Origin of the sequence: Serratia sp. CY29653, from assembly GCF_052169255.1 — a bacterium.
GTDB lineage: Bacteria > Pseudomonadota > Gammaproteobacteria > Enterobacterales > Enterobacteriaceae > Serratia > Serratia sarumanii.
In genome coordinates this window covers 1-461,373 of record NZ_JBJNLC010000002.1, presented here as the reverse complement: position 1 = coordinate 461,373, position 461,373 = coordinate 1, and the positions used below count along the sequence as shown (strand labels likewise).

Annotated in this window: 405 protein-coding genes, 10 tRNA genes, 2 rRNA genes, 2 pseudogenes, 1 CRISPR repeat array, 1 riboswitch and 1 other annotated feature (1 of these 422 only partly in view); of the genes and pseudogenes, 162 read left to right on the top strand and 257 right to left on the bottom strand. The window is 60.2% G+C overall.

Going from position 1 to position 461,373, the window contains the following annotated elements; translation table 11 throughout:
• Positions 1-63: the beginning of an AMP-dependent synthetase/ligase gene (locus tag ACJ8HN_RS15700; RefSeq protein ID WP_033652908.1), read on the bottom strand. It extends 1,746 nt beyond the left edge of the window; the window shows 63 of its 1,809 coding nt (coding positions 1-63); its start codon is at positions 61-63; its stop codon lies off the left edge, out of view.
• A 466-nt stretch (positions 64-529) separates the two neighbouring features.
• Positions 530-1,477, bottom strand: coding sequence for a transcriptional regulator LeuO (gene leuO / locus ACJ8HN_RS15695; RefSeq protein ID WP_033649194.1), 948 nt, complete (start codon positions 1,475-1,477; stop codon positions 530-532).
• Positions 1,478-2,350: 873 nt separating this feature from the next.
• On the opposite strand from leuO, the gene leuA reads away from it, so the two are divergent.
• From leuA to leuD, 4 genes are read left to right on the top strand one after another with little or no spacing between them, the layout of a single operon-like run.
• Positions 2,351-3,925, top strand: a complete 1,575-nt coding sequence (gene leuA, locus ACJ8HN_RS15690) for a 2-isopropylmalate synthase (protein ID WP_004932820.1) — start codon at positions 2,351-2,353, stop codon at positions 3,923-3,925.
• A 2-nt stretch (positions 3,926-3,927) separates the two neighbouring features.
• Positions 3,928-5,019 carry a 3-isopropylmalate dehydrogenase gene (gene leuB / locus ACJ8HN_RS15685; protein WP_033649192.1) on the top strand — a complete coding sequence of 364 codons (1,092 nt, stop codon included), beginning with the start codon at positions 3,928-3,930 and terminating at the stop codon, positions 5,017-5,019.
• Between the two features lies 1 nt (position 5,020).
• Positions 5,021-6,421, top strand: a complete 1,401-nt coding sequence (gene leuC, locus ACJ8HN_RS15680) for a 3-isopropylmalate dehydratase large subunit (RefSeq protein ID WP_442523679.1) — start codon at positions 5,021-5,023, stop codon at positions 6,419-6,421.
• A gap of 9 nt (positions 6,422-6,430) precedes the next feature.
• The gene (gene leuD / locus ACJ8HN_RS15675; RefSeq protein ID WP_025159634.1) at positions 6,431-7,033 is read left to right on the top strand and encodes a 3-isopropylmalate dehydratase small subunit; all 603 of its coding nucleotides are present in this window, start codon (positions 6,431-6,433) and stop codon (positions 7,031-7,033) included.
• A 38-nt stretch (positions 7,034-7,071) separates the two neighbouring features.
• Here leuD and ACJ8HN_RS15670 read toward each other — a convergent pair whose 3' ends face one another.
• The 3 genes from ACJ8HN_RS15670 to sgrT form a co-directional block, all read right to left on the bottom strand.
• Positions 7,072-8,544: a DASS family sodium-coupled anion symporter gene (locus tag ACJ8HN_RS15670; RefSeq protein WP_033649188.1), complete on the bottom strand. Its 1,473-nt coding sequence runs from the start codon at positions 8,542-8,544 to the stop codon at positions 7,072-7,074.
• 144 nt (positions 8,545-8,688) lie between these two features.
• Complete coding sequence (locus ACJ8HN_RS15665; protein WP_442523678.1) at positions 8,689-9,885, bottom strand: MFS transporter; 1,197 nt, start codon at positions 9,883-9,885, stop codon at positions 8,689-8,691.
• Positions 9,886-10,039: 154 nt separating this feature from the next.
• A complete protein-coding gene (sgrT, locus tag ACJ8HN_RS15660) occupies positions 10,040-10,216 on the bottom strand; it encodes a glucose uptake inhibitor SgrT (protein ID WP_170310358.1) in 177 nt (58 codons plus the stop codon).
• 88 nt (positions 10,217-10,304) lie between these two features.
• On the opposite strand from sgrT, the gene sgrR reads away from it, so the two are divergent.
• The 7 genes from sgrR to ilvN all read left to right on the top strand — a co-directional run bounded on the left by sgrR (position 10,305) and on the right by ilvN (position 17,744).
• On the top strand, positions 10,305-11,966 hold the full coding sequence (gene sgrR, locus ACJ8HN_RS15655) for an HTH-type transcriptional regulator SgrR (protein WP_041033242.1): 1,662 nt from the start codon (positions 10,305-10,307) through the stop codon (positions 11,964-11,966).
• 37 nt (positions 11,967-12,003) lie between these two features.
• A riboswitch (TPP riboswitch) is annotated at positions 12,004-12,122 on the top strand.
• Between the two features lie 57 nt (positions 12,123-12,179).
• The gene (gene thiB, locus ACJ8HN_RS15650; protein ID WP_442523677.1) at positions 12,180-13,166 is read left to right on the top strand and encodes a thiamine ABC transporter substrate binding subunit; all 987 of its coding nucleotides are present in this window, start codon (positions 12,180-12,182) and stop codon (positions 13,164-13,166) included.
• Positions 13,142-14,749 (top strand): thiamine/thiamine pyrophosphate ABC transporter permease ThiP, encoded by a 1,608-nt coding sequence (gene thiP / locus ACJ8HN_RS15645; RefSeq protein ID WP_442523676.1) that lies wholly within the window; start codon positions 13,142-13,144, stop codon positions 14,747-14,749. The genes thiB and thiP overlap by 25 nt, the downstream gene beginning before the upstream one ends.
• Positions 14,736-15,440 (top strand): thiamine ABC transporter ATP-binding protein ThiQ, encoded by a 705-nt coding sequence (gene thiQ, locus ACJ8HN_RS15640; RefSeq protein ID WP_025301552.1) that lies wholly within the window; start codon positions 14,736-14,738, stop codon positions 15,438-15,440. The genes thiP and thiQ overlap by 14 nt, the downstream gene beginning before the upstream one ends.
• An 87-nt stretch (positions 15,441-15,527) precedes the next feature.
• The gene (gene ivbL, locus ACJ8HN_RS15635; protein WP_154747116.1) at positions 15,528-15,641 is read left to right on the top strand and encodes an ilvB operon leader peptide IvbL; all 114 of its coding nucleotides are present in this window, start codon (positions 15,528-15,530) and stop codon (positions 15,639-15,641) included.
• Positions 15,642-15,752: 111 nt separating this feature from the next.
• The gene (gene ilvB / locus ACJ8HN_RS15630; RefSeq protein WP_197668582.1) at positions 15,753-17,447 is read left to right on the top strand and encodes an acetolactate synthase large subunit; all 1,695 of its coding nucleotides are present in this window, start codon (positions 15,753-15,755) and stop codon (positions 17,445-17,447) included.
• Positions 17,448-17,450: 3 nt separating this feature from the next.
• On the top strand, positions 17,451-17,744 hold the full coding sequence (ilvN, locus tag ACJ8HN_RS15625) for an acetolactate synthase small subunit (RefSeq protein ID WP_016929110.1): 294 nt from the start codon (positions 17,451-17,453) through the stop codon (positions 17,742-17,744).
• A gap of 26 nt (positions 17,745-17,770) precedes the next feature.
• Here the strand turns inward: ilvN and ACJ8HN_RS15620 are convergent, their stop codons facing one another.
• Positions 17,771-18,541 (bottom strand): DedA family protein, encoded by a 771-nt coding sequence (locus ACJ8HN_RS15620; protein WP_033637083.1) that lies wholly within the window; start codon positions 18,539-18,541, stop codon positions 17,771-17,773.
• A gap of 214 nt (positions 18,542-18,755) precedes the next feature.
• On the opposite strand from ACJ8HN_RS15620, the gene ACJ8HN_RS15615 reads away from it, so the two are divergent.
• The 3 genes from ACJ8HN_RS15615 to rluA all read left to right on the top strand — a co-directional run bounded on the left by ACJ8HN_RS15615 (position 18,756) and on the right by rluA (position 24,983).
• Positions 18,756-21,122, top strand: coding sequence for a DNA polymerase II (locus ACJ8HN_RS15615; RefSeq protein WP_103829924.1), 2,367 nt, complete (start codon positions 18,756-18,758; stop codon positions 21,120-21,122).
• 246 nt (positions 21,123-21,368) lie between these two features.
• Positions 21,369-24,275, top strand: coding sequence for an RNA polymerase-associated protein RapA (gene rapA / locus ACJ8HN_RS15610; protein WP_033637081.1), 2,907 nt, complete (start codon positions 21,369-21,371; stop codon positions 24,273-24,275).
• A gap of 57 nt (positions 24,276-24,332) precedes the next feature.
• Positions 24,333-24,983, top strand: coding sequence for a bifunctional tRNA pseudouridine(32) synthase/23S rRNA pseudouridine(746) synthase RluA (gene rluA, locus ACJ8HN_RS15605; RefSeq protein ID WP_033637080.1), 651 nt, complete (start codon positions 24,333-24,335; stop codon positions 24,981-24,983).
• A gap of 142 nt (positions 24,984-25,125) precedes the next feature.
• Here the strand turns inward: rluA and djlA are convergent, their stop codons facing one another.
• On the bottom strand, positions 25,126-25,947 hold the full coding sequence (gene djlA, locus ACJ8HN_RS15600; protein WP_033637079.1) for a co-chaperone DjlA: 822 nt from the start codon (positions 25,945-25,947) through the stop codon (positions 25,126-25,128).
• A gap of 227 nt (positions 25,948-26,174) precedes the next feature.
• On the opposite strand from djlA, the gene lptD reads away from it, so the two are divergent.
• From lptD to apaH, 6 genes are all read left to right on the top strand, one after another.
• Positions 26,175-28,535 carry an LPS assembly protein LptD gene (gene lptD, locus ACJ8HN_RS15595; protein WP_049234050.1) on the top strand — a complete coding sequence of 787 codons (2,361 nt, stop codon included), beginning with the start codon at positions 26,175-26,177 and terminating at the stop codon, positions 28,533-28,535.
• A gap of 65 nt (positions 28,536-28,600) precedes the next feature.
• Positions 28,601-29,902: a peptidylprolyl isomerase SurA gene (surA, locus tag ACJ8HN_RS15590; RefSeq protein WP_033637077.1), complete on the top strand. Its 1,302-nt coding sequence runs from the start codon at positions 28,601-28,603 to the stop codon at positions 29,900-29,902.
• Entirely contained in the window at positions 29,889-30,881 is a 993-nt protein-coding gene (pdxA, locus tag ACJ8HN_RS15585) for a 4-hydroxythreonine-4-phosphate dehydrogenase PdxA (protein ID WP_033649277.1), read from the top strand. Before surA ends, pdxA begins: the two co-directional genes overlap by 14 nt.
• On the top strand, positions 30,874-31,692 hold the full coding sequence (gene rsmA, locus ACJ8HN_RS15580; RefSeq protein WP_033637076.1) for a 16S rRNA (adenine(1518)-N(6)/adenine(1519)-N(6))-dimethyltransferase RsmA: 819 nt from the start codon (positions 30,874-30,876) through the stop codon (positions 31,690-31,692). Before pdxA ends, rsmA begins: the two co-directional genes overlap by 8 nt.
• 12 nt (positions 31,693-31,704) lie before the next feature.
• Entirely contained in the window at positions 31,705-32,082 is a 378-nt protein-coding gene (gene apaG, locus ACJ8HN_RS15575) for a Co2+/Mg2+ efflux protein ApaG (RefSeq protein ID WP_016929119.1), read from the top strand.
• Positions 32,083-32,084: 2 nt separating this feature from the next.
• Positions 32,085-32,936 (top strand): bis(5'-nucleosyl)-tetraphosphatase (symmetrical) ApaH, encoded by an 852-nt coding sequence (gene apaH, locus ACJ8HN_RS15570; protein WP_442523675.1) that lies wholly within the window; start codon positions 32,085-32,087, stop codon positions 32,934-32,936.
• A 44-nt stretch (positions 32,937-32,980) separates the two neighbouring features.
• On the opposite strand, the gene ACJ8HN_RS15565 is transcribed toward apaH, so the two are convergent.
• The 4 genes from ACJ8HN_RS15565 to ACJ8HN_RS15550 all read right to left on the bottom strand — a co-directional run bounded on the left by ACJ8HN_RS15565 (position 32,981) and on the right by ACJ8HN_RS15550 (position 36,938).
• Positions 32,981-34,870, bottom strand: a complete 1,890-nt coding sequence (locus ACJ8HN_RS15565) for a PhoX family protein (protein WP_442523674.1) — start codon at positions 34,868-34,870, stop codon at positions 32,981-32,983.
• Positions 34,871-35,050: 180 nt separating this feature from the next.
• Entirely contained in the window at positions 35,051-35,533 is a 483-nt protein-coding gene (folA, locus tag ACJ8HN_RS15560; RefSeq protein ID WP_442523673.1) for a type 3 dihydrofolate reductase, read from the bottom strand.
• A 143-nt stretch (positions 35,534-35,676) separates the two neighbouring features.
• Positions 35,677-36,141 carry a threonine/serine exporter gene (locus ACJ8HN_RS15555; RefSeq protein ID WP_033637072.1) on the bottom strand — a complete coding sequence of 155 codons (465 nt, stop codon included), beginning with the start codon at positions 36,139-36,141 and terminating at the stop codon, positions 35,677-35,679.
• Positions 36,138-36,938, bottom strand: coding sequence for a threonine/serine ThrE exporter family protein (locus tag ACJ8HN_RS15550; RefSeq protein ID WP_033637071.1), 801 nt, complete (start codon positions 36,936-36,938; stop codon positions 36,138-36,140). Before ACJ8HN_RS15550 ends, ACJ8HN_RS15555 begins: the two co-directional genes overlap by 4 nt.
• Before the next feature lie 127 nt (positions 36,939-37,065).
• Here ACJ8HN_RS15550 and ACJ8HN_RS15545 point away from each other — a divergent pair, with 127 nt between their 5' ends.
• Positions 37,066-37,680, top strand: coding sequence for a LysE family translocator (locus tag ACJ8HN_RS15545; RefSeq protein ID WP_015376619.1), 615 nt, complete (start codon positions 37,066-37,068; stop codon positions 37,678-37,680).
• A gap of 35 nt (positions 37,681-37,715) precedes the next feature.
• On the opposite strand, the gene kefC is transcribed toward ACJ8HN_RS15545, so the two are convergent.
• The 8 genes from kefC to pvcA all read right to left on the bottom strand — a co-directional run bounded on the left by kefC (position 37,716) and on the right by pvcA (position 49,449).
• On the bottom strand, positions 37,716-39,569 hold the full coding sequence (kefC, locus tag ACJ8HN_RS15540) for a glutathione-regulated potassium-efflux system protein KefC (RefSeq protein WP_033637070.1): 1,854 nt from the start codon (positions 39,567-39,569) through the stop codon (positions 37,716-37,718).
• Positions 39,562-40,119 (bottom strand): glutathione-regulated potassium-efflux system oxidoreductase KefF, encoded by a 558-nt coding sequence (gene kefF, locus ACJ8HN_RS15535; RefSeq protein WP_033637069.1) that lies wholly within the window; start codon positions 40,117-40,119, stop codon positions 39,562-39,564. The genes kefC and kefF overlap by 8 nt, the downstream gene beginning before the upstream one ends.
• A 175-nt stretch (positions 40,120-40,294) precedes the next feature.
• Positions 40,295-43,519 carry a carbamoyl-phosphate synthase large subunit gene (carB, locus tag ACJ8HN_RS15530; RefSeq protein ID WP_038873387.1) on the bottom strand — a complete coding sequence of 1,075 codons (3,225 nt, stop codon included), beginning with the start codon at positions 43,517-43,519 and terminating at the stop codon, positions 40,295-40,297.
• 16 nt (positions 43,520-43,535) lie between these two features.
• Positions 43,536-44,684, bottom strand: a complete 1,149-nt coding sequence (gene carA / locus ACJ8HN_RS15525) for a glutamine-hydrolyzing carbamoyl-phosphate synthase small subunit (RefSeq protein ID WP_103774063.1) — start codon at positions 44,682-44,684, stop codon at positions 43,536-43,538.
• 470 nt (positions 44,685-45,154) lie between these two features.
• A complete protein-coding gene (gene dapB / locus ACJ8HN_RS15520; protein ID WP_033649157.1) occupies positions 45,155-45,976 on the bottom strand; it encodes a 4-hydroxy-tetrahydrodipicolinate reductase in 822 nt (273 codons plus the stop codon).
• A 263-nt stretch (positions 45,977-46,239) separates the two neighbouring features.
• Positions 46,240-47,499, bottom strand: coding sequence for a glycosyltransferase (locus ACJ8HN_RS15515; RefSeq protein WP_442523706.1), 1,260 nt, complete (start codon positions 47,497-47,499; stop codon positions 46,240-46,242).
• A gap of 24 nt (positions 47,500-47,523) precedes the next feature.
• Complete coding sequence (locus ACJ8HN_RS15510) at positions 47,524-48,387, bottom strand: TauD/TfdA dioxygenase family protein (RefSeq protein WP_033637064.1); 864 nt, start codon at positions 48,385-48,387, stop codon at positions 47,524-47,526.
• A gap of 96 nt (positions 48,388-48,483) precedes the next feature.
• Entirely contained in the window at positions 48,484-49,449 is a 966-nt protein-coding gene (gene pvcA, locus ACJ8HN_RS15505) for an L-tyrosine isonitrile synthase (RefSeq protein WP_442523672.1), read from the bottom strand.
• 190 nt (positions 49,450-49,639) lie between these two features.
• Between pvcA and ACJ8HN_RS15500 the strand changes: the two genes are divergently transcribed.
• Complete coding sequence (locus ACJ8HN_RS15500) at positions 49,640-50,566, top strand: LysR family transcriptional regulator (RefSeq protein WP_049213073.1); 927 nt, start codon at positions 49,640-49,642, stop codon at positions 50,564-50,566.
• A gap of 274 nt (positions 50,567-50,840) precedes the next feature.
• On the opposite strand, the gene ispH is transcribed toward ACJ8HN_RS15500, so the two are convergent.
• From ispH to ribF, 5 genes are read right to left on the bottom strand one after another with little or no spacing between them, the layout of a single operon-like run.
• Positions 50,841-51,794, bottom strand: a complete 954-nt coding sequence (ispH, locus tag ACJ8HN_RS15495; RefSeq protein ID WP_033637058.1) for a 4-hydroxy-3-methylbut-2-enyl diphosphate reductase — start codon at positions 51,792-51,794, stop codon at positions 50,841-50,843.
• Entirely contained in the window at positions 51,775-52,245 is a 471-nt protein-coding gene (gene fkpB / locus ACJ8HN_RS15490) for an FKBP-type peptidyl-prolyl cis-trans isomerase (RefSeq protein ID WP_033637057.1), read from the bottom strand. Before fkpB ends, ispH begins: the two co-directional genes overlap by 20 nt.
• Position 52,246: 1 nt before the next feature.
• Positions 52,247-52,756: a signal peptidase II gene (gene lspA / locus ACJ8HN_RS15485; RefSeq protein ID WP_041033196.1), complete on the bottom strand. Its 510-nt coding sequence runs from the start codon at positions 52,754-52,756 to the stop codon at positions 52,247-52,249.
• A gap of 13 nt (positions 52,757-52,769) precedes the next feature.
• A complete protein-coding gene (gene ileS / locus ACJ8HN_RS15480; RefSeq protein ID WP_442523671.1) occupies positions 52,770-55,586 on the bottom strand; it encodes an isoleucine--tRNA ligase in 2,817 nt (938 codons plus the stop codon).
• A gap of 32 nt (positions 55,587-55,618) precedes the next feature.
• The gene (ribF, locus tag ACJ8HN_RS15475; RefSeq protein ID WP_033649147.1) at positions 55,619-56,557 is read right to left on the bottom strand and encodes a bifunctional riboflavin kinase/FAD synthetase; all 939 of its coding nucleotides are present in this window, start codon (positions 56,555-56,557) and stop codon (positions 55,619-55,621) included.
• A 390-nt stretch (positions 56,558-56,947) separates the two neighbouring features.
• Here ribF and rpsT point away from each other — a divergent pair, with 390 nt between their 5' ends.
• Positions 56,948-57,211: a 30S ribosomal protein S20 gene (gene rpsT / locus ACJ8HN_RS15470; RefSeq protein ID WP_004932960.1), complete on the top strand. Its 264-nt coding sequence runs from the start codon at positions 56,948-56,950 to the stop codon at positions 57,209-57,211.
• Positions 57,212-57,282: 71 nt separating this feature from the next.
• On the opposite strand, the gene nhaR is transcribed toward rpsT, so the two are convergent.
• From nhaR to dnaK, 4 genes are all read right to left on the bottom strand, one after another.
• Complete coding sequence (gene nhaR / locus ACJ8HN_RS15465) at positions 57,283-58,182, bottom strand: transcriptional activator NhaR (RefSeq protein ID WP_004932962.1); 900 nt, start codon at positions 58,180-58,182, stop codon at positions 57,283-57,285.
• Between the two features lie 192 nt (positions 58,183-58,374).
• Positions 58,375-59,541: a Na+/H+ antiporter NhaA gene (nhaA, locus tag ACJ8HN_RS15460; RefSeq protein WP_033649145.1), complete on the bottom strand. Its 1,167-nt coding sequence runs from the start codon at positions 59,539-59,541 to the stop codon at positions 58,375-58,377.
• A 236-nt stretch (positions 59,542-59,777) separates the two neighbouring features.
• Positions 59,778-60,902 (bottom strand): molecular chaperone DnaJ, encoded by a 1,125-nt coding sequence (gene dnaJ, locus ACJ8HN_RS15455; RefSeq protein ID WP_033637051.1) that lies wholly within the window; start codon positions 60,900-60,902, stop codon positions 59,778-59,780.
• Positions 60,903-61,008: 106 nt separating this feature from the next.
• Positions 61,009-62,922 (bottom strand): molecular chaperone DnaK, encoded by a 1,914-nt coding sequence (dnaK, locus tag ACJ8HN_RS15450; RefSeq protein ID WP_004932972.1) that lies wholly within the window; start codon positions 62,920-62,922, stop codon positions 61,009-61,011.
• A gap of 325 nt (positions 62,923-63,247) precedes the next feature.
• Between dnaK and satP the strand changes: the two genes are divergently transcribed.
• The gene (gene satP, locus ACJ8HN_RS15445) at positions 63,248-63,847 is read left to right on the top strand and encodes an acetate uptake transporter (RefSeq protein WP_033649275.1); all 600 of its coding nucleotides are present in this window, start codon (positions 63,248-63,250) and stop codon (positions 63,845-63,847) included.
• 44 nt (positions 63,848-63,891) lie between these two features.
• On the opposite strand, the gene ACJ8HN_RS15440 is transcribed toward satP, so the two are convergent.
• The 3 genes from ACJ8HN_RS15440 to tal form a co-directional block, all read right to left on the bottom strand.
• Positions 63,892-65,199 (bottom strand): MFS transporter, encoded by a 1,308-nt coding sequence (locus tag ACJ8HN_RS15440; protein WP_033637050.1) that lies wholly within the window; start codon positions 65,197-65,199, stop codon positions 63,892-63,894.
• Between the two features lie 124 nt (positions 65,200-65,323).
• On the bottom strand, positions 65,324-65,911 hold the full coding sequence (mog, locus tag ACJ8HN_RS15435; protein WP_004932980.1) for a molybdopterin adenylyltransferase: 588 nt from the start codon (positions 65,909-65,911) through the stop codon (positions 65,324-65,326).
• A 150-nt stretch (positions 65,912-66,061) separates the two neighbouring features.
• Positions 66,062-67,015, bottom strand: a complete 954-nt coding sequence (tal, locus tag ACJ8HN_RS15430) for a transaldolase (RefSeq protein WP_033637049.1) — start codon at positions 67,013-67,015, stop codon at positions 66,062-66,064.
• A gap of 383 nt (positions 67,016-67,398) precedes the next feature.
• Here tal and ACJ8HN_RS15425 point away from each other — a divergent pair, with 383 nt between their 5' ends.
• Together ACJ8HN_RS15425 and yaaA are read left to right on the top strand one after the other, a co-directional pair.
• On the top strand, positions 67,399-68,835 hold the full coding sequence (locus ACJ8HN_RS15425) for an alanine/glycine:cation symporter family protein (protein WP_033637048.1): 1,437 nt from the start codon (positions 67,399-67,401) through the stop codon (positions 68,833-68,835).
• Positions 68,836-68,941: 106 nt separating this feature from the next.
• Positions 68,942-69,718, top strand: coding sequence for a peroxide stress protein YaaA (gene yaaA / locus ACJ8HN_RS15420; RefSeq protein WP_047569367.1), 777 nt, complete (start codon positions 68,942-68,944; stop codon positions 69,716-69,718).
• A 46-nt stretch (positions 69,719-69,764) separates the two neighbouring features.
• Here yaaA and thrC read toward each other — a convergent pair whose 3' ends face one another.
• The 5 genes from thrC to ACJ8HN_RS15395 form a co-directional block, all read right to left on the bottom strand.
• Entirely contained in the window at positions 69,765-71,054 is a 1,290-nt protein-coding gene (thrC, locus tag ACJ8HN_RS15415) for a threonine synthase (protein ID WP_033649143.1), read from the bottom strand.
• Positions 71,055-71,057: 3 nt separating this feature from the next.
• Positions 71,058-71,987, bottom strand: coding sequence for a homoserine kinase (gene thrB / locus ACJ8HN_RS15410; RefSeq protein WP_004932993.1), 930 nt, complete (start codon positions 71,985-71,987; stop codon positions 71,058-71,060).
• A 1-nt stretch (position 71,988) separates the two neighbouring features.
• Positions 71,989-74,448: a bifunctional aspartate kinase/homoserine dehydrogenase I gene (thrA, locus tag ACJ8HN_RS15405; protein WP_103829916.1), complete on the bottom strand. Its 2,460-nt coding sequence runs from the start codon at positions 74,446-74,448 to the stop codon at positions 71,989-71,991.
• A gap of 24 nt (positions 74,449-74,472) precedes the next feature.
• Positions 74,473-74,590, bottom strand: a sequence feature (Thr leader region).
• Positions 74,529-74,597 (bottom strand): thr operon leader peptide, encoded by a 69-nt coding sequence (thrL, locus tag ACJ8HN_RS15400; RefSeq protein WP_086581142.1) that lies wholly within the window; start codon positions 74,595-74,597, stop codon positions 74,529-74,531. (Overlaps the previous feature by 62 nt.)
• A 212-nt stretch (positions 74,598-74,809) precedes the next feature.
• Positions 74,810-75,496 (bottom strand): tRNA/rRNA methyltransferase, encoded by a 687-nt coding sequence (locus ACJ8HN_RS15395; RefSeq protein ID WP_033652888.1) that lies wholly within the window; start codon positions 75,494-75,496, stop codon positions 74,810-74,812.
• Positions 75,497-76,125: 629 nt separating this feature from the next.
• Here ACJ8HN_RS15395 and arcA point away from each other — a divergent pair.
• A complete protein-coding gene (gene arcA, locus ACJ8HN_RS15390) occupies positions 76,126-76,842 on the top strand; it encodes a two-component system response regulator ArcA (RefSeq protein ID WP_004933003.1) in 717 nt (238 codons plus the stop codon).
• 51 nt (positions 76,843-76,893) lie between these two features.
• Here the strand turns inward: arcA and creA are convergent, their stop codons facing one another.
• Positions 76,894-77,373: a protein CreA gene (creA, locus tag ACJ8HN_RS15385; RefSeq protein WP_033637043.1), complete on the bottom strand. Its 480-nt coding sequence runs from the start codon at positions 77,371-77,373 to the stop codon at positions 76,894-76,896.
• 342 nt (positions 77,374-77,715) lie between these two features.
• Between creA and robA the strand changes: the two genes are divergently transcribed.
• A complete protein-coding gene (gene robA / locus ACJ8HN_RS15380) occupies positions 77,716-78,585 on the top strand; it encodes an MDR efflux pump AcrAB transcriptional activator RobA (protein ID WP_033637041.1) in 870 nt (289 codons plus the stop codon).
• Here the strand turns inward: robA and gpmB are convergent.
• Entirely contained in the window at positions 78,582-79,229 is a 648-nt protein-coding gene (gene gpmB, locus ACJ8HN_RS15375; RefSeq protein ID WP_025305227.1) for a 2,3-diphosphoglycerate-dependent phosphoglycerate mutase GpmB, read from the bottom strand. The two genes, robA and gpmB, sit on opposite strands and share 4 nt — an antisense overlap.
• 101 nt (positions 79,230-79,330) lie before the next feature.
• Here gpmB and yjjX point away from each other — a divergent pair, with 101 nt between their 5' ends.
• Positions 79,331-79,849 (top strand): inosine/xanthosine triphosphatase, encoded by a 519-nt coding sequence (yjjX, locus tag ACJ8HN_RS15370; RefSeq protein ID WP_033637040.1) that lies wholly within the window; start codon positions 79,331-79,333, stop codon positions 79,847-79,849.
• 11 nt (positions 79,850-79,860) lie between these two features.
• Here yjjX and trpR read toward each other — a convergent pair whose 3' ends face one another.
• Positions 79,861-80,190, bottom strand: a complete 330-nt coding sequence (trpR, locus tag ACJ8HN_RS15365; RefSeq protein WP_004933017.1) for a trp operon repressor — start codon at positions 80,188-80,190, stop codon at positions 79,861-79,863.
• A 54-nt stretch (positions 80,191-80,244) separates the two neighbouring features.
• A complete protein-coding gene (gene sltY, locus ACJ8HN_RS15360; protein ID WP_033637039.1) occupies positions 80,245-82,173 on the bottom strand; it encodes a murein transglycosylase in 1,929 nt (642 codons plus the stop codon).
• Positions 82,174-82,806: 633 nt separating this feature from the next.
• Here sltY and ACJ8HN_RS15355 point away from each other — a divergent pair.
• From ACJ8HN_RS15355 to ettA, 4 genes are all read left to right on the top strand, one after another.
• A complete protein-coding gene (locus tag ACJ8HN_RS15355) occupies positions 82,807-83,418 on the top strand; it encodes a YfiR family protein (protein ID WP_442523670.1) in 612 nt (203 codons plus the stop codon).
• The gene (locus ACJ8HN_RS15350) at positions 83,415-84,662 is read left to right on the top strand and encodes a diguanylate cyclase domain-containing protein (protein WP_033637037.1); all 1,248 of its coding nucleotides are present in this window, start codon (positions 83,415-83,417) and stop codon (positions 84,660-84,662) included. Before ACJ8HN_RS15355 ends, ACJ8HN_RS15350 begins: the two co-directional genes overlap by 4 nt.
• A gap of 38 nt (positions 84,663-84,700) precedes the next feature.
• Positions 84,701-85,198, top strand: coding sequence for an OmpA family protein (locus ACJ8HN_RS15345; RefSeq protein WP_033649136.1), 498 nt, complete (start codon positions 84,701-84,703; stop codon positions 85,196-85,198).
• A 142-nt stretch (positions 85,199-85,340) separates the two neighbouring features.
• Positions 85,341-87,008 (top strand): energy-dependent translational throttle protein EttA, encoded by a 1,668-nt coding sequence (ettA, locus tag ACJ8HN_RS15340; RefSeq protein ID WP_025159620.1) that lies wholly within the window; start codon positions 85,341-85,343, stop codon positions 87,006-87,008.
• A 31-nt stretch (positions 87,009-87,039) separates the two neighbouring features.
• Here ettA and ACJ8HN_RS15335 read toward each other — a convergent pair whose 3' ends face one another.
• The gene (locus ACJ8HN_RS15335; protein ID WP_442523669.1) at positions 87,040-87,951 is read right to left on the bottom strand and encodes a LysR family transcriptional regulator; all 912 of its coding nucleotides are present in this window, start codon (positions 87,949-87,951) and stop codon (positions 87,040-87,042) included.
• Positions 87,952-88,048: 97 nt separating this feature from the next.
• On the opposite strand from ACJ8HN_RS15335, the gene ACJ8HN_RS15330 reads away from it, so the two are divergent.
• A complete protein-coding gene (locus tag ACJ8HN_RS15330; RefSeq protein ID WP_033652880.1) occupies positions 88,049-89,050 on the top strand; it encodes a zinc-binding alcohol dehydrogenase family protein in 1,002 nt (333 codons plus the stop codon).
• Positions 89,051-89,081: 31 nt separating this feature from the next.
• On the opposite strand, the gene ACJ8HN_RS15325 is transcribed toward ACJ8HN_RS15330, so the two are convergent.
• The 4 genes from ACJ8HN_RS15325 to serB form a co-directional block, all read right to left on the bottom strand.
• Positions 89,082-90,515 (bottom strand): glycosyltransferase family 39 protein, encoded by a 1,434-nt coding sequence (locus ACJ8HN_RS15325; protein ID WP_442523668.1) that lies wholly within the window; start codon positions 90,513-90,515, stop codon positions 89,082-89,084.
• A 132-nt stretch (positions 90,516-90,647) separates the two neighbouring features.
• Positions 90,648-91,922: a multifunctional transcriptional regulator/nicotinamide-nucleotide adenylyltransferase/ribosylnicotinamide kinase NadR gene (gene nadR, locus ACJ8HN_RS15320; RefSeq protein ID WP_049196006.1), complete on the bottom strand. Its 1,275-nt coding sequence runs from the start codon at positions 91,920-91,922 to the stop codon at positions 90,648-90,650.
• Positions 91,923-91,979: 57 nt separating this feature from the next.
• Positions 91,980-93,365, bottom strand: a complete 1,386-nt coding sequence (radA, locus tag ACJ8HN_RS15315; protein ID WP_025159617.1) for a DNA repair protein RadA — start codon at positions 93,363-93,365, stop codon at positions 91,980-91,982.
• A gap of 19 nt (positions 93,366-93,384) precedes the next feature.
• Entirely contained in the window at positions 93,385-94,362 is a 978-nt protein-coding gene (gene serB / locus ACJ8HN_RS15310) for a phosphoserine phosphatase (RefSeq protein WP_016929162.1), read from the bottom strand.
• Positions 94,363-94,472: 110 nt separating this feature from the next.
• On the opposite strand from serB, the gene ACJ8HN_RS15305 reads away from it, so the two are divergent.
• On the top strand, positions 94,473-95,156 hold the full coding sequence (locus ACJ8HN_RS15305) for a YtjB family periplasmic protein (protein WP_033637029.1): 684 nt from the start codon (positions 94,473-94,475) through the stop codon (positions 95,154-95,156).
• A gap of 1 nt (position 95,157) precedes the next feature.
• On the opposite strand, the gene yjjJ is transcribed toward ACJ8HN_RS15305, so the two are convergent.
• The 14 genes from yjjJ to ACJ8HN_RS15235 form a co-directional block, all read right to left on the bottom strand.
• On the bottom strand, positions 95,158-96,501 hold the full coding sequence (yjjJ, locus tag ACJ8HN_RS15300) for a type II toxin-antitoxin system HipA family toxin YjjJ (protein ID WP_442523667.1): 1,344 nt from the start codon (positions 96,499-96,501) through the stop codon (positions 95,158-95,160).
• 137 nt (positions 96,502-96,638) lie between these two features.
• Complete coding sequence (gene deoD, locus ACJ8HN_RS15295; RefSeq protein ID WP_033652875.1) at positions 96,639-97,370, bottom strand: purine-nucleoside phosphorylase; 732 nt, start codon at positions 97,368-97,370, stop codon at positions 96,639-96,641.
• A 96-nt stretch (positions 97,371-97,466) separates the two neighbouring features.
• Positions 97,467-98,690, bottom strand: coding sequence for a phosphopentomutase (deoB, locus tag ACJ8HN_RS15290; RefSeq protein WP_033649124.1), 1,224 nt, complete (start codon positions 98,688-98,690; stop codon positions 97,467-97,469).
• 70 nt (positions 98,691-98,760) lie between these two features.
• Positions 98,761-100,083, bottom strand: coding sequence for a thymidine phosphorylase (deoA, locus tag ACJ8HN_RS15285; protein ID WP_074026367.1), 1,323 nt, complete (start codon positions 100,081-100,083; stop codon positions 98,761-98,763).
• Between the two features lie 66 nt (positions 100,084-100,149).
• Complete coding sequence (deoC, locus tag ACJ8HN_RS15280; RefSeq protein WP_442523666.1) at positions 100,150-100,929, bottom strand: deoxyribose-phosphate aldolase; 780 nt, start codon at positions 100,927-100,929, stop codon at positions 100,150-100,152.
• A 370-nt stretch (positions 100,930-101,299) separates the two neighbouring features.
• Positions 101,300-102,577 carry a NupC/NupG family nucleoside CNT transporter gene (locus ACJ8HN_RS15275; RefSeq protein WP_033637021.1) on the bottom strand — a complete coding sequence of 426 codons (1,278 nt, stop codon included), beginning with the start codon at positions 102,575-102,577 and terminating at the stop codon, positions 101,300-101,302.
• A gap of 183 nt (positions 102,578-102,760) precedes the next feature.
• Positions 102,761-103,543, bottom strand: coding sequence for a TatD family hydrolase (locus tag ACJ8HN_RS15270; RefSeq protein WP_193145650.1), 783 nt, complete (start codon positions 103,541-103,543; stop codon positions 102,761-102,763).
• A complete protein-coding gene (locus ACJ8HN_RS15265; RefSeq protein ID WP_103774072.1) occupies positions 103,540-104,658 on the bottom strand; it encodes a patatin-like phospholipase family protein in 1,119 nt (372 codons plus the stop codon). The genes ACJ8HN_RS15270 and ACJ8HN_RS15265 overlap by 4 nt, the downstream gene beginning before the upstream one ends.
• Before the next feature lie 10 nt (positions 104,659-104,668).
• Positions 104,669-104,854 (bottom strand): CsbD family protein, encoded by a 186-nt coding sequence (locus ACJ8HN_RS15260; protein WP_033649120.1) that lies wholly within the window; start codon positions 104,852-104,854, stop codon positions 104,669-104,671.
• Between the two features lie 68 nt (positions 104,855-104,922).
• The gene (locus ACJ8HN_RS15255) at positions 104,923-105,084 is read right to left on the bottom strand and encodes a DUF1328 domain-containing protein (protein ID WP_004857650.1); all 162 of its coding nucleotides are present in this window, start codon (positions 105,082-105,084) and stop codon (positions 104,923-104,925) included.
• 161 nt (positions 105,085-105,245) lie between these two features.
• Positions 105,246-105,860 (bottom strand): molecular chaperone OsmY, encoded by a 615-nt coding sequence (gene osmY / locus ACJ8HN_RS15250; protein ID WP_033637016.1) that lies wholly within the window; start codon positions 105,858-105,860, stop codon positions 105,246-105,248.
• A 516-nt stretch (positions 105,861-106,376) separates the two neighbouring features.
• A complete protein-coding gene (gene prfC / locus ACJ8HN_RS15245; protein ID WP_004933094.1) occupies positions 106,377-107,966 on the bottom strand; it encodes a peptide chain release factor 3 in 1,590 nt (529 codons plus the stop codon).
• A 151-nt stretch (positions 107,967-108,117) separates the two neighbouring features.
• Positions 108,118-108,561 (bottom strand): ribosomal protein S18-alanine N-acetyltransferase, encoded by a 444-nt coding sequence (gene rimI / locus ACJ8HN_RS15240; RefSeq protein WP_442523665.1) that lies wholly within the window; start codon positions 108,559-108,561, stop codon positions 108,118-108,120.
• The gene (locus ACJ8HN_RS15235; protein ID WP_033637012.1) at positions 108,506-108,943 is read right to left on the bottom strand and encodes a DNA polymerase III subunit psi; all 438 of its coding nucleotides are present in this window, start codon (positions 108,941-108,943) and stop codon (positions 108,506-108,508) included. Before ACJ8HN_RS15235 ends, rimI begins: the two co-directional genes overlap by 56 nt.
• Before the next feature lie 146 nt (positions 108,944-109,089).
• On the opposite strand from ACJ8HN_RS15235, the gene rsmC reads away from it, so the two are divergent.
• Positions 109,090-110,130, top strand: a complete 1,041-nt coding sequence (rsmC, locus tag ACJ8HN_RS15230) for a 16S rRNA (guanine(1207)-N(2))-methyltransferase RsmC (RefSeq protein WP_164134606.1) — start codon at positions 109,090-109,092, stop codon at positions 110,128-110,130.
• A 50-nt stretch (positions 110,131-110,180) separates the two neighbouring features.
• On the opposite strand, the gene ACJ8HN_RS15225 is transcribed toward rsmC, so the two are convergent.
• A complete protein-coding gene (locus ACJ8HN_RS15225; RefSeq protein ID WP_442523664.1) occupies positions 110,181-111,173 on the bottom strand; it encodes an aldo/keto reductase in 993 nt (330 codons plus the stop codon).
• Between the two features lie 118 nt (positions 111,174-111,291).
• Between ACJ8HN_RS15225 and ACJ8HN_RS15220 the strand changes: the two genes are divergently transcribed.
• From ACJ8HN_RS15220 to ACJ8HN_RS15205, 4 genes are all read left to right on the top strand, one after another.
• Positions 111,292-112,236, top strand: a complete 945-nt coding sequence (locus tag ACJ8HN_RS15220) for a LysR substrate-binding domain-containing protein (RefSeq protein WP_442523663.1) — start codon at positions 111,292-111,294, stop codon at positions 112,234-112,236.
• Positions 112,237-112,308: 72 nt separating this feature from the next.
• A tRNA-Leu gene (locus ACJ8HN_RS15215) sits at positions 112,309-112,395 on the top strand.
• 36 nt (positions 112,396-112,431) lie between these two features.
• Positions 112,432-112,518, top strand: a tRNA-Leu gene (locus ACJ8HN_RS15210).
• Between the two features lie 42 nt (positions 112,519-112,560).
• Positions 112,561-112,647, top strand: a tRNA-Leu gene (locus tag ACJ8HN_RS15205).
• An 89-nt stretch (positions 112,648-112,736) separates the two neighbouring features.
• Here the strand turns inward: ACJ8HN_RS15205 and ACJ8HN_RS15200 are convergent.
• Positions 112,737-113,021, bottom strand: coding sequence for a DUF1435 domain-containing protein (locus ACJ8HN_RS15200; protein WP_033637006.1), 285 nt, complete (start codon positions 113,019-113,021; stop codon positions 112,737-112,739).
• A 442-nt stretch (positions 113,022-113,463) separates the two neighbouring features.
• On the opposite strand from ACJ8HN_RS15200, the gene ACJ8HN_RS15195 reads away from it, so the two are divergent.
• The gene (locus tag ACJ8HN_RS15195; RefSeq protein WP_370739131.1) at positions 113,464-114,366 is read left to right on the top strand and encodes a GGDEF domain-containing protein; all 903 of its coding nucleotides are present in this window, start codon (positions 113,464-113,466) and stop codon (positions 114,364-114,366) included.
• Positions 114,367-114,379: 13 nt separating this feature from the next.
• Here the strand turns inward: ACJ8HN_RS15195 and ACJ8HN_RS15190 are convergent, their stop codons facing one another.
• Entirely contained in the window at positions 114,380-114,976 is a 597-nt protein-coding gene (locus ACJ8HN_RS15190; RefSeq protein WP_033648512.1) for a TetR/AcrR family transcriptional regulator, read from the bottom strand.
• 137 nt (positions 114,977-115,113) lie between these two features.
• Here ACJ8HN_RS15190 and ACJ8HN_RS15185 point away from each other — a divergent pair, with 137 nt between their 5' ends.
• Positions 115,114-116,310, top strand: a complete 1,197-nt coding sequence (locus ACJ8HN_RS15185; protein WP_060430930.1) for an MFS transporter — start codon at positions 115,114-115,116, stop codon at positions 116,308-116,310.
• 10 nt (positions 116,311-116,320) lie between these two features.
• On the opposite strand, the gene ACJ8HN_RS15180 is transcribed toward ACJ8HN_RS15185, so the two are convergent.
• A complete protein-coding gene (locus ACJ8HN_RS15180) occupies positions 116,321-117,232 on the bottom strand; it encodes a LysR family transcriptional regulator (RefSeq protein WP_060430933.1) in 912 nt (303 codons plus the stop codon).
• A 108-nt stretch (positions 117,233-117,340) separates the two neighbouring features.
• Between ACJ8HN_RS15180 and ACJ8HN_RS15175 the strand changes: the two genes are divergently transcribed.
• Positions 117,341-118,543, top strand: coding sequence for an MFS transporter (locus ACJ8HN_RS15175; RefSeq protein ID WP_442523662.1), 1,203 nt, complete (start codon positions 117,341-117,343; stop codon positions 118,541-118,543).
• 1 nt (position 118,544) lies between these two features.
• On the opposite strand, the gene fucP (ACJ8HN_RS15170) is transcribed toward ACJ8HN_RS15175, so the two are convergent.
• Genes fucP (ACJ8HN_RS15170) through ACJ8HN_RS15140 form a run of 7 tightly spaced genes read right to left on the bottom strand, consistent with a single transcriptional unit; the run spans position 118,545 to position 124,706 of the window.
• The gene (gene fucP / locus ACJ8HN_RS15170) at positions 118,545-119,774 is read right to left on the bottom strand and encodes an L-fucose:H+ symporter permease (RefSeq protein WP_047569422.1); all 1,230 of its coding nucleotides are present in this window, start codon (positions 119,772-119,774) and stop codon (positions 118,545-118,547) included.
• A 40-nt stretch (positions 119,775-119,814) separates the two neighbouring features.
• Entirely contained in the window at positions 119,815-120,174 is a 360-nt protein-coding gene (locus ACJ8HN_RS15165) for an L-rhamnose mutarotase (RefSeq protein ID WP_033652860.1), read from the bottom strand.
• Positions 120,171-120,947, bottom strand: a complete 777-nt coding sequence (locus ACJ8HN_RS15160; protein ID WP_033636997.1) for an SDR family oxidoreductase — start codon at positions 120,945-120,947, stop codon at positions 120,171-120,173. The genes ACJ8HN_RS15165 and ACJ8HN_RS15160 overlap by 4 nt, the downstream gene beginning before the upstream one ends.
• Positions 120,925-121,788: an amidohydrolase family protein gene (locus tag ACJ8HN_RS15155; RefSeq protein WP_197786930.1), complete on the bottom strand. Its 864-nt coding sequence runs from the start codon at positions 121,786-121,788 to the stop codon at positions 120,925-120,927. The genes ACJ8HN_RS15160 and ACJ8HN_RS15155 overlap by 23 nt, the downstream gene beginning before the upstream one ends.
• A gap of 14 nt (positions 121,789-121,802) precedes the next feature.
• Entirely contained in the window at positions 121,803-123,080 is a 1,278-nt protein-coding gene (locus ACJ8HN_RS15150) for an L-fuconate dehydratase (RefSeq protein ID WP_442523661.1), read from the bottom strand.
• A 14-nt stretch (positions 123,081-123,094) separates the two neighbouring features.
• A complete protein-coding gene (locus ACJ8HN_RS15145; RefSeq protein WP_442523660.1) occupies positions 123,095-123,940 on the bottom strand; it encodes a fumarylacetoacetate hydrolase family protein in 846 nt (281 codons plus the stop codon).
• A 25-nt stretch (positions 123,941-123,965) separates the two neighbouring features.
• Positions 123,966-124,706, bottom strand: coding sequence for an SDR family oxidoreductase (locus tag ACJ8HN_RS15140; RefSeq protein ID WP_016929185.1), 741 nt, complete (start codon positions 124,704-124,706; stop codon positions 123,966-123,968).
• 235 nt (positions 124,707-124,941) lie between these two features.
• On the opposite strand from ACJ8HN_RS15140, the gene ACJ8HN_RS15135 reads away from it, so the two are divergent.
• Both ACJ8HN_RS15135 and ampH read left to right on the top strand, forming a co-directional pair.
• Positions 124,942-125,700, top strand: a complete 759-nt coding sequence (locus ACJ8HN_RS15135) for a FadR/GntR family transcriptional regulator (protein WP_033636991.1) — start codon at positions 124,942-124,944, stop codon at positions 125,698-125,700.
• 126 nt (positions 125,701-125,826) lie between these two features.
• The gene (gene ampH, locus ACJ8HN_RS15130) at positions 125,827-126,969 is read left to right on the top strand and encodes a D-alanyl-D-alanine-carboxypeptidase/endopeptidase AmpH (protein WP_047569437.1); all 1,143 of its coding nucleotides are present in this window, start codon (positions 125,827-125,829) and stop codon (positions 126,967-126,969) included.
• A 34-nt stretch (positions 126,970-127,003) separates the two neighbouring features.
• Here the strand turns inward: ampH and hpaC are convergent, their stop codons facing one another.
• The 11 genes from hpaC to ACJ8HN_RS15075 form a co-directional block, all read right to left on the bottom strand.
• Positions 127,004-127,519: a 4-hydroxyphenylacetate 3-monooxygenase, reductase component gene (gene hpaC / locus ACJ8HN_RS15125; protein WP_442523659.1), complete on the bottom strand. Its 516-nt coding sequence runs from the start codon at positions 127,517-127,519 to the stop codon at positions 127,004-127,006.
• A gap of 16 nt (positions 127,520-127,535) precedes the next feature.
• The gene (gene hpaB, locus ACJ8HN_RS15120; protein WP_047569441.1) at positions 127,536-129,098 is read right to left on the bottom strand and encodes a 4-hydroxyphenylacetate 3-monooxygenase, oxygenase component; all 1,563 of its coding nucleotides are present in this window, start codon (positions 129,096-129,098) and stop codon (positions 127,536-127,538) included.
• A gap of 178 nt (positions 129,099-129,276) precedes the next feature.
• On the bottom strand, positions 129,277-130,173 hold the full coding sequence (hpaA, locus tag ACJ8HN_RS15115) for a 4-hydroxyphenylacetate catabolism regulatory protein HpaA (RefSeq protein WP_033636987.1): 897 nt from the start codon (positions 130,171-130,173) through the stop codon (positions 129,277-129,279).
• 34 nt (positions 130,174-130,207) lie between these two features.
• Complete coding sequence (gene hpaX, locus ACJ8HN_RS15110; protein ID WP_033636986.1) at positions 130,208-131,578, bottom strand: 4-hydroxyphenylacetate permease; 1,371 nt, start codon at positions 131,576-131,578, stop codon at positions 130,208-130,210.
• Between the two features lie 3 nt (positions 131,579-131,581).
• A complete protein-coding gene (gene hpaI, locus ACJ8HN_RS15105) occupies positions 131,582-132,376 on the bottom strand; it encodes a 4-hydroxy-2-oxoheptanedioate aldolase (protein WP_033636985.1) in 795 nt (264 codons plus the stop codon).
• A gap of 78 nt (positions 132,377-132,454) precedes the next feature.
• A complete protein-coding gene (gene hpaH, locus ACJ8HN_RS15100) occupies positions 132,455-133,258 on the bottom strand; it encodes a 2-oxo-hept-4-ene-1,7-dioate hydratase (protein WP_039567496.1) in 804 nt (267 codons plus the stop codon).
• 14 nt (positions 133,259-133,272) lie between these two features.
• On the bottom strand, positions 133,273-133,659 hold the full coding sequence (locus ACJ8HN_RS15095; RefSeq protein ID WP_442523658.1) for a 5-carboxymethyl-2-hydroxymuconate Delta-isomerase: 387 nt from the start codon (positions 133,657-133,659) through the stop codon (positions 133,273-133,275).
• 50 nt (positions 133,660-133,709) lie between these two features.
• Positions 133,710-134,783, bottom strand: coding sequence for a 3,4-dihydroxyphenylacetate 2,3-dioxygenase (hpaD, locus tag ACJ8HN_RS15090; RefSeq protein WP_442523657.1), 1,074 nt, complete (start codon positions 134,781-134,783; stop codon positions 133,710-133,712).
• A 37-nt stretch (positions 134,784-134,820) separates the two neighbouring features.
• Positions 134,821-136,275, bottom strand: coding sequence for a 5-carboxymethyl-2-hydroxymuconate semialdehyde dehydrogenase (gene hpaE, locus ACJ8HN_RS15085; RefSeq protein WP_033636981.1), 1,455 nt, complete (start codon positions 136,273-136,275; stop codon positions 134,821-134,823).
• The gene (locus ACJ8HN_RS15080; RefSeq protein WP_033648528.1) at positions 136,272-137,036 is read right to left on the bottom strand and encodes a fumarylacetoacetate hydrolase family protein; all 765 of its coding nucleotides are present in this window, start codon (positions 137,034-137,036) and stop codon (positions 136,272-136,274) included. Before ACJ8HN_RS15080 ends, hpaE begins: the two co-directional genes overlap by 4 nt.
• On the bottom strand, positions 137,033-137,665 hold the full coding sequence (locus ACJ8HN_RS15075) for a fumarylacetoacetate hydrolase family protein (RefSeq protein WP_033636979.1): 633 nt from the start codon (positions 137,663-137,665) through the stop codon (positions 137,033-137,035). The genes ACJ8HN_RS15080 and ACJ8HN_RS15075 overlap by 4 nt, the downstream gene beginning before the upstream one ends.
• A 327-nt stretch (positions 137,666-137,992) precedes the next feature.
• Here ACJ8HN_RS15075 and hpaR point away from each other — a divergent pair, with 327 nt between their 5' ends.
• Entirely contained in the window at positions 137,993-138,445 is a 453-nt protein-coding gene (hpaR, locus tag ACJ8HN_RS15070) for a homoprotocatechuate degradation operon regulator HpaR (RefSeq protein WP_033648530.1), read from the top strand.
• Positions 138,446-138,501: 56 nt separating this feature from the next.
• Here hpaR and ACJ8HN_RS15065 read toward each other — a convergent pair whose 3' ends face one another.
• From ACJ8HN_RS15065 to ACJ8HN_RS15035, 7 genes are all read right to left on the bottom strand, one after another.
• Positions 138,502-139,293, bottom strand: coding sequence for an SDR family oxidoreductase (locus tag ACJ8HN_RS15065; RefSeq protein ID WP_442523656.1), 792 nt, complete (start codon positions 139,291-139,293; stop codon positions 138,502-138,504).
• 4 nt (positions 139,294-139,297) lie between these two features.
• Positions 139,298-140,095, bottom strand: a complete 798-nt coding sequence (locus tag ACJ8HN_RS15060; RefSeq protein WP_442523655.1) for a molybdenum cofactor biosynthesis F family protein — start codon at positions 140,093-140,095, stop codon at positions 139,298-139,300.
• Between the two features lie 11 nt (positions 140,096-140,106).
• Positions 140,107-140,889, bottom strand: coding sequence for an SDR family NAD(P)-dependent oxidoreductase (locus ACJ8HN_RS15055; RefSeq protein ID WP_442523654.1), 783 nt, complete (start codon positions 140,887-140,889; stop codon positions 140,107-140,109).
• Positions 140,882-141,472: a DUF3156 family protein gene (locus ACJ8HN_RS15050; RefSeq protein ID WP_442523653.1), complete on the bottom strand. Its 591-nt coding sequence runs from the start codon at positions 141,470-141,472 to the stop codon at positions 140,882-140,884. The genes ACJ8HN_RS15055 and ACJ8HN_RS15050 overlap by 8 nt, the downstream gene beginning before the upstream one ends.
• Positions 141,447-142,940 (bottom strand): APC family permease, encoded by a 1,494-nt coding sequence (locus ACJ8HN_RS15045; protein WP_442523652.1) that lies wholly within the window; start codon positions 142,938-142,940, stop codon positions 141,447-141,449. Before ACJ8HN_RS15045 ends, ACJ8HN_RS15050 begins: the two co-directional genes overlap by 26 nt.
• 129 nt (positions 142,941-143,069) lie before the next feature.
• Positions 143,070-144,254 (bottom strand): anaerobic sulfatase maturase, encoded by a 1,185-nt coding sequence (locus ACJ8HN_RS15040; RefSeq protein ID WP_442523651.1) that lies wholly within the window; start codon positions 144,252-144,254, stop codon positions 143,070-143,072.
• Complete coding sequence (locus ACJ8HN_RS15035; protein ID WP_197831366.1) at positions 144,251-145,963, bottom strand: sulfatase-like hydrolase/transferase; 1,713 nt, start codon at positions 145,961-145,963, stop codon at positions 144,251-144,253. Before ACJ8HN_RS15035 ends, ACJ8HN_RS15040 begins: the two co-directional genes overlap by 4 nt.
• Positions 145,964-146,445: 482 nt before the next feature.
• On the opposite strand from ACJ8HN_RS15035, the gene ACJ8HN_RS15030 reads away from it, so the two are divergent.
• The 4 genes from ACJ8HN_RS15030 to ACJ8HN_RS15015 all read left to right on the top strand — a co-directional run bounded on the left by ACJ8HN_RS15030 (position 146,446) and on the right by ACJ8HN_RS15015 (position 150,431).
• Entirely contained in the window at positions 146,446-147,093 is a 648-nt protein-coding gene (locus ACJ8HN_RS15030) for a helix-turn-helix transcriptional regulator (RefSeq protein ID WP_033636963.1), read from the top strand.
• Positions 147,094-147,233: 140 nt separating this feature from the next.
• Positions 147,234-148,421, top strand: coding sequence for an MFS transporter (locus ACJ8HN_RS15025; RefSeq protein ID WP_060422573.1), 1,188 nt, complete (start codon positions 147,234-147,236; stop codon positions 148,419-148,421).
• Complete coding sequence (locus tag ACJ8HN_RS15020; RefSeq protein ID WP_442523650.1) at positions 148,418-149,530, top strand: class II histone deacetylase; 1,113 nt, start codon at positions 148,418-148,420, stop codon at positions 149,528-149,530. The genes ACJ8HN_RS15025 and ACJ8HN_RS15020 overlap by 4 nt, the downstream gene beginning before the upstream one ends.
• Positions 149,531-149,624: 94 nt before the next feature.
• Positions 149,625-150,431 (top strand): alpha/beta hydrolase, encoded by an 807-nt coding sequence (locus ACJ8HN_RS15015; RefSeq protein WP_049212480.1) that lies wholly within the window; start codon positions 149,625-149,627, stop codon positions 150,429-150,431.
• A gap of 39 nt (positions 150,432-150,470) precedes the next feature.
• On the opposite strand, the gene ACJ8HN_RS15010 is transcribed toward ACJ8HN_RS15015, so the two are convergent.
• The 3 genes from ACJ8HN_RS15010 to ACJ8HN_RS15000 all read right to left on the bottom strand — a co-directional run bounded on the left by ACJ8HN_RS15010 (position 150,471) and on the right by ACJ8HN_RS15000 (position 153,135).
• Positions 150,471-150,836 (bottom strand): cupin domain-containing protein, encoded by a 366-nt coding sequence (locus ACJ8HN_RS15010; protein ID WP_442523649.1) that lies wholly within the window; start codon positions 150,834-150,836, stop codon positions 150,471-150,473.
• A gap of 18 nt (positions 150,837-150,854) precedes the next feature.
• The gene (locus ACJ8HN_RS15005; RefSeq protein ID WP_049194537.1) at positions 150,855-152,156 is read right to left on the bottom strand and encodes an NAD(P)/FAD-dependent oxidoreductase; all 1,302 of its coding nucleotides are present in this window, start codon (positions 152,154-152,156) and stop codon (positions 150,855-150,857) included.
• 220 nt (positions 152,157-152,376) lie between these two features.
• Entirely contained in the window at positions 152,377-153,135 is a 759-nt protein-coding gene (locus ACJ8HN_RS15000; RefSeq protein ID WP_043148191.1) for a helix-turn-helix transcriptional regulator, read from the bottom strand.
• Between the two features lie 229 nt (positions 153,136-153,364).
• Between ACJ8HN_RS15000 and ACJ8HN_RS14995 the strand changes: the two genes are divergently transcribed.
• On the top strand, positions 153,365-154,492 hold the full coding sequence (locus tag ACJ8HN_RS14995) for an iron-containing alcohol dehydrogenase (protein WP_033652841.1): 1,128 nt from the start codon (positions 153,365-153,367) through the stop codon (positions 154,490-154,492).
• A 257-nt stretch (positions 154,493-154,749) separates the two neighbouring features.
• Here ACJ8HN_RS14995 and ACJ8HN_RS14990 read toward each other — a convergent pair whose 3' ends face one another.
• Positions 154,750-155,679: a LysR family transcriptional regulator gene (locus ACJ8HN_RS14990; protein ID WP_060426839.1), complete on the bottom strand. Its 930-nt coding sequence runs from the start codon at positions 155,677-155,679 to the stop codon at positions 154,750-154,752.
• Between the two features lie 135 nt (positions 155,680-155,814).
• On the opposite strand from ACJ8HN_RS14990, the gene ACJ8HN_RS14985 reads away from it, so the two are divergent.
• From ACJ8HN_RS14985 to ACJ8HN_RS14970, 4 genes are all read left to right on the top strand, one after another.
• On the top strand, positions 155,815-157,155 hold the full coding sequence (locus ACJ8HN_RS14985) for an aspartate aminotransferase family protein (RefSeq protein WP_039567533.1): 1,341 nt from the start codon (positions 155,815-155,817) through the stop codon (positions 157,153-157,155).
• 10 nt (positions 157,156-157,165) lie between these two features.
• A complete protein-coding gene (locus tag ACJ8HN_RS14980; RefSeq protein WP_432502212.1) occupies positions 157,166-158,668 on the top strand; it encodes a CoA-acylating methylmalonate-semialdehyde dehydrogenase in 1,503 nt (500 codons plus the stop codon).
• 223 nt (positions 158,669-158,891) lie between these two features.
• A complete protein-coding gene (locus tag ACJ8HN_RS14975) occupies positions 158,892-160,268 on the top strand; it encodes an APC family permease (protein WP_442523648.1) in 1,377 nt (458 codons plus the stop codon).
• A 2-nt stretch (positions 160,269-160,270) separates the two neighbouring features.
• The gene (locus ACJ8HN_RS14970) at positions 160,271-161,380 is read left to right on the top strand and encodes a DmpA family aminopeptidase (RefSeq protein ID WP_033652835.1); all 1,110 of its coding nucleotides are present in this window, start codon (positions 160,271-160,273) and stop codon (positions 161,378-161,380) included.
• A gap of 37 nt (positions 161,381-161,417) precedes the next feature.
• Here the strand turns inward: ACJ8HN_RS14970 and ACJ8HN_RS14965 are convergent, their stop codons facing one another.
• From ACJ8HN_RS14965 to ACJ8HN_RS14920, 10 genes are all read right to left on the bottom strand, one after another.
• Entirely contained in the window at positions 161,418-162,668 is a 1,251-nt protein-coding gene (locus ACJ8HN_RS14965; RefSeq protein ID WP_103774089.1) for a phospholipase D-like domain-containing protein, read from the bottom strand.
• Positions 162,661-163,311, bottom strand: a complete 651-nt coding sequence (locus ACJ8HN_RS14960) for a MotA/TolQ/ExbB proton channel family protein (protein WP_440481577.1) — start codon at positions 163,309-163,311, stop codon at positions 162,661-162,663. The genes ACJ8HN_RS14965 and ACJ8HN_RS14960 overlap by 8 nt, the downstream gene beginning before the upstream one ends.
• A 46-nt stretch (positions 163,312-163,357) precedes the next feature.
• Positions 163,358-165,601 (bottom strand): TonB-dependent receptor family protein, encoded by a 2,244-nt coding sequence (locus ACJ8HN_RS14955; RefSeq protein WP_039567550.1) that lies wholly within the window; start codon positions 165,599-165,601, stop codon positions 163,358-163,360.
• Positions 165,602-165,640: 39 nt separating this feature from the next.
• A complete protein-coding gene (locus tag ACJ8HN_RS14950; protein WP_049194524.1) occupies positions 165,641-166,387 on the bottom strand; it encodes an energy transducer TonB family protein in 747 nt (248 codons plus the stop codon).
• A gap of 1 nt (position 166,388) precedes the next feature.
• A complete protein-coding gene (locus ACJ8HN_RS14945; protein WP_004933244.1) occupies positions 166,389-166,796 on the bottom strand; it encodes an ExbD/TolR family protein in 408 nt (135 codons plus the stop codon).
• 244 nt (positions 166,797-167,040) lie between these two features.
• Positions 167,041-167,364: a helix-turn-helix domain-containing protein gene (locus ACJ8HN_RS14940; protein WP_047569482.1), complete on the bottom strand. Its 324-nt coding sequence runs from the start codon at positions 167,362-167,364 to the stop codon at positions 167,041-167,043.
• Positions 167,327-167,707, bottom strand: coding sequence for a type II toxin-antitoxin system RelE/ParE family toxin (locus ACJ8HN_RS14935; RefSeq protein ID WP_072021590.1), 381 nt, complete (start codon positions 167,705-167,707; stop codon positions 167,327-167,329). Before ACJ8HN_RS14935 ends, ACJ8HN_RS14940 begins: the two co-directional genes overlap by 38 nt.
• 255 nt (positions 167,708-167,962) lie before the next feature.
• The gene (locus ACJ8HN_RS14930) at positions 167,963-168,883 is read right to left on the bottom strand and encodes a L,D-transpeptidase family protein (RefSeq protein WP_025305160.1); all 921 of its coding nucleotides are present in this window, start codon (positions 168,881-168,883) and stop codon (positions 167,963-167,965) included.
• Positions 168,884-169,114: 231 nt separating this feature from the next.
• Positions 169,115-169,990, bottom strand: a complete 876-nt coding sequence (locus tag ACJ8HN_RS14925) for a helix-turn-helix domain-containing protein (RefSeq protein ID WP_033648560.1) — start codon at positions 169,988-169,990, stop codon at positions 169,115-169,117.
• Between the two features lie 10 nt (positions 169,991-170,000).
• Positions 170,001-170,378 carry a hypothetical protein gene (locus tag ACJ8HN_RS14920; protein ID WP_033636939.1) on the bottom strand — a complete coding sequence of 126 codons (378 nt, stop codon included), beginning with the start codon at positions 170,376-170,378 and terminating at the stop codon, positions 170,001-170,003.
• Between the two features lie 120 nt (positions 170,379-170,498).
• Between ACJ8HN_RS14920 and ACJ8HN_RS14915 the strand changes: the two genes are divergently transcribed.
• The gene (locus ACJ8HN_RS14915) at positions 170,499-171,320 is read left to right on the top strand and encodes an AraC family transcriptional regulator (RefSeq protein WP_033652829.1); all 822 of its coding nucleotides are present in this window, start codon (positions 170,499-170,501) and stop codon (positions 171,318-171,320) included.
• A gap of 38 nt (positions 171,321-171,358) precedes the next feature.
• On the opposite strand, the gene ACJ8HN_RS14910 is transcribed toward ACJ8HN_RS14915, so the two are convergent.
• From ACJ8HN_RS14910 to ACJ8HN_RS14880, 7 genes are all read right to left on the bottom strand, one after another.
• A complete protein-coding gene (locus ACJ8HN_RS14910) occupies positions 171,359-172,495 on the bottom strand; it encodes a porin (protein WP_047569485.1) in 1,137 nt (378 codons plus the stop codon).
• Between the two features lie 372 nt (positions 172,496-172,867).
• The gene (locus tag ACJ8HN_RS14905; RefSeq protein WP_193145624.1) at positions 172,868-173,638 is read right to left on the bottom strand and encodes a 3-hydroxybutyrate dehydrogenase; all 771 of its coding nucleotides are present in this window, start codon (positions 173,636-173,638) and stop codon (positions 172,868-172,870) included.
• A gap of 12 nt (positions 173,639-173,650) precedes the next feature.
• A complete protein-coding gene (locus tag ACJ8HN_RS14900) occupies positions 173,651-175,042 on the bottom strand; it encodes a GntP family permease (protein WP_041037758.1) in 1,392 nt (463 codons plus the stop codon).
• A gap of 45 nt (positions 175,043-175,087) precedes the next feature.
• Positions 175,088-176,011, bottom strand: a complete 924-nt coding sequence (locus ACJ8HN_RS14895; protein ID WP_442523647.1) for a 3-hydroxyacyl-CoA dehydrogenase family protein — start codon at positions 176,009-176,011, stop codon at positions 175,088-175,090.
• Between the two features lie 18 nt (positions 176,012-176,029).
• On the bottom strand, positions 176,030-177,214 hold the full coding sequence (locus ACJ8HN_RS14890; protein WP_442523646.1) for an acetyl-CoA C-acetyltransferase: 1,185 nt from the start codon (positions 177,212-177,214) through the stop codon (positions 176,030-176,032).
• A 13-nt stretch (positions 177,215-177,227) separates the two neighbouring features.
• Positions 177,228-177,881, bottom strand: coding sequence for a CoA transferase subunit B (locus tag ACJ8HN_RS14885; RefSeq protein WP_041037752.1), 654 nt, complete (start codon positions 177,879-177,881; stop codon positions 177,228-177,230).
• Between the two features lie 11 nt (positions 177,882-177,892).
• Positions 177,893-178,591, bottom strand: a complete 699-nt coding sequence (locus ACJ8HN_RS14880; RefSeq protein ID WP_060430971.1) for a CoA transferase subunit A — start codon at positions 178,589-178,591, stop codon at positions 177,893-177,895.
• A gap of 168 nt (positions 178,592-178,759) precedes the next feature.
• Here ACJ8HN_RS14880 and ACJ8HN_RS14875 point away from each other — a divergent pair, with 168 nt between their 5' ends.
• A complete protein-coding gene (locus ACJ8HN_RS14875; RefSeq protein WP_442523645.1) occupies positions 178,760-179,677 on the top strand; it encodes a LysR family transcriptional regulator in 918 nt (305 codons plus the stop codon).
• Here ACJ8HN_RS14875 and ACJ8HN_RS14870 read toward each other — a convergent pair.
• Together ACJ8HN_RS14870 and ACJ8HN_RS14865 are read right to left on the bottom strand one after the other, a co-directional pair.
• Positions 179,667-179,966 carry a helix-turn-helix domain-containing protein gene (locus ACJ8HN_RS14870; RefSeq protein ID WP_019453270.1) on the bottom strand — a complete coding sequence of 100 codons (300 nt, stop codon included), beginning with the start codon at positions 179,964-179,966 and terminating at the stop codon, positions 179,667-179,669. The genes ACJ8HN_RS14875 and ACJ8HN_RS14870 overlap by 11 nt on opposite strands.
• 3 nt (positions 179,967-179,969) lie before the next feature.
• A complete protein-coding gene (locus ACJ8HN_RS14865; protein WP_033652823.1) occupies positions 179,970-180,320 on the bottom strand; it encodes a type II toxin-antitoxin system RelE/ParE family toxin in 351 nt (116 codons plus the stop codon).
• A 271-nt stretch (positions 180,321-180,591) separates the two neighbouring features.
• Here ACJ8HN_RS14865 and ACJ8HN_RS14860 point away from each other — a divergent pair, with 271 nt between their 5' ends.
• On the top strand, positions 180,592-181,596 hold the full coding sequence (locus tag ACJ8HN_RS14860) for a hypothetical protein (RefSeq protein WP_442523644.1): 1,005 nt from the start codon (positions 180,592-180,594) through the stop codon (positions 181,594-181,596).
• The gene (locus tag ACJ8HN_RS14855) at positions 181,593-181,991 is read left to right on the top strand and encodes a hypothetical protein (RefSeq protein WP_373275063.1); all 399 of its coding nucleotides are present in this window, start codon (positions 181,593-181,595) and stop codon (positions 181,989-181,991) included. The genes ACJ8HN_RS14860 and ACJ8HN_RS14855 overlap by 4 nt, the downstream gene beginning before the upstream one ends.
• 424 nt (positions 181,992-182,415) lie before the next feature.
• Here ACJ8HN_RS14855 and ACJ8HN_RS14850 read toward each other — a convergent pair whose 3' ends face one another.
• A complete protein-coding gene (locus ACJ8HN_RS14850; protein WP_077791580.1) occupies positions 182,416-182,715 on the bottom strand; it encodes a hypothetical protein in 300 nt (99 codons plus the stop codon).
• A 245-nt stretch (positions 182,716-182,960) separates the two neighbouring features.
• On the opposite strand from ACJ8HN_RS14850, the gene ACJ8HN_RS14845 reads away from it, so the two are divergent.
• From ACJ8HN_RS14845 to ACJ8HN_RS14805, 9 genes are all read left to right on the top strand, one after another.
• The gene (locus ACJ8HN_RS14845) at positions 182,961-184,349 is read left to right on the top strand and encodes a glutamine synthetase family protein (protein ID WP_442523643.1); all 1,389 of its coding nucleotides are present in this window, start codon (positions 182,961-182,963) and stop codon (positions 184,347-184,349) included.
• Between the two features lie 29 nt (positions 184,350-184,378).
• Complete coding sequence (locus ACJ8HN_RS14840; protein ID WP_033636925.1) at positions 184,379-184,789, top strand: GNAT family N-acetyltransferase; 411 nt, start codon at positions 184,379-184,381, stop codon at positions 184,787-184,789.
• A 13-nt stretch (positions 184,790-184,802) separates the two neighbouring features.
• Positions 184,803-185,492 (top strand): trehalose-6-phosphate synthase, encoded by a 690-nt coding sequence (locus tag ACJ8HN_RS14835; protein ID WP_047729117.1) that lies wholly within the window; start codon positions 184,803-184,805, stop codon positions 185,490-185,492.
• 677 nt (positions 185,493-186,169) lie between these two features.
• The gene (locus ACJ8HN_RS14830; RefSeq protein ID WP_442523642.1) at positions 186,170-187,696 is read left to right on the top strand and encodes an ABC transporter permease subunit; all 1,527 of its coding nucleotides are present in this window, start codon (positions 186,170-186,172) and stop codon (positions 187,694-187,696) included.
• 15 nt (positions 187,697-187,711) lie between these two features.
• Positions 187,712-188,503: an ABC transporter ATP-binding protein gene (locus ACJ8HN_RS14825; protein WP_442523641.1), complete on the top strand. Its 792-nt coding sequence runs from the start codon at positions 187,712-187,714 to the stop codon at positions 188,501-188,503.
• A gap of 32 nt (positions 188,504-188,535) precedes the next feature.
• Positions 188,536-189,618 carry a porin gene (locus tag ACJ8HN_RS14820; protein WP_442523640.1) on the top strand — a complete coding sequence of 361 codons (1,083 nt, stop codon included), beginning with the start codon at positions 188,536-188,538 and terminating at the stop codon, positions 189,616-189,618.
• Between the two features lie 585 nt (positions 189,619-190,203).
• Positions 190,204-190,983 carry an ABC transporter ATP-binding protein gene (locus ACJ8HN_RS14815; protein WP_060440844.1) on the top strand — a complete coding sequence of 260 codons (780 nt, stop codon included), beginning with the start codon at positions 190,204-190,206 and terminating at the stop codon, positions 190,981-190,983.
• 112 nt (positions 190,984-191,095) lie between these two features.
• Positions 191,096-191,788: an MgtC/SapB family protein gene (locus ACJ8HN_RS14810; protein ID WP_442523639.1), complete on the top strand. Its 693-nt coding sequence runs from the start codon at positions 191,096-191,098 to the stop codon at positions 191,786-191,788.
• Between the two features lie 27 nt (positions 191,789-191,815).
• The gene (locus ACJ8HN_RS14805) at positions 191,816-192,700 is read left to right on the top strand and encodes a LysR family transcriptional regulator (protein ID WP_336843714.1); all 885 of its coding nucleotides are present in this window, start codon (positions 191,816-191,818) and stop codon (positions 192,698-192,700) included.
• Positions 192,701-192,885: 185 nt separating this feature from the next.
• Here ACJ8HN_RS14805 and ACJ8HN_RS14800 read toward each other — a convergent pair whose 3' ends face one another.
• A complete protein-coding gene (locus ACJ8HN_RS14800; protein WP_442523638.1) occupies positions 192,886-193,677 on the bottom strand; it encodes a nucleotidyltransferase domain-containing protein in 792 nt (263 codons plus the stop codon).
• A gap of 312 nt (positions 193,678-193,989) precedes the next feature.
• Between ACJ8HN_RS14800 and ACJ8HN_RS14795 the strand changes: the two genes are divergently transcribed.
• From ACJ8HN_RS14795 to ACJ8HN_RS14780, 4 genes are all read left to right on the top strand, one after another.
• Positions 193,990-196,170, top strand: coding sequence for a carbon starvation CstA family protein (locus tag ACJ8HN_RS14795; RefSeq protein ID WP_060443706.1), 2,181 nt, complete (start codon positions 193,990-193,992; stop codon positions 196,168-196,170).
• 218 nt (positions 196,171-196,388) lie between these two features.
• On the top strand, positions 196,389-196,592 hold the full coding sequence (locus ACJ8HN_RS14790) for a YbdD/YjiX family protein (protein WP_442523637.1): 204 nt from the start codon (positions 196,389-196,391) through the stop codon (positions 196,590-196,592).
• A 21-nt stretch (positions 196,593-196,613) separates the two neighbouring features.
• A complete protein-coding gene (yjiA, locus tag ACJ8HN_RS14785; protein ID WP_442523636.1) occupies positions 196,614-197,576 on the top strand; it encodes a GTPase in 963 nt (320 codons plus the stop codon).
• Positions 197,577-197,632: 56 nt separating this feature from the next.
• A complete protein-coding gene (locus ACJ8HN_RS14780; RefSeq protein ID WP_442523635.1) occupies positions 197,633-198,055 on the top strand; it encodes a hypothetical protein in 423 nt (140 codons plus the stop codon).
• A gap of 157 nt (positions 198,056-198,212) precedes the next feature.
• Here the strand turns inward: ACJ8HN_RS14780 and ACJ8HN_RS14775 are convergent, their stop codons facing one another.
• The 8 genes from ACJ8HN_RS14775 to ACJ8HN_RS14740 all read right to left on the bottom strand — a co-directional run bounded on the left by ACJ8HN_RS14775 (position 198,213) and on the right by ACJ8HN_RS14740 (position 208,751).
• Positions 198,213-199,439, bottom strand: coding sequence for a RhtX/FptX family siderophore transporter (locus tag ACJ8HN_RS14775; RefSeq protein ID WP_033652805.1), 1,227 nt, complete (start codon positions 199,437-199,439; stop codon positions 198,213-198,215).
• A gap of 3 nt (positions 199,440-199,442) precedes the next feature.
• On the bottom strand, positions 199,443-200,864 hold the full coding sequence (locus ACJ8HN_RS14770; protein WP_060422620.1) for a PepSY-associated TM helix domain-containing protein: 1,422 nt from the start codon (positions 200,862-200,864) through the stop codon (positions 199,443-199,445).
• On the bottom strand, positions 200,861-201,109 hold the full coding sequence (locus tag ACJ8HN_RS14765; RefSeq protein WP_033652804.1) for a hypothetical protein: 249 nt from the start codon (positions 201,107-201,109) through the stop codon (positions 200,861-200,863). Before ACJ8HN_RS14765 ends, ACJ8HN_RS14770 begins: the two co-directional genes overlap by 4 nt.
• Positions 201,109-203,247, bottom strand: a complete 2,139-nt coding sequence (locus tag ACJ8HN_RS14760; RefSeq protein WP_195892174.1) for a TonB-dependent siderophore receptor — start codon at positions 203,245-203,247, stop codon at positions 201,109-201,111. Before ACJ8HN_RS14760 ends, ACJ8HN_RS14765 begins: the two co-directional genes overlap by 1 nt.
• An 87-nt stretch (positions 203,248-203,334) precedes the next feature.
• Complete coding sequence (locus ACJ8HN_RS14755; protein ID WP_060422626.1) at positions 203,335-204,972, bottom strand: ATP-binding cassette domain-containing protein; 1,638 nt, start codon at positions 204,970-204,972, stop codon at positions 203,335-203,337.
• On the bottom strand, positions 204,962-206,638 hold the full coding sequence (locus ACJ8HN_RS14750) for an ATP-binding cassette domain-containing protein (RefSeq protein ID WP_442523634.1): 1,677 nt from the start codon (positions 206,636-206,638) through the stop codon (positions 204,962-204,964). The genes ACJ8HN_RS14755 and ACJ8HN_RS14750 overlap by 11 nt, the downstream gene beginning before the upstream one ends.
• 100 nt (positions 206,639-206,738) lie before the next feature.
• On the bottom strand, positions 206,739-207,617 hold the full coding sequence (locus ACJ8HN_RS14745) for a helix-turn-helix transcriptional regulator (RefSeq protein ID WP_047569528.1): 879 nt from the start codon (positions 207,615-207,617) through the stop codon (positions 206,739-206,741).
• 111 nt (positions 207,618-207,728) lie between these two features.
• Positions 207,729-208,751, bottom strand: a complete 1,023-nt coding sequence (locus ACJ8HN_RS14740; protein WP_442523633.1) for a LacI family DNA-binding transcriptional regulator — start codon at positions 208,749-208,751, stop codon at positions 207,729-207,731.
• A gap of 284 nt (positions 208,752-209,035) precedes the next feature.
• Between ACJ8HN_RS14740 and ascF the strand changes: the two genes are divergently transcribed.
• Positions 209,036-210,478 (top strand): PTS cellobiose/arbutin/salicin transporter subunit IIBC, encoded by a 1,443-nt coding sequence (ascF, locus tag ACJ8HN_RS14735; RefSeq protein ID WP_442523632.1) that lies wholly within the window; start codon positions 209,036-209,038, stop codon positions 210,476-210,478.
• 16 nt (positions 210,479-210,494) lie between these two features.
• Positions 210,495-211,925 (top strand): 6-phospho-beta-glucosidase, encoded by a 1,431-nt coding sequence (locus ACJ8HN_RS14730; RefSeq protein ID WP_442523631.1) that lies wholly within the window; start codon positions 210,495-210,497, stop codon positions 211,923-211,925.
• Positions 211,926-211,940: 15 nt separating this feature from the next.
• Here ACJ8HN_RS14730 and ACJ8HN_RS14725 read toward each other — a convergent pair whose 3' ends face one another.
• Positions 211,941-212,360 carry a putative T6SS immunity periplasmic lipoprotein gene (locus ACJ8HN_RS14725; protein WP_442523630.1) on the bottom strand — a complete coding sequence of 140 codons (420 nt, stop codon included), beginning with the start codon at positions 212,358-212,360 and terminating at the stop codon, positions 211,941-211,943.
• Entirely contained in the window at positions 212,357-212,797 is a 441-nt protein-coding gene (locus ACJ8HN_RS14720; protein ID WP_442523705.1) for a putative T6SS immunity periplasmic lipoprotein, read from the bottom strand. The genes ACJ8HN_RS14725 and ACJ8HN_RS14720 overlap by 4 nt, the downstream gene beginning before the upstream one ends.
• 406 nt (positions 212,798-213,203) lie before the next feature.
• Between ACJ8HN_RS14720 and ACJ8HN_RS14715 the strand changes: the two genes are divergently transcribed.
• Both ACJ8HN_RS14715 and ACJ8HN_RS14710 read left to right on the top strand, forming a co-directional pair.
• Positions 213,204-213,512, top strand: a complete 309-nt coding sequence (locus tag ACJ8HN_RS14715) for a hypothetical protein (RefSeq protein WP_442523629.1) — start codon at positions 213,204-213,206, stop codon at positions 213,510-213,512.
• 229 nt (positions 213,513-213,741) lie between these two features.
• Complete coding sequence (locus tag ACJ8HN_RS14710; RefSeq protein ID WP_442523628.1) at positions 213,742-214,860, top strand: HNH endonuclease; 1,119 nt, start codon at positions 213,742-213,744, stop codon at positions 214,858-214,860.
• A gap of 125 nt (positions 214,861-214,985) precedes the next feature.
• On the opposite strand, the pseudogene ACJ8HN_RS14705 reads toward ACJ8HN_RS14710, so the two are convergent.
• From ACJ8HN_RS14705 to ACJ8HN_RS14660, 10 genes and pseudogenes are all read right to left on the bottom strand, one after another.
• Positions 214,986-216,096, bottom strand: a pseudogene (locus tag ACJ8HN_RS14705) (IS3 family transposase).
• A 551-nt stretch (positions 216,097-216,647) separates the two neighbouring features.
• Positions 216,648-217,031 carry a hypothetical protein gene (locus ACJ8HN_RS14700; RefSeq protein WP_442523627.1) on the bottom strand — a complete coding sequence of 128 codons (384 nt, stop codon included), beginning with the start codon at positions 217,029-217,031 and terminating at the stop codon, positions 216,648-216,650.
• 161 nt (positions 217,032-217,192) lie between these two features.
• Positions 217,193-218,242, bottom strand: a complete 1,050-nt coding sequence (locus tag ACJ8HN_RS14695) for a hypothetical protein (RefSeq protein WP_442523626.1) — start codon at positions 218,240-218,242, stop codon at positions 217,193-217,195.
• 221 nt (positions 218,243-218,463) lie between these two features.
• Positions 218,464-223,974, bottom strand: a complete 5,511-nt coding sequence (gene druE, locus ACJ8HN_RS14690) for a Druantia anti-phage system protein DruE (protein ID WP_442523625.1) — start codon at positions 223,972-223,974, stop codon at positions 218,464-218,466.
• Positions 223,971-225,014, bottom strand: a complete 1,044-nt coding sequence (gene druD / locus ACJ8HN_RS14685; RefSeq protein WP_442523624.1) for a Druantia anti-phage system protein DruD — start codon at positions 225,012-225,014, stop codon at positions 223,971-223,973. Before druD ends, druE begins: the two co-directional genes overlap by 4 nt.
• An 11-nt stretch (positions 225,015-225,025) precedes the next feature.
• Positions 225,026-226,909 (bottom strand): Druantia anti-phage system protein DruC, encoded by a 1,884-nt coding sequence (gene druC / locus ACJ8HN_RS14680; protein WP_197828167.1) that lies wholly within the window; start codon positions 226,907-226,909, stop codon positions 225,026-225,028.
• 11 nt (positions 226,910-226,920) lie between these two features.
• Positions 226,921-228,564, bottom strand: a complete 1,644-nt coding sequence (druB, locus tag ACJ8HN_RS14675; protein WP_197828165.1) for a Druantia anti-phage system protein DruB — start codon at positions 228,562-228,564, stop codon at positions 226,921-226,923.
• 22 nt (positions 228,565-228,586) lie between these two features.
• A complete protein-coding gene (gene druA / locus ACJ8HN_RS14670) occupies positions 228,587-229,801 on the bottom strand; it encodes a Druantia anti-phage system protein DruA (RefSeq protein WP_197828163.1) in 1,215 nt (404 codons plus the stop codon).
• A 384-nt stretch (positions 229,802-230,185) separates the two neighbouring features.
• Positions 230,186-231,155, bottom strand: a pseudogene (locus ACJ8HN_RS14665) (tyrosine-type recombinase/integrase).
• 199 nt (positions 231,156-231,354) lie between these two features.
• A tRNA-Leu gene (locus ACJ8HN_RS14660) sits at positions 231,355-231,439 on the bottom strand.
• An 82-nt stretch (positions 231,440-231,521) separates the two neighbouring features.
• Between ACJ8HN_RS14660 and ACJ8HN_RS14655 the strand changes: the two genes are divergently transcribed.
• The 8 genes from ACJ8HN_RS14655 to ACJ8HN_RS14620 all read left to right on the top strand — a co-directional run bounded on the left by ACJ8HN_RS14655 (position 231,522) and on the right by ACJ8HN_RS14620 (position 239,204).
• Positions 231,522-231,776 (top strand): hypothetical protein, encoded by a 255-nt coding sequence (locus tag ACJ8HN_RS14655; protein WP_442523623.1) that lies wholly within the window; start codon positions 231,522-231,524, stop codon positions 231,774-231,776.
• 55 nt (positions 231,777-231,831) lie between these two features.
• On the top strand, positions 231,832-232,599 hold the full coding sequence (locus ACJ8HN_RS14650) for a DeoR/GlpR family DNA-binding transcription regulator (RefSeq protein ID WP_060422656.1): 768 nt from the start codon (positions 231,832-231,834) through the stop codon (positions 232,597-232,599).
• A 30-nt stretch (positions 232,600-232,629) separates the two neighbouring features.
• The gene (gene denD, locus ACJ8HN_RS14645; protein WP_033652796.1) at positions 232,630-233,595 is read left to right on the top strand and encodes a D-erythronate dehydrogenase; all 966 of its coding nucleotides are present in this window, start codon (positions 232,630-232,632) and stop codon (positions 233,593-233,595) included.
• Positions 233,595-234,980: a GntP family permease gene (locus ACJ8HN_RS14640; RefSeq protein ID WP_074027173.1), complete on the top strand. Its 1,386-nt coding sequence runs from the start codon at positions 233,595-233,597 to the stop codon at positions 234,978-234,980. The genes denD and ACJ8HN_RS14640 overlap by 1 nt, the downstream gene beginning before the upstream one ends.
• Before the next feature lie 192 nt (positions 234,981-235,172).
• Positions 235,173-235,886, top strand: coding sequence for a deoxyribose-phosphate aldolase (gene deoC, locus ACJ8HN_RS14635; RefSeq protein ID WP_442523622.1), 714 nt, complete (start codon positions 235,173-235,175; stop codon positions 235,884-235,886).
• A gap of 66 nt (positions 235,887-235,952) precedes the next feature.
• Entirely contained in the window at positions 235,953-237,482 is a 1,530-nt protein-coding gene (locus ACJ8HN_RS14630) for a xylulokinase (protein ID WP_442523621.1), read from the top strand.
• A complete protein-coding gene (fucP, locus tag ACJ8HN_RS14625; protein ID WP_033648624.1) occupies positions 237,479-238,810 on the top strand; it encodes an L-fucose:H+ symporter permease in 1,332 nt (443 codons plus the stop codon). The genes ACJ8HN_RS14630 and fucP (ACJ8HN_RS14625) overlap by 4 nt, the downstream gene beginning before the upstream one ends.
• Position 238,811: 1 nt before the next feature.
• Positions 238,812-239,204: a VOC family protein gene (locus ACJ8HN_RS14620; RefSeq protein WP_442523620.1), complete on the top strand. Its 393-nt coding sequence runs from the start codon at positions 238,812-238,814 to the stop codon at positions 239,202-239,204.
• A gap of 842 nt (positions 239,205-240,046) precedes the next feature.
• Here ACJ8HN_RS14620 and ACJ8HN_RS14615 read toward each other — a convergent pair.
• Positions 240,047-240,763 carry a helix-turn-helix transcriptional regulator gene (locus ACJ8HN_RS14615; protein ID WP_060423008.1) on the bottom strand — a complete coding sequence of 239 codons (717 nt, stop codon included), beginning with the start codon at positions 240,761-240,763 and terminating at the stop codon, positions 240,047-240,049.
• A gap of 200 nt (positions 240,764-240,963) precedes the next feature.
• On the opposite strand from ACJ8HN_RS14615, the gene ACJ8HN_RS14610 reads away from it, so the two are divergent.
• On the top strand, positions 240,964-241,722 hold the full coding sequence (locus ACJ8HN_RS14610) for a DeoR/GlpR family DNA-binding transcription regulator (protein WP_033636877.1): 759 nt from the start codon (positions 240,964-240,966) through the stop codon (positions 241,720-241,722).
• 62 nt (positions 241,723-241,784) lie between these two features.
• Here the strand turns inward: ACJ8HN_RS14610 and lptG are convergent, their stop codons facing one another.
• Together lptG and lptF are read right to left on the bottom strand one after the other, a co-directional pair.
• Complete coding sequence (lptG, locus tag ACJ8HN_RS14605) at positions 241,785-242,855, bottom strand: LPS export ABC transporter permease LptG (RefSeq protein ID WP_033636876.1); 1,071 nt, start codon at positions 242,853-242,855, stop codon at positions 241,785-241,787.
• Entirely contained in the window at positions 242,855-243,949 is a 1,095-nt protein-coding gene (gene lptF / locus ACJ8HN_RS14600) for an LPS export ABC transporter permease LptF (protein ID WP_033652791.1), read from the bottom strand. The genes lptG and lptF overlap by 1 nt, the downstream gene beginning before the upstream one ends.
• A 282-nt stretch (positions 243,950-244,231) precedes the next feature.
• On the opposite strand from lptF, the gene pepA reads away from it, so the two are divergent.
• From pepA to ACJ8HN_RS14575, 5 genes are all read left to right on the top strand, one after another.
• Positions 244,232-245,743: a leucyl aminopeptidase gene (gene pepA, locus ACJ8HN_RS14595; protein WP_033636874.1), complete on the top strand. Its 1,512-nt coding sequence runs from the start codon at positions 244,232-244,234 to the stop codon at positions 245,741-245,743.
• An 84-nt stretch (positions 245,744-245,827) separates the two neighbouring features.
• Positions 245,828-246,277 carry a DNA polymerase III subunit chi gene (locus tag ACJ8HN_RS14590; RefSeq protein WP_033631663.1) on the top strand — a complete coding sequence of 150 codons (450 nt, stop codon included), beginning with the start codon at positions 245,828-245,830 and terminating at the stop codon, positions 246,275-246,277.
• 12 nt (positions 246,278-246,289) lie between these two features.
• The gene (locus tag ACJ8HN_RS14585) at positions 246,290-249,166 is read left to right on the top strand and encodes a valine--tRNA ligase (RefSeq protein ID WP_442523619.1); all 2,877 of its coding nucleotides are present in this window, start codon (positions 246,290-246,292) and stop codon (positions 249,164-249,166) included.
• A gap of 200 nt (positions 249,167-249,366) precedes the next feature.
• A complete protein-coding gene (locus tag ACJ8HN_RS14580) occupies positions 249,367-249,870 on the top strand; it encodes a GNAT family N-acetyltransferase (protein ID WP_042783576.1) in 504 nt (167 codons plus the stop codon).
• Between the two features lie 226 nt (positions 249,871-250,096).
• Positions 250,097-251,704, top strand: coding sequence for a GMC family oxidoreductase (locus ACJ8HN_RS14575; protein WP_016929278.1), 1,608 nt, complete (start codon positions 250,097-250,099; stop codon positions 251,702-251,704).
• A gap of 15 nt (positions 251,705-251,719) precedes the next feature.
• Here the strand turns inward: ACJ8HN_RS14575 and miaE are convergent, their stop codons facing one another.
• Positions 251,720-252,484: a tRNA isopentenyl-2-thiomethyl-A-37 hydroxylase MiaE gene (miaE, locus tag ACJ8HN_RS14570; protein ID WP_015376459.1), complete on the bottom strand. Its 765-nt coding sequence runs from the start codon at positions 252,482-252,484 to the stop codon at positions 251,720-251,722.
• Positions 252,485-252,664: 180 nt separating this feature from the next.
• Positions 252,665-253,090: a ribonuclease E inhibitor RraB gene (rraB, locus tag ACJ8HN_RS14565; protein WP_025305115.1), complete on the bottom strand. Its 426-nt coding sequence runs from the start codon at positions 253,088-253,090 to the stop codon at positions 252,665-252,667.
• Positions 253,091-253,252: 162 nt separating this feature from the next.
• Between rraB and argF the strand changes: the two genes are divergently transcribed.
• The 6 genes from argF (at position 253,253) to ACJ8HN_RS14535 (ending at position 261,482) form a co-directional block, all read left to right on the top strand.
• Positions 253,253-254,272 (top strand): ornithine carbamoyltransferase, encoded by a 1,020-nt coding sequence (gene argF / locus ACJ8HN_RS14560; RefSeq protein ID WP_041037657.1) that lies wholly within the window; start codon positions 253,253-253,255, stop codon positions 254,270-254,272.
• A gap of 194 nt (positions 254,273-254,466) precedes the next feature.
• Positions 254,467-256,035 (top strand): ABC transporter substrate-binding protein, encoded by a 1,569-nt coding sequence (locus tag ACJ8HN_RS14555; RefSeq protein WP_060427295.1) that lies wholly within the window; start codon positions 254,467-254,469, stop codon positions 256,033-256,035.
• A 298-nt stretch (positions 256,036-256,333) separates the two neighbouring features.
• On the top strand, positions 256,334-257,269 hold the full coding sequence (pyrB, locus tag ACJ8HN_RS14550) for an aspartate carbamoyltransferase (RefSeq protein ID WP_033636864.1): 936 nt from the start codon (positions 256,334-256,336) through the stop codon (positions 257,267-257,269).
• Between the two features lie 12 nt (positions 257,270-257,281).
• Entirely contained in the window at positions 257,282-257,746 is a 465-nt protein-coding gene (gene pyrI / locus ACJ8HN_RS14545; RefSeq protein WP_033636863.1) for an aspartate carbamoyltransferase regulatory subunit, read from the top strand.
• A 157-nt stretch (positions 257,747-257,903) separates the two neighbouring features.
• Positions 257,904-258,290, top strand: a complete 387-nt coding sequence (ridA, locus tag ACJ8HN_RS14540; RefSeq protein ID WP_004933379.1) for a 2-iminobutanoate/2-iminopropanoate deaminase — start codon at positions 257,904-257,906, stop codon at positions 258,288-258,290.
• A 204-nt stretch (positions 258,291-258,494) separates the two neighbouring features.
• Positions 258,495-261,482 carry an amino acid adenylation domain-containing protein gene (locus ACJ8HN_RS14535; protein ID WP_442523618.1) on the top strand — a complete coding sequence of 996 codons (2,988 nt, stop codon included), beginning with the start codon at positions 258,495-258,497 and terminating at the stop codon, positions 261,480-261,482.
• Positions 261,483-261,518: 36 nt separating this feature from the next.
• Here the strand turns inward: ACJ8HN_RS14535 and ACJ8HN_RS14530 are convergent, their stop codons facing one another.
• Both ACJ8HN_RS14530 and mgtA read right to left on the bottom strand, forming a co-directional pair.
• Complete coding sequence (locus tag ACJ8HN_RS14530; RefSeq protein ID WP_442523617.1) at positions 261,519-263,909, bottom strand: beta-N-acetylhexosaminidase; 2,391 nt, start codon at positions 263,907-263,909, stop codon at positions 261,519-261,521.
• A 267-nt stretch (positions 263,910-264,176) separates the two neighbouring features.
• Entirely contained in the window at positions 264,177-266,885 is a 2,709-nt protein-coding gene (mgtA, locus tag ACJ8HN_RS14525; RefSeq protein WP_442523616.1) for a magnesium-translocating P-type ATPase, read from the bottom strand.
• Positions 266,886-267,308: 423 nt separating this feature from the next.
• Between mgtA and treR the strand changes: the two genes are divergently transcribed.
• The 3 genes from treR to treC all read left to right on the top strand — a co-directional run bounded on the left by treR (position 267,309) and on the right by treC (position 271,533).
• Positions 267,309-268,256: a trehalose operon repressor TreR gene (treR, locus tag ACJ8HN_RS14520; RefSeq protein ID WP_033652784.1), complete on the top strand. Its 948-nt coding sequence runs from the start codon at positions 267,309-267,311 to the stop codon at positions 268,254-268,256.
• A 129-nt stretch (positions 268,257-268,385) separates the two neighbouring features.
• The gene (treB, locus tag ACJ8HN_RS14515) at positions 268,386-269,801 is read left to right on the top strand and encodes a PTS trehalose transporter subunit IIBC (protein ID WP_033636857.1); all 1,416 of its coding nucleotides are present in this window, start codon (positions 268,386-268,388) and stop codon (positions 269,799-269,801) included.
• Positions 269,802-269,868: 67 nt separating this feature from the next.
• A complete protein-coding gene (treC, locus tag ACJ8HN_RS14510; RefSeq protein WP_442523615.1) occupies positions 269,869-271,533 on the top strand; it encodes an alpha,alpha-phosphotrehalase in 1,665 nt (554 codons plus the stop codon).
• 29 nt (positions 271,534-271,562) lie between these two features.
• Here the strand turns inward: treC and ACJ8HN_RS14505 are convergent, their stop codons facing one another.
• Positions 271,563-272,087, bottom strand: coding sequence for an NAD(P)H-dependent oxidoreductase (locus ACJ8HN_RS14505; RefSeq protein WP_049195798.1), 525 nt, complete (start codon positions 272,085-272,087; stop codon positions 271,563-271,565).
• Between the two features lie 106 nt (positions 272,088-272,193).
• On the opposite strand from ACJ8HN_RS14505, the gene ACJ8HN_RS14500 reads away from it, so the two are divergent.
• The 3 genes from ACJ8HN_RS14500 (at position 272,194) to nrdG (ending at position 276,124) form a co-directional block, all read left to right on the top strand.
• A complete protein-coding gene (locus tag ACJ8HN_RS14500; RefSeq protein WP_102985536.1) occupies positions 272,194-273,108 on the top strand; it encodes a LysR family transcriptional regulator in 915 nt (304 codons plus the stop codon).
• 244 nt (positions 273,109-273,352) lie between these two features.
• Positions 273,353-275,491 carry an anaerobic ribonucleoside-triphosphate reductase gene (gene nrdD, locus ACJ8HN_RS14495; RefSeq protein WP_004933403.1) on the top strand — a complete coding sequence of 713 codons (2,139 nt, stop codon included), beginning with the start codon at positions 273,353-273,355 and terminating at the stop codon, positions 275,489-275,491.
• 168 nt (positions 275,492-275,659) lie between these two features.
• Complete coding sequence (gene nrdG / locus ACJ8HN_RS14490; protein WP_261127210.1) at positions 275,660-276,124, top strand: anaerobic ribonucleoside-triphosphate reductase-activating protein; 465 nt, start codon at positions 275,660-275,662, stop codon at positions 276,122-276,124.
• Between the two features lie 5 nt (positions 276,125-276,129).
• Here the strand turns inward: nrdG and ACJ8HN_RS14485 are convergent, their stop codons facing one another.
• The 3 genes from ACJ8HN_RS14485 to ACJ8HN_RS14475 form a co-directional block, all read right to left on the bottom strand.
• Positions 276,130-276,405, bottom strand: coding sequence for a type II toxin-antitoxin system RelE/ParE family toxin (locus tag ACJ8HN_RS14485; RefSeq protein ID WP_038879053.1), 276 nt, complete (start codon positions 276,403-276,405; stop codon positions 276,130-276,132).
• 8 nt (positions 276,406-276,413) lie between these two features.
• Positions 276,414-276,701 (bottom strand): type II toxin-antitoxin system RelB/DinJ family antitoxin, encoded by a 288-nt coding sequence (locus ACJ8HN_RS14480; RefSeq protein WP_039567725.1) that lies wholly within the window; start codon positions 276,699-276,701, stop codon positions 276,414-276,416.
• 105 nt (positions 276,702-276,806) lie between these two features.
• Positions 276,807-277,862 carry a permease gene (locus ACJ8HN_RS14475; RefSeq protein WP_442523614.1) on the bottom strand — a complete coding sequence of 352 codons (1,056 nt, stop codon included), beginning with the start codon at positions 277,860-277,862 and terminating at the stop codon, positions 276,807-276,809.
• Between the two features lie 227 nt (positions 277,863-278,089).
• Between ACJ8HN_RS14475 and phnF the strand changes: the two genes are divergently transcribed.
• From phnF to phnP, 11 genes are read left to right on the top strand one after another with little or no spacing between them, the layout of a single operon-like run.
• Complete coding sequence (phnF, locus tag ACJ8HN_RS14470; protein WP_033648644.1) at positions 278,090-278,818, top strand: phosphonate metabolism transcriptional regulator PhnF; 729 nt, start codon at positions 278,090-278,092, stop codon at positions 278,816-278,818.
• Positions 278,819-279,262: a phosphonate C-P lyase system protein PhnG gene (phnG, locus tag ACJ8HN_RS14465; RefSeq protein WP_412008233.1), complete on the top strand. Its 444-nt coding sequence runs from the start codon at positions 278,819-278,821 to the stop codon at positions 279,260-279,262.
• Positions 279,263-279,265: 3 nt separating this feature from the next.
• A complete protein-coding gene (gene phnH, locus ACJ8HN_RS14460; protein ID WP_442523613.1) occupies positions 279,266-279,847 on the top strand; it encodes a phosphonate C-P lyase system protein PhnH in 582 nt (193 codons plus the stop codon).
• Entirely contained in the window at positions 279,847-280,932 is a 1,086-nt protein-coding gene (locus ACJ8HN_RS14455; protein WP_060431050.1) for a carbon-phosphorus lyase complex subunit PhnI, read from the top strand. Before phnH ends, ACJ8HN_RS14455 begins: the two co-directional genes overlap by 1 nt.
• Positions 280,925-281,785 carry an alpha-D-ribose 1-methylphosphonate 5-phosphate C-P-lyase PhnJ gene (locus ACJ8HN_RS14450; protein WP_004933420.1) on the top strand — a complete coding sequence of 287 codons (861 nt, stop codon included), beginning with the start codon at positions 280,925-280,927 and terminating at the stop codon, positions 281,783-281,785. Before ACJ8HN_RS14455 ends, ACJ8HN_RS14450 begins: the two co-directional genes overlap by 8 nt.
• Positions 281,785-282,573 (top strand): phosphonate C-P lyase system protein PhnK, encoded by a 789-nt coding sequence (gene phnK / locus ACJ8HN_RS14445; RefSeq protein WP_038879071.1) that lies wholly within the window; start codon positions 281,785-281,787, stop codon positions 282,571-282,573. Before ACJ8HN_RS14450 ends, phnK begins: the two co-directional genes overlap by 1 nt.
• Positions 282,574-282,589: 16 nt before the next feature.
• On the top strand, positions 282,590-283,294 hold the full coding sequence (gene phnL / locus ACJ8HN_RS14440; protein WP_049232449.1) for a phosphonate C-P lyase system protein PhnL: 705 nt from the start codon (positions 282,590-282,592) through the stop codon (positions 283,292-283,294).
• Complete coding sequence (gene phnM, locus ACJ8HN_RS14435; RefSeq protein ID WP_442523612.1) at positions 283,294-284,430, top strand: alpha-D-ribose 1-methylphosphonate 5-triphosphate diphosphatase; 1,137 nt, start codon at positions 283,294-283,296, stop codon at positions 284,428-284,430. The genes phnL and phnM overlap by 1 nt, the downstream gene beginning before the upstream one ends.
• The gene (phnN, locus tag ACJ8HN_RS14430) at positions 284,430-284,999 is read left to right on the top strand and encodes a ribose 1,5-bisphosphokinase (protein WP_442523611.1); all 570 of its coding nucleotides are present in this window, start codon (positions 284,430-284,432) and stop codon (positions 284,997-284,999) included. Before phnM ends, phnN begins: the two co-directional genes overlap by 1 nt.
• Positions 284,996-285,598: a DapH/DapD/GlmU-related protein gene (locus ACJ8HN_RS14425; protein ID WP_043148233.1), complete on the top strand. Its 603-nt coding sequence runs from the start codon at positions 284,996-284,998 to the stop codon at positions 285,596-285,598. The genes phnN and ACJ8HN_RS14425 overlap by 4 nt, the downstream gene beginning before the upstream one ends.
• A 12-nt stretch (positions 285,599-285,610) precedes the next feature.
• A complete protein-coding gene (gene phnP, locus ACJ8HN_RS14420; protein WP_442523610.1) occupies positions 285,611-286,393 on the top strand; it encodes a phosphonate metabolism protein PhnP in 783 nt (260 codons plus the stop codon).
• Here phnP and ACJ8HN_RS14415 read toward each other — a convergent pair.
• On the bottom strand, positions 286,350-286,982 hold the full coding sequence (locus ACJ8HN_RS14415; RefSeq protein WP_442523609.1) for an NAD(P)H-binding protein: 633 nt from the start codon (positions 286,980-286,982) through the stop codon (positions 286,350-286,352). The genes phnP and ACJ8HN_RS14415 overlap by 44 nt on opposite strands.
• A 122-nt stretch (positions 286,983-287,104) precedes the next feature.
• On the opposite strand from ACJ8HN_RS14415, the gene ACJ8HN_RS14410 reads away from it, so the two are divergent.
• The gene (locus tag ACJ8HN_RS14410; protein ID WP_442523608.1) at positions 287,105-288,550 is read left to right on the top strand and encodes a non-oxidative hydroxyarylic acid decarboxylases subunit C; all 1,446 of its coding nucleotides are present in this window, start codon (positions 287,105-287,107) and stop codon (positions 288,548-288,550) included.
• Positions 288,547-288,789 (top strand): non-oxidative hydroxyarylic acid decarboxylases subunit D, encoded by a 243-nt coding sequence (locus ACJ8HN_RS14405; protein WP_149558996.1) that lies wholly within the window; start codon positions 288,547-288,549, stop codon positions 288,787-288,789. The genes ACJ8HN_RS14410 and ACJ8HN_RS14405 overlap by 4 nt, the downstream gene beginning before the upstream one ends.
• 12 nt (positions 288,790-288,801) lie before the next feature.
• Here the strand turns inward: ACJ8HN_RS14405 and ACJ8HN_RS14400 are convergent, their stop codons facing one another.
• Positions 288,802-289,239, bottom strand: coding sequence for a YhbP family protein (locus ACJ8HN_RS14400; RefSeq protein ID WP_442523607.1), 438 nt, complete (start codon positions 289,237-289,239; stop codon positions 288,802-288,804).
• Between the two features lie 263 nt (positions 289,240-289,502).
• On the opposite strand from ACJ8HN_RS14400, the gene ACJ8HN_RS14395 reads away from it, so the two are divergent.
• Positions 289,503-289,787, top strand: a complete 285-nt coding sequence (locus ACJ8HN_RS14395) for a GIY-YIG nuclease family protein (protein WP_442523606.1) — start codon at positions 289,503-289,505, stop codon at positions 289,785-289,787.
• Between the two features lie 88 nt (positions 289,788-289,875).
• Positions 289,876-291,583: a CRISPR direct-repeat array (repeat unit 28 nt; unit sequence TTTCTAAGCTGCCTATACGGCAGTGAAC).
• 130 nt (positions 291,584-291,713) lie between these two features.
• On the opposite strand, the gene cas6f is transcribed toward ACJ8HN_RS14395, so the two are convergent.
• The 8 genes from cas6f to ubiT form a co-directional block, all read right to left on the bottom strand.
• Positions 291,714-292,268 carry a type I-F CRISPR-associated endoribonuclease Cas6/Csy4 gene (gene cas6f / locus ACJ8HN_RS14390; RefSeq protein WP_442523605.1) on the bottom strand — a complete coding sequence of 185 codons (555 nt, stop codon included), beginning with the start codon at positions 292,266-292,268 and terminating at the stop codon, positions 291,714-291,716.
• Positions 292,269-292,277: 9 nt separating this feature from the next.
• Positions 292,278-293,270 (bottom strand): type I-F CRISPR-associated protein Csy3, encoded by a 993-nt coding sequence (gene csy3, locus ACJ8HN_RS14385; protein ID WP_442523604.1) that lies wholly within the window; start codon positions 293,268-293,270, stop codon positions 292,278-292,280.
• 12 nt (positions 293,271-293,282) lie between these two features.
• Positions 293,283-294,248: a type I-F CRISPR-associated protein Csy2 gene (gene csy2 / locus ACJ8HN_RS14380; RefSeq protein WP_342125104.1), complete on the bottom strand. Its 966-nt coding sequence runs from the start codon at positions 294,246-294,248 to the stop codon at positions 293,283-293,285.
• A complete protein-coding gene (csy1, locus tag ACJ8HN_RS14375; RefSeq protein ID WP_442523603.1) occupies positions 294,245-295,582 on the bottom strand; it encodes a type I-F CRISPR-associated protein Csy1 in 1,338 nt (445 codons plus the stop codon). Before csy1 ends, csy2 begins: the two co-directional genes overlap by 4 nt.
• A gap of 374 nt (positions 295,583-295,956) precedes the next feature.
• Positions 295,957-299,232 carry a type I-F CRISPR-associated helicase Cas3f gene (gene cas3f, locus ACJ8HN_RS14370; RefSeq protein WP_442523602.1) on the bottom strand — a complete coding sequence of 1,092 codons (3,276 nt, stop codon included), beginning with the start codon at positions 299,230-299,232 and terminating at the stop codon, positions 295,957-295,959.
• Complete coding sequence (gene cas1f, locus ACJ8HN_RS14365; protein WP_442523601.1) at positions 299,229-300,209, bottom strand: type I-F CRISPR-associated endonuclease Cas1f; 981 nt, start codon at positions 300,207-300,209, stop codon at positions 299,229-299,231. Before cas1f ends, cas3f begins: the two co-directional genes overlap by 4 nt.
• Positions 300,210-301,493: 1,284 nt before the next feature.
• Positions 301,494-301,997 (bottom strand): GNAT family N-acetyltransferase, encoded by a 504-nt coding sequence (locus tag ACJ8HN_RS14360; protein WP_049201571.1) that lies wholly within the window; start codon positions 301,995-301,997, stop codon positions 301,494-301,496.
• Complete coding sequence (gene ubiT, locus ACJ8HN_RS14355) at positions 301,991-302,512, bottom strand: ubiquinone anaerobic biosynthesis accessory factor UbiT (protein ID WP_039567957.1); 522 nt, start codon at positions 302,510-302,512, stop codon at positions 301,991-301,993. The genes ACJ8HN_RS14360 and ubiT overlap by 7 nt, the downstream gene beginning before the upstream one ends.
• A gap of 258 nt (positions 302,513-302,770) precedes the next feature.
• Here ubiT and ubiU point away from each other — a divergent pair, with 258 nt between their 5' ends.
• Both ubiU and ACJ8HN_RS14345 read left to right on the top strand, forming a co-directional pair.
• Positions 302,771-303,766 carry a ubiquinone anaerobic biosynthesis protein UbiU gene (gene ubiU / locus ACJ8HN_RS14350; protein WP_442523600.1) on the top strand — a complete coding sequence of 332 codons (996 nt, stop codon included), beginning with the start codon at positions 302,771-302,773 and terminating at the stop codon, positions 303,764-303,766.
• Positions 303,767-303,777: 11 nt separating this feature from the next.
• Positions 303,778-304,656 carry a U32 family peptidase gene (locus ACJ8HN_RS14345; protein WP_033636834.1) on the top strand — a complete coding sequence of 293 codons (879 nt, stop codon included), beginning with the start codon at positions 303,778-303,780 and terminating at the stop codon, positions 304,654-304,656.
• Between the two features lie 308 nt (positions 304,657-304,964).
• Here ACJ8HN_RS14345 and ACJ8HN_RS14340 read toward each other — a convergent pair whose 3' ends face one another.
• From ACJ8HN_RS14340 to ACJ8HN_RS14325, 4 genes are all read right to left on the bottom strand, one after another.
• The gene (locus ACJ8HN_RS14340; protein ID WP_126171282.1) at positions 304,965-305,336 is read right to left on the bottom strand and encodes a hypothetical protein; all 372 of its coding nucleotides are present in this window, start codon (positions 305,334-305,336) and stop codon (positions 304,965-304,967) included.
• Between the two features lie 157 nt (positions 305,337-305,493).
• A complete protein-coding gene (locus tag ACJ8HN_RS14335; RefSeq protein ID WP_164038636.1) occupies positions 305,494-306,633 on the bottom strand; it encodes an ABC transporter permease in 1,140 nt (379 codons plus the stop codon).
• Positions 306,630-307,784, bottom strand: a complete 1,155-nt coding sequence (locus ACJ8HN_RS14330; RefSeq protein WP_049201576.1) for an ABC transporter permease — start codon at positions 307,782-307,784, stop codon at positions 306,630-306,632. The genes ACJ8HN_RS14335 and ACJ8HN_RS14330 overlap by 4 nt, the downstream gene beginning before the upstream one ends.
• Positions 307,766-308,737 carry an HlyD family secretion protein gene (locus ACJ8HN_RS14325; RefSeq protein ID WP_141971295.1) on the bottom strand — a complete coding sequence of 324 codons (972 nt, stop codon included), beginning with the start codon at positions 308,735-308,737 and terminating at the stop codon, positions 307,766-307,768. Before ACJ8HN_RS14325 ends, ACJ8HN_RS14330 begins: the two co-directional genes overlap by 19 nt.
• 230 nt (positions 308,738-308,967) lie before the next feature.
• On the opposite strand from ACJ8HN_RS14325, the gene ACJ8HN_RS14320 reads away from it, so the two are divergent.
• Positions 308,968-309,981, top strand: coding sequence for a luciferase-like monooxygenase (locus ACJ8HN_RS14320; protein WP_049288409.1), 1,014 nt, complete (start codon positions 308,968-308,970; stop codon positions 309,979-309,981).
• 38 nt (positions 309,982-310,019) lie between these two features.
• On the opposite strand, the gene yedF is transcribed toward ACJ8HN_RS14320, so the two are convergent.
• The 19 genes from yedF to rlmE all read right to left on the bottom strand — a co-directional run bounded on the left by yedF (position 310,020) and on the right by rlmE (position 329,583).
• A complete protein-coding gene (gene yedF, locus ACJ8HN_RS14315; RefSeq protein WP_033636829.1) occupies positions 310,020-310,259 on the bottom strand; it encodes a sulfurtransferase-like selenium metabolism protein YedF in 240 nt (79 codons plus the stop codon).
• Complete coding sequence (yedE, locus tag ACJ8HN_RS14310) at positions 310,256-311,470, bottom strand: selenium metabolism membrane protein YedE/FdhT (RefSeq protein ID WP_016929320.1); 1,215 nt, start codon at positions 311,468-311,470, stop codon at positions 310,256-310,258. The genes yedF and yedE overlap by 4 nt, the downstream gene beginning before the upstream one ends.
• Positions 311,471-311,616: 146 nt before the next feature.
• The gene (locus tag ACJ8HN_RS14305) at positions 311,617-313,545 is read right to left on the bottom strand and encodes a DEAD/DEAH family ATP-dependent RNA helicase (RefSeq protein WP_193168868.1); all 1,929 of its coding nucleotides are present in this window, start codon (positions 313,543-313,545) and stop codon (positions 311,617-311,619) included.
• A complete protein-coding gene (gene yrbN, locus ACJ8HN_RS14300; protein ID WP_223182019.1) occupies positions 313,535-313,609 on the bottom strand; it encodes a protein YrbN in 75 nt (24 codons plus the stop codon). Before yrbN ends, ACJ8HN_RS14305 begins: the two co-directional genes overlap by 11 nt.
• 122 nt (positions 313,610-313,731) lie before the next feature.
• Complete coding sequence (nlpI, locus tag ACJ8HN_RS14295) at positions 313,732-314,616, bottom strand: lipoprotein NlpI (protein ID WP_033636826.1); 885 nt, start codon at positions 314,614-314,616, stop codon at positions 313,732-313,734.
• Positions 314,617-314,744: 128 nt separating this feature from the next.
• Positions 314,745-316,862: a polyribonucleotide nucleotidyltransferase gene (gene pnp / locus ACJ8HN_RS14290; RefSeq protein WP_442523599.1), complete on the bottom strand. Its 2,118-nt coding sequence runs from the start codon at positions 316,860-316,862 to the stop codon at positions 314,745-314,747.
• 256 nt (positions 316,863-317,118) lie between these two features.
• Complete coding sequence (gene rpsO, locus ACJ8HN_RS14285) at positions 317,119-317,388, bottom strand: 30S ribosomal protein S15 (RefSeq protein ID WP_004933502.1); 270 nt, start codon at positions 317,386-317,388, stop codon at positions 317,119-317,121.
• 124 nt (positions 317,389-317,512) lie between these two features.
• Positions 317,513-318,457 (bottom strand): tRNA pseudouridine(55) synthase TruB, encoded by a 945-nt coding sequence (truB, locus tag ACJ8HN_RS14280; RefSeq protein ID WP_442523598.1) that lies wholly within the window; start codon positions 318,455-318,457, stop codon positions 317,513-317,515.
• Entirely contained in the window at positions 318,457-318,867 is a 411-nt protein-coding gene (rbfA, locus tag ACJ8HN_RS14275; protein WP_004933508.1) for a 30S ribosome-binding factor RbfA, read from the bottom strand. The genes truB and rbfA overlap by 1 nt, the downstream gene beginning before the upstream one ends.
• Before the next feature lie 69 nt (positions 318,868-318,936).
• On the bottom strand, positions 318,937-321,624 hold the full coding sequence (gene infB / locus ACJ8HN_RS14270) for a translation initiation factor IF-2 (protein WP_033636822.1): 2,688 nt from the start codon (positions 321,622-321,624) through the stop codon (positions 318,937-318,939).
• A gap of 23 nt (positions 321,625-321,647) precedes the next feature.
• Positions 321,648-323,156 (bottom strand): transcription termination factor NusA, encoded by a 1,509-nt coding sequence (gene nusA / locus ACJ8HN_RS14265; protein ID WP_019453340.1) that lies wholly within the window; start codon positions 323,154-323,156, stop codon positions 321,648-321,650.
• Positions 323,157-323,177: 21 nt separating this feature from the next.
• Positions 323,178-323,630, bottom strand: coding sequence for a ribosome maturation factor RimP (gene rimP, locus ACJ8HN_RS14260; protein ID WP_028127574.1), 453 nt, complete (start codon positions 323,628-323,630; stop codon positions 323,178-323,180).
• A 217-nt stretch (positions 323,631-323,847) separates the two neighbouring features.
• Positions 323,848-323,924: transfer RNA gene (locus ACJ8HN_RS14255), tRNA-Met, on the bottom strand.
• A gap of 60 nt (positions 323,925-323,984) precedes the next feature.
• Positions 323,985-324,071 (bottom strand) — tRNA-Leu (locus ACJ8HN_RS14250).
• A gap of 68 nt (positions 324,072-324,139) precedes the next feature.
• Positions 324,140-324,475, bottom strand: coding sequence for a preprotein translocase subunit SecG (gene secG, locus ACJ8HN_RS14245; RefSeq protein ID WP_004933519.1), 336 nt, complete (start codon positions 324,473-324,475; stop codon positions 324,140-324,142).
• A 220-nt stretch (positions 324,476-324,695) separates the two neighbouring features.
• The gene (glmM, locus tag ACJ8HN_RS14240) at positions 324,696-326,033 is read right to left on the bottom strand and encodes a phosphoglucosamine mutase (protein ID WP_033636821.1); all 1,338 of its coding nucleotides are present in this window, start codon (positions 326,031-326,033) and stop codon (positions 324,696-324,698) included.
• Between the two features lie 4 nt (positions 326,034-326,037).
• Positions 326,038-326,874 (bottom strand): dihydropteroate synthase, encoded by an 837-nt coding sequence (gene folP, locus ACJ8HN_RS14235; RefSeq protein WP_033648673.1) that lies wholly within the window; start codon positions 326,872-326,874, stop codon positions 326,038-326,040.
• A 91-nt stretch (positions 326,875-326,965) separates the two neighbouring features.
• Entirely contained in the window at positions 326,966-328,897 is a 1,932-nt protein-coding gene (ftsH, locus tag ACJ8HN_RS14230; protein WP_442523597.1) for an ATP-dependent zinc metalloprotease FtsH, read from the bottom strand.
• A 56-nt stretch (positions 328,898-328,953) separates the two neighbouring features.
• Positions 328,954-329,583 (bottom strand): 23S rRNA (uridine(2552)-2'-O)-methyltransferase RlmE, encoded by a 630-nt coding sequence (gene rlmE, locus ACJ8HN_RS14225; protein ID WP_004933533.1) that lies wholly within the window; start codon positions 329,581-329,583, stop codon positions 328,954-328,956.
• 143 nt (positions 329,584-329,726) lie between these two features.
• Between rlmE and yhbY the strand changes: the two genes are divergently transcribed.
• Positions 329,727-330,020, top strand: coding sequence for a ribosome assembly RNA-binding protein YhbY (yhbY, locus tag ACJ8HN_RS14220; protein WP_004933536.1), 294 nt, complete (start codon positions 329,727-329,729; stop codon positions 330,018-330,020).
• Between the two features lie 112 nt (positions 330,021-330,132).
• On the opposite strand, the gene greA is transcribed toward yhbY, so the two are convergent.
• Entirely contained in the window at positions 330,133-330,609 is a 477-nt protein-coding gene (greA, locus tag ACJ8HN_RS14215; RefSeq protein ID WP_004933539.1) for a transcription elongation factor GreA, read from the bottom strand.
• Between the two features lie 256 nt (positions 330,610-330,865).
• Between greA and dacB the strand changes: the two genes are divergently transcribed.
• From dacB to pmrB, 3 genes are read left to right on the top strand one after another with little or no spacing between them, the layout of a single operon-like run.
• Positions 330,866-332,299 carry a serine-type D-Ala-D-Ala carboxypeptidase gene (dacB, locus tag ACJ8HN_RS14210; protein ID WP_033648675.1) on the top strand — a complete coding sequence of 478 codons (1,434 nt, stop codon included), beginning with the start codon at positions 330,866-330,868 and terminating at the stop codon, positions 332,297-332,299.
• Between the two features lie 8 nt (positions 332,300-332,307).
• Positions 332,308-332,970, top strand: a complete 663-nt coding sequence (gene pmrA / locus ACJ8HN_RS14205) for a two-component system response regulator PmrA (protein WP_033648677.1) — start codon at positions 332,308-332,310, stop codon at positions 332,968-332,970.
• Entirely contained in the window at positions 332,967-334,028 is a 1,062-nt protein-coding gene (gene pmrB, locus ACJ8HN_RS14200; protein ID WP_033655295.1) for a two-component system sensor histidine kinase PmrB, read from the top strand. Before pmrA ends, pmrB begins: the two co-directional genes overlap by 4 nt.
• Before the next feature lie 36 nt (positions 334,029-334,064).
• Here the strand turns inward: pmrB and cgtA are convergent, their stop codons facing one another.
• The 4 genes from cgtA to rplU form a co-directional block, all read right to left on the bottom strand.
• Positions 334,065-335,237: an Obg family GTPase CgtA gene (gene cgtA / locus ACJ8HN_RS14195; RefSeq protein WP_004933553.1), complete on the bottom strand. Its 1,173-nt coding sequence runs from the start codon at positions 335,235-335,237 to the stop codon at positions 334,065-334,067.
• Between the two features lie 16 nt (positions 335,238-335,253).
• A complete protein-coding gene (locus ACJ8HN_RS14190) occupies positions 335,254-336,225 on the bottom strand; it encodes a DMT family transporter (protein WP_033636816.1) in 972 nt (323 codons plus the stop codon).
• Positions 336,226-336,330: 105 nt separating this feature from the next.
• Positions 336,331-336,588: a 50S ribosomal protein L27 gene (gene rpmA, locus ACJ8HN_RS14185; protein ID WP_004933559.1), complete on the bottom strand. Its 258-nt coding sequence runs from the start codon at positions 336,586-336,588 to the stop codon at positions 336,331-336,333.
• A gap of 17 nt (positions 336,589-336,605) precedes the next feature.
• Positions 336,606-336,917 (bottom strand): 50S ribosomal protein L21, encoded by a 312-nt coding sequence (rplU, locus tag ACJ8HN_RS14180; RefSeq protein WP_004933561.1) that lies wholly within the window; start codon positions 336,915-336,917, stop codon positions 336,606-336,608.
• Positions 336,918-337,187: 270 nt separating this feature from the next.
• Between rplU and ispB the strand changes: the two genes are divergently transcribed.
• Positions 337,188-338,159, top strand: coding sequence for an octaprenyl diphosphate synthase (ispB, locus tag ACJ8HN_RS14175; RefSeq protein WP_033636815.1), 972 nt, complete (start codon positions 337,188-337,190; stop codon positions 338,157-338,159).
• A gap of 48 nt (positions 338,160-338,207) precedes the next feature.
• Here ispB and ACJ8HN_RS14170 read toward each other — a convergent pair whose 3' ends face one another.
• Positions 338,208-338,564 (bottom strand): DNA-binding protein, encoded by a 357-nt coding sequence (locus tag ACJ8HN_RS14170; protein WP_442523596.1) that lies wholly within the window; start codon positions 338,562-338,564, stop codon positions 338,208-338,210.
• A gap of 181 nt (positions 338,565-338,745) precedes the next feature.
• Between ACJ8HN_RS14170 and ACJ8HN_RS14165 the strand changes: the two genes are divergently transcribed.
• Positions 338,746-339,006 (top strand): helix-turn-helix domain-containing protein, encoded by a 261-nt coding sequence (locus ACJ8HN_RS14165; protein ID WP_033636812.1) that lies wholly within the window; start codon positions 338,746-338,748, stop codon positions 339,004-339,006.
• 66 nt (positions 339,007-339,072) lie between these two features.
• Here ACJ8HN_RS14165 and mdh read toward each other — a convergent pair whose 3' ends face one another.
• Positions 339,073-340,011 carry a malate dehydrogenase gene (gene mdh, locus ACJ8HN_RS14160; protein WP_033636811.1) on the bottom strand — a complete coding sequence of 313 codons (939 nt, stop codon included), beginning with the start codon at positions 340,009-340,011 and terminating at the stop codon, positions 339,073-339,075.
• A gap of 464 nt (positions 340,012-340,475) precedes the next feature.
• On the opposite strand from mdh, the gene argR reads away from it, so the two are divergent.
• From argR to yhcN (ACJ8HN_RS14145), 3 genes are all read left to right on the top strand, one after another.
• A complete protein-coding gene (gene argR / locus ACJ8HN_RS14155) occupies positions 340,476-340,946 on the top strand; it encodes a transcriptional regulator ArgR (protein ID WP_004933572.1) in 471 nt (156 codons plus the stop codon).
• Positions 340,947-341,349: 403 nt separating this feature from the next.
• On the top strand, positions 341,350-341,613 hold the full coding sequence (gene yhcN / locus ACJ8HN_RS14150) for a peroxide/acid stress response protein YhcN (protein ID WP_033638655.1): 264 nt from the start codon (positions 341,350-341,352) through the stop codon (positions 341,611-341,613).
• Positions 341,614-341,733: 120 nt separating this feature from the next.
• Entirely contained in the window at positions 341,734-341,997 is a 264-nt protein-coding gene (gene yhcN / locus ACJ8HN_RS14145; protein ID WP_033638654.1) for a peroxide/acid stress response protein YhcN, read from the top strand.
• A gap of 188 nt (positions 341,998-342,185) precedes the next feature.
• Here yhcN (ACJ8HN_RS14145) and mpl read toward each other — a convergent pair whose 3' ends face one another.
• A complete protein-coding gene (mpl, locus tag ACJ8HN_RS14140) occupies positions 342,186-343,565 on the bottom strand; it encodes a UDP-N-acetylmuramate:L-alanyl-gamma-D-glutamyl-meso-diaminopimelate ligase (protein ID WP_033636810.1) in 1,380 nt (459 codons plus the stop codon).
• Positions 343,566-343,734: 169 nt separating this feature from the next.
• Between mpl and fbp the strand changes: the two genes are divergently transcribed.
• Positions 343,735-344,739: a class 1 fructose-bisphosphatase gene (gene fbp, locus ACJ8HN_RS14135; RefSeq protein ID WP_004933587.1), complete on the top strand. Its 1,005-nt coding sequence runs from the start codon at positions 343,735-343,737 to the stop codon at positions 344,737-344,739.
• Positions 344,740-344,784: 45 nt separating this feature from the next.
• Here the strand turns inward: fbp and ACJ8HN_RS14130 are convergent, their stop codons facing one another.
• Entirely contained in the window at positions 344,785-346,338 is a 1,554-nt protein-coding gene (locus ACJ8HN_RS14130) for a methyl-accepting chemotaxis protein (protein ID WP_060426721.1), read from the bottom strand.
• Positions 346,339-346,598: 260 nt separating this feature from the next.
• On the opposite strand from ACJ8HN_RS14130, the gene ppa reads away from it, so the two are divergent.
• Complete coding sequence (ppa, locus tag ACJ8HN_RS14125; protein WP_004933594.1) at positions 346,599-347,129, top strand: inorganic diphosphatase; 531 nt, start codon at positions 346,599-346,601, stop codon at positions 347,127-347,129.
• A gap of 53 nt (positions 347,130-347,182) precedes the next feature.
• Here the strand turns inward: ppa and ACJ8HN_RS14120 are convergent, their stop codons facing one another.
• Genes ACJ8HN_RS14120 through tamA form a run of 3 tightly spaced genes read right to left on the bottom strand, consistent with a single transcriptional unit; the run spans position 347,183 to position 353,066 of the window.
• On the bottom strand, positions 347,183-347,530 hold the full coding sequence (locus ACJ8HN_RS14120) for a gamma-glutamylcyclotransferase family protein (RefSeq protein WP_033648686.1): 348 nt from the start codon (positions 347,528-347,530) through the stop codon (positions 347,183-347,185).
• Between the two features lie 2 nt (positions 347,531-347,532).
• Positions 347,533-351,351, bottom strand: a complete 3,819-nt coding sequence (gene tamB, locus ACJ8HN_RS14115; RefSeq protein ID WP_060437349.1) for an autotransporter assembly complex protein TamB — start codon at positions 351,349-351,351, stop codon at positions 347,533-347,535.
• Positions 351,348-353,066: an autotransporter assembly complex protein TamA gene (gene tamA / locus ACJ8HN_RS14110; protein ID WP_194243329.1), complete on the bottom strand. Its 1,719-nt coding sequence runs from the start codon at positions 353,064-353,066 to the stop codon at positions 351,348-351,350. The genes tamB and tamA overlap by 4 nt, the downstream gene beginning before the upstream one ends.
• Before the next feature lie 304 nt (positions 353,067-353,370).
• On the opposite strand from tamA, the gene msrA reads away from it, so the two are divergent.
• Both msrA and ACJ8HN_RS14100 read left to right on the top strand, forming a co-directional pair.
• Entirely contained in the window at positions 353,371-354,012 is a 642-nt protein-coding gene (msrA, locus tag ACJ8HN_RS14105; RefSeq protein WP_033648689.1) for a peptide-methionine (S)-S-oxide reductase MsrA, read from the top strand.
• Positions 354,013-354,192: 180 nt separating this feature from the next.
• Positions 354,193-355,518 (top strand): hemolysin family protein, encoded by a 1,326-nt coding sequence (locus ACJ8HN_RS14100; protein WP_033636802.1) that lies wholly within the window; start codon positions 354,193-354,195, stop codon positions 355,516-355,518.
• Between the two features lie 73 nt (positions 355,519-355,591).
• Here the strand turns inward: ACJ8HN_RS14100 and ACJ8HN_RS14095 are convergent, their stop codons facing one another.
• Positions 355,592-355,798 (bottom strand): DUF1107 domain-containing protein, encoded by a 207-nt coding sequence (locus ACJ8HN_RS14095; RefSeq protein ID WP_033636801.1) that lies wholly within the window; start codon positions 355,796-355,798, stop codon positions 355,592-355,594.
• 330 nt (positions 355,799-356,128) lie between these two features.
• Here ACJ8HN_RS14095 and ACJ8HN_RS14090 point away from each other — a divergent pair, with 330 nt between their 5' ends.
• Positions 356,129-356,686: a YtfJ family protein gene (locus ACJ8HN_RS14090; protein WP_033636799.1), complete on the top strand. Its 558-nt coding sequence runs from the start codon at positions 356,129-356,131 to the stop codon at positions 356,684-356,686.
• Between the two features lies 1 nt (position 356,687).
• On the opposite strand, the gene cysQ is transcribed toward ACJ8HN_RS14090, so the two are convergent.
• A complete protein-coding gene (gene cysQ / locus ACJ8HN_RS14085; protein ID WP_033654905.1) occupies positions 356,688-357,428 on the bottom strand; it encodes a 3'(2'),5'-bisphosphate nucleotidase CysQ in 741 nt (246 codons plus the stop codon).
• 255 nt (positions 357,429-357,683) lie between these two features.
• On the opposite strand from cysQ, the gene ACJ8HN_RS14080 reads away from it, so the two are divergent.
• A complete protein-coding gene (locus ACJ8HN_RS14080) occupies positions 357,684-359,636 on the top strand; it encodes a bifunctional 2',3'-cyclic-nucleotide 2'-phosphodiesterase/3'-nucleotidase (protein WP_039567830.1) in 1,953 nt (650 codons plus the stop codon).
• Positions 359,637-359,749: 113 nt separating this feature from the next.
• Entirely contained in the window at positions 359,750-360,415 is a 666-nt protein-coding gene (gene ytfE / locus ACJ8HN_RS14075) for an iron-sulfur cluster repair protein YtfE (RefSeq protein ID WP_033648691.1), read from the top strand.
• Positions 360,416-360,458: 43 nt separating this feature from the next.
• Here ytfE and fklB read toward each other — a convergent pair whose 3' ends face one another.
• A complete protein-coding gene (gene fklB, locus ACJ8HN_RS14070) occupies positions 360,459-361,079 on the bottom strand; it encodes an FKBP-type peptidyl-prolyl cis-trans isomerase (RefSeq protein ID WP_004933618.1) in 621 nt (206 codons plus the stop codon).
• A gap of 267 nt (positions 361,080-361,346) precedes the next feature.
• Between fklB and ACJ8HN_RS14065 the strand changes: the two genes are divergently transcribed.
• Positions 361,347-362,018 carry an OapA family protein gene (locus ACJ8HN_RS14065; RefSeq protein ID WP_442523595.1) on the top strand — a complete coding sequence of 224 codons (672 nt, stop codon included), beginning with the start codon at positions 361,347-361,349 and terminating at the stop codon, positions 362,016-362,018.
• 3 nt (positions 362,019-362,021) lie between these two features.
• Here ACJ8HN_RS14065 and ACJ8HN_RS14060 read toward each other — a convergent pair whose 3' ends face one another.
• The 5 genes from ACJ8HN_RS14060 to rpsF form a co-directional block, all read right to left on the bottom strand.
• Complete coding sequence (locus tag ACJ8HN_RS14060; RefSeq protein WP_033648693.1) at positions 362,022-362,375, bottom strand: DUF488 domain-containing protein; 354 nt, start codon at positions 362,373-362,375, stop codon at positions 362,022-362,024.
• 111 nt (positions 362,376-362,486) lie between these two features.
• Positions 362,487-362,939, bottom strand: a complete 453-nt coding sequence (gene rplI, locus ACJ8HN_RS14055; RefSeq protein ID WP_004933629.1) for a 50S ribosomal protein L9 — start codon at positions 362,937-362,939, stop codon at positions 362,487-362,489.
• Positions 362,940-362,978: 39 nt separating this feature from the next.
• On the bottom strand, positions 362,979-363,206 hold the full coding sequence (rpsR, locus tag ACJ8HN_RS14050) for a 30S ribosomal protein S18 (protein WP_000135199.1): 228 nt from the start codon (positions 363,204-363,206) through the stop codon (positions 362,979-362,981).
• Positions 363,207-363,210: 4 nt separating this feature from the next.
• Positions 363,211-363,528: a primosomal replication protein N gene (priB, locus tag ACJ8HN_RS14045; RefSeq protein ID WP_004933632.1), complete on the bottom strand. Its 318-nt coding sequence runs from the start codon at positions 363,526-363,528 to the stop codon at positions 363,211-363,213.
• A gap of 8 nt (positions 363,529-363,536) precedes the next feature.
• Positions 363,537-363,935 (bottom strand): 30S ribosomal protein S6, encoded by a 399-nt coding sequence (gene rpsF, locus ACJ8HN_RS14040; protein ID WP_004933634.1) that lies wholly within the window; start codon positions 363,933-363,935, stop codon positions 363,537-363,539.
• 453 nt (positions 363,936-364,388) lie between these two features.
• Between rpsF and ACJ8HN_RS14035 the strand changes: the two genes are divergently transcribed.
• The gene (locus ACJ8HN_RS14035; protein WP_442523594.1) at positions 364,389-364,655 is read left to right on the top strand and encodes a DUF1471 domain-containing protein; all 267 of its coding nucleotides are present in this window, start codon (positions 364,389-364,391) and stop codon (positions 364,653-364,655) included.
• A 96-nt stretch (positions 364,656-364,751) separates the two neighbouring features.
• Here the strand turns inward: ACJ8HN_RS14035 and ACJ8HN_RS14030 are convergent, their stop codons facing one another.
• Both ACJ8HN_RS14030 and yjfP read right to left on the bottom strand, forming a co-directional pair.
• Entirely contained in the window at positions 364,752-365,114 is a 363-nt protein-coding gene (locus ACJ8HN_RS14030) for a hypothetical protein (RefSeq protein WP_033654896.1), read from the bottom strand.
• Between the two features lie 123 nt (positions 365,115-365,237).
• Positions 365,238-365,990, bottom strand: coding sequence for an esterase (yjfP, locus tag ACJ8HN_RS14025; protein WP_442523593.1), 753 nt, complete (start codon positions 365,988-365,990; stop codon positions 365,238-365,240).
• A gap of 127 nt (positions 365,991-366,117) precedes the next feature.
• Between yjfP and bsmA the strand changes: the two genes are divergently transcribed.
• Positions 366,118-366,426: a biofilm peroxide resistance protein BsmA gene (gene bsmA, locus ACJ8HN_RS14020; RefSeq protein WP_197763687.1), complete on the top strand. Its 309-nt coding sequence runs from the start codon at positions 366,118-366,120 to the stop codon at positions 366,424-366,426.
• 122 nt (positions 366,427-366,548) lie between these two features.
• Entirely contained in the window at positions 366,549-366,824 is a 276-nt protein-coding gene (locus ACJ8HN_RS14015) for a DUF1471 domain-containing protein (protein ID WP_028127568.1), read from the top strand.
• Here the strand turns inward: ACJ8HN_RS14015 and ACJ8HN_RS14010 are convergent.
• From ACJ8HN_RS14010 to nnr, 16 genes are all read right to left on the bottom strand, one after another.
• Positions 366,821-367,219 (bottom strand): DUF350 domain-containing protein, encoded by a 399-nt coding sequence (locus ACJ8HN_RS14010; protein WP_015376394.1) that lies wholly within the window; start codon positions 367,217-367,219, stop codon positions 366,821-366,823. The two genes, ACJ8HN_RS14015 and ACJ8HN_RS14010, sit on opposite strands and share 4 nt — an antisense overlap.
• Before the next feature lie 66 nt (positions 367,220-367,285).
• On the bottom strand, positions 367,286-368,914 hold the full coding sequence (locus ACJ8HN_RS14005; protein ID WP_442523592.1) for an isovaleryl-CoA dehydrogenase: 1,629 nt from the start codon (positions 368,912-368,914) through the stop codon (positions 367,286-367,288).
• Positions 368,915-369,030: 116 nt separating this feature from the next.
• Positions 369,031-369,762 carry a 23S rRNA (guanosine(2251)-2'-O)-methyltransferase RlmB gene (gene rlmB / locus ACJ8HN_RS14000; RefSeq protein WP_004933653.1) on the bottom strand — a complete coding sequence of 244 codons (732 nt, stop codon included), beginning with the start codon at positions 369,760-369,762 and terminating at the stop codon, positions 369,031-369,033.
• A 61-nt stretch (positions 369,763-369,823) separates the two neighbouring features.
• Entirely contained in the window at positions 369,824-372,298 is a 2,475-nt protein-coding gene (gene rnr, locus ACJ8HN_RS13995; protein ID WP_049195409.1) for a ribonuclease R, read from the bottom strand.
• A 59-nt stretch (positions 372,299-372,357) separates the two neighbouring features.
• On the bottom strand, positions 372,358-372,783 hold the full coding sequence (nsrR, locus tag ACJ8HN_RS13990; RefSeq protein WP_033636784.1) for a nitric oxide-sensing transcriptional repressor NsrR: 426 nt from the start codon (positions 372,781-372,783) through the stop codon (positions 372,358-372,360).
• 233 nt (positions 372,784-373,016) lie between these two features.
• Complete coding sequence (locus tag ACJ8HN_RS13985; protein ID WP_033654892.1) at positions 373,017-374,315, bottom strand: adenylosuccinate synthase; 1,299 nt, start codon at positions 374,313-374,315, stop codon at positions 373,017-373,019.
• Between the two features lie 98 nt (positions 374,316-374,413).
• On the bottom strand, positions 374,414-374,614 hold the full coding sequence (locus ACJ8HN_RS13980) for a DUF2065 domain-containing protein (RefSeq protein ID WP_004933666.1): 201 nt from the start codon (positions 374,612-374,614) through the stop codon (positions 374,414-374,416).
• 63 nt (positions 374,615-374,677) lie between these two features.
• The gene (gene hflC / locus ACJ8HN_RS13975) at positions 374,678-375,682 is read right to left on the bottom strand and encodes a protease modulator HflC (protein ID WP_004933669.1); all 1,005 of its coding nucleotides are present in this window, start codon (positions 375,680-375,682) and stop codon (positions 374,678-374,680) included.
• A 3-nt stretch (positions 375,683-375,685) separates the two neighbouring features.
• Positions 375,686-376,936 (bottom strand): FtsH protease activity modulator HflK, encoded by a 1,251-nt coding sequence (gene hflK / locus ACJ8HN_RS13970; RefSeq protein WP_033636782.1) that lies wholly within the window; start codon positions 376,934-376,936, stop codon positions 375,686-375,688.
• Positions 376,937-377,004: 68 nt separating this feature from the next.
• Positions 377,005-378,285, bottom strand: a complete 1,281-nt coding sequence (gene hflX, locus ACJ8HN_RS13965) for a ribosome rescue GTPase HflX (protein WP_004933675.1) — start codon at positions 378,283-378,285, stop codon at positions 377,005-377,007.
• 98 nt (positions 378,286-378,383) lie between these two features.
• Positions 378,384-378,692, bottom strand: coding sequence for an RNA chaperone Hfq (hfq, locus tag ACJ8HN_RS13960; protein WP_004933678.1), 309 nt, complete (start codon positions 378,690-378,692; stop codon positions 378,384-378,386).
• 114 nt (positions 378,693-378,806) lie between these two features.
• Positions 378,807-379,748 (bottom strand): tRNA (adenosine(37)-N6)-dimethylallyltransferase MiaA, encoded by a 942-nt coding sequence (miaA, locus tag ACJ8HN_RS13955; RefSeq protein ID WP_089192476.1) that lies wholly within the window; start codon positions 379,746-379,748, stop codon positions 378,807-378,809.
• Positions 379,741-381,624, bottom strand: coding sequence for a DNA mismatch repair endonuclease MutL (gene mutL, locus ACJ8HN_RS13950; protein WP_442523591.1), 1,884 nt, complete (start codon positions 381,622-381,624; stop codon positions 379,741-379,743). Before mutL ends, miaA begins: the two co-directional genes overlap by 8 nt.
• A 22-nt stretch (positions 381,625-381,646) precedes the next feature.
• Positions 381,647-383,512: an N-acetylmuramoyl-L-alanine amidase AmiB gene (amiB, locus tag ACJ8HN_RS13945; RefSeq protein WP_442523590.1), complete on the bottom strand. Its 1,866-nt coding sequence runs from the start codon at positions 383,510-383,512 to the stop codon at positions 381,647-381,649.
• Positions 383,513-383,519: 7 nt separating this feature from the next.
• Positions 383,520-383,990 (bottom strand): tRNA (adenosine(37)-N6)-threonylcarbamoyltransferase complex ATPase subunit type 1 TsaE, encoded by a 471-nt coding sequence (tsaE, locus tag ACJ8HN_RS13940; protein WP_033648706.1) that lies wholly within the window; start codon positions 383,988-383,990, stop codon positions 383,520-383,522.
• A 10-nt stretch (positions 383,991-384,000) separates the two neighbouring features.
• On the bottom strand, positions 384,001-385,515 hold the full coding sequence (nnr, locus tag ACJ8HN_RS13935) for a bifunctional ADP-dependent NAD(P)H-hydrate dehydratase/NAD(P)H-hydrate epimerase (protein WP_442523589.1): 1,515 nt from the start codon (positions 385,513-385,515) through the stop codon (positions 384,001-384,003).
• Between nnr and queG the strand changes: the two genes are divergently transcribed.
• The gene (queG, locus tag ACJ8HN_RS13930) at positions 385,514-386,653 is read left to right on the top strand and encodes a tRNA epoxyqueuosine(34) reductase QueG (RefSeq protein WP_100395956.1); all 1,140 of its coding nucleotides are present in this window, start codon (positions 385,514-385,516) and stop codon (positions 386,651-386,653) included. The genes nnr and queG overlap by 2 nt on opposite strands.
• 311 nt (positions 386,654-386,964) lie before the next feature.
• Here the strand turns inward: queG and ACJ8HN_RS13925 are convergent.
• The 4 genes from ACJ8HN_RS13925 to orn all read right to left on the bottom strand — a co-directional run bounded on the left by ACJ8HN_RS13925 (position 386,965) and on the right by orn (position 388,049).
• A tRNA-Gly gene (locus ACJ8HN_RS13925) sits at positions 386,965-387,040 on the bottom strand.
• Positions 387,041-387,094: 54 nt separating this feature from the next.
• A tRNA-Gly gene (locus ACJ8HN_RS13920) sits at positions 387,095-387,170 on the bottom strand.
• A 66-nt stretch (positions 387,171-387,236) separates the two neighbouring features.
• Positions 387,237-387,312, bottom strand: a tRNA-Gly gene (locus ACJ8HN_RS13915).
• Positions 387,313-387,503: 191 nt separating this feature from the next.
• Complete coding sequence (gene orn, locus ACJ8HN_RS13910) at positions 387,504-388,049, bottom strand: oligoribonuclease (protein WP_033636776.1); 546 nt, start codon at positions 388,047-388,049, stop codon at positions 387,504-387,506.
• 240 nt (positions 388,050-388,289) lie between these two features.
• Between orn and rsgA the strand changes: the two genes are divergently transcribed.
• The 3 genes from rsgA to mscM all read left to right on the top strand — a co-directional run bounded on the left by rsgA (position 388,290) and on the right by mscM (position 393,670).
• Positions 388,290-389,339 (top strand): small ribosomal subunit biogenesis GTPase RsgA, encoded by a 1,050-nt coding sequence (gene rsgA / locus ACJ8HN_RS13905; protein WP_033638924.1) that lies wholly within the window; start codon positions 388,290-388,292, stop codon positions 389,337-389,339.
• Positions 389,340-389,415: 76 nt separating this feature from the next.
• On the top strand, positions 389,416-390,309 hold the full coding sequence (gene asd, locus ACJ8HN_RS13900) for an archaetidylserine decarboxylase (protein ID WP_033636775.1): 894 nt from the start codon (positions 389,416-389,418) through the stop codon (positions 390,307-390,309).
• Positions 390,310-390,322: 13 nt separating this feature from the next.
• Positions 390,323-393,670, top strand: coding sequence for a miniconductance mechanosensitive channel MscM (gene mscM, locus ACJ8HN_RS13895; RefSeq protein ID WP_033648710.1), 3,348 nt, complete (start codon positions 390,323-390,325; stop codon positions 393,668-393,670).
• Positions 393,671-393,737: 67 nt separating this feature from the next.
• Here mscM and epmA read toward each other — a convergent pair whose 3' ends face one another.
• Positions 393,738-394,715 (bottom strand): elongation factor P--(R)-beta-lysine ligase, encoded by a 978-nt coding sequence (gene epmA, locus ACJ8HN_RS13890; RefSeq protein ID WP_004929681.1) that lies wholly within the window; start codon positions 394,713-394,715, stop codon positions 393,738-393,740.
• Positions 394,716-395,100: 385 nt separating this feature from the next.
• Between epmA and frdA the strand changes: the two genes are divergently transcribed.
• The 5 genes from frdA to blc all read left to right on the top strand — a co-directional run bounded on the left by frdA (position 395,101) and on the right by blc (position 399,021).
• A complete protein-coding gene (gene frdA, locus ACJ8HN_RS13885; protein WP_033638926.1) occupies positions 395,101-396,897 on the top strand; it encodes a fumarate reductase (quinol) flavoprotein subunit in 1,797 nt (598 codons plus the stop codon).
• Positions 396,890-397,624: a succinate dehydrogenase/fumarate reductase iron-sulfur subunit gene (locus ACJ8HN_RS13880; RefSeq protein ID WP_033648713.1), complete on the top strand. Its 735-nt coding sequence runs from the start codon at positions 396,890-396,892 to the stop codon at positions 397,622-397,624. Before frdA ends, ACJ8HN_RS13880 begins: the two co-directional genes overlap by 8 nt.
• 14 nt (positions 397,625-397,638) lie before the next feature.
• Positions 397,639-398,031 carry a fumarate reductase subunit FrdC gene (gene frdC, locus ACJ8HN_RS13875; protein ID WP_004929673.1) on the top strand — a complete coding sequence of 131 codons (393 nt, stop codon included), beginning with the start codon at positions 397,639-397,641 and terminating at the stop codon, positions 398,029-398,031.
• A gap of 12 nt (positions 398,032-398,043) precedes the next feature.
• Positions 398,044-398,403, top strand: coding sequence for a fumarate reductase subunit FrdD (gene frdD / locus ACJ8HN_RS13870; RefSeq protein WP_342125129.1), 360 nt, complete (start codon positions 398,044-398,046; stop codon positions 398,401-398,403).
• An 84-nt stretch (positions 398,404-398,487) separates the two neighbouring features.
• On the top strand, positions 398,488-399,021 hold the full coding sequence (gene blc / locus ACJ8HN_RS13865) for an outer membrane lipoprotein Blc (RefSeq protein WP_033648715.1): 534 nt from the start codon (positions 398,488-398,490) through the stop codon (positions 399,019-399,021).
• Here blc and sugE read toward each other — a convergent pair.
• The 4 genes from sugE to efp form a co-directional block, all read right to left on the bottom strand.
• A complete protein-coding gene (gene sugE / locus ACJ8HN_RS13860; RefSeq protein ID WP_004929669.1) occupies positions 399,015-399,332 on the bottom strand; it encodes a quaternary ammonium compound efflux SMR transporter SugE in 318 nt (105 codons plus the stop codon). The two genes, blc and sugE, sit on opposite strands and share 7 nt — an antisense overlap.
• 192 nt (positions 399,333-399,524) lie before the next feature.
• Positions 399,525-399,656, bottom strand: a complete 132-nt coding sequence (locus ACJ8HN_RS13855; protein WP_033636766.1) for an entericidin A/B family lipoprotein — start codon at positions 399,654-399,656, stop codon at positions 399,525-399,527.
• Between the two features lie 121 nt (positions 399,657-399,777).
• A complete protein-coding gene (locus ACJ8HN_RS13850; protein WP_019453400.1) occupies positions 399,778-399,909 on the bottom strand; it encodes an entericidin A/B family lipoprotein in 132 nt (43 codons plus the stop codon).
• Positions 399,910-399,980: 71 nt separating this feature from the next.
• Positions 399,981-400,547 (bottom strand): elongation factor P, encoded by a 567-nt coding sequence (gene efp / locus ACJ8HN_RS13845; protein WP_004929666.1) that lies wholly within the window; start codon positions 400,545-400,547, stop codon positions 399,981-399,983.
• 42 nt (positions 400,548-400,589) lie between these two features.
• Between efp and epmB the strand changes: the two genes are divergently transcribed.
• Positions 400,590-401,618, top strand: a complete 1,029-nt coding sequence (gene epmB / locus ACJ8HN_RS13840) for an EF-P beta-lysylation protein EpmB (RefSeq protein WP_033636765.1) — start codon at positions 400,590-400,592, stop codon at positions 401,616-401,618.
• Positions 401,619-401,700: 82 nt separating this feature from the next.
• Here the strand turns inward: epmB and ACJ8HN_RS13835 are convergent, their stop codons facing one another.
• The 5 genes from ACJ8HN_RS13835 to ACJ8HN_RS13815 form a co-directional block, all read right to left on the bottom strand.
• Positions 401,701-402,045 (bottom strand): DUF4156 domain-containing protein, encoded by a 345-nt coding sequence (locus ACJ8HN_RS13835; RefSeq protein ID WP_025305007.1) that lies wholly within the window; start codon positions 402,043-402,045, stop codon positions 401,701-401,703.
• 178 nt (positions 402,046-402,223) lie between these two features.
• On the bottom strand, positions 402,224-403,843 hold the full coding sequence (locus ACJ8HN_RS13830) for a methyl-accepting chemotaxis protein (protein WP_442523588.1): 1,620 nt from the start codon (positions 403,841-403,843) through the stop codon (positions 402,224-402,226).
• Between the two features lie 225 nt (positions 403,844-404,068).
• Positions 404,069-405,715 (bottom strand): chaperonin GroEL, encoded by a 1,647-nt coding sequence (groL, locus tag ACJ8HN_RS13825; protein ID WP_004929662.1) that lies wholly within the window; start codon positions 405,713-405,715, stop codon positions 404,069-404,071.
• Positions 405,716-405,759: 44 nt separating this feature from the next.
• On the bottom strand, positions 405,760-406,053 hold the full coding sequence (locus ACJ8HN_RS13820; RefSeq protein WP_004929661.1) for a co-chaperone GroES: 294 nt from the start codon (positions 406,051-406,053) through the stop codon (positions 405,760-405,762).
• 189 nt (positions 406,054-406,242) lie between these two features.
• Positions 406,243-406,731: an FxsA family protein gene (locus tag ACJ8HN_RS13815; RefSeq protein WP_033654883.1), complete on the bottom strand. Its 489-nt coding sequence runs from the start codon at positions 406,729-406,731 to the stop codon at positions 406,243-406,245.
• A gap of 369 nt (positions 406,732-407,100) precedes the next feature.
• On the opposite strand from ACJ8HN_RS13815, the gene aspA reads away from it, so the two are divergent.
• The 6 genes from aspA (at position 407,101) to ACJ8HN_RS13785 (ending at position 412,948) form a co-directional block, all read left to right on the top strand.
• The gene (aspA, locus tag ACJ8HN_RS13810; protein ID WP_004929659.1) at positions 407,101-408,537 is read left to right on the top strand and encodes an aspartate ammonia-lyase; all 1,437 of its coding nucleotides are present in this window, start codon (positions 407,101-407,103) and stop codon (positions 408,535-408,537) included.
• Between the two features lie 125 nt (positions 408,538-408,662).
• On the top strand, positions 408,663-409,964 hold the full coding sequence (locus tag ACJ8HN_RS13805; RefSeq protein WP_041037552.1) for an anaerobic C4-dicarboxylate transporter: 1,302 nt from the start codon (positions 408,663-408,665) through the stop codon (positions 409,962-409,964).
• 109 nt (positions 409,965-410,073) lie between these two features.
• Complete coding sequence (gene cutA / locus ACJ8HN_RS13800) at positions 410,074-410,397, top strand: divalent cation tolerance protein CutA (protein WP_442523587.1); 324 nt, start codon at positions 410,074-410,076, stop codon at positions 410,395-410,397.
• Complete coding sequence (locus ACJ8HN_RS13795) at positions 410,373-412,097, top strand: protein-disulfide reductase DsbD (protein WP_442523586.1); 1,725 nt, start codon at positions 410,373-410,375, stop codon at positions 412,095-412,097. The genes cutA and ACJ8HN_RS13795 overlap by 25 nt, the downstream gene beginning before the upstream one ends.
• Before the next feature lie 39 nt (positions 412,098-412,136).
• Positions 412,137-412,712, top strand: a complete 576-nt coding sequence (gene dicD / locus ACJ8HN_RS13790) for a division control transcriptional repressor DicD (protein WP_033636761.1) — start codon at positions 412,137-412,139, stop codon at positions 412,710-412,712.
• A 160-nt stretch (positions 412,713-412,872) separates the two neighbouring features.
• Positions 412,873-412,948, top strand: a tRNA-Phe gene (locus ACJ8HN_RS13785).
• A gap of 1,187 nt (positions 412,949-414,135) precedes the next feature.
• Here the strand turns inward: ACJ8HN_RS13785 and ACJ8HN_RS13780 are convergent.
• The 10 genes from ACJ8HN_RS13780 to ACJ8HN_RS13735 all read right to left on the bottom strand — a co-directional run bounded on the left by ACJ8HN_RS13780 (position 414,136) and on the right by ACJ8HN_RS13735 (position 423,074).
• On the bottom strand, positions 414,136-414,681 hold the full coding sequence (locus tag ACJ8HN_RS13780; protein ID WP_442523585.1) for a response regulator transcription factor: 546 nt from the start codon (positions 414,679-414,681) through the stop codon (positions 414,136-414,138).
• 429 nt (positions 414,682-415,110) lie between these two features.
• Entirely contained in the window at positions 415,111-415,920 is an 810-nt protein-coding gene (locus ACJ8HN_RS13775) for an MrpH family fimbial adhesin (protein ID WP_442523584.1), read from the bottom strand.
• A gap of 237 nt (positions 415,921-416,157) precedes the next feature.
• A complete protein-coding gene (locus ACJ8HN_RS13770) occupies positions 416,158-416,691 on the bottom strand; it encodes a fimbrial protein (protein ID WP_442523583.1) in 534 nt (177 codons plus the stop codon).
• Positions 416,688-417,164 carry a fimbrial protein gene (locus tag ACJ8HN_RS13765; protein WP_442523582.1) on the bottom strand — a complete coding sequence of 159 codons (477 nt, stop codon included), beginning with the start codon at positions 417,162-417,164 and terminating at the stop codon, positions 416,688-416,690. Before ACJ8HN_RS13765 ends, ACJ8HN_RS13770 begins: the two co-directional genes overlap by 4 nt.
• A 34-nt stretch (positions 417,165-417,198) precedes the next feature.
• Entirely contained in the window at positions 417,199-417,690 is a 492-nt protein-coding gene (locus tag ACJ8HN_RS13760; protein WP_442523581.1) for a fimbrial protein, read from the bottom strand.
• Positions 417,691-417,824: 134 nt separating this feature from the next.
• Complete coding sequence (locus tag ACJ8HN_RS13755) at positions 417,825-418,481, bottom strand: fimbrial protein (RefSeq protein WP_442523580.1); 657 nt, start codon at positions 418,479-418,481, stop codon at positions 417,825-417,827.
• Positions 418,482-418,517: 36 nt separating this feature from the next.
• Positions 418,518-419,273 (bottom strand): fimbria/pilus periplasmic chaperone, encoded by a 756-nt coding sequence (locus tag ACJ8HN_RS13750; protein ID WP_442523579.1) that lies wholly within the window; start codon positions 419,271-419,273, stop codon positions 418,518-418,520.
• A 14-nt stretch (positions 419,274-419,287) separates the two neighbouring features.
• Positions 419,288-421,861 (bottom strand): outer membrane usher protein, encoded by a 2,574-nt coding sequence (locus ACJ8HN_RS13745; RefSeq protein ID WP_442523578.1) that lies wholly within the window; start codon positions 421,859-421,861, stop codon positions 419,288-419,290.
• Positions 421,862-421,906: 45 nt separating this feature from the next.
• Positions 421,907-422,449, bottom strand: a complete 543-nt coding sequence (locus ACJ8HN_RS13740) for a fimbrial protein (protein ID WP_442523577.1) — start codon at positions 422,447-422,449, stop codon at positions 421,907-421,909.
• A 91-nt stretch (positions 422,450-422,540) separates the two neighbouring features.
• Positions 422,541-423,074: a fimbrial protein gene (locus ACJ8HN_RS13735; protein ID WP_060440909.1), complete on the bottom strand. Its 534-nt coding sequence runs from the start codon at positions 423,072-423,074 to the stop codon at positions 422,541-422,543.
• A 414-nt stretch (positions 423,075-423,488) separates the two neighbouring features.
• Between ACJ8HN_RS13735 and ACJ8HN_RS13730 the strand changes: the two genes are divergently transcribed.
• On the top strand, positions 423,489-424,244 hold the full coding sequence (locus ACJ8HN_RS13730; RefSeq protein ID WP_141957744.1) for a winged helix-turn-helix domain-containing protein: 756 nt from the start codon (positions 423,489-423,491) through the stop codon (positions 424,242-424,244).
• Between the two features lie 55 nt (positions 424,245-424,299).
• Here the strand turns inward: ACJ8HN_RS13730 and ACJ8HN_RS13725 are convergent, their stop codons facing one another.
• The 11 genes from ACJ8HN_RS13725 to fes form a co-directional block, all read right to left on the bottom strand.
• Positions 424,300-424,794, bottom strand: a complete 495-nt coding sequence (locus tag ACJ8HN_RS13725) for a hypothetical protein (RefSeq protein WP_442523576.1) — start codon at positions 424,792-424,794, stop codon at positions 424,300-424,302.
• Positions 424,775-425,512: a winged helix-turn-helix domain-containing protein gene (locus ACJ8HN_RS13720; RefSeq protein WP_442523575.1), complete on the bottom strand. Its 738-nt coding sequence runs from the start codon at positions 425,510-425,512 to the stop codon at positions 424,775-424,777. The genes ACJ8HN_RS13725 and ACJ8HN_RS13720 overlap by 20 nt, the downstream gene beginning before the upstream one ends.
• Before the next feature lie 313 nt (positions 425,513-425,825).
• Positions 425,826-426,338, bottom strand: a complete 513-nt coding sequence (locus tag ACJ8HN_RS13715) for a DUF2238 domain-containing protein (protein ID WP_442523574.1) — start codon at positions 426,336-426,338, stop codon at positions 425,826-425,828.
• Between the two features lie 228 nt (positions 426,339-426,566).
• Complete coding sequence (gene yncE, locus ACJ8HN_RS13710; RefSeq protein ID WP_369783847.1) at positions 426,567-427,586, bottom strand: 7-bladed beta-propeller protein YncE; 1,020 nt, start codon at positions 427,584-427,586, stop codon at positions 426,567-426,569.
• A 105-nt stretch (positions 427,587-427,691) separates the two neighbouring features.
• A complete protein-coding gene (locus tag ACJ8HN_RS13705) occupies positions 427,692-428,552 on the bottom strand; it encodes an isochorismatase (protein ID WP_004930014.1) in 861 nt (286 codons plus the stop codon).
• Between the two features lie 3 nt (positions 428,553-428,555).
• A complete protein-coding gene (locus ACJ8HN_RS13700; protein ID WP_033649956.1) occupies positions 428,556-430,184 on the bottom strand; it encodes a (2,3-dihydroxybenzoyl)adenylate synthase in 1,629 nt (542 codons plus the stop codon).
• 7 nt (positions 430,185-430,191) lie between these two features.
• Positions 430,192-431,397 (bottom strand): isochorismate synthase, encoded by a 1,206-nt coding sequence (locus ACJ8HN_RS13695; protein ID WP_197791783.1) that lies wholly within the window; start codon positions 431,395-431,397, stop codon positions 430,192-430,194.
• A 211-nt stretch (positions 431,398-431,608) separates the two neighbouring features.
• The gene (gene entS, locus ACJ8HN_RS13690; RefSeq protein WP_033649954.1) at positions 431,609-432,865 is read right to left on the bottom strand and encodes an enterobactin transporter EntS; all 1,257 of its coding nucleotides are present in this window, start codon (positions 432,863-432,865) and stop codon (positions 431,609-431,611) included.
• Positions 432,866-433,041: 176 nt separating this feature from the next.
• Positions 433,042-436,986, bottom strand: a complete 3,945-nt coding sequence (locus ACJ8HN_RS13685; protein WP_442523573.1) for an enterobactin synthase subunit F — start codon at positions 436,984-436,986, stop codon at positions 433,042-433,044.
• Positions 436,987-437,018: 32 nt separating this feature from the next.
• Complete coding sequence (locus ACJ8HN_RS13680) at positions 437,019-437,225, bottom strand: MbtH family protein (RefSeq protein ID WP_033636748.1); 207 nt, start codon at positions 437,223-437,225, stop codon at positions 437,019-437,021.
• On the bottom strand, positions 437,200-438,573 hold the full coding sequence (gene fes / locus ACJ8HN_RS13675) for an enterochelin esterase (protein WP_442523572.1): 1,374 nt from the start codon (positions 438,571-438,573) through the stop codon (positions 437,200-437,202). Before fes ends, ACJ8HN_RS13680 begins: the two co-directional genes overlap by 26 nt.
• 285 nt (positions 438,574-438,858) lie before the next feature.
• On the opposite strand from fes, the gene ACJ8HN_RS13670 reads away from it, so the two are divergent.
• A complete protein-coding gene (locus ACJ8HN_RS13670; RefSeq protein ID WP_033636747.1) occupies positions 438,859-441,141 on the top strand; it encodes a TonB-dependent siderophore receptor in 2,283 nt (760 codons plus the stop codon).
• Between the two features lie 58 nt (positions 441,142-441,199).
• Here ACJ8HN_RS13670 and ACJ8HN_RS13665 read toward each other — a convergent pair whose 3' ends face one another.
• From ACJ8HN_RS13665 to ACJ8HN_RS13655, 3 genes are all read right to left on the bottom strand, one after another.
• Complete coding sequence (locus tag ACJ8HN_RS13665) at positions 441,200-442,432, bottom strand: YncE family protein (protein ID WP_033636746.1); 1,233 nt, start codon at positions 442,430-442,432, stop codon at positions 441,200-441,202.
• Positions 442,433-442,479: 47 nt separating this feature from the next.
• Positions 442,480-445,389 (bottom strand): condensation domain-containing protein, encoded by a 2,910-nt coding sequence (locus ACJ8HN_RS13660; RefSeq protein ID WP_442523571.1) that lies wholly within the window; start codon positions 445,387-445,389, stop codon positions 442,480-442,482.
• 78 nt (positions 445,390-445,467) lie between these two features.
• On the bottom strand, positions 445,468-447,561 hold the full coding sequence (locus ACJ8HN_RS13655) for a TonB-dependent receptor (RefSeq protein ID WP_442523570.1): 2,094 nt from the start codon (positions 447,559-447,561) through the stop codon (positions 445,468-445,470).
• Positions 447,562-448,095: 534 nt separating this feature from the next.
• Between ACJ8HN_RS13655 and ACJ8HN_RS13650 the strand changes: the two genes are divergently transcribed.
• Both ACJ8HN_RS13650 and ACJ8HN_RS13645 read left to right on the top strand, forming a co-directional pair.
• Positions 448,096-449,706, top strand: coding sequence for a condensation domain-containing protein (locus ACJ8HN_RS13650; RefSeq protein ID WP_442523569.1), 1,611 nt, complete (start codon positions 448,096-448,098; stop codon positions 449,704-449,706).
• Positions 449,707-449,770: 64 nt separating this feature from the next.
• On the top strand, positions 449,771-452,866 hold the full coding sequence (locus ACJ8HN_RS13645; RefSeq protein ID WP_442523568.1) for an amino acid adenylation domain-containing protein: 3,096 nt from the start codon (positions 449,771-449,773) through the stop codon (positions 452,864-452,866).
• 42 nt (positions 452,867-452,908) lie between these two features.
• Here ACJ8HN_RS13645 and ACJ8HN_RS13640 read toward each other — a convergent pair whose 3' ends face one another.
• A complete protein-coding gene (locus ACJ8HN_RS13640) occupies positions 452,909-454,252 on the bottom strand; it encodes a condensation domain-containing protein (protein WP_342136442.1) in 1,344 nt (447 codons plus the stop codon).
• 274 nt (positions 454,253-454,526) lie between these two features.
• Complete coding sequence (gene gltP, locus ACJ8HN_RS13635; RefSeq protein ID WP_015376334.1) at positions 454,527-455,843, bottom strand: glutamate/aspartate:proton symporter GltP; 1,317 nt, start codon at positions 455,841-455,843, stop codon at positions 454,527-454,529.
• A gap of 901 nt (positions 455,844-456,744) precedes the next feature.
• Here gltP and acs point away from each other — a divergent pair.
• The 3 genes from acs to actP all read left to right on the top strand — a co-directional run bounded on the left by acs (position 456,745) and on the right by actP (position 460,755).
• Positions 456,745-458,703 (top strand): acetate--CoA ligase, encoded by a 1,959-nt coding sequence (gene acs, locus ACJ8HN_RS13630; RefSeq protein WP_442523567.1) that lies wholly within the window; start codon positions 456,745-456,747, stop codon positions 458,701-458,703.
• Between the two features lie 91 nt (positions 458,704-458,794).
• Positions 458,795-459,106 (top strand): DUF485 domain-containing protein, encoded by a 312-nt coding sequence (locus tag ACJ8HN_RS13625; protein WP_004930047.1) that lies wholly within the window; start codon positions 458,795-458,797, stop codon positions 459,104-459,106.
• Positions 459,103-460,755 carry a cation/acetate symporter ActP gene (gene actP, locus ACJ8HN_RS13620; protein WP_442523566.1) on the top strand — a complete coding sequence of 551 codons (1,653 nt, stop codon included), beginning with the start codon at positions 459,103-459,105 and terminating at the stop codon, positions 460,753-460,755. Before ACJ8HN_RS13625 ends, actP begins: the two co-directional genes overlap by 4 nt.
• A 166-nt stretch (positions 460,756-460,921) precedes the next feature.
• Here actP and rrf read toward each other — a convergent pair.
• Both rrf and ACJ8HN_RS13610 read right to left on the bottom strand, forming a co-directional pair.
• Positions 460,922-461,037 (bottom strand): 5S ribosomal RNA (gene rrf, locus ACJ8HN_RS13615).
• Positions 461,038-461,140: 103 nt separating this feature from the next.
• Positions 461,141-461,373: ribosomal RNA gene (locus ACJ8HN_RS13610) — 23S ribosomal RNA — on the bottom strand; the annotation flags it as partial.

The following is a 461,373-nucleotide window of genomic DNA, read 5'->3' as shown; positions in this document are numbered from 1 at the left end:
TCGGTGGGTGATTTGATGCTGTATACGATGGATCAGATGGTATTGCAGCAGATTAGTGATCATAGTGCTCTAAGCCTGAAATGAATCATACAGTTAAGCCTGAACGACGCCTTGCGGCCCTCATCTCAGCTTACACGTGTTTACTTTTTTCCGCGCAGTCTACCTACTCTCAGGCAGGGGGAAAAGCGATTTCAGCGTAGAAGTGTGAGCCAAAACTCAGGCCGGCTTTCGCGCTTTCATCAGTTGGACAGAACGGGAAGGAAAAGGTTTGCCGGCGGCAATAAAACGCGGCCCATCCGGGCCGCCGCATCGAGTTAGTTTAAAATACTAGCCGGAAAGTAAAAATCAGAATATTAATTTATATTAATTATTTTTGCTGAACGAACAAAACCACTATGAAAATAAGTTATTTTATCGCCGTAAAACCAAGAAACATCTTAATAAAAACACAGATAGTTCTTAGTTTTTATCATGAGAAAAAAACGCTCAGTTGAATATTATCTTTATATGGCTCCCATTTTTTATCAATTTACTTTGGGTTACCTGCCTCAATCAGGACGGATTTCATCCACTGGTGCCCTTTATCCCGCTCGGAGGATTCATGCCAAGAAAGATAGCAGGTTGCTTTATTGTGATTGGCGCACAAAGGAACCGCCTTTATTTTCAACGCCTCCGTCTGTTGTCTCACCAGCCAGGCGGGTGCAATCGCCACCATCTCCGTTTGCGACACCATATTCAACACGCTGTAGAGATCCGTGCACTGCTGCGTCACGGCGCGCAGCATCGGTTCCTCTAAATAAAAAGGCTTACTGAACGATCCAAAACTTTCCAGGGATACCGCCGCGTGCTGTTCGGCCAGCATTTGCTCCGGCGTCGCCTCCTCGCCCATTCTCGGGTGCGCCTGCGCGGCCGCCAGCACTAATTCGTCGTCGAACATCGCCAAACTGCGAAACTCTGCCGATTCGAAACGGCTGTAGCCGATGACAAACTCGACGTCCTGATAACGCAATTGATGTTCGATATTATTGTTGATGTATGACTTTATTTGCAGATTAAGCTGCGGCGCGATCTGTTTGACGTGATTGATTATCCCGGCGCCCAGGCGCAAGTCGAGCGGACTGCACAGCGACAAGGAAAACGCTCGCGTGCTGGTCAGCGGCTCGAACTCGGCGCCCGGCAATTCATTCTGCACCAGCTGCAACGCTTGCCGCACCGGGCCAAACAGCTGCCTGGCCCGCATGGTGGGCTGGATCCCGCGCCCGCAGCGCACGAACAGTTCGTCGTTGAACATCACCTTCAGGCGCGCTACCGCGTTGCTCACCGCCGGCTGCGACATCCCTAGCGAATTAGCGGCTCGCGTAATATTTTGCATTTGCATCACGGCGTCAAACACCGTCAGCAAATTAAGATCGACGCTGCGCAAATGAATGTCCGCCGGCTCTTTGACCATAGTGATTTCTGAATCATATTCAGCCATATTTCACTCCACTAAATCCTGTGTAGATAATCTAATCCTTATGCACGACAAACAATGAAACGCCGCATTGTCATATCTTTGCACGACAAATCCTGCCATTACCGTCATCAACCGATAAAAAACCTCGTGTTATCGACACGATATAAGTCGCATATGGAATACATGTCAGTAGTTTCTCCCGTCAGCGGGAAGAATGCCACCTGGGTAGTACTAATAATTAGGTATCAACAATGATTAATACAACTAAACAACATAGCTGCACTGTATGAGACAAACTATAAAAACACATCATAAGCAATCAAACCATCTAAAAACACCGCTCACTTTGTGTAAAATTACATTATTTTGTTATATTATGACTAAAATAATCAATTAATCATATGAATTCAATTTAAATCATTTGTATAAAAAATGTTATTTTGTTGCCCCCCGTGATTAATCCCTCTTATTTTTTCATCGCAAATCTTAACGCAACGAAATCCAGAAGCAATTAGCGCAGTATATATTCGATTCGTTTATGCTAAGCAGCGCGCAAACTGGCCCCATTTTTTCTCTAAGGCGTCGCTTTTTTGCCGAATGATCCTCTGTTTGGCCAATGGGCTGGTGCATTGTCCCCGCATTCAATCAGGTGTTGACATCGCCAGGCCAATCACGTATCAAATTAGGCAGACACCCAATTTAAGAGAAGCTGAACCCTTATGATCCGTACTCATCGTCTACTAGGCCTACTACTCAACGCATCTTGTTTGCGCGGTATGCCTGTGGACGAAGTTCGGAGCTGACTCAGCCGATCACCCATAAGAAACCCGCGCTACTGCGCGGGTTTTTTTTTTGCCCGCTTAGCGTGAAATCAACACGATAAGGAATGCACCGATGAGCCAACAAGTCATTATTTTCGATACCACGCTGCGTGATGGCGAACAGGCGTTGCAGGCCAGCCTGAGCGTAAAAGAGAAGATTCAGATTGCGCTGGCGCTGGAAAGAATGGGCGTCGACGTGATGGAGGTCGGTTTCCCGGTCTCTTCGCCGGGCGACTTCGAGTCGGTGCAAACCATCGCGCGCCAGATCAAGAACAGCCGCGTCTGCGGCCTGGCCCGCTGTGTGGACAAAGACATCGACGTGGCCGCCGAAGCGTTGCGCGTCGCCGAAGCATTCCGCATCCACGTATTCCTGGCCACCTCAACCCTGCACATCGAATCGAAACTGAAGCGCTCGTTCGACGAAGTGTTGGAGATGGCGGTGCGCTCGGTCAAACGCGCCCGCAACTACACCGACGACGTAGAATTCTCCTGTGAAGACGCCGGCCGCACGCCGATCGACAATCTGTGCCGCGTGGTCGAAGCCGCCATCAACGCCGGCGCCACCACCATCAATATTCCGGACACCGTCGGTTACACCACGCCGAACCAGTTCGGCGGCATCATCACCACCTTGTATGACCGCGTGCCGAACATCGACAAAGCCATCATTTCCGTGCACTGCCACGACGATTTGGGCATGGCGGTCGGCAACTCCATCGCCGCGGTTCAGGCCGGCGCCCGTCAGGTGGAAGGCACCCTGAACGGCATCGGTGAGCGCGCCGGCAACTGTTCGCTGGAAGAGGTGATCATGGCGATTAAGGTGCGCCAGGACATCATGAACGTGCACACCAACATCAATCATCAGGAAATCTTCCGCACCAGCCAGATCGTCAGCCAGCTGTGCAACATGCCGATCCCGGCCAACAAGGCGATCGTCGGCTCCAACGCCTTCGCCCACTCCTCCGGCATTCACCAGGACGGCGTGCTGAAGAACCGCGAAAACTACGAAATCATGACCCCGCAGTCGATCGGCCTGAAGGACGTGCAGTTGAACCTGACCTCCCGTTCCGGCCGGGCGGCGGTGAAACACCGCATGGAAGAGATGGGCTACCAGGAGCAGGACTATAACCTGGATACCCTGTACGCCGCCTTCCTGAAGCTGGCCGACAAAAAGGGCCAGGTGTTCGACTATGACCTGGAGGCGCTGGCCTTCATCAACAAACAGCAGGAAGAGCCGGAGCACTTCAGCCTGGGCTACTTCAGCGTGCAGTCCGGCAGCAGCATCATGGCCACCGCCTCGGTGAAACTGATCTGCGGCGGCGAAGAGAAAGCCGAGGCCGCCACCGGCAATGGCCCGGTCGATGCGGTTTATCAGGCGATCAATCGCATCACCGACTACCCGATCGAGCTGGTGAAGTACCAGTTGACCGCCAAGGGCCATGGCCGCGACGCGCTGGGTCAGGTGGATATCGTGGTCTCATACAACGGCCGCCGCTTCCACGGCGTGGGTCTGGCGACCGACATCGTCGAATCCTCCGCCAAGGCGATGGTGCACGTGTTGAACAATATTTGGCGCTCACAGCAGGTAGAAAAAGAAAAGCAGCGCCTGCAGCAAAACAAACATCAAAATAATCAGGAAACGGTGTGAACATGACGAAGACTTATCACATTGCCGTCTTGCCCGGAGACGGCATCGGCCCGGAAGTAATGGCTCAGGCGCGCAAAGTGTTGGACGCGGTGCGTCAACGCTTTGACATTCGCATCACCACTGCCGAATACGACGTCGGCGGCATCGCCATCGATCGCCACGGCAGCCCGCTGCCGCCGGCGACCGTCGCCGGCTGCGAGCAGGCCGACGCCATCCTGTTCGGTTCGGTAGGTGGCCCGAAATGGGAACACCTGCCGCCGGCCGAGCAGCCGGAACGCGGCGCGCTGTTGCCGCTGCGCAAGCACTTCAAGCTGTTCAGCAACCTGCGCCCGGCACGCCTGTATCAAGGGCTGGAGGCATTCTGCCCGCTGCGCGCCGACATCGCCGCCCGCGGCTTCGACATTCTGTGCGTGCGCGAACTGACCGGCGGCATCTACTTCGGCCAGCCGAAGGGCCGCGAAGGCCAGGGCATGCAGGAGCGCGCTTTCGATACCGAGGTGTATCACCGTTTCGAGATTGAACGCATCGCGCGCATCGCCTTCGAATCCGCCCGCAAGCGCCGCCACAAGGTGACGTCGATCGACAAGGCCAACGTGCTGCAAAGCTCCATCCTGTGGCGTGAAGTGGTCAATCAGGTCGCCAAGGATTACCCGGACGTGTCGCTGTCGCACATGTATATCGACAACGCTACCATGCAGCTGATCAAGGATCCGTCCCAGTTCGACGTGCTGCTGTGCTCCAACCTGTTCGGCGACATTCTGTCCGACGAATGCGCGATGATCACCGGCTCGATGGGCATGTTGCCGTCCGCCAGCCTGAACGAGCAAGGCTTCGGCCTGTACGAACCGGCGGGCGGTTCCGCGCCGGATATTGCCGGCAAAGGCATTGCCAACCCGATTGCGCAGATCCTGTCCGCCACCCTGCTGCTGCGTTACAGCCTGGGCGCCGATGAAGCGGCCGACGCCGTGGAGCGCGCCATCAACCAGGCGTTGGAACAGGGCTACCGCACCGCCGATCTGGCCGGTGACGGCAAAGCCGTCAGCACCGATGAAATGGGCGACATCATCGCTCGCTTTGTAGCTCAGGGGGCATAACATGGCCAAGACCTTATACCAGAAGCTGTACGACGCCCACGTGGTGCATGAAGCGCCGAACGAAACGCCGTTGCTGTATATCGACCGTCACCTGGTGCACGAAGTCACTTCGCCGCAGGCGTTCGACGGCCTGCGTGCCATGGGCCGCAGGGTGCGCCAGCCCGGCAAAACCTTCGCCACCATGGATCACAACGTGTCGACCCAGACCAAAGACATCAACGCCAGCGGCGAGATGGCGCGCATCCAGATGCAGGAGCTGATCAAGAACTGCGCGGAATTCGGCGTTTCGCTGTATGATCTGAACCACCCGTTCCAGGGCATCGTGCACGTGATCGGGCCTGAGCAAGGCATGACGCTGCCGGGCATGACCATCGTTTGCGGCGACTCGCACACCGCCACCCACGGCGCTTTCGGCTCGCTGGCGTTCGGCATCGGCACCTCCGAAGTGGAACACGTGCTGGCGACCCAGACCCTGAAGCAGGGCCGCGCCAAGACCATGAAGATTGAAGTCACCGGCGACGCCGCCGAGGGTATTACCGCCAAAGACATCGTGCTGGCGGTGATCGGCAAAACCGGCAGCGCCGGCGGCACCGGCCACGTGGTGGAGTTCTGCGGCAAGGCGATCGAAGCGTTGAGCATGGAAGGCCGCATGACCCTGTGCAACATGGCGATCGAAATGGGCGCCAAGGCCGGGTTGGTCGCGCCGGACGACACCACCTTCGCCTACCTGAAGGGGCGTCAGTTCGCGCCAACCGGAGAAAACTGGGAGCAGGCGGTCGCCTATTGGCGCACGCTGAAGTCCGATGCCGACGCCCAATTCGATACCGTGGTGACGCTGCGCGCCGAAGAGATCGCGCCGCAGGTCACCTGGGGCACCAACCCCGGCCAGGTGATCGCCGTCAATCAGGCGATCCCGGCGCCGGAATCGTTCAGCGATCCGGTCGAGCGCGCCTCCGCGGAAAAAGCCTTGGCCTACATGGACTTGAAACCGGGCATCAAATTGACCGACGTGCCGATCGACAAAGTGTTCATCGGCTCCTGCACCAACTCGCGTATCGAAGATCTGCGCGCGGCGGCGGCGATCGCCAAGGGGCGCAAGGTCGCCAGCGGCGTGCAGGCCATCGTGGTGCCGGGCTCCGGCCCGGTGAAGGCCCAGGCGGAAGCCGAAGGGTTGGACAAAATCTTTATCGAAGCCGGTTTCGAATGGCGTTTGCCGGGCTGCTCGATGTGTCTGGCGATGAACAACGATCGCCTGAATCCGGGCGAGCGCTGCGCGTCCACCAGCAACCGTAACTTCGAAGGGCGTCAGGGCCGCGGTGGGCGCACCCACCTGGTCAGCCCGGCGATGGCCGCCGCGGCCGCCGTTGCCGGTCACTTCGCCGACATCCGTGATATTCACTAAGGGGCTAACGTGGCTAAATTTACTCAACATACCGGCTTAGTGGTGCCTTTGGATGCGGCCAACGTCGACACCGACGCCATTATTCCCAAACAGTTTTTACAGAAGGTCACCCGCACCGGCTTCGGCCAGCACCTGTTCAACGACTGGCGTTTCCTCGACGACGCCGGCCAGCAGCCGAACCCGGAATTCGTGCTGAACAAACCGCGCTATAAAGGCGCCAGCATCCTGTTGGCGCGCGAGAACTTCGGCTGCGGCTCCTCGCGCGAACACGCGCCCTGGGCGCTGACCGATTACGGATTCAAAGTGGTGATCGCGCCGAGCTTCGCCGATATCTTTTACGGCAACTCGTTCAACAACCAGCTGTTGCCGGTGACGCTGAGCGAACAGCAGGTGGATGAGCTGTTCAAGCTGGTGGACGCCAACGAGGGAACGGAGTTCGTGGTGGATCTGGAGAACCAGACGGTCAACGCCGGCGGCAAAAGCTATCCGTTCGAAATCGACAGCTTCCGCCGCCACTGCATGATCAACGGGCTGGACAGCATCGGCCTGACGCTGCAGCACGAAGCGGACATCTCCCGCTACGAAGCGCAGCAGCCGGCGTTTTTGAATTAATCCCCTTCACCCGCCGCCCGGCGGGTGAGTTTTTTTCCTCACCAGTAGCCCAGCAGCTTCCACCATGCTCCGCCGATCACTATCCAGATCAGCAAGTTAACCACGCTCATCACCCATCCCGCTTTCCACCATTCCCCCAGCGTCACGTAGCCGGAGCCGAAGACGATCGGCGCGGTGCCGGTGCCGTAATGCGTCAGCGACATCATCAGCGAGGAAGAGAACGCCAGGATCAGGCCCAGCAGCGCCGGTGGCGCGCCGAGCGCGATGCCGGCGGCGAAGAAAGCGGCGAACATCGCCGTCACGTGCGCGGTGGTGCTGGCGAAGAAATAGTGCGAATACAAATAGATGAGGGTCAGCAAGATCGTGCCGCCCACCCAGCTCATGCCCATATGGTCGATGCCGTTGCCCACGGTTTGCGACAGCCAGCCGATCAGCCCCAGCTTGCCGAGGAAGCTGGCCATCATCACCAGCGCCGAGAACCACACCACGGTGTCCCAGGCACCTTTATGCTTGAGCACATCCTCCCAGCTCAGCACCCCGGTGGCCAGCAGCACCGCCAGGCCGATCAGCGCCGCGGTGGTGGGATTGACCGCCAGCGCCGGGCCGAAGATCATCGCCGGAATGCCGGCCCACAGCACCAGCAACAGCGCGAACACCCCGAGGGTGATTTTCTCCGGCAGCGTTACCGGCCCCAGCGCCTGCAGTTTTTCGCGCGCGAAGCGCGGCGCGTCCGGGGTACTTTTCACCTCCGGCGGATACAGCAGATAGATGACCAGCGGCATCACGATCAGCGAGCACAGCCCCGGCACCAGAGCGGCGACTGCCCACATCGACCAGGACAGCTCGAAGCTGCCGTGTGTGCCTTTGGCGATCAGGCTGACAATCAGCGGGTTAGGCGCGGTAGCGGTGATAAACATCGCCGAAGTGACCGGGTTGATGTTGTAGTTCACCAGCGACAGGTAGCGGCCGATTTTGCCGGAGGTATTGAGCTCGGGTTTGGAGCCGAAGCTGTCGGCGATCGACTTCATGATCGGGTGAATGATACCCCCGCCGCGCGCGGTGTTGCTCGGCGTCACCGGCGCCAGCGTGGTTTCCGCCAGCGTCAGCGCATAGGCGATGCCCAGCGTTTTTTTGCCGAACAGCGAAATAAAGTAATAGCCGATGCGCGCGCCCAGCCCGGTTTTATTCAGGCTGAGGGAGATCATGATCGAAAAGCCGATCAGCCAGATCAGCTGGTTGGAAAAGCCGCTGAGCGCGTCGTCCAGCGCGGCGCCCGGCTTGCCGGGATTGGTGACGCCGGTCACCGCCACCAGGGCGATGGCGATCACCGAGACTGCGCCGATCGGCATCGCCTTGCCGATGATGGCGATGATGGTGCCGATAAACAGCGCCAGCAGCTGCCAAGCATTAGGCGCGACGCCCTCCGGCACGGGAATGAGGAACCAGATAATCAGCGTGGCGGCAAGGGCGCACAGGGAAGGAAGCGGTTTGAGCGGTGTGAGTTTATCCATAACGTTCCCACTGTTCTAAACGACAAGGCGGCATCTCAATAGCGAGATGGGCGTGGGCGCAACGATCGCGCGCCATATGTCTTCAGCTTGGGCGTCCGGTTCAGCCTTCTCAATGACTTGCATCAAGAATGCCGTCGTTTGACCTCACACTTCACGCACTTTGGCGCTCATCCCGAGCGCCGCCAGCGCCAACAGCGCCGCCATCCAATACACCGAGCCATGACCGAAATTCTCCACCAGCGCGCCCTGCAGCACCCCGGCCAGGATCACCCCGGTAGAGATGCTGTTGGTGAACAGCGTGGTGGCGGCGCCCGGCCGGCCCGGCATCAAATCCTGAAAATAGAGCATGCCGATACCGGCGACGATGCCGATAAACACCGCGTTGAGCAACTGCAGCGCGATCAGGGCCGGCTTGCTCTCCAACACCGTCAGCCCGAGATAAAACAGCAGGCCCGCCGCCACCGCCAGCAGCATCATGTTGTGTTTGCCGAAGCGTTGGACGTAATAACCGGCCAACAGCATCGCCGGGATCTCCAACCCGGCGGCGGTGCCCATCAGCACCCCGGCCAGCCCTTCCGGCAGGCCGAGATCGGCGGTGATATACAGCGGCATATCGATGATGTACAAGGTATTGCAGGTCCACATCAGCATCGAGGCGATGAACAGCAGCCGCACATCGCGATTGCGCCAGGCGCTGGCGGGCGCAATCGGCGCGGAAGCGCCTTCCCGCAACCCTTCGCCATCCGCCGCGCGCGGTACCGAAGGCAGCATGAATCCTACCAGCAGCACGCAGACCGCGAAGGTGGCGGCGGCGATCAGGAACATCACGGTGAACCCGTAGCTGAGCGCCAGCGCAAACGACAGCGGCGGGCCGATCACCCACGCCAGCGAAAGCTGGGCGCGCATCACCGAGCTGAACATCACCACTTCACGCGCCTCGCTGTCGGCGTATTCCCGCGCCAGCGCGAAAATCTGCGGCATGGCGGTGTTGGCAACGGCGGACATCAGCACCCCGGCGGTGATCAGCGTCAGGTAGTCGCGGTTAAAGGCAAACAGCAGACAGTTGCCGACCGCCATCAGGCAGCACAGCAGGATCAGCCTGCGCCGATCGCCGCGGGTATCGGAGCGTTTGGCCAGCAGAAAACTGACGACGATGCCGGCCACCGCGTTGGCGGTGTAAAACAGCCCGACCCACAGCGGCCGCACCTTGACCTCGGTGGTCAGAAACAGGCTGAGCGTCGGCGTCAGCAACGCGCCGGCGATGCCAGAAAGAAAAGCAATCAGCAGGAATGCGGCAAAGATGGGATTGATGCGCTGTGACAACCGGCTCAGGCGTTGCATATCGTCTTCCCTGACCTCAAAGCAGAAAAAAGAACCTTAGGCCACGGCGAGAAAAATGCAAGCGCATTGCCATGACCACGCATAAAAAAACCAGTGGGTCGCCCCACTGGCTGGTGAAACAGCACCATTACTCAGAAATTGGTTGCCGGAGCCCCTACAGGTGCTCGCGATACTGCTTATCGGTCATCTCTTTGATGTCCCATTGCGTCAGGTGCGCCAGCATCGCCAACCGCGCCTGCTCGGGCACCACGCTCAGCCAGTCTGCGCGCTGGCGGCGCACCGCGCTGAAATAGCGCTGGTAGAACTGTCTGGATAAGAAAGCTTTCATCATTACGCCCTCCCCCTTTCATTGATGAAAATTATCGGCGTAATATAGGGAAAGAAAAATTGACGAGTTGAGGCAGGAGCGTTCCTCTTTTATGTCCACGTCCCGATTGCAGCAGCAGTTCATCCGCCTGTGGCAGCGCTGCCACGGTGAAACCACCGACACCACGCTGCAGGATCTGGCGGAGGTGCTGAGCTGCTCGCGGCGCCACGTGCGCTCCCTGCTGAGCGCCATGCAGCGAGAGGGCTGGCTCACCTGGCAGGCGGAGTCGGGGCGCGGCAAACGTTCGCGGCTAACCTTCCACTACACCGGCCTGGCGCTGCAGCAACAGCGGGCCGAGGAGCTGTTGGAACAGGACCGCATCGATCAGCTGGTGCAGCTGGTAGGCGACAAAAACGTGGTGCGCCAGATGCTGCTGTCGCAGCTGGGGCGCAGCTTCCGCCAGGGGAAACATATCCTGCGGGTACTCTACTACCGGCAGCTGTACAACCTGCTGCCCGGCTCGGCGCTGCGGCGTTCGGAAACCCATTTGGCGCGCCAGATCTTCAACGGCCTGACGCGCATAAATGAGGAAAACGGGGAACTCGAGTCCGATCTGTCCCACCATTGGCAGGCGCTGACGCCGCTGCACTGGCGGTTTTACCTGCGCCCGGCGATCCATTTTCATCACGGCCGCGAGCTGGAGATGGCGGACGTCATCACTTCCCTCTCACGTCTGACCTCGCAACCGCTGTTCTCGCATATCGAGAGCGTCACCTCGCCGACGCCGTTCGTGATCGACGTGCAGCTGCGCAGCCCCGACCACTGGCTGCCCTGGCTGCTGGGCAGCGTGCAGGCCATGATCCTGCCGCGCGAATGGCGCGAACTGCCTGATTTCGCCCGCCATCCGGTCGGCACCGGCCCCTACCGCATGGTGCGCAACCATCCCAGCCAGATGAAGATCCACGCCTTCGACGACTATTTCGGCTACCGGGCGCTGATCGACGAGGTGAACATCTGGGTGCTGCCGGAGTTTTCCGAAGAGCTGGTGCACTCCGGCGTACAGCTGCAGGGCGATGAAACCGGCAACAGCGAGCTGGAAAGCCGGCTGGAAGAGGGCTGCTATTTCCTGCTGTTCGATCAGCGCTCCCCGCTGGCCGCCGATCCCGCCATTCGCAGTTGGCTGTGCGAATTGATCAACCCCATTTCGCTGCTGAGCCACGCCGGGCCGCTCTACCAGCGCTATTGGTCGCCGGCGTACGGCCTGCTGCCGCGCTGGCACCATAACCGCACGCTGGCGCAGCAGCCCAAGCCCGCGGGCCTGACTGAACTGACGATGACCCACTTCAATGAGCATTCGGAGTTTCACGCCATTCGCCAGGCGATCGAACCGCTGCTGGCGCAGCACGGCATCCGCCTGATTGTGCAAAGCGTGGATTACGCCACCTGGCACCAGGGCGACGCGCGCAGCGATCTGTGGCTCGGCAGCGCCAACTTCTATCTGCCGCTGGAGTTTTCGCTGTTCGCCACGCTGTACGAACTGCCGCTGATGCAGCACTGCATGAACGAAGATCTGGCGCAGGACGCGGCGCTGTGGCGCGCCAACCGCTTGCCGCTGGCCGATTTCTGCCAGCGTCTGGTCAGCAACCACCAGCTGCATCCGCTGTTCCACCACTGGCTACAGCTGCACGGCCAGCGCAGCATGCGCGGCGTGCGGATGAACACCCTCGGCTGGTTCGACTTCAAGTCCGCCTGGTTTGCCCCGCCGGAGGCATAAGCGCCTTTCGCCCGGGTCGGTTAATCTTTACAATAGCGCCGTCTCAACGGGGTGCGGTAAGTCGGGCCGCGTGATAAGCCCGATTTTCCGCTGAGAGCACACCCGTCGAACCTGATCCGGTCAATACCGGCGGAGGGATTTGAGCCCAGCGAACCGGCGACGCCGCCTCGCCCCCTCAGATGCCCTTGCCCCCTTATTTTTCAGGAGTGCAACGTGGTCAAAACATATCTGCCCTGCTTATTGCTGCTGTGCGCCGCGCCGGTGTTCGCCAAGCCGATGCTGACGGTTTACACCTACGATTCCTTCGCCGCCGACTGGGGCCCCGGCCCGGCGGTGAAAAAAGCCTTCGAAGCCGAGTGCGACTGTGAATTGAAGTTCGTCGCGCTGGAAGACGGCGTCTCGCTGCTGAACCGCCTGCGCATGGAAGGCAAGAACAGCGCCGCCGACGTGGTGCTGGGGCTGGACAACAACCTGTTGCAGGCGGCGCAGCAAACCGGCCTGTTCGCGCCGAGCGGCGTCGACACCGCCAAACTGACGGTGCCGGGCGGCTGGCAGGACGCGACCTTCGTGCCTTACGACTACGGTTACTTCGCCTTCGTCTATAACAAAGAAAAACTGAAGAACCCGCCGAAAAGCCTGCAGGAGCTGGTCAGCAGCGATCGCAACTGGAAAGTGATCTACGAAGATCCGCGCACCAGCACGCCGGGCCTCGGCCTGCTGCTGTGGATGCAAAAAGTGTATGGCGACAAGGTGCCGGCCGCCTGGCAGCAGTTGGCGAAGAAGACCGTCACCGTCACCAAAGGCTGGAGCGAAGCCTACGGCCTGTTCCTGAAAGGCGAAGGCGATCTGGTGCTCAGCTACACCACCTCTCCCGCCTATCACCTGATCGAAGAGAAAAAAGATCTCTACGCCGCCGCCACGTTCAGCGAAGGGCACTACCTGCAGGTGGAAGTGGCGGGCAAGCTGAAGGCCGCCAAACAGCCTGAGCTGGCGGAGCGCTTCATGCAGTTCATGGTGACACCGGCGTTCCAGAACACCATCCCGACCGGCAACTGGATGTACCCGGTGATCAACACCCCACTGCCCGTCGGCTTTGAGCAGATGAACGTGCCGCAGACCGCGCTGCAATACAGCGCCGAAGAGGTGGCCAAACAACGCGGCGGCTGGATCCGGGCATGGCAAACCGCCGTCAGCCGCTGATCCCCCGCTGGCTCTGGCCGGGGCTGCTGGCCGCCGGCGTGATCCTGCTGGTCGCCGCGCTGGCGATGGGCTCGCTGTGGCGTCACGCGCCGGGCAGCGACTGGCGCGGCCTGTGGCAGGACAGCTACCTGTGGCACGTGGTGCAATTCACCTTCTGGCAGGCGCTGCTGTCGGCGCTGATTTCGGTGCTGCCCGCCGTTCTGCTGGCGCGCGCGCTCTATCGCCGCCGTTTCCCCGGCCGGCAACTGCTGCTGCGGCTGTGCGCCATGACGCTGGTGCTGCCGGTGCTGGTGGCGGTGTTCGGCCTGCTCAGCGTCTATGGGCGCCAGGGCTGGCTGGCAGCGCTGTGCGGCTGGCTGGGCGTCGAGTATGGCTTTTCGCCCTACGGCCTGCAGGGCATTCTGCTGGCGCACCTGTTCTTTAACCTGCCGCTGGCCACCCGCCTGTTGCTGCAGGCGCTGGAGAACATTCCGGTGGAGCAGCGCCAGCTGGCCGCCCAGCTGGGCATGAACGGCTGGCAGCAGTTCCGCTTCGTCGAATGGCCGGCGCTGCGCCGCCAGATCCTGCCGAGCGGCGCGTTGATCTTCATGCTGTGCTTCGCCAGCTTCGCCACCGTGCTGTCGCTGGGCGGCGGGCCGCAGGCCACCACCATCGAACTGGCGATCTACCAGGCGCTGAGTTACGACTACGATCTGGGTCGCGCCGCCATGCTGGCGCTGATCCAGTTAAGCTGTTGTCTGGGGCTGATGTTGCTCAGCCAGCGGCTGAGCCAGGCGCTGCCGGTGGGCCATACCCACGCCCAGCGCTGGCGCAACCCGGAAGACAGCCTGTGGCGGCGCGTCGGCGATTTTCTGCTGATCGCCGCCGCGCTGTTGCTGTTATTGCCGCCTCTGCTGGCGGTGATCGCCGACGGCGCCAATCAGGCTATCGTCAGCGTGCTGCGCCAGCCGGTGCTGTGGCAGGCGCTGTTCACGTCGCTGCGCATCGCCCTCGGCGCCGGGCTGCTGTGCGTGACGCTCACGATGATGCTGCTGTGGAGCAGCCGCGAGCTGAAGCTGCGGCAGCATCTGCGCGGCGGCCAGGCGCTGGAGCTGAGCGGCATGGTGATCCTGGCGATGCCGGGTATCGTGCTGGCCACCGGCTTCTTCCTGCTGCTGAGCGATACTATCGGGCTGCCGCAGTCACCCTATGCGCTGGTGATCCTCACCAATGCGCTGATGGCGGTGCCCTATGCGCTGAAGGTGTTGGAGAACCCGATGCGCGACCTCGCCGAACGTTACAACCCACTGTGCCTGTCGCTGGATATCCACGGCTGGCAACGGCTGCGGCTGATCGAACTGCGCGCGCTGCGCCGCCCGCTGGCGCAGGCGCTGGCCTTCGCCTGCGTGCTGTCGATCGGCGATTTCGGCGTAGTCGCCTTGTTTGGCAACGAGCATTTCCGTACCCTGCCTTTTTACCTGTATCAGCAGATTGGCGCCTACCGCAGCAACGACGGGGCGGTGACCGCGCTGCTGTTGCTGCTGTTGTGCTTCCTGTTGTTTACCCTGATCGAACGCTTACCGGGGCGCCATGCTGACGCTTGAAAAACTGACCTACCTGTATGAACACCTGCCGATGCGCTTTGATCTGCGCATCCAGCCGGGCGAGCGCGTCGCGGTGCTCGGCCCCAGCGGCGCCGGTAAAAGCACCCTGCTGAGCCTGATCGCCGGTTTTCTGCCGGCGGCCAGCGGCCGGCTGCTGCTGAACGGCGAAGACCACACCGCCACGCCGCCGGCCAAACGGCCGGTGTCGATGCTGTTTCAGGAAAACAACCTGTTCGCGCACCTGACGGTAGCGCAGAACATCGGGCTGGGGTTGGATCCCGGTCTGCGCTTGACTGAACAGCAGCGCCAACAGCGGGCGCATATCGCCCGTCAGGTCGGCCTGGAGGAGCACCTGGAGCGCTTGCCGTCGCAGCTTTCCGGCGGCCAGCGTCAGCGCGCCGCGCTGGCGCGCTGTTTGATTCGCCAACGGCCGATCCTGCTGCTCGACGAGCCCTTCTCGGCGCTCGATCCGGCGCTGCGCAACGAGATGCTGCAGCTGCTGCAGACGGTGTGCGAACAGCGCAACCTGACGCTGCTGATGGTGTCGCACAACCTCGACGACGCCGCGCGCATCGCCCCGCGCACGCTGCTGGTGGTCGATGGCCGTATTTACTACGACGGCCCGACGCAGGCGCTGCTGGACGGCAGCGCGCCCGAAGCGCGCGTGCTGGGCATTTCGGGTAAAGCGTGATCTGACGCGCGTTTTTTATGCTGCGGCAATAAACCTGTTGTGCGAATTTTGCGCCTGTGTTTTTATAAAAACCTGACTTTTTTACTGATGATAAGGTTCCCTGTGATCGCATCCTCGCTGACTTCGACCCTACTAGTTACCGCGCTACCAGCCGCGGTGGTCGTCGTGCGTGTGGTGGTGGTCGTCGGCAATGCGCCGTAGGGTCCGAATCAACGCATCGATTCCCAAACCCCGCCGGCGCAAACCGGGCGGGGTTTCTTGTTTTAGCACCCTGCCCAGCAAAGCTCACCGGCCTTGAGAAAGGACAGGAACATGGCAACTTCGGGCACGCCTCAGCCGGGCACCAGCTTTACCGGCGCACAATTGATCGTTCATCTGCTGGAGCGGCAGGGCATCACTACCGTCGCCGGCATCCCCGGCGGCGCCGCGCTGCCGCTGTATGACGCGCTGAGCCAAAGCACCCGCATTCACCACGTGCTGGCGCGCCACGAACAGGGCGCGGGCTTTATGGCGCAGGGCATGGCGCGCGCCAACGGCAAAGCGGCGGTGTGCATCGCCTCCAGCGGGCCGGGCGCCACCAACCTGGTCACCGCCATCGCCGACGCCAAGCTCGACTCCATTCCGCTGGTGTGCATCACCGGTCAGGTGCCCTCCTCAATGATCGGCACCGACGCCTTCCAGGAGGTGGACACCTACGGCATTTCCATTCCGATCACCAAGCACAACCATCTGGTACGCGATATCCGCGAACTGCCGCAGGTGATCGGCGACGCGTTCCGCATCGCCGAATCCGGCCGCCCCGGCCCGGTCTGGATCGATGTGCCGAAAGACGTGCAGACCGCCACCATCACCCTGGAAGAGCTGCCGCCGATCGCTGTGCCGGACGCCGCACCGAGCTTCGATCCGGCGCTGGTTGCGCAGGCCGCCGCGATGATCAACCAGGCGAAACGCCCGATCCTCTACCTGGGCGGCGGCATCATCTGCGCCGAGGCTCACCGGCAGGCGCTGGAACTGGCCGAACGCGCCGGTCTGCCTACCACCATGACGCTGATGGCGCTGGGGGCGATGCCGGTGGAACACCCGCTTTCGCTGGGCATGTTGGGCATGCACGCGGCGCGCAGCACCAACTTCATTCTGCAGGAGGCCGATCTGCTGATCGTGCTGGGCGCGCGCTTCGACGATCGGGCAATCGGCAAAACCGAGCAGTTCTGCCCTAACGCCGCCATCATTCACGTGGATATCGATCGCGCCGAGCTGGGCAAGGTCAAACAGGCCAACGTGGCGATCCATGCCGACGTCGGCCAGGTGCTGCAACAGCTGCTGCCGCAGATCGACACGCAGCCGCGCAGCGAATGGCTGAGCACCGTCAACGACCTGAAGCGCGAGTTCCCGTTCAACATGCCGAACGCCGACGATCCGCTGAGCCATTACGGCCTGGTGCTGGCCGCCGCGCGCTGCGTGGACGACAGCGCCATTATCACCACCGACGTGGGCCAGCATCAGATGTGGGTGGCGCAGGCCTATCCGCTGAGCCGGCCGCGCCAGTGGCTGACGTCGGGCGGCCTGGGCACCATGGGCTTCGGTCTGCCGGCGGCGATCGGCGCGGCGCTGGCGGAGCCCGAGCGTAAAGTGCTGTGCTTCTCCGGCGACGGCAGCCTGATGATGAACATTCAGGAAATGGCCACCGCGGTCGAGCACGATTTGGACGTGAAAATCATTTTGATGAACAACCAGGCGCTGGGGCTGGTGCACCAGCAGCAAACCCTGTTCTACCAGCAGCGTATCTTCGCCGCCGCCTATCCGAAGCGCACCGACTTCCTGAAGATCGCCGCCGGATTCGGGCTGGATACCTGCGATTTGAACGCCGCGGAAGATCCGCAGGCGGCGCTGGCCGAAGCGATCCAACGCCCGGGGCCCTGCCTGATCCACGCGCTGATCGATATCAACGAAAAAGTGTTCCCGATGGTGCCGCCGGGCGCCGCCAACATCGACATGATTGGAGAATAAGCCATGCTGCAACCACAAGATAAACCCCAGGTGATCCTGGAGCTGGCCGTGCGCAACCATCCCGGTGTCATGTCGCACGTTTGCGGGCTGTTCGCTCGCCGCGCGTTCAACGTCGAAGGCATTCTGTGTCTGCCGCTGAAGGACGGCCAGCAGAGCCGCATTTGGCTACTGGTCGCCGACGATCAGCGGCTGGAGCAAATGATCAGCCAGGTGGAAAAGCTGGAAGACGTGCTGCAGGTGAAGCGCCACAGCGAAGACGTGCGGGTATTTGAACAGCTGGAAGCGTTCTTTCAGTAATACGAAGGGGGCTTACGCCCCCGCAATCATTGCCCGGACAGCACCTGCCACAGCAGGTGCCGATACACCGGCATCAAGGGCTGCTGGCTCAGCAGATAACCGACCGCCAGCGCCGCCAGCCAGCTCAATCCGCAAACCACGCGCAGCCGCAGCGGCGTCAGCCAACGGCTCAGCCGATCGGCGCTGCGCTTATCCTCACGCCACCAGCGCCAGCTCAGCCACACAGCCAGCCAGATCGTGAGCGCCGCGGCGAGCAGCAGCCACTTGAACATCGCGCTGTTGGCGCCGGCGGGAATGTCGATCGCCACGCCCGCCAGGATACCGGGGAAGAAATAGACCGGCGGCCAGGTCAGGCAACCGATGATGTTCGGCAAGGCAAACTTGTACGGCGGCAGATCGAGCATGCCGGCCACCATCGGCACCAGCGGGCGCGTCGGGCCAACGAAGCGGCCGATCAGAATGGTCGCCATGCTGTGCTGGTGCAAGGCGTGTTCGGTTTTGTCGAGCAGCGCTTTGTTCTTCTTCAGGAACGACCAGCGGTGCAAGGGCCCCTTGAAGGCGCGGCCGACGAAATAAGAGATCCAGTCGCCGAGCAGGCAGCCGACGATCCCCGCCGCCCAGGCGTAGTAGAAGTCCACCTTGCCGCTGCCGATCAGGGCGCCGATGCTGGCCATCATCACCGTGCCGGGCAGCAGCAGCCCCACCAGCGCCAGCGACTCGAGAAAAGCGACCAGCAGGACGACCATCAGGGTGAAAGCCAGCGACTGGGTGATCAAATCTTGTAAATAGGCTTCCATTACACCTCTGCGGATTATTCGGCCAAACGGGGCCGAGGATTTTCCAGCGCCGCCGCTGGCGAGTCAATCGATGAATTGTATGCGTATTTGGCAGCGCCGAACGCCGATGGACAATGACTGTATAAAAACACATACTATAATTTATCTATATTAGCGCCAAAACCGACATCTCGCTGAATGTCGCGCACGCCGCCCGGCGGAAGACGAAGGGGTTATGACAGCACTGCAACAGGGTTTCCTGCTCACTCGCCACTGGCGCGACACGCCCGCCGGCACCGAGGTCGAATTTTGGCTGGCGACCGACGCGGGCCCGCGTCAGCTGCGCTTGCCGCCGCAAACCTCGGTGGCGTTTATCCCCGCCGAACAAAAGCAGCGCGCGGAACTGCTGCTGCGCGAAGAACGGCAGGTGGAACTAAAACCGCTGGCACTGACGGATTTTCATCACCGCCCGATGCTGGGGCTGTACTGCCGCCAGCACCGTCAGCTCATCAAGCTGGAAAAACTGCTGCGGGAAGGCGGCGTTACGGTCTACGAGGCCGACATTCGCCCGCCCGAGCGCTATCTGATGGAGCGCTTCATCACCGCGCCGGTGTGGTTCAACGGCCAGGCCAACGGCGGCGGGCCGTTGCTCAATGGCCAGATGAAGCCGGCGCCGGACTACCGCCCGACGCTCAGGCTGGTGTCGCTGGATATCGAAACCACCGCCCACGGCGAGCTTTACTCCATCGCGCTGGAAGGCTGCGGCCAGCGGCAGGTCTACATGCTGGGGCCGGCCAACGGCGGCGATGCGCCGCTGGATTTCGATCTGGAATACTGCGCCAGCCGCCCCCAACTGCTGGAACGACTCAACGCGTGGCTGGAGCGCCACGATCCCGACGCCATCATCGGCTGGAACCTGGTGCAGTTCGATCTGCGGGTGCTGCAAAAGCACGCCGAACGCTACCAGATCCCGCTGCGGCTGGGGCGCGGCGGCAACCTACTGGAGTGGCGCGAGCACGGCTTCAAGCAGAACCACTTTTTCGCCGCCGCCGCCGGCCGCCTGATCATCGACGGCATCGAAGCGCTGAAGTCCGCCACCTGGAACTTTCCCTCCTTCAGCCTGGAGTACGTTTCGCAGGAACTGCTGGGTGAAGGCAAGGCGATCGACAACCCTTATCAACGCATGGCGGAGATCGACCGGCGCTTCGCCGAAGACAAGCCGGCGCTGGCCCGCTACAACCTGAAGGACTGCGAGCTGGTGACGCGCATCTTCGCCAAGGCCGATCTGCTCAACTTTCTGCTGGAACGCGCCACCGTCACCGGGCTGGCGGCCGATCGCAGCGGCGGATCGGTGGCGGCCTTCAGCCACCTTTATATGCCGCGCATGCACCGCCTGGGCTTTGTCGCCCCCAACCTCGGCGAACAGCCGGAGGAACACAGCCCCGGCGGCTTCGTGATGGACTCCCGGCCCGGCCTGTACGATTCGGTGCTGGTGCTGGACTATAAAAGCCTGTACCCGTCGATCATCCGCACCTTCCTGATCGATCCGGTCGGGCTGGTGGAAGGCATGCGCCACCCAAACGACGCCGATTCGGTGCCCGGCTTTCGCAACGCCCGCTTCTCGCGCAGCAAACACTGCCTGCCGGCAATCGTCGAGCAGATCTGGCAAGGGCGCGAGGCCGCCAAGCGCCAGCACAACAAGCCCCTGTCGCAGGCGCTGAAGATCATCATGAACGCGCTGTACGGCGTGCTGGGATCGAGCGGCTGCCGCTTCTTCGATCCGCGGCTGGCGTCGTCGATCACCCTGCGCGGCCACGAGATCATGCGCCAAACCCGCGAACTGATCGAAGCCGAAGGCTATCAGGTGATTTACGGCGACACAGACTCCACCTTCGTGTGGCTGAAACAGCCGCATGATGAGCAGCAGGCGGCGCAGATCGGTCGGGCGCTGGTGCAGCGGGTCAACGCCTGGTGGCAGCAGCATCTGCAGCAGCAGTTCGGGCTGGAGAACGCGCTGGAGCTGGAGTTCGAAACCCACTATTCGCGCTTCCTGATGCCGACCATTCGCGGCGCCGAACAGGGCAGCAAGAAGCGCTACGCCGGCCTGATCGCGCGCGGCGGCGGCGAGGAAGAGATGGTGTACAAAGGCCTGGAAACAGTACGCACCGACTGGACGCCGCTGGCGCAGCAGTTCCAGCAGCAGCTCTATCAGCGCATCTTCAAACGGCAACCCTACCAGGACTATGTGCGCGACTACGTCGGCAAAACACTGAACGGCGACTTCGACGATCAGCTGGTGTACCGCAAGCGCCTGCGCAGGAAACTCGACGACTATCAGCGCAACGTGCCGCCGCACGCCCGCGCCGCGCGCATCGCCGACGATTACAACCGCAGCCAGGGGCGGCCGCTGCAGTATCAGAACGGCGGCTGGATCAGCTACGTGATGACCGTCGCCGGGCCGGAACCGCTGGAAACGCGCCATTCGCCCATCGACTATCAGCATTACCTCGAACGCCAGCTGCAACCGGTGGCAGACGCTATACTCCCTTTCTTGCACGACGATTTCACCACGCTGGTCACCGGGCAGATGGGGCTGTTTTGAGATTGCGCCAGGTTAAGAAAAATCATCCGGTTTTGCAGGTGACGAACGCACCGCCTTCCATTACCATAGCGCCCTTCCCAAAACTGAACCACGCTTAGCCCTGCCGTCTCGCGACGTCTGCATGGCGTGAACGGCTATTGCCCGTCAAATTTAAAACAAACCGGGATAGCAGACGTTCAGTACAGGTGCCGCGGCCCTTCCCGCCCGGTAACAAGACTTACTTACAAAGAATCGAGCCGACAATATATGCCTTTTACTCTTGGTCAACGCTGGATCAGCGACACGGAAAGCGAATTAGGACTGGGCACCGTCGTGGCGCTGGACGCGCGCATGATTACCCTGCTTTTCCCCGCCACCGGTGAAAACCGCCTCTATGCCAGAAACGATTCGCCGATCACCCGCGTGATGTTCAACCCGGGCGATACCGTCAGCAGCCACGAAGGATGGCAGCTGCAGGTGGAAGAGGTGAAAGAGGAAAACGGTCTGTTGACCTATATCGGCACCCGCCAGGACACCCAGGAGAGCGGTGTGGCGATGCGCGAAGTCCTACTGGACAGCAAGCTGACCTTCAGCAAGCCGCAGGATCGCCTGTTCGCCGGCCAAATTGACCGCATGGACCGTTTCGCGCTGCGTTTTCGCGCGCGCAAGTACCAGAGCGAGCAGTATCGCCTGCCGTTCGCCGGCCTGCGCGGCATGCGCGCCAGCCTGATCCCGCACCAGCTGCACATCGCCCATGAAGTCGGCCAGCGCCATGCGCCGCGCGTGCTGCTGGCGGACGAAGTCGGCCTCGGCAAAACCATCGAAGCCGGCATGATCATCCACCAGCAGCTGCTGGCGGGCCGCGCCGAGCGCGTGCTGATCGTGGTGCCGGAAACGTTGCAGCACCAGTGGCTGGTGGAGATGATGCGCCGCTTCAACCTCTACTTCTCGCTGTTCGACGACAGCCGCTACGCCGAAGCCAAGCTCGACAGCAGCAACCCGTTCGAAACCGAACAGCTGGTGATCTGCTCGCTGGACTTCGTACGCCGTAACAAGCAGCGCCTGGAAGAGCTGGCGGACGCCCAGTGGGATCTGCTGGTGGTCGACGAAGCGCACCACCTGGCCTGGAGCGAAGAAGCGCCGAGCCGCGAATATCAGGTGATCGAGCAGTTGGCCGAGCATATCCCCGGCGTGCTGCTGCTGACCGCCACCCCGGAACAGCTGGGCCAACAGAGCCACTTCGCGCGCCTGCGCCTGCTCGATCCAAACCGTTTCCACGACTACGGCGAGTTCGTCGCCGAGCAGCAGAAATACCGCCCGGTGGCCGACGCCGTCACCCTGCTGCTGAGCGGTAAACGCCTGGCCGACGACAAATTGAACCTGTTGGGCGAGCTGATCGACGAGCAGGACATAGAACCGCTGCTCAAAGCCGCCAACAGCGAAGGCGACAACGCCGAGCAGGCGCGCCAGGAGCTGGTTTCCATGCTGATGGATCGCCACGGCACCAGCCGCGTGCTGTTCCGTAACACCCGCAACGGCGTGAAGGGCTTCCCGCACCGCAACCTGCACCAGATCAAGCTGCCGTTGCCGACCCAGTATCAGACTGCGATCAAAGTGTCCGGCATCATGGGCGCCAAGAAGTCCGTCGAAGCGCGCGCGCGCGACATGCTGTATCCGGAGCAGATCTACCAGGAATTCGAGGGCGAAAACGCCACCTGGTGGAACTTCGACCCGCGCGTCGAGTGGCTGCTGGACTACCTGCTGGCCAACCGCAACGAAAAAGTGCTGGTGATCTGCGCCAAGGCCGACACCGCGCTGCAGCTGGAGCAGGTGCTGCGCGAGCGTGAAGCGATCCGCGCCGCGGTGTTCCACGAAGGGCTGTCGATTATCGAGCGCGACCGCGCCGCCGCCTACTTCGCCTCCGAAGAGGAAGGCGCGCAGGTGCTGCTGTGTTCCGAGATCGGCTCCGAAGGCCGCAACTTCCAGTTCGCCAGCCAGCTGGTGATGTTCGATCTGCCGTTCAACCCGGACCTGCTGGAACAGCGTATCGGCCGTCTGGACCGTATCGGCCAGATGCACGATATCCAAATCATGGTGCCTTACCTGGAGCACACCGCGCAGGCGGTGCTGGGCCGCTGGTTCCACGAGGGGCTGGATGCCTTCGAACACACCTGCCCGACCGGCCGCACCATCTACGACAGCTGCTACGAGCAGTTGATCGGTTATCTGGCCGCGCCGACCGAACAGGAAGGTTTTGACGAATTCATCCACGCCTGCCGCCAGCAGCACGATCAGTTGAAAGCGCAGCTGGAACAGGGCCGCGACCGCCTGCTGGAGATGCACTCCAACGGCGGCGACAAAGCCCAGGCGCTGGCTGCCGCCATCGCCGAGCAGGATAACGACGTCAATCTGGTGGGCTTCGCGCTCAACCTGTTCGACATCGTCGGCATCAACCAGGAAGACCGCAGCGACAACCTTATCGTGCTGACGCCGTCCGACCATATGCTGGTGCCGGACTTCCCGGGCCTGCCGCAGGACGGCTGCACCGTCACCTTCGATCGCGATCGGGCGCTGTCGCGCGAAGACGCGCAGTTCGTCAGTTGGGAGCACCCGATCATCCGCAACGGCCTGGATCTGATCCTGTCCGGCGATACCGGCAGCTGCGCGGTGTCCCTGTTGAAAAACAAAGCGTTGCCGGTCGGCACCCTGTTGGTTGAGCTGGTGTACGTGGTGGAGGCTCAGGCGCCGAAGCACCTGCAGCTGACCCGCTTCCTGCCGCCGACGCCGATCCGCATGCTGATGGATCGCAAGGGCACCAATCTGGCGGCGCAGGTCGAGTTCGAAAGCTTCAACCGCCAGCTGAACGCGGTCAACCGCCACACCTCCAGCAAGCTGGTCAACGCCGTGCAGCAAGACGTGCACGCCATGCTGCAGCAGGCGGAAAGCCTGGTGGAAGCGCAGGCGCGCACGCTTATCGAACAGGCGAAGCAAGAAGCGGACGACAAGCTGAGCGCCGAGCTGGCGCGTCTGGAAGCGCTGAAGGCGGTCAACCCGAACATCCGCGACGACGAAGTCGAAGCGCTGGAGTTCAACCGCCGTCAGGTGCTGGCCAACCTTAATGAAGCCGGCTGGCGTCTCGACGCCATTCGTCTGGTGGTGGTCACCCACCAGTAACCGGCGCGACGCGGGGCGGCAACCGCCTCCCCGTTCGGCCCTTTTCGCGGAGCCAAGATGGAACCCTACAATCCCCCGCAGGACCCGCTGCACATCCTGTATCAGGATGAACACATCATGGTGGTCAACAAGCCCAGCGGCTTGCTGTCGGTGCCCGGCCGCGCGCCGGAAAACAAAGACAGCCTGATGACCCGCATTCAGGCCGATCATCCGGCCGCCGAATCGGTGCACCGGCTGGACATGGCCACCAGCGGGGTGATCGTGGTGGCGCTCAACAAGGCCGCCGAGCGCGAGCTGAAGCGTCAGTTCCGCGAACGCGAACCGAAGAAATCCTATATCGCCCGCGTTTGGGGGCATATGGCGCATGACGAAGGGTTGGTGGACTTGCCGCTGATCTGCGACTGGCCGAACCGGCCGCTGCAAAAGGTGTGTTTTGACACCGGCAAAGCGGCGCAGACGGAGTATCAGGTGCTGTCGCGCGACGCCGACGGCAGCACGCGCGTAAAGCTGACGCCGATCACCGGCCGCTCGCACCAGCTGCGGGTTCACATGCTGGCGCTGGGGCATCCGATCCTCGGCGACGGTTTCTACGCCCCGCCGGAGGCCAAGGCGATGGCGCCGCGGCTGCAGCTGCATGCGCAAGAGTTGCGCATCACCCACCCCGCCTTCCAGACGCCGATGCACTTTCGCGCCGAACCGGATTTCTGAGGCTAATCTCAGGGATACCCTAAATAATTCGAGTTGCAGGAAGGCGGCAACTAAGCGCAGCCCCGGGAGCGTACAAAAAGTACGTGACCGGGGTAAGCGCAGGCAGCCAACACACCTGCAGCTCGAAGTATGACGGGTATCGTTATTTGAAGCCTTTCTCGCGTTTGATCAGATCGTACGCCGCCTGAATTTCCTGCGCTTTCTGCTTGGCCATTTCCATCATCTGCGGCGGCAAGCCCTTCGCCACCAGCTTATCCGGATGGTGTTCGCTCATCAATTTGCGGTAGGCGCGTTTGATGGTGGCGGCATCGTCGCTGCTGCGCACGCCGAGCACCTTGCACGCATCGTCGAGCGTCGGGCCGCGCTGAGCCTGCTGATAGCCGCCCTGCGAATACCCGCCCTGCTGACCGCCGCCGAACTGACGCCCGCCCTCCATCATGCTGAGAAACTGATCGAACTGCGCATGCGAAATGCCCAGCTCTTCGGCGATGACATACAGCACCTGGCGTTCATTCGGGTGCAGCGAGCCGTCGGCGAACGCCGCCTGAATCTGAATTTCCAGAAACATCCGAATCAAATCGAAGCGGCCAAAACAAATGCTGCGGAACTGCTGCAGCGTCTCACGCAGCGGGAACTGGCTCTGTTTCCCCTCGCGGAACGCCTGCTGCGCCGCGGTGCGCGCTTCGCCGTGCAGCTGCAGGCGATCCATGAACAGGCTGGCGATCTGGATATCTGCCTCGGTAACGCGTCCTTTGGATTTGGTCAGGTGGCCCATCACCTGAAAAGTGGTGCGGAAAAACAGCGTTTGCCGCGTTTGCTGGTCGGTGAAGAAACCCCGGCTGCGCTTATTGCTGCGCGCCGTATCGATCATATGACCGATAATCAGCCCCAGAACTACACCCCAGAATCCCGCGCCAGACCAAATGGCGACGATGACGCCGAGCAGTTTTCCCCAATACTGCATATACTCCTCAATTATCATGCCGAAAGCCGCCCGCCCCCTTCGCTTCAGGAAAGGGCGCAGGCGATTTTTCCCAGAATTTGGATTATCATACCTGTCATTTATCTTTGCGCCTAACGACGACGCAAGTAAACGGCTGGATTTAGCACTAGCGCAACGCAGATGAGTAATATAGTCTCTGACCGTTTGCCGGACATGACGCCTCTGATGACGGAACACCAAAACCGCGTATGAAAAAAAGTTTCCCAACACTGCTGGCCACGATGATTTGGACGGCACTCTACAGTCAGCACGCGCTGGCTGATCTGGCCGAGCAATGCATGCTTGGCGTTCCCGTTTACGACAAACCTTTGGTCAGCGGCGATCCGAACAGCCTGCCGGTCACCATCAATGCCGATGACTCGCGCGCCGACTATCCGAAAAGCGCCCTGTTCAGCGGTAACGTGCATATCGAGCAGGGCAACAGCACCCTGACCGCCAAAGAAGTCGAGCTGAACCAGACGCAAAATCCTGGCCAGGCGGAGCCGGTGCGCACCGTCACCGCCACCGGCGACGTGCACTACAGCGACAATCAGATCAAACTGAAAGGCCCGAAGGCCTGGTCGAACCTGAACACCAAAGATACCGACGTCTATGAAGGCGACTACCAAATGGTAGGCCGTCAGGGGCGTGGCGACGCCGACAAGATGAAAATGCGCGGCGCCAACCGTTACACCATTCTGGAAAACGGCACCTTTACCTCCTGTCTGCCGGGCGACGACAGCTGGAGCGTGGTCGGCTCCGAAGTGATCCACGATCGCGAAGAGCAGGTGGCGGAAGTGTGGAACGCCCGCTTCCGCATCGGCGGCGTGCCGGTGTTCTACAGCCCGTACCTGCAATTGCCGGTCGGCGACAAGCGCCGTTCCGGCTTCCTGATCCCGAACGCCAAGTACGGCAGCAACAACGGCTTCGAGTTCATGTTGCCGTACTACTGGAACATCGCGCCGAACTACGACGCCACCATCACGCCGCATTATATGTCCAAGCGCGGCCTGCAGTGGCAGACCGAGTTCCGTTATCTGGTGCAGCCGGGCCTCGGCCTGATGGAGTTCGACTGGTTGCCGGACGACAAGGAATACGGCAAAGATCATGACGACAGCAAGCGCTGGCTGTTCTACTGGAACCACAACGGCGTCATGGATCAGGTGTGGCGCTTCAACGTCGACTACACCAAGGTCAGCGATTCCAAATACTTCACCGATCTGGACTCCAAGTACGGTTCCACCACCGACGGCTACGCCACGCAGAAATTCAGCCTCGGCTACGCCAACGAGAACTGGAACGCCACGCTGAGTTCCAAGCAGTTCCAGATTTACGACGATACCGATCGCTCGCAGTCGGAATCGTATAAAGTTCAGCCGCAGCTGGATCTGAACTACTACAAAAACGACATCGGCCCGTTCGACTTCCATATTTACGGCCAGGCGGCCAAGTTCACCAGCGTCAACCCGTACAGCCCGGACGCCACCCGTCTGCATATGGAGCCGACGCTCAACCTGCCGCTCACCAACGGCTGGGCCAGCCTGAACACCGAAGCCAAGGTGATGGCGACCCACTACCAGCAGGATATTCCTGACGGTTTCGCCGCCAACTACCAGAGCCGCAAAGGCGCCGTTGCACCGGAGCTTGATGATTCGGTCAACCGCGTATTGCCGCAGTTCAAGGTCGACGGCAAGCTGGTGTTCGAACGCCCGATGATCTGGGCCGAAGGCGCCACCCAGACGCTGGAGCCGCGCGTACAGTACCTGTACGTGCCGTACCGCGACCAGAGTAACATCTACACCTACGACACCACGCTGCTGCAGACCGACTACTCCGGCCTGTTCCGCGACCGCACCTACAGCGGCCTGGATCGCATCGCTTCGCAGAACCGCGTCTCCACCGGTTTGACCACCCGCATTTATGATGACGCGCTGGTTGAACGTTTTAACGCTTCCGTGGGTCAAATCTACTACTTCAGCCGTTCGCGCACCGGCGATCAGGTAACCGGGTACGACAACAACGACGATACCGGCAGCGTGGCCTGGGCCGGCGATACCTATTGGAAAATCGACGATCGTTGGGGCCTGCGCGGCGGCCTGCAGTACGACACCCGCCTGAACAGCGTCTCGCTGGGCAACGGCGTGGTGGAATACCGCCAGGACGCCGAGCGCGTGGTGCAGTTGAACTACCGTTACGCCACGCCGGAATACATCCAGACGGCGTTGAACACCAAAACGGTTCCGGCCTTCCAGGACGGCATCTCGCAGGTGGGCATCACCGGCAGCTGGCCGATCGCCGATCGTTGGGCGGTGGTCGGGGCGTATTACTACGACACCCGCGCCAAGCAATCCGCCGATCAGCTGGTGGGGCTGAAGTACAACACCTGCTGCTGGGCGGTGACCCTGGGCTATGAGCGCAAGATCACCGATTGGAACAACAGCAACAATACCAGCGTTTACGACAACAGAGTTTCGTTCAACGTCGAACTGCGCGGCCTGAGCAGCGATCATAGTCTCGGCTCCGCAGAAATGCTGCGCTCCGGCATTCTGCCGTATCAGCGCGCATTCTGACGCTTTGCAACACTTTGAAAACGAGAACTTTCACCCGCATTTGCGGATTACATAATGGGAAATGTATGAAGAACTGGAGAACGCTTATTCTCGGATTGGTGGTTTGCGCCAATGCCGCGTTCGCAGCACCCCAAGAAGTGGATAAAGTCGCCGCCGTCGTGGATAACGGCGTGGTACTCGAAAGCGACGTCAACGGTCTGTTGCAGTCAGTGAAGCTCAACGCCCAGCAGGCCGGCCAGCAATTGCCGGACGACAAGACGCTGCGCCATCAGATCATCGAACGCCTGATCATGGATAACATCCAGCTGCAGATGGCCAAGAAAATGGGCATCACCGTGTCCGACGCCGATCTGGACAAGGCGATCGCCAACATCGCCGCGCAAAACAAGATGAGCGTCGATCAGCTGCGCAGCCGCCTGTCTTACGAAGGGTTGAACTACAACACCTACCGTTCGCAGATCCGCAAAGAGATGCTGATCTCCGAAGTGCGTAACAACGAAGTGCGCCGTCGCGTCACCATCCTGCCGCAGGAAGTGGACGCGCTGGCCAAGCAGGTGGGCGCGCAGAACGGCAGCGACACCGAAATGAACATCAGCCACATCCTGATCCCGCTGCCGGAGAATCCGTCGCAGCAGCAGGTCGACAAAGCCGAAGAGCTGGCCAAACGCCTGGTGGGTGAGATCAACAGCGGCGCCGACTTCGGCAAGCTGGCGATCACCTACTCCGCCGATTCTCAGGCGCTGAAAGGCGGCAACATGGGCTGGGGCAAGCTGCAAGAGATCCCGACCCTGTTCGCGGAACGTCTGGTGAGCGCCAAGAAAGGCGACGTCGTCGGCCCAATCCGTTCCGGCGTCGGCTTCCACATCCTGAAAGTAAACGACATCCGCGGCGCGAGCCAGTCGGTGTCGGTTACCGAAGTGCACGCCCGTCACATCCTGCTGAAACCTTCGGTGGTGCTGACCGACGATCAGGCGCGTGCCAAGCTGCAATCCGTGGCGGAAGCGATCAAGAGCGGCCGCGCCAAGTTTGCCGACGAAGCCAAACAGCTGTCGCAGGATCCGGGTTCTGCCATGCAGGGCGGCGATCTGGGCTGGGCTTCCCCGGACATCTACGATCCGGCCTTCCGCGATGCGTTGCTGAAGCTGAGCAAGGGTGAAATCAGCGCGCCGGTCCACTCTTCCTTCGGCTGGCACCTGATTCAGTTGCTGGACACTCGTCAGGTGGATAAGACCGACGCCGCGCAGAAAGATCGCGCTTACCGCATGCTGTTCAACCGTAAATTCGCCGAAGAAGCGCAGACCTGGATGCAGGAACAGCGCGCCCAGGCTTACGTGAAGATCCTCGATGGCAGCGATGCACAGCAATAAACGCGTCGTCATTACCCCCGGCGAACCCGCCGGGGTAGGGCCGGATTTGGTGGCAGCGCTGGCGCAACAGGATTGGCCTGTTGAGCTGGTGGTGTGCGCCGATCCGGCCCTGCTGCTTGAACGCGCCAAACGTTTGGGCCTGCCGCTGACGCTGCGCGACTACCAGCCGCAGCAACCGGCCGAAGCGCAACGCGCCGGCACGCTGACCGTGCTGCCGGTGCCGCTCGCTCACCCGGTCACCGCAGGGGAGCTGAACGTCGGCAACAGCGCCTACGTGGTGGAAACCCTGGCGCGCGCCTGCGACGGCTGCCTCAACGGCGAATTCGCCGCGCTGATCACCGGCCCGGTGAACAAGGGCGTGATCAACGACGCCGGCGTGCCGTTTATCGGCCATACCGAATTCTTTGCCGATCGCAGCCGCTGCGATCGCGTGGTGATGATGCTCGCGACCGAAGAGTTGCGCGTGGCGCTGGCGACCACCCACCTGCCGCTGCTGGCGGTGCCGGGCGCCATCACGCAACAGAGCCTGTTCGAAGTCATCCGCATCCTCGACCACGATCTGAAAACCAAATTTGGCATCGCCCGGCCGCACATTTACGTCTGCGGCCTGAACCCCCACGCCGGGGAAGGCGGCCATATGGGGCACGAAGAGATAGACACCATCATCCCGGCGCTCGACGCGCTGCGCGCTGAGGGCATCCATCTTGTCGGCCCGCTGCCGGCGGACACCCTGTTCCAGCCCAAATATCTGCAAGATGCCGATGCGGTGCTGGCGATGTATCACGATCAGGGGCTGCCGGTGCTAAAATACCAAGGGTTCGGCCGCGCGGTGAATATCACCCTCGGTTTGCCTTTCATACGCACCTCGGTCGACCACGGTACCGCTCTGGAACTGGCCGGCACCGGCACCGCCGATGTCGGCAGTTTCCAAACGGCCCTGAATCTCGCCATTAAAATGATAATTAATTGTAATGAATAACAGAGTCCACCAAGGGCACTTTGCCCGCAAACGCTTTGGACAAAACTTTTTAACCGATCAGTTTGTCATCGATAGCATTGTCTCCGCCATTCACCCGCAGCCGGGCGAAGCGGTGGTCGAGATCGGCCCCGGCCTCGGCGCCCTGACCGAGCCGGTCGGCGCGCGCATGGACCGCATGACGGTGATCGAACTGGACCGCGATCTGGCCACCCGGCTTGAGAACCACCCGCGGCTGAAAGACAAGCTGACCATCCACCAGCAGGACGCCATGACGGTGAATTTCGCCGAACTGGCCGAGGAAGCTGGCCAACCGCTGCGCGTATTTGGTAACCTGCCGTACAATATTTCGACGCCGCTGATGTTCCACCTTTTCAGCTATACTCAGGCAATCCGCGACATGCACTTTATGTTGCAAAAAGAGGTGGTCAACCGTCTGGTGGCCGGCCCGAACAGCAAGGCCTACGGGCGTTTGACCGTGATGGCGCAGTACTACTGCAACGTCATTCCGGTGCTGGAAGTGCCGCCGACCGCGTTCGCGCCGCCGCCGAAGGTCGATTCCGCCGTGGTGCGCCTGGTGCCGCACAGCGTGCTGCCGAATCCGGTGGGCGACGTGCGCATGCTGAGCCGCATCACCACGCAGGCGTTCAACCAGCGGCGGAAAACCATCCGCAACAGCCTGGGCGACCTGTTCACGCCGGAGCAGCTGACGGAGCTGGGCGTCGATCCTTCGCTCAGAGCAGAAAATATTTCTGTGGCGCAGTACTGCAAGCTGGCGAACTGGCTGTCAGCCAATCCGGCGCCGCAGCAATAAGGAGTTGTTGTCATGATTGATTCGCCCCGCGTGTGTATTCAGGTTCAGAGCATCTATGTGGAATCACAGTCGATCCCTGAAGAAGAGCGTTACGTCTTCGCCTATACCATCACCATCCGCAATCTGGGGCGGACCGACGTGCAACTGCTGGGCCGTTACTGGCTGATCACCAACAGCAACGGCCGCCAAACCGAAGTTCAGGGCGAAGGCGTGATCGGCGAACAGCCCGTCATTCCGCCCGGCGGAGAGTTTCAGTACACCAGCGGCGCCATTCTGGAAACGCCGCTGGGCACCATGGAAGGCCATTACGAAATGGTTGACCACCAGGGTCAGCCGTTCCGCACCGCTATTCCCGTGTTTCGCTTAGCCATTCCAACGCTGATCCATTAATTATGTCGACATACCTTATCGGCGACGTTCACGGCTGTTTCGATGAACTGAAGTCGCTGCTGGCTCAGGTTGCGTTCGATCCCGAGCGCGATCAACTGTGGCTGACCGGCGATCTGGTGGCGCGCGGCCCCGCCTCGCTGGACGTGCTGCGCTTCGTGCGCTCGCTCGGCCCGGCGGTGCGCATGGTGCTGGGCAACCACGATCTGCACCTGCTGGCGGTTTACGCCGGCATCAGCCGCAACAAACCCAAAGATCGCATCACCCCGCTGCTGGAGGCCCCGGACGCCGACGAGCTGATCAACTGGCTGCGCCGCCAACCGGTGCTGCAGGTGGACGATGAGCAAAAGCTGGTGATGGCGCACGCCGGCATCACCCCGCAGTGGGATATCGACACCGCGAAAATGTGCGCGCGCGAAGTGGAAGCGGTATTAAGCAGCGACAGCTACCCGCTGTTCCTCGACGCCATGTACGGCGATATGCCGAACAACTGGACGCCGGAGTTGAGCGGCCTGGCGCGCCTGCGTTTCAGCACCAATGCGCTGACGCGCATGCGTTATTGCTTCCCCAACGGCCAGCTCGACATGATCTGCAAAGATGCGCCGGGCACCGCACCCGCGCCGCTGAAACCGTGGTTCGAGCTGCCGCGCCTGGTGGATCTGGAATACACCATCGTCTTCGGCCACTGGGCCTCGCTGGAAGGCAAGGGTACGCCGGAAGGCGTGATCGGGCTGGACACAGGCTGCTGCTGGGGCGGCGATCTGACGATGCTGCGCTGGGAAGACCGCCGTTACTTCACGCAGCCCGCTAATCGCGGCGAGGCGCCTGACCACGCCGGCAGGCTGGCCGCGTTCTGAAAACATCAAGGCGGCCCCAGGCCGCCTTTGCTCTCTTTAGCGCCTTACGCCCCAATCACCCCGCCATCTTCACGCGTGATCATCAACACCGATGAACGCGGGCGCGGGCTGTTGTTTGGGAAGTGCGAATCGCCCTCTTCTCCCGGATGCTGCACGTTGACGAATATCGTCTTGTAGTCCGGGGTGAAGGTGATGCCGGTCAGTTCGCAGGACTTCGGCCCCACCATGAAACGGCGAATTTCGCCGCTGATCGGATCGCCCACCAGCATCTGGTTGTTGCCCTGCCCGGCGTAATCGCCCTTGTTGCTGTACTTGCCGTCGGTGAGGATCCACAGACGGCCGGCGCGATCGAAGCCCAGCCCATCCGGGCTGTTGAAGGTATTTTCCGCCGTGATGTTCGGCGTGCCGCGGTTGACACCTTCCGGATGGGCGATCGGATTGCCGCACAGCGCATAGATGTCCCAGGCGAAGGTGCCGGCGGTGGCGTCGCCGCCCTCGTCCCAGCGAATGATCTGGCCATAGATATTGTTCGGCCGCGGGTTGGCGGCGTTCAGCGGCATCCCTTCCTCGCCGCGCTTGCTGTTGTTGGTCAACGTGCAGTACGCGCGGCCGTCATGCGGGTTCACCGCGATCCACTCCGGGCGATCCATTTTGGTGGCGCCGACCTGCTGCGCCGCCTTGCGGGCGAAGATCAGCACTTCGGCCTCGTCGCGGAAGCCGTTCTCCGGCGTCAGGCCGTTCTTGCCGAACTCGAGCGCAATCCAGCGCCCTTTGCCCTTCAGCGGCGTGCCGGCCTCATCGCCGTCGAACTGCGCCACGTACAGCGTCCCTTCGTCCAGCAGCGTGCGGTTGTTGGCCGGATTGGCGGCGTCGACCACGCCTTTGGAAACGTACTTATAGATATGTTCGCCGCGTTCGTCGTCACCCATGTACACCACCAAACGGCCATCTTTGGCCACGGTCACCGCCGCGTTCTCGTGCTTGAAGCGGCCCAGCGCGGTGTGCTTGATCGGCGTCGAGGTCGGATTCAGCGGGTCAATCTCGACGATCCAGCCGTGGCGGTTGAATTCGTTGGGGTTCTTCGCCACGTCGAAGCGCTCGTCATAGTCCGGCCAGTTGCGCTCCGGTTCGCTGGCCTTCAGCGTGTAGCGCTTCTGTTCCGGCGTGGTTTTGTAATCAGCCTGATGAGTGCCAAAGTAGGTATCGAAGTTTTCTTCGCAGGTCAGGTAGGTGCCCCACGGCGTCTTGCCGTTGGCGCAGTTGCCAAAAGTGCCCAGCACCTTGCGCCCGCTCGGATCGGCGGCGGTCTGCAGCAACGGGTGCCCGGCGGCCGGGCCGCTGAACTGCATTTCGGTATTGGCGGTGATGCGGCGGTTATAGCGCGACGGGCGCTCCACCTCCCAGCGCTGGCCGTCGCCGACGCGCTTTACCGCCACGATGGAGACGCCGTGCGCCGCCTGCGATTTACGCACCTCTTCCAGGCTGGTGGCCTTGGCGCCACCGTGAGCGAACAGGTACTGCTCGTTAACGTATTCGTTATTGATGGCCATCACGCCGTGATTGTCATCGATCGGGAAGAAGCTCATGCCGTCGTTATTGTCGCCGAACTGTTTTTCCTGATCGGCGGCGCTGTTGTTGCCCTGCGGATCGAAGGCCGGCGCGCCGTCCACCAGCGGCTCGCCCCAGGAGATCAGCACCTCGGCGCGGTAGCCCGGCGCGATGGTCACCTCATCGGCGGTAGACGCGGCGATACCCTGAAAGCCCAACAGCTTGTTCGGCGGCAGATCCTCGGCCAACGCCTCACTGGAGACCGACCAGATGCCGCCGCCGAGAAAACCGGCCAGGCCGACGGCGCCGGCGCTGCCGAGCAGCAGTTTGCGGCGAGTGGGATCGATCAGGCGGTCGGCGTCTAATTGCTCAATTTGCTTGGTCATAGCGTGGTTACCTTTTTAGTTATGGCGCCGCAGTCAAGATTCACCAGAGTTGCCGTGGCGCTCGGAGTTGGGCTTCATACTAATCAGGTAATGTGACGGAAAGGTTACAAACGACGGGCGCAAAAAGGCCGGGGGCGCAATTGCTTGCGCCCCCGGGGAGAGTTGGCTAACGCGCTTAAATCAGCGGCGCTGCAGGATTTCGAAGCAGTAGCTGTGCGAGTTCAGATCGTCGGCGTCGTGGAATTCGCTGAACGTGGTTTCCCACTCGTCCGGCTCGTAATCCGGGAAGTGGGTATCGCCGCCGACTTCGGCGTCGATGTGCGTCAGGTACAGGCGATCGGCGCGCAGCAGCAGCTGGGTATAGATGCGCCCACCGCCGATCACCATCACTTCTTCCACCTCGCCCGCGGCGGCCAGCGCTTCATCCAGCGAGGTCACCCAGGTCACCCCGGCGGCATTGCCCGGGCGGCTGCTCAAAACGATATTGTGGCGGCCCGGCAGCGGGCGGCCGATGGACTCGAAGGTCTTGCGGCCCATAATAACCGGCTTATTCAACGTGTTGCGTTTAAACCACGCAAGGTCCGCCGGCAGGTGCCACGGCATGGCGTTTTCCATGCCAATAACGCGATCCGCCGCCAAGGCAGCGATCAGGCTGATAATCATTGTTTAACCCTGTGTAGGCAGCAAAATTGGTGACACTATACGTAAAGGCCTGAGTGCCGTCGATAGGCTAATCAAGCAAGATGAATATATAAGATAGCTCTTATCAGTATATCTAATAACCAACGATCTCCCGCCAGGTCATTTCACACGCCGGGGCGTTTGCGGTACAGCCACAGGCCCGGCAACGACAGGCCGATCGACAATGCGCCAACGATAAAACTGGCCTTGAGGAAGTTGGTGATCATGGTCTCCATCAGGGCTTCGCTGTAGCCCAGATGCGAGATCTCTACCACCGTTATCATCGCGGTATAGGCGGAAATGCCGGGGAACATCGGGATCACCGCCGCCACGGTGAACACCTTCGGATGCGCCAGCAGCCAGCGCGACCAGTAGATGCCGATGATACCGATCAGGATCGCCGCCAGCAGCGAGGCCCACTCGATGTTCATGCCGCCATGCATCATCAGCATGCGCGAGCCGCGCCCGATAGCCCCGAGCAACGCGCAATAGCGCAGCGCGCGCAGCGGCACGTTGAACACCATGGCGAAGCCCAGCGCCGGCACCGCCGCCAACAGCATCTCCTGCAACAAGGCCCACAGCAGACTCATGACCACCCCCGCAGATCCCACAGCGACATCGCCATCACCACCCCGATGCAGGTCGCCAGCGTCAGCAGGCTGGCCATCGCCCAACGCGCCAGCCCGGTATTGACGTGCCCCTTGAACATGTCTGCCACCGCGTTGATCAGCGGGAAGCCCGGCACCAGCAACAGCACGCTGGCGGCCATCGCCACGCTCGAGGTGTCTTTAAACGCCGGCAGGCGCAGCAGCAGTCCGGAGATCGACGTAGCGACAAACGCCGTCAGGCAAAAATTGATCAGCGGATTCATATGGCGGGCGGTGAGGATTTGGCGCACCAGCATCGCCGCGCCGCTGGCGATAAAGGTCACCAGGAAAGCATCGCCGCCGCCGCCGTTGAGCATACTGAAACACCCGCAGGACAACCCCACCATCAGCACCACCAGCCAGCGCGGGTAACGCAGCGGCCGGATCCTGTCAAAGCGGCGCGCCACGTCGTGCGCATCCGCCAGGCGATGCTCGGCGAGGATCACGATATGCTGCACTTCGGTCACCACCTGCATATTGATGCCGCGATCGACGTTCTTGCGGGTAGTGGTCAGACAGGCACCGTGGCTGAGGGTGGTCAACACCACCGCATTGGCGGAGATCGAGCTTTCCACGCTGTCCATCCCCAGCGCCAGCCCCAGGCGGGTCGACAGCTGTTCCACCACCGTGCTCTCGGCGCCGTGCTGCAACAGCAGCAGCGCGCATTGAATGCACAGGCGGGTAATTTCACGCTGTTGCCGGTGCGGCTCCGGCCGGTCTGTGGCGTTAGTCTGCTGCATGGTGCTCCGTTGCTGGCGGTAGATGAATTATTATCATAGAGCCTAACAATACCTCATTGGGTTGATGCGCATCAGAGGAAGCGGCGTTATTATCGCCAGAACTCTGTCTTTTGCGCGAGACGCTCCCATGCTTGAAACTTCGCTGTTCGTCGCCGGCATTGCCGCCCTCGGCATGCTCTCCCCCGGCCCGGATTTTTTCCTGGTGATCAAAAACGCCGCCCGCTATCCACGGCTGGCCGCCATGATGACCGCCTTCGGCGTGATCTGCGGCGTCGCCACCCACATGTCCTACTGCGTCGCCGGGCTGGCGGTGGTGATCACCACCACGCCGTGGCTGTTTAACCTGCTGAAATACGCCGGGGCGGTCTATCTGGTGTGGATCGGCATCCAGGCGCTGCTTTCGCGCGGCGGCGGCAAGATGAACGTCAGCAATCTGCCGCAGCAGCAGGTCAGCCTGAAGAGCGCCTTTGCGCAAGGCTACCTGTGCAACCTGCTGAACCCGAAGGCCACCCTGTTCTTCCTGGCGGTGTTCACCCAGGTGCTGCAGATCGATTCTGGTCTGGGCGACAAGCTGTGGTACGCGGGGATTATTCTCGGCCTGTCGGTTATCTGGTGGCCGCTGCTGGTGTTCCTGATCCAGAGCGGGCCGGTGCGCCGCGGGTTGGAAAAGACCCAGAAGATCGTCGACAAGCTGCTGGGCGGCATGCTGATCGCCTTGGGCATCAAGGTCGCGCTGAGCTAAGCAAAAGAAGGGGCGCCGATCTGGCGCCCCTACTCTTATCCTTTGGCTTCCACCACCTCGTCCTCCGGCGCCTTGCCATCGATACTGCCGCGCCAGCCGGTCTGCTGCACCCGCGCCAGCCGATTCTGATCCTGCTCGATGGCCGCGCTGAGCATCTCCTTGGCCCGCTGCAGGCTGGCGATGCGGAACTCGGTGTCCTGATAATTCTCCAGCGTGTCTTCCAGCATCTTCAGGTTATAGCGGCGGAACGTGTCCGCCTTCTCGCGCGCCTCATAGGCGTCCAGCCCCAGCAGCTCCAGCGTTTCACGGCCGACGCGCAGCGAGCTTTCGAAGGTTTCGCGCTCCGGTTTTTCCACCCCCAGCTGCCGCAGCTGATACCAGTGATCGACGTCGCGCGCCCGTGCCACCACCTTCAGATGCGGGAAGTGCTGCCTGGCCAGCTCGGTTAGCGCCAGGCTGTCTTCCACGTCATCGATGGCGTTGATCAGCACCTTGGCGTGGGCGGCGCCAGCGGCCTCCAGCAGATCGGCGCGCGTGGCGTCGCCGTAGAACACCTTGGTGTCGAATTTGCGCAGCGTTTCGATATGGTCCGGATCGTGATCCAGCACCACGGTGTGTACGCCGTTGGCCAGCAGCAAGCGGCCGGCGATCTGGCCGAAACGGCCGAAGCCGGCGATGATCACGCTGGCATTTTCGTCGTCGATGACGTCCGCCGGGCGCTCCTCTTTCGGCGCATTTTTCTCCAGCTGCGCGGCGATCACCAACAGCAGCGGCGTGGCCGCCATCGACAGCGCCACCGCCAGCGTCAGCGACTTGGCCCATTCGACCGGCAGTACGCCGGCCAGCTGCGCGGCGCTGAAGATCACGAAGGCGAATTCACTGCCCTGCCCCAGCAGAATGGCAAACAGGCCGCGCTGGCGCTTCGGCACGCCGAGCAGCGGCCCAATCAGCCACAGCAGCGCTGCCTTGATCAGCATAAAGCCCAGCAACAGCGAGGCGATCAGCAGCGGGTGATGGAACAGCGTGCCGAAGTCGATCGACATGCCGACGCCGATAAAGAACAGCCCCAGCAGCAGCCCTTTGAACGGCTGAATATCGCTCTCCAGCGCGTGGCGGTATTCCGAGCTCGCCAGCAGCACCCCGGCGAGGAACGCCCCCATCGCCATCGACAGCCCGGCCATCTCCAGCAGGATGCCGAAGCCGAACACCAGGAACAGCGCCACGGCGCTGAACACCTCGCGCATGCCCGAACGGGCGACGAAGTGCAGCAGCGGGCGGGTGACGTAGCGGCCGAGCAGCACCACCATCGTCAACGCGCCCACCACCTTGGCCGCCGACAGCACGAAAGCGCCCAGCGTGGTGGTGGCGCCGCTGCTGGCCAGCAGCGGGATCATCGCCACCAGCGGGATCGCCGCGATATCCTGGAACAGCAGCACCGCAAACGCGCTGCGGCCGATCGGCGACGGCGTCAAATTGCGTTCGCTCATCGCCTGCATGGCAATGGCGGTGGATGAGAGGGCCAGCGTCAGGCCGATCAGCAGCGCCACCTTCCAGTTGAGGCCGAGGAAGTAACAGAAGGCGCTCAACGCCAGGCCGCAGCCCACCATCTGAATGCTGCCGCCGCCGAACACCGAGGCGCGCAGCGTCCACAGCCGCTTGGGATCCAGCTCCAGGCCGATGATAAACAGCATCAGCACCACGCCGATCTCGGCGAAGGTCAGGATCGACTCGGCGTCCGACACCAGCTTCAGCCCCCAGGGGCCAATGATGCAGCCGGCGATCAGGTAGCCGAGCACCGAGCCCAGCCCCAGACGCACCGCGATCGGCACGAACAGCGCGGCGGAGCCGAGGTAGATCAGCCCCTCGATCATCATGTGGTGATTATCCATGGCTGGCCTCCCGAGTTTCCGCTTCGGCATGTTCCATCAGATAGTCGACCAACCGCTGCCGGTAGGCTTCGCCGGCGGCGAGCAGCGCCGGTTCGTTGCAGGTAAAAGTATTATGTACGGCAAAATAGGGTTGCCAGTTCATGCCGCAGTAGATCGCCGTGGCCTGCAGCGGCTGCGCCAGCGCAGCGAAGTTGGGAAAGTCGCCCAGCTCGAAGTGGTGCTCGTCGCCGCCGCTGGTCACCGCCCACAGGCAGTCTTTACCCACCAGCGCGTTGCCGTCGTGGCCGTAGGCCCAGCCGTGCTCCAGCACTTTGTCGATCCACAGCTTCAACAGCGGCGGGAAGCTGTACCACTGCATCGGATGCTGCAGCACCACCAGGTCGGCGCGCTCCAGCGCCCGCTGCTCGGCGTTGATATCGATATTGAAATCGGGGTACAGCTCATACAGCGAGCGCACCTCTACCTCGGGGAGATCCCTCACCGCCTGCAGCAGGCGCTGATTGGCATGCGAATGCCGGGGATACGGGTGAGCGTAAATTATCAGAATCATTGTTATCGTCGTTCCTTCGTTCCTTGCCAATACACCAAGCATATACCAATCACACAGGGTGACAGTTTGCCCACTGATTGATAGCGGAAATTTTTAACGCCTGCCGACAAATTCGCTGAATAAAAAAGGGCGCTGCATTGAACTGCAGCGCCCCTGGCGTAGCGTTATCGCGCGGTTACTTGCCGATGCGCGCGTGCATTTCCTGCACCGACGTCACCTGCTCGGTCGGATCTGCTTTCAGCGCCATCGCGGTGGCGAAGCCGCCGTTCAACGTGGTGTCGTAGTGCACCTTGTACTGCAGGGCGCTGCGGCGAATCAGCTTGGAGTCCTCAATCGCCTGACGACCGGCCGTGGTGTTGACGATGTAGGTGTACTCACCGTTCTTGATACGATCCTGAATGTGCGGACGCCCTTCGTGCACCTTGTTGACCAGGCGCGGGTTGATGCCCGCTTCGCCCAGCACCACCGCGGTGCCGTGGGTGGCGTCCAGCTCGAAGCCTTGCTTCAGCAGGCTGGCGGCCAAATCGACCACGCGAGCCTTGTCGCCTTCACGCACCGACAGCAGCGCGCGGCCCTGTTTCTTCATGCCCGAGTTGCTGCCCAGCATCGCTTTGGAGAAGGCTTCCGCAAAGGTGCGGCCCACGCCCATCACTTCCCCGGTAGAGCGCATTTCCGGCCCCAGAATCGGGTCGACGCCCGGGAATTTGTTGAACGGCAGCACCACTTCTTTCACCGAGTAGTACGGCGGGATAATTTCTTCGGTCACGCCCTGCTCGACCAGCGTTTTGCCCGCCATTACGCGCGCGGCCACCTTGGCCAACGGCACGCCGGTCGCTTTGGAGACGAACGGCACGGTGCGCGCGGCGCGCGGGTTGACTTCAATCAGGTAGACTTCGTTGTCTTTCACCGCGAACTGCACGTTCATCAGGCCGCGTACCTGCAGCTCGAACGCCAGTTTTTCCACCTGGCGACGCATCACGTCCTGAATTTCCTGGCTCAGGGTGTACGCCGGCAGCGAACACGCGGAGTCGCCGGAGTGCACGCCCGCCTGCTCGATGTGCTCCATGATGCCGCCAATCAGCACGCGCTCGCCGTCGCAGATGGCGTCGACGTCCACTTCCACCGCGTCGTCCAGGAAGCGGTCCAGCAGCACCGGCGCATCGTTGGACACGCTGACCGCAGTCTGGAAGTAACGGCGCAGGTCGGTTTCGTCATAGACGATTTCCATCGCCCGGCCGCCCAGCACGTAGGAAGGGCGCACCACCAGCGGATAGCCGATGCCCGCCGCCTTCTCCACCGCCTGCTCAATGGCAGTGACGGTGGCGTTGGCCGGCTGCTTCAGGCCCAGACGGTTAACCGCCTGCTGGAAGCGCTCGCGGTCTTCGGCGCGGTCGATGGCGTCCGGGCTGGTGCCGATGATCGGCACGCCCGCGGCTTCCAGCTCACGCGCCAGCTTCAGCGGGGTCTGGCCGCCGTACTGCACGATCACGCCCTTCGGCTTCTCGATGCGCACGATTTCCAGCACGTCTTCCAGCGTTACCGGCTCGAAATACAGACGGTCGGAGGTGTCGTAGTCGGTGGAGACGGTTTCCGGGTTGCAGTTGACCATAATGGTCTCGTAGCCGTCTTCGCGCAGCGCCAGCGAGGCGTGCACGCAGCAGTAGTCGAACTCGATGCCCTGGCCGATACGGTTCGGCCCGCCGCCCAGCACCATCACTTTCGGCCGGTCGTTGGTCGGGTTGGACTCGCACTCTTCTTCATAGGTGGAGTACATATAGGCGGTGTCGGTGGCGAATTCCGCCGCGCAGGTATCCACGCGCTTGTACACCGGATGCAGGCCGTGGCTGTGGCGCAGCTTGCGAATTTCGCTCTCGGCGACGCCGGCCAGCTTGGCCAGACGCGCATCGGCGAAGCCCTTGCGCTTCAGGGTGCGCAGGAACGCTTTGTTCAGGCCGTTGATGCCCGCTTCGGCCACCTGCTCTTCCAGGCGCACCAGCTCTTCAATCTGCACCAGGAACCAGCGGTCGACGTTGGTCAGGTTGAAGACGCCGTCAACCGACAGACCGGCGCGGAAGGCGTCGGCGATGTACCAGATGCGGTCGGAACCGGCGTCTTTCAGCTCGCGGCGGATTTTAGTCAGCGCTTCCGGATCGTCCAGGCTCACTTTCGGGTCGAAGCCGGTGGCGCCCACTTCCAGGCCGCGCAGCGCTTTTTGCAGCGACTCCTGCTGGGTGCGGCCGATGGCCATCACTTCGCCGACCGATTTCATCTGGGTGGTCAGGCGGTCGTTGGCGCCGGCGAATTTCTCGAAGTTGAAGCGCGGGATCTTGGTCACGACGTAGTCGATGGACGGTTCGAACGATGCCGGGGTGCGGCCGCCGGTGATGTCGTTCATCAGCTCATCGAGGGTGTAGCCCACCGCCAGCTTGGCGGCGATCTTGGCGATAGGGAAGCCGGTGGCTTTCGACGCCAGCGCCGAAGAGCGCGACACGCGCGGGTTCATTTCGATAACGATCAGGCGGCCGGTTTTCGGGTTGACCGAGAACTGCACGTTGGAGCCGCCGGTTTCCACGCCGATCTCACGCAGCACCGCCATCGAGGCGTTGCGCATGATTTGGTATTCCTTGTCGGTCAGGGTCTGGGCCGGTGCGACGGTGATCGAGTCGCCGGTGTGGATGCCCATGGCGTCGAAGTTTTCGATGGAGCAGACGATGATGCAGTTGTCGTTCTTATCGCGCACCACCTCCATCTCGTACTCTTTCCAACCGATCAGCGATTCATCGATCAGCAGCTCGTTGGTCGGCGACAGATCCAGGCCGCGTTCGCAGATCTCTTCGAACTCTTCGCGGTTGTAGGCGATGCCGCCGCCGGTGCCGCCCATGGTAAAGGAAGGGCGGATGATGCACGGGAAGCCGACGTCAGCGGCGACCGCCAGCGCTTCTTCCATGGTGTGCGCAATGCCGGAACGCGCGGTATCCAGACCGATTTTCTTCATCGCCACGTCGAAACGGCGACGGTCTTCGGCCTTGTCGATCGCATCGGCGGTGGCGCCGATCATGGTCACGCCGAATTCGGCCAGCACGCCCTGACGCTCCAGCTCCAGCGCGCAGTTCAGCGCCGTCTGGCCGCCCATGGTCGGCAGCACCGCATCCGGGCGCTCTTTTTCGATGATCTTGCGCACCACTTCCCAGTGGATCGGCTCGATGTAGGTCGCGTCGGCCATTTCCGGGTCGGTCATGATGGTCGCCGGGTTGGAGTTGACCAGAATGACGCGGTAACCCTCTTCGCGCAGCGCTTTACACGCCTGGGCACCCGAGTAGTCGAACTCACACGCCTGGCCGATAACGATCGGGCCAGCGCCGAGGATCAGGATGCTTTTTATGTCTGTACGTTTTGGCATTTTTTACTGCTCCTGATTATTTGGCGTTAGAACGGTAAGTCTCAATCAGTTCGATAAAGTGATCGAACAGCGGCGCGGCATCGTGCGGGCCAGGGCTGGCTTCCGGGTGACCCTGGAAACTGAACGCCGCCTTGTCGGTGCGGTGAATGCCCTGCACCGTGTGGTCGAACAGCGATTTGTGCGTGACGCGCAGGTTCGCCGGCAGGTTGTTTTCATCGACGGCGAAGCCGTGGTTCTGCGCGGTGATCATCACGGTGTTGTTGTCCAGATCCTTAACCGGGTGGTTGCCGCCGTGGTGGCCGAGCTTCATCTTCATGGTTTTCGCCCCGCTGGCCAGCGCCAGCAGCTGGTGGCCCAGGCAGATGCCGAACACCGGGATGTCGGTTTCCAGGAACTGTTTGATGGCGGCGATGGCGTAGTCGCACGGCTCCGGGTCGCCCGGGCCGTTGGACAGGAAGATGCCGTCCGGATTCATTTTCAGCACCTCGTCGGCCGGGGTCTGCGCCGGCACCACGGTCAGGCGGCAGCCGCGATCCACCAGCATGCGCAGGATGTTGCGCTTGGCGCCGTAGTCGAAAGCCACCACGTGGAACGGCAGCTCCGCGGCGGTTTTGGCTTCGGGCAGGTCGCCTTCAAGCGCCCAGCTGCCTTGCTGCCAGCTGTAAGCCTCTTGGGTGGTGACCTCTTTCGCCAGATCCATGCCCTTCAACCCCGGGAAACCTTGCGCCTTGGCCAGGGCCAGCGCGGCGTCCGGCGAATCGGCGGCGATGATGCAGCCGTTCTGGGCGCCCTTCTCGCGCAGCAGGCGGGTTAATTTACGGGTATCGATATCGGCGATCGCCACGATGTTGTGACGCTTGAGGTAGTCGGACAGGCTTTCTTCGTTGCGGTAGTTGCTGGCGATCAGCGGGAGGTCACGAATGACGAGGCCTTGGGCGTGTACTGCGGAGGATTCTTCGTCGGAAGCATTGGTGCCGACATTGCCGATATGAGGATAAGTAAGAGTAACGATCTGGCGGGAATAGGAAGGATCAGTGAGGATTTCTTGATAACCGGTCATCGACGTATTGAAGACCACTTCCCCCACTGCCGTTCCCTCTGCCCCGATGGCCCGACCGTGGAATTGGGTTCCGTCTTCCAGAACCAATAGCGCTGACTTTATCAAAACATCCTCCGAGGAATAATCAATCACAATATTTGCATATTAATTCAGATATCGCGATCTAAATCAATGCAAAAACCGTCCGCGAGGCCAATTTTTGGCAAATTGGGCGCATTTTAATGATGAGTGCCCGGCTTGTCTACCCAAACTGCCGTTTTTTGTTTTATTTTTGCAGTTCTCGGCGCTCATGTGGCTTGAGCGTCGATAAAAACACAGAAAACAGGGGCTGGAAAACGGTTGCGAAGCTGAATGACGGAAAATGGCGCCAGAATGGGCTTAAAAAGACGCTGAAATGGGATCTGGTGGATGAAAACGGGGTGATTAGCGAGATAATCATCGATAAATAACAATAACGACAACAAAATCAAACCAACACTTCATTTTTCATGTTAAAAAAAAGGACAATAAATTTATTGTCCGATTATCATAGCATTATGATCAATACAACCACATCACGATGGTATGCAAATCAATTATAATTGGTCCAAATTCAACACGTCGCGCATATCAAACAGACCTTTATCACGGTTATGTAACCAGGAAGCCGCTCGCACCGCGCCGCTGGCAAAAGTCATACGGCTGGAGGCTTTATGGGTGATTTCCACCCGTTCACCGATGTCGGCGAACATCGCGGTGTGCTCGCCGACGATGTCGCCGGCGCGAATGGTGGCAAAGCCGATGCTTTTCGGATCGCGCTCGCCGGTATGGCCTTCGCGCGCATAGACCGCGCAGCTTTTCAGATCGCGCCCCAGCGCGCCGGCGATCGCTTCGCCCATGGCCAACGCCGTGCCCGACGGCGCATCCACTTTGTGGCGGTGGTGCGCCTCAACGATTTCGATATCGGTATAGTCGCCCATCACCTGCGCGGCCTTCTCCAGCAGTTTCAGCACCAGGTTGACGCCGACGCTGAAGTTGGCGGCGAACACGATGCCGATATGCTGCGCCGCATCGCGGATCGCCTGCTTGCCGGCGTCATCGAAGCCGGTAGTGCCAATCACCATCGCCTTGTGGTGCGCCACGCAAAAATCCAGGTAGCCCCGGGTGCTTTCCGGGCGGGTGAAGTCGATCAAAATATCGAACTCGTTCGCCACCTTCTCCAGACTGTCGCTCACCTTGACGCCCAGCGCGCCAATGCCCGCCAGCTCACCGGCGTCGACGCCGATCAGGCTGGAACCCGGGCGCGACAGCGCCGCCCCCAATACCACGCCTTCCGCCTGCTGCACCGCCTGGATCAACTGACGGCCCATCCGGCCGCCGGCGCCCGCAATCGCAATGCGGATTTGTGTATCACTCATGCTTGCTCTCTTCTTGATTTGACGCCTATCCCATTAGGCTATCGATTCAGGGTAACCGCCCCGCTTCAGCGTCGCCAGAGGATTCATTTCATAATTAGAAAATTATGATATTCCCCCGCTTTCATCAGCGGCGCTGTCGTGAGATTAACATTCAACCGATTTGGCGGCCTGCGACGATTGTACATAATCATGCAGTTTCCATGGCAAAAAAATGCGGGATAAAGGCGCCGAAAACGGCGCCTGCGGAAGGGAGAACGGCGAGGTCAGGCGGTGATAGCGGCCACTTCGTTGGCGATCGCCGTCAGCGCGTCGTGGCGGGCATAGTCCTCACGCACCAGCACCGCACGTTGCCGATAGATCGGCTGCTGTAGAATGCGCGTCGCCGCCGCCAGGATCTGTTCGGCGCTCGGCGTGCTGGTGTGCAGGCTGATGCCGCAGCCGGCGGCCACCACGCGCGCGGCCGCCTCCAGCTTGTCCTCGCCGGTGCCGGCGACGATCAGCGGCACGCCGCTGTCCAGCGCATAGTTGATCGAGCCGTAACCGCCGTTGGTGATCAGCAGCGCCGTCTCCGGCAGCCAGCGTTCGAAGGAGATAAACTCCCGCACTCTGGCATTGCCCGGCAGCGCGTCCATCAGCCCTTCCGTCGTCCGTCCGCCGGCGGTGGCCAGCACCCGCACCGGCAGATGCGCCAGCGCTTGCAGCGTCGGCACGATCAGCTGATGCAGATCGACATTGGCCAGCGTGCCCTGAGACACGATCACCAGCGGCCGACGATCGTCCGCCTCCCACAGCGTCTCTTCCGCCGCCGGCTGGCCGCCGCTGCGCAGCGGGCCGACGAATCGCACGCCGCTCGGCAGATCGTCACGCTCATATTCCAGCGCCGTGGTAGCCAGCTGCAGGAAACGCTCGCAGCCGCCGATCAGCGCGTCGGTGAACGGGCGATCCAGCGCCCGCCCGCCCGCCTGCAGCAGCGCCGCATCGAAGCTCTGCTGCACGTCATCGATCAGCACGCGCGTTTCCTCATCCACCAGTTGCTCACGGGTCAACGCCTGCGGCAGCAGCGCCGGCGGGATACGCGGGCCATAAAAAATAGCATCGCGCGAAGAATACGACAGCGGCGTAACGCCGATACCGAAGACCGGCGGCCGCTCGGCGGACTGCAGCAGCGGCAGCACGCCGTAGAAGCAGTTCTCCACCATCAGCAGATCGGTCTTTTCGGCGGCGATGGCCGCACGCAGTTGCCGATCCAGCAACGGGATCGGCGCGGCGAAGAAATCCTTCAGCGCCAGCGCCATCTGCGCATTGCCCGGCGGCAGCGCGGCGCGCTCGGGGAAGTGCTCTTCCAGATGGCGGTAATCGAAATCCACCTGCGCGTCGAACGGCACGAAGCTCGCGCCCGCCGCCTCGGCGCGTTCGCGAAACAGCGCGCCGGTCATCACCCGCACCTGATGCCCTTGGGCAATCAGGTGGCGAGCGATGGCTAACATTGGGTAGACGTGCCCCGGAGTGGCGACCGCCGCCATCAGTATCCTTGCCATAATGCTCCTTTACGCTTCTGCGTTGGCCGGCTTCAGCGCCAGATTGGCGCACACCGGGTTGCTCTGAATATGCACGCGCTGCAAATGACGCGCGGAACGGGCGGTAAAGCCCTCACGGCCGTGCAGCAGCGAGAAGTTGTCCGCCACCACCACGTCGCCCTGCTGCCATTGGTGGGCATAATAGTGACGCGGATCGTACAGGTGCTGCTGCAGAGTGTGGTGGAACTGTTCTTGCTGGTGTTCCGGCACGCCGTGGTATTCCAGCGCATGTTGATTGAGGAATTTTTTTCCTTCCGTCGGCGGTTCATTGTAGCGCATGATTAAGCCCCTGCCGTTCGGGTGCTGCACCACCAGCGGCGAACAGACTTCGCCGCCGTAATGCACCACCTGCTTGATGCGGTAGGTGATCGAGACCGACAGCCACTGATCCAGCAGCGCTTCGTCCGCATTGGCCAACAGCCGCGTGGTGTCGACGAAGGTGGTGCATCCGCCTTCGTCCGGCGACGGCGCCGCCACGCAGTGGAACAGCTGGAACTCGGGGATGGTCGGCTTATACATGCCATCCCAGTGCAGCGGGACGTAGCTGCTGTCGAAGATATGATCCTTGGCGTCCGGATGCTCCTTCACGTCCAGCACCGCGCCGAACGGCCACATCATGATCTCGCCCCACAGCTCAGCGTAGCGAGTCAGAACTTCCGCCTCGCTGAAACCCGAGTCGAATCCGCGCAGCACCAGCAAGTGGTGTTCCTGCGCCAGCGCCCGCAGCGCCGCCACCGGCAGCTCGCCGATCTTTTGCCCCGGATGCTGCGGCGTCAGGATCGCGCCAAACGGGGTATTCGGTTGAATATGGCAATTAAGCGGTTGGTTGTTCATCGGTGATTCTCCTTGCATCGAATGTGCTGCTCACACGGCAACGTGCCGTCAAAAACGCGCCCGCCAGGATTTCGGGCGCAAAAGCCCGCCACGGCCTCAGACCATCTGCGGTTGTTCGATCAGGTAATGGCTCGGCGTGCCGCGGATCTCCACCAGTTCGCCGTCCAGGCTCTGCGCGTCTTTACGCTTCATCAGCACGAACTGGCCGTTCACGTTGGCCGCCACGCCGTGCCACGGCGTCAGCCAGTCGTCTTTGGTCGGCATCATGTGGATGCCCATTTTCAGGCTGTCGGCCGGTTGCGGGTGAATCGACAGGCGGATCGCCGCCGGGAAATGCTGCGCCAGCAGGTTGCCCCAGGCCCAGCTGCGCTGGATCACGCCGCAGGCGCGTTGTTTGGCGTCTTTCTGCAGCGCGGCGTTGGAACCGCTGTAGCCCGGCAGTTGGCTGTCTTCATACAGGAAGCGCGTGATGGCGCGGTACAGCAAGAGGCCCTGTTCGTCCTGCATCAGCTGTTGCTTGATCGCCTCTTCCGATTCGGCATAGCCCTCCACCAACAGCCGGCGCAGCAGATCGTAATCATCGGTATGTTCCGCCAGGCCTTTGACGTCGCCGAGGTTGAACACGCTCAGGTGCGTCGCGCCCACTTCATGCAGCAGGCTTTCAATCTCACGCTGATAGTGGTTGATCGCTTCATCGCTGACGCGGATCAGATCGCCGAACACGTGGCCGTCGGAGCAGATAACGATATGCGCCCCCGGCGGGTAATAGAGTTGAATGCGCTGGCACAGCGAGTTGAGGAAGATCAGCGACAGCCGCTCCGCCATGTCCGGCACCGCGCCGATCACCTTGTTGGTGTTGGGCGACTTGGTGGGAAAGGCCGGCAGCACGAATTCGATACGTTGCTCGTTTTCAATGAATGCCCGAATGCGCGGCAATTGCACCTGAGTGACCCGCCGTTCTTCTTCGGCAATCGAGGTATCGTCACCGGGGAAGCGGCGGCGGTATTGCAATAATTCACGTAGAATTTTTAACGATATTTCTTCTTTCTGAGCGCTGTCCACAATGAGCTCCTGTTGCGATGTGGCGCGGGTGAATTATTGATAAGCGCAATAAGATTTATCAAAAAGAGAAAAAACCCTGCGAAATAATAATCAGCCCGGCGTTTATATGCTTCGGGCAATATAGAAGAGATAGTGCTATATTATTAGCCCGTATAATTCACAATCTTGGTTAAGTTGTGCTTAACAAACTATGAGCAATATTTTAAAACGCATGGCCATTTTCTCAAAAGTGGTCGATTGCGGCGCATTCAGCATGGCGGCAAAAGAATTGGGCATGACGACTTCCGCCGTCAGCCAGCATATTCGCCAGTTGGAGGAACATCTGGGCATTCAATTACTGCTGCGATCGACGCGTTCATTGAGTCTGACCGAAGCCGGATTGTGCTTTTATGAAGATTGCCTGCTGATGATCCACGCCGCCGAACGTGGCCAACAACGGATCGCCGCGCTGCGCGGCGAACTGGTCGGTGAGCTGCGCGTCGCCACCTCCACCGAATTCGCCACTCACTACCTGGTGCCTGCGCTGCAAAGTTTTCTCGACGAACATCCCCGTCTCACGCTGCGGCTGGAAATCCACGATGAGAAGATAGATCTCATCACGCAGCGCATCGATCTGGCGATACGCGGCGGCGTGCTGGCCGACTCCAGCTACGTTTCCACGCGGCTGGCGTGCTGCCGCGAAGTGCTGTGCGCCTCGCCGGCTTACCTGGCGCATCACGGCGTGCCGGATTCGCCACAGGCGCTGACGCACCACCAATGGGTCACCTTTACGCCGCTCGGCAACCCGCAGTTTGTCCGTCTGATCCATCGTAACGGCGGTGAACACCGCATGCGTATGACCGGGCGCTTGTTCACCAACAGCGGTATGGCGATGAAGGAGTTGGCGCTGACCGGTAAGGGTATCATTCGCAATTTCTTCGCCAACGTTGAACGTGAATTGCGCAGCGGCGAGCTGATTGAAATATTGCCCGATTGGCGGTTACCGGAAATTAATTGCTATGCCATTATGCCGCGCAGGGAGATCCAGCCATTAAAAGTCAGACGATTGCTTGAACATATGAAACTCTATTTGCAGGAGAAGGGATTAAGCCCCGTAGAACATATTCGGCAGGAATAAAATAAGAAACATCTGCAACATCTATTATTGTAATTATTGTAATCACCTTGCCAACACCGGGCCCCATTTAGATTGCAGCCTAATGATATTTTTATTAATGACTTTTCGCCAGCCTATATAATTAATCACATCGACGTTATTTCAAATACTCAGAATAAATTTGACTTTAGTTAGCAGAAAATTTGAATATGCATGGAATATTATTTTTTTACGCGGCGCGCTTTCCAAAAAAAACGGGAAGCCTAAGCTCCCCGTTGTCATCCGCCGGCGCATGTCAGTCGATCTGACGAACGTCCACGCGCAGCTCTTTAGGCACTTCAAACACGATGTTCTCTTCACGCCCGCTGATTTCATGCACGTCCAGGCCACCCAGCGCTTTCAGGCGAGAGATCACCTCCTGCACCAGCACGTCCGGTGCCGAGGCGCCGGCGGTAACGCCGATATTGCGCGCTTCGCTCAGCCAGCTTTCCTGAATATCCGCCGCCGAGTCGATCAGATAAGCCGGTTTGCCGACGCGCTGCGCCAGTTCCGCCAGACGGTTGGAGTTGGAGGAGTTCTTCGACCCCACCACCAGCACCACGTCCGCATCGCCGGCCAGGTTTCGCACCGCTTCCTGACGGTTGGTAGTGGCGTAGCAGATATCATCCTTACGTGGCCCGATAATTTTCGGGAAACGCTGACGCAAGGCGTCGATCACGTCCGAGGTATCATCCACCGACAGCGTGGTCTGCGTCATGAAGCACAGGTTGTTTTCGTCTTTCACCTGCAGCTTCCACACGTCTTCCGGCGATTCGACCAGGTACATGCCACCCTGCGGGTTGCTGTACTGGCCCATGGTACCTTCCACCTCCGGGTGCCCGGCGTGGCCGATCAGGATCGCTTCGGTGCCGCGGCGGCTGGCGCGCGCTACTTCCATATGCACCTTGGTCACCAGCGGGCAAGTGGCGTCGAACAACATGGTCAGATCGCGCGCCTTGGCTTCGGCGCGCACCGCCTGAGAAACGCCGTGCGCCGAGAAGATCAGGATAGAGCCGTCTGGCACTTCGGCTATCTCTTCGATAAACACCGCGCCGCGCTCACGCAGGCTGTCGACCACGTAGCGGTTGTGCACCACTTCATGCCGCACGTAGATCGGCGCGCCATACAGCTCCAGCGCGCGTTCCACGATGCTGATCGCACGATCAACCCCGGCGCAGAAGCCGCGCGGGTTAGCCAGCAATATTTGCATGCATCTCCTCCTGCTGCGGATCGATCTCCAGCACTTCGATATCGAAGGTCACCGGATGGCCCGCCAGCGGATGGTTGAAATCGACGGTGATCGAATCTTCCGCCACCGCGCGCACCACGCCCGGCATTTCACTGCCGTCGATGGCGGTAAACAGCATGATGGTGCCCACGTCCGGCACGCCGGTTTCCGCGAAGTCGCGGCGCGAGAAGAACTGGACCAGATCCGGGTTCTCCGCGCCGAACGCCGCTTCCGGCTGCAGGGTAAAGGCGCATTTGTCGCCCGCGCGCAGGCCAAGCAGCTGCGCTTCCAGCGGTGCCGACAGGCTGCCGTCCCCGAGGCGGAACAGCGCCGGCTTGCCGCTGCTGCGGGTGGATTCGGCGGTCGAACCGTCTTCCAGTTTCAGCGTAAAGTGAACCAGCACCGCGCTGTCACTGATAACCTGAGCCGTCATATTACTCACCTTTACTCTTTGCGCTTTTGTTCGCCGGCGACAGGAAACCTTCCAGCACGATCATCGCCGCGCCCACGCAGATAAAGCTGTCCGCCAGATTGAAGGTCGGGTAGTGCCAGTCACCGACGTAGAAGTCGATGAAATCGACCACGAAACCGTGCCACAGGCGATCGAACAGATTGCCCAACGCCCCGCCGATAATAAAGGCGTAGGCGATGTTGTTCAGCTTCTGCTGCGCCGCACTGCGGTACATCATCACCAGCAGCACCGCAACGATGGCGATGGCGATGCCGGCGAAGAACCAGCGCTGCCAGCCGCCATGGTCGGCCAGGAAGCTAAATGCAGCGCCGTAGTTGCGCGCGTAAAACAGGTTGAACGACGGGATCAACGGCTGGGACTGCCCCAGCGTAAAGTTAGCGAGGATCCACTGCTTGCTGCCGAAATCCAGCGCCAGCACCGCCACCACAACCCACAGCCAACGCAGGCCGGTCGAACAAATTGATTTACTCATCAGGCGCGAGTTCTCAGGCAAAGTTACGCTTCTCGCCGTCACCGGCGACGTTGCTTACACAGCGGCCGCAGATGTCTGCATGCTCCGCCACCAGGCCGATATCGGTGGTGTAATGCCAGCAGCGCGGGCACTTCTCACCCGGCGCCGTACTGAAGGCGATCTTCAGCCCTTTCAGCAGCTCGGAAGCCTGCGCGTCGGCCGGCGCCTCCGCCAATGGCGCAACGCTTGCCGCAGAGGTCAGCAGCACGAAGCGCAGCTCATCCTGCAGGCTGTTCAGGCGCGCCGCCAGCTCGCTGTCGGCATACAGCGTTACCGCCGCTTCCAGCGAACCGCCGAGGCGTTTGTCGGCACGCGCCTGCTCCAGCACCTTGTTCACTTCGCCGCGCACTTTCAGCAGCTCGGCCCAGAAAGCGTCGTTCATCGGCTCGCCTTCCGCCAGCCCGAACAGGCCGTCGTACCACTCTTCGGTGAACACGTACTGCGCGCGTTTGCCCGGCATGAAGCCCCAGATCTCGTCCGCAGTGAACGACATGATCGGCGCCATCCAGCGCACCAGCGCTTCCACGATGTGATACAGCGCGGTCTGGCAGCTGCGGCGGGCGACGCTGTCGCTCTTCGCGGTGTACTGACGATCCTTGATGATATCCAGGTAGAAGGAGCCCATCTCGACCGAGCAGAACTGCATCAGACGCTGCACGACTTCGTGGAAATCGTAGTTGGCGTAAGCCTGCTCGATATCCTGCTGCGCCGCCAGCGCACGGCCGACCGCCCAGCGATCCAGCACCACCATGTCTTCCGGCGCCACGCAATCGGTGCTCGGCTCGAACCCGTTCAGGTTGGCCAGCAGGAAGCGCGCGGTGTTGCGGATGCGGCGATAAGAGTCGGCGGAACGCTTGAGGATCTCGTCGGACACCGCAATCTCGCCGGTGTAATCGGTCGACGCCACCCACAGACGCAGAATGTCGCCGCCCAGCTTGTTCATCACGTCCTGCGGGCTGACGGTGTTGCCGATCGACTTGGACATCTTGCGGCCCTGGCCGTCAACGGTGAAGCCGTGGGTCAGCACTTCTTTATAAGGCGCCTTGCCTTTCATCGCGGTGGAGATCATCAGCGATGACATGAACCAGCCGCGGTGTTGGTCGGAGCCTTCCAGATACATGTCGGCGCTGTGGCCGTGGAACTCAGGACGCACGTCGACCACCGAAGCGTGGGTGGAGCCGGAGTCGAACCACACGTCCAGCGTATCCGGCACTTTCACGTAGTCGGCGGCTTCCGCACCGAGGATGTCGGCGGCGTCCAGATCCCACCAGGCCTGAATGCCGTCTTGCTCGACGCGCTTGGCCACTTCTTCCATCAGCTCAACGCTGCGCGGGTGCAGCTGCTCGGTTTCTTTATGCACGAACAGCGACATCGGCACGCCCCAGGTGCGCTGACGCGAGATGCACCAGTCCGGGCGGTTGGCCACCATCATTTCGATGCGCGCCTGACCCCAATCCGGGATCCACTGCACGCCCTTGATCTCTTCCAGCGACTGCTGACGCAGGCCTTTCTGATCCATGCTGATGAACCATTGCGGCGTGGCGCGGAAGATGATTGGCGTCTTGTGGCGCCAGCAGCACGGATAGCTGTGCAGGAACTTCTCGACGTGCAGCAGCGCGCCTTTCTCGCGCAGCAGATCGACGATCAGATCGTTGGCCTTGAAGACGAACTTGCCGTCCAGCAGCGGGTAGGTGCCGGTCAGGTAGCAGCCGTTCGGCCCTACCGGGTTGGCCACTTCCAGGCCGTATTTCTGGCCGATCACGAAGTCGTCCGGGCCGTGACCCGGCGCTGTGTGCACCGCACCGGTACCGGCGTCCAGGGTCACATGCTCGCCGAGGATTGCCGGCACGTCGAAGTCCATGAACGGGTGTTTGAAGCGCAGCAGCTCCAGATCGGCGCCTTTGCAGCTGCCCAGCACCGTCCATTCGGTGATGCCGGCGCGTTTCATCACGCTTTCCACCAGTTCGGCCGCCAGGATCAGGCACTGGCCGTCAACCTGCACCAGTTGATAGGTGAAGTCCGGGTGCAGCGAGATCGCGCGGTTGGCCGGCAGGGTCCACGGGGTGGTGGTCCAGATAACCAGGGAGATGGCGCCGCTGAAGTTGCTCACGCCGAACTTGGCCGCCACGGCAGCCGCGTCGGCCGCATGGAAAGTCACGTCGATCGACGGCGAAGTCTTGTCGTAATACTCCACTTCCGCTTCCGCCAGCGACGATCCGCAGTCGGTGCACCAGTGAACCGGCTTGGCGCCTTTCAGCAGGTGGCCGTTGCTGATGATCTTGCCCAGCGCGCGGATGATGTTGGCTTCGGTTTTGAAGTCCATGGTCAGGTACGGACGATCCCAGTCGCCCAGCACGCCCAGGCGGATGAAGTCCTTTTTCTGGCCTTCAACCTGCTCGGCCGCGTACTCGCGGCACTTCTGGCGGAACTCGGCCGCCGTCAGCTTCTCGCCCGGTTTGCCGTACAGCTGTTCAACCTTCAGTTCGATCGGCAGGCCGTGGCAGTCCCAACCCGGCACATAAGGCGAGTCGAAGCCGGCCATCCCTTTCGACTTGATGATAATGTCTTTGAGAATCTTGTTAACCGAGTGACCAATGTGAATGCTGCCGTTCGCATACGGAGGGCCGTCATGCAAAATGAAGGTTTTTTTGCCCTTTTTGGCAGTACGAATAATCCCGTACAGATCCTGTTCATACCAACGTTGCAGCATGCCAGGTTCGCGCTTGGCGAGATCGCCGCGCATCGGGAACCCTGTTTCCGGCAAGTTCAGGGTATTCTTGTAGTCACTCATTAGATTCTCGGTTCCGTTTTCGGCTATAGAGATTAAACCGGTGTCTGTAGCCCGAAGAACTTCCGGGCCGTCACCACATCATTGGCGATTTGCTGCTTCAGGGCATCGAGCGAAGCAAACCGCTGTTCATTGCGCAATTTTGCGCGGAGCACCACCTCAATATGGCGCCCGTAAAGATCCATTGTGACATCCAGCAGATGCACTTCCAGCTGCTGGCGCACGCCGGCGACGGTCGGGCGCGTACCGATATTGGCCACGCCCGGCAGCGGCTGCGGCCCCAGGCCGTACACTTCCACCGCATACACCCCTTTCACCGGCGCCACCAGGCGCTTGAGCGGCAGGTTGGCGGTCGGGAAGCCGATGGTGCGGCCCAGCTCGTCGCCATGCACCACGCGCCCGGAGATGCTGTACGGGTGGCCCAGCAGGGTCTCCGCCAGCGGCAGATCGTCCTCGCTCAGCGCGGTGCGGATCGCGGTGCTGCTGATGCGCCGATCGCCTTCGCGGAAGGTCGGGGTGCTGACCACCTCGAAGCCGTACTCTTTTCCGGCCTGCTGCAATAGCGGAAAATCGCCCTGGCGCCCGGCGCCAAAGCGAAAATCATCCCCCACCATCAGGAATTTGACGCCCAGCTTTTCCACCAGCAGCTCGGCGACGAACGCCTGCGCGGTGTTGGCGGCAAAACGCGGATCGAACTTGACGCACAGCAGGTAATCGACGCCCGCCTGCGCCAGGTAGTTGGCCTTGTCGCGCAGGCGCGTCAAGCGGGCCGGCGCCTTGTCTGCGGCGAACATCTCCAGCGGCTGCGGCTCAAAGATCATGACCATCACCGGCAGCCCGAGGCGTTGCCCTTGTTGCTTCAACTGCTCCAGCAACGCCTGATGACCGCGATGCACGCCGTCAAAGTTGCCGATGGTGAGCACGCAACCATGGTGGCGCGCCCGGATATTGTGAATGCCGCGAATTAGCTCCATAGCTGGCTCAAAACAGTGGAAATCGGCGGATTATACCTTGTACAGCCGGTAAGGTTAACCCGCGATTGGTGCCTTTATGTAATAGACACACCATACCGGAGATAATCTGCACGTGAAACGGCTTCGCCGCAGTTTATCCGGCGCCGCCGGGCCGATTCTCGACCGCAGCCAACGGCTTGCGCCCGCCGCGGCAAAACATTGGCGAATTTTCTCGCGAAACACTGTATTCCCAAGAGCGAAGCTGGTAAAATCCTGCGCCATCACAACGTAGCGAGTGCCGCCTGTACAAACGGCGCTTATTTGCACAAATCCATTGACAAACGAAGGCTAAAAGGGCATATTCCTCGGCCTTTGAATTGTCCTCAATAGAATATATTTGGGAGTTGGACCTTGGCTAATATCAAATCAGCTAAGAAACGCGCCGTACAGTCTGAGAAACGCCGCAAGCATAACGCAAGCCGTCGCTCAATGGTGCGTACCTTCATCAAGAAGGTAGACGCAGCTATCGCAGCTGGCGACAAAGAAGCAGCACAAAATGCATTCCTGGTAATGCAGCCACTGGTGGACCGTCAGGCAGCTAAAGGCCTGATCCACAAAAACAAAGCAGCGCGTCATAAGTCAAATCTGACTGCACGCATCAACGCAATGCAATAAGCATTTCGTTATCTGCTTGATAAAAAAACCGGCTCAGGCCGGTTTTTTTACGTCCTGCGTTCAGTGAACCGCTAGCAGGAAAACAGCGCAGAAAAATCTTTGTTGCACACGCGCTGCACCGCCGGATGCTGGATCATGCGCTCGGCGAAGATGATGTAATACTCCTCCTGCACGCTGTCGATGCGCCCAATCTCCACCACGTTGTCATCGTTGTAGGTATCCTGCGCATACAACGTCGGCGCCACGAAAATCGCATTGTGATACATGCCGAAGGCCTTCATCAGCGCCGCATCGTCGAACTCGCCCAGGATCTCCACCTGAATGCCCTGCGTATTGAACCAGTTGAGCAGCTTGCGCCCCAGCATCGAGCGGCGGCCGGGGATCAGCAGTTTGCGCTGCTCCAGACAAGCCGGGAACGGCAGCTCCGGCGCCGGCTGGCGGCAGAAGAAGCTGATGCCGCACTCGCCCAGCTTCAGCGAGAACAGCCCTTCCTGCTGGCTGGAGTCCACCGGACAATCCGACAGGATCATATCCAGCTTGTGCTGGCTGAGCTGCTCCAGCAGCATCTCGTGCGTCGATTCAAAGCAACGCAGGTGGATCTGTTCGTTGTCCACCACCACCGCCGTTTCCAATACCTGGCTGACCAGGCGCTTCGACAGCGCATCGGCCACGCCGACGTCGAACAGCAGATTCGACTCTTTGCGGTAGTTGACGATATCCAGCATTTCCTGGCTGAGCATAAACATCTTGTCGGCATAACGAAACACCAGTTGCCCCAGCTCCGAAGGCACCAACCCGCGCCCCTGGCGTTTGAACAGCTTGCCGTCCAACCGCTCTTCCAGCGCTTTGATCTGGCCGGTGATGGTCTGCGGCGTCAGAAACAACGCTTCGGCGGCACCGACCACGGAACCGGCCTTGCAGACCTGCCAGAAATAGTAAAGGTGATTAAAGTTGATATGCGACATCCTCACGAGCGGCTCTCCTTAACAACGTTTCGCAGCGGCAAACGGTGTGCCGTGACGAGCGACAAACTTCCTTTCCCTGCTTCAGACAACGTATAGCCCCATTAGTCCCAACGAACAACGGCCGAAGCTGCACATATTTTATACCGTGCAGCTCCGACCAGCCATTTTATTATGTGCCCTTACCGGGCACATTCAGGATTAACGTACGCGCGGCAACGCCAGACGCAGCAATCCATACCCTACCACCGCCGCAGCGGTGGAGCCCAACAAGATCCCCAGGCGGGAATAGGTGCTGAGCGCCGCATCCGCATCGCCGAACGCCAGCGAGGCGATAAAAATCGACATGGTGAAACCAATGCCGCAGAGCACCGAAACGGCAAACACCTGTTTGAAGCCGATGCCTTCAGGCAAACGGGCGATGCCCATTTTCACCGCCAGCAGGCTGAAGAGGAAAATCCCCAGCGGCTTTCCGATAAACAGGCCGGCCGCAATCCCAACCGGCAGCAGCGACGTCAATCCTTCCAGCGATACGCCCTGCAAAGAAACCCCGGCGTTGGCGAAAGCGAACAGCGGCAGGATCATAAACGCAACCCAGGGGTGCAGCTCATGTTCCAGCGTTTCCGACGGCGACGGCCCCTTCTTCACGTTCAGCGGGATCATAAAGCCGACGATCACCCCGGCCAGCGTCGCATGCACCCCAGACTTGAGGATCGCTACCCACAACACCAGGCCGACCATCATATACAGCGAGGTTTTACCCACGCCACGCCAGTTCATTACCGCCAATAGCACCGTCGCCGCCGCCGCCACGCCCAGCGCCACCATCGACACTTCGTGGGTGTAGAACAGCGCGATGATGATAATCACGCCCAGGTCATCGATGATCGCCAACGCCAGCAGGAACACTTTCAGGCTGGTCGGCACCCGGTTGCCCAGCAGCGCCATTACGCCCAGCGCGAAGGCGATATCGGTCGCGGCCGGGATCGCCCAGCCCTGGCGGGTGACTTCATCCGCGCCGTTGAACAGCAGGTAAATCAGCGCCGGCGCCAGCATGCCCCCCAGCGCGGCGATCGCCGGAAACACCGCCTTGTCGCGCCCGGACAGCGAGCCTTGCATCAACTCGCGCTTGACCTCCAGCCCCACCACCAGGAAGAAGATGGCCATCAGGCCATCGTTGATCCACAGCAGCAGCGGCTTGGCGATCTCCAGCGAAGCAATCTTCACCATCACCGGCAGGTTAAGGAATGCCTGATAGATCCCCTGCGCCGGGGTGTTGGCCATGATCAGGGCGACGATTGCCGCCGCGATCAGAATGATGCCGCCCGCAGCTTCCTGACGTAAAAATTGACGAATGATATTGGTCACAGTACGTCTCTCCAAATCTGTGCAGGGCGCAGCGCCCTGCAAACCACAGTCATGAAGTGAGTATAGAGGGCGTTTTAGTTCGAAAAAATAAGTTTATAAATGCTAAATAGCTCGATAAAACCGATCAAAAGCACGAATAAGTCACATTGTTTATAGGGGATTAGGGGCATGGCGTGCAAATAAAAACCCCGGGACAAACGCCCGGGGTTAGAACATAAACCAACAGAAACAGCAGGTTAGCGAGTCAGATCGTCAAAGAACTTTTTCACCCCGTCGAAGAAGCTCTTCGAACGCGGGCTGTTCTTATCACCGGACGGGCCACCCAGGCTCTCTTCCAGCTCACGCAGCAGCTGCTTCTGCTTGTCGTTCAGATTGACCGGGGTTTCCACCACCACGCGGCACAGCAGGTCGCCCTGGCTGCCGCCACGCACCGATTTCACACCCTTGCCACGCATGCGGAACAGCTTGCCGGTTTGGGTCTCCGAAGGCACCTTCAGTTTCACCCGGCCGTCCAGCGTCGGCACTTCAATCTCGCCGCCCAGCGCCGCCATGGCGAAGTTGATCGGCACTTCACAGTACAGGTTATTGCCTTCACGCTCGAAGATCGGGTGCGCCTTCACCTGCACCTGAACGTACAGATCGCCCGCCGGTGCGCCGTGCTCGCCGGCTTCACCTTCACCCGCCAGGCGGATGCGGTCGCCGGTATCGACGCCGGCCGGAATTTTCACCGACAGCGTTTTGGATTTCTCTACCCGGCCGTGGCCGTGGCACTTGTTGCACGGATCTTTGATGATCTGACCGCGGCCATGGCAGTGCGGACACGCCTGCTGCACGGTGAAGAAGCCCTGGCGCATCTGCACCTGGCCCTGGCCGTGACAGGTTGGGCAGGTCACCGGCGAGCTGCCCGGCTTGGCGCCGCTGCCGTGGCAGACGTCGCACTCTTCCAGCGTCGGGATGCGGATCTCTTTGGTGACGCCACGTACCGCTTCCTCGAGGGTCAGCTCCATGTTATAGCGCAGATCGGAACCGCGGCTGGCGCGCTGACGGCGGCCTCCGCCGAAGATGTCGCCAAACACGTCGCCAAAGATATCGCTGAAGTCGGCACCGCCGCCAAAGCCGCCGCCGCCCATGCCGCCCTGTTCAAAGGCCGCGTGCCCATACTGGTCGTAGGCCGCGCGTTTCTGGTCGTCGGTCAGGACTTCATAAGCTTCTTTAACTTCTTTAAACTTGATTTCGGCGTCTTGTTCCTGGTTGCGGTCAGGATGGTATTTCATCGCCAGGCGTTTGTACGCCTTTTTGATCTCACGTTCATCCGCCGTCTTGCTGACGCCGAGAATCTCGTAATAGTCTTTCTTCGCCATTCTTTTGCTTACCCTTAACATGCGTGCACGGGCGCAGAGTTGCCTCGACGCCCGTGCTGGTTTCCGGGAACGGCACCTCGGCCGCCCCGTGCCCGCTTAAGGGCGATTATTTTTTGTCTTTAACTTCTTCGAACTCAGCGTCAACCACGTCGTCATCTTTCTGCGCCGCGTTGTCCGCGCCGGCGTCAGCACCCTGCTGAGCCTGCTGCGCCTGAGCCATTTCCAGCAGTTTGCCGGAAACCTGCACCAGAGCCTGAGTCTTCGCTTCGATCTCGGCTTTGTCTTCGCCTTTCACCGCCGCTTCCAGATCTTTCAGCGCCGCTTCGATCGCCGTTTTGTCTTCCGCCGGCAGTTTGTCGCCCGCTTCTTCCAGCTGCTTGCGCGTGCCGTGGATCAGGTGATCCGCCTGGTTACGCGTCTGCACCAGCTCTTCGAACTTGCGGTCAGCTTCAGCGTTCAGCTCGGCATCGCGCACCATTTTCTGGATTTCGTCTTCGTTCAGGCCAGAAGATGCCTTGATGGTGATCTTCTGCTCACGGCCGGTGTTCTTGTCTTTGGCGGACACGTGCAGGATGCCGTCGGCATCGATATCAAAGGTCACTTCGATCTGCGCCATGCCGCGCGGTGCCGCCTGGATGCCGTCCAGGTTGAACTGGCCCAGAGATTTGTTATCGCTGGCGCGCTTACGCTCACCCTGCAGCACGTGGATGGTTACCGCAGACTGGTTGTCTTCAGCGGTAGAGAACACCTGGCTGTGCTTGGTCGGGATCGTGGTGTTTTTGGTGATCAGCGGCGTCATCACGCTGCCCATGGTTTCGATACCCAGCGACAGCGGGGTCACGTCCAGCAGCAGAACGTCCTTCACATCACCGGCCAACACGCCGCCCTGTACCGCCGCGCCCACGGCAACCGCTTCGTCCGGGTTCACGTCTTTACGCGGTTCTTTGCCGAAGAAGTCTGCGACTTTCTTCTGCACCATTGGCATACGGGTCTGGCCGCCCACCAGGATCACGTCCTGAATGTCGGAAACCGACAGGCCTGCGTCTTTCAGCGCCACTTTCAGCGGCTCGATAGAGCGCGCAACCAGATCTTCAACCAGCGACTCGAGTTTGGCGCGAGTCACTTTGATGTTCATGTGTTTTGGACCGGTCGCGTCTGCAGTGATGTACGGCAGGTTAACGTCGGTCTGCTGAGCGGAAGACAGTTCGATCTTCGCTTTCTCAGCGGCTTCTTTCAGGCGCTGCATCGCCAGCGGATCGTTGCGCAGATCGATACCCTGATCTTTCTTGAACTCTTCCACCAGGTAGTTGATCAGACGGCTGTCGAAATCTTCGCCACCCAGGTGGGTGTCACCGTTGGTCGCCAGCACTTCGAAGGTTTTTTCGCCGTCAACGTCGTCGATTTCGATGATGGAGATATCGAAAGTACCACCGCCCAGGTCATAAACCGCGATGGTGCGGTTGCCGACTTCTTTGTCCAGGCCGTAGGCCAGGGCCGCAGCGGTCGGTTCGTTGATGATGCGTTTTACTTCCAGACCCGCGATGCGGCCGGCGTCTTTGGTCGCCTGACGCTGGGCGTCGTTGAAGTAAGCCGGTACGGTGATAACCGCTTCAGTTACCGGTTCGCCCAGGTAATCTTCCGCCGTTTTCTTCATTTTTTTCAGCACTTCCGCAGAGATCTGCGGCGGAGCCATTTTCTGGCCTTTCACTTCCAGCCAGGCGTCGCCGTTGTCGGCTTCGACGATTTTGTACGGCATGATCGCTTTGTCGCGCTGCGCTTCTTCATCCTGGAAGCGGCGACCGATCAGGCGCTTGATGGCGAACAGGGTGTTTTCAGGGTTGGTCACTGCCTGACGCTTAGCCGGCTGGCCAACCAGAGTTTCACCGTCCTGGGTATATGCGATAATAGAAGGAGTGGTGCGGTCGCCCTCGGCGTTTTCCAGCACGCGTGCCTTGGCACCATCCATAATTGCTACGCAAGAGTTGGTAGTACCCAGGTCGATACCAATAATTTTGCCCATCTAAACGTCTCCACTAAAAAATTCATAATCAGTCAGGTTGCTAACCTATATGCGGGCGATTTTTTGCTTTTCAACTGCCCGATATCTCAGTGCGACCCGCGGTTAGCAGCTGCGGTTGCAAATAAGATGGGGCCATCCAATCCGGCATCAAGGGGCAAGGCGAAAAAAATTTCTTTTTTTTATCGTCATTCAGATCATTGTTTCCGGCTGCGGGGATCATTATGATGCGCGCGCTCTGGTGGAAAACTTCGATTTTTTGGCCATTCAGACCATTTATTATTTTACTTCGCTGTTTCCGTTAATTTTCTGTTATCGCAGAGGACTTATGCACACCAACAAGTTGGCGAATCCCGGCCCTCTCGGCCTGATGGGCTTCGGGATGACCACCGTCTTGCTGAACCTGCACAACGCGGGCTTTTTCCCACTGAACTCCGCCATCATCAGCATGGGGATTTTCTTCGGTGGCCTGGCCCAGATCCTGGCCGGTCTGCTGGAATACAAGAAGGGCAACACCTTCGGCATGACCGCCTTCACCGCCTACGGCAGCTTCTGGCTGAGCCTGGTCGGCCTGCTGCTGCTGCCGCGTCTGGGCCTGGCTGAGGCCACCGAGGCGCACGTGCTGGGCATCTACCTGGCGCTGTGGGGCGTCTTCACCCTGTTCATGTTCTTCGGCACCCTGGGCGCCAACCGCGTACTGCAGTTCGTGTTCGCCAGCCTGACGCTGCTGTTCGCACTGCTGGCCGTCGGCAACATCACCGGCAACCACGCGCTGCTGACCTTCGCCGGTTATGAAGGCATCATCTGCGGCGCCAGCGCCATTTACCTGGCGATGGCCGAAGTGCTCAACGAGCAATACGGCCGCACCGTGCTGCCGATTGGCGAACCGGCCCCGGCCCGCGTCGCGACCTCACCGGTCACCGCATAATCGCCCTTCCCTGACGAAAAAGCCCTGCATTGCAGGGCTTTTTTTTAGCTGTAGGAATCGGCTTGCCGCTCCCCGGCTTCGCTGTTCAGGTCGCGATGCAGGTAGACGCCGAGCAGCAGCCCGATGAGCGACAGCGCCAGCACGTAGTAAGCGGGTGCTAACGGGGTTAATTTCATGATCAGCGTCACAAAAATAGGGGTTAGACCGCCAAAAATAGCGTACGAGACGTTATATGAGAACGAGATACCGGTAAACCGCACTTCCGCCGGGAAAGCCCGCACCATCACGTACGGCACGGCCCCCACCACGCCTACGCTGAACCCCACCAGGGCATAGCAGGCGAACAGCATTTCCGGGCGCACGCCCACCGTTTGATAGAACAGCCAACTGCAGCCGGCCAGCAGCACGCTGCCGACCACCAGCGTTTTGCTGGCGCCGAAGCGATCGGCCGACAAACCGGCGACGATGCAGCCGGCGATCAGCATGATGGTGGCGATGCTGTTGGCCTGCAGCGTCAAGGCCGGCGCGATGCCGAACTGCTTTTGCAGATAGGTCGGGGTCATCAGGATCACCACCACGATGCCGGCGGAGAGCAGCCAGGTCAGCAGCATCGATACCGCCACCTCCCGTTTGTGGTTGAGCACCACCGACTTCAGCGGCAGCTCTTCGGCCAGCGCTTTACGCGCCTGCATCTCGATGAAGATCGGCGTTTCCTGCAGCCAACGGCGCAGGTACATCGCCACCAGGCCGAACATGCCGCCCAACAGGAAAGGAATGCGCCAGCCGCCGCCGGCAATGCTCTGCGGGCTGAGCGTGGTGTTGATCACCGTCGCCACCACCGAGCCCAGCAGGATGCCCACCGTCAGCCCGGCGGTCAGCGTGCCGCAGGCGAAGCCGATGCGCCGGCGCGGCACGTGTTCGGCGACGAAGACCCAGGCGCCCGGCACCTCACCGCCGATCGCCGCCCCTTGCAGCACGCGCATCAACAGCAGCAGCAGCGGCGCAGCGATGCCGATGCTGGCGTAGGTCGGCAGCAGGCCCATCGCCAGCGTCGGCAACGCCATCAGCAGAATGCTCAGGGTAAACATCTTTTTGCGGCCGACCAGATCGCCAAAGTGCGCCATCACGATGCCGCCCAGCGGACGGGCCAGATAGCCGGCGGCGAAGATGCCGAAGGTTTGCACCAGCCGCAGCCATTCCGGCATGTCCGCCGGGAAGAACAGATCGCCGACCACGGCGGCAAAGAACACGAAGATGATGAAGTCGTAAAACTCCAGCGCGCCGCCCAACGCGGCCAACGTCAGCGTTTTGTAGTCTTGCCGGTTCAGCCGGCGATTATTGTCGTGAGGCATAGGGCACCGTCGGTAAAGGCTGTAAAAATAAAAGCCGCAGGCTTTCTGTAAAAGAATCCTTACTATAGCGGCAAATTATTTTCACACCAGACGGGCTGAAGCCGATCTCGCAGAACGCTGAAATTTAGAGGTTTATCTCGCGACGCGCGCTCTTTGGCCGAAATGCTGCTACCACCGCGGCGTGCGTTTCGACGTAAGGCCCGTCGAGCAGTTGAATGCAATAAGGCACGCTGGCGAAGATGCCGTGCACCACCGCATTGCCCTGCTCATCTTTTACCCCTTCCAGCGTTTCCTTGATCGACTTCGGCTGGCCGGGCAGGTTGATGATCAGCGCCTGCTTGCGGATCGCCCCCACCTGGCGAGAAAGAATTGCCGTTGGCACATAGTGTAGGCTGATCTGACGCATTTGCTCGCCGAAGCCAGGCATCACGCGATCGGCGATCGCCAGCGTGGCGTCGGGGGTGACGTCGCGTCGCGCCGGCCCGGTGCCGCCGGTGGTCAGCACCAGATGGCAACCCATTTCGTCCACCAGCTCGCACAGCGTCTGTTCAATTTGCGTCTGCTCATCGGGGATCAGCCGGGTTTCCAGCTTGAACGGCGTCGCCAGCGCGCCGCTCAGCCATTCCTCCAGCGCCGGAATGCCTTTATCCTGATAAACGCCGCCGGAAGCGCGGTCGGAAACGGAAACCAAACCAATACGTAAAATATCCATGCGTAACCTCTACAGCCTGATGGGGTCCGAACGGGTTCGTCCCCGTTCTGTTGTCATTGCCGAGAGTATAAGGGCTTCCCCCGCCGGCGGGAGCGTCGGGCATAAAAAAAGGTGGCCTGAGCCACCTTTTTACTGCGCGATCTGCCGGAATTACAGCAGGTCGGCGATCATTTTTTCCAGTTTGCCCTGGTCTACGGCGAACTTGCGGATGCCGTCGGTCAGTTTCTCAACCGCCATCGGATCCTGGTTGTGCTGCCAGTAGAACTCAGGTTCGGTCAGTGCGGCAGGACGCGCCTTCACTTCACCGGTGTAAGACAGTTTGCGCTCCAGCGCGCCTTCGCTCTCCGCCAGCTCTTTCAGCAGCGCAGGGGCGATGGTCAGACGGTCGCAGCCGGCCAGTTCGATGATTTCGCCGACGTTACGGAAGCTGGCGCCCATCACCACGGTGTTGTAACCGTGTTGTTTGTAGTACTGGTAAATCTCGGTCACGGAGATCACGCCCGGATCTTCATGCGGGGCGAACTCTTTCTTGTCGCCGTTGGCTTTGTACCAGTCGAGGATACGGCCGACGAACGGCGAGATCAGGTAAACGCCGGCTTCAGCACAGGCGCGAGCCTGAGCGAAGGAGAACAGCAGCGTCAGGTTACAGTTGATGCCTTCTTTCTCCAGCTGCTCCGCCGCGCGGATGCCCTGCCAGGTCGAGGCCAGTTTGATCAGAATGCGATCGTTGCTGATGCCGGCTTCGTTGTACAGCTTGATCAGGCGCTTGGCCTTGGCCACGCTGGCATCGGTGTCGTAAGACAGGCGTGCATCCACTTCGGTGGAGATGCGGCCCGGAACCAGTTTGAGGATTTCCAGACCGATATTGACCGCCAGCTTGTCGGCGGCGTCGGCGATCTGCTGCTCACGATCGCTGCTCTGGCCGCGCGCCCAGGCGATGGCTTCGTCAATCAGTTTACGGTATTCAGGAATTTGGGCTGCATTGAGGATCAGCGAAGGGTTGGTTGTGGCGTCCTGCGGTTGATACAGCTTCATTGCCGCGATATCACCCGTATCTGCAACCACCGTGGTCAGCTGGCGCAGGGAAGTTAATTTGTCGGTCATGTTGGCATTATCTCATCGTTTGTGCATGAACTTTTGGCATTGTTCAACCATGCCCTGCCCTGATAATAACATGCGCCAAGCCCGGTGCAAGGCTGGAAAACCGCGGCGCGCAGGCATCTGTTTTATCCTTGGGCGAGCAACCGTTTACGCCGATATCTTTCGCCATTACCGAGCGGATGGAAAGGCAATAACGTGCTATTGTCCGAATAAATTATGTTAAATTCGAAAAAATTGATGCAATTCGTCCGCTAATCTGCGAAAAATCTTAATCGACTGACGCCGGACAGATTCCAGCTAAGCTCTTGTAAAAAATAGGCCAATGTTTTTCACCTGCGGTGGATGCTGCAAGGTGCGCATTAAATTTCGATAAAAGGAGGGATCCCTTGACGGACCTGATGAATTTTATAAACAACATTTTGTGGGGGTCGGTGCTGATTTATCTGCTGCTCGGCACCGGCATCTACTTCACGTTGCGCACCCGCTTTATCCAGCTCCGCCACTTCAGCCACATGTTCTCGGTGTTGAAAAACAGCAATAAAAGCGACAGCGCCGGCATCTCCTCTTTCCAGGCGCTGTGTACCACGCTGGCGGCGCGCGTCGGCACCGGCAACCTGACCGGCGTCGCCATCGCCCTGACCGCCGGCGGCCCCGGCGCCATCTTCTGGATGTGGGTGGTGGCGTTTATCGGCATGGCCACCTCCTTTGTGGAAAGCTCGCTGGCGCAGCTCTACAAAACCAAAGACGATAACGGCAACTACCGCGGCGGCCCGGCCTACTACATGGAAAAGGGCCTCGGCATGCGCTGGATGGGCGTGCTGTTCTCGATCTTCCTGATCATCGCTTTCGGCCTGGTGTTCAACGCCGTGCAGGCCAACTCCATCGCGCAGGCCTCCGCCGTCGCCTTCCATTTGCAGCCGCTGCACGTCGGCATCGGCCTGGTGCTGCTGAGCGGCGTGGTGATCTTCGGCGGCATCCGCTCCATCGCCAAAGTGGCCGAGCTGGTGGTGCCGCTGATGGCCGGCGCCTACCTGTTGCTGGCCCTCTGGGTGATTGGCCATAACATCGAACACATGCCGGCGATCCTGACGCTGATCTTCAAAAGCGCCTTCGGCCTGCAGGAAGCCGCGGCCGGCGCCGTCGGTTACGGCATCTCCCAGGCGATGACCCAGGGCGTGCAGCGCGGCCTGTTCTCCAACGAAGCCGGCATGGGCTCGGCGCCCAACGCGGCGGCGTCCGCTTCGCCTTATCCGCCGCATCCGGCCTCACAGGGCTATGTGCAAATGCTCGGTGTGTTTATCGATACCATCGTCATCTGCAGCGCCACCGCGGCGATCATCCTCTCCTCCGGCATTCTCGATCAGCCGACCGACAGCATCAGCGGCATCGATCTGACCCAGCGCGCGCTGTCGACCGCCGTCGGCAGCTGGGGGGCGCCGTTCGTCGCCATCGCCATTTTCTTCTTCGCCTTCACCTCGATCATCGCCAACTACGCCTATGCCGAGAGCAACCTGGTGTTCCTCGAGCACAACCATCCGGGCGGCCTGCTGATTTTCCGCTGCGTGGCGTTGGGCATGGTGATGTTCGGCGCGCTGGCGGAGCTGCCGCTGGTGTGGAAAATGGCGGATACCTCCATGGCGCTGATGGCCATCACCAACCTGACGGCCATCCTGTTGCTGTCGCGGGTGGCGCTTAAGCTGGCCGACGACTACCATCGCCAACGCCGTCTGGGCAAGCTGCCGACCTTTGACGCCAACCGTTATCCGGAGCTGAAGTCGCAGCTGGAGCCGGGCGTGTGGGACGACCAAAAGCCGCCGCGCTGAGTTTTCCGGGGCGCGTGCGGTGCGCGCCCCTGCCTATTGGACCGATTGCCCCTTTTTCCCGCGCTTTTTGCTACAGTATCCGCACTTGGATAAACAGGATCTGGCCATGCTCGTTATTATTTCCCCTGCAAAAACTCTCGATTACGACAGCCCGCTGGCGACAGAACGCTTCACGCAGCCCGAAATGCTGGACAAGTCGAAACAGCTGATCAAAATTTGCCGCGAGCTGACACCGGCGCAAATCGCCAGCCTGATGAGCATCAGCGACAAGCTGGCCGGGCTGAACGCCGCGCGCTTTAGCGAGTGGCAGCCGAAATTTACCCCAGACAATGCCCGTCAGGCGCTGCTGGCGTTCAAGGGCGACGTTTACACCGGCCTGCAGGCGCAGGATTTCAGCGAAGCCGATTTCGACTTCGCCCAGCAGCATCTGCGCATGCTGTCCGGCCTGTATGGCGTGCTGCGCCCGCTCGATCTGATGATGCCGTACCGGCTGGAGATGGGCATCAGGCTTGAAAACCCGAAAGGCAAAGACCTGTACAGCTTCTGGGGCGATAAAATCACCCAGAAACTCAACGAAGCGCTGGAGCAGCAGGGCGACGACGTGGTGGTCAACCTGGCGTCCGACGAGTATTTCAAGGCGGTGAAGCCGACCAAACTGCACGGCGCGCTGATCAAACCGGTGTTCCTCGACGAGAAGAACGGCAAGTACAAGGTCATCAGCTTCTACGCCAAGAAAGCGCGCGGGTTGATGAGCCGCTTTATCATCAAAAATCGCCTGACGCGCAGCGAACAGCTGGTGGACTTCAACCTGGAAGGCTACGCCTTCGACGAAGCCGCCTCGCAGGGCAATGAACTGGTGTTCAAACGCCCGGAGCAGGCATAAAAAAAGCCGTCGCAAGACGGCTTTTCGCATTCTAGCCTGCCGAACCTCAGGCCGGCAGCGCCATCAGGAACTTGCGCAGCTCGGCAAAGCCGGCCGGCAGCGTGTGCGACAGCAGCGGCAGATCGGCCCGCAGCGCCAGCGCTTTCGGCAACGGCAGCTCCTGACCGAGGATCGCTTCTACGCTCTCTTTAAACTTGGCCGGATGCGCGGTGCCGAGGAACAGACCGAACTCCCCTTCCTGCAGCCGATCGCGCAGCGCGCGATAGGCAATGGCCGCGTGCGGTTCGGAGATATAACCCAGCTCGGCCAGTTCACGCATCGTTTCCTTGGTGGTCTCATCGCTAACCGCCGCGTGGCCCAGCTCTTTCAGCTGCCAGACCTTACGACGGAACAGCTCTTCCACGCGCGGCCAGTTGTTTGGCTGGCTGACGTCCATGGCGTTGGACAGCGTCGCGACCGTGGCGTGCGGCTGCCACTGGCCGCTGGTCAGGAAGCGCGGCACGGTGTCGTTGGCGTTGGTGGCGGCAATAAAGCGCTTCACCGGCAGGCCCAGCGACTTGGCCAGCAGCCCGGCGGTCAGATCGCCGAAGTTGCCGCTCGGCACCGAAATCACCAGCTGATTGCGCGCTTCCTGCGGCAGCTGCGCCACCGCTTCGAAGTAGTAGCAGATCTGCGCCAGCAAGCGGCTGATGTTGATCGAGTTGGCCGAGTTCAGGTGCAGCGCGTCCTTCAATTCCCGATCGTCGAACGCCTGCTTCACCAGCGCCTGGCAAGCATCGAAGTCGCCGTCGATCGCTACGGTGTGAATGTTGCCGCCCAGAGTACAGAACAGCTTCTCCTGCAGCGGACTGATTTTGCCCTGCGGATAGAGGATCACCACCCGGACGTTTTTCAGGCCGTAGAAGGCGTGCGCCACGGCGGCGCCGGTGTCGCCGGAGGTGGCGGTCAAAATGGTCACCGGCTGATCGCCGGCCACTTCCGCCAGCATCTGCGCCATAAAGCGGCCGCCGAAGTCTTTGAACGCCAGCGTCGGGCCGTGGAACAGCTCCAGGCAGGAGACGTCTTCGGTCACTTTCGCCACCGGCGCCGGGAACTCAAAAGCGGCCTGCACGCGTTTCTTCAGCGCCGCTTCCGGTACCTCTTCGCCGATAAAGGCCGACAGAATACGGCTGCTGCGGGTGACAAAGTCCTGCTCCAGCAGTTGGTCGATCTCGGTCAGTTCGAACTCCGGCAGCTCCAGCGGGAAGAACAGCCCCTGCTGCTTGCCCAGGCCTTGTTTGATCGCCTGCGCGAAGCTGACCTGCTCGTTGTGATCCTTAAGGTTGTACAGTTTCATGCGTTATCCCAGTAGTCGAGCGCCTGCGGTATCCAGACGGCAAATATGAACAAAACCTTCGTCGTTTTGCAGATAGTGTTGTTGCAGCCAGGCGGCCATGCGCTGCGCGGTGGCGCCGTCGTTGCAGACGGCGAACAGCGTCGGGCCGGAGCCGGAGATGCCGCAGGCCAGCGCGCCGATCTCCTGCGCCGCCTTGCGCGCTTCGGCGAAGCCCGGCAGCAGCCGGGTGCGGTACGGTTCGGCGATCACGTCCTGCATCAATTTGGCGGCCAGCTGCGGCTGCCGGGTGTGGCAGGCATGGATAAAGCCGGCCAGATAGCGGCCGTGGCTGATGCAATCCTGGCGACGGTATTGCGCGGGTAAAATGGCGCGCGCTTCGGCGGTGGAGACCTTGATGCCCGGATAGGCCATGACCCACAGCCAATCGTCGAAGCACGGCACCTCCTGGCTGATGATGCCTTCTTCTTCCAGCATCAGCTGCAGGCCGCCAAGGTAGCAAGGCGCCACGTTGTCGTAATGCACGCTGCCGGAAATGCGGCCTTCCAGCTCGCCCATCAGGCCGAGCAGCGTCGTCTTATCCAGCGGGCGATCGCAGAATTCGTTCATCGCCATCAGCCCGGCCACCACCGAACAGGCGCTGGAGCCCAGCCCCGATCCGATCGGCATGTTCTTTTCCAACCGCATCGCCACCGGCACTTCGCGGCCGATCTCCTGGCAGAAGCGCTCCCAGCATTGATAAACGATGTTCTCTTTCGGCTCGGCCGGCAGCTTGCTGACGAAGCGCCCGGCATTCTGCAAACTGAACGTCTCGGCGGCTTCTACGCTGACGCAGTCGCCCAGCAGCGTGCCGTCGATCGGCGAAACCGCCGCGCCCAGCACATCGAAACCGACGCTGACGTTACCGATCGAGGCCGGTGCATACACCTTAACCATATTAAACTCCCAACTTCCATGACAGTGTGCGCAGCAGATCGGCGAACACGCCCGCTGCGGTCACATCGTTACCGGCGCCGTAGCCGCGCAGCACCAGCGGCAGCGGCTGATAGTAGCGGCTGTAGAAGGCCAGCGCGTTCTCGCCGTTCTTCACTTTATACAACGGATCGTTGCCGTCCACCGCCTCGATGCGCACCTTGCAGCGGCCTTCGTCGATCAGGCCGACATAGCGCAGCACCTTGCCTTGCTCGGCGGCGTTGGCCACGTTGCGCGCGAACTCTTTATCCAGCTCCGGCAGGCGCACCAGGAAATGCTCCACGTCGCCCGACGCGTCGAAGGACGGCGGCAGCACCGACTCGACCTCGATATCGCTCAGCTCCAGCTTGTAACCGGCCTCGCGCGCCAGGATCAGCAGCTTGCGCGCCACGTCCATACCGGACAGATCGTCGCGCGGATCCGGCTCGGTATAGCCGTTGGCTCGGGCCTGCAGGGTCGCCGCCGACAGCGACAGCCCTTCGTCCAGCTTGCCGAAGATAAAGGACAGCGAGCCGGACAGGATGCCGGAGAAGCGTACCAGCTCATCGCCGGCGTTCAGTAGGTTTTGCAGGTTCTCAATCACCGGCAAACCGGCGCCGACGTTGGTGTCGTAGAGAAACTTGCGGTGCGAACCGGCGGCGGCCGCGCGCAGTTGCTGATAATAGTTCATCGACGAGGTGTTGGCCTTTTTGTTCGGCGTCACCACGTGGAAACCGTCCGCCAGGAAGTCCACATACTGATCGGCCACCGCCTGGCTGGAAGTGCAGTCGACGATCACCGGGTTCAGCAGGTGATACTCCTTCACCAGCCGGATCAGGCGGCCGAGATTGAACGGCTCCTGCGCGCCGGCCAGCTCGTCGCGCCAGCTGTCCAGCGCGATACCGTGCACGTTGGTCAGCATCACGCGCGAGTTGGCGATGCCGCACACCCGCAGGTCGATATGCTTTTGCTTCAGCCACGGCTGCTGGCGGTAAATCTGTTCGATCAGCGCTCCGCCGACGCCGCCGACGCCGATGACGAACACTTCGATCACCTGATCGGTGTTGAACAGCATCTGGTGACTGACGCGCACGCCGGTGGTGGCGGATTCATTGCTGACCACCACCGAGATTGAACGCTCGGAAGAGCCCTGGGCGATGGCGACGATATTGATGTTGGCGCGCGCCAGCGCGGAGAAGAAGCGCGCGGAGATGCCGCGCAGGGTGCGCATGCCGTCGCCGACTACCGAGATGATCGCCAGGCGTTCCATCACGTCCAGCGGATCCAGCACGCCGTCTTTCAACTCCAGATAGAACTCCTCCTCCAGCGCGCGGCGCGCGCGCAGCAGTTCGCCCTGCGGCACGCAGAAGCTGATGCTGTATTCGGAAGAGGATTGGGTGATCAGCACCACCGAAATGCCGGCGCGCGACATCACGGCGAACACCCGCGCGGCCATGCCGACCATGCCTTTCATGCCCGGGCCGGAGACGTTGATCATCGCCATGTTGTTCAGGTTGGTGATGCCTTTCACCGGCATCGCGTCATCGGTGCTGTCTTTGCCGATCAGCGTGCCGGGGGCCTGCGGGTTGGAGGTGTTTTTAATCAGGCAAGGGATTTGGAACTGGGCAATCGGCGTGATGGTGCGAGGATGCAGCACTTTGGCGCCGAAATAGGAGAGCTCCATCGCCTCCTGGTACGACATCGATTTCAGCAGCCTGGCGTCCGGTACGGTGCGCGGATCGCAGGTATACACGCCGTCGACGTCGGTCCAGATCTCGCAACAGTCGGCGCGCAGGCAGGCGGCCAGCACCGCGGCGGAATAGTCGGAGCCGTTGCGGCCCAGCACCACCAGTTCACCCTTGTCGTTACCGGCGGTGAAACCGGCCATCAGCACGATGTGGTCGGCCGGGATCGCCGCCGCGGCGATGCGCAGCGTAGACTCGGCGATGTCCACGGTGGACTCCAGGTAGTGGCCCTGCGCCAGCAGTTTCTCCACCGGGTTGATCACCGTGACCGGGTAGCCCTTGGCGCGGAACACCCCTTCCATGATGGCGATGGAGAGCTTTTCGCCGCGGCAGATGATCGCCGCGTTCACGCTGTCCGGGCACTGCCCCAGCAGCGAAACGCCGTGCAGCACCTGTTTGAGCTGCGCGAACTCCTGATCGACCACGCCTTTCAAGCGATCGTATTCAAAGCCCGGCAGCGCCTGCGCCAGGCCGCTCAGCAGATCGGCAAAGATCCGCTCGGCGTCGCTGATATTCGGCAGAATGTCCTGGCCCGCCACCGTTTTGTCGATCATCGCCACCAGATGGTTGGTGATCTTTGCGGGGGCGGACAAGACCGTGGCTACCTGTCCCTGACGCGCATTACTCTCCATGATGTCGGCAACGCGCAGAAAACGTTCTGCATTCGCCACCGAGGTTCCGCCAAATTTCAGCACTCGCATGTGTGATCTCTCCGAATTTAAGCCGAAAAAAAAGCCCGCACTGATTAGGTGCGGGCTTTTTTCTGTGTTTCCTGTGCGCGTCAGCCCGCCCCGTTACCTGTGGTATCGGTGGTGGTAATAATTGTGGTTTTCAGGCTGATGTTGCGCATGTTGTCTGTCTGTCTCATGAAATACTCTGTCCCCTCTATTGGTTAAAGCAATCGCTATCCCAAGTCAAACGATTTCTTTTTTTTGCTTATTTTCCGTTCAGCGACGGTAATGCGCGATGCAACAGGTGAAAAGCAAAACGACAGAACAAAAAAACAACTTAAAGCCGATTTACCAGTGGATCACGCTGGGTAACCGTCTGATGGAGCCGCTATCACTTGGCGAGTTTTTTTTCGATGTCGTGCAGCAGCGTATGCAACATCGCCGTATCTCGCTGTTGCAGCGCGCCGAGCCGCTGGTGCAGCCAGTCGCGCAATTTTTGGTCATCGCCGACATCCAATGCGTTCAACAAGGCATCGGCGCGGCGGCGCAGCGCCTTGAGCTGCCCTTCCGAGGCCGCCGTTTCCTGCGGCGTGCTGACGCCCATCAGGCTCGCCAGCTGGTAGCAGTACACCATCACCGCCTGGCCCAGGTTAAGCGACGGATAGTCCGCCTGCATCGGCACGCCGGTCAGCAAATCCGCCAGCGCCAGCTCTTCGTTGGTCAGGCCGGAATCTTCGCGGCCGAACACCAGCGCGGCCTGGCCGACCCACTGCTTGCGCTCGCTCAGCTGTTCCAGCAGCTCGGGCGGCGTGCAGTAATAGTGAAAACGCGCGCGGCTGCGGGCGGTGGTGGCGACGGTGAAATCCACGTCCGCCAGCGCCAGTTCCAGCGTGGCGAACGTTTGCACGCCGTCGAGGATCTCGCCGGCTCCGTGCGCCACCCAGCGCGCCGCCGGCTGCAGGTGCGCCTCGCTGTCGACGATGCGCAACGACGTGAAGCCCATGGTTTTCATCGCGCGCGCCGCCGCGCCGACATTTTCCGGCCGCGCCGGAGCCACTAAAACAATATGAAGCTGCATCACTCTTCCACCGAAGGCAGGCCTGCGCTTTTGACGGTGGCGCAGCGCCCGCTTATATTTACAATTGCGTAACAATAAACGCGTTAATAGCAACAAACAAGATTAAACGGCTCGTTGAGCTAATAAACCCGTCGTAATAGTCATTATTCGTGCTTATGTTTTACTGCATTTATTTATCAATGAGTTAAAACAAAGCGATGATCAATAAACGAATAATTGTATCCTATCGGGCCGGATAATGCTGAATCGTTCACAGAATTTGAGGTTCTGTGACTTAAACTGGCATTTCTGTAAGTGTTTTTCACAAATCTGTTAACGTGCTACAATTGAATTTGATATATGTCAACAAAGCGTAGTTTTGTTGGGTGATGAATTCGGCACGCGCTGTTATATTGCTGTTAATGGGGTTAGGATATGCGCCAATTTGGCACCCCAGGGGTTGTAGGGAACAGCATCCCCACCAGGCTAGCGATCTTGTTGACATGAGATGGAAAGTGCATCAAGAACGAGTTTACGTACTTTAGTCATTTGCTGAGAGGGAACGTGGCGCTATCTCTGCCCTCCTCTAAGAAAACAAAGACTTCTGTACTTCCGATTTTCTATTTTGTTGGCAATTTTAGGTAGCAAATATGCAGACCCCGCACATTCTGATTGTCGAAGACGAGTTAGTCACTCGTAACACCCTGAAGAGCATTTTCGAGGCGGAAGGCTACATTGTTCATGAAGCCAATGATGGTGCAGAGATGCACAATATCCTGTCTGAAAATGATATCAATCTGGTCATCATGGACATCAACCTGCCAGGCAAAAACGGCCTGCTGTTGGCGCGCGAACTGCGTGAACAGGCCAGCGTCGCCTTGATGTTCCTGACCGGTCGCGATAACGAAGTGGACAAAATCCTCGGCCTGGAAATCGGCGCCGACGATTACATCACCAAGCCGTTCAACCCGCGTGAGCTGACCATCCGCGCGCGCAACCTGCTGTCGCGCACCATGAACCTGGGCAGCCTCGGCGAAGAACGCCGCCTGGTCGAAAGCTACAAGTTCAACGGTTGGGAGCTGGACATCAACAGCCGCTCGCTGATCAGCCCGGCCGGCGAACAGTACAAGCTGCCGCGCAGCGAATTCCGCGCCATGCTGCACTTCTGCGAAAACCCAGGCAAGATCCAGTCCCGCGGCGAACTGCTGAAGAAAATGACCGGCCGCGAGCTGAAGCCGCATGACCGCACCGTGGACGTCACCATCCGTCGCATTCGCAAACACTTCGAATCGACGCCGGACACGCCGGAAATCATCGCCACCATTCACGGCGAAGGCTACCGCTTCTGCGGCGATCTGGAAGAGTAATTACGGCCTGCCGTCATGAAAACGGGGTTCAGCATGCTGAACCCCGTTTTTTTATTTCGTCTCGGCCCACGGCATGATCGGCACCGCGCTCAGCGCGTTCTTCGGCGAACCGTCGATCACCTTGTCGGAGTAGCTCAGGTAAATCAGCGAATTGCGCTTGGCGTCGTAGAAGCGCACCACCTGCAGCTTCTTGAACACCAGCGAGGTGCGTTTCTGGAATACCACCTCACCTTCCGACTTGCCGTTTTTGATCTTGTCGCTCAGCTCGATAGGCCCCACCTGCTGGCAGGAAATGGCCGCGTCGGCGGTGTCTTCCGCCAGCCCCAGGCCGCCTTTGATGCCGCCGGTTTTGGCGCGGCTGATATAACAAGTTACATTTTTAACATCCGGATCGTCGAACGCTTCCACCACGATTTTGTGGTCCGGCCCCAACAATTTAAACACGGTATCAACGGAGCCCACCTGCTCCGCCTGCGCGCTGCCAACGGTTGCGCAAACCAAACCGAATAAAAATATCCAGCCTTTTTTCATTTACTTAACTCCGATATAACCTTGCCGCAAAAATAGGTTCGGCGATCGCCATTATTTATGTCTAAGCTCACGGAATCGGTTTTTTACGGGTCCGCACCGTCCGTTTTAGCACAGAGCGTGACAAAAATCTTTGAGAGTCGCGGAGTAAAAAAATTGCTATGATGCGGCGTCGTTATTTCTTTGCGCCCACTACGGTGTACCCCAATCCAACTCTGGCGCGGCAAGCGCAGCAGAGGCAAAGAGTGCAACGCATAATGGCTCATGGATCGGTCTGATAGCGCAGCACCAGCGTGACGAATCAACAGTTCGGGTTCCTACCCCCAAGCTTTACGAGGAAGATCTATGGATCAAGCCGGTATCATTCGTGATCTGCTTAGCTGGCTGGAAAGCCATTTGGACCAACCCTTGTCGCTGGATAACGTGGCGGCCAAGGCCGGCTACTCCAAATGGCACCTGCAACGGATGTTCAAAGATATTACCGGTAACGCCATCGGTGCTTACATCCGGGCAAGGAGGCTGTCCAAAGCCGCCGTCGCGCTGCGTTTGACCAGCCGGCCGATTTTGGATATCGCCCTGCAGTATCGCTTCGACTCGCAGCAGACCTTCACCCGCGCCTTCAAAAAACAGTTTGCGCAAACGCCGGCGCTGTACCGCCGCGCCGAAGACTGGAACGCATTCGGCATCTGCCCGCCGATCCGTCTGGGGGCTTTCACCCTGCCGCAGCCGGAATTCGTCTCGCTGCCGGACAAGCGCCTGGTCGGCCTGACCCAAAGCTACTCCTGTACGCTGGAACAGATCACCACCGTGCGCACCGAGCTGCGCTCGCAGTTCTGGCGCCAGTTCCTCGGTGACGTCGAAACCCTGCCGCCGGTACTGTACGGGCTGCACCACTCGCGGCCGAGCCAGGAGAAGGACGACGAACAGGAAGTGCTGTACACCACGGCGCTGGAGCCGGATCAGGTGCCTGACAAGGCGCAGGAAGGCCAGCCGCTGGTGTTGCCGGGCGGTGAGTTTGCGATGTTCAGCTACGAAGGGCCCACTGAGGGCCTGCAAGACTTTATTCTGACGGTCTACGGCACCTGCCTGCCGGCGCTCCAGCTGACGCGCCGCAAAGGGCACGACATCGAACGCTTCTACCCGAAAGGCGAACGCCGTCCGCATCAGGCACCTATCGAGATCAAGTGCGACTACCTGATCCCGATTCGGCGTTAACGCTGCAGTTCGTCCAACGCGGGCATGTCCAGATGCGTGACATCGCCCGCGGTCTCCACGATCCAGCCGGAAGCCAGCCACGGGCTCTGCTGGTGATCGACGCGCGACAGTGAACAGTTGCGCAAGCGCAAACGGCGTTCCGCATAGGCCGGCAGCCCCAGCACCGTACTGATCAAACACCCCAACGCGATGCCATGGCTGACGAGCAGCGGCTTGCTGCCTTCCGGCAACATCAGGCAGCTCTCCAGCGCGGCGCGCATGCGCTCGCCCAGCTCCTCCATGGATTCGCCTTGAGGGATACGGCCGTCAGGAGTACCATCGACCATCTGTTTGCGCCACTGCTCTTCCTGCGGCGTCAAACTGTCGATCAGGCGTTCTTCCAGAACCCCCATGTGCAGCTCACGCAAACGCGGATCGCCTATCACTTCGCAGCCACAGGCTTCGGCGATGATCTGCGCGGTGCGGCGCGTGCGCCCCAGATCGCTGGTAATGATGTGCGTAATGCCTTCCTTACTGACGCGCCTGGCGACCAGACGGGCCTGGTGTTCACCCATGGCGGTTAACGGGCTGTCGGACTGACCCTGGATGCGGCGAGCCGCGTTCCATTCCGTTTCGCCATGGCGAACGAGGTATACCTGTAACATTTTTGTTTTCCGTTATACTGCGTGAAATTTGCGTTTATCCCCGGCCCGGCGGCGCTTTTGCCGCTGCCCGGCGTATCGGCCAGAAGGATATCAAACCCGTTATGTACCATGTTGTCGCTGCAACTACCAACCCGGCAAAGATCAAGGCTATTCAACTGGCCTTCGATGACGTCTTTGGCGCGAACCAATACCGCATTGAATCCGTTGACGTCGCCAGCGGCGTCTCGCTGCAGCCGATAGGCAACCACGAAACCCGCACCGGCTCGCGTCAACGCGTCATGGAAGCGCGCCAAGTCAGGCCCGAGGCCGATTTTTGGGTCGGCGTGGAAGCCGGGATTGAAGAGAATATGACCTTCGCCTGGATGACCATCGAGAACCCGCACATCCGCGGCGAATCCCGCTCGGCGAGCCTGATGCTGCCGGAAGTCATCTTACAAGGTATTCGCGCCGGTCGCGAATTGGGCAGCGAAATGGCGGCGATCACCGGCAATGCCGAGGTAAAGCGCCAGGGCGGCGCCATCGGCGTCTTCACCGACGGCCGGCTGAGCCGCACCAGTGTTTACCACCAGGCGCTGCTGCTGGCGCTGGTGCCGTTTCACAACGCCATCTATCAGCAATAGCACCGATCCCGCTAGGGCGCGTCGTGCAACAGCTGCTGCTCAAGCCACTGTTTCAGCTCGGGTGAAGCCGCTTTCAGGCTGTTCGAGCCGCGGGTGATGGTGGCGATCCCCGCGCCCAGTTCATTTTTCAGCTCGCGCTGGCTCATCTCGCCGCGCATCAGTTCCTGAATGATCCGCACCCGGGTACCCAGCGCGGTGCGCTCGTCCGGCGTCAGCATCAGCTGCAGCAGCGGTTGATGCAGCTCTTGCGCAAACGAATTCTGCAGCAGCGCGACGAAGCGCAGCCAATCCTCATTGCCTTGTTCTGAAAGAGCGGGGTCGTTTAACGATAATTGCGTCATGGCAGCCACCATACTATTTAACTAGTACAGCAGCATACCATAGGGCCGTCAAAATCAATAACGTCTCTGCCACTCGGCGTCGGTCAACACCTTGGCCGGCCGGTGCGTCAGATAACGGTAAAACGCATCGTAGGCAAGCACATTCTTGACGTAGCCGCGGGTTTCCGAGAACGGAATGCTTTCGATGAACGCCACCGGGTCGATACGCCCCGCGCTGTTGCCCAGCCAGGTGTTCACCCGTGACGGGCCGGCGTTATAGGCGGCGCTCGACAGGATGCGGTTGCGGCCGAACTGCTGATAGACCGACTCCAGATAGCTGGTGCCGATGGTGATGTTGGTCTGCGGATCGAACAGCTGGCTCGGGCCGACGTAGCCGGGAATATTGAACATCTGCACCGTATGCTGCGCGGTGCGCGGCATCACCTGCATCAGGCCGGAAGCGCCAACCGGCGACTGCGCCTTCGGATTCCAGGCGCTCTCCTGGCGCGCTATCGCCATCGCGTAGCTGGTGGTGATCCCCTTGTCATCGGTGGCGCGGCGGAACTCCTGCGGCCAGGCGACCGGGAAGCGCTCCTCCAGATGATCCCACAGCTTGCCGACGATGGTCGCCTGCACGCTCAGATCGGCCCATTTTTGCTCAAAGGCGTAGCGCGCCAGCGCCTCTTGTTCCGGCCGGCTGCGGCTGGCGACGTAGGAGCCCCACTCGCTGCGGGCCAGGTTGTCCATGTTCCAGTACATCAGCTCGCGCACCCGGGCGACCTCCGGCCCGTCGACCAGCGACGCGCGCGGCTTGGCCGCCACCGCCACCATCACCGGATAAGTGGCATTCAGCTTCTGCGCCGCCGCCATCGGATAGAAGCCGCGTTCGGTCATCAGGTTACGCAATATCTCCTCGCCTTCGGCGCGTTTGCCTTCGTCCATCAACTGACTGGCGCGCCAGTAGCGCCACTCATCCTTGTTGCGCGACGCTTCCGGCAGGCGGGCCAGCCAGGTCGCCACGCCCTGCCGATCGCCGTTGCCCAACGCCATGCGCACCCGGCGCTCCAGCAGCGAAGGCGAACGGCTGCGCAGAATCACCCGATCGCGCCACTGCGCCTGTTCATAGGTGGCATCGCTGCCCATCAGGCGCCAGGCCACCGCCTCTTCCAGTCCCAGCCGCTCGTCGTCGCTCATTTTCTGCAGCCGCGCGAGCGTCGGGATCATCGCCCGCGCGTTTTCCACATCCTGCCGCGCCAGGCGCTCAAAGGCGATGCCGGTGGCGGCGCGGGTAAAGTCGGTCGGCCCCACGCTGCGGGCGAAGGCTTCCACGGTGGTCGGATCGTTTTGCAAGCGCACCAGGGCGTTGCCCATGGTCTGGTAGTCGGCCGGCAGCTGGCTGTAGAGGTTGCTGACCAGCGAACTGTTGCCCTCCTTCAACGCCAGCTTCATGCGCGCCAGAATATCCAGCGGCGTCTGCTTGCCTGCGCCGCGCCAGACGCTGAACAGCCGATCGCAGGCGCCCGGCAGCGTTTTGCCGTTCAGCCACAGTTCGTCGGCGCCGCTCCAGGCCGCCTGCTGATCGCCGGTGGCCCACTTGGCGTAGTAATAGTTGCAGCGCGCCGCCACCGGTTTGGGCGGCTGCGGGCTGAAGGCCAACAGGGTGCGCCAGTCTTCGCGCCGCGCCAGCTCATTGACGAAGCGCGGGGCCAGTGATTTCGCCGGCGGCAGCGTCGGGTTGCGTTTGATAAAGTCGTTCACCTCGGAGAACCCCGCCTGGCTCAGATCCTGTGTCAGCTCGCGGTATTCCAGGTAAGGATAAAGCGGATAATCGCGCAGCGTCGGCATCAGCTGCGCCACCACGCCCATCTGATTGCCGTCCCACGCCTGTTTGATCTGCTGGTAGCGCTGACGTTGCGCATCCAGAGAATCCGCCAGCGCCGCGCCTGAAAACGCCGTCAGGCACAGGCCCATTGCCAACAGCCGTCGCTTGTCCACCTTGACCATCCTCGCTCTTTCCTCACTGGTTGGACCGCAGGAGCCGCCCAGCTCCCCGGTGACCGCCGCGCCACGGCGCAGCGGGACAAAATAAAGCCGGGCGCACGGCCCGGACGCAGATATCTACCATAGACAGCGCAATCGCTCATCCATTCAATACTGTAGAAGAAGAAGTGTATCGCCATGACGGGAGCCAGGTAAAAAACGTTTACTTTGGCTGACAAATCAGGCCGACGGGATATTTCCAGCCACCGGATTTTTATTAGCCACCCCGGCATTTATAAGAGAAGTAAAATAATTTTTAATTATTAGCTATGACATTATTGCATTTGTGAGATGAAGCCGCCGTTGCGCAAATCGCCTGACAGCTGGCCAAACGCGCCAACTTTGCAGAAAAGCGGTGGCAAACCCGGGTAGGCATTTTTATACTATCAAAAATAAGTAGGATAATTCCGAGAAAACAGCACATAAAGCGCCCAACGAAGACATCTTATAATACAATCCGCGCCAATTATGGGTGAGATAGTGTTCATTAGGCAGTGCGACTGACAGCTTTCAGCAAAACGATTGTCCCTTCAAGCGGGCCGAACTTTTCCTTGTCAGGCCACGGCCTGCGGGCGGTGGATCAGGCCGGAATGGCGGGTGAAGATGGCGAATAAGACCGCGATAGCGATGCGTTGCGCAAAAAGCCCCGTGCCGGGCTTCCTTGGCGCACGTCTGAATATCGGTCGCCTGCTGCTGATCGTGTTGTTGGTGCTGCTGACGTTGTCCGGGTCTGCGCGCGCCGCCGATGATCCCTATCAAAAACGCACGCACGCCGTGACGACCGTGGTGGTAGGCATCATCAGCTACGCCCGCTGGTCGCGTGAACCCAATCCGATCCGCTTGTGCGTGACCGCACCCACCCAGTATGCCGAAGGGCTGTTCGATCCGATCCTGCTGAGCGCCCCGCGTCCGATTAAAGCCGAGCGTGTGCCGTTCGACAGCCCAACGCTGAGTACCGGCTGCGATGTCATCTACTTAGGGAACATCACCGCCGCGCAGAGACAAAATTTCATGCAGCGCATTTCCGGCAACTCCATTCTCAGCATCAGCGAGAACGATAGCGAATGCTCCGCCGGCAGCGCATTTTGCCTGCAGATCGATGGGGACCAGGCCAGTTTCAAGGTCAACCTGGACGCTCTGGCGCGCAGCGGCGTGCGCGTTCACCCCAACGTGCTGCAGCTGGCACGCAAACAGGCGCCGCCGCTATGAGGCTGTTGCACAGAAACCGCGCCGGCAATGCGCGCCCGACGCTGGGCCGAGTGCTGCAGCGGGTGCATCTTGGGCTGGCGCTGATCGCCGTCGGCACCGCCGGCATCTTTTTGACGCTGGTGGCGCTGTTTGCGCTGCGCGCCTATGCCGACCACAACCTGCACCTGATCGCGCGCTCCATCAGCTATACCGTCGAGGCCGCCGTGGTGTTTGAAGACGGCGTCGCCGCGCGTGAGGCGCTGATGTTGATCGCCTCCAACGAAGAGATCCTGGAGGCGCGCATTCTGGATAATAAAGGCAAGATGCTGGCCAGCTGGCGCCATCCCTCCGACAGCCCGCTGCACGGTCTGGAGCAGATGGTTGCGCACTGGGCGCTGCCCGAGCCGGTCATCCTGCCTATTTCTCACGGGGGCAAACAGGTCGGCCAGGTCTGGTTGAGCGGCAACGGCGGCAGCCTGTTGCGTTTCCTGTTGCGCGGCCTGGTCGGCATGATCGCCTGCATGGTACTCAGCACCCTGTGCGCTCTGGTGTTGTCGCGCCGTATGCTGGTCGGCATCGTCAGTTCGCTGGACGACATCGCCAACGTGGCGCACGCGGTGCGCCGCGATCGCACCTTCGGCCTGCGGGTGCCGTCGGCGCCGATCGCCGAGCTGCATGAGCTCAGCAACGATTTCAACGGCTTGCTCGACGAGCTGGAGGCCTGGCAGGCCCATCTGAAGCAGGAGAACGACTCGCTGGCTCACCGGGCGACACACGACAGCCTGACCGGCTTGCCGAACCGCGCCTTCTTCGAAGGGCGGCTGAGCCGGGCGCTGGGCGATATCGAACCGCCGGCGAAATTGGCGGTGCTGTTTATCGACGGCGATCGCTTCAAGGAGGTGAACGACAGTTACGGCCACGCCGCAGGCGATGCGGTGCTGACCACCATTGCCGGGCGCATTCGCGCGCAGCTGCGCGAGACCGATCTGGTCGCGCGTCTGGGCGGGGATGAATTCGCCGTGCTGCTGGCGCCGGTACACGGCACGGAAGATGTCCTGCAGATCGCTGACAACATCATCGACTGCATGACGCAACCGGTCATTTTGCCGAACGACGAGGCGGTCATTACCTCTCTGAGTATCGGTATTGCGCTGTACCCTGATCACGCGTCGACGCCTCAGGGTCTTTTGCACGAAGCTGACGATGCGATGTATCAGGCAAAGCATCGTTATAACGGAGGCTGGCGGCTGGCTATACATAAATAAGAGCCCCGGCTATAACACTTGAACTAGGGATTTTGACTATGATACAGCAACTGTTTAAAGGTCGTTTTTCACTGCTGACGATGGTGTTCGTCGCCCTGCTGGCGCTCGCCGGCTGCCAGAGCAAACCGCAGGGCCTGACGCCCGAGCAGATCGCGCTGCTGCAATCGCAGGGCTTCAAGCTGACCGATAACGGCTGGGAGTTCGGCCTGTCGGATAAAGTGCTGTTCGGCAATAACATCGGCAAGCTGAACCCGGAAAGCACCGAGACGGTGCAGAAGATGGGCCGTGCGCTGCTGAGCGTCGGCATCACCAAGTTCCGCCTGGACGGCCATACCGACAACTACGGTGAAGACAGCTATAACGACCAGCTCTCCCTGCGCCGCGCCGATGCGGTGGCCGATCTGCTGGCCAGCGTCGGCATTCCGCGCGCCAATATCGAAACCCGCGGCATGGGCAAGCGCGATCCCGTTGCCGATAACCGCACCTCCAGCGGCCGCGCGGAAAACCGCCGCGTCGCGATCGTCGTCACGCCATAAGCCACCAATATGCGCCTTTATCGGCGCATAAACGGTTATACTTAGCGATCGCTGAGCGATGTCTGGGATCCGAGATCGAAACGGGCTACACTCATGCCGCCAGACATCCTATAAATACTGATATAGAGAGGCTTAGAGCAACGTGGCTCAATACGTCTATACCATGCACCGCGTCGGCAAGGTGGTACCGCCGAAGCGTCATATTTTGAAAAACATCTCCCTGAGCTTCTTCCCCGGGGCCAAAATCGGCGTACTGGGCCTGAACGGCGCCGGTAAGTCCACCCTGCTGCGCATCATGGCCGGCATCGATACCGATATCGAAGGGGAAGCGCGCCCGCAGCCGGGCATCAAGATCGGTTACCTGCCGCAGGAGCCGCAGCTTAACCTCGAACACACCGTGCGTGAGTCGGTGGAAGAAGCGCTGGCGGAAGTGGTCGGCGCGCTGAAACGCCTGGACGAAGTGTACGCGCTGTACGCCGAAGAAGGCGCAGACTTCGACAAGCTGGCCGCCGAACAGGGCCGCCTGGAAGAGATCATTCAGGCGCACGACGGTCACAACCTCAACGCCCAGCTGGAACGCGCCGCCGACGCGCTGCGCCTGCCGGACTGGGACGCCAAAATCGCCCACCTGTCCGGGGGTGAACGCCGCCGCGTCGCGCTGTGCCGCCTGCTGCTCGAAAAGCCGGACATGCTGCTGCTGGACGAACCGACCAACCACCTGGACGCCGAGTCCGTGGCCTGGCTGGAACGCTTCCTGCACGACTTCGAAGGCACCGTGGTGGCGATTACCCACGACCGTTACTTCCTGGATAACGTGGCCGGCTGGATCCTCGAACTGGACCGCGGCGAGGGCATTCCATGGGAAGGCAACTACTCTTCCTGGCTGGAGCAGAAAGACGCGCGTCTGGCCCAGGAAGCGTCCGCCGAAGCCGCTCGCCGCAAGTCGATCGAGAAAGAGCTGGAGTGGGTGCGTCAGGGCGCCAAAGGCCGTCAGTCCAAAGGCAAGGCCCGTTTGGCCCGCTTCGAAGAGCTGAACAACACCGAATACCAGAAACGTAACGAAACCAACGAACTGTTCATTCCACCTGGCGCACGCCTGGGCGACAAAGTGGTCGAAGTCAGCAACCTGCGCAAGTCCTACGGCGACCGCCTGCTGATCGACGACCTGTCGTTCTCGGTGCCGAAAGGGGCAATCGTCGGCATCATCGGCCCGAACGGCGCGGGTAAATCCACGCTGTTCCGCATGATGTCCGGCCAGGAACAGCCTGATTCCGGCAGCATCGTGCTGGGCGACACCGTCAAGCTGGCATCCGTCGATCAGTTCCGCGACAGCATGGACGGTTCGAAAACCGTGTGGGAAGAAGTCTCCGGCGGGCAGGACATCATGCGCATCGGCAACACCGAGATGCCGAGCCGCGCCTATGTCGGCCGCTTCAACTTCAAGGGCGTCGATCAGGGCAAACGCGTGGGCGAGCTGTCCGGCGGTGAGCGTGGCCGTCTGCACCTGGCCAAGCTGCTGCAGGTTGGCGGCAACGTGCTGCTGCTCGATGAACCGACCAACGACCTGGATATCGAAACCCTGCGCGCGCTGGAAAACGCCCTGCTGGAATTCCCTGGCTGCGCCATGGTGATCTCGCACGACCGTTGGTTCCTCGACCGTATCGCCACCCACATCCTGGACTACCAGGACGAGGGCAAGGTGGAATTCTTCGAAGGCAACTTCACCGAGTACGAAGAGTACAAAAAGCGTACGCTGGGCGCCGACGCGCTCGAGCCGCACCGCATCAAGTACAAAAAGATCGCCAAGTAATACCCAAGGCGCCGCATGCGGCGCCTTTTTTTTACCCCCGCGGCAGCTCGCGGGCGTAGTCGTCGAACGCCGGATGCTGCAGCACCACATCGATGAAGCAGGCCAGCGCCGGGGAATTCAGCTTGCGGCTCGGGTAAACCAGATACAGCTCGTTGCCCTCCGCGCGCCACGCCGGCAAGACTTCCACCAACAGCTTCTGCGCCACCACCTCGCGGCTGAGAAACGCCGGCAACAGCGTGATCCCCGCGCCGGCGATAGCGCATTCACGCGCATACAGCAGGTTGTCGGTGGTGTGCGCCAGCGGCAGCTGCCAACGGTAGTAGTCGTCGCCGCAGCGCAGGTTCCAGGCCGTCCAGGCGCGGTGGGCAATGCAGCGATGCTGTTGCAGTTGCTGCGGGTGTTCGATCGGCGGATGCTGCGCCAGATAGGACGGCGCGGCCAACAGATAGCGCGGCGCATACCCGAGACGGCGACCGATCAGCGAAGAATCCTGCGGCTTGCCGGTGCGCAGCGCGGCGTCGAAGCCTTCCTGCACCAGATCCACCATGGCGTCGGACACCGACACCTCCAGCGAAACGTCCGGGTATTGGCGCTGAAAATCCGCCGCCAGCCGCGCCACCAGGGTCGCCCCCAGCCCGGCGGGCGTTGAAATGCGCAGGCGGCCGCTCGGGTTATCGCGCAGCCGCTGCAACGCCAGATCGGCGCGTTCCGCGGCGGACATCATCGCCTGACAATGTTCCAGATAGCGCTCACCGGCGAAGGTCAGGTTCAGCTGGCGCGTGGTGCGATTGAGCAAGCGCAGCCCCAGCGTCTGTTCGAGCTGGCTGATGCGCTGGCTGACGCTGGATTTCGGCAACCCGACGCGCTGCGCGGCGGCGGTGAAGCTGCCGCACTCCGCCACCAGCGCGAACAGCGCCATGTCCTGCAGCTGTTTGAATTCCATTGTTCACCTTAAACGAACACTCCGTTAGATATTGTCCATCTTATCACCCCACTGCCGCGGGTCTACACTGGGGACATCATTTAAAAGGAGCACAATCATGTCGATAAAAGCCATTGCCGTAGACCCGCAGAACCCCGCCGGTTTCATCGAAATCTCACCGGAGATGCCGGTTCCCGGCCAGTACGATCTGCTGGTGGCAGTGAAAGCGGCGTCGGTCAACCCAGTGGACACCAAAGTGCACGCCGGTCTGCAAAAGAGCGGCCTGCAGCAGCCGCGCATCCTCGGCTGGGACGCCAGCGGCGTGGTGGTAGACGTGGGCAGCGGCGTCAGCGGCTTCAAGCCCGGCGATGAAGTGTGGTACGCCGGCGACATCACCCGCCCCGGCAGCAACAGCAGCCACCAGCTGATCGACTCACGCATCGCCGCGCACAAGCCGCGCAGCCTGAACTGGGCCGAGTCCGCCGCCCTGCCGCTCACCGCCCTCACCGCCTGGGAAGCGCTGTTCGAACACCTGAACATTCAGGACGCGCCGGAGAACAAGACGCTGCTGATCATCGGCGGCGCCGGCGGCGTCGGCTCGCTGGCCATTCCGCTGGCCGCGCTGCGCAGCAAGGTGAAAGTGATCGCCACCGCCTCAAGGCCGGAATCCGCCGCCTGGTGCCGTGAGCGCGGCGCCGATCTGGTGGTGGACTACCGCGATCTGAAGGGCGAGCTGGCGCAGCACGGCATCGAGCAGGTGGATTACATCCTGTGCCTGAACGATACCGACGGCCACTGGCCGGCGATGGCCGAGCTGGTCGCGCCGCTGGGCCATATCTGCACCATCGTCGAGAACGCGCAGCCGTTGGATCAAAACGCGCTGAAGCTGAAAAGCGCCGCGCTGCACTGGGAATTCATGTTCACCCGCAGCATGTTCACCACCCCGGACATCGCGCAGCAGGGCCAGATCCTCCAACAGGTGGCGCAGCTGCTGGACGAGGGCAAGTTGAGCACCACGCTGAGCGAAACCCTGCACGGGCTGTCGGTAGAGACGCTGACCGCCGCGCATCAACGGCTGCTCGGCGGCCATATGCAAGGTAAGCTGGTTATCGCTTACTAAGCCTGAATCGCGGCGGCGTTTTGCGCCGCCGTTACTGCGGACGAACGAAGCCGACGCACAGCGTCTGCTCGTCGGCATACGGATCGGCGCGAAACGTCAGCGTCTGCTGCCAATCGAGGCGCATCTTCGGCCAGTGGGCCAGCTCGCCGCCGAAGTCGCTGCGCGCGCAGTCTTCACCCAACCGCCCGAACAGGGCGACGCCGTGCTGCGCAATCTGCGGATAGCTGATGTTGACGTTGTAGATATTCGGGCGCGTATGATTAGACCAGCGCGTAATGGTCTGCGGCCGGGAGCCGGCGTACACCGTCATCCACTGCGACAGGTATTCGCCGCCGACGTAGCGCAGGCTGACGCCATACCGCTCCTGCCACAGCCGCTCCACTCCGACGCTGAACGCCTTGATACCCACCATTTTCTGGCCGGCGTTGCGCACGTTGCCCAGCATCACCGCGGCATACCCCAGATAGATCGCCAGCGCCGCGCACATCAGCCCGATGGTCGCCGCGCGCAGCGAACGCACCGGCGGCTGGCGCACGCAGCCGACCAGCAGCGCGGGCGCCAGCATGAAGAACGGCTGCAGCCACTCGGTCAGCCGGCCGCCGACGTTGAAAGAGAACCAGAAGGTAATGATGCCGAGCGGCAACAGGTAGACCCACAGCAACACCCGCATCGGCAACGCCGCTGGCCAGGCCATCACCGCCCCGCTGCGCCGCAGGATCACCCACAGCGCGAGCGACGGATAGAACACCAGCAGCAGCGACTGCAGCATATCGAGGTTGAGCTGCATCTTGATCTGCGAATCCACCCACTTGAAGGCGGCGAAGTCATGGTTCCACAGCCAGAACAGGTTCGGCAGCACCAGCGCCAACCAGATCGCCACCGCCAGATAGAACTGCGGCTGACGATAGCAGCGGCGGATCTGCGGTACGAACAGCGTCGACAGCGCCGCGAAATAGACGAAGGCGAAGGTCGAGTATTTCGCCATCATCGCCAGACCGGCCACCAATGCGAAAGCCGGCCACCAGTTGGCCGAACGCGAGATCGCCAGGTGGAAGAACAGCGCCATCCACGGCCACAGCATCACCAACAGGTAATTGTCGTTGTAGGGAATGATGTCGAAATTGATGATGCCGGACAGGTTGAGCGTCAGCAGCGCCATCCAGGCCAGCGAGGTGCTGCCGCTCAGGCGGCGCGCCAATAGCCAGACGCCCAACATGCCGATGGCGATGGCGATGAAGTGCCCGCCATACCAGTACAGGTTCAGCGGCAGCCACGGGAGCCAGATCGCCGGCTGCATCGCCGCACCGACCAGCCAAGGATTTTTCGGTGAGCCCCACTCGGCGTTAAGGCCCCAGTTGAGCGCCTCGACGGCGTCGTAAGGCAGGGTGGGATCGAGATGAACGGTCAGCAGCGTCCAGGCTGCGGCATAGCAGATCAACCAGAGAGCGAGTAAGCGATAAGACATGTCTTCTTCTGAGCGTTATTGTAAAGAAAATCTTAACCTAGTCGCTACCGAATGAACCATGTTTAAACAAGCCGTTAAATGTGCGCCACAGAGGCGTTTCTGCCGCCGCGACCGCACATTCCGCTAATTTTCTCAGCCTGCGGCGTGGCGATGGGTGGGCGCATTCGCCAACCGGCCGGCGTCCGCCGCCAGCAGCTGCTGCACCAGCTCGACGCAGCGCAGGAAACGCTCTTCGTAATCGCTGGACTCGACGTGCACGTACTCGATGTTGTTGGCGCGCAACATGTCCTCCAACAGGCGCTGGAACGCCAGGCGATCGGCGGTGCTGCCGAGGCTGCGCAGGCCGTCCGCCACCCACGGCGTGTTGTTTTCCAGCAGGATCACCAGATCGAAACGGTATTCGTCGATCAGCGCCTGCACGAAGGGGTGTTCACGCCCCTCGTACTTTTTGCAAAACGCCTGGGTGGTGACGAAATCGGTATCGATAAACGCCACCTTGTTGGCGTACTTGACCGCGAAATCCACGTATTGCGCCTGCCCGAGGGCGATTTTGTCGTAGTCGGAGTACTGCAGCGCCATCTCGTCGCCGCCCAGGTGCGAAAACACGTAATCGCGGCCATATTCCCAGGCGCTGGTGGTGTTGAAGATGTTGGCCAGCTTGTTGACCAGCGTCGACTTGCCGCTCGACTCGCCGCCGAGGATCGCCACGGTGCGTACGAAAAACGGCTTCACCTCGGTCGGGATGTAGTCCCAATAGCGGAACGGATCCTGGCGGATCTGATTGCCGCTGATGTTCATGAACGAACGCTCGGGATCGACCAAGATGGTTTCGATGCCCAGATGCTCGCGGTAGCGCGGCGCATCCTGCGCTTCGCTGGAATAGATGAAGCTCGGCACGATGCCCTTCTGTTCCATAAAGGCCTTCATGCCGTCGCTCCACACGTTCCAGCCGTGCGGATAGGGTTCGATGCCCTGCTCGTCGAACGAGTGGATATGGATGTTTTTCTGGTACTTGAAGGTCTGCAGCAGCCAGCGCAGGCGATCGCTGACCGTTGGCTGTTGCGACATCGAACTGTTCTCGAACAGCTCGCGGTCGCGCGGTTCATCGTGGCACAAGATAACGTGAAGTTCGTCCACTTGGCTGCAGGCGCGCTGGATCAGATAGATGTGGCCGGTGTGCAGCGGGTAAAATTTACCAAACACCACGCCGACTTTGACCTCTTTACGCGGGAACTCCAGCCCGAGAAAACGGTGCAGCGCCTCGAGCTTTTGCGCGCTCGGGCTTTTGATTTTGTCGTTCAACAGCTGGCTCAGATAGCCCTTGGTCATGCCGCTGGCATCCGCCACCTGCTGCAAAGTACAGCCCTTTTGCTTAATGGACGTCTTCAGGTAATCAAATTGCGGCATGGCCCCTCCGTTTAGTATGCTAAACAAAATAGCATATCTTACTCGCCGTCGGCGACATTAATAAAACTCTTCCAGCACGTCGAGCGCGTCCGCCAGCTTCTTGACCCCAAACACCTGCATGTTGGCCGGCGGCTTCTTCGGCATGTTGCCGTGCGGCACGATGGCGCGCTTGAAACCGTGCTTGGCCGCTTCGGAGATGCGCTCCTGGCCGCTCGGCACCGGACGGATTTCTCCCGCCAGCCCCACTTCGCCGAACACCACCAGATCGTTCGGCAGCGGCCGATCGCGCAGGCTCGACACCAACGACATCAGCAGCGCCAGATCGGCGCTGGTCTCGCTGACCTTCACCCCGCCGACCACGTTGACGAACACGTCCTGATCCGACATCTGCAGCCCGCCGTGCCGGTGCAGCACCGCCAGCAGGATCGCCAACCGGTTCTGCTCCAGGCCCACCGCCACGCGGCGCGGGTTGGACATCATCGAGTGATCCACCAGCGCCTGGATCTCCACCAGCAGCGGCCGGGTGCCTTCCCACACCACCATCACCGAACTGCCGGAAGTGACTTCATCGCCGCGGCTGAGGAAGATCGCCGAAGGGTTGCTGACTTCGCGCAGCCCCTGTTCGGTCATGGCGAACACCCCCAGCTCGTTGACCGCGCCGAAGCGGTTCTTGTGGCTGCGCAGGGTGCGGAAGCGGGAATCGGCGTCGCCGTCCAGCAGCACCGAACAGTCAATGCAGTGTTCCAGCACTTTCGGCCCGGCCAGCGAGCCGTCTTTGGTGACGTGGCCGACCATGACGATCGCCACGCCGCGCGTCTTGGCGAAGCGCGTCAGGTAGGCGGCGGTTTCGCGCACCTGGGCCACGCTGCCCGGCGAAGACTGAATGTCCGCCATGTGCATCACCTGGATCGAGTCGATCACCATCAGCTTCGGCTGTTCCTGCTCGGCGATCAGGCAGATCTGCTCGATGCTGGTTTCCGACAGCATGTTCAGGCCGCCGGTCGGCAGCCCCAGCCGATGAGCGCGCATCGCCACCTGCTGCAGCGACTCCTCGCCGGTGACGTACAGGGTTTTCATCTGCTCGGACAGTTTGCACAGCACCTGCAGCAACAGGGTGCTCTTGCCGGCGCCGGGGTTGCCGCCGATCAGAATGGCGCTGCCGGGCACCACGCCGCCGCCCAGCACGCGATCGAACTCGAGAAAGCCGGTGGTGAAGCGCGGCAGCGCCTCAAGGCTGATTTCCGACAGCTTCTGCACCTTGCTGACGCCGGCGTCGCCGGCATAGCCGCTGAGGCGATCGTTGCGCGCCGCTGCGGGCGACGCGGCCAAACGCACTTCCGTGATGGTGTTCCAGGCATGACAGGCGCTGCACTGCCCCTGCCAACGCGGATAGTCCGCCCCGCACTCATTGCACACAAATGCCCGTTTTGCCGCTTTTGCCACGTCTTACCTCAATCTTTCGTTATCGCACTTCGTGTTTCAGGCTGCCGGTGAGAATGCACAGCACGCCCATCAGATCCGCATGCCGGATCGCCACCTGCGCTTTTTCATACACTTTCGGCTTGGCGTGGTAGGCGATGCCCAACCCCGCCGCCTGCATCATTTTCAAATCGTTGGCGCCGTCGCCGATGGCCACGGTCTGCGCCAGCGGGATCTCCAGCTTCTCTGCCAGTCGCAGCAGCGTATCGGCTTTGAACTGCGCGTCCACCACCGGCCCCAGCACTTCGCCGGTCAGCTTGCCGTCGCGGATCTCCAGCTCATTGGCCGCCGCCGCCACCAGCCGCAGCCGGTTGCGCAGGTATTCGGCGTAGTAGGTGAAGCCGCCGGAGGCGATCGCCACATGCCAGCCCATCGCCTGCAGCTTGCCCACCAGGCTGGTCAGCCCCGGCATCAGCGGCAGCTCGTCGCGCACCTGCTTGAGGATGTTGGCGTCGGCTCCTTTCAGCGTGCCGACGCGCTGGCGCAGGCTGGCGGTAAAGTCCAGCTCGCCGCGCATCGCGCGTTCGGTGACTTCCGCCACCTGTTCGCCGACGCCCGCCAGTTTGGCGATCTCGTCGATGCACTCGATCTCGATCGCCGTCGAATCCATGTCCATCACCAGCAGCCCCGGCGTGCGCAGGTGCGGGATCTTGCCGAGCGGCGCCACGTCCAGCCCGCTTTCCGCCGCCAGCAGCTTGGCGCGCGGCGTCAAGGTGCCCGCCAGGCGCACCACCTGATAGTCGTCCACGCCCCAGGCGGTGACGATCACCATCGCCGCGCCCAGCTTGCGTTGGAATTGTGTAATGCGCGCCTTGTCCAGCTTTCTGCCGTATAACAGCCACCCGGTATTGCCCGCCCGGTAGTCCAGCGGCATCACTTCGTCGCCGCTGAGCGAAAGGGGAAGACCCGGCCATTGAGAGATCTCCGCCGGAAGATCGCAATAGGTCAGACTGTTTGACATCATTGACTCCTGAATGGACAAAAACGCTGCATGATAAAACGACGCATCAAGCTATCCTATCGCCAGCGGTTCTGGCAACATAAAGTGTCCCCGATGCCCAAGGAACCTGCATGGCTCGCGCTAAACTGAAATTTCGCCTGCACCGTACCGCTATTATCCTGATTTGCCTGGCTTTGCTGGTGCTCCTGATGCAGGGTGCCTCTTATTTTAGCCTGAGTCACCAAATGGCGCGATCCGAACAGGTCGAAGAGCTGGCGCAGACGCTGACCAAACAGGTCGCCTACAGCCTGGCGCCGCTGCTGGACGACGACGGCAACAACCCGCGCATCGACGCCATCCTCAAGCAGCTCACCGATCACAGCCGCATTCTCGACGTCAGCGTGTATCAGCTGGACGGCACGCTGGTCTCCCACGCCGGGGAGCAGATAAGTATACGCGATCGGCTGTCGCTCGACGGCAAGCGCGCCGGCAGCTACTTCAACCACCAGTTGGTCGAATCCATTCAGGGCAAAGACGGCCCGATCGGCTTTATCCGCATCACCCTCGACACCCACGTGCTGGCGACCGAGTCCAAGCAGGTGGACAACACCACCAACCTGCTGCGCCTGATGATCCTGCTGGCGCTGGCGATCGGCATCATTCTGGCGCGCACCCTGCTGCAACACCGCCGCAGCCGCTGGCAGCAGTCGCCGTACCTGTTGACCGCCAACACGCCGTTGGCAGAAGGCAATACGGTGGAAGACGACGAAGAGGATGCGCCGGAGGCAAAACAGGAAGCGCCGAAGAAGGGGTAACTCAGGCCAGGCGCTGAATGCGCTCGTGCAGCTTCTGCAGTTGCACCAACATTTGCTCGGCAATCGCCCGAAACGCCTCGCTGATGTCGTCATGTTGCGCCGTTCGCCGCCAGAACTCGAGAGCCAATAGCTCCGCTTGCCGCCAGACGGCGCCGCTCACCTCGTTGCTCAAACGGATCTCCAGCGCGTCGTGGCGCAGATTACCGCTGCTTGCCGGGGCAAAAGCCATCGGCAACATATCATACAAAGGCGCCAACATGACCGGCCGCTGGGTTATCCGCAAGAACGACAGGTTGCCTTGGTGCATATCGCTGTTGGCGATCAACCGGCCAAAGGCCCAATACAGGGCAACCCGTTGGTAGACTGAGTGATCGATCACCCCTTGCTGCAATAACCGCTCGGCGGCCACGACCCAGTTGGCGTGGCCGCTGCCGCTGAACTCGGCATCCAGCGCCTCCAGCGACACCATCGCTACCCTCCCTTCTTCACCGATGCGATCAAAGCGCTCGATCTCTAAAAAGCATTGTCGGTCAGCACCGAACAGGATTTGCGCCGATGCGGCAGGCAATCCCGCAGCGGCGACCGTCTGCAACGCCAGCGACTCGGCGATCAGCAAATCGCTCCAGCGCTGTGCAATGACATGCGTCGGCGCCAGGCTGAACTTCACCAAAACATGCGCACGGCGCCCTGGCACCAGCTCAGCATAGGCGGCAAACTTGGGTTGCTCGCCACCGGCGGAAGAGCCTACCAGCTCCCCGGCCAGCGCCTGGACAGACAATGCGGCGTAACGCTCGATTTTATCTTCCACCGTGATGGCGACGGCTGTATCCCGCATTAACCAACGCTGATAGCTGTCGGCACCAGGCAACAGATCGCCGGTCATGTCTTCGCCATAACGGCAGAGCGCCAACAAGCGTTGACCTTCATCCCATCGCCGCACATCCTCCGGCAAATTCAACTCGCGCGCCGCTGCTTTTCCCCAGGCTCGCCCGAGAAAGCCAATCGGCCGTAGGTCGTTCAAATACCATGGCATGCCGTCATAGAGCTGCCACTCTCCGCTGCGCTCATCGCACACCGCACAGTTATCGGCAGGATACAGCGGGCAAAGCGTGGCAAACAGGTGCGCCTTACCCCGTTCATCAACCCGATATAGCGGAAACTGCCTCTCACCGCCGATCCCGCGCCGCAACGCATAGCGCGTCGCCTTACCTTTACCGAGGATCAATACGGCGCCCGCCAGTTCACGGAGACGGCGCGATAGCGTCGGCTGGCTGATGCCTAACGCTTCTGTCAGTTGACGAGCCGTAGCCGGCCCATGACGCAAAACTTGTTCAACGGTGAGCATCGGATGAATAGATTGGTGAATAGATTGATAAAGGAAGTAATAGCGTTAAATGGCAGAAAGGTAAAGCGTTAGCCAAAACTGGCCAAGCGGAATGAATAGATTGACGGGCGGGCGCCAGGATGACGCCCGCCGGGGTACTACGCTTTGTCGCCCAGCAGCACGGATTCCAGCGCGATAACGATCATGTCGTTAAAGGTGGTCTGGCGTTCCGCCGCCGTGGTCGCTTCGTGACGCAGGATGTGGTCGGACACGGTGCAGATGGTCAGCGCCTTGCAGCCGAACTCTTCGTACAGCTCTGCCGCCACGCCGTAGATGCCGGCCGCTTCCATTTCCACGCCCAGGATGCCGTACTTCTTCATCACCTGGAACATGTCCGGATCCGGGGTGTAGAACAGATCGGCGGAGAAGATGTTGCCCACGCGCGCCGGGATGCCCTGCGCCGCCGCCGCGTCGACCGCGTTGCGCACCATGTCGAAGTCGGCGATCGCCGCGTAGTCGTTGTCCTTGAAGCGCAGACGGTTCACCTTGGAGTCGGTGCACGCGCCCATGCCGATCACCACGTCACGCAGTTTGATATCGTCACGCACCGCGCCGCAGGAGCCCACGCGAATGATCTTCTTCACGCCGAATTCTGCGATCAGCTCGCGCGCATAGATGGAGCAGGACGGGATGCCCATGCCGTGGCCCATTACGGAGATGCGGCGGCCTTTATAGGTGCCGGTGAAGCCCAACATGCCGCGCACGTTGTTCACTTCCACCGCGCCTTCCAGGAAGGTTTCGGCGATGTATTTTGCACGCAGCGGATCGCCCGGCATCAGTACTACGTCAGCGAAATCACCCATCTCAGCATTAATGTGCGGCGTAGCCATAATTCTCTTCCTTTAAATCGTATTAAATAGCGTTAAACGTATAAGCCGTGGCATGTCAGACGGCGGCCAACTGCGCCGCCGCCTTAAACTCACGGATTAAAACATGCTCTTACCGTAATCCATCGGCGACAGGCCAAAATAATTGGCAACGGTCTGGCCGATGTCGGCGAAGGTCTCGCGGTGGCCCAGCGAGCCCGGTTTCACTTTCGGGCCGTAAACCAGCACCGGGATGTGCTCGCGGGTGTGGTCGGTGCCCGGCCAGGTCGGGTCGCAGCCGTGGTCGGCGGTGAAGATGATGATGTCTTCGTCTTTCACCAGCTTCAGCAGCTCCGGCAGGCGGCGGTCGAACAGCTCCAGCGCGGCGGCGTAGCCCGCCACGTCACGGCGGTGGCCATAGGAGGAGTCGAAGTCCACGAAGTTGGTGAACACGATGGTGTTGTCGCCGGCCTTTTCCATTTCGATCAGGGTCGCGTCGAACAGCGCGTCGATGCCGGTCGCCTTCACCTTCTTGGTGATGCCGACGTTGGCGTAGATGTCGGCGATTTTACCGATCGACACCACTTCGCCGCCCTTCTCGTCCACCAGCTTTTTCAGCACGGTCGGCGCCGGCGGCTCTACCGCCAGATCGTGACGGTTGCCGGTACGCTGGAAGTTGCCCGGCTTGTCGCCGACGAACGGACGCGCGATCACGCGGCCGATGTTATACCCGCCTTCGGTCAGCTCTTCACGCGCGATTTCGCACAGCTCGTACAGGCGATCCAGGCCGAAGGTTTCTTCATGGCAGGCGATCTGGAATACCGAGTCGGCGGAGGTGTAGAAAATCGGCTTGCCGGTTTTCATGTGCTCTTCACCCAGCTGATCGAGGATCACGGTGCCGGATGAGTGGCAGTTGCCCAGGTAGCCCGGCAGCTTGGCGCGTTCGACCAGTTTGTCCAGCAGTGCCTGCGGGAAGCTGTTGTGCTCGTCCTTGAAATAGCCCCAGTCGAACAGCACCGGCACGCCGGCGATTTCCCAGTGGCCCGACGGCGTGTCTTTACCGGAAGAGAGTTCGCTGGCGTAAGCGTAAGCGCCGATGATGTCGGCGTTGCGATCCAACCCCTGCGGGAAGTTGCCGGTGGACTCTTCCGCCGCTTTGCCGAGACCCAGACGGCTCAGGTTAGGCAGCGTCAGCGGGCCCTGGCGGCCCACGTTGGCCTCACCGCGCGCGCAAACCTCGGCGATGTGGCCCAGGGTGTCGGAACCCTGATCGCCAAAACGTTCGGCGTCTTCGCTGGCGCCGATGCCGAAGGAGTCCAATACCATAATAAATGTGCGTTTCATCTGTGCTCTCCTGCGTGTTCTCACGCTTTGGACGGCCGCGAAAAAGCCGCGACCGTTCCTGATTCTTGGGTTATTCCGTGATGCGCTTATACACCACCGGCGTCGCTTCCGGCGCCTTGTCGCTCAGCGTCATCGCGCTGCGCACCGCATCGGCCGCCTGCTGCCAGCTCTCTTCATCGTTGGCGTGGATCATCGCCAGCGGCTGCTGGGCATCCACTTTCTCACCCAGGCGCGCCACCTCGGTCAGGCCAACGCTGTAATCGATGGCGTCGCTCGCCCGGCGACGGCCGCCGCCCAACGCAACCACCGCCATGCCCAGCGCGCGGGTATCCATGGCGCTGATGATGCCCGGCTTTTCAGCATACACCGGCTTGCTCAGCGTTGCCGCCGGCAGATAGCTATCGTAGCGTTCGACGAAGTCTATCGGCCCCTGCTGCGCCGCCACCATGCGGCCAAACACCTCCGCCGCCTTGCCGTTGTCCAGCACCGCCTGCAGTTTGGCGCGCGCGTCGGCCTCGTCTTGCGCCAGGCCGCCGGACAGCAGCATTTCCACGCACAGCGCCAGCGTCACTTCCAGCAGGCGCGGGTTGCGGTATTCGCCGGTCAGGAAGCGCACCGCTTCACGCACTTCCACCGCGTTGCCGGCGCTGGAGGCCAACACCTGGTTCATGTCGGTCAGCAGCGCGGTGGTCTTGCAGCCCGCGCCGTTGGCCACGCCGACGATCGCCTGCGCCAAATCTTGCGACAGCGCATAGGTCGGCATAAAGGCGCCGGAGCCGACCTTCACGTCCATCACCAGCGCATCCAGCCCTTCCGCCAGCTTCTTGGCCAGAATGGAGGCGGTGATCAGCGGGATCGAATCCACGGTGGCGGTGATGTCGCGGGTGGCGTAAAAACGTTTGTCCGCCGGCGCCAGCGAGCTGGTCTGGCCAATGATCGCCACGCCGACGTCCTGAATGATTTTGCGGAAGGCGTTATCGTCCGGGAAAATATTGAAGCCCGGAATGGCTTCCAGCTTGTCCAGCGTGCCGCCGGTATGCCCCAGGCCGCGGCCGGAGATCATCGGTACATAGCCGCCGCAGGCCGCCACCATCGGGCCGAGCATCAGCGAGGTCACGTCGCCCACGCCGCCGGTCGAATGCTTGTCGACGATCGGGCCGTTCAGCGCCAGGCTTTTCCAGTCCAGCACGGTGCCGGAATCGCGCATCGCCATAGTGAGCGCCACGCGCTCCAGCATGCTCATGTCATGGAAATAAATGGTCATCGCCAGCGCGGCGATCTGCCCTTCCGACACCACGTTGTCGCGAATGCCGTTGATGAAAAAGCGGATTTCCGCTTCGCTTAACGGCTGGCCGTCGCGTTTCTTACGAATAATTTCTTGAGCCAGGAACAAGGCATCCCCCTGTGTCGCCGAGAGTCGGTGCAGACGGGCGCGCCTGGCGCCCGCCAACGAAATCGATCAGTAGCCGCCGCCGGCGGTCTGGGTCTGGTGGCCCAGCGCGGTCAGCAAGCTGGCCAGCAGGCTGGAAGCGCCAAAGCGGAAATGCCGCGCATCGGCCCAGCCTTCGCCCAGAATACGATCGGCAAGCTGCAGATAATGCAGCGCATCCTCTGCGGTGCGCACGCCGCCGGCCGGCTTGAAGCCCACCGTCTTCGCCACGCCCATATCGCGGATCACCGACATCATCAGCTCGGCGCTTTCCAGCGTGGCGTTGACCGGCACCTTACCGGTGGAGGTCTTGATAAAGTCCGCCCCGGCCTTGATGGCGATCTCGGACGCCTTGCGGATCAGATCGGCCTGCTTCAGCTCACCGGTTTCGATGATCACTTTCAGCAGCACGTTGGCCGCCTGGCAAGCCTGCTTGCACTGTTTCACCAGCTCGAAGCCGACCTGTTCGTTGCCGGCGATCAGCGCGCGGTAAGGGAACACCACGTCCACTTCATCCGCGCCATAGGCGATGGCCGCGCGGGTTTCCGCCAGCGCGATGCCGATATCGTCGTTGCCATGCGGGAAGTTGGTCACGGTGGCGATGCGGATGTCCGGCGTGCCTTGCTCGCGCAGCGCCTTGCGCGCCACCGGGATAAAACGCGGGTAGATGCAGATGGCCGCCGTGTGGCCGGCCGGGCTGTTGGCCTGACGACAGAGCGCGATCACTTTCTCGTCGGTGTCATCATCATTCAGCGTGGTTAAATCCATCAAATTCAGCGCACGTTGCGCTGCTGCGGTTAATTCGGTCATAAAACTCTCCAACTGAGTACCTGGGTGTTGGCGAGCGGACTTGGTTCCATGAAGATAGCGCTGGGGAACGGCGTTCCCGCGGCGGCAACTGAGATCCTTCTCACCGCACATGGCCACCCGCCTTGCGGCCGGCCAGTAATAGCTATTTGAACACGAATGCCGGAGGCGATTCGCGCTCATCGTCACACTATATGAAATAGCACTGTAACAGACCGGAATTATATGTGAAGAGCATCACAAAATAACGCGATATCGTTCACAAATTCGCTAAAGAAGCGGCTGAAGATCGCGGGTGCGGCACGCACCCGCGTTGCTTAGAGTATAGGCGGAGTCCCGCGATCGGTCGCGCCGTCGCGGGACTCGGGATGGCTTACAGCGCCAGGAAGAAGCCGGCGATGGTGGCACTCATCAGGTTGGACAGCGTGCCCGCCGCCACGGCCTTCAGACCGAAGCGCGCGATGTCGTGGCGACGATTGGGCGCCATGCTGCCCAGACCGCCCAGCAGGATCGCCACCGAGGAAAGGTTGGCGAAGCCGCACAGCGCGAAGGAGATGATCGCCTTGGTATGGGCCGACAGCACCTGCAGGCCTTCCGCCGCCACTACGTCGTCCGGACGCAGATAGGCGCCGAAGTTCATGTAGGCGACGAACTCGTTGACGATGATCTTCTGGCCGATGAACGAACCGGCGGTCATCGCCTCGCTCCACGGTACACCGATCAGGAAGGCGATCGGCGAGAACACCCAGCCGAGGATCAGTTCAAGCGACAGCTGCGGATAATCGAACCAGCCGCCGATGCCGCCGAGAATGCCGTTAAGCAAGGCGATCAGCGCGATAAACGCCAGCAGCATCGCACCGACGTTCAGCGCCAGCTGCATGCCGGAGGCCGCGCCGGAAGCCGCCGCGTCGATCACGTTGGCCGGACGATCCTCTTCGGCGATCAGCTTCATCGCATCGTCTTTATCGTGGGTCTGCTCGGTTTCCGGCACCATCAGCTTGGCGAACAGCAGCCCGCCCGGCGCGGCCATGAAGGACGCGGCGATCAGGTATTCCAGCGGCACGCCCATCTGCGCATATCCCGCCAGCACCGAACCGGCCACCGAGGCCAGGCCGCCGCACATCACCGCGAACAGTTCTGATTGGCTCATGGTGGCGATATACGGACGCACCACCAGCGGCGCTTCGGTCTGACCAACGAAAATGTTGGCGGTCGCCGACAGCGATTCGGTGCGCGAGGTGCCCAACAGCTTTTGCAGCCCGCCGCCCAGCACGCGGATCACCAACTGCATGATGCCGAGGTAGTACAGCACCGCAATCAGCGAGGAGAAGAACACGATCACCGGCAGGACGCGCAGCGCGAACACGAAGCCGCCGCCGCCGAACACCTCGAACATCTTGTCGGACACCAGCCCGCCGAAAATGAACGAAATGCCCTGATTGCCGTAGGCGATAACGTTTGCCACGCCGTTCGACATACTGCCGAGGATGCTGCGGCCCAGCGGCACATACAGCACCAGCGCGCCGATGCCGACCTGAATGATGAACGCCCACGCGACGGTGCGCAGTTTGATGGCCCGGCGGTTGCTGGAGAGCAGCACCGCAATGGCGATCAGCACCGCCATGCCGACTAGGCTCATGATGAGTTGCATGCAAAGTTTCCCTGTTGCAAAAAATAAAATACATCCCTGCTCATAAAGAGAGGTCTGCTATTGGAGAGTTTCGGGGGGATTATACTGAGCGAGGTCACTCTCGCACCGATTTATGTCACAAATGCATACAACGAGACGCAAATGAAAATCTTATAACGTGACGCAGGTCACGTTATCACCTCATCAATCCGGCATGGCAAACAGCGCCTGAGCATTGCGCTGCAGATGGGCGGCGATCTCGTCGGCCGGTTCCGGCCGCAGCTCGCACAGCGTTTGAAACACCTCGGCGGCGCGTTCGGGGCGATTCGGCTGCCCCTGATAGCCCGCCAGCGGCATGTCCGGCGCATCGGTCTCCAGCAACAGCGCCTCGAGCGGCAGCTGCGCCATCACGCCGCGCGTTTTCTGCGCCCGCTCATAGGTGATGGTGCCGCCCACGCCGATGTAATAGCCGAGGCGGATAAACGCCTGCGCCTGCGACAGGCTGCCGGCGAAGCCGTGCACCACGCCGCGACGCGGCAGCTGCACGCGCCGCAGGGCCGCAGCCAGCTGATCGTGGGTGCGGCGCGAATGGAGGATCACCGGCAGGTCATGCTGTTTCGCCAGCCGCAGCTGGGCCAGCAGCACGCTTTGCTGGCGCTCGAACTGCGGGTTGTCCATATACAGATCGAGCCCGACCTCCCCCACCGCTACCAGCTTGCGCGGCCGTTCGGCCAGCAGCGCCGCCAGTTGCTCCAACTGCGGCTCATGATGCTGCGCGATATACAGCGGATGCAGCCCCAGCGCGGCGAACAGCGGCGCGTGATCCTGCGCCAGCTGCAGCACCCGCGCGAAGCGATCGGCGGTGACCGTCGGGACGATGATGCGCGTGACGCCGGCGCTTGCCGCTCGCACCAGGCTCTCGCCCTCATGCCCGGTAAAGGGCGGGAAATCGAAATGACAGTGGGTGTCGGTAAAGGCATAGCTCACAGCGCGCCCCCTTCACCCGGCGGCAGATCGCCCGGCAGAATGATCTTCGGCGCCGCCACCGCGGCCTCCGGCTGCGCGCCAAGATCGGACGGCATGACGAGATCGGTCACGATCGGCGAAGGCATTCTGACGTTCTCCGGCTGGATCAGGCGGCGCGACAGCGCTTTTTTCACCTTCATGCCGTCCGGCTCCGGCTGCGCCATCCACTGGCCGACGGTGGCCAGGAAATAGCGGCCGCAGCGGCGCCCCAGGTGATAATCCTGATTGAGCGACCCCAGTCGGCTGCCCAGCGCATTGCTGGCCAGCGGCTTCGGCGGGAAGATCTCGAAGATGCGCAGCTTGCCCGGCGGCTTCTCGATAAAGCGCTGGATGCGGTGATAGCTTTGCTCGTGATGCTGCAGGATGCGCACCATCTGCTGCAGGCTGCTGTCGCTCAGCCAGTGTTCCATGCGCTTCATCCACTGCGGGGTGTAGTACATCTGCGAAGGCACGGTGCGGATCACCACGATGGTGTCGGCGCCCCGGCGATAGGCCTCTTCCACCGGGATCGCATCGCTGATGCCGCCGTCCTGATAGCTGATGCCGTCCAGCTCCACGCCCTGGCGATAGAAGCCGGGAATGGCGCTGGACGCCTTGATGGCTGGCAGCCAGCGCTCGCGCTGCGCCGGCAGATAGGTCGGTTCGAAATCGTCGCTGCGGCAGGCGCACAGCAGAAACTCGCGCCCGTCGGTAAAGTGCCGTTCCGCTACGTCCATCGCCAGCGGCATCTGCGCCGCCGCCGTATCAACCAGCCAATCGAGATCGATCAGATGCCCGCCGCGCACGAAGCGCAGCGGATTGAAGAATTGAGCCGAGGTGGTGTAACGGGTGATCACCCGGCGCGCGTAGCCCACCTGCCCGCAAATGTAGGCGGACAGATTCTGGGCGCCGGCCGACGTGCCGATCAGCAGGTCGAAAGGGTTAAAGCCCGCGCGCTGAAACTCGTCCAGCACGCCGGCGGTGAAAATGCCGCGCTGGCCGCCGCCTTCGCAGACCAGCGCCATCTTGCCTGGCCGAAAGGGCTTAGACGCCAGCGGTTCTATATTGCCGAGCGTGATGGGTATTCTGTATCCCAACTTGGCATCCTCAGTGAGACGTTTTCTCCGAGGATACCGCGTCTCGCTCTCTTCCGTAATCCTCTTGCAGCACGCCGGCGAGGAAATCATTGCTGCCGGCCAGCCAGACGCAATCGCTGCCGGACCATTCGGCCAATGCCTGCCATACCTGGCCTTTCAGCTGTTTCCAGCGTCCGACGATGATGTCACTGTTCATGGCCGGCCCTCCCCGACGTGAGAAAAGGAATTAAGCTTTGTTACAGTTTGCAGGAAAAAGCCGGCCGGCTAAGGGCGCCGACGGCCGGTGAACAGGCTGACCAGGAACAGGATAATGCCGACGACAAACACGATTTTAGCCGCCCAGGCGGCGGTGCCCGCCAGCGAACCGAACCCCAGTGCCGCAGCGATAAGCGCGATGACTAAAAAGATAATGCCCCAACGAAACATAAGCTTCTCCTTACCATTGTGAAAAAATTCGCTGCTGTCTACCGCCCCGACAATGGGGCGTCGACGGCAAATCAGTTTCTTTTTTTGGTGGTACATGTCGGGCCGCCTTCACGGCCCGACCGATGCGGCTTGTTGTTACTTGTTACGGGCGCCTGGCGGGATTACGGCTTGACCACCAGGTCGTTTTTCACGCTTTTCACGCCGTCGATGGCCTTGGCGATGCTTTCCGCACGCTCAGACTGCGCCTGCGTTTTCACCTCGCCGGAAAGCTGCACCACGCCATCGGTGGTTTCCACTTTCACATTGCGCGACGGCACGATGTCATCGGCCAGCAGCTTGGCTTTCAGCTCGCTGGTGGTGGCGGTGTCGCCGGCATACGATTTGATCGACTGGTTGGCTTCATCTTTCACGTGCAGCTTGTCGCTGACGGTCTTGACGCCTTCCACCTTGCCGGCGACAGCGACCGCATGCTCCGCCTGCGCCTGGCTGCCGACGAACCCGCTCAGGGTCACGGCGCCTTTTTCGGTTTTCACCGAAATGTCGGAACTTTTGATGGTTTTATCTTCCACCAACGCACTTTTAACTTTAGCCGTTATCGCGCTGTCATCCATGTAACCGTCAACTTTTTTCATGGAGCTATCGATTTTGGCACCGGCACTGTCCGCGGCGTTAGACGCCTTGTTGAGCAGACTCTCTTCGGCCAGCGCACTGCCGCTGACCAACACAGAACCCAATACAACAGCCATCAGCGAGTGTGCAAATTTGGTCTTTTTCATCGATCTCTTCCTTTTGTTGGGGGCTCACAACGCCAGAGCGCCGGAACCCTGCGGCCACCTTCACGCGGCCTTCTCGGTAAATACTTCATCATCGCTATACGATTAAGCGTTCACGACAGGAATATTGCAACGGCCGTGCCAACTCAAAAAAACCCTTAAAAATCAAATAAAATAAATCAGACGTTGGATTTTTAGCCAAAAAACTGTCGCCTATTGACGACAGGCTAAGTCACACAAAACTGAAATATAGCTATCTCATTGATATTTAAAGACACTGACTGTCTCCTATCGGCAACACATCAGAATAACTCACCAAACAAACAACATATTACAGTGATTTACTCTCAAGCAATGTGCGGACATCCCGTTAAAGATAGACCATTAGACAGAAAATGCAGGCCGAACGAACATCGCCTGGTGACCTAGGTTCGCAGGAAAAATATGAGGGAGGTTTATTAATTAGCGCAGTGGGAATAGGAGAGGCGTGCAGGGCGCACTGGGCGCCCTGCCGATTGATCAGTGTTCGCGCGTCTTGCGGAAGGTCACATCAGGATAACGTTCCTGCGTCAGGTTGAGGTTCACCATGGTCGGCGCGATATAGGACAGGTTGTCCCCGCCGTCCAGCGCCAGGTTGATCTCGTTCTTGCGCTTGAACTCTTCGAACTTCTTCACGTCGTCGCACTCGACCCAGCGCGCGGTCGACACGTTGACCGACTCGTACAGCGCTTCCACGTTGTACTCGCTCTTCAAGCGCGCTACCACCACGTCGAACTGCAGCACCCCGACCGCACCGACGATCAGATCGTTGTTGGCGATCGGACGGAACACCTGCACCGCGCCCTCTTCGGACAGCTGCACCAGCCCCTTCAGCAGCTGTTTCTGCTTCAGCGGATCGCGCAGGCGAATGCGGCGGAACAGTTCCGGCGCGAAGTTCGGGATGCCGGTGAACTTCATGTCTTCACCCTGGGTGAAGGTATCGCCGATCTGAATGGTGCCGTGGTTGTGCAGGCCGATGATGTCGCCCGGATAGGCTTCTTCCACGTGCGAACGGTCGCCGGCCATAAAGGTCAGCGCGTCGGAGATCACCACGTCTTTGCCGGTGCGCACCTGGCGCAGCTTCATGCCCTTCTCGTAGCGGCCGGAAACCACGCGCATAAAGGCCACGCGGTCGCGGTGTTTCGGATCCATATTGGCCTGGATCTTGAACACGAAGCCGGTGAATTTCTCTTCCGCCGCCGTCACTTCGCGGGTGTCGGTTTTGCGCGGCATCGGCGCCGGCGCCCAGGCCACCAGGCCGTCCAGCATGTGATCCACGCCGAAGTTGCCCAATGCGGTACCGAAGAACACCGGGGTCAGCTCGCCGCTCAGGAAGGCTTCCTGATCGAACTCGTGGGAAGCGCCCTGCACCAGCTCCAGCTCATCGCGCAACTGCGCCGCCAGATCTTCACCCACCGCCGCATCCAGCTCCGGGTTGTTCAGGCCCTTGACGATGCGCACTTCCTGAATGGTGTGGCCTTTACCGGTCTGGTACAGGTAGGTTTCATCCTTGTACAGGTGGTAAACGCCCTTGAACAGCTTGCCGCAGCCGATCGGCCAGGTGATGGGCGAGCAGGCGATCTTCAGTTCTCGCTCGACTTCATCCATCACTTCCATCGGATCGCGGATATCGCGGTCCAGTTTGTTCATGAAGGTCAGGATCGGCGTGTCGCGCAGACGGGTCACTTCCATCAGCTTGCGGGTGCGATCCTCAACGCCCTTGGCGGCGTCGATCACCATCAGACAGCAGTCGACGGCGGTCAGAGTACGGTAAGTATCTTCGGAGAAGTCTTCGTGCCCCGGGGTATCCAGCAGGTTGACCAGGCTGTCGCGGTACGGGAACTGCATCACCGAGGTGGTGATCGAGATCCCACGCTGCTTTTCCATTTCCATCCAGTCGGATTTGGCGTGCTGGCTGGAGCCGCGGCCTTTTACCGTACCGGCGGTCTGGATCGCCTGTCCGAACAGCAGCACTTTTTCGGTAATGGTGGTTTTACCGGCATCGGGGTGCGAGATGATGGCGAAAGTTCTTCTTTTGGAGACTTCGCGGGCAAATTCACTAGGAGACATGGTTTTCAGGTTCTACGGTTAGTCCGCCCTGCGACATCATCAGAACGCGCCGATCGCGGCGCCGGGCAAAGCGGTGAATAAAAGATAACAGCCGGGCATTTTCGCCGATTTGCCAACCGGTGACAATCAATGCTTTTACCGGCCGGGCGGATTACGCCAGCGGCAGCGCCATCACCATCGCGTCTTCGCGGCCGTGGGCGCTCGGGTAATAATTGCGGCGCACGGTAACCTCGTTGAAACCGAGATCTTCATACAGCGCGATCGCCGCCTGGTTGGAGGCGCGCACTTCCAGCCACAGCGTGACCACGCCGCGGCTCTCCAGCCGTTCAATCAACGCGTTGAGCAGCAGGCGGCCAAAGCCACGGCGCTGGTACTGCGGATGAATGGCGATGTTGAACAGCGTGGCTTCGTCCAGCACGATCTGCGTGATGGCGAACCCCGCCATCTCCCCGTCGGCGCTCAGCTTCAGGTTAAGGTAGCGATCGCCCTGATTGCTGGCGAAGGTGGTTTCCGTCCAGGGGAAAGCGTGGCTGGCTTGCTCAATGGTGAAGGCCGTGGCCAGGTCGGCCGCCGTCAGGGTAGAAATCGTGTTCATGATGACAAATCTGCTGCCAGAGGGCGCGTTTGGCCCCCGCGTCTTGGGAAAGCTCGGCCAGCGCCGGGCTGTGTAGCTGCGCGCCGGCGACCGCAAGCGGTTCCGCCACGCCCAGCCGCCAACTGTTGCATGCGGTCTCTTCAGGCAGCATTGCCGCCTGTTCCGGCGTCAGGCTGTAGGTTTGCGCCGGCGTCAGCCCCAGGCTGCGCAGCACGTCGCAAAACAGCGGATCGTCCGGTGCGGGCAGCGTCTGCGCCACCACCAGCAGGCGCGCCTCGGGTGGCAGACTGACCGCCACTTCGCCCTGCAACACGCCCGGGCGGCGCAATGTCCACTGCGTAATACCCAGTTGTTGTAACAGCCAGTCGCGTTTTGATGCCATGCCGATTCCTACCCGTTGTGGTGCGCCATGCCTGCCATGCGCCGCGCTATGCTAACAAACCCGCGCAGCCCGCGCCAACAAACCCGTCGAACATATCGCCACAAAGCTCTATAATCCCCGGTCTCATTTCCAGGAGCCAATATCTGATGTCTGCATTAACCCCCGCCAGTGAAGTCATGCTGCGCCACAGTGATGAATTTATCGAACGCCGCGTGCTGTTTGCCGGCGACCTGCAGGACAGCCTGCCGGCCCAATTCGAGGCCGCGGACGTGCGCGTCCACACTCAGCAATACCATCACTGGCAGTTACTGAACCGGACGATGGGCGATAACGTGCAGTTCGGTTTGACCGTCGATCCCGCTTTCGTCGCCAACTGCGACACGCTGGTTTACTACTGGCCGAAGAGCAAGCAGGAAGCGCAATTCCAGCTGTGCAACATCCTGGCGCTGCTGCCGGTGGGCGTAGACGTGTTCGTGGTCGGTGAAAACCGCAGCGGCGTGCGCAGCGCCGAGCCAACGCTGGAAGGCCACGCCACGCTGGTGAAAATCGACAGCGCGCGCCGCTGCGGCCTGTATCACGGCCGCCTGGACGCACAGACCGAGTTCAGCCTGGACGACTGGTGGGACAGCTATCAGCTGCACGATCTGGAAGTGAAAACGCTGCCGGGCGTGTTCAGCCGCGACGGCCTGGACGTCGGCAGCTCGCTGCTGCTGTCGACGCTGGAAAAACACATGAAAGGCAAGGTGCTGGACATCGGCTGCGGCGCCGGCGTGATGGCCTCGGTGATGGCCAAGCTGTCGCCGAAGGTGAAACTTACCCTCAGCGACGTCAACGCCGCCGCGGTGGAATCCAGCCGCGCGACGCTGGCCGCCAACGGCATCGAAGGCGAAGTGATCGTCAGCAACGTTTACTCCGACATCACCGGCCGTTTCGACATGATCATCTCCAACCCGCCGTTCCACGACGGGCTGCAGACCAGCCTGACCGCCGCCGAAACCCTGATCCGCGGCGCGGTGAAACACCTGCCGATCGGCGGCCAGCTGCGCATCGTCGCCAACGCCTTCCTGCCGTACCCGGACATTCTGGACGCCACCTTTGGCAGCCACGAAGTACTGGCGCAGAACGGCCGCTTCAAGGTGTATCAGGCCACCGTCGGCCGCCCACCGCGCGCGCCGAAGAAGAAATAATTCGCCGTTGGCGGAAAACGACAGAGCGCGGCCTGAGGCCGCGCTTTTTTTTAGCCGTTGATATAGGCCATCGACTCGGCGCCGTAGCGATCGCCGGCCGCTGCACTCAGCGGAAACACCGCTTCGATCGCCGCCAGTTCGGCCGCGCTCAGCGTTATCTCCGCCGCCGCGACGTTCTCTTCCAGATAGCGACGGCGTTTGGTGCCGGGGATCGGCACGATGTGCTCGCCCTGCGCCAACACCCAGGCCAGCGCCAGCTGTGAAGGCTTGACGCCCTTCTGTGCCGCCAGCTCACCCACCTTCTCCACCAGCGCCAGGTTGCGGGCGAAGTTTTCCCCCTGGAAGCGCGGGTTGCCGCGGCGGAAATCGTCCTCGGCCAGATCCTCCGGCCGCCGGATAACGCCGGTGAGGAAACCGCGCCCTAACGGGCTGTAAGGCACAAAGCCGATGCCGAGGCGCTCACAGGCCGCCAGCACGCCCTGTTCGGCATCGCGCGTCCACAGCGAATACTCGGTCTGCAGCGCGGTTATCGGATGCACCTTGTGCGCCCGCTCCAGCGTGGCGACCGACGCCTCGCTCAGGCCGATATGGCGGATCTTGCCTTCGCGGATCAGATCCGCCATCGTGCCCACGACGTCTTCGATCGGCACCTGCGGATCGACCCGATGCTGATAATAAAGATCGATCTCTTCTACGCCCAAGCGCCGCAGGCTGCCTTCCACCGAGCGCCGGATATACTCGGGCCGGCTGCTGACGCCGCGCGCCGAAGGATCCGCCGGATCGCGCAGGATGCCGAACTTGGTGGCCAGGAACACCTGTTGCCGTTTGCCCTTGATCGCTTCCCCCACCAATTCCTCGTTGGTGTGCGGGCCATACATGTCGGCGGTGTCGAGCAGCGTGACGCCCAGCTCCAGCGCCCGGTGCAGCGTGGCGATGGCTTCCTGCCGATCGGCGCCGGTGGAGTAGAAGTCGCTCATGCCCATGCATCCCAGCCCCAAGGCGGAGACGAGGGGGCCGTGAGAACCCAGTTTACGTTGTTGCATTGTGCTGCCCTCATGCGATGAACGGATAACGCAGCAAAGTCTGGTTGTTTACGCTACAAAGATAAATAATGCAGATTGCACATCACTGTTCAAAAATCACCAACAATCCGGAGTGGACATGGATCAGGTTCAAGCCATGCGCATTTTTACCCGCATCGTCGAACTGGGCAGCTTCAGCCGGGCGGCCGAGCGCCTGCAGCTGCCGCGCGCCACGGTCAGCAACGCGTTGAAACGGCTGGAGCAGCGGCTGGGCGTGCGCCTGCTGATCCGCACCACCCGCCAGGTGCAGGTGACCAGCGAAGGCAGCCTCTACTATCAACGCTGCGTGCAGTTGCTGGGGGCGCTGGAGGAGGCGGACACGCTGTTCAGCCACCATAAGCTGCAGCCGTCCGGCAAAGTGCGCATCGATATGCCCCATTCGCTGGCGCGCCAGATTGTCATTCCGGCGCTGGACGACTTTTACCGCCGCTATCCCGACATCACGCTGGCGCTGGGCGCCAACGACACCCACGTCGATCTGTTGCGCGAAGGCGTGGACTGCGTGCTGCGCGCCTGGGAAACCGAAGACGACAGCCTGGTGGCGCGGCGCATCGCCCAGCTGCCACAGGTCACCTGCGCTTCTCCCGCTTACCTGCAGGCCTGCGGCATGCCACGCGACATTGATAGCCTGGAGCCGCACCGCGCGGTAGGGTATTTTTCCCTGGCCAGCAACCGCGATTACCCGCTGGAATTCTGCCGCGGCGGCAAAGTGGAACTGCGCGAACTCCCCGCCCGGCTGAGCGTCAGCGGCGCCGACGCCTACATCGCCGGCGCGCGGGCCGGCATGGGGTTGATTCAGGCGGCGCGCTATTCGCTTGCCCCCTGGCTCGAACAGGGCGAACTGGTGGAAGTGCTGGCGGACACGCCGCCGCCGCCGATGCCGATTTACATCATGTATCCGCCCGGCCGTTTCCTGGCGCCACGGGTCAGGGTGTTGATTGATTGGCTGATTTGGCTGTTTGACCAGCGGAAAAGCGGCGATATGGCTGTTTTTCCAGCAAACGCCCGCAATGCGGGGAAATAACTGTTGACGTGCCCGCCAAAATCTCTAGAATTCGCCTCCGTGGTAACGTTACTCCGGTAATGTTTCTGGTACGCGAAGGTGGCGGAATTGGTAGACGCGCTAGCTTCAGGTGTTAGTGTCCTTACGGACGTGAGGGTTCAAGTCCCTCTCTTCGCACCAAATAACCACATGATTTATATTGCACTCAGCATCGATGCGAAGGTGGCGGAATTGGTAGACGCGCTAGCTTCAGGTGTTAGTGTTCTTACGGACGTGAGGGTTCAAGTCCCTCTCTTCGCACCACGCTGGCGACGTAATATAAATCAAAGCAACAACATCGACTGTGCGAAGGTGGCGGAATTGGTAGACGCGCTAGCTTCAGGTGTTAGTGTCCTTACGGACGTGAGGGTTCAAGTCCCTCTCTTCGCACCAATTGATGATCTCTCCGGTAGTTCCTTCGAAAAAATCCCAACGCATTGATGAAAAACACGCCTAAGCGTGGTTTTGCCGTTTCCAGCGTTTTACCCGAAGCTGAAGTTGAGGCTGACCGCCGCCAGGCCGCCCGCCAGCGCCATGCAGGAAGGCAGCAGCAGATAATGACGCAGCCGGCTGTTGAACAGCATCACCAGCGTCGCCAACATCGCTATCACGATCAGGCTGCGCAGCTGCATCATATCGAGATCGATCAAGGCCAGCAGCGGCATCAGCGCGCACGGCAGCAAAACGCCCCAGGCGCTGGCCAGGCGATCGCCGAGGCACCAGCTGACGCCCCACAGCCCGCATGCGGCAATCATGGCAGTGAGCATGACAACCCCCTCAAGTGATAATGATAACCAATATCATATAACACTTTTTTGGCCGCCGCATCATTTTCGCTGCGATGACCAAACCCAGATGACACCAGCAGGAAAAAATGATAATTTGACATAAGAAAATTCCTAGTCCTGTTTGCATGATAATAATCACAACGGTCAACCATGCAATTCAAGTGGATATTTCGCGCCAAGGGAATGCTTCTCAACCTTAATTATTCGACAGTACGACTTTGCAAAGAGTGACCTCCGTATGAACGCCCGTTCTTATCAGGAATTACTGAACAGCAAGCAGCGCCTGGCATTATTTCTTTTTCTAATGATGAATGCCGCCTCTTCCATATTTACGTTATTGTTCCCTTTTAGGGATGTCCCTTCTTTTACTCTGCCTTTATTATGCATCCCGTTATTTTGTCTGGCGGCGGCGCTATTTTCTCTGCATACGCCGCGGCAATACCTGTACAAACTCAACCTGTTCGCCAGCGTGCTCGGCCTGCTGTGGGCTGCGCATATCTACGTTAAAAGTCAATATTGCCTGCCGAATAACCAAGATTTTTTATTAATTAGTTTGTTCAGCATCTTTTTTATCAGCGCTATTTCTCTGACGGACAACTTTACCGCCTTTTGTTTACACGCCGTGCCTTCCGCAATGATGATCCTGGCTTTAGACGGTATGCATAATACCCTGCGGATATTATTCACCACGCTATTACCTATTATCGCTTTCTCCATTCATCACCTGATGTTGAAACGCAGTGAAATCTTTACCCACGCGCTGGTGGCCAACCTGTATAACGAGCGGGACAAATTCAATAATTTGAGCATGCTCGATCCTCTGACCGGCCTTTATAACCGCCGCGGGCTGGAGAATAAGATCAACATGCTGCTGGAACCGCAAACCGGCCGCCACTACGTGCTGCTGCTGGATATCGACCACTTCAAGGTCTACAACGACAGCTACGGCCACGCCATGGGCGACCGGGCGCTGGTGCAGGTGGCGATCGCCATCCGCGATGCGGTGCGTTCGCGCGACATCGTGGTGCGCTACGGCGGGGAAGAGTTTTTGGTGCTGCTGACCAACGTGCACGAAGGCTACGCGGCGCAGTTGGCCGAACGGGTGCGCCAACGGGTGGCGGAACTGAATATCCCGCACGGCGCCAGCTCGCAGCACAGCGGTACGCTGACGCTCAGCGCCGGCATCTCGGCATTGGAAAAACTGGACGTCGAATCGGCGATCGGCGCGGCCGACGCCGCGCTCTATCTGGCGAAGCACAGCGGCCGCAACAATATTCAGCTGGCGCAAAACGTCCAGCCCGCCCTGCTGCTGCCGCAGGAGTAAATACCCTGCCCGGTTAAGCGGCCGTTGGCCGCAAGCCGTTCAGCAACAGCGACAAACCGGCCAACGCCTGCTCCAAAGCGGTTTTCTCATCCGGCTGGTGCGCGATCCAAAGCGCGGCATCCATCAGGCCGCCGTTGATCAAATGCGCCAGCGATTCCGGCTCGGCGACGGCGATGCGCCCCTGCGCCATCAACGCCTGCAATGCGCCCGTCATCCAGACAATGCATTGCAGCTTACTGGCCTGCAAATATTCAGCCCCCAGCACCGAAGGTGAGTCGCGCAGCAGAATGCGCTGCGCTTGCGGCTCCGTCATCATGATCAAATAACCGCGACAACGCGCCGCAAACGCCTCCCAGTCATCCGCCGTACGCGCGGTAATGTCGGCAAGACGCGCATCCATTTCAGCGTCAATCGCCTTCACAACCGCCAGGAACAACCCCTTTTTATCGCCAAAATGGTGATAGAGCGCACCGCGCGTCATGCCGGCTTGCGCGGTGAGTTCATCCATCACCGTCTCGGCATACCCCACGCTGCCGAACTGCTGACGGGCGGCCGCCACCAGTTTTTGTCGGGTTTCTTCAATCATTTCTGCGCGCGCTTTACGTGCCATGGGTCCACTCCCGCCTCGTTATTGATGAACGTTATAATTGAAATACGCCATGTATGTCAATTAACGTAACATACGTGGCGTATGTCAATGATGGCCATTGAGCGAATACTGAGCCGCCAACTTCTGGAGCCCTTTCCATGGCAAATCCTTATTTCAACCTGTTCAACGCCCCGGGCAGCAAGGCGTTTTCCTCTGCCGGGCTGATCGCGCGCCTGCCGGTCTCGATGACCGGTATCGGCATCATCACCATGCTCTCACAGGTACGCGGCTCTTATTGGTTGGCGGGCGCGGTGGCGGCGACGTTCGCCTTTTCCATGGCGCTGCTTGCGCCGCAAATCGCGCGCGCGGCGGATCGTCACGGCCAAAGCCGCGTGCTGCCGTATGCCACCGGGATCAGTACGCTCGCCCTGCTACTGCTGTTGCTCTGCACCCACTATCGGGCGCCGGACTGGACGCTGTTCGTCTTCGCCGCGCTTGCGGGCGGCATGCCCAGCATCTCCGCGATGGTCCGAGCCCGCTGGAGCGAAATTTATCGCGGCACGCCACAGCTGCACACGGCATTTTCATTCGAGTCCGTGTTAGATGAAGTGGCCTTTATCGTCGGCCCACCGATCGCCGTGGGGCTTAGCGTTTCACTCTTCCCAGAAGCCGGCCCTCTGGTAGCCGCGCTGCTTCTGGTGGCGGGCGTTGCGGCATTCGCCTCGCAAAAAAGCACTCAGCCCCCGGTCTACCCCCTCAATAACCAGCGGCAGCGCGCCATCCTGGCCATGCCGTCAATGCAGATCCTGCTGCTGGCGCTGATCGCCCTGGGCACCATCGTCGGCACCGTGGACGTCATCAGCGTGGCCTTCGCCGAGCAGCAAGGACAGCCGGCCGCCGCCAGCATCGTGCTGTCGGTTTACGCGTTCGGCTCCTGCCTGGCCGGGCTGATTTTCGGCGCAATGAAGATCCCCGTCCCCTTGCCTCGCCTGTTCTTATACGCGGCGTTCGCCACCGCCTTCACCACCCTGCCGCTGCTGTGGGTGCACAATGTCTTGACGCTGGCGGCGGCGATGTTTGTCGCCGGACTGTTTTTTGCGCCGACCATGATCATTGCCATGGGGCTGGTTGAAAACATCGTGCCGCCCTCCCGGCTGACGGAGGGGTTGACCTGGATGGTCACCGGCCTGGGGATAGGCGTGGCGCTCGGCGCCGCATTGGCGGGCCTGGCGATCGATGCCGCCGGGATAGCGGCCGGCTTCGGCGTCACGCTCACCGCCGGGCTGATCGTGCTGCTGGTGGCGGCCGGCGGCTACCGCTTAATGCGGCGAACGCTGGCCTTGAAAGCGGCGTGAATCGCTCGCGCTAATCAGTTTCCCAAATCGCCTTGCCCTGCCAGCGCCGTTCGATCGCCGCCAGGAACAGTTTCACCTTGGGGGAAAGATGGCGCCGGCTGGGATAGACGGCGCAGATCGGCGGCCCCGGGCGGCAATAGCGCTCCAGCACCGGCACCAGCGTGCCGGCCGCAATCTGCTCGCCGACCAGAAACGCTCCCACCTGGCACAGGCCGGCTCCGGCGACGGCCGCATCCCGCAAGGCCTCGACGTTGTTGAAACGCATCCGGCCGCGCACCGGCTGTTCGTGCAGTTGGCCGTTGACCAAATAGCGCCAGGGCGCCGGCAGCCCCTGATGGCTGAAGACCAGCGTCTCGTGATCGCCCAACGCCTCCGGTTTTGCAGGCGTGCCGTGCCGCGCCAGATAATCCGGCGCCGCGCAGGTGATCAGGCGATGTGGCGCGAGCACCCGCCGCACCAGCCGGCTGTCGTCGTTGCCGCCGACGCGGACAGCCACGTCGATGCCGTCGCGCACCAGATCGCTGTAATCGTCGGAGAAGCTGACGTCGGCATCCACCTCCGGCCACTGCGCCAAAAACTCCCGCAGAATCGGCAGGATATGCAACCGCCCCAACGAAACCGGCAGATCCAGCCGCAGCCGCCCGCGTGGGGTTTGCCGCCGCGTATTGAGCGCCGTTTCCGCCTCTTCGGCCTGCGACAGGATGCGCTGCGCATACTCGTAAAACACCGCGCCGTCTTCGGTCAGGCTGACGCTGCGCGTGGTGCGCTGCAGCAACCGGGTGGCCAATCGCTCCTCCAATCGGATCACGCATTTGCCCGCCGCCGAGCGGGAGATGCCCAGCCTCTCGGCCGCCAGCGTGAAGCTGCAGGCGTCGGCGACGCGAATGAACACCAGCAGGTCGGTCAGGTTATCCAACGGCATAGACGGTAAATTAGCCACGATTTGTCCCCAATGTTGCGCATTCAGGCCAGTTTATCAGCCATTTTGGCGCGGATACACTGAGGCTCTTCATCTGTTGGGAGAGTCATTATGAGTGCCTTACACGCCGGCGGCGGCGCAAAACCCTGGCTGGCAACCTTCGCCATCGGCCTGTCCACCTTTACCGTCGTCACGGCAGAAATGCTGCCCGTCGGGCTGCTGACCCCGATAGTCAGCACCTTGAACGCATCGATAGGCCGCGCCGGGCTGCTGATTTCCCTGCCTGCCCTGTTCGCCGCGCTGTTCGCCCCGCTGGTGGTGCTGGGCGCCCGGCGCACGGATCGCCGCAGCCTGCTGATCGTCTTTCTGCTGCTGCTGATCGCCGCCAACCTGCTGGCCGCCGCCGCTACCTCCATGGCGCTGCTGTTCGCTGCGCGCATCCTGCTGGGCTTTTGCATCGGCGGTATCTGGGCCATCGCCGGCGGATTGGCGGAACGTCTGGTGCCGCCGGCCTCCGTCGGATTGGCGCTGTCCGTCATCTTCGGCGGCGTAGCGGCGGCCTCGGTGCTCGGCGTGCCGCTCGGGGTGTTCCTCGGCGAAGCGCTGGGCTGGCGCATGGCGTTTCTGGCCGTCGCCGTCCTGGCGGCGCTGACCCTGCTCCTGCTGCTGTGCGTGCTGCCGCCGCTGCCGATCACGCAGGCGGTGAGCTGGCGGTCGTTCACCGCGCAGCGCGCGAATCGCCGGTTGCTCCTCGGGCTGCTGCTGACGTTTCTGCTGGTCGCCGGCCACTTTATGGCTTACACCTTTGTCCGCCCGCTGCTGCAGACGGTCGCCGGCATCGAGAGCCGCTGGGTGGGGCCGCTGCTGTTCGCCTACGGCGTCGCCGGTATCGTCGGGAATTTCATCGCCGGCCAGGCCGCCGCCAAACGGCTGCGCCGCACCCTGGCGCTGATCGCCTTCGGGCTGACGCTCGCCGTCCTGCTGCTGCCGCTGCTGGGCCGCGCGCCGCTGAGCGGCGGTGCCTTCCTCCTGCTGTGGGGCATCGCCTACGGCGGCGTTTCCGTTTCGCTGATGGCGTGGATGCTCAAGGCGGCCCCCGACGCGGTCGAGGTCGCCTCTTCGCTGTATATCGCGCTGTTTAATCTGGCGATTTCCTGCGGTTCACTGGCGGGCGGGCTGGTGGTGGATGCCGGAGGCTTGACGATAAACGGCGTGCTGTCCGGCATCGTGCTGCTGCTGGCGCTGGCGATCCTGATGCGAACGCGCCCACTGGCGCTGACAACGGCGGCGAAGGCCGATTCGCCGCCGGGGTGAATCAGGCGCGGCGCTGCCGCAGGCCGTAAACCAGCACCACCGCGAAGCACAGCAGCGGCAACAGATAAGAGAGCGCGGTGCTGTAACGGTCGGCCAGCGCCCCCATAAAGTACGGCATGATGGCGCCGCCGACGATCGCCATGATCATAAAGGAGCTGGCGCGCTTGGTGTGTTTACCCAGGTTTTTCACCCCCAGGGCGAAAATGGTCGGGAACATGATCGACATAAAGAAGAACACCGCGATCAGCGCCACCACCGACACCCCGTCGACGCTCAGCATCACCACGCCGCACAGCGCGATGTTGATCAGCGCATAGGCCGCCAGCAGCGTCGCCGGTTTGACTCGCCCCATCAGCCAGGTGCTGAAGAAGCGCCCGACCATAAAGCAGATCATGGCGATCGACAGCAGGTAAGAGGCGCTCTGGTTAGACACATCGCGCCAGTGTTCGGTGGCGTAGTTGATGAAGAACGCCCCCACGCCCACCTGCGCCGCCACGTAGAAGAACTGCGTGATCACCCCGCCGACAAAATGCGGATGCTGCCATAATCCCTGCGCTATCACGCCGTGCACCGGTTTTTCCTCTTCTCGGATCGCCGGCAGCCGGGTGCGGCTGAACAACAGCGCGATCAGCAGCACCAGCACGGCGATCGCCACATAGGTCATCTTCACCGCGCTCTGATCGCCGCCGCCGGCGGACTGGCTGGCGGAGAAGAACAGCGTGCCGCCGATCAATGGGCCGATAAACTGCCCGAGGCCGTTGAACGACTGGGCCAGGTTGAGCCGCCGTTCGGCGCCCTGCGCGTCGCCCAGCACCGTGGCGTACGGGTTGGCGGCCGTTTCCAGGCAGCCCAGGCCGCTGGCGATAACGAACAGCGCGAACAGGAACACGCCGAAGCTGTTGGCCGACGCCGCCGGCACGAACAGCAGCGCTCCCAGCGCATACAGGCACAGCCCGACCAGAATGCCCGCCTTATAGCCCTTGCGGTCCATAAAGTACCCGGCGGGCAGCGCCACCAGGAAGTAGGCGCCGAAATAGGCCGCCTGCAGCAGCCCCGATTGCGCCTTGGTGACGTGCAACGTCTCCTGAAAATGTTTGTTTAATACGTCCAGCAGGCCATAGGACAGCCCCCACATGAAGAACAGGCTGGTGACCAGGATAAAGGCCCAGCGCAGATTGGCGGTCACGGCGACGCCCGGCTGCGCGGAGGCCGCACTTTTTTCAGCAAGCATGGTGATACCCTCGTATCGTCTGGCGATGATGATGTTGGCGTTATTGCTGTTGCAAAGAAAATATCCGCGCCATTTCCACCCATTTTTCGCCCTGCGGCGTCCAGGGGGTGGCGGCCTGGTAGTGCCACATCAGCGCTTCCCATCGCTGTACTTCGGGGTTGTTCAGGCTGGCGGCGTCAAAGCGCGCAGCGTCGAAATCGGCGCTGACCTCCACGATCATGAACAGCCGGGTGCCCAACCGGTAAATCTCCATGTCCAGAATGCCGTGCTCGCGCAAATGCGCGGCGATGCCCGGCCAGATGCGCTGATGATGCTGCAGGTACTCCGCAATCAGCGCCGGTGAGTCAATCAGATCGAGCGCCTGGCAGAAACGGCGCCGCCCTGCCGCCGCGCCGCTCACGTCAGCGCCCGATCGAGATGCAGGTAGCCGCCGTCCACCGACAGCCACTGCCCGGTGGTATGCGATGACCGCGACGACAGCAGAAACGCCACGGTATCGGCGATCTCCTGCGGCGTGGTCATGCGCTGCCCGAGCGGAATGCGCGCGGTGATTTTCGCCATCTGCCGCTGCGGCTCGGCGAAGGTGTTGAGCCAGCGCTGGTACTGCGGGGTGATCACCTCCGCCGGCACCACCGCGTTCACCCGCACGCCGTCATGGCGCAGCGACACCGCCCATTCGCGCGTCAGCGCCAGCACCGCGCCCTTGGCGGCGGTGTAACCGCTGGTGCCGCCCTGGCCGCTGAGCGCGGTCTTGGAGGCGATGTTGACGATAGCGCCCCGGCTCTCCTGCAGCGCCGCCTGGCACAGGTGCGCCATCAGGTAGTAGTGCACCAGGTTCTTTTCCAACGAGCCGACGAACGCTTCGCGCCCCGCCTCCAGCCCGACGCCGTCGTTGACCCCGGCGTTGTTTACCAGTCCGTCAATACGGCCGAAGGCCGCCAGCGTCTGGCTGACCGCGCGGCGGCAGGCCGCCTCGTCGCACAGTTCGGTGAGGATCACCTCGGTGCGCGGCTGCAGCCGCTGCAAATCGGCCAGCAGCGCCGCCTCCGGCGCGGCGTTGGTGACCAGCACCGGGATCGCGCCTTCTTCGGCCAGCACATGAGCAATCGCCGCGCCGATGCCGGCACCGCCGCCGGTGACCAGCACCACCTTATCTTGCAGATACAGATCCATAACCAGACTCCGTTAAACCGTAAATTCGCCAGGCGGTGTCGCCCCAAATCGCCGCCTGCTCGGCGGCCCCCAGCGTCGACAGCGCCCGTTCGCACAGTTGCACCACCTGGCGGTAATCGCCGGCCAGCAGGCACACCGGCCAGTCGGAGCCGAACATCAGCCTCTGCGGGCCGAACGCCTCCAGCGCGGCGTCGAAGAACGGCAGCAGTTCTTCCGCCCGCCACCGGCCACCCGGCGCCTCGGTGATCAGCCCCGACAGCTTGCAGGCCACGTGCGGCAGCGCCGCCAGCGGCCGAATTTGCTGCGCCCAGTGCCGCGCGCCGCGCGCGATGTCCGGCTTGCCGAGATGGTCCAGCACCAACCAGTGCTCATCGTGGCGGGCGGCGAACGCCGCCGCGGCCGCCAGATGCCGGTGCGTCACCAGGATCTCGTACACATACCCGGCGCGCTGCAGCGTTTGCATGCCGCGTTCCACCTCCGGCCGCGCCAGCCAGGCCGCCGGATCCGCTTCGTCCTGCACCTGATGGCGCACCCCGCGCAGCGCGCTATAAGGCCGCAAGGCCTCCAGACGCTGCGCCAGCTGTGGCGAAGCGATATCCAGCCAGCCCACTACGCCGCATACGCCCTCGCTCTGCTCAGCCAGCGCCAGCAGGGCCAGCGTCTCGTCCTCGCTGGGGCGCGCCTGCACCGCCAGCGCGCCGTCGAACCCCTGTTCCTGCAGCAGCGGCTGCAGCCGGGGCGGATCGAAATCCTGCCGCAGCACGCGCATCCGCTCGTCGATCCACGGGTAGTGCCGTGGCTGATAGCGCCAGAAATGCTGATGAGCGTCGATGCGCGGCATGCGATCCTCCCGCCTCACCCGCGGAACCGATACTGCTCGATCGACGACGGATGCATCTCGATCGAATAGCCGGGGCGGCTCGGCGGCATGTAGGCCGCGCCGTTGATCACGCAGGGATCGACAAAGTGTTCATGCAAATGATCGACGTACTCGATCACCCGGCCTTCGTGGGTGCCGGCAATGCACAGGTAGTCGATCATCGACAGGTGCTGCACGTACTCGCACAGCCCGACGCCGCCGGCGTGCGGGCAGACCGGCAGCTGGTATTTGGCCGCCATCAGCATCACCGCCAGCACTTCGTTGATGCCGCCGAGGCGGCAGGCGTCGATCTGCACCACGTCTACCGCGCCGCGCATGATGAACTGCTTGAACATGATGCGGTTCTGGCACATCTCGCCGGTGGCCACCTTGACCGGCGCCACCCCTTCGCGGATGCGGCGGTGCCCTTCCACGTCGTCCGGGCTGGTCGGCTCTTCGATAAACCAGGGTTTGGCGAACGCCAGATGCTTCACCCACGGAATGGCTTCCTCCACCTCCCACACCTGGTTGGCGTCGATCATCAGCCGCCGATCCGGGCCGATCACCTCGCGGGCGATGCGCACCCGGCGGATGTCATCTTCCAGATCGCGCCCGACCTTCAGCTTCAGGTAGGAGAAACCGGCGTCGACCGCTTCCTGGCACAGGCGACGCAGCTTGTCGTCCGGATAACCCAGCCAACCGGCGGAGGTGGTGTAGCAGGGATACCCCTCCTGCAGCAGCCGCGCCAGGCGCTCTTCTTTGCCCTCGGCACGCTGTTTCAGCAGCGCCAGCGCTTCCTGCGGCGTGATGCAGTCGGTGATGTAACGGAAGTCGATGCAGCGCACCAGCTCCTCCGGCGTCATCTCCGCCACCAGCCGCCACACCGGCTTGCCGACCGATTTGGCCCACAGATCCCACACCGCGTTGACCACCGCACCGGTCGCCAGGTGAATGGCGCCCTTGTCCGGCCCGATCCAGCGTAGCTGGCTGTCGCTGGTGAAGCGCCGCCAGAAGGCGCCCATGTCGGCGGCGATATCTTCCAGCCGCTCGCCGACGATCTGATGTTCCAGCGCGCGGATAGCCGCGCAGCAGATCTCGTTGCCGCGGCCGATGGTGAACGTCAGCCCGTGGCCGCTGAGATCCGCGCGATCGGTCTCCAGGATCACGTAGGCGGCGGAATAGTCGGGATCCGGATTCATGGCGTCGGATCCGTCCAGCCCCAGCGACGTGGGGAAACGAATGTCTTCAACCCGCAGTGCGGTAATGGTGGTCATGGCGGCGCTCCCGATTAGGCCTGTACGGTTTGCTGGCGCTGTTCGCCCAGCCCTTCGATGCCCAGACGCATCGTCTGGCCCGCCCGCAGATAGATGGGCTGCGGTTTGTGCCCCATGCCGACGCCCGGCGGCGTGCCGGTGGAGATCACGTCGCCCGGCTGCAGGCTCATAAAGCGGCTGAGGTAGCTGACGATCTGCGGAATGCGGAAGATCATGGTGCTGGTGTTGCCGTCCTGATAGCGCTTGCCGTCCACCTCCAGCCACAGGTTCAAGCTGTGCGGATCGGCGATCTCATCGGCGGTCACCAGCCAGGGGCCGATCGGCCCGAAGGTGTCGCAGCCTTTGCCCTTGTCCCAGGTGCCGCCGCGCTCAATTTGATACTCGCGTTCGGAGACGTCGTTGATCACGCAGTAGCCGGCGACGTGGCGCATGGCGTCCGCTTCGCTGATGTAGCGCCCGCCCTGGCCGATCACCACGCCCAGCTCCACTTCCCAGTCGGTTTTCTGCGAGCCGCGCGGGATCTCCACCTGGTCATAGGGGCCGACCACCGCGCTGGTCCATTTGTTGAACACCACCGGTTCTTCAGGAATGGCCGCGCCGGTTTCCGCCGCGTGATCGGCGTAGTTCAGGCCGATGCAGATAAACTTGCCGATGCCGCCGACGCAGGCGCCGAGGCGCGGCTGCCCTTCGACCAGCGGCAGCGCGGCGCTGTCCAGCGCGCGCAGTTTGGCGAGCGACGCCGGCAATAACGCGGCGCCCCCCACGTCGGCGATATGCTGCGACAGATCGCGCAGGCGGCCCTGCGCATCCAACATGCCGGGGCGCTCTTGCCCGGGTTGCCCGTAACGTAAAAGTTTCATGCGTTCCTCTCTCAAAAATGGCGACTCAGTTGCTCCAGCCGCCGTCGATGATCTGCACCGTGCCGGTGGTGTACGAACTGGCGTCGGAGGCCAGATACAGCGCCAGTTGGGCGATTTCCTCGGTGGTGCCGATGCGCCCGATCGGCTGACGGGCGACGAACGCCTGATACACCTCTTGCTCGCTGCGCCCCTGCTCGCGCGCCTGCTCGGCAATGCGCTGGCGCAGCGACGGCGACTCCACCGTGCCGGGGCAGATGGCGTTGCAGCGGATGCCCTGCGTGACGTAGTCCGCCGCCACCGAGCGCGTCAGGCCGATCACCGCCGCCTTGCTGGCGCTGTATGCGAAGCGGTTCGGCACCCCTTTCACGCTCGAGGCCACCGAGGACATGTTGATGATCGAGCCTTTGCCGCGCGCCAACATGCCCGGCAGGAAGGCGCGGATCATGCGGAACATCGCGGTAACGTTGAGATCGAGCGCGAACGCCCACTGATCTTCGCTGCAATCGAGGATCGATCCGCTGTGCACCACGCCGGCGCAGTTGAACAGCACGTCGATCGGGCCGATCGCTTCCGCCGCCGCCGCGATGGCGGCCGGATCGGTGACGTTCAGCGTCAGTGCGCGGATCCCGGCGCAGCCCTGCAGGCGCTCGAGGTTGATGTCGCTGGCGATCACCTCGGCACCGGCGGCGGCGAACAGCCTGGCGGTGGTAAAACCGATCCCTTGCCCGGCGGCGGTGATCAGTACGCGTTTCCCGGTTAAATCCATCTTGACTCCTCGGCCTAAAGGTCTAATGGTCAGGCCACTAAAGGCGGTTAAAGGTCAGGCCTCTAACATGACAAAAGACGCTTTACGCGTTATCGTTGGGGGAAGAAGTTAATAAAACAGCCTTGAAACCGCATTTCAATTAACCATTTTTTTACACTTGAATAACGATTACTCAAGCGCCTTGTCGCATAATTGTGCGCCAAATCACTGAACGCCGAATCGTCAAAGGTCAAAAATGCCGATTACCCGACTGGAAAACCCAAGAATTTACAGACAGATAGCAGACCAGCTCAAACGTCTGATCGAAAATAACGAATTTCCGCCGGGCAGCCGCCTGCCCTCGGAGCGCGATCTCGCCCAGCAGTTGCAGGTCAGCCGCGCGTCGGTGCGCGAAGCGCTGATCGCGCTGGAAGTGATCGGCCTGGTGGACGTCAAGGTCGGCAACGGGGTGATCGTGCGCTCGCAAACGCCGCTGGCGCCGTCGCAGGAGCCGGTGATGGCGCAGGCCGGCCGCAACCAGTGGGCGGAGATCGACGACGAACTGAATATCGAACTGGATTTCAACGCCGAGCTGCCGCCGTTTTCACTGCTGCAAACCCGCCTGTTGATCGAACCGGAGACCGCCGCGCTGGCCGCGCGCCACGCCACCGACGAAGAGCTGGCGGGCATCCGCGCCGCCTACGAGCAGAACTGCCGCGATAACCGCGCCGGCTCCGCCACTCACCCCGGCGATCGGCTGTTCCACATCCGCATCGCCCAGGCCAGCGGCAACCCGGCCTATGCGTTCATTATCGGCCACCTGCTCGGCCACCGTTACGGTAGCATGTTTCGCGTGCTGCAGCGCCACTATACGCCGGACGACATGCCGCACCGTTCCGAGCTGGAACACCGGGCGATCCTGGCGGCGATCGAAGCGCGCGACGTGCGCGGCGCCCGCAAGGCGATGAAGGCGCACCTCGATGAAGTGATCGCCATTTTCGCCCGCGCGCAGTAGGCCGCCAGCGGTCAAAAAATTTTATCGCCACCGCTCTTTTTTCTACATGCAGCCGGGGCCTGAGCGCATTACACTGGGCGACGAATAAGCCCTTTCCCCGCTGCATTGTTAAATGGATAACGACCGTTGAAGAACTCTGTCTCCGCTTTATTGCTGGCGCTGGGCCTGTGCGCCGCGCCGCTGGCCGCGCTGGCCGCCCCCCCGCAGCTGGCTTCGCAAATCGTCGACCAGTATGCCGAACATATTTTCTACAACAGCGGCGCCACCGGCATGGCGCTGGTGGTGATCGACGGCAATCAGGTGGTTAACCGCAGCTTTGGCGATACCAAACCCGGCAACAACCTGCGCCCGCGCCCGGATTCGCTGATCCGCATCGCCTCGATCACCAAGCTGATGACCAGCGAAGTGATGGTGAAAATGGCGGCGGCAGGCCAGGTCAAACTGACCGACCCGCTGCGCAAGTACGCCCCCAAAGGCGCCTATGTGCCGGCTTACAACGCCGGGCAGCCGATCACCCTGCTGAACCTGGCGACGCACACCAGCGCGCTGCCGCGCGAGCAGCCGGGCAAAAAGCCGCCGAAAACGCCGGTGTTCACCTGGCCGACCAAGGCCCAGCGCTGGCAGTGGCTGGCGCATGCCAACGTCACGGTGCCGCCGGGCGTACGCGCCGCCTACTCCAATCTGGCGTATGACCTGCTGGCCGACGCGCTGTCGCGCGCCGCGGGCAAGCCTTACAACGCGCTGCTGAAAGAGAAAATCACCGCGCCGCTCGGCATGGTCGACACCACGCTGACGCCGAGCCCCGAACAGTGCTCGCGCCTGATGGTGGCGGCGGCCGGCCCGAGCGCCTGCCGCGACACCACCGCCGCGGCCGGCAGCGGCGGCGTCTACTCCACCCCGCGCGACATGCAGCGCTGGATGCAACAATTCCTCTCCTCCAGCGCCAGCGGCCCGCGCAAAGCCACCGCCGCCAGCGAGCAAACCATGTACTTCCAGCGCCACGATCTGGTGTCGCTGAAGGGCATGGACGTGCCGGGGCAAGCGGATGCGCTGGGGTTGGGCTGGGTGTATATGGCGCCGAAGGACGGGCTGCCGGGCATCATTCAGAAGACCGGCGGCGGCGGCGGGTTCATTACCTACATGGCGATGATCCCGGCGAAAAACGTCGGGGTGTTCGTGGTGGTGACGCGCTCGGAGCTGAGCAAATTCACCAACATGAGCGATCCGGTCAACCGCCTGGTGAGCGATCTGGCGGCTAACAAGAGTTGAAACGCGGGGCGCAGCCCTGCTGCGCCCCAACGCCTCAGGCCGGCACCGCCATCGGGTGGATCACCGGGTGGAATTTGCGCTTGAAGTAGATCAGCCCGTTGCCGGCTTCGCTCAGCGCGATCTGCTTGATCTGCACCAGGTACATCTGGTGGGTGCCGATGCTCTGGATCTGCTCGATCTCCCCTTCCAGGCTGGCCAGGGTATTGCGCAGCACCGGCTGCCCCAGCTCGCCGAGCTGCCACTCTTCCAGCCGGAAACGATCTTCCATGCTGACGCCGGTCATGCCGGCGAAGTGGCGCGCCATCAGCTCCTGCTCGTGGTTGAGCACGTTGACGCACAGCCTGCGGTTTTCCTGAAACACCGGGTTCATCGCGCTGTTGCGGTTGATGCACACCAGCAGCGTCGGCGGCGTATCGGTTACCGAGCACACCGCCGTGGCGGTGATGCCGCAGCGCCCCGCCGGGCCGTCGGTGGTGACGATATTCACCGCCGCCGACAGGCTGGCCATGGCGTCGCGAAAGCGCAGGCGCTGTTCATTTTCCTGAGACATACAACCTCCTCCTGAATTACTTCAGCAGATTATCCAACTGATTAATATCGTCATTGTTCCGCAGGTGCGGCACCTTCCAGCCGTGCTGATCGTAATCGGCCAGGCACTTGTCGACCATCTGCATCATGCGATCCATGTTGCCGGATCCCTGCGCGTGGCGCAGGCACTGCAGGCGAATCTCATCCTGGCTGCCGGCGTAGTTGATCTCATACAGCTCGTGACGGCCGCCGAATTCGCTGCCGATCGCATCCCACATCAGCTTGAGGATCTTGATGCGTTCGACGTGATCCATACCGTCCGATCCGCGCACGTAGCGCGCCAGGTACTTGTCGATCTCCGGGTTGTTCATGTCGCGCACGCTGGACGGCAGGTAGATCAGGCCGCTGGTGACGTTCTTCTCGATGATGTGTTTCACCTTGGTGTAGGCCATCGGCGCCATCACGCGGTAGGTTTGCAGCGCGGCGGAATCCGGCAGGTAGGCGCCGTTTTCCCATTTTGTGGCTTCGGCGCACATCGCGTCGCTCAGCGACCAGAACAGGTTGCGCCAGGCCACCACTTCGCCCAGATCGGCCTGCACGCCGCGGAACTCCAGCACGCCGGTGCACGAGAGGCTCTTTTGCAGCAGCGCGGTGATGAAGTCCATCTTCACCGCCAGGCGCACGCAGGCCTGCAGCGGGAACAGCCGGGCGAAACCGCCCTGGGTGCTCCAGCGCCGGCAGCGGTCGAAATCGCGGTAGATCAGCACGTTTTCCCACGGGATCAGCACATGATCCATAATCAGGATCGCGTCGTTCTCGTCGAAGCGGCTGGTGAGCGGGTAGTCGAACGGCGATCCGGTGGCGCCGGCCACCAGCTCGTAAGAGGCGCGCGAAATCAGCTTCACCCCTTCGGCGTCCATCGGCGCCACAAACATCAGCGCGAAGTCCGGGTTATCGCCCATCACCTGCGCCGAACCGAAGCCGATGAAGTTGTAGTGGGTCAACGCCGAGTTGGTGGCCACCACTTTGGCGCCGCTGACCACGATACCGGCGTCGGTCTCTTTCTCCACCTGAATGTAAACGTCCTTCACCTCGTTGACCGGCTTGTGGCGGTCGATCGGCGGGTTGACGATGGCGTGGTTGAAATAGAGCCCGGTTTCCTGAATGCGTTTGTACCAGTGGCGCGCGTTGTCGGCGAACTGGCCGTAGAACTCCGGATAAGCGCCCAGCGCGCAGCCGAAGGCCGCCTTGTAGTCCGGCGTGCGCCCCATCCAGCCGTAGCTTTGGCGTGACCAGTCGGCGATAGCGTCGCGCTGCTGGCGCATCTCTTCCGGGCTGCGGGCATAGCGGAAGAACTTGTGGGTGTAGCCGCCGTTGCCGGTGTCGGTATTCCAGCACAGGCGATCCTGACTGGCCGGATCGTGCAGCGCGTCATACAGCTGGCCGACAGACGCCGCTGCGTTGCGGAACGCCGGGTGGGTGGTGACGTCTTTCACGCGCTCGCCGTAAATGTAGATTTCGCGGCTGTCCTGCAAACTTTTCAGGTATTCGGCGCCGGTAAACGGGCGTTTGCTGTCGGCACGAAAGTCTTCTGGTTTCATCGGGTCTTCCTCGTCATCGGCATTTTTCAGGCCGTGGATCCGGCCATTTGTTAAAATAATGTTTTCTTTTGGTTGCTTAATTGAAGCTGCCAAAGCCGGTTTCGAGAAGAGACTTTTGCGGCAATCGCCGGTACTTTTCAGGTCAGTTTGCCGCTTTCGCGGCAAACTGTGATCGCGGTTACGAAAGGGCGTGTTGCGCCGCGCGGTAGGTCGAGGGGGAACAGCCTTCCAGCCGATTGAAAAAACGGGCGAAATAGGCCGGATCCTTGAAGCCGAGGCTGTAGGCGGTTTCATGCACCGTGCAGGCGCTGAACAACAGCATGCGTTTGGCCTCGCGCAGCAGCCGATCGAAGATCAGCCGCTTGGGCGGCCGGTTGGCGAAGCGCCGGCACAGGTCGTTGAGCCGCGATTCGGTCACTCCCAGCGCCTGCGCATACTCCGGCACCGGCAGGTGCTCGCGAAAACGCTCGTCCACCATCTTGTTGAACCGCTGAAACAGCTGCAGTTCGCCGCGCACGCCGCTGTTGGCGTTGTCTTCCAGCGCGGTGTTGCGCAGCAGCAGCGTGAACACCGCCTGCGCCAGCAGCGCCAGCGTCTGTTCGCGCCCGGCCAGGTTCTGGCCGAACTCGCGGCGGATCAGCGCCCAGTAGTGGCTGAGCGCCGTCAGCTCCTGCGGCGCATCGGCCAGCGACAGGCAGATGCCCGGCATGTCCAGCGCCAGGTTGCTGCCGGGATACAGGCGCTCCAGCAGCGGCCAAATCAGCTCCTGGCGCACCGTCAGCACGTGGCCGTCGCTGTCCGGTTCGGTGAAGAACGCATGCGGCACCGACGGAGGCGTAAGGATGAACAGCGGCGCCTGCACCGAATAGTGCTGATCGTCGAGCTGCAGCTCTATCTTGCCGGTTTCCAGGAAATGCACCTGAAAGAAGCAGTCGTGCCAGTGCACCTGCATGTCGCGGCCGAAGAATGCCGCCAGCCCGGCGAAGGTTTCGTAGTGCACCTCGTCGGCGGCGTAGCGCGCGTCATACTCTTTGCAAATATCGATGTTGGCGATAAAGCCGGTACTTTTCCGCACCTCATGACCTCCTGCAATCATGCCCACTTGCGCATCAAGGCGTCGCCCTCGGGCGCGAATCCTTCATCGGGATGCGCCACACCAGCACGGCGCCGACGATCAGCAGCGCCGAGACGAAATACAGCCCGGAGTTGAAGCTGCCGGTCAGATCCTTGAACCAGCCGATCAACAGCGGGCTGAGCGCCGATCCGATATTGCCGGTGGCGTTGATCACCGCGATCCCCACCGCGCGCGCTTCCAGGCTGATCGACTGATCCGGCGTGGTCCAGAAGATCGCCATGGCGGTAAAGGAGCCGACCGAGGCCATCACGATCCCCAGCAGCTGGATCAGGCTGTGATCGGTGGCGGACGCCAGCAGCCAGCCGGCGGCGGCGAACAGGTATGGCAGCGCGGTGTGATGCTTGCGCTCCTGCAGCCTGTCGGATCGTTTGCTCCACCACACCATGCCGGCGATGGTGCAGATCTGCGGGATCGCCGCCAGAATGCCGATCGTCACGTTGCTGCTGCCCTGGTTGAAGCTTTGCAGGATCTGCGGCGTCCAGATGTTGATCGCGCTCAGGGTGTTGGTCAGGCAGAAATAGGCCAGCGTGTACATCAGCACGATCGGCGTGAAAATCTCGCGCCACAGGCTGCGTTGCTGCAGCGCGCGGTGGCTGCTCGGCCCGTTGGGCTGCACCAGCTGCAGCTTGTCGGCCTCCATCATCGCCTGCAGGCTGGATTTTTCCTCGTCGGTCAGCCACTTGGCCTTGGCCGGCGTATCGTCGAGGTAAAACCACACCACCACGCCCAGCAGCACCGACGGAATGCCTTCCAGCAGAAACAGCCACTGCCAGCCCTTCAGGTTCATCACCCCATCCAGCGCCAGGATATAGCCGGAGACCAGCGAGCCGATCGCCATGGTCACCGGCATGGCGATCATGAACAAGGCGTTGGCGCGGGCGCGGTAGAACGCCGGGAACCAGTAGGTGAGGTACACCAGAATGCCCGGCAGGAAACCGGCCTCGGTGATGCCGACGATCATGCGCAGCACGTACAGGCTGGTCGGTCCGGTGGCGAACATGGTGCAGGTGGAGGCGATGCCCCACAGCACCATGATGGTGGCGATCCAGCGCCGCGCGCCGACCCGGCTCAGCATCATGTTGCTCGGAATGCCGAAGATCACGTAGGTGACATAGAACAACGTCGCCGCCAGCCCGAACATGGTCGAGCTGAGGCCGAGATCTTTGCCCATCGTCAGCCCGGCGAAGCCGATGTTGATACGGTCGAGGAAAGAGAAAACAAACAACACGAACAGGAAAATGATCAGGCGCCGAAACAACTTTTTAATCACCGATTGCTCGGCGGCGGTTAACGCTTTATGTTGCTGCGCCGGGTTGGCCGGCGGCAGCGAATCGACGTGGTTCATGGTTCAGTAAACTCCCGATGAAGGCGCTTGCACCCCGCCCTGTTTGAACTCGTCAGCCAGGGCTTCCGCCGCCCGCGCCAGCAGGGTGGTGTCCACCCCCACCGCGACGAACAGCGCGCCGGCTTCCAGATAGCGCTGCGCCAGTGCCTTGTTGGCCATCAAAATGCCGGGCGCCTTGCCGGCGGCGCGGATGCGCGCAATCGCGTCGTCGATGGTGCGCTGCACCTCCGGGTGCTGCGGATTGCCGGCGAAGCCCATATCGGCGCTGAGATCCGCCGGGCCGATAAACACGCCGTCCACCCCTTCCACCTGCAAAATGGCGTCGAGGTTTTTCACCGCTTCGCGGGTTTCAATCTGCACCAGCACGCACATCTGCTCGTCGGCCTGCTGCAGGTAATCGGGCACCCGGTTCCAGCGCGAAGCGCGCGCCAGGGCGCTGCCGACGCCGCGCACGCCGTGCGGCGGATAGCGCGTGGCACGCACCGCATCGCGCGCCTGTTCGGCGTTTTGAATCATCGGGATAAGCAAGGTTTGCGCGCCGACGTCCAGCAGTTGCTTGATGATCACCGCGTCGTTCCACGGCGGCCGCACCACCGGCCGGCTCGGGTAAGGCGCGACCGCCTGCAGCTGCCCCAGCACCGTCTGCACGTTGTTGGGCGCATGTTCGCCGTCGATCAGCAGCCAGTCGAAACCGGCGCCGGCCAGCAGCTCGGCGCTGTAGCTGCTGCACAGCCCGAGCCACAGCCCGATCTGCGGGCGTTTTTCCTGCAGCGCACGCTTGAAGTGGTTGGTTAACATCGCATTCTCCCTGACAAGCGGGCGTAGCGCATGGCCCCCCGCCCGGTTTATTGCGGCCCGGTTCGCCGAGCCTGCTTATTAGACAAAGCGGCAGCTGATGCAGCCCATCGGGCCGTAGTCGACGTGGAAGGTGTCGCCGCGCCGCGCCGGCACCGGCCGGGTGAAGGAGCCGCCGAGGATCACCTGCCCCGCTTCCAGCTCCACCTCATACGGCGCCAGCTTGTTGGCCAGCCAGGCCACACCGTTGGCCGGGTGGTTGAGCACCGCCGCCGCCACGCCGGACTCTTCAATCACGCCGTTGCGGTACAGCAGCGCGGCTATCCAGCGCAGGTCCAGCGCATCCGGCTTGATCGGCCGCCCGCCCATTACCACCCCGGCGTTGGCGGCGTTGTCGGAGATGGTGTCGAACACCTTGCGCGGCCGCTGCGTCTCGGGATCGACGTTGTGGCTGCGCGCGTCGATGATCTCCAGCGCCGGAATGACGTAGTCGGTGGCGTTGTAGACGTCGAACAGCGTGCAGTTCGGCCCGCGCAGCGGCTTGGCCAGCACGAACGCCAGCTCCACCTCCACCCGCGGCACGATAAAGCGATCGATCGGAATGTCGCTGCCGTCATTGAAGAACATGTCGTCCAGCAGCGCGCCGTAGTCCGGCTCGGTGATCTGCGAGCTCACCTGCATGGCGCGCGAGGTCAGGCCGATCTTGTGGCCCTTGAGCTTGCGCCCCTCGGCGATCTTCAGCTCCACCCACTGCCGCTGAATGGCGTAGGCGTCCTCGATGGTGATCTCGGGATGATCGAGCGACAGCGCGCGGATCTGTTCACGACTCTTTTCCGCCTGATGCAGGCGCTGTACGGCGCGGTTAACCTGCTCTTTATCCAGCATTTACGACCCCTTATTCACGCCTTGTTGAACAGCGCGTGGACATTGTTCTGTTTGTAATTCAGCACCGGATCCAGCTCTTCCATAGTGAAAGAGAGCGCCAGGTAACGCTGCGCCATCAGCGCGGCGAAGTGTTCCTTGATCAGCGCAAACAGCATCTCGCCCACCTGCTGCCGGCTTTCCAGGCTGCGGCCGTGGCCGATCTTCAGCGTCATGTGCACGAAGGCGTAGTCCTGCTTGCCGTCGGCCATCTGCCAGGTGTCGAGCCAGATGGCGCGGCTGCGTACGCCGGACAGCGGAAAGATGCCGGTCGCCGCCAGCGCCTCGTTGACCTTGGCGAACAGGGTGGGCAAATCCGCCTCGCGGCGGATGTTGTCGGTACATTCAGCGTAAAAATGGGGCATAGCGTTCTCCAGACGGCGCATAGGCGCGGGCGCGGCCCGCGCAGCGGCATTTACAGCGTATTGCCAAGTTTGAAACCTTTTTCCGTATCGCCCTCACGGGTGTAGGAAAAACCGTCTGCGCCGATGGTGACGGCCATTTCGCTGGGCGCGCTGCGTTCGATGACCGGCTGCGGCTGCCCATCGAGATCCAGCACCAGCGATCCTTCGGTATACCAGCTCGGCACCACCGGATTGCCCCACCAGTCGCGGCGCTGGTTGTCATGCACGTCCCAGGTCACGGTCGGGTTGTCCGGATCGCCGGTGTAGTAATCCTGCGTGTAGATCTCCACGCGGTGGCCATCGGGATCGCGCAGGTAGAGGTAGAACGCGTTGGAGACGCCGTGACGGCCGGGGCCGCGTTCGATCAAATCGGATTTGCGCAGCGCGCCAAGCTTGTCGCAGATGGCCAAAATATTGTGCTTTTCATGGGTGGCGAAGGCGATGTGATGCATGCGCGGCCCGGCGCCGCCGGTCATCGCGGTATCGTGCACCGTCGCCTTACGGCGCATCCAGGCGGCGTAAACCACGCCGTCTTCATCGCGGATGTCTTCCGTTACGCGGAAGCCCAGCCCCTGGATGTATTCCACGGCGCGCGGCACGTCAGGGGTGATTTGGTTAAAGTGATCGAGGCGCACCAGCGCGCCCGGCGTATACAGATCGTAGCGCCAGGCCAGACGCTCGACGTGCTGCACGTCGTAGAAAAACTCATACGGGAAGCCGAGCGGATCCTCGACCCGCACCGCATCGCCGATGCCTTTGGCGAACCCGTTCACCCGCCGCTCGGTGTGGCAGCCAAGCGCCTTGAAATACGCTTCGGCGCGATCGACGTCTTCCGGCGTGCGCACGCGGAAAGCAAACGCCGCAACGGCGGCGACCGGGCCTTCGCGCAGCACCAGGTTATGGTGAATGAACTCCTCCATCGAACGCAGGTAGAGGGTTTTGTCATCCTCGGCGGTCACGACCAGGCCGAGGATATCGACGTAAAATTCGCGTGCGGCTTTAAGGTTCGTGACCTGAATTTCCATGTAGGCACAGCGCACGACGTCGGGAGCAGGGACAGCATTAGTGGTAAGTTTTGTCGTCATTGTTCTCATCTCTTTCGTTATTATTGTGGCCCGAGGCTTAGACGCCCCATTTCGGGATCGGGTGGTCGCCCATGGAAATGCACACGTTCTTCATTTCGGCGAACACTTCGAAGCTGTATTCGCCGCCTTCGCGGCCGGTGCCGGAGGCTTTCACGCCGCCGAACGGTTGGCGCAGATCGCGTACGTTTTGGGTGTTGACGAAAACCATGCCCGCTTCGATACCGCGGGCCAGGCGCAGAACCTTGCTCACATCCTGCGTCCAGATGTACGACGCCAGGCCGTATTCCACGTCGTTGGCCATACGCAGGCCGTCTTCTTCCGACTTGAACGGCAGCAGGCAGGCCACCGGCCCGAAGATCTCTTCCTGCGCCACGCGCATCCGGTTGTCGACATCCGCCAGCACCGTCGGGCGCAGGAAGTTGCCGTGGCTCAAACCGGCCGGTTTGTCCGGGCCGCCGGCCAACAGGGTCGCCCCTTCTTCCACCCCGAGGCGGATATAGCCGGAGACTTTTTCCCAGTGCTGCGGGCTGATCAGCGCCCCCACCTGGGTGTTGGGATCTTGCGGATCGCCCACGCGCAGACGGTTGGCGCGCTCGGCGAAGCGTTTGACGAATTCCGGGTAGATGCTCTCCTGAATGAAGATGCGCGAACCGGCGGTGCAGCGCTCGCCGTTGATCGAGAAGATGGTGAACAGCGCGGCGTCGAGCGCCCGCTCGATGTCGGCGTCTTCAAAGATCAGCACCGGCGACTTGCCGCCCAGTTCCATGGAGAATTTCTTCAGCCCGGCGCTTTCGATGATGCGGCGGCCGGTGGCGGTTCCGCCGGTGAAGGAGACCGCGCGCACGTCTTTATGGCGCACCAATGCGTCGCCGGCGGTGGCGCCGTAGCCCTGCACCACGTTCAGCACCCCGGCCGGAATGCCGGCCTCCAGCGCCAGCTCGCCCAGGCGATCGGCGGTCAGCGGCGACAGTTCGGACATCTTCAGCACCGCGGTGTTGCCCAGCGCCAGGCAAGGCGCGGTTTTCCAGGTGGCGGTCATGAACGGCACGTTCCACGGCGACACCAGCGCGCATACCCCCACCGGCTGCACCAGCGTGTAGTTGAGCATCTTGTCGTCCACCGGGTAGGTCTTGCCGTTCATCTGCTGGCACACCTCGGCGAAGAACTCGAAGTTGTGCGAAGCGCGCGGGATCAGCACGTTTTTGGTCTGGTGGATCGGCAGGCCGGTGTCGGCGGTTTCCAGTTCGGCGATCTGCGGCACGTTCTGGTCGATCAGCTCGCCCAGGCGGCGCATCAGGCGCGCGCGCTCTTTCATCGGCGTATTCGCCCACTTGGGGAACGCCTCTTTCGCCGCCGCCACCGCCTGGTCTATCTCCAGCTGGCCGCCGGAGGCCACTTCCGCCAGCACCTCGCCGTTCGCCGGGTTGGTGGTGGTGAAATACTCTTTGCTGGCGACGTTCTTGCCGTTGATCCAATGGTTGATGGTTTTCATCGCAGGCTCTCCTCGTAATCTTTTTCACTGATAATGTGGTTAACCAGACGGCCGATGCCCTCGATCTCCACCACCACTTCGTCGCCCGGCTGCACGTCGGCCAGCCCTTTCGGCGTGCCGGTGGCGATCATGTCGCCCGGCTGCAGCGTCATGAATTCACTCAGGTAGGCGACCAGGAACGGAATGTCGAAAATCATGTCGGCGGTGCTGCCGCGCTGGCGCAGCTCGCCGTTGACGTAGGTGCTGAGCGCCAGCCGGTGCGGATCGGCGACGTCGTCGCGATCGACGATGTACGGCCCGATCGGCGTCAGGGTGTCGCGGCTCTTCACCCGCAGATTCGGCCGGTAGTAGTTCTCCAGGTAATCGCGGATGGCGTAGTCGTTGCACAGGGTGTAACCCGCCACGTACTCCATGGCGTGCTCGCGGCTGACGTTGCGCGCGGTCTTGCCGATCACCGCCACCAGCTCGGCTTCGTAATGCATGTACTCCACGCCGGCCGGGCGCACCGACACCTGGCGGTGCCCGGTCAGGGTGTTCGGCGCCTTGAGGAACACCAGCGGTTCCTCCGGCGCCTTGAATTCCAGCTCGCTGGCGTGGTCGGCATAGTTCAGCCCGAGGGCGAACACCGTGCCCTGCGCCGGCGGCAGCCATTCCACTTCGCGCTCCTGCAGCACCTCGCCGTTCGGCAGCGTGACGCGCAGCTGGTCGTCCACCTGGACGTTGACGGCCTGGCCATGATGGCGAATACGGGCATGTTTCATGATGCGGCTCCTGCTTGGGTGACGCGGTTGGTCAGCGTGGGCAGGCCGGCGGCGCGCACCGTCACCTCATCCCCCGGTTTGATCTCCACCCGCTGGTGCGGGGTGCCGATCAGCACCGCATCGCCCGGCTGCAGGGTGATAAAGTCGCTGATGGCGGCGATCAGCTCCGGCACCGAGCGCACCAGATCGGCGGTGGACCAGCGATCCTGCTCCACGCCGTTGATCTCGGTGACGATCTCCAGCCGATCGGCAGCCTCCAGCTGGCCGATCTCCCCCAGCGGGCAGAACCCGTCGCGGCATTTGGCCTTGATTGCCGGGCGATAGAAGCTGCTTTCCGGCAGGCTGACGTCGTTGGCCAACGCGTAGCCGGCCAGATAACGGCTCACCTGCTCAACCGGCACCTTGCGCGCGGTATCGCCGATGATCACCGCCAGCGTGCCGCCGCTCTGCACGGTTTCACCGGCCGGAAACGGGATCGCCCCGCCGTTGGCGAGGTGGGTGTTGCGCGGTTTGATAAACCACACCGGGGTTTTGGGCGGGGTCTGATACGGTGGCTGGTGAAACGCCTGATCCCAGGCGTCCAGTTGGCTGCGGTGGTTCAGCGCAACGGAAAATACGGTGCCTTTCATGCGAACTCCTCCAATGGCAAAACATGACAACCGGCATTCATTAATATATTAATGATTACTTTTATACGCTGTGCAGCTTTTACGCAACGCGCTTGGAGTGATTTGTGATCGTGATAACAAAATATTCACAAATAACGAACATTAGCGTGATTATTCAACGTATTAATCATTTTTCTCGCCATTTTTCGCTGCGGCACGCATTTTTGCTTTATCCCTACGGGTAACTTTGGCTACTATTAAGTTATTAACAAAATCGGGCTTTGCGGGGCGGGCGCCCCCATAACGAGCGCCGTAACAACGAACACCTTGATAGCTAAGGCCAAACTTATGCATGAATCGTTAACCATCGCCCTGCTGCAGGCGCGTGAAACCGCCATGGGGTTCTTCCGCCCGATCCTAAAAAGCCACAATTTGACCGAACAGCAGTGGCGCATCATCCGCGTGCTGGCCAACAGCCGCTCGATCGAATTCCACGAGCTGGCGGCGGAAACCTGCATCCTGCGCCCCAGCCTGACCGGCATTCTGTCGCGCATGGAACGTGACAAGCTGATCTTCCGCCTTAAGCCGGTTAACGATCAGCGCAAGCTGTACGTGTCGCTGACCCAGCAGGGCCAGGATCTGTATGAAGTGGCGCGCCACCAGGTGGAACAGGGCTACGCCGAGATTGAAGCCGCTTTCTCACGGCAGAAAATGGACCAGCTGATGACGCTGCTGGACGAGCTGATCACCCTGGGCGACAGCCTGCCCGCCAACGTCACCGCGCATCCCACTAAGAAGTGATTTAACCAACCGGAATTCTCAAATTAATTGGCGTTGCAGCAAACAACGCTGCAGCGTCAAGTAAGCAGAGAATTCGTTTCCGGCAACAGCGCGCCGCCGTCCACCACCAGCGTCTGGCCGGTGATGTAGGCCGCCGCCGGCGAGGCGAGAAACACCATCGCCGCGGCGATGTCTTCCGGTTCCCCCAGCCGCCCGAGCGGCACCGAGGCGGCGATCGCCTGATTCACCTGCGCGTCGCCCAGGTTGGCCATCGCCGGCGTGCGGATCATCCCCGGCTCCACGCCGTTGACGCGAATTTTCTCCGCCGCCAGCTCCAGCGCCGCCGCGCGAATAAACCCGTTCACCCCGGCCTTGGAGGCAGCGTAGTGCGCCAGCCCCGGGTAGGCCACCCGCGGGCCGGTCACCGACGAAGTCACCAGAAGGCAGCCGCCGCCCCGGCGGCGCATCCACGGCAGCGCCGCCTGCGCCAGAAAGAACGGCGCCATCAGATTGACGCTCAGCGTGCGTTGCAGCAGGGCCGCGTCGATAGCGGCGAACGGCGTCAGCGGAAAGTAAGCGGCGTTGTGGATCACCACGTCCAGCCGTTGATGCCGCTCGCCCACCGCCGTCACCAGCTCGGCGATCTGCCCCGGTTCGGCCAGATCGCAGACCAGCGCCTGCACGCTCAGCCCTTCGTCCCGCAGCGCCTGCGCCGCCGCCTGCGCCTGCGGCAACTGCACGTCCGCGATCGTCACCTCGGCGCCCAGGCGGGCAAAGGCGCTGACGATCGCCAGCCCAATGCCCTGCGCGCCGCCGGTCACCAGCACCGCCTGCCCCGCGAAGGCGTCGGCCGCATAGGTTGCGCTCATCGCCCTATCCTCGCGGGTGGCGCGTGGTGTTCAGCACCTGCGCATGGGCGCCGACCGCAAAGTTGCTCAGCGCGCTGAAATCGCTGCCCTGATAACCGAGGATCTTGCCGTCGGTGCGCATGCCCTGCAGATCGATCACCACCACGCCCAGCGTCGGGATGATCTTCTCGCGCCAGACGAACAGATAAAGCTGCTCCGCCACCTTCACGTAGTGGCAGCGATCGACGTCCGCCAGCCCTTTCTCCACCCCGTCCAGACACTGCCAGGCGTAGAAGTTATCGTTCAGGTAGATGTGCTCGTACCGCTCGGTCGGGCTGTAGGTGTACATATTGCGCATGCCGATCAGCTCATCGGTAAAGCCCGGCGGCGCCACGTCGGCGTCATCCAGCGTGCCGAAGCGGAACTCGGCCTCGACCGCGGTCAGCGGCAGCCCCTGTTCCACCCGGCTGAAGGCATCGAGCCGCGCCTGCGCTTCGTCCGGCAGTTGGCCGTATACCGCAGTGAAGTTGCCCTGATTGCGGTCGCATACCAGCGTAATGCTGGCGTTGGCGCGGGCGGGATCGAGAAAATCGATAAACAGCACGCCGGGGCGAATGCTGGTGGCGCGATAGGCGACGCCGCGCCGTTCGCCCCACTCCAGCGTCTGCTCGTCGGTAAACCGGCAGCGCTGCGTCGCGCCGTCGCTAAAGCGCAGCGTCAGCGTGCTGCCCGCCAGCCCGTGCTGCCGTTCCAGCGTATTGCTGTGCGGCGCAAAGCCTTCCGCCAGCGCGCCAACCTGAATGAATACCGCTTCTGAACTCATGGAAATGCTCCTTACAGGGAAGTGAAAGCCAGGGTCGGCACGTCAACGATGGTGGAGCCGCCGTCGGCCACCAGCGCCGCGCCGGTAATGATTGAAGCTTCGCTGGAACACAGGAAACGGCAGACGCGGGCGATCTCCTCGGCGCTGGCTGGGCGGCGCAGCGGCACGTCGCGGCAGACCATCTGGTAAGCCTGCTCCAGCGAAATCTGATGGGCGTCCATCAGCAGTTGCATCTCTTCGTCCGCCATCGGCGTGGTCACCCAGCCCGGGCACACCGCGTTGGCGCGCACGCCCAGCGGGCCATAGTCGCGGGCGATGGAGCGCATCAGCCCGATCAGCGCGTGCTTGGCGGTGACGTAGCCGCAGACCTCCGGCCCGGCGGCCAGCGAGGCGATCGAGGCCACGAACAGCAGGTTGCCGCCGCTTTTAATCAGCTCCGGCAGGCAGGCGCGCGCGCTGGCGAAGGCGCTGTTGAGGTTGCTGTCCATCGCCCCTTGCCACTGCGCGTCGGTCATCTCGGTGATGCGCTTGAAGCCCATGCCGCCGGCGCTGCCGATCAGGCAGTCGATACGCCCGGCGTCGCGCAGAATGGCCGGCAGCAGCGCGTGGTTCCAGCTCTCGCCGCTGGCGGCATCGCCCACCAGCGCCTGCGCGCCGATCTCTTGCGCCAGCGCCACCAGCGGTTCCGGGCGGCGGCCGATGATGAACACCCGATCGCCCTGCGCCGCCAGCAGACGGGCGCAGGCGGCGCCGACGCCGGTGCCGCCGCCGGTAATCACAACCACTCTATTCATGATTCAGCTTCTCCATCAGTTGGCCGATCATCAGCAGGCTGCTCAACAGCAGCCGCCGCTGTTCGGCATCCAGCCGCAAATAGCGGCGGCCGGCCGGCAAACGGCTGACCACCTCCGACGCGGCAAAATGCTCGATATCCACCTGCCAGCGCCCGTCTTTCACCGTCAGCCGCACGCGGCGAAAATCCAGCTGCGCCAGCGTCTCGCCGATCTGCGGGTAGCGCTGCAGGCCGTCCAGCACCCGCTGCGCGGCCGCGTGGCGCTGGCGCAGCAGATAACGCACCCCGCGCCGCCGCAGCCAGCCGCCGGTCACCACCTCCAGCGTCAGCGGGGGCTGCGCCGCGCACGCGCCCTGCAACCGAAAGCGGTGGCTGACGATATGCGCCATAAACAGCCCCTGGACCTGTTCGCCGATCTCGATCTGCGGCCCCTGCGGCAGCGTCAGCCGCAGCAGGCCCGGTGCCAGGCGTTCGCACGCGTAGGGTTCCAGGTTGCGCGCCAGACGATCCAGCGCGGCGCCCGGCCGATAGCCCGACGGCGCTCGCCGCCAGGCGCGATTAAGTGAGGGAAGTAAGCCGATCAAACTGCGCCTCCTCGTTTTCACCTTTGGCGAACGCGTTCTCCAGCACCTGCTCGACCGGCACCGGCTTGAACGGATTCACTTTCTGCACGCACAGCGTCCAGAACAGCGCATAGGCGGCGGTCAGGCCGATCATCCAGCCGAAGGGAATATAGATGTCGCTCGGGTTCATTCCCGGCGGCGTGATGTAAACGATGGCCAACACGATGCCGACGCTGGAAACGATCTGCGGCAGCGGGAACCACGGCGATTTATAGGCGCGCGGCAGATCGGGGCGGCGTAAGCGCAGGATCACCACCGAGCAGGTCACCAGCAGGTAGGCCACGCCCCAGGCGCACACCGCCGCCAGCACCAGCGGAATGATCCTGTCGAGGTTGCCCTGAATGGCGAAGGCGTGTACGCAGGGGATCAACACCGCCACCAGAATGCCGACCACCGGCGTCTTAAAACGCGGGTGCAGATAGGCGAATATGCGCGGCAGCGCGCCGTCCAGCGCCATACCGTACAGAATGCGCGGCACCGCCGCCATCAGCGTGTTGATGGTCGCCGCGCCCGCCAACAGCAGGCCGACGCCGAGCCAGTATTTGCCGAACTGGCCCATTAACTGGCCGGCGAACGCCGGGATGGCCATCGGCGTTTCCAGCAGGCGCGTGCCGCTGGCGGCGTCGATCACCACGTTTTCCACCTGGTGGCTGAGCGCCGCGCCATACAGCGCCATGCACACCGCCACGCCACACAGCCCCAGCGCCATCGCGCGCGGGATCACCCGATCGCAGCGTTTGATCTCCGGTGCCATCGGCGTCACCAGCTCACAGCCGACGAACATGAACATCGCCATGCCGATCAGGCTGAATACCGCGAAGGGATCGTTCAGGCTCAGCGTGCTGCCGAACCAGCCCTCGAGCGGCACCGCATGCGGCGACAGCAGCCCGACGATGCCGAAAATCACCAGCGTGCTCCACATGGCAAAGGTCAGCACGATCTCCGCCTTGCCGAAGGCCTCGATGCCGAACGCGTTGAGCAGGCCGAACACGATGACCAGCCCGACGCCGACCATCCAGGAGGCGTTGTGGCTTTCCATCAGGGTGTTGAGGTGCTCGAAGTTCACCAGCGCCATGATGCCGGAGAGAATGGTCTCGGCGGTACCGGCGAAGATGTGCACGATCAGGTAGGCCGACAGCGCGCCGGTGATGGCGAAAAAGCGCCCCATGCCGCAGGAGATGTAGTCGTAAACCGAACCGGAGGTCGGCAGCAGCGCCGCCGCTTCGGAGAAGGTGGTGAGCTGCGCCTGCATCATGATGAAGGCGATCAGCATCGCCAGCGCGAAGGTGTCGCCGCCGATGCCGAAGCCGCTGGTGACCGTCAGGATCACCGGGCTGGCCATGATCACCCCAACCGAACTGGCCAGGGTGGTGGGAAAGCCGACCTTGCCTCGAGCCAGGTGGGCGTGCAACCGCGACGACAGGTTCATGGTTATTTCCTCTTATAGTTTTGGCCTGATGCATGCAGGTGCTTGCAGGTTTTTCACCGCCAGCGGCGGTCATCTCACTATAAAGAGGAAAGGAAAATGCTGACTATCGTCCTTAAGGACGAGACGGTTTCAACCTGCGGCCGTGCTCACGGCGGCGCGCCACTGCATCGCTCCCTGCGGGCTGCGCGGGTAGGCACGCAGCGGCGCCAGCAGCGCGGAAAAGAAGGCGTAATAGCCGGCACACAGCCGGTTGTAGCGATCTTCGCCCACATGCGCCGGGCAGCCGCCCTGGCAGACGCTTTTCACGCTGCAGCGTTGGCACTCGCGGCGCAGGCTTTTGTTTTTACCGAACGGCATCTCCGCCGCCCTTGCCGCCAGGGTGGCGAGCGGCGTGTGGCGATCGGCATGGCCGAGCAGGTGCTGCGCGTTGATCAGATGATCGCAGGCGTAAAGCCGCCCGTCCGGCTCCATCACCAGATTGCCGCCGCAGCGTTCGGCGTGTACGCAGCTGGGGCTGACGTGGGTGAAATACTGCGCGTAGACCTGCTCGATGTTCATTACGAAGACCTGGCCGACGTGCCCGCGGCTGCGCCAGCGGCGGTATACCGCCAGCATGAAGCGCCCCCAGTTGGCGGCGCTCAGCCCATAGCCGGCGGTGGGCGCATCCCCTTCCAGCATCAGCGGCTGGAACTGCAGATAGCGCGCCCCGATCGCCACCGCATGATCGTAGATCGCCTCGGCGCGATCCGCGACGCCGTCGTGCACCACCATCAGCAGGTTGAAATCGATCTGATGGCGCTGCAACAGCGCAATGCCGCGCAGCGCGGCGTCATAGCTGGCACCGCCGCGCTTGTCCGGCCGGTGGGCGTCCTGCACCTCGCGATCGCCGTCCAGGCTGACGCCGAGGATAAAGTGATGCTGCCGGAACAGCCGGCACCAGGCGTCGTTCAGCAGGGTACCGTTGGTCTGCAGGCTGTTGCTGATCCGCACGCCCGGCGGCGCGTAGCGGCGTTGCAACGCCAGCGCCCGCTTGTAAAAACCGATCCCCGCCAGCAGCGGCTCACCACCCTGCCAGACGAAGTTGATCTCGCGGCTGTAACGCGGCTGGGCGGCGATGTAGCCGCGGATAAATTCCGCCAGCAGGTCGTCGTCCATCTTGCGCGTCCGCTCCTGCTGGCTCTGCGGATAGTAGCAATAGCGGCAGCCCAGGTTGCAGCCGGCGCCGATCGGCTTCACCAACAGATGAAAAGGCGCCGCCGCGCGCGGTTCGCTCTCTACCGGGATCTGCTGCGCGCGCAGCTGGGCCAGGTTCATGGCGCCGCCTGCGGCAACGGTTTGTGGGTCAAAGGATCCAGGCCGATGTAGTCGCCGGTGCTGGCGTCGACGCCGAGGTAGTCGATCGCTGCGCCTTTGGCTTCAATGACCATGCCCTGCTGCGCAAAGCGGCGATACGCCTCGCTCAGCCGTTTGACTCGCTCCGGGTTGGCGGCGGCCAGATCGCGCGTTTCCAGCGGATCGTCATGCAGGTTGAACAGCCCCCACGGCGCCATCTGCGCCGTCTGCCCGGCCTTCACCAACCGCCGCAGCTTCCAGACGCCGTCCACATAGGCGGCCTGGTTATGCAGCTCCACGCCGTAGGTCGCGCGCGGCACGCGGTCAGCCTCGCCGCTGAAATAGCGTTTGAAGCTGACGCCGACCATCGGCAGCGTCGGTTTGGCCTTCAGCGGTTTGTTGGCGTCGATGCCGGCATAGTCATACAGCGTCGGGGCGATGTCATACACCGCCATCGGCGTGCGGTCGATGCCGCCGCGCCCCTTCAGCCGCGGCGCGGAGATGATGAAATCGGTATTGATGCCGCCCTGCGCGCTGGTGGTTTTGTGGTAATTGGCGTACGGCGCGTTGCTGACGTTGGCCCAGTGCGGCCCGTAGGAGATGAACGAGCCCTTGCGGCCGAGGTTGGCGTAGCTGTTGTCGAACTGCCGCCAATACTCCGGCTTCGAGCCGTAGTAGAAGCCGCTGGCGGGGTTGGCGCCGTTGTCGGTGGCGAACACGATCACCGTATTTTGGTCGCGGCCGGTCTGCTTGAGGGTGTTCAGCACCGCGCCGACCTGATCGTCCATGTAAGCGATCATCGCCGCATACACCTGCATGGTCTTGGCTTCATATTTTTGCTGCTCGGGCGTCAGCGCGTTCCAGGCCTTATCCAGCGCCAGCGTCGGCATCGGCGTGCGCTCGGAAATCAGCCCCAGCGCTTTCAGGCGCTGAATGCGCTGCTGATAGGCCTGCTGGTAACCGGCGTCGTATTTGCCGTCGAATTTGGCGATCCAGTCATCCGGCGCCTGCAATGGATCGTGCGGCGCGGTGAAGGCCAGATAGGCGAAGACGGGCTTATTTTGCGGCGTATCGCGGATCCACTGTGCCAGCTGATCGGCATAGGCCTTGCTGGAGTAGAAATCTTTGGGCAACGACACGCGTTTGCCGTTCAGGGTGTAGAAGGTGTGGAACGCCTCCACGGTGCCCAGCGGTTTCGCATCGTCGAAATGGCTGGTGCCGCCGCCCATAAAGGCGAAGGCGCGCTCGAAGCCGCGATCGGTCGGTTTGGCGCCGTCGACATAGCCCAGGTGCCATTTGCCCGCCATCATGGTGGCGTAACCCGCGTCGCGAAAACGCTCCGGCAGCGTGGTCACGCGGTCGGTCAGGCGCATTTCATAGCCCGGCTGCGCGGCGGTGCTCTCATACCACCACATGCCGCCCATGCCGGCCTGCTGATTGGTGTTGCCGGTCATCAGCATCGAGCGCGCCGGCGCCGACATCGGCGAGGTGTAGTACTGGCTCATGCGCACGCCCCGTTCGGCCAACGCCTGCAGGTTGGGCGTCGGTATCTCGCCGCCGAACGGGCTGATGTCGGAGTAGCCCATGTCGTCCACCAGAATGATCAGCACATTGGGGCGATCGGCGTCCGCCCCCTGCGCCAGGCCCGATAAGGCGCCGCTCAACGCCACCGCCAACGTTTTTTTCTGCATCGTTCGTTCCCCGTATGGTCATGCGGACTGAACAACCCGACGCCTCAGCCCGAGAAAGGTCATCATTTTTTCGTCTTATACGTTTGGCGCCGCCTGGCGCTATCTTCAATTCGCAGTGTAGGAAGCGGCGGAAAAGCCTGGCTATCGTTCTTAAGAACGAGGGACGACGGCGACGGCATCGGCTGTAGCACGCGCAGGGCGGCGAGGGCTTCGTCCGGGCAAACATTGAAAAGCGCTGTAAATTCAGCGGGAAAAGCGGTGAATTATTTCATTAACCTATTAATGAAAATCGCGATAAATCCGAACCGAAAAGCCCTGATTAACGCAGTGTCATCTTGTTATTTATGTGTTTTATTGCAATCGGCCTCACGTTGTTAATATGTTTTTATTGTGTTGCCAAATTGCTACAACTATGCTTGTATCGTTCATATATTGACCGCCAACCTTCTCCAGATTGAACGATAAAGGGAGGAACACGAATCATGCACAGCACAGCATCCGATGCCTTTATCAACAGTTGTTTGGCGACCATTACGCACCTGATCCCGGTGTCCGCCGGGGTGTTTTATCTGGTCGATCGCGACCTGCGGCCGGATCATTACATCCTGTATGGCATGCCCGATAAAACGCATCAGCAGTATCTGAACCACTTCCAACAGATAGACCCGCTGCAACCGGCCAATTTCCATCGCCAGGACATCACCATGGTCGGCATGAGCCCGGCGGCGATCGCCGGCAACCGCCGCTATTACCACGACTTTATGCTGCCGAACGACATGCGCGACATGACGGAGATCTTCATCCGCCAGCGCAAGCGCATCGTCGCCGGGGTATCGCTGATCCGCGATACGCCGTTTACCGAAGTGGAGCGCGGCCGCCTGCGCGCGGTGCTGCCGCTGATCGAGCTGGCGACGCGCGATCTGCTGCCCGACGGCGAGGCGCAGATGCTGACCGCCAAAGAGCAAGAGATCGTCAACCTGGTGCGCGAAGGCGCCAGCAATAAGCGCATCGCCCTGAAGCTGGGTATTTCGCTGTCCACGGTGAAAACCCATATGCGCAATATTTTCGCCAAAACCGACGTGGTGAACCGCACCGAGCTGGTCGCCGGCGGCTTTCTCGCCCACGGTTAACGCCCGATAACGGCCACCGCTGCCGGCGGCCGGAAAATAACGCCAAAACGTATTCGCCATTTATGGCGCGGCCTCCCCCTGCTCGCAATCGGGCCGGGCGGGATATTTCATCGTCACTCAACGCTTGGGGAATAAGGTTTATGTCCAGTGATTCGGTTTCCGCGCCCGCCGTCGGCGCGGCGCTCCCCTGCCCGCCGCGGCTGCTGACCGCCATTATCGTCTTCGCCGCCATCGCGCCGGGCATTCTGATGACCGCCCCCGCCGTGGCCGCCCAGCTCGCCGCGCAGTGGCAGCTCGGCCCGGCGCAGATCGGCCACCTGTTCTCCACCGAACTCGGCGCCATGAGCCTGGCCACGCTGCCGGCGTGGTGGTGGATCGGGCGCATCAACTGGCGGCGGGTCGCTACGCTGTCGGCGCTGGTGTTTATCGCCGGCAACCTGGCTTCGGCGCTGGCGCAGGATTTTACCCTGCTGCTGCCGCTGCGCTTTATCGCCTCGCTGGCGGGCGGCACCCTGATGATCCTCTGCATCACCTGCGCCGCCGGCACCGCCAATCCCAGCCGGGTCTATGCCTTCTGGGTGCTCGGCCAGCTGGTGCTGGGCGCGGTCGGGCTGCTGGTGCTGCCGCCGCTGTTCGCGCACTTCGGCCTGATGGCGGTCTACCTGATTCTGGCGGCCATCATGCTGTGCTGCCTGCCGCTCATCCCGGCGTTCCCCAACGGTTTCACCGCCGCCCGCGCCGCCCGCAGCGGCCCCGCCGCCTCGCTGGCGCGCAAGCTGTGCGCCGTGCTGGCGGTGCTGACCTTTTACATCAGCCTGAGCGCGGTCTGGACCTTTATCGGCGGCATCGCCGCCGGCGCCGGGCTGTCGCCGGCCCACAGCGGCCAGGTGCTGGCCGTCGCCACCTTGCTCGGCATCGTCGGCGCGGGGGCCGCGGCGCTGATCGGCGCGCGCTTCGGCGGCGGGCGCCCGATCGTACTGGGGTACGCCCTGCTGCTGGCCAGCGTGGCGCTGCTGACGGGCCAGCCCCTGCTGCTGCGCTTCGCCCTGGCGGCCCTGCTGTTTAAATTCACCTGGACCTTCGTGCTGCCGTTCATTCTGGCGCGCGTCGCCGGGTTGGATAACGACGGCAAGCTGATGAACGGCATCAACCTGGTGATCGGCGGCGGCATGGCCATCGGCCCGACGCTGGCCGGCTCTCTGATCGAATCTTCCGGCGGTTTCAACGCCTTGCTGTTCGGCGCGCTGGGCTGCGCGCTGCTGTCGCTGCTGTTGATTTCGCTGGCTTCACCGCGCGCACCGCGCCGTATAACAGGAGGAGAAAGGTGAAAAGAACAACCGGTTTCTTGTTTGATGAACGCTGTTTCTGGCACAGCACCGGCCTGCACGCCACCACCCTGCCGGTCGGCGGCTGGGTACAACCGCCCTCGGGCGCCGGCCACGCCGAGTCGCCGGAAACCAAACGGCGCATGAAGAACCTGATGGACGTGTCCGGCCTGTCGCGCCAGCTCACCCTGCTGAGCGCCGAACCGGCGACGGAAGAAGACCTGCTGCGCATTCACCCCGCCCACTACCTGCAGCGTTTCAAACAGGTGAGCGACAGCGGCGGCGGCCTGCTGGGGGAGGAAGCGCCGCTGGGGCCGGGCAGCTATGAAATCGCCAAACTCTCCGCCGGGCTGGCCTGCGCGGCGGTGGAGGCGGTGCTGCAGGGCGAGCTGGATAATGCCTATGCGCTGTCGCGCCCGCCGGGCCACCACTGCCTGCCGGATCAATCGATGGGTTTCTGCTTCCTGGCCAATATTCCGATCGCCATCGAGCGCGCCAAGGCCCGCTACGGCCTCGGCAAGGTGGCGGTGCTCGACTGGGACGTGCACCACGGCAACGGCACCCAGCACATCTATTGGCAGCGCGGCGACGTGCTGACGCTGTCGCTGCATCAGGACGGCTGCTTCCCGGCGGGCTATTCCGGCGAGCAGGATCGCGGTGAAGGCGCCGGGGCGGGCTGCAACGTTAATGTGCCGATGCTGGCCGGTGCCGGCGACGACGGCTACCTGCACGCCATGCGGCGCCTCATCATCCCGGCGCTGGAAAAATTCGAGCCGGAGCTGATCATCGTCGCCTGCGGCTACGATGCCAACGCCCTCGATCCGCTGGCGCGCATGCAGCTGCACAGCGACAGCTTCCGCGCCATGACCGCGCTGGTGCAGGACGCCGCCGACCGGCTGTGCGGCGGCAAGCTGGTGATGGTGCACGAAGGCGGCTACGCCGAATCCTACGTGCCGTTCTGCGGGCTGGCGGTGATGGAACAGCTGAGCGGCGTGCGCACTGAAGTGCAGGATCCGCTGCTGGCGTTCATCCAGCAACAACAGCCGCGCGACGCCTTCAACCGCTTCCAGCGCGAAGCGCTCGACGAACTGGCGCGCCAGTTCGGCCTGTAATCCCCTCTCTGCGGGCGCCGCACCCGGCGCCCCTGACAACTTCGTCGCCAGCCGCTACGCTGAAGAGCAACCCTACCACCATGAGAACAATAAGATGCCCGAACAAACCGTCAGCTTTATCAAAGGCCGTCACGGCGACATCGCCGTGCATGATTGGGGAAATGACCAGCCGCGCTATCTGGCGCTGCTGGTGCACGGCTACGGCGAGCATCTCGGCCGTTACCAATACGTGGCGCGCACGCTACAGGCGCAGGGCGCGCGGGTGTTTGGCCCCGACCATCTCGGCCACGGCCTGTCGCAGGGCGAACGCGTGCTGATCGAGGATTATGACGCCGTGGTCGACGACGTGCAGCGCGTGGTCAGCCATTTCCGGCAGCAATACCCCACCTTGCCGCTGGTGGTGATCGGCCACTCGATGGGCGGTATGATCGCTACCCGCTACGTGCAGCGCTATGGCGAGGAGGTGCGCGCGCTGGTGCTGTCCGGCCCGCTGCTTGGCGACAGAACGGCGATCTCCGATCTGGCCGAACTGCCGACGATCCCCGACGCGCCGCTGGATACCGCTACCCTGGCGCGCGATCCGGCGGTTGGCGCGGCGTATCAGGAAGATCCGCTGGTGTGGCACGGGCCGTTCAAGCGCCCCACCCTGCGCGCCATGCAGCGGATCCTCGCCGCCATCAACGCCGGGCCGGGCTTCGGCGCGCTGCCCACGCTGTGGATCCACGGCGACGACGATCGGCTGGTGCTGATGAGCGAAACGCAAACTGCGCTCGATCGTCTGCGCGGCGACGATTTCGAACGGATGATCAATGCGGGCGGGCGGCACGAGAGCTTTAACGAAACCAATAAGGATCGGATCCTCAAGCGGGTGACCGATTTTATTGCGCGGGCGTTAGGCTAAGGCGCTCCCCCTCAGCGGGCCGAGGGGGGCATGACGGCGTCAGCCCTCGACGATGGCGAGGTAGTGTTTGACGAAGCGATCCGAGGTGATGTCCCAGCGCACCGGGGTGCCTTTCTCGACGAACCAGGAATCGCCGGCCTGATACTGCACCGATTCGCCGGTGCGTTCGTTGGTCAGGGTCGCGCTGCCTTCCCACACCGTGGCGTGCTCGGCGAACGGATACTCCATCAGGAAGCTGCCGCGGGTGCAGCTGAACACGCCGCAGTTCAGGTTGTCGGTCGGCTCGCCGAAGATGCTGGCCACGCCGACGGTCGGCGTGCCGGCGATCACCGTGGCGCCCAGGTTGCTGACGCTGCCGATCTCCAGCAGTTCCGGCAGCGGTTGTTTAAGCAGTAACGGTTTCATGTCATTCTCCTCTGAGGGTTAACGGCGGCCTTTCCAGTAGCCGGATGTCTGGTGCCAAACCTTACCGGCGGTGGTCATCACCCGCCGCAGCTTGTCCTTGCCGAAGATGTTGACGTGCGGGATCGAGCTCATCAGATCGTAGCGATCGGATCCTTCACTCATGCCCTCCGCCAGCACCTTGCACACGATGTGGCTCGGCGTCACGCCGAAGCCGGAGTAGCCCTGCACGTAAAACACGTTGTCGCGATCCGGCAGCGTGCCGATCTGCGGGAACAGGTTGGCGCTGCAGCACAGCGGGCCACCCCAGGCCAGATCGATCTTCACGTCTTTCAGGTACGGGAACACCTTCAGCATCAGGTTGCGGTTCCAGGCCTTGAGATCCGACGGGAAATATTCGATCAGGCGGGTGGCGCTGCCGAACAGCAGCCGGTTTTCGTTGGTCACCCGGTAATAGTCGATCACCGGGCGGATGTCGCTGTAGGCGCCGCGGATCGGGCTGATCTGGCGGATCAGATCGTCAGACAGCGGCTCGGTGGCCAGCTGGAAGGCGTAGGTATTGATGGTCTTGCGATAAATCTGCGGCTCCATGCCGTTGAGGAAGCCGTTGCAGGCCCACAGCATCTTGTTGGCGCGCACCGAGCCCATGGCGGTGCGCACCGTGATGCGCGGCCCGTACTCCACGTTGAGCACGCTGCTGTTCTCGAAGATTTTCACCCCATAGCCGCTCAGCGCCTTGGCCTCGCCCAGCAGCAGGTTGAGCGAATGCACGTGGCCGCCGCCCATGTGTTTCAGCGCGCAGCTGTAAGCGTCGGAGCCCACCACCTGCTTCACCTCCGCCCCGGTATAGAGCTCAATCTCCTCCTGCGGCGCTACCGCCCTGAACTCCTTCAGCCAGCCGCGCAGGGTCTTCTCCTGGCGCGCGTTGCTGCCGAGATAGCCGTAGCCGAAGCAGAAGTCGGCGTCGATATCATATTTCTTGATGCGCTCGCGGATAATGCCGGCGCCGAGGTTGCTGATTTTGAAGATGGTTTCCAGCCCCGCCGGGCCAACGTGGCGCTTGATCTTCTCTAGATCGTGGCCGATGCCGGCCATCACCTGGCCGCCGTTGCGCCCAGTGCCGCCGTAACCCAGATAGCGGCCTTCGAGAATGGCGATGTTGGTGATGCCCTTCTCCGCCAGCTCCAGCGCGGTGTTGATGCCGGAGAAGCCGCCGCCGATGATCACCACGTCGACGTCCAGATCCTCTTCCAGCGTCGGGAAGCGCAGATCGTATTTTTTGGTCGCCGCGTAGTAGGTTAAGGACTCGATTTCGTTGTTCACTGCCGCACTCCCGATTGCCTATGCCATGACATCGGATTATCGGGAGGCGGCAGCCGTGCCGCTATGTCCCCTTAGGGACATTCGTCCCCTTCATCTTTCAAACTACAGCGTTGTTGGCTGCTGACGTTCACCCCAGTCACTTACCTAAGTAAGCTCCTGGGGACGCTCGTCCTGGCCGCCTAGCTGTAGCTTGAAAGCTATAGGGGATAGATCGATACATTCACGCGCTGCGGCGCTGCGGGGCGGTCAGCAACAGGCTGAACAGTTCGGCCTGCGAGCCGATGTTCAGCTTGCCGTAGATGTTCTTGCGGTGATTTTTTACCGTGCCGAGGCTGATGAACAGCCGGTCGGCAATCTGCTGCGAACCGCAGCCGGCGAGGATCAGATCGACAATCTCGCGCTCGCGCGGCGTCAGCAGATAACGCGCCTGCGCGCCATCGTCGTTCCCCGTGTCGGCCTCGGCCGGCGCCGCCACCACTTCGCCGTGCAGCCGCGCCACGCTTTTCACCAGCGTCAGCGCGCTGCGCAGATCCGCCCGCTGCGGGTAGCGCACCGCCACCGTGCGGCGCGCCGAGCCGAAGAACACCCCCAGCCCGCGCTCCGGCGTCAGCTGCAGCAGCACGCCGGCCTCGTCGTGCCAGCCGGTCTTGCGATAAAAATTACGGTAATAGTCGCTGTGATAAAACCCGCAGGGCGCCAGCTGGCGCAGCGTGAGCACCTCGCCTGCGCCGCCGTCGTTCAGCGCGCGGTAAAACGGATCCTGCAGATAGGCGCCCTGTTGGTAGAGCTGGTTGACCGCATCGCTGTTTTCCCGCTCGGTTTTGATCAGGCAGCGCGGCGGCCGGCCGCGTTCGAAGGCATAAACGATGGCGTTGTCGAAGGCGAAAAACCCTTCCAGCCAGTTCAACAGGCTGGGATAAAAGCGCGGGCTGGCCACCGCATCGATCACCGCAGACAAGCGTTCAACCTGAATATCCATACCCGCCTCGCCATTATTAATACATTAACAATCTACCGATTTCGGATGGGGTTGGCCGCATGACGGCCGGTACTGTTAAAAAAAGCATCAGGCGCGCCGAAATGCAAGAACGCGATCGTTTACATGTTAAACAACTCACAAGTTGCCGCAGCGGGGAAAGCGGTGGCCGCTCCGCGCCCGCTGGCTTATGCTGTGGCATCGCGCCCTGCAACGCCGTCAAGGAGACCTCATGTCCGTCAGCCACATCATCGCCAACCGCCAGACCTGGTTCGGCCACGGCAGCATCCGGCAACTGCCGCCGCTGCTGCTTGCCGATCCGCAGCCGACGCTGCTGTTCAGCTGCCGATCTTTTCTCAACGGCCCGGTGTACGCCGGCCTGCGCGAATCGCTGGCGCCACTGTTCATCGGCACCGAGATCGTCAGCCACGAGGCGTCACCGCAGGAAATTGACGCCTGGGTGGCGCGCTGGCGCGGCCAGGCGCGGCGCGTGGTGGCCATCGGCGGCGGCAGCGTGCTGGACGCCGCCAAGGCGTTCTCCGCGCTGGTGGAGCATCCGCTGCCGACGCTGCGCTATATGGAAAAGGTGGGCGACAGCAAAATCAGCGGTGCCACCCTGCCGCTGATCGCCATTCCCACCACCGCCGGCACCGGCAGCGAGGTGACGCAGAACGCGGTGATCACCGACACTCAGGTCAGCAAAGTGAAGGCCTCGCTGCGCCACAATAACTTCGTGCCGCACACCGCCATTCTCGATCCGCAGCTGCTGGCGGGCGCGCCGGACAAGGTACTGGCCTACTGCGCCATCGACGCCTTCACCCACCTGTTCGAGGCCTATCTGTCGAAAACCGCCGGCGCCATGACGCGCGACATGTCGCTGAGCGGCATCCGCCACTTCCTCGCCGCCTGGCCGGCGCTCAACCGCAGCGACGCGGCGCGCGAAGCGATTATGCAAGCTTCGTACCTTGGGGGGCTGACGCTGAGCGCCGCCGGGCTGGGGGTGATCCACGGCATCGCCGGCGAGATCGGCGCGCTGCGCGACTACCACCACGGCCAGGTCTGCGGCCGTCTGCTGCTGCCGTTCCTCGCCCTGTTGGAAAGCAGCGAACAGCCGCAGCAACGCGCGCTGATGGCCGAGCTGGCCGCGCGCCTGTATCCGCACTGGCAGGGCAGCCCGGAGAGCTACCTGACCGATTTCATCACCCGCCACGCCATCGCGCCGTTCTGGCTGGACGATTTGCCGATTTCCGGCCAGGAACTGGCGGTGGCGCTGGACAAATCCAACAGCAAGAATTCCTGGATCGACTATGCGCCGGCGCAGCGGCAACGGATGATCGAAGAGGCGTTTCGCGTCGAATGATTATTTCTACCCTAAATAGTTGGAGCGGCATCCCGGCGGCAAGAGGCGGCTCGCCAGAGCTTACTCAAGTCAGTGACTGGCGTACGCACTCGCAGCCAACACAGATGCAGTTTCAAGTATGACGGGTATAATCAGATCAACGCACTAGCAGGAGTAAGGAAATGGGCATCATCGGCTGGATCTTCGCCGGCATCGCGGTCGGCATCCTGGTCGGCGCGCTGATCAAAATCTTCGGCAAGAAGAAAGAGCAGTAAGCGTCACGCTGTTCCGTGGGCCGCCAGCAGGCACTCATGGAACAGCTTCACCACCCGCTGCGGCACCGGCGAGCGGCGCAGCACGCTGGAGTATTCGCAGTGATAGCGGAACAGCGCCGGTTTGATCGCCCGCATCAGGTTCTGCGCCACGAAAAACGCCGCGTAGTGATCCGGCAAAAAGCCGACGTATTTGCCGGAGAGGATCAGCGTGGCGATCGACTCCTGCGCGAACCCCGTCGCCTTGCGATGCAAATGTTGCTGCAGGCTCAGTTCCATATTCGGCGAATGGTAGCCTAATCCAGCGAAGGCATAATTGTGCAGCAGATCCCAATTTAATGTTTCATGGGGGGCGGTAAATAATTCATGCTGCGCGCCGCAATATAAGAACATCCTCTCACTGAATAACGAATGATAAGATAAACTTTCCGCGCTGCGGTGCATGGGAATAACGCCAACCTGAAATTGCCCGTCAATTACGCCGCGTTCAATGGTATTAATCGGCTCCACGTACATTTGCAAAGAAACCTCCGGCGCGCGCTCGCTGAATAACGCGATGGCTCGGCCGATCTGCGCCTGCGGATTGCTGACCGTATGGTCGAATATCGCCACGTGCAGCTGCCCGCCCAGGCGCTGGTGTACCTCGTCCACCCCGCGCCGGAACGCCTCGGTGGCCGCCAGCAGGTTGACCGTTTCCTGGTAGATCAACAGCCCCTCGTCGGTGACCGCAAAGCCCTCGCGCCCGCGCTGGCACAGCGTCAGGCCCAGCCGCTGCTCCAGATCCTTGATGTGCTTGCTGATGGTCGACAGGCTGATGTTCAGCTCCAGTTCGGCGGCGCTCATGCCGCCGCAGTCGACCACGGCCTTGAATACCCGCAGCAAACGCAGATCCATATCCGACAATTGCCCTAACAGCGCACGCTTTTTTACTTGCATAAAACCTTAAGTAAGTTTCGACATATGATTATTCACAGTAGAGAACAAGCGGTACATAGTCAATTTCGCACAACAATTCGTTAACAACTCGGTTTATTTCATTAATCGCTCTTATTTTCCTGTTCGGAGGAAAACATGGCCGCTGAAAATCACCCGCTAAATAGTCTCGATGCCGAAGGGTTAGAGGCCCATTGGATGCCTTTTACCGGCAACCGTAATTTTAAAGCGCAGCCGCGCATCATTACTCAGGCCGCGGGGGCGTATTACACCAGCCATGACGGCAGAAAGATTTTCGACGGCCTGTCCGGATTATGGTGCTGCGGATTGGGGCACGGCCGGCAGGAAATCACCGATGCCGCCCAGCGCCAGCTGGCGACGCTGGATTACTCGCCGGCGTTTCAGTTCGGCCACCCGCTGTCGTTCGAACTGGCCAACAAGATCAAGGCACTGACGCCGGCAGGGCTGGATTACGTGTTCTTCACCGGCTCCGGCTCGGAAGCGGCGGACACCTCGCTGAAAATGGCGCGCGCGTACTGGCGCGCCAAAGGCCAGGCGGGCAAAACCTGCTTTATCGGCCGGGAAAAGGGCTATCACGGCGTTAACTTCGGCGGTATCTCGGTCGGCGGCATCGCCGGCAACCGCAAGACGTTCGGCGCCGGCGCCGAGGCGGACCACCTGCCGCACACCTTGCTGGCCGGCAACGCCTTTTCGCGCGGCATGCCGCAACAGGGGGCGGAGCTGGCGGAAGAGCTCAACCGCATCATCGCGCTGCGCGACGCCTCAACGATCGCCGCGGTGATCGTCGAACCCTTCTCCGGCTCCGCCGGGGTGATCGTGCCGCCGGTCGGCTACCTGCAGCGCCTGCGCGAAATCTGCACCCAGCATGACATCCTGCTGATCTTCGACGAAGTGATCACCGCCTTCGGCCGCTGCGGCGCGATGACCGGCGCCGAGGCGTTCGGCGTCACGCCGGACATCATGAACATCGCCAAACAGGTGACCAACGGCGCGCAGCCGATGGGCGCAGTGGTGGTGCGGCCGGAGATCTACCAAACCTTCATGAACGGCGGCGAGCCGGACTACCAGCTCGAATTCCCGCACGGCTACACCTACTCCGCCCACCCGGTCAGCTGTGCGGTCGCGCTGGCGACGCTGGACATCCTGCAGCGCGAACAGATGGTGGAGCGTGTACAGGCGCTGGCGCCCTATTTCGAGCGCGCGGTGCACAGCCTGCAGGGAGCCAAACACGTCGCCGACATTCGCAACATCGGCCTGGCGGCCGGCATTACGCTGGCGGCACGGCCCGGCGAACCGGCGCGGCGCCCCTTCGAGGCGGCGATGCGCTGCTGGGAAAGCGGATTTTACGTGCGCTACGGCGGCGACACCCTACAGCTGGCGCCGCCGTTCATCAGCAGCGAAGCGCAGATCGATGCGCTGATCAACGCCGTGGGCGACGCCCTCAACGCCACCGAATAAGGAGAGAACCATGACCATTACCCATTGGATCAACGGCGAGCCCGCCGCCGGCGGCGAACGCAGCCAGCCGGTTTACGACCCGGCCACCGGCCAATCGGCGCAGGAGGTGCAGTTGGCCGACCGCGCCACGGTGGAGCGCGCCATCGCCGCCGCCGAACAGGCCTATCCCGCCTGGCGCGACACCCCGCCGCTGAAGCGCGCGCGCATCATGATGAAGCTCAAGGATCTGCTGGAGCAGCACGCCGATGCCATCTGCCAACTGATCACCGCCGAGCACGGCAAGGTGCTCAGCGATGCCCTGGGCGAACTGCAGCGCGGCATCGAGAATATCGAATACGCCGGCTATGTGCCGGAACTGCTGAAGGGCGAACACAGCAAAGAGGCCGGCCCGGGCATCGACAGCTGGAGCGAGTTTCAACCGCTGGGGGTGGTGGCGGGCATCACGCCGTTCAACTTCCCGGCGATGGTGCCGCTGTGGATGTGGCCGATGGCGGTGGCGTGCGGCAACACTTTCGTGCTGAAGCCTTCCGAGCGCGTGCCTTCCGCCGCGCTGTATATCGCACGGCTGGCGGCGGAAGCCGGGCTGCCGCCGGGGGTGCTCAACGTGGTCAACGGCGATCGCGAAGCGGTGGAGACGCTGCTGCATGACGGGCGCGTCAAAGCGATCAGCTTCGTCGGTTCGACGCCGGTGGCGGAACACATCTACCACACCGGCTGCGCGCAGAACAAACGGGTGCAGGCGTTGGGCGGCGCCAAGAACCACGCGGTGGTACTGCCGGACGCCGATATCCCCGGCGCGGTCGGCGCGCTGATGGGCGCCGCCTTCGGCTCCTGCGGCCAGCGCTGCATGGCCATCCCGCTGGTGGTGGCGGTGGGCGACGGCACCGCCGAAGCGCTGATCGCCGGGCTGCGGCAACAGATGGCCGCCATGCGCGTCGGCCCCGGCAGCGACAACCGCAACGACATGGGGCCGCTGGTGACCCAACAGCATTATCAGAAGGTGAAAGGCTATATCGATCAGGGCGTGGCCGAAGGCGCCGAGCTGCTGGTGGACGGCCGCGAACTGCGCGTGACCGGCGCGGACGGCCGCCCCAGCCAGGGCTATTTCCTCGGCCCGACGCTGTTCGATCGCGTGACGCCCGGCATGCGCATCTATCAGGAGGAGATCTTCGGCCCGGTGCTCGGCGTGGTGCGCGCGGCGTCGCTGCCGGAGGCGATGGCCTTGATCGACGTCCACGAATACGGCAACGGCACCTGTCTGTTCACCCGCGACGGCGAGGCGGCGCGCTACTTCTCCAGCCGCATTCAGGTCGGCATGGTGGGGATCAACGTGGCGCTGCCGGTGCCGGTGGCCTACCACTCGTTCGGCGGCTGGAAGCGCTCGCTGTTCGGCGATCTGCACGCCTACGGCCCGGACGCCGTCAGGTTCTACACCAAACGCAAGACCGTGACCCAGCGCTGGCCGTCCTCCGGCGATGCCCGGCGCGCCAGCTTCAGCTTCCCGTCGGGATAAAAATAACAAACTTATCCCCAACGAATTTCAAGTTGCAGCCAGGCGGCAAAGTCATTCGTCTCCAGGAGCTTACTTAAGTAAGTGACTGGTGCGAATGATCTGCGGCCAACAACGCTGCGGCTTGAAAGGCGCAGGGGATTTTCCGCGCGCTCCATTTGATTCCTGCGTACAGCCTGTGCAGCAAAACAATAATTCACTCACACGTTAATGGAGTCGTTATCCCATGAAAGAGTCCGCCCCTGAACACACCTTCAAAGGCAATCTCAGCGTCCTCGACGTGGTGATGATCACCGCGTCCGGCGTGACGCCGGCCAGTTCGATCTTCGTCATCGCCCCGCTGGCGATCGCCAACGCCGGCAGCGGCGCCTTTCTGTCGTTTCTGATCGCCGCCTGCGTCGCCGCCGCCATCGCGCTGTGCTATGCCGAACTCGGCGCCGCACACCCCAGCGCCGGCGGCGAATACAGCATCATCAAGCGCCTGTTCGGCACCATGTGCGGATTGCAGACCTATCTGTTTATCCTCAGCGCCTCACTGTTCGTGCCGGCGGTGCTGGCCACCGGCGCGGTGCCCTACCTGAACACCGCGCTGGGCACCCAGTTCGACGCCTCGACCGCCGGCATGCTCACCGTGCTGGTCGGCGGCATCTGCGCCATTTTCAACATCAAGGCCAACGCCCTGCTGACCGGCGCCTTTCTGGTGGTGGAAGTGGCGGTGCTGGCGCTGATCGCCTGGCTCGGCTTCAGCCACCCGCATCAGAGCACGGAGATCCTCACCGCGCCGGTGATGCTGGACGCGCAGGGCAGCCTGGCGCCGGTGTCGCTGCCGCTGATCGTCGCCATGGTCGGGGTCGCGCTGTTCTCCTACAACGGCTACGGCGCGGCGGTGTACATGGCGGAAGACATGCGCGAACAGGGCAGGCCGATGGCGATCGCGATCATGCTGACGCTGGCCATCGTGGTGCTGGTGGAACTGGTGCCGTTCACCGCCCTGCTGATCGGCTCGCCGTCGTTGACGGAGATGGCCAAACAGGCCGATCCGGTCGGCTATGTGGTCACCGAGCTCGGCGGCCCGACGTTGGCGCGGGTGGTAAGCGGCGCGATTTATCTGTCGGTGTTCAACGCCATCATCGCCATCGTGGCGCAGTTCAGCCGCATGATGTTCGCCAGCGGGCGCGACGGCTTCTGGCTGCCGACGTTTAACCGGGCGCTGAAAATCATCCACCCGCGCTTCGGCACCCCCTGGATCGCCACCCTGCTGTTCGGCGTGCCGTCGGCGCTGCTGGCGTTTTGCTCCGATCTCGAATCGCTGACCTCGTTCACCGTGATCCTGCTGCTGCTGGTGTACATCATCATGGCGGTGGCGGCGCTGATCAGCCGCCATCGCCGCCACTTCCACCACCCGTACCTGATGCCGCTATGGCCGCTGCCGGTGGTGGTGGCGCTGCTGTGCTGCCTGTACGTGCTGTGGACGATTTTGATCGCCAGCAGCCTGAAAGACTTTATTATCATTGCCGGCATCATCGGCTTCGGGCTGGCGCTGAACCATCTGCGCGGCCGCCAACCGGCGCCCCTCGCCGCCCCCTCAATAGAAGGAGAATAACCATGACGCAGCGCGCTCAGGATCTGGGCATTATCATCGGACAGGGCACGCCCGGCCCGCTGAACGCCATCACCGACGTGCCCGGCGTGCGCGTCGGCCATGCCAGCATCCATGCCGATTTGGCGGACGGGCGCAGCGTGCGCACCGGCGTGACGGTGATCGAACCGCGCCCCGGTTCCGCGCGCCACGCGCCCTGCTTCGCCGGGGTGCACGTGCTGAACGGCAACGGCGACGCCACCGGCCTGGAATGGGTGCGCGAAGCGGGCCTGCTGACCAGCCCGATCGCCTTCACCAACACCCACAGCGTGGGCGTGGTGCGCGATGCGCTGATCGCGCTGGAGCGTGAAACGCTGCCCGCGGGCGATAACGCGGTGTATTGGAATATGCCGGTGGTGATGGAAACCTTCGACGGCCTGCTCAACGACATCAACGGCTTTCACGTCAAGGCCGAGCACGTGCGCCAGGCGCAGCAGGCGGCCCGGGGCGGCTTGCCGCAGGAGGGCGCGGTCGGCGGCGGCAGCGGCATGATCTGCCATGAATTCAAAGGCGGCAGCGGCACCGCGTCGCGCCGCTTGCCCGCCGATCAGGGCGGCTGGACGGTGGGCGCCATCGTGCAGGCCAACCACGGCAAGCGCGAGTCGCTGCTGGTAGGCGGTTACCCGGTGGGCCGGCACCTGGGGCATCTCCCCTCGCCGTTCACGCCGCAGTTGCCGCATCCCGGCATGGGCTCCATCGTGGTGGCGCTGGCGACCGACGCGCCGCTGCTGCCGCACCAGTGTGCGCGGCTGGCGCAGCGCGCCAGCATCGGCATCGCCCGCACCGGCGGCGGCACCGAGGATTCGAGCGGCGACATTTTCATCGCCTTCGCTACCGGCAACGACGGCCTGCCGCCCGCCGACTACGCCAACAAAGGCGCCTTCACCACGCCGCTGCGCATGGTGAACAACGACTATATTTCGGCGCTGTTCGCCGCCGCGGCGGAAGCGGTGGAAGAAGCGATCGTCAATGCGTTGCTGGCGGCCAATACCGTCAGCGGCAACGGCCACCGGGCGGAAGGGTTGAGCGCCGAGCAGCTGGTGACGGCGCTGGAGAAGGCCGGCTGGCGGCGCTAAAAAACACAGGGCGCGGAGGTGAACCGCGCCCTGCTCATCAGGATTCGCCGCCCGGCTTGGGCGGCGGGTAGTCGTAATCCAGCCGCAACGGTTCGGCGTAGACGCTGTTCCACAGCTGTTGGTACAGCTTGTCCAACCGCCCGCTCATCGCCGCGCTGTGCATCACCAGCTCCAGATTGCGCGAGTTGTCCAGATAGCCGCCGGTCCAGTTGCTGGTGCCCACCCATGCAATCTCATCGTCGATGGTCATCAGCTTACTGTGGATGACGCGGGCGAACGGAATGAAGCCGCTGCTGGCCGGCGGAATGGTCACCACCTTGATCTGCACATTCGGCACCAGCGCCAGGCTCTTCAGCCAGGCAATATCCGGCTTTTTGGTGTTCCAGTTGGCCACCATCAGCTCAATCTGCACCCCGCGCGCCGCCGCGCTGCGCAGCGCGTTGTCGATCACCGCATAGAAGGGGCGGCTGCGTTCCGGGCCGAACGACAGCGGCGCGTAGTCCATCACCTGCACCCGCACCCGCCGCTTGGCGCCGGCCAGCAAGCGCGGCAGCTCGGCCTGCGAGTCAATCACCCCCGCCGGGTTGTAGGCGCGCGGGCTGGCCGCCAGATAGTTGCCCTGCGTCGGCGCCGTCGTCGGCGCATCTGACAGCGGCGGCACCGGCTTATCCTGCGCCAGCAGCGCCTGCGCCTGCCAATCCTGCTCGAAGATCGCCTGGATCTGCCCCACCACCTTGGCGTCGCTGATGCGCAGCCCGGTTTCGTGAATGTGTTCCAGCGCGCGCCAGTCGAAGTTCTGGCTGCCGACGAACGCCTGCTCGCCGTCCACCAGCAGATATTTGGCGTGCAGAATGCCGCCGCTCAGCTTCTGGTAAGAAATGATGCGCAGCTCCAGATTGGGGATCGCCTTCAGCTGTTCCAGCGTCTCGGCGGTAGACATGCGAAGGCCCTTCTCTTCCAGCAAAAAGCGGATTTTCACCCCGCGTTCGCCGGCCGCCTTCAGGTGCTGCAGCACGCCGTCCAGCAGCGAACCGTCCTGATTCGCCACGTAAAACTGCCCCAGATCGATGCGGGTTTTCGCCGCGTCGAACATCTCGCGCCACACCTCGGCGGTGTTGCGCAGATCGTCGGCCTGCAGCGCGGTTTCCACCGGTGCGGTGTACACCAGCTCATAGCCGGGAATAGCAAAACGCGCCGCGGCGCTCTGGCTCAACATCAACAAACATCCGCCCCACAATGCCGTATAAAGGCGGCCGAGCGGCCGCCGTACTGGATGGCCATTAGGCATAGCGCGGCGCCCCGTTGTCAACCCATTGTTCGCCGCTGCCGCTCTCCGGGCGGCTGGCCGGTTGGCCGGCGCGGATCAGCAGCACCTTCAGCAGTTCGTTGATGCGCTCCATGCGGCTCTGCAGAAAGTTGTTGGCCACCAGGCACAGCAGCGCGATGGCGATGCCGAGGCCGGTGGCGTACAGCGCGGTGCCCATCCCGGCCGACACCAGGCTCGGCTCGGACACCCCCGAGGCGGCCAGCGCCTTGAAGGTTTCGATGATCCCCATCACCGTGCCCAGCAACCCCAGCAGCGGCGCGGCGGTGACCACGGTTTCCAGCAGCCACAGGCCGCGCGCCATCGGCGGCTTGCTCAGCAGGTACTGGGCGTCGATCAGATCGCCGATCGCCTCGCGGTCGCCGGCGTGGTGTTTCTGCGCCAGTACCGGCGCGATCACCGTCATCGGCAGGCTGTTGCGCTGGGTCAGCTCGTCCGGCAGATCGGCGGCGCGGCGCACGTCCGGCGTCAGCGCCTGCTCCAGCCGGCGCGCCTGACGCTGGGTGTAGGCGAAGTACAGCGTGCGTTCGATGATGATCACCAGCGCAATCGCCAGCGCGGCGTACATCACGTAGAAAATAATGTCGTGCAACAGATTGGCGTCCATACAGGGCTCCTCTTCCCCGCCGCCCGGCAGGCGGCGGGGCATTCAGTTAAAAGGTGGCTTCCAGCGAGACGCTGAAGGTGCGTTCTTCGCCGACGTTGTAATACGGCGTGCTGGCCCTCACGCCGCCGTAAGGCGCCGCGTTGAAGGTGGTGGTGCGCACCGAGGTCAGGTATTCCTTGTCAAACAGGTTGCTGATGCCAAAGCGCAGCGCGGCGCTTTTGACGATTTTCTTGTCCACCGGCAGATGCACACCCGCCGCCAGATCGAACACCGTGCGGCCGCCGATCTTCTCGTCGTTGGTCAGATCGCCGTAGAACGAACTGACGTACTTGCCGCTGACGCTGCCGTAATACAGCCCGTCGTCATAACCCAGCGTCATGTTCAGCAGGTTTTTCGGCACGTTCGGCACCTCTTTGCCGGAGGTCGGCAGCGGCAGCCCGCCGTTGCTGACGATATCGTTCTTCTGCTTCGATTCGGTGTAGGTATACGAGGTGTAGTAGTTGAAGTTATGCGGCAACTGGCCGCTCCACTCCAGCTCCAGCCCTTTGTTCTCCACGTTGCCGATGTTCATCATCTCGTAGTCGCCGGCCGCGTTGGTGGTGGAGATCTGGCGATCGCTGTAACGCATGTAGAACAGCGTGGCGCTCAGCAGCATGTCCTCTTGTTGGAAACGCCAGCCCAATTCATGGTTCCAGCTCAGTTCCGGCTTGGTGCTGAGCGAGTCGCCGACGTTGTACAGCACGTAGTTGGGCGGCGTGCGCATGTTGCGCGTCAGGTTGTAGAACACCTGGTTTTCCTGGTTCACCTTGTAGCTGGCGCTGAAGTTCGGCAGGAATTCATGATAGGTGGCTTTGCGCTTCTCCGGCACGTTGTACAGGCTACCGCGGTTGTCCCCTTTGCGCTCCACATACTGATAGGCCAGGCCGCCGACGAAGGTCCAGTCCGGCGTGGCGAACCAGGTGTCCTGCAGCCACACCTTCTGCGCCGGGGTGATGGTGTACTGGTTGCGCCCCTGCACCGTATTGCCGTTGGCGTCCTTCACCTGATCGGAGCCGCCAGGTTTTCCCCAAATCTGCGCCGGGTTGCCGTCGTCCTTGATGCTGATGAACGGTTGGGTTTGCAGCTGGCGCGCACGCTCATACCAGTAGCCGATATCCAGGCTGTGCTGCTCGTTGATGTCCCACTTCAGCTTGGTGGTGATGCCCGGCCGCCAGGTTTGGGTCCACGACGGGCGGTAATAGGTGTTGGACTGCAGGTTGCTGAGGTCATACTGCCCGGCCCTGTCCGACGTGCTGGACAATACCGACGCCGTCTGGCCGTTGAAACTGCCGCCGTTGCCCCAGTAGTAATACGGCTGCAGGGTCAGCGACAGGTCGTCGCGCAGCTGCAGTTTCTGGGTGAACGATAGCGTGAAGTTCTCGAACGGGTTGCGTTCGATCTTGTAATACTTGTTCAACTGCCCTTTGCTGTTGTACTCCGGCGTGGTGGCGTAATCGGTACCACGCCCATCGTTTTGGAACTGCGCCTTGCTCAGGGTGTTGTAGTTGGTGTTGTTCTGGCGGTTGTACTTCATCACCAGATTGCTGCTGTTGCCGTTGCCGTCTTCATACAGCGAGTTCATCTCGAACTTGTCGGAGTACAGGCGCCCTTCGCCGCGCCACTTCTTCGCCTCGGTGTGCGAATAAGATATCCAGTTGCTGAAACCGTTGTATTCGCCAGTCTCCAGGCGGGCAAAGGTTTTGCTCAGATTATTGCTGCCCAGCGTCTGCTTGAGGAAACCGCCGAAGTCTTTCGCCGGGCGGCGCGTCACCAGGCCAATGTTGCCGCCGCTCGAGCCGATGTGCGGGCCGTCCGCTTCGGAGGAGCCCTGGGTGACGAACACCTCTTCCAGGTTCTCCGCATCGCCCAGCAGGTTCGGGTATACCGCGTAGTTGCCGGAGTCGTTGATCGGGATGCCGTCCATCGACAGGCCGATCTGATCCGAGTTCATGCCGCGCATGGTGTAGTCCACGCCGCTCAGGCCGCTGGCGTCGTTGCTGTTGACGTTCAGGCCCGGCGTGTATTTCAGCTTATCGATGGCGTTGGCCGCCGACGGCATTTTGTCCATCGCTTCTTTGGTGACGGTGGAGCGCGCCTTGGCGCTGTCATCCTGCACCATCATGCCGCCGCCGAGCGACTGCCCCTTGACGCTGATGGTGCCGACATCGGTGGCGTCGGCCGCCAGCGCGGCGCCCGGCAGCATCGCCGACATCACCGCCAGATAGATCCCAGAACGATTAAACGATTTCATTGTGTGCATCCCATAAAAATCAAACGATTAACCCTTGCGCTAAGGCGCCTGATAATTGAACGTCGCGGTAAATCTTTTGGTTGTTTGCCCGGCGAACGCCTCGCTCGGGAACGGCTTTACTGAACTGATGCTTTGCAGGCTGCTCATCGCCGCGCGGTTCAGCAGCATGCTGGCGGCTTTGTTGGCGATGCCGGAAGAGAGCACCCGCCCGCTGCGATCGACCTCCAGCCACACTTCGACGTTGCCCTGCGGGCGCTCGAGCGAGGCCTGGCGCCCGCTTGGGTAGCGCTTGCGCTGTTCCAGCTCGCGGCGCAAGGCCAGCAGATAGCCGTTTTCAATCGCCTGCGCATTCACCTTCGGCGCGGCCGGGGCGGTCGGTGCGGGCTGCGCCGCCGGTTTGCTGACCAGCGCGCGCGGGGCGGCGGGCGCCGGCGTCGGTTTAGGCTTCTCTACCGGTTTGGCTTTCTCTTTCACCGGTTTGGGTTTGGGCTTCGGCTGCGGTTTCGGCACCGGCTTGGCTTCCACGATCGGCTCCGGCGCCGGCACTACCGGTTCGGGGATCGGCTCCGGCTCGGGCGGCGGCGGTTCTGGCTGGGGCTCCGGCGGCGTTTCCGGTTGAGGTTCAGGCGCCGGTTCAGGCTCCACCAGCGCCAGTTCGATGGCGGTTTCGTCGTAGCGCGGCTGGATCTTCAGCGCCGCCTGCTGGCTGGCGAACAGCAGGCAACCGGCGACAATCAGCGCCGGCAACCAGCTGAAAAGATGACGTGAGCGATAGAGCAGATACATGTCACAGCTTCCGTGTCGCGATGGAGACGGAGAAGAAACCGCCCTGGCGCAGGTTGTCCATCACCGCCACCAGCCGCTCGACCGCCACGCCCTTGTCGCTGTTGACGATGATGGTGGTGGTCTGGTTGGCCTGCTGCTGTTGCTTCAGCGTGTTGACCAGCGCGTCGAGCGCGATCGGCTGGCCATCCAGCTGCAGCTGTTCGTCGGCCCCCAGCGTGATGATCGCTTTCTTCTGCGGTTTCAGTTGCTGCGCGCTGCCGGCGGACGGCAGCTGCGTTTTCAGCCCGAGCGCAGGAATGACGTTCAGGCTAATCAAGACGAAAAACACCAATAAAAACATCATCACGTCGATCATCGGGATCAGTTCGATGTGCGCTTTGTTCTTTTTCGGTTCGTTCCAGTTACGCATGACACTCCCTCCCAAAAGCGAAGCAGCCAATATAGGAGGGGTTTGTTTACCTTTTGTTACGCTTGTGTGATCTTATTTTCACAGTGTGGATTTTTTGCGAGAATTTTTTCAATGGCAGGCGATAACGGAAGAGATATAACTTATTAATTAGCGATAGTTTTTATTGGAATAATTGCGAGGCAGGCATTTCAGAGAACCAAAGCCAGAGGGGATAATGTGATAATAGTGACAGCCCAAACGGTCACTACAACAAGACCTCAAGCCCGTGCTTGCGTACGATCGAAAGCAGCTTAAGCGACACGCCGCCCGGCCGTTTCACCCCCGTCTCCCATTTCTGTATGGTCGACACGCTGGTATTCAGATAACGGGCAAAAACCGGTTGGCTTAAACGTAACTGCTCGCGCAACGCTTTGATCTCCTGGGGCTGCAACATCTCGACCGGAGCAAGGCAAGACTCATCAAAACTGCGTAGGGTTTCCAGAGAAATGGCGCCAGCACGATGCAATCCTTCAGCGGCGCTGTGAATCGCCTCAAAGGCCTGACTCCGAAACGTTTTTTCCTGCTTCATGGCAAATCTCCACCCATTCTTTTTTCACAACCAGGGATTCGACCTGGTCGTCGCTCAACGCGCCAAACTGCATCGCTAACTTGCGAAAAGCGTGTAATTCTGCCCCTGTAATATTGGTCTGGGCCTGCTTGGCAAACAAAAAAACAAACACCCAGTGCCGACCATTTTTCGCTAATACCAACGCGCGGTCGCGATTATGATTAAGACGTTTTTTAAATACGCCACCGCCTAAATCTGCAGCCAAACCCCGTTGCACATCTTTTACTGCCCGACACAACGCCTTATCGGTGATGCCGTGAGCCCGAGCTTTCCTGCTAAACCAACAAGTTTTAAATGTACGCATTGCGATGGGCTTCCCGTAAAAACGTAGCACTTAGTGAGACACTTTTCCAGTGCATTCCTCCCCGCCAGCATCGCTTTAAACATTGATGACGACCACCATGAGAAACCCGATTTGCATGATGACGCGCATAATGACTTCTTTCAGTGCAACGTTGAGGGCATCATTGCGCACGCACACGCAACAGCATGTTTTACAGGCATAAAAAAAGACGCCCGCAGGCGTCTTCTTGGCATTTTCACTGAGGCCGGAAGGCAATCAGTTCACTTTCACCGGCATACCGGAACGGGCCTTGATCGCCGCGTCCACTTCGCTCTGGTTGACGCCGGCGTCCATCAGCACTTTGCCGACCGGCGCGGAGATGGTCAGCGGCACCGGATCTTTCGATTGCAGCTGCTCTTCGTTGGCCGACAGCGGGTTGTGCACTTCCACGTAGCGCGAGCCGTCCGGTTCGACGGTGGCTTTCATCGGTTCGTTGATGAACTGCACGCGGGTGCCGACCGGCACGTTCTCGAACAGGTACTTGATGTCGTCGGCGCGCAGACGCACGCAGCCGTGGCTCACGCGCAGGCCGATGCCGAAGTTGGCGTTGGTGCCGTGGATGGCGTACAGGCGGCCGACATACAGCGCATACAGCCCCATCGGGTTGTCCGGGCCGGCCGGGAACACCGCAGGCAGGATCTCGCCGTCGGCCGCGTACTCGGCGCGCATCTTGGCGGTCGGCGTCCAGGTCGGGCCGTCTTTCTTGCGCTGCACGGTGGTGGTCCAGTTCAGCGGGGTGTCTTTACCCAGCTGGCCGATACCGATCGGCAGCACCACCACGGTGTTGGAGCCTTTCGGGTAGTAGTACAGACGCATTTCGGCGCTGTTGATGATGATGCCTTCACGCGGCGCGTCCGGCAGGATCAGCTGCTGCGGGATGGTCAGGGTGCTGCCGGCCTTCGGCAGGAACGGATCCACGCCCGGGTTGGCCTCCAGCATGTTGCTCAGCCCCATCTGATACTGGGCGGCGAAGCTTTCCAGCGGCAGTTTGCTGTCTTCCGGTACGGTGATTTGGATATTTTCGCCCACCAAACGGCTGTCTTTTGGCGGCAGCGGGTAAACGACGGCGAAGGCAGCCTGGCTGAATGCAACCAGTGCCGTAAACAGGGTTAATAACGCGCGAATGCTCATTTTCATCTTCGTGTTGGTCAAGGCCACTGGCGATTAGGGGGATCGGTTTCTACGGCCACTTTTACTCCGATGGATTTCAGCCGGCAGCCAAGCGCTGCGGCCTGAAAAACAGGGGGGATTTGACCGGATGCGCATTATATGTGCACATCAATCAAAGTGTGAACCATTACCGATGTAATATCGCAATTTTTTGTAACCTGAAGCGCCACGAAGGCGATTTTTTGCGAGAACCGCCGCCTAACCGGCGGCGGCCAACGCTTCTACCCGCCGGATCGGGATCAGATATTCGCAGCGGATCGCCGCGCCGCCGAGCGGGCAGCGGCCCTCCTGCGCCGGGTAGAAAAGCTCGATATCCTGCCCCGGCCGACGGATGGCGTTCATCTGCGGCATCGCGGTGTCATACAATCGGACGATAAAGTTTTGTAACCCTTCCTCCTGCCCTTGATAGGTGAAGCGGGCATACTCACCCTGTTCGATAGTCACCCGCTCCCCCATCGCCCCTTCGTCCGGCAAAGCGGCGGTGTAGGCCATGCGCGGGTTACCCCGGCGTTGCCGGTCGACCTCCAGGCTGGTGAGGCCGTATACCACCTCCGGCAGCGCCTGCGGCGGCAGCAGCTGCCGCCAGGCGTGGCGGCGCAGCTCGCACTTGGAGGCCGCCAGCTGCCCCAGCGTAAAGCTGCGGCGCTGGGTATGGCCCACCAGCTGCATGGCGGGCAGCGTCACGATATCGGCCTGCGGCAACGGTGTTTCGGTCAGCCGCAGCGGCGGCTGCAGGCCATAGCTCGACCAATCCTGGCTGCGGCGATAGCTGGCCGGCGGCAAACCGAACTGCTTGCGGAAGCAACGGGTGAAGGTCTGCTGCGAATCGAACTGGTAAGTGTCGGCGATGCAGGCCACGCTGGTGCCGGTCAGGCGCAGTTCGCGCGCGGCGGCGGTCAGCCTTCTGCGGCGCGCGTACGTGCCGAGAATATGGCCGGTATGCTGCTTGAACATCCGCTGCAAATGCCACTTGGAGTAGCCGGACTTGGCGGCAATGTCGTCCAGCGTCAGCGGCTGATCCAGGCTCTGCTCGATCCAGGCCAGCAGCTGTTCAATCACCTGTTGCTGGTGCATGGTATTCCCCTTATTTTAACAATAACGTCTGCGCCAATACCCGGCCTGCAGCTTCATCGGCGGCCACCAGCACCGGATAGCCCCAGAACTTAGCGCCGTATTCGGCGAACTCTTCCGCCGCCGCGCGTTTGGCGTCGTCCGGCTCCAGCATGATCATGCCTTTCACCCACAGCTTCAGCGCCTCGCGGTTATCGCGTTTCCACAGCGCGACCTGGGTGCGGGCATCGCGATCGTGCTCTTCTTCTTCATCGCCGACGCTGCGGTCGGTCATCAGGACAAAAGGCTCGGCGCGCGCCAGCAGCGCGCTGAATTCGGCCAGCTCGGCCTGGGTATCGCGCCCGTTTTGGCGCATCCATACCAGCGGAAAATCGGCGGTATCCAATGACATAATCAGTTTCCTCAGGAAATGGTTTAGGGCTGGCGCTTACTTTATCGGCACCGGCGCTAGACCGCATTGCGCAATCAGGACATAATACTTTTCAATTCCGCCAAATTGAGAATTGTTCTCATGAAAGTACAGATCCCCCGCCGCTGTCTGGATATCGATCAGGTGCCGCGCCCGCTGTTTGCCCTGCAAGGTTCGACCCTCGAGCAGGATTGGGAAATCGAGCCGCACCGCCACCAGAAGGCGCAGCTGATTTACACCGTGCGCGGCATGATCCGCTGCGAAGCGGAAAACGGGCTGTGGCTGGTGCCGCCGCAGTGCGCGCTGTGGATGCCGGGCAACGTGTTGCACAACGCCCAGGGCGCCGGCTCCACCGAGGCCTACTGCCTGTTCGTCGATCAACATGCCGCCGCCGGTCTGCCGCAAAACTGCTGCACGCTGTCGGTCTCGCCGCTGCTGCGCGAGCTGCTGCTGCAGGCCACCACCTTCGAACCGCTCTACGACGAACAGGGCGCTGAAGGGCGCCTGACGGCGGTGTTGCTGGATCAGCTGGTAGCCGCGCCGATCGAAAATCTGCACCTGCCGGTATCCGACGACGCGCGCATCCGGCAGTTGACCGAAGGCATGCTGAGCTGCCCGGCGGACAAATCCACCCTCGGGCAGTGGGCGCAGCGCATCGGCATGAGCGAGCGCTCCCTCAGCCGCACCTTGCAACAACAGATGGGCATGAGCTTCGGCCACTGGCGGCGCCAGCTGCACGTGATGCTGGCGCTGCAGCGCTTGACGCAGGGCGAGAGCGTGCAGACGGTGGCGCTGGATCTGGGCTACGAGAGCGCCAGCGGCTTCGTCACCATGTTCAGAAAGGCGGTAGGCAAACCGCCGGCGCGCTACCTGGCGGAGCGCAACGCCTCTGGAGAAACCCTGGGCGGCGCAATTACCATGTGAAAAAGCCGGCGCAGGCGCCGGCTTGGAGCAGGTGAAAATCAGAAGTCGTAGAACACCGTAATCCAGGTGGAGTCCGGCTCGTTGTCGCTGCTGTTGGCCAGCGTGCGTTCCACATACACCGACAGACCGTAACCGATGGTGGTGCCCGCGCCGAGGTAAACGTGGTTGGCGTGATACGCCTCGTCCCCCTTCAGCCGCAGCGAGTCCGCCGCCACGTATGGCTGGATCGATTTGAGGAACGGCTTGTCGATATTGAAGGTGTAACCGACGAAGCCTTCCAACCCGTAGCCGTCACCGGCGAAGAAGTGCGACAGCGTGCGCTGGCGGGTGCTCGGCACATAGTCTTTGTAGTAGCTGGCGGTGCCGACGATGTACCAGTTGTTCGGCTGCCAGGTCAACGCGGTGCCGGACAGCTGCTGGTGATAATCCTTTTCGTTGTACAGATTGTCTTTGATCTTCGCGTCGGTATAACTGTAGGCCGCGCTGAAGGTGAAATCCTTCGTCACCTTGTAATCGAAGCCCAGCCCGCCCCCGCCCTTGCGGCGATAAATCAGGTTATCCGCGGTGTGCAGATCGTCTTCCGGCAATAAATAGTTGGCGTACAGCGTTACCGGCCCGAAATCATTGGTGTACTTGATGCTGTTTTTCGGTTTATTGCCGCCGTCGTAGTCGCCGGAAATACCGATGCCGGTGCCGCCCGCGTGGCCATCGTTATCCCAGACGTCGCTTTTGATGCCGACCACCGAATAATAGATGCCGTATTGATGGCCGTAGGTCAGGGTGCCGTAACGATCGTCTTTGAAACCGGCGTACAGCTGGCGCTGATAGTCGCGCTTGCCGTCTTCGTTATAGTGCCCGTCCCAGCTGAGCGCGTGCGCCAGATCGACGCCCCACTCGTAATAGCCGATGATCGAGGTGTTCTGCGTCAGCGCATAGTCGCCGCTGAAGCGAAAACGCGTGCCGCCGTCGTGGCCGTTTTTGTCATAGCCCGGCTCCGGGCCGTTATTGAAGATCCACTCGGGGCGAATGCTGCCGCCCACCTTTAAACTGAGCGGCGCCAGCAACACATTGCTCTGCGGGTTTTTATCCAGAATGGTGATCTCGGCCTGTGCGCCGGCGGATAACGCCGACAGCAAGACGCCGCCAATGAATATTGGCGTTGTATTTTTTCTCATTATTACCCCTGCCCGAAAAAAATTATTGTTATAAACACGGTGGTCTTAAGCCACGCGGAAATAATTACCCGATGTGAACAGCGCACGCAAGATATAAAAATTCACGCCATAACCTGCCATTATTTCAGGTTGGATTTAATTTCAGCAAAAACGTGTTCATCTGTAACGCAGGGAAAAATAATGTAATAACCGCAGCACTAAATAAACCAATCCGCACGTTTCACCCAAAATAAACCGGCGTGATTATCTGGGAATAAAGATAGCAAATAACAAATAAATATTACTACCGCAGGTAAACCGTCACGCAGGGGAATTAACTCATGGCGGGAAATAACGACGGAGCGCGTTGCGCGCTCCGGGAAAGAGAATTCACTACTGCGCCAGCCAGCCGCCGTCCATGTTCCAGGCGGCGCCGCGCACCTGCGCCGCCGCATCGCTGCACAGGAACAGCGCCAGCTCGCCGAGCTGCTCTGGCGTGACGAACGCTTGCGAAGGCTGCTTCTCCGCCAACAGCTCATCGCGCGCCCGCTGTGGGTCGGTGCCGGCGGCAATGCGCTTGTCGATCTGCTGCTGCACCAGCGGCGTCAGCACCCAGCCGGGGCAGATGGCGTTGCAGGTGACGGGCGTGCGCGCGGTCTCCAGCGCCAGCGTCTTGGTCAGCCCCACCACGCCGTGCTTGGCCGCCACATAGGCCGACTTGTCTTTCGACGCCACCAGCCCGTGCACCGACGCCACGTTGATGATGCGCCCCCAGTTGCGCTCGCGCATCCCCGGCAGCGCCAATCGGCAGGTGTGGAACACCGCCGACAGGTTGATGGCGAGGATGGCGTTCCATTTCTCCACTGGGAACTGATCCAGCGGCGCCACGTGCTGAATGCCGGCGTTGTTCACCAGAATGTCCACGCCGCCGAACTCGCGTTCGGCATACTGCATCATGTCCGCTATCTGGGCAGCATCGCCGAGATCGGCGCCGTGATACCCCGGCGCGGCGCCCAGCTGCGCGACCTGCGCTTGCGCCTGCTCCACGTCGCCGAAGCCGTTGAGGATCACGCGCGCGCCGGCGGCGGCCAACACGGACGCTATCCCGAGGCCGATGCCGCTGGTCGAGCCGGTCACTAGCGCGGTTTTGCCTTGTACACTCATGGTATCGCTCCTTTAAACAATGCCGGTCAGGTAGAACACGCCGATCACGAACAGCACCGCGGCGCTCTTGATCAGGGTGATGGCGAAGATGCCGCCATAGGCCTGCCGGTGGCTGAGGCCGGTGATCGCCAGCAGGGTGATCACCGCGCCGTTGTGCGGCAAGGTGTCCATGCCGCCGCTGGCCATCGAGGCCACCCGGTGCAGCACTTCCAGCGGGATATGCGCGGCGTGGGCGGCGGCCACGAAATTATCGGCCATCGCCGCCAGCGCGATGCTCATGCCGCCGGAGGCCGACCCGGTGATGCCGGCCAGCAGGGTGACGCTGATCGCTTCGTTCAGCAGCGGATTGGGGATCGCCGACAGCGCCTGCGACAGCACCAAAAAGCCCGGCAGCGCGGCGATCACCGCGCCGAAGCCGTATTCGGAGGCGGTGTTCATCGCCGCCAGAATTGCCCCGCCGACCGCCGTCTTGCTGCCTTCCGCCAGCCGGCCGCGAATATTGCGAAAGCCGAACGCCACCACCAGCAGAATACCCGACACCAGCGCCGCTTCCACCGCCCAGATGGCGGTGATCTTCGCCACGTCGGTGGCGATCGGCTTGGCCAGCCCCGGCAGCGTCAGCTCGTGGCTGGCGCCGTACCACTGCGGGATCCAATGGGTGAAGCCAAGGTTGAATACCCCGACCAAAATCAACGGCAGGATGGCGATCAGCGGGTTCGGCAGGTTGATGTCGTCCGGGGTTTCCGGCTCGTTCAGCAGATCGGTGCCGTACCCTTCTCCCTTCAGCTGCGCCTTGCGCCGCTGGCGTTCAAGATACAGCAGACCGACCGCGATGATGAACAGCGAGCCGATCAGCCCCAGCCAGGGCGCGGCCCAGGCATTGGTGCCGAAGAAGCTGGTCGGGATGATGTTTTGGATCTGCGGCGTGCCGGGCAAGGCGTCCATGGTGAAGGAGAAGGCGCCGAGCGCCACGGTGGCCGGGATCAGCCGCTTGGGAATGCCGCTCTGGCGGAACAGCTCGGCGGCGAACGGATAGACCGCGAACGCCACCACGAACAGCGACACCCCGCCGTAGGTCAGCAGCGCGCACACCAGCACGATCACCGGAATGGCGTGACGCCGGCCGAGAATGCGGATCGCCGCCGCGACGATCGAACGGGAAAAGCCGGACAGCTCGATCAGCTTGCCGAACACCGCCCCCAGCAGGAACACCGGGAAGTAGAGCTTCACGAAGCCGACCATCTTCTCCATAAACAGCCCGGTGAAGGTCGGCGCCACCGCGCCGGGATCGGTCAACAGCACCGCGCCCAGCGCGGCGATCGGGGCGAACAAAATCACGCTGTAGCCGCGGTAGGCGGCCAGCATCAGTAATCCCAGTGCTGCCAGGGCAATCAAAACGCTCATCGGTCACCTCAGTATCGTTGTTATTGTCAGGTACGGAGTGCGAAATTACGGTTTCAGCGCAAAGCGCAGCTGATGCGCCCGTCGCCGTTGAATGCGTTCCCTGCGTGCGTCATCCCAAAGATAAAATCCCCGGCCGCTGCGCTGGCCGGTATCGCCGCGCTGCAGCCGCTGTTCCACCAGCGCCATCATCTCGTCGCCGGTCGCCAGTTCCGGGAACAGGTGGCGGGCGATGTCCGCCACCGTCGGCAGCCCGGTCATGTCGGCGGCCTCCAGCGGGCCGACCATGGCGTAGCGCCGCCCCAGCGAGGCGCGCATCACCTGATCCACCACCTCGGCGCTGGCGATGCCGCTGTGGACGATGTGCAGCGCCTCGCGCAGCACCGCAAACTGCAGCCGGTTGCCGACAAACCCCGGCGCGGCGCGCTCCAGCAGCACCGCCTCCAGCGCCATCCCGCCGAGCAGCGCCTGCACCGCCGCCAGATGGCGCGGATCGGTGGCGCGGCCGGGTACGATCTCCACCAGCGGGATCAGGTGCGGCGGGTGCCAGAAGTGGGCGATCAGCAGGCGCTGCGGATGGGTCATGCGCGCCGCCAGCTCGTCCGGCGGCAGGCCGCTGGTGTTGCTGGCAATCACCGCGTCGTCGGCGATCAGCCCTTCCAACTGCTCATACAGCGCGTGCTTCAGCTCGAGCCGTTCCGGGATCGCCTCGATAAGCAGCCGGGCGCGCGCCACGTCGTTCAGATCGCCGGTCACGCGCAGCCGCGCCAGCGCCGCGACGCGCTCAGCGTTATCAAACTGCCCGACGTCGCTCAGCTCGGCCAGAATGCCGCTCGCCACCACCGGCGCCTCCGCCAGGCGCTGCGGATCCGGGTCGTACAGCAGCACCTCATGGCCGTGGCGAATAAAGTGGGTGGCGATGCCCACCCCCATCAATCCGGCGCCCAGTACCGCATAGTCAGATGACTGCATCGTGCCCTCCTCGGTTGTTTACGGGCGCTCTACCGCCAGCGCCACGCCCTGCCCGCCGCCGATGCACAGCATCGCCAGCCCCTTGTTCACCCCGCGGCGCTGCATTTCGTACAGCAGCGACACCAAAATGCGGCAGCCGGACGCGCCGATCGGATGCCCCAGCGCGATCGCCCCGCCGTTGACGTTGACCCGCTCCGCCTCCCAGCCCAGTTCTTTGCCCACCGCCAGCGCCTGCGCGGCGAAGGCTTCGTTGGCTTCGATCAGATCGACCTCCTCCAGCCGCCAGCCGGCTTTCTCCAGGCAGCGGCGCGCGGCCGGCGCCGGGCCGATGCCCATGATCGCCGGATCGACGCCCGACGAGGCGTAACCGGCAATGCGCGCCAGCACCGGCAAACGCAATTCAGCGGCTTTTTCCGCGCTCATCAGCAACACCACGGCGGCGCCGTCGTTGAGCGAAGAGGCGTTGCCGGCGGTCACCGTGCCCTCCTTGCGAAACGCCGGGCGCAGCCGCGCCAGCGCCTCCAGGCTGGTGTCGCGCGGCTGCTCGTCGTGCTTAACAAGCAGCGCTTCGCCCTTGGGCTGCGGCACCGTCACCGGCGTGATCTCCTGCGCGAAACGCCCGGCCTGCTGCGCCGCCTGCGCCTTCTGCTGCGAGCGCAGCGCAAAGCTGTCCTGCTCGGCACGGCTGATGGCGTATTTCTCCGCCAGGTTCTCGGCGGTGATGCCCATGTGGTAGTCGTTGAACGCGTCCCACAGGCCATCGTGGATCACGCTGTCCACCATCTGCGCGTGGCCGAGGCGCAGACCGGCGCGAGCGCCGGCCATCAGGTAAGGCGACTGGCTCATGCTCTCCTGGCCGCCGGCGATCACCGCGCCGGCGTCGCCGCTGCGGATCGCCTGCACCGCCAGATGCACCGCCTTCAAACCAGAGCCGCACACCTTGTTGATAGTCAGCGCCGGCGTCGTAACGGGCAGCCCGGCATTCAGCGCGGTCTGGCGCGCCGGATTCTGCCCGCAGCCGGCGGTCAGCACCTGGCCGAGGATCACTTCATCAATTTGCTGCGGCGCCACCCCGCTTTGCGCCAGCAGCCCTTGCACCGCCGCCGTGCCCAGTTCCACCGCCGTCAACGGCGCCAGCGCGCCGTGAAAACTGCCGACCGGCGTGCGCGTTGCCGCCACGATCACCACTTCACGTTGTTGCACATTCACCTCCGTCTCAGAAACGCATTTCAGGCACTTGATCCGGCACGATCAGCCGGCCGGCGGTTTTGGCGACAATCTCCGCCACGCTGACGCCGGGCGCGCGTTCGCGCAGCACGAAGGCGCCGTCTTCAATTTCCAGGTAGGCCAGATCGGTCAATACCTTGCGGATGCAGCGGGCGCCGGTCAGCGGCAGCGTGCAGCGCGGCAGCAGCTTGGACTCGCCGCTCTTCGAGGCGTGGGTCATCACCACGATGATGTTCTCCGCCCCCGCCACCAGATCCATCGCGCCGCCCATACCCTTGACCATCTTGCCGGGGATCATCCACGAGGCGATGTTGCCCTCGACGTCCACTTCAAACGCCCCCAGCACGGTCAGATCGACGTGGCCGCCGCGGATCATGGCGAACGACTGCGCCGAATCGAAGATCGACGCGCCGAGGCGCGCGGTGACCGTCTGCTTGCCGGCGTTGATCATGTCGGCGTCCAGCTGCTGCTCGGTCGGGAACTCGCCCATCCCCAGCAGGCCGTTTTCCGACTGCAGCATCACGTCCATGCCCGCCGGCACGTAGTTGGCCACCAGCGTCGGGATGCCGATGCCCAGGTTGACGTAGTAACCATCCCTCAGCTCTTGCGCCACGCGCTGCGCCATTTGTTCACGGGTAAGCATGCGAATTCTCCTTATGCCCGCAGGGTGCGTTGTTCGATACGCTTCTCGAAGGTGCCCTGGATCAGCCGATCGACGTAGATGCCGGGGGTGTGGATCGCCGCCGGATCCAGCTCGCCCGGCGCGACGATCTCTTCCACTTCCACCACCGTGATGCGCCCGGCGGTCGCCATCAGCGGATTGAAGTTCTGTGCGGTGTGGCGGTAGATGACGTTGCCGAAGTGATCGGCCTTCCAGCCTTTAACGATGGCGAAATCGCCGGAGATGGCGGTTTCCATGATGTAAGGGCGGCCGTTGAACTCGCGCACCTCTTTGCCTTCGGCGATCGGCGTGCCGTAGCCGGTGGCGGTGAAGAACGCCGGGATACCGGCGCCGCCGGCGCGGATCTTCTCCGCCAGCGTGCCCTGCGGCGTGAGATCGACCTCCAGCTCGCCGCTGAGCGCCTGCTGCTCGAACAGCGCGTTTTCGCCGACGTAAGATCCCACCACCTTGCGGATCTGATGGGTTTCCAGCAGCCGCCCGAGGCCGAACCCGTCGACGCCGCAGTTGTTGGAGACCACCGTCAACCCGCGCACGCCGCGCCGGCGGATCTCTTCGATCAGATTTTCCGGGATGCCGCACAGGCCAAAGCCGCCCGCCAGCACCGTCATGTTGTCCGTCAGGCCTGCCAGCGCTTCCTGGTAGCTGCCGACGCGTTTGTCGAGCCCTGCCATATCGTTGCCCCTGCATGTTGCGGCGCAGGGCGAAATGCCCTGGCTTGCGTGAGGGCATCTTCAGGTCACAAAAATGATTTGTTAATTTTGTTTTTATGCCTCATTCATTTAGAATTTTTATTAATCACACGTTAACCGACAATTAACAAAGAGTTAACGCCAACCAAAATGAAAATGAACATCAAACAGTTACGCGCGTTTTTAGCGGTAGCTCACACTCTGAACTTCGCCCAGGCCAGCGAACGGCTGAATATTTCTCAGCCGGCGCTCAGCCTGGCGATCCGTGGGCTGGAAGACGCGCTGGGCGGGCCGCTGCTGCTGCGCACCACCCGCCGGGTGACGCTGACGCCGGAGGGGGAAACCTTCTTCCCGATGGCGCGCCAGCTGCTGGCGGACTGGGACAACGCGGAAGAGGCGATGCGCCAGCGCTTCACCCTGCAGATGGGCAAGGTGGCGATCGCCGCCATGCCGTCGTTCGCCGGCAACCCGCTGCCGCCGATCCTCAAGGCATTTCGCGATCGTTACGCCGGCATCAACGTGGCGGTGCACGACGTCATCAACGAGCAGGTGTTTGAAATGATCCGCGAAGGGCGGGTGGAGATGGGCATCGCCTTCGAGCCGGAGCCGAGCGACACCCTGCACTTCACCCCGCTGTGCCGCGATCGCTTTCTGGCGGTGGTGCCGAAGGATTCGGCGCTGGCGCGCAAGGCGCAGGTAAGCTGGAAGGAGCTGCTGACGCTGGATTTCATCACCCTGCAGCGGCCATCGGCGGTGCGGCTGCTGCTGGAGCAGGAACTGGCCCGCAGCGGGCGAACGCTGGAGGTGGCGTTTGAAAGCCACCAGCTGGTGACGGTCGGGCGCATGGTGGCCAACGGCCTCGGCGCCAGCGCGGTGCCGGCGCTGTGCGAGCAACAGATGGATGAGCTGGGGGCGATCTGCGTGCCGCTGATCGGCCCGATCATCGAACGGCGCGTGGGCCTGATCCGCCTGGCGCAGCACCAACTCTCTTCCGCCGCGCAGGCGCTGGCGACGGTGATCGAACGGGAAATGGCGGAGAGTGGCGCGCAGCCCGCGCTTAGACCGTAAACCCGACGTGCTTGCCGCCCGGCAGCTCAACGTCCAGGCGCAGCGTGCCGCCCATCGCTTCCACGTAGCGTTTCAGGGTCGAAATCTTCAGCTCGTTGCCGCGCCCTTCGATGGCCGCGACCGAAGGCTGGGAAATGCCCAGCGTTTTCGCCAGTTCCTGTTGGGAAATATTCAGCGCTTCCCGCAGCTGGTGCAGGTGCGCTTCAAACAGCATCTCTTCGGCCATTTCCTCGATGCGCCGGCGGCTCTCCGGGGTGCGGGAGGCCAGCAGTTGCTTTAAGGTGCTCATGGGTTACTCCTTGAAATAACACATCAAATATTGGGTGAACTGCGCATCCGCAATGGGCAGCATCACTTTATAAAACCGCTTCTCATTACCCGTTTTGTCGCCCGCACACAGCACAATCGCCTGCCGCGCCGGATCAAAGGCGAAAAAAGCGCGAATCGGCCGCCCTTTGTGCTGAATACGCAGCTCTTTCATGTTGGGATGCAACGAGCCTTTCAGCACGTCGACAAAAGGCCGCCGAAGAGAAGGCCCTGCACGCTCGAGCATCACCAGCGCGGCCAACACCTTTTCCTGCGTCGATTCATCCTGCTCACAGAGCCACCGATCAAACTCTTCCGCTGTCATTACCGTCCACATGGCATCTCCTGATTATAGAGTACAATCTATGGCAAGACGATAGACCGGAATATATAATTTTCTCCAGACCGCCGTTGGCGTTTTGCCTGGCAGCTCGCAAAAGAAACCGATAAGACACCATTCAGCAATTCAATCGAAAAGAGGAAAGGAGTGGCAGATTTAGCGAAATACCGCTGTTTTCAGATGATTCTCCGATCGAGAGCGTGAGCCAGAACCTGTTACCACCCTGTAGAAAATGTTAAGTTTCCTAAAAATAAGGAGGCTTTTCGACATGGAACAGAAGTCCAGCAGCATCGCACCGGGCTATTGCATCGCCCAACAAACCGGCCCGCTCGCCTTCCACGCCAACTACCTGTTCGGTGGCAAGCCATCGGAAGCGGCACGCTTTTTTATGCAGCTCAATGCCGATACGCCGCTGGTTCAACCGGGGCAAATGCTGATCGTCGCCGATCCGCGCAATCATAATCAATCTACGCAGATCGCCGCCCTGATGCAGGCCAAGAGCCGCACCAGCAAAGCGGTGAAAGCCGGTGACAGCGATTTCTCCACCTTCTTGCACCGCAATTACGCCGCTATCGCCGCCTTCACCAGCTATGGGGAAACGGTCGTCGGGCTGGCTTCGGATGCCGGAGAACGCTACTTCAGCCAGATCAAAAATATCCTGGTCGAGATTGAAAAAACCTACCAAAATCAGTTCCGCACGAGTGGCGCTTTGATTGGCACGCAGTTTCAGGTGGAACGGGCGCGGCTGTTCGGTACATTAAAACCATTACTGAATCGCCTTACTCGTGCTCAACTCAATATGAAAGAGTATGCGCAAATCAAACACGCGCTGGGGCTCTCCAGTAAATCGCTGGTGCATGAATGGAGCACTGCCGGCGTCGGTGCCATCAAGGGCTATTCGAACTACGTCGACAGCGCCAGCCGTGCGGCCAAGTTTATGAAAGCCGGCGGCTGGATCGGCATCGGATTGAGTGGGCTGAACACCACCAACGACGTCTACAACGCCTGCACCACCGGCCGTGAACAGGAGTGCGCCAAGATCGCGGTGAAGGGATACAGTCATTTTGCGTCAAGTACTGCGGCGGGGATTTGGGTGGGAAATGCAGGTGCAGGTCTTGCGATTGCAGCCTGTTCAATTGTGTTAGGTGCAGCAACAGCAGGAACAGGTGTGATCGTTTGTGGTATCGCTGGAGCCGCTATAGGAGGCGCCGCAGGATCCACACTGGGTGGCATGGGTTCCGATTATTTGACGACGTTAGTGGTAGGTGAATGATGAAATTTATCGTCATATCGTGTTTGATATTGCTGGTTTTAAGCGCCTTCATCCAGTTCATTGGTTACCGTCGCTATAAAAAAGAGTTTGATGCTTTCTATCAACGTTACGCCGGCAGCGGACATTTTATTCCGCCCTACGTCGCCTTTGCCGATAGCCTCGGCATGCTTGGAACCTCATTGAAAGCACAGTGGTTTCTTTGGATCCTGAAGAGGAAAAAAATCAAGATTAGGGGTCAGGTTTGGCTCGATGCGAAAACCTATGATTTCGTGCAAAAAACCGCCTCTCCTGAGCTACAGAAATGGCTGGCGATGGATTTTATACTTTTACTCGTAGAGGCCATTATTACCACCGTGGGCTGTATTTTTATTTATCTCATCAAAATCAACGTATAAAAATGATCAATTATATTGAGTCTTACATAAAAGAGATAAAACTCTTAGTGGTCTTACTATTCTTTCTATGCCTTCTTCTCGCTATTATCCAATTTATTTACTATCGACTTCATAAAAAAGAGTTTGATCTCTTTTATCAACACTATGTGGTGAGTAAACACCCTGTTCCACTTTTTGTCGTGATAGCGGACAACCTTAACTTCATCGGTGTTTCACTGAAAGCCCAGTGGTTTCGCTGGATTTTGAACAACCGGAAATTAAAACTGACTCGCAACGTTTGGCTAAGCCCCATAACCTACGACTTCGTTCGAACGGCTTCATCACCAAGGCTACAAAGTTGGATCCGTAATGATTTCAGACTATTAATGCTACAAGGAGCACTCTTAATCATCATGTGTCTCCTGAGCTATCTCCTGAAGTCGGTCTAATCCCCCTCCACCGCCTGCACCGCCGCCTTCTGCGTGGCGCGCTGATATAAGCACAGCTCCCTGCCCGGCTTATTTTTCATAAACGGCTGCGGGTAGCGCCCGCCGATAAACAGCGCCGAATAGCCGACGTCGTCGCCGTAGTGAACGATCGCCCCTTCCACCCTGGCGTTTTTTAGCCCGCTGGCTTTCAGGCAGGCGGCGCGCATCGCCCTTTCGCTCTCGGCCCACGCCTGTGGGGAAGACGCGGTGGCGTTGAACGCGGCCAGCGCGGCGATAAGCAGCCCTATTCTCTTCATCGTTATCTCTCCTTCAACGGCCCGTCTCGCCAGTATAGACCGTGCCGGCGCAGCCAACCCGCCAACGCCGCCGCGCTCTTTACGGCATTTTTATTCCGCGCCCCATTAACGTTACGGCGTTTTTACAGACAGTTTTTGCCGCCGCAGATACCCTTTTCACATCGCCGCTATGGCCTCACAAGAGAGTTGTCCCATGCGTTTATCCCTGCCTCTGGCCGTGACCGGTCGTCGTTCTGGAGCGCGCCATGCATTCTAATATCATCGGCTTCAATCCGCTGCTGGCGGAGCTGCCCGCTTCGCCAACGCGCGCCTTCCACAAAGAGCTGGAACACTACCTGCAGCGCTATCCGCAGACCGAGCAGCTGGATATTTATCTGCACGATCTGAACGGCCAGCTGCGCGGCAAGCGGCTGCCGATCGCCGAAGCCTTTGGGCTGGAGAAAGGCTGCTACTTCCCGCTGTCGATCTACGCCCTGGATCTGCACGGCCGGGTGATTGAAGAAAGCGGGATGGGGCAGCGGGCGGGCGAACCGGACCGCTTGTGCCTGCCGGTGCCCGGCACGCTGCGCCCCTGCGCGCGCGATCCCGAACGCCACGCCCAGCTGCTGCTGACGATGCAAAATGCCGACGGCGGCGCCTGCGAGCTGGAGTCGCGCGTGGTGCTGCAACGGGTGCTGAAGCGCCTGCACGAGCGCAACTGCTTCCCGGTGGTAGCGGCCGAACTGGAGTTCTACCTGCAGGATCCGCAGCACCCCGCCGCGGCGGAAACCTGCCCAACGCAGAGCTTTGCGGTGGATGCGCCCGAGCGCCACCATGCGCTGCTGAGCGACATCGAACGGCACGCGCGGCTGCAAAACCTGCCGTTGACCGGCGTGGTGGCCGAAGCCGCCTCCGGCCAGTACGAGCTGAATCTGCATCACAGCCGGCGCGTGCTGGAAGCCTGCGACCAGATCATGGCGCTGAAACGCCTGACGCGGCAGATTGCCGAGCAACATCACCAGCACGCCTGCTTTATGGCCAAGCCCTGCGCCCACGCCGCCGGCAGCGGGCTGCACTTTCACATCAGCCTGCAGAACGAGCACGGCGAGAACCTGCTGACCGGCGCGCCGGGCGAACTGAGCGACAACATGCAACAGGCGATGGCGGGCATGCTGGCGCTGATGCCGGCGTCGATGGCGATCCTGGCGCCCAACATCAACGCGTTTCGCCGTTTCCGCCCCGGCATGCACGTGCCGCTGCGCGCCTCCTGGGGCCACAACAACCGCACGGTGGCGCTGCGCCTGCCCTGCGCCGACAGCGCCAACAGCGCCAACAGCGCCAACCAGCGCATCGAATACCGTCTGGCCGGCGCCGACGCCAACCCTTATCTGGCGCTGGCGGTGATGCTCGGCGGCCTGCTGCACGGGCTGGAACACCCGCTGCCGCTGCCGCCCGCCGCCAACGGCTGCGAGAGCGACAACGCCGCGCCCTTGCCGCTCGGCCAGCAGGAGGCGCTGGCGCTGTTCCGCCACAGCGATCCGCTGCGTGAGCTGCTCGGCCCGGCGTTCTGCACCCTGTGGCACACCTGCAAAAGCGCCGAACTGCGCCGCTTCGAGGAACAGGTCACCGCCGCCGAACTCGGCTGGATGCTGTAACCCCCCGGTTCATTAACCTAAGGATAATCATGAATATGCAACCGCAACGGGCGCCCGTGCAGCCGCTGCTCTGCTGGCGCAAAGGCGTTTTTCATATCAGCACCGATCGGCAGTTGTTGGATATCGAGGCGATCCAACGTTTTCTCAGCCTGCCGGATCGGGCAGCGGCGGAGCGTCTGGTGCACCACGGCCTGTGCTTTGGCCTGTACCGCAAGCGCCACCTGCTCGGTTTCGCCCGCATGGTGACCGATTACGCCACCTTCGCGTCGGTGAGCGAACTGTTCGTCAGCGCCGAATACCGCGGCGTCGGGCTGGGAAGCTGGCTGACGCGCTGCTGCCTGGCGCATCCGGCCTTGCGCGGCCTGCGCGTCACGCTGCCCGCCCTGCAAGCACCCTGGCGCGCCGATGGTTCGGCACACGCCCTGCGCGCCCTTCACTGATGAGGAGCCCCCCATGTCTCGTTTGGTGCTGATTTCCAACAAGCAGTGCGACGGTAAGGATCTGGCCTGCGCCGGCCAGACGTTGGCGGCCGACGCCGAACCGGGGCTGTGGCTCGGCTGGAACGGCGACGTGCAAAATTTCGCGCAGCGCCCGATCAGCTGCCGGCAGCGCGCCGGTTACGATCAGGTGACCTTTCCGCTGTCGATCGAGGAGTTTCGCCGCCACTATCAGGGCTATTACCACGATGGCCTGTGGCCGGTGTTCCACAACCAGCCGGAGAAGGCGCACTTCACGCCGGAAAACTACCGCGCCTATCGGCAGCTGAACCGCCGGTTTGCCGATATCGCCTGCGAGCACCTGTGCCCCGGCGATACCGTCTGCATCGACGACTACCAGCTGCTGCCCTGCGCCCAGGCGCTGAAGGAGCAAGGGCTGCTTAACGCCTGCGCGTTTTTCTTCCACCTGCCGTTCCCGTCGGCGGCGCTGCTGCGGCGCATCCCGGAACATCGCCAGCTGATCGCGTCGCTGCTGTTCTACGATCTGATTGGCTTTACCACCACCGACGATCGCAATGCCTTTCTCAGCTGCCTGGCCGCCGAGTTCCCGCTGGAGATGCTGCCCGACGACCAGATCCAGGCCAACGGGCATATTTTCGCCACCGGCATTTTCCCCGCCGGCATCAACGGCAGGCAGGTTTATTGATTTACGGCGGCGCGCACCCTTCAGGCGCGCCGTTTTATTTCGCTGCGATTTATTTTTATCGCCTTATTGCCATCACCATGCGTTATTTTATTTTCCGGATATAGCGATTAAAAAATGAATATTTATCCTGTTACACATCAACCGTAAAAACCGCACGGCGCCAATTGCTTTTTATTGGCGAAAAACATTACCCTCTCCCTGCCATATTTAAACCGAGGAGGGCCCCATGGGCGATGAAAGTTTTAGTTTTACGCTAATGCTATTGGGCGTCTTTCAGTAATGCCATCCGCGTTGCATTCTGAAAGACACGGAATGCGGCAACCGTTCCCCTTCTGACGGCCTTTCCCACTCTGCCGGCCCACCCATCGCCCCGCTGCGAAAACAACGTCTGTCTCACCGCAACAGCGGTATTTATCTGGTGTCGCCGGGCATATTCCCCGAGCGCCGACGGATTTCTTATGGGAAAAATAAGGTATTGCGTTATGCAAAATAACCGGGGTACATCTGTTTTCAGAAAGTCTTATTTAAATGACTTTATCGTTATCGCCATCGGTGTTTTTTTCATTGCCTTTTTTATTCGTGCCTGGGGTGACATGCACGGTGACTTCAATGAACAAAACGTCTCTGCCATTAGTCTTGATGCCTGGAACCTGCTTTATTATTCGCTCAGAACCAGCATGCGCTTTCTCCTCGGCATGGCCTGGTCGCTGCTGTTTTCTGTAGTATTCGCCGTGCTGGCCGCACGCTATGCGCCGCTGCGCCGGGTGATCCTGCCCTTCGTCAACTTTATGGAGTCGGTGCCGCTGGTAGGGTTCCTGACCTTCACGACCGTGTATTTTCTCAACCTCTACCCGCACAGCGTGATGGGGCTGGAGTGCACCGCCATCTTCGCGGTGTTTACCGGCCAGGCCTGGAACATGATGCTGACGCTGTATCAGACGCTGCGCATCGTGCCCAAGGAGCTGGATGAAGCCGCCCGCAGCTTCAATTACAACCCATGGCAACGCTTCTGGCGGCTGGAGTTCATCTATTCGGTGCCGGGCCTGCTGTGGAACGCCATGGTGTCGCAATCCGCCGCCTGGTTCGCCCTGGTGGCCTCCGAGGCCATTCCGGTTGGCGATCGCTCGGTCGAACTGCCCGGCGTCGGCTCCTATATCGCCGAAGCGCTGGCGCAGCAGAACGTGCCGGCGATCCTGTATGCGATCGTCGCGCTGGCCGCCAACATCGTGCTGCTCGATCAGCTGGTTTTCCGCCCGCTGGTGCGCTATACCGCGCGCTTCAAATACGAAGACGTCACCGCCAGCCGGCCGCTCGGCAATCCGTGGTTCTACAACAGCCTAGCCTTCTCGCACGTCGGCGCGGCGCTCGGCCGCACGCTGCGCGCGCTGGCTGACCTGTGGCTGTTCAAGCTGCCGCGGCTGTGGTACGCCCTCGGCCTGCACCGCCTGTTCAGGCTCACCGCCAAGAGGAACTGGCTGTGGCGCAGCCTGTGGTATCTCGGCGTGGTGCTGGCCTGCATCTGGTTCGGTTACCGGCTGTGGGAATACTTCCCCAAACAGTACTTCGCCATGCTGCCGGAATGGATGCTGCTCACCACCGCGCGCGTGGCCGCGGCCATGCTGCTCAGCGTGGCGATCTTCACGCCGCTGGGGGTGTGGATCGGCATGAATCCGCGGCTGGTGAAGATCTTCCAGCCGATCATCCAGATCCTGGCGGCCATTCCGCCCAACATTTTCTACCCGCTGATCGCCGCCTTCATCGCCATTTATCATCAGGATCTCGGCTGGTGGGCCATCCCGATGATCATGCTGGGCACCCAGTGGTACGTGTTGTTTAACGTGATCGCCGGCGTATCCGCCATTCCAACGCAGATCACCGAGGTCAGCGAAACCTTCGGGCTGCGCCGCTTCCGCTGGTGGCGCTACTACATGCTGCCGGCGATCTTCCCCTACATCGTGACGGGCATCATCTCCGCCGCCGGTGGCGCCTGGAACAGCGCCATCGCCGCCGAGGTGATCCAGTGGGGCAGCACCACCCTCAGCGCCACCGGGCTGGGCGCGTTCATTTCCGTGGTCACCGACGCCGGCAAGAACCCGGAGTCCGCGCTGGGCTGCGCCGCCATGTGCGCGCTGGTGGCGCTGTGCATCATCTTCGTCTGGCAACCGCTGTATCGCATCGCGGAAACCAAATTCAAATATGACTGATCAAGGGGGAACAACATGCTGACTCAAGACGTGATTATCAGCGCCCGCCGGCTGAACAAGACGTTTATCGGCGAAAACAAGCGCCCCAAACCCGTGCTGCGCGACGTGACGCTGACCGTGCACGCCGGCGAGTTCGTCACCATTCTGGGGCAATCCGGCTCGGGCAAGTCCACGCTGCTGCGCATGCTGGCCGGGCTGATCCCAGCGGACAGCGGCACGCTCACGCTGGCGGGCAAACCGGTCGACGGCCCGAGCACCAACGTCGGCATGGTGTTTCAGTCCTACGCGCTCTATCCCTGGCTAACGGTGTACGACAACATCGCCTTCGGGCTGCTGGCGCAACGGCTGCCGCCGCAGACGATCGCCGAGCGGCTGGGAGCGCTGCTGCGCCTGGTGGGCCTGACCGGCTATGAGCACGCCTGGCCGCGCGAGCTCTCGGGCGGCATGCGTCAACGGGTGGGCTTCGCCCGGGCGCTGGCGGTAGAGCCCGACCTCTTGCTGCTGGACGAACCCTTCTCCGCCCTCGATATCTTTACCGCGCAAAAACTGCGGGGCGACCTGCTGGCGCTGTGGAGAGACAACCGGCTGCGCACGCGCGCCATGGTGATGGTGACGCACGACGTCGAAGAAGCGGTGCTGATGTCCGATCGGGTGCTGATCCTGGACGCAACCAGCAAACGGATCGACGACGAATTCAGCGTCAACCTCCCGCGTGCGGCGCGCAACCGGGAAAGCCTGCGGCACCTCACCGATCGGATCCGCAGCTGTCTGTACAAAAAAATCGCGCAAGCGCAATCGGCCGGTTAACGGCCCTGTTTTCATCCACTTGGGGAACTGAAATGAACCATAAAAGCGTGCTGATGACGCTGCTCATCCTGCTGCCGGCCGCCGCCAGCGGCGCGGAAATCGTCAATAAAGACGGCAATAAACTGGATCTGTACGGCCAGCTGAACGGCGTGCATTACTTCAGCAGCGACGCCGACAATAACGGCGACCGCTCCTATACCCGCTTCGGTTTCAAAGGCGAAACGCAGATCGGCGACGCGCTGACGGGGTATGGGCAGTGGGAATATCAGGCAGGGCTCGATCAGCCGGAAAGCGCCGGGCCAGGCGACAGCTATACCCGCCTGGGCTTTGCCGGATTGACGTTCGGCCCCTGGGGCAGCCTGGATTACGGCCGCAACTACGGCCTGCTGTATGACGTGGCCGGTTGGACGGACGTGCTGCCTGAATTCGGCAACGACAGCTACGAAGCGGCCGACAACTTTATGACCGGCCGCGCCAACGACCTGCTGACCTACCACAACCGCAGCCTGGGCGGTCTGGTCGACGGCCTGGATCTCGGCCTGCAATATCAGGGGAAGAATCGGGGGGACGACGCTCAACGGGCGAAGGATATCCAGACGCAAAACGGCGATGGCTACGCCTTTTCCGCCACCTACGACACCGGCGTGGGGCTCAACGTTGGCGCCGCCTACGCCAACTCTGCGCGCACGCTGGCGCAACAGCGCTTCGGCCTGGCTGACGGCGATCGCGCCCGGGCCTGGACGCTGGGGCTGAAATACGACCAGGACAACCTCTACCTGGCGGCAAGCTACGCGCGCACCGAGAACATGACCTACGTCGACGGCGATCGCTACGCCGGCTTCGCCCCTCGCGCGGACGCTATTGAGGCGGTCGCGCAGTATCACTTCGATTCCGGCGTCACGCCCTCGCTGGCCTACCTGCAAACGCGCGGTCGCAACCTGCCCGGCATTGGCGACGCCGATCTGGTCAAATACCTGGATCTGGCACTGAATTACAGCTTCAACGCCAACATGTCGACCTACGTAGAGTACAAACTCAACCTGCTGCAACGGCAGAACGCCGTCGGCGCCGGCGCCGACGACATCGTCGAAACCGGCATCATGTATCAGTTCTGATCCCCATCCCGGCCGGAGGGCGCTCTCCGGCCGGTTCATGATTTAACTTTCGTCCGCCCCCTTATTCTCTCGTTTAACTCAGGTTTATATTTCCATAAAATGATGCCTATATTCATTCTGGCACTTTCCGTTTACGCCCCGTTTAATGAACAAAGAAAATCTTTCCCGCATTCATATTAAATTACATTTTGCCGCCATAATTCGGCGTAACCACATTGAATAATAGACTATGGCACGCGTATTATGGCCACACGAAAAATAACGGGAGAATGATATGGACGGCGACAGTTGGTTGTTTATTTTATTGTTGGAATCGCTGAGGTCACAGGAGCAATAGTCATCCCATTGCATCCTGAAAGTGTCAGGATATGAGTCAGTTATAACATCCCTTCGCTTTACCCTTCAGCCTCTGCCCTCCACGCATGCCGCACCGGCACGCCCGATGGGCTAACCCCTCCAGCATAAACGTGTTAACAGTCCGATAACGGTCAGGCTTATTTGCACCCGCATTTATTTTACGCCTGCCCGGCGATAAATATCGGCCATTTTTCTATGCTCATATTTTTAATTGGGTGGAGACGGATCATGATGGTAAAAAAAACCACGCTGCTGACGGTCAATAACGTCAGCAAAAGCGTTCAGCCTACCGGTAAAGAAAAACGTCTGGTGCTGAATGAAATCAATTTGCGCATTTACGACAACGAGGTCGTCAGCATTTTGGGGCAGTCCGGCTCGGGCAAATCCACCCTGCTGCGCATGCTTTCCGGCCTGATCGCGCCGGATCTGGGCACCGTGATGCTGGGGGATAAAAAAGTCTCGGGGCCGAATCCACAGATCAACATGGTGTTCCAGACCTTCGCCATTTTCCCGTGGCTGAACGTTTACCAAAATATCGCCTTCGGGCTGCAGGCGCAGGATCTGCCGCCTCAGGTGGTCGAAGCCCAGACGCTGAAAATGCTCGATCTGGTCGGGCTCACGCCCTACCGCGACGCTTACCCGCGCGAGCTTTCCGGCGGCATGCGCCAGCGGGTCGGCTTCGCGCGCGCGCTGGCGGTAGAACCGATGCTGCTGTTGCTGGACGAGCCGTTTTCCGCGCTGGACGTCTATACCGGCGAACACCTGCGCAGCGACCTGCTGCGTATCTGGAGCACGCGCCAGATCAAAACCCGCTCCATCGTGCTGGTGACCCACAGCGTAGAGGAGGCGGTGATGATGTCTGACCGCATCCTCCTGCTGGGCGCCGGTACCCTCGACGGCTGCTATCACATCACGCAGCGCCGCGAGGCGCGCACCCGCGAGGGGATGCAGCCGCTGACGGACAAAATCAGCGAGACGCTCAGCCGGCAGATCGCCGCCGCGCACTGAGCGCCGCCCTGGACTGGCGGGGCGGAACCCCGCCAACTTAACTACCTGTTTATCAAGAGTTACCCCACCACGGGTGGCTCATGATAAGCGGATAATACATCGAGTTATTATCATGCATTTCATTCATACACTGCTGACGCTGCTGACCGCGTCCATCCTAGGCGCGGCCATCGGCTACGAAAGACAGTTCCGCCAGCGAACCGCCGGGCTGCGCACCAACACGCTGGTGGCCACCAGCGCGGCGATCTTCGTCCATCTGGCCATGACCATCGACGGCAGCGGCGGCGCGGTGCGCGTCATTTCCTACGTGGTCTCCGGCGTCGGCTTTCTCGGCGCCGGGGCCATCATGAAGGAAGGGATGAACATCCGCGGCCTGAACACCGCCGCCACGCTCTGGGGCTCCGCGGCGGTCGGCGCCTGCGCCGGCTGCGGCCTGTACGGCGATGCGCTGGCCGCCACGCTGTTCGTGCTCGCCGCCAACACCCTGTTGCGCCCGCTGGTCAATATGGTCAACAAGCAGCCCTTCAATGACCTTAACGGCGAGTCTACCTACCAGATTTGCGTCATTGCCTTCGAGCATGAGCAGCGTGAGGCGCTGGCCAAATTCAAACAGGTGCTGCAAGGGGAAAACTGCTTTATCTCGCATCTGGATATCGAACCCTTCGGCGACGACGACGTGGAGATGACCGCCACCTTGATGCCGGCTTCCGTCACCACGCCGGTGCTCGACCAGACCATCAATAAATTGCTGAACGACAGCATGATGAAACAGGCCTATTACAGCCGCATCGCCGGCTCCGGCTGATACCTTTCACTTCCAGGGAGATCAACCATGAAAACCATGCCAAAGCTGGCGCATCTGACGATGTTCAAAGACATTGTCCACTGTGGAAGTTTGCACGAGGCCGCGAAAAAGCTGGCCATCTCGCAGCCGACGCTCAGCCGGGTGCTGAAAGAGTTGGAAATGACCGTCGGCGCGCGGCTGCTGGAGCGCAGCAACCGCGGCGTGCGCCTGACGGCGGTCGGCGAGCTGTTTTACCGGCGGATAGACGCCGCCACCAACCAGTTGCTCAACGCGTTTGACGAGCTGCGCGGCATGAGCGCCGACGGCGAGAAGCGCCTGCGGGTAGGGATGAGCGTCGATCCGCTGCTGTGCTACCTGCCGCAGGTGCTCGAAGGCTTCAACCGCCGCTACCCACATACCCGGGTGACGGTGGTGGAGGACGGCCCGGAAGGCCTGCTGGCCCGTCTGAGAAACTGCGAGCTGGATTTGGCGGTCAGCAGCCTGAACGGCGCAGCGGGCGGCGCCGATCTGGCGATGCAGGCGCTGAAGAGCGAGCGCTTCTCGCTCTATCAGGGGGGCGACCTTAGCGCGGCCGGGCAGCCGCCGGCCGAGGCCAAATGGGTGGTGCCGCGCTCCTGCTCGGTGGGGCATGCCGCCATCCGCGAGATCGCCGAACGCTACACGCCGCACGGCCAGATCGTCGAGACCGACTCCTTTCTGGCGACCTGGTGCCTGGTCAGGCAGCAGGGCTATATCGCGCTGCTGAGCGATCGGGTGGTCGCGCACTACGCCCCGCAGCTGCACCTGCAGAAAATCCCGACGCAGGAGATAGACATCAGCGCGCGCTTTTACGTCTTTACCCGCCATGAGCCGGCGACGCCGCCGCTCAGCGCCGCGTTTATCCACCTGCTGCAGGCCATGCAGACGGCCTGAGGAGACAGGCTGCCGGAAACGTTCGGCACCCGGTAAGCGAACTGAAAAACAGGGGGTTAAAGCCGGCCGGTTATTCCGGGGTCTGCATTCGCAACAGCGGCAGCCTGGCGGTGATTGCCAATGCAACAGCACAGAAAGGTATTATTACGCCCCCTGTGCCCCCTCATCGGCAACCCACACGACTATTACGCCATGACGGTTTTATAAAGCAATTCGTCGAGCGAGAAATCACTGCGCGCGCAGCTATCAGGTAATTCAGCCGGTTGTTCATGAGCCTTAAGCTCTTGCAGAATAAACGCGTGTATCAGCTCCCTACGGGGACCGTATTCTGCTTCTCCGGCTCTTTTTTTGACCGCCAACAAGGCATGAATTTCCGCTAACAACAATGGATCGCTCACCGTTCCAGCCAGCAGGTGATCGAAACGCATTGGCGGCACCCCTTTGCCCGCTTCTATCCAAAGGACGGCCAGCAATGGCCGCAGAACGTAGAAATATTTTTTTAGGCGCACTTCCTCGCCTTGTAAGTAGCCGCGGAAATTTTTACGCGCCATGGAAAGATAATGCCAGCGTGCTCGCGTTGCGGAAAACCACTCAGGTACGACGCCTTTCAGCGCCTCTACACTTTCAGCATCCTGCCGATAAACCACCGGTGAATCCAGCCATTCGATCAACGTCGGGTTAGCTCGCTTTAACAGGCCGAGCGACTTGCGCCATTCCCACCCACAGACGTCAAGCTCATCATCTATCGGCAGTTCGATCACATCACGCTGCGTCTCAACGCGCAAATACCATTCAGGCCGATGCACATACAAGAAACGCACGTCGTAATCACTGTCCGGCGAGGCGAATCCCCATCCACGGCTGCCGGACTCACAGGCATATAACACTCTTACGTCATATCGCGCTTCTATTTCACGCAACACCTTTTTTATTTTGACGCGCATTTCACTGCTGACGCCTTCTGTTTGTTCTTCCATGTCTCTATCCTTTTCCATACGTTGCCTAACGCAGGGTATATACGATTCTCACCCGACACAACTGCGCCACTATATTCAAAACATGATGAAACCAGCCGCCAACCGCTTACCCCGTCAATCCAACCGTTCACCCGGCGGATCTGACCGCTGACCGAAATACGCCTGTCTTCCCCCCTTACCCCCGGCGATGATGAGCTGTTCCTAAACCCGCCTTACCTCGGGAAAGACGCTACGGCTCACCGCGCCACTCTGACATCTCTTACAAGCGGATGAGTTCATTCATATTTTGCAGACTGGAATTAAGGATACCTCATGAAACGAGAGGGGATTTTAAAGCACATTCCGTGGATGCTGCTGGGGATACTCGGCGCAGCCTGCCTCGGCGTGGTGGCGCTGCGCCGCGGCGAACACATCAGCGCGCTGTGGATCGTCGTCGCTTCGGTGGCGGTGTATCTGGTGGCCTACCGCTACTACAGCCTGTACATCGCCACCAAGGTGATGAAGCTGGACGCCGGCCGCGCCACCCCGGCGGTGGTCAACAACGACGGCCTCAACTACGTGCCGACCAACAAGAACGTGCTGTTCGGCCACCACTTCGCCGCCATCGCCGGCGCCGGTCCGCTGGTGGGGCCGGTGCTGGCCGCGCAGGTCGGCTACCTGCCCGGCACGCTGTGGCTGCTGGGCGGCGTGGTGCTGGCGGGGGCGGTGCAGGACTTTATGGTGCTGTTCATCTCCTCGCGCCGCAACGGCGCCTCGCTCGGTGAGATCATCAAAAAAGAGATGGGGCCGATACCGGGCACCATCGCGCTGTTCGGCTGCTTCCTGATCATGATCATCATCCTGGCGGTGCTGGCGCTGATCGTGGTGAAAGCGCTGGCGGAAAGCCCGTGGGGGGTGTTCACCGTCTGCTCCACCGTGCCAATCGCGCTGTTTATGGGCATCTACATGCGCTACCTGCGCCCCGGCCGCGTGGGTGAAGTGTCAGTCATCGGCATCGTGCTGCTGGTGGCCGCCATCTGGTTCGGCGGCGTGGTGGCGCACGACCCGTACTGGGGCCCGGCGCTGACCTTTAAAGACACCACCATCACCTTCACGCTGATCGGCTACGCGTTCGTCTCCGCCCTGCTGCCGGTGTGGCTGATCCTGGCGCCGCGCGACTACCTGGCCACCTTCCTGAAAATCGGCGTGATCGTCGGGCTGGCGATCGGCATCGTGATCCTCAACCCTGAGCTGAAAATGCCGGCGGTCACCCAGTTCGTCGACGGCACCGGCCCGGTGTGGAAAGGCACCCTGTTCCCGTTCCTGTTCATCACCATCGCCTGCGGCGCGGTCTCCGGCTTCCATGCGCTGATCGCCTCCGGCACCACGCCGAAGCTGCTGGCCAATGAGACCGACGCGCGCTTTATCGGCTACGGCGCGATGCTGATGGAGTCCTTCGTCGCCATCATGGCGCTGGTGGCTGCTTCTATCATCGAGCCGGGCCTGTACTTCGCCATGAACACCCCGCCGGCGGCGCTGGGCATCACCATGCCGGATCTGCACCGCTTAGGCACCGAAGACGCGCCAATGATCATGGCTTCGCTGAAGGACGTCACCGTGCACGCGGCGGCGGCGGTCAGCTCCTGGGGCTTCGTCATCAGCCCGGAACAGATCCTGCAGACCGCCACCGACATCGGCGAACCTTCGGTGCTGAACCGCGCCGGCGGCGCGCCAACGCTGGCGGTGGGCATCGCCCACGTGTTCCATCAGATCATTCCGGGCGCCAACATGGGCTTCTGGTACCACTTCGGCATTCTGTTCGAGGCGCTGTTCATCCTGACCGCGCTGGACGCCGGCACCCGCTCCGGCCGCTTTATGCTGCAGGATCTGCTGGGCAACTTCGTGCCGTTCCTGAAGAAAACCGACTCGCTGGTGGCCGGCATCGTCGGCACCGCCGGCTGCGTCGGGCTGTGGGGCTACCTGCTGTATCAGGGCGTGGTGGATCCGCTCGGCGGCGTGAAGAGCCTGTGGCCGCTGTTCGGCATCTCCAACCAGATGCTGGCCGCCGTGGCGCTGGTTCTGGGCACCGTGGTGCTGATTAAGATGAAGCGCACCCAATACATCTGGGTGACCGTGCTACCGGCGGTGTGGCTGCTGATCTGCACCACCTACGCGCTGGGGCTGAAGCTGTTCAGCGACAACCCGCAGTTGGAAGGCTTCTTCTTCCTGGCCGGCGAGTACAAGCGCAAGATCGCCGAAGGCGGCGCCGAGCTGAGCGCCCAGCAGATCGCCAACATGAACCACATCGTGGTGAACAACTACACCAACGCCGGGCTGAGCATTCTGTTCCTGCTGGTGGTGTACAGCATCATCTTCTACGGGGTGAAAACCGCGCTGGCGGCGCACAAGAACCCGAAACGCACCGACCAGGAAACGCCTTACGTGCCGGTGCCGCAGGCCGCGCCCGCCGACGGCGTAACTGAGGGGGAGGTCAAAGTTTCGACCCAGCATTGATGTGATTTAACGGATACCCTGCATAATAAACGTTAAGCAGTACCCAAAGCCGCACGGCCTGCGTATCGCAAGATGCCAGGCGTGCGGCGCGATGCAATCGAGATACCCGGGGCGACCCGGAGGTGGGGCATCCCTGCGGGAACCCCATCCCCCGGCTTCCCCTAATATCAGGCTTAAGCAAGCGCTGTAGTGATGCAGGGTAAAGTTGGAGAAGGCTTATGTTCGGAAATCTCGGCCAGGCGGGGAAATATCTCGGGCAGGCGACGCGCATGTTGGTGGGCGTGCCTGACTACGATACCTACGTCCAGCACATGAAAGACAACCACCCGGACAAGCCGGTGATGACCTATAAAGAATTTTTCCGCGAGCGCCAGCAAGCGCGCTACGGCGGCGACGGCAAAGGCGGCATGCGCTGCTGTTAACCCGCAGTCACAAGGACCCGTATGAAACCCATTGCAGTCACCATCCTGACCGGCTTTTTGGGCGCCGGCAAAACCACCCTGCTGCGCCACATCCTGAACGCCGAACACGGCTATAAAATCGCGGTCATCGAGAACGAGTTCGGCGAAGTGCCGATCGACGATGCGCTGATCGGCGATCGCGCCAGCCGCATCACTACCCTGAGCAACGGCTGCATCTGCTGCAGTAAATCCAACGAACTGGCGGACGCGCTGCTGGATCTGCTGGACGGCGCCGACAGCGGCCAGCTGGCGTTCGATCGGCTGATCATCGAATGCACCGGCATGGCCGATCCCGGCCCGATTACCCAGACCTTTTTCTCGCACGAGATCCTGTGCGAGCGCTTCCTGCTGGACGGCATCATCACCCTGGTGGACGCGGCGCACGCCGAGCAGCAGCTGAGCCAGTTCAGCATCGCCCAGGCGCAGGTGGGCTACGCCGACCGCATCCTGCTGACCAAAACCGACGTGGCGCCGGACTGCGAGGTGCTGATCCAGCGGCTGCAGCGGATGAACGCCCGCGCGCCGGTCTACAAGGTGACGCACGGCAACATCGATCTGAGCGTGCTGTTCGACATCGAAGGCTTTACGCTGAACGACAAGCTCAACCTGACGCCGCACGCCCCGCTGTTCCGCCGCATCCCGCAGCCGCAGAGCGACATCCGCTCAATTGTGGTGACGCTGGAGCGCCCGCTGCCGCTGATGCAAATCTCCGACGTGATGGAAGGCCTGCTGCTGGAATACGCCGACAACCTGCTGCGCTACAAAGGCATTCTGTCTATCGAAGACGAACCGCGCCGCCTGCTGTTCCAGGGCGTGCAGCGGCTGTATAACGCCGACTGGGATCGGGAGTGGCTGCCTGATGAGGAACGCCGGAGCACTTTGGTATTTATTGGTGTGGATCTGCCGGAGGAGGAGATTCGTGGAAGGATTGGGGGGTTGGAGTAAGATAAACCATTCCCCAGACCAACGCGGCCCCTATCCGACAAACTCAAGGATGAACGATGGCAAACAACGTGATGCTAGTAGCATTAAAGGCGCTTAACCTGTGCGCGAGCACTTATATCGTCATCAAACTGAGCACGGTATTAGCCATCGGCATCATGTTCCTTATTGTCTCTTACGCCGGCGTGGGGGACGTTGGGCTGTCCAATCTCCTCGCCGGGGCATTCATTATCCTGCCGCTGTTGGTCGTCGTCGGCGGAACACTTATCGTCTGCGCCGTCGCCGCCTATCTCAACCTAAAGGCGCCCTATCGTAAAAAAGCGCTGTTCTTTAGCCTGCTGCTGGGCAGCATCTCTGCGGCTGGCCTGCTGTTGCCCTACACGCGCGAGTTCACGCTATCCACGGCAGCCGCCAGCGCCCTGGCGTTGGGCAGCGCGCTGGGGATTTTTGCTTTGTCGAAGGGACGGGTTCAAGCGTTGTAGCACCTGAAAAAGGCGGGTACGCGATTATGTCTTTCCCCAATACGGCCCCGCCGCCACCGACTCGCGCTCGATCAGGCTGGCCGGGAAGCTGGGGCGCTTGCTCAGCTCGCCGCAGTTAAACATCGATAGCTGGTTTAACCGGCCCCAACTATCTCCTCTACTCTTCTTGCCGCCGCACCGCCGCAGGGTGCCGGTTGCTGGCCAGATTGATGCCCAGCAGCAGCACGGCCAAAGCGGCCGCCAACGCGAAGGAAAAACGGTAGCCCAGGCTGGCGGTCATCCCCACCATCAGCATATTGCTGACCATTTCCCCGATATCGCGCGAGCTTTGCACCATGGTCATGTCTGTGCCCGCCTGATCGCCCTGCGCAGCGAACTGCATGCCGGCAGTCATGATAGCGACCGAGGTCACTCCGGAAGCCAGCGCGCCTCCCATCACCGCGGCGATCACGCCGCCGGATTGCAGACCCCAGTTGGCCATCGCCAGCCAGCACAGCGAGGCGCACAGCGCACAACCCAGGCCAACCGCGAACGCCTTCCACACCCCGAGCCGGCTCACCAGCCAGGCGCCGCCACCGCACCCGAGCACCAGCGTCACCATGCCGCCGGCCATGCCGATCTGGCCGACCTGCGCCGGCGTCCAACCGTGATCGGTTAAAAACAGCTTGGCCAACCCGAAGCCGGATACCGCGGTCACCGCCGACAGCAGCGTGAGCGTCAGCAACCGCGCCGCGCCGCGACGGCGCAGCGTGCGCAGCAGGCTGGCCGGACGCGAATCGGCGCGTTCGGGCGGCAGATCGGCGTGTTGTCGGAAGCGGCCAATCGCCAGCAGGCTGACGGCAGGGAAGATCGCCATCGCCAGCAGCGCACCCTGCACGCCTACCCGGGCACTCAGCATCATCATGCCCGCCCCGCCGACGAAGAAGCCGCTCATCACCCCGGCGATTTGAATGGCATTGACGCGCGACAGCAACTCACCGCTGACGTGTTCCGCCGCCATGCCATCAGTGGCGATATCCTGCGTAGCGCTGGCCAGCGACGCGACGGCCAGCAGCGCGACGCACAGCCCTGCCGCCGCCGCGGAAATGCCGACCGCGCTGAGCAGGATCAGGCACATCGTCACCACGCACTGCAGCGGAATAATCCAACTGCGGCGGCGTCCGAAGCGTGGCGACCAGTGATTATCCACCAGCGGCGCCCAAAGAAACTTCACCACCCAGGGCAACCCCACCAGCGGCAAAAACGCCAGCGCCTGCAGGCTGGCGCCGTCATGGCGCAGCAGGGTCGGCAACGCATCCATGGCGATGCCGATCGGGATGCCCTGACTAAAATAGAGCAGCCCCAGGGTCAGCACCAGATGCCGATGTTGCAATAGTTGTCGCATGTTTTACTCCAATTGGCGCGGCCAGGCACCGCGCGATTGCCATAACAAGGAGCCGGCGGCGAACAGAGCCGCGCTGACTAACAGTAAAGCGCTGTCCAGCCAGTACAGGCCGGGGCCGGCGCTGAGCATATGGCCGAGCGCCGCCACCAGCAGCGCCGTACCGCTGGCCATTCCGCTGAGGAACAATAACCACCCCGGCCAAACTCGCCACGCCAACAGCGCCACCGCGCCCCACATTCCCCAAAACAGCCAGGCGGCAGGGAACGCCGCCAGCGGCCGGGCGGCCAACAGCAGACTTCCCGCCACCGTCAGACCACAGCAGACGCCGGTGATAAAGCGCGCGGCACGGCGCTGCGGCTGCCGTAGGCACCACAATCCCAGCCCGCTCAGCGCCAGCGTCGCCGCGCCGAACCCGGCCAAAAAATGCAGCGCGCTCACCGCCGCCGCCGCCCGCGGCAACCAGGCGTATTGGCCATAGTGCAGCGGCTGAACGGCGATGAACGCGCGCGTCCATGGCCCCTGATGAGCGGCGCTGCGTCGCATCAGCGCCGGCTGCTCGCCGCTGCCGAAACGAAATTGCTCGAACAGCGCGCTGCTGGGAATACCGCGAGTGACGCCGCCCACCGCCAGCAATGCACCATCCGGCGCGCGCTGCAGGGTTTGCGGCGTAAATTCCGGTGCCTGGCGCCGCAGCGCCGCCATCGTCTGCGCAAGGGTACGCCCGGCGTCAGGCAAGGGCGGTGCAGGTTGCGCACCGCCCATCAGCTGCGCCATCACCCGCTGCGGCGCACCGGGGCTGACGCGGTCGGCCAGCAGCACAGTACCGAGCGCGCCGAGGCCGGATAACGCGCCGGTCAAAGCGAACATCACCAGCCACGGATAGCACCAAAGCCCCAACAGATTGTGTAGATCGAACAGCAGCACCCGCAGCCCCTGACGCCGCCGCAGCTGCAACAGCTGGCGCAGCCGTCGACCATGCAGCGCAATCCCGCTGATCAGCAGCAAAGCGAACGCGATGCCGAACAAACTGAGAAACACCCGACCGGGAAAGCCGAGAAACAGGTTCTTGTGCAGCGTCACCAACAGCGTGGTAGGTGCCGTCAGGCTGACCAGCCGCCCGCTGACGGCGCTCAGCGCGAGGGCGCAGTCGTCCGGGGCGCGGCAAAAGCGAATCACCGGATAACGCGCGCTCGGCAGCATGACGTAAGGCGCCGCGCCGTCTTCACCGTAGGCTTTCGCGTCGTCCAGCAGCTGCGCCAACGGCCGTTGCTCGCCGCTCATCGTCACGCCGTTCCACCACAGCGTGAAGCTGTCGCCGGCCAGGCTCCAGCAGCCGGTGAACAGGACCACGAACAGCGCGCAGCCGAACAACGCGCCGCAGCCCCGATGCAGCGACGCCAAAGCCCGTCGCGCGACGGCGTTCATCGCCACGCCTCCAGCAGCGCCAGCGGCAGCGGCCACCACAACCAGGCGCGCAGCAGCGTGCGACGCCAGTCCGGCGCCAGCAGGCTATACGTCAGCAACGCGATGCCGCCGAACAACGCCAGAAACAGCGCGCCGTAAAGCCGATCGAGCGGGTCGGCCGAGGGATAGCCGCGCGCCAACAGCAGCGCCAGGGTAACGCCCCCCATGGCGCTGCCGAGGCACGCCGCCCATACGCGCATATTCATCAAAACTCGGCCTTGACGGTGAACATCAGGTTGCGCGGTTCACCGTAACGGTTGTTCCACTGCGGCGAGAAAAGCCCGGCGTAGTAGCGGCGATCGAACAGATTGTTGACGTTGAGCGCCGCCGACCAGGTCTCGTCGATGCGATACCCCAGCCGTGCGTTGACCAGCGCATAGCCGCCCTGGCGCAGCGTCGTCGCGCCATTGGCGCTGCTGAACGCGCTCTGCGCCTGGATGCCGCCGCCGATGCTCCACTTGCGCTGATCCCACGGCAGGTCGTAATCGCTCCACAGCCGCAGCATATGACGCGGCGTCAGGCTGTTGTAGGCGCGCCCCTGGTTGCCGGCGTCGCGGGTGTAGCGCGTGTCGGTATAGGTGTAGCCGAGCGTGACGTCCCACCATGGCGTGAGGTATCCGCGCCCTTCCAGCTCGAGGCCTTCACTGCGAGCCTTGCCGCCGCTGATATACCAGGTATCGAAACCGCCGCCCGGGTGATCGGGATCCACCTGCGGGTTGTTCTCCAGATCGATGCGGAACGCCGCGGCCGAGAGGTTGAGCGCGCCATTCATCAGCGACGCCTTCACCCCGCTTTCCAACGTGCGGCCCTCCACCGGCTTAAGCATCTGCCCGCTCCAGGTTTTGCCGCTCTGCGGCTGAAACACCGTGGCGTAGCTGGCATACCACGACCAGTCTTTGGCGAAATCCCAGATCAGGCCGCCGTAGGGGGTCAGACGCGCGTTCTCTTCCAGAGTGTCGCTGGGCGAACGCAGTTGCCACCAGCTTTCGCGCGCGCCGGCCACCAGCGTCAGCGGCTCCGCCAGTTTAATGCGGCCCATGCCGTACACCCCGCGCTGAACGGTTTTGGTCGACCCCGGCGAGCTGTAAGCGCCGATCGCTGGCTTCGGCACGCCGTGCGGATCCCAGCGGTAGACGTTCACCGGCACCTGAAACACAGAATCAAACCGTGCGGTGAACTGTTCTTCTTCGGCATGGGTGTAGCTGGCGCCGACGACCAGCTCGTGCCGCAACCCCCAGGCGTCGATCTTGCCGTTCAGGCTGGCGTCCAGCCCCAGCTGCTGATTGCGAAAACGATAGGCGCCGCCCATCAGCGCCGCGCCGTCGCCGGTGGCCGGATCGACGTTGCCCCAGGCGCCGGCATACAGCAGGCGAGACTTGGCGTGCAGATAGTCGCCGCTCAGCTTGGCCTGCCAGTCGTCGTTCAGCCGATGCTCCACCGCAGCGAACAGCCGCGTGGTGTCCCATTTGAAGCGATCCCAGTCCACGTCCAGATAGGTGCTGCGCGGCAGGTGCAGATCGCTGCCGTCTTTCCCCATCGGCACCCCGGCCATATTGGTGACGGAATCGATGGTTTGGTACTGCGCGCCGACACGCAGCAGGGTGTCCGGCGTCAGATCGGCGTCGACGGTGGCATACAGCAAACGGGTTTTCTGATCCGAGACGCGATAGAAATAATCGCGATCTTCCCATGCCATCACCGCACGGCCGCGCACGCTGCCCGACGCGTTCAGCGGGCCGCCCACGTCCGCTTCGCCGCGATACTGATTCCAGCTCCCGGCGCTGGCGGTAAACTGCGCGCGGTTTTGCGCCAGTCCGTGCTTGCGCACCATGTTGACCGTGGCCGCCGGGTTGCCGAGCCCGTGCAGCAGGCCGTTGGAGCCGCGCAGGATCTCCACCCGCTCATACACCGCCATGTCCTGCGGCGAGCTGGCGGTATTGCCCAGCAGCGTCGGCACGCCGTCCAGTTCGAACGAATCGATCTTGAAGCCGCGCGCATACCACGCGGTGGTCAGCAACACGAAGGGGGCGCTGGTGACGCCGGTGGCGCGCGTCATCACCGCATCCAGCGATGTGAGATTCTGCTGCTCCATCTGCTGGCGATCGATCACGCTGACCGACTGGGCCACTTCACGCGGTTTCAGCGGGATTTTCCCCAGCGTGGTGACGCCGGGAGCCACATAGTCATCCCGCGCCGCCGCGCCGGCGGTCACGGTGAGGGTATCTTCTTTTACGTCCGTTTTGGCCGGCGCATCCTGCGCCAGCGCCCCGGTGCCGCACAGCGCGCACAGCAACGCGCCGCGGCGCATCGCGGCCGCCACTGGTGAGAGGTGAATGAGTCGCATGTTTTTCCCTGGTTGTTATTGTTAAATGATAATCGTTATCAATCTAACAAAACGGCCGCCGCGACTTTTTCGATTGCCGGAGTTTCTCTATCGATCGCCGGTCATTTTCGCCTGGCAGAAACGGGCGAACCAGCCCCCCGCCTCGCGCAGCGCATCCGGGCTGCCCGCCGCCGTCAGCCGCCCGCCTTCCAGCACCCACACTCGATCCGCCCGACAGGCCAACGCGGGATCGTGGGTGACGACGACCCGCGTGCCGGGCCAGCCGGCCAGCAGGGCCGCCACGCGCTCGGCGTTGCGCAGATCCAGACTGGCGCCCGGTTCGTCCAACAACAATCGTGGCGCCCCCTGCAGCAGCGTGCGCGCCAGGCACAGCCGTTGCTTCTGCCCGCCGGAGAAACGATCGCCGTCGCTGCCGACCTCTTCTTCCAGCACGTCGGGCGGCAGATCCAGCGCCGCCAACAGCGCCAGCAGACGCTCATCGCCGATATCCGTTCGCCCCTGGGTCAGATTCCAGCGCACGCTGCCGCGCAGCAGGCGATTGTCTTGCCACATCACGCCGCGACCGCCCGCCAATTGCCGCGCCGACAGCGCGCGCACGTCACGGCCGCCGTAGAACACCCGCCCCGCCGTCGGATCCTGCGTGCGCGCCATCAGGCTCAGCAGGCTGCTTTTGCCGGCGCCCGAAGGGCCGACGATCGCCAACATCTCTCCGGCGGCGCAGGCTCCGCCTATTTCCCGCAGCCGCCAGCCGCCGTGCGCCGCCGCCAGGCTCAGCGCCTCAAGCGCGATGCCGTCGTCCTGCGGCGCGGCGCCGTCCCGTTCCGGCAGCGGCAACGCGGGCGACGCCAGCGCCTGCCGCAGTTGCGCCCACGCGCTCTTCAACTGACGCAGCGCCTGATCGAGGTGAGAAAGCTGAAGCAACGGCTCCAACAAGCGGGCCAGGACAATCATCAGCGCCAGCCATTGGGCGACGTTCAGGCGCTGCGCCAGCACCTCATGGGCACCGAACCACAATGCCGCCAACAGCGTCAGCTGCAGCCCGGCGCTGAACAACAGGTGATATGGCAAGCTTTGGCGCAGCAGCGCGGCGTGCGCCCGATGATGGTCATCCAACCGTTGCGTCAACGCCTCGGCGGCGGCCGCCTGCCCGTAGCCGAAGCGCAGCAATGCCTGATGACGGGCAAACTGCATCAGCGCCCCTTCAATACTCTGATTGGCCTCCCCAAGCTCTCGCTCTCGCCGGTGCAGCCGGGCCGCCGAACCGCGCAACACCAGCATCAACAGCACGCAGGCCGCCAGCAGCATCAGCGCCACTCCCGGGCTCAGGCAGGCCAGCCCGGCGATCAGCGCCAGCGGCGTGACGACCGCGCCAACCAACGGCGCCAGCAGGTGCGCGGGTGCCGACATCGTCTGACCGATGGCCCCGGCCAACAGACCCGGTGCCTGCTCCTGCGGCGACAGCGCGCGCGGCAGACGGCGGAACAGCGCCCGCAGCAACGAGCTCATCACCGCGCCGCCGGCGAAGAAACCGCGGGAGGCCGCCGCATACTGCACCGCCAGCAAGAGAGGCGTAGCCAGCGCCAGCAGCCCTAGCCAATGGCCGGGATTTTGCTGCCAGTTCGCCACCGCTGCCGCCAGCAGCAAGGCGCAGACGCCATCCAACGCGGCGGCCAGCGCCATCAGCAACAGCGCCGGGGCCAACGCTTTCACCAACTCAAACTTCATCGTCCGCCTCCTGGCGCTCGGCCAACGCCGCCAACAATGCCGGATGATCCGCCATCTCGGCGGGCGTGCCGACCGCCAACAACCGCCCCTCCGCCAGCACCGCCACCCGATCGGCGCGGCGGCACAGTTCCGCGTCGTGCGTTGCCACCAGCCGGGTGGCGGGCAGCTGCGCCAGCGCCGTCAGAATGCGTTCGCGATTTTGCCGATCCTGCGCCGAAGTCGGTTCGTCGGCCAACAGCAGCGGCCGCCGCGCCAGCAACGCCCGGGCGATGGCGAGACGCTGCGCCTCCCCGCCGGAAAGCGAAGGCGTATCGTCCAACCTATCCTGCAAACGCGCCGCCAGCCCCAGCGCGGCCAGCACGCGCCGCAGCTGCGCATCGTCGGCCCCGTCGACGAACAGCGTCAGGTTGTCGCGCAGCGACATCGCCGGCGGCGTATTCTCCTGCGGCACCACGGCCACCATCTGATTGAATGCCTGCGCCGAGAACGCGTCGGCGAGCACGCCGTCGAGCGATACCGTTCCGCTATCCGGCTCGCTATAACGGGCGATCAACCGCAGCAGCGTGCTTTTACCGCTGCCCGACGCCCCGACAATCGCCAGCCATTCCCCCGGTTCGACGGCCAGATTGACGCCCTGCAGCAACCAGCGTTCGTCCTGCCGGCAACCGAGATCGCTCAGCTGCAGCGCCGCCCCCTGCGGCGCCGAAGCGATCGTCGAGCGCCCTCCCCAGCGTATTTCGGGATGCGCCAGCAGCGCCCGAATGCGGCCGGCGGCCAGCGTCGCCGCGCGCAATGCATCGCCGCCGTGCCCCATCGCCATCATCGGTTGCGCCACGCTGCGCAACAGCAACACGAACAGCGCCAGCTCCGCCAGCGTGAGATTGGGCGCCAGCCAGCGGGCGCCGAGCAACAGCCAACCGGCCGACAGCGCGGCGCTGAGCAGTAATTGGGTCACGGCGCCGAGCGCGCCGATACGCCGCAGCCAACGGTGAAAGGCGGCGAGAAAGCCCCGCAGGCTCTGCCGCGCACGCGCTTCGATGCCCGCACCGGGAAACTGGCGCGCCAACAGCGGATGCGCCGCCAGCTGCCGATAATCGTCGTTCAACTGCCGAAACGCCCGATCGCGTTGTTCAAACGCCGGCCGCAGTCGCGGCGAACGGATGACGCGAAACAACAGCGCGGCCGCCAGCAAAGGTATCAGCGCGAACAGCAGCAGCGGCCACTGCACCGCCGCCAGCAGCGCCAGCGCGCAGCCGGGTACCACGGCCAGCTGCACCAACTCCGCCGGCGCATGGGCCACCAGCTGATGCAGCGCCTGAATGTCCTGCGACAGCGCCCGGGCGGCGCCGCTCTCGCCCTGCCGCACAAACCAGTTCAGCGGCAGACGCACCAGCTTGGCGGCCAATTGGCTGCGCAGCCGATGACACAAACGCGCGTCGAGCAGATGAGTGAGGTGCAGCGCCAGCGTTTGGGCGAACAGCCACAGCGCCAGGCCACCGGCGGCGACGCCAAGCCAGAAGGAATAGGCCGCCGGATCGGCGTCCACCAGCCGGGCTATCGCCAGCCAGGGAAACAGCGAACTGACGCCGGCCAGCGCCTGCAGCGCCAGCGCGGAATACAGCATGATGCGGAAAGGACGCGTCAGCGCCCGCAGGTCACTCAGCATGAGATCCTCCACGGCAAAGGCGCTTACTGTAGCCAAAAGCGGCGGACGTCCTCATCCGTAAAGGCTTTCGCCGGCGAGACTTTTTCTTTCGATTGCGTGGCTAACGCTTTTTGACGTCGCAGGGCATGACGCCGAAACGCTTGCGGAAGGCGACGGAGAAGTGCGCCGGCGTATAACCCACCTGCCAGGCGACGGTGGAAACGTGCAGATCCTGCTCGCTCAGCAAGCGCCAAGCGGTTTGCAGCCGGTGCTCCTGCAGCAGGCCGAATACGCTGGCGCCAAACAGCTGGCGGAACCCTTGCGTGAGTTTGCGGGTGTTCAACCCGGCGCGCTGAGCCAGTTGATCCAGGCTCGGCGGCTGCTCCATCTCCGCCAACAGGATTTCGCGCGCCAGCTGCAGGCGCGCCACATCGCGCGCGGCCAGGTGCACGCCAACAGACGGCGCGGCAGCGCTGCGGTTCCAGCATTGATGCAGGCAATGCGCCGCCAGCTCGTTGGCCCTGGCGCTGAACCACAGCCCGCGCTGCGACTCGTGCAGCGGGCAGGCGAACAGTTGCCGGGCCTGGCCGATCAGCGCTGCCGGCGCCGCCAGCGGCACCAATTGCGCATGCCGCCGCCCATCGAGGCCGGGCGGCAGGCGGACATCGTTCTGTTCCAGCCAGGCGGCGGAGAACTGCAGCAGGGTGTAATCGAGCGGTTCGCCGGCCTGGAACAGGTTGTTCAACACAAAGTCGTCCCGCCCGGCGGCCAGCAACAGCGAAGGGCCGTTCAGCTCCACCTGCGGCCCCGTTCCGCTTTCACAGCGCAGACGCCCGCGGCGGATCACCACGATCTTCAGCCCCGCGCGGTGGGGTTCATCCAGCTCGATGTCGACATCGGCGGCCAACACGCCGCGCCGCGCACGCAGCATGTCCGACAGCGCATAGTCCTGCGCTTGCTGATGATATTCCTGCAGTAACCGCTGGGGGGACGTAGACATGTTCGCCCTGCCTGTGAATGATGACGCCGACCGTCGACGAGGTTTTTGATAGTGATTCTCATTAGCAATATAAGGCCGGCCGTCGGGTTTGTCTATTGAGGCGCGGATGGATCAGTTACCTACCCAATACGGCCCCGCCGCCACCGACTCGCGCTCGATCAGGCTGGCCGGGAAGCTGGGGCGCTTGCTCAGCTCGCCGCCGTCCAGCATCGACAGCAGGCGGTTGATGGTCTCCTGGATCATCTCGGTGACCGGCATCTTCATGCTAGACAGCGACGGCACGGTATAGGGCGCCAGCGGGATGTCGTCGAAGCCGATGACCGATACCGCTTCCGGCACCGCCACGCCGCGCTCCGCCAGCCGCTTCATCGCGCCGATGGCCATCTCGTCGTTGCCGGCGACGATGGCGCTGAACGGCTGCCCGCCGGCCAGTAGCGCATCGACCGCCGCCACGCCGCTTTGCGCGTGCCATTTCCCCTCGACGATCAACGCCTCGTTAACCGCGATGCCCTGCTGCGCCAGCGCGGATTTGTAGCCGGAAAGCCGCTCCAGCCCGGTGGGAGAATCGAGCGAGCCGGTGATAAAGGCGATGTCGCGATGCCCACGCGCGATCAGGTGCGCCACCGCCGCCGCGCCGGCGGCGTGCTGATCGCTGAAGATGCAGTAGCTGTCGTTCAGCCGCAGCCGCCGGTTGATCACCAGAATCGGCTGGCGGTGTTGGGAGACGATCTCGTCCATTTCCGCGATCGACAGAAAACGCGGATAGATGATCACCCCGTCGCAGCGCAGATCCAGCAAAAACTGAATGGCGGCCCGCTCCTCTTCGGCGGTGTGCTTGCCATCCGCCAGGATCAGTTGGCGGCCGTTCGCCTCCATGATGCGCGCCGACTGCGCCATCAGTTCGCTGAAGTAGTTGCCGCTGTAGAGGGTGTTGGTGACCACCAGGCCGAGGGTTTGAGTGGTGTTGGTCGCCAGGCTGCGCGCCAGCAGGTTGGGCCGATAGCCGGTTTCCGCGATGGCTTTAGCCACCAACGCGCGTTTCTCCTCGCTGACATAGCCGCTGCCGGACAACACGCGCGACACCGTCGCCTTTGAAACGCCGGCCTTTTTCGCCACCTCGAGTATCGTTGCCATCTGTGCGCCGCCAAAATCCATGGGTTCAGCGCAGTCTACCCAAGACGCCCGGCGTTTGGAACGCTTTCACGCCCCTGTGCGTCGATGCGTACTTACCTCTGGCGATCCAGATCACGAAAACGAAACGCCAAAAATCATAGTTCTTGCCAACAACAAAACACCAATACATGATTTTGTGAAACCGGTTTCTTATGGGCGTTTCATACGGATGGAACGACGGATCGCCCAGGCAGTAAATATGCGCCTTTGGGCTATCCGAATTGCTATCTGAGAGACGACACGCCATGCCGAAGAACTACGCAGAGATCTCGCACGCCATCATGGCCGCCCTGGGCGGCGCGGGCAATATCGAGGCCGTGACCCACTGCATGACCCGCCTGAGATTCGTGGTGAAAGACAAAACGCGGATCGACACCCCGGCGCTGAAGGCCATCGACGGCGTGCTGGGCGTGGTGCACAGCGGCGAGCAGTGCCAGGTGATCATCGGCAACGAGGTGGCCAAGGCCTATCAGGCGGTGCTGGCGCTCGGCATGCCGGGCGCGGCGGCCCCCGCCGCCCCGGTGAAACGCCAACTCACCCTGAAGGGCATCGGCGCCGGCATTCTCGACGCGCTGGTGGGCACCATGTCGCCCCTGATCCCCGCCATCATCGGCGGCTCGATGGTGAAGCTGCTGGCGATGATCCTGGACATGGCCGGGGTATTCGAAAAAGGCTCCTCGACCCTCGTCATCCTCAACGTAATCGGCGACGGCGCGTTCTTCTTCCTGCCGGTGATGGTCGCCGCCTCGGCGGCGCTGAAGTTCAAAACCAACATGTCGTTGGCGATCGCCATCGCCGGGGTGCTGGTGCATCCCAACTTTATCGATCTGATGGCCAAGGCGGCGCAGGGCCAGGCGGTGGAATTCGCCTTCATCCCGGTGACGGCGGTGAAATACACCTACACGGTGATCCCGGCGCTGGTGATGACCTGGATCCTGTCGCACATCGAACGCGGGGTGGATCGCATCACCCCGGCGGTGACCAAGAACTTCCTCAAACCGATGCTGATCGTGCTGATCGCCGCGCCGATCGCCATTCTGCTTATCGGCCCGCTCGGCATCTGGATCGGCAGCGGCATCTCTGCGCTGGTCTACACCGTGCACGGCTACCTGGGCTGGCTCTCCGTGGCCATCATGGGGGCGATTTGGCCACTGCTGGTGATCACCGGCATGCACCGGGTGTTTACCCCGACCATCATCCAGACCATCGCCGAGACCGGCAAAGAGGGCATGGTGATGCCTTCGGAGATCGGCGCCAACCTGTCGCTGGGCGGCGCTTCGCTGGCGGTGGCGCTGAAAACCAAGAACCGCGAGCTGCGCCAGACCGCGCTGGCCGCCGCCGCCTCCGCCATCGTGGCAGGGATTTCCGAACCGGCGCTGTACGGCGTGGCGGTGCGCCTGAAACGGCCGCTGATCGCCAGCCTGATCAGCGGCTTCGTCTGCGGCGCGGTCGCCGGCATCGGCGGGTTGGCCAGCCATTCGATGGCCTCGCCCGGGCTGTTCACCAGCGTGCAGTTCTTCGATCCGGCCAACCCGATGAGCATCGTGTGGGTGGTGGCGGTGATGGCGCTCTCGGTGGTGCTGTCGTTCGCGCTCACGCTGATGCTGGGCTTCGAGGATCTGCCGGAAAACGCCGCCGCGCCCGGCCAAACCGCACCGGCGGCGAACGCCGCCAGCGCAACGCATTGAGACACCAGAGGATTGCATGTCTGACTCAACATTCCCGACAGGATTTTTATGGGGCGGCGCACTGGCCGCCAACCAGGCGGAAGGCGGCTATCGCGAGGGCGGCAAAGGGCTGACCACCGTCGATATGATCCCGCACGGCCCGCACCGCATGGCGGTCAAACTCGGGCTGGAGAAGCGCTTTAGCCTGCGCGACGACGAGTTTTACCCCAGCCACGACGCCATCGATTTCTACCACCGCTACCGCGACGACATCGCGCTGATGGCGGAGATGGGCTTTACCGTGTTCCGCACCTCCATCGCCTGGAGCCGGATTTACCCCAACGGCGACGAGTTGACGCCTAACGCCGAAGGCATCGCCTTCTACCGCAGCCTGTTCGAAGAGTGCCGCCAATACGGCATCGAGCCGCTGGTCACACTGTGCCATTTCGACGTGCCGATGCACCTGGTGACCGAATACGGCTCCTGGCGCAGCCGCAGGATGGTGGAGTTCTTCACCCGCTACGCCCGCACCTGCTTCGAAGCCTTCGACGGGCTGGTGAAATACTGGCTGACCTTCAACGAGATCAACATCCTGCTGCACAGCCCGTTCTCCGGCGCGGGGTTGGTGTTTGAAGCGGACGAAAACCCCGAACAGGTGAAATACCAGGCCGCGCACCACGAACTGGTGGCCAGCGCGCTGGCGACGCGCATCGCCCACGAAGTGAACCCCGCCAACCAGGTGGGCTGCATGCTGGCCGGCGGCAACTTCTACCCGTGGTCCAGCAAGCCGGAAGACGTGTGGGCCGCGCTGGAGAAAGATCGCGAAAACCTGTTCTTTATCGACGTGCAGGCGCGCGGCGCTTACCCCTCCTACGCCGCCCGCGTATTCCGTGAGAAAGACGTCAGCATCGTCATGGAACCGGAAGACGCCGACATCCTGGAGCACACCGTCGACTTCGTCTCCTTTAGCTACTACGCCTCGCGCTGCGCCTCCGCCGACATGAACGACAACAACAGCAGCGCCGCCAACGTGGTGAAATCGCTGGCGAACCCGCACGTGCCGCGCAGCGACTGGGGCTGGGGCATCGATCCGCTGGGGCTGCGCATCACCATGAACATGATGTACGACCGCTACCAAAAGCCGCTGTTCCTGGTGGAAAACGGCCTGGGCGCGCACGACGAGTTCAATGCAGCAGGCGAGATAGAAGACGACTACCGCATCAGCTACCTGCGCGAACACATCCGCGCCATCGCCGACGCCATCGCCGACGGCGTGCCGGTGCTGGGTTACACCACCTGGGGCTGCATCGACCTGGTGGCCGCCTCAACCGGCGAAATGAGCAAGCGCTACGGCTTTGTCTACGTCGACCGCGACGACCAGGGCAACGGCACCCTCGCCCGCACCCGCAAGAAATCGTTCTGGTGGTATAAGAAGGTGATCGCCAGCAATGGGGGGGATTTGGGGTAGGTTTGGGCGGTGGGGTTAGCGTGGGGTGCGGAGGGCTTCCAACCTAAGTTGATTGCCTTCCTGCTGCACAACGAATTCGGCGACGAACTCACGCGCAGAGGGAAACTCACCTGACTGCTGTTTGTTGAGGGAGACCAGCTTCGCGGAGAAATGGTATTGCTGCCCCGGCGTAAATACGTAGCCCTCATCAGGAATGCACTGATCGGGGGCAACATCCCGCAGCGGTTCGAAGAATTTGAACGTGCGGCTCTGCGCCTCATCCAATCGGTAGATCGAGATGCCCGCAAGTTTTTCGTCTCCCTGCGGCTGAACGGTGATGCATACTTTGCCCTCACGCAGGTTGGCGGTAGCGGGATAGTCTACGGGGATACGATCGCCTATCGACGGACAGCCTGCGAGCAGGAAGGGGAAAGTGAGGGGGAAGATCCGTTTCATTTTGTCCCTGCGTATCTGCTGCCCTGTGTGATATTTTCAATTTCGTAAACACCATTGAGTTTTGTCACTTTGAAGTGAGCAATAAAGGCCCTGCCGGAAACATCCTGCAGGTTTCTGCGCTTCTCAATCGGCACAAAATTTAGCCTCATGCTGTAGGTATGATTTTCCTGAAACGGGTAATCGTTCTGCGTAACGCAAATACCCTTTTTAAGATCCTGATTCCCCACCTCAATCAATTTCTCATCAGCATCACCAGTGAGATAGAGCGTATCTTGCCTTTCGTTTTCTTTTGGTGACGGAGAGATGCAGATATCGCCATTCGCTTTAGCATGGGCAAAAATAGGGATATCTGGTGCATAGCGCTGATCGAGACGATCGCCAGTGCAGGCGCTTAACAATATCGCTCCTGCAATGACCTTTAAGCAATTAGCTTTCATCATATTCCATTATTTATAAATCTTAATGAGGAAATATTATCCATGAATGGATGACTGATAGTTCGACGCAAAGATGATATGCCGAATTGCGAGGTACATTCCAATCCTAAAAGCAAATAAACTGTAATTCCATACAGCTTATTTTTTCCTTTTACTGATAACGCTATAGTTTTTCCGCTGCGGCAAAATTCGCAGCCGGAGTTAGCGTTCCGAATCTGACATACTACCGCTGTATTATGTAATAATGCAGCAGCTTTAGTTCACTCCAAATAATGGTGGCTCAGGCGGGGGCTTCGCAAGAAGCGCCGGTTCGTATGTCCCGGTGACGCTAACCCCGTCTGGGCTACCACCCGAGTTTAGCGTCTCTGGTGATAGTCATTAGCTAATGACATACGGAGATGCACCCATGACAAAGACTCCCACTACAGAATCCGTTGCAAGCACCCTTACCCTCTACCGCCAACTGTTTAACCACCTCGATCTCAGCACTTTTAACCCTTCAGAACTTTTAGACCTGGCCGCACTCTCTGCCGAGCAGGCGGAAGGTCTGTGCCACGGACTGATTCTGTTCGGCCATTTGCTGCAAAAACACCCACAGCTGGATGCCGAAGGCTGGGAGCAGATGAATCGCTACCTCAACGCCACGGCACATCTGGTTCCTGCGCTGTGTAATCTTTACGGGCGGGCGTTGCGGGAGATGGAAGCCCGCGGCTAACGTAAATGGCAATCAGGGCGATGCTCATCGCCCTTCCCACCCACGATTTCCAATAGAACTGAATGACATATCACAACAAAAGCATTCATCAAGGTAGGCATTTCCTCCCCTACCTGGCATAGTTAACACATTCGGTAAATCGATGAGTTAACTGCTGGGTATTGATGCATACTGCTCTCGTCAGCAAGCACATTGCTCAGAGTCAACTCGGCAATGTGAGGATGTGGTTTTGGCAACTGCAATAGAGACGTTATCTTCAAAAGAATCCGTTTTAAAAGCGATCGAAGAATATAAAAAACTTGGCCGAGATGAATTCTTAAAACAACATAAAATAAAGCGATTTAAGAAATACACCCTTCTTTATAATGGCGAGAAGTACGATATCCGAGGCATTGCCGCTAGAGCATACAGTGAGCAGCATGGTTATCCGTTTAAGGGAATCAACACCGATAGCGAAACGGAAAAAACCATCCAATTTCTCAAAGGCCTCGGTTTTGAGATCGTCGAAACACCGCATCCTTTTGACTATTTAACCGAAGGCAAACTGTACACACGCAAAGCGCTGATCGAGCTTTACGGCGGGCAGTTGCAAGGCGGTATCTGGACCCCGCGGGAATTCCCGGTGATCTTTATCTTCACCGGAGAAAGCGGCGAAACCTACGGCTACAAAGATGGATGGACAACCGAAGGCAGCTTCTCTTATACGGGAGAAGGCCAAAAAGGCCCTATGGAATTTATTCGAGGCAATAAATCCATCCGCGACCATAAAAAAGACGGCAAAGACATCTTCCTGTTCGAAGACAACAAGAAAGAAAAAGGCGTCCGCTATCTTGGCATGTTTGAGTGTGACTCTTGGGATCATATCCAGTGCTTAGATTTCGATAATAATATGCGGCAAGGCATTACCTTTAACCTGTTTAAAGTCTCGTCACTGCATGCGGTCGAAGAAGAAGCAGAAACCGATGAAGCTGAGACGCAGACAGAGACGCTCGAACAGTTGCGCAAGAAGGCACTGCAATCCTCAAAGCAATCAGGCCAGCGCCAACAGAGCGACAGCAAAAAATCCTGGTTCAAACGCAGCGAAGACGTAAAAAAATACGTGCTGAAGCGCGCCAATGGTATCTGCGAAGCCTGCGATCAGCCGGCACCGTTCAAGAAAAGGAACGGCGATCCCTACCTCGAACCCCATCACACTAAACGCCTAGCCGACGAAGGCCCCGATCACCCGCAGTGGGTGGGTGCCATCTGCCCAACTTGCCATCGGCGGATTCATAGCGGGGTAGATGGGAAAGAGGTGAATAAACAGCTGATGGTGAAATTGGAGTTGAAAGAGACTGACCTTATATAGTTCAGTCTAATAAAAAACTCGCCTATCTTAATTACTTTAAGGTGGGCGAGTTTATTTAAAATAACTTCGCCCAGTTTCCCCCTGCTAGCAGTCTTATCATTGTTGCTCTTGTAAGCACACCTGTTTTAGTTCCACGCACTTTTTGAGGTTTCCGGTTTTTCAGCCATCAGCCGGTACTCTTCCGGCGTCAGGTTATTCAGGGATTCATGAGGCCGCTCGTTGTTATATTCCATCAGACAGCGCTCGGTAATTTCCCGTGCTTCATTCAGTGTTCTGAACAGGTAAAAATCCAGGATTTCTGTCCAGTATGTCCGGTTGAACCGTTCGATAAAAGCATTTTGTGTAGGCTTACCCGGCTTGATAAATTCGAGCTGCACGCCATGTTCTTCGGCCCATTGTGCCAGCGCCAGCGAGACCAGTTCTGGCCCGTTGTCCATACGCATTTTCAGCGGGTAGCCGCGGTTTACCACGATCCTGTCCAGCACCCGGGTGACTCGGTGAGCCGGGATATTCAGGTCGATTTCTATCGCCAGTGCTTCACGGTTAAAATCATCCACCACATTAAAGGTCCGGAAGCGTCTGCCGCAGACCAGCGCGTCGTGCATAAAATCGATGGAGCAGCTCTGGTTTAACGCTTGCGGCGTCGCCAGTGGTGCTGGATTACGCACAGGCATTCGCTGTTTTCCCTTGCGACGAAAATTCAGTTTCAGCAGGCAGTAAATCCGGCGAACACGTTTATGGTTCCAGGTATTGCCCTGCCTGCGCAGCAGTTGGAAAAACTTCTTAAAACCATAGCGCGGATAGCGTTCTGCCAGCTCAGTCAGCGCATGGATCACCGGTTCATCACGCCGGGTATCTGGCTGATAAAATACACAGTCCTGCTCAGCGATAACATCCTGCAGGCCTGGCGTAAACTCATGGCAAATTGTGCCGTCAGATAGCTGACGAGTTCACTCTTTATCGCTGGTTCTGAAGCTTTTTTTCGATGACGTCTTTAGGTGCCCGGCACTCAAGGCTCAGGTCGGCAAACATCTTTTTCAAACGTCGATTCTCATCCTCAAGATCTTTAATTTTTTTAATATCGGCCACTTCCATCCCGCCATATTTCGCCTTCCAGTTGTAATAGCTGGCTTCCGAAGTAGCGGCCTCACGGCACACATCCTTGACGGTACGTCCGGCTTCAACGGACTTCAGAACGGCGATGATCTGGTGTTCAGTGAATCGGGCTTTACGCATGGCGATCTCCTCAGGGGACATAATCAGTTCTCTAAAGTGAATGGGCCGTTTTGCCGGGATACTTACAGCACTATCCGGGCTGAGGAGGCCTAACTCTTTATGAATACACGATAATGGTGAATCCAGACCGCTCTGACATACAGTCTTGTTTCTGGGTGGATTATTCTTTCACTTCAACCTAGCTAAAGCAGCATATTTCTCGATTAGTGTGAGAGTGGCATAAATGAGATCCTATGCGAACCCTTTTAAATTCAAAACAATTTTCCAGGCTAATTTCACAGTAGTAAAAGTTAATCAGGACACCGATACCATATTCATCGTACTGTTCGCAGTAACAATAGGCCCATCACGTTATCACCTATTATTTCACTCATATTTGACACATTGTTGAATTATTTAGCTAGTTTAAGAAACCAGTTTTTAAATTTGCAATTTATTTAATAGTATTAAACAAGAGAGTTATTTTTTGTATTAAAATTCGACACCCAGCACAAATCGGTAACTCTCATCCTTTCAAAACCCTGGTCAGAGCAAGTTACAACTAACATAGTTTAGGAATTATTACGTTTATCACTAACTTTTTGAGTTTGCGAGAAAAAACTCTTTCGGCCTGTAACTTTTGCGTTTTCATGATCCACTTTGTTTTTGATCATATCAGCAGGAACCAAGGTTAAAATAACCGTCCATATTTGCCAAAATGTGAGCATCATGAGCAGACTAAACGACAAACCTCGTAGTGGTTCTTTATAAGGAAGTAAATAGGGGATTTGCTTAACTACTGGCGCTAAAACTCCAACAAAGAGGACAATACACAAAATAAATGTTGAGTTTACAGCAGGATGTAGTAATTTTCCCATATTCACTGGCATGGAAGTGTTTTCACTACTGCTTGGTTTGAATGTGAAGCGTAATCTTTCTGGATAGATGATTGCCATCCATGCTCCTACAACAGCAAATATGATAGATGCTGTTGTGCGAAGAGCTTCAAAAAGTGGGGACTGCTGGGCAAACGGAATATTTCGTCCATACCAAAACCCCGAACTGATCAGCCCGATGAGTAAAAGTATGACGAACGACTTTAGTATATTCCGAAACATTACTCCTCGCGTATTTGTTGTAGAAGCACAGCCTTACCAGCGGTTAAAAGTGATAATAACGATTCCCCATTGACGACTTCGTTATTATCCCAAACAACATTTAGTTCAGTGAATGCTGTCAGTGTACTATGGCTCAACCAATGAACCTTAGCGGAATTACCTTTAAACGTAAAGCCATAATCATCCCATTCTGAACGCACATGTTCAGAATCATCCCACTCCTGCATCATTGAATCAACATCTTGTAAACCAAAAAACTCCGGACGCAATTCATACCTTACATTCACCTCATCCATTCTCCGGTAATCGTGACCACTACTAATGCCAAGGCGGCTTAAAGCTGACTGCCACCACTGTCGTTCATCAGCATGGTTTAACCTCAATGTCTCTTTACGAATAATTTTGCTAACTCGATTAGCATTTTCCCTAATGTACTCTCGATTACCAACATCATATGCCAGAGATGTCTTAAAACGTGGAGAAGGACCTGGACTCATTAAATCCTCTCCGGTTGGTGCATAGCCAATCACCCGTCTGGAACCGTCTTCTTCATCCTCACCATATCTCACATAAGAAGATATCAATGAAAGAGCTTGTTCAATATATTTCCTGAACGGAGGTTGCCCTGTTTGAGTTCTATTTTTGAACCGCAAACTGGCAAATAAGCCATAACTAGGTAAAATCCAAAAATATGTGGCGTAACCAGGAATAGAGTTATCTTGTATCTGGTTCATAACTACATCAGGCGCAGTAACACTTGAATCCCTAATCACAGAAGCAACTCCCGCTTCGGTTGATGGAACTTCATTCCAGGTAGTAACTAACCAATCATCGCCTAATCTATTGATATCCAATAAGTAAGTGGCAAGATAATCACTACCAACCTGTGGCTCATAAAGTTTAGTGTTTTCTATGCTCTTATCCGTGCTCCAAAGGTGAAGATCTGTCAGGAGCTCCTGAAGTGAGCCAAAAACAGGAGTATTATTACCCCATGAGTAGTAACCACATTCATGTACTCGATAAAAACTAAGTTTAACCGACTCGCTCATTGCTCAGAAGTTCCATTACCTTATTGTTCTCAATAGGAATATTTTACATTGTGCAACAGTTGCTGGCGAGCTAAACGGTCACATTTTCTCTCATAAGTACATTTATGGCTTCAGTTTATGCCAGCTCAAGGACTGAAAGCCTAGAAATACATGCTATTAACAAAAGTAAAAGGGAATAACTTTGAGTGCCCTACAAGACTTTAGGGCACCCAACACTGCTATCAGCGCAACAATTTCCTAACATTTTGATGTGCTTGTGGCAGATTTGAACGAAGAAGGTATTCATTAAAGGCTATATGACCATTAGTCTTCTTAGCCTTATATACATCGTGTTGAAAGTCTGTTCGATCAATAAGGCCAGGGTAACTTCCCACTGCAACAGAACGGCCATTCAAGCTCACAATCATAGGTGCCTCTTGAGTTCCCTTAATAAGACATTGGAAACCATCCAATTCCAGACTTGCCCTTAATTGAGACAATTTTTCCACCTGAATACCAGGTGAAGCACAACGAGGAACCATTCCGTACAGAGCATAACGAAGTAAAGATGCACCTAGTTTTCTATCGAGGCGGCTTTGTATATGCTGGTTGTGGAAATGATTGAGGCAATCTGTACAGGATGTGTCACACTCACAACATTCTAATAATGCGAGTGTTGCAGTAAGAATGTCATCTAGATTCGCTGCAGCTACTTCCGCGTAACCCGCACCGCCAGACAAAGTATCATATAGAAAGAGATCCAATGTCTGAGTATCTTCCCCTATAGTGGGTAAAATCCTGAAACCGGAGCCAAACTCAGCAGGATCAAGATCTAGTTGTTTATGGCGACTAGCTGCAAGCCTAAGTGCTTCCGCTATTGAATATAATGCATCTTCATACATTCGTAGAACGATAGCATTTGAAGTGTCAGTTACAAGAGGAGACCCAACAGTTAATCGTAATAAAAGCAAATCTGTACGGAAATCATGTCCGAGAAAAACTCGTTTATATTCGCCTGAGCATAAACGTGGCGTTTCCTTAGTGGATATATATTTATACGGTCTTTCATGTGCCCCTCTTGCCGGCGAGTAGGAATCATAAACGGAGGCAGCACCACATTCGCAACACACTGAAAAACCGCTAGATTCCCCCTCATTCTTTCCTCGGTTCACCGTTACCAGTTTCTGATCTATTGCGTGAGTAAAAACAATATGAGCACCACCTTTATTGAACTTAAAATCCTCAGGATCAACAGGTTGTGGATATTGTGCCGCTGTTGCATAGGTGATTTCTTGCTCTCTGTCGTCCTCATTAAGTTCTCTGGCCTTTTCAGGTCCAAAGACTTCGGGCTGAATCATTATTTCTTCTTTTAAAATGCCACCACAGATCGGACAAATATTTTCGCCATTCTGATTATTATGAGGATCGCGTACAAAAGAGCACTTATCGCAATGAATAAACTTTTTAGGATTATTGAAAAGTTCTCTTGCCCGGTTTAGTTCTCCTTTCAATGCGTTAGAAAAAACGCCGCCTGAGCGATAGGTTTTCCTATCAATAACAATCAAACGCCCTGGGGCATATTCACTCAGAGCCTGAGAAATTGACTGCTGAGGCTGTTGTACTGTTCGTACCTCAAAAGAACCTCTAGTATTCTTTGCTATTTTTTCAACCAAGAAACTACAGAGGCTTGTAGGAAATGCATAACTTGGTAATAAACCATGGTAAAACAGGAATTCAAGCAATTCTTCTTGTTCAAATTTCATCCCACTAGAGGTCTGATCATCATCTTCATTTTTCTCATCAACCAGAACGACAGGTTGTGGAACAATTTCAGCCAGCCCATGGAGTGTATTTAAAAACTCATCTGCTACCTTAGCAAACCAGTCACTAGCAGAAAGTCCTCCAGTTTCAAGTGCAGAAGGAAGCCATGCTGCAACACGTGTTCTCAAATCACCATTGGTAGATAAAATACGGTTTTTGACCCAATTATCAAAACCATCGAAATTTAGGCCAGTATCTTTTGCCCCATGAAAAAACTCTCGTGTAGTACCAAGTGCCTTCTCAAGCATGGACGTTTTCTCTAAGGGATTATAAATCCCTTGTTCCATTAACTCGTGGAAAAAAGTCTGAACTAAAAAAGAATGAACGTGCCTTCTGGCGATTTTTGGATTATTTACCTTCACTTCCGGTGTTCGAGGAGAACCCGCAACAATGTGTTCAGGATTAAGGAAATAATAACTATCATGAGGGCCATTTTGAGAATATGTAACTACCGTTGAAACAGATGCACCACGGCGGCCTGCTCGCCCAGCACGTTGCTGATAATTTTCTCGTTGCGGAGGGACGTTCCTTAAAGCAACCGCAACCAGAGATCCAATATCAACCCCCACTTCCATCGTCGTCGTACAACTAAGTACATCAATGGGCTTGTCGTTATCGTTAATAAGAACATCTTGGAATCTCAGTTCGTAGAGTTCTGTAGTAGCATGAACGCTGGCCCTATCTCTATGTGATAGTTGAGCGGTATGTTCTTCGACGCTAAGGTTCAGAAGCCGCGAATTTGAAACCAAAACCTCTTCTACCGGCGAACGCCAGAATCCTTTTCGTGCATTAATATAGCTGCTTTCCGACGGATCGACGGTTTTGACACTGTTACTACCACAAGCAAGGCAAGTAGAATGCTCTAAAGCAAATGGCATTAGTGCCGTGCAGTCATTACATTGCTTCCAAACATGCAAGAGATCGATTTTCAGGCGAAGTGCATTTGGAGTAAGAAAGTAGACACCATCTTTTCCCAATGTCAGATGAGTACGAAAAATATCCTCCAAAACTTCCACAGAAAGCTCTCCCATAGCTGGATGAAGTATCAGTGTTTTTCTAAGGGCTTTTCCAAACCGTCCTTTACTACCCCAGTTGGGTTTGTAGAATCCAGCCGCTTTGGTTCGTAGTGTCGAATCAATAGATTCATCAAAAGCAAATTCAGTGAGTAAGGTATCGATCCAAGCAACAGCTAAAGCATGAACATCCTTGTTCTCAATATTGAGCTTCTTGGCCTGCACAGCTTCCCACATTTTTTTTGATTTAAGCTGCGATGGTTCAACAAAACCAACTGTTGTTCCAGAAAGAGAATAGTAGTTGCTACATAAAAGTTTAAGCAACGCCATTTTATATCGTGATGGTGACTCCTGGGGGCTGAAATCATCATCAAAAGCTTGAGCCAGATCGCCATCACAATCACGATCAAATTCAGCACGGGCCATTACAACTTTTCGGGAATCTTCCCCATCAAAAATAAGCAAGTCATGTTCAGAAAGGACTGATAGGAAAGCAAGGTAAAGTACTGATGTTGGTTTGGGTTCTCGCTTGATATCTTTCAGTTTAGAACAGGCGAGAGCAATGGACTGCCGAAACAAATCAAGCTCAATATCTCTAGGAATATCACGTGCCAGCCTAGCTGCTTTTTGTCGGCCATCAGAAAAAATAAGTACTTTTTTTCCCCCATTGGGATGTTTGCCATCAATAGGACGGCTAGCGGGCTGGTGAGACATCTGTGTACGTACTAACGTTGTAAAAGGTGCTTCTCCTTTTGTAACATGATCCATGATTTTAGAAGGTTCATTCTGATCACTTCTTGTCTTACGCGTACAAACGGGGCATTCATCAAATGTAATTTCTGATCCAGACTTAACTCGGTCAGGTATAAAAACTTTGCGATAACCAGAATTCTCATCTTGACACTGTTTAGAAAGGAGTCCCGTTGCTATATGTAACCATCTGTCCTGGTAATCACTATGTAAATGCGGTGTTCCCTCGACTAAGATCTCTATGGGAACAAGATCGATATCCCCATACTCTGATAATGGTCCGTTCGGTTGGTGCCATACAAAGTCCATTTCGGAACTAACGTATCCACGAATAAAAGCCGCACCGCAGTCACGGTGGGTTAGTAATTCGTAGACTCGCCCTTTTGAAGTGCATTTACATTGATCTAATGGTTTCGTATACAGGCGGCCAAGTATAGTTGGCCCGCTGTGGTTACCCAAACGTTGATTACAATCGGGATCTATACAGGCATAAAGACCTGGTAGTCCTCGATGGAAAAGATGCATGCGGGTCGGAATTAGCACTCTGCCATCGGAAGTCCTCTGAGCATAGCAACCCAATGCGAGTAATGCATCTGTCGCTCGCTCTGCAATTTGTTGAGGAGAGTCCGGAAAAAGGCTTTCACTCAGGATATTTAGCTTAACCGCCTTACCTGAAACTATTTCAATAAGCGTTTCGATAGGACCAAAACCAGTCAAATTATCAAACAACCAATTACGTAGTGCACTATGTTCTTTTATTATCGGCTTTTGCCAGCCCATTCGTTCGGCAAAAGATTCTATTGCTGCATGTGCAGATTCAAGATCCTCAGCTACGCACTGAAATGAATTTAGGTCGAATTCAGCCAGTGCGTTAGCTTCTTTACTGGTAACAGTTTGTGAGCCAGGACGCGATTCCCTTGTACCCTCAATAATTCGAAATTTCCTCGAAGAGGTTGGTGATAAACCAGTTAAGTCTTGGGCAAAACGTTCTCCATCCTCAATGGACCCCAAGCTAGCACTGGTAAGTATGCAGCGCATGCGTTCCCTAGGTATATCCAACCGAGCACAGAGGCGGCGTATTAAAAGGGCTACCTCTGCCCCCCCCGCCCCTCTATACATATGCGCCTCATCAAGCACTAAGATAAGCTCATTCATCGCATCAGCTCTGAGCCAATCCCTAGTCTGCTCAAAAATGTTACGCTCGATAGGTCGCATCAGCATATACTCAAGCATGGAATAGTTCGTTATCAGCAATTCCGGACAGCGATTCTGCATTTCATGCCGGGTCATTAGCTCACGATCCCCCGGCTGGGTAATTAGCCTCTCCCCCCAATTGTTCAAAACAAATTGCTTACCAGTTTTTTTGCCTGAGACATAGGTTTTAGTCTGAGATGCGCCTTGCCCATAAAAAGCATCAAGATCTTTACTTGGCCAGCGACCAATGCGGTTTAGTTCCGCACGTACGGGGGCGTTATTTGCGAGTTTATTGTAAAACTCGTCGAAAAGGGGTTTGATAAAAAGCTCGTCTCGTTTAGAGTTACGACGACCAGGGTAAGGCGTTCTTCCCGTATAACCACCGAAGCGTACTGGGGCGCATCTTCCAGCCATCAGTATTTTAGAGGCTTCAGAATCACCAAAAAGACGTCTGATACGAGCAAGTTGATCGTTAACTAATGCATTCATTGGATATAATAAAATTGCTCTGCAACCTGGAAGGGATGCAGATTTAGGTCTCTCGGCAGATTCAATCGCCAATTTTCCAATAATCGGCATTAGAAAGCTTTCAGTCTTACCTGAGCCTGTACCTGTAGCAATGACCAGATCAGAAGCGTCTTCGCCAAGGAATGACTCAAGTGCCTGTGATTGGTGTTCATAGGGTCGTTGATAGAGACCAATTCCAAGTTCTGAAAGTTGAGTTAGCACATTACTTGCCGCTTCGGGAATAGGCAATTCACTGTATGGCGTGCCTGGCTCATAAACCGGGGTTGCTTCTATATAAGGAGCTTGAGCAATAGTTTCATTTTTCTGTAAAAGCGCTCGTCGCTCAGAAATTAACCCTTCATCCCGGATATGATACTGCGCCTCAATATATTTTCTCAAATTCTCACTAAGGCTTTTCACGGTCTCATGTATACCGGAACGTTCAGTTGCTTTATTTTTATTAATCATATTTCATTCCGTCGTGTAGATTCGTTAATCCAAATAATGCCAAGCCCTTCAAAAGCGCTACGCACTATGGGTAATATTTCCTCAGGGAATACATGGCGTGTTATTCCTGAATGTTCATTTTCAAAACCTGATTCTCTCCAGCCTAGCAGTAGTACCTTCGATTCTCGCCTTGGTAATCTCCGGGTTAATCTTAGTCTTGCTAACCCATTAGATATTTTGATACGAACCTTTAGCGGGCAATTATCTTTTTTATCGAGAAAAAAACGTAATCTTCTGACATCATCAGACGATTCTAACGAATTCATCCTAAATAGCCGTCCAGCCTCAACTTCACCTAAATAATAGGAAAAGAAATTATCAATGGACATTCTGCATAAGTAGATTTTCTTATCATTAAAAGGAAGTTCTGACAGATGGATCCATTTTCCCCGCACATATGCAGTTGTTTCACTCATATCGCTAGGCGCATCGATAAAGCCGGAAATCGTTCTAGATAGTAGCTTTGATGACCATTCTTCATTGCCTTCTGCTGGAGCACCAACCCACTCATTTGCATCCCAGATTTCGACGCTGCCAGTACAAACTTCTTGTTCAACCAGGCGAACTCTTCCAGCAGATTTAGCTACCACGCCCGTTGAAAATGCACAGAAAGGCTCTCCACCAAGAAAAATAGCCATCTTATGGCCAGTTCGTACCGCATGTGGGGGGGCTGTTAGCCAATTACCACCTTCTAACTTAATCATATCACCCAATTCGGCCAAACTGTCCAATATAGACATAATGCCTGGATGTATAGCATCATCAATATCTGCAATGTCTGGCCATAAAGGCACCAACTTTCGCCTTACTGCACTAGTGAGCCGAAGCGAGGTTACAGTTTGCCTAACTTCTTCTGTTGCGGATATAGAATATTGATGTAATACGCTCCTTAAGCATTCTGAAACTACTGAAATTCTCAACCCTTCATCAGAAAATCGGCAATTTAATGCAGTTGATATCATATCCAGTGCTTTGTCTCGTGATACTGACCTCCATTCCATTAATCACCTCCTCAAGCAGATATTTTTGCACTATGATTTTTTAATTCTCGATTGGCAATGTCCTCTATCTTTTTAACGGATCCCCCTTTAATTTTTGCCCATGTAAGAGTATAGAAAGACAAGACAGAGTAAAGATCATAAACATAATTTCCATTAGGGATTCTTATAAGGGAGGTATAAAAAATACGCACCATTCTCTTCCACAAAGTTCCCCCATCAAATCCAGCTTCGGCCAGTAATACTCTTAATTCATCTACATATTCATCGATACTATCAAGCTGTAGCCCATCAATATTTGCCCATTTATCCTTTACAAGACAACCAGGTTTCAATTGGGGTAAAATAGCAGATAAACCACGCATTTTTAATGTATCAGTGTCAATAACTGGCCCTAATTCTGCCAACATTCCCCCATCAGGGAATGTAGCAGGGCCTTGTTTCCAAGTAGCTATCAATGCAAGATGGTCATAATTTGTTGGATATATTTGCCGTTGAACAACTATATCTCTAATTGCCGCGCCATAAATCTCAAATGCTGAAAGATTGGCTCCTTTCAAAATGAGACAGCGAGATGATTCAGCTATAGTCTCTATAAAATCAAAAGCATCCATGTCGGAAATAATTCCAACTGGAACTCTCCATACGTGATAACGTGGTGCACCAATAGCAAGGGCAATTGCATCAGCGACAATATCTGCCAAAGAACCGCTAAATTGAATGATTTGTCCAGAAACAAAAGTTGCTAATGTCAATCGAGCCAATGTTTCTGCTGAATCTTTTGTTAAACCAACAGACTGTAAATTTAAAGAAATTATATTCAATATATCTTCATAGGATGAAAGATATTCATAATTTTCATGGTGCGCTATTTCATGGAATTTTGTAAGTTTATTGGCCATGCCCACCGCACAAGCTTGAGATGTATTTATTTCAAGTGCATCTATTCGTTCAGAGAGTTTTTTAAATTCATTGACATTATCTAACTCGTTATTATTTCTTTCATTATCACACAAGATAGTTAATGTGCTTTTTAATTCTTCAATTTCATTAACCATACTTTTAATAATTTTTTCATGCTCGGAAATGTCATCTATAGCCAAAGCATTAAAATCTAATTTTTCTTGAAGAGATAATATTAACTGTTTATTTTTTTTATTAAAATGATAAAGTTCGTCAATAGATTTATTAATAATATCAGCTTGTTTTGCCTCTGAAGTTATCAAAGATTGCAGTTCAGTAATTATTTTTAAGTTGCGCTTTTCATTGTTAAAACACATGTCAATCTGTTCGGCAAAAGCATCTATTTTTGACTCAAGATTTTTTATGTTTTTATTTTTTTCCTCCACGTTATTCGCAGTTAGGCCAATACGTGCTTCAAGCTCATCTAAACGAATAGGAAGAGTATCAACCACAATATCGCGAGCAAGAACAACTGCAGGAGGAAAAAGATCAAATGCATTTATAACGTCAGGAGCATCAGCAAATCCGCTAAAAATAAACAGGCGCTCGACATTCTCTTTAGCAACTTTAGGAAAGTTCTTGGCAAGTTCTCTAATAAAAACAGAGCCAGAGTTCTCTTCAAATCCTAAATTTTTATGGATACTAAATGATTTATCAATTTTTTCTTCAGCCCAAAACTGCCAAAAAAGAGAAAAACTTTTCCATGCAATCCTCTCCTCAGAGGAAGTATGTGACTGGAACATATATCCAATCAATCTTTTCTGTTTTTCTTTAATTTCAGTAGGATGTCCGACCCTGAATCCAGGTACTTTTGGTAAGCAACCAAAAGCTTTACGCCGTAAAGCTGGAGAAATCTCATTGATAAAGTCAATAATTTCGGATTGTCCCAACTTAGAGATCCGTTCCTTTGCCTCTTGGCTATATTGGTAACTCATTCGAAGGCACCTTATATCAAGCGGTTAAATTCAAATCCATTGGTCTTAACTTCTTTTACCAATGCTCTATGATGCGGTAATAAGTGTGGTTCCGGCTGCAAACCTACTAATTTTTTAACTAATAAAAAATCATTATTTAAACTAAAGGTAGGGGTTATGAGATGCATTTGAAGTATAAAACTTAATATCCGTGAGCGAAGATCAGGAGATAATTCAATAAATCCCTCTTCATCCAATGGCAGCGTAGTAGAGCTAGGTAAAAATATTTTACCCAGCCCTAAAAAGTCTATTTCCACATGACATGTTAAGTTTGCTAAGTAATCAGATAATTTTGATAATGCAACAGGAGAGAGTAACCGCATGCTCTCATCATGAGCTGCAATGTCATCATTAGAAACCAGCTTAATAACACTACTCTCAGTTTTCCCTTGAATTCTCGCCACGCCTTCAACACCAGAAGGCATAGACATATATTCTAATTTATGGCCGAGTCTTCGGGCTTCCATCATAACTTCAATACATTTTCTTTGATGTAATGAAACTATGGTTTTCTCTTTATTTTCCTTAGTAAGGACCAAATCTATTGATGGGTATTTTCTGGGAGAATCGTTTTTTGAATAGAAAGAAAAAAATAAGTTTACGTCCTGCTCAATTGAGCCAGAAACGCCTACAAACTCACTTTCCCCTGGATTAAGAACGAAGAATGCAGGTGATTTTTCAACACCAATCGCTGAAAGTAATAAAGAGGAACCTTGTGCGTACATAGTTGGTCCAACATTTTGTGATAATGTTGATACCATATTTGCTGACAACAATACTGTGTCAGAATGAACACATTCTACCTGATTAATACTTGTGTTTTGATTTAGGAATGGCCAAATTGCTGTAATAGATGCTCTAGCAGGGACAACAGGAAGGTGTGTAAAAGATTTTAGCCATGAAATACTCTCCACGGAGAGGGTTTCAGGAATTGTAACAAGAGCTAAATTCCATCCCTGTTTGCTAGCTAAATTTTCTATTTCTAATTCATCAGGAAAATCTGGAGCAACAGGGTGCCTCCAAAGAAAGGCAAACGTTTCAATACATCTTAACTCTCGTGCTCGTGGAAACCCCTTCGATGCCCCACGCCCTAGAGCGGTGAAAACTGCAGCCCCCACATTAGGTAGTCCAGGGCATTCTCTTTCAACTTCAGTAACAAATTTTGGATCTGGCTCACCACTATATGAAACAATACGGTAAGATTTCACTGATAATTCAGCACCAATCTGGCGACTCTTTACCATACTCCTCATATCAAGCGTTTGGCTTCTGCCTCCAACATCTAACGTTATCTTTGCTCTACATAAATTACAGGTTGGCAACGCTAGCTCTAATGACCACTCTCGACTATTACTTCCGACAGGAATCAATAAGCGTAACTCCATACATCGCTTTGAAATAGTTTTAATAGTTCCGGCAATGAAGGAATGTCCGGGAACAAAATTTTCACAGTCTGACGTACCATGGCCGGGCAAATGAGCAAAATATGGGGGGACAACCTTTCCCTTACGGAGGCTAACACCTTTTTCACAAACTGGGCAAACATATCGAGCATATTTCGATGCTCGAGCTGCTAATATCAGTGTCCCGGTGAACTTATCAATGGCGTAGTTCACTTACCCCCCCCTTCAGCTTAGATTAGCCAACTGTTTTCGCTGTCTCATAAAACTGGTGTAAGTTTAGCAAATCATTACTAATAAAACCAAATAGATCTCTTGCTTTCCAAAGCCGATATTCTGGATTGCGTATTGCTCGCGGAACCATCCATCGCGCCATCGCACACTCAGCAATCTCTTTAGCAGAAAGCAAAGAGGTTAGTTCCGGTTCACCTTTGCCTGTTTGCAGAATACTAGTTGCATTTTCTGCTAGCTGACTGATGAAAACTTCACGTTGAATTCCATGCTTCATCAAATTATCTCTAAATCCTAATGCATTTAAAGCTGCCTTAGTTGTACGCAAACGCCAGTTAGGCCCATTTCCAAACATATAATGATCTGCATAAGCGTGATCCATATCACGTAAGTAATCACGTAATTCAATGAACAAGCTATCAGGTATATGAAAATGCCCCCAACCGCCTGTATATCCAATTGATTTTAAATACTGAACTCCATCCAGCTTTAAACGATTATATACCGATGAACGTCCCATAGACGATGTTGTTGTAATAGCCAAAAGACGTGCTTGTTTCTTTTTTTGAGATATTACCCCAACGGTATCACCATAGACCTTTGCAAAGTCATCATAAAGATCGCGGCTACGAAGCAGGCAAGCAATTAGTTTTCCTCCGAGCAGGGCATTATAAGGGGGAAGAGCGCCGAGGACGTATGCATCCATCAAATTAACAAGCCGGGAACTTCTGTCATGGGTATCCCACCCAATCAAATTATCTCGGACTGCAAGGTTGAACACAGGGTCACCAATTGCGATCAACCCTATCAATTTCCCATTGCTTTCATCCCATACAAGATACCGAAGACGCCTTCCAAATCCGCTTGAAACAGGTACGGACCAAGTTAATGCTGCTAACCTAAAGAGATCTCCTTGCCAGGTTCCTGACTTTACGCGTTCAAGTACCGGTGAAATCTTATCCGGGATGACCTCATTGCCGGATGCGAAAAATTTCATAAGCTTTGCAGCTTTTAGCGTTATGAACTTTTGGTTTGCAAAAATCCGCTCAGCTCGTTGAGCACTATGAAGAGCCCGTATTACATCTTTGGTATTTCCCGGGGCCTGGAGCGCCCCTGAATCAGATCTTGTAAAACCCAAGGATTGTAGATGCTCACGAACCTTCTTTTTAAGTTTGGCTTCGCGAAGATTCACATTAACTATTATAGAGGGATCTTTGTGCATTCTTATCTCACGTTCCAATTAGTATTTAGTCCCACTAAATTTCACTTAGAGCTCCAGTGATTAATCGCATGGCACAAGAGAGTACCCTCCCTGCTCCCCCGATCGGGACAGCGCCAATGATAGCATTCATCTAAGCAATTCTGGGACTTTATAGCTTGTGTGCAAAGCTTTCAATGGCCGTAGGTTACAACAGTATTGATGAAGAAAATCTTTCAAAGTGATTCATAGATTTTTCGAATATTATCTATTTTCAATATAATCAACACAAATTCAGCTTATTATAGGATGATTACTAGTTTCACTACTCCATCAACCTAACTCTCACCGAGGACTTGAAACATGATAACAACTTGTTTTTAATGGTTTTTAAAACAATAGCAAAACTTACACTCCAAAATCATTAGTCTTTGCGTAATCAAAAGGGGTAATAGATTTTTTTCTTACTGCTTCGAGATAATCCGCCCACCATTGCAACATCAATCGCCGCTCATCCAAATGTTCTGCCTTATGAATATAAGCCGCCCGCACAGAGTTACGTTCCATATGGCTCATCTGCCGTTCTACCGCATCTCTTGGCCACAATCCAGGTTCAATTAACGAGCTACACGCCATAGTTCTGAAGCCATGCCCACAAACCTCAACCTTAGTGTCATATCCCATAACCCGTAGAGCCTTGTTAACCGTGTTTCCACTCATGGGCTTACGAGGGTTATGATCGTCAACGAAAACAAAATCTCGATTTCCACTGAGCTTATGAACCTGTTTGAGGATGTCCAGTGCCTGCCGAGATAAGGGCACCAAATGTGGTGTACGCATTTTCGAGCCACGCTGCGAATGCTTCACTCCTTCGATAGCTTCTCGCTCTGCCGGTATCGTCCACATTGCCTGTAGCTTCTACAACTTTGATAGGAGCAAGCAGATCGCGAGTTCTCAAATCCTCAATACTACGTTTGCCGATTGCATGGAACAGATTATCTTCCAGACTTTTAAGCACCCGTCGACTGTGTTCCTCTGACCATTTCTTGTTAGTTGCATGCCACTCTCTGGCAACTGACTCAAAGGTAATAGCCTCTTTCACCTGCTCTTCTTTCACTACACGTTTGTGTTGACGGGGATCGATACCTGCAGCAACAAGCTTTCTGGCCTCTTCCCTCTTTTGACGAGCATCAGCTAATGACGTTTCAGGATAAACCCCAAACGCCATCAGGTGCTGCTTACCGCCAAAGCGAAAGCGGAACCGCCAGTATTTTGAGCCGTTGGGGTGAATCAGCAAAAACATGCCATCCCCATCGACTAGGGTGTACTCCTTTTCCTGCAGTTTCGCAGAACGCACTTTGATATCTGTCAGAGCCATAAAAGTTCTCCGTCCATGTGCCACTGTGAGTATACAACCATTATCGAACCAGCATATATACTCGGTTCTATACTCACAAGCAACTTGATGTGGGTTGACTCAGATTGACTTCTGTTGAAAGGAAAATCGCGGGAAGCCTTGCGGATACTGGATTTCAGGCACAAAAAAAGACGTCCGTTGACGTCTATTGATGTTCCGATGGTGCCGAAGGCCGGACTCGAACCGGCACGTATCTCTACGGTTGATTTTGAATCAACTGCGTCTACCGATTTCGCCACTTCGGCACTGAAGTAGTATGCGGAAAACGGGTGCATTATACCTTCCCGCGATCGTCACGCAACACTTATCCGTTGTTCAATGAGTTAAGTGTCGAAAAAAGCGCCGCAGCGCACGTTTGCCGGCCCTTCCTCGCCGCTTTCCCGCCCCGCCCGCTTCACAAACCTTGTGGCGCGTCACATTAATTATCACAAGATAGTGTTGCACAACAAAACGCCGAAAAAATCCAATAACAAACAATTAATCATAAAGTTAAATAACAAAACCGTCCCAATCCCCACGCCGGCATTTGTGATAACTGTCGCTTACTTGTTAATCGCGATGGTTGAAGATGTTCCTCCATAACAAAAAATAACAGCTTCGCGGCGCCCCTGCCGCCGCCGGGGCCACAGGAGCGAACATGATCCCGTCTGAACGCCGCGATTACATCTATCGCTATGTGCATGAATATCAGCTGGCGAGCATCAGCGCGCTGTCGGAGCTGATGAGCGTCTCCCACATGACGGTGCGGCGCGATATCCGCGTGCTGGAAGAGCAAGGCAAGGTGGTCAGCGTCAGCGGCGGCGTGCGCCTGAGCGAGGCGCTGCGCCAGGAGCTGGCCTATTGCGAGAAGGCGCAGCTGCACCATCGCCACAAGCGCGAGATCGGCAAATACGCCGCCGGCTTGGTGGAAGACGGTCAGGTGGTCTATCTGGACGCCGGCACCACCACCTTCGAGATCGCCCGCAGCCTGGCGGAGCGTTTCAATCTGACGGTAGTCACCAACGATTTTTCCATCATCCAGCACCTGATGAATCGCCCGCAGCTCAGCCTGTTCCACACCGGTGGCCAGGTGGATCAGCGCAACTACTCCTGCGTCGGCAACAGCGCCGCCATGTTGTTGCGCACCCTGAATATCGACGTGGCCTTCATCAGCACCAGCTCGTGGGATCTGGAGCACGGCCTCTCCACGCCGCACGAGGAGAAGGTGCTGGTCAAGCAGGCGCTGCTGGAGGTCGCCCGCCGCCGGGTGCTGGTCTCCGACAGCAGCAAGTACGGCAAATACGGCATGTTCCGCGTCTGCCCGCTGGAGGCGCTGAGCGACATCATCTGCGACGCCGCGCTGCCGCCGGAGGCGCAGCAGCTGCTGCGCGAGCGCGGTCTGCAACTGCACAACGTCCAACTCTGATAACAACAACGCTAGGGAAAGGAGCACCATATGAACATCGTCATCACCGGCGGCGCCGGTTTTCTCGGCCAGCGGCTGGCGAAAGCGCTGCTGCACGGCAGTTGCCCGCTGGCCTTCGACACGCTGATCCTGGCGGACATCACCCCGCCGCCCGCCCCGCTGCCGGATGCGCGCCTGCAGTGTCTGGCGCTCGATCTGTCGCAGCCCGGCGCGGCGGAGCGGCTGATCGACGCCGACTGCGGCGTGCTGTTCCACCTGGCGGCCATCGTCAGCAGCCATGCGGAGAGCGACTTCGATCTCGGCATGCAGGTCAATTTCGATGCCACCCGCCAATTGCTGGAAGCGGCGCGCCACCGGGCGCCGGGCATGAAATTTATCTTCACCAGTTCGCTGGCAGTGTTCGGCGGTGAGCTGCCGCCGGTGATCGACGATCGCTGTGCGGTCACCCCGCAATCCTCCTACGGCGCGCAGAAGGCGATGTGCGAGCTGCTGATCAACGACTATGCGCGCAAAGGCTTCGTCGATGGCCGCGTGCTGCGCCTGCCGACCATCAGCGTGCGGCCGGGCAAGCCGAACAAGGCGGCCTCGTCGTTTGCCAGCGGCATCATCCGCGAGCCGCTGCACGGCGAGCCGGCGGTGTGCCCAGTAGACGCCGAGCTGGCGCTGTGGCTCTCCAGCCCGGCCGCGGTGGTGAGCAACTTCATCCACGCCGCCACGCTGCCCGCTTCCGCGTTCGGCGCGCTGCGCACGCTCAACCTGCCCGGCATCAGCGTGCGCGTGCGGGAGATGCTCGAAGCGCTGCGCGCGGTGGCCGGTGACGCCGTCGCCGCGCGGGTGCGATTCGAGCCGGACGCCGCCATCAACCGCATCGTCGCCGGCTGGCCGGGCGAGTTCGACACCCGGCGGGCGCAGCAGTTGGGCTTCACCGCCGATGAAAGCTTCGAGCAGGCTATCCGCGCCTTTATCCGCGACGACATGCCGCAAGGCGGGGGCTGATCATGGCGATGTATACCCCAATCATCGGGCTGGCGGTGGCGGTGTTTGCGCTGATTTTCCTGGTGCTGCGCACCCGCGTGCATGCGCTGATCGCCATGCTGATCGCCGCCTCCATCGCTGGCATTACCGGCGGCATGGGTGCCACGCAAACCGTCGACGCCATCACCAAGGGCTTCGGCTCCACGCTCGGCAGCATCGGCATCGTCATCGGGCTGGGGGTGATGATGGGCCGGGTGCTGGAGGTCTCCGGCGCCGCCGAGCAGATCGCTTACAGCTTTATCAAGTGGCTGGGCAAAAGGCGCGAGGAGTGGGCGCTGGCCATCACCGGCTATATCGTCAGTATCCCGATCTTCGTCGATTCGGCGTTCGTCATCCTTTATCCGCTGGTCAAGGCGCTGGCGAAAAAGGGCAAGCGCAACCTGCTGACGCTCGGCGTCGCGCTGGCCGGCGGGCTGATCCTCACCCACCACGCGGTGCCGCCGACGCCGGGGCCGCTGGGCGTGGCGGGCATCTTCGGCGTGGATATCGGTGCCATGATGCTGGCCGGGCTGGTGCTAGCCATTCCCTGCGTGATCGGCATCGTGCTGTATGCGCGCTGGCTGGGCGCGCGCTACCCGGACTTTATGCCGCAGGAAGAGGAAGCGCCGCAGGATCTGCGCGCCGCGCATCAGCAGTATCTGGCGGAGAAAGAGGGCAAGGCGCTGCCGAGCCTGATGTTGTCGCTGCTGCCGATCCTGACGCCGATCGGGCTGATCTTCGTCAACGCGGTCAACAATATGCTGGCCAAGCGCGAGGGCATGGGCTGGCTGGCGGAGAGCCTGTGGGGCCAAAGCTTCGCGTTTCTCGGCTCGCCGATGATCGCGCTGGCGATCAGCGTGCTGCTGGCGGTGTACACCCTGATGCCGCACGCCAATAAGCACGACACGCTGGAGCGGCTGGAAGAAGGCCTGCAGACCGCCGGCATCATCCTGCTGGTTACCGGCGCCGGCGGCGCGCTGGGGGCGGTGCTGCGCGAGAGTGGCGCCGGCACGCAGTTGGCGGAACAGGTCGCCGGGCTGCCGATCTCGCCGGTGCTGATCCCGTTCGTCATCGCCACGCTGGTGCGGGTGATACAGGGCTCCGGCACGGTGGCGATGATCACCGCCGCCTCTATCTCGGCACCGATCGTCAGCCTGCTGCCCGGCGTCAATATGCTGGCGGCGGCGCAGGCGGCCACCCTGGGCGCGCTGTTCTTCAGCTACTTCAACGACAGCATGTTCTGGGTGGTCAACCGCATGATGGGCATCAAGGACGTGCGCCAACAGATGATGGTGTGGTCGGTACCCACCACTATCGCCTGGGCTATCAGCCTGTGCGGCGTGGTATTGCTGGACTGGCTGCTGTAACGCTTCCCCCCAACGTCAACCCCCAGGGCGCGATCTGTTAGATCGCGCCCTTTTTTTCTTCTCCCTTTCACGCCCCTCACCACAAAACCGCAGATCCGATCACAATTTCACCAAATGCTCATTTTAAAGCCATATGAAAGAGAATAAGGTGAATAAATAAAATCAAATGAAAATAAAAGAAGGATAAACGCAATGAATGAAACAACCAGACGCATGGCCAGGTTGATCGACCTGAGCGCGGTGCAAGCCACCAATACCGAGGAAGACGTGCGCCACTGCGCCGCGCTGGCCAGCCGCTATCGCATCATCTCGGTACACGTGCTGCCGTGCTGGACGCGTTTCCTCAGCACCCTGCTGCCGGAGCGCGGCCAGGCGGACGTGATGATTGGCGGGCCGGTCGGCTTTCCCGGCGGCGGGCAGACCACCGACCTCAAGGTGCAGGAGGTGCGCCAGCTGATCGCCGAGGGCGCGCGCGAGGTCGATATGGTGGTGAACATCGGTAAGGTGCTGTCGGGGGATTACGGCTACGTGCGCGAAGATCTGCGCCGGGTAGTCGAGGCCGCCGCGCCGGTGCCGGCCAAAGTCATTCTGGAGACGCACTATCTGAACGAGCAGCAGATCCGTCGGGTGTGCGATATCGCCGTCGAAGTCGGCATGGCCTGGGTGAAAACCTCCACCGGCTGGACACCGACCGGCGCCACGGTGGAGAAAGTGGCGATCATCGCCGATCAGCTGCGTGGCCGCATCCCGATCAAAGGGGCCGGCGGCATTCGCGATCTGGACACGGTGCGCGCGTTGCATCGGCTGGGCGTACGCCGCTTTGGCATGAGCGCGGCGGCCACCCAGCGTGTGCTGGAGCAGCTTGAACAGGATCCAGGCCTGTTCCCGGAACTGAACGATAACTAAATCCTGCGCGATCCCAGCGCACGCTTCTGCGGGTGGCCCGCGCCATCCGCCACGGGAGTGATAACAATGAAAGATTTACTTCTTACCCTTGATATCGGCACCGGCAGCACCCGCGCCGGGCTGGTCACCAACACCGGGGAAATCCTTGGCTTCGCGCAGCGCGAGTACGAGCAGATCACGCCGCAGGCCGGTTGGTCGGAACAACCGCCTTCACTGTGGTGGCAGAGTGTCTGCCAATGTACGCAGGAGCTGTACGCGCGCTACGCCGAATACTGGCCGCGTATCGCCGCCGTCGGCGCCTGCGGGCAGATGCACGGCACGGTCTTGCTCGATGCCGACGGCGAGCTGGTCGTCGATCGCGCCATGCTGTGGAACGACAAACGCGCGCAGCCGCAGGTGGCGCGCTTTAGCCACCAACAGCCGCCGCAGCCCTGGCTTGAACTGTTGAACAATCCCCCCACCGCCGCCTGGCCGGCGTTCAAGTTGGCCTGGCTGCGCGAGCATCACCCATCGCAGTGGGAGCGCATCGCTACGGTGTTGATGCCGAAGGATTACGTCAATTTCCGGCTCTGCGGCGTACGCGCCACCGACTACAGCGAAGCCTCCTGCTATTACCTGATGGACAGCGCCACGCTGCAGTGGTCGCCAGAGGCGCTGCGGCAGTTCGGGCTGCGCGCCGATCAGCTGCCCGCCATCCATCTCTCCAGCGAGGTGATTGGCCACATTACGCCCGCAGCGGCACGCGTGACCGGTCTGCCGCCGGGGGTGCCGGTGGTAGCGGGCACGGCGGATATGGCCGCTACCCTGCTCGGCTCAGGCGTCTATCAGGCCGGCATCGCTTCCGACAGCACCGGCACCTCGACGCTGCTCACCGTGGTCTCGGAACACCCGCTGCTCTCCGCCGGCGTCAACAACCTGCACCTGGCCAACTCGGCCTGGGGCGGTTTTACCCTGCTCGATGCCGGTGGCGACGCCATGCGCTGGGCGCGTTCGGCGCTGAACGCCGGCCAACTCAGCCATCAACAGATGCTCGATATGGCGGCCGAGGTGCCGCCGGGCGCCGAAGGGCTGCTGTTCCTGCCCTACCTGACCGGCGAGCGGCTGGCGGAACACACCAACTCGCGCGCGCAGTTCTTCGGCCTGCAGCGCAAGCATAGGCAGCCGCATCTCTACCGCGCGGTACTGGAAGGCGTAGCGCTGGCCTCCCTGCGTAATCTGCAGCAGCTCAGGCGCCACGCACAGGAGCCGGAGGCCATGATCGCCTCCGGCGGCGGCGCACGCAGCCCGCTGTGGCTGCAGATCAAAGCCTCGGTCTATAACCTGCCGCTGCTGCAGACGCGCAATCAGGAGAACGGCACCACCGGCTGCGCGATCGTCGCCGGGGTCGGCGTCGGGCTGTTCAGCAGTTTCGCCCAGGGGGTGAGCCGCACCGTCAGCATCGAGCGCGAATTTACCCCCGATCCGCGCCAGCACGAACACTACCTGCGCTGCTTCGAGCTGTTCGAACAGCTCTACCGCCAGGCGCAGCCCCTCTACGAACAGCTTGACGTTATTAGCTCGTTCTCTTTTTCTCCGGATGAAGGAACACCGCAATGAGCGACTCTCTGATTAACAAGGGCGACATCGCGCAGCACGCCGCGGCCGAAAGTATCGACCGCAGCGCCTATCTGCCCGCCACGCCCTGGCTACAGCTGATGCTGGTCTGCTGCCTGTTCGCCCTGTGGGGCATGGCCGGCAACCTGAACGATATTCTGATCGCCCAGTTCAAGAAGGGGTTCGATCTGTCGGATACCCAGACCGCGCTGGTGCAGTCGATCTTCTTCCTCGGTTACTTCGTAATGGCGCTGCCCGCCGCAGCGGTGATCAAACGCTACTCGTACAAGGTGGCGATCGTGATCGGCCTGTGCCTGTACGCACTCGGCTGTTTCCTGTTTATTCCTGCGGCGCAGATCATGACCTATGGCGCTTTCCTGGCCTGCCTGGGGGTGATCGCTACCGGGCTGTCGTTCTTGGAAACCTCCGCCAATACCTACTCCAGCCTGCTGGGGCCGCTGGAAACCTCCACCCAGCGCATCAACTTCTCGCAGATCTTCAACTCGCTGGGGATCATTTTTGGCGTCTTGATCGGCCAGCAGCTGGTGTTCGGCAAAAACGATCCCAGCCACGCCGAGCTGCTGCAAATGCCACCGGCTGTGGCCGAAGCGGCGCGCACCCAGATGGTGTCGCAGGTGGTCACGCCTTATCTGATCATCGGCAGCGTACTGATCGTGTTGGCGCTGATCTTCGTGGCGGTGAAATTCCCCGCCTGCAAAACCCAACGCTCGCACCAGGGAGCGGGCAAGCCGCTGATGCAATCGCTGAAGATCCTGCTGGCGCTGCCGCGCTTCCGATTGGGGGTACTGTCGCAGTTCCTGTATGTCGGCGCGCAGGTAGGGCTGTGGAGTTTCACCATTCGTTTTGTGCAAATGATTGAACAGGGGGCAACCGAGCATTCGGCCACCTACTGGCTGCTGGCCACGCTGGTCTGTTACTCGGCCGGCAAGGTAGTCACCACCGCGCTGATGAAAAAGTTCAGCCCGGCGCGGTTGCTCGGCGTGTTCTGTTCGGTATGCGTGCTGCTGTTGCTGCTGGCCGTCAACATTCAAAGCCTGCTGGCGGTGGTGGCGATCATGGGCGTCAACTTCTGCATGGCGCTGTGCTGGCCAACCAACTTTGGCCTGACGATAAAAGGGCTGGGCGAAGAAACTCAGGTGGCCGGTTCGATCGTGGTGATGTCGATCATCGGCGGCGCGGTGGTGCCGTTACTCATGGGCATCATCTCCGATCTCAACGGCGGCGATATGCAGATCGCCTTTGCAGTACCGCTGGTCTGTTTCGCCTACGTCGCCTTCTATGGCTTCTACTGCGCGCGCAAGGGGATTTGATATGGCACACCGGATTAACGGGTTGATGCACGTCGGTTTGCGCTGCGCGAATATCGAACGAGCCGCCGGCTTCTATCGCTCGCTCGGTTTCGAACCCCGGCAAACGCTGGCGCTCGGCGGCTCCGTCGCCGTACAGTTTTTGCAGTTGGGTGAGCTAACGCTGGAGTTATACCAGTTACCTGACGAAGGGCTGACTCGCCCCCCTAGCGCCTATGGTATCGACCATATCGCTTTGCGGGTCATCGATCTGGCGGCCACGCAGCGTTGGCTGGCGGAGCTGGGGTATCCGGTGATTGAAGGGCCGACGCTGCAGCCCAGCGGTGCCAACGGCGTGCGTTATCTGATGATCGCCGGGCCGGACGGCGAGCGGGTGGAGTTCAGCCAGCCGCTGTAATGTTTCTTCCCACATAGCACAAGGCCCGATGGCTGTGATAAGCCATCGGGCCTCATTCGATTTTTTGTCAGCGCACGAGCCTTTACCGCCATAGCCATGCGCCTTATCGGCCATCGCCCACATTCCCTCAAGCGCCCTACCAGGCTGCGCCAAATAATCCCCAACCGCAATGGCAACACTGCAAATAATTGCATATCCATGTGTCAGCCAATAAAGAATGAGTTTGCTTAACATTCCTAGAACACTATTTTTTCATTGGTGAAAATCAGGCGGGAAATAAAAAATCGTAATAGCGTTCGCAAAGGCGAAAGAGTAATTCCATTAGATGAGTTTTATCTTAAATCACCATAAAAATAGCATACACACGTAACAAAATGGTGGTTTAACGCTTAAAAACCAGCAGAGAACACTTGCCTCTGCGGAGTTAATAGCTTTAAGATGATGTAAGAAAATTTTCCCTGGTGTTGGCCAATATTGGCAACCTGACCCTACGCGGTCAGGTTTTTTTTGTATTTTTTATTAAAACATTACATGGGGAAGTCTATCGCCTTGAAGGGTGTGAAACCAGTTAGACTAAAGTACAGTCCCTTACTAGACCTTTATCAGTTCATGCAGGTGATTATTTCATATCGCAGAGATCGGGGCAGGTACTCTATATTACGTCCTCAACGTGAACCGACACGCGACCAAATCAATACCGATTGACGCCCATCATTTCTTGAATCGAAAAACGCTGTTCGCCAGCCGATATTTTCTCCCTTCAGACGTATCCCGGCTGATGATTTATGCGCAGCCGTGCCTCCGTATCCCACGGGTACGCTAGCCGCGGGCTAGCGAGCCTGTCACTCCACCGGTTTAATCAACCGAAGCTCCATCCCCAGGCGCACGGCATGTCGGGCATTCGTTACCCCCAACTTTTTGACGACGTTGGACATATGAAACTTGATGGTGCCGGTTTTTATGCCCAGGATCATCGCCGTTTCCTGGTAGGTTTTACCCACGCTGGCCCAATAAAGGATCTCGTTTTCCCTGTCGGTAAAGCGGGCATTTCTCTCCAGGGCTACGGCGTTTTTTTCTGAAAGTGGGGATAGTGCCAGATACGACTCATGGATTGAGGCCAGCAATACCGAGATTTCACCTTTACGATCGGTGAGCGCCTGGATGGCTTCCGCTCTCTGCTCAACGTTGAAGGCAAAGGAAAGCGTGACGAGATTGTCGCTGTAATCGTGCAGCACGAAGGTATAGCCGTGCGTTACGCCAAACTCGCGGGCCTGTTCGAACAACTCGGGAAAGTGCAGCCCTGCGTCAGCCATGATTTGCTCGTCCCAGGCGAACGGGGTCAGGCGGTTGCGGGCGGTAAGCACCACCGGATCAATATACTGCAACCCCTGCTCTTGATACTTTTTTACCCATTCACTCGGGTAGTTGGTGACGCCAAAGATGCAGGCAATGTCTTTTTTGGATAACACCACATACGCCCACAGGAGATCGCCCAACTCTCCCAACGCTGCCTCCAGTCGCTTGCCGATGATATTGCTGAGATTGTATTCGTCTTCCATTGGCTGCGTGCTCCCCTGCCCAACCTACCGCTGAACTGACTATACCAAAAAGGATCGGTGCGCCGTAACCTTCGCATCTCGCACGGATAATGCCCGCTGGAATATTGCTAGCGGCGGCCGGCAAGCGCTTTGCCTGCCGCCGATGCGCGGGGTATATTAGCCGCACGTCCATTGTGCCTGTCAGGAGTGAATGAGTGAGCATGTTCGCAGAAGAGCGCCAGGAAAAACTCCTCGCCATTCTCAAGGAGAAGCGCAAGCTCTCCGTGGGGGAAATGAGCTCGCGCTTTAACGTCTCCGGCGCCACCATCCGCACCGATCTGCGCATTCTGGAAGACGCCGGCATGCTGACGCGCACCCACGGCGGCGCCATTCTGCGCACCCGCGCCAGCTTCGAGGTCGGTTCCGATCAGCGTGAAGAGGTGAACCTCAGCGCCAAGGAGCAAATCGGTCAACTGGCCGCCGGCCTGGTGGAAGACGGCGACATCATCGTATTGGACACCGGCACCACCACCCTGCAGATCGCCCGCCATCTGCGCCAGCGCCGCAACCTGACCGTAGTCACCAACGATTTCATGATCGCCAAGAGTCTGGAAGACGTCGAATCGATCCAGATCATCCTGCTGGGCGGCATCGTCAAAAAGGGTTATCACTGCGCGGTCGCCATCAACGGCCGTTCGCTGCTGGATACGCTGAACATCGACAAGGCGTTTATGGGCGCCAACGCGCTATCGCTGAAACAGGGCGCCTGCGTGGCCGACATCATGCTGGCCGAAACCAAGCGCGCGATGGTGGAGCATGCCAATCAGGTGATCGTGGTGTGTGATCACTCCAAGCTGAGCAACACCTCGCTGGCGCAGTTCGCCTCCCCTGCCCAGATCGACACCCTGGTGTTGGATCGCCTGCCGGAAGACGCGCAGGCCTATCAGGATGCCGGCATCGCGCTGCTGAGCGTCAGCTAACCCCCACCAACAAAAAAGGCGCGGCCCCGCGGCCACGCCTTTCTTCACTACCGATCGCCCCGCTACTTGCGTTTGAGCAGCATATACACGCTGATCAGCAGGAACAGCATGCTCGGCAGCAGCGCGCCCAACACCGGCGGCATGCTGTACACCAGGCTCAGCGGGCCGAAGATCTGATCCAGCACGTAGAACAGGAAGCCGAAGCTGATGCCGGTCACCACGCGGATGCCCATCGGCACGCTGCGCAGCGGGCCGAAGATGAACGACAGCGCCATCAGCATCATCACCGCCACCGACAGCGGCGAGAAGATTTTGCTCCACATGTTGAGCTGGTAACGGCTGGCCTCCTGGCCGCTCTGCTTCAGGTACTTCACGTAGTTGTGCAGCCCGCTGATGGAGAGCGAATCCGGATCCAGCGCCACCACGCCCAGCTTGTCCGGGGTCAGGTTGGTTTTCCATTCGCCGGTCAGCGTCTGGGTGCCGGTCACCTGTTTCGGGTCGGTCAGATCCGAGGTATCCACCTGCGAAAGCTGCCACACTCCGTTCTCGAAGCTGGCGGTGGCGGCATAGCGCACCGTCTCCAGGCGACGCTGATCGTTGAAGTGGTAGATGTTCACGCCGGAGAGTTCTTTATCGCCGGAGACGCGCTCGATGTAGATGAAGTCGTTGCCGTCCTTCGCCCACAGCCCGCTCTTGGTGGAGAGCAGCGAGCCGCCGTACATCTGCTGGGCGCGGTAGTTGCGCGCCATCTGCTCGCCCTGCGGCGCCACCCACTCGCCGATCGCCATGGTCAACAGCACCAGCGGAATGGCGGTTTTCATCACCGAGCCGGCGATCTGCAGGCGGGTGAAGCCGGAAGCCTGCATCACCACCAGTTCGCTGCGCGTCGCCAGCTGGCCCAGGCCGAGCAGCGCACCGAGCAGCGCCGCCATCGGGAAGAAGATCTCGATGTCTTTCGGCACGCTCAGCAAGGTGTACATGCCGGCGCTCAACGCGGTGTATTCGCCCTGGCCGACCTTGCGCAGCTGATCGACGAACTTGATGATGCCGGACAGCGACACCAGCATGAACAGCGTCATGATGATGGTGTTGAAAATCGTTTTACCGATATACCGGTCTAATACGCCAAACATCAGGCCGCTCCTCTCAGGCGTGCGCGCAGCTTGCGCATCGGCACGGTATCCCACAGGTTCAGTGCCAGCGCGATCGCGAAGTAAACGCCGTTAACCAGCCACAGCCACAGCATCGGATCCAGCTTGCCCTTGCCGGCGTTGGAGCGCAGCGAGGTCTGCAGCAGGAAGAAGATCAGATACAGCAGGATGGCCGGCAGCATGCTCAGCACGCGGCCCTGGCGCGGGTTCACCACGCTGAGCGGCACCACCAGCAGCGCCATCAGCGCCACCGACACCACCAGCGTCAGGCGCCAGTGGAACTCGGCGCGCGCGTCCGGATCGTCGGACTCCCACAGCGTCTGCATCGACATCTGTTCGGATTCGGTGTTGTCCGCCGCCACGGTACGGTGGCCAATCACCGCCTTGTAGTCGTTGAAGTCGGTAATGCGGAAGTCGCGCAGCAGCGCGGTGCCTTCAAAGCGGGTGCCCTTGTCGAGCGTCACCACCTGCGAGCCGTCTTTCTGCTGCACGATGTTGCCGTGCTCGGCCACCACCACCGACGGGCGTTGGTTGCCGTTCGGCCGCAGTTGCGCCAGGAACACGTCGTTGAAGGTGCTGCCCTTCACGTTGCCGATAAACAGCACCGCGTTGCCGTCCTGCGAGGGTTTGAACTGCCCTTCCGCCAGCCCGGCGATGCTCGGGTTGGCCTTGGCTTCGTTCACCACCACGTCCTGATAGCGCGAAGCCCAGGGGCCGGCCCAAAACACGTTCACCGCCGCGACCGCAGAGGTGAACAGCGCCAGGATCATGGCGGCGATAATCAGGGTGCGTTTGCCCAGCCCGCAGGCGTGCATAACGGTGATTTCGCTCTCGGTATACAACCGCCCAAGCGTCATCAGCAAGCCGAGAAACAGGCTCAAAGGCAGGATGAGCTGCGCCATTTTCGGCACGCCCAGCGCCAGCAGGGAGAGGACTAAGTTTGTCGGGATATTGCCGTCCACCGCATCGCCCAACACCCTGACCAGGTTCTGACAAAAGAAGATCAGAAGCAGGATGAACAGGATGGCGATTTGGCTCTTGAGCGTTTCCCGTACCAGATATCTTATGATGATCACGCTTATTACGCCTGTGAAAACTTGTCTTTTTGCAGGAAAATCGATAATTTCATCGCTAATCCGCCATTTATTCTCATCATATGGCAACCTTCACAGCTAAAATAGTATTACAACATCAAGCCGTTTGGGTGTCCTATAGGAACTTGCTTATAGTCGCCAAAACAGAGCAATTTACGCCGTTCAGGTTAACATAATCCGTTAACTCAAATGGCGGGAGATCGTTACGGAGTCGGTTATTCTAGCCGTAGCGTCCGCCTTTGTCTTTAAGATTCAGGAGAGTGCATGGAGTTCAGTGTAAAAAGCGGTAGCCCGGAAAAACAGCGCAGTGCCTGTATTGTAGTCGGCGTTTTCGAACCGCGCCGCCTGTCCCCTATCGCAGAACAACTCGACAAAATCAGTGATGGTTATATCAGCGCATTGCTGCGCCGTGGCGAACTGGAAGGCAAGGTCGGGCAGACGCTGCTACTGCACCATGTGCCCAACATTCTCTCCGAGCGCATCCTGCTGATCGGCTGCGGCAAAGAGCGCGAGCTCGATGAGCGCCAATACAAGCAGGTGATCCAGAAAACCATCAATACCCTCAACGACACCGGCTCGATGGAAGCGGTCTGCTTCCTGACCGAGCTGCACGTGAAAGGCCGCAATACCTATTGGAAAGTGCGTCAGGCGGTGGAAACCGCCAAAGAGACGCTCTACACCTTCGATCAGCTGAAAAGCAACAAGGTGGAGCCGCGTCGTCCGCTGCGCAAAATGGTGTTCAACGTGCCGACCCGCCGTGAGCTCACCAGCGGCGAGCGCGCTATTCAGCACGGCCTGGCGGTGGCTTCCGGCATCAAGGCGGCCAAAGATCTCGGCAACATGCCGCCGAACATCTGTAACGCCGGCTACCTGGCCTCGCAGGCCCGCCAGCTGGCGGACGCCTTCAGCACCCACATCACCACCCGCGTCATCGGCGAACAGCAGATGAAAGAGCTGGGCATGAACGCCTATCTGGCGGTCGGCGCCGGTTCGCAAAACGAGTCGTTAATGTCGGTGATGGAATATAAGGGCAACCCAAATCCGGACGCTAAGCCGATCGTGCTGGTAGGCAAAGGGCTGACCTTCGACTCCGGCGGCATCTCGATCAAACCGGCCGACGGCATGGACGAGATGAAATACGACATGTGCGGCGCAGCGACCGTGTACGGCGTGATGCGCGTGGTGGCGGAGTTGAACCTGCCGCTGAACGTGATCGGCGTGCTGGCCGGCTGTGAAAACATGCCGGGCGGCCGGGCTTACCGTCCGGGCGACGTGCTGACCACCATGTCCGGCCAGACCGTCGAGGTGCTGAACACCGACGCCGAAGGCCGTCTGGTGCTGTGCGACACCCTGACCTACGTCGAGCGCTTCGAGCCGGAGCTGGTGATCGACATCGCCACCCTGACCGGCGCCTGCGTGATCGCCTTGGGCCACCACATCACCGGCCTGATGTCGAACCACAACCCGCTGGCGCACGAGCTGCTGGGCGCTTCCGAGCAGGCCGGCGACCGCGCCTGGCGCCTGCCGATGGCCGACGAGTACTACGAGCAGCTGGACTCCAACTTCGCCGACATGGCGAACATCGGTGGCCGCCCTGGCGGCGCCATCACCGCCGCCTGCTTCCTGTCGCGCTTCACCCGCAAGTACACCTGGGCGCACCTGGATATCGCCGGCACCGCCTGGCGCTCCGGTAAAGCCAAGGGCGCGACCGGCCGCCCGGTGGCGCTGCTGTCGCAGTTCTTGCTCAACCGCGCGGGCCTGAACGGCGACGATTAAATCTGAGCGGTAATTCAGGTATAATCCCAAGGGGCACAGCATGCTGTGCCCCTACATTTTTTTATCGGCAGCGGTGGATCCTTAATGAAACAGGCGACGTTTTATTTGCTCGACAACGCGGAACCGTCTGGTGCGCTCAGCGCCCATGAGGCCGTGGCCTGCGCCGTTGCCGCCAACGGCTTCCGTTCCGGCAAGCGGGTGCTGATCGCCTGCGAGAGCCAGGAGCAGGCCCAGCGGCTGGACGAAGCGCTGTGGCAGCGCGAGCCGCATGAATTCGTGCCGCACAACCTGGCCGGCGAAGGGCCGCACTACGGCGCGCCGGTGGAACTGTGCTGGCCCGGCAAGCGCGGCAACGCCCCGCGCGATCTGCTGATCGCCCTGCTGCCGCAGTTTGCCGATTTTGCTACCGCTTTCCATGAAGTGGTAGACTTCGTTCCTTACGAAGACACTCTGAAACAGTTGGCGCGCGACCGTTACAAGGCCTATCGCAGCGTCGGCTTCCATTTGACCACGGCTACGCCGCCAACTCACTGAATACGATAAAGAATGGAAAAGACAAACAGTCAGCTCGACACCGCATACGACCCAAAGCAGATCGAACAGAAGCTGTACGATCACTGGGAGAATCAGGGTTACTTCAAGCCGAACGGCGACACCAGCCAGGAAAGCTTCTGCATCATGATCCCGCCGCCGAACGTCACCGGCAGCCTGCACATGGGCCACGCGTTCCAGCAGACCATCATGGACACCATGATTCGCTATCAGCGCATGCAGGGTAAAAACACCCTGTGGCAGGCGGGCACCGACCACGCCGGCATCGCCACCCAGATGGTGGTGGAGCGCAAGATCGCCGCGGAAGAAGGCAAAACCCGCCACGACTACGGCCGTGACGCGTTTATCGACAAAATCTGGCAGTGGAAGGCGGAGTCCGGCGGCACCATCACCCGCCAGATGCGCCGTCTGGGTAACTCCGTGGACTGGGAGCGCGAGCGCTTCACCATGGACGAAGGCCTGTCGAACGCGGTGCGCGAAGTGTTTGTCCGTCTGCACAAAGAAGACCTGATCTACCGCGGCAAGCGCCTGGTGAACTGGGATCCGAAGCTGCGCACCGCCATCTCCGATCTGGAAGTGGAAAACCGCGAATCCAAAGGTTCCATGTGGCACCTGCGCTACCCGCTGGCCGACGGCGCGAAAACCGCCGAGGGCAAAGACTACCTGGTGGTCGCCACCACCCGTCCGGAAACCGTGCTGGGCGATACCGGCGTGGCGGTCAACCCGGAAGATCCGCGCTATAAAGACCTGATCGGCAAAGAGATCATTCTGCCGCTGGTCGGCCGCCGCATCCGCATCGTCGGCGACGAACACGCCGATATGGAAAAAGGCACCGGCTGCGTGAAGATCACCCCGGCGCACGATTTCAACGACTACGAAGTCGGCAAACGCCACGGCCTGCCGATGATCAACATTCTGACCTTCGACGGCGACATCCGCCAGGAAGCGGAAGTGTTCAACACCCTGGGCGAAGTCTGCACCGACTACTGCAACGAGATCCCGGCCGAGTTCCGTGGCCTGGAGCGCTTCGCGGCGCGTAAAGCGGTGGTTGCCGCCTTCGATCAGTTAGGCCTGCTGTTTGATATCAAACCGCACGACCTGACGGTGCCTTACGGCGACCGCGGCGGCGTGGTGATCGAGCCGATGCTGACCGACCAATGGTACGTGCGCACCGCGCCGCTGGCCAAAGTGGCGGTGGAAGCGGTCGAACAGGGCGAAATCCAGTTCGTGCCGAAGCAGTACGAAAACATGTACTTCAGCTGGATGCGCGACATTCAGGACTGGTGCATCTCGCGTCAGCTGTGGTGGGGCCACCGCATCCCGGCCTGGTATGACGTGAACGGCAAAGTCTACGTGGGCCGCAGCGAAGAAGAAGTGCGCAGCGAGAACAACCTGGGCGCCGACGTGGTGCTGACCCAGGACGAAGACGTGCTGGACACCTGGTTCTCGTCCGGCCTGTGGACCTTCTCTACCCTGGGCTGGCCGGAGCAGACCGAGGCGCTGAAAACCTTCCACCCGACCAGCGTGATGGTCAGCGGCTTCGACATCATCTTTTTCTGGATCGCGCGCATGATCATGCTGACCATGCACTTCATCAAGGATGAAAACGGCAAGCCGCAGGTGCCGTTCAAGACCGTCTACATGACCGGTCTTATCCGCGACGACGAAGGCCAGAAGATGTCCAAGTCCAAAGGCAACGTGATCGATCCGCTGGACATGGTCGACGGCATCTCGCTGGAAGATCTGCTGGAAAAACGCACCGGTAACATGATGCAGCCGCAGCTGGCGGAGAAAATCCGCAAGCGCACCGAGAAGCAGTTCCCGAACGGCATCGAGCCGCACGGCACCGACGCCCTGCGCTTCACCCTGGCGGCGCTGGCCTCGACCGGCCGCGACATCAACTGGGACATGAAGCGCCTGGAAGGCTACCGCAACTTCTGTAACAAGCTGTGGAACGCCAGCCGCTTCGTGCTGATGAACACCGAAGCGCACGACTGCGGCTTCAACGGCGGCGAGAAAGTGCTATCGCTGGCGGATCGCTGGATCCTGGCCGAATTCAACCGCACGGTGAAAGCCTACCGCGAAGCGCTGGACACCTACCGCTTCGATCTGGCGGCCAACATCCTGTACGAATTCACCTGGAACCAGTTCTGCGACTGGTATCTGGAGTTGACCAAGCCGGTGGTGAGCAACGGCAGCGAAGCGGAACAGCGCGGCACCCGCCACACGCTGATCACCGTGCTGGAAGCGCTGCTGCGCCTGGCGCACCCGATCATTCCGTTCATCACCGAAACCATCTGGCAGCGCGTGAAGCCGCTGACCGGCACGACCGCAGACACCATCATGCTGCAGCCGTTCCCGGCCTACGACGCCGCGCTGGAAGACGAGCAGGCGCTGAACGATCTGGAGTGGATCAAGCAAACCATCATCGCCGTGCGCAACATCCGCGCCGAGATGAACATCGCGCCAAGCAAAGCGCTCGACGTGCTGCTGCGCAACTGCAGCGCCGACGCCCAGCGCCGCGTGCAGGAGAACCAAAGCTTTATCGCCCGTCTGGCGCGCCTGGAATCCATCGCGCTGCTGCCGGCCGGTGAGAAAGGCCCGGTCTCCGTCACCAAGCTGGTGGACGGCGCCGAGCTGCTGATCCCGATGGCCGGTTTCATCGACAAAGACGCCGAGATCGCGCGTCTGGCGAAAGAGATGGGCAAACTGGATGCGGAAATCGCCGCGATCGAAGGCAAGCTGGCGAACGAAGGCTTCGTGGCACGCGCGCCGGAAGCGGTGGTCGCCAAAGAACGCGATCGTCTGGCGGCCTGCAAAGAAGGCAAAGTGAAGCTGCAGGAACAGCAGGCGACCATCGCCGCGCTGTAATCCACCGGCTCACGCCAACGCCTGAAAAACAGCGGGGTCTTCCCCGCTGTTTTTTTATCGCCGTTGCATCCGGGCCGGGTTAGGTGTTATTACAAGATATTACTGCTGCAGGGACGCCGCCGGGAAATCATCCCCGGCGCGTTTCGTGCTGCGATAAAAACGAAAAACGAACGTGGTCTCTTTCAATGGCGAGTATAAACATGACAACAGCAACCCCGGCGCGCCTGCTGGTGCGCCCCATCACGGCGGAAGACAATCCCGCCATTGCTCACGTCATTCGCGAAGTCTCCGCCGAGCACGGCCTGACGGCGGATAAAGGCTATACCGTCTCCGATCCCAATCTGGACGCCCTGTATCAGCTCTACAGCCTGCCGCGCAGCGCTTACTGGGTGATCGAGGTAGACGGCCAGGTCGCCGGCGGCGGCGGCATCGCGCCGCTGCAGGGCGGCGCAGACGATATATGCGAATTGCAGAAGATGTATTTCCTGCCGGTGTTGCGCGGCAAGGGATTGGCGAAACGCCTGGCGCTGCAGGCGCTGGATTTCGCCCGCCGGCACGGCTTCCGCTGTTGTTACCTCGAGACCACCGCCAGTCTGACGCAGGCCGTTGCGCTGTACGAACATCTGGGCTTCGAACACATCGACCACGCGATGGGCGCTACCGGCCACGTCGATTGCGAAGTCACCATGCTGAAAACGCTGTAATCGCCCCCGCCTTCCCATCAGGGCGCAGCTTGCTGCGCCTTTTTTATTAATATCGCAATCAATCAGTAAAACTCGCTATAACGCCGTATTTCAAGCAGATAAACTGACGTTAAAAACCACGATGTAAATTTAATGTGAAGTTCGTTAATAAATTAACGATCGCAAATTGACCGCTTTTTCCCCCGCGTTACTCTGCCAGTATCCCAATCGCGCACGGAGAGCTGTCATGTCGGAAAATACCTTTGATTACATCATCGTCGGCGCCGGTTCCGCCGGCTGCGTGCTGGCGGCGCAGCTGATCCGCCGCACCCAGGCGCGGGTGCTGTTGCTGGAAGCCGGCGGCGACGACAATAACCTGTTCATCAAGATGCCGGCCGGCGTGGCCAAGATCATCGCCAAAAAGAGCTGGCCCTACGAGACGGAGCCGGAACCGCACGCCAACAACCGCCGCATGCAGATCGCGCAGGGCAAGGTGCTGGGCGGCAGCAGTTCGGTCAACGGCATGATCTACCTGCGCGGCCAGCCGCAGGACTACGACGACTGGGCCGAGCGCTATGGCTGCGCCGGCTGGAGCTACCGGGAGGTGCTGCCCTATTTCAAACGCGCCGAGGCCAACGAAAGCCTGTCGGACGACTACCACGGCGCCGACGGGCTGCTGCCGGTCAGCGAAAACCGCTACCGCCACCCGCTCAGCATGGCGTTTATCCGCGCCGGCCAGGAGCTGAACCTGCCCTACCGCAACGACTTCAACGGCGACAGCCAGCACGGCGTCGGTTTCTACCAAACCACCACCCACAACGGCGAACGCGCCAGCACCGCCCGCACCTACCTGAAGGCGGTGCGCGACGAACGGCGGCTGGTGGTGAAACTGAACGCGCTGGCGCACCGGCTGACCTTCGAGGGCAACGTCGCCACCGGCGTGGTCTACAGCCAGAACGGCGGCGCGGAAGTGACCGCGCGCGCCACCAAAGAGGTGATCGTCAGCGCCGGCGCGGTCGGTTCGCCGAAGCTGCTGATGCTCTCCGGCATCGGCCCGCGCGACCACCTGCAACAGCTGGGCATCGAGGTGCGGGCGGATCTGCCGGTGGGTAAAAACTTCCACGACCACCTGCACATGTCGATCAACGTCAGCACCCGCGAGCCGATCAGCCTGTTCGGCGCCGATCGCGGCCTGCAGGCGCTGAGCCACGGCGCGCAGTGGCTGGCGTTTCGCAGCGGCGTGCTCTCGTCCAACGTGCTGGAAGGCGCCGCCTTCACCGACAGCCAGGGCGACGGCCGGCCGGACGTGCAGATCCACTTCCTGCCGCTGCTGGACAGCTGGGACGACGTGCCCGGCGAGCCGCTGCCGAACATTCACGGCTTCACGCTAAAGGTCGGCTACCTGCAGCCGAAGGCGCGCGGCGAAGTGCAGCTGCGCAGCAGCAACCCGCGCGATCCGGTCAAGCTACACGCCAACTACCTCGGCCACCCGGACGATCTGGCCGGCAGCGTGCGCGCGGTGAAGTTCGGCCTGGATTTCCTGCAAACCGCGGCGCTGAAGCCGCTGATCAAAGATCTGCTGATGCCGCAGCCGGAATGGACGCGCGACGAAGCGCAGCTGGAAGAGTTCGTGCGCAACTTCTGCAAGACGGTGTATCACCCGGTGGGCAGCTGCCGCATGGGGCCGTCGCCGCAGGACGCGGTGACCGATCCGCAGCTGCGGGTGCACGGTTTTGAACGGCTGCGGGTGATCGACTGCTCGGTGATGCCGCAGCTCACCAGCGGCAACACCAATGCGCCGACCATCATGCTGGCGGAAAAGGCAGTGGACCTGTTGCTGGGCGCGCCGCAGTAAGGGCGCGCCTCAACGTCAGGCGGCGGCGGGCACGCCGCTGTGGAAGCGCAGCTCGCTGTCCGGCGACAGGATCAGCTCAGCTTCGAGGCGGCCGAAATGCGCCACCCGTTCGCTGATGTCGCCGCCGGCGATCTGTTCGGCCAGCGTCAGGTAGTCCTGATAGTGGCGCGCTTCGGAGCGCAGCAGCGAGACGTAAAAGCGGTTCAGCTCGTCGTCCAGGTGCGGCGCCAGTTTGGCGAAGCGTTCGCAGGATCGCGCTTCGATGTAGGCGCCGCAGATCAGTTTGTCGATCAGCGTCGCCGGATCGTGAGTGCGGATCTCGCGGATCATGCCCTTGGCGTAACGGCTGGCGGTGATCTTGCGATACGGGATCCCACGCGCCTGCATGATCTCCAGCACCTGCGAGAAGTGATGCAACTCTTCCTTGATCAACAGCACCATGCGATCCGCCAGATCCTGGCCGTAGGCCGAGCCGTTTTTCGGCAGGATCTTGCGGGTGAACTGGCCCTGGCGAAACAGCGTGTCCGGTGCGCCCTGCGCTTCGTGCAGAAACGCCTCGTAGGGCCGCAGCAGCGCCAACAGCGCGTCGCCGCTCTCTTTGTCCGCCACGTAGCGGCGGATCAGCCACATGCCGGTCTGCGCGGCTTTCAGTTCGCACACCAGGTGGTCGGTCAGCAACAGCTGCAGGTTTTCCGGACGGCGCGCGGCGTCGATCCAGGCGTCAGGAGTTTCACAGTGCAGGAAGCTTAAAATCGGGGCTAACAGGGATTGGTATGTCATCGGCTTAATTGCCCTATGTATTTCAAGTTGCAGCTAGGCGGCCAGCTCACTCATCCCCAGGAGCTTACTTAGGTAAGTGACTGGGGTGAGGGAGTGCAGCCAACAACGCTGCAGCTTGAAAGACGACGGGGATATCAGGGGCCGGCGAGAACCGGCCCACAGGTATTGATCGGAAAGGAATTAGTGGCGTTTACCGTCGTCGTCTTCGTCGATGTAGTCGCCGTCTTCGTCATCCTCACCGTCTTCACCGTTCGGATCTTCGAAGTAGGTGCCCCAGCCGTCGTAATTGACGCCGCAGCGTTCCGCCAGCGCCACCAGCTGCTCGACCTGAGCGTCGATCAGCTCTGCGTTCAGGCCGACTTCGCTGATCACGTCGCAGCACATCACCATCGAACCGTCTTCCACTTCCAGCTCTTCGGCGTCGGTCACTTCGTAGCCCAGCTTGAAGGCTTCAACGGCGGCCTGCTCCAGAACCTCAAATTTCTCGGCGGACAGATGGTGCTCGATGGTGTAGAGCGCGTCCGGATCGCTGCCGTCTTCCAGCAGTTCTTCGATGATCAGGCGGGTCTCTTCACGTTGTTCTTCCAGCAATTCGCGGTTTGCCATGCCTATATCCTCAAGTCAAATGGCCTTCATTCCTTCTATTTTCACACACCGCCGACATTGCTTCCACGATAAACGTGAAAGATTTCCTCGCCGGGGTTGAATTTGAATATTCATACATATAAAGTGAATTTTAATTCAATTAAGCAATCAGGGAATCGGACTATGAGCACCGGCAATGCGTTCTACCAACGTCACTTTCTGAGGTTAATGGATTTCACCCCCGCCGAGCTGCAGGCGCTGCTGAAACTGGCGGCCGATCTGAAGCAGGCCAAGAAGCAGGGGCAGGAACAGCGCCGGCTGCAGGGCAAAAACATTGCGCTCATCTTCGAAAAAGACTCGACCCGCACGCGATGCTCTTTCGAAGTTGCCGCATTCGATCAGGGCGCGCAGGTCACTTACCTCGGCCCGAGCGGCAGCCAGATCGGCCATAAGGAGTCGATGAAAGACACCGCCCGGGTGCTGGGCCGCCTGTACGACGGTATTCAGTATCGCGGCTACGGCCAGGCGCTGGTGGAAACCCTGGCGCAGCACGCCGGCGTGCCAGTGTGGAACGGCCTGACCGACGAGTTCCACCCCACCCAGCTGCTGGCGGATCTGCTCACCGTGCAGGAGCACCTGCCGGGCAAGGCGCTGAGTGAAGTGAAGCTGGCGTACGTCGGCGACGCGCGCAACAACATGGGCAACACGCTGCTGGAAGCCGCCGCGCTGGCGGGCATGGATCTGCGGCTGGTGGCGCCTAAGGCCTGCTGGCCGCAGCCGGAGCTGGTGGCCGAGTGCCAGGCGCTGGCACAGCAAACCGGCGCGAAACTCACCCTGACCGAAGACATCGCCGAAGGGGTGCAAGACGCCGACTTCCTCTACACCGACGTGTGGGTGTCGATGGGCGAACCGAAAGAAACCTGGCGGGAGCGTATCGCGCTGCTGCGGCCGTATCAGGTCAACATGGCGATGCTGAAGCTGACCGGCAACCCGAACGTGAAGTTCCTGCACTGCCTGCCGGCGTTCCACGACGACCAAACCACGCTCGGCAAGCAGATGGCGCAGCAGTACGATCTGCACGGCGGCATGGAAGTGACCGACGAAGTGTTCGAGTCGGCGCACAGCGTGGTGTTCGATCAGGCGGAAAACCGGCTGCACACCATCAAGGCGGTGCTGGTCGCCACCCTGAGCGAAACCCTCTGACCGCCCTCCCCTCCGCCCTGGCGCCCCGGCCAGGGCGGCTAATATATTCCAGGAATATCAAATAGCGGATTGACCTTTGCTCACCGCCGGCAAAGGCTCTACCGTGACAGGCCGACGGCGCCCGCGCCGTAAAAACCAACGATAACAAACCGTTCTCAGCGTCGCCCTGCGGCGCCTTCAGGGGATACACACCGATGAAAGCCAAACTCTTGCCGCTGTTCCTGCTCGCCGCCCTGCCCGCCGCCGCGTTAGCCGCCACGCCGCCGAATACGCTGGTGGTGGTGCAATCGCTGGATGACATCGTCAGCCTCGATCCGGCGGAAGCCAACGAACTCTCCAGCATCCAGACGGTGCCCAGCCTGTATCAGCGGCTGGTGCAGGCGGATCGCGACGATCCGGCCAAGGTGGCGCCGGTGCTGGCGGAAAGCTGGCAGAGCGATGCGGCGGCCAAAACGCTGACGGTGAAACTGCGGCCGCAGGCGGCGTTCGCCTCCGGCAACCCGCTGACCGCCGACGACGTGATCTTTTCCTACAGCCGCGCGGTCAAGATGAACAAGTCGCCGGCGTTCATCCTCAACGTGCTCGGCTGGCAGCCGGACAACATCGACGCGCAGCTCAAGAAGATCGACGAACATACCGTGCAGCTGCGCTGGACGGCGGACGTCAGCCCGGCGGTGGCGCTGAATATTCTTTCGACGCCGATCGCCTCGATCGTCGACAGCAAGGCGGCGCTGGCCAACGTCAAAGACGGCGACTTCGGCAACGCCTGGCTGAAAATGCACTCCGCCGGCAGCGGCCCGTTCAAAATGCGCGTCTATCAGCCGCATCAGGCGATCGTGCTGGACGCCAACCCCACCACGCCGGGCGACAAGCCGCAGCTGAAAAACATCATCATTAAAAACGTGCCGGATCCGGCCACCCGCCGCCTGCTGATCCAGCAGGGCGACGCCGATATCGCCCGCGAACTGGGCGCCGATCAGACCGACACGCTGAAAAACCAGCCGGGCGTCAAGGTGCTGGAGATCCCGTCCGCCGAACAAAACTACCTGGTGTTCAACACCGGCAACGGCGCCAATCCGCTGCTGAACAACCCGGCCTTCTGGGAAGCGGCGCGCTACCTGGTGGATTATCAGGGCATCACGAAGGATCTGCTGAAGGGCCAATACTTCGTGCACCAGAGTTTCCTGCCGGTCGGGCTGCCGGGCGCGCTGGAGACCAACCCGTTCAGCTACGATCCGGCCAAGGCGAAAGCCATCCTGGCCAAGGCGGGCATCACCCACGCCGCCTTTACGTTGGACGTAGAGAACAAGCCGCCGTTCATCACCATCGCGCAGGCGCTGCAGGGCAGCTTCGCCGCCGCCGGCGTGAAGGTCGAGCTGCTGCCGGCTGCGGGCAGCCAGGTTTACTCCCGCGTGCGCGCCAGGCAGCATCAGGCGGCGATCCGCCTGTGGATCCCGGATTACTTCGACGCCCACTCCAACGCCAGCGCCTTCGCCTACAACGACGGCAAAAGCAGCACGGTGGCCGGGCTGAACGGCTGGCAGATCCCGCAGTTGAACCAGCAGACGCTGGCGGCGCTGGCCGAAGCCGATCCGGCCAAGCGCCGCGCGCTGTATACCGCCATGCAGCAGGAACTGCAGCGCAGTTCGCCGTACGTGTTTATCGATCAGGCCAAAACCGAAGTGGTGCTGCGCGACAACGTCAAAGGCTACCAGCAGGGGCTGAACGCCGACATGGTCTACTACGATCGCGTCAGCAAATAGCCGGCGGGCGGCCATCGCCGGCCAATCGATTGCGGGGCGGCAAAAAACGGCGTTTTAACGCTTGCAGTGGCGAAAAGCGCGAGTATAATGCGCCACAATTTGCCAGGAGAAAGCATGAAAAACGACGTTTGTTTTGTTAGCCGCAATCGACAAAACCGACTGCCTATCGGCGGCCAGCTGCCGTTGTTTCTCCTGTTGCTAAACCGATCGTTTCAAGCCCCTCATTGAGGGGCTTTTTTTTGCCTTGAGAATATCCCAAAGTCCCGCGCCACGGGCACGCGTCGAGGAGGAGTGAAAAATGGCCAACCCGCTGTATCACAAACACATCATCTCTATTAACGATCTCAGCCGCGAGGATCTGGAGCTGGTGCTGCGCACCGCCGCCGGTCTGAAAGCCAACCCGCAGCCGGAACTGTTGAAACACAAGGTGATCGCCAGCTGCTTCTTCGAAGCCTCGACCCGTACCCGCCTGTCGTTCGAGACCTCGATGCACCGCCTCGGCGCCTCGGTAGTCGGTTTCGCCGACGGCAGCAACACTTCGCTCGGCAAGAAAGGCGAAACCCTGGCCGACACTATCTCGGTGATCAGCACCTACGTGGACGCCATCGTGATGCGCCACCCGCAGGAAGGCGCTGCGCGCATGGCCGCTGAATTCTCCGGCAATGTGCCGGTGCTCAACGCCGGCGACGGCGCCAACCAGCACCCGACCCAGACCCTGCTGGATCTGTTCACCATCCAGGAAACCCAGGGCCGTCTGAGCAACCTCAGCATCGCCATGGTCGGCGACCTGAAGTACGGCCGCACCGTACACTCGCTCACCCAGGCGCTGGCCAAGTTCGAAGGCAACCGCTTCTACTTCATCGCCCCGGACGCGCTGGCGATGCCGGCCTACATCCTGAAAATGCTGGAAGAGAAAGGCATCGAGTACAGCCTGCACAGCAGCATTGAAGAAGTGGTGCCGGAACTGGATATTCTCTACATGACCCGGGTACAGAAAGAGCGCCTCGATCCTTCCGAGTACGCCAACGTGAAGGCGCAGTTCGTCCTGCGCGCCGCGGATCTGGCCGGCGCGCGCGCCAACCTCAAGGTGCTGCACCCGCTGCCGCGCATCGACGAGATCGCCACCGACGTGGATAAAACGCCGCATGCCTACTACTTCCAGCAGGCGGGCAACGGCATCTTCGCCCGTCAGGCGCTGCTGGCGCTGGTGCTCAACGCAGATTTGGCTCTTTAAGGGGGAACCGCCATGACTCACGACAACAAACTGCAGGTCGAAGCGATCAAATGCGGCACGGTGATCGACCACATTCCGGCGCAGATCGGTTTCAAACTGCTGACGCTGTTCAAGCTGACCGCCACCGACCAGCGCATCACCATCGGCCTGAACCTGCCCTCCAACGCGCTGGGCCGCAAGGATCTGATCAAGATCGAGAACACCTTCCTGACCGAGCAGCAGGCCAACCAGCTGGCGATGTACGCGCCGAAGGCCACGGTAAACCGCATCGACAACTACGAAGTGGTGCGCAAGCTGACCCTCAGCCTGCCGGATCACATCGACGGCGTGCTGACCTGCCCGAACAGCAACTGCATCAGCCGCAGCGAGCCGGTGGCGTCGAGCTTCAGCGTGAAGCCGCGCGACGGCGAAGTGCACCTGAAGTGCCGCTACTGCGAGAAAGAGTTCGAGCATCAGGTGGTGTTGCAGGCCGACTGAATTCTGCCCTTTTAGCGGGAGCGGCGCTGTTAATCTGCGCGTCACTCCCTATAATGGGTGCCTGAAAATAACTCTACCCACGTTGCTACCCACCGAATTTCAAGCTGCGGCCGACCGCGCAGCGGCGTGAAAGACAACGGGTCTATCAGGAGAAAACATGTCACGTAATATCAGCACTGAACTCGCCCCGGCAGCCATTGGTCCTTACGTGCAGGGCGTTGATCTGGGCAGCATGATCATCACTTCCGGCCAGATCCCGGTCGATCCGAAAACCGGCGCCGTCGCCGACGATGTGGCCGCTCAGGCGCGCCAGTCGCTGGAAAACGTCAAAGCGATCGTCGAAGCCGCCGGCCTGATCGTTGCCGACATCGTGAAAACCACCGTGTTCGTGAAAGATCTGAACGACTTCGCCACCGTCAACGCCGCGTACGAAGCCTTCTTCACCGAGCACAGCGCGCCGTTCCCGGCCCGCTCCTGCGTGGAAGTGGCGCGTCTGCCGAAAGACGTGAAGATCGAAATCGAAGCCATCGCCGTGCGTCGTTAATCGACACGTACGCGAATGACGGTCAGCTTCGGCTGGCCGTTTTTATTGGTAAGAATTTTATTAATCCAATTAATTTATAGCGATAGCGTAATACCGCTCACATTTACAATCCCACAATAAAAATACTCCTATAATTATTTCTCACCCGGCCGGGTCATTGCTGTTTCATTTCGTTCACTCCGTGAATAATGACAGGAGATAACCATGGCACCTAGCGTATTGGATTATTTTATCCAACAAGCTTCCCGTTATCCGGAAAAAACCGCCGTCGTCGGCGATAATAAACATCTGACCTACCGTCAATTGGATGAAGCCAGCAGCGCACTGTGCACCCGCCTGAAACAGGAAGGGGTTCGGCCCGGCGATGCCGTGCCGCTGGTCGCGCAGCGCACGGTGGAATTGCCGATCGGCATGATGGCGATCGCCAAGGCCGGAGCCTGCTATATTCCCATTGACGCCCGCTATCCCGAACGGCGCATTCGCAATATTATCGAACAAAGTGGCTCGCCGATAATCCTCTTCAGCAACCATGATGCTCGTGTAAATATCGACAACCTCCCGCGCAAAGTCCTTTCCATTGATAATATTTCCCTGACTAAAGTTTCCATAACTGTATTTTCCCCTCCGCCCTCCGATGCGCTTGCCTATATTATTTTCACCTCCGGCACCACCGGCGCGCCCAAAGGCGTCATGATCGAACACCGTTCGCTGTTAAACCTGCTCCTCTGGCATAACCAACGTTTCGCGATGGATGAACACAGCCGTTCCACGCTGATTGCCGGCGTCGGTTTTGACGTGGCGCAATGGGAAATCTGGGCACCGCTGATCTGCGGCGGCACCCTGTATCTGCCGCACGAGGAGACCCGCCTGCAGCCGGACGCATTGCTGGCCTTCTTCGCCCGGCATCGCCTCACCCACGCCTTTGTCCCTACGGTATTGGTGCCGGAGGTCATCGGCGCGCCGCAGCCCACCGGGCTGGCGCTGAAATACCTGTTCACCGCCGGTGAAAAGCTGAATCCGCTCGAGCTGCGCGGCATCGGCTATGCAGTGGTGGATTACTACGGCCCGACGGAGGCCACCATCTTCGCCACCTGCAACCGCGTGCGCTGCGCGACGCAAAACCCGCCGTCCACGATTGGCCGGCCCATCGCCGATACGCAGGTATTCATCCTCGACGAGCGCCTGCGGCCGGTAACCGACGGCGAATCTGGCGAGCTCTGCATCAGCGGCCTCTGCCTGGCGCGCGGCTACCTGAACGCCCCGCAGCTGACCGCCGAGCGTTTTGTCACTTCGCCGCACGTCGGCGGCCAGCGCTTGTACCGCAGCGGCGATCGGGCGCGCCGCTTGCCGAACGGGGAGATTCAGTTCCTCGGGCGCCTCGACGCCCAGGTCAAAATCCGCGGCAATCGCGTGGAACTCGGTGAAATCGGCAGCCTGATGACGCAGGTCTCCGGCGTAAAAACCGCCATCGCCCTCGTCAATCAAACGGACAATCCGAGCGACAAGCGGATCCTGGCGTTTTTGACCGGTGAAGATCCCGGCGGCGATCTCATTGCACGGGTTAAACGGCAGCTTCAGGATCAGCTGCCCGCCTACTCTCTGCCCGCCGAGTACCGGCATCTGGATCGGTTGCCGATCAACGCCAACGGTAAAATCGACCAGGCGGCGCTGTTGGCCCTGGCGCCCGAGGCTCGGCCGGCCCCTGCTGAACCGCTCGACGGCCACCAGCGGATCGTCGCCGATCTGTGGCGCAGGCTGCTGAAAATCGATCATATCCGCGCCGACGATGATTTCTTCGCGCTGGGCGGGCATTCGCTGCTGGCGGCAAACCTGGCAAACCAACTGGGTAAAGCGTTCGCGGTCAAAACCTATGTGCGTGATATCTATGCATACCCGAACCTGACGACGCTGGCGCAGGCGATGGCGCAACGCCAGGGACAAGCACAAACGCCTGAACCTCAAGACGGCGAGCCGGCACGCGCCTTGCTGGATGACGTGTATTTGCCGTCGGATCTCGTCATCGATCCGACGTTCGATGCGCGGCAAATCAGCGCGCCGCGCGCCATTTTGCTGACCGGCGCCACCGGCTTCGTCGGCGCGCACCTGTTGGCCGATCTGCTGCGCACCACCGACGCCGAGCTGTACTGTCTGGTGCGCGACGGCGCCAAACTGCCGCCGAGACAGCGGCTGGAGGCGGTGCTGCAGCGCTACCGGATCGCGTTGAGCGCCGGGCAGCGCGCACGCCTCCATATCCTGCCCGGCGACGTGGCGGAACACCATTTCTCGCTGGCGCCGGCGGCTTACCGGGTGTTAAGTCAGGATATCGATCTGATTTACCATTCGGCCAGCGCGGTGAATTTTATCCAGCCTTACGCCTACATGAAGCGCGACAACGTACAGGGCCTGCGGGAAATCATTCGTTTCGCGGCGCATAGCCGCACCAAGCCGCTGATGCTGCTGTCGACCATCTCCGTTTACAGCTGGGGGCATCTGCACACCGGTAAGCGGGTGATGCGGGAAAGCGACGATATCGATCAAAACCTGCCGGCGGTCAGCCGCGATATCGGCTACGTGCGCAGCAAATGGGTGATGGAGAAAATCGCCGATTTGGCGGCGGCGCAAGGCCTGCCGCTGATGACCTTCCGCCTGGGCTACGCCACCTGCCACAGCCGTACCGGCGTCAACGCCGATTATCAATGGTGGGGACGGCTGGTGAAAACCTGCATCAGCAGCGGCACGGTACCGGATTTACGGGATATGCGCGAAGGGTTGACCACGGTGGATTACATGACCCGGGCCATCGCCCACGTCTCTCGCAATCCGCAGGCGCTGGGGCAGAAATTCAACCTGATCCATCAAGGCGACAATAATCTGACGCTGCGTGAGTTTTTCAGCCTGCTGGAGCGCGAGTTCGGTTATCGTTTTCGTCCCTTGCCCTTCGCACAGTGGCGGGCCCAATGGGAAAACGACAGCGACGCGCCGCTGTACCCGCTGCTCAGCCTGTTCAAGGATCCTATGGTGGACGAGCTATCGACGGTGGAGCTCTATCAAGACACCTATCGGTGGGACTGCAGCAACCTGCAACGCTTCCTGCAGGGCAGCGGTATCGATGAGCCGCGCTTCACCCGCCAGCTGCTGCTGAATTACCTGCAGCACGCCATCGGGTATGCGCCGCTGTCGCTACAGGCGTAACAAAACCGGGGCTCAACTGGCCGAGCCCCGTCACCCTCACTCCGTTTTAAGCCCCCGCAGCAGCGCCTCCAGCGGGTACACCGCGGCAATCACCACTTCGTCGCGCGTCTGCGCCGCCGCATCCAGCCGGCGCTGCGCTCGTTCGGCCTCGGCCCGGCTCAGCGGTTTATCCTGCTGATAGCGCTCCAGCAGCGTTAACCCCAATGCGGCCAGGGCATCCACGTCCTGCGCCACCGGCGCCAGCTCCCGCAGCGTGCGGTTGCCCGCGATCGCCGTTTGCAATGCCGCGCCGTTCGCCTGCCAGCGCTGCAGCCGTTCGCGCAGCGCCTGCGCCGCCGCCTTATCGCGCTTATCCTTCAGCAAGGCCGCGACCTGGGCATGCATGGCGCGCACCACCTCGCTCTCCGGCGGCAGCGCATCGGCGAAGCGGTTCAGCGGTTCGAACTGGTGATAGTTGCCGGCCTGGAACTTCAGGTGCTGGCGGGTGTAATAGTGCGCCGGTTCCACCGCCTCGGCCAGGATCTGCAGCGGCATGATCTGCACGCTGTTGCTCAGCCGGGTGAATTCGCGCGCCGTTTCCGCGTGCTGCTGCAGGCCGACCGACACCACCGACCAGGCGTCGATCGCCGCCAGCCGCCGGTACATATTGTTCTCATCGGTGACGTCCTGCGCCGACCACAGCCGCTCCGCCACCGCAAAGGCGCGCGGCCACAGCTTAAGATCGATCAGCGGCGCGCGCACGTTTTCCGCCCACAGCGCCGCTTCCCCGCCGAGAATGTTGGCCTGCCCCTTATCATCCGGCACCACCGGCATCTTGCCCGCCGGCGCCGCCGCCAGTTTGTCGCCCTGGGTGGGGTAACGCACGTTGCCGACCAACGTATAGCCGCTGAGCTTGTCCTGTTGCAGCGTAAACACCGGCCGTGTGTCGCCCATCCAGGTATCGACGCGGAACGTCACCTGCTGCGGCGTGCGCCAGACGATATCGTGCACCGCGCGGCGCGATTTGCCGTTGAAATCGATAAAGCCGCGCCAGCCCTGCTTGCCCTCGATCAGCGTGAAACTGCCCTCCACCGCGCTGCCCTTCAGGCGCGGCATGCTGAAACGCCAGCTTTGCGCCTGCTCGCCGGGTTGTACCGCCGTCTCAACCCCCAGCGGCTGCGGCAGAATTTCATTGCGGTAGTGATAGGCGGTGCTTTGCGGCTGATCGAGGTAGAAACCGGTGGAGAGGATGCCCTGATAGCCGTCCTGCGCGCTGGCGCCCAGCGAGTCTTGCCCTTGCCAGGACTGAATGACGATCGAACGCGGCAGCGACGGATGGTAGATCTCGTCCCAGCCGACCATCTGCCGCTGGTGCTTCTCGAGGATCTTTTCCAGCTTCTGGTTGAAGTAGGCCTGCAGCGCATGGGTATCCGCCAGCCCGTTCTGCTGCATAAACGCCTGAATCGACGGCGACGCCCGCCACTGGCTGGCGTCCACTTCGTCGCCGCCGATGTGCAGATAAGGATCGGGGAAGATCGCCGCCAGCTCGCCGACGATCGTGTCGACAAACTGATACACCTCGTCGCGGGTCGGATCGAGCGTCGGCTTATGCACGCCCCACTCGCGCTCCATCCGATACGGCCCCGGCGCGCTCATCAGGTCGGGATAGGCCACCGCAATGCTGGAGGCATGCCCCGGCATGTCGATCTCCGGCACCACGCGAATGCCGCGCGCCGTGGCGTAAGCCACCACCTGCCGCATCTGCTCGCGGGTGTAGAACTGGCCGTCGCTGGCCTGCTGTTGCAGCTTGGGATAATGCTCGGAGGCAAAGCGCCAGCCCTGATCGTCGGTCAGGTGCCAGTGGAACACGTTAAGCTTGGCCGCCGCCATGCCGTCGAGCTGGCGCAGAATGTCCGGCAGCGGCAGGAAATGACGCGCCGAATCCAGCAGCACGCCGCGCCACGGAAAACGCGGCACGTCGCGGATATCCACCAGCGGCAGGAAGGTATTTTGCCCGTCGGTCTGCAGCAGCTGCAGCAGGGTCTCCATGCCGCGCAGCGCGCCGAAACGCGTGTTGGCGGTCAACGTGGCGCCCTGCGGCGTGACCGCCAGCCGGTAACTCTCATCGCTGCCCGGCAGCGGCTGCGCCGCCACCCGGTCCTTGATCACCACCTTGATCGCCGCGCCGTTCGCTTCTTCCATCGGCGCCAGCGTCCAGCCGGTCTGCAGTTCGATGCGCTGGCGCCAGCGCGGCAGCGCGTCGCCCAGATCGTCGCCCTGCAGCGTCAGAGACAAACGGTGATCCAGCACCAGCTTGCCCGCCGGTTGCGTCACTTCCACCTGCTGCGGCCAGGGCATCAGCGGCAGATCGCCGGCCGGCTGCGCCAGCGCGCCGCAGGAAAACCATAACGATGAAGCCAGTAGCGTATAACGGAAAGGTCTGTGCATCGGAAATTCCTCAGAGGAAAAAAACAAAATATCCCCAATGAATTTCAAACCACCGCTAGGCGGCAAGCGCCCGCATCCCCAGGCGCTTAGGTCTGCTAAGTAACTGGAGGGCGGGCGTACAGTCAACAACGCGGTGGCTTGAAAGGCGCAGGGGAAAACAGCCAACGCTGTAGATAAAGACTCAGCCCAGAACAGATGTCCAACCGTTGCGGTGAAAAAGCGGACGGGATCACAGTTGCCCCCTCCCGGCCTGAGGGGGCGAGCGGGTTATTGCCAGCCGTAGCGGCGCACGAACCAGCCTTTCACGCACTGGGTCAGCACCATGTAACCGACGAGGATCAGCACCAGCCACGGGAAGTAGCCGAGCGGCAGCGCCTGCAGCTGCAGGAAGCCGGCCAGCGGCGAGAACACCAGGCCGATGCCGGTGGCGATCACCGCCAGCGTCATGATGCACAGCGGCCAGGACGGGCGGCTCTGGATAAACGGAATTTTGCGCGTGCGGATCATGTGGACGATCAGCGTTTGCGACAGCAGCCCTTCCACGAACCAGCCGGACTGGAACAGCGTCTGCATTTCCGGCGTATTGGCCTTGAATACCCACCACATCAGGCTGAAGGTCAGCACGTCGAAGATCGAGCTGATCGGCCCGAAGAACACCATAAACCGCCCCAGATCGGCGGAGTTCCAGCGCTGCGGCTGGGTGATCTGATCGTCGTCGACGTTATCGAACGGGATGGCGATCTGCGAGATGTCGTACATCAGGTTCTGAATCAGCAGGTGCAGCGGCAGCATCGGCAGAAACGGCAGGAAGGCGCTGGCGATCAGCACGCTGAACACGTTACCGAAGTTGGAGCTGGCGGTCATCTTGATGTATTTCAGCATGTTGGCGAAGGTGCGGCGCCCTTCGATCACCCCCTGCTCCAGCACCATCAGGCTTTTTTCCAGCAGGATAATGTCCGCCGCCTCCTTGGCGATGTCCACCGCCGAATCGACGGAGATGCCGATATCGGCCGCGCGCAGCGCCGGCGCATCGTTGATGCCGTCGCCCATAAAGCCCACCACGTGCCCCTGGCGGCGCAGCAGTTTGACGATGCGTTCCTTGTGCAGCGGCGTCAGCTTGGCGAACACCGTGGCGCGCGCCGCCGCCTGCGCCAGCTGCTCGTCGTCCATCTGTTCGATCTCGCTGCCGCGCAGCAGGCGATCGGCCTCCAGCCCGACGTCCCGGCACACTTTGGCGGCCACCAGCTCGTTGTCGCCGGTGAGGATTTTCACCGTGACGCCGTTCTGTTTCAGCGCCGCCAGCGCCGGTGCGGTGCTCTCCTTCGGCGGATCGAGGAAGGCGACGTAGCCTTCGAGGATCAGATCCGACTCATCCGCCACGCCGTATTCATGGGTTTGCGCCGGCAGGATCTTGTTGGCCACCGCCACCACCCGCAGCCCCTGTTGGTTGAGATCGTCGGTGATGCGGCGAATGCGCGCCAGCAGCGCCTCGCTCAGTGGGATCACCTCGTCTTCGTGGCGCACGTGGCTGCAAATCGCCAGCATCTCTTCCAGCGCGCCCTTGCACACCAGCTCGTGATACTCATTGTCCTTGGCCACCACCACCGACATGCGGCGGCGCACGAAATCGAACGGGATCTCATCCACCTTGCGGTAGTTTTGCAACGCCGCCGGCTGCCGATTCTGCTCCGCGCAGCTCAGCACCGCCACGTCGAGCAGGTTTTTCAGCCCGGTCTGGTAGAAGCTGTTCAGCCAGGCGTAGCGCAGCACCCGCTCGCTGCCGGCGCCGAACGCATCGGTGTGGCGCTCCAGCACGATCTTGTCCTGAGTCAGGGTGCCGGTCTTGTCGGTGCACAGAATGTCCATGGCGCCGAAGTTCTGGATGGCGTCCAGGCGTTTGACGATCACCTTCTGGCGCGACAGCTTCACCGCCCCTTTGGCCAGCGTTGAGGTGACGATCATCGGCAGCATTTCCGGCGTCAGCCCGACCGCCACCGACAGCGCGAACAGCGCCGCTTCCCACCAGTCGCCCTTGGTGTAGCCGTTGATCAGCAGCACGATCGGCGTCATCACCAGCATAAAGCGGATCAGCAGCCAGCTGACCTTGCTGATGCCGCTCTGGAAGGCGTTCGGCTGCTGCTCCTGGCTGGTGACGCGCTGCGCCAGCTGGCCGAAATAGGTGCCGCCGCCGGTGCCGATCGCCATCGCCAGCGCGGTGCCGCTGACCACGTTGGTGCCCATGAAGCACAGGTTCTGGCAGTCGAGCGGATCGGCCGCCGGCAACTGCGGCGCCGCGGATTTTTCCACCGGCAGCGATTCGCCGGTCAGCGCAGCCTGGCTGATGAACAGATCCTTGGCCGACAGCAGGCGCAGATCCGCCGGGATCATGTCGCCGGCCGCCAGCTTGACGATATCGCCCGGCACCAATTGCGCGATCGGCAGCTCCACGTGTTCGCTCTTGCCGGTGAGCGCATCGCTGCGGATCACCGTGGCGGTGTTGCTCACCATCGCTTTCAGCGCATCGGCCGCCCGGTTGGAGCGCGCCTCCTGGATGAAGTTCAGCAGCGTGGAGATCAGCACCATCAGCGCGATCACCAGCGCGCCGGTGAGATCCTCGGTGGCGTACGAGATCATGCCGAGCGCGGTCAGCAGCAGGTTGAACGGGTTGCGGTAGCAGTGCCAGAGGTGTTGCCACCAGGCCTCTTTCTGCTGATCGTCGATGACGTTCTCGCCGCAGCGCCGGCGCACCTGCTCCGCCTCATGGGCGGTGATGCCTTCCGGGTGGCTGTGAAAACGCTCAAACAGCTGCATCGTCTCTGCGGCGGCGCATTCCAGCCGCTGTTGCGCCAGGCCGGCCGGCATATCGTGCGCAGCGCCGCCGACGCCGTCCAGCAGGCTGTCGCGGCGCACCAAACGGCGCGGAAGGCCGCGGGCGAACAGGCCCAGCAGCTGACGGGGGAGTTTTTTCAGTTTCATGGTTCGCACCTCGTCGCCCGGTGCCTCACGGCAGCGGGTAAACGGGGATCGTCATCGGCCGGGCGGATGGCGGGTGCGCCAAAAAGCCTCTGCCAACGCAGATCCTTATTCTTTTTTCAGCAGCAGGAGCGAACGACGAAGCGCGCGCCACCGGTTACCGTGATGTACTTCACCGGTAAAACAGCAGCGCCAGGCGGAAAGGTTTTACCGGTGAACCGAGTGAGTGTCTAAAGCGGTCGGGTCGGGGTCCATATGGGGAATCACCTCCGGTAAAGGGAAAAACAGAGCGGCAGGAGCGGCCGTTCAGCGCAGTGCAACAATCCCGTATTGCCTCAAGATCCGCGTGGGAAAATGAGCTATGCTGACGGGCATTGTTTTACAGGCCATTATGTTACGCCTGTCCACCTCAACGAAAAGTAAACCATGCAAAACCGGCTGACCATCAAGGACATCGCACGCCTGAGCGGCGTAGGCAAATCCACCGTCTCACGGGTGCTGAACAACGAAGGCAGCGTGAGCCCGCAGACCCGCGAACGGGTGGAAGCGGTGATCCGTCAGCAAGGGTTTACCCCCTCCAAGTCGGCGCGCGCCATGCGCGGCCAGAGCGACAAAGTGGTGGGCATCATCGTTTCCCGTCTCGATTCGCCGTCGGAAAACCAGGCGGTGCGCACCATGCTGCCGCTGCTGTATCAGCAGGGTTTCGATCCTATCGTGATGGAGAGCCAGTTCGAAACCCGCCTGGTGCAGGAGCACCTGCACGTGCTGCGCCAACGCAACGTCGACGGCGTGATCCTGTTCGGCTTTACCGGGCTGACCGCGGCGATGCTCAAACCGTGGCAGGAAAAAATGGTGGTGATGGTGCGCGAATACGACGGCTTTTCGTCCGTCTGCTACGACGACGCCGGCGCGGTGAACCTGCTGATGGATCGCCTGTATCGGCAAGGGCACCGGCACATCGGCTATCTGGGGGTGCAGCTCAGCGACGCCACCACCGGCCAGCGCCGCTACCAGGCCTATCTCGACGCCTGCGAGCGCCTCAAGCTCACGCCGCGCGCCACGCTGGGCGAGCTGAGCTACCAGAGCGGTTTCCAACACGCCGCCGAGGTGATCGACCCGCACACCAGCGCGCTGATCTGCGCCTCCGACAGCATCGCCCTGGGGGCGATCAAATACCTGCAGCAGCAGCCGACGCACGCCATCCAGGTGTGCGCCATCGGCAACACCCCGCTGCTCAGCTTCCTGTTCCCCGACACCCTGTCGGTGGAGTTCGGCTACGGCAGCGCCGGCCTGCTGGCGGCGCAACAGCTGCTGGCGCAGCTCAACGGTGAACAGGGGATCCGCCGCCTGGTGGTGCCCAGCAAACTTTCCTGATTAAAAGACGACCATTTTTTGTCATTTTGTGATCCTCGCCCCAAACCGGGAACGTTCCCATTCCATAAAAAAATCCGAGTGACTAAGCTTTGATCATTACTCAGCCAACACCTCTGCAGGTATCCCATAATGAGCAAAGTAAAACAGCAGGATATTGATCGCCTGATTGTTTTGGTCGGCGGCCGCGAAAACATCGCCACCGTCAGCCATTGCATTACCCGGTTGCGTTTCGTCCTCAACGACCCCAGCAAGGCCAGCCCCAAGGAAATCGAAGAGCTGCCGATGGTCAAAGGCTGCTTCACCAACGCCGGGCAGTTCCAGGTGGTGATCGGCACCGACGTCGGCGACTACTATCAGGCGCTGATCGCCAGCACCGGCGTCAACGAGGCCGACAAAGAACAGGCCAAGGTGGCCGCGCGCCAGAACATGACCTGGACCGAGCGCACCATCTCCCACTTCGCCGAAATCTTCTTCCCGCTGCTGCCGGCGCTGATCAGCGGCGGTCTGATCCTCGGCTTCCGCAACGTGATTGGCGACATCCCGATGTCCGGCGGCCAAACGCTGGCGCAGATGCACCCGGCGTGGAAAACCATTTACGACTTCCTGTGGTTGCTCGGTGAAGCGATCTTCATGTTCCTGCCGGTGGCCATCTGCTGGTCGACGGTGAAAAAGATGGGCGGCACCCCGGTACTCGGCATCGTGCTGGGCGTCACCCTGGTGTCGCCGCAGCTGATGAACTCCTACCTGCTCGGCCAGCAAACGCCGGAAGTGTGGAACTTCGGCTGGTTCGTGATCCAGAAAGTCGGCTATCAGGCGCAGGTGATCCCGTCGATCCTGGCGGGCATGGCGCTGGGCTGGATCGAAACCCGGCTGAAAAAGATCGTCCCCGACTATCTCTATCTGGTGGTGGTGCCGGTGGTTTCGCTGCTGCTGGCGGTGTTCCTGGCGCACGCGCTGATCGGGCCGTTCGGCCGCATGATCGGCGACGGGGTTGCCTGGGCGGTGAAAGCGGTGATGACCGGCAGCTTCGCCCCGGTGGGCGCCGCGCTGTTCGGCTTCCTGTATGCACCGCTGGTGATCACCGGCGTGCACCAGACCACGCTGGCCATCGACATGCAGATGATTCAGAGCATGGGCGGCACCCCGGTGTGGCCGCTGATTGCGCTGTCCAACATCGCGCAGGCCTCGGCGGTGCTCGGCATCATCATCATCAGCCGCAAGGCCAACGAGCGTGAAATCTCGGTGCCGGCGGCGATCTCCGCCTACCTCGGCGTGACCGAACCGGCGATGTACGGCATCAACCTCAAATACCGTTTCCCGATGCTGTGCGCGATGATCGGCTCCGCGATCGCGGGCCTGATCTGCGGCCTGGACGGCGTGATGGCCAACGGCATCGGCGTCGGCGGCCTGCCGGGCATCCTGTCTATCAAGCCGCAGTTCTGGCTGATTTACTCGCTGGCGATTCTGGTGGCGATCGTCATCCCGCTGGTGCTGACCATCATGGTCTACAAACGCAAGGCCGCCCGCGGCGAGCTGCCGGTTTAATTGACGCAAAATGAATGTAGGGGCCCGCTCACGCGGGCCCGTTGTCACGATTCAAAGGTATACAGCTATGAGCAACCCAACCCCCTGGTGGCAGAACGGCGTCATCTATCAAATTTATCCGAAGAGTTTTCAAGACAGCACCGGCAACGGCTACGGCGATTTGGCCGGCGTGACCCGGCGGCTGGACTATCTGCAGGAGCTGGGCGTCGACGCCATCTGGCTGACGCCGGTCTACGTGTCGCCGCAGGTGGACAACGGCTATGACGTGGCGGACTACTGCGCCATCGATCCGGCTTACGGCACGATGGCGGACTTCGAGCAGCTGATCGCCGCCGCCCACCGGCGCGGCATCCGCATCGTGATGGACATGGTGTTCAACCACACCTCGACCGAGCACCCGTGGTTCAAGGCCGCGCAGGATCGCCACAGCCCGTATCGCCAGTTTTACGTCTGGCGCGACGGCGAGGGGGATACGCCGCCGAACAACTGGCGCTCCAAGTTCGGTGGCAACGCCTGGCAGTGGCACGCCGACAGCGGCCAGTACTACCTGCACCTGTTCGCCGCCGAGCAGGCGGATCTCAACTGGGAACACCCGCCGGTGCGCGAAGAGCTGAAGAAAGTGTGTCAGTTCTGGGCAGATAAAGGCGTCGACGGCCTACGCCTCGACGTGATCAACCTGGTGTCCAAGCAGCAGGATTTCCCGTCCGACAGCCAGGGCGACGGCCGCCGCTTCTACACCGACGGCCCGCGCATTCACGAGTTCCTGCAGGAAATGAGCCGCGACGTATTCCAGCCGCGCGGCCTGATGACGGTGGGCGAGATGTCTTCCACCACGCTTGAGCATTGCCAGCAGTACGCGGCGCAGAGCGGCGAAGAGCTGTCGATGACCTTCAACTTCCACCATCTGAAGGTGGACTACGCCGGCGGTGAAAAATGGACGCGGGCGGCGCCGGATTATGTGGAACTGAAGCAGATCTTCCGCCACTGGCAGCAGGGGATGCATAACCGCGCCTGGAACGCGCTGTTCTGGTGCAACCACGATCAGCCGCGCATCGTGTCGCGCTTCGGCGATGAAGGCGCACTGCGGGTGCCGGCCGCCAAAATGCTGGCGATGGTGCTGCACGGCATGCAGGGCACGCCTTATATCTACCAGGGTGAAGAGATCGGCATGACCAACCCCGGCTTCCGCACCATCGAGCAGTACCGCGACGTGGAAAGCCTGAACATGTACGCCGAACTGAGCGCCCAGGGCCGCGGCGACGCCGAACTGCTGGCGATCCTGGCGGACAAATCGCGCGACAACGGCCGCACGCCGATGCAGTGGAGCGCCGCGCCGCACGCCGGTTTCACCACCGGCACGCCGTGGATCGGCTGCGCCGAGAACTACCCGCAGATCAACGCCGACGCGGCGCTGGCCGACCTCGACTCGGTGTTTTACGCCTACCGCCAGCTGATCACCCTGCGCAAGCAGTATCCGCTGCTGACCCACGGCGACTATCAGGATCTGGCGCCGGATCACCCGGCGCTGTGGTGCTATCAGCGCAGCTGGAACGGCCAGCGCCTGCTGGTGGTGGCCAACCTGAGCCGCGAACCGCTGGCCTGGGCGGCGGAAGGCGTGGAAGCCTCCGCCCAATGGCGCCCGCTGATGAGCAACTACAGCGACTCGGCGGACCAGCCGCAGGCGCTGACGCTGCGGCCGTTCGAAGCGGTGTGGTGGCTGCTCGAAGACTGACCCCGCAGGGCGCAGCGATGAACTGCGCCCTACAATGTCCCCATCAGCGCCACCACCCCGGCGGCCTCTTGCGCCAACTGCTCATCGCTCATGTCGCTCACGCCCTGCACCAGATGCGGCGGCAGATAATCCATGCCGGTCAGGTTAGCCAGCGCGTGGAACGGCAGCAGCAGATCCTGCACCGGATAGCGGTTGTAGCCTGCCGGCGTGTAGGCCTGCGCGTTGCCGCCGGTGCTCACCACCAGCTGCAGCGGCTTGCCGTGCAGTTTGGTGCCCTCGCTGCCGTAGGCGAAACCATAGGTTAATACCGCGTCCTGCCATTCGCGCAGGATCGCCGGCGAGCTATACCAGAAAAACGGGAACATCATCACCACCGCATCGTGGCTTTCCAGCAGTGCCTGTTCGCGCGCCACGTCGATGCGGTAATCCGGGTAAGTGCGGATCAGTTCGTGCACGGTCACGTTAGGCAGCGGGCGCACGGCCTCGATCAGCGCCTGGTTGATGCGCGACTCGTCGGGGGTGCGGTGGGCGGTTAACACTAAAATGCGTGACATAAATGATTCCTTGAACGTAAAGAAGATGAGGCATTTTTCCATTTCTGCCGCTTCGGGTGTAGGCTGTTCAAGGTCACTTCAATTTCAACCGAAAGTATCAACCACTATGTCGCTGCCCTTTGACGTGCACCGCCTGCTGCCGGCCTTCCTCGCCGCCGCGCAGGCGCAAAATTTCTCCGCCGCCGCCCGCCAGCTGGGCGTCACGCCGGCGGCGGTCAGCAAAAATATCCGCGCGCTGGAAGAGAAGCTGGCGCTGCGGCTGTTTCAGCGCAACACCCACAACGTGCTGCTGACCGACGAGGGCAAAGCGCTGCTGGCGCAGGTGGCGCCGCTGTGGCAGGCGTTGGCGGCAACGCTGGAAAGCGCCGGCGGCGAGCGGCAGGCGCCGGCCGGGGTGGTGCGCGTCACGATGATCCCCGGCTTTGGCCGCCAGATGCTGATGCCGTTGATCCCGCAATTTCTGGCGCGCTACCCGCAGATCGATCTCGATCTGTCGCTGGATGCCCGGGTGGTGAATCTGGTGGGCGAAGGCTTCGACGTCGGCATCGGCAGCCGGGTCGATCCCGACAGCCGGCTGGTGGCGCGCCCGCTCTACCCGATGCACATGGTGCTGGCGGCGTCGCCCGACTATCTGGCGCGGCGCGGTGAACCGCAAACGCCGCACGACCTGCTGCGGCACGACTGCCTGCTGCACCGCAACCCCAGCAACGGCCGCCACGTCAAATGGCAGCTGCGCCATCAGGGCGAAACGCTGGCGCTGGATCTGAACGGCCGATTGGTGGTGAGCCGCCCGGAAATGTTGCTGGATGCGGCGCTGGCCGGGCTGGGCATCGTCAACCTGGCGCGCTGGTACCTCGAAAAGCACTTTGAGCAGGGCACGCTGCGGCCGGTGCTGGCGGAGTGCTGGCCGCGCCCGGTACAGCTGTGGCTCTATTACGCCTCGGCGGATCTGCCGCCGCGGGTGCGCGTCTGGGTCGATTTCCTGCTGGAACATTTTCGCGATCGGCCAGTGAGCGATTGACGACTGTTCAGCTTGCGCACGCTCTTCCGATTTCCTTGTTCTACATCAAAAGAATCTCGCCAATATCTATATATAGTGCATTAAGAATTGCGAACACCTATATATAGTAGTTATCCACAAAATCATCCACACGCCGCCACAGCCCTTGCGCGCTGCGGCTTTGCCCTGTGGATAAGCGAAATTTGACGGTTGCTCGCCACGCCAGGCGGGTATGAACGCTCCCTCGGGGAACAAGGAGTACAACGTGAAACCAGTAGTGATTAAGCGGGACGGTTGCCAGGTACCTTTTGACGAAGCGCGCATCGCGCAGGCCATCGAGCGCGCCGCGCTGGCGGTGGGCGTGGTTGACGCCGACTACTGCGCCACCGTCGCCCGCGTGGTCGCTCAGCGCATGGAGCAGCAGCCGCGCGTCGATATCCACGAGATCCAGCAGGCGGTGGAAAACCAGCTGATGGCCGGCGAGTACAAACAGCTGGCGCGCGCCTATATCGAATACCGCCACGATCGCGACGTGGCGCGCGAGCTGCGCGGCCGCCTGAACCAGGAGATTCGCGGCCTGGTCGAGCAGAGTAACCGCGCGCTGCTGAACGAAAACGCCAACAAGGACAGCAAGGTGATCCCCACCCAGCGCGACCTGCTGGCGGGCATCGTCGCCAAACACTACGCCAAGCAGCATATCCTGCCACGCGACGTGGTGCTGGCCCATGAACGCGGCGAAATTCACTACCACGATCTCGACTACTCGCCGTTCTTCCCGATGTTCAACTGCATGTTGATCGATCTGAAAGGCATGCTGACCAACGGCTTCAAGATGGGCAACGCCGAAATCGAGCCGCCGAAGTCGATCTCCACCGCCACCGCCGTGACCGCGCAGATCATCGCCCAGGTCGCCAGCCATATCTATGGCGGCACCACCATCAACCGCATCGATGAAATTCTGGCGCCGTTCGTCGACGAGAGCTTCCGCAAACACCTGCAGGTGGCGGAGGAATGGCAGATCCCGGACGCCAAAGGCTATGCCATGGCGCGCACCGAGAAAGAGTGTTACGACGCCTTCCAGTCGCTGGAGTACGAGGTCAACACCCTGCACACCGCCAACGGCCAGACGCCGTTCGTCACCTTCGGCTTCGGCCTCGGCACCAGCTGGGAGTCGCGCCTGATCCAGCGCTCAATCCTGAAAAACCGCATCGCCGGGCTGGGCAAAAACCGCAAGACCGCCGTGTTCCCCAAACTGGTGTTCGCCATCCGCGACGGCCTCAACCACCAGTACGGCGATCCGAACTACGACATCAAGCAGCTGGCGCTGGAGTGCGCCAGCAAGCGCATGTACCCGGACATTCTCAACTACGATCAGGTGGTGAAAGTCACCGGCTCGTTCAAAACGCCGATGGGCTGCCGCAGCTTCCTCGGCACCTACGAGCAGGATGGCGAACTGGTGCACGACGGCCGCAACAACATCGGCGTCATCAGCCTCAACCTGCCGCGCATCGCGCTGGAGGCGATGGGCGATGAGTCGCGCTTCTGGGCACTGCTGGATCAGCGCCTGCAGCTGGCGAAAAAGGCCCTGATGACGCGCATCGCCCGGCTGGAAGGCATCAAAGCGCGGGTGGCGCCAATCCTGTACATGGAAGGCGCCTGTGGCGTGCGGCTCAAGGCCGACGACAACATCGCCGATATCTTCAAGAACGGCCGTGCCTCAATTTCGCTGGGCTATATCGGCCTGCACGAGACCATCAACGCGCTGTTCGGCGGCGAAAACCACGTGTATGACGACGAAGCGCTGCGCGCCAAAGCGGTGGCGATCGTCGCGCGCCTGCGCGCCGCCGTCGACGCCTGGAAAGACGAGACCGGCTACGGCTTCAGCCTCTACAGCACGCCAAGCGAGAACCTGTGCGATCGCTTCTGCCGGCTGGACACCGCCGATTTCGGCGTGGTGCCGGGCGTCACCGACAAGGGCTATTACACCAACAGCTTCCACCTCGACGTGGAGAAGAAGGTCAATCCGTATGACAAGCTGGACTTCGAAGCGCCCTACCCGCCGTTGGCCAGCGGCGGCTTCATCTGCTACGGCGAATACCCGAACCTGCAGCACAACCTGAAGGCGCTGGAAGACGTGTGGGACTACAGCTACAGCCGGGTGCCTTACTACGGCACCAACACGCCGATCGACGAGTGCTACGAATGCGGCTTCACCGGTGAATTCTCCTGCACCAGCAAAGGCTTCACCTGCCCGAAATGCGGCAACCACGACTCAGCCAAGGTCTCAGTCACCCGCCGGGTGTGCGGCTATCTCGGCAGCCCCGATGCCCGGCCATTCAACGCCGGCAAGCAGGAAGAGGTGAAACGCCGGGTGAAACACCTCGGCAACGGGCAGCTCGGCTGAAAAGCGCCGTGCAGCCTATGCAGAAGCCTGTTCATCAGGCGTGATTGTCGCAGCCAGTTTGCCTTCGGCCAGCGCGCACCAACCGCAGCGTACACGCAGTACGTGAGGATTGGGGGCACTGCCCGGAGGCAAAATGGCCAGTAAAATAGCCTGATGGGCAGGCCTCACATGAATTATCACCAGTACTACCCGATTGACGTCGTCAACGGCCCCGGCACCCGCTGCACGCTGTTTGTCGCCGGCTGCGTGCACCAGTGCCCCGGCTGCTACAACAAAAGCACCTGGCGGCTCAACTCCGGCCAGCCGTTTACCCCGGCGCTGGAAGACCGCATCATCGCCGATCTGAACGATACGCGCGTACCGCGCCAGGGGCTGTCGCTCTCCGGCGGCGATCCGCTGCATCCGGCCAACGTGCCGAGCATCTTAACGCTGGTGAAACGGGTGCGCGCCGAATGCCCCGGCAAAGATATCTGGCTGTGGACCGGCTACCGGCTTGCGGAGCTGGACGCGCAGCAAATGCAGGTGGTGGACAGGATCAACGTGCTGATCGACGGCAAGTTCGTGCAGGATTTGAAAGACCCGGCGCTGATCTGGTGCGGCAGCAGCAACCAGGTGGTGCATAGGTTGCGATGACAACGCTAATTTGGAAATTTCTCACGCTGGTGGGCAATCGAGAAAACCTTAATAACATCATCGACGATGATATACACCAGCAACAGGGAGGCCTTGTTAATGAGCAGCTTACGTGCCTTCCCATACCAAGGCTTACCTAACTCAGGATGATCCAGCAGGCGCTTTACCGCTTTATCTATCTCGTTATCAGCCTGCACTGCCGCCTGTGGATTGAAAATATAAAGAAACTCAAAAATACGTTCCCTGTCCCGTAGCGCTGCATTATCCCATTCGATACGCATAACGATCCCTATTTTCGGTCGTATTTCGCTCTAATTTTTGCCTTAAAGGCATCCATGCTTTCTTCTACTTCTTGTTGGCTAAGGTAAACAGCATTACCCTCATGCAGACGGGAAAAAGCTGCATCTACCTTATCTTTCAACCAGTTTTCGTGTTCCTCTGCGGCCCGTTGCTCATCAGCCATTTGCTCCGCCAAGCGGCGACAGGCTTCACTTAATGTCGTTCCTTTAGCCTCGGCGGCCTTTTGCGCCAAACGCTTGGTTTCATTTTCGATGCGAAACTGGATGCGACTTTCCATCTTTGCTCCTCCTGCAATCGCACGATGGCGACACTAAATCTTGAACAGACACGTTAGCACATTTGTGACAACAACATCGAGATGAAAGGTCGTTTTTTGAACATTTCACACCAACCCCATCCCCACCAAGCCGGTCACCGCGCCGCACAGCGCCACCAGCGCCGCCGTCAGGCACAGCGCCCGGGCGGAGAAGGCCTTGTTGAGCATCAGCAGCGAAGGCAGGCTGACCGCCGGCAGGGTCATCAGCAGCGCCAGCGCCGGGCCTGCGCCCATGCCCGCCAGCATCATGGTCTGCACGATCGGGATTTCCGCCGCGGTGGGGATAACGAACAGGCAGCCGATGATCGCCAGCGCAACGATCCACAGCAGGCTATTGTCGACGGCGCCGTCGGCGTGCGGGAACAGCCAGACCCGCGCCGCGCCTAGCGCCAGCACCGCCAGCACGTAGATCGGGATGGTCGACCAAAACAGCGCCCACAGCGCTTTGCCCCAGCGGGCGAGGAACGGCCGCTCGTCATTCTGCGCCGTCATCACCGGCGGCTGAGGCGCGGCGGGCTGCGGGTCGTTGGCGGTCACGCGCTGCACCAGCCAGGCGATGCCCAACACCATCACCACGCCCGCCACCAGACGGATGGCGGCAAACGGCCAACCGAGCACAAACCCCATGAACACCAGCGTCGCCGGGTTCAGTACCGGGTTGGCGAGCCAAAAGGCCAGCGCGGCGCCGCTGGACACCGACTGGCGGCGCATGCCGGCGGCGACCGGCGCGGCGCAGCAGGTGCACATCATGCCCGGCAGCGCGATCAGCGCCCCCAGCACGGTGCCGGAAAAACGCCGGTGGCCGAGCGTGCGCGCCAGCCAGTCGCGCGGGATCAGCACCTGTACCAGCGAACCTAACAGCACCCCGAGCAGCGCCGCCTTCCACACCGCGGTGAAGTAGACCAGCGCGTACTGCCAGGCCGCCAGCCAGGGGCTCGCGGCGCCGTCGGCCAGGATCGATTTGCCGATCGAGTGGCTGTCCGCCGCCACGAAGGCCTTGCCGTAGTAAGGCTGCCATTTGACGTAGTAGAGGCCGACGGCCACCACCAGCAGAAACAGGATCGGTTTCCACAGCGGCCAGGCGCGTGGGGCGTGTTCAGGGGCGTTCAGAGATTGCGGCATGGTAGCGGCCAGAGTCAGTCAACAGTGGCGCCAGCATAGCGCGCCGCCGCCGCCCGTGCACGCCCGGGCTGTCCTAAATAGTTCATCTGTTCGCCACCGACGCGTAACGCGATTGTCATCTGCGCCCGGCACCATGATGCCAACTTGAAAACCACAGGGTAGACGCACGATGAAACGCACCGCTTTCGCCTTCATCGCACAGCCATCGGTATGACGAGGTTTTTATTATGATGGAGTTATCTAGACATCCGACCACTTATCCCACCCGCTATCAGCAGATCGCCGCGCAGCTGGAACAGGAGCTGCGCACGCAGTACCGCTGCGGCGACTACCTGCCTTCGGAACAGCAGCTGGCCGAGCGTTACCAGGTCAATCGCCACACCCTGCGCCGCGCGGTGGATCAGCTGGTAGAGCGCGGCTGGCTGCAGCGCCGCCACGGCGTCGGTATTCTGGTGCTGATGCGGCCTTACGACTACCCGCTACACGCCAATACCCGTTTCAGCCAGAACCTGTTCGAGCAGGGCAGTCACCCCACCAGTGAGCGCTTACTCGCTGTCTTGCGCCCGTGCAATGGGCATGTCGCCAGCGCACTCTCGCGTGAGGAAGGCGAAATGGTGATCCACCTGCGCACTCTGCGCCGGGTCAACGGCGTGCCGATGAGCGTGATTGACCATTATCTGCCCGATCTGGACTGGTGGCCGGCGCTGCAGCAGTTCCACAGCGGTTCGCTGCACCAGTTTATCGAACAGCACCTCCAGCAGGCGCTGACCCGCCGCCAGACGCGCATCAGCGCGCGCCGCGCGCAGGCCAAAGAGAGCCGGCTGCTGGAGATCGCCACCCACGCGCCGCTGCTGTGCGTGCGCACCCTTAACGTCCGCAGCGGCGGCGAAGACGTGGCGGAATACTCCGTCAGCCTGGCCCGCGCCGACATGATTGAACTGACGATGGAGCACTGAATGCAAGCCTTAGAGTCGAGACAACGCTGGATGTCGGTGCTGGCGCGCAGCCGGCCCGAGCAGCTGCGCAGCCACTGGCAGGCGCTGAACCTCAGTCCGGGTTACCGCAGCATCCGCGCGCCGGAGATCGGCCTGGCCCAGCTGCAGGGGCGCATGGGCGCCACCGGCCGCCGCTTCGTGCTGGGGGACATGACGGTCACCCGCGCGGTGGTGCAGCTGGACAACGGTGGCTACGGCTACAGCTATATCGCCGGGCGCGACAAGGCGCACGCCGAGCTGTGCGCGCTGGCCGATGCGCTGCTGCAACAGCCGGAACACGGTGAACGCCTGCAACAACAGCTGATCGCGCCGCTGGCCGCGCTGCAGCACGAACAGCGCCAGCTGCGCGCCCGGGCGATCGCCGCCAGCCGGGTGGATTTCTTTACGCTGGTGCGAGGGGATTAAGCCATGAGTTTATTGACCGGTTTTGAGCAACCGATAGACCAATCGCAGCACGCTTTCCGTTTGATTCTTAAGGCCTTGAGCGAACCTGGCCACCGGGTGACGCTGCCGGGCGGCCCGGTCTGGGCGCCGCTGAACGCCGCCAGCACCGCCGCGCTGCTGACGCTGGCCGATCAGGAAACGCCGCTGCAGCTGTGCGCGGCGCTGAATAGTGAGCAAGTACTAACAAACATTCGTTTTCACAGCGGTGCGCCGCTGGCCGCCACGGCGCAGGAGGTCTGTTTTGCCCTGTTCGATGAGCAGCTGCAGGCCGCCGATCTGCAGGCGTTGCCGCACGGCACTGAAATCTCGCCGGAGTTCGGCGCCACGGTCATCGTGCAGCTCGGCGAGCTGGAGAACGGCACCGCGCTGCGCCTGACCGGCCCCGGAATCGAGAATCATCGCCTGATAGCGCCGCGCCTGCCGCCGGCGCTGCTGGATTATTTGGTCAACCGCCCGCAGCGCTTCCCGCTGGGGCTGGATATTTTGCTGACCTGCGGCGATCGCCTGCTGGCGATCCCGCGGACCACCCGCGTGGAGGTGTGCTGATGTACGTAGCGGTAAAAGGGGGCGAAAAAGCCATTGAGGCCGCCCATCAGCTGCAGGAACAGCTGCGGCGCGGCGACGACGCGCTGCCGGCGATCGGCGCAGAACAAATCGAACAGCAGCTGGGGCTGGCGGTGGATCGGGTGATGACCGAAGGCGGCATCTACGATCGCGAACTGGCGGCGCTGGCCATCAAACAGGCCAGCGGCGATCTGGTGGAGGCGATCTTCCTGCTGCGCGCCTATCGCACCACCCTGCCGCGCCTGGCGGTCAGCGAGCCGCTGGCCAGCGAAAACATGCGGCTGGAGCGGCGCATCTCGGCGGTTTACAAGGACTTGCCCGGCGGGCAGGTGCTGGGGCCAACCTACGACTACACCCACCGGCTGCTGGATTTCGCGCTGCTGGCGGAAGGCGAGGCGCCGCGTGCGCCGCAGGCCGACGAACCGCTGCCGGACAACTGCAGCCACGTGTTCGATCTGCTGTGTCGCCAGCAGCTGGCGCGGGAGGAGCAGGACGACGGCAGTACGCCGGACGACATCACCCGCAACCCGCCGGTTTACCCCTGCTCGCGCTCGGCGCGCCTGCAGCAGCTGGTGCGCGGCGACGAAGGTTTTCTGCTGGCACTCGGCTACGCCACCCAGCGCGGCTACGGCCGCAACCACCCGTTCGCCGGCGAGATCCGCACCGGCCACGTTTCGGTGGAGATCGTGCCTGAAGAGCTCGGTTTCGCCATCGATATCGGCGAAATCCTGCTGACCGAGTGCGAAATGGTCAACGGCTTCGTCGATCCAAAGGACCACCCACCGCACTTCACCCGCGGCTACGGGCTGGTGTTCGGCCGCGCCGAACGCAAGGCGATGGCGATGGCGCTGGTGGACCGCGCATTGCAGAGCCCGGACTACGGCGAAGGCGTCGCCGGCCCGGCGCAGGACGAAGAGTTCGTGCTGGCCCACGCCGACAACGTCGAGGCCGCCGGCTTCGTCTCCCATCTCAAGCTGCCGCACTACGTCGACTTCCAGGCCGAACTGGAGCTGCTCAAGCGGCTGCGACAGGAATACAGCGAGCGCCAGGAGGCCCGCAATGAGTGAAGTATTGACTGGCTATAACCTCGGCTATCTGGACGAGCAGACCAAGCGCATGATCCGCCGCGCCATCCTCAAGGCGGTGGCAATCCCCGGCTATCAGGTGCCGTTCGGCGGCCGCGAGATGCCGATGCCCTACGGCTGGGGCACCGGCGGCATTCAGCTCACCGCCAGCGTTATCGGCCGCGCCGACGTGCTGAAGGTGATCGACCAGGGCGCCGACGACACCACCAACGCGGTGTCGATCCGCCGCTTCTTCCAGCGCGTCGCCGGGGTGGAAACCACCGAACGCACGCCGGAGGCCACGCTGATCCAGACCCGTCACCGCATTCCGGAAACCGCGCTGCGCGAAGACCAGATCCTGATCTATCAGGTGCCGATCCCGGAGCCGCTGCGCTTTATCGAGCCACGCGAAACCGAGACCCGCAAGATGCACGCGCTGGAGGAGTACGGCGTGATGCAGGTGAAGCTGTATGAAGACATCGCGCGCTACGGCCATATCGCCACCACCTACGCCTACCCGGTGAAGGTCAACGATCGCTACGTGATGGATCCGTCGCCGATCCCGAAATTCGACAACCCGAAAATGCACATGATGCCGGCGCTGCAGCTGTTCGGCGCCGGGCGCGAGAAACGCATCTACGCCCTGCCGCCGTTCACCAAGGTGGAGAGCCTGGACTTCGACGACCATCCGTTCAGCGTGCAGCAGTGGGACGAACCCTGCGCGCTGTGCGGCTCGCGCCACAGCTACCTGGACGAGGTGGTGCTCGACGATCGGGGCAACCGCATGTTCGTCTGTTCGGACACCGACTACTGCCGGCAGCAGCTGGCGCAATCTTCGCAAGAGGCGCAGCACTGATGACTTCCACCCCTTTGAGCACCACTCCGCTGCTGTCGGTGAACCGGCTCACCCACCTGTACGCGCCCGGCAAGGGCTTCAGCGACGTGTCGTTCGACATCTACCCCGGCGAAGTGCTGGGCATCGTCGGCGAATCCGGCTCCGGCAAAACCACGCTGCTGAAGTCGATCTCGGCGCGGCTGGCGCCGCAGCGCGGGCAGATCCTTTATCGCCCGCAGGCGGGCCAGGAACAGGATCTGTACGCCATGGCGGAGAGCGATCGCCGCCGCCTGCTGCGCACCGACTGGGGCGTGGTGCACCAGCACCCGCTCGACGGCCTGCGGCCGCAGGTTTCCGCCGGCGGCAACATCGGCGAACGGCTGATGGCCATCGGCCAGCGCCACTATGGCGACATTCGCCGCCAGGCCGGTCAGTGGCTGGAAGACGTCGAAATCCCGCTGTCGCGCCTCGACGATCTGCCGACCACCTTCTCCGGCGGCATGCAGCAGCGGCTGCAGATCGCCCGCAACCTGGTCACCCACCCCAAGCTGGTGTTTATGGATGAGCCGACCGGCGGGTTGGACGTATCGGTGCAGGCGCGCCTGCTCGATCTGCTGCGCAACCTGGTGGTGGAAATGCAGCTGGCGGCGGTGATCGTCACCCACGATCTCGGCGTGGCGCGGCTGCTGGCCCACCGCCTGCTGGTGATGAAACAGGGCGAAGTGGTGGAGAGCGGCCTGACCGACCGGGTGCTGGACGATCCGCACCATCCTTACACCCAGCTGCTGGTTTCTTCGGTGCTGTCGTAACCCAAGGCGATAACAGATGACTATGCAAATCCGAGTTGAACATCTCAGTAAAACCTTTGTGCTGCACCAGCAGTACGGCACCCGCCTGCCGGTGCTGCACGACGCCAACCTGACGGTCGGCAGCGGCGAATGCGTGGTGCTGCACGGCCACTCCGGCAGCGGCAAATCCACCCTGCTGCGCTCGCTGTATGCCAACTACCTGCCGGACAGCGGCCATATCTGGATCAACCACCAGGGCGACTGGCTGGACATGGTCAGCGCCGATGCGCGCCAGATTCTGGCGGTGCGCCGCCATACGCTGGGCTGGGTCAGCCAGTTCCTGCGGGTGATCCCGCGCATCAGCGCGCTGGAGGTGGTGATGCAGCCGCTGCTGGAACAGGGCGTCGAACGCGCCGAGTGCCGTGAACGCGCCGAAGCGCTGCTCGCGGCGCTCAACGTGCCGCAGCGCCTGTGGCCGCTGGCGCCGTCCACCTTCTCCGGCGGCGAGCAGCAGCGGGTGAACATCGCGCGCGGTTTTATCGTCGATTACCCCATTCTGTTGCTGGACGAACCGACCGCCTCGCTCGACAGCCGCAACAGCGCGGCGGTGGTGCAGCTTATCGAACGCGCCAAGGCGCGCGGCGCAGCGATCGTCGGCATTTTTCACGATGAAGGCGTCCGCCGACAGGTCGCCGACCGGCTTTATGACATGCAGGCGCCGCAGGCGCTGGAGGCCCTCTGATGATCGTCAATAACGTTAAGCTGGTGCTGGATGACCAGGTGGTGCAAGGCTCGCTGGAGATGCAGGACGGCGTGATCCGCAGCTTCGCCGACGGCCCGAGCCGGCTGCCGCAGGCGCTGGACGGCGACGGCGGCTGGCTGCTGCCGGGGCTGATCGAGCTGCATACCGACAACCTGGACAAGTTCTTCACCCCACGCCCGAACGTCGACTGGCCGGCCCATTCGGCGATGAGCAGCCACGACGCGCTGATGGTGGCCAACGGCATCACCACGGTATTGGACGCGGTAGCGATCGGCGACGTGCGCGACGGCGGCCACCGGCTGGAAAACCTGCAGAAGATGATCGACGCGGTGATCCACAGCCAGCGCGCCGGGGTGAACCGCGCCGAGCACCGGCTGCACCTGCGCTGCGAGCTGCCGCACGAGAGCACGCTGCCGCTGTTCGAACAGCTGATGGACAAGCCGGGCGTGTCGCTGGTGTCACTGATGGATCACTCGCCGGGCCAGCGCCAGTTCGCCTCGCGCGAAAAATACCGCGAATACTATCAGGGCAAATACCGCCTCAACGACCAGCAGATGAGCGAATACGAGGAGCAGCAGGTCGCCCTATCCGCCCGCTGGGCCGCGCCGAACCGCGAGGCGATCGCCGCCCACTGCCGCGCGCGCCGCATCTCGTTGGCCAGCCATGACGACGCCACCGCCGCGCACGTGGCCGAATCCTGCGCGCTGGGCAGCGCCATCGCCGAGTTCCCCACCACCGAGGCGGCCGCCCGCGCCTCGCACCAGCAGGGCCTGCAGGTGCTGATGGGCGCGCCGAACATCGTGCGCGGCGGCTCCCACTCCGGCAACGTGGCGGCGCACCACCTGGCGGCGCTGGGGGTGCTGGATATCCTCTCTTCCGATTATTACCCGGCCAGCCTGCTGGACGCGGCGTTTCGCCTCGCGGCGGACGAACGCAACGCCTACGATCTGCCCCTGGCGGTGCGCATGATCACCCGCAACCCGGCGCGGGCGCTGGATCTGCAGGATCGCGGCACCCTCGCCGAAGGGCTGCGGGCGGATCTGGTGCTGGCACGGCCGCACGGCGAACACGTTTACGTGCAGAACGTGTGGCGCCAGGGCAGGCAGGTGTTCTGATGGCGCGGCTCATCTACCTGATGGGGCCTTCCGGCGCAGGCAAGGACAGCCTGCTGGCCGCGCTGCGGGCCGACGCCGACCGCGCGCCGCTGGTGGCGCATCGTTACATCACCCGGCCGGCGGACGCCGGCTGCGAGAATCACATCGCGCTGAGCGAACCGGAATTTCTGCGCCGCCGCGCCAAGGGGCTGTTCGCGCTCGACTGGCAGGCCCACCAGCAGCGCTACGCATTCGGGATCGAAGTGGATCTTTGGCTGCTGCAGGGGATCGACGTGGCGGTCAACGGTTCGCGCGCCCACCTGCCGCAGGCGCAGCAGCGCTATGGTGCGCAGCTGCTGCCGGTATGCCTGCAGGTCAACGCCGCGGTCCTGCGCCGGCGCCTGCAGGATCGGGGGCGAGAAAGCGCCGAACAGATCGAGCAGCGGCTGGCGCGGGCGGCGGAATATCAGCAGAGTCTGCCCGCCGGCTGCCGGGTGCTGCACAACGATGGCCCACTCGACGACACCCTGGCGGCGCTGCTGGCGCTGCTGCCTACCGCCACCCGACAAGCTCAGGACGCAACGCCATGAACGACTTTGCCCAGCCGAAAATCGGCGACAACGTGACCCTTAACCGCACCCGGCTCGGCCAATATGTGCATCTGGCCGACGATGCGATCCTGGAAGAAGTGGAGATAGGGGACTACTCCTATACCGCCGGGCACAACCAGATTTTTTACGCCACTATCGGCAAGTTCGTCTCCATCGCCTCCTATGCGCGCATCAATCCCGGCAACCACCCGACCTACCAGCGTATCGCGCAGCACCACTTTACCTACCGCGCCTCCGAATACGGGCTGGGGGAAGACGACGCGGCGTTCTTCGACTGGCGGCGCGAGCACCACGTCACCGTCGGCCACGACGTGTGGATCGGCCATAACGCCATCCTGATGCCGGGCGTCAGCGTCGGCAACGGCGCGGTGATCGGCAGCGCGGCGGTGGTCACCAAGGACGTGGAGCCTTACAGCATCGTCGCCGGCGTGGCGGCCAAGAAGATCGGCATGCGCTTTGACGACGCGCTGATAGAACGCATCGAACGCAGCCAGTGGTGGCACTGGGATCACGCCACGCTGCAGGCGCGGCTGGCGGATTTTCGCGACATCAACCGCTTTGCCCAGAAGTACCTTTAACGGAGGGGAGCGATGCAACTGACCTTTCTCGGCACCGGCGGCGCGCAGCAGGTGCCGGTGTTCGGCTGCGACTGCCTGATCTGCCAACGGGCGCGGCGCGAGCCGGCATTTCGGCGGCGAGCATGCAGCGCCATGCTTAACTATCAGGGGGAAACGACCTTATTGGATGCGGGATTGCCAGCTTTGGAGCGGCGATTTTCGGCGGGGCAAGTTCAACGTTTTTTACTGACACATTACCACATGGATCACGTTCAGGGGTTATTTCCTTTGCGTTGGGGGTGCGGAAATTCCATTCCGGTGTATGGCCCGCCGGATGCACAAGGCTGCGACGACCTGTTCAAACACCCGGGCATTCTGGCGTTTCAGCCGCCGCTGGCGCCCTTCTCCACCGTCGAACTGGGCGGCATGCGCATCACCCCGCTGCCGCTGCAACACTCCAAACTGACCCACGGCTATCTGATCCAGGCGGCAGGCGCTGCGCTGGCCTACCTGACCGACACCGTCGGCCTGCCGCCGGCCACCGCCGACTATCTGCAAAACGTGGCGCTGGATCTGCTGGTGCTCGATTGCAGCCTACCGCCGCAGCCGCAGGCGCCGCGCAACCACAACGATCTGACCCGCGCGCAGGAGACGCAGCGGTTGCTGCAGCCCAAACGCACGCTGCTGACGCACATCAGCCATCATCTCGATCTGTGGCTGCTGGACAACGAACTGCCCGCCGGGCTGGAGCTGGCGTTCGATCACCTCAGCGTCAGCCTCGGTAGCAGTGCAGCCGATCCGACTCCAGCACCCTGACCCCTTCGCCCGGCGTGAACGCCTGCTGCAGCAGCGTTTGCGCCACGTCGTTGGCGGAGACGGCGCGCCATTTGCCGGGCAGCAGCCTGAACAGCGGCAGCGTGAGGCGCTCCATCAGGCGCGGCGCAGGGCGATCCCCCACCAGCATGGAAGGCCGCACCAGCGTCAGGCGCGGCCAGTGCTGTTCGCGCAGCGCCTGCTCCATCTCGCCTTTGGTGCGGTTATACAGGAAGGTGGAATCCGCGTTGGCGCCCAACGCGCTCACCACCAGACAGTGCTGCGCCCCCAACCGGCGGCCGGTCAGCGCGCTCTCCACCACCAGTTGATAATCGACGTAGCGGAAGGCATCGGCGCTGCCCGCCGCCCGGCGGGTGGTGCCCAGGCAGCAGAACACCAGATCGACCGGCTGCTGCAGGCTACTCAGCAGTTCGAACAGCGCATCGCCGACCGGGTTGGTCAGCTTGCCGTGCGGCGGCAGCGGCGTGCGCGTCGGCGCCACGATGGCCGTTATCTGCGGATCGCTTTGCAACAGCTGCAACAACTCGCGCCCCACCAGCCCAGTTGCGCCGACTAACAGTGCTCGCGCCATTTCTTCCTCCGCTCCGTTGATTAATTAACCATAAGTATATGCCACGCCCGGCATTGCCCACGGCAACCCGCTTCTATACTCATCCTGACCCGCGTGATCTCATCTTGATTGAGGAGTTTGCCATGCCGTATACCGATTTGCGCAGCTATCTGGCCGCGCTTGAGGAGCAACAACAACTGTTGTGCATCAAGGAACAGGTGAAGCCCGAACCGGATATTGCCGCGGCCGCCTGCGCCGCCGGCAGGCTGGGGGAACACGCCCCCGCGCTGCTGTTCGAGAACATTTATGGCTACCGCGATGCGCGGATAGCCATGAACCTGCACGGCTCCTGGCCAAATCTGGCGATCGCCATGGACATGCCGAAGCACACGTCACTGAAAAACCAGTTTTTTGAGTTCGTGCGCCGTTATCAGAACTACCCAGGCGAAGTGGAATACCGTGACAGCGCGCCCTGGCAAGAAGTGGTCATCTCAAACGACATCAATCTATTCGAAATTTTGCCGCTGTTTCGGCTTAACCACGGCGACGGCGGTTTTTATATTGATAAAGCCAGCGTGGTTTCACGCGATCCTTCACTCGAAGATAACCACAGCAGCCAGAACGTCGGCATTTACCGCCTGCAGGTCAAAGGCCGCCGCCGGCTCGGCTTGCAGCCGGTGCCGTCACATGACATCGCCATTCATCTTCAACGCGCCGAAGAACTGGGCGTAGATCTGCCGGTCGCCATCACCATCGGTAACGATCCGACGATCAGCACCGTCGGCGGCATGCCTATCTTATACGAGCAGTCGGAATACGCCATGGCCGGCGCGCTCAACGGCCAACCGTATCCCGTGGTGTACAGCGCGCACAGCAGGCTGGATCTGCCCTGGGGATCGGAGTTCGTGCTGGAGGGCAAGATCCTGTCGCGCCAGCGCGAAGCGGAAGGCCCCTTCGGCGAATTTACCGGCCATTACTCGGGAGGGCGGTTGATGCCGGTCATCGAGATAGACAAAGTGTCGCACCGCCGCCAACCAATCTTTGAGCATCTTTACCTCGGCATGCCGTGGACAGAGATAGACTACATGATCGGCATCAACACCTGCGCGCCACTGTACGTCCAGCTCAAGCAAACCTTTCCGGAAGTGGTGGCGGTCAATGCGCTCTACACCCACGGGTTGGTGGTGATCGTTTCCACCCAAACCCGCTTCGGCGGCTTCGCCAAGGGCGTCGGTCTGCGCGTGCTGACCACGCCGCACGGTATGGGATACGCCAAAATGGTCATCGTGGTCGATGAAACCGTGGATCCGTTCAATCTGCCCCAAGTGATGTGGGCGATCGCCACCAAGTTCAACCCGGACTTCGACTTGCTCAACGTGCCCGGCCTGTCGGTGTTGCCGTTGGATCCGGCCTCGCACCCCGCCGGCATGACCAGCAAAGTGATTATCGACGCCACCACGCCTAAGGCGCCGGATATGCACGGCCGTTTTGCCCAGCCGTTGAGCGATCCCATCACTACCGGCGATTGGCTTGCAAAACTGCACGCCATGATCGAAACGAAGCAAACTCAACCCAGGAGCACGCCATGAACCGATCTCCCGACAGGTGCCCGCGTTGTGAAGCCGCCGGGCCGGAAACGCTGTGCCATGCCCCGGTGGAAGACACTTGGGCAATCTTCCTTTGCCCCACCTGTTTTTTCACCTGGCGCAGCAGCGAGCCGGATTTCATCACCGATCCGGAAAAGTACCCGTCGCGTTTCAAATTTGCGCCGGCCGATATGGCGAATTTCGGCATTATGCCGAACATCCCTGAATTGAAGCGGCAGTAGGGATACGCAAACTCACTGGGCGCCGGCGCGCGCCCAGTGCAGCTTCTTGCCGAAGCCAAGGGTGTTGTCGGTCATCTTCACCTCGTACAGATCCAGCCGCCAAACCGAGGCTTTCATCGCCCTGGCGATCGGGAAACGCTTGCAGTAACGCGTGCGCGCCGCCTCGGCCTCTTCGCCGCTCAGCAGCACCGCCTCGGCGCGGTACTGCACGCCGCGGATCAGCGCGATGCTTTTCGGTTTCGGCGCGATGGTGCCGACCACTCTGCCGTTGTTCAGCATCAGCCCGCCGTGGCGGGTGTGCGGTTCGGTCATCAGCCACAGCGCCATCGCCGCGGCGTCGAACACGTAAAAACAGTTGGCGCACCACATGTCAAGGCCGTCACCGGCGCACAGCGTCAAGACGTGTTGCTTGCCGATGAAAAGGCGGATGTGTTCCAGATCTGTCCCCATGAATAACCTTAATTTTGAAAGCTGCCTGTGCGGCAGTATACGATATTCGAACCCGGGACCTGATCCGTGACAGTTTCTAAGCTGCCTGTACGGCAGTAGATGTTTGAACGAGTATAACGTGGGCAAGCTGATGATAAGAAAGCCAGTGTCTTTCCGCCCAAAGACGTTTACTTTCTATTATTTTATGCTTTAAAGTCAATTAATTAAAAGTAAGATGCCGCATTCTAGCGACAGACTGTGGCCTTATCTAATTCGGAAAAATGATGACAACTCCAGTCTGGCACCTCTATATGCTACGTTTGCCGAGCGGCATGCTGTACACCGGCATCACCACCGACGTGGCGCGCCGCATGGCAGAACACCAGGCCGGTAAAGGTGCCAAGGCGCTGCGCGGCAAAGGGGAACTGACGCTGGCGTTTCACTGCCCGGCAGGAGATCGCTCAACGGCGCTGAGGCTGGAATACCGCGTCAAACAGCTGAGCAAAATACAAAAAGAGCGGCTGGTGAGTCACCCACCGCTGTCGTTGGAATATTTGCTTCCCGGTTAACACATGTCGGCAAAGTTTTATCCCTCCTATTTCAAACTGCCTGGACGGCAGTACTTAGTAGTAAGGCGAAAACGTATTCTTGCGAGAACTTCTAAACTGCCTATACGGCAGTGAACTCCGGGTTTTCCACCACGTCGGTGTTGGCGCATTTCTAAGCTGCCTATACGGCAGTGAACACGTTGAACTGCTTGTTCAGCGATGGGCTGATTTTCTGAGCTGCCTATACGGCAGTGAACTGTCAGCCGATACCATCGTCGCTGACGCAACCTTTCTAAGCTGCCTATACGGCAGTGAACGCTGAGCAGGTTAGAAAGGCGCTGGCGATGGATTTCTAAGCTGCCTATACGGCAGTGAACAACGTGCGTTTGCCTGCTGCTCAGTGCTGAATTTTCTAAGCTGCCTATACGGCAGTGAACTTAGCGAGATCTCGTTGCGTGTAATTTAGTTCTTTCTAAGCTGCCTATACGGCAGTGAACGGGGCATGCGGAGCATCAGCGCGATGCTTTCATTTCTAAGCTGCCTATACGGCAGTGAACATGGCCAGATCATTGCGCTCTGCTTTGGGCTTTTTCTAAGCTGCCTATACGGCAGTGAACTGATCAGCTCTTGTTTCTCTTCAGTGGTTAAATTTCTAAGCTGCCTATACGGCAGTGAACGTTCAGCTCGTAGGTATGGGTGTCCCCGGTGTTTTCTAAGCTGCCTATACGGCAGTGAACGTCTTTGTGGTGACAGCCGGATCGCCAGCGCTTTTCTAAGCTGCCTATACGGCAGTGAACACCGCTATCAGCTGCGTACAACTGGAACGTGATTTCTAAGCTGCCTATACGGCAGTGAACTTCGAATTGGTCGCGCTGCCCGGCATCATTATTTTCTAAGCTGCCTATACGGCAGTGAACAATGGCGTTAATGCTCATGATGCTTTCTCCTCTTTCTAAGCTGCCTATACGGCAGTGAACCGTCTTGAATCGTTCTCGCGTCGTGTGGAATATTTCTAAGCTGCCTATACGGCAGTGAACTCACCGTCGATTGGTCTGATTTGCTGGCCCCATTTCTAAGCTGCCTATACGGCAGTGAACTTTCCATGAGAAAGGTTATCGTTTTCTTCAATTTTCTAAGCTGCCTATACGGCAGTGAACTCTGATTGTTAAAGAGCGTCCCGGTGGTTTGGTTTCTAAGCTGCCTATACGGCAGTGAACCGTGTGATCTGGTTGTGCCTGCCGCTATTGCTTTTCTAAGCTGCCTATACGGCAGTGAACGGTATCCGTACCGGCGCCATTTCAATTTGCCATTTCTAAGCTGCCTATACGGCAGTGAACCGACCTGGACAACCTGGCCGCCAACCTCGACATTTCTAAGCTGCCTATACGGCAGTGAACAGCTTCAGCATCATTGAATTCGTGAAACAGCATTTCTAAGCTGCCTATACGGCAGTGAACCTGGCATTCACGACCTCTTGCCTCTTTGCGAATTTCTAAGCTGCCTATACGGCAGTGAACCGGCTCTTGGTGCATTCCTTCCTCTTCATTGATTTCTAAGCTGCCTATACGGCAGTGAACGCGTTCACATCAAGAAGGTGCAGGCGCTGATGTTTCTAAGCTGCCTATACGGCAGTGAACCCTGGCTAAGCTTGCCGGGGTTTTTGCATTTTTTTCTAAGCTGCCTATACGGCAGTGAACCCGAACCGACGACGTAATCGCCATCCCACGCCTTTCTAAGCTGCCTATACGGCAGTGAACTTAACGCCAAGCTGGCTTTGTGCGGCCAGCAATTTCTAAGCTGCCTATACGGCAGTGAACTGAACAAAATAGTCTCTAACAAACTGATTATTAAAGAACAACAGGCAAATACCTCGGTTTAACCCTAATTTTTCAGATACCGTTCAGAGGCAACAAAATCAATGTGTTACCTCTGAACGAAAAAAGAGGGTTAAAACCAAGGTACCGTAGCGGAGGCACTCAACCCATAAAAACTAAAAACGCCCGGCGTTGGCCTTTCCTGTAATTGGCCCTGTTTCAGGAACAAGCGGAAGTGTTGCCCGGTGGAGAGACTCTTCAAGGCAATAAAAGGCAATGAGGTTCGCTGCTCGTTCGCCATCGGTATTCTTTCCCGTGCCTGTTCTTCAGTCAGCCAACCTTTACTGACGGCTCGGCGGCGTATACGCTCAACGCTACTCTTTACCTGAACTCTGCTGACGGTACGAAACGCCGTTTCAGCAGGCACGGCCTGGATGAGCGATAGATCGGTATAGTCCCGTAGCCCTTTAATCCAGTCGAATCCCCCCAGCACCGTCAGCGCTTCGTAGCTGCCATGCAACCGCAAAATGGCACCTGGCGTACGTTGCATCTGCGGAAAGCTGATACCGATATCGCCTTTGCCATAGGCAGCCAGCGCCCGATGCAACTTGGCGAACAATGCCGACAGCAGAATGGGTTCGCTGAACTCAGGATCGGGCAATACGCGAACGTCCTGATAATGATCCATGGTATCCCCTTATTCGCCTTTTTCGCCAAATACGCCGCCGCGGATCAGCACCGCCATCACGTAATGCTGCTGTTCAACCGACGGTTTCTCTTCTTTAATTACCCAGCGATCGAGTAGCGTATAAAAATCCATCTTTTCCTTTGGCTGACGGCAGGCGATGCCACGGCTGGTCACCGACCCATAAGGTTCTACGGCGATCGCGCCAAGAGAATCGGCCTGAGAATGCCAGGTATCAATAGTGCGCAAAGCATTACCGACTTTCTGCGAGTGCATCGCGGCAACGCCCTCTACCTGGTACAGCAACTTACTTTTCTTACTGTTGCTGTCTAATACCAGCTCCTGAGAAGGGAAAATTTCCTGCCCATTTCCCAGGCGTACAAACGCCTCGACATTGAATAAGGCAAAACTTTCTCCCACCAGGCCACGTTCAATTTCCGCCGCCAGCTCGCCTAGCGCCCCTTTCGGTTGACTAAATTCGCGCAGGTTGTACTCATGCGCGTTGAATTCCCAGGTTTTACTGCCGGTCACTCGCACGGCGATTTTTTCAGCCCCCACGCGGTTACGCCACAAGAAGCGCCCATTCGCCAGGTTCTCGGCATAACGCGCGGCTAAAGCACCAAAACCATGCTCGGCGATATAGCCCTCGATCACCGCCTGCAGCGCATTTTGATAGTCTTGATCGTTACAAACCGACGGCACCGCCAGATTGCCCAACACACGCAGCGTGAACGTTACTTTTAGGGTATCGGCATTTTGCGGCAGTGCCGCAACATCAACCGTTTGCAGGTTTGGCTTCTGAATTTCAGCATCAAGCTTGGCGGGATCGCTGGTAATCGCGTTTTTCAGGCGGTTAGAGATAGTCCCACGCACCGCCTTTTCTTTAATGACGATAGGTTGCCAACTCTCGGTACCCCACTCACCCGCCAACATGATGGCGTCCGAGTTTGCCAATTTGCGTTCAAATGCCAACACCGAAGCGGTTTTAATCGTTGATTTAGCCATTGCAATAATCCTTTAAAAGTCGTCGAGATAAATTGAGTCAGCGGATTCGTCATCCTGCGGAATCACTACAGATGGGGTACGGCAGTAATAGCCGTTATCGGTTGTTTGATAGCGCCAGAACAGCGCGGATAAATCGTGAATACGGTGCAGACCGCACCATTCACCCACGCCGTAAACGGCTTCAGCGAAACAGAACGGCGTTGACGCATCGCGCGCATTCAGCACTTCACCCGCCGGATAGAGAGGAGAAATACGCTGATAACCCGTCATCAGCGGCACTAAATAGCCGGGTTGAGGTTTACCTACGTATTCCCACTCAGCCTTGTCTCCCACTTCGGGCGTTTTCTCCTGATGAGTGGGCATCGCCTGCATTTTCAATGCGGCGAAGTCCAGCCAGGCATCCAGCATTTCCGCTTGCGGCCGATGCTGTTTTAGCGCCGTGAAATGTTGTTGCAACAGCTCTGAACGGTCCAACAAGGCAAAGCCGGGCAACAGCCGGCACACTAAACGCCGCACATCTTCAGGCTGCTGCGGATAGCCGCGCACGCTCACGCCACGCAGCCGCGTAATGCTGCCACCGGCCAGTTTTTGCGTTTGGCATAAGCGGTAAAGGTGTTCTTGCAGCTGATCCAAGCCAATATCGCCATTGGCAATTTCACCGGCGCATTCAATCACCAGCGAGACCGTCATGTGCATGCGCCCTTCTTCATTGAAGGCGGCGGTTTTAGCTTCTTTGGTCAATGGATTGCGCGTCAACGCGAACTGGTAATCACGCCCTGATGAATGAGCATGAATTTGGCGCCGATGGCATATCACACCACAACCGCCCAGCGTTAAGCCGTGACTGGCCTGTAACTTGCGCGACAGCGCGTGCACATAGCCGAGGAAGTGGCTGATGGCAGGAAAACCGTAGGTCAACCCCGCCACCGCGTTGGCATTCTCAACCTGAAGATGACGCAATACGATCACATGGCTCATTTGAGATCCTCCGCCAGCGCGTCTTCCAACTCCCTTAAGCGTTGGCGGAACAGCGGCGCAGCGCGCCAGTCTCGGCGTTCCACCATTCCCATGTTCATCGGTTCAACACTCAACTGACGATTCAGCCAAACGGCAAAGTCATCGGCAATATCAATCTGCCACGCTTCTTTTTCCCGTTCGGCTCGGAACAGCTCGTCGTCTATACTCCGAAAGGGATCGAGCCACAGCCGTTGCGCCGCCTTCAGCTCGCAGCCATCCTGACTGCTCCAGCCGCGCCATTCCTCACGTTGAATATCTGCCACAACGTTAAACAGCATGTCGATGATCTGATCGATATAATCCTGACGACGACGACGGATCTCTTTGGTGCTTTCCCGCTCCTGTACCCCAAGCAAGAAGTGCCTCAGCTGCGCCACGATGCCACGCACCAGATAGCTGAACGGCCCGCGCCGTTCAAAAATGGATTTACAGCCATAAGGCGGCTTATCCAGGCTTTGCCATTCCGGCGGCGTACATGGCAGCAGCCACACTCGGCCGCCACGCACGCTGTTAAGGTAGGAAATATTCTGCGGTTTGGTGCCGCCCATATTCATCACCGCCGTCTGCGGGAAATAAGTCAGCTGCTCCGGATGCCACTGCCCCGCTCTGCGCGCCTGATTGGCCTCTTTGGTTTCGTCGCTGAAACGCACGTGCAGCAAACGATCGTGCAATGCCTGAGCGAGGGAGGAAGAAAACAGCGGGCTCAGCAAATGATAACCGTCCCCCACCGGGAAATAGATCTGCTTGGCCAACTTATGCGAGCTGGGCTGTTTGTTAATCAGCGCCTGGCTAAAACCACTGATCCACTGCTCAAGCTGCTGAGGAGTTTCAGCCAGCTCGGCTAGCGCCGAATGCTCCTGTCGCTGCAGGCTGGCAAGCAGAGAATCGCCTTGATGCTCGGTTTGCAGCAGTTTTGCGACATCCAACGCGGCAGCATTGCCAACCGCATCAACCGCAGGCTTTGGCAACGTCGCCGTTGACAGGTAACGCTCATCGCCTTCCCCCTGGCCGTATACGCTGCTGCCTTTGGCATCGCTGTGGGTGTATTTGGCGGCATGGGTGACCAGGCTGATTTGCCCGGCACGCGCGGCGGCGTCCGTTAACCAGGCCCGCACCTCATAACGCTGCTCCAGATCGCGCCGTTCCTGCGCCAACTGCTGTTGCAACACACCCTGTTCGGCCTCCGTTGCTGCCGCCAGCTTCTTTTGCGCGTCCTTATCGAAGGCTTCGAGCTTAGGCTCTCGCCTGCCCGCTACGTAAGATACGATAAAAGAAGCCAGTCCTTGTTGTGCCATATGAGCTCCTTGTGCTGTTTAACGGTTCAGGGTTATCACAGAAAAGAAGTTATTGCTCCCCTGAGAAAAATCAACACTATTACTTTGAATATAAACGGGTTTTAATAAAACCATACACACAATTACCAAACTGCATGCCAGATAAAAATTGTGACCGGTTGGTTGCTTCATTTTTACTCACCCTCATTTCACCATGAGCAAAAACTACACTCCGACAAGACAAATATCAATACCTATATATTAAGGATAAGATAAAATTTGAGTATGGCGTTTTTAACACGATTTCACTACACTCTTTTCACTGCCGTTATGGGCAGCTTAGAAATATATGTGAAGCATAAGCATGACAACTGCCGTACAGGCAGCCCGCGCCCTCAGTTGAGGGCGCGGAACACCCCCAGCGCCGGATGGAAGCGCCACGTATCGGTCTCGTCCTCACTCGGCTTGCGTAAATTGATTTCGCCAAATCTCTCGCTGATCTGCGCAAATTCCATCCCCAGCGTATCCGCCAAACGGCGGTATAGCTGCGGATAATCGTTATCCATCCAAAGGCTGTTGCCATCCGCTAATACCAGACCCGGATAGTCAAAATCACCGCTCTGTTTACTGCCGCTGGGGCCTGCGTCGCGATTCACAAACACCATGCTTTCTTCGTCTTCCTCCAGAGACAGGTAATACTGTGTTTCTTGGGCAGACTGACGGAATGGGTAGCGCCGTTGCATTTCAGCATTCCAGCTCAGGGGATAACGCCACCACAGAGCGGCGCTTTCTGTGGTTTTCTGCGTACCCAGTAACGTTTCCCACAACCGGCGATGCTCCAGATCGACCAAATTCTCGAACAGGGGCCCCTTACCGGCGCCTTGCCGTTCGCGAATTCGTGGGATAGCGCTGGGGAATTGGTACTGCTGAGGGAGCAACAACGCCTGCAGATCGTGGCTGGCTAACCGGAAATGTCGGGATTCGAACCCCGGCCGGCAATACGCCAACTGCTCACTGTTTCGTTCGCGCAGCGCTTTGATATTTTTATTGAGAATTAACAGATTAGGCGTTACCGGTGGCTGCTGCCGGTGTCGCTGAATACGCCCCGCCAATTGGATAAGCGAGCGCATGGAGCTGGGTTCAGCGATTGCCCAATCCAGATCCCAATCACGCCCAACCTCCGCGACCGGTGAAGCCAGTACGACAAAAAGATGGTTCGATTCATCATCACACGCGACGGCCCGCTTGATCTCCTCAACCTCCCATAAGGTTTCAGGTTGGTGGCGTGTCAGCGTGGCATCCAGCCGCCGCTCGATATGCGAGCGCATCGCCAAAGGATGCTGGCTGTGGTAAACGCAATAATGAATGCGGTAATCGGCCGGTGGAGCGAGTTGCATCAAGCATTGTGCTACCGCCACGAGCGGATCGATATTCGCCATGCGAATCAGGCCGATGGAGACTGTCTTACTGCTTGTATGCTGCTGGCAGTGATGCTGGTGCTGTTGAATAATCGCAGAGTGCAAACAGGCCGCAATCCCCTCCAACACCACCTCTTTTTTCCGACCAGCAACCACGACGGGCAACAATTCCGCCTGACGCAAAGGCGTAAGTTGTTCCAGCTTGCCGATACGCTGCGTGACAAAACGGGTGTGCTCTTCCAAAAACATCGGCGCTTTATCGATCTCTGCACTGACAGCGCCATGCTCATCGAACCAGGCGCAGCAAACGTTCAGCGGTGTGCCCGGTTCGGCACAGGATCGTTGATACTCACGTCTGCCGGTGCAATAGGCGTTAAACAGCGCCTGCACCAGCGCAGGGGGGAGCGTCGCGGACGAAAGCAACACGCGGGTGCCGAGCATTCCAGCCCAGTTAACCAAACGGCAGAGGGCCGGCAAGTCAGTGATATCAAAATCATCCGGCTCATCCAACACCAGATCGGCAGTGAGCAGGCGCAACATCGGGGCGATTTGCCGCCCACCGCGCACCCCTTCCGTCGCAGGGATCAGATAATCGATGGTGCTTACCAGAACCGGGGCACTGATCAACTTATGTAAGCGACTATCCTGGGCCAGCCAGCGGCTCAGGCGCCCATCATCCAGCGAGCCTTCGTAACGGACATACTGATGTTCGGCAAATAACGCCTCCGCCGAAACGCTACCGACATCGGCAACAGGAAGCTGATGCAGTTGTTGAACGGCCGTGGAACCGATCATCACGGCGAGATCGTCGTCTTGTAAATGCAGCCGGTCACGTAACGCATCGCCAGTTTGCAACGTCAACGTACGCAGGCCCAGCGCAATGCTGAAACGGCATCCCTCCTGTTCGTCCGCCAGCGCATACATAATGCGAGCGTTGGCAAACGTTTTTCCGCAGCCGGTCGATGCCATATTCACACCGAAGAAACCTTGTTTAACCGAACGCGGCCGCAGTGCGGCCGCGACGTCGTAGGCTTTGTCCTGCCAGCGATACCTTTCGTGCGCAGAGCGGCGTTTAAAGCCTTTGTGGCGAGTGATGGCGGGCAGCGTTTTGCGCACATGCGGTAGCAAACGCCCTAAAAGCAATGCCCCTTGCCCTACGCCAATATTATGCTCGTCCAGTTGCTGTTTACGCTGGCCGGTCTGACGATCGGTATTCGCCCATGCCGCATACCCAGCCGCCTGCCAATCAGTTACCGCCGGCCCTGCGGAATAGACGTGATCCGCCAACATCAGCGTCAAACGCGCCAAATGAACGGCAAACTGTTGATCCAAATTGCCGAATTGAACCAATGAGCCAAGTTGCTGCGCGCGCTGGGCCAGCTTTTGCGCTTTCGCGCACCATAAGGCACTTTGCAGCGGTGTGCCTTGTGGGAACTGCCATACCTGAGCGAAATCCTCCGGTTCCCAGTCACTGTGATCCTGATTCGTCGAGTTCCAGCATGCGTTAAGCTGATTTTCCAACCAACTGTCGCTGCAAGCAAAGTCTGGGGTATCACGGTAGCGTTCGGTAGCATCTGACCGGGGATATGCCGGTAATCGATGGTGAGCCACTATCAGCCAGCCAATCGCCTGCGCCAAAGGCGGTAAGGTTTTGAACGGGCTTTCAGACATCCCTTGCCTGTCGCGATACAAGCGCTGTAATAGAGCCGGTTCATCCTCTGCGGTGATTTCAGCTAACGCGGCCAACCACTGCTTATCTTGCCGCTGACCGACAAAGGCCTGGAACAGGCGCAGAGAAACCCATTCGTGGCGATACGGCTGAAACCGTTTCGCCCCTGCTTGTATCAACCCCGCCTGAAACAACGCGTTCGCTTTGCCAAAGTCATGAAACAGCCCGGCTATCCCCGCCATCAACGCAATCGCCTCAGCGCTGTGCCAGTGGTTCTCATCCTGGCTTTTCAAAACATCGCGGGCGGTGCTGTTGGTCGGCACGGTTCCCTGGGCGTTAAACCTGCGCGGATTGCCTACCACCCATAGCAGCTCCGTCTGATTAGCTCCCCGGATCCAGTGGCAGGCAACCGCAGTATTTCGGCGCGCCGTCTTACGCAATGCGCGCCGCAACGTGTCCAGCCCCTGCAGAGTGATAGCCGTTTGCCAAGTGCGATCACCCTTTCGTTCTGCGAACTGATCGAGAATTTTACGCGTTTGAGTGAGCGCGAACTTATTGCATTGCGAGATCAGCAGAATATTCATGAAGTGCCCGCCCCTAAACGTAAGGCGGTTTCTTGTAAGGTATCGATCATCAGATCCAATGCGTCGGCACGCTGAAAACCATTCAGGCAGCGTTGCCTAAAGTCTTGCTCCTCTTCCCCCGCCATCGCCGCGATGAAGGCTTGGGGCAAAATCAATGCATCTTTTATCAAGTCCGCCACGTCGAAAACCAACCCACCGCGCCGCGTTTTGCCATGCAAAACGGCTAAACCGTGGGGCAAACCGGTCACCCAGGTTGCCGTCGCCGCCAGCCCATAGGCCAGGTAGTTACCGTGATCGAGAAAACGGTTAGCCAGATCGCTACCACCGCCGCGCTTGGCGCGAATGAAATCGCCATAACTGACCGCTTCCGCCGCTAACTTATACAGCGCTTTGGTCATTACGGCTTCTTGCAACATCAATTCATTGTGCGTTGTACTCTCGCTGAGCTTTGACTGATAGCGTTCAACCAACGCCAGCAACCGCTCTTCATGCAATACAAACCCGTCTTCGCGCTGCATTCGGGCCCCCAGCCAATGCCGTTTAATTTGCTCGATACGCACCTGTTGAAAAATTCGGGCGGCCGCCAGCCTTTTTGCCTCGTCGAACCAAAAACTAACCCAGTGCTGAAGGTATTCCGTAGGGCGATACTCGCTCTGAGGAGTCAGCCACGAGACGGCGACTTCCACTTCGTTCGCTGCAAATAGGGGTGTCCCACCACCACCACAGAATCCGACTAAAACGCCGGCGCGAGCAAACTCACGCATTGCAGCCTGCGTGACCGAGGTTCCGGTTCCCAACATGATGGCGGTAGTGTTGGCAATAGGGATGTTCCAGTAAAGAGACTGCTTTCCTTCGTCCGTGACATATTCGACGCGGCCGCCATTCACTAAAACTCGGCAATATTGCAGGTAATACAAGTTTGCTCGTTTCGAGTGCAGTATTGTTTTTAACTCAGAGGGGGAGAGGGTATTTTTCATTGTTATATTTCTTATCCATAATGAAATAATTACAATTAAAATAAATAACAAGCAATACAGATCAATGCCGACGACACCAACGTTCTACCACGTTTTTCCAGGGAAATCCTTTGCAACCGAGTCAATATTCATCAATCAGAAAAATAAAGTCATCCACTTATTGATCACTGCCGGAATCTACCAAATACATATTACTTTTTCCTATATTCTGCCTGTACGGCAGTGCACGGAGTGGTCACGACAAGGCGTAGCCGCAGTCGGTTTCTAAGCTGCCTGTACGGCATTGAACTCATCTACTACCAACGCATGCGCGCCGCCCAGTCTCTAAGCTGCCTATACGGCAGTGCACCGATACCGGCGAAATCACTACCCGCCAGCTATTTCTAAGCTGCCTATACAGCAGTGCACAGGCTGCATCACGATTTCCCGTTTGCGCGAACTTTCTAAGCTGCCTGTACGGCAGTGCACGCTTCACATCCTCGACCACTGCTTTAACAAATTTTCTAAGCTGCCTGTACGGCAGTGCACCCTCTCATGATGAATGATCGGTATCGGTTTTTTTTCTAAGCTGCCTGTACGGCAGTGCACTTAGCCTTGTTAACTTTCTGCCTTGGCAAACGTTTCTAAGCTGCCTGTACGGCAGTGCACTTCCCTGTCGTCGTGTTCGATCCACCGCATCTTTTCTAAGCTGCCTGTACGGCAGTGCACTCGATCTGCGCGTCACGCTCGTCGCCGTTGGTTTTCTAAGCTGCCTGTACGGCAGTGCACTGGCGGCCAGTTAGACCCGGTTCATTCCCGCTTTTCTAAGCTGCCTGTACGGCAGTGCACCCGCAAAATCCGGCGCTCAAGCTTCAGATGATTTTCTAAGCTGCCTGTACGGCAGTGCACGTAGTCGCCAAGGATGAAGATCCGGTCTGGATTTTCTAAGCTGCCTGTACGGCAGTGCACCGTTGCATATTAGCGCTAATCAGCTGATTGATGGAGGAAAATCGAAATCTCCGTTCAAAAAGCCTTTTTTAAAGAGTTTAAAAATATGACTTTAAATCAATCAATTAAAAGTGGCACTCAAAAAAGGGTTCGGCAAACAAGAACGGGGTAAGGTGACATTTTTGCATTTTAGGGGGGAATTATTATAGGTTCCCTGTTTGGTATCACCATCCGTCCCACTCAGACGCATAGCCCCCACAGATGGCCTGAATTGCCAGCTCAAACAGCTGAGCAAAATACAAAAAGAGCGGCTGGTGAGTCACCCGCCGCTGTCGTTGGAGTATTTGTTGCCGAGTGCTAGAAGCGATTAAACGGTGCCGAAAAAGCCACTTCGCCGCTGACGCCATTCAGGGCGTCTTCCGCCAGCGGGTAGACCTGGAACGCGCTTTCCGTGTCCGGCCAGCGGCAGTGCAGGCCATAGGCGGCGGCCGGTTTAAAGCCGAAGCGGCCGTAGTAGGCCGGCTCGCCCAGCACCACCACAGCGGCGTAGCTGAATTCGTTCAGCGAATCCAAGCCTTCGTACACCAGCTTTTCAGCCAGCCCCTGGCGGCGCAGGCTTTCGTCTACCGCCAGCGGCGCCAGCGCCACCCATTGGCGGTCTTCGCCAGCCACGTCTACCGGGCTGAACGCGGCGTAACCCACTACCCCGCCTTCGTCGTCAGTGGCGACCACACCCAGCGTCAGCAGGCCGTCTTCGCGCAGCTGCTGCACCAAATCGGCTTCGTCATCGCGGCCAAAGGCGCGGCGCAGCAAGGCGTCGATGCCCGCCGCGTCTACCGGGATCTCTACGCGGATCAGCATGATACCGCCACACGGGAAGCCGACGCCGTGCCCTCCTGCAACCCTGCTTCGACAAAATCAGCCAACTGCAACAGCCCCATGCGCAGCGGCGCGGGCATGCTTTCCAGCTCGATGGCGTCCATCAAATTTTTCACATACAGGCCCAATTCGGTATCCCCTTCAATCTGCAGCCGACGCTGAAAGAACAGCGTATCCGGATCTTGCTTGCGCGCCGCGATCAGGATCAGATCGTTGGCGTCGCCGCTGAAGCTGACGTCCGCTTCGGCGTGCTGGCTGACCACCAGTTTGTCGTTTTCTACCGTCATAAACCATTGTAGCGCCAGATCGCGAACTTCGATCTTCAGCCAGCGCGATTCGAGAAATTCCAGATCCCCATCCGCCAACGCCTGGCGGAATTGCCAGCTCAGCACCTGTTGCAGCAGTTGGCGCTGCAGGGCGAATGGCGTGAATTTCAGCGGGATGCGCAGCAGCGACGGCCCCTGGCGCACAAGGCGTGCTCGTAGTTGTTCCAACACGGTCATCCACTCCTTTCAATACGGACTACCGCTATTTTGCCACACTGATGCGCGGCTTCAGCGGTCTATATCAACAAATAGTGCATTTCACCGCCACGTTTATCAATACGCCATAAGCTGCCTCAAATCAAAACCTGTGCGCGTCCCTTTGCCTAAAATGGCCTCCCCGATTCGCGTTTGCCGTCGGAACACCGCCGTCGGCAACCTTTAAAGACAGCGTGCGCCCGGCCGGGCGCACGGCTAAGCCAGGATAAATCTATGGAGCTGCTTTGTCCCGCCGGCAACCTGCCGGCCCTGAAGGCCGCGGTGGATAACGGCGCCGACGCCGTTTACATCGGCCTGAAAGACGATACCAACGCGCGCCACTTCGCCGGCCTCAACTTCACCGAGAAAAAACTGCAGGAAGCGGTCGATTACGTGCACCGCCACGACCGCAAGCTGCATATCGCCATCAACACCTTCGCCCATCCCGACGGCTACGCCCGCTGGCAGCGCGCGGTGGATATGGCGGCCCAACTGGGCGCCGACGCGCTGATTCTGGCGGATCTGGCGATGCTGGAATACGCCGCCCAGCGCTACCCGCAGCTGGAGCGCCACGTTTCGGTGCAGGCCTCCGCCACCAACGAAGAGGCGATCCGTTTCTACCAGCGCAACTTCGAGGTGGGCCGGGTGGTGCTGCCGCGCGTGCTGTCGATGCATCAGGTGAAACAGCTGGCGCGCACCAGCCCGGTGCCGCTGGAAGTGTTCGCCTTCGGCAGCCTGTGCATCATGGCCGAGGGGCGCTGCTATCTCTCTTCCTACCTGACCGGCGAATCGCCGAACACCGTCGGCGCCTGTTCGCCGGCACGGTTCGTGCGCTGGCAGCAAACCCCGCAGGGCATGGAGTCGCGCCTGAACGACGTGCTGATCGACCGCTACCAGGACCATGAAAACGCCGGCTACCCGACGCTGTGCAAGGGCCGCTATCTGGTGGACGACGTGCGCTACCACGCGCTGGAAGAGCCCACCAGCCTCAATACGCTGGAGCTGCTGCCGGAGCTGCTGGCCGCCAACATCGCCTCGGTGAAGATCGAAGGCCGCCAGCGCAGCCCGGCTTACGTCAGCCAGGTGGCGCGCGTCTGGCGCCAGGCGCTCGATCGCTGCCAGGCCGATCCGGCCGCCTACCGTGCCGACGCCGCCTGGATGGAGACGCTGGGCGCGATGTCCGAGGGCACCCAGACCACGCTGGGCGCCTATCACCGCAAATGGCAGTAGCCGGAGGAAACATGAAATACGCACTGGGGCCGGTGCTCTACTACTGGCCGAAAAACGACATCGCGGCGTTCTATCAACAGGCGACGGAGAGCAGCGCCGACATCATTTACCTCGGAGAGAGCGTCTGCACCAAGCGGCGCGAGATGAAGGTCGGCGATTGGCTGGCGCTGGCGCGCGAAATCGCCCGCAGCGGCAAGCAGGTGGTGATCTCTACGCTGGCGCTGCTGCAGGCGCCGTCCGAGCTGAATGAGCTGAAACGCTATGTGGAGAACGGCGAGTTCCTGTTTGAAGCCAACGATCTGGGCGCGGTGAACATGGCGGCGGAGCGCGGCTTGCCGTTCGTCGCCGGCCACGCGCTGAACTGCTACAACGCCTATACCCTGCGCCTGCTGCGCCGCCAGGGCATGATGCGCTGGTGCATGCCGGTCGAGCTGTCGCGCGACTGGCTGGCCAACCTGCTGACGCAGTGCGACGAGCTGGGCTTCCGCCATGATTTCGAGGTGGAGGTGCTGAGCTACGGCCACCTGCCGCTGGCCTATTCGGCGCGCTGCTTCACCGCCCGCTCGGAGAACCGCGGCAAGGACGAGTGCGAAACCTGCTGCATCAAGTATCCGCAGGGCCGCATGATGCGCTCGCAGGAGCAACAACAGGTGTTCGTGCTCAACGGCATTCAGACCATGAGCGGCTACTGCTACAACCTCGGCAACGAGCTGCCGAGCATGCAGGGGCTGGTGGACATCGTGCGGCTGTCGCCGCAGGGCGCCGAGACGCTGGCGCAAATCGATGCCTTCCGCGCCAACGAACGCGGCGAAAAGCCGCTGGCCTTGACCGATCACGCCGACTGCAACGGCTACTGGCGCCGCGTGGCGGGATTGGAGTTGGTGTCTTAGCGAGGTAAGCGCCGGCGGCGCACTGTCGCCGGCATTGTTTATTTATCAAGATGAATACGGTTATTTCCGCCGTGGAACCAATGGAATAAACTTACACACATCAGGCAGCAGCTTCTGATACCAAAATAAGTAAAAACCGCGATGACCGCATCTACCAAATGTTCTCCGTATGAAATAACACTTAGCGAGGAGAACGAGACAAGTAACATGCTCAACGTTAGCGCCATCATATTACAAAGCGGGTCTAAAATACGTCTATTGGCCATAACCCACCCTCTATTGTTGAAACGGTAAAAGCGATGTTCTCATCACCATCGACACTGCCCATTAACGCTATTGGCGTTTTTATTGCCACCCAAGGCACCACCGTTATTCTTATTATTCCCTGCGGGGCTGTTATCGGCGCAAGAGACCGCCCCCATCAAGCCACCGGCAACCGCCATACCTATCATCCCTGGCGGGCCACCTGAAAAACCGGTAAATGCGCCAATGATGATACCCATTCCAACCTGATTGGCACAGGAGTTTGGTGCACCTCTGCTTGGCCTGTCACGATCGCCGCCGTTATTTCCATCACCACAACCGCCAATCAGTTTCATCTCATCAGAAGTAAGCTCTCTTATTGTTGACATATTTATATTATCCTTTAAATAACACGTTATAGATAAAACTAACGCCAACCATTAATTCCCTAAACCGGTCGACAATGACAATTACCAAAGTCAATATAAGAAATTAAATCAAAATAACAATAGACATCCCGCTAAATAAACAACCTTAAACATATCGATAATACGAAATAATAAAGGCGCCGAATATGGCGCCTTTATTGGTTCCCTACGCCCGCCGCTTCCTGAACATCCCGCGCAGCGCCACGCTGTTGCGCAAGAAGCCGACGCCGAAGCCCAGCAGGGTGTAGACCACGCCGAGCACCAGCATCATCATCACGTCGCCCCACACTTCGTTCAGCGACAGCCCCATCTGGTTGACGCCGGCGATCGCCTTGGTGCCCCAGGTGGAGGGAATGCTGTAGGAGATGGCGCGCACCCAGGCCGGCATCGACTGCAGCGGCCAGATGGTGCCGGACAGGTAGAAGATCGGCGTGGTGATGAACGCCAGCGTCAGGTAGATCATTTCGACGCTGCGCAGGCACTCGGTCACCAGCTTGCCCAGCCCCAGCACCGCCAGCAGGAACGGGAAGGTCAGCAGCAGCAGTTCGGCGATGTTCGCCGTCTGCCTGTAGCCCAATACCCACGGCCACAGCACGAACAGCACGATCGACAGGAACAGCCAGATCGGCAGCAGCGCCGTCAGCCCGCCGAGGTGCGCCGCCAGCGGCGCCTTGCCGCCGGGCATGCTCTTCATGGCGATGTTGACGCGGATACAGGCGATCAGCAGCGAGTGCTGCAACAGCATCACCAGCAGGCCGGGAAAGATGATCGCCGCGAAGCTGATGCCGGGGTTAAACACGTCCAGCGTTTGCCCCAGTATCGGCGTCAGCAGTATCTGAGCCTGCCGTTCGCTGAAGCCGCTGCGCAGCAGCAGCCCGTTGTTGTACTCCGTCAGCAGCTGCTGGTAGGCCGCCACCACGTCCTGTTGGATCTGGCCGTTGGCCAGGCGGTTGGTGGCGTCGCCGTACACCGGCACCACGATGTTCTGCCCGCTGAGGATCTTCTTCTCCAGATCCACCGGCATGATGATCACCGCAAACAGCTTGCGCCAGCCGAGATCGCGCTGCGCCTGCTCCAGGCTGTCGTAGGTTTCGATCGCTATCTTGGAGGTGGCGTCCAGCTGGCGGATCAGCTGCCGGCTGGCGGTGCTGTGATCCTGATCGACCACCCCCACCGGCAGATCCCACACCGTGCGGTTGGCGTACACCAGGCTCATGATGCACAGCGACAGGATCAGCATCAGCCACACCGGCCGCTCCAGCATGCCGAGCAGCACCTTAACGAAGGTTTGCCAATAGAGCTTCATCCGGCGTTCCCCTCTTTTTCCAGCCGCGCCGGCAGGCGATTACGCACCAGCAGCGCGGCCACCAGCGGGTAGACCGCCAGCAGCGCACACACGCTGAAAATGGCGCTGGCGTGCACCTGCCTCAGGAACACGTCGAACATCGCGTACAGCGCGTGGGTCAGCGGTTCGATGTTGGAAATGATGCGCGCCGGCAGCGGCATCGACAGCTCAGGCACCGCCATGCCGGAGAAGGTCATCGCGATACTGACCAAAATACCGATCAGGCTGTAGGCGGTGATGGTGCTGCCGGTAAAGGTATACAGCAGCAGGCCGATGCTCTGCGCCGCCATCACGTAAAACAGGCCGATCATCAGCATAAACAGCGGGTTGCCGCTGACGCGGGCGTCAAAGATGCCCACCAGCGCCGCGATCTCCACCATCAGCAGGGTGGTGAAACACAGCGTGTAAGGCGCCAGCTTGCCGAGCAGCGCCAGGCTGAACGGCTTGGCCTGCAGCAGCGATTTGCTGCGCGCCAGCACGTAGATCATGCAGGTCACCACGAACAGCTGCAGCAGGTGAATGGTGGCGGCGAACTGCTGATAATAGATATAGCTGCCGCTGGCGTTGAACAGGCTGCCGTAAGAGAGCGTCACGTCCGCCAGCGGCGGCAACGATTTGCCCATTTCGGTGGCGATGATGCTGCGGGTGCTGGCGTTGATTTCGTTCATCAGGCCGCCGAAGTCCTGGGTGGAGTACAGCCCGGCGCCGTAGAACAGCGCGTTGTAGTACATCACCACGCTCGGCTGCTTGCCCGACAGCGCGTTGGCCTCGAAGTCCGGCGGGATGTACAGCAACGCGTAATCCTGCGCGCTGCGCAGGCGGTTCAGCGACTCCGGCAGCCCGCCGCCGTAGGCCTCGACGTGGGCATGCGACCCGGCGTCCAGCCGCCGCGTCAGCGATTTGGACAGCGGGCTGTGATCGCTGTCCACCACCGAGACCGGCAGATCGAGCAGCGTGCCTTCGGAGAAGTTGCTGCTGATCAGCCCAAACAGGATCAGCGGAAAGATCCAACTCAGCCAGTGCACCACCGGGCTGCGAAAGGCGACGCGGCACTCTTTGTCGAACGCGTGACTGAAGCAGCGCCAGCCGGCCCTTACTCTTTCCATTGCCATAAGGTGCTCATCCCCGGACGCAGGCCGTCCACCGGCTGTGACGGATACAGGCGCACTTCGAAGGTTTTCAGGTCGAAGTCGCCGGTGGCGCGGGTGGCGCGCTTGGTGGCGTAATCCCCCAGCGGCGCGATGTAGCGCACCTCGGTGTCGATCATTTTGTCCTTCAGCGCCGGCACACGCAGCTTGACCTTGTCGCCTTTGCGCACGTGAGCCAGGATGTCTTCGCGCAGGTTAAACACGAAATAGGCGTCCGGCACCCGGATCAGCGTCACCAGCGGGCTGCCGGCGTTCAGCAATTCCCCCACTTCGGCCGGGATCGGCCCCACTTCGCCGTCCACCGGCGCTTTCACCTGCAGATCGTCGCTCTGCGCCTGGATCTGCAGCAGGTTCTCTTCCGCCGCCCGCAGCGCCGCCGCATATTGCTGCCGCTGCTCGACGCGGTCGCCGTTGATGCCTTCGTCCAGGTTGGCCTTGGCCGCCTGCACCTGCTGGAAGCCGGTGTCGCGCGCCCGGCGCGAAGCGTCCAGCTCGGACTTCGAGATATAGCCCTTGCCGGCCACGCTCAGGTTGCGGTTGTAGTCGTTTTGCGCATTGCGGTACTGCGCCTCGGCCTGCGCCAGGTTGGCGCGCAGGTTGCGGATGCTCTCTTCACGGGTGCCGTGCAGCGACAGCTCGAGCTGCGCCTTGGCCTCGTCGCGCGTCGCCTGCGCGGAACGCAGCTGCGCCATCAGTTCGGGGCTGTCGAGCTGGATGATCAACTGACCGCTTTTCACGTCGTCGCCGCGTTCGATCAGGCGTTCAACCACCCGGCCTTTCGCCTTGGAAGCGACGATCACTTCGGGGGCATCCACTTCCCCCTGCAGTAACAGATCCTGATTGTGCGCGCGGAACAAGATCGCCAATGCGATCGCCACCATCATCAGCAATAGGGTAAACAGCGTCTTTTTTTTCATTATGTCGGCTCCCGGGACGGTAAGCGGCGGGCGGGGATCATCATTTCCATGTCTTAAATTGCTCCAAAAAACACCATTGCTCTCATGAGGATATCACAAGCACATATCTCCTCTTTTATAACTATAAATTGGATTATGCTTTTAACACTAAAAAGCATCATTTTCGGCCTTTTGGTATGCAGACTCCTGCAATCGCCCTTTAAGCGATCCACTCTCTGATGGACGATGTCATGACTGAAAACACTGCGGTACCGCTGTCGGTGCTGGATTTATCGCCAATCCCGCAAGGGGCCAAAGCGCGCGACGCTTTCCACTGTTCGCTGGATTTGGCGCAGCACGCCGAACGCTGGGGCTACCGGCGCTACTGGCTGGCCGAGCACCACAACATGACCGGCATCGGCAGCGCCGCCACCTCGGTGCTGCTGGGCTATCTGGCCGCCGGCACCCAGAGCATTCGCCTCGGCTCCGGCGGCGTGATGCTGCCGAACCATGCGCCGCTGGTGATCGCCGAGCAGTTCGGCACGCTGGAGTCGCTCTACCCCGGCCGCATCGATCTGGGGCTGGGCCGCGCGCCCGGCACCGATCAGCGCACCATGATGGCGCTGCGCCGCCACCTGTCCGGCGATGTGGATACCTTCCCGCGCGACGTGCAGGAGCTGCAAAACTACTTCTGCGACGCGCAGCCCGGCCAGCCGGTGCAGGCGGTGCCGGGCCAGGGGCTGCACGTGCCGCTCTGGCTGCTCGGCTCCAGCCTCTACAGCGCGCAGTTGGCGGCGCAGCTTGGCCTGCCGTTCGCCTTCGCCTCGCACTTCGCCCCGGATATGCTGTTCCAGGCGCTGCAGCTGTACCGCGAAAACTTCAAACCGTCCAAACAGCTGGCGCAACCGCACGCCATGGTGTGCGTCAACGTGATCGCCGCCGACAGCGATAGCGATGCGCGCTTCCTGTTCAGCTCGATGCAGCAACAATTCATCAACCTGCGCCGCGGGTCGCCCGGCCCGCTGCCGCCGCCGGTGGATAACATCCACGCGCTGTGGACCGCCGGTGAGCAATACGGCGTCGAGCAGGCGCTGCGGATGTCGATCGTCGGCGATGAAAAAACCGTGCGCCACGGGCTGCAAACGCTGCTGCGTGAAACCGATGCCGACGAGATCATGGTCAACGGCCAGATCTTCGATCATCAGGCGCGGCTGCGTTCGTTCGAGATTGTTGCCGGAGTGAAAGGCGACGTCGTGAAGGGATAAAAAGCGAAAAGGCGGTGGGGAACCCCACCGCCTCGGCGTTAACGCTGGATCAGATAGCGGATGGTCGGCCCGTCCTGCTGGATATCCAGCACCTTGTAGCCGTGGTTGCGCGCATCGAGCGGGATGTTGTTGATCGACTGCGGGCAATCGCTGATCACCTCCAGGATTTCCCCCGGCTTCAGCTGCGGCATCGCCTCCAGCGTCGCCACCGCCGGGTACGGGCAAGGCTCGCCCAGCATGTCCAGCCGGTAGTCCGGCACTATCGTCTTCTCTTTCATGGCATGCTCCTCAAATTCACCACCTGCGCCTCAGGCCGGGCGCGGAAAAAGCGTTTCTCCCACCACAGCATGGCGGCGAAGGCCAGCGCCAGCAGCAGGTAGGTCACCAGCAGGCCGCCGATCGGGCCGAAGGTGTCGAGCAGGTTGATCTTGTCGTAGTCGGTCGCCAGCGCCGGCGCCAGATCGTCCCAGTAATAGGCCAGCAGCGTGGCGCCGATGATGTTGCCCAGCCCCACCCACCAGTAGTGCACCTGCCCTTCCACCGCGCGGTACATCCAGCCGGTCTCGCAACCGCCGGCCAGCACGATACCGAAGCCGAACAGCAGGCCGCCCAGCACCGCATTCGGGCCGGCCCACATGATTTTCGGCGCCACGCCGAGCTGCACATAGCTGAAGATGCCGATGGCGCTCACCGCCATGCCGATGATGATGGCTTTCGCCATGTGGGTGCGGCCGGTGATCCACAGATCGCGAAACGCCGAGGTGAAGCAGATCTGCGCGCGTTCGATCAGCAGACCGAAGCCGATGCCGAACAACATGGCGATGCCGAGCTTCGGCGCATCGAACAGCGTCCACAGCGACCAGGCCACCGCCAGGCCGAAGACCGCCATGCCCAGCCGGAAGCGGCGGCGCGCCTGCTCAGGCTTCTGCGTCAGCGGCGCGGCGGCCTTCACCTTTTGCAATTTAACCGGAATGCGGAACATCGGCAGCAGCGTGAATTTGGCGCCGAAGTACGACCCTGCGGCGGTCGCCAGCGCGAAGAACCAGGCGTGCAGCGAGAACTGCGGAATGCCGGTGAAGAACGCCGCCAGGTTACAGCCCATCGCCAGGCGCGCGCCGAAACCGGCGATAATGCCGCCCAGCAGCGCCTGCACGATGCGAATGCGGTGCTGCGGCTGGCGCAGCTTGATGTTGTTAGCCCACAGCGCGGCGGCGATGCAGCCGGCGAACATGCCGATGATCATGCGCCCGTCGATGCGCTCCAGCGGCGTGCCCTGCAGGCCGATAACCTTGAAATAGCCCCACTGCTCAGGGTGCAAGCCGAACCACTGCAGCACATGGCCGCCCCAGCGAGTGAATTCGCCGGTCACCGCCCAGAAGGTGCCGGTCATGCCGAAGTAGTAGGTAGAAAGGATCCCGGCGGCGATCACCGCCGGCAGCGGCGCCCAAAAGCGCACCAGGTATTGAGATTTGAACTGCTGCCAACTCATGGCATCTCCCGTGCATATCATCCGTAAGAAAAAACCTTATGAATGATACGCCATTCAGGGGCGTTTGACGGCAACTTTCAGGCATAAAAAAACCAGCCCGCAGGCTGGTTTTTCAGAGCGCTTCACCGCGAACGGTGAATCAGCGATTACGCGTCGCCGAAACGACGACGTGGTGCGGCAGGTGCTGCGTCATCACGGCGTGGCGCTGGCTTACCGTCACGGTTGAAGTTACCGCCACGACGCTCGCCGCCGTTACCGCCTTCACGACGTTCGCCGAAGGAACGACGTGGGCCGCCTTCGCGACGTTCGCCGTTGAACGGACGACCGTTGCCGTTGCTACGACGCTCGCCGCCGTTGCCACCGTCACGACGCTCGCGACGTTCGAACGGCTGTGCATCGCCCAGCAGCTGCATGTTCATCGGCTTGTTCAGGATGCGGGTGCGAGTGAAGTGATTCAGGATCTCGCCCGGCATGCCTTTTGGCAGCTCGATGGTGGAGTGGGAAGCGAACAGCTTGATGTTACCGATGTAACGGCTGCTGATGTCGCCTTCGTTAGCGATAGCGCCAACGATGTGACGGACTTCTACGCCATCGTCACGGCCCACTTCGATGCGGTACAGCTGCATTTCGCCAACGTCACGACGTTCGCGACGCGGACGATCGCCGTCACGGCTGTCGCGGCGATCGCCACGGTCACCGCGACGATCGTCACGGTCGTTGAATTCGCGGCGCTGACGCGGCTTGAAGACCGGATCCGGCGGCAGGATCAGCGGACGTTCGCCCTGAGCCATTTTCAGCAGCGCTGCGGCCAGGGTTTCCATATCCAGCTCTTCTTCCGGCTGCAGTTTGGTCAGCAGCGCGCGGTACAGATCCAGATCGCTGCTTTCCAGCTGCTGCTGAACTTTTGCGGCGAACTTGGCCAGACGGCGCTCGCCCAGCAGTTCTGCGTTCGGCAGTTCCACTTCCGGGATGGTCAGCTTCATGGTGCGTTCGATGTTGCGCAGCAGGCGGCGTTCGCGGTTTTCCACGAACAGCAGCGCGCGGCCGGCGCGGCCCGCACGACCGGTACGGCCGATACGGTGAACGTAAGACTCGGAGTCCATCGGGATGTCGTAGTTGACAACCAGGCTGATGCGCTCAACGTCCAGGCCGCGGGCCGCAACGTCGGTTGCGATCAGGATATCCAGACGACCGTCTTTCAGGCGCTCCAGGGTCTGCTCACGCAGCGCCTGGTTCATGTCGCCGTTCAGTGCGGCGCTGCTGTAACCGCTGCGCTCCAGCGCTTCGGCCACTTCCAGGGTCGCGTTCTTGGTGCGCACGAAGATGATCGCTGCGTCAAAGTCTTCGGCTTCCAGGAAACGCACCAGCGCTTCGTTTTTACGCATGCCGTACACCGACCAGTAGCTCTGGCTGATGTCCGGACGGGTGGTCACGCTGGACTGGATGCGCACTTCCTGCGGCTCTTTCATAAAGCGGCGGGTGATGCGACGGATCGCTTCCGGCATGGTGGCGGAGAACAGCGCGGTCTGATGTTCAGCCGGGATCTCAGCCATGATGGTTTCTACGTCTTCGATAAAGCCCATGCGCAGCATTTCGTCGGCTTCATCCAGCACCAGACCGCTCAGGTTGGAGAGGTTCAGGGTGCCGCGCTTCAGGTGGTCCAGCAGGCGGCCTGGGGTACCCACAACGATTTGCGGGCCCTGGCGCAGAGCGCGCAGCTGCACGTCGTAACGCTGGCCGCCGTACAGGGCTACCACGTTGACGCCGTTCATGTGTTTGGAGAAATCAGTCATCGCTTCGGCAACCTGAACCGCCAGTTCGCGGGTCGGTGCCAGCACCAGGATCTGAGGTGCTTTCAGGTCTGCCTGCAGGTTGTGCAGCAGCGGCAGCGAGAACGCTGCAGTTTTACCACTACCGGTCTGTGCCATGCCCAGCACGTCGCGGCCGTTCAACAGGTGAGGAATACACTCAGCCTGGATCGGAGATGGTTTTTCATAGCCCAGATCGTTCAGGGCGGAAATGATTGGAGCAGACAGCCCCAGATCAGCAAAAGAGGTTTCAAACTCAGTCGTCATGTACACGTGCCTCATTAATAATGGCAGCCAGTCTACATAACTCGTCGAGAAAATTTTCAGTCATTTTCATTGAAAAGTGTGAACCGGCTCAAATTAGATTATAAAACGAACAAAAAAGCCCTCGCCCGTGAAGGCGATAACTTTGGTTAAAAACCAATGTTCATCAGGCTGATAGGTGTTCGTCAGCTATTGCTGGTCCGATTCCGATAGGTCGTCTTGCTCTTGGCCCAAAAGCGCCAATTCCAACAATGCATAGCGGTGCTCAACGAAGTTGTGAACGTTGTTAGCCACCGTCAGTTTGAACAGCGCCGAAGCGGTGTCCTTGTCCCCCAGACTCAGGTAGTGTTTACCCAAATAGAAGTCAGTTTCACTGAGATGCTCAGCGAGCGAAGTGTTATCCGTTGCATCTGCCTTTAGGCGTTCCATCAGCGTTTTTTCGCTGATCTTGCCCAGGTAGAATTCGACAATATTCCATCCCCATTGCCCTCTGTCCGCTTTGTCATAGCGCTGCTGAAGCGCTACCTCGGCCTTCTTGGGATCGATTTCTCGCTCCACCAGATACAGCCATAACGAACGGAAGGGATCGTTTGGGTCGTCTTGATAAAACGCCTGCAGATCATCCTGCGCCAACGGGAAGCGGCCGCCATAATACAGTGCGATGCCCCGGTTTAAACGCGCGTAATTGTAAGTTGGATCAAGCTCTAGTACAGAATCAAACGCTTCATAGGCAGCATCAAAATTGCCTGCCTGCGTTAAGTAAATGCCCAGGTAGTTGAAAACTTCCGGCATGTCGGGACGTATCGCCAGCGCCTGCGAGAAATCATTGCGCGCTAATGCACGTAACCCGAGGCTATCATACAGCACACCGCGCTCATATAAAAGCTGTGCGCGTTCGTCATCCGTCAGTGCCCGGCTGGCAAGAATTTGTTCCATGCGCGCCAGGATCACTTCCTGCTGCAACGTTGGCTGCAACGGGATTGCCAAAACTTCGTCTTTACGCCAATCATGGTTGCTGCATCCTGCCAGCATGAGTGCTGTCGCAACGTAACACCAGCGCAAGAAAGGCTTCATTTCCCACTCCCGAAGACAAACATTGGATGAACGTCCTGTCCTCCGTTTGCTAAAACGCGGGTATCCTACCCGCGCGATACGAACAGCTCCCAACCCCGTGGCGGGGAGCTGTAAAACTATCTATACAGTTATTCTGCTTCAGGCGCAGGTGAACCTGCTTCCGGCGCCATCGCTTCTTTGATGCTCAGACGCACGCGGCCCTGACGGTCAACTTCCAGTACCTTAACCGGCACTTCCTGACCCATCTGCAGATAGTCGGTCACTTTCTCAACGCGCTTGTCGGCGATCTGAGAAATGTGCACCAGACCTTCTTTACCACCGCCGATAGCGACGAATGCGCCGAAATCAACGATACGGGTCACTTTACCCTGGTAGATACGGCCCACTTCGATCTCTGCCGTGATCTCTTCGATACGACGGATAGCGAATTTCGCCTTCTCACCGTCGGTCGCAGCGATTTTAACTGTACCATCATCTTCAATTTCGATGGTAGTGCCAGTCTCTTCGGTCAGTGCGCGGATAACGGAACCGCCCTTACCGATCACGTCTTTGATCTTATCCGGGTTGATGCGGATAGTATGAATACGCGGTGCGAATTCGGAGATATCGCCGCGCGGGGAGCTGATAGCCTGTTCCATCACGCCCAGGATGTGCAGACGCGCGCCCTTGGCCTGGTTCAGAGCCACCTGCATGATTTCGCGGGTGATGCCTTCGATTTTGATGTCCATTTGCAGCGCGGTGATACCGTCGCGGCTACCGGCCACTTTGAAGTCCATGTCGCCCAGGTGATCTTCGTCACCCAGAATGTCGGACAGAACCACAAAGTTGTCGGCTTCTTTCACCAGGCCCATCGCGATACCCGCAACGGCAGCCTTGATTGGCACGCCGGCGTCCATCAGCGCCAGGGACGCGCCGCACACGGAAGCCATGGAAGAAGAACCGTTGGATTCGGTGATTTCAGACACCACGCGAACGGTGTACGGGAAATCTTCCGGTTTAGGCATCATAGCCAATACGCCGCGTTTCGCCAGGCGGCCGTGACCGATTTCACGACGCTTAGGAGAACCGACCATGCCGGTTTCGCCCACGGAGTACGGAGGGAAGTTGTAGTGGAACAGGAAGCTGTCGGTCTTTTCGCCCATCAGCTCGTCCAGGTTCTGCGCGTCGCGCGCGGTGCCCAAGGTCGCGGTAACCAGCGCCTGAGTTTCGCCACGGGTGAACAGCGCGGAACCGTGGGTGCGCGGCAGTACGCCGGTGCGCACGTCCAGGCCACGGATCATGTCTTTTTCACGGCCGTCGATACGCGGCTCGCCACGCAATACGCGGCTGCGCACCACGTTTTTCTCGACGTTGCCCAGGATGTCCTGGATTTCGCCGGCGTCCAGCGTTTCGTCCTGCGCCAACAGGGTTTCAACGACGCTGTCTTTGATCGCGTCAACCTGAGCGTAGCGCTCTTGTTTCTCGGTGATGTGGTAAGCGTCGCCCAGGCGAGCTTCGGCCAGTTCAGCCACGCGCGCGTGCAGCACTTCGTTGACCGCAGGCGCCTGCCAATCCCACTTCGGCTTGCCGGCTTCGGCAACCAGCGCGTTGATGTTTTCGATAACCACTTGCTGCTGGTCGTGGCCGAACACCACGGCGCCCAGCATCTGGTCTTCGCTCAGCACGTCCGCTTCGGATTCAACCATCAGCACCGCGCCTGCAGTACCGGCAACCACCAGATCCAGACGGCTTTCTTTCAGCTCGTCAGTCGTCGGGTTCAGCACGTACTGATCGTTGATGTAACCTACGCGCGCTGCGCCGATTGGGCCGTTGAACGGAATACCGGACAGGCTCAGGGCCGCGGAAGCACCGATCATCGCAACGATGTCCGGGTTCACCTGCGGGTTAACGGAAACCACGGTCGCGATCACCTGAACTTCGTTCAGGAAGCTGTCCGGGAACAGTGGGCGGATCGGACGGTCAATCAGACGGGAAGTCAGCGTCTCGCCTTCGCTCGGACGGCCTTCGCGACGGAAGAAGCTGCCCGGGATACGGCCGGCGGCGTAGGTACGCTCTTGGTAGTTAACGGTCAGCGGGAAGAAGCTCTGGCCCGGCTTGGCTTTTTTCTGGCCAACGACGGTAACGAATACGGCGGTGTCATCCATGCTCACCATAACGGCGGCGGTGGCCTGACGAGCCATCATACCGGTTTCGATGGTGACGGTATGCTGGCCATACTGGAATTTGCGAATGATCGGTGTCAGCAAAATTATATCCTTGATTAGCGGCGCGCAATCGCATTGACGACTCGACACGCCTGTGACTCGATTTGCCTTCTCACTACATCCTCGCGACTAATGACAATCCTTATCTCAGGCGGGAGATAAAGCCTCTCATTAGCCGCGCGAACCTCTGTAACGGAAGAACCTGTTTGGAAACATCAGTAATACATTAACCTGATTTGCTTATGCTTCCTAGAAGAAAGGGGCCAAAATAGGCCCCTTTCCACTGAAACTTGCTAGATTAGCGACGCAGACCCAGACGCTCGATCAGGCTGGTGTAACGCGCTACATCTTTACGCTTCAGGTAGTCCAGCAGCTTACGACGCTGAGAAACCATACGCAGCAGACCACGACGGCTGTGGTGATCTTTTTTGTGCTCGGAGAAGTGGCCTTGCAGATGGTTGATCTGCGCAGTCAGCAGGGCAACCTGAACTTCGGTAGAACCGCTGTCGTTAGTACCACGACCGAAATCAGCTACGATTTGAGCTTTAGCTTCAACACTTAGAGACATTGTAATACTCCAGATTATAGATAATAAAAACAGGCGCCGATCTCTAATTCAGCAACCCAATGCATAAGCTGCGCCATTCTACTCTTAGCGCAGTGCGATCGCAAGGCGACGCAGTGCCCCGCCGTCAGTCGAAATGCTCGACCACCAGGCGGCGCGGCGCCACGCGACCATCCTCGGCGATGTCGCCAACGCCGATGAATTTCCGCTCTTCACCCTCGGTGATACGCACCATGCCGGAAGCCGGCGCGCTGGCCACTTGCACCGGTTGTCCCTGCTTGACGTAGCCCGCCACCACCGGCAGCAAATTCACTTCCGGATAGTTCTCAACCGGGCTGTCCATCGGCATCAGCAGCGGATCGAGCAGCTCGCCTGGCGCGATCGCCTGTTCCTGCGCCTGCGCCAGCAAGGCGTTCAGCTGTTCCAGCGTCACCATGCGCGCGATCGGATAGGTCGCCACCTGCAGGCGGCGCAGATAGATCACGTGCGCGCCGCAGCCCAGCAGCTCGCCGAGATCGTCGGTGATGGTGCGGATGTAGGTGCCTTTCGAGCAGTGGATCTCCAGCTCCAGCTCATCCCCTTCCCAGCGGATAAACTGCAGCTCGTACACCGTGATGCTGCGCGTTTCGCGCGGCACTTCAATCCCCTGGCGCGCATACTCGTAGAGTTTCTTGCCCTGGTATTTCAGCGCCGAATACATCGACGGCACCTGCTGGATATCACCGCGGAAGGTGTCCAGCGCCGCGTCGAGCTGCGCCTGGGTGAAGTTCACCGGGCGCTCCTGCACGATCTGACCGTCGGCGTCGGAGGTATCGGTACGCTGCCCCAGCTTGGCGATCACCCGATAACGCTTGTCGGAATCGAGCAGGTATTGCGAAAACTTGGTCGCTTCGCCCAGACAGATAGGCAGCATGCCGGTCGCCAACGGATCGAGCGCACCGGTGTGGCCCGCTCGGTTGGCGTTGTACAGGCGTTTTACTTTTTGCAGCGCATCGTTGGATGACAAGCCCTGCGGCTTGTCCAGCAACAGCACGCCGTGGATATCACGGCCGCGGCGACGAGGGCGACTCATTAGTCCTCCTTGTCATCGCCTGAGGCGGAACGGCGCTCGGCGTCGTTCTTCACCACGTTGGTCACCAGGTTGGACATGCGCATGCCTTCCACCAGGGAGTTGTCGTAAGCGAAGGTCAGCTCCGGCACCACGCGCAGGCGCATCGCTTTGCCCAGCAGGGTGCGGATATAACCGGAAGCGTCCTGCAACGCTTTAATGCCGTTGGTGACCAGATCCGGATCGTGGTTCTCGGTCAGTACGTTCAGAAAGGTGACGTAAACCTTGGCATACGCCAGGTCACGGGACACTTCTACGCCGGAAACGGTCGCCATGCCGACGCGCGGATCTTTCACTTCACGCTGCAGAATGATCGCAATCTCTTTCTGCATCTCTTGCGCCACGCGTTGGCCGCGGCTGAATTCTTTTGCCATTTTGGATTCTCCAGACAAATCGGGGGGCACAAGGCCCCCCGTAAACAGATATAAGCAGATGTGCAATCGTTAAGCGATGGAGCGTTGGATCTCAATGATTTCGAACACTTCGATCATGTCGCCGACGCGCACGTCGTTATAGTTCTTAACGCCGATACCACATTCCATGCCGTTACGGACTTCGTTAACGTCATCCTTGAAGCGGCGCAGGGATTCCAGCTCGCCTTCATAGATAACCACGTTGTCGCGCAGTACGCGGATTGGGTTGTGACGCTTGATGGTCCCTTCGGTAACCATACAGCCAGCGATAGCGCCGAACTTAGGCGATTTGAACACGTCACGCACTTCGGCCAGGCCGATGATCTGCTGCTTGTATTCCGGCGCCAGCATACCGCTCATCGCCTGCTTCACTTCGTCGATCAGGTTATAGATCACGGAGTAGTAACGCAGATCCAGGCTCTCCGCTTCGATCACGCGGCGCGCAGAAGCGTCGGCACGCACGTTGAAGCCCAGGATGATGGCGTTGGAAGCCGCAGCCAGCGTCGCGTCGGTTTCGGTGATGCCACCTACGCCGGAGCCGACAATCTTCACCTTCACTTCGTCGGTGGAGAGTTTCAGCAGCGAGTCGCTGATCGCTTCGCAAGAACCCTGTACGTCGGACTTCAGTACGATGTTCAGCTCGGACACTTCGCCGTCGGTCATGTTGGCGAACATGTTTTCCAGCTTGGACTTCTGCTGACGCGCCAGTTTGACTTCGCGGAACTTGCCCTGACGGTACAGCGCCACTTCACGCGCTTTCTTCTCGTCACGCACCACGGTCGCTTCGTCACCCGCTGCAGGCACGCTGGACAGACCCAGGATTTCCACAGGAATAGACGGACCGGCGGAGGTCACGTCACGGCCCAATTCGTCGCGCATCGCACGCACACGGCCGTATTCGAAGCCGCACAGGACGATATCGCCCTTGTTCAGCGTACCTTCCTGAACCAGCACGGTAGCCACAGGGCCACGGCCTTTATCCAGGAAGGACTCGATCACCACGCCGCTCGCCATGCCGCTGCGAACTGCTTTCAGTTCCAGAACTTCGGCCTGCAGCAGGATAGCCTGCAGCAGCTCGTCGATACCGGTACCGGCTTTCGCGGACACGTGGACGAACTGCGCTTCGCCGCCCCACTCTTCCGGCATAACGCCGTACTGAGACAGCTCCTGCTTAACGCGGTCCGGATCGGCTTCCGGCTTGTCGATTTTGTTCACCGCAACCACCAACGGCACCTGCGCCGCTTTCGCGTGCTGGATAGCTTCGATGGTCTGTGGCATCACGCCGTCGTCGGCCGCCACTACCAGCACCACGATGTCAGTTGCCTGAGCACCGCGAGCACGCATCGAGGTAAACGCGGCGTGGCCCGGGGTATCCAGGAAGGTGATCATGCCGTTCTCGGTTTCTACGTGGTAGGCACCGATGTGCTGGGTAATGCCGCCGGCTTCGCCCGCCGCCACTTTGGTGGAGCGGATGTAGTCCAGCAGAGAGGTTTTACCGTGGTCAACGTGGCCCATGATGGTCACGACCGGCGCGCGCGGCTCGGCCGCAGCGCCCGTATCACGGTCGCTCATCAGCGCTTCTTCCAGCTCGTTTTCACGACGCAGGATAACTTTGTGGCCCATCTCTTCGGCAACCAGCTGTGCGGTTTCCTGGTCGATAACCTGGTTGATGGTGGCCATGGCGCCCAGCTTCATCATCACTTTGATGACCTGAGAACCTTTTACCGCCATCTTGTTGGCCAGCTCGGCCACGGTGATGGTTTCGCCAATCACCACGTCACGGTTAACCACCTGCGCCGGCTTGTTGAAGCCCTGCTGCAGAGCGCTAGGCTTGCGTTTGCCTTTACCGCCACGGGTAACGGCACGCGCCTCTTCACGATCCGCTTTGGATTCGGACAGCTTGTTGCCTTTCTTCTGCTTGGTGGCTTTGCCGCCGCGGGTGCGGCTGCGACGATCGCCTTCAACTTTGGCGTCGTTTTCATCTTCCGCGGCGCGGGCGTGCTGAGAGGTGGTCACGTGATAGTCGGCGCTTTCAACCGCGGCGCTTGCCGCGTCTGCCTGGGCCCACTTCTCGCCGTTCTCTTCGGCCATGCGACGGGCTTCTTCCGCCACGCGCTTGGCTTCCTCTTCAACCTTGCGGCGCACTTCCTCTTCCGCTTTGCGTTTCAGTTCAGCGGCTTCGGCTTCACGGCGTGCTTTTTCCGCCTGAGCTGGCTTGGTCATTTCGTCGGTATGTTGATTGGTCACTTTTTCTTTTTCCGCTGAATTACGCTTAGCAATCTCCGCGGCCTCACGTTTGGCTTGCTCTTCGGCTGCGCGCTTCGCTTCCGCTTCGCGTTTTGCGAGCTCTTCCGCTTCGCGCCGTGCCTGCTCTTCCGCTTCACGCTGTGCCTGCTCTGCCGCTTCAGCCAACTGGGCTTCCTGCGTATCGCGATTTACATAAGTGCGTTTCTTGCGGACCTCAATTTGCACCGATTTACTTTTACCGCCGGTGCTCGGGATATTCAAGGTGCTGCGCGTTTTGCGCTGCAAAGTGAGTTTACCCGGCGCGCTGCCGTGTTCACGGTTCAGGTGCGCCAGCAATGTTTCTTTTTCTTGCTGGGTAACAGAGTCCGACTCGGACTTGTTGATCCCTGCATCAGCAAACTGCTGTACCAGGCGATCAACCGGAGTCTGAATCTCTGCTGCCAGCGATTTTACGGTTACATCTGTCGTCATGCTGTTCCTTCCTGCTACAGTTATTACGCGTTGTCGCCAAACCAACAGATATTGCGTGCAGCCATGATCAGCTCACCGGCTTGCTCATCGCTAAGCCCTTCAATATCAGCCAGATCGTCAACACCCTGCTCGGCAAGATCTTCCAGCGTACAAACCCCACGCGCGGCCAGTTTAAAGGCCATGCTGCGCTCAAGACCCGGCAGGTTGAGCAAATCGTCGGCCGGTTTGTTGTCGCCCAGGCTTTCTTCTTGAGCCAGGGCCAGCGTGGTCAATGCAGCTTTGGCGCGTTCGCGCAATGCTTCAACCGTATCTTCATCCAGACCGTCGATTTCCAACAGCTCTTTGATCGGCACGTAGGCCAGCTCTTCCAGCGTGGAGAAGCCTTCTTCAACCAGTACGGTGGCGAAATCTTCGTCGATATCAAGATACTTGGTGAAGGTATCAATAGCGGCATGAGCCTCGGCCTGGTGCTTGGCCTGCAGGTCGTCCGCCGTCATCACGTTCAGTTCCCAACGATCGTCGCCGCGGTGTTGTTTCAGCAGTTGGGAAGCCAAACGCACGTTTTGGCCGTTACGGCCGATCGCCTGCGCCAGGTTGCTGGCTTCAACGGCGATATCCATGGTGCAGTTATCTTCGTCTACCACGATCGACGCGACGTCGGCCGGTGCCATGGCGTTGATGACGAATTGCGCTGGGTTATCATCCCACAGGATGATGTCGATACGTTCGCCGCCGAGCTCGCTCGACACGGCCTGAACGCGCGCACCGCGCATGCCTACGCAGGCGCCGACCGGGTCGATGCGCTTGTCGTTGGTTTTCACTGCAATTTTCGCACGGGAGCCTGGATCGCGGGCTGCCGCTTTAATTTCGATCACTTCTTCGCCGATTTCCGGCACTTCGATGCGGAACAGTTCTTTCAGCATTTCCGAGCTGGAACGGCTGACGAACAGCTGCGCGCCGCGTGCTTCAGGACGCACGGCGTACAGTACGCCGCGAATGCGGTCGCCCGGACGGAAGTTTTCGCGCGGCAGCATGTCTTCACGGCCAATCACCGCTTCAGCGTTGTTGCCCAGATCCAGCGCGATGCTGTCACGGTTCACTTTCTTCACCACGCCGGTGACGATCTCACCTTCGTGTTCACGGAAAGCGTCAACCACCATCGCACGCTCGGCTTCGCGCACTTTCTGCACGATAACCTGCTTGGCGGTTTGGGTGGTGATGCGGTCGAAGGTCACGGATTCGATCTGATCTTCGACGTAGCCGCCGAGCTCGATGCTCGGATCCTCAAACTGAGCGGCTTCCAGCGTGATTTCACGCGTTGGCTGCGTCACTTCGTCTACGGCGACCCAACGGCGGAAGGTATCGAAATCGCCGGTTCTGCGGTCAATGCTGACGCGCACGTCGATTTCCTGCTCGTATTTTTTCTTGGTTGCGGTGGCTAATGCAGTTTCCAGCGCTTCGAAAATCTTCTCGCGCGGAAGGGATTTTTCATTGGAAACTGCTTCAACAACAGCCAGAATCTCTTTGTTCATCCTAGTTGCCTCTTCCAAACTTTAAAAGTGGGGTACCAGGTTCGCTTTCTGGATGTTGCTCAGCGCGAACACTTCATCTTTCCCTTCCACAGTAACCGTGATCATCTCGCCTTCGACAGACTTGATAATACCCTGCCACTTGCGACGGTTCTGTACCGCCATGCGCAGGACCAGGCTGACTTCTTCACCGAGGAAACGCGTATAGTGCTCTGCGGTGAACATCGGGCGATCAAGGCCAGGAGAGGAGACTTCCAAGTTGTAAGCGACCGTGATTGGATCTTCGACGTCCAATACAGCGCTGACCTGGTGGCTGACATCAGCGCAATCATCAACATTGATGCCGTTATCACTATCAATATAGATGCGGAGCGTCGATTGGCGCGCACGAATGAATTCGATGCCTACAAGCTCAAAGCCCAACGCTTCTACGGGTGCCGAAAGCATCTCTGTTAACTGTTGCTCTAATGTGGACAAGCCCACCCCCAAGACATAAAAAAAGGGCTAAATAGCCCAGTGATTCTGTTGCCAAATAACAAAAAACCCCGAAAAATCGGGGCTTTATGCAACTGGACCCTGTTTGCCGCTAGGCGGCCTCGGTACAACTTTCGAGCAAGTGTCATTTTCAAATGTTGATCGAGAAAAGCGGATTTCAATCGAAAAGTGTATTTGAAAATAAACACTTAAAGGAAAGTGGTTGCGGGGGCCGGATTTGAACCGACGACCTTCGGGTTATGAGCCCGACGAGCTACCAGGCTGCTCCACCCCGCGTCCGAAAACGTGGCAAATACTACGCCGATAATCGCAAAATTGCAAGTTATCTCTGGGATTTGGTACCGAGGATGGGACTCGAACCCACAAGCCCGTTAGGGCACTACCACCTCAAGGTAGCGTGTCTACCAATTCCACCACCTCGGTACTGATTCTTACTGCTAACGGCCGTTGTTCTTTCGAGTTCACAACCACCGTTTACAAACTTTTTCGGCTTACTGCGGGATATCGCTGCTCGGCTTGGCCGGTGCTGCCGGCGCGGTTGTCTGCTCAGTTTTCACTGGCTGACCCAGGTTTTCCCACTCGCTGCCTTTCTTGCTTTGGTTGCTGCTGAGGTTGCCCAGAATCAGGCTGATGACGAAGAACAGCGTCGCCAGCACAGCAGTCATGCGGGTCATAAAGTTACCGGAACCACTCGAACCGAACAATGTGCCTGATGCACCTGCTCCGAAAGAGGCTCCCATATCAGCGCCTTTACCTTGCTGCAACATAATCAGAGCAACCAGCCCGATTGAAATCAGCAGGAAAATTACCAGAAGAGCTTCGTACATAGTAGTACCCGTATCCTTGCGGCCTCACCGCATGCCAAATGCTTCACACTCATCAAGCAGGCGTTTTTATAAACTGCCTACTGAAGCGGGTGTGAATACTAACCAAAGCCGCCAACCCGCGCAAGGGCAATTTGCAGCCGCCGGCGCGTTTGCGGAAAAAAACGCCAACAATCGCCTATTCGGGCTCAGCTGTGCCGAGCCCGATGGCTAACTGTCTGTTTTAACCGGCGGATTTCACCGCATCGGCAATGCGATGCGCCAGCGCGGTCACCTGCTGCTCGTCCTCGCCTTCCACCATTACGCGGATCAGCGGCTCGGTGCCCGATTTGCGCAGCAGCACCCGGCCGCGGCCGGCCAACTCGGCCTCTACCTGCTCGGTGACCTTGCGCACCGCGTCGGACTCCAGCGGATTGTGATCGCCGGCGAAGCGCACGTTGACCAGGATTTGCGGCAGCAGCTTCATGCCGCTGCACAGGTCGTGCAGGCTCATGTGGTTGCGCACCATGGCAGTCAGCACCTGCAGCCCGGCCACGATGCCGTCACCGGTGGTGGTTTTGTCCAGCAGGATCACATGGCCGGAGTTTTCCGCACCGATACGCCAGCCCAGCTCCTGCAGCTTCTCCAACACATAGCGGTCGCCCACTTTGGCGCGAGCGAACGGAATACCCAGCTGTTTCAGCGCCAGCTCCAGCCCCATATTGCTCATCAGGGTGCCGACCGCGCCGCCGCGCAGCTGGCCCTGACGCAGGCCTTCGCGGGCGATGATGTACAGGATCTGATCGCCGTCCACCTTGTTGCCCAGGTGATCCACCATCATCACGCGGTCGCCGTCGCCGTCGAACGCCAGGCCCACGTGCGCTTTTTCCTGCAGCACGCGCTCCTGCAGCTGACGCACGTCGGTAGCGCCGCACTTCTCGTTGATGTTCATGCCGTCCGGCTCAACGCCGATGGCGATCACCGTGGCGCCCAGCTCGCGCAGCACGCTCGGCGCGATGTGGTAGGTCGCCCCGTTGGCGCAGTCGACCACGATTTTCAGCCCCTTCAGGCTCAGCTCGCTCGGGAAGGTGCCTTTGCAGAATTCGATATAGCGGCCGGCGGCATCGATGATGCGGCTGGCTTTACCCAGCTCGGCGGACTCCACGCAGGTCAGCGGCTTTTCCATCTCGGCTTCGATAGCTTCTTCGACGTTGTCCGGCAGCTTGGCGCCGTCGATCGAGAAGAACTTGATGCCGTTGTCATAGAACGGGTTATGAGAAGCGGAAATGACGATGCCCGCTTCAGCGCGGAAGGTGCGCGTCAGATAAGCCACCGCCGGGGTCGGCATCGGCCCGGTGAAGGAGGCGGACAGCCCTGCGGCCGCCAGGCCGGCTTCCAGCGCGGACTCCAGCATATAGCCGGAGATGCGCGTATCCTTACCGATGATGATCTTGCGGGAACCGTGACGCGCCAGCACTTTACCGGCCGCCCAGCCGAGCTTCAACACGAAGTCCGGCGTGATGGGGCTGTCCCCGACCTTGCCACGAATGCCGTCGGTGCCAAAATATTTGCGCTCGCTCATGTCTCTACTGTCCCTTAGCTGAAAGTGTTGCCTCGACGACACGCATCGCCTCGACGGTTTCTTTAACGTCATGCACTCTGACAATCTGCGCGCCCTGCATCGCCGCGATCACCGCGCAGGCCACGCTGCCGATCACCCGTTGATCCGGCGGCACGTTCAGCAGTTGCCCAATCATCGATTTACGCGACATGCCGACCAATAGCGGCAAACCGAAACGATGAAACTCCGACAACCGCGCCAGAAGCTGATAGTTGTGCGCCAAATTTTTACCGAAACCGAAGCCTGGGTCGAGCAGCAATTTCTGATTTGTTATCCCCGCCTCGTTACAGCGCCGGATATGGTGCTCGAAAAACGCCTGAACGTCGGCAATCAGATCGTCGTAGTGCGGCGCCTGCTGCATGGTGCGCGGCTGCCCTTGCATATGCATCAGACAGACCGGCAGCCCGCTTTCCGCCGCCGCCGCCAGGGCACCCGGCTCCTGAAGTGAGCGAATGTCGTTGATCAGGTGTGCGCCGGCGTGCGCTGATTCGCGGATCACGCCCGCTTTCGAGGTATCGACAGAGATAAAGACTTCAAAACGCTGCGCCAGCGCTTCCACCACCGGCACGACCCGTTCCAATTCTTCCTCTTCACTCACCTCTGCCGCCCCCGGCCTTGTCGACTCGCCGCCGATATCGATCATCGTGGCGCCGGCCGAAATCAGCGCATGCGCGTGCAGCAATGCCTGGTTCAGGGTGTTGTGGCGGCCGCCGTCGGAAAATGAATCCGGCGTCACGTTGAGGATGCCCATCACCTGCGGATGGGAGAGATTGAGCGTCATGTCGCGCACGGTTAACTGCATGGTTGGTCCACCTTACTGTTGCCTGGTTCACTGCCCGCCGGGCAAAAAAAACCCCGGCGTACCGGGGTTTGATGTTATTACACAGCCGCAGTTACTTGTCGAGCTGCTCGGACATGGTGTTGCCCGGCGTTGGGGTGCGAGGTTCATCTATCGGCGTCGGGGCTTTCGGGGTGCCGCCGTTGTCGGAGCTGTTGCCTTTGTTCGCATCGTCCCAACCCGCAGGCGGACGCACGTCTTTGCGGTTCATCAGATCGTCGATCTGCGGCGCATCGATGGTTTCGTACTTCATCAACGCATCCTTCATCGAGTGCAGGATGTCCATGTTTTCCATCAGCAGCGAGCGAGCACGCGTGTAGTTACGCTCGATCAGCGACTTCACTTCCTGGTCGATGATGCGCGCGGTTTCATCCGACATGTGCTTCGCCTTGGCCACGGAACGGCCAAGGAACACTTCGCCCTCTTCTTCCGCATACAGCAGCGGCCCCAGCTTCTCGGAGAAGCCCCACTGGGTCACCATGTTGCGGGCGATGGAGGTCGCCACTTTGATGTCGTTCGACGCACCGGTAGAGACTTTCTCCGGCCCGTAGATGATCTCTTCCGCCAGACGGCCGCCGTACAGGGTGGAGATTTGGCTCTCCAGCTTCTGACGGCTGGCGCTGATCGCATCCCCTTCCGGCAGGAAGAAGGTCACGCCGAGCGCACGGCCGCGAGGAATGATGGTCACCTTATGCACCGGATCGTGTTCAGGAACCAGGCGGCCAATGATGGCATGGCCCGCTTCGTGATACGCGGTCGACTCTTTCTGCGCTTCGGTCATCACCATGGAGCGGCGTTCCGCACCCATCATGATCTTGTCTTTGGCTTTCTCGAACTCCACCATCGACACCACGCGCTTGTTGCCGCGGGCGGCGAACAGCGCCGCTTCGTTGACCAGGTTAGCCAGATCGGCACCGGAGAAGCCCGGCGTACCGCGCGCAATGACGGAGGCGTCGATGTCGGCCGCCAACGGCACGCGGCGCATGTGCACCTTCAGGATCTGCTCACGGCCACGCACATCCGGCAGCCCGACCACGACCTGACGGTCGAAGCGGCCCGGGCGCAGCAGCGCAGGGTCAAGCACGTCCGGGCGGTTGGTGGCCGCGATGACGATGATGCCTTCGTTGCCTTCGAAACCGTCCATCTCAACCAGCATCTGGTTCAGGGTCTGTTCGCGCTCATCGTGACCGCCACCCAGGCCGGCGCCACGCTGGCGACCGACGGCGTCGATTTCATCGATGAAGATGATGCACGGCGCGGCTTTCTTCGCTTGCTCGAACATGTCGCGCACGCGGGATGCCCCCACGCCGACGAACATTTCGACGAAGTCGGAACCGGAAATGGTGAAGAACGGCACCTTCGCTTCGCCGGCGATCGCTTTCGCCAGCAGCGTTTTACCGGTCCCCGGCGGGCCAACCATCAGCACGCCTTTCGGGATCTTGCCGCCCAGCTTCTGGAAACGGCTCGGCTCGCGCAGGTATTCCACCAGTTCGCTCACCTCTTCTTTCGCTTCGTCACAACCGGCGACATCGGCGAAAGTGGTCTTGATCTGGTCTTCCGTCAGCATGCGGGCCTTGCTCTTGCCGAAGGACATCGCGCCCTTGCCGCCGCCGCCCTGCATTTGCCGCATAAAGAAGATCCAGACCCCGATCAGCAACAGCATCGGGAACCAGGAGATAAAGATAGAAGCCAGCAGGCTCGGCTCTTCAGGCGGCTCGCCGACAACTTTCACATTCTTCGTTAACAACGTATCCAGCAACTTAGGATCGTTGACAGGGATGTAGGTCGTGTATTTGTTACTGTCTTTCTTGGTAACGTTAATTTCACGTCCGTTGATTCGCGCTTCGCGAACCTGGTCCTGGGTCAGTTCGGACATGAAGGTAGAGTAATCCACCCTACGGCCATTCGACTCGCTGGGCCCAAAGCTCTGGAATACAGACATCAACACTACCGCGATGACTAACCAGAGAATTAGGTTTTTCGCCATGTCACTCAAGGGATTAACCTCATCTTACAACTGTGTTAACAAACAGCGTTAGGGTACTACAGTTTGCGCCCTGTCGCTACAATGTACACTTCGCGCGAACGGGCGCGGGAAGCGTCTGGCTTACGAATCTTAACCTTCGTAAACAGGGAGCGAATTTCCCGTAGGTACTCGTCAAAGCCATCTCCCTGGAACACCTTCACCAGGAAACTTCCGCCTGGTGCGAGGACATCCCGACACATATCCAGCGCCAACTCCACCAGATACATCGACCTTGGAATATCGACCGCCGGGGTGCCACTCATATTCGGGGCCATATCGGACATGACCACCTGAACCTTACTCTCGCCTACTCGTTCCAACAGCGCCTTCAGCACCAGTTCATCACGAAAATCGCCCTGAAGGAAATCGACGCCAACGATAGGATCCATTGGCAAAATATCACAGGCGATGATGCGCCCGGTACCGCCGATTTGGGTGACCACATACTGCGACCAGCCGCCCGGCGCGGCGCCGAGATCCACCACGGTCATGCCCGGTTTGAACAGTTTGTCGCTCTGCTGTATTTCATCAAGTTTAAACCAGGCGCGGGAACGCAGTCCCTTTTTCTGCGCCTGCTGTACATATTTATCGCTAAAGTGTTCTTGTAACCAGCGACTGGAGCTAGCCGAACGCTTTTTATTAGCCATCTCGTTTTCCAACTATCATAAAAAGAGTCTTATGTCAGGGTCGCTGCTCACGTAGACTCACACCGGTGAAGACCGATTTGGTGATATACATGAGATGGCGGTAGAATGTACCGTTTTCAATCCCAACTTAAGCAAAAAAGACAATGAATCTGAATAATAAACAAAAACAGCACCTGAAAGGCCTGGCGCATCCGTTAAAACCGGTGGTGATGCTGGGCAATAACGGTCTTACCGAAGGGGTGCTGGCTGAAATTGAACAGGCTCTGGAGCATCACGAGCTGATCAAGGTAAAAATCGCCGCTGAAGATCGCGAAACCAAAACCCTGATCGCCGATGCTATCGTGCGTGAAACGGGCGCCTGCAATGTGCAAGTTATCGGCAGTACGCTTATTCTTTACCGCCCGTCGAAAGAGCGCAAGATCAGTCTACCGCGTTAATAACCATCAGGTTAACGAAAAGGTGCCATGCGCCTGACCAAGATAAAAGGCCGCTTGCGGCCTTTTTCCTATCTTTACAAAACGTTGGCGCATTAATGACCAACGGCCTCGATCAGAGATACTCAACCTTCAGGATCTCATACTCGACGTCGCCGCCAGGGGTTTTGATCACCACCACATCGTCTTGCTCTTTGCCAATCAGGCCGCGCGCCATCGGCGAGTTTACCGAAATCAGATTTTTCTTGAAATCGGCCTCATCGTCGCCAACGATGCGGTAAGTCACTTCTTCTTCACTGTCCAGATTCATCACCGATACGGTGGCGCCGAAGATCACTCGGCCGGTGTTCGGCATCTTGGTGATATCGATCACCTGAGCATTGGACAGCTTGGCTTCGATTTCCTGAATGCGGCCTTCGCAGAAACCCTGCTGTTCGCGGGCGGCGTGGTACTCGGCATTCTCTTTCAAATCGCCGTGCTCGCGCGCCTCAGCGATGTCCGCAATGATTTTCGGGCGGCGCACGCTTTTCAGATATTCGAGCTCTTCGCGCAGTTTTTCAGCGCCAAACAAGGTCATCGGAATTTGGTTCATCGTATAAATACCTCTAAATCTTTCCTGTTCAAATAACCGTCATCCTGACGTATTCGTATGAAAACACGGTTGGCATACCGCCACCCGCCTCCAGGCGACAAACAAAAGAAACCTGACTCGGAACGGAGCCCAAGCCAAGATCGGTTTTGCATTTTGATACGCATTTTAGCCTAGAGTTCCTTGAGGGTCATCGTTTACTTTTTCCCTGATTGCACCGTAGTATGACGGCACGTTATCCAGCTGTTATCCCGAGATTATGCGTTTTTCACGAATTGTCAGTGCATTGGCTTGCGCATTTGTTCTGAATGCGAATGCGGCCCCGGTTGAAGAGTACACACAATATCTGCCTGATGGGGCCAACCTTGCCCTGGTCGTTCAGAAAATCGGTGCCGGCGCGCCGACGATCGATTATCACTCTCAGCAGATGGCGCTGCCGGCCAGTACCCAAAAAGTGCTGACGGCGCTGGCGGCATTGCTGCAACTCGGGCCCGATTACCGTTTCACCACCACGCTGGAGAGCCAGGGCGATATCCGCGACGGCGTGCTGCGCGGCAACCTGATCGCCCGCTTCAGCGGCGATCCGACCTTCAAACGCCAGAGCCTGCGCAATATGGTGGCCGTCCTGAAGAAACAGGGCGTGCGCCAAATCAGCGGCGACGTGCTGGTCGATACCTCGGTCTTCGCCAGCCATGACAAGGCGCCCGGCTGGCCGTGGAACGATCTGACGCAGTGCTTCAGCGCGCCGCCGGCCGCCGCCATCGTCGATCGCAACTGTTTCTCGGTCTCGCTGTACAGCGCGCCGAATCCGGGCGACATGGCGTTTATCCGCGTCGCCTCCTATTATCCGGTCAATATGTTTAGCCAGGTGCGTACCCTGGCGCGCGGCTCTGCAGACGCGCAGTACTGCGAACTGGACGTGGTGCCGGGCGAGCTGAACCGCTTTACCCTGACCGGCTGCCTGACGCAGCGCAGCGAACCGCTGCCGTTGGCCTTCGCCATCCAGGATGGCGCCAGCTACGCGGGCGCCATCCTGAAAGACGAACTGATCCAGGCCGGCATCCAGATCGACGGGCACTTGAAACGCCAGACGCGTCCCGGCATCACCGGCACGGTGATCGCGCAAACCCAGTCGGCGCCGCTGCACGATCTGTTGAAGATCATGCTGAAAAAATCGGACAACATGATCGCCGATACCGTCTTCCGCACCATCGGCCACGAACGCTTCGGCGTGCCGGGCACCTGGCGAGCGGGTGCCGATGCGGTACGCCAGGTGCTGCGCCAGAAGGCCGGCATCGATCTGGGCAACACCATCATCGCCGACGGCTCCGGCCTGTCGCGCCACAACCTGCTGGCGCCGGCGACCATGATGCAGGCGCTGCAGTACATCGCGCAGCACGACAACGAGCTGAACTTCATCTCGATGCTGCCGCTGTCCGGCTATGACGGCACCCTGCGCTATCGCGGCGGCCTGCACGAAGCCGGCGTCGACGGCAAAGTGTCGGCCAAGACCGGCGCGCTGCAGGGCGTGTACAACCTGGCGGGCTTCATCACCACCGCCAGCGGCCAGCGCATGGCCTTCGTGCAGTATCTCTCCGGCTACGCCGTGCCGCCGGAGGATCAGAAACAGCGCCGCGCGCCGCTGGTGCGTTTCGAAAGCCGCCTGTATCGGGATATTTACCAAAACAACTGAGGATCATCATGAAGCTGCTGGTCGTTGAGGATGATGAACTGTTGCAACAGGGGCTGGCGCTGGCGCTGACCGGCGAAGGTTACGTCTGCGACTGCGCCGCCACGGCGGCGGAGGCCAACAGCCTGCTCATCACCAGCCAATACAGCATGGTGATCCTGGATCTCGGCCTGCCGGACACCGACGGCGCCGCGCTGCTGCGGCAGTGGCGCCGCCAACAGATCGATCTGCCGGTGCTGATCCTGACCGCCCGCGACGCGCTGGAAGACCGCGTCGACGGGCTGGACGCCGGCGCCGACGACTACCTGGTCAAACCCTTCGCGCTGGTCGAGCTGCAGGCGCGCGTGCGCGCCCTCCTGCGGCGCTACCAGGGGCACAGCGACAATCTGATGCAGGTAGATGATCTGCAGCTGAACCTCTCCAGCCAGCAGGTTTACCTGCAGCAGCAGCCGGTGGAGGTCACGCCGAAAGAGTTCGCCATTCTGGCGCGTCTGATCATGCGTGCCGGGCAGACGGTCAACCGTGAACTGCTGCAGCAGGATCTCTATACCTGGCAAGACGATTTAGGTTCCAACACGCTGGAAGTGCACATTCACAACCTGCGCCGCAAACTGGGCAAGGATCGCATCCGCACCGTGCGCGGCATCGGCTACCGCCTGGAACCCTCCTCATGATCAGCATGCGCCGCCGCCTGCTGCTGATGCTGGCGCTGATCCTGCTGGTCACGCAACTCATCAGCGCCTTCTGGCTGTGGCACGAAAGCCAGGAACAGATCGGCTTCCTGGTGGACGAAACCCTGTCCGCCAAAGTGCGTACCGAACGCGTCGATAGCGAGATCGCCGAGGCCATCGCGTCGCTGTTGGCGCCTTCGCTGATCATGATGATCGTCACGCTGCTGGCGTCGTTTTGGGCCATCAGCTGGATCATCCGCCCGCTCAACCAATTGCAGAAACGGCTGGAAAAGCGCTCTGCCGATAACCTGACGCCGCTGCCGATCGCCAGCGACAGCCAGGAAATGGTGGCGGTCACCAATGCACTCAATCAGCTGTTCTCACGATTGGACAACACCATTCAACAGGAACGCCTGTTCACCGCCGACGCCGCCCACGAGCTGCGCACGCCGCTGGCCGGCATCCGCCTGCATCTGGAACTGATGGAGAAACAGGGCGTCAAGGGCAGCCAGGCGCTGATCGCCCGCATCGATCAGCTGATGCACACCGTCGAGCAGTTGCTGATGCTGTCGCGCGCCGGGCAAGACTTCGCCCGCGGCCATTATCAGCATGTCGATTGGGTGGCCGATGTGATCCAGCCGCTGCGTGAAGAGCTCGACGAAATGGCTGCCCAACGCGGACAGACGCTGGACTGGCACTTGCCGGCTACTGCCACAGTAAACGGCGATCCGGTGCTGCTGCGGCTGCTGCTGCGCAACCTGGTCGAAAACGCCCACCGTTACGGCCCTGAAGGCGGCGCGATACAGGTGCAGTTAACGCCGCAAGACAACGGCTATCTGCTGCAGGTCATCGACGATGGCCCGGGTATCAAGGAAGAGATGGTCGGGGAGCTGACGCAGGCGTTTCGCCGCATGGATCAACGCTACGGCGGCAGTGGGCTGGGCCTGAATATCGTGATCCGCATCGTGCAGTTGCACCAGGGGCGTTTGACGCTGGAAAACCGCCGCGATGCGCGCGGCCTGAACGCCCAGTGCTGGCTGCCGGAAAAGGCGCTTAAATAACAAGGGCCCAGCGTTGCTGAGCCCCTTATCACCGAATTACTTCTGGTAAATGATTTCGACGCCTTCGTCGTCGTCTTCGTCCCAGTCGTCATCCCAGTCATCTTCCGCTTCGGCTTCCACTTCCGCGATTTGCTCGCGGTGGTAGTCATCCCACATGAATTCGACTTTTTCCGGTGCGCTTTCTTCGATCGCCATCGCTTTCGGCTGGGTGTTGATGAAGTTCATCACGTCCCAGCACAGCGCGTTGACGCCTTCGCGGTTGGCGGCGGAGATCATGTAGTACTTCCCTTCCCAGCCCATGCCTTCCACAATCGCCTTGGCGCGTTCGGCGGCTTCTTCCTCACCAATCACATCAATTTTGTTGAACACCAGCCAGCGAGGCTTCTGCGCCAGATTTTCGCTGTATTGGTTCAACTCGTTGATGATGACTTTGGCGTTCTCCACCGGATCGGATTCGTCGATCGGCGCGATGTCCACCAGGTGCAGCAGCACGCGGCAACGCTCCAGGTGTTTCAGGAAGCGAATGCCCAGGCCCGCACCTTCGGAGGCGCCCTCGATCAGCCCCGGAATGTCGGCGACCACAAAGCTCTGCTCGTGATCCATACGCACCACGCCCAGGCTCGGCACCAGCGTAGTGAACGGATAATCGGCCACCTTCGGCTTGGCGGCGGACACCGCGCGAATGAAGGTCGATTTACCGGCGTTCGGCAGCCCCAGCATGCCTACATCGGCCAGCAGCAACAGCTCCAGCAACAGGTCGCGCGCTTCGCCAGCGGTACCCAGCGTCTTCTGACGCGGTGCACGGTTGACCGAAGATTTGAAACGGGTGTTGCCCAGGCCGTGCCAGCCGCCTTTGGCGACCATCAGCTTCTGCTCGTGGCGGGTCATGTCGCCGAGGATCTCGCCGGTGCCCTGATCCTTCACGCGCGTGCCGACCGGCACCTTGATGATGACGTCTTTACCGCGTTTACCGGTACAGTCGCGGCTCTGGCCATTCTGGCCGCGCTCAGCGCGGAAAGACTTCTCAAAGCGATAGTCGATAAGAGTGTTGAGGTTCTCGTCCGCCAGCAGGTAGACGTCGCCGCCGTCGCCGCCGTCGCCGCCGTCAGGTCCGCCGTTGGGGATATATTTTTCGCGGCGGAAGCTGACGCATCCGTTGCCGCCGTCGCCTGCAACGACCAGAATCGCTGCTTCATCTACAAACTTCATTTACCGTCTCCGTAAATCATTCACCGGGCTGCTTCAAAGGAGCAACCAGGGGGGGTTCTGCCCGTCGCGGCCACCACCGGTGACCAATTGCGGAAAACATGGCGCCCGCCACAACCACAAACGCACCGACATAGCCGACAATGTTCAGCGTCGGCGCGGCGAATGCCTGGGGCCAGGCCAACGCCAATAAATCTGAAAACAGCAGGGTAAACAGCGGTGTCAGCGTCACCAACGCGCTTACCTGCGCCGCCTGCCAACGCGCCATCGCCTCTGCCAGCGCGCCGTAGCCGATCAGCGTATTGGCGCCGCAAAACAGCAAACACGCCAATTGCCAGCCGCTCAGCTGGAAAATCACCTCGGGTTTGGCCAGAGGGAACAACGCCATCGCACATAAAGTGTACAACATAACCAGGATCTGCGGCGAAGCCAGCCGGCGCAGCAACACCTTCTGCGCCACGCCGTAGCTCACCCAGACCATCGCCGCGCACACGCCCAGCATGACGCCCAGCGTGTAGTCCGTCAGCCGGGTGAAGATCTCTATCAGACTGACGTTGAAAAACAGCATCAGTCCGCAAATCAGCATCAGGGCGCCAATGACCTGGGTGACGCGCATGCGTTCTTTTAAAATCAGCACGCTGGCGAACATCATGCCGACCGGCGACAGCTGGCCAATCACCTGCGACGCCGTCGGGCTCAGGTATTGCAGCGAGGAGCTGAAGAACACAAAGTTGCCCAGCAGGCCCGCCGTCGCGATCGCCAACAGCAGCAGCCAACGCGGTTGGCGGAACATCGTCAGCGGCGGCAGCTTGCCGCGCACCGCGAGGATCGCGCCCAAACCGATGGCGGCCATGGTAAAGCGATACCAGACAACGGTAAACGGCTCCATCACCACCAACACTTCTTTCATCGCAATCGGCAACGCGCCCCAGCAAACCGCCGTGGTTAACGCCAGAGAAATGCCAACGCCGACCTGCTGCTTCGTATCCATATCACCTTCGCCAACGCTGACGGGCCTGCCCTCAGGCAACCCATAAATGTAAAAAGCCCCGCAACGAATTGCGGGGCTTACATCTATTTCGTAAGGCTCGAAAAATTATTCAGCTTCGATGCTGATGAATTTACGATTGCTCGGGCCTTTAACTTCGAATTTGACTTTACCGTCTTTCAAAGCAAACAGAGTGTGGTCTTTGCCGCAACCCACGTTAGTACCAGCGTGGAATTTGGTGCCGCGCTGACGAACGATGATGCTGCCTGCCAGTACTGCTTCGCCGCCAAAGCGTTTTACGCCCAGACGTTTAGCTTCTGAATCGCGACCGTTACGAGTCGAGCCGCCAGCCTTTTTGTGTGCCATTAATCCGCTCTCCTAACTTAAGCGCTGATGCCGGTGATTTTAACGTCAGTGAACCACTGACGGTGGCCCTGCTGCTTACGGTGGTGTTTACGACGACGAAACTTAACGATTTTAATTTTCTCGCCACGACCGTGAGCAACGACTTCAGCTTTGATCTTGCCGCCATCGACGAAAGGAACGCCGATTTTGATATCTTCGCCATTAGCGATCATCAGAATCTGGTCAAACTCAACCGCTTCACCAGTTGCGATGTCCAGCTTTTCCAAGCGAACGGTCTGACCTTCGCTTACTCGGTGTTGTTTACCACCACTTTGGAAAACCGCGTACATATAAAACTCCGCTTTCCGCGTGCCCGACTGTGTTAGTTCAGAGCGCGCTATAAATATTCACAATAGGGCGCGAATTCTACGCAAAAAAGCAGCGCATGACAAGAGCAGAATAAGACCAGAACAAGAAAAAAGAAGAAAAAAAGCGCAGTTTCTTTCGTGGCGTTTATCTGAACCGTTTTTCAAGTACAATCATAGGGACAGTTACCGCCATGTACCGATGTGAGCAGCGATCTCAACGCGGTGAAGAGAAACACAGCTGAAAAAAATACAATGAACCTAGAGCAAATTACCGAGTTAACCGCGCAAGATATGGCGGCCGTGAACGCAACAATTCTCGAACAGCTGAATTCCGATGTCACGCTCATCAATCAGCTTGGCTATTACATTATCAGCGGTGGCGGTAAGCGCATCCGGCCGATGATCGCCGTCCTGGCGGCGCGGGCATTGGGCTATGAAGGCAGCAAGCACGTCACCGTGGCCGCCCTGATCGAATTCATCCATACCGCCACGCTGCTGCATGACGACGTCGTCGACGAATCGGACATGCGCCGCGGCAAAGCCACCGCCAACGCGGCGTTCGGCAACGCCGCCAGCGTGCTGGTCGGCGACTTTATTTACACCCGCGCCTTCCAGATGATGACCAGCCTGGAATCCCTGCGCGTGCTGGCGCTGATGTCGGAAGCGGTCAACGTCATCGCCGAAGGTGAAGTGCTGCAGTTGATGAACGTGCACGATCCCGACATCAGCGAAGAAAGCTATATGCGGGTGATCTACAGCAAAACTGCCCGTCTGTTCGAGGCGGCGGCGCAATCGTCGGCGATCCTGTCCGGCGCCAGCGCTGAGCAAGAACGGGCGCTGCAAGACTATGGCCGCTACCTCGGCACCGCTTTCCAGCTGATCGACGATCTGCTCGACTACAGCGCCGACGGCAGCACCCTGGGCAAAAACACCGGCGACGATCTGAACGAAGGGAAACCGACCCTGCCGCTGCTGCACGCGATGCACAACGGCGACGACGCCCAGCGTGACATGATCCGCGGCGCGATTGAGCAAGGCAACGGCCGTCACCTGTTGGAGCCGGTGCTGCAGGCGATGCAGCAATGCGGTTCGCTGGAATACACCCGCAAACGCGCCGAGGAAGAGGCCGACAAGGCGATCGCCGCGCTGCAGGCATTGCCGGCATCGGAGCACCGCACGGCGCTGGAGGGCCTGGCCCATCTGGCGGTGCAACGCGACTTTTAAGAAATTAATGTTTCTTAAAAACCATCAGGCCCGCATACGCGGGCCTGCCTAGGTATTGCTCTCTTCGTTGATACGCGCCAGCAGGCCGCCGATCCCTTCCCGCATCAGGAAAGCCACCATTTTCTCGCGCTCGCTTTCCGTCAAATGGTAGTAATACTCGATCCAGACCGCCAGCGGATCCTGACGCTCTACGTCATATGCCGCCCCGTCTTCCTTCAGCACCAGCAGGTTACGCACGCCTGAAGGCAGGCTGTCGATATGGTACTCCAACGCTTTTCCCTGCACGCCTTTACGCCTGCGGCTGATCCAGCCTTCGCGCCGGGCCATCAGATTGATTCCCTGTGGTGAGGAAGGTAATCCTGCGATGCCTGTCAGTTCCTTGGCGGCAAACCACTCTTTTTTCATAGCCATCATCTCTGGGCAATAGTGGGCAACGTCATTTTTTGGAAATTACTTGGGTATTTTTTAGGAAATTTAATGGTATTCTGGTTTCCGAATAAGCGTTTCACGTTGTTCATGCGCTTAACCTTGACCCGTTAGTTATACCACTAACGCAACTTTGGCTAATCAGAAAAGGAATGTAAACATGAATTCAAGGAACCCAGATTGGCATCCGGCAGATATCATCGCGGCGCTACGCAAGCAGGGCACCACGCTGGCGGCAGTGTCGCGCAAGGCCGGATTAAGCTCATCGACGCTGGCCAACGCGCTGTCGCGCCCGTGGCCGAAGGGGGAATGGCTGATCGCCGAAGCGATAGGCGTCCACCCCTCGGAGATCTGGCCAAGCCGCTATTACGATCCGCACAGCGATTGCCTGCTGGATCGCAAGGCGCGCATCAAATCGTGAACGCGGAGCAAAAAAAACCGCCGGAACAGCGTCCGGCGGCGTTTATCGGCTGACTATCGGCGTCGATCAGTTATTGATGAACTTCTCGCCCAGTTCGATATCTTTGTGCAGCACGTCCAGCATCTCGTTCAGCGCTTTCTGCTCGAAGGCGCTCAGGGTGCCGATATCCTTGCGCTCTTCAACGCCGTTCTTGCCCAGCACCAGCGGCTGTGCGAAGAAGCGAGCGTATTTGCCGTCGCCTTCAACGTAAGCGCATTCCACAACGCCTTTCTCGCCCTGCAGCGCACGCACCAGAGACAGACCGAAACGGGCGGCCGCCTGGCCCATGGACAGCGTTGCAGACCCGCCGCCGGCTTTGGCTTCCACCACTTCGGTGCCGGCGTTCTGAATGCGCTTGGTCAGATCCGCCACTTCCTGATCGGTGAAGCTCACGCCTGGGATCTGCGACAGCAGAGGCAGGATGGTCACGCCAGAGTGGCCGCCGATGACCGGCACGTTCAGCTCTTCCGGCTGCTTGCCTTTCAGCTCGGCCACGAAGGTGTTGGAACGGATGATATCCAGCGAAGTCACGCCGAACAGTTTGTTCTTGTCGTAAACGCCGGCTTTTTTCAGCACTTCCGCCGCGATGGCGACCGTGGTGTTAACCGGGTTGGTGATGATGCCGATGCAGGCTTTCGGGCAGGTTTTCGCCACTTGTTCAATCAGGTTACGCACGATGCCGGCGTTAACGTTGAACAGGTCAGAGCGATCCATGCCTGGCTTACGGGCCACGCCGGCGGAAATCAGCACCACGTCCGCACCTTGCAGAGCCGGGGTCGCGTCTTCGCCGCTGAAGCCTTTGATTTTAACTGCGGTTGGGATGTGGCTTAAGTCGACGGCAACGCCTGGGGTAACGGGGGCAATGTCGTAGAGAGAGAGTTCAGAACCTGAAGGAAGCTGGGTTTTGAGTAGAAGGGCGAGGGCCTGGCCGATACCGCCAGCAGCACCGAGAACTGCAACTTTCATCCTATACTCCTTTATTATCTTAAATATATAAAGCGCCGTGAATGTGTTGGTTACGGACCTTAAGTCATTACACCTTTCAAAACAATAAATTAGCCAATTCTTGCCTGCAGGTGTAATAAAACGGCCGCTGTCGCGCCCATTTTAGATTAAATCGCTTACGCATGAAGGGCATAGCGCACACTAATCAAAAATAGTGCGAGGTTATTCACGAGCAAGTTAACCGGCCGTTACATTACACCCTTACGCAACATCAGAACAACATCATTTTAATAACATTTTATTTACCACTGCGGGCCGATTTTCCGTCGCCAAAAGGGCATATTCATCGCGGCCGGATTTTGTTAAAATGCCGCCCTTTCCTCGCCGCCCGGTCATGCTTATTTTCTTTGGGTCGGCCTTTGTTGCATAAAAATTCATCTATATGCATAATCATGACTTCCACTATCAACATTCCACGGTGCAAAATGCGTAATCCCGCAAAACAGGAAGATCTGATCAAGACGTTCAAAGCGTTATTGAAAGAAGAAAAATTCAGTTCTCAAGGCGAGATCGTTTTGGCGCTGCAAGAAGAAGGCTTCGAAAACATTAACCAATCCAAAGTATCGCGCATGCTGACCAAGTTCGGCGCGGTACGTACGCGCAATGCCAAAATGGAAATGGTGTATTGCCTTCCTGCCGAACTCGGCGTGCCGACCACCACCAGCCCATTGAAGAATCTGGTGCTGGACGTCGACCATAACGACGCCGTCGTGGTGATCCACACCAGCCCGGGCGCCGCGCAGCTGATCGCCCGCCTGCTCGACTCATTGGGGAAATCCCAGGGCATCCTCGGCACGATTGCCGGCGACGACACGATTTTCGTCACCCCGTCCAACGGCTTTACCGCTCAGAAACTGCATGAGGCTATTCTGGGCGTGTTCGAGCAAGAGCTGTGAAACCTGGCGCTAACAAAGTGCGGCTTTAGCCCGCACTTTGTTAGCGCTTCTTTAACTCTTACGTTACCTTTCCCGCCCTCAACCGCGTTTAACACTGCTTTTTTATCCCTCAGCAACACATTTCCATGACATCTACATGTAACCAGCAGTACCCACTGTGATCTTCCGCACTTTTGGTCAAAAGCACTTACCTTATTGAAATTACATAAATTTAACATCAAAAGATCGTTTTGTGAGCGTTTTTTATTCCTTACAGTTATAAAAAATAAGGATCATAAGGTTAAAGTTTCACTAGCAACTGTTAGCTAACTATTAATTTTTCGCGTTACTAGCTGTATACTCATTTTCGTGAACTGAATCACAGTTCGTTGGAACTGATAAAAGAATACGATGAGGTGAGATGATGAAAATTAAAGCTACCGTTGCAACCCTGAGCGTTCTGTCCATGCTTTCCTTTGGTGCATTCGCAGCACAATCTATTGATGCAACTCAGGCCGCAAAACTGCAACCGGCCGGTGTAATCACCGTGAGCGGCGTCGCCGCTGCGCCTTCCGACATCCGCCAGGCGCTGTCCGACAAAGCCGACGCCAAAGGGGCGACCGCTTACCGCGTAATCGAAGCCCGCAATGACGGCAGCTTCCACGCAACCGCTGAAATCTACAAATAAGTACCGGCATTACCCGGCAACGGGCAATACATCTCTGGAATCAAACGCTGTCATAACGGCCTTCAAGAATAAAAATCGCTGCCAAGCCCTTCCAGGCTGTTATGACCAAGGATCGCTATCATGAACATGAAAACTACTCTCGCTGCATTCGGCCTGCTGTCTGTCATCTCCTTCGGCGCCTCCGCCGCCCAACTGGTGACTAACGATCAGACCGCCAATCTGCAATCTATCGGCACCATCACCGTCAGCGGCATCGACGGCGCGCCGACCGACATTCGCCAAGCGTTGTCGGAGAAAGCCGACGCGAAAGGCGCGACCGCCTACCGCGTGATCGAAGCGCGTAACGAAGGCAACTACCACGCCACCGCCGAGATTTACAAATAACAACTCTGGGAACGGCTTTGCAGAGCTGATTACCCTCGTCACTGCCACTGCCGAGTTCTGACGCAAACGCCGATTTCCCAGAGACCCTCTCGTCGTCCTATCCGACGAACCCCGTTGCCCTCGCTCGCGAGGGCTTTTTTATGGGCGTAAAAAAGGCCGCGAATGCGGCCCTTGATGCGGCTGAGCGATCAGTAGGTGACTTTCGGTTCCTGCTTTTTCGCCAGCGCGTCCAGCAGGCGATCGTGAATGCCGCCGAAGCCGCCATTGCTCATCACCAGAATGTGATCGCCCGGCTGTGCGGTTTTCACCACCATGTCCACCAGCGTGTCGAGATCCGCGCTCCAGTGCGCCGGCTGCACGCAGGCATCCGCCACTTCCGCCACCTGCCACGGAATGTGGTGCGGCTGGAACAGAAACACCTCGTCGGCGCGGCCGAGCGAAGGCGCCAGATCGTTTTTGCTGATGCCCATTTTCATGGTGTTGGAGCGCGGCTCCAGCACCGCCAGAATGCGCGCCGTGCCGCCGACCTTGCCGCGCAGCGCGGCCAGAGTGGCCAGGATCGCCGTCGGGTGGTGCGCGAAGTCGTCGTAAACCGTGACGCCGTTGGCTTCGCCACGCAGCTCCAGGCGGCGGCGGGCGTTGATGAAATCGCCCAACGCGCGGCAGGCGTCCGCCGGCTGCACGCCGACGTGGCGGGTGGCGGCGATGGCCATCAGGCCGTTATGCATGTTGTGCTCGCCCACCAGCGCCCAGTTCACTTCGCCGACCTGTTCGCCGTCGAGGAACACAGCGTAATGGCTGGCGTCCGGCGTCAGCTTCTGTGCGCGCCAGGTGCCCTCTTCCCCCACCAGCTCCTGCTCGCTCCAGCAGCCCATCGCCATCACCTGCTTCAGGTGGCTGTCGTTGTCCGGCAGGATGATCTTGCCTTTGCCCGGCACCAGACGCACCAGGTGGTGGAACTGTTTCTGGATGGCTTTCAGATCGTCGAAGATATCGGCGTGGTCGAACTCCAGGTTGTTCATGATCAGCGTGCGCGGGCTGTAGTGCACGAACTTGGAGCGCTTGTCGAAGAACGCGCAGTCATATTCGTCGGCCTCGATCACGAAGAACGGGCTGCCGCCAAGGCGCGCCGATACGTCGAAGTTGCCCGGCACGCCGCCGATGACGAAGCCGGGCTGGTAGCCGCAGGCCTCGAGGATCCAGGTCGCCATGCCGGCGGTGGTGGTTTTGCCGTGGGTGCCGGCGACCGCTAGTACCCAGCGATCGCGCAACACGGCGTCGTGCAGCCACTGCGGGCCGGAAACGTAAGGGATGCCACGTTCCAGCACCGCCTCCACGCACGGGTTGCCGCGCGTCATGGCGTTGCCGATGATCACCAGATCCGGCGCCGGATCCAGCTGGGCCGGATCATAACCCTGAATAAGATCGATCCCCTGGTTCTCCAGCAGCGTGCTCATCGGCGGATAGACGTTGGCGTCCGAACCGGTGACGTCATGCCCCAGTGAGCGCGCCAGCATCGCCAACCCGCCCATAAAGGTGCCACAGATCCCAAGAATGTGAATGCGCATAGGTTTCTCATGTGAGTGCATCGAATGTCGGCATATTCTAACGCTCAGAATCGTCCAGAAGAAATGGATTTGCCTATGAATAGCGCGCATCTTTGGGCTACACTGCACGCGAAAACGTTGGCGGTTTGTTAACAGGCCGCTATCCATCCGTAGATTCAGGGATTGTGTCATGAAAACGTTAGGCGAATTTATCGTCGAGAAACAGCACGACTTCTCTCACGCCACCGGCGAGCTGACCGCGTTACTTTCTGCAATTAAACTGGGCGCCAAAATCATCCACCGCGACATCAACAAGGCCGGCCTGGTTGATATTCTGGGCACCAGCGGGGTGTCCAACGTACAGGGCGAAGTTCAGATGAAACTGGACCTGTACGCGAACGAAAAACTGAAAGCGGCGTTGAAAGCGCGTGGTGAAGTTGCGGGTATCGCTTCCGAAGAAGAAGATGAAATCGTGATATTCGACGGCGAGCGAGCTGAAAATGCCAAGTATGTCGTTTTGATGGATCCGTTGGACGGTTCGTCCAACATCGATGTCAACGTCTCGGTCGGTACGATTTTCTCTATCTACCGTCGCATCACGCCGGTCGGCACGCCGGTGACCGAAGAAGACTTCCTGCAGCCGGGCAGCGCCCAGGTCGCAGCGGGTTATGTGGTTTACGGTTCGTCCACCATGCTGGTGTACACCACCGGTTACGGCGTCCACGCCTTCACCTACGACCCGTCTCTGGGCGTATTCTGCCTCTCCCACGAGAAAGTGCGCTTCCCGGCGAGCGGCAACATGTATTCCATCAACGAAGGCAACTACATCAAGTTCCCTCTCGGCGTGAAGAAATACATCAAATACTGCCAGGAGCAGGATGAAGCGACGCAGCGCCCTTACACCTCGCGCTACATCGGTTCTCTGGTGGCGGACTTCCACCGCAACCTGCTGAAAGGCGGCATCTACATCTACCCAAGCACCGCCAGCCATCCACAAGGCAAGCTGCGCCTGCTGTACGAATGCAACCCGATGGCGTTCCTGGCCGAACAGGCCGGCGGTAAGGCCAGCGACGGCAAAAACCGCATTCTGGACATCACGCCGGTGAAACTGCACCAGCGCGCGCCATTCTTCGTCGGCACCAAGTCGATGGTAGAAGACGCGGAACGCTTCATCGCCGAAAACCCGGACGAGTAACGCGTTCTTTGCAAGGGTTCGGCGCCGCGCCGAACCCTTATCACCTTACAGCTTGAACGCCGCCATGCTCTGCGCCAACAGCTGAGCCTGATCTTCCAGCGAGCGCGTCGCCGCCGCCGACTCTTCCACCAGCGCCGCATTCTGCTGCGCCACCTGATCCATCTGCGCCACCGCCAGGTTCACCTGTTCGATACCGCTGCTTTGTTCGCGCGTCGCCGCCGAGATCTCACGCATCAACGCCGTCACCCGGCCCACTTCGCCGGTAATGCCGCTCATGGTCTGCGCCGCCGACTCCACCATCTGCTCGCCTTCCTGCACCCGGTTCTGCGACGCTTCGATCAATCCTTTGATCTCTTTCGCCGACTGGGCGCTGCGCTGCGCCAGATTGCGCACTTCACCGGCCACCACCGCGAAACCGCGGCCTTGCTCGCCGGCGCGCGCCGCTTCCACCGCCGCGTTCAGCGCCAGGATATTGGTCTGGAAGGCGATGCCGTCCATCACGCTGATGATGTCGGCGATGCGGCGCGAGCTGTCGGTGATCGCCTGCATCTTGCTCATCACCTGGCTGACCACGTCGCTGCCCTGGTTGGCGATATCGGACACGCTCAGCGCCAGTTGATTGGCCTGTTCGCAGTTCTCGGCGTTCATTTTCACCGTCGAAGTCAGCTGTTCCATGCTGGCGGCGGTTTCTTCCAGCGAAGCGGCCGATTCTTCGGTGCGCTGCGCCAGATGCAGGTTGCCGGCCGCCAGTTCGCGTGAACCGGTGTCAATCTGGCTGCTGGCGTCGCGCACTTTGCTGACCGAACTGGCCAGCGCCTGCTGCATGCGCTGCATCGCCCGCACCAGGCGGCCCATCTCGGTATCGCCCTCGCCACGGATCTCATGGGTCAGATCGCCGCCGGCGATGTGTTCCAGCTGCGCAATGGACTCGTCCAGCGGGCGCAGAATGATCACCCGCAGCGCGAACCAGGCCAGCACCGCCAGCAGCACGCTGAGCAGGCCCGCCACCACGATCAGCGAGATCTTGGTGCTGGCGTTGCTTTCCGCGTCATACACCTGCTGCGCGCCGAGCTTCATCGCGAAGCTGCGGAAATCGCTGAGATCCTTTTCGAACGCGATGCTCAACGCGGAGATGCGCGTTTCCTGAATGTGATAATACTCATCGATTTTGCCGGCCTTGATAGCGGCGGCCATCGGCTTCACGCCCTGATCCAGATAGGCGCGGTAGCTGTTTTGCAGGCGGTTGGAGAGTTCGCGGCCGCGCTCGGTCACGGTGCCGACGCCGACAAAGCGCGCCATTTCCTTGTTCGACTGCTCGAGGTAACCGTAGATGCGGCCCACGGTGGCGTCGGAGACATCAGTCTGGCCGATCTCCCGTTGGCGCACCGCCAGCGAGGCGGCGGTTCTGGCGCGCAGCGTCAGGTTGGAGCTGTTGGCCAGCGAGCCCAGCTCTTCGCCGAGGATCTGGTTTAAGGTATGGATCGAGCGCGATCCTTCGTTAATCGCGTTGACGCCAATAACGCTGACCATGATCAGCAGCATGGTCATCAGGCTCAGCAGGGCGATCAGCCCAGCCTTCACCGTAATCTTTTTTAGCATGAGTTCTTCCCGGCTTCAGAATAGTGAGATCAGACGTAGTAGGGGTGGCAAAACGCGGAGCCAGCTTTGCTGGCTCATTATTGTTTGTTGAAGTTATCGGCAGGCGGAGGCAAAACTTCATGCCGCGGCGGGATTAATCTGGAAATTCTCCGTGCGCCAGCGCACTGGGTTTTCGACGATGAAAAGGGCAGGAAATCGCAAAAGAGTCCGCTATAATAGCCGCCACTCCATTTCTGGTTTGATGATTAAAGGAAACCGACATGAGCTTGAATCTGGTCCCTGCTGGCAAAGACCTGCCGGAAGATATCTACGTAGTAATCGAAATCCCGGCCAACGCCGATCCAATCAAATACGAAATCGACAAAGAAACCGGCGCGCTGTTCGTTGACCGTTTCATGTCCACCGCGATGTTCTACCCGTGCAACTACGGCTACATCAACCACACCCTGTCTCTGGACGGTGATCCGGTTGACGTGCTGGTCCCAACCCCATACCCGCTGCAGCCGGGCTCCGTGATCCGCTGCCGTCCGGTTGGCGTGCTGAAGATGACCGACGAAGCCGGTGAAGACGCCAAGCTGGTTGCGGTACCGCACAGCAAGCTGACCAAAGAGTACGATCACGTGAAAGACGTGAACGACCTGCCAGAACTGCTGAAAGCCCAGATCGCTCACTTCTTCGAGCACTACAAAGATCTGGAAAAAGGCAAATGGGTGAAAGTGGAAGGCTGGGCAGACGCTGCCGCAGCTAAAGCGGAAATCATCGCCTCCTTCGAACGCGCTGCCAAGAAGTAATTCTCGCCGCCGTCCGATGAAAAAACACCGCTCATTGAGCGGTGTTTTTTTTCTTACTGTTCGTCGAGACGCTTCAGCCAGTCGCCGCTGGTAATTCGCGGGTAACCGTCCACGCTGTGTTTGTACAGGTAGATCCACGCACTCCCATAAGGCGTCTGAATCAGCTCGCGCTTATAGTCCTTGGTGTTGCTTTTCAGTTCGTCCAGCTCTGCCAGAATCGATGAGTTAATACGATACACTTCGCAATGTATCGTGCCCTCTCCAGGGATCGCCGCCGGGTAATGGCCCAGATTATAAATCTGATAGCCTTCGAGCTCGTGCTCGCCGAGCCATTGAGCGTTGGTCATCCAATGGCTGTTTCCCTGTTTGCGCCGTAAACTGCCGTAGACAATTATTCGCATCGCTAAAACTCAAACTGATAGAGCAAATCTAATGCCTGGTCGAGACCAGACACCGCTTCAAGATACAACTTAGGCATCAGGCGATAACGCAACGTCAGCGTGGCCAAGGAGTCGAAGATGCCCACCCCATATTTTACTTGTAAGCCTGGGAGAACATAGCCGCTCACGACAACCTGGGAACTGTCGCCAACCCCCTGAGTGTCCAGAGCCAAATTACTTACGCCGAATGCCTCGCCGATTTTACCCACAAGTTGACCACTTTGTGCAACCCCCATGCCGATTAACATCGAGGTCATGGCGTTACCGTCGGCGCCGGAGCTGCTCAAGCCCTGGCCGCGCAGCAGATAAGACAGGGCTTCCTGTTGCGATTTGGCCGGATCGGAGAACACTTCCAGCTTCGGCGCATCCGCCAGGCCGGTCACGCGCACGCCGGCGGTCACATCGTCCTCGGTGGATTCCGGGTTGCGGATCGCCTCGATATTCAGCAGCGGCTGATCCGGCGGGCCGGAGAACATCAGTTGCCCTTTACGCACGATCAAATCCTGACCATAAGCATGGAAGCGGCCGGAAGGGATGTCAATCTGGCCGTTGAGGCCCAGCCCTTTCTTGTCCTGCACCACCTTCAGGTCGCCCTTCAGACGGGCCTTGAGACCAAAAGCGTCCAGCCGCACGTCATTGCCGACGTGGATCATCAGATTGCTGTTGATCGGGATCGAGGCGGTCTTCGGTTGAATCGGCTTCAGTTGGTCGTCCAGCATCACCTCGTCGGAAGAGACGCCCACCGCGCTTTCCGGCAGCTCCTGCACCGTGATGCGCGCCCAGGGAATGTCGACCTTGCCGTTGAGCGAGAACAGCTGCGGCGTGGCTTCGAACACCAGATCCGGCGACACGTCGATGCGGATCATCGGCGGCACCGTCACCCGCAGCTTATCGCCCTTGGCGGCAATGCGCGCACGCCAGGCGTTGATGTCACGCCAGTCGGCGTCGCCCGCCAGATTCAGCTGGCCGCGCGTGGTGCTGAGCAGCCCTTCCAGCGTCGAGGTCATGCCGTTGAAATTCACCGCCAGCCGCGCGTCGGTCATATCGAACGGCATCCAGTGCCCCTGCACCTTCGCCCGATCCAACGCCAGGCGCCCGAACACCAGCGGCTTCTGCGCGCTGCCGCCCAGGCGCAGGTTGGCGTTCAGCATGCCCGCCGCGCTTTCGCCCTTCATCAGCGCCGGGTTGATCAGCGCCAGTGAGATGTTGGTGATATTGACGTTGCCGCTGATGGTGCGCCGCACCTGCGGATCCGCCACCTGGATATTGCCGTCGAACTGGCCGTTGTTGGTCAGCTTGATCCGCCAGTCGGCCAGCGCGCGACCGTTGTTCAGGCCGGCGTTGAGGGTCAGCGTGTCGAAGGCGATCGGCAGCGCGTTGCCCTGCACCTGCTGCACCACTTTGACGCCGTTGCCGGCCAGCGTGACTTTCGCCTCCGGCAGCGCGCCGCCCGGTTTCCAGCTGACGTCGGCCCGGCCGGTGAACACCCCGCTCAGGGCGGTTTCCGGGCCGAGGAACGGCTTGATCATCGCCAGATCGAACCGGTTGAGCACCACGCTGGCCTGGCCGCTCTGGCCGGCTTCAATGGTCTTAGGCACGCACAGCTCGGCGTTCGGGTTCTGCCAACAGTGCGGCCCGACGCTGATTTTCTGCTCGGTGTTCAGGTAGTCCAGCGCGATGGCGCGCGTCAGGCGCCATTCCCCTACCGGCGTATCGAAGCGAGTGTTGTTCAGATTGCCGCGCCAGCGCTGCTGCTGGCGATCGAAGCTGCCCTGCAGCGCCAGTTGGCCGGAGACCGGTTTGCCGTCGATCTTCAGCTGCAGTTGGTGCTGCTTCTCGCTGCCCTTGGCGTCGAGGGTCAACAGGCTGACCTCCAGCGCATCCTGCTTCAGCTGCTCGACGCGTACCGCCAGTTGCCCCTGAATCTGATCCGTGGAGCGCACGTCGCCGTCTATTTTCACGCGGTTGATGCGCAGCGCCTGCCACTGCAGGCCGGAAGCGGTCAAATCCGCCAGCAGCTGCGGCGCCTGCAGATTGCCGCGCAGTTTCAGCAGCCCTTTGGCGGTGCCGCCCAGGCCCGGCAGCGCGCCGTCCAGACGCGGCGCGTCGATGTTGGCGTCCAGGTTCCAGCTCTTCTCGTCCAGCTGCCCTTTGACGTTCAGTTGGTTACGCCCCAACGCCAGATCGATGCCGGGGATTTTCCACTGCCCGGCGGCGTTGCCGCTCAGCGTACCGCGCGCCGTGACCTTGTTCTGCTTCACGTTGCCGTCCAGCTGCAGCACCGGCACCTGCAGTTGCCAGCTGCCGCCGTGCAGGCTGCCGCGCGTGGTGATCTTGCCGTCGAGTTTCGCCGGCCATTCCGGCCACTGCTTGGCGGTATTGATGCCGCTCAGCGTCAATTGCGAGTTCCAGCTGATGGCCTTGCTCCAGTCCACCAGCGCGGTGAGATCGGTATTGCCCTGCAGCGCCGCCAGGCGCAGGCGCTCCAGCTTGAACTGCTCGACGTTGCCTTTGCCGTCCAGCGTCAGCACCGCCGGCGGCAAGTCCTGGCCTTTCAGATTGGCACGCGTCGACAGCGCGTAGTCGGTCGCCTTGCCGTTAAAGCGCAGGCGGAAATCGTTGACCTGATACTGCGCCTCGCCGCTCAGCGGCCATTTCAGCTGCTTGCTCTGCAACGTCAGCGCCAGCGGCAGGCCGGCTTCGGCCAGCCGGGTTTGCACATCGAGCTGGGCGCCGACCGGGCCGGACAGGTTCAGCGCCACCTTCAGCTCGTCACGCAGCCCGCCGCCGACGTTCAGCTTCACCTTCTCGCCCTTCAGCGGTTCGATGTTCAGCGCGCTGTTGGCGGTCAGGGACACCGGCCAGTCGCCGGTCAGTGTCGCCTGCCCTTGCAGCGACAGCGTGCCCTGCGGCGACTTCACGTCGAAGTTGTCCAGCTGGATATGTTGATCCTGCGTGCTGGCCTGCAGCAACAGGCTCGTGATCAGCACGTCGGTATCGCCGGTCAAGCGCAGCTGTTCGCCACTGATCTCTTTGACGGTGATATCCAGCGGCAGGCGGATGTCCGGCAGATCCGGCAACAGCGGTTTGGCGAACAGTTCCTTCAGCGTTTCGCCCAGCGGCTTCTCTTCCGGCTGAGGTGCCGGCTTCGCCGCGTCGGTAACCTGCTCGCCGACCTTTTTCGCCACCTCGACCGCCGGCTGCACCGCTTCCGGCAGCGGGTTTTGCGGGGTTTTCGGCAAGGCGATCAGCAGCGAGCCGATCTTGGTCGGCATCAGCGTCAGCGCGCGCTCTTGCCACTGCGCGCCGGTGCGGAACTCGGCCAGCGAGATGGCGGTGTCGTCGACGGTGACCTTGACGTTGTTCAACGCCAACAGGCGCAGCGTGATCGGGTAAGGCGTGCTGAGATTGGTGGTCGGCTCACTGCTCTCCTCCACCGGCGCGGAAGGCGCCATCTCTTTGGTGTTCACCGCCACGTCCACATCCTGGGCGGTCAAGGCGTTGACGCACAGCGAGCTGCGCTTAAAGCAGGAGAGATCGAGCGACAGATGGAACTGCCCGGCGTTGACCGTCACGCCCGGCATCTGATACTTCACGCCCTTCAGCGTCAGATCGCGCCAGCCGCCGCTGACGCTGGCGATCTCCAGCCCCGGCACCCAGCGCGCCGCGCCGTTGATGACCATATGCAAACCGGTGGTGGTGCCTATCAGGAAGGCCAGGCCGCCGATCAGCAACAGCAGAACGACCAGAAATCCGAGACAAATCTTTTTAACCAGGCTCATAGTTCAGGCCCCAAACCGATGTAGAACTGCATCCCGTGGGTGTCCTTGTCTCCCACAGGCGCGGCGATATCCAGCTTCACCGGCCCCACCGGCGACTGCCAGCGCACGCCTACGCCGGCGCCGGTCTTGAAGTTGCTCTTCTTGATATCGTTCACCGCTTCACCGGAGTCGACGAACATCGCCCCCCACCATTTGCCGGTCACGTTGTATTGGTACTCCAGCGAGCCGGTCAGCATCTTGGAGGCGCCGGTCAGCTTGCCGTCGTCACCGCGCGGCGAGATGTCTTTGTACTTGTAGCCGCGAATGCTGCGGTCACCGCCGGCGAAGAAGCGCAGATCCGGCGGCACCTTGTCGAAGTCGTTGGTTTCTATCCAGCCCACCTGCCCGCGCGCCACAAAACGATGCTTGTCGGCCAGGGTGCGGATCCAGACGTTCTGCGCCTGCATCAGCGCAAAGTCCACGCCGGAGCCCCAGGAGGTGTCGGACACGTCGATAGAGTAGCGCTGGCTGTCGCCCCAGGTCGGCATCAGACCGCCGCGCGAACGGGTGCGGCTGAAGCTGACGCCAGGATACAGCAGCATGGTGGTGTTGCTGACGTTACCCTGGGTAAAGTTATCCCAGCGCCAGGTCAGGTTGATCGCCCGCTGCCAGCCGCTGGAAAGATCCCAGTTGCGCGAGGCCACCACTTTGGAGGTGACGGACTTGGTGTCGTTAAGATCGACGTTCTTGAGGCCGCCCTGCAGCAGGTAATACTGCTCCAGCGGGTTCTTCAGCAACGGGATCTTGTAGGTCAGATCCAGCTGCTGCTCCGGCGCCGATACGCTGGCGCTGGTTTCCAGACTATGCCCGCGATCGTTGAGCCAGGGCTTTTTCCAGGTGCCTTTCACCCGCGGGCCGACGTCGGTGGAGTAGCCGATACCGGTTTCGACGGTGTTGCGCGTGCGCGGCGTCACCAGCGCGTCCAACGGCAAAATCTTGTTCTCTTTGGCATCGTTGAAATCAGGGGATACCACCACCGAGTTGAACCAGTTGGTGGCGGACAAACGGCGGTTCAGCTCAGCCAAATCCTCCGAACTGTAGTAATCCCCCTGATGAAAGGGCACCAGATTTTGCAGATAGTCTTCGCGGATTTGCGAACCGGTGAATTTCACCTTGCCGAAGCGGTAACGTTCGCCGCTGTTGAAATCGATATCCCAAAACGCCTTGTGCAGATCTTCGGCCACGCCGAGTTGGCTTTTGGTCATGTCGGCGTCGAAGTAGCCTTTGCGCAGCGCCAGGCCGGTGAGCGAGCCTTTGAAACTGTCATACTTGCCGTGGTTGAGGATCTCGCCGATGGTCGGCCGCCCCTTCTTCACCAGCGCCAGATAGTCCTCATCGGTCTTCGCGCCGCCTTCCAGCACGATGTTGGCGCCGGCGATACGCACCGGTTCGCCCGGATTGACCTTGGCGTGCAGCACCGGGCGCGACATCCCCGGCCGATCGTCCAGCGTAAACTCGATGGTCGGCTGGTAATAGCCGAGCGCGCGCAGCCCCTGGCGCACCGCCTCATCCACCCGCGCGCGGAAGCGCCCGTCGGTGCCGACCTCTTCAGGCGTGATCGACGACAGCCGCACCCGGACGTTTTTTTCCAACTCTCCGCTTAACCCCTCCACCTGCAAGCGCACGTTGGCCGCATAGGCCGCAGGTGCCGCAAGCAACACAGATATCAAGCACATGACCGGGTACTTTGGCACGTGTTCTCCTTATTGATTTTACTTTCCTGTTATGGTGTTCGCTCCGGGGCCAGGGCAGACTCCGCGCTATCATGACGGCAGCCCTCTTCAACCTTGTTCCGGACGCCGCCCGCCGCGCTTGCCACCACCGCGCAACAGGCGAATTCTTCACTTTTGGCGCTCAAAATACTGCGTTAAGCTTATACATAAACTCAACTTGCCACTTATTGTGGGCAAAGACGCGGTGAGATACAACCGAACCGCCCCCATGTAGGGTCAATTCTTACTGTGACAACAGGAGTCAACCGTGGTGCCATTTTTTGATAAATCACAAACCGTCGATAAGGCAAGCGCGCTGCCTGGCCGCACCACGCCAATGCCTGTCGCAACGCTCAACGTGGTCACCGAACACTCGATGACCCAGGTGCCGGCAGGCATGGAGGTGGCAATCTTCGCCATGGGCTGTTTCTGGGGCGTTGAGCGCCTGTTCTGGCAGCAGCCGGGCGTCTACAGCACCGCCGCCGGCTACAGCGGCGGCTACACGCCGAACCCGACCTACCGCGAAGTGTGCAGCGGCCAGACCGGCCACGCCGAAGTGGTGCGCGTGGTGTTCGATCCGCAGGTCGTCAGCTACAAACAGCTGCTGCAGGTGTTCTGGGAAAATCACGATCCGGCGCAGGGCATGCGCCAAGGCGGCGACGTCGGCACCCAGTACCGCTCGGCGATTTATACGCTGAGCCCGGAGCAGCAGGCCGAGGCGGAAAGCAGCCTGCAGCGCTTCCAGCAGGCGATGGAGGCGGCGGGCGACAAGCGCGTCATCACTACCGAGATCGCGCCGGCGCTGCCGTTCTATTACGCGGAAGACGATCATCAGCAGTACCTGTTCAAGAATCCGGAAGGCTACTGCGGGCTGGGCGGCATCGGCGTTTGCCTGCCGCCGCAGGGCTGATCCGATGCCGGCCGGCGGCACTTTTTTAACCGCTGGCGGCCCCTGTGGGGCAACTGCTATACTGTGCGGGCCGCTTCTGCGGCCCGATAGCTTCCCTTCTGGTTGTTATCGCTGCTTTTTTTACTATGTACTACCCTTCCTCAAGAGCGCCGGCATCCCGTCGGCACGTATGGATAGATTATGTTAAACAGTATTTTACTGATTCTTTTTCTGATCGCGGTGAGTGCGTTCTTCTCACTGTCGGAAATCTCTCTGGCCGCCTCGCGCAAGATCAAACTGAAGCTGATGGCGGACGAAGGCAACGTCAACGCCGCCAGAGTGCTTAAACTGCAAGAAACCCCAGGCATCTTCTTCACCGTGGTGCAGATCGGCCTGAACGCCGTGGCCATCCTCGGCGGTATCGTCGGCGACGCGGCTTTCTCTCCCACCTTCAAGGTGTTGTTCGATCGTTTCCTGTCGCCCGAACTGGCGGAACAGGTCAGCTTCATCTGCTCCTTCGTGCTGGTGACCAGCCTGTTTATCCTGTTCGCCGATTTGACCCCGAAGCGCATCGGTATGATTGCACCAGAGACGGTCGCCGTCCGGATCATCAACCCGATGCGTTTCTCCATCATGATCTTCCGCCCGCTGGTGTGGTTCTTCAACGGCATGGCCAACCTGATCTTCCGTATGTTCAAGCTGCCGATGGTGCGCAAGGACGACATCACCTCCGACGACATCTACGCGGTGGTGGAAGCCGGCGCCCTGGCGGGCGTGCTGCGCAAGCAGGAACATGAGCTGATTGAAAACGTGTTCGAACTGGAATCGCGCACCGTGCCGTCTTCGATGACCTCGCGCGAAAGCGTGGTGTACTTCGACCTGCGCGAAAGCGAAGAGAGCATCAAGGAGAAGGTCTCGACCCATCCGCACTCCAAGTTCCTGGTGTGCGACGGCCATATCGATCAGGTGGTCGGCTACGTCGACTCCAAAGACCTGCTGAACCGCGTGCTGGGCAACCAGAGCCTGGTGCTGAGCAGCGGCGTGCAGATCCGCTCGGCGCTGATCGTGCCGGATACGCTGACGCTGTCCGAAGCGCTGGAAAGCTTCAAGACCGCCGGCGAAGACTTCGCGGTGATCCTCAATGAATATGCGTTGGTGGTGGGCATCATCACCCTCAACGACGTGATGACCACGCTGATGGGCGATCTGGTCGGCCAGGGCCAGGAAGAGCAGATCGTGGCGCGCGACGAAAGCTCATGGCTGATTGAGGGCGGCACGCCGATCGACGACGTGATGCGCGTGCTGGATATCGACGAGTTCCCGCAGGCGGGCAACTACGAGACCATCGGCGGCTTTATGATGTATATGCTGCGCAAGATCCCGAAACGCACCGACTTCGTCAAATACGCCGGCTACAAGTTCGAAGTGGTGGATATCGACAGCTACAAGATAGACCAGCTGCTGGTCACCCGGCTGAGCGACAAACCGGCGGCGGTGCTGCCGAAAGCGCCGGAAGACACCCCGTAGCTTGACGGCGATAAGACAAAAACATCAGCGGCCCCATCGGGGCCGCATTTTTTTACCGCTGTCAGCGAGGTGTTCACCCCATCTCGGCCTGCAGCAGCAGCACCTGACGGTTCACTTCAGACATCACGCTGAAATGGCGCTTGTCGCGAATCTTCGGCGGCAGGATTTTCCCCTCGTCGAATTCAAATGCGCCCACGTCCTTGATATACAGCCTTCCGCGAAACAGGGTCTTAACGTACTTCGCCACTTTCAAAGGGTTATAACGCTGGAAGATTCTCATTCTTTTACGCTCCTCCCGTTGATCCATGCGCTCAGCGAGCCGCCAAAGGTGGCAGCCTCGAAATTCAGAACGCAACTTGATTGCATGTAGTAGACCCAGTAAAGACCAGATCGTTCACTTCTGCCCGGTGATCTGCACTGGATTTACACTTTTTGACAGAATTGTATATGATAATTTATAACGTTTTCAGGATATCCCTTCAAAATCTGATGATTAGCGAACCAAGGGAAAATCTGCGATCCGGTTAACAGGACAGACCTCTTATCACATCCTATGCTTTAGGCTGTCGAAGTGCTGTCGCACAAATTCCCCCCATTACAAGGAGAAAGCATGAAAACAAGTCGCATGCTGATGGTATCCCTGCTGCTCGCCCCGCTTTTCGCTTCCGCGCACAACTTCCAGCTCCAGCAGCGCGTGGCGCCGGTCGGCGTCAGCGACAAAGGAGAGCTCAATTACGCTGAAGGTAATTTTAGCTACCAGAACTGGAACAGCGCGCAGCTCAGTGGAAAAGTGCGAGTGATACAACATATTGCCGGCCGCAGCTCCGCCAAAGACATGAACGACCCACTGATTGAAGCGATCAAGAAGGCGAAGCTACCACACGATCGTTACCAAACGACGACAATCGTCAACACCGACGATGCCCTGATGGGCACCGCGATGTTCGTGCGCAGCAGCATTGAAGACAGCAAGAAGGAGTTCCCGTGGTCGCAGTTTATCGTCGACAGCGACGGTAACGTGCGCAAGGCCTGGGATCTGCAGCCGAAAGGCTCCGCCATCGTGGTGCTGGATAAGCAAGGGCGCATTCAGTTTGCCAAAGACGGCGCGCTGACGCCGGAAGAGGTGCAGCAGGTGATGTCCAAGCTGCACCAGCTGTTGGCGAACTAACTCAGAACAGCGACACCCGGAAGCCGGGGTTGAGGAAGGATTCACGCGGGGTATAGAGCAACGGCCTGCCCTGCCAATCGTGAATTTGCGCCCCGGCGGCCACCGCCACCGCATGCCCTGCGGCGGTATCCCAAATGTTGGTCGGCCCGAAGCGCGGATAGAGCTGCGCCTTGCCTTCCGCCACCAGGCAGAACTTCAGCGAGGAGCCGACGGACACGGTCTGGTGCTCGCCCAGCTGCTGCAGATAATCTTTCAGCTCGTCGTCGATATGCGAGCGGCTCACCACCACCAGCGGCGGATGCGCGTTGCTGACGCCGATCGCCTGCCGCACGCCCTTCTCTTCTTTCCAGGCCTTGCCGCGCTCCGCCAGATACAATACGTCTATCGCCGGCGCGTACACTACGCCCATCACCGCCTGCCCCTCTTCAATCAGAGCGATATTGACCGTGAACTCACCGTTGCGGTGCAAGAACTCTTTGGTGCCGTCCAGCGGATCGACCAGCCAGTAACGCGTCCAGCTGCGGCGCTCTTCCCACGCCGGCGGATCTTCTTCCGACAGCAGCGGCACCTCCGGTGTCAGCGCCGCCAGGCCGCGCTTGATGATGTGATGCGCCGCCAGATCGGCCGCCGTCACCGGTGAATCATCTTTTTTCTGTGCGACATCAAGCGGTTGTTCACCGTCGTACACCGCCATGATCGCCGCCCCCGCCTCGCGGGACAGTTGGCAAATTCGCTCTAACATCATGCACCTCAACTCTGCATCTCCGTGGGAAATTTCCCTCTGTCTCTGCTAGCAGACTAGTTTTTTTTACGCCGAATATCCATCTCAACCGGCTAACCCCCAGGAATTCCTCAGATCTTGTTGGGCACAACTGTGAACTTCCCCGCGTTACCTGCCGCCGTTTTCTGCCACACTTCACAGTTTACTGTGGCAAGCAATGTTAATTACATTTCCCTCTGCGATAACACTCGAATAAATGGAATGGAGAGCCCCCAAATGATGAAGCATCCCCTGACGCTGTCCGCGCTTGCGCTGCTGGTGTGCGCCTCGGCGCAGGCGGCCACCGTCGATCTGCGCGTGCTGGAAACCACCGATCTGCACAGCAACATGATGGACTTCGATTACTACAAGGACACGCCGACCGACAAGTTCGGCCTGGTGCGCACCGCCAGCCTGATCCAGCAGGCGCGCCAACAGGCTACCAACGCGGTGTTGGTGGACAATGGCGACATCATTCAGGGCAGCCCGCTCGGCGACTACATGGCGGCCAAGGGGTTGAAGCCGGGCGACGTGCACCCGGTCTATAAGGCGATGAACACGCTGGACTACGTGGTCGGCAACATCGGCAACCATGAATTCAACTACGGGCTGGACTACCTGAAGAACGCCATCGCCGGCGCCAAATTCCCGTACATCAACGCCAACGTCATCGACGCCAAAACGCAAAAACCGCTGTTCACGCCCTACATCATCGTCGATACGCCGGTGAAGGACCGCGACGGCAAGGCGCATACGCTGCGCATCGGCTACATCGGCTTCGTGCCGCCGCAGATCCTGGTGTGGGATAAAGCTAACCTGCAGGGCAAAGTGACGGTGGACGACATCACCGCCACCGCCAAGCGCTACGTGCCGGAAATGCGTAAACAGGGCGCCGATCTGGTGGTGGCGATCCCGCATTCCGGGCTGTCCAGCGAGCCTTACAAGGCGATGGCGGAAAACTCGGTCTACTACCTCAGCCAGGTACCGGGCATCGACGCCATCATGTTCGGCCACGCCCATGCGGTGTTTCCGAGCAAGGACTTCGCCAACATCAAAGGCGCGGATATCGATAAAGGCCTGCTGAACGGCGTACCGGCGGTGATGCCGGGCCAATGGGGCGATCATCTCGGCGTGGTCGACCTGCAGCTCAACAACGATGGCGGCAGCTGGAAAGTGACCGCCGCCAAAGCGGAAGCGCGGCCGATCTACGACAAAGAGAACAAGAAATCGCTGGCGGCGGAAGACGCCGCGCTGGTGAAAGTGTTGGCGGACGATCACAAGGGCACGCGCGAGTTCGTCAGCCAGCCGATCGGCAAATCCGACGGCAACATGTACAGCTACCTGGCGCTGGTGCAGGACGATCCGACGGTGCAGATCGTCAACAATGCGCAGAAGGCCTACGTTGAACATTACATTCAGGGCGATCCGGATCTGGCCGATCTGCCGGTGCTGTCGGCGGCGGCGCCGTTCAAGGTCGGCGGCCGCAAGAACGATCCGGCCAGCTTCGTCGAAGTGGAAAAGGGCCAGCTCACCTTCCGCAACGCCGCCGATCTCTATCTCTACCCCAATACCCTGGTAGTAGTGAAGGCCAGCGGCAAAGAGGTGAAAGAGTGGCTGGAGTGCTCCGCCGGCCAGTTCAACCAGATCGACGTCAACAGCGCCAAGCCGCAGGGCTTGATCAACTGGGACGGCTTCCGCACCTATAACTTCGACGTGATCGACGGCGTCAACTACCAGATCGACGTCAGCCAGCCGGCACGCTACGACGGCGAATGCCAGCTGATCAACGACAAGGCGGAGCGCATCAAGCAGCTGACCTTCAACGGCAAGCCGATCGATCCGAACGCCACCTTCCTGGTCGCCACCAACAACTACCGCGCCTACGGCGGCAAGTTTGCCGGCACCGGCGACAAACACATCGCCTTCGCTTCGCCGGATGAGAACCGTTCGGTGCTGGCGGCCTACATCAGCGCCGAAACCCAACGGCGCGGCGCGGTGCATCCGCAGGCGGACAACAACTGGCGTTTGGCGACCTTCAGCAGCCAACAGCCGCTGGATATCCGCTTCGAGACTTCGCCGTCGGACAAAGCGACGGCGTTTATCAAGGAGCACGCTCAATATCCGATGACCGCCGAGGGCAATGACCGTATCGGCTTCACGGTCTATCGCATCGATTTAAGCGCGAAATAATCACCCGGCCGGGGCCATCCCCCGGCCAGCTTCGCTATTTTCCCACTGGCGCGCCCTTTAAATTGCATTTAAAATACATGTTATAAAATTCCTTCGTTTAAAGAGGCACTACCATGGATTACCGCAACCAATCCCTTGGCGCGCTCGCCATCGCCATTCCCCGGGCATCCCGGCTGTTTCGCCAGCATCAGCTGGATTTCTGCTGCGGCGGCCGGCAGTCGCTGGCGCGCGCCGCCGAGCGTAAAGGGCTGGACATCGACCAGTTGGAGAACGCGCTGGCCGCACTCGCCGCCACGCCGGAACAAAGCCGGGACTGGCGCACAGCGCCGCTCGGTGAAGTGATCGATTACATTCTGCCGCGCTTTCATCAGCGGCACCGCGAGCAATTGGCCGAACTGGTGCTGATGGCGGAAAAAGTCGAACGCGTGCACGGCGACAAACCCAGCTGCCCGCGCGGGTTGGCGAAGCAGCTGAACCTGATCCGTCTGGATCTGGAGAATCACATGATGAAAGAGGAGCAGATCCTGTTCCCGCTGATCAAACAGGGCATGGGGCCGCAGGCCGCCGGACCGATCTCGGTGATGGAGCATGAACATGACGAGGCGGGTGAGCAGTTGGAAGTGGTGAAGTTCCTCACCGATAACGTGACGCCGCCGGAGGGCGCCTGCACCACCTGGCGAGCGCTGTACACCGGCATCGATGAGTTTATCGGCGATCTGATGGAGCACATCAGCCTGGAAAACAATCTGCTGTTCCCGCGCGCGCTGCGCGGCGCATAAAATAAGGGCGCCACGAAGGCGCCCGGAGCAATCCTCGGTGGGATTACAGGATTTCCAGCAGCTCGACGTCGAACACCAGCGCGCTGAACGGCGGGATGGACGCGCCTGCACCACGCTCGCCGTAGGCCAGGTTATGCGGGATATACAGCTGCCATTTGGAGCCGACCGGCATCAGGGTCAGCGCTTCGATCCAGCCTGGGATCACGCCGCTGACCGGGAATTCTGCCGGCTGACCGCGCTCAACCGAGCTGTCGAACACGTCGCCGTTGATCAGACGACCGGTGTAGTGCACGCGCACGCGGTCCTGACGGGACGGGATCGGGCCGTTGCCCTGCTCCAGCACGGAGAACTGCAGGCCGGACTCGGTCAGCGTCACGTCGTCGCGCTTGGCGTTGTCGTCCAGGAATTTCTGGCCTTCAACCGCCATCGCCTGCTGGCGCTCGCGGCGCACCGCGTCCGCACGCTCGTGGATTTCACGCAGCGCACGGTGCACCACGTCTACCGGAACCGCCGGGGCATTCCCTTCCAGCGCGTCACGCAGGCCCGCCAGCAAAGCTTCCGGTTGCAAACCTTCCAGCCCGGACTCTTGCAGCTGCTGGCCGACCTGTAAACCAATCCCGTAACTTGCTTGCGCTTCAACGCTGTCAAAAGAAGGGGTTGTCATGGGGTTTTCCTTAAGTCTGTAAAAAGTCGAAAGCGCAGCATAACAGCGCGTCAATGCCGGGTAAAATCTTGTGTGGAGAATGATGACTTTTGTCGTAGAAAAAGAAACAATAACCTTCTGTTAACGCCCGCAGCCGCAAACCCCGGCCCTGCCGCTCAGCCGCCTTTCACTTCAATCAGTTAGCGGACTATACTGAAAGCAGGATATCGGGCAGGCGACGCGCTTGCCGCGCCGCGCTCATTATTTCGCCGTCGAAGAGAGGTCACCATGGGCAGAATCGCGCCCAGGAGAAGGAAAACCACCCGCATCTACCAGCCGCTGCTGCGCACCTGGCTGAACGTCAGCCAGCGCCTGAAATCGGGCGCCGCACCCACGTCTGAAGGCGCGGAACCGCCATCGGAGCCACCGCCGGCCAACGACAAAATGCAGCAGGTCAAAGCGCTGCTGGCCAAAGTCTGGCATCTGCCGGACGGTTTCCATTGGATGGAGCCGCTGCCCTACTTTCACCGCCGCTGGGTGCTGATTTTCGGCGCTATCCTGCTGCTGGCCCTGCTGTGGCCCTACTCGCCCGAAAGACAGCCGTTCCCGGTATCCCAGCAGGAAACCAGCGTGCCGCTGCAGGCCGAGCGGCAAAGCGGCGGCGGCGCCACTCCAGCCAACGAACCGACGCCGGCGGGCAACTGGCAGCGTTACCAAATTCAGCCCGGCCAGACCCTGGCGCAGCTGTTTCGCGACAACAATCTGCCGGTGAATGAAGTGTTCGCCATGGCGCAGGTGGAAGGCGGCGACAAGCCGCTGAGCAACATGAAAGCCGGCCAGGAAGTGCGCATCGAACGCGGCGCCAACGGCATGATTAACGCGCTGTCGGTGACCACGGTGGACAACAGCCAGGCGCTGTTCCGCCGCCAGGCCGACGGCAGCTACCGCCGGGAACGCTAATCCCTACAGCTGCGCCAGCAAAAACTCGCGCAGCACCACGCCCTGGTTGTGCTCGGTATCTTTGCTGCCATACAGCAGCGTCAGCGCTTGCCCCTGCCGTAACAGCGCCACCAGCGGCCGCCAGGCGTCGTTGGCCGCCAGCTGTTGGCGGTAACGCGCCTCGAAGACCGCCCACTGGTCGGTATGCTGATGGAACCACTTGCGCAGTTCGTCATCCGGCGCCACCTGTTTCAGCCACTGCACGCCCGTCAGCCGCTCCTTGCTGATGCCGCGCGGCCATAGCCTGTCTATCAGATAACAGTGTTCCGGCGCCGGCGCGCTGAAATCGTAAACCCGCTGTAGCGTAATCTTTGCCATCGCACGCTCTCCTTTTTATCCCGTCTTCAAGCGTAGCGCGTTTTGCCGGGCGCAGAAAAGCAAAACGCCAGCGCGAGGCTGGCGTTTTAACCGGGTTAACAGCAGCGTAAATTACGCTTCTGCAACCACAACTACATTCAGCTGTGCGAACACGTCGCTGTGTACCTGGAAGTGCACTTCGTGCTCGCCAGTGGTACGCAGAACGCCGTTCGGCAGACGAACTTCGCTCTTGGCAACTTCAACGCCTGCCGCAGTCACTGCGTCAGCGATGTCGCGGGTGCCGATAGAGCCGAACAGTTTACCTTCGTCGCCAGATTTGGAAGCGATGGTGACTGAACCCAGTTCGTTGATCTTGGTTGCGCGAGCTTCAGCAGCAGCCAGAACGTCAGCCAGTTTGGCTTCCAGTTCAGCACGGCGTGCTTCGAAGAACTCAACGTTTTTCTTGGTAGCAGGAACAGCTTTGCCCTGTGGTACCAGGAAGTTACGAGCGTAGCCCGCTTTAACGTTAACTTGATCACCCAGGCTGCCCAGGTTTGCTACTTTATCAAGCAGAATAACTTGCATTACCTTATCCTCTCAAAGTCGTTAATGGACAGTGGCCGATTACTGATGACGATCAGTGTACGGCAACAAAGACAGGTAGCGCGCGCGCTTGATAGCACGGGCCAGCTGGCGCTGATATTTTGCACGAGTACCGGTGATACGGCTCGGTACAATTTTACCACTTTCGGTGATGTAGTTTTTCAGCGTAGCGATGTCTTTATAGTCAATCTCTTGAACGCCTTCCGCGGTGAAACGGCAGAACTTGCGACGACGGAAATAACGTGCCATTTGGCTAGTCTCCAGAATCTATCAATTCAATCTGCTCGGCATGCAGAACCAATTTGCTCAGCCCGTTGCGCCCTTGATGGCAGCTTACAAAGCCTTGCACGGTAATCTGACTGCCGACCGTTAATCTTTGAGTTAGTGCTTGTGACTGTTGTCCGCTGACAACCACGGGCATTCGGCACCATGCTTGTCTGCTGAATCCGGCTTCCGTCTGCTGCGAACGGTGCTCTAGCACAAATTGGCAGTGCGGTATCCCGGAAGGACTCACTTTTCGAACCGGCGCCTTGCACACAGTGCCCGACAAAACCAGACGATTAGCCGTCACGGCGGCAATTACTCTTCAGAATCCCCAGCATCTGCATCATCTGCGGTTTCGTTAGCGAAGTCTTCGCGGCGATCGCCACGACGTTCGTCTTTCGCTTTAACCATCGGAGATGCTTCAGTTACCGCGTGCTTAACGCGCATAACCATGCTGCGGATAACGGCGTCGTTGAAGCGGAAGTTAGTTTCCAGCTCATCGATCGCTTCCTGCGGCGCTTCAACGTTCAGCAGAACGTAGTGAGCCTTGTGCAGTTTGTTGATCGGATAAGCCAGCTGACGGCGGCCCCAGTCTTCCAGACGGTGAATCTGACCTTGCGCGTTAGTGATGGTAGCACTGTAACGCTCGATCATGCCCGGAACCTGTTCGCTTTGGTCAGGATGGACCATAAAAACGATTTCGTAATGACGCATCGAATTGCTCCTTACGGATTATTCAGCCTCCTGTCAGGGTCAACCGCGGCCCATGGAAGCAAGGAACGTGTTTAGTGTGCGGCTGAAAAATGACGCGTAATCATACTGACGCAGGGCGGGAAACTCAAGAACTGCGTGGGTTTTATTCGCGTTAATGCGAGGCGTTATGGGAAATAGCACGATTTGCTCGTGGGAGAACCTATGTACGCCGATCCATCGGTTTCAAAAATCTTTCAATGAAATCAGCGTTGAGTCACAAATCTATTTCACTTTTTTTGAAAGAGGCCATCAAAAGACCCCGCTTTTTAATCCGCCGCAACGGACTAAAATTAACCATATCCGCCGCAGACAGCGCGACGAAAAAGATTCCAGGTTATTCAATGCAGATAAATGACTTTTTGCCGCAGCGACACTCGCTGTCAGGCCGTAACGGCAAAAAGTAAGAGAGGCACTATGAAACGCATCATTCTCGCAACGGCGCTGGCCGCCCTGTTCTCCGCCAACGTAATGGCCGCCACGGAGATCACGTCGCACCAGGTCGATCAACGCCAGAGCGTCGGCTTCATCACCCTGAACCAGAACGTGGTTTCGCCGGATGACGCCAGCAGCCAGGTCAGTAAAATCGCCGATCAACGCGGCGCGACCTCTTATCGCATCATCGCCCTGCACGAACCGGGCGACAACAGCACGATGCACGTCAGCGCCGAGCTGTATCGCTAAAGAGACAAGCCACGCCAGGGAAATCCCCAGGGCTTCATCAGAAAGCCCGTTCAGTCCGCACCGGAGCGCCGCTCGTTGGGCGCTCCGCTTTCCTCATCACAGCTTGAGCAGCGCCGGCATGCTGAACGCCTTGCCCGGATTGTGCAATTGCAGCGCCGTCCGCAGATAGTTCGTTCGCGTTTGCAGCAGCTCTGCGCTTTCCGCCAGCGTCGCCCGCTGTTCGAACGAGAGCGCACCGGCTGCCGCGGGGTGAGTGGGCGCCGCTTTCGCCGCGGAGGCGAACAGCGCCGTCACGTTTTGCATCGTCTGCGCGGTGATGCGCGACAGCGGATTCGCCTTGTTTTGCCGCGCCTTGCCGTCGGCGGCCCCCAACATCTCGCTGAAGGCCGCTGAGTTAAGCTCGGCGCGTGCTTTCATCGTTCCCATTAAACCGTCCGCACTGCCGATGTTTTTTATCATGCCCTTTGCTCCTTGCTACCCTGAAAGAATTCACGCTGGCATTCTCCCCTTTATTCGGCCAAACGATGGCCGAAACAGCAGGCACAGAGAGGTGCAATTCCAGGCATCGCGCCAGGATGCGTACTACAGCTCGCGGCGGAAGAAGTCGGCCGTGGCGGACAGCGCCAGCGGCGTGATGCGGTGCTTCACCCCCGGTTCGACGAGCGACGTCAGACGGCTGCCCGCACCTTGCCGGCGCAGTTCAGCCGCCAAACGCAGGCTGTCCGCCGCCGGCACCACGTCGTCCGTCTCGCCGTGCCACAGCAGCAGCGGCCGCCCGGCGATCGTCTCCAAACGCCCCTCCAGCTCATATTCCGCCAGCACGGCGGTGCGCGCCGCAAACGCCGCCGGCGAGAGCGCCTCGCCCTCTGCGCCCAACGGCGGATACAGCGTTTGCGCCAGCGAACGGTAATAGCCGGAGCCCATCAGACTGGCGGCCGCCCGGATCCACGGGAAGCGCGCGAAGGCGCCAAGCGCGGTCATGCCGCCCATTGAGGCGCCGGCAACGCCGATGCGTCCGTCGGCAATCAGGCCAAGCTGCTCAAAATGTGCCTTGATCTGCGGCAGCTCGTCGATATTGCTGCGCAGGATCTCCCAGAACGCCGCCAGGCGCCGCGTCTCATCGCCGTCGAACCGCTCGCCGTGCCGATCGGCATCCGGCAGCACCGCCCGAAAACCGGCGCGCGCCAGCGCATAGGCGAAGTAGGCGTACACCTCTTTCGACGAGGTATAACCATGGCAGAAGAACACCGTCGGCAACGGCCGATGATACTGCCCCGCCGGCACCGCATGGATCACCGCAATATCGCCCGCCCGCTCGTCATGAATTTCGATCATCCGTTCATCCTCAACTCACCTGTTGGCATTCATCATGACAAACTTGCGCCAGCCAGCGTTAGCTCAATCTGTTCCAGCTTATATTGCGTTACACTGAAGCCATCGCACCGGCTCTTTCGAGGTTCCCATGACGTTTGTCCGCACACTTATCGCCCTGACGCTGGCCGCACAGCTTTCCGCCTGCGGCATCATGACCACCACGCCGAAACCGCCGCCGCCGCCCACCGCACAGGCGCAGGAGATCGTTCGCGCGCAGACCGCCGAGCTGGCGAAAATGGGCACCGTCACCGCCGTGGTGCGCGGCAGCCCGATGGACGTGGAAGCGGAGATCCAACGCAAGGCCACCGCCGCCGGCGCCCGTTATTACGTGATCATCATGAACAGCGAAACCGTCGTGCCGGGCCAATGGTATTCCCAGGCGATCCTGTATCGCTAAGGCGGGGATTTTTTAAGCAGATTTACACTGGCTTTGCACAGGCTGAAGCAGGGTGTTGCACACTGAGGGACAGCATGCCGCATGTTGCGGGTGCGATTCAGGATCTGACGAAGGGGAACGCCATGAAACGCTCCACCGCACTCACCTCCCTCTTGCTTTCCATGGGGTTGCTCAGCACCGGCGCACAGTCCGCCGAGCTGGCACCCGCCGATCGCGTGACGCCGCTCAGTGAAATCGCCGAGATCACCTTCAGCGATCTGCCCGGTTCACCGCAGGAGGCGGAACTGGCCATCGCCCGCACCGCCGACCAACACGGCGCCAGCTATTACCGCATCCTGCGGATGGAAGAACAGGCGCACCCGCTTGGCTGGCGCGCCTCGGCCATCTTATACCTTTAGTAGCTCATGCACGCCGCATTCAACACGCCGCCGCTAACGGAGACGCCCCCCAGGAAAATCCCGGCGGCCAGATGGTTGGCTTCGATCTTGTCGCTGATGCGCGGCATGTAGATCTTCACGGCCGCGAACAGCAGCAGTTGCACCACCAGCGCCACCACGCCCCACAGCAGGTAATCCAGCAGGCTGATCGAGTTGATCGCCGCGCTGGCCAGCGGGATCACATACCCCAGGCAAGCGCCGATAAAGGCAAAGGCGGCGGATTGATTATCGGCCTTGATCAACGCCCATTCGTCATGCGGGGTGATGCGGGTATAGACGAACAGAAACACCAAAATCATGGCGAAACCGCTGAAGAAATAAGAGGCGAACGCCGCCAACGCGCTGAGAATATCCATGTGCATTTTCCTGTCAGAGTGAGGCTGAATTAAAAAGGTTTTCGCCGCCGCGCGCCACCCTTTTCCCTAACCGCCGATGGCGCGGTTCAGCAGCAGTTCGCACACCTCGGCCGACAGCAGGCTCTCACCGCGGTGATCCAGCGTCAGGTGGCACCAGGCGTCGGCGATCTGCGGGCTGGCGTGCTGCAGCAGCTGCGCGGCGCAGCACAGGTCGAACAGCTGCTGGGTCAGCAGCCGCCCCATCTCTTCACGCGGTTGCCGGGCGCGCTGCTGCCACTGCCGCCAGGCATGATCGAACAACCGATTCTGGCCGCGCACCGGCTGCAGCTCGAACTGCAGCATCTCGAGCGCACCCGGCAGTTTGTGCAGGCTGCGCAATACGTCCAGACACATGATGTTGCCGGAACCTTCCCAGATGCTGTTGACCGGCATCTCGCGATACAGGCGCGGCAGCTCGCTCTCTTCGCAGTAGCCGATGCCGCCCAGCACCTCCATCGCCTCGGCGATGAACGGCATGCCCTGGCGGCAGATGCTATATTTGGCCGCCGGGGTCACCAGACGGCTGTAGATCAGTTCGCCCTCATTGCTGCGGCTCTCCCAGGCGCGGGCCAGCCGGAACAGCAACGCGGTATGCCCCTCCAGCCGCAGCGCCATGCGCGCCAGAACCTGGCGCATCAGCGGTTGTTCGATCAAGAGCTTGCCGAACGCCTGCCGCTGCAGCGCATGATACAGCGCCACCGACAGCCCGCGGCGCATCAGGCCGTGGCTGCCGAGCGAGCAGTCGAAACGGGTCAGGCCGCCCATCTTCAGGATATGCCGCACGCCGTCGCCCTCCTCCCCCAGCAGCCAGGCGGTGGCGTCCTGAAATTCCACTTCGCTGCTGGCGTTGGAACGGTTGCCCAGCTTGTCTTTCAACCGCTCCAGGCGAATGGCGTTGCGGCTGCCGTCCGGCAAAATGCGCGGCAGGAAGAAGCAGGACAACCCGCCTTCGGCCTGCGCCAACACCAGGTGTGCATCGCTCTGCGGCACCGAGAAGAACCACTTATGCCCCACCAGCCGGTAGGCTTCACCCGGCCCGCGCGCGCCGAGCGGCGCGGCGGTGGTGGTATTGCTCAGCACATCGGAGCCGCCCTGTTTCTCCGTCATGCCCATGCCGATCAGCAGGCCGCGCTTTTGCCCGCCAGGCAGCAGGTGAGCGTCATAACGATCCGACAGCAGCGGCGTCAGCCATGAGCGAAACTCGGCCGGTAACGCCTGCAGCAACAGCGGCGTAGCGCCGAAGGTCATGGTCACCGGGCACAGCGTGCCGGCCTCGACCTGCGCATGCAGCATAAAGCGCGCGGCGCGCGCCACGAAGGAACCGATGCGCGCATCCTCCTGCCAGGGCAGGTTGTGCACCCGGTTGGCGATCAGCCCCTGCATCAGGATATGCCAGGCGGGGTGAAAGCGAACGTCGTCCAGCCGCTGGCCGGTGGCGTCGTAGCGCAGCAGCTCCGGCGGGTTGGCATTGGCCAGGCGCCCCAGCTCCAGCGACTCCTGGGTGCCGAGCTGCTGGCCCAGCGAGGCCAATACCTCGGCGTCCCAGCCGCCCTGCTCGCGCTGCAACGCTTCGCGCAGCGGCGTATCGGAGAGAAACAGGTTGCTGTTGCCCAGCGGCTTGGGTTGGTTAAAAACGGTGTGCGTAGTCCAGACCATGAGAGTGCTCCCTGAGAAAAGCGTCAGGAGTAAGTATGGTCGGCGCAGAGATTTCTGCCGCAGGCGGGATCACAAGAGGGGGAATTAACGGGAGCACTAAGCCCCCGTCAGAAGAATCAGCCGCGCTGGCGCACCGCTTCGAACAGGCAGATGCCGGTGGCGACCGACACGTTCAGCGAAGAGACGGTGCCGGCCATCGGGATGCTGATCAGTTCGTCGCAGTGTTCGCGGGTCAGACGGCGCATGCCTTCGCCTTCCGCGCCCATCACCAGCGCCATCGGGCCGGTCATTTTGCTCTGATACAGCGTATGGTCGGCTTCGCCGGCGGTGCCCACCACCCAGACGTTCATTTCCTGCAGCAGGCGCAGCGTGCGCGCCAGGTTGGTCACGCGGATCAGCGGCACGTTTTCGGCGGCGCCGCAGGCCACTTTCTTGGCGGTGGCGTTCAGTTGGGCGGAACGGTCGCGCGGCACGATCACCGCGTGCACGCCGGCAGCGTCGGCGCTGCGCAGGCAGGCGCCGAGGTTGTGCGGGTCGGTCACGCCGTCCAGCACCAGCAGGAACGGTGTCTCCACGCTTTCCAGCAGGCCCGGCAGATCGTTCTCCTGATACTGACGCCCCTCGCGCACCCGGGCGATGATCCCCTGGTGCACCGCGCCTTCAACCTTGTCATCCAGCCATTGGCGGTTCGCCACCTGGATCACGATGCCGGTCGCTTCCAGCTCGGCGATCAGCGGTTGCAGGCGGCGATCTTCGCGGCCTTTCAGGATAAACACTTCCAGGAAGCGTTGCGGATCGCGCTCTAACAGGGCTTTGACGGCGTGGATGCCGTAAATAATTTCGCTCATGATGCTCTTTTAAATTCGTGCGGCCGGCGATAACCGGCCGATGATAACGATGTGCGGCAGGTTAAGCCTGCTCGGCACCTTTCTTCTTGGCTGCGCGTTTGGCTTTGGTCGCCGCCGCGATTTTCCGCGTTTTGTCGGACGCTTTCTTGGCTTTCTTTTTCGCCTTCTTCACGTTGTCCGCGGGCTTGGCGTCATCCTGCTTGCGGAAGGCGCTGTCCGGCTCGAAGTTGGCCGGCGGTTTGCCGCCGCGGCGCTTGCCGCGCCCCGGGTTGCCGTTGTCGCGCAGCGTGCGCTGGCCGCCCTTCTTGGCGCGATCGCGCTCGGTTTTACCTTCACCGCGCGCTTTGCGGGTGCTGGACACCAGCGCGAAGTCAATCTTGCGCTCGTCCATATGCACCGCGTCCACGCGGATCTCCACCGTATCCCCCAGGCGATAGACGGTGCCGGAAGATTCGCCGATCAGGCGCTGGCCGATATTATCGTAGCGATAGTAATCATTATCCAGCGTTGATACGTGCACCAGCCCGTCGATGAACAGATCGTTCAGGCGCACGAAGAAACCGAAGCCGGTCACGCTGGAGATGATGCCGCTGAACACTTCACCGACGTGATCCTGCATGAAGTCGCACTTCAGCCAGTCGGCGACGTTGCGCGTCGCTTCGTCCGCGCGGCGCTCGGTCATCGAGCAGTGTTCGCCCAACTGCAGCATCTCTTCGAATTCGCTGTGCCAGCCGCCGGTCGGCGTCCAGCGCTCTTTCGGCTCGCCGTGTTCTTTGGCCAGCTGATATTTGATCGCGCGGTGCAGCGCCAGATCCGGATAACGGCGGATCGGCGAGGTGAAGTGGCCGTAAGACGCCAGCGCCAGGCCGAAGTGGCCGCGGTTTTCCGGATCGTAAATCGCCTGCTTCATCGAGCGCAGCAACATGGTTTGCAGCATTTCGTGGTCAGGGCGCTCGGACACTTCATCCATCAGCACCGCATAGTCCTTCGGCTGCGGCTTGTTGCCGCCGCCCAGCGTCAGCCCCAGCTCACTCAGCACGCTGCGCAGCGCGGAGATGTGGTCGTCGCTCGGACGATCGTGCACGCGGTACAGCGCCGGCTCGTTGCGTTTCTCGACGAAGCGCGCGGCCGCCACGTTGGCCATGATCATGCACTCTTCGATCAGCTTGTGGGCGTCGTTGCGCACCGTCGGCTCCACGCGCTCGATGCGACGCTCGGCGTTGAAAATGAACTTGGCTTCTTCGGTTTCAAACGCGATGCCGCCGCGCTCGGCGCGCGCCTTATCCAGCACCTTGTACATCGCGTGCAGCTCTTCCAGGTGCTTGACCAGCGGATGGTAGTGCTCGCGCAGCTCCTGATCGCCCTGCAGAATGTGCCACACCTTGTTGTAGGTCAGGCGAGCATGCGAGCTCATCACCGCCTCGTAAAACTTGGCCGTAGACAGGCGCCCCTGGGCGGAGATGGTCATCTCGCACACCATGCACAGGCGATCGACCTGCGGGTTCAGGGAGCATAGCCCGTTGGACAACACTTCCGGCAGCATCGGGATCACCTGCGACGGGAAGTACACCGAGTTGCCACGGCTGCGCGCTTCGTCGTCCAGCGCGGTGCGCGGGCGCACGTAGTAACTGACGTCGGCGATCGCCACCCACAGGCGCCAGCCGCCGCCGCGTTTCTTCTCACAGTACACGGCGTCATCGAAGTCGCGTGCGTCTTCACCGTCGATGGTGACCAACGGCAGCTTGCGCAGATCGACGCGGCCCTTCTTGGCCGCTTCCGGCACCTGCTCGCTGAGATCGGCCACCTGTTTTTCCACCTGCGGCGGCCAGGTATGCGGGATCTCATGGGTGCGCAGCGCGATGTCCACCGCCATGCTGGTGCCCATCTTGTCGCCGAGGATCTCGACGATCTTGCCGACCGCCTTGGTGCGGCGGGTCGGGCGCTGAGTCAGCTCCACCACCACCATAAAGCCCATGCGCGCGCCGCTGACGCTGTCCGCCGGGATCAGAATATCGAAGCTCAGACGGCTGTCGTCCGGCACCACGAAGCCGGTACCGGCGTCCATGAAGAAGCGGCCGACAATCTGGCTGGTTTTCGGCACCAGCACGCGCACGATGCGCGCTTCGCGGCGCCCTTTGCGATCCGCGCCCAGCGCCTGCGCCAACACCACGTCACCGTGGATCGCCATTTTCATCTGTTCGGCAGACAGGTACAGATCGTCTTTGCTGCCTTCAACGCGCAGGAAGCCGTAGCCGTCGCGGTGGCCGATCACCGTGCCGCGCAGCAGATCCAGACGTTCCGGCAGCGCGTAGCACTGGCGGCGGGTAAACACTAACTGGCCATCGCGCTCCATGGCGCGCAGGCGGCGACGCAGCGCTTCCAGCTGCTCTTCACCGCTGAGGCCCAGTTCGTTGCCCAGTTCTTCGCGGCTGGCCGGCGTTTCTCTTTTCGCCAAATGGGCCAGGATATATTCACGACTGGGGATAGGGGATTCGTATTTTTCTGCTTCTCGTTCCAGGAATGGATCTTGTGACATTGCGGTTCCTCCGTTGTCATCAGCAGGATGACGTTGAGCCTTGTCTTCTCAACGTCGTTTTATTCGACAAGCAATAGCTTGTAGAGCGGCGGATTGTCTTCGACCATGTCGGCCAACGTATGCTTATCCAGCTCTTCAAGGAAATTCTGTACGCCCTGGTGGAGCACCTGCTTCAATCGGCAGGCAGGGGTGATGTGGCAAAAATCACTGCTGCAGTTAACCAGCGCGAGCGGCTCCAGCGCCCGCACCACGTCGCCGAGGCGAATGCTCTCGGCCGGTTTGCCCAAGCGAATGCCGCCATGCTTGCCGCGCACCGCCGTGACAAAACCTACCCGGCTCAACTGATTGATGATCTTCACCATATGGTTGCGAGACACGCCGTAAACCTCGGTCACTTCCGAGATGCTGGTCATCTTGTCCTGCGGCAACGAGGCCATGTAGATCAACGCCCGCAGGCCATAATCAGTAAAACTTGTTAACTGCACATCTTACCTCTGGGTATCGCTTTACCCGTCTGATACGCCGCTTTTCGGCGCTATTCAAAAGATTACTCATTGGATAATAAACCAGCCGGAGAGTTCGTCGCTAATTATTTAGCGAATCCCGCGCCCTAAGGCGGGTTTATGAAAGGATTTTTTGACGTGAAACCGCAATCGGAGGGAGTCAGGATAAAAACAAACCGGGACGCGCCCGGTTTGTTTAATGCCGCAAAGCCTGATTATGCGTCGAACGGGTCGCGCAGGATCATGGTTTCGCTGCGATCCGGGCCGGTAGAGATGATGTCTACCGGTACGCCGGTCACTTCTTCGATGCGCTTGATGTAGTTCAGCGCAGCCTGAGGCAGCTTGCTGTGCTCTTTCACGCCAAAGGTGGTTTCGCTCCAGCCCGGCATGGTTTCGTAGATAGGCTCAATGCCTTCCCAGCCTTCAGCCGCCAGCGGAGTGGTGTCCACTTCACGGCCGTCCGGCATGCGGTAACCCACGCAGATCTTCACTTCTTTCAGGCCGTCCAGGACGTCCAGTTTGGTCAGGCAGAAGCCGGACAGGGAGTTGATCTGCACGGCGCGGCGCACCGCTACCGCGTCCAGCCAGCCGGTGCGACGGCGACGGCCGGTGGTGGCGCCAAACTCGTTACCCTGCTTGCACAGGTACTCGCCGGTTTCATCGAACAGTTCGGTTGGGAACGGGCCTGCACCCACGCGCGTGGAGTAGGCTTTCACGATGCCCAGCACGTAGTCCACATAACGTGGGCCAATGCCGGAACCGGTAGCCACGCCGCCGGCGGTGGTGTTGGAAGAGGTCACGTACGGGTAAGTACCGTGGTCGATATCCAGCAGGGTGCCCTGAGCGCCTTCGAACATGATCAGGTCGCCACGCTTGCGCGCGCCGTCCAGCAGTTCGGAAACGTCAACCACCATGGCGGTCAGGATGTCGGCGATAGACAGCACGTAGTCCAGCGTCGCCTGATAATCGACGGCTTCAACTTTGTAGTAGTTGACCAGCTGGAAGTTGTGGTAATCGACGATTTCTTTCAGCTTAGCGGCGAAGGTTTCTTTGTTGAACAGATCGCTGACGCGCAGACCGCGACGAGCCACTTTATCTTCGTAAGCCGGGCCAATGCCGCGACCGGTGGTGCCGATCGCTTTTGCGCCGCGCGCTTTCTCACGCGCGTTATCCAACGCAACGTGGTAAGGCAGGATCAATGGGCAAGCTTCAGAGAGTAACAGACGTTCGCGTACCGGGATGCCACGCGCTTCGAGTTCACCCATTTCTTTCATCAACGCGTCCGGCGCCAGAACAACACCGTTGCCGATGATGCTGGTGACGTTTTCACGCAGAATACCTGAAGGAATTAAATGAAGAACGGTTTTTTCACCGTTGATTACCAGAGTGTGGCCAGCGTTATGGCCACCTTGGTAGCGCACAACATATTGAGCCCGTTCAGTCAGCAGGTCTACAACCTTGCCTTTACCTTCGTCACCCCATTGGGTGCCCAGTACGACGACGTTCTTACCCATTTTTCAAAATCACCGATTGCTTAAAAATGGATTCTACCACCGTAATTTTCGATTTTCAGCACTTTTAGCATACGATTGCATAAATTTTGGGCTAGACTTTAAAGACCCGTGCGGCCGCTCAACATGTAGTAGATCACGCAGCCCGCAACCACTATTCCACCGCCAAATCGCCGCAGCGTCGCGTCCGGCAACTGCGACATCGCCACAATCATTTTGCGCCAGGCCTGCGGAAACAGCATCGGCCCCAATCCTTCCAACACCAGAACCAGCCCGAGCGCCAGCCAAATCGTTGAGTTCATGCATCCCCCAAAAACGAGAAAGGGCCCGCGTAAACGGGCCCTCGATCAGATTGCCTGCCGCGCTTATTTGCGCAGGGTATCAGGCGACTTCATGTAGCGGAAGAAATCGCTGTCCGGGCTCAGTACCAGCACGTCCTGGTTGTCCTTGAAGCTGGCTTCATAGGCACGCAGGCTGCGGATAAAGGCATAGAAGTCCGGATCCTGGCTGAACGCGTTGGCGAACAGCTTGGCCGCTTCGGCATCGCCTTCACCGCGGGTGATACGCGCCTGACGCTCGGCTTCCGCCAAGGTGCGGGTCACCTCGTAGTCCGCGCTGGCGCGCAGCTTCTCGGCTTCTTCCTGGCCCTGCGAGCGCAGACGACGGGCTACCGCTTCACGCTCGGCGCGCATACGCTGGTAGATGGCGTCGGACACTTCGGCCGGCAGGTTGATCTGCTTGATACGCACGTCGATCACTTCGATGCCCAGCGCCGCCATGCTGTTCGGGTTAACCTGCGGCTGTTTGCCGGTGGTTTCCCGCTCAACGCGCGCCGCCGCAGAGGCGATAGCGTCATCGGCTTCGGTGGTCGCCACTTCTTCGCCGTCACCCACGGTGCCGGTGTTCAGCGCGTCACGCACGTCGGACATCAGCTTGCCGCGCGAGTCGGTCACGATGTCTTTCACGTCCAGGCGGCCGATTTCGGAACGCAGACGGTCGCTGAACTTGCGTTTCAGCAGCACTTCGGCCTGGGAGACGTCGCCGCCGCCGGTCGCCAGGTAGTAACGGCTGAAGTCGCTGATGCGCCACTTCAGATAGGAGTCGACGATCAGGTCTTTCTTCTCGCTGGTCACGAAGCGATCGGCCTGGTTGTCCATGGTCTGGATGCGCGCATCCAGGTTCTTCACGGTCTCAATGAACGGGATCTTGAGGTGCAGACCCGGCGCATACACCAGCGGCTTGTTTTCGCCGTCGCGCAGAACCTTGCCGAAGCGCAGCACGATGCCGCGCTGGCCTTCCTGCACCACGAACAGCGAAGCGTACAGCACCACCAGCACCGCGAGGACAATAACTACAAAAGACTTACGCATTGATTACTCTCTCCCTACGCGAGTGGTGTCGTCACGCTGCGCATTCGCCCGGCGCTGATCCATAATCGAACCGCCGCTGGTGCGCGGGGCGCTGCTGTTGGCAGCCGGCGCAGGATTCGGATTGAGGCGAATCAGGCTGGTATCCTTGTTGCCGCTCTCCGGCGCCGCGCCTTGGCCGCGCAGCATCTGATCCAGCGGCAGCACCATCAGGTTGTTGCCTTTGTCGCTCACCAACACCTTACGGGTATGGCCCAGCACTTTTTCCATGGTTTCGATATACAGACGCTCGCGGGTGATCTGCGGTGCGGACTTGTATTCCGGCAACAGCTTGGCAAAGCGCGCCACCTCACCCTGAGCTTCCAGGACGGTACGATCCTTATAAGCCTTGGAGTCTTCCAGCAGACGCTGCGCCTGGCCGTTCGCACGCGGCTGAACTTCGTTGGCGTAAGCTTCCGCTTCACGGATGTATTGCTGCTCGTTCTCACGCGCGGCGATCGCATCGTCGAAGGATGCCTTCACCTCTTCCGGCGGACGCGCCGCCTGGAAGTTGACGTCCAGCAGCGTGATGCCCATGTTGTAAGGACGGATGGTCTCTTCCAGCATGCGCTGCGTATCGTTACGCACCACGGTACGGCCTTCGGTCAGGATGCGGTCCATCGAGTATTTGCCGATCACGCCGCGCAGGGCGCTGTCGGTCGCCTGGCTCAGGCTGTCGTCGGCATTGACGACGCTGAACAGGTACGCTTCCGGGTTGGTCACGCGGTACTGCACGTTCATTTCCACGCGCACCACGTTTTCATCGGAGGTCAGCATCACGCCGGACGCCGCCAGCTCGCGCACGGATTCCACGTTCACCGGACGCACGTCGTCGATGAAGGTCGGCTTCCAGTTCAGGCCCGGCTGCACCAGGTGGCTGAACTTGCCGAAACGCGTCACGACGCCGCGCTCGGCTTCCTTGATGGTGTAGAAGCCGCTGGCGGCCCAGATCACCACCACGGCCACCGCCGCGATACCGATAATGCGGCCGCTGAAGCCCGGACCAGAGGTGCCGGTGCCGCCGCTATTGCTGTTGGAGCCTTTGCCCCCGCCGAAACCGCTCAATTTCTTGCTCAGTTTACGGAAGATATCGTCCAAATCAGGTGGCCCTTGATCACGACCGCCTTTGTTGTTACCGCCAGAGTTGCCGCCATTGTTATTGCTGCTCCCCCACGGGTCGCGGTCCTGTCCGTTATTACCGGGCTGATTCCACGCCATGTTTTAGCTCCATATTCTGTGATTGGGTACTTCAGGCTTTCGCGAAGCATAAATGTAACAGGATATGATCATACGATAAAGTCAATCAGGTCCTGTTCTTGCTTGCAGAGACGACGCCATTCGACGATCGGCATTCGCACCACCACGCCAATGCTGCCGTCCTCTTCGTTCCACTCTTTTTCAATCGCCTGAAGCTGGTAAAAACGGCTGCGAAGACGGCCTGCCCGTGGCGGTAAGCGCAATTCGTAATGCGCGATCTCCCCCGATAAGCGCTCCGTCAACGCCTGATACAGCAACGGAATACCCTCTCCGCTGGCGGCAGACAGCCACACCCGGATCGGTAGGTTTTCGTCGTTGCGGTCGATACGCGGCACAAAATCGTCCAGCATATCTATTTTGTTCATCACTAACAGTGTAGGAATTTCATCCGAGTCTATCTCCGCCAGCACGGTGTTCACCGCTTCGATGTTCTCATCGACGCGCGGATCTGCGGCATCGATGACGTGCAGCAGCAGAGACGCCTGGCGCGTTTCCTGCAGCGTCGCCTTGAAGGCGGCCACCAGATCGTGCGGCAGGTGCCGGATAAAGCCTACGGTATCCGCCAACACGGTATCCCCCACGTCCGGCACGTCGATGCGCCGCAACGTAGGATCCAGGGTGGCAAATAGCTGGTCCGCCGCATACACCTCGGCAGACGTTATTCGGTTAAACAGGGTGGATTTGCCGGCGTTGGTGTAGCCCACCAGCGATACGGTCGGCACATCGGCGCGGGTCCGCGCGCGTCGGCCTTGTTCACGCTGCTTTTCTACCCGCTCCAGGCGGCGCAGAATCAAGCTGATGCGATCGCGCAACAGGCGACGGTCGGTCTCAAGCTGGGTTTCCCCCGGCCCGCGCAGGCCAATCCCCCCTTTTTGCCGCTCCAGGTGCGTCCAGCCGCGCACCAGACGCGTGGCGATGTGACGCAACTGCGCCAGCTCCACCTGCAGCTTACCTTCATGGGTGCGGGCACGCTGGGCGAAGATGTCTAAAATCAGCCCGGTGCGATCGATCACCCGGCATTCGCACAGGCGCTCGAGGTTTCTTTCCTGCGCCGGGGAAAGGGAATGATCAAACAGGACAACAGACGCGCCGCTGGCTTTCACCGCATCTGCAATTTCTTCGGCCTTTCCTTCGCCGACAAAGTACTTCGGATGCGGGGCTTTGCGGCTACCAGTCACCACTTGCAAAGCTTCGACACCGGCTGAGGAAACCAACGATTCGAACTCGTTGAGGTCTTCCGTATCTTTGTCTTGCGAGAAATAGATATGAACCAGTACGGCCTGCTCACCGGCTTCATAACGGTCAAACAAGCGTGCAACCTCTCAAACGGACACTTACCGTGAGTTTGGGGGACATAAACAGCCCGCGGCTGCTTATGCTCCCCGTCATGGTTGACTTGCAACGCGCTTTATTCAGCGTCATCGCTTTCCTGCTGCGGCTGTTGCTGCGCAGACGGATTGTTGCCATGGTGATAGTTGCTTGAACCGCCGCTCGGGTTGTTGCTGTGATGCGAAACCGGACGTGACGGGACAACGGTAGAGATAGCGTGCTTGTACACCATCTGGCTAACCGTGTTCTTCAACAGGATGACAAACTGGTCAAAAGACTCAATCTGGCCTTGCAGCTTAATACCATTCACCAAATAAATAGAAACCGGAACACGTTCACGACGCAATGCGTTCAGGAACGGATCTTGCAAAGATTGCCCCTTAGCCATTCTATCTTTTCCTTATTTGCTTGTTGTTTGTAACTAAGAACCTGTCGGCTCTAAAATAAACGACGTAAAAAATTTGCGCGCTGAATACTCAGCAATTGTACACAATCACCCAACCTATGCACTAACAACCTGTGTCACCGAGTCCAAAGCCTCTCCCGGCTTTTCACTGTCCAACCAATGGACCGACTCCCAACCCCGTAACCAGGTCATCTGGCGTTTAGCCAACTGACGTGTTGCGCAAATACCACGATAAACCATCTCATCGTAACTAATTTCACCAGACAAGTATGACCACATCTGGCGGTAACCGACACAGCGAATGGAGGGCAAGTCCGTATGCAAATCACCCCGTGCGAAAAGTGCACGCGCTTCCGTCTCAAAACCCGCCGCCAACATTTGATGGTACCGCAGCTCGATGCGTTGATGGATCAACTCACGGCTGGTCGGCGCTATCGCAAATTGGTGAACTTGATACGGTAACGATTCACCCGAAATTTTAGTCAGTTCCGTTAAAGTTTTACCCGAAATAAAAAAAACTTCCAGTGCTCTGGACAGTCTCTGCGGATCATTCGGATGAATTCTCACTGCCGCGACCGGATCGATCGCCTGTAACTGACGGTGCAGCGCCTCCCAGCCCTGCTCCGCCGCTTGCCGTTCGATGCGCTCGCGCACCGCGGGATCGGCGGACGGCAGCGGCGACAATCCTTCCAGCAACGCCTTGAAATACAACATCGTGCCGCCGACCAGCAGCGGAATGCGCCCGGCGGCGGTGATGTCGGCCATCTCCTTCAGCGCGTCGGCGCGGAACTCCGCGGCCGAGTAAGCTTCGGCGGGATCGCGGATATCGATCAGCCGATGCGGCGCCTGCGCCAATTCTTCGGCGCTCGGCTTGGCGGTGCCGATATCCATGCCGCGGTAAATCAGCGCGGAATCGACGCTGATCAGTTCCACCGGCAGGCGTTCGCGCAGCGCGATCGCCAGCGCGGTCTTGCCCGAGGCGGTCGGCCCCATGATGAAAATAGCCGGGGGACGTGGTGTCATTTCAGTGTCAGTCATGCTTGAGGGCCGCCAGTGCGGCCTGTAAATCAACGGGTTGTAAAAGTCCGCTCGGTGGCGATTTGACCAGCTGCGGGCAAAGTCGTTCAACGTCGGTCAACAATTGTATCGCTTGCGAGGTGTTCCACTGTTCATGTTCGCTGCCAAGACGGCGAGCGAGCCAGGTGGCCAGCACCGCGGGCGACATCTCCTGATGTTCGGCCAGATAGCCTAACAGTTCGGGTATCAGTTTTTGTAAATTTTGTTGGCGTAATGGTAAAGGCACTGCGCGCAGCGTCACACGGCCATGATCCGTCTGTAGATCCAGCCCCATCGCCACGAGCAGCGCCTGATGCCGCGCAATGGCCGCCGCTTCGCGCTTCTCCAACGTCAGCTTAATCGGGATCAGCAGCGGCTGCGGCCGCAGCCCTTCCGCCGGCGGGTTGAGCTGCGCCTGGCGCAGCCAGCGTTCGGCTACCGCCAGATTGAGCAACGCTGGCTGCTGGCGCTGCTCAATCAGCGCGTAGCACGGCGGATGGATCATCAGTACCCGGCCAAAACTGTGTTGGCCGCCCGCCAACGGCGTTTCCGCTGCGGCTTTCGCCGGCGGGAACAGCGGCGGCTTGCTCGAAACTGCCGGCGCGGCATCGGCCTGCGGCTCGGCGTCGGGCTGCATCAGTTTACCGTACAGCTCGCCTTCGCGTTTATGGTAACCGCCCGCCGTTTGCCAACCCGGCTGCGGCGCCCGCTCACGGGCGGTGCCGGCCGGTGGCGGCGTTTCACGGCGCGGCGCAGGCTGAGAAAAATGGTTGCCGCCGGCGGCGACGCGGTTCTCCGGCTGCCAGACCGGCGCGGGCGCTTCGTCAGGCGTTTCCGCCAGCGGCAGCGGCGGCGTCTGACCGGCCTGCTGCAGCACGGTGGTTACCGCCTGGTAGATAAAATCGTGCACCAGCCGCGCCTGATGGAAACGCACTTCGTGCTTGGCGGGATGAACGTTGACGTCCACCTGGTGCGGATCGACCTCCAGATACAGCACGTAAGCGGGCTGCTGATCGTCCTTCAGCTGATCCTGATAGGCCTGACGAATAGCGTGATTGATCAAACGATCGCGCATCATGCGGCAGTTGACGTAGCAATACTGCATTTCACCCAGCTGGCGCGCCCCGGCCGGATCCGCCACCCAACCGCGGATGCTCAAATCGCCGTGCTGCCAGTCGATGTTCAGCGCATGCTGCAAAAACGCCGGGCCACAGATGCTGCCCAAACGGCGTTCGTGCTGGCTATCTTCTTTCGCCGCCCGGTATTGGCGGATCGGTTTGCCGTTGTGGCTGAGGTTGATCGCCACATCGAAACGCGCCAGCGCAATGCGCCGCACCACTTCATCGATATGGCCGAATTCGGTTTTTTCGGTGCGCATGAACTTGCGGCGCGCCGGGGTGTTGTAAAACAGATCCAGCACTTCCAGCGTGCTCCCGACCGGGTGCGCGGCGGGTTTGACGGTCACCGCCTGCTCGCGCCCTTCGGCATAGGCTTGCCACGCCTCGCTTTGCTCGGCGGTGCGCGACGTCAGGGTCAAACGGGAAACCGAGCTGATACTGGCCAGCGCTTCGCCGCGGAAACCGAGGCTGACGATAGCCTCCAGATCGTCGAGCGTGCTGATTTTACTGGTGGCGTGCCGCGCCAGCGCCAACGCCAGATCGTCCTTGCCGATGCCGCAGCCGTTGTCGCGAATGCGGATCAGCTTAGCACCGCCGCGTTCAATATCGATATCGATGCGCGTCGCGCCGGCGTCCAGGCTGTTTTCCACCAGCTCCTTGACGACCGACGCGGGGCGTTCAACCACCTCTCCGGCGGCGATCTGGTTGGCAAGCTGCGGTGGTAACACCTGGATAGGCATGCTGGCTCCTGTAGCGATGGCGCTAGGCCTGCGGAATGGTCAGCGTCCGATCCAGCGGCGCGACGTCCGACTTCAGATTATTGACCCGTTTCAGATCGCCGACGCTGACCCCGTAGCGAGAAGCGATGGAGGAGAGCGTATCCCCGCGGGCCACTTTATGTTTAGACGTTTTCTTCGCCGGCGTTTTCGCCTTGGCGACGGTGGTGGTGACGGCGGCGGCTTTCCCCGCCGGCACCTTCAGGCGTTGCCCGACCCACACGCCGTCTTTTTTCAGTTTGTTCAGATCACGCAGCGCCGCCATGGTGGTGCCGTAGCTGTCGGCGATGCCGGACAGCGTTTCCGCCCGCTTCACCACGTGGATCCGGGTCTTGCCGCTTACGCTGCGGCTCGCGCCGGCCGAGCTGACGATAGGCTCAGGCTGGCGCACGTCTGGTGTTGAGGTGTTAACCGCCGCTGCGACGTCCAGCGGTCGGTTTTCCACCTTTGGGTCGGCTTGCAGCGGATGCGCCAGGAAGTAGCTGCGCAGGCCGTTATGAATGGCTCTGGCAATCTTCTCCTGATACGCGCTACTGCCCAGCAGCCGCTCCTCCGTGCTATTGCTGATAAATCCGGTTTCCACCAGCAGCGAGGGAATATCCGGCGAACGCAGCACGCCCAGGCTGGCGTGTTCCGGCCGGCGTTTATGCAACGATCCGACACTCTGCAGCTGCTGCAGCACTTTCACCGCCACGTCGTATCCCACGCGCTGCGAGTGGCCGAACTGCAGATCCAGCACTGCCTGGCTCAGGTAAGGGTCAGCCTGGCTGTTGGCCAGCAGATCGCCAGCGCCGCCGAGCAGCTCGGACTGTTTCTCATGCTGTTCGAGCCAGCCGGCCATTTCGCTGTTGGCGCGGCGGTTGGACAGCACCCAGACGGAGGCCCCGCTGGCGCTGCGGTTTGGCGCGGCGTCGGCGTGGATGGAGACCAGCACGTTGGCGCCCTGTTTACGCGCCACGTCGGAGCGCCCCATCACCGAGATGAAATAGTCGCCGGTACGGGTCAGCACCGGTTTGAACTGCGGATCGGCGTCCAGCATCGCCTGCAGGCGGCGCGCGATGGCGATGGTGACATTCTTTTCTTTCAGCCCGCTCGGGCCAATGGCGCCCGGATCCTGGCCGCCGTGGCCGGCGTCGATCGCTACCACCACCCGATCGCCGGAACCGGCGGAAACGCGGCTGCTGCGCGGCGTGACCTCTGTGGCGGTGCCTGCGACCACGGTCTGTTTATTGGTAAAGGGATTCGATCCTGTCGGCGCTTTGCGCAGCGGCGGCTCCGGCGCTTCACGCACCGCGACCGGCGCCTGGCGCGGTGGCTGGCTGACCGTGACCGGCGCCTGACGCGGTGGCTGGCTGACCGTGACCGGCGCCTGACGCGGCGGTGGATTGACCGCAACCGGCGCAGGCGTTTGCACCGGCGCTTTACGCACCACGGTATTGGCGCCGCCTTCGGCCGTAATGGTGAACACCACGGTATGCACGCCGCCGTTCTGGCGGGTGGCGACGCGGGTTTTGGCGCGCTGGGTCAGATCAAACACCAGGCGCACGCTCTGCGCGTCTTTCGGCGCGCTGGAACGAATGCTTTTCACCAGGTTTTGCCCGCTGAAATTGAGCGGAAGACCGCCGACCTTGCCCTTCTCGTTAACGTCCAGCACCACGCGTTCCGGGCCGTGCAGCGGGAAAAACGCATAGTCCGGCGGGCCATTGAAGCTCACCGACACCGTCGCTTCGCGTTGGGCGTTGGTCACTTTGATATCGGACAGCGAGGAAGCCGCCAGCGCGTTCAGCGCGCCGAGCGGCCCCAGCACGGCGATCAGCATGATGACCGCAAATTTTTTCAACACGTGCGTCATTGCAGCATCATCCCTGTGATCCATGAATGCGGTCTAACAGCTGGCTGCCGTATGCGGAAATCGCCTCGATCTTCGCCTCTCGCCCCTCGCCCTGATAGCTAAGATGCAGCGCCAGATCCGGCTCCGGCAGCACGCCGGTGCCCTGCTGCGGCCATTCGACCAGGCAGATGGCGTCTTGCGCGAAGTAATCGCGAATGCCCATGAATTCAAGCTCTTCCGGATCGGCCAGGCGATACAGATCGAAGTGATACACCGCCAGCGGCTGCAAGGCATAGGGTTCCACCAGCGTGTAGGTCGGGCTTTTGACGTTGCCCTGATGCCCTAACGCCTGCAGGAAACCACGGCTGAAGGTGGTTTTACCGGCGCCCAGGTCGCCGTAGAGATAGATGACGCTGGCGCGATCGCAGGCCTGGGCCAAAGTGGTGCCCAAAGCGACAGTCGCTGCCTCGTCCGGCAGAGGTAAAACGAGTTCTTTCATTCGATAAAGTCTATTTTGCCCACTCAGGGTTAACGAAATGAAGGATGTCCGGCAGTAAATCGGTCGCCAACATGCCTCTTGTTCCTTGTCTTTCCGCTACGCGATCGCCGGCCGCGCCGTGTACGACGCAGCCCGCACAGGCGGCATCATACAGCGAGAGCTTTTGCGCCAGCAAACCGCCGATGATGCCCGACAGCACATCGCCCATGCCGCCGGAGGCCATGCCGGCGTTGCCGACGTCGGCGATCGCCATCTGCCCCTGCTCATCGGCGATCAGCGTACCGGCGCCTTTCAGCACCGCCACGCCACCGTAGCGCGCCGTCAGCTTGCGCACGGCAAGTAAGCGATCACTCTCGATGTCGGCAGTGCTGCAGCTCAACAGCCGAGCAGCCTCTCCAGGATGCGGAGTCATCACGCGATTCTGCCGTTTCTCGGGATTTAATGCCAGCAAGTTCAGCGCATCGGCGTCCCACAAGGCCGGTTTATCGCTGGTTTGCAGCACGTTCAGGGCGTTTTTGCCCCACTCAGCCTGGCCCAGACCCGGGCCAATCACCAGCACATCCGCCCATTGCATCGCCTGCCGCAGCGTCGCCTCGTCCAGCGCCTGCGCCATCAGCTCCGGCCGGGCCGCCAACAGCGGCGCGACATGCTCCATGTGAGTAAGCACTCGCACCAATCCAGCCCCGCTGCGCAGCGCCGCCTCTGCCGCCATGCGAATGGCGCCGCCGAACCCGCGATCGCCGCCCACCAACAGCAGGCGGCCATGCTCGCCCTTATGGGCGCAGGGACGGCGCGGATGCAGCCAACGCGGCAACACCTCGGCGGTAAGCCGCTGAATCTGCTCCGGTTGCTTCGCCAACCAACCCGATAAGCCTAGCGCATTCTGATGAAGTTGCCCGACCCAGTCGCGCGCCTGGCCGGTCAGCAACCCCGGTTTGAGGCCGATGAACGTGACGGTGTGCGCGGCACGCACGACCGCGCCCGGCGCCGCGCCACTCTCCGCCAGCAGGCCGGACGGGATGTCAAGAGCCACCACCGGTGCCGAATGGCGGTTGGCGGCCTCGATCAGCGCGTCGTAGGGCGCACGCGGCGCGCTGCCCAGGCCGGTACCTAACAGGCCGTCGATGATGAGAGAAACAGACGCCGGCCAGCGGCTGCTCGCCGGCAGAATGTCGCCGCCTGCGGCTTGCCAGGCCTCGCGGGCCGCTGCGGCTTCCGGTGGCAAAGGCCGTGCGCCGTCGCAGGCGATCAGCGTCACCTGCACGCCCGCCGCCTTCGCCAGGCGCGCCACCACATAGCCGTCGCCGCCGTTGTTGCCGTGGCCGCACAGCACCAGCCAGTGGTCGCGGGAGGGGTACGCGTTGCGCGCCAGCGCGTAGGACGCCTGACCTGCGCGCTGCATCAAATCGTAAAGAGAAATACCGAGCGAGGCCGCCGCTGCGGGTTCCGAGCGGCGGATCCAATCCGCAGGCCAGACAGAGTGTGGTAAACTGTCAGCGTATGCTTTTTCACTGTGGCCCGTCATGACGCACCCCCTCGATCTCCATCAACTCGCCCAACATATCAAGCAATGGGGGCAATCGCTAGGATTCCAGCAGGTTGGCATCTGCGATACCGATTTAAGCCTTGAAGAGCCGAAGCTGCAGGCCTGGCTCGACAAACAGTACCACGGCGAAATGGAATGGATGGCGCGCCACGGCATGCTGCGCGCACGCCCTCACGAACTGTTGCCGGGCACGCTGCGAGTGATCAGCGTACGCATGAACTACCTGCCGGCCAAGGCGGCGTTTGCCAGCACCTTGCAAAATCCGCAGTTGGGCTACGTCAGCCGCTATGCGCTGGGGCGCGACTATCACAAGCTGTTGCGCCAGCGCCTGAAAAAGTTGGGCGATCAGATCCAGGCCTACTGCGGCGAGTTGAATTTCCGCCCCTTTGTCGATTCTGCGCCGGTGATGGAACGCGCGCTGGCCGCCAAGGCGGGCATCGGCTGGGTTGGTAAACACTCACTAATCCTCAACCGTGAAGCCGGGTCATGGTTTTTCCTCGGCGAATTGCTGATCGATCTGCCGCTGCCGGTGGATAAGCCGCAGGAAGAGCAGTGCGGCCGCTGCGTCGCCTGCATCACCACCTGCCCGACCGGCGCCATCGTCGCCCCCTATACCGTAGACGCCCGGCGCTGCATCTCCTACCTGACCATCGAGCTGGAAGGCGCGATCCCGGAGGAGTTCCGCCCGCTGCTCGGCAACCGCATCTACGGCTGCGACGACTGCCAGCTGATCTGCCCGTGGAACCGCTTTTCACAGCTTACCGACGAAGACGATTTCAGCCCGCGCGCCGCGCTGCATGCGCCGCAGCTGATCGATCTGTTCAACTGGACGGAGGAAAAATTCCTGCGCATCACCGAAGGCTCGGCGATACGCCGCATCGGCCACCTGCGCTGGCTGCGCAATATCGCCGTGGCGCTGGGCAATGCGCCCTACGAGGACGGCATCGTGCTCGCACTGCGCACCCGTTTGGGCCAGAACGCCATGCTGGACGAACATATCCACTGGGCGCTGGCGCAACAGCTCGCCCGCCGCGAAGCGCAGGGCATCGAGGTGCAAACGGCGCAGAAAAAACGGCTGATACGGGCTGTGGAAAAAGGTTTGCCAAGGGATGCCTGACGGCGTGCGCCATTCGGACGTAGCGCCGGAAGACTCACTCTGTGGATTTGTGCATAAAAATAAAAACACGTTGTCTTTCAACTGCAACAAAAAGAGCAAGTGATCGGCATAACGTTTTGGGATAAATAAATAAACTTATAAATCAAATAGATAAATATTTAATTTGTATGACGTTGATTTTTCAGGCAGGCGAGTTTATGTGCAGAGGCTGTGGATAACTCTGTTCACAACATTTTTACCAGGCGTGTAAAACGGGACAAAAACCCGCGCCGGATAAGGCGTTGGATTTGAGTTTGAAACGAAGAGAAAATTGGAGCGGGAAACGAGACTCGAACTCGCGACCCCGACCTTGGCAAGGTCGTGCTCTACCAACTGAGCTATTCCCGCATTGAGATGCTTTTGGCATCCGGCCACCAAACACTGGCGTGACCTTTGAATTTTTGGAGCGGGAAACGAGGCTCGAACTCGCGACCTCAACCTTGGCAAGGTTGCGCTCTACCAACTGAGCTATTCCCGCGTCGCATAGGTACTGCTTGATACTGCTTTATTTATTCATCATGCCGCATCGCGACATTGTTGAATTTGGAGCGGGAAACGAGACTCGAACTCGCGACCCCGACCTTGGCAAGGTCGTGCTCTACCAACTGAGCTATTCCCGCCCGGCGTATCGATGGTGGAACGTTACGAAATTCTTCATCGGTACGGGGTGCGCATTATACGAGAAATCCTTTTTGCCGCAAGCCCCTGAAAGCAAAAAAACGCGATTTTTGTTTGATTGCCGATTAAAGCGCCAGATTGGCGAATTAAGCGGCTAAAACCGGCGTTTTTTCCCCGCAGAGGCCCTCGCACCTTAGAGCTGGATGAAATGTTCGCGGTAATACGCCAGTTCGGCCACCGATTCACGAATGTCGTCCAGCGCCTGATGGGTGCCCTGCTTTTTAAAGCCGGCGAGAATTTCCGGCTTCCAGCGGCGCGCCAGCTCCTTCAGCGTGCTGACGTCCAGGTAGCGGTAATGGAAGTAGGCCTCCAGCTCCGGCATATAGCGGAACAGGAAACGGCGATCCTGGCCCACGCTGTTGCCGCAGATCGGCGATTTGCCGGCCGGCACCCACTGCTGCAGGAAGGCTATCGTTTCCAGCTCGGCGGCGCGATCGTCCTGGCGGCTGGCTTTCACCCGCTCCACCAGCCCGCTGCCGGTATGGGTGCGCACGTTCCACTCGTCCATCAGCGCCAACTGTTCGTCGGACTGATGCACGGCGATCACCGGCCCTTCCGCCAGGATGTTCAGGTTGGCGTCGGTGACCAGCGTGGCGATCTCGATGATGCGGTCACGCTCGGGATCCAGCCCGGTCATCTCCAAATCGATCCAAATCAGGTTATTTTCGTTTCCTGTCATGATGTTTCCTGCCTAAAAGCCGAGAGAAAAACGCTGTGCGGACGAGACGGCGGGCGCCGCCGGTGGCGACGCGCCGCAGCCGACGGCTAACAACGGTTATTTAATATAAAATAGCGTGTATCATAGTCTTTTTGGTCGCCCTGGGCGACATATACCCCGACGGGTTCAAGGCTGCGGCCGGGGAAGGCCCCAACCGCCGCCGTACGTGTAAAGGTATAAAATCGAGTCAAGTGAGGCGCAGTGAGTAAGAACAAACTGTCCAAAGGTCAGCAACGCCGCGTGCAGGCGAACCATCAGCGCCGTCTGAAGCGCGCTGATAACAAACCGGAACCGGATGATTCCCAACTGGGCGAGCCGCAGGAAGGCGTCGTCATCAGCCGTTTCGGCATGCACGCCGACGTTGAGGCGCCGGATGGCACTCAGCACCGCTGCAATATCCGCCGTACGCTGCGTTCGCTGGTCACCGGCGATCGCGTGGTGTGGCGCCCCGGCCTGGGCGCCCATGAAGGGGTGAAGGGCATCGTGGAAGCGGTGCACGAACGCACCTCGGTGCTGACGCGCCCGGACTTCTACGACGGCGTGAAGCCGATCGCCGCCAATATCAATCAGATCGTCATCGTGTCGGCGATCCTGCCCGAGCTGTCGCTGAACATCATCGACCGCTATCTGGTGGCCTGCGAAACGCTCGAAGTCGAGCCGCTGATCGTGCTCAACAAAATCGACCTGCTGGACGCCGAAGCGCGCAAGCTGGTCGACGGCATGATGGATATCTATCGCAAGATTGGCTACCGGGTGCTGGAAGTCTCCAGCCAGACGCGGGAAGGCATGGCGGAGTTCGAACAGGCGCTGGCCGGGCGCATCAGCATCTTCGCCGGCCAGTCCGGCGTCGGCAAATCCAGCCTGCTGAATGCGCTGCTGCCGCCGTCCGAAGAGCAAATTCTGGTAAATCAGGTTTCCGACGTATCGGGCCTCGGGCAACATACCACCACCGCCGCGCGGCTGTACCATTTCCAGCACGGCGGCGACGTGATCGACTCCCCGGGGGTGCGCGAGTTTGGCCTGTGGCACCTGGAGCCGGAACAAATCACCCGCGGATTTGTCGAATTCCGTGATTATTTAGGCGGTTGCAAATTCCGCGACTGCCGCCACGATACCGATCCCGGCTGCGCCATCCGCGCGGCGATGGAGAAAGGCGATATCGCGGAAGAGCGTTTCGACAACTATCACCGCATTCTGGAAAGCATGGCGCAGGTGAAGGTTCGCAAGAACTTCACGGACGCCGCAGACTGACACTGACGGGCGGGCATTGACGACGGCGAGGCCCTCGTTACAATGCGCGCCTTTTACCCTGATTCACGAGGTTAACGTGCTGGATAGCATCAAGATTAAATTGCAATATTGGCTACCGAAGCTGGCGCTGACCCGCCTGGCGGGCTGGGGCGCCGACAAACGGGCCGGCTGGCTGACCCAACTGGTGATCAAGGCCTTCGCCCGCTTCTACCGCGTGGACATGCAGGAAGCGCAAAATCCGGATCTGGCGTCTTACGCCACCTTCAACGACTTCTTCGTGCGCCCGCTGCGCGATGGCGCACGCCCAATCATCGCCGACGCCAACTGGCTGGCGCTGCCCGCCGATGGCGCCATCAGCCAGCTCGGCCCGATCCGCGACGATCAAATCTTCCAGGCCAAAGGCCATCACTACAGCCTGGAAGCGCTGCTGGCCGGCAACTACCTGCTGGCCGAACCGTTCCGCAACGGCCTGTTCGCCACGACCTATCTGGCGCCGCGCGATTACCACCGCGTGCACATGCCATGCGCCGGCGTGCTGCGCGAAATGATCTATGTGCCGGGCGATCTGTTCTCGGTCAACCCGCTCACCGCCGCCAACGTGCCTAACCTGTTCGCGCGCAACGAGCGCGTGATCTGCGTGTTCGACACCGACATCGGGCCGATGGTGCAAATTCTGGTCGGCGCCACCATTGTCGGCAGCATCGAAACCGTTTGGGCCGGCACCGTCACACCGCCGCGCGAAGGCATCATCAAACGCTGGACCTACCCGGCCGCCGGTGAAGAGGGCGCCATCGCGCTGGAAAAAGGCGCCGAGATGGGCCGCTTCAAGCTTGGCTCCACGGTGATCAACCTGTTTACCGCAGGCAGCGTGCAGCTCGCGCCGCAGCTGCAAAACGGCACCGTCACCCGCATGGGTGAGGCGTTCGCCGAAATCCCGGCCGCCGCTGAAACACCACAGACCCCGCTCTAAAGGAATCGACGCCGTGCGCCTGATCATCACGCTTTTGCTCGGTTGCCTGCTGTGGCAACCGGCGCTGGCCGCTCCCCTGCCGACCGAGACCCAGCTCAAGCAAGAGCTGAAGCAGGCGGAAAGCAGCAAAAACGCGCCGAATCAGGCGGAGACCACCGAGGCGCTGCAAAGCGCCCTCAACTGGCTGGCGGAGCGTAAAGAGTCGCAGACTCGCTCCGAGCAGTATCAGAGGGTGATCGACGATTTCCCGAAGATGACGCAGGAACTGCGCCGCCAACTGGTGCTGGAAAGCAACAAGATCCTGCCGAACGGCGACGATCTGCCGGCCGCCGAGTTGGAACAGCAGATCCTGCAAACCAGCAGTCTGCTGCTGGAACAGGCACGCCTGCTGCAGCAAGAGCAGGATCGCACGCGGGAAATCAGCGATTCGCTCGGCCAGCTGCCGCAGCAGCAGACCGACGCCCGCCGTGCGCTGACGGAAGTGCAGCGCCGCCTGCAGGCGCAGCCCGCCAACCCGACCACGCCGTACGCGCAGGCCGCCCTGGCCCTGCTGCAGACCGAAGCCGCGGCGCGCAAGGCCAAAGTGGATGAGCTGGAACTGGCGCAGCTGTCGGCCAACAACCGGCAGGAGCTGGCGCGCATGCGCGCCGAAGTCTATAAAAAGCGCCACGAGAAAATAGACGTTCAACTGCAGGCGCTGCGCAACAACCTCAACGCCCAGCGCCAACGCGAAGCGGAACAGGCGCTGGAAAAAACCGAGCAGTTGGCCGAGCAGAACGGCGATTTGCCAAAAAGCATCAGCCAACAGCTGCAGATCAACCGCGAACTGTCCGCCGCGCTGAACAGCCAGGCGCAGCGCATGGATCTGATTTCATCGCAGCAGCGGCAGGCGGCGGCGCAGACGCTGCAGGTGCGCCAGGCGCTGAGCACCATCATCGAGCAGGCCCAGTGGCTCGGTTCGTCGTCGGCGCTGGGGGAAACCCTGCGCGCCCAGGTGGCGACGCTGCCGGAAATGCCCAAGCCGCAACAGCTGGACGGCGACATGGCCCAGCTGCGCGTGCAGCGCCTGCAGTTTGAAACTCAGCTGGAAAAACTGTCGCAGCGCGAATTCAAACGCGACGACGGCAGCGCGCTGACCAACCAGGAGCAGCGCATCGTCGATGCCCAGCTGCGCACCCAGCGCGAGCTACTGAACTCGTTGTTGTCCGGTTGCGACACCCAAATCCTCGAGCTGACCAAGCTGAAGGTGGCCAACACCCAGTTGATCGAAGCGTTGAACGAAATTCGCGACGCCACCCACCGCTATCTGTTCTGGGTGCCGGACGTCAATCCGATCAACTTCTCTTATCCGCTCAACGTGGCGCACGATCTGACGCGCGTTCTGTCGCTGGACACGCTGTCGCAGCTCGGCGGCGCCTTCATGATGATGGTGACCAGCCGCGAAACGCTGATCCCGATCTTCGGCGCCCTGCTGCTGGTGATTTTCAGCATCAGTTCGCGCAAGCACTACCACGCCTTCCTCGAGCGCGCCAGCAGCCGCGTCGGCAAGGTGACGCAGGACGAATTCTTCCTGACGGTGCGCACCGTGTTCTGGTCGATTCTGGTGGCGATGCCGCTGCCGGTGCTGTGGGCCGCGCTCGGCTACGGCCTGCAGAGCGCCTGGAACTACCCGGTGGCGGAAGCGATCGGCAAAGGGGTGACCGCCACGCTGCCGATCCTGTGGATCTGCATGATCTGCGCCGCCTTCGCCCACCCGCAAGGGTTGTTCATCGTGCACTTCCGCTGGCCGGCGAAGCAAGTTTCGCGCGCCATGCGCTACTACAAGATGTCGATCTGGCTGATCGTGCCGCTGATCATGGCGCTGATCACCTTCGATAGCCTGAAAGAGCGCGAGTTCGCCAACACGCTGGGGCGGCTGTGCTTCATTCTGCTGTGTCTGGCGCTGGCGCTGGTCACCCACAGCCTCAAACGCGCCGGCATCCCGCTGTATCTGGATAAAAACGGCTCCGGCGACAACATGCTCAACAGCGCCTTCTGGGGGCTGCTGCTGTCGGCACCGCTGCTGGCGGCGCTGGCGTCGAGCGTCGGTTATCTCACCACCGCGCAGGCGCTGCTGGCGCGCCTGGAAACCTCGGTGGCGATCTGGTTCCTGCTGCTGGTCGTCTACCACATCATCCGCCGCTGGATGCTGATCCAACGGCGACGCATCGCCTTCGACCGCGCCAAACAGCGCCGCGCGGACATTCTGGCCCAGCGCGCCCGCGGCGAAGACGAAACCTCGCATACCCCGAACAGCACCGAAGGTTCGGTGGATATGGACTACTCAGAGATAGACCTGGATACCATCAGCGCCCAGTCGCTGCGGCTGGTGCGTTCTATCCTGACGCTGATCGCGCTGGTGTCGGTGATCGTTTTGTGGTCGGAGATCCACTCCGCCTTCAGCTTCCTGGAAAATATCTCGCTGTGGGACGTGACCTCGACGGTTAACGGCGTGGAAACCGCCCACCCGATCACCCTCGGCGCAGTGCTGATCGCCATTCTGGTATTGATCATCACCATGCAGCTGGTGCGCAACCTGCCGGCGCTGCTGGAACTGGCGGTGCTGCAGCACCTGGATCTGTCGCCGGGCACCGGTTACGCCATCACCACCATCACCAAATACCTGCTGTTGCTGTTCGGCGCCATTCTCAGCTTTTCCTGGATCGGCATCGAATGGTCGAAACTGCAGTGGGTGGTCACCGCGCTCAGCGTGGGTCTCGGCTTTGGCATGCAGGAGATTTTCTCCAACTTCATCTCCGGCCTGATCATCCTGTTCGAGAAGCCGATCCGCATCGGCGATACCGTAACGATCCGCAACCTGACCGGCACGATAACCAAGATCAATACCCGCGCGACCACCATCGCCGATTGGGACCGCAAAGAGATCATCGTGCCGAACAAGGCGTTCATCACCGAGCAGTTCGTCAACTGGTCGCTCTCGGACGCCATCACCCGCGTGGTGCTGACCGTGCCGGCCCCGGGCGAGGCCAATAGCGAAGAGGTGACCAAAATCCTGATGAACGCCGCCGAGCGCTGTTCGCTGGTGCTGGACAATCCGGTGCCGGAAGTCTACCTGGTCGATTTGCAACAGGGCATTCAGATCTTCGAGATGCGTATTTACGCCGCCGAGATGGGCCACCGCATGCCGCTGCGCCACGAGATCCACCAGCTGATCCTAGCGGGCTACCGCGAGCACGGCATCACGCTGCCGTACCCGCCGTTCCAGGTGCGCACCGAGACGCTGTCGCGGCTGACCAACAACGGCCGTACGCCGCCGTCCACGCCGGCGCCGAACACCAAGCGCGACGCCGGGGGGCTGTAAGCGGTTCTCGCGATAAAAAAAGGGCCGGCAAATGCCGACCCTTTTGCTTTTCTCTGCGCCTGAAACGTCAGGCGATCCCAACCGGGAAAGCCAACACGTCGCTCAGGCTCTCGGCGCCCAGCGCCAGCATCACCAGGCGATCCACGCCCAGCGCCACGCCGGAACATTCCGGCATGCCGTGCTGCAACGCCGCCAGCAGGTTGTAGTCGATCGGCTGCTGCGGCAGGCCGCGCTCCGCGCGTTTGCGATTGTCCTGCTCGAAGCGCTGCTGCTGTTCACGGCCGTCGGTCAGCTCGCGGAAACCGTTCGCCAGCTCAATGCCCTTGAAGTACACCTCGAAACGCTCCGCCACTCGGTGGTCTTCGGTGCTGATCTCCGCCAACGCCGCCTGGCTGGCCGGGAAGTGGTAAACGAACGCCGGCTTTTCACGGCCGATATGCGGCTCCACGCCCACGGTGAACAGCAGCTGCAGCAGCGTATCGCGATCTTCTTCGGTATCGGCGATGTTGCTCAAGTCGAGTTTGGCCGCCGCTTCGCGCAGCTGCGCCTTCTCCGCCGACAGCGGATCGATGTCCAGATGGCGCAGGAAGGCCTGCTGATAAGACAGGGTCTCCGCGCTCTCGCAGTCCAGCACCTGTTGCAGCAAATCGTCCACCTCGTTCATCAGGCGGTACATGTCGTAGTGCGGACGGTACCACTCCAGCATGGTGAATTCCGGGTTGTGATGCCGCCCGGCTTCTTCATTGCGGAAGCTGCGCCCCATTTGGTAGATCGGGCCGCTGCCCGCCGCCAGCAGGCGCTTCATGTGATATTCCGGGCTGGTCATCATGTATAGCGTCAGGCCCTCTGCCGCCCCCGGCCCGACGAAACGCGTCTCGAACGGGAACAGGTGAACGTCGGTGACCGTCGCCTGGCTCATGGTGGGCGTCTCAACTTCCAGCACGCCACGATCGGCGAAGAAACGCCGGATCTCAGCCAGAATCGCTGCGCGTTTCAACAAATTGGCGATGGGTGCACTAGGCTGCCAGCTTGCCGTTTCGCTCATGGTAATTAACTCCGAAATCAAACAGGGGATGCAGTCTACTCGCATCCTTGCAGCCAAACAAATTCTTCACGATGCACAACCGGCCATAACGCCAATTTCCGATAAATAGGCGACAAAAGCGCGTTAAAAAGGGTAAAGCACGCCGAACACGCGAAAAGGCAGGCAAGCCTGTTGGTCGAGCGTTAATCGACAAAACAATCGATCACATCAAATTTCGACTACTTAACTTTAGGTATAGTTAATTCCCCATTATTGGTGGGAGATATCTATCCTTAACCTTTAAGCAACATTAATCGGTTCAATTAGTTAGCACCCGAAGAGCTCGCTAAATTTTAAGCATAGATATTTAACTTGCCGTTCTTAACAAGAACATTGGAGGAATGCAGTGCAAACCTTTAACGCCGATCTTGCCATTATTGGGGCCGGGGGCGCTGGTTTACGTGCAGCAATAGCCGCAGCGGAAGCCAATCCCCAACTGAAAATCGCGCTGATCTCTAAGGTCTACCCGATGCGCAGCCATACGGTCGCCGCCGAGGGGGGCTCCGCCGCCGTCACCCAGGATCACGATACCTTCGACTACCACTTCCACGACACCGTCGCCGGCGGCGACTGGCTGTGCGAGCAGGACGTGGTCGATCACTTCGTGCATCAGTGCCCGCGCGAGATGACCCAGCTCGAGCAGTGGGGCTGCCCGTGGAGCCGCAAACCGGACGGGTCGGTCAACGTGCGGCGCTTCGGCGGCATGAAGATCGAACGCACCTGGTTCGCCGCCGACAAGACCGGCTTCCACATGCTGCACACTCTGTTCCAGACTTCGCTGAAATACCCGCAAATTCAACGCTTCGACGAGCACTTCGTGCTGGATATCCTGGTGGACGACGGCCAGGCGCGCGGCCTGGTGGCGCTCAACATGATGGAAGGCACCCGCGTGCAGATCCGCGCCAACGCGGTGGTGATGGCCACCGGCGGCGCCGGGCGCGTCTACCGCTACAACACCAACGGCGGCATCGTTACCGGCGACGGCATGGGCATGGCGTTCCACCACGGCGTGCCGCTGCGCGACATGGAGTTCGTGCAGTATCACCCGACCGGCCTGCCCGGTTCCGGCATCCTGATGACCGAGGGCTGCCGCGGCGAAGGCGGCATCCTGGTGAACAAGGACGGCTACCGTTACCTGCAAGATTATGGCATGGGCCCGGAAACCCCGCTGGGCGAGCCGAAGAACAAATACATGGAGCTGGGCCCGCGCGACAAGGTGTCCCAGGCCTTCTGGCACGAATGGCGCGCCGGCCGCACCATCGCCACCCCGCGCGGCGACGTGGTCTACCTCGATCTGCGCCACCTGGGCGAGAAAAAGCTGCTGGAGCGGCTGCCGTTCATCTGCGAACTGGCCAAGGCCTACGTCGGCGTCGATCCGGTGAAAGATCCGATCCCGGTGCGCCCTACCGCGCACTACACCATGGGCGGCATTGAAACCGATCAGAATTGCGAAACCCGCATCAAGGGGCTGTTCGCGGTCGGCGAATGCTCCTCCGTCGGCCTGCACGGCGCCAACCGTCTCGGCTCCAACTCGCTGGCAGAACTGGTGGTGTTCGGCCGCGTCGCCGGTGAGCACGCGGCGCGTCGCGCGCTGGAAACCGCGCCGGCCAACGGCAGCGCGCTGGATGCGCAAACCCGCGATGTCGAAACCCGCCTGAGCAACCTGATGAAGCAGGAAGGCAACGAAAACTGGGCGAAGATCCGCGACGAAATGGGGCTGTCGATGGAAGAGGGCTGCGGCATCTACCGCACGCCGGAGCTGATGCAAAAAACCATCGATAAGCTGGCGGAGCTGAAAGAGCGCTTCAAGCGCGTCAACATCACCGACAACTCCAGCGTGTTCAACACCGATCTGCTGTACACCATCGAGCTGGGCTACGGCCTGGACGTCGCCGAATGCATGGCGCACTCCGCGTTTAACCGCAAAGAGTCGCGCGGCGCTCACCAGCGCCTGGACGAAGGCTGCACCGAGCGCGACGACGTCAACTTCCTCAAGCATACGCTGGCGTTCCATAACCCGCAGGGCGCGCCGCGTCTCGAATACAGCGACGTGAAAATCACCAAGCTGCCGCCGGCCAAACGCGTCTACGGCGCAGAAGCCGAAGCGCAGGAGAAAAAGAATAAGGAGCAGGCAAATGGCTGAGATGCAAACCCTGAAGATCGAAGTCATGCGCTATAACCCGGAAAGCGACGCCGAGCCGCATTTCGTCACCTACGCCGTGCCTTACGACGAACAGACCTCGCTGCTCGACGCGCTGGGCTACATCAAGGATAACCTGGCGCCGGATCTCTCCTACCGCTGGTCCTGCCGCATGGCGATCTGCGGCTCCTGCGGCATGATGGTCAACCGCGTGCCGAAGCTGGCGTGCAAAACCTTCCTGCGCGATTACGTCGGCGGCATGAAGGTCGAAGCGCTGGGCAACTTCCCGATCGAGCGCGATCTGGTGGTCGACATGACCCACTTCATCGAAAGCCTGGAGGCGATCAAGCCTTACATCATCGGCAACGATCGCAAGCCGGAAGACGGCCCGAACGTGCAGACCCCGGCGCAGATGGCCAAATATCACCAGTTCTCCGGCTGCATCAACTGCGGCCTGTGCTACGCCGCGTGCCCGCAGTTCGGCCTCAACCCCGAGTTTATCGGCCCGGCGGCGATCACGCTGGCGCACCGCTACAACCTGGACAACCGCGACCACGGCAAGAAACAGCGTATGCCGCAGCTTAACGGCCAAAACGGCGTCTGGAGCTGCACCTTCGTCGGCTATTGCTCCGAAGTCTGTCCGAAACACGTCGATCCCGCCGCCGCCATCCAGCAGGGCAAGGTGGAGAGCGCCAAAGACTTCATGATCGCCATGCTGAAGCCGCAATAAGGGAGAAAATTGCCATGACAACTCAACGTAAGCCCTATGTGCGCACCATGACGCCCACCTGGTGGCAAAAGCTCGGCTTTTACCGTTTCTACATGCTGCGCGAAGGCACCTCGGTGCTGGCGGTCTGGTTCAGCATCGTGCTGCTCTACGGCGTGTTCGCGCTGAAGGGCGGCGCCGAGAGCTGGGCCGGCTTCGTCGGCTTCTTGCAGAACCCGCTGGTGCTGTTGATCAACGTCGTCGCCCTGCTGGCGGCGGCGCTGCACACCAAAACCTGGTTCGATTTGGCGCCGAAGGCCGCCAATATCGTGGTCAACAGCGAGAAAATGGGACCGGGCCCCATCGTGAAAGGGCTGTGGGCCGTCACCATTGTCGTCAGCGTGGTCATCCTGGCCGTGGCCCTGATCTAATCCGGAGGAAACATGATAAATCAATCACCTAAACGCTCCGACGAGCCGGTTTTCTGGGGATTGTTCGGCGCCGGCGGCATGTGGAGCGCGATCGTCGCGCCGGCCATCGTGCTGCTGGTCGGCATTCTGCTGCCGCTGGGGCTGTTCCCCGGTGAAGCACTGGGTTACGAGCGCGTACTGGCGTTCTGCCAGAGCCTGATCGGCCGCCTGTTCCTGCTGCTGATGATCATTCTGCCACTGTGGTGCGGCCTGCACCGCATCCACCATGCGATGCACGATCTGAAGATCCACGTACCGGCCGGCAAATGGGTGTTCTACGGTCTGGCGGCGATCCTCAGCGTGGTCACCGTTATCGGCGTCGTCACCCTGTAAACCGCTCAGGCGGCCAACGCCCGTTGGCCGCCCTTTGCTCATCGGCTACACTGTCTACTCGCCCCCGGTAAACAGGAGTCACCGATGCGTTTATGGTCAAAGCTTAGCGTCATGCTTTCCGCCCTGCTCTCCGTCGCTTGCAGCGTCTCCCCGCCCAAAGACATCAAGGTCGTGACCCCTTTCGACAGTCAGCGCTATCTCGGCACCTGGTACGAAATCGCGCGTCTGGATCATCGTTTTGAACGCGGCTTGCAGCGGGTGACCGCCCACTACAGCCCACGCGCCGACGGCGGGCTGAAAGTCATCAATCGCGGCTTCAATCCGCAGAAACAGCAATGGCAAGAAAGCGAAGGCAAAGCCTACTTTATCGGTTCACCGCAGGTCGCGGCGCTGAAAGTGTCGTTCTTCGGCCCCTTCTACGGCGGCTATAACGTGATAGCCCTGGATCCGGAGTATCGCTACGCGCTGGTTTGCGGCCCTAACCGCGACTATCTGTGGATCCTGTCGCGCACCCCGACGCTTGACGCCGGCGTACGCGACAGCTTATTGCAGACGGCCAAAGGCTACGGTTTCGCCACCGATGCGCTGATCTGGGTGGAGCAGCCCGCCGATCAGTGACTGCTGAACTTCAGCCCGAGGATGCCGACCACGATCAGGCACAGGCTGATGATACGCGCGATATTGGTCGACTCGCCCAACAGCACCATGCCCATGATGGCCGCGCCCACCGCGCCGATGCCGGTCCACACCGCATAAGCGGTGCCGGCGGGCAGCGTTTTCATCGCGTTGGCCAACAACAACATGCTGACCACCATCGCGGCGATGGTGATGATGCTCGGCGTCAGCCGGGTAAAACCGTGGGTGTATTTCAGACCGATAGCCCAAACCACTTCAAGCAAACCGGCGATAAGCAGAATAATCCAGGCCATGAGACGGCCTCCCTTCCACTGGGGTCGTCCCCGATATAATGACGCGTAAACGGGTCGTCCCGTTCAGCGGGGTGAAGAACGGCGGATAACCTCACCCGCACTGCGGCAGGATAGCAGCAGCGTTAACGCTCAGGCAAGAGGAGGAAATGCGGCGGCCCTCCGCACGCGGAACGCCGCCGGGTGGAGAACGGATTATTCCGCGCTGCGCTGAATGGCCTTGCCGCCGGCCTGAATGTCCTCACCCACGCCGCGGGTGGTATTACAGGCGGTCAACGAGGTCAAAATCATCAAAGAGAAGATCGCGATAATACTTTTCTTCAGCATAAGAAAGTCCTTATTTGTCGTTGATGAAAAAGTACGGCTTTCTAAGCTTAGTCAAAATTGGCGCAGGGAGTGGAATCACCACCGGCTTTGTGGCGCAAATACATCGGGTTAAAGGGCGGGATCAACTGGCCGTGCGCGAAATGGCGCCGCCGAGATGCTGCACGTCTTCGCCGAAACCGCGAAACGTATTGCAACCGCTAAGGGAGAAAAGGAACAACAGGGAGAGCACGGCCAACAACGTTTTCTTGAACATGCGGGTTTTCTGCCAACGAACGGGGATGGGATAAAACAGAGGAACCGCGGGGGGTTCCTCTGCTTTGAAACTTATTTAACGCGAGAGACGTATTCGCCAGAGCGAGTGTCAACTTTGATCACTTCGCCGATTTGGACGAACAACGGCACTTTAACCACGGCGCCGGTGCTCAGGGTAGCCGGCTTGCCGCCAGTCCCTGCGGTATCGCCTTTCAGGCCAGGATCGGTATCGGTGATTTCCGCTTCAATGAAGTTCGGCGGCTGAACGGCGATTGGACGGCCATCCCACAGGGTGATGATGCACTCTGCGTTATCCTGCAGCCATTTGGCCGCGTCGCCGACGGTTTTGCCGTCAACCTGATGCTGTTCGAAAGACTCAGGGTGCATGAAGTGGTAGAACTCACCGTCGCTGTACAGGTAGTTCATGTTGGTGTCCATCACGTCTGCGCCTTCGCAAGAATCGGTAGACTTGAAGGTTTTTTCCACGCGGGTGCCGGTCAGCAGACGACGCATTTTCACGCGTGCAAACGCCTGGCCTTTGCCCGGCTTAACGAACTCACTGGCTTCGACGGCGTAAGGTTCGCCCTCGAACATGATTTTAAGACCCGGACGGAAATCGTTGCTAGAATAAGTCGCCATGATGGCCCTCTGAATATTTGAACTGGTAGCTTAGCCAAAAAAATGGCACACATTATAACCCAAAGTACGGCACATAGAGAAGATTGGTTGCATCAACTCGCCGATGTTATTACCGATCCAGATGAATTACTGCAGCTTTTGTCACTGAATACGCACCCGGAACTGCCGCAGGGGCGCGATGCCCGCCGGCTGTTCGCCCTGCGCGTGCCGCGCGCCTTCGCCGCACGCATGCGCCCCGGGGATGCCAACGACCCGCTGCTGCGCCAGGTGCTGACCGCCAGAGAGGAGTTCATCAACGCCCCAGGGTTCACCACCGATCCGCTCGATGAGCAGCGCAGCGTGGTGCCGGGCCTGCTGCACAAATACCGCAATCGCGCGCTGCTGCTGGTCAAGGGCGGCTGTGCGGTCAACTGCCGTTACTGCTTCCGCCGCCACTTCCCCTATCAGGATAATCAGGGCAACAAGAACAACTGGCGGCAGGCGCTGGATTATATCCGCCAACACCCGGAACTGGACGAGATCATTTTTTCCGGCGGCGATCCGCTGATGGCCAAGGACAGCGAGCTGGAGTGGCTGGTCGGCGAGCTGGAGGCCATCCCGCACCTGAAACGCCTGCGCATTCACACCCGTCTGCCGGTGGTGATCCCGGCGCGCATCACGCCGGCGCTGTGCCGCCTGCTGTCGGCCTCGCGCCTGCAGGTGCTGATGGTCACCCACATCAACCACGCCAACGAAATTGACCGCGATCTGCAGAGCGCCATGGCGCAGCTGCGCCTCGCCGGCGTCACGCTGCTCAACCAGAGCGTACTGCTGCGCGACGTCAACGACGATGCCGACACGCTGGCGGCGCTCAGCAACGCGCTGTTCGACGCCGGTATCCTGCCTTACTACATCCACGTGCTGGACAAGGTGCAGGGCGCGGCGCACTTCATGGTCAGCGACGATGAAGCGCGCGCCATCATGCAGGCGCTGCTGAGCAAGGTGTCCGGTTATCTGGTGCCGCGCCTGACGCGCGAAGTGGGCGGCGAACCGAGCAAAACGCCGATCGATCTGCGCCTGATGCAGGAGTAACGTGCGCCAAATGCCCCAACGAAAAGAGGAATGCCGTGGCATTCCTCTTTTTTTACCTCTTTGCGGTTGCGGCCTCAGCGCCTTACGGGCACTTGTAAACCTGGCCGACCATTTTGCTGTCCAGCGGTGCGAAGCTGGAGAGCAGGTTCTGGCTCGGGCTGTTGGCGCCGTAGATCACGTTGCCGCCCATGGCCGCCGCCTTGTTGCGCAGATCGTTGGCCGCCCCACGCATGGAGCTGCCTTCACCGCCGTTGCCGGACAGCCAGTTGCTCTGGGTGCCGGTCACTTCCCCCAGCAGCTGGCATTCCGCCGCCGGCTTGCTGTCGGTGAACTTGATCTGCTGACCCGCAGCGGTCAGTTCATGAGTGGTGCTGCAACCCGCCAGCAGCATCGCTGCCGAGAGACCCAGTAAGGCTTTAATCCGCATCTTGTTCCCCATTCGATGTTGAGAATTACGCAAAAGCTTATCAGAAAGCGATGCCATCTCTTAAGCATCCGTTGCCACGCGAGCGGGCCAACGTCTTGAGCGACAGCTGATGACTTAACAGTTTACCAGCTAAATCGCCCCCGGCGGCAAAAATATCATCAAATACAGTGCGGCGGCGTTATGCCCAACCGGCAACGGCCGCCGATGCCTGCGCTTCGTCCTGGCGCGTTTCCCCCTCCGCCAGTTGGAATACCGCCACCGCCTGCGCCAACAGGGCCGCCTGCTCCTCCACGCCGACGGCGGTGGTCGCCACCTCCTCCACCAGCGCGGCGTTCTGCTGCGTCACCTGATCCATCTGGGTCACCGCCACTCCGACCTGCTCAATGCCCTTGCTTTGCTCTTCCGACGCGTACGAGATGTTGTCCATCAGCGACGTCACCTGGTTCACCGAGCCAACGATGGCATTCATCGTCTCGCCCGCCTGCTCGACCAGGCGCACGCCGACGGCGATATCGCCGGTTACGCCGTCGACCAAACTGCTGATCTCCTTGGCCGAGGTCGCGCAGCGCTGCGCCAGATTGCGCACCTCGCCGGCCACCACCGCAAACCCCCTGCCTTGTTCTCCGGCTCGCGCGGCCTCCACGGCGGCGTTCAGCGCCAGAATATTGGTCTGGAAGGCGATGCCGTCGATCACGCTGGTGATATCCCCCACCTGGCGCGCGCTGTCGTTGATAGCCCGCATCTTGTCGACCGCGTTGGCCATCAGCGTTTCGCCGTTGCGGGCAATGCCGGCAGTCTGATTGACCATGCCGGCGGCCTGGCTGGCGTTATCGGCGTTTTGCCGCACCGTAGCGGTGATCTGTTCCATGCTGGCGGCGGTTTCCGTCAGCGCGCTGGCCTGTTCTTCCGTACGGCTGGAAAGATCGGCGTTGCCGACGGCGATCTCGTGCGTGCCGTGATTGATCGACTCCACGCCGTCACGCACCTGCTGCACGGTGGCGCTCAGCTCCTGCTGCATCGTCCGCAGGCTGGCGAACAGCATGCCGATCTCATTGCTGTTGCGTACCGCGATCTCGCTGCGCAGATCGCCGCGCCCAACCTTTTGCAAGTGTTCGGCAATCTGGCGCAGCGGCAGGATCAAGCGCCGGCGGAAATCACGTTGCACGGCGACCAGCAGCAGCAGGATCGCCGCCAGGGTGCCGCTCAGCAGGCGTGCAAAGACTTTTTGGGTCTGCACCGCCGCCTCCACCGCCAGACGATGAGCGGCCACCGTGGCCCGCATATAGTCGGCAAACTGACTATCCAGCCGCTGGCGCACCTGGCGCTTCTCAGCGGCCATGGCGTGCAGCCGCTCGATCAGCGCCGCCTGCGGCGTGTCGGCCAACAGCGTCAGCTCTTGCTTCAGCACCGCCTGCTCCGCCAGATAGACCGTTTTCATCGCCTCGCCCAGATCCGGGCGCGATACCGTCAGGCCCGGCGTCTCCCAAAACAGGTTGAACGCAACGTCGGCGCTGCGCAGCTCGTTACGCGCCTCAGTGATGCCCTTACGGATATCGGCGGCGTCCGTCTGCGCCATGCGCTCGAACGCCATGTTGTCGATCAGCGTCTGCGTTTGCAGCAAAGCACGCCAACTGCGGTTCAGCGCCGCTTCCTCGTCGGAGAAAGTGCTCATCCTGCCGATGCTGTTGCCGTTTTGCTGCATGAAATAGAAGGCGATGGCGCCGGTTCCCATGGGCATCAAGCCCAACAGCAACAGCATCAACATCAGCCAGGTGGCTATTTTCATATTTTTCAGCATAAGTCGTCTCCGTTGACAGTCACACCGGCGAGGGAAAATTCCCCGCCCGGTAGGGGCTATATCGGTACGAAACGACAACGGTTTAGGGCAAAAGCAAAATAATGCAATAATTCATTCAGTAAACTAATAACAAGCTAAATAAACATTCTTTTTATTGATTTTTAAGATAAAAAAAACCCCGGTCGTTTGACCGGGGTTCTCAGCACACCAGCGTGTGGGGGATGATTACATCATGCCGCCCATACCGCCCATGCCGCCCATGCCGCCTGCTGCGCCCAGATCCGGTGCGTCAGCCTTCGGCAGGTCGGTGACCATGCATTCGGTGGTGATCATCAGGCCAGCCACGGAAGCCGCGTACTGCAGAGCAGAACGGGTCACTTTGGTTGGATCCAGAATACCCATCGCGATCATGTCGCCGTATTCTTCGGAGTAAGCGTTGTAGCCGTAGCTGCCTTCGCCCGCTTTCACCTGGTTGGCGATAACGGAAGCTTCTTCACCGGCGTTCACCACGATCTGACGCAGAGGGGCTTCCATTGCGCGCAGCGCAACTTTGATACCCACGTTCTGGTCTTCGTTGTCGCCTTTCAGCGCGGCGATTTTGCCTGCAACGCGGATCAGCGCTACGCCACCGCCGGCAACCACGCCTTCTTCCACTGCGGCGCGGGTCGCGTGCAGGGCGTCTTCAACGCGGGCTTTCTTCTCTTTCATTTCAACTTCAGTCGCTGCGCCAACCTTGATAACGGCAACGCCGCCGGCCAGTTTCGCTACGCGCTCCTGCAGTTTTTCACGATCGTAGTCAGAGGTCGCTTCTTCGATCTGCTGACGGATCTGAGCAACGCGGCCCTGGATGGTCGCTTCGTCGCCCACGCCATCGATGATGATGGTGGTGTCTTTGTTGATCACAACGCGTTTTGCCTGGCCCAGGTCTTCCAGGGTGGCTTTTTCCAGCTCCAGACCGATCTCTTCAGAGATAACGGTACCGGCAGTCAGGGTTGCGATGTCCTGCAGCATGGCTTTACGGCGGTCGCCGAAGCCAGGCGCCTTAACGGCAGCCACTTTCACGATGCCGCGCATGGTGTTGACCACCAGGGTCGCCAGCGCTTCGCCTTCTACGTCTTCAGCGATGATCAGCAGCGGTTTGCCTGCTTTGGCAACGGCTTCCAGCACCGGCAGCATTTCGCGGATGTTGGAGATCTTTTTGTCGGCCAGCAGGATGAACGGGCTTTCCAGCTCAACAGAACCGGTTTCCGGCTTGTTGATGAAGTATGGGGACAGGTAACCGCGGTCGAACTGCATACCTTCAACCACGTCCAGCTCGTCTTGCAGGCCGGTGCCTTCTTCAACGGTGATAACGCCTTCTTTGCCCACTTTCTCCATCGCTTCCGCGATCAGTTTACCCACGGTTTCGTCGGAGTTGGCGGAGATGGTGCCTACCTGAGCGATAGCTTTGGAATCGGAGCAAGGTACGGACAGTTTTTTCAGTTCTTCAACCGCAGCGACAACCGCTTTATCGATGCCACGCTTCAGATCCATCGGGTTCATGCCTGCAGCAACCGCTTTCAGGCCTTCGGTGATGATGGATTGAGCCAGTACGGTTGCAGTGGTGGTGCCGTCGCCCGCCGCGTCGTTCGCTTTGGAGGCCACTTCTTTCACCATCTGTGCACCCATGTTCTCGAACTTGTCTTCCAGTTCGATTTCACGCGCAACGGAAACGCCGTCTTTGGTGATGGTCGGTGCGCCGAAAGATTTATCCAGCACTACGTTGCGGCCTTTCGGGCCCAGGGTCACTTTTACTGCATCAGCGAGAACATTCACGCCGCGGAGCATTTTCACGCGAGCGTCATTGCCGAATTTTACGTCTTTAGCTGCCATTGGTATTTCCCTTCAACTCGTTCAGTTCAGAAGATAAAGCGCAATTACGCTTCAACAATTGCCAGAATGTCGCTTTCGGACATGATCAACACTTCTTCATTGTCGATCTTCTCTGCTTTCACGCCGTAGCCGTCGTTGAAAATCACGATATCGCCAACTTTCACATCCAGCGGTTGGATGTTGCCGTTTTCCAGCACACGCCCTTTACCCACTGCAACCACTTCACCGCGAGTGGATTTACCCGCAGCAGAGCCAGTCAGGACGATGCCGCCAGCAGATTTTGATTCAACTTCTTTGCGCTTGACGATAACGCGGTCATGCAATGGACGAATACTCATTGAACGCTCTCCTGTAAGAAGGTCTCTATCAGATTTAGGGTTGTACACCGGATGGTTGTTATTACCGGCCTCGTGGCATTTGAGATGGGGGCGTTCCAGCCCCCTTCAAGGGGGCTAACGAAAAAAATTTCGCATTTTTGGCCGCGCGGGTGCTACAGAGAGAAAAAACGCGGCCTGAGCCGCGTTTGCTTAACGATCGTGAGGCTTGCGCTCCTCGTCCGGGCGGTGTTCCAGCACCGAGCGTTCGTCGTCCTTGCGCTGGAATTCGCCGTCGAAGGTGTTGCCGTTGGCGGCGTCACCGCCCGTCCAACCGCCGGGGCGATAAACCGACAGATGCGGCATCAGCTTCAGCGTCAACGATTTTTGCACCGGCGGCAGCAGCAGCAACAGGCCGAGGAAGTCGGTGAAGAAGCCCGGGATCAGCAGCAGGAAGCCCGCCAGCACCAGCGAAACGCTTTTCACCATTTCCGCTGCCGGGCTTTCGCCGGCCGCCAGTTTTTGCTGCATCTGCACGAAGGTTTTCATGCCCTGATTGCGCACCAGCGAAATGCCGACGCAGGAGCTGAACACCACCAGCAGCAGGGTGACAGCCACGCCGAGCACGGCGGCGACTTTGATAAAGATGGATATTTCTATGTAAGCCAGCAGAAATATCAGCAGTAGCGGTAACCAGCGCACCTGGTTCTCCTATCGGTAGGTAAAGCGCGGCCGCCACGGGGCGACGGCGCGAAAAAAGAGGCCGTAAACGGCCTACACCATTACAATGAGGGCATCCCCCCACCATTTCAACCGAGAGCCGGTTTTTATTGCTAAAGTTCACAAACGTGAAAGAAGTCACAGAACCGGAAAAGGGCATATCCTTAAACACCATAAGGTGATCTGGATTCAGTCATTTCTTACCAACCAGCATATGATCTGGGCAGCAACGGGCGATTTGGTTAATCGTTTCACGCCCCAAGCCTTCGGCAACATTAATTTAGGCTGTGCCCTTATTAGCCTTGACCTGACACATTATTAATTCGGCAGCAACACATAGAGAAGGTTCTCATGTCAAACAACATTCGTATCGAAGAAGACCTGTTAGGAACACGTGAAGTCCCCGCAGACGCTTACTACGGAGTCCACACTCTGCGTGCGATTGAAAACTTCTACATCAGCAACAGCAAAATCAGCGATGTCCCCGAGTTCGTTCGCGGCATGGTGATGGTGAAAAAGGCCGCGGCGATGGCCAACAAAGAACTCAAAACCATCCCGCGCAAAATCGCCGACGTGATCATCCAGGCCTGCGACGAGGTACTGGATAAAGGCAAGTGCATGGATCAGTTCCCGGTGGACGTGTTCCAGGGCGGCGCAGGCACCTCGCTGAACATGAACACCAACGAAGTGCTGGCGAACATCGGCCTGGAACTGATGGGCCACCAAAAAGGCGAATACCAGTACCTGAACCCGAACGATCACCTCAATAAGTGCCAGTCCACCAACGACGCCTACCCGACCGGGTTCCGCATCGCGGTGTACGCCTCCAACCAGAAGCTGATCGACGCCATCAACCAGCTGCGCGAAGGCTTCGACCGCAAGGCGAAAGAGTTCGAAACCATCCTGAAAATGGGCCGCACCCAGCTGCAGGACGCGGTACCGATGACCCTCGGCCAGGAATTCCACGCCTTCAGCGTGCTGCTGAACGAAGAGACCCGCAACCTGCACCGCACCGCGGAGCTGCTGCTGGAAGTGAACCTGGGCGCCACCGCCATCGGCACCGCGCTCAACACCCCGGAAGGCTATCAGCCGCTGGCGGTGCAAAAACTGGCGGAAGTCAGCGGCCTGCCGGTGGTGCCGGCGGAAGACCTGATCGAGGCCACCTCCGACTGCGGCGCCTACGTGATGGTGCACAGCGCGCTCAAACGCCTGGCGGTGAAACTGTCCAAAATCTGTAACGACCTGCGCCTGCTCTCCTCCGGCCCGCGCGCCGGCCTGAACGAAATCAACCTGCCAGAGCTGCAGGCGGGATCGTCCATCATGCCGGCCAAAGTGAACCCGGTGGTGCCGGAAGTGGTCAATCAGGTGTGTTTCAAGGTGATTGGCAACGACACTTGCGTTACCATGGCGGCCGAAGCGGGCCAGCTGCAGCTGAACGTGATGGAGCCGGTGATCGGCCAGGCGATGTTCGAGTCGATCCACATCCTGACCAACGCCTGCTACAACCTGCTGGAAAAATGCATTAACGGCATCACCGCGAATAAAGAAGTCTGCGAACACTACGTCTTCAACTCGATCGGTATCGTCACCTATCTGAACCCGTTCATCGGCCACCATAACGGTGACATCGTCGGGAAGATCTGCGCCGAAACCGGCAAGAGCGTGCGTGAAGTGGTGCTGGAACGCGGCCTGCTGACCGAAGCCGAGCTGGATGACATCTTCTCCGTGGAGAACCTGATGCACCCGGCCTATAAAGCCAAACGCTATACGGATGAAAATGAACAATAACAGACCTACCCGGTAGCCCTGAAAGGCACGCTAAATCCTCTGGATAGCGTGCCTTTTTACTTTTAGGCGCCCACAAAATTTTAACGTTTGATTTTCAATTTCTCTCATTTTAAGGAGTAAACACTATGCTAGCCGTAGAATTGGTTATCGTTCTGCTGGCCATCTTTTTAGGGGCCAGGTTGGGCGGTATCGGTATCGGGTTCGCGGGGGGATTGGGCGTTCTGGTCCTGGCGCTGATCGGCGTCAAGCCGGGCAGCATTCCCTTCGACGTGATTTCCATCATCATGGCGGTGATCGCGGCGATCTCCGCCATGCAGGTCGCCGGGGGGATGGATTACCTGGTGCAGCAGACCGAAAAGCTGCTGCGCAAGAACCCCAAGCACATCACCATTCTCGCCCCTATCGTCACCTACTTCCTGACCATCTTCGCCGGCACCGGCAACATCTCGCTCTCGGCGCTGCCGGTGATCGCCGAAGTGGCGAAAGAACAGGGCATCAAGCCTTGCCGGCCGCTGTCGACCGCCGTAGTGTCCGCCCAGATCGCCATCACCGCCTCGCCGATCTCCGCCGCGGTGGTATACATGTCTTCGGTGATGGAAGGCCACGGCGTCAGCTACCTGCATCTGCTGATGGTGGTGATCCCGTCCACCTTCTGCGCCGTGCTGGTGATGTCGCTGCTGGTGACCTGGCTGTTCGACTCCAAGCTGTCTAACGATCCGGTGTACCTGAAACGCCTGGAAGAAGGCCTGATCACCCTGCGTGGCAACAACGCGCTGGAGATCAAACCGCGCGCCAAAGCCTCGGTGCTGCTGTTCCTGCTGGGCGTGCTGTGCGTAGTGGCTTACGCCATCATCAACAGCCCGGGCCTGGGCCTGGTGGCCAAGCCGCTGATGAACACCACCAACGCCATCCTGATCATCATGCTGAGCGTCGCCACGCTGACCACCCTGCTGTGCCGCGTCGACACCGACATGGTGCTGAACTCCAGCACCTTCAAGGCCGGCATGAGCGCCTGTATCTGTATCCTCGGCGTCGCCTGGCTGGGCGATACCTTCGTGCAGGCCAACATCGACTGGATCAAAGAGACGGCCGGCAGCGTCATTCAGGCGCACCCGTGGCTGCTGGCGGTGATCTTCTTCTTCTGCTCGGCGCTGCTGTACTCGCAGGCCGCTACCGCCAAGGCGCTGATGCCGATGGCGCTGGCGCTGAACGTGTCGCCGCTGACCGCCGTCGCCTCCTTCGCCGCCGTCTCCGGCCTGTTCATCCTGCCGACCTACCCGACGCTGGTCGCCGCGGTGCAGATGGACGATACCGGCACCACGCGCATCGGCCGCTTCGTGTTCAACCACCCGTTCTTCATTCCCGGCACCATGGGCGTGATTTTCGCCGTGGTATTCGGCTTCCTGCTCGGCAGCATCATGCTGTAACGCTCCGACCGGGGCTGCGGCCCCGGTTTTCCTTCTGGCGATAAACTCGCCTTCTAGCCAATCCGCCTTCAGGGTATAGTGCCCATTCGAACCGATGAGAGGGCTGAAGATGTCTGATTGCGAAGCTGTCGTCATACTCTGTACCGCACCCGATGAAGCCAGCGCCCAGGAACTGGCGGCGCGGATCCTGGGCGATAAGCTGGCGGCCTGCGCCACGCTGCTGCCCGGCGCCACCTCGCTGTATTACTGGGAAGGGAAACTGGAACAGGAATACGAAGTGCAGATGCTGTTCAAAAGCGATCGCCGCCGTCAGCAGGCCCTGCTCGACACCCTGAAACAACATCACCCCTACCAGACGCCCGAGCTGCTGGTGCTGCCGGTGATAGCCGGAGATAAAGACTACCTGTTATGGATCAACGCTTCCTTAAACTGATTTTGCTGCTGTGCAGCCTGTTCTTCCTGCCGCAGGCGGCGCAGGCTTCGCTGTTCGCGCCGAAGGGCGGCAGCCAGTTCGTGCCTGTCGATCAGGCCTTCGCCTTCGATTTCAAACAGCAAGGCAGCCAGGTGACGCTGAACTGGCAGATCCGCCCCGGCTACTACCTGTATCGCCAGCAGATCAAACTGGTGCCGCAGCAGGCGACGCTCGGCGCCTTTACCCTGCCCGAAGGGCTGAGCCACAAGGACGAGTTCTTCGGCGAAGTGGCGATTTTCAAACAGCAGCTGAATCTGCAGGTGCCGCTGCAACAGGCGGCGGCCAACGCCAGCCTCAGCGTCACCTATCAGGGCTGCGCCGAGGCCGGCTTCTGCTATCCGCCGGAAACCCGCATCATCCCGCTGGATGCCGTCAGCGCCGGCGATGTCGCCCCGCTCCCGGCGGCTGCCCCTGCGCCAACCGAACAGCCCGCTACGCCGGCCAGCCTGCCGTTCTCGCCGCTGTGGGCATTGCTGATCGGCATCGGCATCGCCTTCACCCCCTGCGTGCTGCCGATGTACCCGCTGATCTCCGGCATCATCCTCGGCCGCGACCGGCCGCAAAGCAGCGGCCGCATTCTGGCGCTGGCAGTGGTTTACGTGCAGGGCATGGCGCTCACCTACACCCTGCTGGGGCTGGTGGTGGCCGCCGCCGGCCTGCAGTTCCAGGCGGCGCTGCAGCACCCTTACGTGCTGATCGGCCTGTCGGTGCTGTTTATCGCGCTGGCGCTGTCGATGTTCGGCCTCTATTCCCTGCAGCTGCCCTCGGCGCTGCAAACCCGGCTGGCGAGCTGGAGCAACACCCAGCGCGGCGGCTCGCTGACCGGCGTGTTCCTGATGGGCGCCCTTGCCGGGCTGATTTGCTCGCCCTGCACCACCGCGCCGCTCAGCGCCATCCTGCTGTATATCGCCCAGAGCGGTAACCTGTGGGCCGGCGGCGGCACGCTGTACCTGTACGCGCTGGGGATGGGCATTCCGCTGGTGATCGTCACCCTGTTCGGCAACCGCCTGCTGCCGCGCAGCGGCCCGTGGATGCAATACGTGAAAGAGGCCTTCGGCTTCGTCATCCTGGCGCTGCCGGTGTTCCTGCTGGAGCGGGTGATCGGCGATCTGTGGGGCCTGCGCCTGTGGAGCCTGCTCGGCCTGGCGTTCTTCGGCTGGGCCTTCGCTCTGAGCCTGAGAAGCGCGCGCGGCTGGGCGCGCGCCCTGCAGCTTCTGCTGCTGGCGGCGGCGGTGATCGCCGCGCGGCCGCTGCAGGACTGGGCCTTCGGCGCCGATCAGGCGCAGCAGGCGGCTCAACAACACCTGGCCTTTGCCCGCATCAACAACGTCGAGCAGCTCGATCTGGCGCTGCAACAGGCGCGCGGCAAGCCGGTGATGCTGGATCTGTACGCCGACTGGTGCGTGGCCTGTAAAGAGTTCGAGAAATACACCTTCAGCGATGCGGCGGTGCAGGCGAGCCTGGCCAACGCGGTGCTGCTGCAGGCGGACGTCACCGCTAACGGCGCGGAACAGGCGGCGCTGCTGAAGCATTTGCAGGTACTGGGGTTACCCACGATCCTGTTCTTCGATCCGGCGGGCCAGGAGCTGACGGCCCAGCGGGTCACCGGTTTTATGAAGGCAGAAGCCTTCAACGCGCATTTGCAGAAAGTGATGCGATAACTGACACTGAAGATCGGAAGCGAATGGGAGGAAGCACAAGTGCAACGTGAACACGTCCTTGATACCGCGCTGGGCCTGTTGGAACAACAGGGCCTGGCGACCGCCACATTAGAGATGCTGGCGGAAAAACTCGACGTTCAGCCCGGCGATCTCAAACGGTTCTGGCCGGATCGCGAAGCGCTGCTGTACGACTGCCTGCGCTACCACGGCCAACAGATCGACACCTGGCGCCGCCAGCTGTTGCTGGATGAAAACCTGAGCCCGCAGCAAAAACTGCTGGCGCGCTATGACGTGCTGGCGGAATACGTGCAGCACGACCGCTATCCCGGCTGCCTGTTTATCGCCGCCTGCAGCTTTTTCCCGGAAACGGATCATCCGATCCACCAGCTGGCGGAGCAGCAAAAGCTGACCTCGCTGGAGCTGACCCGCGAACTGCTGCGCGAAATGGACGCCGACGACGCCGACATGGTGGCGCAGCAAATGGAATTGATTCAGGAAGGCTGCCTGAGCAAACTGCTGGTAAAACGCCAGCTCCAGGACGTATCGGTCGCCAAACGGCTGGCGGAAGACATCTTGCAGGTGGCGCAGTGCCGCCGCAACGGGGCGCTAAGCTAGGCGAGCCGCGCTTGCGGCGCCGCCAGCCCAAGGAGATAGCCTGAACAGGCGCAATTTTTGCGCCCTTTGCCTGAAAAGCCAGCAACCGGACGCGTTTTAACGCCTTTCATGCATAAAGCCGTTGACGGCCATCGGCCAATACGGTTTAATGCTGCCCGTTGCCCGGATAGCTCAGTCGGTAGAGCAGGGGATTGAAAATCCCCGTGTCCTTGGTTCGATTCCGAGTCCGGGCACCATATTTAGAGAACCCGCCCAAAAGGCGGGTTTTTGCTTTTCAGGGCCAGGACTCTCCATCGAACTGCATTCGATTATTCGGCCAAAGGCCTCACCCTGCGGGCCAGCGCTGAAGCGCTGTTCAACGCGGCGCAGACGCCGGTTGTCCGAGTCCAGGCACCATATTCAGAAGAACCCGCCTATGGCGGGTTTTTCGCTTTCTGGGGTACGGACTCTCCATCGAACTGCGTTCGATTATTCGGCCAAAGGCCTCACCCTACGGGCCAGCGCTGAAGCGCTGTTCAACGCGGCGCAGGCGCCGGTTGTCCGAGTCCGGGCACCATCTTCAGAAGAACCCGCCTATGGCGGGTTCTTCGCTTTCTGGAGTTCGAACTCTCCATCGAACTGCGTTCGATTATTCGGCCAAAGGCCTCACCCTGCGGGCCAGCGCTGTTCAACCCGGCGCAGGCGCCGGTTGTCCGAGTCCGGTCGCCCTATTTAGAGAACCCAGCCTATGGCTGGGTTTTTGCTTTTCAGGGCAAGGACTCGTCATCGCGTGACTCCTGATGATTGCAATTAGCCCCACAGCCACCACCGCATTGTTCTATCGACCATTTCTCCCTGCAGCGTCAAACGCCTTTTTCTCATACGTTTCGCATGCATAAAAAATGAGAACACGCTCAGGCAAAACAGTAATATCGCCAGAAAAAATAAACTCACTGTACCTTCCTTTGGTAACGCTTATTGGCGCGCTTTATTTCCGAAAAACTACCTAACCAGATACCGGAGCGGTATTATTCCCTAGTGTTATCTTTAGGGCTGAATCCATAAACCTCTCCAATCAGAATCACAAAAAGCAGAGAGGCAGCCCTGCTTTTAATATGCATAATGACAACTGACAGATAACGGCATACTTTTCATAACGGCTGCAGAAAAAATGGACTTCTACGTCTCATTTTTCTCTTTTTCCTTAGGTTTGTCGGTGCTGCCGCCTGATACTTCAGTACACCGTGGTTGCCGTTGAAACCGGCATATACACAAGTCACCAGCATCGTGCAGAAAAGAATCAATGAATATTCACTTTATCCATAGATACATATCGAAACATCAATTAAAAACATTCTGGCTGTGAATTTAATGATTGAAACAAAATCACACATAAAATGATAAAATATAACAAAAATAATAAACTGAATATCCCTCATCACGGTTAAGAATATTCTCCATCATGAGAAAGCAGCCAGTAAATAAAATCATGCTGCCGCGTCAATAATAACTTGTCCATAACAGATCGTTTATGGCTATGCACCGTTTTTACACTTACCCCCATCATTCTGGCAACCTGGGCCTGCCCCACACCACGGCGTAGATGGCCGACTACCTGCCTTTCACGATCGGTGAGCGTCAAGGTCGCCACATTGGAACGGATGCCGTCCTTGGAAAATAAACAAGCCAATAGCCGGAAAAGCTCATTTTGCCGCCCCGCGCGATAAAGTACGTATGACATTTCGTCTGAGGCCGTGAACTTTCTTTCCTTAATCGTCACAACCTGAGCCGGAACGGGCTGGCCTGCACGGCGCCAACGCTGCGCACGTCGTCCCGAAGTGGCGATCACTACATCGGCACGCTCCGCCTCTTCCGGCTTTAAGAAAGACACCTTTTTCTGATTAACCTGGGCATACTCAATAATACTGTACTGTAAACCGGCCGCGTAATAGCGATTTTCGTCATCTATAAGGAAATTAAGCTTTTTCATTTTACCCCCTATTTATGCATTACGTACGGTTCAATCATCCGCTAAAAATTAAAGCTAACGCCCCCTCTCAGAGGGTAATAACAACTTATAAGAAATTTTTCTCTCATCACTTGAATTGCAAACGCACTTACATCATCAAAACCGACATTGAACAGGCTCTATATTTTTTCTTCATAAAAAATTTCAATAATGAACATCTCCCAGCAAGAGATAAAAATAATGAAAGCCTGACTGACACCCCTCACCAAAATTGAAGGTATTATTAACTATATCACCACGAAAGATCTCACCATCACTAAAAAAATTCTAGCAACACAAATAATCAACTTTATAGAACAACTGAAAACGGAGATAAAACACGTCAATCAAAAATATAACCCATCAGTTAAAAATAACAGATCAACTACCATTTCTCCGACACCGGGAAAACTAGAGTATTGATAAAACCGCTACGGCGCTAGCGTTGAAAACCCCCGGTGATATGTCACCAACAGATTTTAATGTTGAACTCACCTGAACCACTCTACCTGTTGGCTCAATAACAAGATCGACCCCCGGCCCAGCCGGCTGACCATTAATTTTAAGGTTTGTCCTTAAGGTTCCAGTTTCATTCAACGCCAACCCATTCACCCCTTCACTAATAAATAATTGAATGTTTGATTTTTTATTACAGGTAATGTTCAAAGACTCAGAAGCCGTATTCCCCTCCACCTCACCAATATTAATTACACCATGATTTAGCGTAAGGCTCGGCGTCACAATATCACAAGAAACATTCCCTTCAGGAGGGTTTGCACATATTGAACCAGGCATGCGCTTTATCACCCCGACAACATCGCTCCTATAGAACAATCCTACGCACGCACCACCAACAATAAGGTATCGGTTATAGGCAAATCCCCCGGCTCTCGGCAGGCCCACGTTTCTTTTAAAATTCTCGCCGAGCTCCCCCATCGTCCGTGAACTTGCAACCCACGAAACTTTTGAAGCCTCCCAATAGCCATCAGAGTCAGACGGGTAACCCGATGCATTATATGAGCTGGTAATCATCATTGTACAATTTAAATTATTATAACAGGGGTTTGGCTTATTATCATCCGTTGTCCACTCAAGCATCTCATAGTAAAACTTCCCCCACAATAGCCCCCCTTCTTTCTTTGTCACCTGGAAATATATTTCTGCGTTGGCACTTTCTAAACTAAAAATCATAAAAATAGCCATCAGTATTTTTTTAGCCATAACATTGCCAGTTTAAAGTTCAAGAAATCTAAGTTATAAAATGTTAATTAACCACCTTGGTCAATCAACGCCATCAGCACGGTATAAAGAACGCCTCACACTTGCATCAAAATAAAAAAGCAAAAAATTCAATAGGTAATACCCCAAAAAAATCAAACAAGGTAATGGATATCTTTTGCCTGGATACGTACATTACGCGATTAACGAAGCAACAATACCTTTTGCACGTAGAGCCTATTACTCATATTCCAGGTTAAAAGTGGCTACCGCACTAAAAGCACCGTGACCGATAGTTTTATTCGCAATCGCTTCCGGCTCACCGCGCACATAGGCCAACAGGCGAATACCGTTGGTTCCCTCCGCCAGCGTGAGCTTCTCTACGGAGTGGTTAATGGCCACCGTTTGGCCTTCCAGCGTTTCCAAGCCGATGCCGATACCGCCAGCTTGGCCAGCCGGTGCCAACAAGCCTGGCAAAGCCAAACTCTCTGTTCCGTTCAACGTCATTCGCACCGTTTTGCCCACGCTGAGATCGCACTCAGCCAGGATAATTTCGAACTGTACGCCCGGTGAACGCAGATTCTGATAAAGATACTTGTCCACTATGCTGCCAAAATTGAGCACCACCGTCTCCTGGCCAGGCGGGATCACACAGGGTTCCGCCACCAGTGCGCCTCTAAATGTCATATTGTCCGCAGCCCACGCCGGCAACAATGCTCCCCACCCTAACAGCAGCCCGGCGATGATGTTCTTTGCTATCGTCCGTTTCCTCATTGGTACTCCACCTGTAGTGTCGCCGTGGCCAGAAAAGCCCCCTCTTTTAACTTTTCCCCAGGCTTAGCGACAGGAACAGCTTCCAGCAGCGGCGGGTTGCCGGGATCGATCTTGATGCCGCTGTTAGGGGGAAAGGGCACACCGTTCTGATAAACCCGGATACCCAGGTTGACGTTATCGGTTAGCACCGCCGCCTTGTCGAATCCGGCAGCAGCCCCCTTTAATGTCAGCACCGTCTCCCAAGGTACAGCATCCGGCGCCTCACACCGAATACGATAATTCACTGCCTGACGATAGTTATTCCCGTCTATTTTATTAACGCCAACCCGTAGGCCGAAATCAACATCTACCATCCCCCCATCATTGATGCTACAGGGGGGCGGCGCACGAAGAAAACCACGAAACTGCATATCGGTCTCAACAACCGCCCACAGTGGCATGTGGAATAAGGTCAAGGCGCTCAGTAACAGCATAGCTATCGGACCAGACTGCATGGTATTTATCCCCTCATTGATAATCGACCCGCAGTGTAGCGGAGGCGGTAAATTCCCCAGTCGGCAGGGTGGCCCCGCTCTGCTTCACCGGCACCGCTTCCAGCTTCGGCATGCTGGGATAAGTGAAGTTTTGCCAAGCGTTAAGCGGTATACGCACACCGTCCCTCTGCAGTTCAATACCTAAACCATTCACACTGGTTTTCAACAGCGTCCCATCGAAACCTGCAGCGGCGCCGGAGAGCTGCAGCCGCATGGCATTTTTCCAGGGCCCGTTACAGCTCAACCCATAGCCCACCGGCTGACGGTAATTATCGCCGTCGATGCGTGTAGTCATAACCTCATCGCCGAAGTTAACCTCGATCGGTTTGCCACCGTTGAGGGTACAAGGCAACGGTGCCACTACCGTCACACTGACCGTCACGATGCTCACCGCCGCCTGCGCTATTGAAGTCATCGAAACCAATAAGGTGAGCACCAGCCATACTTTGCCTTTTTTACTTTTCATGTATGTCCCTTACGTTACTTACCTGACATTCACACTCAGAAAATATCTACCGCCACCACCGTCGAGCAGGGGAAATCTCCCGATGTGAATGTAATAATGGTAAACCGTAGGGAAGATGACTTTTCATATTCGCCTCAGTCATAACTCAGAGCAAAATCCACCATCGCCCGATACGCACCGGCTCTCAGCGGCGCCACGGTGCGCTCAGGAGTGATGCTATAACTCAGAACGCTGTTGCCCGGCGTTAGCCACAACGGCGCGCCGCGGCTGCCCAGCCGCACATCCCGGCCATGTGCATCCAGCAGGCGCAGCCCCATACCGCTGGCCCCCTGCACCTTTACAAGCTGCGCGTTATCGGCGTCGGCCGGGGCATTAAAGGCCACCCGCACCGCCGGCTGGTCATGTGCCCAGAGCAGCGCCCCGGTGCGTTCATCCCGGCTCGCCGTCGGGCCGCGCAGGCAGTCGCGCAGCCGCAACTGGAACGCCACCGGTGCACCGCGATCGCCCGGCTGCACCAGCCGGCCGGTCGTTACCTCACCCAGACTGATATCCTGCCGCGCGCTGTCCATCTCCAGCCGGCAGGCGCTCTCCGTCAGTGCCCCACTGATATAGAGCACGCCGTTGGCGCCCTCCACATCCCAGTTGTCAACGGCGTTGGCCGCCGGCAGCAGCCACAGCAGCGCCGTCAGACTGAGCGGGGCCATCAGCGCCAGCCCGCCCAGCGCGGCGTAATAGCGCAGTTCACTCAAGGCATACGTCCACTCACGCGCTTTGACGTTTGTCCTTGCCATTTTTCTTCCTCCTCAGGCGCCGTACGGCCCGTTGACTCAGGACGCCTTCTTCTCCGGCACCACTGTGCAGCTGCTGCCGCTGCAGGTGAAGCTCAGCTGCGGCCGGCCGCCGTAGTCGTTAATGTAGGTCAGCACCGGGATGCCACCCAGGCTCCCCGCGCTTACCGGCAGCGGCGTGTTGCCCTTCGGCGGCACCATAAACGGCTCGAACCCTTTGACCCCTTCCGCGCCTTTACGGCTGGCGGCATCGATGATGGTGACGTAGTACGGCGTCGGGTTGTTGACGATGTACCTGTCGCCCTGTTTGGTCAGCGTCAGCTGCTCCTGCCACGGCGCCGCGTTGCGCTCCGGCGCGATCGCCGCCGGGCGGTAGAACAGCTTGATGCGCGTCTGCAGCGCGATCTGCAGCGAGTTCGGCTTGTTGCTCTTCGGTGGGATCTCGCGCAGGTTGAAGTAGTACAGCGACTCCCTGTCCTGCGGCAGCAGCTTCGCCGCCGGCAGCGCCTGGATCTTCACCTGGCTCGGCTTGCCCGGCTCGATGCGCTGCACCGGCGGCAGCACCGTCAGCGGGCTTTGGATCTTGTTGCCCTGTTCGTCTTCCAGCCAGCCCTGCGCCAGGTACGGCAGCTGCTTGTTCTGGTTGCTGACGCTCAGACTCACCGACTGCACGCTGCCGTCGAAAATCACCCGCGTGCGGTCCAGCGCGATGGCGGCGTGCGCCGTCGGGGCCAGCGCCCCGGCCAGCAGAGCCGTGGTGGCCAGCAGGCCGATTACGTTACGATTGTTCATCATCAAAACTCCTCAATTCAGTGTTCTTTGCTATCCGCATCGGCGCTTAACGCCCGGCACGGCAGCAGTAAATTCGTCGTCAGCATCTCCGGCGGCAGCGGCGTCGGCATCTGCACCTCACACTGCGCCGCCCCGCTCCAATGCACCGTCATGCGCTCGCCGGCGTTGATGCCGCTCAGGTAGACGCTGCCGCCGTCGTTGACGATGCCGGTCTCCTGTTTGCGGGCGTTCAGCACCGTGGCGCCGAACGGCGGCTCGCTGCCGTCCGCCAGCTTAATCACCGCCATCGCCTTCTCCCCGGCGATCACCGCGAACTTGCGGTAACCAATGGCGCCCTCGGTCAGCGTCGCCTGCACTACCGATTGGGTGGCCTCGGCGTTCTCCCCCAGCTTGTCCAGATCGATGCTGGCCCGGTTGCGGTAGTAACTGTTGACGTCCGTCACCACCGCCTTGCCCCAGCGGTTGGTCGACGCTGCGCTGCCGTAGCCGCGCACCGGCACCCCGGCCACCCCTTCGGTGTCCAGCAGCAGCCGGGTGCCGCCCGCCATGTTCGTGCGGTGCAGGGCGCCGCCCTCGGCGGTCAGCGTCATCCCGCCCTGGGCGCTCAGCCCGACCGCGCTGTACCGGTCCTGCTGGTAGCTGGCGTTGGCGCTCATACGCGCCAGATCGCCGTTGCGGTTGTAGTAACCGCTCAGGCTGGCGCCGCTGCGCGAACCGCCGGCGCTGAGCTGATAGTTACTGCGCTCGTCGAGGCGGTCGTAATAGCCCACCCGGTGGCTGTTGTCGTCACGGTTGACCGTGGTGTTGTAGCTCAACGTGGCGCCGTTGCCCCACGGCACCGACAGCGATAGATAGGCGCCGTCGTCGTTACGCTCGTTGTAGCGATTGCGGTACGCCGACATCGACAGGCTCATGTTCTTCACGTTGCCCAGATCGAAATAGCGCGACAGCGTCAGGCTGTAGCGATCGTTAGCCGGCCGGTCCCAGTAGGTCTGGTGGCTGTAGTTGAGGTAGGCACTCAACCCCAGGTCGCGCAGCTGCTGGTTGTAGGTGATGGTGTACATCTCCTTGCTGTTGCCGAACCGCCGGCCGTATTCCCGTGCGTCCAGGAATTCGCTCATGCTCATAAAGTTCTTTTCCGCGAAGCGGTAGCCGGCGAAGGTTACCTGGCTGTCCAGCTCGTCGAAGGTCTTCGAGTAACTGAGACGGTACGAGCCGCCGCTCAGCGTTTCGCCGCTTTGCGCCCTTTCATTCTGCTCATTCTGCGCCTGCTGCGGCAGCCTGGCGCGCGACTGGGTGACGTCGAACGACAACGCACCCAGCAGCATCAGGTCGCGGCCGATACCCAGCGCCAGGGCGTTATAGTCGCCACCCAGCAGGGCGCCGCCGTACAGCGACCAACCGTTGCTCACCCCCCAGGAAAACTCGCCGGTGCCGAACAGCGGCCCGCGGTAGCGGTGATCGAGATCCGACGGCTTGCCCGCCGCCAGCTTGTAGCGCACAGAACCGGGGCGCGTCAGGTACGGGATGCTGGCGGTGCTCATTTTGAATGCCTGCACGCTGCCGTCCTGCTCTTCCACCTTCACGTCCAAATCGCCGGAGATCGCGTCGTTGATGTCCTGAATGCGGAACGGCCCCGCCGCCACCTGCGTCTCGTACAGCACCCGCCCCTGCTGGCTGATGGTCACTTTGGCGTTGCTCTTCGCCACCCCCACCACCTCCGGCGCATAGCCGCGCAGGTTGGGCGGCAGCATCATGTCGTCGGAGCGCAGGCTCAGGCCGCCGAAGCGGAAGCTGTCGAACAGGCCGGAGTCGAGGTAGTCCTCGCCGACGGTCAGCTTCGAGCGCAACGCCGGCAGCGCCCGATAAGCGTAGTAGCGGCTCCAGTCCAGCCGCTTCTCCATGCCCTGACCACTGCTCTGGTGGTTTATATTCGCCTGCCAGTCGGCGCGCAGCCGCCAGGCTGCCAGGTTAGCCCCCGCCGTGCCGTTGCCGCTCAGGCCGTAGCTTTGCCCACCATATTGCAGCTGGCGCTGCGTTTGGGCGTTGAGGTTGTAATCCAGCAACACGCCCGATATGCCCTCGTCCCAGCGCGCCGGCGGATCCCAGTCCTCCGAGACATAGTCCAGATAGGCCTGCGGAATGCTGAGGTACAGCGCCGAGGTAGCCAGATCGCCACGCGCCTCCATGCCCGGCAGGCTGGCTTCATCCAGGCACTCGCCCTGGTGCCACCAGTTCAGCTTGCCACGCATCTCGTCCTTAAGGCCGAGCTGCTCCACCAGCGCCGGCGACAGGCAGGCGCGGCTGCCGTTCGGATCGTCGTCAGGCGCGTAGAACGGCACCGGCTGCTCCGGCAGATCGCTCTTGTTCAGACGCACCACCATGCTGTAGCTACCAGGCATGATGAAACCACCGCGCGCAAACTGGCTGAGATCGATATTTTTGCGGTCGTTCACGTCCAGCACGTCGGTGTTGAACTGGATCTCTTCCGCCTGCGCCGCAGGCATTCCGCCGGCGAAGCCCAGCGCCAGCGCCACGCTGACGCTCAGAATATGAAAACGAAATGGCTTCCCTGCAGGCAAAAACATCATGTCCAGACCTTTTATTTATCAGATTCCCTGTGGGTAACGGTCGCCTCAGTAATAATCCATTTTGAAACGCACCGAGGAAAAATAACCCCCTGCTTTAAGCGGCCGATTATTGGCAATCAGCGCCAGGGTAAAATTCAGCCGGTAATTTCCGGGAATAATCTCCATTGGCAGTAATGGCCTGCCCGGCCGAGCAATATTCCCATTGGAATCGGTAATTCTTAACGCCACGCCGGAGATATCACCGTTAATGCCAAACGCCTCACCATCGGCGTGACCGTCAAAGATAATTTGAAATTGTTTCCAGTCCGGCAGTTTTTTATCGGTGCGTTCAAGCACGCAGTTCACCAGCTCAATGCTGAACGGCACTCCTATCCCATTCCCGCCGCGTTCAATATCCGCCAGCGCCGTATTTTTCATGTCGACAATTTGTTCCCGGCTTTCCGTGGCGATGGCGCAAGCGGTATCGATAATAGCGCCTTGCATATTGACGCGTCCTTCGCCTTGCGCAGCAGAAATAGCCTGCGAAACAAAACCAAACGACACCCACAATAGGCAAAACGCCCCTATTATTTTTATTCGACAGTTCATTCAACTTTCCCGTGAAATAACGATTCCCTGTAAATGGCATGCGGGTTGCCCCGCATGCCCGATAATCACACGTATTTCTTCGGGTAACTTATTACTGGTAAGCCAGGGTAAAGTCGGCCACGGACTGGAATTCACCCGGTACGATAGTTGCGCCGGAAGCAGTGCTGCCCTGCAGATAAGCGCTGAAACTCAGGGTATTGTTGCCATTGCCCAGACTTTGTGCAGTTGTAGCCGTACCCAGCTTGATCGGTTTACCAGCACTATCGGTAATGACGATCCCTGCCCCTTTAGCATCACCTGACAATGCCAGCAGCTCAGGGTTAGCGTCGGAAGCCGCGCCAGAGAAGGTCAATTTTACCGAATTCTTTCCACCCTCCTCAATGACACAGTTATCCAGCTTAACCTGGAAGTTTTTCGGGGCGGATTTACCGCCGCCTTTCAGCGCCACGTTGGAAATCGCACCCAGTTCAACTGTCTGATCCATGGATTCCGGGGTAATAGAGCAAGGTGCATCGATAATAGAGCCGCTAAAGGTCACTTTGCCGTGACCCTGATCGGCCGCGTTTGCCACAGAAGACGCGCCAAATACCATGGCCGCAGCCAGCATGATTTTGTTCAGTTTCATATAAATCCCTTACATTCCTTAGTAAGCAGTGGAGTAAATTAAATCCATAAGTCACCGACGTTATGCACTTCAGAATTTTCTGCGCCTCACATCGGTGGCTAATACGCTGCGTTTGGCGCCCCGTATCAGTGGGAACAAATTTACATCCCCTCACTGAAAATTGAAATGTTATGTCGTAAAAATACAAAAACACAGTTTTAAACACCAACAAATACACATAAAATAGGTTTTAAATTCAAAAAATAGCTTTTAATTATCGATATTTATTTTAAAAAACTTGTAAACAAATAAATATTTCACCTCTATTATAACAATAGAGAGAAAAATCCTATTTACAGCCAGGCGAGAGGATTGAAAAAAAGATATACAGCCATCAGAATAATCTCTCGACAGGAAAGTTGACGGAAAAGAGAAATGATTTTCATCATAAATGACATCGTCCTTTACAATGAGGAGGACGGCACGCTGGCGCATATCGATAACGCCAGTAATAAAATAGCTTTACTTAAACCCAGCGCCAGACTGCTATCGTTATTTATTCGCAATAATAACAAGCTGTTGCTGCGCGAGAGATTGCTTAATGAAGTTTGGGTTGAACACGGTCTGAAAGCCTCGAACAACAACCTTAATAATTATGTTTCCGGCTTACGCAAGTCTTTGGCGCAATGCGGTACAGAAGAGATTATCGTGACTTACCCGCGCCAGGGGTTTAAATTCAACGCCATTAGCATTCACGAGACAGATGAAAAGAAGGATGAATATAAAAAAGAACATGAGAATATGTTGGAAACCACCACTATCCCGCCGCCGGGGAATAAACATCCAGGTATACGGCGTTCGCTGCAGAGATTAATTATGATCATGGCGGCGTGCCTGGTGCCTTTTTCCGCCGTCGTACTGTATCAAAACAGCACGCGTATTAATGTTTATCCGCTGGGAAGCTACGGAAATTGCCAGATTTACAGTATGACATCGGGCAGTGGCGATTTAGGTCAAATCAAACGGGTCATACAACGCGCTGGTTTCAGTTGCCAAACGCGCGCCGACGTTTATTACTACGATAATATCCGTAATGAGGGCGCAGAAAACAATGAACAATGGGTGACATACTGTCCTCGAGCCGGTAACAGCCCCTGCATCAACAATTATATCGATAACAAGCAGCCTTGAATTTTGCGATTTGTCCCAGGGTCATCAAACCAATCCCCCGGCCATGCCGGGGAACTTATTCCCCTTTCGTCGCGCAAACGAAAAATGGGGCGTAGTTACCGCTAAAGAGATAATGACGGCTATCGAGTTGCTCAACATGCCAATGCAGTACCGGCGCCGACATCAGCAATCGCCGGTTCAATTCCTCTTTCTCTAAATTATCCTGCGGTTTTCTCAGCTTTTCCTTCAGGCGTAACGTGTAATTATCACCTTGCTTGCGATAGTCCATCATCAAAATACGGTCCACAACATAGCGGGTGTCGCCGTCATAGACGCTGCCGTTCAGCAACAAAGTGACGCCTCTCGCCCCCTGAGGCACCACGCTGATCATCAGCACACTCTGCATAAGATTACCGGGCACCTGATCGGTTAAACGCATTACAGCCCGGCATTCAGGCAAACGGGGCTTAAACCATAGAAAATACCCCGACATCCCGCAGCATAACGTTGCCGCTATCAGCAACAGCGGAAAACCATAACGCCGCATGCGGCTACTGTGCCCAGTGTTCATAATAATTCTCGCATTGTACCTTGCCGGCGGCCATATCAGCCTGTGGGCAGTAGTAGAAATAAGACGCTCTAACCCGACCGAAAACATTCGGCGCAACCGACTTGCTGTCGTAATACAGCACGGTCGCCGGCACATTGCATGGGATGTTTTTCTGCTCCAAAAGCCCTTTCAAACGGCTTAAATCAACCTCACCCGGCCCAGGCTTGTGGTATGAGGTAACAAACTTGATCTCACAGCTGCCGATGTTGCCCACCGCCATCGCGCTGAGCGGCGCATAGCCGCTGTCTTGCCAGGCCCAGATCCCGCTCCCTACGGCCAACAGCAACAACCCGCTCAGCCCAATGCGTTTGAAACGCGTCAATCTAGCCGCAGGCTCTGCAGCAGGCGCGGCCTCGCCGACGAGCGCCGCGTTCTGCACCATCAGCGCCTCTGCCTGGCTATCTGTCGTCTTCAGCTCGCGAGCGGTAAACATGAAACCCTGCCGCGGCAGGGTGACGATGATCTCTTCCTCACCGAGCGAAGAGAACGCTTTGCGCAGAATCGAAATGGTATTGTTGAGGTTGTTGCCGGAGGCCACCTGGCCATGCGCCTCCCACACCTGCATCAGCAGCGTTTCGCGGGAGAGCACCAGGTTATTGTTGCGCACCAGCGCGGAAAGCAGGCGGTTCAGCGTGGCCGTCAGCGCAATCGGCGGGATGTTGTCATGCAGCGAGATCAACTCCGATCTATCTTCATGATATTTAATATTATTATTAATTATGTATCTCATAATTCCCTGCGCGATAAACTGATTAACGCTAATTATCCCCTATCAAACATGGCAATATTAGCATAGCGCAAATGATAAGAAAATTCTTAACAAAAACAATAAAATCCAATAAAAACAAATATATATTCAATATCACTATACAATTCACAGAGTGAATTTTGTAGCCTTTTTCTAATTCAATTCACGAATGAAGTGGATTAACAAACTGAGCATAAATAAAAAAACCCGCCATAAGGCGGGCCTGATCAACGTCTGAAAATACTCAACGCAGGCGGTGAATTTGCCGGTCTTGCCAACCGGCGAACAGCAGCAAACCGCATAGCGCGCCGAGCAACGCGCAGAACATGTCGGACTGGGTGTCCCACGGGTCGCCCTGGGTGCCGAGAAACTCGTCGGCGCCCTGGCCCAGCGCCAGCGCCGCCCACCACTCGATCAGCTCATACACGGCGCTGATGGCCAGCGCGATGCAGCACACCACGAAGCCCAGCATCTTGCGGCCCTGCACATAGCCGCCGCGCAGCAGGATTTCGCGCGCCACCAGCGCCGGCACCAGCCCCTGGAAGAAGTGCCCCAGTTTGTCGTATGGGTTGCGGCCAAGATCCAGCCACTGCTGCACCTCAAACCCCAGCGGTACGCGGGCGTAGCTGTACATGCCGCCGAAAATCAGGATCAACGCATGAAATAAAATCAGCGTGTAGAGCAGCGGCGTCAGCGGATAGCGGCGATAAGTCAGCCACAGCAGCGGCAAAACTACCAATACCGGCGCCACCTCCATCAGCCAGGTGGGGCGATCGTAAGGGCGGATGCCGCTGTGGATCAGCGCGGCCAGCAGCAGCGCAGGGTGATAACGGACAATAACAGCGGGGTACGCGAGGCAGGCATAACCAACGTTCCTTTGGGTTAACGGATCAATACACTCTTTATACCGCAGATCCTTGGGCGAAAAAAAACAGGCGGAGCGTCGCCGCTTCGCCTGTTCGATATGCGCGTACCCTGAGCGGGATTATTTCAGCGCTACGCGGATCACGTCGTCCGGCGCGGTGGCTTCTTTCTCGCGGCTGGAAGCCTGTTTGACGCTGACGTACAGCGTCTGACCGTCCGGCGACAGCGCCAGGCTGTTCGGGTGGGTCGGCGTCTTGATGGTGTTCAGCACCTTGTAGCTCTTGGCGTCGATTACGCTCACTTCGCCCGCCTGGCGATGGGTGACGTAAACTTCATTGCGCGCCGGGTTGAACAGCACCGCCAGCGATTCCGGCACGTCGATCTTGCTCAGGATGTTGCCGTTGCGGGTATCCACCACCAGCACCTGCGGCTGCTTGGAATCGGTGATGAACGCACGATGGGTAGCGGTATCCAGGCTGATGTTCAGGAAGAAGTGCTCTTTGGACTCATCCAGCTTCTTGCGCGACAGCACCTTGTTGGATTGGGTGTCGATGGTCACCAGCTCGCCGTCGGCGTTGGTGACGTACAGACGTTTGGCGGCGGCGTCCAGCGCCAGGCCGGTGCCGTATTTGCCGGTGTCGGTCACGGTGGCGCGCAGGGTCAGATCCTTGCCGTCCACCACCCACACCACGCTGGATTCACCCAGACCGGTGATGTACAGGGTATCGCTGTCGGCATCCGCCACCAGTTCGCGCGGCGCCAGCGGCTTGACGGTCTCGGAGCGCTTGCGCGCGTCCAGCACCAGGCGGCCTTTCACCTCGCCGGTCTTGGCGTCGATGGCGGTCACCGAGTTATTGACGGTGTTGCCGAAGAACAGCGTGCCGGTCTTGGCGTTGACGGCGGCGCCGAACGGTTTGATGTCATTATGAATAATCTGGGTCACGTCCAGCGTGGTCGGATCCAGACGATAAACGATGCCGCCCTTGTCCAGCTTGCGGCTCTGCGACGTCGCCAGATAGAGCGCGTTCTCGCTCGGGCTGTAGGCCATTTCATAGGCGCCCTTGCCAACCGGCTTGCGCAGCACTTCCGGCGCGGTCTGCGCCAGCAGCGTATTGGAGAATAGCAGCGTGGACAGCAGCATCAGCGGAAATGCCGCACGTTTTCCCTTGGTGATCAAAGCATTCATCGTAATCTCCTTATAGAACCAACGGGGCGGCCGAGCGGCCGCCCTCTCTCGTTATTAAAATCAGGCTTTCTCTTCGGAAAGCAGCGCCCACCAGCTGTCGATGGTCGGGTTGCGCGCCAGCGCGATAAAGTCGATATCGCCGCGGATCTTGCGCCAGCGGGTCGCCAGCTCCATGATGCGCACCGAATCCAGGCCGTAATCGATCAGGTTCTCATCGTTGCCCATGTCTTCGCTGTCTTCGTCAAGCAGCGGCAGGATCTGCTGACGCAGCGCATCGATGCTGGCGATACCGGCAGCCGGCAACAGAGACGCGGTGGTCACCACCCGGCCGCAGCGGCCGGCGGTGTAGCGCAGCGCCATCAGGTGTTCGTCGCGCGAGAAATCCGCCAGGCCGTCGGCCACCATGAACGGCTGGATATTGCGCATGAAGGCGTCGATGGCGGTGGTCAGGCAGCCGATGTGCGCATACACGCCGCAGATGATCAGCTGATCGCGGCCGGACTCCTGCAGGATCTCCTGCAGCGGCGAGCGGTGGAAGGCGCTGTAGCGCCATTTCACCAGCACCGTGTCGTCTTCGTCCGGCGCCAGCGCGGCGGTCACCGCCTGCTGCTCGGGGTGTTTGTTCAGGCCCGGCCCCCACATGTCGTTCAACAGTGCGCGATCTTCATCGCTCTGCTGGTTCGGCTGCGCGGTATAGAACACCGGGATGCCCTGCTGTTTGCAGTAGCGGCGCAGGTTGGCGATGTTCTCCACCACCTGTTTAATCAGCGCACTGTCTTCGCCCCAGAAATTGAGGAAATACTGCTGCATGTCGTGGATCAGCAGCGCGGCGCGCTGCGGTTCTACCTGCCAGGTGACTTTATTTTGCGGCAGTTCGTCCGCCGTCGGCAGCGCGTAGTCATTAAGTTTTGGAATGGCCATCGATTAATCTCCCTGAGCCTGAGTCTGTAGTTGCGCGTCGAGCTGCTGGCGCAGCCGTTTTTTGTCCACTTTGCCGACCGGGGTCAGCGGCAGGCTGTCCACCTGAATAAAGCGATCCGGCAGTTTGAAGTCCGCCACGCCCTGCTCGCGCAGGTGGCGGCGCAGCACCACCGGCTTCAGCGGCGCGTTGGCGATGATATAGGCGCAGCTCTTCTCCCCCATCAGCGCGTCCGGCATCGACACCAGCGCGGCGTTGATCACGTCCGGATGACGCAGCAGCAGGTTCTCGATCTCCTCGGCGGCGATCTTCTCTCCGCCGCGGTTGATCTGATCTTTCTGCCGCCCCTGCACGGTGATGTAGCCGTCTTCGCTGATACTGATCAGATCGCCGGAGCAGTAGAAACCGTCGGCGTCGAAGGCGTCGGCGTTGTGCGCCGGGCTTTGGTAGTAACCGCGGAAGGTATAAGGCCCGCGCGTCATCAACCGGCCGACCTCGCCCGCCGGCAATGGATTGCCGTCGTCATCCGCCACCCACACCTCGTCGTCCGGCGACATTGGCCGCCCTTGCGTCGTCAGGATGTGGCGTTCGTCGTCGTCCAGCCGGGTGTAGTTCACCAGCCCTTCCGCCATGCCGAACACCTGCTGCAGTTGGCAGCCGATTTCGTTCTGAATGCGCGCCGCCAGCGTCTCGCCCAGCTTGGCGCCGCCCACCTGCAGCAGTTTCAGGCTGGCGAGCTGGGCATTGCCGCCCCACTCTTCGATCGCCTGCAGCCACAGCGTGACCGCCGGCGGCACCAGCGCCGTCACGTTGATTTGGTGCTGTTCGATCAGACGGAAGCACTGCCCGGCGTCCGGATCGGCGGCGAACACCACCAGCCCGGCGCCATAAAACACGCCCAGCACGCCCGGCGAACTCATCGGGTAGTTATGCGCCACCGGCAGCGCGCACAGGTAGCGGGTCTGCGCGTCGAAACGGCAGATCTCCACGCTGCGGCGAATGCTGTAGTAGTAATCATTGTGGGTGCGCGGGATCAGCTTCGGCGTGCCGGTGCTGCCGCCGGAAAGCTGGAAGAACGCCACCTGATCGGCCGCGGAAGGCTGCGCGACAAAACCGTCGCTCGCTTCGTCCAGCCAGGCGGCCAGCGCCAGCTCGCCCTCGGGCTGGCTGCGCAGCGCCACAACCCGCAGCGAAGGATGCGCATCGCGGAAGGCGTTCAGGAATTGATCGTCGGCAAACAGCCCGTGCTGGCGATCGGCGATCAGCAGCGCCGGTTTGATCTGCTCGGCATAGGCGTTCAGCTCGCTGCGCTGATGGCTGAACAGCGCGTTGACCGGCGCCACGCCAATTTTCAGCAGCGCGAAGAACACGATATAGAACTCCGCCACGTTGCCCAGCTGGACCAATGCGGTGTCGCCGGATTTTACGCCGCGGCGCAGCAGAGCGGCCGCCAGGCGATCGGAGCGCTGTTGCAACTCGCGGTAGGTCAGGCTGCCCTGGGCGTCGATAATCGCCGGGGCGTCGTTGTTGGCCTGGCGATCGAGGATCTCGGTCAGCGGCTTGTCAGTCCAGTAGCCGCGTTCGCGATAGCGGCTGGCAAACTCCGCCGGCCAGGGGGTAAAGGCAATGCTCATCTTGTCGTTATCCTTGATTCATACCAAAGGCACGCAGAATGGTGCTGAGTTTGGTGCCTGTTTCATGCCATTCAGATTCGGGTGAAGAGTCTTCCACAATGCCGGCGCCGGCGAACAGACGCACCCGGTTGCCGTCAACGGTGCCGCAGCGGATAGTCACTACCCACTCGCCGTTGCCTTCGTCATCGCACCAACCGACGATGCCGCCGAACAGGCCGCGATCGAACGGCTCCAGCTTGCCGATCAGGGCGTGCGCCTCGGCCGTCGGCATGCCGCACAGCGCTGGCGTTGGGTGCAGCAGGCAGGCCAGCGACAGGGCATTTTCGTCTGGAGACGCTGCCTCGCCGTCGATCGGCGTGGAGAGGTGCCACAGCGTCGTGGTGGTCAACAATTCGGGGGTGTGCGGCACATTCAGGTAGCGGCAGCGGCCGGCCAGCACGTCACGCATGCTTTCGGTGACGATGCGATGCTCGTGGCGATCTTTCGCCGAGGCCATCAGCCGCTCCCCCACTTCGCGATCGCGCTGCGGGTCGGCCTCGCGCCGGGCGGAACCGGCCAGCGGGTTGGAGTAGAAACGGCCGCCGTCCTGGCGCAGCAGCAGCTCCGGGCTGGCGCCCAACAGCGCGCCCTGCTCCAGCGGCACGTGGAAGTGGAAACCGTGCGGGTTTTGGGCGATCACGCGCGCCATCAGCGCATGGCGATCCACCGGCCGGCGCGTTTCGATCTCCAGCAGGCGCGACAAGACCACTTTATCCAGCTCACCGGCCTTCATCGCGTCAACGGCATCGCTGACCATGTTCATGAACGGCTGCTGCGGCGGCAGCTCCGTTATGCCTGCCAGCTCCGGCCCCTCTGCCGCCGGCTGAACGCCGGCCATAAAAGCGGCGCGATCGAACCAGCGGCTCTGCTGCGGAATAAACAGCGCCGAAGGCTGCCGGGTATCGAACGGGATAGCGCCGCACAGCAGCGGATTTTTGATACCGGCCTGACGGGCCTCGGCAAACGCCTGCCGCACGCTGCGCTGGAACTCGCCGTTCAGATCGGCGCCGTCCGCGGCCGGCAGGCGAATGCGGCTGAAACATCCGGTGGTGGTCAAGCTGCGGAAAGGGGAGGTAAAGAAGAAGCCCGACGCCGGAGAAAAATCAGCGGCGAACAGGTGTTCTTCGCGCTCCTGCATTTCCTTTCGATTGATGTCGTTCACGGCAGTATCCATCGCTTCGCCCTCAGATTTTGAAGTGATAACCAATATAATAATGATTATCATTTGAGTTAATTCCGCGCTAAATTACTCGCCGATATTTGCCATGTCAATAAACGTAAGCACTTCTTTCATTTCAAAATCATGACATAAACGCTGTGGGTTTTACGCATGCCGATGATAAGCATTGCTATTTGATCCCACAGCGTTGTCTTAACGCGTTCGACTACTTTTCTGTGGCGGGCTGCGGCTCCGGTTTGTGCAGCGTCACCTGGCGCAAACCGGTCATGGCGAACAGCAACAGGATGCCGAGCAGCGCCGCGCCGAAACCGAAACCGCTGGCGCTCATCGCCGGCAGCATAAAGGCGCCCATCGCCCCCAGCAGCAGTGCGCCCAGCGCATCGCCCACCACGTTCTGCGCCGTCCACAGGCCGTTGATGCGGCCGAGGAAGTTGTCCGGCGTCAGGCTCTGGATCAGGCCGTATTGCAGCAGCGAGTTCAGCGCGCTCAGGTAGCCGAACGCCACCAGGCACAGCAACGCCAGGCTGTACCACGGCATCAGGCCGAACAGGCCAATGGCGGCGAACGCCGCGATCGCCGTCAGCAGCATCACCCAGCCGGGGCGCGCCACGTGCGCCACGCGACCGCTGGTGAACGCGCCGATGGCGGCGCCGAGCGGCACGGCGGCGTACATATAGCCGAGGTGGGCGGCGTCGATGTGCCAGCTTTCCGCCATCGCCGGGTACAGCACGCGCACCGCGCTGGCCATGGTCAGCAGCGCGCCGATCAGCGCCACCATGCCGATCACCTTGTTCTGGAACAGGAAGGCGAAACCGCCCGCCAGCGCGCGCAGCGGGTGTTCACGCGGCTGCGGCGGCGGCATCAGCTGCGGCAGGCTCAGCAGCGGCAGCAGCGTCAGCAGGGTGCCGAACGCCGCCAGGCCGTAGTTCCAGGCAATGCCCATATGGGCGATCACCAGGCCGCCGATCGCCGGAGAAAGGATCGAGCCGAAGCGCACCGTCAGCATGCTGATGGCGCCCGCCTGCACGATGTTTTCGCGGCCCACCAGCGCCGGCGTGGCCGCCAGCAGCGCCGTCACCCCCACCGCGCCGAAGAAGCCGTCCCACACCGCCAGCAGATAAATGGCCGCCAGCGAAGGCGACGGCAACAGGGCGTTGAGGCACAGGCCGACGAAGCCGATGCCGCAGGTGGAGCGCGCGAACAGGATCAGTCGGCGCCGCTCATAGCGATCGGCCAATACGCCCCCCATCAGCAGCCCGGCGAACATGCCGCCGCCGGCCAGCGTCACCGCCAGCCCGACCTGCAGGGTGGAACCGGTCAGCGCCTGGATCTGCACCGGGATGGCGATCGCCATCAGCCCCAGCGCCACAATGGAAATAAAGCGCGCGCAGAATACCGCGCGGAAAGCCCGGTTGGTTTTCAGCAGGCTAAAATCAAGCAGGATGGAGGGTTTGCTACTCATCGGTTTTTCACCACATCGTTAAACGGGGATTCTGCAGTTGCGGGGCGCTATGCTAGCACAGATGGCGAAATCAATAATGATAATAAAACTCATTGATATTCAACCGTGAGCAACCGCAAGAAACGCCGCCACACGCGGGGTAATCCCCATGCCTGGCGGCGAGATGACGGACGCGATTACAGCGTGCGCAAGATCCTGTTCAGCAGCGGCCCCAGCACTTTGAACGACGCCGGCGAAACGATATCGACATGCGCGCAGTCCAGCTCGTGCGCCTGCAGCGCATCGACGTACTGCGACCAGGTTTGCTGCACGTCCATCCCTTCCTGCAGCGTGCGTTTGGCGACGAACAGCGTCGCCTGGCCGTGGAAACGAGCAGTACGCGTGTGCGACAACAACCGCACCGAGTCGGCGTAGTTGGCTTCAATGTTGTCGAACATCGCGGTGCGCGTCTCGCCCAGCGCCGGATCGAGCGTATCCTGCGACACCGCCAGGAACTGCTCGCGCTCGCGCTGCACCTCCTTCAACACGTTGTCGTCCAGCATCACGTCCCAGTTTTGGGTCTCCGGCGGATAGGTATCCAGCAGGCCGAGGAACGCCACCTGCTCGCCGCGCGCCTGCAGCCGGGCGGCGATGCCCTGCGCCAGCGTGCCGCCCAGCGAGTAGCCGATGAAGTGGTACGGCCCGTGCGGCTGTACCTGCAACACCGTCTGCAGGTGGGCATCCACCACCTGATCCATATCTTCGCTCAGCGCCAGCGGGCCGTCCGGCCGCGGCGACTGGATACCGACCAGCGACCAGTGCTGATCGAGATAGCGCGGCAATACGCTGAACTGCCAAGAGAAACCGGACGCCGGGTGCAGACAGAACAGCGTCGGCCCCTCGGTGACGCGCAGCGGCAATACGCTGTCGAAGCCGCTGCGATCGGCCTCTTCCTGCGTGCGATCTTCCGCTAACAAGACAGCCAACTGCTCGACGCGCGACGCCACCATTACCTGGCCGACGGACACCGCCTTGCCCAGTTCGCGGCGCAGCTCCGCCGCCAGCCGCATCGCCAGCAGCGAATGGCCGCCGAGCGCGAAGAAATCGTCATCGGCGAACACCTGCTCACGCTGCAGCAAACGGGCAAATACCGCCGCGATCTCGCTTTCCAGCCCGGCCTGCGGCGGCCGCCCAGCCTTGCGCTCGCCACCCTGCGGCTGCGGCAAGGCCTTGCGATCCAGCTTGCCGTTGGCGCTCAGCGGCAAATCGCTCATTTCCACCAGCGCCACCGGCACCATGTGCGGCGGCAGCCGGTCGGCCAGCGCCGCGCGCAGGGCTTCCGCATCCCAGCTCGCGCCAGGCTGCATCACCAGATAGCCCACCAACTGGCGCGCATCGCCGCCGGCGTCCACCGGCGTGCCCTGCAGCACCAGCGCGTGCGTCACCGCCTGGCGCACGCCCGGCAGCGACAGCAAGGCGTGGTCGATTTCGCTCAGCTCGATCCGCTGCCCGCGGATCTTCAGCTGATCGTCGCTGCGGCCCAAATATTCCACCGCGCCGTCCGGCAGCCAGCGCGCCACGTCGCCGGTGCGGTACATGCGCCCGCCCTCGCCGAACGGATCGGCGACAAAGCGGCTGGCGGTCAGATCCGGCCGGCCAAGGTAGCCGTGCGCCAGCTGCACGCCGGTCAGATACAGATCGCCCGCCACGCCCGGCGGCACCGGCCGCAGGCGCGCGTCAAGAATGCGCAGCCCGGTGTTCCACACCGGCAGGCCGATCGGCACGTTGGCGCCGGTCACCTTCGCCAGCGCGTCGCCGTAGGCCGGATGCCAGGTCACGTCCACCGCCGCTTCGGTCGGGCCGTAGAGGTTGTGCAGCGGCACCGCCGTGCGGCTTTGCCACAGGCGGCACAGCTCCGCCGGCAGCGCTTCGCCGCTGCAGAACACCTGGCGCAGCGCGGCGCAGCTCGCCACCGCCGCGTCGTCGTCCAGGGCGGCAACGAAAGCCGCCAGCATCGACGGCACGAAGTGCAGCGTGGTAATGCGGTGCTGCGCGATCAGCTGTTGCAGCTGCTGCGGATCGCGGTGCGCCTCCGGCGGCGCCATCACCAGCCGGGCGCCGACCATCAGCGGCCAGAAGAATTCCCATACCGAGACGTCGAAACTGCACGGCGTTTTCTGCAGCACCGCGTCGTCCGCCCCCAGCGGATACTGGTGCTGCATCCACAGCAAGCGGTTGACGATCGCCTGATGGCCGACCAACACGCCTTTCGGGCGCCCGGTGGAGCCGGAAGTAAAGATGATATAGGCCGCATGGTTCGGCGTCGGGCCCGCGATCGCCACCCCGGCGGCGTGATCGGCCGGCAGCGGCGCGTCATACAGCAAAATTTCGCCCTTGTCGGCGAACCGCGCCTGCTGCGCCGGGTTGGTGATGACCAGCCGGGGCGCGGCGTCTTCCAGCATCATCGCCAGCCGCTCGTCCGGATAACCGGTGTCCAACGGCAGATAGGCGGCGCCCGCTTCCACGATCGCCATCAACGCCAGCGACAGGAACACCGAACGCGGCAGCGCCACCGCCACGATGTCGCCCGGCCGCACGCCCTGCGCAACCAGCTCACGCGCCAGCGCCATGACCTGCTCGCGCGTTTCGCGGTAGGTGAAATTGAAATGCGCATCCGCCAGCGCCGGCGCGTCCGGCGTGGTTTGCGCCTGCTGCGCCAGCAACTGGCTCAGCGTGGTCGCCGGCACCGGGTGCGCCGTGTCGTTGACCCGCGCCAGCAGCGCGTGATCGTCGGCGGTCAGCATATCGGCTTCGCCGATCGGCAACGTTGCCTGCGCGGCGAACTGCGCCAGCAGCAGCGGCAACCGCTGCAGATGCGCCTGCAGTTCCTGGCGACCATAACGCTCGGCGTTGGCCAGCAGCTCCACCTTCAACTGATGGTGTTCGTCGATAAACAGCGCAATCTCCAGATCGCGCACCGGCCCGGAGGCCAGATCGTGAGTGATGCCTTCGATACCGGCGAAATCCAGCTGGTAATCGAACATTTTGAAGTTGAAGACCGTGCCGTACAGCGGTTCGCCGTCGCCGATGCGCCCCAGATCGCGCTGCACCTGCTCGGCGTCGTAGCGCTGATGGCGGCGCACCGTTTTCAGCTCGCGGCTGATGCGGGCGGCGGCCTCATACAGCGTGGCCTGCGGCTCGAGATGCATCTCCATCGGCAGTACGTTGATCACCGGCCCGGCGGCGCACAGGGCGGCCGATCCGGTACGGCGCATGAAGATAAAACCGGCGCTGAAACTCGGTTGGCCGCTCAGGCGCGATACCCACAGCGCCACCAGCGCCACCGCCATATCGGCGGCGTTCAGCTTCTGCTGCGCGCCGCACTGCACCAGTTCGGCGAAGGCCTGCGGATCGCAGCGCTGTTCCAATCGATGGATGCGCGGCGTGGGGGTTTGCCCGGCCAGCGGCTGCGGGCAGAGCGTGGCCGGCGGCGGCAACTGCCGCGCTTTTTCGAGCCAGAAATCGGCGTCGCGCTGCCAGGCCGGCGCCTCCCGGTAAGCCTGGTATTCCGCCACCACGTCGCTGAACGCCGTGAAAGGCGTCGGTTCCAGCGCGTCGCCGCGGCAAATATGGGTGTAAATCGCCGCCACGCGGCGAGCGATGGCGGTGAAGCTGAAACCGTCCACCAGCAGATGGTGATAGCGCTGATACCAGAACCAGCGGTTATCCGCCAGGCGCATCACCACATGGCGATACAGCGGTGCGCCGCTGCCGGCGCGCAGATCGCTCGCCAGATCGATGTCCATCAGCGCGCGCGCGGCGGCTTCGGGATCCGGCGACGTCGTCAGATCGACAAGTTCCGGCTCGTGCACCGCCAGCGCGTCATCCAGCCATTGCACCGGCACGCCGTCGCGTTCCGCAAAACGCAGGCGCAGCATGTCCACCTCGTCCAGGCCCTGGATGATGGCCTGCAGCAGAGGCTCCACGGCAATGGGGCCGTTGAGTTCGATGGCGTGAGCCACCGCGTAGGCATTGCGATGCGGGGAGATTTGATCGGCGACCCAGATGCCGGGTTGCGCCGCGACCAGCGGCCATTCGCCCGCAAGCGCCGGGCCGCTGAGAGAGTTAGGGGTGTGTGACACTGCTTATTGCTCCCGTGATTACCTGGCGCCGGTCACGCCTTGCTTGCTGCGACCGGCAGAATGTCTTGCCAATGCTGTTCCAGCCACTCGGTGCACGCGGTGCGCGCCGCCGGACCGAAGACGATCGTCCAATCGGACGGAATGGCGCGGAAATCCGGCCACAAACTGTATTGTTGTTGTACGTTGCGCAGCACCAGGCTGCGCTGCTGTTGATCATCGAACGGATTCAGGCTTTCCATCATGTGTTCCTCGTGCCGTCGCCGATGCCGGATAAGCGGTGGCGAAAGCGGAGGCCCAGACCGCCTGCAGCCCGTCGGTCAGGCCGCTGCGCCAGCACAGCGCGTCGTGCCCGCCTTCCACCACCCGGTAGTGCACCCGATGGCCGGCGTCGCTCAGACGAGCCGCCATTTCGCCGCTGACCCGATGCACCAGCTTTTCCTGCGAACCGGCTTCCATAAATACCTTCAGCGCGCCGTGGTTGCCCAGGCCATGCCGTTCCACCTGCTGCATCAGCCAGCAGGCGTCGTCGGGGATGCTCGGCAGCTGCAGCATGTCGCGCCGCGGCCACCAGTAGGAACCGGACTGGGTAATTACCGCGCCGAAGCGCTGCGGCCAGCGCAGCCCGGCATACAGGGAAGCCAGGCCGCCAAAGCTTTGCCCCGCCACCACCGTATCGGCCGGTTTGTCGCTGTGCGGCGCCCAGTCGGCCAGCTGCGGCATCAGTTCTTCCTGCACCGCCAGCCAGAAATCGTCCTTGCAGGTTAATTCTCGCGCCCGGTGCGGCAGATCGATGATGTCGATCAACACATACACCGCTTCCGGCAACGCTCCCTCGCGGGTCAGCTGCATCAGCGGCTCCCAGACCGGCATCTGCTTCGCCCAGAACTGACCGTCAAGCAGGATAGCCAACGGACGCTCGGCCGGCTTGCTGTCGCCGGTGGTGTAGATCCAGACGTCGCGGCTGTTGCCCAGGCGCTCGCTCTGCCAGGTATGGCGCTGCAAACGCGCCGGCAGCGGCGGCGTGCAGCGCCCGCTGGCGATCTCATACTCGTCGAACGAACGCCATACCGGCTGCGGCGGCGCATCCGGCATGTGCAGGCCGGAGACGCTGTGGCCGCTGGCGCTTTGCCAGGAGCGATACGGGTTGAGCAGATCGGGGGTGGCGCTGGCGAACACCTGGTGCCACCAGTGGCGCAGGTTGTGCATGTTGGCGTGCGCATCGTCGCCGCTGAACGCCGGCGGCCGCTCGTCAAAGCAGGGAATAAAGCAGTAGCTGCCGCGCCAGGCGCCGCTCAGCTCGGTCTGCCAGTACCACACGTCGGTGCCGGCCAAACGCTGCAGGCTTTGCGGCGGATTCGGCTGGTGATGGTCGGTCAGGCAGTTGATGTTGATCCACACGCGGCGGTAGGCGGAGGTCAATTCGCATCCCTGAGGATCGCGCCAGAAAAAGGTGGTTCGCCAGCGGCCATTACTCGCCGGTTCTACCCATGGCGTACCGCGCCGTGCCACCGTCAACCACCATCCTGGACTGCCCGCATTGCTGCTGGCCAATAATCTGCTGCTTTCTGACTGTAGTTCTGTATTCACAACGCCTACCCATTTTGTAGTTGGCGGCACCGGGAACGTCGACTTTTCCCTATCGCCGGCCACCGCCCGAACGCACTGTACGCCAAATACTATTGATAATAATTTGCATTTGCAATAGTGTGTAAAGCTTGGAGATCGTGCTGGTATTGCGCGCAACGGACAGGGATCGGGGATATATCAATGGCATCCCTTGCCGCAGCCGATTTTCTATTTCCGACTACACAAAAACTACAACCGCCCTTCCCCCCCGTTCGGCGAGGGATGGCAGCAAGGTAGGACACTCAGATGAAAAGCAAGCTATCACGTTATTCTTTAGCCACTCTTATCGGCTTGGGATTGGGCGCGTCCGCGTTCGCCAACGCCGCGCAGCAAACCGACACCCCCACCACGGAAGAAAACAGCGGCGCAGCGGATAAAAAGCCGCGCGGCGAAGACACCATCGTCGTGACCGCCGCCCGGCAGAACCTGCAGGCGCCTGGGGTGTCCACCATCACCGCCGATGAGATCAAGAAACGCCCGCCGGCGCGCGACATCAGCGAACTGATCCGCACCATGCCCGGGGTTAACCTGACCGGCAACTCCACCAGCGGCCAGCGCGGCAACAACCGCCAGATCGATATCCGCGGCATGGGCCCGGAAAACACCCTGATTCTGATCGACGGCAAACCGGCCTCCAGCCGCAACTCGGTGCGTCAGGGCTGGCGCGGCGAGCGCGACTCGCGCGGCGATACCGCCTGGGTGCCGCCGGAAATGATCGAGCGCATCGAAGTGCTGCGCGGCCCTGCCGCGGCGCGCTACGGCAACGGCGCCGCGGGCGGCGTGGTCAACATCATCACCAAGAAGGCCGGCGATGCGCTGCACGGCTCGCTGAACGGCTACTTCAACGTGCCGCAACACAAGCAGGAAGGCGCCACCAAACGCACCGACTTCAGCCTGTCCGGCCCGCTGAGCGATTCCCTGAGCTTCCGCCTGTTCGGCGGCTACAGCAAAACGCAGGCCGACGCCTGGGACATTAACGAATCGCATAAGTCCGAACGCGTCGGCGCCTACGCCAACAGCGTCCCCGCCGGGCGCGAAGGGGTGGTCGATAAAAATATCGACGCCTTGCTGCACTGGGACTTCGCCCATCTGCAGTCGCTGGAGTTCGAGTACGCTTACGGCCGCCAGGGCAACCTGTACGCCGGCGATACCCAGAACACCAACACCAACGCCCTGGTGCAGAGCAACTACGGCGAAGAGACCAACCGCATCTACCGTGAAACCTTCGGCCTGACCCACCGCGGCGCCTGGGACAACGGCGTGAGCACCAACAACTACGTGCAGTTTGAGCGCACCCGCAACACCCGCCTGAACGAAGGGCTGGCCGGCGGCACCGAAGGCATCTTCGACACCAAAAACACCGGCTTCGGCACCACCAAGCTGGACGACTTCCTGGCGCACAGCGAAGTCAGCGTGCCGTTTGAACTGGGCGTTGCCCAGACCGCCACGCTGGGCACCGAGTGGACCCAGCAGCGGATGAAAGACGGCACGTCCACCAGCCAAACGCTGATGGGCGGCACCATTCCCGGCATGACTACCGGTACGCGCAGCCCTTATGCTTCCGCGCATATCTTCTCGCTGTTCGCCGAAGACAACATTGAACTGACCGACACCACCATGCTGACGCCGGGCCTGCGCTACGATCTGCATTCGGAATCCGGCAATAACTGGAGCCCGGCGCTGAACCTGTCGCAGGAACTGGGCGACTACTTCACGCTGAAGATGGGCATCGCGCGTTCCTACAAAGCGCCGACGCTGTTCCAGACCAACGGCAACTATCTGCTGTACAGCAAAGGTCAGGGATGTGCCGGCAGCGATACCAAAAACGGCTGCTACCTGCTGGGCAACGACGATCTGAAGGCGGAGACCAGCGTCAACAAAGAGATCGGGCTGGAATTCCATAACGAAGGCTGGCTGGCCGGCGTGACCTACTTCCGCAACGATTACCACAACAAGATTGAGGCGGGTAACTCTCGCATCGCCACCAGCAGCACCGGCACGGCGGTCTATCAGTGGGAAAACGTGCCGAAAGCGGTGGTACAGGGGCTGGAAGGCTCGCTGAACGTGCCGGTCAGCGAGACCGTCACCTGGAGCAACAACGCCACCTACATGATCGAGAACAAGAACAAGACCACCGGCGATTACCTGTCGGTGATCCCGAAGTTCACCGTCAACTCGACCCTCAGCTGGCAGGCCACGCAGGATCTGTCGATGCAGTCCACCCTGACCTGGTACGGCCGTCAGAAGCCGAAGAAGTACAACTACCAGGGTAAACCGGCCACCGGCGGCGAAACCCGCGAGGTCAGCCCTTATGCCGTCGTCGGCGCCAGCGCGACCTATGACCTGACCAAAAACGTCAGCCTCACCGCCGGCATCGATAACCTGTTCGACAAACGCCAGTTCCGCGCCGGCAACGCGCAGAACGTGGGCGATCCGAACACCGGCGCGATCAACATCGCCGGTGCAGGCGCGGCCACCTACAACGAACCGGGCCGCACCTACTACATGAGCATCAACACCCACTTCTGATGACATGACCCAATGACAAAGGGGCGCCGCGGCGCCCCTTTTTTATATTTATATTCAGTTAGTTGGTGTGCAGCTGAATACGCACCACGCTTTCCGGCTTGCCGGCCTTGGTGGAAGCGCCGTCGTTTTTCACCGTCACGAACAGCGCGTCGCCTTTCGGATCCAACGCCAGACTGTTAGGGTGCGGCGGCAGGTCTACGGTTTGCAGGCGCTTAAGCGTCTTGGCGTCGAACACCGTCAGCGTCCCGGCGCCGTGATCCACGCGCACGCCTTTGCGGTTGGCGACGTACAGCCGCTGGCTGCGCTCGTCGAGCAGCAGGCCGATCGGCACCTCATCCGTCAGCTCGCTGGCCAGTACCTTGCCGCTGTCCGCATCCAGCGCGAATACCCGGTGGCCGCTGCTGCGCTTCACGTAGTCGTGCCCCAGATGATGATTGCGGTAGTTATCGCGATCGATACCCTGATCGACACCCAGCAGACGATTACTCGCCGGATCATACACCAGATTCAGCAGTTGATCGGCCTGCACTTCGTGGGTGGCGGTGATCGCCAGCGTGTCGGCGTTCAGGGTGATCACCTGCCCCTGCATGTTGGAGACGAATACCCGGCGGCCCTTCTCATCCAATGTGATACCCACCGCGTTGTAGCCGAAGCCCGGGATCACTTTCTCCAGCTTGCCGGCCTTGGTATCGACCACGTACAGCACGCTGTCGACGCCGAAGCCCAGCCCCGGCAGGAACAAGCGGCCGCTTTGCGCGTCATACTTGATCTCGCGAATGCGGTACAGGTAGTCCTCGGTGATTTTGAACTTCTTCAACTCCGCCAGCAGGAAGTCCAGGCGCTTGCCGCTGATGCCCGCCTGCTTGTAGGCCTGCTCCAGCACCGCTTTGTCCAGCAGCTTGATGCTGCCCAGCGCGTGGTTGGTGGTGGTGTCCACCACCCCGACTTCGCCGTTGAAGCCCTGAGTCAGGTACAGGCGATTGCCCGCATCGTTCAGCGCCACGCCGAAGCCTTTCACCTGCAGCGGGATCTCCGCCTTGATCGCCAGGGTGTTGGGATCCAGCCGCAGCACGCGGGAGCGCGCCTCTTCCTTCCAGTCCGGTGCGCTGACGAACAACGCCTGTTGCGAGGTGCTGTAGGCCATCTCCACCACCGCCGACGACAGCGCCTCGCGCTTGATGTCCTGCGGTTTGATGCCGGCATCGTCGGCCTGCGCAGCGCCGGCGACCACCAGAGAGGCCGCCACCAGCAGCGACAGTAACGCGCGCGGGGTTGCTAGGGTTCCAGACATCCTTTTATCTCCTTGAAAATCATGCTTTCGGTTAGAGTGAAACAACGTCATGCCTGCGGCCCGGGCGGCAGCGCCGCCAGAGCGATATCGCCAGCGATGTGCTGCGCAAACTGGGTAAAGACGTGCTGAACGCCGTCGGCGATCAGATTGGCCTGCTCCCGGCTGTAGTGATCCTGGCGGTAGGTCATCATCACCCGCAGGGATTTCGCCCCGGCCAGATCGTCTTCCATCACCTCAAACTGCAGGCCGAGCAGCGACTCGGCTTTTTCCGGCTCCACCTGGCGGTAGGCGATCGCGCTGCCGTCCTGCAGCCGGAACTCGCCGTTCAGCTTGATGCGGCTGTGGATCTGGATAAACACTTCGAACATGTGGTTCTTGCGGTCGGCGTCCACGCCGAACACCCCTTCCTCCACCAGATCGATTGGAATATCGGTGTACGGCAGCGAGCCGTTGATGGTGTTTTTCACCTGGCTGACCAACCCGGCCACCGTCAGCCCCTCGTCGAAGCGCACGCGGTGCACCACCACGGTGGTGAAGTAGCCGACGGTATCGAAGAACTCGGCGTCGTTACGGCCGGAGGTCGAGGTGCCCACCAACAGATCCGCCGGGCCGCCAAGCAGGTGCAGCGCCGAGGTAATCCCGGCATACACCACGTTGAACAGCGAAGCGTTGTTGCGGCGGGCGAGCTGATACAGGCCTTCCGCCACGGCGGGATCGACCTCGAACTCCAGCCAGCCGCCGTTGACGTCCGCCGGTGCCGGCACCGCCGGGTGGGTGGATGGCTCTTGCCGGAAGATCGGCTGGCCGACCGGCGCGCCGCGCAGCGCGTCGAGCCAGTAGTCCAGATGTTGCTGCTGCACCCCGGAGGCCCGCTGCTGCCGGGCGAAGGTGTGGAACTGCGGCGGCTGCCCGCTCCACTGCGGCGCCTGGCCGACGACGCGATGGCGGTAGGCGACGCCCAATTCATCCATCATCAGGTTGAGCGACCATTCATCCAGCACCACATGGTGGAACAGCAGCGACAGCAGCTGCTGACCGTTGTCCGCATCGCGCAGCAGCGTGACGCGCAGCGGCAGCTCGGCGGCCAGATCGAACCGGTGCTGGCCGGCGTCGGCCAACAGGGCGGCGGCGTTGCCCGCCGGCGTCTCGTGGGAGAAGCGGAACCACTGGTACTCCGGCAGCTCGGCGGCCGGCACCACCACCTGCACCACCGCGCCCTGCTGCTCGACGAAGCGTGAACGCAACACGGTATGGCGAGTCATGACGTCGATAAACGCCTGACGCAGCGCCGTTTCATCCACCTCATCGAAGAAGCGCAGAGAGAACGGCAGGTTGAAAATCTCGTCATGGCCGAAGGCTTCATACACCTTCCACAGCGATTCCTGCGCCAGCGACAGCGGTGCCTGCGCCCGATCATGATCGTCGGTGGTGGCCACCGCGGCATTCGGCTGCGCAACGTTCAGGCGTTTGGCATAGCCCGCCAACCCGCGCGCCGTCGGATGGCTGAACAGATCGTTAATGTTGATTTCGATCTGATGCAGGCTCAGCAAACGGCCGATCACCCGGGTGGCCACCAGCGAATGGCCGCCGCGATCGAAGAAGTCTTCATCCAGGGTCATTTCCGGCGCCACCAGCGCCTCACGGAACTCCTGCAAAATCAGCGGTGCAACGCTTTCGTCCGCGTCGCCGTTCGCCGCCGGCGCGGCCATCGCCGGGGAAACGGACTCAGCCGCCGGCAATGCGACGGCAATCCGCTGCCCGGCCAGGAAGGCGCTGAACTGCTCCAGCAGGAAAGGCGCCACATGCGGAGAGAGGCGCGGATCGGTGACCAACTCGAGCGTCAGCGCTTCCGCCTCCGGCAACCCCAGCAGCAGCGCCAGCTCAAACGGCGTATGCAGCGGCGGCAGCAACAGGCGTTCGGCGTGAACGCCTTCCAGCCGCCACTCTGCGGCCAGATCGTCGCGCCAGGCCACCAGCAGCTGCGCCCGTTGCGGATCCGGCTGTTCAGCCACGGTTTGCGCCAGCAGCCGCTGCCCGGCGTCGCCCTCGCCATGCTGTACGGTCAGGCGCATCAGCGGCGGCGCCGTCAGGCCTAGCTCCAGGCCGACGCACTCCGCCGTATCCGCTGCCGGCACGCACAGCTGCACCGCTTGGCCGCCGGCCTGCGCGGCGACGAACTCGGCAAACCGCGCCGCCACCGCCGCCAGCAGCGCCCGCGGCGTGTCGTTGGCGGGCAACAGCGAGCGCGCAATGCGCGTGACCACGCGCGCGCCCACCGGCGGTAAGGCTTCAGCGCGCTGCGCCGGGCTGCGATAATCCTGCAGTGAGACCGCCTGGCGCACCCACGGCAGCTGCGGCTCCGGAGTTTCCGCCAGCTCGACCGGCTCCGCCGCGAAAGGCAGAGGCATCGCGTCCCCGTTATAACGGGCGGACAGCATCGCCGGCAGATGACGCCACGGCAGCGTTTCCGCCAGGATGTCATGCAAGACCACGCCCAAAATCACGTCATCGCCCGGCGTGAGCAACAGCAGGCAGCGCAGCGGCGCTTCGCTTTCCAGTACAAACGGCGTTGCCTGCGCTTGCAGCAGGCGACAAATGGCCTGTTGTTCGTCCGCCACCTGACGAAGGCTCACCGGCAACGGCGCCGAGCCGGCGGGGCGTTTCACCAGGCCGTTTTCGTCATCAAAAACGTAGCGCACGTCCACGCCCGGCGTTTCCCGCACCAGCGCCTGCAACGCCGCCGTCAATTGGGCGATATCCACATCCCCCGTCAAACGCCAGGCCAACGCCCGCTGCCCGCGTGCGTCACCCTGCTGCAGATGGGCAAACCATGCCCGTTCTTCGGCTTCGCTTACCGGCCGCTCGCCGCTCGCCGACGCCGCGCCCAGCGCCTGAAACGCGCTCTCCAGCCGCTGGGCCTCTTCATCGCTCAGAATGCTGTCAAAATCACCGATCACTGCGTTATCTCCTCTGCCCGGCCGTGCCGGGATAGCGCATAAAACGGGGGACATTCGTCCCCCGTCATCGCGATAGCGTTAGAAATTCAGCTCAACCGCCGCGCCGACCAGGCGGCCTCGCTGCAGGGTCGCCGTGTAGATGTCATTACTTCTGACCATCTCGCGGCGGTCGGAATCAAACAGGTTTTTCGCATACAGCGTGGCGCGGCCGTAGTCGAAGGTGTAAGCCAGCTGGGCGTTGGCCGTCCAATAGGAGCCGATACGCCCGCGCGAATCGTTGTCATACGCCGAGTAATAGGAGTCCGAGAACGCCACGTTGCTGCTCAGCTCCCACCCTTTCAGGAACTGATATTTGGCGCCCATATTGGCGGTGTAAGCCGGTGCGCGCGCCAGCTCATGCCCTTCCACGCCGCTGCCCGAGAATTTCTTGATGTCGGTTTTCAGCAGGCCGAGGTTGCCGAACAGCTCAAAGTCCCAACGCGGCTGCCAGGTGGCGCCGATTTCCGCGCCGTAGGTTTCCACCTTGTCGGCGTTGCGGATCACGCTGGAGTTCTCACCCAACGAGTACGGCAGCTGCATGTCTTTGTAATCGTTGTAGAAGATGTTACCCGTCAGCACCACGTTGGCGTCTTTCAGGTGATGGCGGGTATACAGCTCATAGTTCCACACATACTCGGAACCGTAGGTATAGCTGACCACCGGCGTGCCGATCGTGATGCCGCCGCCGCCGGCGTTATAGCCGCGCGCGATCTTGGCGCCGTAGGTTTGGGTATCCGTCGGTTTCCAGGCCACGTCCAGCTTCGGCAGGAACACGGTGTAGGTTTCATCGAAGTCGATACGTACCGCCTGACTGCCGCCGTCGCGGCGGCGGTGTTCGCGTTCCAGACGGCTGGCGGCGGTCACGTCCACCTGCGGCGTCAGCGCATAGGTCAGCTCAGCGAACGCCGAATGGGTATCGGTTTTATCCTTGAAGGTCGATCCGCCGAAGATGTTGACGAACTCATCCTGCGTACCGTGGAAATAACGCAGCCCAGCCAGCCCGTGCAGGCGGCTGCCCGCGCCGCCGAAGCGCACCACCGGCTCTACGTGAACTTCCTGGCCGTCAATCTCGGCGTATTGGATGTTGTAAGCGGTAGGACGGTTGATGTTGAAATCGGTATAGATAACGCGGTTTTCCAACGTCAGCGCATCGGAGGCCTCCCAGGCCAGATCCCAGATGGTGCTGTTCATGTTGCTTTTGAACACGGCGCGGCGCGGATCGTGGCGCGGATTGGTTGGGTGCGGCTGCGGGTTGAGGCTTTCGTTCTGTGGTGCGGTGCTGCCGAAATGGTTAAAGGTCAGTTTGGTAGTCAGGTCGCGCAAGCCGGCCGGATTGAACAACAGCTTGGCGCGGGCGGTGGTGGCTTCCACTTCTCGCGGATCGCCCACCGGCGCATAGGCCGGCAGATCGGCCTCGCTGCGGCGGCGCTGGCGATCGACGCTCACGCGGAACGCCAGCTGATCTTCCACCAGCGGGCCGGACGCCATGGCGGCCAGTTGCGAAGAGTGTTGGTTGCCGGCGCCGCCCTTGAAGGCGCTTTCCCACTCGAAGGTCGGATCTTTACTGGCCATGACGATGGCGCCGGCGATGGCGTTGCGCCCCTGAATGTAGCTTTGCGGGCCGAGGAACACTTCGACGCGATCCAGATCCCACAGCGACTGCGGGCCGAACGCCTGTTCGTTATAGGTCAGCGAACGGCCGTCCAACGACAGGTTGAGGCGCGGGCGGGTGCCGCTGAGGAAGGCGTTGGCGCCGACGTTCGGACCGGAACCGTCGATACCGCGCACGGTCGGAAGTTCGTTGCCGATGCCCAGATCCACCACGTTGGGGGTCATGCGCAGCAGATCGGGGATCTGCACTGCGTCGGGCATCGATGCGATGCGGTTGCTGTCGAACACCTGCACGCTGGAACTGGTGTCGAAAATAGAACGTTTGACCTTCTCACCGGTAACCAGCAGCGTTTCCGCGTCCTGGTAGGTTTCGTTGCTCTTCGTTTCCGCCGCGTTGACGTTACCGATCGCCAGTGAACAAACCCCTAAAAATACGGAGGAAAACGCCCCAATGGCTTTCATCCCCGCTTTTTCCCCGTTTCCTACGCTTTCATGCCGTTGAGCCGCAAAATGCTTGCCCATAGATGTCTTCTCCTTTCATCCCAGAGGTGCACAAAATTTGATTTTTTTTACACAACCTACATCGACACTCACACAGACCATGACGCTGCGGCCTTCCCGGCCTTGCTGTTGCTTATCCCTGCGGCAAACCCATGTTTTTCGCGGCCAAACGAGCGCGGCCCCGTCCACGGCCAAGCCGCCGGCGAAGCGGCCGGCAGCTTGTATAAAAACGTAAAAGAGTGTTAAGAATGATAATATTTTGCATTTTATAATGCAAATCATTATCAACAAAGATGAGGAGCCGAGCACGGAAACAGCCAGAAAGCCTTATACTTTTGCAGGTAAAACAAGCGCTGTAATAACAAGCAATCATTTCAATGCTAAGAATAATATAGATAAATTATTCACCTCCAAAGCCCTACCTGCCCGGCATCGCTAAAACCCCTTATAAATAGCACCTTCACGCCAAATGGATTAAATAATAATAATTTTCATTCCTATTAACATTTGGATATATTCTTGCAGTCTCGTTGGCTGAATCAAAATGGATACCCGATGAAAGCTTTGACCACGATGCAGGCCGCCTATTGGGTAGGCCGACAGTCCGCTCCTCCCCTCGGCGGCATGGCCGCCCACCTGTATGCGGAATTCGACGGCGGCGAGCTGGACATCGCCCGGCTGCGCCAGGCTGTCGAGGCGCTGTACCTGCACCATCCGCTGTTACGCCTGCGCATTACCGATGATGGCCGGCAGACGATCGCGCCTCCCGGCCCCCGGCACTCCTTGCATATCGACGACTGGCAACATGCCGATGAAGCGAAGCTGGCGGCCGCGCTCGCCGCCAAACGCCAGGCGAAAAGTACCCAGCTGCTGCCGCTGGAACAGGGCGTGCCCTGCGATATCAGCCTGAGCCTGTTGCCGGAAGGGCGCAGCCGCCTGCATGTCGATCTCGATATGATCGCCGGCGATGCCATGAGCTTTCGCCTGTTGATGGAAGATCTGACGGCGTTTTATCACCAGTGCCCACCGGCCCCCTCCCATGACGCGCCGCCGGCCTACTTCGATCACCTCGAACAACGCGACGCCGACGAGGCGCTGCGCCAGCGGCGCGAACGCGGCCAGCGTTGGTGGCGTGAGCGCCTGGCGCAGGTGCCACCGGCGCCGCGCCTGCTGCGCACGCCGGACCGCTGCCGCAGCGATCGCCTGGCCATACAGCTGAATGCGGAAGAAAGCCGCGCGCTGGAGAGCGCCGCCAAACGGCATCACACCTCGCTCTCGACGCTGTTTTTAGCGCTGTTCGCGCTGGCCGTCGGCCAGGGTTGGAACATGACGCGCTTTCGGCTCAACGTGCCGCTGTTCCACCGCGAGAGCGAACGGGAGGACGCGCATCGCCTCATCGGCGATTTCTCTAACCTGGTGCTGCTAGGCGTGGAACTGAACCCGACGGAAAATCTGAGCGCTTTCTGCCGGCGCCTGATGGCACAGCTGGCGGAGCTGATCGAGCATGCGGATTACCCCGGCGTGAGCGTGATGCGCGATCTGTCGCGCCTGCACGGCAGCCTGCAGCCTTCGCCGGTGGTGTTTACCGCCGGTTTTGGCATCCGCGGCAAGACGCTGTTTTCCGAACGGGTCACCGACACCTTCGGCCATCTCGGCTGGGTCATCTCTCAGGGGCCGCAGGTGGCGCTGGATGCGCAGGTCGCCCACGTCGACGACGGCATTCTGATCAACTGGGACGTGCGGCTGGATGCGTTCCCCGAGCAGGTGCTGCCACGCCTGCTGGCCTGTTACCGGGCGCTGCTGCACTTGGCCGCGCGGCAAACGGAGGCGTTCGATCGCCCGCTGTCGCAGCTGTTGGCGCAATGCACGCCCGACGCGCTGGCGCAGCAGGCGCCGGTGCGCCAGGTGCTGCATCGGCTGCTGGCGCGGGTGGCCCCCGGGGCCGGCTTGCGCGACCACGACGATATCCGCCGGTTGGCCTTGCCGGATGCCGGGGTGAACGCGCTGCTGACGGTGCTCAACAAGTATCTGGCTGCGGCGCTGACGGCGCAGGATCTGGCGGCGCATTCCTCCCCTGCGGCGCTGGCGGCGCTGATCTGCCAACGCTCGCCCGAGGCAGGAAAGCATGCGAAAACGCTGCTCGCCGCGCTGGCGCCGCAGCACTGAGATCGGTTTCCGGGCGCGCGGCGCCCGGCTCGTTTTAATCGGTTAGCGACTATAGGGAAGTACCATGGAGACAGCATTAACCGCACTGCAGCAGGCCTATCTTCTGGGCCGCAGCGATCGATGGCCGCTCGGCGGCGTGGCGATGCACGACTTTCGCGAATACCGCGCCCGGCAGCCGGATATGCCGCGCTTTGAAGCGCGCCTGAGCGAGCTGGTACAGCACTACCCGGCGTTGCGCACCTGCATTGATGTGCAGCGCGGCACGCAGCACGTACGCCCGGAGGTGACGCTGCATCTGGATCGTCACGATCTGCGCGCCCTTGATGGCGAAGCGGCGCAGCGCCAGGTCGAACAACTGCGCGAGCGTTACTCCCACCAGCGCCACGATCCGAGCCAACCGCTGTGGCGCATCGCCGTGATCCAACTTGCCGAACAGCAGGATCCGACGGGATCGCCGTACGATACGCTGATCTTTACCAGTTTCGATGCCTTGATCCTCGACGGCCAAGGGATCTCCACCGTGATCGCACGCCTGTTCGACGATCGCCCTCTGACGCCGACCGCCGCCGCGCTGCCGCTCCCCACCGCATCGGCGGCGCAGCGCCAGGCCGACGCCGCCTACTGGCGCGAAAAGCTGCAGGATGTCACCACGCCGTCGGCGTTGCCGTGGCGCGCCCCGCTCGCCAATCTCACCTCATCGCGCTATCGCCGCGCCAGCCTGACGCTGCCGCGCGATACGATAAAACGGCTTGGCCGTCTGGGATCGCCGCATGCGCTGCTGCGCAACAGCCTGCTGTCGGCGCTGATCCTCGATACGCTGGCCCACTGGACCACCGACGGCGAGCTGTGCGTCGGCGTGCCGGTAGCGTTCCCCGCCGCCGACGGCGCTCTGGGCAACGCCTCCAGCTTCGTGGCGGTGCGCTATTCCCGCCACGGCGAAGACTTTATCCAACGCGCGCAAGCCTTACAGGACGACGTGCTCGGCGCGCTCGACCACCTGACGTTTTCCGGCGTCGATCTGGCGCGGCAGTTGCTCGGCCAAAGCCAGGGCGGCCCGGCGCTGCCGGTGATCCTGACCAACTGCCTGGGCTGGGAAACGCTGCCGGCCGAGGCGCCGGTGCGCTTCCACGACGGCCTGACCCAAACGCCGCAGGTCGCCATCGACATTCGCCTGACGCTGGACAGCGAAAAAAACCTGCAGCTGTGCGTGGACTACGCCGAGCAGGCACTGCACGGCGAGCAGGTAGAAGCCATGCTGGCGGCACTGCAGCGACGCATCCTGCACAGCTGCCAACGGGCCGACCTGGCGATCGCGCCGCGGGACTTCATCAATCTGACGCATTACCGCCACAACGACAGCGAAGCGAATTACGCACCTTATCCTTATTTGGCGCAGCTGGCCGAGCGGCTGTTTGGCGTACAAAACGGCGGCAACGCGCTGATCTGCGGCGAACAGACGCTGACCTACCGCGAACTGGGCCAGCGGATCGCCACGGCGATCGCCAACCTGCAGAGCCGCGGCGTGCAGCCGGGCAACGTGGTGGCGCTGTATCTGTCGCGCAGCCCGGAACAGATCATCTTCAGCCTCGCCTGCGCCCTGCAGGGCGTGATCTGGGTGCCTGTCGATATCAACTCGCCGCCGGAGCGCACCGCCTACCTGCTGGAAAACTGCCGGCCGACGCTGGTGGTGCACGGCGGCGATCTGGAGACGCCGATCGGCGTAACGCCGGCGGCCCTGCTGGCGCCGACGGATCGCGCGCCTGCGCTGCCGGATGAACAGACGTTGGCGGAACGCAGCGCCAGCCAGGCCGCGAGCTACTACCTGTATACCTCCGGCACCACCGGTAAACCCAAATGCGTGGTGCTCAACAACCGCGCCACCGCCAACGTCGTCCACCAGACTCAGCAACGCTGGGCGGTCACCGTCGACGACGTATTCATTTCCGTCACGCCGCCACACCATGACATGTCGATGTTCGATCTGTTCGGTTCGCTGTGCGCCGGCGCCACGCTGGTGCTGCCGGCGCCGCATCAGGAAAAGGACGCCATCAGCTGGAACCAGCTGGTGGAAAAGCATCGGGTCACCCTGTGGTGTTCGGTGCCCGCCATTCTGGAGATGCTGCTCACCTGCAAAACGGCCGACAGTCTGCGTTCGCTGCGCCTGGTGGCGCAAGGCGGCGACTACATCAAGCCGGCGACGGTGCAAACCCTGCGCACCCTGCGCCCGGATCTCGCGCTGTTCTCGCTCGGCGGGCCGACCGAAACCACCATCTGGAGCATCTGGCACCCGATCGCCCCGCAGGAGAGCGGCACCGTGCCTTACGGCCGCCCGCTCCCGGCCAACCGCTACTTCATCTGCCATGACGACGGCAGCCACTGCCCGGCCGGCGTGGTCGGCCGCATTTATACCGCCGGGGTCAACCTGGCGTTGGGCTATCTGGAGCAGGGGGAGCTGAAGCAGCATGACTTCGTCACCCTCGAAGGGCCGGACGGGCAACCGCTGCGCGCTTTCCGCACCGGCGATCGGGGCTACTACCGTGCGGACGGCAACATCATGTTCGCCACCCGGGTGAACGGCTATGTGAAGATCCGCGGCGTGCGCGTCTCGTTGCCGGAAATCGAAGATGTGCTGCGCCGCCATCCGGCGATCCTGGATATGGTGGTGGTGGACTATCCCAGCGGAGAGAACAACGAAGCGGCGCTCGGCGCCCTGTATCTGACCCGCGACGGCAAACCGCTGCCGCTGTCCGAGATCCGCGCCTTCGCCACCGGCTATCTGCCCTGCACCCATATTCCCACGCGCTTTATCCATGCCGAGGCGCTGCCGCTGTCCGCCAACGGCAAAACCGACCGCCATCGCATCCGCGCCGATCTGAGCGACCAGCAAACCGCGCCGGCGCTGAACGCCTGTGCGGCGCCGCCGCCGAACGCGCCTTTGGCGCGCAGCGCAGAGATCCTGACTATTTACTGGCAGGCGATCGGCGTAACGCCACGCCCGGAATGGGGGGAAGAGACGGCGTTTATCACCATGGGGCTGAAGTTGCCGCATATCAAACAGGTGGCGGAGCGCCTCAATGACGCTTTCGGCACCCGGCTGGTAAGCAGTTCGCTCCTGCCATGCAAGAACGCGCGCGAAGTGGTGGCATTGCTGGCCAACTGATGCCATAAAACTCGGGCGGGGGCATCCCCCGCCCGCACTTTATCAGGCAGGCAACGCCGTCAGAGCCGCCAGCGGTTGTTCCCAGGCTTCCCGCTGCAGCGCGCGCAACAGAAACTCTTGCAGCGCCTCGCCATAGTCCAGCACATCCTCCGTCGGGAACTGTTCCAGATAAATATCGATATCGACCTGCAGATCGCGGGCGTCGGTGCGGCCGCGATAAGTCAGATTAAAACCGTCGCCCGAACCGCCGGCCAATACGCGGCGGGTGCCGCTGCAGCCGGTAAACCGGGGCGCATCGAAGGGTTGCACGTTGATGAAAGGAGAAATAAAGAAGCGCGAGCCTGGCTCCACGCCGCGATCGGCGGCCAGTTGACGCAGGCGGTAGCCGGCGTGGCTGCGCAGCTCCCGCAGTTGCTGCGCCATCGTCATCAGAAAATCTCCCAGCGTCGCCGACGGGGGTGGCGACACCAGCAGCGGCAGCGTGTTGACCGCCAGCGAAGGCACGTTGGTGGCAGCCTGCCCGCGGCGATTCATCGCCGGCATCCACATCGGCAGCGTATCGCCTTGTCGGGTGTCGCGCGGCATCACCTGAAACAGCCAGGCCGCCGACAGCGCCACCAGCAAGTCGGGCCAATTGATGCCGCTGCGTTCCGCCAGCTGTGCCAGCCGTTGCGATACCGCCGCCGGCAGCCGGTGGTGGGTGCTTAGACGCCGCACGCCATAGGCCTCACCGCCCTTGCGCACCGTCGGCAGCGCCTGCGACGGCGGCAGATAGCTCTGCCAAAAGCGCCGATCGCGCTCGCATCGCTCAGAATCAGCGTAGGCCAGCTCGGCCTGTTGAAAGGCGTCAAAGGCGCCAAAGGGAATACCCGCGCTGCCTTCACCCAGATAGTGCGCATATAACGCGGCGCAGCGGTGTTCAATCAAGGCCATGCCGAAGCCATCAACCAGAATATGGTGCGCACGCACGTACCAGAGGTAGCGCTCCGGCCCCAGCTTGAGCAGCCAGGCGGCGGCTAGCGGCTCGCTGTGCAGCGCCCGGCGCTGCGCGATATCTTCGCGCATCAGGCTTTGCGCCGCCTGCCAGGGATCGCCGTGCGTTTGCAGATCGATGCGTTGTAATGGCGGTATGCGTTGTGGATCGTGCCGTAACGGCGGAGGAGCGTCGCCACGCCGCTCACCAAAGCGCAGGGCAAACGCCTGCGTCTCGGCGAGGGTAGTGGCGATCGCCCGGCAGAGCGTCTCTTCCTCTACCGCGCCGCACAGTTCGGTGCAGTGTGCGACGGTGGACAGGGTCTGCCCGGGGTGCAAGGTGTGTTCTTCCCAGAAATCAAGCTGCGCTGGCGCCAGCGGCAACCATTCAGAGGCCAAAGCGGTGTCCGACATGTTACCTACCTTTGATAAGCCCGAATAAAGACGCCGAACGGGCGTAACCCCGCCGTTCAACGGCTTTTGCGTGTCTCCATACATCATTAAATGAAAATGATAATAACATCTATTATCATTTCTATTAATTTGGTAACACTTTAGATTCTGTTAAGCGGGGATGCAAGTCGCGCAGTAGGGCAAAGAAAAGAAAGCGGCAGGTTGAAGGGCCATAAAAACAAAACGCCCCGGCACAACTGCCCGGGGCGTTTTTAACATCGGCGAGACTCGGCGATTAGGCCTGATTGGCCGGCTTCACCTTCTGCGCCAGAAACTCCGTTTCGTAGGCCAGCGCCTTCTTGCGATCGAACTGGTGCTCCCATTTGGCGATCACCAATACCGCCAACGCGTTACCCACGACGTTCAGCGCGGTGCGCGCCATATCCAGGATACGGTCCACGCCGGCGATGAACGCCAGGCCTTCCAGCGGAATGCCGACGCTGCCCAGCGTGGCCAGCAGCACCACGAACGAGACGCCCGGCACGCCGGCAATCCCTTTCGAGGTGACCATCAGCGTCAGCACCAGCACGATCTCCTGCCCCAACGACAGCTCGATGCCGTACAGCTGGGCGATAAAGATGGCGGCGATGCTCTGGTACAGCGTCGAGCCATCCAGGTTAAAGGAGTAGCCGGTCGGCACCACGAAGCTGGTGATCGACTTGGGCGCGCCGTAAGCCTCCATCTTTTCGATGATGCGCGGCAGCACCGTTTCCGAGCTGGCGGTGGAATAAGCCAGGATCAGTTCGTCTTTCAGGATGCGGATCAGCGTCCAGATGCGCAGGTTGCACAGCCGGGCGACCGCCCCCAGCACCACCAGGGCGAAGAACGCGATGGCGAAGTACACCAGCACCACCAGTTTGGCCAGCGGCAGCAGCGAAGCGAAACCGAAGTTGGCTACCGTGACCGCAATCAGGCCAAACACCCCGATCGGCGCATAGCGCATGATCATGTGGGTGACTTTGAACATGCTTTCGGACACCGCCTTGAACACCTTCAGCAGCGGCTCTTTGGTCTCTTTCGGCAACGACGACAGCCCCAGACCGAACAGCACCGAGAAGAAGATAATCGGCAACATGTCGCCCTTGGCCATCGACGAGAAGACGTTCGACGGGATCAGCGACAGAATGGTCGCCACCAGGCTGTGCGAACCGCTTTGCACCTGTTCGGTGGTTTTCTCATACTGCGAAATGTCCACCGTGGTCAGCGTCGACATATCGATGCCGTGGCCGGGTTGGAATACGTTGGCCAACGTCAACCCCACCACGATGGCAACGGTGGTGATCACTTCGAAGTAAATAATGGTTTTCAATCCGATGCGGCCCAGCTTTTTCGCATCGCCCACGCCGGCAATACCGACGATCAGCGTGGAAATAACGATCGGCACCACAATCATCTTGATCAGACGAATAAAGATATCGCCCGCCGGGCTGAGAATATTACTCACCAGCCACTCACGAGATTCGGTCTGGTTGTGCAATACCGCGCCAACAATAATACCCAGTACCAACGCGATCAGGATTTGCCAAGCCAGGCTAATTTTTACACTTTTCATACCCAAAAAGTCCTCAAAGACCCTTTTCGCCGTACAAAGTCGCAACACGGCGAAAAGAATACTTAATCATTTATTACAGGCTTATGTTAATTCAGTGGAAGCGTTCACCTGCCCTGGGTGCGACGCAGTATAAATCTGTATCATCCGGGCGGCATGCTCTGCAAGCCTTGATTTGTCAGGGTTGAGCGCTGAATCGAATAACAAAAATTTCGCGTTACTATTTCAAACGGCATAATTGCTTGTTATTAAAAACATAATTTTTCATACAATGAAGCACACAAGCACGCCGGCGACGATTTTTTGAACGCCATTAAAATGCGTTATTTTTCACCCATTCTGCATATTTAATCCGCATAAAATGTTTATATTTTGTTACTTAAAAGTCAAACAAATGAGAATTGACCGAGTGACACTTTCGGCCATAAATGCAGCGCCACTTTATATTCAGATTAAAAAACGAACGATATTGCAGAGCGAATGCCATAAGGTATCATCCGACCTTTCATCAGGAATTAAGGTTAATAAAACGTTATTTCACGATATGTCGTCCATCGTTATATGGTGTTAATACCAACTTCGAATATTAATAGCGAAAAATAATCCAAAAAGATTTATAGCGAGAAATAATTATGACCCTGCGCGTATCTATTAATATCGAGGCAGTTCCCCCCCGTCTTTGTTTATTCTTTTTTGTTCTTTATATAAGTGTTTTTGGTTAAAAATGCGGGTTTATGGGGATTTAAGCACCAAAGAGATAGATATGCCCTGCAAATGCGACAGAACGATTACAAATCAATATCTTTGTTGCGTGATCTGCCGCGCAAAAAAGAAACAAAGAATCGTAGCAAACTATACTTAACCTTCAGTTGACATATCATTAACAACTTCAAGGAGAAAAGCTATGAGCCAACTGCATAAACACGCTATTCCTTCTGCAATTGCAGAACGCGCCCTGATTAATCCGGCACAATACCAAGAGTATTATCAACAGTCGGTTCAAGACCCAGAGGCTTTCTGGGGTGAGCATGGCAAAATCCTGGATTGGATCAAACCCTATACCAAAGTTAAAAATACCTCGTTCGATCCGGGCCACGTCAGCATTCGCTGGTTTGAAGACGGCACGTTGAACCTGGCGGCCAACTGTCTGGACCGCCATTTGGCCGAGCGCGGCGACCAAACCGCCATTATCTGGGAAGGCGATGACCCAACCCAATCCAAAAAAGTGACTTACACACAGTTGCACCATGACGTCTGCCAGTTCGCCAACGTGCTGAAAAAGCTCGGCGTGAAAAAGGGCGACGTGGTGGCTATCTATATGCCGATGGTGCCGGAAGCGGCGGTTGCGATGCTGGCCTGCGCGCGCATCGGCGCCGTACATTCGGTGATCTTCGGCGGCTTCTCGCCGGAAGCGGTCGCCGGGCGCATTATCGACTCCAACGCCAAGCTGGTGATCACCGCCGATGAAGGCCTGCGCGCCGGCCGCGCCGTGCCGCTGAAAAAGAACGTCGATGATGCGCTGAAAAATCCCAGCGTGGTCAGCGTCGCCAACGTGGTGGTGTTCCAACGCACCGGGAGGCCGGGCTACTGGCAGGAAGGGCGCGATCTGTGGTGGCATGAGCTGATCCAGGGCGTCTCCGCCGACTGCCCGCCGGAAGAAGTGAACGCCGAAGATCCGCTGTTTATCCTGTACACCTCAGGCTCGACCGGCAAACCGAAAGGCGTGCTGCACACCACAGGCGGCTATCTGGTGTACGCCGCGATGACCTTTAAATATGTGTTTGACTACCACGACGGCGACATTTACTGGTGCACCGCCGACGTGGGCTGGGTTACCGGCCACAGCTATCTGCTGTACGGCCCGCTGGCCTGCGGCGCCACCACGCTGATGTTCGAAGGCGTGCCTAACTATCCGGGCGTCAATCGCCTGTCGCAGGTGATCGACAAGCACCAGGTCAACATTCTGTATACCGCACCAACCGCCATTCGCGCCCTGATGGCCGAAGGCGACAAGGCGATCGAAGGCACCCGACGCGATTCGCTGCGCATCATGGGCTCGGTCGGCGAGCCGATCAACCCGGAAGCCTGGGAGTGGTACTACAACAAGATAGGCAACGCAAAGTGCCCGATCGTCGACACCTGGTGGCAAACCGAAACCGGCGGCTTCATGATTACCCCGCTGCCGGGCGCCACCGAGCTGAAGGCCGGTTCCGCCACGCGGCCGTTCTTCGGCGTACAGCCGGCGCTGGTCGATAACGTCGGCACACCGCAGGAAGGCGCCTGCGAAGGCAACCTGGTGATCGTCGACTCCTGGCCGGGCCAGGCACGCACCCTGTTCGGCGATCATGACCGCTTCGAGCAAACCTACTTCTCGACCTTCAAAGGCATGTACTTCAGCGGTGACGGCGCCCGTCGCGACGAGGACGGTTACTACTGGATCACCGGCCGCGTCGACGACGTGCTGAACGTCTCCGGCCACCGTCTGGGCACCGCCGAGATCGAGTCTGCGCTGGTATCGCACCCGAAAATCGCCGAAGCCGCGGTGGTCGGCATTCCTCATAACATCAAAGGCCAGGCGATCTACGCCTACATCACGCTGAACCACGGCGAAGAACCGACGCCGGAGCTCTATACCGAAGTGCGCAACTGGGTGCGCAAAGAGATAGGGCCGATCGCCACGCCGGACGTGCTGCACTGGACAGATTCGCTGCCCAAGACGCGCTCCGGCAAGATCATGCGGCGTATCCTGCGCAAAATTGCCGCCGGCGACACCAGCAACCTGGGGGACACCTCCACGCTGGCGGATCCGGCCGTAGTCGACAAGCTGTTGGAAGAAAAACAATCAATGAAAGTGCCGTCATAATTTACGCCGCTTCAGGCCGTTCATTCGGATAACGCGCCGTTGAGCGGCCCTGGCGCGGCGTAATCTCTCAATACCGACTGGAGACACTCTGATGAATGACACCATTTATCAAGGGATTGAAGAAAACCCGCGCTTTAAAGAGCTGGTGAGAAAACGCGGCCGGTTCGCCTGGCTGCTTTCGCTGATTACGCTGGCGCTGTACGTCGGCTTTATTCTGTTGATCGCCTTCGATCCGCAATGGCTCGGCACGCCGATCGCCGCCGGATCGACCATCACCCGCGGGATCCCGGTCGGCGTCGGGCTGATCGTGATCTCTTTCGTCTTGACCGGGATCTACGTGTTTCGCGCCAACGGCGAGTTCGATCGCCTCACCGCAGAAATTCTGCGTGAGGTGAAACAATGAAGCGCTTATTCTCTGCCACCGCGCTGCTGTTGCTGCCCGGTCTGGCCTGCGCCGAAGCCATCGGCGGCGAAGTGCATCGTCAGCCGCTGAACATCCAGGCGATCGTGATGTTTATCCTGTTTGTCGGCGCCACGCTCTACATCACCTATTGGGCGTCCAAACGCACCCGTTCCCGTCAGGATTACTACACCGCGGGCGGGCGCATCACCGGCCTGCAAAACGGGTTGGCGATCGCCGGCGACTTCATGTCTGCCGCCTCGTTTCTCGGCATCTCCGCCCTGGTCTACACCTCGGGCTATGACGGCCTGATCTACTCCATCGGCTTCCTCATCGGCTGGCCGATCATTCTGTTCCTGATCGCGGAGCGCCTGCGCAACCTCGGCCGCTATACCTTTGCCGATGTCGCCTCTTACCGCCTAAAACAGAAACCGATCCGCACCCTGTCGGCCTGCGGCTCGTTGGTGGTGGTGGCGCTGTATCTGATCGCGCAGATGGTCGGCGCCGGCAAACTGATCCAGCTGCTGTTCGGGCTCAACTACCACGTGGCGGTGATCCTGGTCGGTATCCTGATGGTGCTGTACGTGCTGTTCGGCGGCATGCTGGCCACCACCTGGGTGCAAATCATCAAGGCGGTGCTGCTGCTGGCCGGCGCCAGCTTTATGGCGTTGATGGTGATGAAGTCGGTCAACTTCGACTTCAATACCCTGTTCGCCGAAGCGGTGAAGGTGCATCCGAAAGGCATCGCCATCATGAGCCCCGGCGGTCTGGTCTCCGATCCGATTTCCGCGCTGTCGCTCGGCCTGGCGCTGATGTTCGGCACCGCCGGTTTGCCGCACATCCTGATGCGCTTCTTCACCGTGAGTGACGCCAAAGAAGCGCGCAAGAGCGTGTTCTACGCCACCGGCTTTATCGGTTACTTCTATATTCTGACTTTTATCATCGGCTTCGGCGCCATCTTGCTGGTCAGCGCCAATCCGGCGTTCAAAGACGCCACCGGCGCGCTGCTGGGCGGCACCAACATGGCGGCAGTGCACCTGGCCAATGCCGTTGGCGGCAACTTCTTCCTCGGCTTTATCTCGGCGGTGGCCTTCGCCACCATTCTGGCGGTCGTTGCAGGCCTGACGCTGGCCGGCGCCTCGGCCGTTTCCCACGATCTGTACGCCAGCGTGATGAAAAACGGCAAGGCGACCGAACGCGATGAGCTGAAGGTCTCCAAAATCACCGTCGTGGTGCTCGGCCTGGTCGCTATCGCGCTGGGGATTTTGTTCGAGAAGCAAAACATCGCCTTTATGGTCGGGCTGGCGTTCTCTATCGCCGCCAGCTGTAACTTCCCTATCATCATCCTGTCGATGTACTGGTCGCGTTTGACCACTCGCGGCGCAATGATTGGCGGCTGGCTGGGCCTGCTGACGGCGGTGATCCTGATGATCCTCGGCCCGACGATCTGGGTGCAGATCCTCGGCCATGAAAAACCGATTTACCCGTATGAATATCCGGCGCTGTTCTCAATGATCGTCGCCTTTGTCGGCACCTGGTTGTTTTCGATCACCGACAGCTCGCTGGCCGGGCAGCAAGAGCGGGAACGCTTCCGGGCTCAGTTTGTCCGTTCGCAAACCGGGTTGGGCATCTCTCAGGGCAGCTCGCATTGACCGAATAATAAGTGAAAAAAGCAAACACACCCTAATCAAAGGCCCTTCGGGGCCTTTTCTCTGGCTGTTTTGTCGGAGAAACAGCGCAGCGTAGCTGCGCTTTTTTGCGTTTTACGCATAGCAAAAAGCCCTGAACGTCAGTTCAGGGCTTTCGGCTTTGTTTGATGCCTGGCAGTGTCCTACTCTCGCATGGGGAGACCCCACACTACCATCGGCGCTACGGCGTTTCACTTCTGAGTTCGGCATGGGGTCAGGTGGGACCACCGCGCTATTGCCGCCAGGCAAATTCGTTTCATTCCAACCGCTTCACTCTCGTGTCGCCATCAGAACCAATCTCGGAACTTCGCTGAAAATATCTTCGTCTCTAAAACACCTTCGGTGTTGTAAGGTTAAGCCTCACGGATCATTAGTACTGGTTAGCTCAATGCATCGCTGCACTTACACACCCAGCCTATCAACGTCTTAGTCTTAAACGTTCCTTCAGTGGACTCAAAGTCCAAGGGAAGACTCATCTTGAGGCAAGTTTCGCGCTTAGATGCTTTCAGCGCTTATCTTTTCCGCACTTAGCTACCGGGCAATGCCATTGGCATGACAACCCGAACACCAGTGGTGCGTTCA

Excerpts from the sequence above, each read along its gene's own strand:
- hpaC (WP_442523659.1), bottom strand. The coding sequence starts at position 127,519 with ATGTCTCAGGAAAATGAACAGCGCCTGCGCTTTCGCGACGCCATGGCC.
- nnr (WP_442523589.1), bottom strand. The coding sequence starts at position 385,515 with ATGACGGGCCACAGTGAAAAAGCATACGCTGACAGTTTACCACACTCT.
- ACJ8HN_RS14755 (WP_060422626.1), bottom strand. The coding sequence starts at position 204,972 with ATGAAGTTTGAGTTGGTGAAAGCGTTGGCCCCGGCGCTGTTGCTGATG.
- pmrA (WP_033648677.1), top strand. The coding sequence starts at position 332,308 with ATGAAGCTGCTGGTCGTTGAGGATGATGAACTGTTGCAACAGGGGCTG.
- entS (WP_033649954.1), bottom strand. The coding sequence starts at position 432,865 with ATGAGTAGCAAACCCTCCATCCTGCTTGATTTTAGCCTGCTGAAAACC.
- ACJ8HN_RS14695 (WP_442523626.1), bottom strand. The coding sequence starts at position 218,242 with ATGAGCGAGTCGGTTAAACTTAGTTTTTATCGAGTACATGAATGTGGT.
- ACJ8HN_RS14770 (WP_060422620.1), bottom strand. The coding sequence starts at position 200,864 with ATGAACGCCGTCGCGCGACGGGCTTTGGCGTCGCTGCATCGGGGCTGC.
- rsmC (WP_164134606.1), top strand. The coding sequence starts at position 109,090 with ATGTCTGCATTAACCCCCGCCAGTGAAGTCATGCTGCGCCACAGTGAT.
- rraB (WP_025305115.1), bottom strand. The coding sequence starts at position 253,090 with ATGGCAAACCGCGAATTGCTGGAAGAACAACGTGAAGAGACCCGCCTG.
- ACJ8HN_RS15220 (WP_442523663.1), top strand. The coding sequence starts at position 111,292 with ATGGATCAGGTTCAAGCCATGCGCATTTTTACCCGCATCGTCGAACTG.
- amiB (WP_442523590.1), bottom strand. The coding sequence starts at position 383,512 with ATGACGCACGTGTTGAAAAAATTTGCGGTCATCATGCTGATCGCCGTG.
- rpsF (WP_004933634.1), bottom strand. The coding sequence starts at position 363,935 with ATGCGTCATTACGAAATCGTTTTTATGGTCCATCCTGACCAAAGCGAA.
- blc (WP_033648715.1), top strand. The coding sequence starts at position 398,488 with ATGCGTTTATGGTCAAAGCTTAGCGTCATGCTTTCCGCCCTGCTCTCC.
- ACJ8HN_RS14415 (WP_442523609.1), bottom strand. The coding sequence starts at position 286,982 with ATGGCGCGAGCACTGTTAGTCGGCGCAACTGGGCTGGTGGGGCGCGAG.
- hfq (WP_004933678.1), bottom strand. The coding sequence starts at position 378,692 with ATGGCTAAGGGGCAATCTTTGCAAGATCCGTTCCTGAACGCATTGCGT.
- pyrB (WP_033636864.1), top strand. The coding sequence starts at position 256,334 with ATGGCCAACCCGCTGTATCACAAACACATCATCTCTATTAACGATCTC.
- ACJ8HN_RS14335 (WP_164038636.1), bottom strand. The coding sequence starts at position 306,633 with ATGAAGCTCTATTGGCAAACCTTCGTTAAGGTGCTGCTCGGCATGCTG.
- ACJ8HN_RS14905 (WP_193145624.1), bottom strand. The coding sequence starts at position 173,638 with ATGAGTGTACAAGGCAAAACCGCGCTAGTGACCGGCTCGACCAGCGGC.
- hpaB (WP_047569441.1), bottom strand. The coding sequence starts at position 129,098 with ATGAAACCAGAAGACTTTCGTGCCGACAGCAAACGCCCGTTTACCGGC.
- ACJ8HN_RS15160 (WP_033636997.1), bottom strand. The coding sequence starts at position 120,947 with ATGGATCTGTATCTGCAAGATAAGGTGGTGCTGGTCACCGGCGGCGGT.
- ACJ8HN_RS14850 (WP_077791580.1), bottom strand. The coding sequence starts at position 182,715 with ATGAAGAGAATAGGGCTGCTTATCGCCGCGCTGGCCGCGTTCAACGCC.
- ACJ8HN_RS14800 (WP_442523638.1), bottom strand. The coding sequence starts at position 193,677 with ATGGAAGAACAAACAGAAGGCGTCAGCAGTGAAATGCGCGTCAAAATA.
- ACJ8HN_RS14725 (WP_442523630.1), bottom strand. The coding sequence starts at position 212,360 with ATGAAACGGATCTTCCCCCTCACTTTCCCCTTCCTGCTCGCAGGCTGT.
- ACJ8HN_RS15190 (WP_033648512.1), bottom strand. The coding sequence starts at position 114,976 with ATGGCACGTAAAGCGCGCGCAGAAATGATTGAAGAAACCCGACAAAAA.
- acs (WP_442523567.1), top strand. The coding sequence starts at position 456,745 with ATGAGCCAACTGCATAAACACGCTATTCCTTCTGCAATTGCAGAACGC.
- leuC (WP_442523679.1), top strand. The coding sequence starts at position 5,021 with ATGGCCAAGACCTTATACCAGAAGCTGTACGACGCCCACGTGGTGCAT.
- ACJ8HN_RS13855 (WP_033636766.1), bottom strand. The coding sequence starts at position 399,656 with ATGCTGAAGAAAAGTATTATCGCGATCTTCTCTTTGATGATTTTGACC.
- rplU (WP_004933561.1), bottom strand. The coding sequence starts at position 336,917 with ATGTACGCGGTTTTCCAAAGTGGTGGTAAACAACACCGAGTAAGCGAA.
- yedF (WP_033636829.1), bottom strand. The coding sequence starts at position 310,259 with ATGAAAGAGAAGACGATAGTGCCGGACTACCGGCTGGACATGCTGGGC.
- ACJ8HN_RS14485 (WP_038879053.1), bottom strand. The coding sequence starts at position 276,405 with ATGCGTATCGAATGGGATAATGCAGCGCTACGGGACAGGGAACGTATT.
- ACJ8HN_RS13640 (WP_342136442.1), bottom strand. The coding sequence starts at position 454,252 with ATGTCGGACACCGCTTTGGCCTCTGAATGGTTGCCGCTGGCGCCAGCG.
- ACJ8HN_RS14805 (WP_336843714.1), top strand. The coding sequence starts at position 191,816 with ATGAAAACCATGCCAAAGCTGGCGCATCTGACGATGTTCAAAGACATT.
- yjfP (WP_442523593.1), bottom strand. The coding sequence starts at position 365,990 with ATGATCGAAATTCATGACGAGCGGGCGGGCGATATTGCGGTGATCCAT.
- ACJ8HN_RS15665 (WP_442523678.1), bottom strand. The coding sequence starts at position 9,885 with ATGCAACGCCTGAGCCGGTTGTCACAGCGCATCAATCCCATCTTTGCC.
- ACJ8HN_RS15345 (WP_033649136.1), top strand. The coding sequence starts at position 84,701 with ATGATACAGCAACTGTTTAAAGGTCGTTTTTCACTGCTGACGATGGTG.
- ACJ8HN_RS15305 (WP_033637029.1), top strand. The coding sequence starts at position 94,473 with ATGGCTCGCGCTAAACTGAAATTTCGCCTGCACCGTACCGCTATTATC.
- phnN (WP_442523611.1), top strand. The coding sequence starts at position 284,430 with ATGGCGCGGCTCATCTACCTGATGGGGCCTTCCGGCGCAGGCAAGGAC.
- ACJ8HN_RS14480 (WP_039567725.1), bottom strand. The coding sequence starts at position 276,701 with ATGGAAAGTCGCATCCAGTTTCGCATCGAAAATGAAACCAAGCGTTTG.
- treC (WP_442523615.1), top strand. The coding sequence starts at position 269,869 with ATGAGCAACCCAACCCCCTGGTGGCAGAACGGCGTCATCTATCAAATT.
- ACJ8HN_RS14475 (WP_442523614.1), bottom strand. The coding sequence starts at position 277,862 with ATGCCGCAATCTCTGAACGCCCCTGAACACGCCCCACGCGCCTGGCCG.
- bsmA (WP_197763687.1), top strand. The coding sequence starts at position 366,118 with ATGACGTTTGTCCGCACACTTATCGCCCTGACGCTGGCCGCACAGCTT.
- ridA (WP_004933379.1), top strand. The coding sequence starts at position 257,904 with ATGTCACGTAATATCAGCACTGAACTCGCCCCGGCAGCCATTGGTCCT.
- tamB (WP_060437349.1), bottom strand. The coding sequence starts at position 351,351 with ATGAGCCTGGTTAAAAAGATTTGTCTCGGATTTCTGGTCGTTCTGCTG.
- cas1f (WP_442523601.1), bottom strand. The coding sequence starts at position 300,209 with ATGAAAAATACCCTCTCCCCCTCTGAGTTAAAAACAATACTGCACTCG.
- ACJ8HN_RS14860 (WP_442523644.1), top strand. The coding sequence starts at position 180,592 with ATGGAACAGAAGTCCAGCAGCATCGCACCGGGCTATTGCATCGCCCAA.
- lptD (WP_049234050.1), top strand. The coding sequence starts at position 26,175 with ATGAAAAAAAGTTTCCCAACACTGCTGGCCACGATGATTTGGACGGCA.
- ACJ8HN_RS15260 (WP_033649120.1), bottom strand. The coding sequence starts at position 104,854 with ATGAACAGTGACATCATCGTCGGACGCTGGAAACAGCTGAAAGGCCAG.
- ACJ8HN_RS15670 (WP_033649188.1), bottom strand. The coding sequence starts at position 8,544 with ATGGATAAACTCACACCGCTCAAACCGCTTCCTTCCCTGTGCGCCCTT.
- miaE (WP_015376459.1), bottom strand. The coding sequence starts at position 252,484 with ATGACATACCAATCCCTGTTAGCCCCGATTTTAAGCTTCCTGCACTGT.
- ACJ8HN_RS14555 (WP_060427295.1), top strand. The coding sequence starts at position 254,467 with ATGAAAGCCAAACTCTTGCCGCTGTTCCTGCTCGCCGCCCTGCCCGCC.
- gpmB (WP_025305227.1), bottom strand. The coding sequence starts at position 79,229 with ATGTTACAGGTATACCTCGTTCGCCATGGCGAAACGGAATGGAACGCG.
- ACJ8HN_RS13770 (WP_442523583.1), bottom strand. The coding sequence starts at position 416,691 with ATGAGGAAACGGACGATAGCAAAGAACATCATCGCCGGGCTGCTGTTA.
- ACJ8HN_RS14955 (WP_039567550.1), bottom strand. The coding sequence starts at position 165,601 with ATGAAATCGTTTAATCGTTCTGGGATCTATCTGGCGGTGATGTCGGCG.
- hpaD (WP_442523657.1), bottom strand. The coding sequence starts at position 134,783 with ATGACGACAAAACTTACCACTAATGCTGTCCCTGCTCCCGACGTCGTG.
- mgtA (WP_442523616.1), bottom strand. The coding sequence starts at position 266,885 with ATGAAACTGAAAAAACTCCCCCGTCAGCTGCTGGGCCTGTTCGCCCGC.
- apaG (WP_016929119.1), top strand. The coding sequence starts at position 31,705 with ATGATTGATTCGCCCCGCGTGTGTATTCAGGTTCAGAGCATCTATGTG.
- ACJ8HN_RS14360 (WP_049201571.1), bottom strand. The coding sequence starts at position 301,997 with ATGCTGATCCGCGTAGAGATCCCGGTAGACGCGGCGGGCATCGACGCC.
- lspA (WP_041033196.1), bottom strand. The coding sequence starts at position 52,756 with ATGAGTAAATCAATTTGTTCGACCGGCCTGCGTTGGCTGTGGGTTGTG.
- ACJ8HN_RS13835 (WP_025305007.1), bottom strand. The coding sequence starts at position 402,045 with ATGCGGATTAAAGCCTTACTGGGTCTCTCGGCAGCGATGCTGCTGGCG.
- ACJ8HN_RS14935 (WP_072021590.1), bottom strand. The coding sequence starts at position 167,707 with ATGCGTACATTTAAAACTTGTTGGTTTAGCAGGAAAGCTCGGGCTCAC.
- ACJ8HN_RS13700 (WP_033649956.1), bottom strand. The coding sequence starts at position 430,184 with ATGAGCATTGCCTTTACCCCCTGGCCGGCGGAGTTTGCCAGCCGCTAT.
- ACJ8HN_RS15135 (WP_033636991.1), top strand. The coding sequence starts at position 124,942 with ATGCCGATTACCCGACTGGAAAACCCAAGAATTTACAGACAGATAGCA.
- ACJ8HN_RS13765 (WP_442523582.1), bottom strand. The coding sequence starts at position 417,164 with ATGCTGTTACTGAGCGCCTTGACCTTATTCCACATGCCACTGTGGGCG.
- dnaK (WP_004932972.1), bottom strand. The coding sequence starts at position 62,922 with ATGGGCAAAATTATTGGTATCGACCTGGGTACTACCAACTCTTGCGTA.
- ACJ8HN_RS14990 (WP_060426839.1), bottom strand. The coding sequence starts at position 155,679 with ATGCAAGTAAAAAAGCGTGCGCTGTTAGGGCAATTGTCGGATATGGAT.
- ACJ8HN_RS13625 (WP_004930047.1), top strand. The coding sequence starts at position 458,795 with ATGAATGACACCATTTATCAAGGGATTGAAGAAAACCCGCGCTTTAAA.
- ACJ8HN_RS14940 (WP_047569482.1), bottom strand. The coding sequence starts at position 167,364 with ATGAAGCAGGAAAAAACGTTTCGGAGTCAGGCCTTTGAGGCGATTCAC.
- ACJ8HN_RS14615 (WP_060423008.1), bottom strand. The coding sequence starts at position 240,763 with ATGGAAGACGAATACAATCTCAGCAATATCATCGGCAAGCGACTGGAG.
- ACJ8HN_RS14015 (WP_028127568.1), top strand. The coding sequence starts at position 366,549 with ATGAAACGCTCCACCGCACTCACCTCCCTCTTGCTTTCCATGGGGTTG.
- ACJ8HN_RS14130 (WP_060426721.1), bottom strand. The coding sequence starts at position 346,338 with ATGCTAAAAAAGATTACGGTGAAGGCTGGGCTGATCGCCCTGCTGAGC.
- rlmB (WP_004933653.1), bottom strand. The coding sequence starts at position 369,762 with ATGAGCGAAATTATTTACGGCATCCACGCCGTCAAAGCCCTGTTAGAG.
- ACJ8HN_RS15145 (WP_442523660.1), bottom strand. The coding sequence starts at position 123,940 with ATGAAACTTTTACGTTACGGGCAACCCGGGCAAGAGCGCCCCGGCATG.
- cas3f (WP_442523602.1), bottom strand. The coding sequence starts at position 299,232 with ATGAATATTCTGCTGATCTCGCAATGCAATAAGTTCGCGCTCACTCAA.
- rluA (WP_033637080.1), top strand. The coding sequence starts at position 24,333 with ATGGAACCCTACAATCCCCCGCAGGACCCGCTGCACATCCTGTATCAG.
- nadR (WP_049196006.1), bottom strand. The coding sequence starts at position 91,922 with ATGCCGCAATTTGATTACCTGAAGACGTCCATTAAGCAAAAGGGCTGT.
- fucP (WP_047569422.1), bottom strand. The coding sequence starts at position 119,774 with ATGCTTGCTGAAAAAAGTGCGGCCTCCGCGCAGCCGGGCGTCGCCGTG.
- ACJ8HN_RS14815 (WP_060440844.1), top strand. The coding sequence starts at position 190,204 with ATGATGGTAAAAAAAACCACGCTGCTGACGGTCAATAACGTCAGCAAA.
- denD (WP_033652796.1), top strand. The coding sequence starts at position 232,630 with ATGAACATCGTCATCACCGGCGGCGCCGGTTTTCTCGGCCAGCGGCTG.
- ACJ8HN_RS15325 (WP_442523668.1), bottom strand. The coding sequence starts at position 90,515 with ATGTCTTATCGCTTACTCGCTCTCTGGTTGATCTGCTATGCCGCAGCC.
- ispH (WP_033637058.1), bottom strand. The coding sequence starts at position 51,794 with ATGCAAATATTGCTGGCTAACCCGCGCGGCTTCTGCGCCGGGGTTGAT.
- treB (WP_033636857.1), top strand. The coding sequence starts at position 268,386 with ATGAGCAAAGTAAAACAGCAGGATATTGATCGCCTGATTGTTTTGGTC.
- ACJ8HN_RS13985 (WP_033654892.1), bottom strand. The coding sequence starts at position 374,315 with ATGGGTAAGAACGTCGTCGTACTGGGCACCCAATGGGGTGACGAAGGT.
- phnP (WP_442523610.1), top strand. The coding sequence starts at position 285,611 with ATGCAACTGACCTTTCTCGGCACCGGCGGCGCGCAGCAGGTGCCGGTG.
- pmrB (WP_033655295.1), top strand. The coding sequence starts at position 332,967 with ATGATCAGCATGCGCCGCCGCCTGCTGCTGATGCTGGCGCTGATCCTG.
- ACJ8HN_RS14960 (WP_440481577.1), bottom strand. The coding sequence starts at position 163,311 with ATGGACGCCAATCTGTTGCACGACATTATTTTCTACGTGATGTACGCC.
- ACJ8HN_RS14325 (WP_141971295.1), bottom strand. The coding sequence starts at position 308,737 with ATGAAAAAAAAGACGCTGTTTACCCTATTGCTGATGATGGTGGCGATC.
- ftsH (WP_442523597.1), bottom strand. The coding sequence starts at position 328,897 with ATGGCGAAAAACCTAATTCTCTGGTTAGTCATCGCGGTAGTGTTGATG.
- ACJ8HN_RS13750 (WP_442523579.1), bottom strand. The coding sequence starts at position 419,273 with ATGATGAACAATCGTAACGTAATCGGCCTGCTGGCCACCACGGCTCTG.
- ACJ8HN_RS13645 (WP_442523568.1), top strand. The coding sequence starts at position 449,771 with ATGGAGACAGCATTAACCGCACTGCAGCAGGCCTATCTTCTGGGCCGC.
- ACJ8HN_RS14190 (WP_033636816.1), bottom strand. The coding sequence starts at position 336,225 with ATGGATACGAAGCAGCAGGTCGGCGTTGGCATTTCTCTGGCGTTAACC.
- ACJ8HN_RS15060 (WP_442523655.1), bottom strand. The coding sequence starts at position 140,095 with ATGAGTTCAGAAGCGGTATTCATTCAGGTTGGCGCGCTGGCGGAAGGC.
- efp (WP_004929666.1), bottom strand. The coding sequence starts at position 400,547 with ATGGCGACTTATTCTAGCAACGATTTCCGTCCGGGTCTTAAAATCATG.
- druE (WP_442523625.1), bottom strand. The coding sequence starts at position 223,974 with ATGATTAATAAAAATAAAGCAACTGAACGTTCCGGTATACATGAGACC.
- thrB (WP_004932993.1), bottom strand. The coding sequence starts at position 71,987 with ATGGTTAAGGTGTATGCACCGGCCTCGATCGGTAACGTCAGCGTCGGT.
- deoB (WP_033649124.1), bottom strand. The coding sequence starts at position 98,690 with ATGAAACGCACATTTATTATGGTATTGGACTCCTTCGGCATCGGCGCC.
- ACJ8HN_RS14030 (WP_033654896.1), bottom strand. The coding sequence starts at position 365,114 with ATGATAAAAAACATCGGCAGTGCGGACGGTTTAATGGGAACGATGAAA.
- ACJ8HN_RS14835 (WP_047729117.1), top strand. The coding sequence starts at position 184,803 with ATGTCTCGTTTGGTGCTGATTTCCAACAAGCAGTGCGACGGTAAGGAT.
- ACJ8HN_RS14395 (WP_442523606.1), top strand. The coding sequence starts at position 289,503 with ATGACAACTCCAGTCTGGCACCTCTATATGCTACGTTTGCCGAGCGGC.
- ACJ8HN_RS14425 (WP_043148233.1), top strand. The coding sequence starts at position 284,996 with ATGAACGACTTTGCCCAGCCGAAAATCGGCGACAACGTGACCCTTAAC.
- ispB (WP_033636815.1), top strand. The coding sequence starts at position 337,188 with ATGAACCTAGAGCAAATTACCGAGTTAACCGCGCAAGATATGGCGGCC.
- tal (WP_033637049.1), bottom strand. The coding sequence starts at position 67,015 with ATGACCGACAAATTAACTTCCCTGCGCCAGCTGACCACGGTGGTTGCA.
- yaaA (WP_047569367.1), top strand. The coding sequence starts at position 68,942 with ATGCTCGTTATTATTTCCCCTGCAAAAACTCTCGATTACGACAGCCCG.
- ilvN (WP_016929110.1), top strand. The coding sequence starts at position 17,451 with ATGCTGCAACCACAAGATAAACCCCAGGTGATCCTGGAGCTGGCCGTG.
- ACJ8HN_RS13880 (WP_033648713.1), top strand. The coding sequence starts at position 396,890 with ATGGCTGAGATGCAAACCCTGAAGATCGAAGTCATGCGCTATAACCCG.
- ACJ8HN_RS14795 (WP_060443706.1), top strand. The coding sequence starts at position 193,990 with ATGAAACGAGAGGGGATTTTAAAGCACATTCCGTGGATGCTGCTGGGG.
- rsmA (WP_033637076.1), top strand. The coding sequence starts at position 30,874 with ATGAATAACAGAGTCCACCAAGGGCACTTTGCCCGCAAACGCTTTGGA.
- yhcN (WP_033638655.1), top strand. The coding sequence starts at position 341,350 with ATGAAAATTAAAGCTACCGTTGCAACCCTGAGCGTTCTGTCCATGCTT.
- ppa (WP_004933594.1), top strand. The coding sequence starts at position 346,599 with ATGAGCTTGAATCTGGTCCCTGCTGGCAAAGACCTGCCGGAAGATATC.
- ACJ8HN_RS14975 (WP_442523648.1), top strand. The coding sequence starts at position 158,892 with ATGAAAGAGTCCGCCCCTGAACACACCTTCAAAGGCAATCTCAGCGTC.
- orn (WP_033636776.1), bottom strand. The coding sequence starts at position 388,049 with ATGACAGGAAACGAAAATAACCTGATTTGGATCGATTTGGAGATGACC.
- greA (WP_004933539.1), bottom strand. The coding sequence starts at position 330,609 with ATGAACCAAATTCCGATGACCTTGTTTGGCGCTGAAAAACTGCGCGAA.
- ACJ8HN_RS14810 (WP_442523639.1), top strand. The coding sequence starts at position 191,096 with ATGCATTTCATTCATACACTGCTGACGCTGCTGACCGCGTCCATCCTA.
- mdh (WP_033636811.1), bottom strand. The coding sequence starts at position 340,011 with ATGAAAGTTGCAGTTCTCGGTGCTGCTGGCGGTATCGGCCAGGCCCTC.
- sugE (WP_004929669.1), bottom strand. The coding sequence starts at position 399,332 with ATGGCCTGGATTATTCTGCTTATCGCCGGTTTGCTTGAAGTGGTTTGG.
- ACJ8HN_RS13980 (WP_004933666.1), bottom strand. The coding sequence starts at position 374,614 with ATGAACTCAACGATTTGGCTGGCGCTCGGGCTGGTTCTGGTGTTGGAA.
- druD (WP_442523624.1), bottom strand. The coding sequence starts at position 225,014 with ATGGAATGGAGGTCAGTATCACGAGACAAAGCACTGGATATGATATCA.
- ACJ8HN_RS15500 (WP_049213073.1), top strand. The coding sequence starts at position 49,640 with ATGAGCAATATTTTAAAACGCATGGCCATTTTCTCAAAAGTGGTCGAT.
- infB (WP_033636822.1), bottom strand. The coding sequence starts at position 321,624 with ATGACGACAGATGTAACCGTAAAATCGCTGGCAGCAGAGATTCAGACT.
- rnr (WP_049195409.1), bottom strand. The coding sequence starts at position 372,298 with ATGTCACAAGATCCATTCCTGGAACGAGAAGCAGAAAAATACGAATCC.
- yhbY (WP_004933536.1), top strand. The coding sequence starts at position 329,727 with ATGAATCTGAATAATAAACAAAAACAGCACCTGAAAGGCCTGGCGCAT.
- epmB (WP_033636765.1), top strand. The coding sequence starts at position 400,590 with ATGGCACACATTATAACCCAAAGTACGGCACATAGAGAAGATTGGTTG.
- ACJ8HN_RS15095 (WP_442523658.1), bottom strand. The coding sequence starts at position 133,659 with ATGCCCCATTTTTACGCTGAATGTACCGACAACATCCGCCGCGAGGCG.
- ACJ8HN_RS14035 (WP_442523594.1), top strand. The coding sequence starts at position 364,389 with ATGAAACGCATCATTCTCGCAACGGCGCTGGCCGCCCTGTTCTCCGCC.
- ACJ8HN_RS15175 (WP_442523662.1), top strand. The coding sequence starts at position 117,341 with ATGAGTGCCTTACACGCCGGCGGCGGCGCAAAACCCTGGCTGGCAACC.
- groL (WP_004929662.1), bottom strand. The coding sequence starts at position 405,715 with ATGGCAGCTAAAGACGTAAAATTCGGCAATGACGCTCGCGTGAAAATG.
- ACJ8HN_RS14750 (WP_442523634.1), bottom strand. The coding sequence starts at position 206,638 with ATGCTGAGTGACCTGCGGGCGCTGACGCGTCCTTTCCGCATCATGCTG.
- deoC (WP_442523666.1), bottom strand. The coding sequence starts at position 100,929 with ATGACCGAATTAACCGCAGCAGCGCAACGTGCGCTGAATTTGATGGAT.
- ACJ8HN_RS14500 (WP_102985536.1), top strand. The coding sequence starts at position 272,194 with ATGTCGCTGCCCTTTGACGTGCACCGCCTGCTGCCGGCCTTCCTCGCC.
- ACJ8HN_RS13650 (WP_442523569.1), top strand. The coding sequence starts at position 448,096 with ATGAAAGCTTTGACCACGATGCAGGCCGCCTATTGGGTAGGCCGACAG.
- ACJ8HN_RS13820 (WP_004929661.1), bottom strand. The coding sequence starts at position 406,053 with ATGAGTATTCGTCCATTGCATGACCGCGTTATCGTCAAGCGCAAAGAA.
- deoD (WP_033652875.1), bottom strand. The coding sequence starts at position 97,370 with ATGGCTACGCCGCACATTAATGCTGAGATGGGTGATTTCGCTGACGTA.
- csy3 (WP_442523604.1), bottom strand. The coding sequence starts at position 293,270 with ATGGCTAAATCAACGATTAAAACCGCTTCGGTGTTGGCATTTGAACGC.
- ACJ8HN_RS13725 (WP_442523576.1), bottom strand. The coding sequence starts at position 424,794 with ATGAACACTGGGCACAGTAGCCGCATGCGGCGTTATGGTTTTCCGCTG.
- ACJ8HN_RS14405 (WP_149558996.1), top strand. The coding sequence starts at position 288,547 with ATGAACCGATCTCCCGACAGGTGCCCGCGTTGTGAAGCCGCCGGGCCG.
- sgrR (WP_041033242.1), top strand. The coding sequence starts at position 10,305 with ATGTCCACGTCCCGATTGCAGCAGCAGTTCATCCGCCTGTGGCAGCGC.
- ACJ8HN_RS14780 (WP_442523635.1), top strand. The coding sequence starts at position 197,633 with ATGGCAAACAACGTGATGCTAGTAGCATTAAAGGCGCTTAACCTGTGC.
- fklB (WP_004933618.1), bottom strand. The coding sequence starts at position 361,079 with ATGACAACCCCTTCTTTTGACAGCGTTGAAGCGCAAGCAAGTTACGGG.
- creA (WP_033637043.1), bottom strand. The coding sequence starts at position 77,373 with ATGAAAAAAGGCTGGATATTTTTATTCGGTTTGGTTTGCGCAACCGTT.
- ACJ8HN_RS14920 (WP_033636939.1), bottom strand. The coding sequence starts at position 170,378 with ATGTCATTGGATACCGCCGATTTTCCGCTGGTATGGATGCGCCAAAAC.
- ACJ8HN_RS14930 (WP_025305160.1), bottom strand. The coding sequence starts at position 168,883 with ATGAAAATGAGCATTCGCGCGTTATTAACCCTGTTTACGGCACTGGTT.
- ACJ8HN_RS14720 (WP_442523705.1), bottom strand. The coding sequence starts at position 212,797 with ATGAAAGCTAATTGCTTAAAGGTCATTGCAGGAGCGATATTGTTAAGC.
- ACJ8HN_RS13780 (WP_442523585.1), bottom strand. The coding sequence starts at position 414,681 with ATGAAAAAGCTTAATTTCCTTATAGATGACGAAAATCGCTATTACGCG.
- ACJ8HN_RS14970 (WP_033652835.1), top strand. The coding sequence starts at position 160,271 with ATGACGCAGCGCGCTCAGGATCTGGGCATTATCATCGGACAGGGCACG.
- ACJ8HN_RS15335 (WP_442523669.1), bottom strand. The coding sequence starts at position 87,951 with ATGGAATTCAAACAGCTGCAGGACATGGCGCTGTTCGCGCTGGTGGCG.
- truB (WP_442523598.1), bottom strand. The coding sequence starts at position 318,457 with ATGAGTCGCCCTCGTCGCCGCGGCCGTGATATCCACGGCGTGCTGTTG.
- rpmA (WP_004933559.1), bottom strand. The coding sequence starts at position 336,588 with ATGGCACACAAAAAGGCTGGCGGCTCGACTCGTAACGGTCGCGATTCA.
- arcA (WP_004933003.1), top strand. The coding sequence starts at position 76,126 with ATGCAGACCCCGCACATTCTGATTGTCGAAGACGAGTTAGTCACTCGT.
- kefC (WP_033637070.1), bottom strand. The coding sequence starts at position 39,569 with ATGGATAATCACCACATGATGATCGAGGGGCTGATCTACCTCGGCTCC.
- ACJ8HN_RS13655 (WP_442523570.1), bottom strand. The coding sequence starts at position 447,561 with ATGGGCAAGCATTTTGCGGCTCAACGGCATGAAAGCGTAGGAAACGGG.
- glmM (WP_033636821.1), bottom strand. The coding sequence starts at position 326,033 with ATGAGCGAGCGCAAATATTTTGGCACCGACGGCATTCGTGGCAAGGTC.
- ACJ8HN_RS14895 (WP_442523647.1), bottom strand. The coding sequence starts at position 176,011 with ATGCAGTCATCTGACTATGCGGTACTGGGCGCCGGATTGATGGGGGTG.
- ACJ8HN_RS15075 (WP_033636979.1), bottom strand. The coding sequence starts at position 137,665 with ATGAAAGGCACCGTATTTTCCGTTGCGCTGAACCACCGCAGCCAACTG.
- ACJ8HN_RS13850 (WP_019453400.1), bottom strand. The coding sequence starts at position 399,909 with ATGTTCAAGAAAACGTTGTTGGCCGTGCTCTCCCTGTTGTTCCTTTTC.
- ACJ8HN_RS14450 (WP_004933420.1), top strand. The coding sequence starts at position 280,925 with ATGAGTGAAGTATTGACTGGCTATAACCTCGGCTATCTGGACGAGCAG.
- ACJ8HN_RS15200 (WP_033637006.1), bottom strand. The coding sequence starts at position 113,021 with ATGCTCACTGCCATGATTGCCGCATGCGGGCTGTGGGGCGTCAGCTGG.
- ACJ8HN_RS13755 (WP_442523580.1), bottom strand. The coding sequence starts at position 418,481 with ATGGCAAGGACAAACGTCAAAGCGCGTGAGTGGACGTATGCCTTGAGT.
- rimI (WP_442523665.1), bottom strand. The coding sequence starts at position 108,561 with ATGAACACGATTTCTACCCTGACGGCGGCCGACCTGGCCACGGCCTTC.
- ACJ8HN_RS15395 (WP_033652888.1), bottom strand. The coding sequence starts at position 75,496 with ATGCAGCTTCATATTGTTTTAGTGGCTCCGGCGCGGCCGGAAAATGTC.
- pdxA (WP_033649277.1), top strand. The coding sequence starts at position 29,889 with ATGCACAGCAATAAACGCGTCGTCATTACCCCCGGCGAACCCGCCGGG.
- phnH (WP_442523613.1), top strand. The coding sequence starts at position 279,266 with ATGAGTTTATTGACCGGTTTTGAGCAACCGATAGACCAATCGCAGCAC.
- ACJ8HN_RS14620 (WP_442523620.1), top strand. The coding sequence starts at position 238,812 with ATGGCACACCGGATTAACGGGTTGATGCACGTCGGTTTGCGCTGCGCG.
- ACJ8HN_RS14575 (WP_016929278.1), top strand. The coding sequence starts at position 250,097 with ATGTCGGAAAATACCTTTGATTACATCATCGTCGGCGCCGGTTCCGCC.
- rlmE (WP_004933533.1), bottom strand. The coding sequence starts at position 329,583 with ATGGCTAATAAAAAGCGTTCGGCTAGCTCCAGTCGCTGGTTACAAGAA.
- ACJ8HN_RS14580 (WP_042783576.1), top strand. The coding sequence starts at position 249,367 with ATGACAACAGCAACCCCGGCGCGCCTGCTGGTGCGCCCCATCACGGCG.
- druA (WP_197828163.1), bottom strand. The coding sequence starts at position 229,801 with ATGCACAAAGATCCCTCTATAATAGTTAATGTGAATCTTCGCGAAGCC.
- ACJ8HN_RS15330 (WP_033652880.1), top strand. The coding sequence starts at position 88,049 with ATGTCGATAAAAGCCATTGCCGTAGACCCGCAGAACCCCGCCGGTTTC.
- ACJ8HN_RS14455 (WP_060431050.1), top strand. The coding sequence starts at position 279,847 with ATGTACGTAGCGGTAAAAGGGGGCGAAAAAGCCATTGAGGCCGCCCAT.
- ACJ8HN_RS15045 (WP_442523652.1), bottom strand. The coding sequence starts at position 142,940 with ATGAACCTGTCGTCGCGGTTGCACGCCCACCTGGCTCGAGGCAAGGTC.
- dacB (WP_033648675.1), top strand. The coding sequence starts at position 330,866 with ATGCGTTTTTCACGAATTGTCAGTGCATTGGCTTGCGCATTTGTTCTG.
- ACJ8HN_RS15150 (WP_442523661.1), bottom strand. The coding sequence starts at position 123,080 with ATGACCACCATTACCGCACTGCGGGTTGAAGACATTCGTTTCCCCACG.
- ACJ8HN_RS14650 (WP_060422656.1), top strand. The coding sequence starts at position 231,832 with ATGATCCCGTCTGAACGCCGCGATTACATCTATCGCTATGTGCATGAA.
- ACJ8HN_RS14630 (WP_442523621.1), top strand. The coding sequence starts at position 235,953 with ATGAAAGATTTACTTCTTACCCTTGATATCGGCACCGGCAGCACCCGC.
- yhcN (WP_033638654.1), top strand. The coding sequence starts at position 341,734 with ATGAACATGAAAACTACTCTCGCTGCATTCGGCCTGCTGTCTGTCATC.
- ACJ8HN_RS14880 (WP_060430971.1), bottom strand. The coding sequence starts at position 178,591 with ATGGCAGGGCTCGACAAACGCGTCGGCAGCTACCAGGAAGCGCTGGCA.
- ascF (WP_442523632.1), top strand. The coding sequence starts at position 209,036 with ATGCCGAAGAACTACGCAGAGATCTCGCACGCCATCATGGCCGCCCTG.
- hpaI (WP_033636985.1), bottom strand. The coding sequence starts at position 132,376 with ATGTTAACCAACCACTTCAAGCGTGCGCTGCAGGAAAAACGCCCGCAG.
- surA (WP_033637077.1), top strand. The coding sequence starts at position 28,601 with ATGAAGAACTGGAGAACGCTTATTCTCGGATTGGTGGTTTGCGCCAAT.
- ACJ8HN_RS15140 (WP_016929185.1), bottom strand. The coding sequence starts at position 124,706 with ATGGATTTAACCGGGAAACGCGTACTGATCACCGCCGCCGGGCAAGGG.
- ACJ8HN_RS15550 (WP_033637071.1), bottom strand. The coding sequence starts at position 36,938 with ATGCAGCAGACTAACGCCACAGACCGGCCGGAGCCGCACCGGCAACAG.
- ACJ8HN_RS15255 (WP_004857650.1), bottom strand. The coding sequence starts at position 105,084 with ATGTTTCGTTGGGGCATTATCTTTTTAGTCATCGCGCTTATCGCTGCG.
- ACJ8HN_RS15510 (WP_033637064.1), bottom strand. The coding sequence starts at position 48,387 with ATGAACAACCAACCGCTTAATTGCCATATTCAACCGAATACCCCGTTT.
- ACJ8HN_RS14585 (WP_442523619.1), top strand. The coding sequence starts at position 246,290 with ATGGAAAAGACAAACAGTCAGCTCGACACCGCATACGACCCAAAGCAG.
- ACJ8HN_RS13680 (WP_033636748.1), bottom strand. The coding sequence starts at position 437,225 with ATGGAAAGCCTGAATCCGTTCGATGATCAACAGCAGCGCAGCCTGGTG.
- ytfE (WP_033648691.1), top strand. The coding sequence starts at position 359,750 with ATGGATTACCGCAACCAATCCCTTGGCGCGCTCGCCATCGCCATTCCC.
- pepA (WP_033636874.1), top strand. The coding sequence starts at position 244,232 with ATGGAGTTCAGTGTAAAAAGCGGTAGCCCGGAAAAACAGCGCAGTGCC.
- ACJ8HN_RS14900 (WP_041037758.1), bottom strand. The coding sequence starts at position 175,042 with ATGAGCGTTTTGATTGCCCTGGCAGCACTGGGATTACTGATGCTGGCC.
- yjjX (WP_033637040.1), top strand. The coding sequence starts at position 79,331 with ATGTACCATGTTGTCGCTGCAACTACCAACCCGGCAAAGATCAAGGCT.
- ACJ8HN_RS14865 (WP_033652823.1), bottom strand. The coding sequence starts at position 180,320 with ATGTGGACGGTAATGACAGCGGAAGAGTTTGATCGGTGGCTCTGTGAG.
- ACJ8HN_RS13830 (WP_442523588.1), bottom strand. The coding sequence starts at position 403,843 with ATGCTGAAAAATATGAAAATAGCCACCTGGCTGATGTTGATGCTGTTG.
- ACJ8HN_RS14590 (WP_033631663.1), top strand. The coding sequence starts at position 245,828 with ATGAAACAGGCGACGTTTTATTTGCTCGACAACGCGGAACCGTCTGGT.
- ACJ8HN_RS15015 (WP_049212480.1), top strand. The coding sequence starts at position 149,625 with ATGCCCGAACAAACCGTCAGCTTTATCAAAGGCCGTCACGGCGACATC.
- ACJ8HN_RS14400 (WP_442523607.1), bottom strand. The coding sequence starts at position 289,239 with ATGGGGACAGATCTGGAACACATCCGCCTTTTCATCGGCAAGCAACAC.
- ACJ8HN_RS14120 (WP_033648686.1), bottom strand. The coding sequence starts at position 347,530 with ATGCGAATAATTGTCTACGGCAGTTTACGGCGCAAACAGGGAAACAGC.
- ACJ8HN_RS13670 (WP_033636747.1), top strand. The coding sequence starts at position 438,859 with ATGAAAAGCAAGCTATCACGTTATTCTTTAGCCACTCTTATCGGCTTG.
- ACJ8HN_RS14995 (WP_033652841.1), top strand. The coding sequence starts at position 153,365 with ATGTCCGTCAGCCACATCATCGCCAACCGCCAGACCTGGTTCGGCCAC.
- ACJ8HN_RS14760 (WP_195892174.1), bottom strand. The coding sequence starts at position 203,247 with ATGCGACTCATTCACCTCTCACCAGTGGCGGCCGCGATGCGCCGCGGC.
- thrC (WP_033649143.1), bottom strand. The coding sequence starts at position 71,054 with ATGAAACTGTACAACCTTAAGGATCACAACGAGCAGGTCAGCTTCGCG.
- ACJ8HN_RS13705 (WP_004930014.1), bottom strand. The coding sequence starts at position 428,552 with ATGGCCATTCCAAAACTTAATGACTACGCGCTGCCGACGGCGGACGAA.
- ACJ8HN_RS14775 (WP_033652805.1), bottom strand. The coding sequence starts at position 199,439 with ATGCGACAACTATTGCAACATCGGCATCTGGTGCTGACCCTGGGGCTG.
- ACJ8HN_RS15185 (WP_060430930.1), top strand. The coding sequence starts at position 115,114 with ATGGCAAATCCTTATTTCAACCTGTTCAACGCCCCGGGCAGCAAGGCG.
- prfC (WP_004933094.1), bottom strand. The coding sequence starts at position 107,966 with ATGTCTCCTAGTGAATTTGCCCGCGAAGTCTCCAAAAGAAGAACTTTC.
- ACJ8HN_RS14330 (WP_049201576.1), bottom strand. The coding sequence starts at position 307,784 with ATGGCAATGGAAAGAGTAAGGGCCGGCTGGCGCTGCTTCAGTCACGCG.
- cysQ (WP_033654905.1), bottom strand. The coding sequence starts at position 357,428 with ATGTTAGAGCGAATTTGCCAACTGTCCCGCGAGGCGGGGGCGGCGATC.
- ACJ8HN_RS14610 (WP_033636877.1), top strand. The coding sequence starts at position 240,964 with ATGTTCGCAGAAGAGCGCCAGGAAAAACTCCTCGCCATTCTCAAGGAG.
- fucP (WP_033648624.1), top strand. The coding sequence starts at position 237,479 with ATGAGCGACTCTCTGATTAACAAGGGCGACATCGCGCAGCACGCCGCG.
- fkpB (WP_033637057.1), bottom strand. The coding sequence starts at position 52,245 with ATGACGGCTCAGGTTATCAGTGACAGCGCGGTGCTGGTTCACTTTACG.
- ACJ8HN_RS14820 (WP_442523640.1), top strand. The coding sequence starts at position 188,536 with ATGAACCATAAAAGCGTGCTGATGACGCTGCTCATCCTGCTGCCGGCC.
- mpl (WP_033636810.1), bottom strand. The coding sequence starts at position 343,565 with ATGCGCATTCACATTCTTGGGATCTGTGGCACCTTTATGGGCGGGTTG.
- rplI (WP_004933629.1), bottom strand. The coding sequence starts at position 362,939 with ATGCAAGTTATTCTGCTTGATAAAGTAGCAAACCTGGGCAGCCTGGGT.
- rapA (WP_033637081.1), top strand. The coding sequence starts at position 21,369 with ATGCCTTTTACTCTTGGTCAACGCTGGATCAGCGACACGGAAAGCGAA.
- ACJ8HN_RS13740 (WP_442523577.1), bottom strand. The coding sequence starts at position 422,449 with ATGAACTGTCGAATAAAAATAATAGGGGCGTTTTGCCTATTGTGGGTG.
- ACJ8HN_RS13775 (WP_442523584.1), bottom strand. The coding sequence starts at position 415,920 with ATGGCTAAAAAAATACTGATGGCTATTTTTATGATTTTTAGTTTAGAA.
- trpR (WP_004933017.1), bottom strand. The coding sequence starts at position 80,190 with ATGACGCAATTATCGTTAAACGACCCCGCTCTTTCAGAACAAGGCAAT.
- ACJ8HN_RS14840 (WP_033636925.1), top strand. The coding sequence starts at position 184,379 with ATGAATATGCAACCGCAACGGGCGCCCGTGCAGCCGCTGCTCTGCTGG.
- queG (WP_100395956.1), top strand. The coding sequence starts at position 385,514 with ATGACGCACCCCCTCGATCTCCATCAACTCGCCCAACATATCAAGCAA.
- nusA (WP_019453340.1), bottom strand. The coding sequence starts at position 323,156 with ATGAACAAAGAGATTCTGGCTGTTGTTGAAGCAGTTTCCAATGAAAAA.
- hpaR (WP_033648530.1), top strand. The coding sequence starts at position 137,993 with ATGCATGAATCGTTAACCATCGCCCTGCTGCAGGCGCGTGAAACCGCC.
- ACJ8HN_RS13760 (WP_442523581.1), bottom strand. The coding sequence starts at position 417,690 with ATGAAAAGTAAAAAAGGCAAAGTATGGCTGGTGCTCACCTTATTGGTT.
- ACJ8HN_RS15040 (WP_442523651.1), bottom strand. The coding sequence starts at position 144,254 with ATGAACCTGGCCCAGCTGCGCGCGCAGCAGATCCCGGTAGAGAGCGAA.
- ACJ8HN_RS14740 (WP_442523633.1), bottom strand. The coding sequence starts at position 208,751 with ATGGCAACGATACTCGAGGTGGCGAAAAAGGCCGGCGTTTCAAAGGCG.
- phnK (WP_038879071.1), top strand. The coding sequence starts at position 281,785 with ATGACTTCCACCCCTTTGAGCACCACTCCGCTGCTGTCGGTGAACCGG.
- ACJ8HN_RS14885 (WP_041037752.1), bottom strand. The coding sequence starts at position 177,881 with ATGCTTACCCGTGAACAAATGGCGCAGCGCGTGGCGCAAGAGCTGAGG.
- ACJ8HN_RS14875 (WP_442523645.1), top strand. The coding sequence starts at position 178,760 with ATGAAAATGAACATCAAACAGTTACGCGCGTTTTTAGCGGTAGCTCAC.
- ilvB (WP_197668582.1), top strand. The coding sequence starts at position 15,753 with ATGGCAACTTCGGGCACGCCTCAGCCGGGCACCAGCTTTACCGGCGCA.
- ACJ8HN_RS14965 (WP_103774089.1), bottom strand. The coding sequence starts at position 162,668 with ATGCCTAATGGCCATCCAGTACGGCGGCCGCTCGGCCGCCTTTATACG.
- ACJ8HN_RS14915 (WP_033652829.1), top strand. The coding sequence starts at position 170,499 with ATGAAAGTACAGATCCCCCGCCGCTGTCTGGATATCGATCAGGTGCCG.
- csy2 (WP_342125104.1), bottom strand. The coding sequence starts at position 294,248 with ATGAGCCATGTGATCGTATTGCGTCATCTTCAGGTTGAGAATGCCAAC.
- hflK (WP_033636782.1), bottom strand. The coding sequence starts at position 376,936 with ATGGCGTGGAATCAGCCCGGTAATAACGGACAGGACCGCGACCCGTGG.
- ACJ8HN_RS14005 (WP_442523592.1), bottom strand. The coding sequence starts at position 368,914 with ATGGTCTGGACTACGCACACCGTTTTTAACCAACCCAAGCCGCTGGGC.
- actP (WP_442523566.1), top strand. The coding sequence starts at position 459,103 with ATGAAGCGCTTATTCTCTGCCACCGCGCTGCTGTTGCTGCCCGGTCTG.
- ACJ8HN_RS13695 (WP_197791783.1), bottom strand. The coding sequence starts at position 431,397 with ATGGATACTGCCGTGAACGACATCAATCGAAAGGAAATGCAGGAGCGC.
- ACJ8HN_RS14745 (WP_047569528.1), bottom strand. The coding sequence starts at position 207,617 with ATGTCTACGTCCCCCCAGCGGTTACTGCAGGAATATCATCAGCAAGCG.
- miaA (WP_089192476.1), bottom strand. The coding sequence starts at position 379,748 with ATGACTGACACTGAAATGACACCACGTCCCCCGGCTATTTTCATCATG.
- carB (WP_038873387.1), bottom strand. The coding sequence starts at position 43,519 with ATGCCAAAACGTACAGACATAAAAAGCATCCTGATCCTCGGCGCTGGC.
- ACJ8HN_RS14765 (WP_033652804.1), bottom strand. The coding sequence starts at position 201,109 with ATGAATATGCGCGTATGGGCGGCGTGCCTCGGCAGCGCCATGGGGGGC.
- ACJ8HN_RS15615 (WP_103829924.1), top strand. The coding sequence starts at position 18,756 with ATGACAGCACTGCAACAGGGTTTCCTGCTCACTCGCCACTGGCGCGAC.
- ACJ8HN_RS14715 (WP_442523629.1), top strand. The coding sequence starts at position 213,204 with ATGACAAAGACTCCCACTACAGAATCCGTTGCAAGCACCCTTACCCTC.
- ACJ8HN_RS13665 (WP_033636746.1), bottom strand. The coding sequence starts at position 442,432 with ATGTCTGGAACCCTAGCAACCCCGCGCGCGTTACTGTCGCTGCTGGTG.
- folP (WP_033648673.1), bottom strand. The coding sequence starts at position 326,874 with ATGCAGTTAACCGTGCGCGACATGACGCTCAATCTCTCCCATCCGCAG.
- ACJ8HN_RS15275 (WP_033637021.1), bottom strand. The coding sequence starts at position 102,577 with ATGCAACTCATCATGAGCCTAGTCGGCATGGCGGTGCTGATCGCCATT.
- ACJ8HN_RS14855 (WP_373275063.1), top strand. The coding sequence starts at position 181,593 with ATGATGAAATTTATCGTCATATCGTGTTTGATATTGCTGGTTTTAAGC.
- ACJ8HN_RS14010 (WP_015376394.1), bottom strand. The coding sequence starts at position 367,219 with ATGGATATTCTCAGCGCGTTGGCGGCGTTCGCCTCTTATTTCTTCAGC.
- aspA (WP_004929659.1), top strand. The coding sequence starts at position 407,101 with ATGTCAAACAACATTCGTATCGAAGAAGACCTGTTAGGAACACGTGAA.
- rbfA (WP_004933508.1), bottom strand. The coding sequence starts at position 318,867 with ATGGCAAAAGAATTCAGCCGCGGCCAACGCGTGGCGCAAGAGATGCAG.
- ACJ8HN_RS14790 (WP_442523637.1), top strand. The coding sequence starts at position 196,389 with ATGTTCGGAAATCTCGGCCAGGCGGGGAAATATCTCGGGCAGGCGACG.
- ACJ8HN_RS14065 (WP_442523595.1), top strand. The coding sequence starts at position 361,347 with ATGGGCAGAATCGCGCCCAGGAGAAGGAAAACCACCCGCATCTACCAG.
- ACJ8HN_RS14925 (WP_033648560.1), bottom strand. The coding sequence starts at position 169,990 with ATGCACCAGCAACAGGTGATTGAACAGCTGCTGGCCTGGATCGAGCAG.
- yjjJ (WP_442523667.1), bottom strand. The coding sequence starts at position 96,501 with ATGCTCACCGTTGAACAAGTTTTGCGTCATGGGCCGGCTACGGCTCGT.
- ACJ8HN_RS15065 (WP_442523656.1), bottom strand. The coding sequence starts at position 139,293 with ATGAGCGCAACCTATGCGGCCGACGCCTTCGCGGGGCAGGCGGTGCTG.
- dnaJ (WP_033637051.1), bottom strand. The coding sequence starts at position 60,902 with ATGGCGAAGAAAGACTATTACGAGATTCTCGGCGTCAGCAAGACGGCG.
- ACJ8HN_RS14980 (WP_432502212.1), top strand. The coding sequence starts at position 157,166 with ATGACCATTACCCATTGGATCAACGGCGAGCCCGCCGCCGGCGGCGAA.
- ACJ8HN_RS15350 (WP_033637037.1), top strand. The coding sequence starts at position 83,415 with ATGAGGCTGTTGCACAGAAACCGCGCCGGCAATGCGCGCCCGACGCTG.
- cutA (WP_442523587.1), top strand. The coding sequence starts at position 410,074 with ATGTCTGATTGCGAAGCTGTCGTCATACTCTGTACCGCACCCGATGAA.
- ivbL (WP_154747116.1), top strand. The coding sequence starts at position 15,528 with ATGATAAGGTTCCCTGTGATCGCATCCTCGCTGACTTCGACCCTACTA.
- lptG (WP_033636876.1), bottom strand. The coding sequence starts at position 242,855 with ATGTTTGGCGTATTAGACCGGTATATCGGTAAAACGATTTTCAACACC.
- ACJ8HN_RS15440 (WP_033637050.1), bottom strand. The coding sequence starts at position 65,199 with ATGCCTCACGACAATAATCGCCGGCTGAACCGGCAAGACTACAAAACG.
- ACJ8HN_RS15080 (WP_033648528.1), bottom strand. The coding sequence starts at position 137,036 with ATGAAACATGCCCGTATTCGCCATCATGGCCAGGCCGTCAACGTCCAG.
- ribF (WP_033649147.1), bottom strand. The coding sequence starts at position 56,557 with ATGGAGCTAATTCGCGGCATTCACAATATCCGGGCGCGCCACCATGGT.
- phnL (WP_049232449.1), top strand. The coding sequence starts at position 282,590 with ATGACTATGCAAATCCGAGTTGAACATCTCAGTAAAACCTTTGTGCTG.
- ACJ8HN_RS14830 (WP_442523642.1), top strand. The coding sequence starts at position 186,170 with ATGCGCTTTCTCCTCGGCATGGCCTGGTCGCTGCTGTTTTCTGTAGTA.
- ACJ8HN_RS14060 (WP_033648693.1), bottom strand. The coding sequence starts at position 362,375 with ATGGCAAAGATTACGCTACAGCGGGTTTACGATTTCAGCGCGCCGGCG.
- hpaE (WP_033636981.1), bottom strand. The coding sequence starts at position 136,275 with ATGAAAACCATCAACCATTGGATCAACGGCAAGAACGTCGCCAGCAAA.
- epmA (WP_004929681.1), bottom strand. The coding sequence starts at position 394,715 with ATGAGCGAAACGGCAAGCTGGCAGCCTAGTGCACCCATCGCCAATTTG.
- ACJ8HN_RS14080 (WP_039567830.1), top strand. The coding sequence starts at position 357,684 with ATGATGAAGCATCCCCTGACGCTGTCCGCGCTTGCGCTGCTGGTGTGC.
- ACJ8HN_RS15035 (WP_197831366.1), bottom strand. The coding sequence starts at position 145,963 with ATGCAGAAAAAAACGTTGGCGGTGGCGTTGAGCGGCGCCTTATCGGGC.
- frdD (WP_342125129.1), top strand. The coding sequence starts at position 398,044 with ATGATAAATCAATCACCTAAACGCTCCGACGAGCCGGTTTTCTGGGGA.
- ACJ8HN_RS14165 (WP_033636812.1), top strand. The coding sequence starts at position 338,746 with ATGAATTCAAGGAACCCAGATTGGCATCCGGCAGATATCATCGCGGCG.
- ACJ8HN_RS15235 (WP_033637012.1), bottom strand. The coding sequence starts at position 108,943 with ATGGCATCAAAACGCGACTGGCTGTTACAACAACTGGGTATTACGCAG.
- ACJ8HN_RS15225 (WP_442523664.1), bottom strand. The coding sequence starts at position 111,173 with ATGCAACAACGTAAACTGGGTTCTCACGGCCCCCTCGTCTCCGCCTTG.
- ACJ8HN_RS15545 (WP_015376619.1), top strand. The coding sequence starts at position 37,066 with ATGCTTGAAACTTCGCTGTTCGTCGCCGGCATTGCCGCCCTCGGCATG.
- ACJ8HN_RS15155 (WP_197786930.1), bottom strand. The coding sequence starts at position 121,788 with ATGCCGCGCATCGACGCTCATCAGCATTTCTGGCGCTATCAGCCACGG.
- ACJ8HN_RS14730 (WP_442523631.1), top strand. The coding sequence starts at position 210,495 with ATGTCTGACTCAACATTCCCGACAGGATTTTTATGGGGCGGCGCACTG.
- mog (WP_004932980.1), bottom strand. The coding sequence starts at position 65,911 with ATGGATATTTTACGTATTGGTTTGGTTTCCGTTTCCGACCGCGCTTCC.
- ACJ8HN_RS15025 (WP_060422573.1), top strand. The coding sequence starts at position 147,234 with ATGTCCAGTGATTCGGTTTCCGCGCCCGCCGTCGGCGCGGCGCTCCCC.
- thrA (WP_103829916.1), bottom strand. The coding sequence starts at position 74,448 with ATGCGAGTGCTGAAATTTGGCGGAACCTCGGTGGCGAATGCAGAACGT.
- phnG (WP_412008233.1), top strand. The coding sequence starts at position 278,819 with ATGCAAGCCTTAGAGTCGAGACAACGCTGGATGTCGGTGCTGGCGCGC.
- ACJ8HN_RS14100 (WP_033636802.1), top strand. The coding sequence starts at position 354,193 with ATGTTAAACAGTATTTTACTGATTCTTTTTCTGATCGCGGTGAGTGCG.
- satP (WP_033649275.1), top strand. The coding sequence starts at position 63,248 with ATGCACACCAACAAGTTGGCGAATCCCGGCCCTCTCGGCCTGATGGGC.
- ACJ8HN_RS14320 (WP_049288409.1), top strand. The coding sequence starts at position 308,968 with ATGACTGAAAACACTGCGGTACCGCTGTCGGTGCTGGATTTATCGCCA.
- secG (WP_004933519.1), bottom strand. The coding sequence starts at position 324,475 with ATGTACGAAGCTCTTCTGGTAATTTTCCTGCTGATTTCAATCGGGCTG.
- ACJ8HN_RS14535 (WP_442523618.1), top strand. The coding sequence starts at position 258,495 with ATGGCACCTAGCGTATTGGATTATTTTATCCAACAAGCTTCCCGTTAT.
- ACJ8HN_RS14950 (WP_049194524.1), bottom strand. The coding sequence starts at position 166,387 with ATGTATCTGCTCTATCGCTCACGTCATCTTTTCAGCTGGTTGCCGGCG.
- robA (WP_033637041.1), top strand. The coding sequence starts at position 77,716 with ATGGATCAAGCCGGTATCATTCGTGATCTGCTTAGCTGGCTGGAAAGC.
- cas6f (WP_442523605.1), bottom strand. The coding sequence starts at position 292,268 with ATGGATCATTATCAGGACGTTCGCGTATTGCCCGATCCTGAGTTCAGC.
- rpsR (WP_000135199.1), bottom strand. The coding sequence starts at position 363,206 with ATGGCACGTTATTTCCGTCGTCGCAAGTTCTGCCGTTTCACCGCGGAA.
- ACJ8HN_RS14700 (WP_442523627.1), bottom strand. The coding sequence starts at position 217,031 with ATGGCAATCATCTATCCAGAAAGATTACGCTTCACATTCAAACCAAGC.
- ACJ8HN_RS14530 (WP_442523617.1), bottom strand. The coding sequence starts at position 263,909 with ATGCACAGACCTTTCCGTTATACGCTACTGGCTTCATCGTTATGGTTT.
- sltY (WP_033637039.1), bottom strand. The coding sequence starts at position 82,173 with ATGGTCAAGGTGGACAAGCGACGGCTGTTGGCAATGGGCCTGTGCCTG.
- frdC (WP_004929673.1), top strand. The coding sequence starts at position 397,639 with ATGACAACTCAACGTAAGCCCTATGTGCGCACCATGACGCCCACCTGG.
- folA (WP_442523673.1), bottom strand. The coding sequence starts at position 35,533 with ATGATTATCAGCCTGATCGCTGCCTTGGCGGCGGATCGCGTTATTGGC.
- phnF (WP_033648644.1), top strand. The coding sequence starts at position 278,090 with ATGATGGAGTTATCTAGACATCCGACCACTTATCCCACCCGCTATCAG.
- hpaH (WP_039567496.1), bottom strand. The coding sequence starts at position 133,258 with ATGCTGGATAAAGAGCAGGTTAACCGCGCCGTACAGCGCCTGCATCAG.
- leuO (WP_033649194.1), bottom strand. The coding sequence starts at position 1,477 with ATGGCTGAATATGATTCAGAAATCACTATGGTCAAAGAGCCGGCGGAC.
- ACJ8HN_RS15620 (WP_033637083.1), bottom strand. The coding sequence starts at position 18,541 with ATGGAAGCCTATTTACAAGATTTGATCACCCAGTCGCTGGCTTTCACC.
- mutL (WP_442523591.1), bottom strand. The coding sequence starts at position 381,624 with ATGCCTATCCAGGTGTTACCACCGCAGCTTGCCAACCAGATCGCCGCC.
- ACJ8HN_RS14870 (WP_019453270.1), bottom strand. The coding sequence starts at position 179,966 with ATGAGCACCTTAAAGCAACTGCTGGCCTCCCGCACCCCGGAGAGCCGC.
- argF (WP_041037657.1), top strand. The coding sequence starts at position 253,253 with ATGAGCACCGGCAATGCGTTCTACCAACGTCACTTTCTGAGGTTAATG.
- ACJ8HN_RS13805 (WP_041037552.1), top strand. The coding sequence starts at position 408,663 with ATGCTAGCCGTAGAATTGGTTATCGTTCTGCTGGCCATCTTTTTAGGG.
- ACJ8HN_RS14825 (WP_442523641.1), top strand. The coding sequence starts at position 187,712 with ATGCTGACTCAAGACGTGATTATCAGCGCCCGCCGGCTGAACAAGACG.
- hflC (WP_004933669.1), bottom strand. The coding sequence starts at position 375,682 with ATGCGTAAGTCTTTTGTAGTTATTGTCCTCGCGGTGCTGGTGGTGCTG.
- ACJ8HN_RS13715 (WP_442523574.1), bottom strand. The coding sequence starts at position 426,338 with ATGGAGGTGGCGCCGGTATTGGTAGTTTTGCCGCTGCTGTGGCTGACT.
- ACJ8HN_RS14910 (WP_047569485.1), bottom strand. The coding sequence starts at position 172,495 with ATGAGAAAAAATACAACGCCAATATTCATTGGCGGCGTCTTGCTGTCG.
- ACJ8HN_RS15180 (WP_060430933.1), bottom strand. The coding sequence starts at position 117,232 with ATGCCGTTGGATAACCTGACCGACCTGCTGGTGTTCATTCGCGTCGCC.
- csy1 (WP_442523603.1), bottom strand. The coding sequence starts at position 295,582 with ATGGCACAACAAGGACTGGCTTCTTTTATCGTATCTTACGTAGCGGGC.
- ACJ8HN_RS14305 (WP_193168868.1), bottom strand. The coding sequence starts at position 313,545 with ATGACGACTGAGTTTGAAACCTCTTTTGCTGATCTGGGGCTGTCTGCT.
- dapB (WP_033649157.1), bottom strand. The coding sequence starts at position 45,976 with ATGAGTGATACACAAATCCGCATTGCGATTGCGGGCGCCGGCGGCCGG.
- serB (WP_016929162.1), bottom strand. The coding sequence starts at position 94,362 with ATGTCAAACAGTCTGACCTATTGCGATCTTCCGGCGGAGATCTCTCAA.
- osmY (WP_033637016.1), bottom strand. The coding sequence starts at position 105,860 with ATGAAAAAGACCAAATTTGCACACTCGCTGATGGCTGTTGTATTGGGT.
- phnM (WP_442523612.1), top strand. The coding sequence starts at position 283,294 with ATGATCGTCAATAACGTTAAGCTGGTGCTGGATGACCAGGTGGTGCAA.
- ACJ8HN_RS14945 (WP_004933244.1), bottom strand. The coding sequence starts at position 166,796 with ATGCGTAACTGGAACGAACCGAAAAAGAACAAAGCGCACATCGAACTG.
- thiQ (WP_025301552.1), top strand. The coding sequence starts at position 14,736 with ATGCTGACGCTTGAAAAACTGACCTACCTGTATGAACACCTGCCGATG.
- gltP (WP_015376334.1), bottom strand. The coding sequence starts at position 455,843 with ATGAAAAGTGTAAAAATTAGCCTGGCTTGGCAAATCCTGATCGCGTTG.
- djlA (WP_033637079.1), bottom strand. The coding sequence starts at position 25,947 with ATGCAGTATTGGGGAAAACTGCTCGGCGTCATCGTCGCCATTTGGTCT.
- ACJ8HN_RS13795 (WP_442523586.1), top strand. The coding sequence starts at position 410,373 with ATGGATCAACGCTTCCTTAAACTGATTTTGCTGCTGTGCAGCCTGTTC.
- ACJ8HN_RS14095 (WP_033636801.1), bottom strand. The coding sequence starts at position 355,798 with ATGAGAATCTTCCAGCGTTATAACCCTTTGAAAGTGGCGAAGTACGTT.
- druC (WP_197828167.1), bottom strand. The coding sequence starts at position 226,909 with ATGAGTTACCAATATAGCCAAGAGGCAAAGGAACGGATCTCTAAGTTG.
- ACJ8HN_RS14505 (WP_049195798.1), bottom strand. The coding sequence starts at position 272,087 with ATGTCACGCATTTTAGTGTTAACCGCCCACCGCACCCCCGACGAGTCG.
- leuB (WP_033649192.1), top strand. The coding sequence starts at position 3,928 with ATGACGAAGACTTATCACATTGCCGTCTTGCCCGGAGACGGCATCGGC.
- ileS (WP_442523671.1), bottom strand. The coding sequence starts at position 55,586 with ATGAGTGACTACAAGAATACCCTGAACTTGCCGGAAACAGGGTTCCCG.
- ACJ8HN_RS14410 (WP_442523608.1), top strand. The coding sequence starts at position 287,105 with ATGCCGTATACCGATTTGCGCAGCTATCTGGCCGCGCTTGAGGAGCAA.
- hpaX (WP_033636986.1), bottom strand. The coding sequence starts at position 131,578 with ATGAACCACGTCGATTCGCTGCCGCCGGCCAACCCGGCGCAGCAACAT.
- ACJ8HN_RS14090 (WP_033636799.1), top strand. The coding sequence starts at position 356,129 with ATGAAAACAAGTCGCATGCTGATGGTATCCCTGCTGCTCGCCCCGCTT.
- kefF (WP_033637069.1), bottom strand. The coding sequence starts at position 40,119 with ATGATTCTGATAATTTACGCTCACCCGTATCCCCGGCATTCGCATGCC.
- ACJ8HN_RS14345 (WP_033636834.1), top strand. The coding sequence starts at position 303,778 with ATGAAATACGCACTGGGGCCGGTGCTCTACTACTGGCCGAAAAACGAC.
- argR (WP_004933572.1), top strand. The coding sequence starts at position 340,476 with ATGCGTAATCCCGCAAAACAGGAAGATCTGATCAAGACGTTCAAAGCG.
- sgrT (WP_170310358.1), bottom strand. The coding sequence starts at position 10,216 with ATGATGAAAGCTTTCTTATCCAGACAGTTCTACCAGCGCTATTTCAGC.
- tsaE (WP_033648706.1), bottom strand. The coding sequence starts at position 383,990 with ATGAAAGAACTCGTTTTACCTCTGCCGGACGAGGCAGCGACTGTCGCT.
- yjiA (WP_442523636.1), top strand. The coding sequence starts at position 196,614 with ATGAAACCCATTGCAGTCACCATCCTGACCGGCTTTTTGGGCGCCGGC.
- nlpI (WP_033636826.1), bottom strand. The coding sequence starts at position 314,616 with ATGAAGCCTTTCTTGCGCTGGTGTTACGTTGCGACAGCACTCATGCTG.
- ACJ8HN_RS14985 (WP_039567533.1), top strand. The coding sequence starts at position 155,815 with ATGGCCGCTGAAAATCACCCGCTAAATAGTCTCGATGCCGAAGGGTTA.
- deoC (WP_442523622.1), top strand. The coding sequence starts at position 235,173 with ATGAATGAAACAACCAGACGCATGGCCAGGTTGATCGACCTGAGCGCG.
- ACJ8HN_RS13745 (WP_442523578.1), bottom strand. The coding sequence starts at position 421,861 with ATGATGTTTTTGCCTGCAGGGAAGCCATTTCGTTTTCATATTCTGAGC.
- yedE (WP_016929320.1), bottom strand. The coding sequence starts at position 311,470 with ATGAGTTGGCAGCAGTTCAAATCTCAATACCTGGTGCGCTTTTGGGCG.
- thiP (WP_442523676.1), top strand. The coding sequence starts at position 13,142 with ATGGCAAACCGCCGTCAGCCGCTGATCCCCCGCTGGCTCTGGCCGGGG.
- treR (WP_033652784.1), top strand. The coding sequence starts at position 267,309 with ATGCAAAACCGGCTGACCATCAAGGACATCGCACGCCTGAGCGGCGTA.
- ubiU (WP_442523600.1), top strand. The coding sequence starts at position 302,771 with ATGGAGCTGCTTTGTCCCGCCGGCAACCTGCCGGCCCTGAAGGCCGCG.
- pyrI (WP_033636863.1), top strand. The coding sequence starts at position 257,282 with ATGACTCACGACAACAAACTGCAGGTCGAAGCGATCAAATGCGGCACG.
- yncE (WP_369783847.1), bottom strand. The coding sequence starts at position 427,586 with ATGCTGCTGTCCACGCTGCTATTCTCCAATACGCTGCTGGCGCAGACC.
- ACJ8HN_RS15055 (WP_442523654.1), bottom strand. The coding sequence starts at position 140,889 with ATGAATAGAGTGGTTGTGATTACCGGCGGCGGCACCGGCGTCGGCGCC.
- ACJ8HN_RS13735 (WP_060440909.1), bottom strand. The coding sequence starts at position 423,074 with ATGAAACTGAACAAAATCATGCTGGCTGCGGCCATGGTATTTGGCGCG.
- rpsO (WP_004933502.1), bottom strand. The coding sequence starts at position 317,388 with ATGTCTCTAAGTGTTGAAGCTAAAGCTCAAATCGTAGCTGATTTCGGT.
- ACJ8HN_RS15030 (WP_033636963.1), top strand. The coding sequence starts at position 146,446 with ATGCACAGCACAGCATCCGATGCCTTTATCAACAGTTGTTTGGCGACC.
- ACJ8HN_RS15515 (WP_442523706.1), bottom strand. The coding sequence starts at position 47,499 with ATGGCGGCGGTCGCCACTCCGGGGCACGTCTACCCAATGTTAGCCATC.
- ACJ8HN_RS13730 (WP_141957744.1), top strand. The coding sequence starts at position 423,489 with ATGATTTTCATCATAAATGACATCGTCCTTTACAATGAGGAGGACGGC.
- apaH (WP_442523675.1), top strand. The coding sequence starts at position 32,085 with ATGTCGACATACCTTATCGGCGACGTTCACGGCTGTTTCGATGAACTG.
- ACJ8HN_RS15555 (WP_033637072.1), bottom strand. The coding sequence starts at position 36,141 with ATGAGTCTGCTGTGGGCCTTGTTGCAGGAGATGCTGTTGGCGGCGGTG.
- leuA (WP_004932820.1), top strand. The coding sequence starts at position 2,351 with ATGAGCCAACAAGTCATTATTTTCGATACCACGCTGCGTGATGGCGAA.
- ACJ8HN_RS15000 (WP_043148191.1), bottom strand. The coding sequence starts at position 153,135 with ATGGATATTCAGGTTGAACGCTTGTCTGCGGTGATCGATGCGGTGGCC.
- tamA (WP_194243329.1), bottom strand. The coding sequence starts at position 353,066 with ATGTGCTTGATATCTGTGTTGCTTGCGGCACCTGCGGCCTATGCGGCC.
- ACJ8HN_RS15010 (WP_442523649.1), bottom strand. The coding sequence starts at position 150,836 with ATGAAACCGTTACTGCTTAAACAACCGCTGCCGGAACTGCTGGAGATC.
- fbp (WP_004933587.1), top strand. The coding sequence starts at position 343,735 with ATGAAAACGTTAGGCGAATTTATCGTCGAGAAACAGCACGACTTCTCT.
- ACJ8HN_RS14170 (WP_442523596.1), bottom strand. The coding sequence starts at position 338,564 with ATGAAAAAAGAGTGGTTTGCCGCCAAGGAACTGACAGGCATCGCAGGA.
- ACJ8HN_RS15565 (WP_442523674.1), bottom strand. The coding sequence starts at position 34,870 with ATGACCAAGCAAATTGAGCAATTAGACGCCGACCGCCTGATCGATCCC.
- nrdG (WP_261127210.1), top strand. The coding sequence starts at position 275,660 with ATGAATTATCACCAGTACTACCCGATTGACGTCGTCAACGGCCCCGGC.
- cgtA (WP_004933553.1), bottom strand. The coding sequence starts at position 335,237 with ATGAAGTTTGTAGATGAAGCAGCGATTCTGGTCGTTGCAGGCGACGGC.
- ACJ8HN_RS14845 (WP_442523643.1), top strand. The coding sequence starts at position 182,961 with ATGCATTCTAATATCATCGGCTTCAATCCGCTGCTGGCGGAGCTGCCC.